This window comes from Kitasatospora sp. NBC_00458, assembly GCF_036013975.1.
Taxonomy (GTDB): domain Bacteria; phylum Actinomycetota; class Actinomycetes; order Streptomycetales; family Streptomycetaceae; genus Kitasatospora.
Map to the genome: position 1 here is coordinate 3177501 of NZ_CP107904.1, position 355000 is coordinate 3532500.

Genomic DNA, 355000 nt, shown 5'->3' on the forward strand with positions numbered 1-355000 from the left:
CGGACGAGCTGCTGGACCTGGCGGATCTCCAGGACGCCGTCGCCGGCCGAACGGTCGAGCGCCTCCTGAAGCTTCGCCGCCACCGGGACGAAGGCGGCGTCGTCGATGCCGGAGCCGCGGGCCTGGATGCTCGGGCCGCCGACGATCTTGCCGTTGGTGGAGTCGACCACCACGAAGCAGGAGATGAAGCCCTCCTCGCCGAGGATCCTGCGGTCCTTGAGCGAGGCCTCGGTGATGTCACCGACCGAGGAGCCGTCCACGTACACGTAGCCGGCCTGGACCTTGCCGACGATCCGGGCGACGCCGCCCTCCAGGTCGACGCAGACGCCGTCCTCGGCGATGACCGTCCGGTTGCGCGGGACGCCGGTGGCGATGCCCAGGTCGGCGGCGGCCCGCAGGTGGCGCCACTCGCCGTGGACCGGCATCAGGTTGCGCGGCTTGCAGATGTTGAAGAAGTAGAGCAGCTCGCCGGCCGAGGCGTGGCCGGAGACGTGCACCTTGGCGTTGCCCTTGTGCACGACCTTGGCGCCCCAACGGGTGAGGCCGTTGATCACCCGGTAGACGGCGTTCTCGTTGCCCGGGATCAGCGAGGAGGCCAGGACGACGGTGTCGCCCTCGACGATGCGGATCTGGTGGTCGCGGTTGGCCATCCGGGACAGCGCGGCCATCGGCTCGCCCTGCGAACCGGTGCAGATCAGCACGACGTCCTTGTCCGGCAGGTCGTCCAGCTGCTTGACGTCGACGACCATGTTGCCGGGGACCTTCAGGTACCCGAGGTCGCGGGCGATGCCCATGTTGCGGACCATCGAGCGGCCGACGAAGGCGACCTTGCGCTTGTACTCGTGCGCGGCGTCCAGCACCTGCTGGATCCGGTGCACGTGGCTCGCGAAGGAGGCCACGATGATGCGCTTGTCGGCGTTCGCGAAAACGTTTCGCAGCGCGGCCGAGATGTCGCGCTCGTGCGGGATGAAGCCGGGGACCTCGGCGTTGGTGGAGTCCACCAGCAGCAGGTCCATGCCCTCCTCCGCCAGCTTGGCGAAGGCCGGGAGGTCGGTGAGGCGGCCGTCCAGCGGCAGCTGGTCCATCTTGAAGTCGCCGGTGGCGACGACCATGCCGGCGGGCGTGCGCACCGCGACGGCCAGCGCGTCCGGGATGGAGTGGTTGACCGCGATGAACTGGCAGTCGAAGGGGCCGATCCGCTCGCGGTCGCCCTCCCTGACCTCCAGGACGTACGGGCGGATGCGGTGCTCGGCGAGCTTGGCCTCGATGAGGGCGAGGGTGAGCTTCGAGCCGATCAGCGGGATGTCCGGGTTCTCCCGGAGCAGGTACGGGACGGCGCCGATGTGGTCCTCGTGGCCGTGCGTGAGGACGATGCCGTCGATCTTGTCGAGGCGGTCCCGGATGTAGGTGAAGTCCGGGAGGATCAGGTCGACGCCCGGCTGCTCGTCCTCGGGGAAGAGGACGCCGCAGTCGACGATGAGGATGCGGCCCCCGTATTCGAAGACCGTCATGTTGCGGCCGATCTCACCGAGACCGCCGAGCGGGGTGATGCGGAGGGCGCCCTCCTTCAGGGCCGGGGGTGCGCCGAGTTCGGGATGCGGGTGGCTCAAAAGACTCTCCTCACGGCGCACGCCATATGCCCGGGGTCCTCCCCCGCGAGACATATGGCGTGCGTACTCAGTGTCGGTTTTCCTACTGGGTCTGTGCATTCGCGCCTTCGGTCCGGTCCAGCGGCGGTCCCGTGAGGGGCCGGCGAGCCGGGGCGCGCACGTCTGTGTCTGTTACAGGTCTACCCCGCCTGCGGCGAGATCCTTCTTCAGTTGGGCGATCTCCTCGGGAGTCGCACCGACCAGGGGCAGTCGCAGCGGGCCGGCCGGCAGGCCCTGGAGCCCCAGTGCGGCCTTGGTGAGGATCACGCCCTGGGTGCGGAAGATACCGGTGAAGACCGGCAGCAGGCGCTGGTGGATCGCCGTGGCCTTGGCCACATCGCCGGCCAGGAAGGCCTCGATCATGCCACGCAGCTCACCGGCGACCAGGTGGCCGACCACGCTCACCGCGCCGACGGCTCCGACCGAGAGCAGCGGCAGGTTGAGGATGTCGTCGCCGGAGTACCAGGCGAGGTCGGACCGGGCGATGGCCCAGGCGGCGGCGCCGAGGTCGCCCTTGGCGTCCTTGTTGGCGACGATCCGCGGGTGCTCGCCGAGCCGGACCAGGGTCTCGTGGCTCAGCGCGACGCCGCTGCGGCCGGGGATGTCGTAGAGCATGACCGGCAGGCCGGTGGCGTCGGCGATGTGGGTGGTGTGCCGGTACAGGCCCTCCTGCGGGGGCTTGCTGTAGTAGGGCGTGACGACCAGCAGGCCGTGCGCTCCGGCCGCCTCGGCCTGGCGGGCGAGGTCGGCGCTGTGGTGCGTGTCGTTGGTGCCGACGCCGGCCACCACGTGGGCGCGGTCCCCGACCGCCTCCACCACGGCGCGGACGAGCTGTGCCTTCTCGGCGTCGCTGGTGGTCGGGGACTCGCCGGTGGTGCCGTTGACGACGAGGCCGTCGTTGCCCGAGTCGACGAGGTGCGCGGCGAGGCGCTGGGCGCCGTCGAGGTCGAGGCCGCCGTCGGCGGTGAACGGGGTCACCATCGCGGTCAGGACCCGGCCGAAGGGCGTCTGGGAGGTGGAGGTCGGAGCCATGCGTCCAAAGCTACTCGTAGGCGGTGGGGCGGTACCCAGGCCGGTCCAGGGTTCGGACAGGTGCGGCGCTCGGGCGGCCGGACCGGGGGTGTGGTCAGCAGCGGGGACATGGGATTCCGGTGCTGCGTGCTCGGGGGTTCAAGCAGCACCGGAATCCGTGTTCACGAGCGTAGGGAGAGGTCAGAAATGCCGCAATCCAGACATGCCAGACACTCCGCCCATATGCCCGTCGTCCCAGGTCAGGGGGCGACTCGGCCGTGCGTCTCGAAGGCCGCATGGGTGAGCGGCATGAGCCGGGCCCACTGCTCCTCCATCCGCTCGGCGACCATCTCGATCTCGCGCTGCGGGAACGACGGCACCGCCGAGTTCTCCCGCTTGGTGCGCAACGACAGGAAGTGCATCAGCGAGCGGGCGTTGCAGGTCGCGTACATCGAGGAGAACAGGCCGACCGGCAGCACCGCGCGGGCCACCTCGCGGGCCACGCCGGCCGCCAGCATCTCCTGGTAGCGCTCGTAGGACTCGCGGTAGGCGGACTCCATCGCCTCGGTGACGACCCGGTGCTGCTTCTCGGTGCCCTCGACGAACTCGTACCGGCCCGGGCGGCCCTGCTGGACCAGCTTGCGCTCCTCGGCGGGCACGTAGAAGACCGGCTCCAGCTCGCGGTAGCGGCCCGACTCCTCGTTGTAGGACCAGCCGCTGCGGTGGCGGTGGAACTCGCGGAACACGAAGATCGGCGCGCTGATGAAGAAGGTCATCGAGTTGTGCTCGAACGGGGTGCCGTGCCGGTCCCGCATCAGGTAGTTGATCAGGCCCTTGGACTTCTCCGGGTCCTGCTGGAGCGCCTCCAGGGACTGCTCCCCCGCCGTCGAGACCCGGGCCGCCCAGATGACGTCCGAGTCGGCGGCGGCGCTGCGGACCAGGTCCACGGTCACGTCGCTGCGGAACTGGGGGGCCGTCGTGTCGTCGCTCACGCGTTACTCCTCGCGGATTCGGTGGTGCTGGTGGTGCTGGTACTGCCAGTCGTCCCGGCCCTGCCGGTGGCAGCGGCGCCACCGGTCGTGCCTGCGCTCTCCGGCTCGCCCGCGCCGCCGGAGGTCCCCGCGGCGGTGCGGTGCAGCCGGATCGCGTGCTGCATGGTCTTGCGGGCGCGCGGCACGTCCCCCGCGTCGGCGTACGCGACCGCCAGCCGGAAGAAGGCCCGCCAGTCCCCGGGAGCCGCCTCGGCCTCGGCCCTGCGGCGGGCGAACACCGCGTCGGCCGAGGCCCGGTCGATCCGCCCGCCCGTGGTGCGCGTCAGCTCGTCGACCGGCAGGCCGCCCTCGGCCTCCAGCTGCCTGGCGAGCCGCTCGCTGTCCCGGCCGAAGCGGACGGTCTGGCGCAGGAACCAGATGCCGATCACCGGGACGACGAAGGCGCAGAGGCCGAGGCCGACACCGAGCGGCTTGCCGGTGGCGACCAGCTGGACGCCCTCGCCGACGCAGACCAGGGCGACCAGCAGCAGGACGCCGGAGAGGACGAAGAAGCCGGTGCGTGAGGTCACGACGCACTCCAGGGGGCGGGCACGGTCACAGGTCCAGGAAGTGTTCGAGGCCGAGGGTGAGCCCCGGCGTCTCCACGACCCTGCGCACGCCGAGCAGGATGCCCGGCATGAAGCTGCTGTGGTGCAGCGAGTCGTGGCGGATGGTGAGGGTCTCACCGGTGTCGCCGAACATCACCTGCTGGTGGGCGAGCAGGCCGCGCAGCCGGACGGCGTGCACCGGCACCCCGTCCACGTCGGCGCCGCGGGCGCCGGGCAGGCCGTGCGTGGTCGGGTCCTGCTGCGGCGGCCGGCCGGCCTCGGCGCGGGCGGCCGCGATCAGCTGGGCGGTGCGGGTGGCGGTGCCGCTGGGGGCGTCGGCCTTGCGGTCGTGGTGCAGCTCGACCACCTCGACCGACTCGAAGTACCTGGCCGCGGTCTGGGCGAACTTCATGCCGAGCACGGCACCGATGGAGAAGTTCGGGGCGATCAGCAGGCCCAGCTCCGGCGCCGCGTCCAGCTGCCCGCGGACGGTGGCCAGCCGCTCGTCGGTCCAGCCGGTGGTGCCGGTGACCACGTGGATGCCGTGGCGCAGGCAGTAGTCGAGGTTGTCCATCACCGAGTCCGGGTGGGTCAGCTCGACGACCACCTGCACGCCGGCGTCGGTGAGCTCGGAGAGCTTCGACCCCCGCCCGAGGGTGGCGACCAGTTCCAGGTCCGGAGCGGCCTCGACGGCCTTGACGGCCTCGGAGCCGATCCGCCCCTTGGCGCCGATCACGGCGACACGCAGCGTCATGGTGAGAAGTCCCTTCAGACCAGCAGGTCGGCGAGCCGGGCGGCCCGCTTGTCGTTGACCGGGCCGATCAGCGCGAGCGACGGCCGGTGGGCCCCCAGCACATCACGGGCCACCGCGTGCACGTCGTCCAGGGTCACGGCGGCGATCTTCGCCAGCATGTCGTCCACCGACAGGTGGTGGCCGTAGCTGAGCTCGGCCTTGCCGATCCGGTTCATCAGCGAGCCGGTGTCCTCCATGCCGAGCACGGTGGAGCCGGAGATCTGGCCGATGGCGCGGTGCAGCTCCTCCTCGGTGATGCCCTCGGCGACCACCTTGGCGAGCTCCTCGCGGCAGATCCGCAGCACCTCCTCGACCCGCTTCGGCTGACAGCCGGCGTAGATGCCGAACAGACCGCTGTCCGCGTACGAGGAGGAGTACGAGTAGACCGAGTACGCCAGTCCGCGCTTCTCCCGGACCTCCTGGAAGAGCCGCGAGCTCATGCCGCCGCCGAGGGCCGCGTTGAGCACGCCCATCGCCCAGCGGCGCTCGTCGTGCCGGGGCACGCCGGGCACGCCCAGCACCAGGTGGGCCTGCTCGGTGGTGCGGTGGAGCACCTCCACCCGGCCGGCGGTGCGCAGCACCTTGACGCCGCGCCGGGCGTCGGCGGGGACCGCCTCGGACTTGGCCAGCAGCGGGGCGAAGGCCCGCTCGACCTGCTTGACGACCTTGCGGTGGTCCAGGTTGCCGGCGGCGGCGACGACCAGCTGCTCGGGCTTGTAGCGGCGGTGGAAGAACCCGGCGATCTGGTCGCGGGTGAGCGCCCGGATGGTCTCCTGGGTGCCGAGGATCGGGCGCCCGAGCGGTCCGGTGCCGAAGATCACCTTGGCGAAGAGGTCGTGGACGACGTCACCCGGGTCGTCCTCGGCCATCGCCATCTCCTCCAGGATGACGCCGCGCTCGGCCTCGACGTCCTCCGGGCGGATCAGCGAGCCGGTGAGCATGTCGCAGACCACGTCGATGGCCAGCGGGAGGTCGGTGTCGAGCACCCGCGCGTAGTAGCAGGTGTTCTCCTTGGCGGTGAAGGCGTTCATCTCACCGCCGACCGCGTCCAGGGCGGCCGAGATGTCCAGCGCGCTGCGCCGCTCGGTGCCCTTGAAGAGCAGGTGCTCCAGGTAGTGGGTGGCCCCGTTGAGCTGCGGGGTCTCGTCCCGCGAGCCGACACCGACCCAGATGCCGAAGGTCGCGGAGCGGACCGTCGGCAGGGTCTCGGTGACGACACGCAGGCCGCCGGGGAGGACGGTGCGGCGCACCGTGCCGGCGCCGTCCGCGCCCTTGAGCAGGGTCCGGGTCGTGCCGGGGCGCTGCTTCGCCGCCGAGGCCTGGGCCACGGGGGTACCTCCGTAGAAAGCAATCCGTAGGGAGCATGGGGGGAGAACGGGGTGCGGCCCGCACGCCGACGGGGGCGTGCGGGCCGCTGGAGTCAGCTAGCGGCGCTTCACTCGGAAGCGGCCTCGCCGGCCTCTTCGCCCTCGACGACCGGGATCAGCGAGAGCTTGCCGCGCGGGTCGATCTCGGCGATCTCGACCTGCACCTTGGCGCCGACGCCGAGGACGTCCTCGACGTTCTCGACGCGCTTGCCGCCGGCGAGCTTGCGGATCTGCGAGATGTGCAGCAGACCGTCCTTGCCCGGCATGAGCGAGACGAAGGCACCGAAGGTCGTGGTCTTCACCACGGTGCCCAGGTAGCGCTCGCCGACCTCCGGCATGGTCGGGTTGGCGATCTGGTTGATCGTGGTGCGGGCGGCCTCGGCGGCCGGACCGTCGGCGGCACCGATGTAGATGGTGCCGTCGTCCTCGATCGTGATCTCGGCGCCGGTGTCCTCCTGGATCTGGTTGATCATCTTGCCCTTGGGGCCGATGACCTCACCGATCTTGTCCACCGGGATCTTGATGGTGATGATGCGCGGCGCGTTCGGGGACATCTCGTCCGGGGAGTCGATGGCCTCGTTCATCACGTCGAGGATGTGCAGGCGGGCGTCGCGGGCCTGCTTCAGCGCGGCGGAGAGCACCGACGCCGGGATGCCGTTGAGCTTGGTGTCCAGCTGCAGCGCGGTGATGAAGTTGCGGGTACCGGCGACCTTGAAGTCCATGTCGCCGTACGCGTCCTCGGCACCGAGGATGTCGGTGAGGGTCACGTAGTGGGTCTCACCGTCGATCTCCTGCGAGATCAGGCCCATGGCGATACCGGCGACGGCGGCCTTCAGCGGCACACCGGCGTTCAGCAGCGACATGGTGGAGGCGCAGACCGAGCCCATCGAGGTGGAGCCGTTGGAGCTGAGCGCCTCGGAGACCTGGCGGATGGCGTACGGGAACTCCTCGCGGGTCGGCAGCACCGGGAGGATCGCCCGCTCGGCGAGCGCGCCGTGGCCGATCTCGCGACGCTTCGGCGAACCGACGCGGCCGGTCTCGCCGACCGAGTACGGCGGGAAGTTGTAGTTGTGCATGTAGCGGCGACGCGTCTCCGGGGAGAGCGTGTCGAGCTGCTGCTCCATGCGGAGCATGTTCAGCGTGGTGACACCCAGGATCTGGGTCTCGCCGCGCTCGAACAGGGCCGAGCCGTGCACCCGCGGGATGGCCTCGACCTCGGCGGCCAGGGTGCGGATGTCGGTGACACCGCGGCCGTCGATGCGGACCTTGTCCTTGATGACGCGCTCGCGGACGATCTTCTTGGTCAGCGCGTTGTAGGCGGCGCTGATCTCCTTCTCGCGGCCCTCGAACTCGGGCAGCAGCTTCTCGGCGGCCAGCGCCTTGACGCGGTCCAGCTCGTTGTTGCGCTCCTGCTTGCCCGCGATGGTGAGGGCCTGCGCCAGCTCGTCCTTGACGGCGGCGGACAGCGCGGCGAGCACGTCGTCCTGGTAGTCCAGGAAGACCGGGAACTCGCCGGTCGGCTTGGCGGCCTGGGCGGCCAGCTGGGCCTGGGCGGCGCAGAGCACCTTGATGAACGGCTTGGCGGCGTCCAGACCGGCGGCGACGATCTCCTCGGTCGGCGCCTCGGCGCCGCCCTCGACCAGCTTGATGGTCTTCACGGTGGCCTCGGCCTCGACCATCATGATCGCGACGTCGCCGTCCGGGAGGACGCGACCGGCGACGACCATGTCGAAGACGGCCGACTCCAGCTCGCTGTGGGTCGGGAAGGCCACCCACTGGCCGTCGATCAGGGCCACGCGCACGCCGCCGATCGGGCCGGAGAACGGCAGGCCCGCCAGCTGGGTGGACGCGGAGGCCGCGTTGATGGCCACCACGTCGTACAGGTGGTCGGGGTTGAGCGCCATCACGGTGACGACGACCTGGATCTCGTTGCGCAGGCCCTTGACGAAGGACGGGCGCAGCGGGCGGTCGATCAGGCGGCAGGTGAGGATCGCGTCCTCGGAGGGCCGGCCCTCGCGACGGAAGAACGAGCCGGGGATGCGGCCGGCGGCGTACATCCGCTCCTCGACGTCCACGGTCAGCGGGAAGAAGTCGAAGTGCTCCTTCGGCTGCTTGGACGCGCTGGTGGCCGACAGCACCATGGTGTCGTCGTCCAGGTAGGCCACGGCGGAGCCGGCGGCCTGACGGGCCAGACGGCCGGTCTCGAAGCGGATGGTGCGGGTGCCGAAGGAACCGTTGTCGATCACGGCCTCGGCGTAGAACACGTTCTCTTCCACCTGGAAGATCTCCTCTTTCGTACGTTCTCCGGGAGAGCGTCCCCGCGCATCGTCTGCCGGTGGCCCCTGGCCCTCTTTCGCAGAGGGGGGCAGTCGGGCCGGTCTTCGATCGAAGCCTCCGGTGCGCCCCGCTTCGGTCTGCGGGGCTTCCGGCGGCCACTACCGAGGACCGGCGCCTCTCGGCTGGCCGGGTTCGGGCGGGCGGTCCGCGTCTGGACGCTCTCTCGGATGCGGGCGGCTTCCGTTTGAAGCCTTCGTCCCGCGGGGGTCTGGGGTCTTTCTGCCTGGGTGGCGCTCGACAGCGCCAACACCGGCATTTCCCACAACCCTACGGTGCAATCCTCGGGCACCCGGGGAGGTGCGCGCGAGTTGTTATGTTCGGGCGCCGCTGCGGGCGCCCCGGGTCATCGGGCGCGGCATACGCGCGAGGGGCGGCCCCCCGGTGTGGGGAGCCGCCCCGAGCGGCGGTCTTAGCGGGCGCCGCCGGCGGCACCGCGGCGGATGCCCAGGCGGTCGACGAGCGCACGGAAGCGCTCGATGTCCTTCTTGGCCAGGTACTGCAGCAGACGACGGCGCTGACCGACCAGGATCAGCAGGCCGCGGCGCGAGTGGTGGTCGTGCTTGTGGGCCTTGAGGTGCTCGGTCAGGTCCGAGATGCGGCGGGAGAGCATGGCGACCTGGACCTCGGGGGAGCCGGTGTCGCCCTCCTTCTGGCCGAACTCGGCGATGATCTGCTTCTTGACGTCAGGGGCGAGAGCCACTGCAACTCCTTCGAGGTGATACCGAGCGTTCCTGGTCTACGGCACAGGACTCTGTGAGAACTCGGTGTCGTGACGGGCGCGGCCGGCGGTCACTGCCCCGACCGGGGGCGGACACACGGCTGCGCTCGAAGGCCAAGCGTACCAGTGCCGGTGATCCGGCCGGGCGGCGGGTGCCGGCCGGCCGGCCCGGACCGTCGGCGGGCGGCGCCGCGGCGCGGTCCTTCGGTGGTGCGGTGGTGCGGTGGTGCGGTCCTGCGGTGGTGCAGTGGCCGGTCAGCCGGTGGCGCCGCGCACCAGCCGGTAGACGTCGAGGACGGCCAGCACCAGCGGGACCAGTGCCATCAGCGTCAGGCTGTCGACCAGGTCCAGGACCCGTCCCCAGAACGGGGAGACGCCGAGCCGGGGCACCACCAGGGCGACCGCGGTGAGGACCGCGGCGCCGAGCGCGATCGAGGCGGTCAGCCAGACGGTGCGCAGGTCGGCGCCGGTGGAACCGGGGCCCGCCTGGAGGAGGAACCGCGGGGTGTGCAGGGCGAGCCCGACGACGAGCAGCGAGAGGCAGGACAGCCCGGCGACGGTGAGGCCGAGGACCTGCGCGGTGTAGCGGAACAGCCGGGCGCGGAGCATGGTGGCGAGGCCGAGGGCGAGGGCGAGCAGTTCGGGGAACGTCCCGCCGGTGAAGCCGAGCACCGCGCAGGCCCCGACGATCACCGCGGCGCAGCCGCCGACCAGGCCGACCAGCACCTCGTGGCCGCGGCGGGCCTGGTGGGCGATCCGCTCGTACTGGACCAGTTCGGCGCGGTCGGCGTCCTCGTCGTGCTCGCGGCCGCGGGTGCGGGTGCGGGTCTGGCCCGGGGCGCTGAAGCCGACGGGCAGCCGGGCGAAGCGGGCGGAGAGGCCGGGCAGGAAGCCGACGGCGGCGACGGCGGCGACGCCGGTGACGGCGGCGATGTGGTCGGCCGGGGTGCCGGGCAGCAGGACGGCGGCGAAGGCGGCGAGCGCGCCCGCGGCGGCCGTGAAGGCGGCGGCGACGAACGGCGCGTCCTTCTCCGGCAGCAGGCCGACCAGCAGCACGGCGACGACCAGGACGGCGACGCAGCCGGTGAGGAACTGGAGCCGGCCCGGACCGTCGCCCGGAGTGGTCGGGGAGAGGATCCCGCTGCCGGCGACCAGGGCGTGCGGGAGCGCCCCGAGTCCGAGCGCGAGGCCGGCCCCGGCGTCCCGGTAGACCCGGGCGCGGACCCCGGCGAAGGCGGTGAGCAGGACGGCGGCGATGCCGGAGAGCACGCCGGGCAGGCCGTGCACGTCGTGGCGCGGATCGGCGGACCAGAGCGTGAAGCCGAGCAGGGTGAGCAGCACGCCGGCGCCGGTCAGGCCGAAGGCCCGCATCAGTTCCGCGCTCCAGAACCGGCGGTCGGCCTCGCCGGCGGTGGCGATGGCGTCGGCGACGTCGTCGTAGACGGCGGGCGGCAGCGACTCGGCGAAGGGCCGGAGGCTGAGCAGGTCGCCGTCGCGGACCTGTTGGGCGCCGAGCGACAGGCCGCCGTCGAGGACGGTGCCGTCACGGCGGACGAGGTGGAAGCCGGTGGGGGCGCCGTCCGGCTGGGTCTGGTTGGACAGGCGCAGCACCTCGGGGTAGACGTCCGCGAGCGGGATGTCCTCGGGCAGCGCGACGTCGATCCGGCTGTCCGGCGCGACGACGGTGACCCGGCAGAAACCGGTCATGGCGGGGGTGCTCATGACTGAGGCCTCCCGTTCGCTCGACCGTTCGCTCGACGCACTGGGTGTTCCCCCCTGCTGACGGTGCCGCGGTGTGCCGGCGGCTGGTCCGGCCCGGCCGCCGGTGCGCGCCCCGCCGGGCGGAACCGGCTCTGCCTGGACGCGAGTTGGCGCTGCGTCACCCTACCGCCCGGTTCGTTCCCGCTCCCGCGGAAAGCGCCAGTAGGATCGGCCCCTGCGCAAGGCGGCGGGGGCGGACGGCGCTCCTCCCCCGGGTGCCTGCGGTCGGCGGAGCGGGCGCGGCGCCAGACGGGGCGTCCTCACCCGTACGGATCCAGTTGCGTGAGGGCTGATGCCGTGGTGGTCGAGCTGGGCGTTCGTGGTCGTGGGGCGGGACCCGCATGGGTGTGATCACGGTCAAGCGGCCGCCCCGGGCCTACCCGCCGAGGGTGCCGGACGAGCCGGTGGAGCTGGCCGCCCCGCCCGAACTGCCCCGGTCGGGCGGCGAGGACTGGGTGATGAGCGTCCTTCCGATGCTCGGGATGGGCGGTTCGGCGGTCTTCTTCTTCGCGCCGGGCGCGCAGGCGCCGATGCGGATCATGGGCGGTCTGATGATCGTCTCGACGGTCGGCATGGTGCTCGCCCAGATCGTCCGGACCCGCAGGGGCGGCTCCACCGCCACCGCGGACGAGCGCCGCGACTACCTCAAGTACCTGCAGCAGCTGCGCCGCCAGGTCCGCCGGACCGCCGAACGCCAGCGCGGCGCACAGCTGTTCCTCAACCCGGCGCCCGACCAGCTCTGGTCGATCGTGGCGGACGGCCGGCGGCTCTGGGAACGGCGCACCGGCGACCCCGACTTCGCGCAGGTCCGGGTCGGGCGGGGGCCGGTGCAGCTGGCCACCCCGCTGGTCGCGCCGCAGACCGCGCCGTCGGACGAGCTGGAGCCGCTCTCGGCGGCCGCGATGCAGACCTTCCTGAGGGCCCACGGCATCCTGCAGGACCTGCCGTTGGCGGTCTCGCTGCGCGCCTTCTACCACATCACGGTGTGCGGGGACCCGGACACCGTGTACGGCACCGTGCGGGCGATGGTCGCCCAGTTGACGACGCTCCACTCCCCGGACGACCTGCTGGTGACGGTGGCCGCGGCGCCGGGCGCGGTGGACGAGTGGGAGTGGACCAAGTGGCTCCCGCACACCCAGCACCGCAAGGAGAGCGACGGCGCCGGACCGCGCCGGCTGATCTCGACCGGCCTCGGCGCGCTGGAGGACCTGCTGCGGGACGAACTGGCCGGCCGCCAGCGGTTCACCCGGGACGCCGTGCCGTCCCCGGACCAGCCGCACATCGTCGTCGTGATGGACGGCGCGTCGGTGCCGCCGGACTCGGTGCTGGCCGGCCCGGAGGGCGTGCACGGGGTGACGATCGTCGAGGTGGTCCCGGGCGATCTGGACGAGCCGAGCGGGCACCTGATCATGACGGTCTCGCCGGACGCCCTGGTGCTCCGCGCCGCGTCGGGCGTGACGTACGAGGGCGTCCCGGACGTCCTGTCGGTCTGGCAATCGGAGGCGCTGGCACGCCAGTTGGCCCCGTACCGGGCGTCCGCCGGGGACGACGACGAACCGCTGCTGTCCAACCTGGACTTCACCGACCTGATGAACTCGGGCGACCCGGGCTCCTTCGACGCGGCCCGCAGCTGGCGGCAGCGGGCGCAGCACGAGCGGCTGCGGGTGCCGATCGGGGTCGGGGCCGGGGGCGAGCACGTCCACCTGGACCTCAAGGAGGCCGCGCAGGAGGGCATGGGCCCGCACGGCCTGTGCGTCGGCGCGACCGGCTCCGGCAAGTCGGAGCTGCTCCGGACCCTGGTGCTGGCGCTGGCGATGACGCACACCTCGGAGACGCTGAACTTCGTGCTCGCCGACTTCAAGGGCGGGGCGACGTTCGCCGGCATGGCGGACATGCCGCACACCTCCGCGGTGATCACCAACCTGGAGGGGCAGCTCCCCCTGGTCGACCGCATGCGGGACGCGATCGAGGGCGAGCTCAACCGCCGCCAGGAGCTGCTGCACCGGGCGGGCAACTACGCCAACATCCACGAGTACGAGCGGGCCCGGGCGGCCGGCGTGGCGCTGGACCCGCTGCCCTCACTGGTGCTGATCATCGACGAGTTCTCCGAACTCCTCACCGCCAAGCCCGACTTCATCGACATGTTCATCCAGATCGGGAGGATCGGGCGGTCGCTGGGGGTGCACCTGCTGCTGGCCTCGCAGCGCCTGGAGGAGGGCAAGCTGCGCGGCCTGGACACCTACCTCTCGTACCGGATCGGCCTGCGCACCTTCTCGGCGGCCGAGTCGCGGGCGGCGATCGGCGTGCCGGACGCGTACCACCTGCCGCCGGTGCCGGGCGTCGGCTACCTGAAGTTCGGCACCGACGTGATGGAGCGGTTCAAGGCCGCGTACGTGTCGGGGCCGTACCGGGCACCCGGGCAGCAGCGGTCGACGGGCGGACGGCTGGTGACGGCGCGGCCGGTGCTGTTCACGGCGGCCGAGGTGGCGGCGTCGGAGCCGCTCGTACAGGAGGCCGAGCCGCTCGTCGTGGAACAGGACGACGCACTCGTGGACACCGTGCTGGACGTGTTCGTGCAGCGGATGGTGGGCCAGGGTCCGGCCGCGCACCAGGTGTGGCTGCCGCCGCTGGACGCGCCGCCGAGCGTGGACCAGCTACTGCCGCCGCTCCAGGTGGTGCCGGAGCGCGGGCTGACCCCGCCCGGGTACGCGGCGCCGGGCCGGCTGGTGGTGCCGATCGGCACCGTCGACAAGCCGCGGGACCAGAAGCGCGACGTCCTCTACCAGGACTACGCGGGGGCGGCCGGGCACGGCCTGGTCGTCGGCGGCCCGCGGTCCGGGAAGTCGACGGTGATGCGCACCACGGTGGCCTCGTTCGCGCTCACCCACACCCCGCTGGAGGTGCAGTTCTACCTGCTGGACTTCGGCGGCGGCGGGCTCCGGTCGCTCCAGGACCTGCCGCACGTCGGCGGGGTGGCCGGGCGGCTGGACGCCGAGAAGGTGCGCCGGACGGTCTCCGAGGTGCACGGGGTGCTGAACCGGCGGGAGGAGCTGTTCCGGGTGACCGGGCTCGACTCGATCGCGACCTACCGGGCCCGCCGGGCGGCCGGGCAGCTGCCGGGCGAGCGGTTCGGCGACGTCTTCCTGGTGATCGACGGCTGGAGCACCTTCAAGCAGGAGTTCGAGTCGCTGGAGCCGGTGATCGGCGACATCGCCCAGCGCGGCCTCGGCTACGGCGTCCACCTGATCGTCACCGCGAGCCGGTACGCGGAGGTGCGGCCCGCGCTCAAGGACCTGCTGCAGAACCGGACCGAGCTGAAGCTCGGCGACGCCATGGAGTCCGAGGTGGACCGCCGGGTGGCGCAGAACGTGCCGGCCGTCCCGGGGCGCGGGGTCACCGCGGACCGGCTGCACTTCCTCACCGGCCTGCCGCGGATCGGCCCGTCGGGCTCGGCGGACGACCTCCCGGACGGCGTGGCCGCGCTGGTCAGGGCGGTCGACGCGGCCTGGACGGGCCCGCGCGCACCGGGCGTGCGGATGCTGCCGGCGGTGCTGGACGGCCACTCGCTGCCGAAGGGCTTCGAGCACCCCCACCGGGGCGTCGCGTTCGGCATCGACGAGGCGGAGCTGGCGCCGGCCTTCGTCAACTTCGAGACCGACCCGCTGTTCATCGTCTTCGGCGACACCGAGTCCGGGAAGTCGTCGCTGCTGCGGATGCTGGTCAAGCAGATCACCGAGCGGTACACCCCGGACCAGGCCGGCATCGTGGTGGGCGACTACCGGCGCGCGCTGCTCGGCACCGTGCCGCCGGACTACCTGGTGGAGTACGCGGCCGCGCAGCCGGCCATGACCGCGGTGGTCGAGATGCTGCGCGGGGCGTGCGCCCGCCGCCTGCCCGGCCCGGACGTGACCCCCGAGCAGCTGCGCAACCGCAGCTGGTACACCGGCAAGGACATGTTCCTGGTCGTGGACGACTACGAGCTGGTGGCGACCGCCTCCGGCAACCCGCTGGCCGTGCTGGCCGAGTTCCTGCCGTTCGCCCGCGACATCGGCCTGCGGGTGATCGTCGCGCGGAGCGCGGGCGGGGCCGGGCGGTCGCTGTACGAGCCCTTCATGCAGCGGATGCGCGAACTGGGCGGCCAGGGCGTGCTGCTCTCCGGGAACCGGGACGAGGGCGCGCTGCTGGGCACGGTCAAGCCGCAGGCGCTGCCGCCGGGCCGCGGGGTGTTCGTCTCCCGCCGGGTGACCGGCGGGCAGACGGTGCAGACGGGCTGGCTGCCGGCGCCGTGACGGGCCCGCGCGGATCATGCGGGCCCGTGCGGATCATGCGGGCCCGTGCGGATCATGCGGGCCGGCCTCCGACATCGGTGACGGAGGGTGATCGAAGGGGTCGGATCCTCGGGGTCCGGCCCCTTCGCACGTCCCACCCACTGAAACGTTACCTAGATCTTTCCGGCCGGGGGCTGCGGTTCCCGTACCCCGCCCGGGGCGACCCGGTGGCCCGGGGCAGGCCGACCGACCTGGCCAGGGCATCGACCAACCGCCTTTGAATAAGCGCACGCAACACGCCGTTCACCTTGGATTCAGACCCGCAGTGGCGAAAGTAACAAGTCGGACATGCATAGTGATGACGATCAGTGATCATGAGATCGCATGCCTATGCCTCCACCCGCAACGGATTCCGAAGCAATTCCGCGATTGACGCGATCGATACGGCCAAGGTTCCATGGCGGCCCGGGAGCGACAGGACCAGAACCGAGCAACCAGCCAGCGGAGGCGATACCGCTCCCTCTCCAGGACCGCACAGAGCCGATCGGAAGCCTCATGACCGACACGCTTCGCCCGCCACGCGCCGTAGCACCCGCCACGGCGCCCGGGGGCACCCCCGCCGCCCCGCAGACGCTCAAGCGCTCGATCGGCGTCGTGGGCGGCACCCTGCTCACGCTGTCCTGCGTCACCCCGGCCTCCACGCTCTTCGTGATCGTCCCGGAGCTGTTCTCCAGCATCGGCAGCGCCACCGCGCTCGCCATCGCGATCGGCTCGGTGCTCTGCATCGCGGTCGCCTTCTGCTACTCCGAGCTCGGCACCCTGATCCCCAGCGCCGGCGGCGAGTACGCCATGGTCGGCACCCTGGCCGGACGGCTGGCCGGCTGGCTGGTCTTCGTGCTCTCGCTGATCGTGGTGATGATCGTCCCCTCGGTGATCGCCCTCGGCACCGCCGACTACCTTGCCCCGGTGCTCCACGTCGACAAGCCGATCGCCGGCGCCGCGGTGATGCTCGCCGCCACCCTGGCCGGCCTGCTCGACCTGCGCGCCAACGCCTGGATCACCGGCATCTTCCTGGTCCTGGAGGTCGTCGCGGCCGGCGTCGTCTCGGTGCTCGGCTTCGCGCACGCCAACAGCGGCGCGCCCAGCATGCTGCACGGTGTCGTCACCGGCGAGGACGGCGTCACCACCACGGTGAGCATCGGCGCCGTCATCGGCGCACTCGGCATCGCGCTCTTCATCACCCAGGGCTTCTCCACCGCCGTCTACCTCTCCGAGGAGCTGGAGAACCCCCGCCGCAACGTCTCCCGCACCGTGCTGTGGACGCTGGGCATCTCCGCCGCCGTCATCCTCGTCCCGGTCGCCGCCATCACCATGGGCGCCCCCGACCTGGCGACCCTCAGCTCCGGCGACATCTCCGGCATGGTCACCGCCTGGAGCAACTCCGCGGTCGGCACCTTCATCAGCCTCTGCGTCGCGCTGGCCATCATCAACGCCGGCATCGTCATGGTCATCCAGAACTCCCGGGTGCTCTTCGCCTCGGCCCGTGACAAGGCCTGGCCCGACCCGGTCAACAAGGCCTTCGCCACCCTGGGCCGCTTCGGCTCCCCCTGGGTCGCCACCCTGGCCGTCGGCCTGCCGGGCGCCGCGCTCTGCTTCGTCAAGGGCGAGCTGCTCAGCGAGATCACCGGCGTCGCCGTCACCGGGATGTACCTGCTGGTCGCCGTCGCCGCGCTGCTCTCCCGCCGTGACCGGCACAAGCACGCCGCCGCCTGGCGGATGCCGCTCTGGCCCGCCGTCCCGGTGGTCCTGATCGTCGTGCTGGTCTACATCATCACCCAGCTGGACACCGTGCCCCTGCTGTGGACCGGCGGCATCACCGCCGCCGCCACCCTCTACTGGCTGTTCTACCTGCGCCCCCGGCAGGACACCCGCTGGGTGATCAGCCTCCCCGAGGACCAGCAGGGCTGATCCGGCCGGAACCGACCATCCGCCCCTCCCCCACACGGCGGTGCCCCGGGCTCCCACCGGCCCGGGGCACCGCCGTCCCACCGCGTCCGGGCCGACCCCGGCGGGGCGGCTACTTCTTGCGCGTCCACTGCGGGGCGAGGGCGATCACCGTCAGCTGCTCGACGGACAGCGCCGGGGTGGCCCGGGTGACCGGGGTGTGCTGGCCGCCCCGGTTGAGGGCGCTGATCACCACCCGCAGACCGTCCGAGTGCAGGGTGTCGACCGTCCACATGCCGCCCTGCTTGCGCACGATCACCCTGGCCCCGTCGGAGCGCTTCTCCACACCCCCGAACAGCGGCTCGACCCCCGTGTCCTTGCTCCAGTCCTGCACGTTGATCTCCACCAGCGACTTGCCCTTGCCGTCGTCCACCACGAAGTTGGCGAAGCCCGGCTGGCCCCCGGTCTCGGTCTGCTTCAGGCCGGCCGGCAGGAGCCGGGCGGTGATCGCCAGGATCTCGTCCTTCCCGTACTCCTTGGGGTCCTGCCCGACCGGAACCGGTACCGGGACGGCCGCGACGATCCGGTCCCAGGACTTGTCCGTGACGACCGCCTTCAGCTGCTCCGGCGTCAGCGGTGGGGTGGGCCGGGAGACCGGCGCCCCCTTCTCCTTCGGCGCGTTCCACTCGGACAGCTCGACCAGCCCGCCGTCCTTGCCCACCAGCTGGGCGTACCAGCGCTTGGTGTCGGCCCGGCGGTCGGGGTACTCGTAGCCCTGGAACAGGGTCACCGTCCCGCCGCCCGGCAGTGCGGTCGAGGTGCAGGCGTCGTACGGCACGTACTTCCTGTCCGGGCAGGTCCCCTCCTCGCGGTCCGGGTCGCCCTCCGCGACCCGGCCGAGCGAGAGGCGGATCGCGGCCTGGCCCTTGCCGTCGTCGAACACCAGCTGCGCACCCCGGGGCGCACCGTCGTCGGTCGCGCCGCCCCCGGCCTCGGTGACCCGGCCCTTCGGCAACAGGGCCTGGAGGGTGGCGAGCACCTCGTCGCCACTGATCCCCCCCTTCGCCGCGGTGGCCGAGGACGGGGTCGCGGCGCCGCCGCCGGTGCCCGAGCCGCTGCCGTCCGACGCGGTGCTCGGGGCGGTGCCGCCGGCCGCAGCCGCCAGGGGCACAGCGGCCGGGGAACCGTCGGTCCCGCCGGTGAGGTACACCGCGCCGCCGCCCACCAGGGCCAGGGCGACCGCGCCGCCCACCGCGGCGGCGGCCGAGCGGCGGCGCCAGCGCCGGCGTCCGCGGTCCAGGCCGCCCGCCGCGAGCCGGCCCAGGTCCTCGCCGCCGAAGCCCTCGCCCGTGCGGGTCATGGCCTGGAGAAGGTCGTCCTCAAGTCTGTCGTGTCCGGACATGGGTGATCACCGTTTCGGTAGGTGGCGGAGTGGCGTCGGTGCCGGGGCGCGGGTGGCCGAGGGCCCCCGGCGGGCAGTGGACGGTGGGCGGTGGGCGGTGGGCGGTGCAGGGTGCCGCGCGCGGTCAGCGGGGCCGGAGGCCGCTCAGCGGGCGGCCAGCTCGGGAAGCGAGTCGCCGAGCTGCGAGCGCAGCCTCTCCAGTGCACGGGTGGTACGGGTGCGGACCGCCCCCGAGGACACCCTCAGCACCTCGGCGGTCTCCTCCACGCTGCGGTCCTCCCAGTAGCGCAGCACCAGCACCGCCCGGTCCTTCGCCGACAGCCCGTCGAGCGCGTCGAGCATGGTCAGCCGCAGTGCGCGGTCCGCCTCCCGGCCCTCCGGCTCGGGCAGCTCCCCCGTGGGCCGCTCACCGCTCGAACGGCGGCGCTGCTGGGCGAGGAACGTGCGCACCATGACGGTGTGGACGTAGGCGCCGGGGTTGTCGACCCGGTGCCGTCCGCCGCTCCAGCCGCGGCGGCGCCACAGCACGTACATCCGGCCGAGGGCCTCCTGGACGAGGTCCTCGGCGTAGTGGGTGTCGCCGCTGGTGAGCAGGCACGCCGAGCGGTACAGCCGCCCGGTGTGGCCGGCCACGAGTTCCAGGAACTCCCCGTCCCTGACCTCGCGTGTGCCCCCGGTCCGCCCCATCCGTGGTGCCCTCCCCCGATGCGATACCCCGACACCATGAGGATGCGGTGAGCGGCCCCGGATGTTACAGCCGGGCCGGAAGAGATTTTCGAGGATCAGTCAGGGGTCCGCCGGCGGTGGTCGCGGAGCACCACGCCGCCGCCGATCAGCAGGGCCGTCAGCAGCGCGCCGACGCCCAGCACGTACGTCGCGGTCCGGCCGTCGCGGTCGGCCTGCGTCTCACCGAGGCCGACCGGACGCGGCACGATCGGGGCGGCGGCCAGCCGGACCGGCGGGTCCTCCACGGGGTGGTCCGGCGGCGACACGGGCGCGGTGGCGACCGCCTTCACCGGGTCGACCACGCCCCACCCGACGTACTCGTTCGGCTTGTGGTCGGTGCGCTGCGCGGTCTGCTCGATCCAGGCCCGCACCTGGCTCGGCCGCCAGTCCCGGTGCGCGCCGACCAGCAGCGCCGCCAGCCCGGACACGTACGGCGCGGCGAAGCTGGTGCCGTTGTCCACGCACTGGCCGCCGCGCGGGACGGTGGAGAGCATGTCGACGCCGGGCGCCGCGACGTCCACGAAGTCGCCGTACTGGGAGAAGTAGGTCCGCTCGTTGTTGCGGTCGGACGCGCCCACCGCGAGCACGGTGGGGAAGGCCGCGGGGTAGGTGTCGCCCTTCTTGCCGTCGTTGCCGCTGGAGGCGACCACCACCACGCCGCGGGTCTCGGCGTTGTCGACGGCGGCCTTCAGCTCGTCGTAGCCGACGAAGCCGATGCCGCCCGCGCCGCGCACGTCCTGCGAGATGTTGATGACCGCGGCGCCCTGCCGGACGGCCGAGTCGATCGCCTCGACCAGCGAGTGGACGTCGCCGTTGCCCTCGGCGTCGTTCTGCCGGATCGACAGGACGGTGGCGCCGGGTGCGATGCCGACGAAGCCGGTCTGCTCGCTGCGGCCGGCGGCGATGATGCCCGCCACCTTGGTGCCGTGGCCGACCAGGTCGTTCCGGCCGCCACCCTCGACCCGCCTGCCCTCCTTGTCCTTCAGCAGCGAACCGCCGTCGACCACCCGGCCGGCGAGCTGCGGGTTCCGGTCGTCCACCCCGGTGTCGATGACCGCGACCAGCACACCCTCGCCGGTGGTCGCGCCGCCCTGCCAGAGCTCGTCCAGCACCATCCGCTGCAGCGACCACGGGACGGCCTGCACGTTCTGCGCGGACTTCCCGCAGTCCCCGGCGGCCGCGACGCCCGGTCCGAACGCCGCCGCCGGCGCCGCAGACGGTCCGCCGAGCACCGCGAACGCCGCCAGCGCCGCGGCCGCCGTCCGGTACCTGACCACCGGCACCCTGCCACCCCTCATGTCGTCCACCCCCGTCGCGGCCGGGCCCGGAGGGCACCCGCCCTCGGCGGGCCGTGCTCGGGCCCCGGCCGCCGTCAGCCCGTCCAGAGGGTGGCGTTGCGGTTCTCGGTGCTCTGGTAGCTCTCGGCCGCCTTGTCGAGGGAGTCCGCGATCTGCGCCAGCACCTGCTGCAGGTGGGCGGCGCGCTGGTCCCACTTCGCCTGGTGGGCCTGGTAGCCCTGCTGGGCGACACCCTCCCAGCTGGAGGCGATCCTGGTGACGCCCGTCTTCAGCTCCTCAAGCTGGGCGCTGATCGTCTGCGCGGTCCGGCGGACCTCCGAGCCGGTGCTCTTGATGGTGTTGAAGTCGACGAGAATGTGTTCGGCCACGATGTCTCCTAGTCGAGGCTGCGAGGCACCCCGTCACCCGAGGGGCGCGTCGCCGGGTGAGCGGACGGTGCCGGGGATCGGACCGGGCCGGAGGCCGGACCGTTTCGGGGGCGGGTCGTTGCGGGGTCAGACCGTGCCGGCGCCGAAGGCCGCCTGCTGCTCGGCGTCGGTCTGCGCGTACTTCCGGGTCGTGAGCTCGATCGCTTCCTTGATCGCCACCAGCGACCTGTTGAGCTCCTGGGCGTCCGTGTTGAACTGGCCCTGGAGGTTCGCGTAGGCCTGCGCGGCCTGGCCCTGCCACCCGCCGGTGATCGAGCCCACCAGGTCGTCGAGGCCCTTGATCTCGGTGTTGATCCTGTTGATGACCTCGTCCATGTGCGCGGCGAACGCCAGCATCTCCTGAGCCGTAGTCCTGAACTGACCCATGCTCCACCGTCCCCGATGAGACAGACCCGTTTCGGAGGCCGCCCTCCGCGCCCCCGGGCACCACCGGTGTGATGTCCTGCAGCACTGTAGTCGGCACACGCAGCTCACCCAACCTCAACCGACGGCCGGTTACCGAGCCATGACGTGGATGCCAACTCCTGTGCCCCTGAAGGGGAAAGACCCGATCATGCGTTCTGTTGCCGAGCGGCGCTCTTCGCGTTCAGCGCCGGTCCGGCGGGCACCAGGTCCGACCACTGCCGGGGCACCGGCGCCGGCCGGAGGCCCCGGTAGCCGAGCCGCGCCTGGTTGCCGCCCGGCTCCTCGGGCTGCGGCTGCCCGGACGGGGCCACCGGCGGCCCGGACGGGCCCTTCGACGCGGCGCCCTGGCCGCCCCGGTCGCCCGGCTGGGCCGACTGGGCCGGCGGCGCGGACTGGTCCCCCTTGCCGCTGTCGCCACCGGCCGGAACCGGGTACCGCAGACCGGTCTCGGTGATCAGGTAGTCCGTTCCGGAGCCGTCCGCCCCACCGTCCAGCGCCCGGTAGAAGAGCCCGTACCCGGGCGTCACGTGCGCCGACGAGGCGCCGTCGCCGTACCGCACCGGGTAGTCCGGACCGACCCAGACGCTGCGCCTCGGGGTCCGGCCGTCCTCCGCCACCCCGTCGAAGGTGCTGCACACCACCGTCCGCGCGTCCCTCTGCGCCTGCCGGTCGTTGGCCGGAGCGCCCGTCCTGGTCGGCCAGTCGGCCGCGTCCTCGGCCATCAGCGGGACGCTGCTGTTGAGCGCCGCGTGCTCGGCCGGGGTGATGTCCTCGATCCGCGGGATCCGGTCGGCGTCCTGGTCGTACAGCGGCTGCAGCAGCGGGTTCTGCCGGATCAGTTCGGCCTGGAACGGGCTGATCAGCAGCAGCTGCGTCCGGCCCACCACGTAGTGCCGGTCGCCGAACCGGACCAGTCGGCCCACCTTGCGGTTCTCCGGGTTCTGCAGCGCCACCGAGGAGTTGGGCCCCCTGGTGTCCGGCACCAGCCCGTCGATCCGCGGGAAGACGATGTCGCTGCCCGGTGCGAGCGTGTCCAGCCAGTCCTTCGTCACCTTCTGCGGGCTCGCGGTCGCCCCGAAGACCGCCCCCATCAGCTGCGTCCGGGTGGCGTCCGAGTCCTCCGGACCGCCGATCGCGTGCCGGCGGCCCTTCGCGTCCACCAGGAACAGCCGGGCCTCCCCCCGGCCCGTACCCGCCGGACCGGGCGGGGCCGCCACCTGCGGGTCGTCCGCCTGCTGCACGAGCAGCGCCCGGTCGCCGTCGAGCAGCCGGTCCGCCGCCTCCAGCGCCCGGGCGTCGGCACCACCCGCCACGAAGACCGCCTGGTCGACCGTGCTCCCCCGGTCGTCCCCGCCCGGGCGGTCGCAGACCGACCACTTCATCGGCTTGCTCGCGTTCTCCTTGGACGGCAGCTTGTCCGGGGCGTAGGGGATCCCGATCGTCGGACCGTGGTCGGGGTACCTGTCCAGCACACCGTCGTCGACCACCACCACCTTGGCGTCCACCGGCAGCACCAGCCGCGCCGACGACATGTTCAGCACCTGGTGCAACCGCTTGGTCCGGCCGTCCGGATCGGTCAGCACCACGTACCGGGTGGTGCTCTGCTTGCCCTGGACGACGAACCCGCCCTCGTCCCAGCCCACCGGCGCGCTCGGTCTGAACACCCCCCAGAGGCCGAAACCGCCCACCAGCAGCGCCCCGACGACGACGCTCGGCAGGACCGCCCTCACCGGGCGCGGCGCGTCCTCGTCGCCGCCCCCGCCGCCGGGCAGCAGGAACGCCGCGACCGTGCGCTTGCGGGCGAAGGTGTAGGCGTTCAGCTCGTCCCGGCGCGATGCCATGCTCGTCGTCTCCCCTGTCCGACCGACCTGCCCCGTGGCCCGCGACCACCGGGCGCGAACGGGCTCGAACCCTCTACGATGCGGCAGCAGACGGTGAGTACCGTACGGCTACGGTTCGCCAACCAGCCAGCCCTGCACGACAACTGACGCAGAGAGGGGCACGCGGGGGATGCCAGGCCAGACCGCTCCAGGACGTCACGACACGGCACGGGGCGGCGGGGCACGGCGCCCCGGCCGAAGTACGCGCCCCGGCTCCGCGCCCTCCGCCCCCGACCGGTCCGCCGGCCCCGTACCGGTCCGCATCCACCCCCGGCCCGGACTGCTCGGCGGCCGGCCGAGGCTCCAGCAGATCGTCCTGGTCGAGGTCGCCCTGGCACTGACCGCGGTCGGCTGGACGATCTGCCGGCCGGCCGCCGCCGCGTTCGGCGCGGTCGCCCTCGCCCTGCTGGCGCTCGCCCTCGTCCCGGTCCGCGGCCGCACCGCCCCGGAGGCGCTGCGGGTGCGCGCCGCCCTGCGGGCCCGCCGCAGGCGCGCCCGGGCCGACGGCCCGCCCGCCGGCACCGACCCGGCGCTCGCCCCCGTGCTGGAGCTGGAACCCGCGCTGCGCACCTGCACCCACACCACCGAGACCGACTCCGGCGGCCGCCCCGTCCGCCGGGAGACCGGCATGGTCGGCGACGGCACCTTCCTCAGCACCGTCCTGCTCGTCCAGGCCGAGGACCTCCCGCTGCGCCCGGCCCGCACCGCCCGGCCGCTGCCGCTGGACGTCGTCTGCTCCGTGCTGCGGGTCGACGACATCACCCTGGAGTCCGTCCAGCTGGTCCAGCACACCCAGCCGGCGCCCGCACCGCACCTGCCCGAGCAGTCGCTCGCCGCCCACGCCTACCGGGAACTCGCGAACGGCACCGCCACCCCCGCCCTGCGGCTCACCTGGGTGGCGCTCAGGCTCGACCCCGAGCGGGCGGCCACCGCGGTACGCGCCCGGGGCGGCGGGGAGGAGGGCGCCCGCAAGGCGCTCCAGCGGGCCACCGACCAGCTCGCCGGGCGGCTGAACAGCGCCGGCTTCAACGCGACGGTCCTCGACGAACGCGAACTGATCGCCGCGCTCGGCACCTCCACCTGCGCCAACCCGCTGGCCACGGCCGGCCGCCAGGGCACCGCCGGCGGCATCGGCAGCGGGCGGCGGGCCCAGGAGAGCAGCCGGTTCTGGCGGGTCGACGACCGGTGGCACAGCACCTACTGGATCTCCCGCTGGCCCCGGCTGGGCCGCCCCGGAGGCCCCCCGGGCCCGATCGCCGTCCCCGACCTGGTGAACCTGCTCACCGGCGCACCGGCGCTGGCCAGCACCTTCAGCCTCACCGCCGGACACGGCACCGGCGGCTCGGTGACGATCAGCGGCCACGTCCGGGTGACCGGGCGCAGCGAGAGCGAGGCGGACCGGACCGGGCGCCAGGTGGAGGCCCGGGCCCGGAGCACCGGCCTCGGGCTGACCCGGCTCGACCTCGAACAGGGCCCCGGCATGCTCGCCACCCTGCCACTGGGAGGCACGTCCTGATGGTGTACCAGGGCTACCGGACCACCGGGGCACCGGCCGGTGCGGAACCGCGACCGGGGCACCGGCCCCGGCTGCTGCCCGGCTTCGGGCTGCGCGGACCGCGTCGGGAGAAGCACGTGCTGGCCGTCGGGGAGCTGGACGCGCTGGCCTTCCCGGTCGGCGACGACGGCGTCCTGGTCGGCGAGGACGTGCACCGGGCGCAGCCCGCCGTGCTCGGGCTGTTCCGGCCCGGCGCCCGCGACCTGGTCCTGGTCGGCGGCGTGTGGACGGCGCAGGTCATCGCGCTGCGGGCGGCGGCCACCGGCGCCCGGGTCGCCGTCGAGACCGCCCGCGCCCACCTCTGGGGGCCGCTCGCGCAGGCCGCGGGCGGCGGCCAGCCGTGCGTGACCGTCCACCAGGCCGGTCGGCTCGGCCCGCAGGGCGCCTCGGTCACCTCGCCGGTCCTGGTGGTGCGCGACCTCGGCGCCCGGCCGCCGCGCAGCCGGCTCTCCGCCGCCCCCTGGCAGACCGGCCTGACCCTGCTGCCGCACCTGGGGCCGAACGCGGCCCAGCTCCTCGCCGCGGCCGACCTGGTCGGGGTTCAGCGGGTCTCGCCGCAGGAGGCGGAGCTGATCGGCCGGGTGCTGTCACTGGGGCCGCAGGAGGTCGGAGCGCTTCCCGCCCTCACCGAGGACCTCACCCTCTGGGCGACCCGGATGAGCCGGCAGTACGTACGGGTCGTCGCCGGGCTGGCGGAACGGCGGTACCTGGGCGGCCCGCGCCGCATCGACTGACCCGGCCGATCCCGGTCACGGCCCGGTCGGAGATGAGATACCGCCTTCAGCGGGGGGTGGCTCACGGCCTAGGCTGTGATGCGGCAACGGCACCGCGAACATGCGGCGGCGAACACGAGGGAGCCCTAGGTGAGCAGCGATCGGGACGGCGTCTACGTCGGCGACAACGCGGCGGAGGACGACGACGACTGGTCCGACGCGCCCGACTACACTCCCCCGTCCTGGTACGTGCAGCCGGACGCGCCGGGGGCTCCGCCGGCGGCTCAGGCCCCTGCTCCGGCGCCCGGTCCGGCCCCTGCTCCCGCCCCCGCCGCTCCCGTACCCACGCCCGCCCCGGCTCCGGCTCCGGCGGCTCCCGCGCCCGTCGCGCAGCCGCAGGTCCAGCCCCAGCCGACCGCACCGGCCCCCCAGGCCGCGGCCCAGCACGTCCCGTTCGCCGCGCCGCACGCCGCCCCGGCCGTCCCCGCCCCGGCCCCGGCCCCCGCGCCCGCGCCCGCGCCCGCGCCGCACGCGCCGCACGCGCCGCACGCGGAGCAGCCGCCGACCGCCGCCCAGCCCTGGCCGCCGGCCGCTCCGGCGCCCGGTCCGGCTCCGGCCCCGGTGCAGCAGCCGGCTCCGTACCCGGACCCCCAGCAGGCCCCGGCCCAGCCCTGGCAGCAGCAGGCCCCGCAGCCGCAGCCCTACCCGCAGCAGCCCCAGCAGCCGCTGGACCCGCAGGCCGCCGCCTGGGCCGCCGCCCAGCAGGCCCCGGCCCCGCAGCCCGGCCCCGCCGATCCGCGCGCCGCCGGCTGGCCGCAGCCGAACGCCTACCAGCAGCCCGCGCAGCCCGGTCCCGCCCAGCCCTGGCAGCAGCAGCCCGACGCCCCGCAGGCCCCTGCCGCGATCCAGCAGTCCGGCCCCCCGCAGCAGACCGCGCACGGCGCGCCGCTCGGCTACACGGCCGCCGTCGAGCTCTCCTCGGACCGCCTGCTGCGCAGCCAGCCGAAGCAGCAGCGCCAGCAGCCGCGGTTCCAGTTCGGCGGCAAGGCCGCCGCCGCCGAGAAGTCCCGCAAGCTGGAGATCATCCGCACCCCGGTGCTCAGCGGCTACCGGATCGCCGTGATCAGCCTCAAGGGCGGCGTCGGCAAGACCACGACCACCACCGCGCTCGGCGCGACGCTGGCCAGCGAGCGCCAGGACAAGGTGATCGCGATCGACGCCAACCCGGACGCCGGGACGCTCGGACGCCGGGTCAAGCGGCAGACCGGCGCGACCATCCGCGACCTGGTGACGGCCATCCCGCACCTGCGCAGCTACATGGACATCCGCCAGTTCACCTCGCAGGACCTGCACTCGGGCCTGGAGATCCTGGCGAACGACGTCGACCCGGCCGTCTCGACGACCTTCAACGACTCGGACTACCGGCAGGTCATCGAGGTGCTGGGCCGCCAGTACCCGATCATCCTGACCGACTCCGGCACCGGCCTGCTGTACAGCGCGATGCGCGGGGTGCTGGACCTCGCCGACCAGCTGATCATCGTCTCCACCCCCAGCGTGGACGGCGCCTCGTCCGCCTCGACCACGCTGGACTGGCTCTCCGCGCACGGTTACGCCGATCTGGTGCAGCGCTCGATCACGGTGGTCTCCGGGGTCCGCGAGACCAGCAAGATGATCAAGGTCGAGGACATCGTCGCGCACTTCCGGACCCGCTGCCGCGGCGTGGTCGTGGTGCCGTTCGACGAGAGCCTGGCGGCCGGCGCCGAGGTCAACCTCGACATGATGCGGCCCAAGGTCCGCGAGGCGTACTTCGACCTGGCCGCGCTGGTCGCCGAGGACATCGTCCGCGCCCAGCAGGCCGCCGCCCAGCAGTCGAGCTGGCAGCAGCCGGGCGCGCAGCAGTACACCGCCGCACCGCAGCCCTACGCCCCGCAGCAGCAGCCCCACCCGGACCCGCACCAGCAGCCGTACCCCCAGCAGCCCGGACAGCCGGGTCAGCCGTGGCAGCAGCCGGGCCCGCAGCCCGCCCCCGGCGCGCCCTGGTCGCAGCAGCCGGGCCAGGCCCCACCGCCGCCCCCGCCCGGCTACGGCTACCCGCCGCAGGGCGCGCCCCAGCCGGGCCCGGAGTGGCAGCAGCCGCCGCAGCAGCCCGCGCCACCGGCCGGCGGCTACGGCTACCCCCAGCCCCAGCCCCAGCCGCACGGCGGGGACCAGCAGCCGCCCGCCGGGTACGGCTACCCGCCGCCGCCCCCGCAACAGCAGTAGCCGACGGCGCCGCGCAGACGCGCGAAGGGCCCGCCGACCGGGTGACGGTGTCACCGGGTCGGCGGGCCCTTCGCGCGCGGGGCGGGCGGATCAGCCCGCGTCGGTCAGCTCGCGCGACCTCTTCACGTCGTCGGCCATCCGGTCCAGCAGCGCCTCGATCGAGTCGAACTTCTCCATGCCGCGCAGGTAGGCCAGGAACTCGACGGCCGCGTGCAGCCCGTAGAGGTCCAGCCCGACCCGGTCGATGGCGTACGCCTCGACGGTCCGGGCGGTGCCGTCGAAGGTCGGGTTGGTGCCGACCGAGATGGCCGCCGGCATCCTCTCCCCGTCGGCCGTCAGCCAGCCCGCGTACACCCCGTCGGCCGGGATCGCGCTGTGCGGCACGGTGTCCACGTTGGCGGTCGGGAAGCCGAGCTCGCGGCCGCGCTGCGCACCGCGCACCACCACGCCCTCCACCCGGTGCGGGCGGCCCAGCACCTCGCCGGCCCCGGCCACGTCGCCGCCGGCGACCAGCCGCCGGGTCAGCGTCGAGGAGAACGGCTCGCCGTCCCCCGCCGCCCCGCGCACCTGGAGGTCGACCACCTCGACACCGCAGTCGGCCGCCCGGCCCAGCTCGGCCAGCAGCGCGACGTCGCCGGCCGCCCGGTGACCGAACCGGAAGTTCGGCCCCTCGACGACCAGGCACGCGTGCAGGGCGTCCACCAGCACCTGCCGGAAGAACTCCTCCGGGGACTCCTTGGAGAACTCGGTGGTGAACGGCAGCACCAGGACGGCGTCCACGCCGAGCTCCTCGATCAGCTCCGCGCGGCGGGGCTGCGGGGCCAGCAGCGGCGGGTGGCTGCCCGGGCGGACCACCTCGCTGGGGTGCGGGTCGAAGGTGACCACGACCGAGCGGACACCGAGCTCGCGGGCACGCTCGACCGCCCGGTTGATGATCAGCTGGTGTCCGCGGTGCACTCCGTCGAACGAGCCGATGGTGACGACGCTGCGTCCCCAGTCACCGGGGATCTCCTCCAGGCCACGCCAGCGCTGCACCCTGACCGCTCCTTGTTCCGTACGACGCGTACCTTCTGTACGCTCAAACGCTCAAAACCCGAACCCCTATAGCGTGCCATGCGCCTGTCCGGAGTTCGGCACCGGAAGGCGGGTTGGACGCACCACCGGGTGCCGGGCCCCGGCGGCGGAGGCCCGGAGCACCTCCGTCCCCGCCCCGCGCCCGGCAACCGGCCCCTCGCCGAGCCCTCCTCCGGAGCCGTCGCCGAAGCCGTCCGCGTCGCCCCCGGTCCGGCGCTCGGCCTCGGCGGCCGCGTACTGCGGATCCCGGCCCGCCGCCACCAGGGCGCGCAGCCGGTCCAGCCGGGGCCCCGCCGGGCGCGCCGGGCGGCCGTCCTCCGGCCACCGCGCCAGCAGCAGCGCGAACGCCGCCGACCGGCCGGCGCAGCGGACCAGCAGCCCGTCCGGGTCCGGCAGCCCGGCGGCGGCCCGGACCAGCACCGCCCGGGCCCTGGCCGGCCGCTCGGCCGCGCAGTGCTCGGCCAGCGCGGCCACGGCGGCGGCCAGCACCTCCGGATCGGTCTCGGTGGCCAGCAGGGTGTCCAGCAGTTCGCAGCGCAGGGCGTCCGCCACCGGGTCGGCCACCGGACGGGACAGCACCTCGGCGAACGGCCGGCGGACGGCGACGGCCCGGGCCGCGAGCGCGCTGCTCAACAGCACCCGCAGCTCCAGCCGGGCGGCCGCGCCGTCGACGGCCCCGCCGGCCAGTCGGCGGCCCAGGTAGTCGACGGCCACCGGCCCGGCCAGCGCCGGGCGCTGGCGCAGCAGCCGGGCCGTCAGCTCGGCGCCCCGCCGGACGGCCGACGGCGAACGGGCGTCCGCCAGCACCCGGAGCGTCCCGGCGACCGGCGGCCCGGTGACGCTCGGCCCGGTCGGCGGCGGCCCGGTGACGCTCGGCCCCGGGACCGGCCGGAGGGGGCCCGCCGCCGCTTCCGGTCCGTCCAACCGGGCGGCGAGCGCGGCCAGCACCGGCTCCGGGTCGCTCTCCAGGGCCGGGGCCAGCGCCCGCGCGGTGAGGAAGCCGTCCTCCCCGCGCCGGTAGGCGGCCAGCGCCGCCGGCAGGTGGGCGGCCCTGGTCCGCGCGTCCCGGACCAGCAGGGCGAGCGCCGCACCGTGCAGGCCCGACTCGTCCTCCCGGGCGAGCAGGGCGAGCGCGGTGAACCGCAGCAGCTCCGGCCCGGCGCCGCTCGCGTACGGTGCCGCGCGCAGCGCGTGCACGGCGGCGGCGACATGCCGTTCGGGCCGCGGGTCGTGGCTCCAGCGGTCCACCGCCCGGCAGAGCGCCGAGGGCTCCTCGGCGGCCAGGACGGCGAGCAGCGCGTCCGCCCCGGGGTGCGCGGCGCCGGCCAGCGCCTCGGTCAACTCGTCCAGCGCCAGGGCGCGGTGGGTGTACAGCAGGTCGTGGACGAGGTCGGCGACGGTGCTGCCGGGGCGGGCGGGCAGCCGGCGCGGATCGTCGAACCAGGCGCAGAGCAGCGGAAGCACGCCCGCCGGGTCGCCCCGGAGCCGGTCGGCCACCGCGGCGAGGAACCGCCGGTCGGGGCCGTCGGCGGCCACCAGGCGCCGGTACAGCGCGAGTTCGCGTTCGAGGGGCAGGCCGAGACCGGCCCAGAACGCCGGCCCGAACCGGCCGAGCCCGGAGTCCGGGAGCTGTTCGAACCCGCCTGCCTCCGCGGCACGTTCGACGATCCGTTCGGCCAACTGTTCCAGCAGCGCCCGGTGTTCGGCCAGGTCGGGGCTGGCGGCGAGACCCGCGGTGAGCAACCGCCCGGCCCACCACCCCGGTTCACTGCCGGACGGGCGCAGGTCCAGGGCCCGCCAGATCCGGTGCAGCCACGGGTCCAGCGCCGGCGCGCCCCAGGTGTCGGCGAGCCGCCGGAGCGCGGCGGCCACCGGGCCGACCCTGCAGCGGGGCACCGTCCGCACCTCCCCGGAGGGGCGGGTGTCCTCGGCCTCGCCGAGCAGCAGCCGCAGCGCCGCGTCGAGGTCCAGGTGCAGGCCCTGCAGCCAGTCGGCGAACTCGCCGTGCGCGAAGCGGTAGCCCGGCCCGGCCGGCACGAACAGCCCCTCCGCCAGCACCGCGGCGGCCCAGCCGCCCGCGGCCGGGAAGAGCTCCTCGAACGCCGCCCGGCCCAGTCCGCCCGGCTCCGCGCCGAGCATCCGCCGGGCCGCCTCGTGCACCCGGCCCGCCACCGCCGCCGCCAGCCGCCGCACCCGCCCGTGCCCGGCCGGGCGGACGGCGCCCCGCCGGTGGGCCCCCGGCCGACGGGGCCGGCCGTCCTCGACCAGCCGCCGGGCCGCCCGCAGACAGCGCAGGTCGAGGTGCGCGGCGAACAGTTCGCCCCGGCCGGCGGGCTCCCCGCGCAGCCCCTCCGCCCACAGCTCCCCGGCCAGCCGGACGGCGAGCGGGTGCCGGGCGTCCGCGTCCTCCGGCCACCCCGGCGGCAGCCCGTACCGGCGGCGGACCCGGTCCGCCGCCTCGGCCGGGAGCGGTCCCAGCCGGCGGACGACCACCCGTACGGCGGGAGCGGCCGCGGTGGCCGAGGCGGCCGACCCACCGACCGGCCCGGACGCCGCGAGCTCCGGCCCGCCCGCCGGGACCAGGAAGTCCCCCGCGCCGCCCCCCGGTGCCAGCCGCTCCCAGGCCTCCTCCCCGCAGGCCGTGAGCAGCCGCGCGCCACCGGCCGCCAGCCACCGTGCGGCCGCACGCAGCCAGTCGGCGTCCAGCGGCACCGGCGCCTCCTCCGGCCCGTCCAGCACCACCAGCAGCGGCCGCCCGGCCGCCGCGCAGAGCGCCGCCACCCCGCCCGGCGCGGGCGGCGGGGTCCCCAGCTCCGCCGCCGCGGCCGCGAGCGCCCGCTCGACGGCGTCCGCGAGCGAGGTGTCCCCGGCAGCCAGGTCGGCTCCGCGCAGCCAGAGCGTGGGCCGCGGGTGCTCCCCTCCGCCGCGCCGGGCGGCCAGGGCCGCCAGTTCGGTGCTCCGTCCCGACCCGGGCGCCCCCACCAGCGCGACGACTCCGGCCCCCGCCCCCGCCGGGCCGCCCGGTCGGGCCGCACCACCCGCGCCGCCGTCGCTCCCGTCGCCGCCGTCGCTGCCGTCGTGGCCGGGCCACTCCCCCAGCCCGTCCGGCCGGTCCACCCGGTCGGCGGCCAGACCGGCCACCCGGCCGGGCCCCGCACCGGCCCCGGCCAGCTGGGCCGAGGCCAGCCGGAGCACCCCGGCCAGGTTGAGCGCGCCGCCGTACGCCGGCACACCGGCCGCGTTGCGGGCGAGCGCTCCGGCCAGCTCCGTCCCGCCGCCCCCGGTGTCCGCCATGGCCACCGCCACCGGGACGGCGATCGGCGGCCCCGGCCGGCCGGGGTGACGCAGTGCGGGCGCGACCACCGCGACCACCGTGCCGCTGCGGGCGTCCAGCACCGGCGCACCGGCCGGCACCGCGGCCGCGTCGGCGGCCGACGGCACGTCGAGCAGCAGGGCGCCGTCGATCGGGTGGAAGCGGTCCGCCCACCCGTAGACGGCCCCGGTGGTCGCGGCCACGCCGCAGCGCAGCAGTACCGTCCGCCCGTCGGGGCGGCCGTCCGCCCAGACCGGGACGGGCACCAGCAGCACGTCCCCGCCGCCCGCGCCCGGTGCCGCCCCGACCGGCAGCGGCGGCACCGGGACCCCGCCGACCGTGCCGGTGTGCAGCAGGGCGAGCCCGAGCCCGGGCAGCTCCCGGACGTCGTCCGGGCCGAGGACCCGGGTCTGGCCGCCCGGGGTGTGCAGGACGATCCGGTCGAGGCCGGCGACGGCCTCGTGGGCGGTGAGGACGGTGCCCTGCGGGTCGAGGACGAAGCCGAGTCCGCGCGGCCGTCCGTCCCGGTCGCGGATCCGCAGCAGCCGGTGGCCGGGGTCGCCCGCGGCCCCGTCGTCCACCGGCAAGCCCAGGAAACCCAGAAGTCCCGGCATTCGCGCAGCCCTCCCGGCAGGGCCGGCCGGCCCGGGAGTGGACTCGTCGCGGCGGCCTGCTCGCCGCCCGGGAGCCTGCCCGGCGCGGGTGCGGACCGACCGCGCCCGCGCCGTTCACGACCGCCGTTCACCTCGCGCGCTCCCCCGTGCGGGTGAACTCCGGGGGCTACGGGCCCCTGCTCTCCCCTCCGGCCCGACGCCCGGAACCCGTTCGGAGGTCGACTCGGAGGTCCGTTCGGAGGTCGATGCGGAGGTCGATGCGGAGGTCCGTTCGGTGCCCAGGACGCTCGAAATCCCACCGGGAACCCCGCCCACCGGAAAGGGCCCCGGGAGCCGAAAGCTCCCGGGGCCCCGCCGTCGGACCCCGCTCAGCCCACGAAGACCGCGACCGGCCGGGCCTGGCCGCCCTTCTCCTCCACCAGCGCGAGGAACCCGCCGTCCGGCCCGAACACCGCGATCGGCCCGTCCACACCCAGCCCGGGCGCCTTCAGCCGGGCACCGTGCGACAACTGCTTCGCCTGGTCGGCGTCGAGGTCCCAGCGCGGGAAGGCGGCCGCCGCGGCCGCACCGATCGGCAGCACCTCCAGCGGCGCCCCGGCGCCCTCGGCGCCTCCGGTGACCGCCTCCTCCAGCTGCTCCAGGGTCCGCGCCGACTCCACCCCGTACGGGCCGACCCTGGTGCGCCGCAGCGCGGTCAGGTGCCCGCCGACGCCGAGCGCGGCGCCGAGGTCACGGGCCAGCGCCCGGATGTAGGTGCCGGAGGAGCACTCCACGGTGACGTCCAGGTCGATCACCGGCGTGCCGTCCTCGGCGACGGCGGCGCGCTGCTCGTGGACGGTGAAGGAGTGGATCGTGGTGGGCCGGGCGGCGAGCTCGAAGTCCTCGCCCTCGCGCACCCGCGCGTAGGACCGCTTGCCGTCGATCTTGATCGCGCTGACCTTGGACGGCACCTGCATGATCTCGCCGGTGAGGGCGGCGATCCCGGCGTCGATGTCCTCCCGGCGCACCGCGTCGGCCGGCGTCGCGGCGGTGACCTCGCCCTCCCGGTCGTCGGTGACGGTGGTCTGGCCGAGCCGGACGGTCGCCTCGTAGGTCTTGGCGGTGAGCATCAGGTGGCCGAGCAGCCGGGTGGCCCGCTCGACGCCGATCACCAGCACCCCGGTGGCCATCGGGTCGAGGGTGCCGGCGTGGCCGACCTTCCGCGTCCCGGCCAGCCACCGCAGCTTGGCGACCACCCCGTGCGAGGTGATGCCCTCCGGCTTGTCGACGATGACCAGGCCGTCCGGACCGGTGCCTTTGCGCTTCATCGGGTTCTTTCTCTGAGGATGGTCAACTACACGGGACGGCCGCCGGCGCCACGCCGACCGCACCGGTCGCGCGCGCGGGCGCACCGCCCGGCCGCCGCCGCGGAGCCCCGCCGCACGGCGCCACCGCACCGGTGCACCGCGCGCCGCCCCGCCGCGGCCGGCTACACGGGCCGCAGCGCGGCCCGGAACCGCTCCACCACGGCGGCGACGTCCTCCCGGACGGAGAAGCCGGCCGCGAAGGTGTGCCCGCCGCCGCCGAGCGCGGTGCAGGCCGCGGCGACGTCCACCGCGCCCTTGGAGCGGGAGGAGCCGCGCAGCGTGCCGTCCGGGTCCTGCTTGAGCACCAGCGCCACCTCGGCCTCGGCCGGGCGGCGCAGGATGTCGATCAGGCCCTCGATCTCCTCGACGGTGACGCTGAACAGCACGAGGTCCTGGTACGGCACCCAGGTCCACACCAGGCCGAGCCCGTCGGCCGCGGCCGGCTCGTAGACGGCCCGGTCGAGCGCACCGGCCAGCACTTTGAGGTAGCCGAAGGAGGAGGTGTCCCACAGCTGCCGGGAGATCAGGTCCTGCCGGATGCCGGTGGCCAGCAGCCGGGCGGCGAGTTCGTGGGTGGCGGGCGTGGTCGCCCGGTACCTGAACGAGCCGGTGTCGGTGGCGACCCCGGTGTACACGCAGGTGGCCAGGTCCTGGTCCAGCTCGACGCCGAGCCGCCGCAGCAGCTCGTCCACCAGGACGGCGGTGGCCGGGGCGCCCGGGTCGATCAGCTGGTGGGTGCCGAAGCCGGGGTTGGAGGCGTGGTGGTCGAAGACCACCAGCACCGGCGCCGCGAACGCCTTGGCGTGCAGCAGGCCGAGCCGGCTCTCCGCGGCCACGTCGAAGCAGAGCACCAGCTCCGGGGTGCCGGGCACCTCCGAGGCGGGCACGATCAGCTCCTGGCCGGGCAGGAACGCCAACGACTCGGGCACGACCTGCGGGTCGTCGCCGAAGGAGACCCGCACCTCCTTGCCGAGGCCGCGCAGCGCCAGCCCGGCGGCCAGGGCCGAACCGAGCGCGTCGCCGTCCGGGCAGATGTGGCAGACCAGGTCGATGGAGCGGGCCCGCCCGATCTCGGCGACCACCTGCTGCCAGACCAGCTCGAAGCCGCTCTCCTCGGCACGCGGCCCCGGAAGCACCGCGAGGGCACCCTCCACCGTGTCGGTGGAGGATGCCCCCGTGGCCGTACCGGCCGTGGCCGTACCGGTTGTCGAACCGGCCTCCGCCGGCTCACCCGCCATGACTACTCGTCCTCGTCGTCACGCTCGGACGCCGGGACCTTGTACGGGTCCGCGTCTCCGGCGTAGGCCGCGCCCGCGGCGGTGGTGCGCACCGCCGCGTCGATGGCCCGGGCCCGGTCGAGCAGGTCGTCGATGTTCCGGGCGTTCTCCGGCAGCGCGTCCGCGACGAAGGTCAGCGTCGGGGTGAAACGCACCCCGGTCTGCTTGCCGACCTCGGAGCGGAGCACGCCCTTGGCGCTCTCCAGCGCGGCGGCCGTGGCCTCGCGCTCGGCGTCGTCACCGTAGACGGTGTAGAAGACGGTGGCCTCGCGAAGGTCACCGGTCACCCGCGCGTCGGTGATGGTCACGAACCCCAGACGCGGGTCCTTGACCCGCCGCTCCAGGGTCTGGGCGACGACCACCTGGATGCGGTCGGCGAGCTTGCGCGCCCTTGCGGTGTCGGTCACGTTGCCTCCTCGTGCAGTGGGCCGGGTACTCGGGCATGCTGCGCGCCCGTCGGGGCCCCTGCCCCAAAGTACCGGCCCGCGCCCAGCCTTGTGGGCGCTCTCGGTCCTGATCTGTGTGAGAACGGCGACTCGCACCGGTCCGCTCCGCAGATCTCATTCATCGTCGTCGTTGTGGTAGCGCCTCCTGGCGGAGAGCAGCTGAACCTCGGGGCGGCCGGCGACCAACCGCTCACAGCTGTCCAGGACCTCGGTGACGTACCCGGCTTCGCCGGACACCACCGCGAGGCCGATCTCGGCCCTGCGGTGCAGATCCTGGTTCCCGGTCTCGGCAGCGCACACGCTGTACTTGCGCTGCAGTTCGGCCACGATGGGCCGCACGATCGACCGCTTCTCCTTGAGCGAGTGGACCTCGCCCAACAGCAGGTCGAAAGTGAGTGTTCCCACGAACATGTGTGACAGGTCTCGCCGACCTGGAGGCCTCGGGGACAGCCCTGGACCGGGCTGGTGCCGGGGAGTGCCCGGTGTCCCTGGACCCTACACAGCGAGACCGGGGCCGGTCGACGGGAATTCCACCCGTCGACCGGCCCCGGACACCACTCGCTTACGCGCGCGGCTTCTCGCGCATCTCGTAGGTCTCGATGACGTCCTCGACCTTGATGTCGTTGAACGACCCGAGCGTGACACCGGCCTCGAAGCCCTCGCGGACCTCGGTCGCGTCGTCCTTGAAGCGGCGCAGACCCTCGATGGTGAGGCTCTCCGCCACGACCTTGCCGTCGCGGATGAGGCGGGCCTTGGCGTTGCGGCGCAGCAGGCCCTCGCGGACCAGGACACCGGCGATGTTGCCGAACTTGGAGGAGCGGAACACCTCGCGGATCTCCGCGGAGCCGAGGCGAACCTCCTCGTACTCCGGCTTGAGCATGCCCTTGAGGGCGTTCTCGATCTCCTCGATCGCCTGGTAGATGACCGAGTAGTACCGGACGTCCACGCCTTCCTTGTCGGCCGCGGCGCGCGCACGACCCTCCGCGCGCACGTTGAAGCCGATGATGATGGCGTCCGAGCCCATCGCCAGGTCCACGTCGGACTCGGTGATGGCACCCACACCGCGGTGCAGGACCCGGAGCTCGACCTCCTCGCCGACGTCCAGCTTGACGAGGGCGTCCTCAAGGGCCTCGACCGAACCGGAGACGTCACCCTTGATGATGAGGTTGAGCTGCTCGATGGAGCCGGCGGCGATGGCCTTGTCCAGGTCCTCCAGGGACACCCGGACCCGACGCTGCGCGAAGGCGGCGTTGCGGTCGCGGGCCGAGCGCTTCTCGGCGATCTGACGGGCGGTGCGGTCCTCGTCGACGACGATGAAGCTGTCGCCGGCGCGGGGCACCGAGGTCAGACCGAGCAGCAGCACCGGGCGGGACGGACCGGCCTCGGCGAGGCTGTTGCCGTTCTCGTCCAGCATCGCGCGGACGCGGCCGTAGGCGTCGCCGACCACGATCGAGTCACCGACGCGGAGGGTACCGCGCTGCACGAGCACGGTCGCCATGGCGCCGCGGCCCTTGTCGAGGTGGGCCTCGATCGCGATGCCCTGCGCGTCCTGGTCGGGGTTGGCCCGCAGGTCGAGCGAGGCGTCCGCGGTCAGGACCACGGCCTCCAGCAGCTGGTCGATGTTGAGACCCTGGCGCGCGGAGATGTCGACGAACATGGTGTCGCCGCCGTACTCCTCGGCCACCAGACCGAACTCGGTCAGCTGACCGCGGACCTTGGTCGGGTCGGCGCCCTCGACGTCGATCTTGTTGACGGCGACCACGATCGGCACACCCGCGGCCTTGGCGTGGTTGAGCGCCTCGACCGTCTGCGGCATGACACCGTCGTTGGCCGCGACCACCAGGATCGCGATGTCGGTGGACTTGGCACCACGGGCACGCATGGCGGAGAACGCCTCGTGACCCGGGGTGTCGAGGAAGGTGATCGGGCGCTCTTCGCCGTTCACCGTCGTCGCCACCTGGTAGGCACCGATGTGCTGGGTGATGCCACCGGCCTCGCCGGCCACCACGTTGGACTTGCGGATCGCGTCCAGCAGGCGGGTCTTACCGTGGTCGACGTGACCCATGACGGTGACGACCGGCGGGCGCGCGGCCAGCTGGTCCTCGTCGCCCTCGTCGGCACCGAAGTCGATGTCGAACGACTCCAGCAGCTCGCGGTCCTCGTCGTCCCGGCTGACGATCTCCAGGACGAAGCCCATCTCGTCCGCCAGCAGCTGCAGCGTGGCGTCGGAGACCGACTGGGTCGCGGTGACCATCTCACCCAGGTTGAACATGACGGAGACGAGCGCGGCCGGGTTGGCGTTGATCTTCTCCGCGAAGTCCATCAGCGAGGCGCCGCTGGACAGGCGAACGGTCTGGCCGTTGCCGCGGGGCAGCATCACACCGCCGACGGACGGGGCCTGCATGGCCTCGTACTCCTGGCGCTTCGCCCGCTTCGACTTGCGACCACGGGCCGGACGGCCACCGGGGCCACGGCCGAACGCACCCTGCGTGCCACCACGGCCGGCCGGGCCGCCGGGACGGCCGCCGAAGCCGCCGGGACGCGGACCGAAGCCGCCGCCGCCACCCGGGGCACCGCCACCGGGACGGGGGCCGCCGAAGCCGCCACCGGCCGGACGCGAGCCCGGACCGGCCGGACGACCGGCGAAGCCGGGACGGGCGCCACCGGCGCCACCCGGACCGCCCGGACGGCCGCCGGGGCCACCCGGACCACGGCCACCCGGGCCGGGACGCGGGCCCGGACCGGCCGGACGCTGGGGCATCATGCCCGGGTTCGGACGCGGCATGCCCGACGGGGTCGGACGCGGGCCGGCCGGACGCGGCATGCCGTCGGGACGCGGGGCGCCACCCGGACGGGGGGCACCGGCACCCTGGGCACCGGGAGCGCCACCCGGACGCGGACGGTCGCCACCGGGACGCGGGGCGCCGCCACCGGGAGCACCGGCACCGCCCGGACGCGGACGGTCGCCACCCGGACGGGGGGCACCGGCACCCTGGGCACCGGGAGCGCCACCCGGACGCGGACGGTCGCCACCGGGACGCGGACGGTCGCCGCCCTGGCCGCCCGGACCGGCCGGACGCGCACCGGGCGCGGCCGCACGACGGTCACCGGGGCGGGCCATGCCGGTCGCACTGCCCGAGGTGAACGGGTTGTTGCCCGGACGCGGGCCGGCCGGGCGCGGGCCCGGACGGGCGCCGCCGCCGGCGGGGGCACCGCCGGCCGGACGCGGGGCCTGCGAGGCCGGGCGCGGGGCCTGCGGGGCCTGCGGAGCCTGGGTCTCGCCGGACACGGGGGCCGGCGAGGAGAACTCGGCCGCCGGGGCGGCCGGGGCCGCGGGAGCGGCCGGACGCGCCGGGCGCGGGCCCGGTGCGGGGGCGCCGGCCGGCTTCGGCGCGGCGGGGGCGGCCGGGGCGGCGGGAGCCGCGGCGGCCGGGGTCGGACGGGGACCCGGAGCCGCGGCGGGCCGCGGTCCCGGGGTGGGCGCACCCGGCCTGGGTGCGGCCGCACCGGCGGCGGAGCCGCCGGCGGGCTGGGGCGCCGCGGGCTTCCGCGGGCCCGGCTTGGCAGCGGAACCACCACCGGTGGGGGCCACTCCCAGCGCGTCAGTCAACTTGCGTACGACCGGCGCCTCGATGGTCGAGGACGCCGAACGGACGAACTCACCCAGCTCGGTGAGCTTGGCCATCACGGCCTTGCTCTCCAAACCAAGCTCCTTGGCGAGTTCGTAAACCCGGACCTTAGCCACTTCACTCCTGTCTATGAGTCCGGGGGGTCTCGTCCGCCGGACCGTCGCTACTTCATGGGCGTACCCATCGCGTACTCATCGCGTACTCATCGAGTGCTCATCGCAATCTCGACCTACTTCCACATCGCGAGGTACCTGACTGGTGGCACGGCGTGCGGCTGCCCGTCTGCCGTGCTTGTTGCGGTGGTTCTCCGCCGCGCGAGCGGCGGCCGTCACGAGGGGGTGCCCCACCGGACCTGGCCTGGGAAGCTCAGGGCTCCGGGGTGTCGCCCGCCCGTTCCCCGATGTACTCGCGGAGCCGCTCGGTGTCGAGCGCGCCCTGGAGCCGGAAGGCCCGGGGGAACGCCCGTCTGCGGACCGCGAGGTCGAGGCAGGCCGGTTCGGGGTGCAGGTGTGCGCCCCGGCCCGGCAGTGCGCCACGGGGATCGGGGACGCAGACGCCCTCGACCGCCGTGACACGCAACAGCTGGTGCTTGGCCGCGCGCTTGCGGCAGCCCACGCAGGTGCGTTCCGGGCGTGCTCGGACATGCGTCCGGCCAGACAAAGGCAAGTCTACCCCTCCGAAGGGACATGGCGCCGCCCCGCCGATCCGGGGAGGACCGGCGGGAGGCTGGTACAACGCCGACTACTCGGCCGAGGATTCCCGACCGCCGGCCTCGGGACGGTCCTCGGACTGCCCCTCGGTGTCCGGGCGGATGTCGATCCGCCAGCCGGTGAGACGGGCGGCGAGGCGGGCGTTCTGCCCCTCCTTGCCGATCGCGAGCGACAGCTGGTAGTCCGGCACGATCACCCGTGCGGAGCGCTGCTGGAGGTCCACGATCTCCACGCTGGTCACCCGTGCGGGGGACAGCGCGGCGGCGACCATCTCGCGCGGGTCCTCCGACCAGTCGACGATGTCGATCTTCTCGCCGTGCAGCTCGCCCATCACCGCGCGCACCCGGGAGCCCATCGGGCCGATGCAGGCGCCCTTGGCGTTCAGGCCCTGACGGCGCGACCAGACCGCGATCTTGGTGCGGTGGCCGGCCTCGCGGGCGATCGCCGCGATCTCCACGCTGCCGTCCGCGATCTCCGGGACCTCCAGCGCGAAGAGCTTCTTGACCAGGCTCGGGTGGGTCCGGGACAGCGTCACCGACGCCCCGCGGACGCCCCGGCGGACCGCCACGACGTAGCACTTGAGACGGGTGCCGTGCCGGTAGTCCTCACCCGGGACCTGCTCCTGCGGCGGCAGGATGGCCTCCAGCTTGCCGATGTCGACCAGCACGTTCTTCGGGTCGTTGCCCTGCTGGACGACACCGGTGACGATGTCGCCCTCCTTGCCCGCGTACTCGCCGAAGGTCTGGTCGTCGGCGGCGTCGCGCAGCCGCTGCATCATCACCTGCATGCCGATGCTGGACGCGATCCGGCCGAAGCCGCTCGGGGTGTCGTCGAACTCCTTCGGCTCGACGCCCTCGTCCAGCTCCGCCGGGTCCTCGGTGGCCCACACCGTCACGTGGCCGGTCTTGCGGTCCAGCTCGGCACGGGCCCGGCGGCGCGAGCCCTCGGTGCGGTGGTACGCGGTGAGGAGGGCCGACTCGATCGACTCGACCACCAGGTCGAAGGGGATGTTCTTCTCGCTGACCAGCGTGCGCAGGGCACTCATGTCGATGTCCACGGCTACGCCTCCTCGTCTTTCGTCACGTTCGTCATGGTGCGGTCGGTGCGCAGGTCCTCACTCCGCACCGTCGTCCCCCTCCTCCGAGGCGTCGTCCGCCAGGACGTCGTCCGCGTCCTCGGAGTCGTCCGCGAAGTCCGGGGCCTCGTCGAGGAGCTGCTCGTCCTTGCGGTTGAACTCCACCTGGACGCGCGCCCGGTCGACCTCGGTGTACTCCAGCCGGCGCTCCTTCGGCCGGCCGCGGCCCTTCACGGGCTGCACCTCGACCAGCGCGCCGTCCTCGTCGGCCGACAGCACCCGGGCGACGATCTCCCCGCCGTCGACCAGGTGGACCTTGGCCAGTCGGCCCTCGGCGCGGATCCAGTGCCGCGGCGCGACCAGCGGACGCTCCGCGCCCGGCGAACCGACCTCCAGCACGTACGCGCCGGAGCCCATCACGTCCGACTCGTCCAGGGCCTCACCGACCACCCGGCTGAACTCCGCGATGGCGTCCAGGTCCACGCCGCCGTCGGCGTCCACGTCGATCTGCACCTGGCGGCGGCTGCCGGCCTGGGTGACCTTGACGTCCTCCAGGTCCAGGCCCGCCTGCGCGGCCAGCGGCTCCAGCAACGCGCGCAGCCGGTCGGTGTGGGTGGTGCTCATCCGGGTGGACTCCTCGGCCGCGTGTGCTGTTGTCGGAAGGGCGCTCCGCACCCCCGGGCGCCGGTCCGGCGCACACCGGGTCGCGGCAGCTCGGCCCAAAGCCTAGCCGGTGATGCGCCCATCCACCGATTCCGGACGGGGCGCGGCCGCCCGGCCCGGCGGTGGTGCGAGCAAGGTCACACCGGCCCGGCGGCCGGGCCGGCAACGCAATCCGCGCCCGGGGACGTGAGGATTCTGTAATCATTCACGCCAACGAGGGCAGGCGGGCAGGCCGTCCTCCCGTACACGCCCCGGAGTGACGCCGATGCAGCCGCCCAGCCGACGGACCTTCCTGGCCCTCGGGCTGCTCCTCACCGCCGGCGGAGCCCTCACCGCCTGCACCGACGAGCCCGGTACCGGCACCGGCGGCACCGGCGGCGAGCGCCGCCGCCCCGATCCGGACGAGCCGGTCCGGCTGCGTGCCGTCGCCGCCACCGACACCCTGCTCGCCGGGTACGACGCGCTGCTCGCCGGACCGGGCGCCGGGCAGGCGGCGCAGCTCCAGCCGTTGCGGGCCGAGGTGGTCCAGCACCGGGCCGCGCTGGCCACCGGGCTGCCGGAGGCCTCGGCGGCCCCGTCCGGCTCCGCCGCCGCCCCGGCCGCCGGCACCGCCTCCACCACCCCCGGCACCGGCACCGACTCCGCCACGTCCCCGGCCGCCGGCTCCGGCTCCGCCGTGACCAGCGCCGCCACGCTCGCCTCGCTGGAACGGCAGACCGCCCAGGGCCGGCTGGCCGACCTCGGTGCCGCCTCCCCGCAGCTGGCCCGGCTGCTCGCCTCGGTCTCCACGGCCGGGGTGCTGCACGCCGTCGCCCTCGGGGACGCCCCGCCGCCAACCGTGCCGGCCCCGGGACCGACCGACCCGCCCACGGGGCCCGCCGCGACCGGCTCCGGGTCGGCCGCCCCCTCCGCACCCGCGCCCTCCGCGTCCGGTCCGTCCGCCTCCGGTCCGTCCGCGTCCGGCGGCCCGGCGTCCGGCGCCCCCGCCGGTACCGAGACGGTCGCCGCCTTCCAGACGGCACTCGGCGCCGAGCACGCCGCGGTCTACGGCTACGGCGTGGTGGGCGCCCGTCTGCCCGAGGACCAGCAGCGCACCGACGCCCGCACCGCGCTCGCCGCCCACCAGAACCGCCGGGACGCCTGGCAGCGGCTGCTCGGCGCGGCCGGCGCCACCCCGAGCGCCGCCGCCGCCGGCTACCAGCTGCCGTTCGCCGTCGCCGACGCGGCCGGCGCCGCCCGCCTCGCCGCCCACATCGAGACCCGGCTCACCACCGTCTACGCCGACCTGGTGGCCGCCGTCCCCGCCGCCCAGCGGACCACCGCCACCGACGCGCTGCGCGAGTGCGCCCTCCGGGCCCGCCGCTGGGGCGCCGCCCCCACCGCGTTCCCCGGCCTGCCCGACACCGCACCGACCGCCTCCCCGACCGCCTCCCCGACGGCCGCCGGAAGCACCTCCCCGACCCAGGCGGCCACCCCCGCCGGCTGACCGGACCCGGATCGCCGCCGCGGTCCCGCCCTCCCCGGGCCGACCGCTGACCTGCGCTTCCACCCCCGCGCCGACGGCCGGCGGCACCCGTACGGGCCGCTCCGGGCCCTCCCCCGTCCGCTCCACTGACCTGCGGTTTCGCCCCCATGGCCGACAATGGACGGGTAACACCACGGGGGAACGGCTACCGGAAGGCCAGCATGTCGGCAGCACCAGGGAAGATCACGGTCCCCGAGTGGCTGGCGCACGGCGCCGCCGGACGGGGCGAAGAGGGGCGGCGCTGGCTCGCGGAGCTGCCCGACCGGGTGGCCGCACAGCTCGCCCTCCGGGACCTCACGCTGGAGCGGGTCCTCGACCCGGGCGGCAGCCTGAGCCTGGTGGCCTACGTGCACCGCGACGACCTCTCCCCCGCCGTCCTCAAGGTGGGTCTGCGCACCCCCGAGACCGCCCGCGAACCCGACGCCCTCGCCGTCTGGGCCGGCCGCGGCGCCGTCCTGCTGCTGGAGTCCGACCCCGCCGAAGGGGTGCTGCTGCTGGAGCGGCTGCACGGCGGGATCCCGCTCCGCTCGCTGGCCGAGCCCAAGGCGATGCTGGAGGCGACCAGCCTGCTGCACCGGCTCTGGGTGCCGCTCCCCGCGGACCACCCGTTCCCCGCCCTCGCCGACCGGACGGCGGGCACCGCCGAGGCCCTGCGCCGCCACCGCGGACTGCCCGGCGCCGCCGAGGCCGACGCCCTGGTCGCCGAGGCGCTGGAGACCGCCGACGGGCTGACCGCCTCGGCCGCCGAGGAGTTCCTGCTGCACGGCGACTTCCACCACGGCAACGTGCTGGCCGCCGACCGCGCGCCCTGGCTCGCGATCGACCCCCGGCCGCTGGTCGGCGAACGCGCCTACGACCTGGCCCGGCTGACGCTGGACCGGGCGGACACCCTGATCGGCTCACCGGGCGTCCCGGCGGCCGTCCGGCGCCGGCTGCACCAGCTCGCCGACGCGCTGGAGGTGGACCGCGAGCGGCTGCGCGGCTGGACGCTGGTGCGCGCCGTCGAGCTGGGACTGGACGCGCTGGCGGCCGGACGCGGGCCGGACGCCGAGCTCTACCTGGAGTTCGCGGGCGCGCTCTGAGCACGCCCGGGCGGCGCCTGCAGGGGCAGGTGGGCACCCATCACCGCGTAGAGGCGGTCGGTGTTCGGGAAGTGCACCGCGCGGGCGAGGTCCTGGTAGCCGAGCGCGCGGTAGAGCCGCCGGGCGGGCGTCTCGGCGTCGATCGCGGAGAGGATGCTGCGGCCCAGTCCGGACCGCTCGCAGAGGGTGCGGATCAGCGCGGAGCCGACCCCCCGGCCCTGGAACTCGGGCAGGACGTGCAGCTCGGTGACGGCGAACACCCCGTCCAGCCAGTCACCGTGGCCGCGGGCCACCAGGTAGGGCTCGATCACGGAGCTCCACCAGTGCTCGCGCCGGTTGGGCATCCCGTACCCGAAGCCGACCAGCCGGCCGCCGACCAGCGCGCCCAGCGCGACGACCCCGGGCTGCTGCGCGTGCCGGCCGACGATGTGCAGCCGGACCATGACCTCCTCGGGCGTCAGCCCGAACGCCACCGCCTGGACATCGAGCGCCTGCGGTGCCCACGCCGCTAGGTCGATGGCCTCGATCGTCACCCCGGTCAGCTGATCCATGACCCGGACGTTACTACCCGCCCGGCCCGCGTGCGGGCCGGGCCGGGAACAGCCGTCCGCGGCGCTGCGGCCCGCCGGACGGCGCCGCTCAGAACAGCACGCTCATGAACGCGCCGACCTCGCGGAAGCCGACCCTGCGGTAGGCGGCGCGGGCGCGCAGGTTGTAGTCGTTGACGTAGAGCGAGACGACCGGGGCGACCTCGCGCAGCGCGATGTCGAGGACGGCGGCCATGCCGGTCTCGGAGAGCCCGCGGCCGCGGTGCCCGGGGGCGACCCAGACGCCCTGGACCTGGCAGGCGCCCTCGGTGACGGCCCCGATCTCGGCCTTGAAGACCACCTCGCCGTCCTCGCCGAAGCGGGCGAACGAGCGGCCGGAGGCGACCAGTTCGGCGACCCGGGCCTGGTAGAGCAGCCCGCCGTCACCGGCCAGCGGCGAGACGCCGACCTCCTCGGTGAACATCGCGACGCAGGCCGGCATCAGCGTCTCGACCTCGTTCCGCTGCACCCTGCGGACCAGCGGGTCGGGGGCGACCTCGGCGGACGGCACGGAGGTGGCGAGCAGCGGCTGGTGGGCGCGGACCTCGCGGGCCGGGCCCCAGCTGCGTTCCAGCAGGGCCCAGAGGGCGGCGGTGGCGCCGGCCGGGCCGACGATCGAGGAGCAGCGGCGGCCCTGGCGGCGGGCTCGTTCGGCGAACGCCTGGACGGCCTGCGGCCCGGCGTCGACCAGCACGAGGTTGGCCCCGGCGTAACAGAGCGCGTCGAGCTCGCCGCGCTCGTCGTACCAGCCCCACATCTCGCCGCCGAGGCGCCAGGGGTCGAGGCCGACGGCCTCCACCCGGGTGGCCACGAAGGCGTTGGCGACCGGGTCCCGGTGGAGCACCGCGAGGGCGTCGGCGAGGTCCGACGGCTCCAGTACGCGGGTGGTCGCCAGGGCGCGGGCGGCCTGGAACGAGCTGGGGAGCATCACACCTCGATCGAGCATCGAGACAGCACCTTACTGAGACGACTCTGGCCGCACCCTACTCCCTGGCCCCACCCGGGAACGGCCGCGGGGCCGTCCGCGCACGGACGGCCCCGCTTCCGGAAGAACCGCGGCGTACTACCGCCCACCGGGGCCGGTCACTCGCCGGCGGTGACGGTCGGCGCGCCGGACTCGACGCCCTCGGCCTGCATCTGCTCGGCGAGCTTCAGGGCCTCCTCGATCAGGGTCTCCACGATCTTCGACTCGGGGACGGTCTTGATGACCTCGCCCTTCACGAAGATCTGGCCCTTGCCGTTGCCGGAGGCGACGCCGAGGTCGGCCTCGCGGGCCTCGCCCGGGCCGTTCACGACGCAGCCCATGACGGCGACGCGCAGCGGCACCTCCATGCCCTCCAGGCCGGCGGTGACCTCCTCGGCGAGCTTGTAGACGTCGACCTGGGCGCGGCCGCAGGACGGGCAGGAGACGATCTCCAGGCCGCGCTCGCGCAGGCCGAGCGACTCCAGGATCTGGTTGCCGACCTTGATCTCCTCGGCCGGCGGGGCGGAGAGCGACACCCGGATGGTGTCGCCGATGCCCTCGGCGAGCAGCGCGCCGAAGGCGACCGCGGACTTGATGGTGCCCTGGAAGGCGGGACCGGCCTCGGTGACACCGAGGTGCAGCGGGTAGTCGCAGGCCGCGGCGAGCTGGCGGTAGGCGTTGATCATCACGACCGGGTCGTTGTGCTTGACCGAGATCTTGATGTCGCGGAAGTCGTGCTCCTCGAACAGCGAGCACTCCCAGAGCGCGGACTCGACCAGCGCCTCCGGGGTGGCCCGGCCGTACTTCTCCAGCAGCCGCTTGTCGAGCGAGCCGGCGTTGACGCCGATCCGGATCGGCACGCCGGCGGACTTCGCGGCCTTGGCGATCTCGCCGACCTTGTCGTCGAACGCCTTGATGTTGCCGGGGTTGACGCGCACCGCCGCACAGCCGGCGTCGATCGCGGCGAAGACGTACTTCGGCTGGAAGTGGATGTCCGCGATCACCGGGATCTGCGACTTCCTGGCGATGATCGGCAGGGCGTCCGCGTCGTCCTGCGAGGGGACGGCGACCCGCACGATCTGGCAGCCGGAGGCGGTGAGCTCCGCGATCTGCTGCAGCGTGGCGTTGATGTCCGAGGTCACCGTGGTGGTCATGGACTGCACCGAGACGGGGGCGTCACCGCCGACGGGTACGTTGCCGACCATGATCTGGCGGGAGACACGGCGCTTGGCGAGCGGCTTGAGCGGCAGAGACGGAATACCGAGCGAGATCGCGGTCATGTGCGCAGGGTTCCCCGGGGTTGAGGTGTGGTCGGCCCGGTCGTTGCGACGGCCGAACCCGGGCGGCCGACGATCGCGCACCCGGGCTCCAACGGTACGGCACCGGGACCGGCACCCGTGCACCCGCCGGTCCCGGCGGGCTAACTGATCTTGACCGGGTTCACCAGGTCGGCGGCCAGCACCAGCAGGGTGAATCCGATGAACACACTGGCCACGACGTACGCCAGCGGCATCAGGCGGGCCACGTCGAACGGCCCCGGGTCGGGCCGACGGAACAGCTGTGCGAATCGGCGGCGGACCGACTCCCAGACCGCGCCCGCGATGTGACCGCCGTCCAGCGGCAGCAGCGGCAGCATGTTGAAGAGGAACAGCGACAGGTTGATCCCGGCGAGCAGGTTCACGAAGTAGGCGACCCGCTGGGTGCCCGGGATGTCGAGCGCGAACACCTCACCGCTCACCCGCGCCGCACCGACCATGCCGATCGGCGAGTCGGCCTCGCGCGGCGTACCGTCCACCACCGAGTGCCAGAGGCCGGGGATCTTGCCGGGCAGCGCGGCCAGCGACTCCACCCCGTTCTCCGCCATGTCGTACATCCGGTCCAGCGACTGGCCGAAGCCCAGCTGGACGACCCCGCTGGACGGCGTGAAGCCGAGGAAGCCCGCCCGCACCGTCTCGCCCTTCACCGGCAGGCCGTCCGCGTCGTACTTCTGCACGTCGTTGACGGCGATGGTCGGCCTCAGGGTGACCTGCCGCCCGTCCCGCTCCACCACCAGCACGACCTCCTTGCCCGCCGACTTCCGGATGTCGGCCTGGAGCTGCTCGTAGTCGCCGATCCGGTCGCCGTCGAAGGAGACCACCTTGTCGCCCGGCTTCAGCCCGGCCTGGAACGCCGGCGCCGGCTGCGCACCCGCCGGGCAGGTGTCGGTCGGCTGCCCGGCCTTCACCACGCACTCCGAGACGGTGCCGATGGTCGGCACCGCCATCGAGACGCCGAAGCCCATCATCACCGTCAGGAACAGCCCGAAGGACAGGATCAGGTTCATGAACGGACCGGCGAACATCACGATCACGCGCTTCCACGGCCTGCGCGTGTAGAAGAGCCGGCTCTCGTCGCCCTCCTTGACCTCCTCGTACGAGGCCTCCCGGGCGTCCTCGATCATCGTCCGCCAGGGCGAGGTGCTGCGCTGGGTGATCCGCCCGTCCGCGCCCGGCGGGAACATCCCGATCATCCGGATGTACCCGCCCAGCGGGATCGCCTTGAGGCCGTACTCGGTCTCGCCCCTGCGCCGCGACCAGACCGTCGGGCCGAACCCGACCATGTACTGCGGCACGCGGATGCCGAACAGCTTGGCCGTGGAGAGGTGGCCGAGCTCGTGCCAGGCGATCGAGAACAGCAGCCCCAGTACGAAGACCAGGATGCCGACCACCGTCATCACCGTTGCCACCGCTGCTCCTCCGTCATGCCGTTCCGCTCATCCTGTCGTCGTACCGGGTGCCCGGCCGCCGCACCGGTCACCGCACCGGTCGTCCCGGCCGTCGAGCCGGTCGTCCCCGTCACCGCACCGGTCGTCCCGGTCCGGGCCGGGACGGTCAGCCGGCCGCCAGCTCGCGGGCCCGGGCGCGCGCCCAGTCCTCCGCGTGCAGGACGTCCTCGACCGTCAGCGAAGTTCCCGCCGCCGGACCGCCGCCCCGTCCACCGTCGTACTGTCCGTGCTCGGCCACGACCTTCGCAACAGTGTCCACGATCCCGGTGAAGGCGAGACGGCCGTTCAGGAAGGCCTCCACGCACTCCTCGTTCGCCGCGTTGAAGACCGCCGGGGCCGTCCCGCCCAGCGTGCCCACCTCGCGGGCCAGCTCCACCGCCGGGAACGCCTCGTCGTCCAGCGGGAAGAACTCCCAGGTCGCCGCCTTGGTCCAGTCGCAGGCCGGCGAGGCGTCCGGCACCCGGTCCGGCCAGCCCAGGCCCAGCGCGATCGGCATCCGCATGTCCGGCGGACTCGCCTGCGCCAGCGTGGACCCGTCCGTGAACTCCACCATCGAGTGGACGACCGACTGCGGATGCACCACGACCTCGATCCGGTCGAACGGCACGTCGTACAGCAGGTGCGCCTCGATCACCTCCAGGCCCTTGTTCACCAGGGTGGCCGAGTTGATCGTCACGACCGGACCCATCGCCCAGGTCGGGTGCGCCAGCGCGTCCGACGGGGTGACGCCCGCCAGCTCCGCACGGCTGCGGCTGCGGAACGGGCCGCCGCTCGCCGTCACCACCAGCTTGCGGACCTCGCCCCGGGTGCCGCCCGCCAGCGCCTGGAACAGCGCGGCGTGCTCGGAGTCCACCGGGACGATCTGGCCCGGCCGGGCCACCGCCTTCACCAGCGGACCGCCGACGATCAGCGACTCCTTGTTGGCCAGCACCAGCACCCGGCCCGCCCGCAGCGCCGCCAGCGTCGGCCGCAGACCGATCGAACCGGTGATCCCGTTCAGCACCGAGTGGCACTCCACCGCCGCCAGCTCGGTCGCCGCGTCCGGACCGGCCAGCACGGCCGGCAGCGACCGGCCCGCCGCCCTGCCCGCCAGCGCCTCGCGCAGCGCCGGCTCCGCCGCCGGGTCGGCCACCGCCACGGTGTGCACCCCCAGCTCCAGGGCCTGCTCGGCGAGCAGCTCCACCCGGCCGCCGGCCGCCGACAGGGCGACCACCCGGAACCGGTCCGGGTTGCGTCGCACCACGTCGATGGCCTGGGTGCCGATCGAACCGGTGGAGCCGAGGATCACCAGCTCCCGGGGGCCGGAGGGGTCGTTCACCTCGGGGGTGAACCGCAGCTGCGGGTGGGCGAGCGAAGTCATGGGCCCATTGTGTCCTGCCCGGCCGCCTCCCCGGGACGCCGGGCCGCCCCACTCCCGCGCCGACCACCTCCCGGGGACACCCGGGCACCCCTCCTCGACGCCGGCCCCCGGAAGCGGCCCGACCACGGCTCACCAGGACGCCGGAGCGGCCCCGGGCTACCGTCGGAACCATGCGAATCGTCATCGCCGGAGGACACGGACAGATCGCGCTCCGGCTGGAACGGCTGCTCGCCGACCGCGGCGACCGGCCCGCCGGCATCATCCGCCGCCCCGAACAGGCCGAGGACCTCGTCGCCGCCGGGGCCGAAGCACTGCTGCTCGACCTGGAGGCCGCCACCCCGGCCGAACTCGCCGCCCTGCTCACCGGCGCCGACGCCGTGGTCTTCGCCGCCGGAGCCGGACCGGGCAGCGGAGCCGACCGCAAACTCACCGTCGACCGGGACGCCGCCGTCCTGCTCGCCGACGCCGCCGAACTCGCCGGCGTCCGCCGCTACCTGATCGTCTCCTCGATGGGCGCCGACGCCGGCGCCGCCCACCCCGCCGACGAGGTCTTCGAGACCTACCTGCGGGCCAAGGGCGCCGCCGACGACGCCGTCCGGGCCCGCACCACGCTCGACTGGACGGTGCTGCGCCCCGGCCGCCTCACCGACGGCCCGGGCACCGGCCTGGTCCGGCTCGCCCCCTCCACCGGCCGCGGCCCGGTCGACCGGCAGGACGTCGCCGCCGTCCTCGCCGCCCTGCTGCACGAACCGGGCACCGCCGGGCAGACCCTGGAACTGATCGCCGGCGACGCGACCGTCGCCGAGGCCGTCGCGGCCGCCGCGGGCCGCGACTGAGCCCCGCCCCGCCCGCCCCCGGGCACGCGAAGGGCCCGGCAGCACGAGGCTGCCGGGCCCTTCCGCAGGCCGGACCGGACCGGTCCGACCCGGACCGGTCCGACCCGGACCGGTCAGAGGTCGAGGCCGGTGAGGACCATGACCTTCTCGACGGTGTAGTCGTCCATCGCGTACCTGACGCCCTCGCGGCCGACACCGGAGTCCTTGACGCCGCCGTACGGCATCTGGTCGGCACGGTAGGACGGCGCGTCGCCGATGATCACACCGCCGACCTCCAGCTCCCGGTGGGCCCGGAAGGCGGTCTGCAGGTCGTGGGTGAAGACACCCGCCTGCAGGCCGAACGGCGAGTCGTTGACGGCGGCGAACGCCTCGTCGGTGCCCTCCACCCGGTGCAGCGACAGGACCGGGCCGAACACCTCGGCCTTGGCCAGGATCGCGTCGGCCGGCAGCTCCGCCAGCACGGTCGGGGCGTAGGTCGCACCCTCACGGGTACCGCCCGCGAGCAGCTTCGCGCCCTTGGCCACCGCGTCGTCCACCCAGGACTCGACGCGCTTCGCCGCGTTCTCGTCGACCAGCGGGCCGACGTCGGTCGCGTCGTCGTTCGGGTCACCGGTGACCTGCGCCGCGACCTTCGCGACGACCTTCTCCAGCAGCGCGTCGTAGACCGACGCGTCGGCGATCACCCGCTGCACCGAGATGCAGGACTGGCCGCCCTGGTAGTTCGCGAACATCGCGATCCGGGTGGCCGCCCAGTCCAGGTCCGCCTCCGAGGACCAGTCGGCGAGCACCGCGGCCGCCGCGTTGCCGCCCAGCTCCAGGGTGGTGTGCTTGCGCGGCACCGAGTCCATGATCTGGTAGCCGACCTTGTCCGAACCGGTGAACGAGATCACCGGCAGACGCGGGTCCTGCACCAGCGCCGGCATCCGGTCGTTCGGCACCGGCAGGACGCTCCAGGAACCGGCCGGCAGGTCGGTCTCGGCCAGGATCTCGCCCAGCACCATCGCCGAGAGCGGGGTCGCCGGAGCCGGCTTGAGGATGATCGGCGCACCGACCGCGATCGCCGGGGCGACCTTGTGCGCGACCAGGTTCAGCGGGAAGTTGAACGGGGCGATGCCCAGCACCACACCGCGCGGGAAGCGGCGCACCACCGCGAAACGGCCCACGCCGCCCGGGTCGGTGTCCAGCCGCATGGTCTCGCCGTTGGTGCGGCGGGCCTCCTCGGCGGCCCAGCGGAAGACGGAGACGGCACGGCCGACCTCACCGCGGGCCCACTTGATCGGCTTGCCGTTCTCGGCGGTGATCAGCCGGGCGATCTCCTCCGTGCGCTCGGTCAGCCGCCGGGCCACGTGGTCCAGCGCGGCGGACCGCACGTGCGCGGGGGTCGCGGCGAACACCGGCAGCGCGGCCACGGCGGCGTCCAGCGCCTCCTCGACCTGGGCCTCGGTGGGGATGCTCACCCTGCCGACCAGACGGCCGTCCCAGCTGTTGTGCACCTCGAAGTCGGCGTCGCCGCTCGCCCGGCGGCCGGCCAGCCAGAAATCGTACGTGGTGGTCACCGTGGTACCGGCCCTCTCCTCGTCGTCCTCACGGCCCCACGGACGTGGCGCCAGAACCGAGGGTAGGGGCGGCGGCGCGCCGACCGGATTGGCCACGGCGTAACGTTCGCCACCCCGGCCACTCCACCACGTCCAGCGGCCCCGCCGCAGGCCGGTCAAGGCCCCGCCGCAGGCCGCCGGCCCACCGCACGCCCCGGCTACTCCTCGCCGGAGCGGAGCGCCAGCCACAGCTCCATCCGGACGTCCGTGTCGTCCAACGACCGCCCGAGCAGCTCCTCCACCCGCCGCATCCGGTACCGCAGCGTGTGCCGGTGCACCCCGAGATCGGCCGCCGCCGCGTCCCACTGCCCGTGCCGCGACAGCCAGGCCCGCAACGAGGCCACCAGGTCACCGCGCGCCGTCCGGTCGTGGTCGCGCAGCGGCCGCAGCAGCCCCTCCGCGAACGCCGTCACGGCGTCCTCCCCGAGCAGCGGCAGCAACGACCCCGCGCCGACCTCCTCGTGGTCCACCGACCGCCGACCACCGCGCAACGCCACCGCCAGCGCCCGCTCCGCCTGCGCGTACGCCGTCCCCGAGTCCTCCAGCGCAGCCGGCGCCGACACACCCAGCGACAACCCCTCGTGCTCCTCCACCGCACCCAGGCACGCCCGGTGCACCGCACCGTTGTCCAGCGCCAGCACCATCAGCCGCGGCCCGTGCGCCCCCTCCTCCCGCGCCACCAGCAGCTTCTCCGCCACCCGCGCCCCGGCCTGCTCCGCCCGGTCCCCCAGCTCGCCCAGCGCCTCCCCGGCGTCCACCCCCTGGCCCGCCCCGGCCACCAGCACCCGGACCGTCCCCTCCGGCAGCCCCCCGAACAGCCCCGCCGCGACCTGCCGGGCGGTGGCCACCTCCCCGGCCAGCACCATCCGCAGCAGCGCCGCGCCCATCTTCTCCTCGGCCTGCCGCAGCTCCCGCGACCGCTCCAGGGTCAGCGTCAGCAGCGCCACCGCCGCGTTCAGCACGTAGCGCTCGGTCGGCGTGATCCGGTCCTCGGTCCCCACCGCCAGGAACCCGCGCGCCCGCCGGTCCGCCCCCAGCGACTGGACCACCACGTAGTCCTCGTCCGCCGTGTCTATCCCCGGCGCCCGCCCCTGCAGCGCCGCGCTCGACGGCGCCGGACGCCGCCGAAGCCGGTCCACCTCGGCCGCCAGCCGACCCGCCCGGCGCGCCGCCCAGTCCGGCGCCACCACCGACAGCGCACCCGACCCGTCGTACAGCGCGGCCCAACCACCCAACCGGGCCGCCAGCCGCCGCACCACCGCCGTCGTGCCGTCCTTGCCCAGCGCCGCCCGGGTCAGCTCCTCCTGCGCCTCGAAGCTCGTCGTCACCGCCTCGTACTGCTCCGCGGCCAACGCCGCCGACACCACCTTGCTGATCGCGATGAACGGCGTCGGCTCCGGCACCCGCAGCAGCGGCAGCCCGCGCTGCGCGGCCGCCTCCACCAGCGGCTGCGGCACCTCGGTGTGCGACAACCCGACCCCGAGCCCCAGCCCCACCACCCCCGCGTCCGCCAGACGGTGCACGTACGCCTGCAGCTTCGCGGCGGTCCGGCCCAGCTTGATACCGGTGGTGAGCAGCAGCTCACCACCCTCAAGGAAGGGCGTCGGGTCGTCCAGCTCACTGGTGTGCACCCAGCGGACCGGCCGCTCCAGGTGGTCCGCACCGGCGAGGACCGTCAGATGGAGCGAGGTGTTGCGGACGACGGAGGCAAGTGTGGGGGGCATGGCACCTTCGGGGGAACGACCCGGCCGCACCGTTGCGGCCGGGCGGGAAAAGGGCTGAGGGCTCTGAGGGAACTCCTCCCCTCATTATGGACGCCCCGGACAACCCGCACTGCCGAATCCTCCTCGAAGGCGAGCTTCGTCCCCGTCCCGCCCGCCTCACCCGCGCCTCACCCCCGCAGATCCACCAGGAGCGGCGGCACCTGCTCCCCCGACACCGACGTCAACGACACCACCGCGTGCCCCGCCGGCAGCGCGTGCGCCAGATCCGACGGCGACCACCGCAGCCGCTCCACCTCGCGCGTCGTCACCGACTCGGTCTGCGCCGTCGTCCCCGACAACGCCTTCCGCCCCAACCGCCCCGCCCGCCGCACCAGCCCGCCCGACGTGTCCGGCGCGAGCGTCACCGCCGTCTCCTGCACCACGTGCGTCCCCCAGGCCTCGGAGAACAGCCGGCCGTCCCAGGGCGCGATGCCCGGGAACGCCGCGCGGCACCCCACCGCCCCGAACAGCGGCGCCCGCAACGCCTCCGGCAGATCGACCAGCGTCCTCAGCTGCAGCAGCACCCCGGCGTTGGCCCCGCGCAGCCGCTGCAGCCCGCGCACGATGCCCGCGTCCAACGCCGCCGAGGCGTCGTCCACCACCAGGCCGGCGAACAGCGACCGGTCCCGGCGCACCCCCGCGGCCTGCACGAACTGCCCCACCAGGAGGCGGGAGAGCATCCGCGCCGCCTCCGGGTGACTGCGCTCGGGCAGCCGCACCAGCACCCGCAGCGGATGGTCCAGCACCCGCATCGCGAACGGCGGGAGCCCCGAGCCGTCCGTCGCGAAGGCGCCCTCGAAGGCCGGCCGGTCCAGCAGCGCCAGCCGGTCCGCCAGCAGCGCCCCCGGATCGTCCGCCCGGCCGTGCTGCCGCTCCCGGTGCTGCAGGTCCCGCTCGTACGAACCCAGCCGGCCCGCCGCGCGCAGGCCCTTCACCAGGGCCTCCAGCGACTCCGGCTCACCGGCCAGCAGCGCCCGCAGCTCGCGCACGCCCGGGTAGCGGCCGAACGCGGCGTGGAACGGGCCGACCATCTGCTGCAGCGCCGTCCGGGCGGACTCCGCGCGCGCGGTCAGCTCGTCCGGGAGCAGCGCCTCGGCCAGCCGGGCCGCAGCCTCGTCCGGGTCCTGGGCCGCGCCGTAGAGGTCGAGCCCGTACCGGGAACCCGCCTCGCCCGGCGCGATCACCACGTCGTACCAGGCGTCCGGCCCGAGATCCGCGTCCGACGAACCGATCACCACCGCGCACGCCGTACCCGCCAGGGCCTGCAGGCAGAGCGCCTCCGCCACCGGCCGGGCGAGCCGGGCCGTCTTCCCCGTCCCGGCCGGGCCCACCGCCAGCATCGACGTGCCCAGCACCGCCGGGTCCAGCGCGAACCCCGCCGCCCGGTGGGTCAACGGGTTCTTCGGCACGTCCTGGGCGGTACCCAGGCGCACCTGCCCCACCAGCAGGTCGTGCCGCTCCACCCGGCCCGGCAGCTCGCGCACCTCGGACGGGTGGGCGAACGCCGCCGCGCCACGGGCCGCCACCTGCTCGACGAAGGCCGGGAGGAACGCCGGATCCGCCTGGGCCGACTCCCAGGCCCGCTGGATCCGCACGTAGTCGACGTCGCCGACCGCCTCCCCGTCCAGCCTCCCGGCAGCCGCGGCCGCCCCGCCGTTCCGCAGCAGCACCCACGGGTCCCGCTGCCGAGCGGCCTCCGCCGCCTCCTCCTCGTCGGCGGGCTCCGCCTCGGTCACCGTCCGCGACAGCAGCGGCGCCGCGTACCGCCGCCACACCTCGGGCCACCGACCCATCCGGCCGAAGACCTTGATCACTGCGGCGAGCACGAGGACGTTCACTGAAAGGCCGACGACAGTCACAGCCGTCCCCGACGGATGCTCGACCCAGACCGTCAGAACGATCAGATGGAGGGCGAGCTGGGTCCCGTAGATGAAGGCCAGCCACCCCACCACCGCGTTCAGTCCCGCACGGAGGAGGAGCGGCCAGGTCGGCACCTTGGCCACCTCGGCCCGGTCCGGGTCGAGCTGCCGGTGCCCCTGGCGGAAGATGCCCGGGGCGGCTGGGGGGCGGGGGGCGGCGACCCAGGTGGGGAGGTCGAAGGGGAGGCGGGCCGGGGGTCTCGGGTGGGGCATCGGGGTGAGGGGGGTGGCGGTGGTCCGCTCGCCGTGACTCTGTGCCCCGTCCAGTCCCATGTACGGCCCCGCTCCCTCGCCCGCCGGCCCGAACGCTGTCGGTGCCGCCATACCCATGCCGCCGCCCCGGCGACACGCCCGCGCTCAATGTAGTGGAGTGCGGGCTGCCGGTAGTGGCGTCGCCCTCGCTGGCCGTGCCGGACAAGTCGGACGGCCCAGTGCTACCGAGTGGCGCATGCCCGGCCGGGGAGGGCCGCCGTAGCCTGCGAAGCACCGAGCCGAGAAGTCTGGAGAAAACCCATGAGCGCCGCAACGCCGCTCCCGCAGGAGCGCCGCCTGGTCACCGCGATCCCCGGTCCGAAGTCGCAGGAGCTGCAGGCCCGCAAGCTGGGTGCGGTGGCGGCCGGCGTCGGCACCACCCTGCCGGTGTACGTGTCCCGCGCCAACGGCGGCGTGCTGGAGGACGTGGACGGCAACTCGCTGATCGACTTCGGCTCCGGCATCGCCGTGACGAACGTCGGCAACAGCGCGGAGGCCGTGGTGGCCAAGGCGTCCGAGCAGCTGGCCGCGTTCACGCACACCTGTTTCATGGTGACCCCGTACGAGGGCTACGTCGCCGTGGCGGAGCAGCTCAACGAGCTGACCCCGGGCGACCACGAGAAGCGCACCGCGCTGTTCAACTCGGGTGCCGAGGCGGTCGAGAACGCGGTGAAGATCGCCCGCGCCCACACCAAGCGCACCGCCGTCGTGGTGTTCGACCACGGGTACCACGGCCGTACCAACCTCACCATGGGCCTGACGGCGAAGAACATGCCGTACAAGCAGGGCTTCGGCCCGTTCGCCCCGGAGATCTACCGGGTGCCGGTGGCCTACCCGTACCGCTGGCTGACCGGCTCGGAGAACTGCGCCGCCGAGGCCGCCGCGCAGGCGATCGAGATCATCACCAAGCAGATCGGCGCCGAGAACGTCGCCGCGATCATCATCGAGCCGATCCAGGGCGAGGGCGGCTTCATCGAGCCGGCCAAGGGCTTCCTGCCGGCGATCGTGGAGTTCGCGAAGGCCAACGGCATCGTGTTCGTCGCGGACGAGATCCAGACCGGCTTCTGCCGCACCGGCCAGTGGTTCGCGTGTGACGACGAGGGCATCGTCCCGGACCTGATCACCACCGCCAAGGGCATCGCCGGCGGTCTGCCGCTGGCCGCGGTGACCGGCCGCGCCGAGATCATGGACGCCGCGCACGCGGGCGGTCTGGGCGGCACGTACGGCGGCAACCCGGTGGCCTGCGCCGCCGCGCTGGGCGCCATCGAGACCATGAAGGAGCAGGACCTCAACGGCAAGGCGCAGCGGATCGGCGAGATCATGCTGGGCCGCCTGCGGGCGATGCAGGAGAAGTTCGACATCATCGGCGAGGTCCGCGGTCGCGGCGCGATGGTCGCGGTCGAGCTGGTGAAGCCGGGCACCAAGGAGGCGAACGCCGAGGTCACCGCGGCGATCGCGAAGGCCTGCCACGCGGAGGGCCTGGTCGTGCTGACCGCCGGCACCTACGGCAACGTGCTGCGCTTCCTGCCGCCGCTGGTCATGCCGGAGCACCTGCTGAACGAGGGCCTGGACATCCTCGAAGGCGCGTTCGCCGCCGTCTGAGGCGTCGCGGCCCGACGCGGCACGCCCCGCTCGCGCGCCTGCGCGGCCACGCCGCCCCGCCCGCGCCGGGGTGCCGCACCGAGACCCGCCGGAGGGATGTCCGGACAGCGCTGAACGGCCCGTGGGGACTCCTGTCCCCACGGGCCGTTCGGTTGGCGCGGAACGGCCCGACCGTACGGGCTCCCGCCCCGGGGCGCCCCCTGGCCGGTGCCGGCGCTCCCCCTGGAGGGCCCCGGTTCGGACCGCGACCCGGCCCCGGGGCGGAGCCGATGCGGACCCGGTGTGGCGCCGTCCGCCGCGGCGGTGAAGATGGTGTGCGGAATCGCTGAAGCTCCTCGGCCGTGCAAGGACCTTGACGTAGTGTCATCACAGATGGACAGCGAGCCCCAGCCATTGGCGGATCCGTCCGCGGCACCCCCTTCGGGGTCGGTACCGCGCGTCGCCCGCGAGGACAACCAGGCCGCCCCGCACGGGGTGGCACACACCGAAAGCCGATCGACCGACCGTCCGACCCACACCCCCCGGGGCGCACGGAACGGCGATCATCAGAGCCGCCCCGGAGCTCTCCCCCCTGCTCCGGGGCGGCTGTCCGGCGTCCTCGGCCGTCCGGCGCTGCCGGTGCTGCTCGGGGTGGTGCTGGTGGTGGTGTCCTGGCAGGTGGCGGTGGACGGCCCGCTCCTCGGCGTGGACCGCTGGGTGCGGCACGCCGTGCACGAGGTCCGGGCCGGGCTGCACAGCGCCCTGCTCAACCGTCTCGGCGAGGCCCTGTCCGACCTCGGCGGCGGTGTCGTGGCGGTGCCGGTGCTGTTCCTCGGCGGGGCGGTGGCGGCCTGGCGGGAGTTCCGGGCGGGTGTGGCGCGCTGGTGGCTGCCGGGGGTGGTCGCGGTGCTGACGGCCGGGCTGATCCCGCTGCTGGTGGTTCCGGCGAAGGCCTGGTTCGCGCGGCCCGGCCCGTTCGGGCTGCCGCTGGCCGCCGACCAGTGGGGCTGGTACCCGTCCGGGCACACCACCACCGCCACGCTCGGGTACGGGGTGGCGGCGCTGCTGCTGGCCCGGACGGTCGGCCCCCGGGACCGGCTCCTGTCGGCGGCCGGGGCCGCGCTGCTCGCGGCGGGCGTGGGGCTGGGGCTGGCATGGAGCGACTACCACTGGCTGCTCGACGTGGTGGCCGGCTGGTGCCTGGGCGGTCTGGTGCTGCTGGGCCTCGCCCGGTGGCTGCCGGCCCGCCGCTGACCGGTCCGGGCGGCCCCCGGTGGGGCACCACCCGCGGGCCTGGGCGGGTCCGGCCGCCGGCCGGCTCAGCTCTCAGCCGGCTCAGCTCTCGGCCGGCTCCTCGTCGTTGCGGTGGACGAGGCCGGTCTCGCCGTTGTCGCGGTGCCACTCGACGACCAGCTCGTCGCGGGCGCCGAAGCGGACCAGGTGGCGGCCGACCACGTCCTCCAGGCCGGGCAGGTTCTCGGTCTCGCCCTCGACCGCGAGGAGCAGCGCGTCGGGGGTGGCCTCCAGCGTGGCGGTGCCCAGGCTGAAGGCGAGGGTGCCGTGGCCGGTCTCCTCGGACCAGTCGGTCTGGATCTTGCGGCTCATGTGGGCGGCGAGCTGCTTGGCGTAGCGGGCGGAACGGTCGGTGGCGACGCGGGCTTCGGAGCGGGGCACGGGCCCTCCAGGGTGCGGGGAGGGAACTTAGGCGGCCCTCACTCGGGGCTTACGCTAACCCAGATACTGAGCCAGGCTCAACATATTTCGGGTGCCTGTCGCCCGCCCGCCCCCGGCCCGTCTCCCGCCCACCCGGCCCGCCGGGCCGGAACCGCCCGAACCACCCGAACCGGTCCGATCCCGACCGGGACCGCCCCGACCGGTCCCGCCCGGTGCGGCGGCGGGCCGGTGCCCCCTTTCGGGCCTGCTTCCGCGCCCGGAGGCGGCCGATACCCTTGGTCGAACACCTGCCGAGGAGAGCCGCCCATGACCACCACGCCGACCGACGACGCGGCGAGCTCCTCCCCCGTTCCGAACGACGCCACAGCCGCCGCCGACACCACGGCCACGGCCACGGGCGACTCCGACACCACAGCCGCCGACACCACGGCCGACACCACGACGGCCACCGCCACCGACACCGCCGCCGAGCTGGCCGACGCGATGACCCGGGTGATCAAGCGGATCCGCCGCCTCACCAGCGAACGACTGGAGCCCTACGGCATCACCCCCGGCCAGGGCCGCGCCCTGCGGGCCCTGGCGCACGCGCCCGGTTGCGAGCTGCCGGACCGGGCCATGCGGCTGAGCGACCTCGCCGACCGGCTGCACATCGCCCCGCGCTCGGCCACCACCGTGGTCGACGCACTGGAGGAGGCGGGCATGGTCGAGCGCGCCCCGGACCCGGCCGACCGGCGCGCCGTGCGGATCGTGCTGACCGCGGCCGGGCGGTCGGCGGTGGAGCGGATCGGCCAGGTCCGGCACGAGGTCGCCCAGGAGTACTTCGGCCCGGTCAGCCCGGCCGACCAGGACGCGCTGCTGCGGGCTCTGCGGAACGCCGAGGCCGCGTACGCGGCCGCCGCGCCCCCGCGTCGGTCGGCGCATCCGACTCCGGCATCGGCACCGTCCCCGGCCCCGTGCTCGCGCCCGGACGCAGTGCGGTGATCCCGATGCCGGTGATCACCAGCAGTGCGGCGGCGCAGGCCTGCGGGCTGACCGGTTCACCGAGCAGCAGCCAGGCCGAGGACATCCCGAACACCGGCACCAGCAGCGAGTAGGGCGCGACGGCGGTGGCGTCGTAGCGGCGCAGCAGGTAGCTCCAGGCGACGAACCCGAACAGGGTGGAGACCAGCCCGACGTAGCCGATCGCGCCGAGTCCGGCCGGGGTGATCTCGCGCAGTGCGCGCAGGTCGGCCTCCGGCCCCTCGACCAGCAGGGAGAGGGCGAGCAGCGGCAGCGGCGGGACGGCGCTGACCCAGACCATCCAGCGCAGCGCGTCCGGCGGGGCGGCCCGGCGGGTCAGCACGTTGGACAGGCCCCAGGCCGCCGCGGCGAGGACGACCAGGGCGAACGCCCCGACCGGTCCGCCGAGGCCGTGGTCGACGGCACTGAGTCCGATCCCGGCGAACGCGACGGCCAGCCCGGCCAGCCGCCGCCCGCCGGGCCGTTCGCCCAGCAGGGCGGCGGCGAACAGCGCGGTGAAGACGGCCTGCCCCTGGAGCACCAGGGAGGAGAGGCCGGCCGGCATGCCGGCGTGCATGCCCAGGAAGAGCAGGCCGAACTTGACCACCCCGAGCACCAGGCCGACCGCGAGCACCCATCGGACGGCCACCCTGGGCGGGCCGACGAAGAAGACCGCCGGGACGGCGACCACGGCGAACCGCAGTGCGCAGAAGAGCAGCGGCGGGAAGTTCTGCAGGCCGACGTGGATGAGGACGAAGTTGAGGCCCCAGACGGCGGCCACCAGGACGGCCAGGGCGATGTGACGCGGGCTCATGCCGCCGCCCGGGGCGGCCTGCGGGGTTGCGGTCATGGGTCGAGGATGGCGGCCCTCCACCGTGTAGCACCAGCGATGAATACTGAAGCCCACGGTTTAGTATCACTTCATGATGGATCTGGGGCGCCTGCGGGCGCTGCACGCGGTGGCCGTGCACGGTTCGGTCGGCGGGGCTGCGGCGGCCCTCGGGTTCACGCCGTCCGCGGTCTCGCAGCAGATCGCCAAGCTGGAGCGGGAGACCAGGACGGTGCTGCTGGAGCGTCAGGGCCGCGGCGTGGTCCTGACGGACGCGGCGCGCGAGCTGGCCGACACCGCGCAGGCGGTGCTGGGCCTGGTGGAGCGGGCGGAGGTCCGGCTGGAGGAGCAGCGCGGCCAGGCGGTCGGACGGCTGCTGGTCGCCGCCTTCGCCACCGGCGCGCGCGGGCTGATGCCGGGGGTCCTGGTCGATCTCCGCGGGCGGTGCCCGGAGCTGGACGTCCGGCTGGTGGAGAGCGACCCGTACCCGGCGGCCGAGCTGGTGGCCCGCGGGGAGGTCGACCTGGCGCTCGTCCAGGACTGGCCGACGGTCCCGCTGCCGGTGCAGGAGGGCCTCTCCCGGCTGGACCTCGGCCCGGACCCGGTGGATCTGCTGCTGCCCGCCGGCCACCCGCTGGCCGGCCTCGCGGTGGTGCCGGTGGGCCGGCTCGGCGCGCAGCGCTGGATCAGCGTGCCGCCCGGCAACATCTGCCACGACTGGCTGGTCCGGACGCTGCGCGAGGCCGGCGAGGAGCCGGACGTCCACTACCAGGTCGGTGAGTTCGAGACCCAGATCGCGCTGATCGCGGCCGGGCTCGGCGTCGGCCTGGTGCCGCGGCTGGGCCGGGGCGTGCTGCCGGCGGGGGTGGTCGCCCGACCGGTGGTGCCGGAACCGGCCCGGCGGGTGTTCGCGATCTGGCGCTCCCAGGCGTCCCGGCGTCCGGCGATCACCGAGGCGCTGCGGGCGCTGCAGGCCCGGTGGGCCGCCGCGGGCGGGGCGGCAGCCGGGTCGGCAGCCGGAGTGGCGGACAGCCGAGCGGACGGGTCCGGGGCGGGCGGGTGACCGCGGGGCGGGGTGGCGTCCGGTCGGCCGGGCGCCGGATCGGCGGATCGGCGGGCCAGCGGATCAACGTCGGCACCCGGGGGTCCGTCAGCCGGCGAAGCCGATCACCAGCCACATGAAGCCGACGCCGACGAGGGTGCAGAACAGGGTGGAGCGCGAGGGGTGCGGGCTGTGCGCCTCGGGGAGGATGTCCGAGGTCGCCAGGTAGAGCAGGAAGCCGGCGAAGAACCCCAGGTAGAGGCCGAGCAGGTGCTCGGAGATGGTGAACAGCAGGGTGATCGCGGCGCCCGTCACCGGCGCCAGCGCGTCCGCCGCGAGCAGGGTCAGCGCGCGCCGTTTGTCGTTCCCGTACAGGCGGGTGAGCGTGTAGGTGTTGAAGCCGTCGGCGAAGTCGTGCGCGACCACGGCGATCGCGACCACCGTCCCGACCGTGGTGCCGGCCTGGAAGGCCGCGCCGATCGCGAAGCCGTCCATCAGGCTGTGGCCGACCAGGGCGAGGGCGGCGGTCAGGCCGACCCCCTGCTGCCCGTCGATCCCGGACCGGGTGCGGCCGTGGGAGTGGGCGTGGCCGTGCGCGGACCGCTGGCCGTGGGTGTGCTCGGCGTACTCGTCCTCGTGGCCGCGGTGGATGGCGACCGCCCGCTCGACGATGTGGATGGTCAGGAAGCCCGCCGCGAACATCAGCAGCGCCTCCGGCACCCCGTGGACCTCCTCGGGCGCCTGGTGCAGCGCCTCCGGGAGCAGGTCGAAGGCGACGACCCCGAGCATCAGCCCGGCGGCGAAGCCGAGCACCAGGTGGCGGCGGTCCCCGGTGCGCTGGGCGACCCAGCCGCCCAGCAGCGTCATCAGGAACGCCCCCGCCGCGACCAGGATCGCGGTCACCGCTCCTCCGCCGTGACGGACCGTCTGTCCATTCCCTCTCCCCCGTGTCCCGCCCGTCCCCGGGCCGGCCGCCGACCGGTGCCGGACGGCTCCGCGGCACCCCGCCCGGCGCCGGGTGCCGTCACTCGGCCGGGCCCCCGGTCACCCGGACGCCCGCGCCCCCAGCCTCACGCGGCGCGCCGGGCGGCGCCCGCCGTACGGGCCGTCAGGGTGAGCCGCCCGCACGGGTCAGGGCCCGGCGCCGGGCCGACCACCGTACTGGACCGGTGGCCCGCCGTCCTCGGTTCCGCCGTCCTCGGTTCCGCCGTACCGGCCGCCGACCGGCGGCGGGCGGGGGCGCCGGTCAGCGGCCGGCGGCGAGCGGCAGGCCGAGGTGGGTGCGGGCCAGCTCGCGGACGCCCTCGCCGTCGACGAGGTGGATGTGCCGGTGCCCGTCCTCGCCCGTGAGGTCGAGCGCACCGTCGGTGAACCGGCCGGTGGTCAGTCGGAGCCCGCGCTCGGCCGACTCCTCGCGGACCGCCTCCGCCAGTGTCCGGATCTCCTCCGCCCCCACCGCGTCCGCGCCGCGGGAGGCCCAGACCACCCAACGGCCGGGGAGGGCACTGCCGGCCGCTCCTTCGCCGGTGGCCACCAGCCCGGCCTGGCCGCGCAGCCGGACGCTCCACTGCGCCAGCCCGCCGCGGGTGAGCAGTTCGCGGACCAGCTGGGCGAACTCGTTGGCCGAGAGGTCCGGCGCGGCCGGAACGGTGGCGGCCGCCAGGGCCGCCGGCTCGACGCCCGCCCGGGCGTACGGGTCGGGGGTGACGGCGGCGCCCAGCCCGCGCAGCCGGACCAGGGCCTCGTCCTGTTCGGCGTCCGCGTAGACGCCCTCGCCGTCCGGCTCCTCGTCGGGGTCGGCGGGGGGCAGCAGCCTGGTGCGGGCCAGGGCGTCCCGGTCGGCGTCCACGCTCAGCAGGCAGAGCGGTTCGGCCGTGCCCGGCTCGCGCAGCCAGCCGTTGAGCACGACGCCGGCCAGTATCTCGTCGGTGTCGACGGCGTCGGCGGCCTGGAGCGCGCGCAGTGCCAGCCTGGCGACCAGCCGCAGGTAGTCGGCGGCCCGGTCGGCCGGGGGGCGCGGCACCGGGAGGATCTCGCCGTCGGCGCCCAGCCGGTAGCCGGCGAGCGAGGGCGCGACGTCGGGGGACGGCAGGTCGAGGTCGAGCACGGCGGTCCGGGTCAGCGGGCGGTAGACGGCGCGGCACGGCGCGGGCAGGTCCTGGGTGGCGGTCTCGGCGGCGGCGAGCGCACGCTCCAGCAGCGACTCGACGGCGGCCGGTTCGGCCAGCCGGTACGCCCGGCGGCACTCCTCCAGCGAATCGTTGTACTCGCGGACCGCGCGTGCCCGGGCCTGCTCGGCCTCCTCGTGGGCGCGCCGTTCGCGGTCCGCGGCCGGGCTGCCGGCCTCGGACCGCCGGGTGCGCCAGACGCGCAGCGCGCGCTGGTGGGTGAGGCGGGCCTGGGCCAGTTCGCGCTGGTAGCCGGAGTCCAGCAGTCGGCGGGACGGGGCCCCGTCCGGGTCGGCGGCCGCCGGTTCGGCGGGCGCGTAGTCCTCCCAGCGCGGTTCCGGGTCCTGCTCGCCCGGTCCTGCCGAGGGGCCGCCCGAGGGGTAGGGCCGCGGCTCGTAGCGGCGCAGCTGGCTCTCGAAGTCCATGGCCGAGACGGGCAGTGCGGCCCGCCGCAGCAGGTCGGCCAGCCGGTCGTGCTCGGCCTGGACGGTGAGCGTGCGGTGGTGGGTCAGGGCGGCGGCCCGGGCGTGGGCGGCGACCGCCTCGTCGCCGCCCGCGCCGTACGGTCCGTCGGGTCCCGGCCCGGACCCCCGGCCGGGGCCCGGGCCGGGCGGCGTGCCGTCCGGCCCCGCACCGGCTGCCCCGGCCGCACCGGCGGCGTGGACCTGGGGGCCGTCCCCGTCCGGTTCCTCGACCCCGAGGTCGCGGAAGACCGAGGCCAGGAAGCCCGGTCGGGGGGCGGTGAGCGCACCGTCGGACTGGCCGTCTGCTGAGTACTGCATCGGTGGTCGTTCCCCCATGCTCGTCCGGCGCCTGCCCGGGGCGGCCGGCGACCCCGGGGTCCGCCCCTGCCGGACATTGTCCACCGAACGGACGCACCGGTCAGCAAAGCCTCTCAGTTGGTGCGGGTGTTGGTCAGGTGGAGGCCGATGTAGCCGACATAGATCCGGCCACTGCCCGAGCAGTCGTCGAGGTAGTGCAGCCTGGGCGCGGTGCGGCCGCCGCCGATCCGCAGGTGGGCGCCCATGAACGCGCGCCGGGAGGCGTCCACGCACTCGGGCACCGGCAGCATCCGCTCGCGCTTCCACTTGGTGTGGCTGAACACCGTCCGGGACTCGCCGCGCACCGCCTTGCGGGGCGGGAAGCGGTGGCAGCCGGCGGGGGTGCGCTCGCACCACTGCTTGAAGTCGCCGCCGGCGCGGCCGTGCACGGCCGCCTCGGCGTACTCCTGGAGCGCCGTCAGGCCGTCCCAGGTGAGCCTGGCCCAGCCGGTGCCGGCGCAGCGCAGCTCGTCCAGGGCGAGCGCGGCCTTCTGGTCGCCGGTGAAGGTGAGCAGCGGGAACTCGCCCAGCCGGGTCATCAGTTCGGTGAAGGTGGCGGGGGCCCCGGACGGACCGGCCCGGCGGCCCGGGCGGCGCCCGGCCGGCGCGGACAGCGAACGTCCGCGCGACGAGGACGGACCGCTGTGCGCGGCCGCCTGCGCCGGTCCGGACGCGGCACCGGGCAGGGTGCAGAGGCGGCCGGAGGACGCCCGGCGGCGCTCACGGCGCAGGCTGTGCCGGACCCGCTCCAGTTCGTCCGCCCGGGCCTGCTGCTCGGCGAGGTCCTGCCGTTCCTCCCGGGTGAGCGCCGCCGACTCGGTCGACTCGGCCGGTGCTGTCGGCGCTGTCGGCCCAGTCGGCGCCGACGCGTCCGGGCAGGCTGCGGCCGGCGCGGCGTTCGGGACCCCGGCCGGGGCGCCGAGCGGCTCCGGCACCGCGAGCGGGGACCGGGGCCGGGGCGGGACCACCCTGAGCACCGGGACGGCGGCCAGCACGGGCGGCAGCGGGAGTTCGGCCGCGATCCGGCGCGGCTCGCGGGCCAGCAGCCCGGCGGCCCGGCGGAGGTCCTCCTCGATCCGGCGCCGGGCCAGCACGGGGTGCCGGGCACCGTCGAACCGGGAGGCCGGGTCCACCTCGGGCAGGTAGGTGCGCACCGCGCCGCCGTAGACGGTGTGGTGCTCCAGCGCGACGTTGAAGCGGGTCCGGGCTCCCGGGTCGAGGACGTAGGCCGTGGCGAGGCCCGGCAGCTGGTCGCAGAGCGGGCCCACCACCTCCTCAAGCCACGGGCCGACGGAGTGGCCGGCCGGGACGCTCGCCACCACGACGGGCATCCGGCGGTCGGGGTCGCACAGTTCGTCGATCAGCTCGTCGACCCCGGCGGCGCCGAGCACGCGCGGCGCGGTCTGGACGGCGACCGGCCCGTCCGCGGCGTCGAGCAGCGGCAGCAGGGTGCGGACGGGCTCGGGCACCGGCACCCGGCCGGGCGTCCGCACGCCGCTGTCGGTGGTGTGCGTCTCGGCCTCCAGCCGGACCCAGGTCGGGCCGGCGGGCCCGGTCGCGACGGTGACGGTGAGCTGGGCGGTCCCGTGCGGGGCCGGGGTGCGGAGCCGGCGGCGGTCGTAGCGGCCGGCGGCCGGGGGACGGCCCTCCGCGGACGCGGTCCCGGCGGTGCGCGGGAGTCCGGCGCGGAGCGGGCCGCCGTCCCGGTCGAGCAGGACACGGTCGCCGAGCCGGAGCCGCTCGGCCGGCGGTGCGGGTGTGGATACGGATACGGGCGCGGCGGGCCCGGCGGCCGGGGGTGCGGGGGCGGCCGCGTGGACGGATACGGCTGCGAGAGGCGGTGCTCCGACGGGCGGGGGTTCCTCGAACCCCTCCTGCTTCAGCCAGTCGGCGAGGTGCCGGTCGGCCAACGCGACGGCGTCGGCGTGCGGGAGCGCGGTGGTGACGGTCATCCGGTAGGGCGTCGCGGAGCCTCTGGAGCCGGACGGACCGGCATGGGCGGGCGACGACGGGGAGCGGTCCGAGGTCATGCGCGTACCTCCGTGGTGCGGGGGTGGGGTCCGGTGTCCTCCATCGATGGGTCATTGGTCCGGTTCGCCGGACCTTGCCCAGGAAACGCCATGGCCCGGAGCGGAAGTTCCGACTCCGGGCCACGTCAATACGTTCGAGTGAATCTACTCAAGCCGCCCTGCGCGCGCCGCGGCGATCTGCTCCACGGCCGGCGGCGGCTCCGGTCGGGCGTCCGGGCTCAGTCCCCGCCGTGCTCGGCGCCGCTGCGGCTCCACTCCGGCTCCGGGACCGGCACGGCCAGCGGGCACCCCTCCGGGGCCTCGTAACTGGCGACCAGGACGACCGGGACGGTCCCGTGGTTGTGGCCGACGTGGACGTGCACCGGTCCGGCCAGTTCGACCAGCGAGTCCCCGGCGCGGCTGACCTCGACGCGGCCGTCGTGCAGGGTCCGGGTGAGCGTCCCCGAGAGCACCACGACGTCGACCCGGCCGGGATGGTAGTGCCAGCCCGTGCCGGCCCCCGGCGCCAGCGTGATGGTCTGGACGACGGGCATCGCGGCCTCGGCTCCCTGGTCGGCGGATCCGACCAGGCTAGGCAGGGCACGCCAGACCCGAAACCGGCCGACCCGGATCTGTCCGAAAACCTGTCCGGAACCGCTACGCCGCCCGGCCCCCGTCCGACGGACCTCCGGCCCGTGCGGCACCGGCCTCGCCGGCCCCGTGCGGCACCGCCTCAGACCGGCACCTCGACGAACGTACGGCCCGCCGCCACCGCGACCGCCGTGCCGCCGGTCGCCTCCGCCAGCCAGGTGTGGAACGCCGCGACCTCCGGTTCCGGCACCCCCACCTCGATCCGCACCCCGGCCGCCTCGTAGCCGAGGCCGCTCACCGTGTACCCGGCCGCCCGCAGGTCGTTCTCCACCCGCCCGGCCCGGGTGTGCCCGGCCGTCACCGCCAGCAGCGCCACCGGCCGCCGCTCCAGCAGCCCGACCTCGTCCAGGGCCTCCGACACCGCGCTGCCGTACGCCCGAACCAGGCCGCCGGCGCCCAGCTTGATCCCGCCGAAGTACCTGGTCACCACGGCCACCGTGTCGGTCACCCCGCGCCGGCGCAGCACCTCCAGCATCGGCACGCCGGCCGTCCCGCCGGGCTCGCCGTCGTCGCTGGACCGCTCGCGGCGCTGGTCCTCCCCGACCACGAACGCGGTGCAGTTGTGCCGGGCGTCCCAGTACTGCTTGCGGATGCCCGCGATGAACGCCTGGGCCTCCTCCTCGTCGGCGACCCGGGCGAGGTGGCAGATGAACCGCGACTTCTTGATCTCGGTCTCGTGACTGCCCGCGGCCCGGACGGTGAGGTACTGCCTGGGGGTCGGCTCCGGCGTGGCGGGCATGGTGAGGCGGTTCTCCCGGAGGACGGCTGAGCGGGCGGGGCGCCCCGGACGCGCGGCCCGGGCGGCCCCGCCAGCCTAACCCCGGCCGGCGGGGCACCGGAGCGCCGCCGGGGCCGGGGCGGCGGGCCCCGGCCCCGGCCCCGGTCAGCGCCCGGCCAGCGCCTCCAGCCGGGCCCGGTCCAGGCCGGTCGCCGCGGCGGCCTCGGCGGGGTCGACCGCTCCGCAGTCCAGCCCGCGCAGCACGTAGCCGCTGAGCGCCCGGGCGGTGGCCGGCTCGTCCATCACGTCGCCGCCCGCCTCGGCGACGTAGGCGGCCAGCCGGGCGCCCGCGGCCGCCAGTCCCTCGCGGTAGAAGGAGTAGACCGCGACGTAGCGGGTCGGCAGGTGGGCCGGGTGCATGTCCCAGCCCTGGTAGTAGGCCCGGGCCAGCGAGCGGCGGACCAGGTCGTGGTGGAGCTTCCAGGCGGCGTGCACCTGCGCGGTGGAACCGGTCGGGATCACGTTGGTCGAGCCGTCCGAGAGCCGGACCCCGGTGCCGGCGGCGGCCACCTGCATCACCGCCTTGGCGTGGTCGGCGACCGGGTGGTCCATGCTCTGGTACGCGGCGCCGACCCCGCAGGAGGCGCTGTAGTCGAAGGTCCCGTAGTGCAGACCGGTGGCCCGGCCCTCGGCCGCCTCGATCATCCGGGCGACGGTGGCCCGGCCGTCCGGTCCGAGGATCGCCTGGGTGGTCTCGATCTGGATCTCGAAGCCGATCCGCCCGGACGGCAGCCCGGCGGCGCGCTCGAAGTCGGCCAGCAGCCGGACCAGCGCGGTGACCTGCTCGGCGTAGGTCACCTTGGGCAGGGTCAGCACCAGCCCGGCGGGCAGACCGCCGTGGGCGAGCAGGGTGGTGAGGAAGAGCTCCAGCGTGCGGATGCCCCGGTCGCGGACCGCCGCCTCCATGCACTTGGTCCGGACGCCGACGTACGGCGGGGCGGTGCCGTCCGCCACCGCCGCGGCGACCAGCTCGGCCGCGCGGACGGCGGCGGCGTCCTCCTCGGCGTCGGGGCGGGCCCCGTAGCCGTCCTCGAAGTCGATCCGCAGGTCCTCGACCGGTTCGCGTTCCAGCTTGGCCCGGACCCGGGCGTGCACGTCGGCGAGCAGCGCGTCGTCCGCCAGGCCGAGGGCGCGGGCCAGCTCGGCCGGGGTCCCGGCGTGGGTGTCGAACGCCTCCAGGGCCCGGCGGCCCCACGTCCGCACGGTGTCGGCGGTGAAGGCGTCGGCCGGGACGTAGACGGTGTGGACGGGCTGACGGGTGCCCGGGTCCCCCGGGTAGCGGCGGGCCAGGTCGGCGTCGACCGGCGCGAGCAGCGCGTCCACTGCGGCGCGGGCGGCGGCGGAGAACCCGGCTCCGCCCGTCGGCCCGGCAGCGCCCACCTCGACCTGCGACATCCGTACTCCTCACGCCGGCGTGCGCGCGGGGCCCGTGCCGGGCCAGCGCTTCAACAGTTTGTTGAGGCGAAGGTAGACCGGCCGGGGTCGGGCGTCAATGACCGACCGAGCGGCGGACGGGCGCCGGGGGCTCCTCCCGGGCGCCGGACGGCGGGGTCAGTCCCGCCCCGAGGCCACGTAGCGGTTGCGGAGCTCGGGGAAGAGCTCGGCCACCTCCTTCGGGTGCACCGCACCGTCCGAACGGCTGCCGGTCACCCCGTACTCCTTGGTCAGCCAGTCGGCGAGCCGCTGCGGGTCGGGCTGGTCGTCGAAGGTGTCGATGTAGCTGACCAGCGCCTCGTACGCGACCTCGGGGTCCAGCCGGTACGAGGCCGGACGCGGCGCGGGGCCGATCGGACGCTCCGAGCGCCCGCCGCCCCCGGGGAACTCCGGCTCTGCGAAGTCCGGCTCGGAGAAGCCCGGCGCCTCCGGGAACTCCGGCGCCGCCTCGAAGCCGGGCCCCTGCGGGTACCCCGGCTCCGCCGCCTCCTCCGCGTACTCGACGTACGCGGCCTGCTCCGCGTGCCCGGCCTGCTCGACGTCCCCGGTCCGCCCGGGGCTCCCGGCCGGTCCGGCGTACGGCGCCGCGGCCGGCCCGCCCTGGACGGCGGCCGCCGCCGGCGGCCCCGGTTGCGCGACCGGCTGCACCTCGGACTCCGTCGGGCGCGGGGGCTTGAACCACGGCGAGGCCTGGCCGGGCACCCGGCCGCCCGGCGCCCCGTCGTCCTGGTGGCCGGTGGTCCGCACCGCGCGCTCGGTCCAGACGTTCAGCTCCTCCTGGGGCGGCAGCGGAGTCTGCTGCTCCTCGCCCGACGGCTCCTGAGCCGCCCTCAGCCGCACCGCCGCGAGCTTGGCCAGCATCGGCGCGGCCACGTCGGCGGGCAGCGGCGCCACCCCGGCCGGGGCCGCCTCGGCCTCGGCCGGGGGCCGGGCCTGGCCGTCCTCCCGGGGCTCCCCCTGCGGTCCGGGCGCCGCGGCCTGCGCCGGGTGCTGGACGTGGACCTGCGGCCGCGGCACCGCCGGTACCGGGACCTGCGGGCCCGCCTGGGGGTCGGCGGGGCCGGTCTGCGCGTGTGCCTGCGGCCCACCGGGCGCGCCCTGCGCTCCCTGGACGCCCGCCGGCGCGAGCGCGCCCGCCGCACGCCCCTCCTGCACCTCCCGGACTTCCTGGGCCGCCCGGACCTCCGGGGCTTCCTTGACCTCCTGGGCCGCCCGGGCCTCCTCGTCCAGCCGGTCGAGCACCGACGGATCGAGCGGCACCCCGTACTTCGCCAGCTTGAGCGGCAGCAGCGCCTGGATCGGCGCCGAGCGGCGCCAGCCGCGCCCGTACCGGAAGCGCAGCTGCGCCCGGTAGACCAGCCGGTTCTGCTCCAGCCGCACGACCTCGTCGTACGAACGCAGCTCCCAGAGCTTCATCCGCCGCCAGAGCCGGAAGGTCGGCACCGGGGAGAGCAGCCAGCGCATCATCCGGACCGACTCCATGTGCCGGTCCACGGTGATCGCGGCGATCCGGCCGACGGCGTGCCGGGACGCCTCGACCACGACGACGAACAGCACCGGGATGACCGCGTGCATGCCCATGCCGAGCGGGTCGCCCCAGGAGGCGGCGGCGTTGAAGGCGATGGTGGCGACGGTCAGCAGCCAGGCGGTCTGCCGCAGCAGCGGGAACGGTATGCGCAGCCAGGTCAGCACCAGGTCCAGTGCGAGCAGCACCACGATGCCGGCGTCCACGCCGATCGGGAAGGCGTAGGAGAAGGTGCCGAAGCCCTTCTCCGCGGCCAGTTCCCGCACCGCGTTGTACGAGCCCGCGAAGCCGATGCCGGAGATCAGGCAGGCCCCGGCCGCGACCAGGCCGAGGAGGCCCCGGTGGGCCTTGGTGAGCGATGGGCGTGCCATTACGTCTATCAACCCCTGGATGTCGGCTGCGGCCGTACGCTGCCCCGGCTGCCGGTTCCCGCTTGTCGCTGCCGGTTCCCGCTTGTCGGGGCGCCGGACTGCTCGGCGGCCTCCGGGCTCGGCCCACCGGAGTTTACTCGTACGCCTGTTTCAGCGTTTCCGCAGCCCGGAGTGTCACCACCCGCACCCGCCCGGGGACCGGGCGGGGTGTCAGCCGGTCCGCTCCGCCGTGCCGTTGAGGTAGGCGAGCACCGCCATCACCCGGCGGTTGGCGTCCTCGGCCGGGGCCAGCTCCAGCTTGGTGAAGATGTTGGCGATGTGCTTCGCCACCGCACCGTCGCTCACCACCAGCCGCGCCGCGATGGCGGAGTTGGAACAGCCCTCCGCCATCAGCTCCAGCACCTCCCGCTCGCGCGGCGAGAGCCGCTGGAGCGGTCCCGGGCGCCGGGAGGTGCTCTGCATCAGCTTGGCGATGACGTCCGGGTCCATCGCCGTCCCGCCGGCCGCCACCCGCCGGACCGCGTCGATGAACTGGTCGGCGTTGAACACCCGGTCCTTCAGCAGGTAGCCGATCCCGCCGGTGCCGTCCGCCAGCAACTCCCGCGCGTACAGCTGCTGGACGTGCTGCGACAGCACCAGCACCGGCAGGCCCGGGATCTCCCGGCGGGCCTGGAGCGCCGCCTGCAACCCCTCGTCGGTGAGCGTCGGCGGCAGCCGGACGTCGACCACCGCGACGTCCGGCCGGTGCGTCAGCAGGGCGTCCACCAGCTCCGGGCCGGTCTCGACGGCGGCCGCGATCGTGAAGCCGTGCGCTTCCAGCAGCCGGATCAGGCCTTCGCGAAGGAGGTAGAGGTCCTCGGCGAGGACAACTCGCACGGCAACTCCAAGGTGATGGTGGTCGGACCGCCCGACGTACTGTCGATGGCGAGGACACCGTCGAAGGTACCCAATCGGCGCTCGATCCCGCGCAGCCCGGTCCCCCGGGCCGGGTCCGCCACACCGACCCCGTCGTCCGTCACCGTCACCCGGAGCCGTCCGGCCCGGTACATGATGTCCACCCACACCTGCTCCGCGCCCGAGTGCTTGGCCGCGTTGGCCAGCAGCTCGCAGACGCTGAAGTACGCCGTCGCCTCGACCGGTGCCGCCAGGCGGTCCGGCAGGCTCACGAACACCTCGGTCGGCAGGGCGGAGTCCAATGCCAGCGCACGGACCGCGTCGCCCAGGCCGCGCTCGGCCAGCACCGGCGGGTGGATGCCGCGGACCAGGTCGCGCAGCTCCTGCAACGCCCGGGCCGAGGACTGCCGGGCCTCCGAGAGGAGCTCCCGCGCCGCCGTCGGGTCGGTCTCCATCAGGTGCTCGATCGTGCCCAGCGTCATCCCGATCGCCACCAACCGCGCCTGGGCGCCGTCGTGCAGGTCCCGCTCGATCCGCCGCAGCTCGGCCGCCTGGTTGCCGACCGCGTCCGCCCGGGTCTCGGTCAGCTCCGCCACCCGCTTGGTCAGCTGGGCGTGCGAGGCCCGGCCGTCCTGGTCCAGCACCCGGCGCGCCAACTCCGCGTAGCCGCGCACCGCGTACGGCGCCGCGACCACCGCGAGGCCGACCAGCGCCGCCCCCAGCACGACGGCACCCAGCGCCGAGCCGCTCGGGACCGGCCCGTACTGCCGGTAGTCCTGCACCGCGGACCCCAGGTACACCGCCCCGCCCGCGGCCAGCCCGAACACCACGGCGGCGAGGGACACCACCGCGAGCGGACCGACCAGCAGCCAGAGCAGCTCCGCACGGGTCGCCCGGTCCCGCGCCGACCAGTGCAGCAGCTGCGCGAGACCCGCCACGGCACGCGACCGGTGGTACGAGTACCCCGTCCACCAGTGACCGCGCTCGTCCGCCTCCAGCGCCGGCCGGGGGCTGTACTCGACGGGCAGCCGCGTCCCGTACCAGCGGAGGACCTGGGCCCGTGTCCGGGCGGCGAACCGGCGCACGAAGAACCCGGCCACCACCGCCCCCGTGGTGGTCCCGGCCACCAGCGCGAAGAGGGCCGCCGGGTAGTAGTACTCCATGAGCCAGGCGACGGTGGCGCCCGAGAACAACGCCCCCAGGACCGGCAGGACCACGACCGGCACCGTCCCCAGGACGAGCAGCGACAGCCGTGCGAGTCCGCGGCCGCCCGACGCCAGCGCAGTCTCGGCCTGGGCGCGCACGGTGCCGCCGCTGAATCGACTCTCTGCTGTCACGGGTGGCTCCTGAATGCTGGTGCTGGTGCTGGTCCTGATGCGGCCGGCCCTGTTCGGACCCGCCTGGTCAAGTGTTCCCTGCGGGAGCCGGCCGGGCACTGGCCGTCCTACCCCGATTCCGAGGTGGTGCTAGGTCCACCCCCGGGTGACGCCGCTTTCCCCGGGTCTTCCCGGAAATGCAAAGAACCCCCGTCCGGATCCCGGACGGGGGTTCTTTGTGAATGATTGTTCGGCGGCGTCCTACTCTCCCACAGGGTCCCCCCTGCAGTACCATCGGCGCTGTGAGGCTTAGCTTCCGGGTTCGGAATGTAACCGGGCGTTTCCCTCACGCTATGACCACCGAAACACTATGAAACTGTCAACCGCACCCACACCGTGACCTGATGTGGGGGTCGTTGTTTCAGAACAACACAGTGGACGCGAGCAACTGAGGACAAGCCCTCGGCCTATTAGTACCGGTCAACTCCACCCCTTACAGGGCTTCCATATCCGGCCTATCAACCCAGTCGTCTACTGGGAGCCTTACCCTCTCAAGGAGGTGGGAGTGCTCATCTCGAAGCAGGCTTCCCGCTTAGATGCTTTCAGCGGTTATCCCTCCCGAACGTAGCCAACCAGCCATGCCCTTGGCAGGACAACTGGCACACCAGAGGTTCGTCCGTCCCGGTCCTCTCGTACTAGGGACAGCCCTTCTCAACACTCCTACGCGCACAGCGGATAGGGACCGAACTGTCTCACGACGTTCTAAACCCAGCTCGCGTACCGCTTTAATGGGCGAACAGCCCAACCCTTGGGACCTACTCCAGCCCCAGGATGCGACGAGCCGACATCGAGGTGCCAAACCATCCCGTCGATATGGACTCTTGGGGAAGATCAGCCTGTTATCCCCGGGGTACCTTTTATCCGTTGAGCGACGGCGCTTCCACAAGCCACCGCCGGATCACTAGTCCCGACTTTCGTCCCTGCTCGACCCGTCAGTCTCACAGTCAAGCTCCCTTGTGCACTTACACTCAACACCTGATTGCCAACCAGGCTGAGGGAACCTTTGGGCGCCTCCGTTACTCTTTAGGAGGCAACCGCCCCAGTTAAACTACCCACCAGACACTGTCCCTGATCCGGATCACGGACCCAGGTTAGACATCCAGCACGACCAGAGTGGTATTTCAACGACGACTCCACAACAACTGGCGTTGCTGCTTCAAAGTCTCCCACCTATCCTACACAAGCCGAACCGAACACCAATATCAAGCTATAGTAAAGGTCCCGGGGTCTTTCCGTCCTGCTGCGCGAAACGAGCATCTTTACTCGTAATGCAATTTCACCGGGCCTATGGTTGAGACAGTCGAGAAGTCGTTACGCCATTCGTGCAGGTCGGAACTTACCCGACAAGGAATTTCGCTACCTTAGGATGGTTATAGTTACCACCGCCGTTTACTGGCGCTTAAGTTCTCAGCTTCGCCTGGACGAATCCAAGCTAACCGGTCCCCTTAACGTTCCAGCACCGGGCAGGCGTCAGTCCGTATACATCGCCTTACGGCTTCGCACGGACCTGTGTTTTTAGTAAACAGTCGCTTCTCGCTGGTCTCTGCGGCCACCCCCAGCTCTGGCAGCAAGTGCCGTCACCAGGAATGGCCCCCCTTCTCCCGAAGTTACGGGGGCATTTTGCCGAGTTCCTTAACCATAGTTCACCCGAACGCCTCGGTATTCTCTACCTGACCACCTGAGTCGGTTTGGGGTACGGGCCGCCATGAAACTCGCTAGAGGCTTTTCTCGACAGCATAGGATCATCCACTTCACCACAATCGGCTCGGCATCAGGTCTCAGCCTTAATGAGTGACGGATTTGCCTATCACTCGGCCTACACCCTTACCCCGGGACAACCACCGCCCGGGCTGGACTACCTTCCTGCGTCACCCCATCGCTCACCTAATACAGACTTGGTTCAGCGGCTCCACCACGTCCCTTTGTCCGAAGACTCCGGGCCGGCTTCACGGCTTTAGCATCACCTGGTTCAGCGTTGGCGCTTCAAAGCGGGTACGGGAATATCAACCCGTTGTCCATCGACTACGCCTGTCGGCCTCGCCTTAGGTCCCGACTTACCCTGGGCAGATCAGCTTGACCCAGGAACCCTTGGTCAATCGGCGCAAGAGTTTCTCACTCTTGTATCGCTACTCATGCCTGCATTCTCACTCGTGTACCGTCCACGACTGGTTTCCACCGCCGCTTCACCCGGCACACGACGCTCCCCTACCCATCACAGCAGGCGTTGGCCCTATATGCTGCAATGACACGACTTCGGTGATGTGCTTGAGCCCCGCTACATTGTCGGCGCGGAATCACTTGACCAGTGAGCTATTACGCACTCTTTCAAGGGTGGCTGCTTCTAAGCCAACCTCCTGGTTGTCTCTGCGACTCCACATCCTTTCCCACTTAGCACACGCTTAGGGACCTTAGTCGGTGTTCTGGGCTGTTTCCCTCTCGACCATGGAGCTTATCCCCCACAGTCTCACTGCCACGCTCTCACTTACCGGCATTCGGAGTTTGGCTAAGGTCAGTAACCCGGTGAGGCCCATCGCCTATCCAGTGCTCTACCTCCGGCAAGAAACACGTGACGCTGCACCTAAATGCATTTCGGGGAGAACCAGCTATCACGGAGTTTGATTGGCCTTTCACCCCTAACCACAGGTCATCCCCCAGGTTTTCAACCCTGGTGGGTTCGGTCCTCCACGAAGTCTTACCTCCGCTTCAACCTGCCCATGGCTAGATCACTCCGCTTCGGGTCTTGGGCATGCAACTCAACCGCCCTATTCGGACTCGCTTTCGCTACGGCTACCCCACACGGGTTAACCTCGCTACACACCGCAAACTCGCAGGCTCATTCTTCAAAAGGCACGCAGTCACGGCCCACCAGCAAGCTGATGAACGACGCTCCCACGGCTTGTAGGCACACGGTTTCAGGTACTATTTCACTCCGCTCCCGCGGTACTTTTCACCATTCCCTCACGGTACTATCCGCTATCGGTCACCAGGGAATATTTAGGCTTAGCGGGTGGTCCCGCCAGATTCACACGGGATTTCTCGGGCCCCGTGCTACTTGGGAGTTCTTCAAACGAGCCGTACAGATTTCGCCTACGGGGGTCTTACCCTCTACGCCGGACCTTTCGCATGTCCTTCGACTATCCATACGGTTTCTGACTCGCCGACCGGCCGGCAGACCGGTCAAGAAAAATCCCACGACCCCGTATCGGCAACCCCTGCCGGGTCTCACACCAATACGGTTTAGCCTCATCCGGTTTCGCTCGCCACTACTCCCGGAATCACGGTTGTTTTCTCTTCCTGCGGGTACTGAGATGTTTCACTTCCCCGCGTTCCCTCCACATACCCTATGTGTTCAGGTATGGGTGACAGCCCATGACGACTGCCGGGTTTCCCCATTCGGAAACCCCCGGATCAAAGCCTGGTTGACGGCTCCCCGGGGACTATCGTGGCCTCCCACGTCCTTCATCGGTTCCTGGTGCCAAGGCATCCACCGTGCGCCCTTAAAAACTTGGCCACAGATGCTCGCGTCCACTGTGCAGTTCTCAAACAACGACCAGACACCCACACTCAACGACCCGAAGACCGCCTCGCATGGGACCGGCATCACTGAAGCAACGACCATACGGCCGTTCCCTCAGGACCCAACAACGTGCCCGACACAGTCAATCCCAGAACGCGTTCCACGCCGAAGCAGTACTAGCCCCTGGTCTCTTCCTGTGCCGAATAGTCAACGTTCCACCCATGAGCAACCGTGCAGGACATTCGCCTGCAAGCGGCTATGTGCTCCTTAGAAAGGAGGTGATCCAGCCGCACCTTCCGGTACGGCTACCTTGTTACGACTTCGTCCCAATCGCTGGTCCCACCTTCGACGGCTCCTCCCCTTACGGGTTAGGCCACCGGCTTCGGGTGTTACCGACTTTCGTGACGTGACGGGCGGTGTGTACAAGGCCCGGGAACGTATTCACCGCAGCATGCTGATCTGCGATTACTAGCAACTCCAACTTCATGGGGTCGAGTTGCAGACCCCAATCCGAACTGAGGCCGGCTTTTTGGGATTCGCTCCGCCTCGCGGCATCGCAGCCCTTTGTACCGACCATTGTAGCACGTGTGCAGCCCAAGACATAAGGGGCATGATGATTTGACGTCGTCCCCACCTTCCTCCGAGTTGACCCCGGCAGTCTCCTGTGAGTCCCCATCACCCCGAAAGGCATGCTGGCAACACAGAACAAGGGTTGCGCTCGTTGCGGGACTTAACCCAACATCTCACGACACGAGCTGACGACAACCATGCACCACCTGTATACCGACCACAAGGGGGCACCCATCTCTGGATGTTTCCGGCATATGTCAAGCCTTGGTAAGGTTCTTCGCGTTGCGTCGAATTAAGCCACATGCTCCGCTGCTTGTGCGGGCCCCCGTCAATTCCTTTGAGTTTTAGCCTTGCGGCCGTACTCCCCAGGCGGGGAACTTAATGCGTTAGCTGCGGCACCGACGACGTGGAATGTCGCCAACACCTAGTTCCCAACGTTTACGGCGTGGACTACCAGGGTATCTAATCCTGTTCGCTCCCCACGCTTTCGCTCCTCAGCGTCAGTAATGGCCCAGAGATCCGCCTTCGCCACCGGTGTTCCTCCTGATATCTGCGCATTTCACCGCTACACCAGGAATTCCGATCTCCCCTACCACACTCTAGCCTGCCCGTATCGAATGCAGACCCGGGGTTAAGCCCCGGGCTTTCACATCCGACGCGACAGGCCGCCTACGAGCTCTTTACGCCCAATAATTCCGGACAACGCTCGCACCCTACGTATTACCGCGGCTGCTGGCACGTAGTTAGCCGGTGCTTCTTCTGCAGGTACCGTCACTTGCGCTTCTTCCCTGCTGAAAGAGGTTTACAACCCGAAGGCCGTCATCCCTCACGCGGCGTCGCTGCATCAGGCTTTCGCCCATTGTGCAATATTCCCCACTGCTGCCTCCCGTAGGAGTCTGGGCCGTGTCTCAGTCCCAGTGTGGCCGGTCGCCCTCTCAGGCCGGCTACCCGTCGTCGCCTTGGTAGGCCATTACCCCACCAACAAGCTGATAGGCCGCGGGCTCATCCTGCACCGCCGGAGCTTTACACCAACCCCCATGCGGAGGAAGGTCATATCCGGTATTAGACCCCGTTTCCAGGGCTTGTCCCAGAGTGCAGGGCAGATTGCCCACGTGTTACTCACCCGTTCGCCACTGATCCACCCCGAAGGGCTTCACCGTTCGACTTGCATGTGTTAAGCACGCCGCCAGCGTTCGTCCTGAGCCAGGATCAAACTCTCCGTGAATGTTTACCGGTAATCCGGTCGACACCCGCGTTGAGCGGCACGGCAACCACCGGAATAGGGTGATCCCGCGCACTGCGTCCTCGCTAGTGTTTTACTTCAAAAGGAATCTCCAACCCCGAAACAAGTCCGAGGCCGGGGATGTCAACATATCTGGCGTTGACTTTTGGCACGCTGTTGAGTTCTCAAGGAACGGACACTTCCTTCAGGCGGCTTTCACACCGGCCCTCCGGGCGCTTCGTTCTTTCGTGTTCCCAGCTTACCAGATGTTTTCCGCACCGTTTCCGGCGCTTCGTTCATCCAACTCGCTGGCGTCTTCTGCGGCTTGACGCCCCGTCCGACGTTCCAAACTCTAGCCGATCCCCGCCCCGAAAGGCGAATCCAGCCGCAATTCCCGGAAATGGACACACCAAATAAACCCTGGCCGGAACGTATCGAAACAAAAGACGACACGCCTCGGCCTGAATCAGGAAGAGGTGGTGTTTCAGAGGATTGGCCGCCCCGGGACCGTCCGCGCAGATGCGTGTCCGGTGCTCCCTGCCGAGCGACTAGAGAACACTACGCCCACCCGGGGCCGGAAGCAAATCGGTGCCCCGGACGATGCGCGTGCAGACCGAGCGGCCGGTCTTCACGTACTCGCCGTTGGGGTGGTCGTTGGTGGCGACCCAGTGGCGGGCGGCCGCCTCGTCCCGGCCTCCGTCGCGGTGGCGGTCGAGGAGGCGCTCCTCCCGTACCGCGTCGTCGGTGTCCACGTACCAGAGCTCGCGGAGCAGCCCTCGGGCCTCCGACCACGGATGGTCGGGGGCGGCGAGGTAGTTCCCCTCGGTGACGACCAGGCGGGTGTGCGGCCGGACGACGTGGCGGGCGGCCACCGGTTCGTCGAGGCGGCGGTCGAAGTCGGGGACGTAGATGTCCTGGAAGCGCTCGCCCGCCACCCTGCGCAGCAGTGCGGCGTAGCCGTGCGCGTCGAAGGTGGCCGGTGCGCCCTTGCGGTGGCCGAGGCCGAGGCGGTCGAGCTGGGCGGCGGAGAGGTGGAAGCCGTCGAGCGGGAGGTAGGCGGCGCTGCCGGGGCCCTCATGGCGTTCGACCTCGGCGACCAGGTGCCGGGCGAGGGTGGACTTGCCGGCGCCGGGCGGGCCGGCGAGTCCGAGGATCACACGCGCACTGCTGCCGGGGCCGCGCAGAAGGCCGAGGGCGAGAGCGGTGGGGCCGTCCGCTGGGCGGCTGTCCGCCGGGCTGTCCGCGTTCATGGGCGCACCCTACTCACCGGTCCGCGTCACCGCCGGTCGGTCGGTGAGTCGTCGAGGGGCGGCCGCTCCGCGAGGGCGGGCAGTTCGAGGGTGAGCGTGCCGGCGTCGGCGTCGAGCAGGGCGGGGACTCCGAGCGGCACCGTCAGGGTCGACGGGCAGTGGCCGAAGCCGAGTTCCCAGATGACGGGTATGCCGAGCGGACCGAGCCGGTCGAGCATGACGTCGCGGACGCGGTCGAGGCGCCCGCAGCCTTCCCAGGAGCCCAGGGCGATCCCGGCGACGCCGTCGAAGGCGCCCGAGCGCAGGAACTGGGTGAGGAGGCGGTCGAGCTGGTAGGGGTGCTCGTTGACGTCTTCGAGGATCAGGATGCTTCCGGCGTACGAGGGCCGGGCGGCGGGCGTGCCGCGCTCCGCGGCCAGCACGTGGGTGCAGCCGCCGGCCGTGACGCCGCGGGCGCGGCCGGGGACGAGCCGGCCGGCGCCGGGCGTCGTGAGGACGGTGGTGGCCGCGGGGTCGAAGAGGGTGCGGCGCAGGTGTTCGGCGGTCGGGCCGTCGCCGATGAAGGAGGCCGTGGCGCTCATCGGCCCGTAGAGGGTGGCGAGGCCGAGCCGCTGGGCGAAGGCCTCGTGCAGGGAGGAGACGTCGCTGAAGCCGACCAGCACCTTGGGCCGGACCGCGCGCATGGCCTCCCAGTCGAGCAGGTCGACCATGCGGTGGACGCCGTACCCGCCGCGGGCGCAGATGACGGCGTCGACGGTGGGGTCGAGCCAGGCGTCCTGAAGGTCCGCGGCGCGGTCGGCGTCGGTGCCGGCGAGGTGGCCGAGGGTGGGGTGGGTGTCGAGGACGTGCGGGGCCACGGTGACCCGCAGCCCCCAGGACCGCAGGATCGCGCTGCCGGCGGTGAGCCGCTGCGGATCGATGGGGCCGCTGGGGGCGACCACGACGACGTGGTCCCCGGGGCGGAGGTGCGGCGGACGGGTCAGGCCTCGGCCGGGTGTGGTCGGGTGCTGGTCCATGGCCGGGTTCCTTCCGGGGGGGGTGGTGACGGCGGGTGGTGGCGGCGGGTGGTGCGGTGTCAGGGGCGGTTCCGGTGGGGCCGCCCCGAGAGGTTATGCCCTGACGCCTTCACACCGATCCCATCACCTCCCTGACCTCGTCGAGGGTGGCGTCGGCGACGGCGTTGGCTCGCGCGGCGCCGTCGCGCAGGACCTGCCGGACGTGGCCGCGGTCGGCGGCGAGCTCGGCACGGCGGGCGCGGATCGGGCGGAGGTGCTCGTTGACGGCCTCGGTCGCCGTCCTCTTGAGCGCGGCGGCGCCGCCGTCACCGATCTCCTCGGCGACCTCCTCCGGTGCCCGGTCGCGGCAGAGGGCGGTGAGCAGCACGAGGCCGGAGACCCCGGGGCGGGCGGCCGGGTCGTAGGTGATGCGGCGGTCGGCGTCGGTCCGGGCGCCCTTGATCAGACGGGCGGTGGTGTCCTCGTCGGCGGAGAGCGGGATGGCGTTGCCGCGGCTCTTGCTCATCTTGCCGCCGTCGGTGCCGGGCAGCAGCGGGGTGTCGGAGAGCAGGGCCCGGGGGGCGGGGAAGACGGCGGTGCCGTCGGCGTGCGGGTAGCGCTCGTTGAACCGGCGGGCGACGGTGCGGGCGACCTCCAGGTGGGGCAGCTGGTCCTGTCCGACGGGGACGAGGCCGGCCTTGCAGAAGAGGATGTCGGCGGCCTGGTGGACGGGGTAGGTGAACATCAGTCCGTTGACGGTGGACTGGTCGGAGTGGGCGATCTCGTCCTTGACGGTGGGGTTGCGGCCGAGTTCGGCGACGCTGACCAGGCTGAGGAAGGGCAGCAGCAGCTGGTTGAGGGCGGGGACGGCGCTGTGCGCGAAGATCGTGGCGCGGTCGGGGTCGAGGCCGGTGGCGAGGTAGTCGAGGACGAGGCCCTCGGTGTGCTCGGCGAGGCGGTCGGCGACGTCCCGGTCGGTGATGACCTGGTAGTCGGCGATGACGACGAACATCTCGGCGCCCCGGCGCTGGAGGCGCACCCGGTTGCGCAGGGTCCCGAAGTAGTGGCCGAGGTGGAGCGGGCCGGTGGGGCGGTCGCCGGTGAGGACGCGGTGGGCGCCCGGATCGCGGCGGATGCCCTCGTCGAGGTCCGCGTCGGCGACGGCGGCCGGGGTGGCGGTGGCGACGGCGGTCGCGGTGGTGGTGGCGACGGTGCTGGTGGTCACGGGGTCTCTCCTCGGTACGGCGGTGGTGTGGCCGTCCGGGGCTCCGGGCCCGTCCCGTCGGAGAAACGCAACAGGGCCGTCCATCCCGGACGGCCCTGTTCAGGCGTGGCTGGTGGCCGTCCTAGGACGGCCACCAGTCGAGACCTGCGAAGCGCTTCATGCCTCCGAGGATAGCGTCAGTCCTCCACGACGAGGGCGGGGGTGTCCTTGCGCAGCGTCTCGCCGCGGAAGAACTCCGGCCGGTACGCGCCGTACCAGAGCATCAGCACCGCGCCGAGCAGCAGGATCCCGACGCCGATGACGAACACCGAGCCGATCCCGAACACGGAGCCGCTGCCGTACGCCGGGTCCCAGGCGTCGGTGAGGGTCTGCAGGAAGACGGCGCTGAGCAGCACTCCGCCGAGCAGCGGGGCGATCCCCTTGACCAGGAGGTCGCGCGGACCGCCGCGGAGCGAGCGGCGGAAGTACCAGACGCAGGCGAAGGCGGTCAGTGCGTAGTAGAAGCAGATCATCAGCCCGAGGGCCAGGATGGTGTCCTGGACGACGTTCTCGCTGATCACGCTCATGCCGACGTAGAAGGCGGCGGTGGCGATACCGGCGGCCACCGTGGCGTACCCGGGAGTGCGGAAGCGCGGGTGGACGGCGCCGAAGCGCGGCGGGACGGCCCGGTAGGCGCTCATCGCGAGCAGGGTGCGGGCGACCGGGATGAAGGTGGTCTGCAGGCTCGCGGCGGCACTGGCGACGACGGCGAGGAACAGCAGGATGCTCCACGGCGAGCCGAGCACCGGGCGGGCCAGGGCGGAGAACACGTTGTCGGCGGTGTCCGGGTTGCCCAGGCCGGTCCCGGTGGTGCCGACGCCCGCGAACATCTGGGAGGCGATCGCGACCAGCAGGTACGAGCCGACCAGGGTGACCATCGAGATCATCGCGGCCCGGCCCGGGGTCTTGGCGCTGCCGCTGGTCTCCTCGTTCATGGTGAGGCAGGTGTCCCAGCCCCAGTACATGAAGATCGAGAGCGACAGGCCGGCGGTGAACGCGCTGAACGAGCTCACTTCCAGCGGGTTGAGCCAGGAGGCGGAGAAGCCGATCGAGTCCGGCAGGTCCCCGGCGGCGGCCTTGGCGATGGCGACGCCCGCGAAGAGCAGCAGGACCGCGAGCTGGAGCCCGACCAGGCTGTACTGGAACCACTTGGTGGCGGTCATGCCCCGGTAGCTCATCGCGGTGGCGGCGGCGATCAGCACGACCACCGTGAGCAGGTGGACGGCCTTGTCGTCGTTCAGCTCGGCGACGGCGCCGCTGCCGGTCATCTCCCCGAGCATCAGGTAGAGGAAGTCGGTCGCCACCCCGGCCAGGTTGGACAGCACGATGATGGTGGCCACCGTCAGGCCCCAGCCGGCCATCCAGCCGACCCGGGGGCCGAAGGCCTTGACCGTCCAGGTGAAGGACGTGCCGCAGTCCGGGAAGTCCTTGTTCAGCTCCTTGTACGCGAACGCGACGAGCAGCATCGGCAGGAAGCCCGCCAGGAACACCGCGGGCATCTGGACGCCGACGGCTGTCACCGTCGGACCCAGCGTCGCGGTCAGGCAGTAGACCGGGGCGACCGTCGAGACGCCCAGGACCACGCTGCTCAGCAGGCCGACCGAGTTCCCCCGTAGCCCCTTGTCCCCCGTTGCCCCCGCCGCCCCCGGATCGGGGGCTCCACCACTGGCACCACTGACCGGGGCACCCTGCGGAGCGGTGGGCGCCGTTGCCCGTCCGCTGCTTCCGTGCTCTGAGAGCTGCTGATCAACCACCTGCGCACCCTAGGTGCGGGTACCGAAGGTTGAGTAGGCCAACCCCTGGTGATCTGAACCACTCCCTTCGATTCACTCGAACACACTGGCCCACCGATCGCCGATGCATGGGACGTAAAGGCGTGTACCTTTATTTCGAAGGGTTGTTATCGAATTGATTTGCCCGGTATGTCAGGTTTTGAGACACCGTGGCGCTGCCCGGAACGGGTCGGACCGGGACGAACCGGGATGTTCGGGCCACCGCGACCGGGTGCTCGACGCGGCGACCGCCGACGTCGTCCCGCCGGGTTGCCCGTCCCGGACGCGCGGTGCTCCGCCGGGGCCCGGCCCGGGCGGGACGGAACACGTGCCGTCGTGCCCAGCAGGTGGAAAGCCGCTTGGAGCTGGTCGCAGGGTGCGGGAGGATCATCCGGACCGTACCCCGAAGGGCCCGTGACGATGACCACGCTCGACCAGACCCCCGCCGACCTCCGAGCGTCCGGCGCGCCCGCGCGCGCGACCGGCGAGCGTGCCCTGCCCGCGGCACCGGCCGCGGAGGGCTCCGCGGCCGCGGAGGGCGGCGCCGCGCGCTGCTCCATCGCGGCGGCGGGCTCCGACTGCGCTCCGCGCGGTGGCGCCGGGGCCGGGACCTCCTTCGACGGCTCGGTGCCGCGGCCGCGCGGCGGGGAGTCCGAGAGCGCCTGTTCCGGCGACGGCGGTCACGTCGACGGCGGTCGCGACGGAGCCGTGACCGTCACCGGCGCACCCGTCATCGCGGACGTCACGGGTTTCGTCCGGCTCCAGCAGCCGCCGGCGGCCGAGGACCGGACGGTCCCCGTGCTGCGCGCGGCCCAGGAGGAACTGCGGAACGCCGTCACCCGCCGCCCGTCGCCGTCCCGCCGACTGCGCCGGATGCACCCGCAGGCACCCGGCACGGGTCCGGCGAAGCCGGCCCGCACGAGGGCCGGGCGGGCGCCGGACGTCGCGGCCGCCCCCGACCCGGACCGGACCGGGGGCGCACCCGCCCCGCAGGCCCCCGCCGCCGAGACACCGCTGGGCATCCTGATCAGCGGCACGCCGAACCTGCCGGAGACGGCCGGCCACCCCGAGGAGCGGCTGACCATCCGGGCCACGGCGGAACTGGTCCGCCTCGGCCGCGGGACCTGTCTGGTGGTCCTGCCCGCCTGGCGGCCCGCCATCGCCGTCTCGGTCCCCACCGAGCAGCTGCTGACGGCCACCGGCCTGGCCTTCGACGAGCTGGCCGACGCGCCGCTCTCCGTCGTGATCAACCCCGGCGCCCTGCACGACCGGGAGCTCGAACTCCGGGACTGGCGGGCCGGTACGCCCGGGCGGCCGGGCCGGCGCGGCGGGCGCCGGCAGCCCTGACGCGGGTCCGCCCGTTCGCGCCCGACGCCCGCGGACACCACGGCGCGCCGCGGAGGCTCAGGTGGTGACCGGCCCGCCGTTCGGGACGTAGCCGAGGTCGACCGGCTCCGGTTCCCGCCGCTCGGCGAGCCAGCCCTCCCGCACGTCCGACAGCAGCGCAGGCAGCGTCGGCGGCCAGAGCGCGTCGGCGTTCCCGTCCGCGAGATCGGCCGCGGTCCACCAGCGCCATTCCAGGATCCGGTCGGCGGCGTGCATCGCGCTGACGTCGCCGACCGGGCCCCGGTGCGGGCCGCTGGTGAGGTAGATGTGCTCGTGCTGGCGGACGGGCGTGCCGTGCCAGGTGAAGTCGTGCTCCCAGGTGCAGAGCAGCGGGCCCGGTTCGAGGTCGGTCCAGCCGGTCTCCTCCCACAGCTCGCGGCGCGCGCCCGTCCTCGGCGTCTCACCGGGTTCGATGCCACCGCCCGGCATGGTCCAGTGCACGCCGACCTCGCTGTTGTCCGAACGGAGGAGGAAGACGGATCCCCGGTCGTCCAGCACCACCGTCCGGGCCGCACGGCGCGGGGTCCTTCTCGCGTTTCGCCACAGGTTTCGCATCGGGTCACTCTCGCAGCGGCCCGGGCCGGCCGTCGAACGGATTGTCCGGGCCCGGCCGTCGGACGGACCGCCCTGCTCCGACCGCCCCTCGTCCGCCCCTCGTCCGTCCCCCGTCCGGCCATCGGCTCCGGAGCGGTGGGGTGTTGACGGACCGGCGAACGGTCGGTGGACGTACCCTGGCGCCCATGCCCGCACCCGCGTTCCTCCTCCCGGCCGATCCGCTCGACGGGCGACGCCCCGACCCGCACTTCGCCTGGGAGGCCCGACTGCTGCGGGGACTGGACGCCGAGCACCACCTCGTCGACCACGACGCCCTGCTCGCCGGCGACGCGCAGGCGGCGGTCGGCCGGGTCCCCGGGGGCCGCGGCCCGTTCTGGTACCGGGGCTGGATGCTGCCCGCGGACCGTTACGCCGACTTCGCGGCCGCTCTGGCCGAACGCGGCGCCCATCTGCTGACCAGCGCTCCCGGGTACGCGTCCGCGCACGAACTCCCGGGCTGGTACGGCGTGTTCGAGGGCGCCACGCCGACCAGCGTCTGGCTGCCGGTCCCGGCGTCGGTACCGCCGGGGCCGGAGGAGCTGGCACCGGCCGTCGCGCGGCTGGGCGGCCGCGGACCGGCGATCGTCAAGGACTACGTGAAGTCCCGCAAGCACGAGTGGCACGAGGCCTGCTACATCCCCGAGCTGGCCGACCTGGCGGCCGTCGAGCGGGTCGTCGCCCGGTTCGTGGAGCTGCAGGGCGAGTTCCTGGCCGGCGGTGTGGTGCTGCGGCGGTTCGAGGAGTTCGCACGGGCGGGGACGGCCGGACCGGCACCGCGTGGTGACGGGCCGTCGGGCCCGCGGCCTTCGGACGGGAACGGCCAGGACACCGACGGGGACGCGGACGGGGACAGCCCCGGCGGGCAGGCCGGAAAGGGACCGGCGGTGGAGGCCCGGGTGTGGTGGCTGGACGGCGAGCCCGTGCTGGTCGGCCCGCACCCGGACACGCCCGGCTGCCCGGCCGACCCCGACCTGGCCGTGGTCCGGCCCCTGGTGCGGGCGCTCGGGTGCCGCTTCGTCACCACCGACCTCGCCCACCGGGCCGACGGATCCGGCTGGCGCGTGGTCGAGGTCGGTGACGGACAGGTGAGCGACCTGCCCCGGGGGATCGACGCGTCCGGGCTGCTGGTCGCGCTGCTCGCGGCCTGAGCGGACTGAGCGGCCCGAGCGGACTGAGGGATCCGCAAGGCCCGAGGGACGCGCGGGGCCTGAGGGACGCGCCCCGCCGCGCCGGATCCGTCGGCGCGGGGACGTCCGGGAGGGCGGCCGGCCCTACCGGACGTCCCCGCCGGAGGGCCCTACCGAACGGTGGCGCCGGGCACCGGAGCGGGCCGCCCGTCGGACCCCTCGTCCCCCTCCCGCCCCTCGTAGCGGTCATACCGGTCGCCCCGGTCGTGCCCTTCGTGCCGGTCGGCGATGAACGCCTGCCAGAGCCGGGCGTACGCACCGCCCAGCGCGAGCAGTTCGGCGTGCGTACCGTCCTCGACCACCCGGCCGTGGTCCAGCACGACGACCCGGTCGGCACGCTCGGCGGTGGTCAGGCGGTGGGCGATGACCAGCGCGGTACGGCCGCCGCTGAGCCGGTCCGCGGCATGGTGCACCGCCGCCTCGGTGGCCAGGTCGAGCGCGGCGGTGGCCTCGTCCAGCAGCAGGACGTCCGGGTCGACCAGCTCGGCCCGGGCCAGCGCGATCAGCTGGCGCTGCCCCGCCGAGAGGTTCCGTCCGCGTCCGCTGACCTCGTGGTCGTAGCCGTCCGACAGTCCGAGGATCATGTCGTGCGCGCCGACCGCCCGGGCCGCCGCCTCCACCTCGGCGGCCGAGGCCGCGGGTCGGCCGTACGCGATCGCCTCCCGCACCGTCCCGGCGAAGAGGTACGCCTCCTGCGGCACCACGCCGAGCCGGTGGCGGTACTGCGCCAGGTCGTACCGGGTCAGGTCGACGCCGTCCACCCGGACCGTACCGGTCGTCGCGTCGTAGAACCGGGCCACCAGCTTGACCAGCGTCGACTTGCCGGCCCCCGTCTCGCCGACCAGCGCCACCGTCTGGCCGGCCGGGATCCGCAGGTTCACACCGGTGAGGACGTCCGGGGCGCCGTCCCCGCCGCCGTTGTAGGCGAAGCCGACCCCGTCGAACTCGATCTCGCCGCGGAGCCTGTCCGGGACCGGCACCGGGTCGGCCGCCGCCGCGGTGCTGGTCGGCGTGCGCAGCAGCTCGCGGATCCGGCCCAGGCCCACGGCCGCCTGCTGGTAGCCGTCGAACACCTGGGAGAGCTGGTTGACCGGCGCGAAGAACAGGTCGATGTAGAGCAGGTACGCCACCAGCGCGCCGACGGTCAGCGTCCCCGCGTCGACCCGCGAGGCACCCACGATCAGCACGAGCGCGGCGGCCACGCTGGAGAGGAACTGGACGAACGGGAAGTACAGCGAGATGTAGAGCTGCGCCCGCACCCGCGCCTCCCGGTAGGCCACGCCCCGGGCGACGAAGCGGTCGGTGTTGGTGTCCAGCCGCCGGAACGCCTGGACGATCCGCATGCCCGCCACGTTCTCCTGGAGGTCGGCGTTGACCGTGCTGATCAGGTCCCGGGAGATCTCGTACTGGGCCTTCGACTTCCTGCGGAAGACCAGCGTCGCGACGATCAGCAGCGGCAGCACCGCGAAGACCACCAGGGCCAGCCCGGCGTCGATGATCAGCAGGGCGGCGAAGATGCCGAGGAAGGTCAGCAGGCTGACCACGGCCGTGACCACACCGGTCTGGAGGAACGAGGTGAGCGAGTCCAGGTCCGTGGTCATCCGGGTCATGATCCGGCCGGACAGCTCGCGCTCGTAGTAGTCCAGGCCGAGCCGGTTGAGGTGGGCGAAGATCTTGAGCCGCAGGGTGTAGAGCACCCGCTCGCCGGTGCGGCCGCTGACCCGGCTCTCCGCGCCCTGCACCAGCCAGTCCAGCAGGACGATCACCAGCGCGACGAGCGCGGCGACGGCGACGCCGGACAGCAGGGCCTTGCTGACGCCGTCGTCGATGCCGTGCCGGATCAGGATCGGCAGGACCAGCCCCGCCCCCGCGTCCAGTGCGACCAGCAGCAGGGCGAGGGCGAGCGGGACGCGGAAGGGGCGGAGCAGGCGGCGGAGGGAGAAGTCCGGGTCGCCGGCCTCGGCCACGGTCCGGGAGACCGCCGGGGTGTCGGTGGCCGCCGGGAGGGCGGCGACCCGCTCCAGCAGGTCGGGGGAGGCGGTGCGGGCCGCCTTGACCAGGGCCGGGGTGGGCATCGCGGGGGCGGTCCGGGCGGCGGGCGGGGCTTCGGTTCCGGCCGGGGCCTCGGTGTCCGGGTCGGCGCCGGTGCCGTGGTCGGTGCTGCGGTCGGTGCCGGTGGCTTCCGGGTGGACGGCCGTGGACGGGGTGCGGCCGGCCTCGGGGTCGGAGATCAGGGCCCGGTACTGGGGACATCGGGCGTCGAGTTCCTCGTGCGTACCGATGTCCAGCAGTCGGCCGTGCTCCAGGATCGCGATCCGGTCGGCCAGCTGGAGGGTGGAGCGCCGGTGGGCGATCAGCAGGGTGGTCCGGCCGGCCATCACGGAGCGCAGCGCGTCGTGGATCTCCGCCTCGATCTGCGGGTCGACCGCCGAGGTGGCGTCGTCCAGCAGCAGGATGCGCGGGTCGGTGAGGATCGCCCGGGCCAGGGCGATGCGCTGGCGCTGGCCGCCGGAGAGGGTGAGCCCCTGCTCGCCGACCTTGGTCTCGTAGCCGTCGGGCAGCGCCCGGACGAACTCGTCCGCCTGGGCCGCGCGGGCCGCGGCCACGATCTGCTCGTCGGTGGCGTCCGGCCGGCCGTAGGCGATGTTGGTGCGGACCGTCTCGGAGAAGAGGAAGCTCTCCTCGGGCACGATGCCGACGGCCGCCCGGACCGAGTCGAGCGTCAGGTCGCGCAGGTCGTGGCCGTAGAGGCGGACGGCACCGGCCGCCGGGTCGTAGAACCTGGGCACCAACTGGGCCACGGTGGACTTGCCGGAGCCCGAGGCGCCGACCAGCGCCAGCGTCTCGCCGGGGGCGAGCCTGAGGCTGAGCCCGTGCAGCACGGGGACCGGGTGCTCGGGGTCGTACCGGAACTCGACCTGGTCGAACTCCAGCGCCACCTCGGCCGTGCGGGGACCGGCTGCGGCCCCGTTCCGGCCGCCCCGGTCCGGCTCCGGGGCGCCGGCGGTCCCGGGGCCCGCGGTCTCGGGGCCGGTGCTCTCGGGGCCGGTGCTCCCCGGGGCGGCAGCCGCGGTGTCGGCGGGAGGGGCGCCCAGGGTGAGGTCGAGGGTGACCGCGTCCGGCCGCTCCCGGACCAGCGGACGCTCGTCGACCAGCTGGAGCACCCGCTCGACGCCCGCCCGGGCCTGCTGCCCGACCGTGATGACCATGGTCAGCATCCGGACCGGGCCGGTCATCTGCGCCACGTACGTGGAGAAGGCCACGAAGGTGCCGAGCGTGACCCGTCCGTCGACCGCCAGCCAGCCGCCGAAGGCCAGCACGGCGACCTGGGCCAGTGCCGGGATCGCCTGCATCGCCGGGTTGTAGCGGCTGTTCAGCCGGATCGACCGCAACCGCGCCGCGAAGAGGCGGCGCGAGGCCGACTCCATCTTGTCGAGCTCCTGGGCCTCCTGACCGAAGCCCTTGACCACCCGCACTCCGCCGACGGCCTCGTCGACCACGCCCGCGACGGCCGCCGCCTCCTGCTGGGCCGCCCAGGTGGACGGGAACAGCCGCTTCCGGCTGAGCACCGAGATCCACCAGAGGGCCGGGCCCATGACCAGGGCGATCAGGGTGAGCGGCGGCGAGAGCCAGATCATCACGCCCAGCGACATGACGAACATGAGCAGGTAGCCGGTCATCATCGGCAGCATCGAGAGCAGCCCGTTGATCAGCTGCAGGTCGGAGGTGGCGCGGCCGACCACCTGGCCGGTGTCCAGCCGGTCCTGCCGGTGGCCGTCCAGCCGGCCGAGCGAGCGGAAGAGGTCGCTGCGCATGTCGTGCTGGACGTCGAGGGCCAGCTGACCGCCGTAGTAGCGGCGCACCTGCGTGCAGCCGAACACCACGGCGGCGGCCAGCAGCAGGACGCCGGCCCACGGAGCCAGCGAGCGGGAGTGCGCGGTGATGACGTCGTCGATGATCACCTTGGTGACCAGGGGCACCAGTGCGGTGACGGCCATGCCGACGAGCGAGGCGCCGAAGGCCAGCAGCACGCTGCGCCGCGACCGCCAGCAGTAGCCGAGCAGTCGGCGCAGCCAGCCCGACCCGTCGGGCCGGTCGGCGCCGCCGGTGCCGTGCGGGTCCGCCGCACCGGGGGCCGGGCCCTGCGCAACGCGCCCGGTGCCGTTCGACGTGCTCGTGTCGCCCCGTGCGCCGTCGGTCGTGCCGGTCGCGCCCCGGGAGCCGGTTCGGGTGCCGCTCGGGGAAAGCTCCACCGTAGATCCGTGAGTCTCAGGCATATTTAGGGATGCTAACCATTTCGTCGGGTGGCCGCCATGGGATTTCCGGCCGGGGAGGGCCGGGATTCCCGACCCGGCGGAGGGACCAACAGCCCACAACCTGCGGTGATTCCCGCTCCGGCCGGCCCCCCGCTCCTCTACCAGGGTCGCCGACCGCACGCGGAACCGCCCACCGCCGGGCGACGCAGCGGGCGCACCTCCATTGGTCCTAGGGCGGACGACCGACCCCGGACGCCGCGGACCGGACGGTCAGACCCGCGCAGCGGCGGCTTCGGCGGCGGCTTCGGCGGCGGCTTCGGCGGCGGGTCCGGCCGCGGCGTGGGCCCGGACGTCCGCGTCGGCATCCGGGTCCGGATCCGCGCCCGCGCCCGGGTCGACGCCCGCCGAGGCGCCCGCACCGGCGCCGGCGGCGACCCCGGTGGCGACTCCGGCGTCCGCGGCGCCGGCGGCCGAGAAGGCGCCGTGGGCGAGGCGGTGCAGCAGGGCGGCCATGGCGTCGCGCTGGAGGCCGGTCCGCTCGTCCGGGGCGGGGTTCGGGCCGAGGCTGTGCGGGGTCGAGTTGATCAGCCCGAAGACGGCGTGCACGGTCGCCCGGGCGACGGGCTCCGCCACCGGGGCGGCGAGCAGGGGGTAGGCCTGGCGGACCACGTCCACCCAGAGCTCCACGTACTCGCGCTGGAGCCGGCGGACCGTCCGGCGGTCCTCCGTCCGGAGGTTCAGCAGCTCCCGGTCGTGCAGCGTGATCAGGTCGCGGTCGTCGAGCGCGAAGTCGACGTGGCCGCCGATCAGCGCGTCCAGCGCGGCGGCCGGGCCGTCGCTGCCGCCCGCACGGCGGCGCCCCTCCTCAAGGAGCCGCTCGCTGATGCCGATCAGCAGGTCGGCGAGCATCGCGTCCTTGCCCGCGAAGTGGCGGTAGAGCCCGGGGCCGCTGATGCCGACGGCCTTGCCGATCTCATCCACCCCGACGCCCAGGAACCCGCGGGCCGCGAACAGCCGGGCCGCCTCCCTGCGGATCTGGTCGCGGCGCGGGAGCCCTGAGGCGGATGGGGCGTTCGACATGCATCCCATCGTAGACAGTGGGGTTATCGGTCGTTAACCTGGGCGACAGAAGTTAACGTTCATTAACGTGTGGGGGCCGCAGGCTCACCCGGCTCTGCCGGCCCATCTGCCACCGAGGGCAAGGGAGCTCTTGGAATGGTCATCTCCACCGCCGGAGCACCCACCGGCGTCAACGGCAGCACGGCGGCCGGCACCCCGGCGACCGGCGCGGCCCGCGGACCCGTCGCTCCCGCTGCCGCCGCACCGGCGCCGAGGCTGGACACCGCCGCCGACCCCGGTTCCGAGGCGTACCGGGCCAACGCCGCGGCGCACCGCGCCCTGGTCGCCGAACTCCGCGAGAAGCTCGGCACGGCCGCGCTCGGCGGGGGCGCCAAGGCCCGGGCCCGGCACACCGCACGCGGGAAGCTGCTCCCCCGCGACCGCGTGGACACCCTGCTCGACCCGGCCTCCCCCTTCCTCGAACTGGCCCCGCTGGCGGCCGACGGGATGTACGACGGCGCCGCACCGGCCGCCGGGGTGATCGCCGGCATCGGCCGGGTCGCCGGGCGGGAGGTCGTCGTCGTCGCCAACGACGCCACCGTCAAGGGCGGCACCTACTACCCGATGACGGTCAAGAAGCACCTGCGCGCCCAGGAGGTCGCGCTGGAGAACCGGCTCCCCTGCGTCTACCTGGTCGACTCCGGCGGCGCCTTCCTCCCGATGCAGGACGAGGTGTTCCCGGACCGCGACCACTTCGGCCGGATCTTCTACAACCAGGCCCGGCTCTCGGCCGCGGGCGTCCCGCAGATCGCCGCCGTGCTCGGCTCGTGCACGGCGGGCGGCGCGTACGTCCCGGCGATGAGCGACCAGGCCGTCATCGTCCGCAACCAGGGCACGATCTTCCTCGGCGGGCCGCCGCTGGTGAAGGCCGCGACCGGCGAGGTGGTGACCGCCGAGGAGCTGGGCGGCGGCGACCTGCACTCCCGGACCTCCGGCGTCACGGACCACCTCGCCGAGGACGACGCCCACGCCCTCTCCATCGTCCGCACCATCGTCGCGGGGCTCGGCCCCCGTGCGGCCCGGCCGTGGCCGCTGGCCCCCGCCGAGGAGCCGGCCGTCGACCCGGCCGGCCTGTACGGCGCCGTCCCGGTCGACCCGCGCACGCCCTACGACGTGCGCGAGGTGATCGCGCGCCTGGTCGACGGCAGCCGGTTCGCCGAGTTCAAGGCCGAGTACGGGGCGACCCTGGTGACCGGCTTCGCCCGGATCCACGGCCACCCGGTCGGCATCGTCGCCAACAACGGCGTGCTGTTCGCCGAGTCCGCCCTCAAGGGCGCCCACTTCATCGAGCTGTGCGACCAGCGGGGCATCCCCCTCCTCTTCCTGCAGAACATCACCGGGTTCATGGTCGGCCGGCAGTACGAGGCGGGCGGCATCGCCAAGCACGGCGCCAAGATGGTCAACGCCGTCGCCTGCACCCGCGTCCCGAAGCTGACGGTGGTGATCGGCGGCTCGTACGGGGCCGGCAACTACTCGATGTGCGGCCGGGCGTACTCGCCCCGCTTCCTGTGGATGTGGCCGGGCGCCAAGATCTCCGTGATGGGCGGCGAGCAGGCGGCGTCCGTACTGGCCACCGTCCGCCGCGACCAGTTGGAGGCGCAGGGCGAGGAGTGGCCGGCCGAGGCCGAGGAGGGGTTCAAGCGCCCCGTCCGGGAGCAGTACGAGCGCCAGGGCAACGCCTACTACGCCACCGCCCGGCTCTGGGACGACGGGGTGATCGACCCGCTGGACACCCGGACCGTCCTCGGCCTGGCCCTGACCGCCTGCGCCAACGCCCCGCTGCCGCCGCCCGGCCCGTTCGGCGTCTTCCGCATGTAGGTCCGTCCGCATGCACGCCTTCCGCCCACGGACCGCCCGCGCGCGCAGCCGCGCCCCTCGGTCCGGTGGGCGGGCCCGCCCACCGGCGGAAGGCGCCGCGCCGGCCCCGGCGCACCCCGACCGCCACTCCCTCCCGACCACCTCCTCACGTACGGCTCCCCCTCGACCCGGAGGAACGCCTCCCATGTTCGACACAGTTCTGGTCGCCAACCGCGGCGAGATCGCCGTCCGGGTGATCCGCACCCTGCGGCGGCTCGGCGTGCGCTCGGTCGCCGTGTTCAGCGACGCCGACGCCGACGCCCCGCACGTCCGCGAGGCCGACGTCGCGGTCCGGCTCGGCCCCGCCGACCGCAGCGACAGCTCGGCCGCCGAAACCTACCTGCGGACCGACCAGATCCTCGCCGCCGCCCGCCGGACGGGCGCCCAGGCCGTCCACCCCGGCTACGGCTTCCTCGCCGAGAACGCCTCCTTCGCCCGTGCCTGCGCCGACGCCGGCCTGGTCTTCATCGGTCCTCCTCCCGCCGCGGTCGAACTGATGGGTGACAAGATCAACGCCAAGGAGGCCGTCCGGGCCGCCGGCGTCCCCGTGGTCCCCGGCAGCCGGGCCACCGCGCCCACCGACGACGACCTCGTCGCGGCCGCCGACGGGATCGGCTACCCGGTCCTGCTGAAGCCGTCCGCCGGCGGCGGCGGCAAGGGCATGCGGCTGGTCCGCGACCGGGCCGACCTCCCGACCGAGATCGCCGCCGCCCGGCGCGTCGCCCGTACCGCCTTCGGCGACGACACCCTGCTGCTGGAGCGCTGGATCGACCGGCCGCGCCACATCGAGGTCCAGGTGCTGGCCGACGCCCACGGCACCACCGTCCACCTCGGCGAGCGCGAGTGCAGTCTGCAGCGCCGCCACCAGAAGCTGATCGAAGAGGCTCCCTCCGTCCTGCTCAACGCCGAGACCCGCGCCGCCATGGGCGCCGCCGCCGTCCGGGCCGCCGAGTCCTGCGGCTACACCGGCGCCGGCACCGTGGAGTTCATCGTTCCCGGCGTCGACCCCGACTCCCCCGCCCCCGCCGAGGGGGTGCGGGACTTCTTCTTCATGGAGATGAACACCCGTCTCCAGGTGGAACACCCCGTCACCGAGCTCGCCATCGCGGTGGGCGGCCCTCGCCCCCACGGTTCGTCTGCGTCAGGTTCGACCGCGGGCGGTCAGGCCACCGACGGTCCGCTCACCGACGGTCCGGCGGCGGGCCCGGCCCGACGGCTGGACCTGGTCGAGTGGCAGCTGCGGGTCGCCGCGGACGAACACCTCACCTTCACCCAGTCCGACATCTCCTTCCTGGGCCACGCCATCGAGGCCCGGATCTGCGCCGAGGACCCGGAACGGGACTTCCTGCCCACCGGCGGACGCATCCTGCTCCTCGACGAGCCGCAGGGCGAAGGCGTCCGGGTGGACTCCGGGGTGACCCCGGGGACCGTCATCACCAGCTCCTACGACCCCATGCTCGCCAAGGTCATCGCCTACGGACCCGACCGGCCGACCGCGCTGCGACGGCTGCGCGCCGCACTGGCCGACACCCGGATCCTCGGCGTCACCACCAACACCGGCTTCCTGCGACGACTGCTCGCACACCCCGAGGTCGTCGCCGGCCGCCTCGACACCGGCCTGGTGGAGCAGACGGCGCAGCAGCAGCCCGGACTGCTCGCCTCGCCCTACTCCCCGGCCGCCGCAGCCGCGGCCGTACCCGGCACCGACACCACCGGCACCACCGACACCACCGGCACCGAAGCCCCGGATGCCGCCGTCCCCGGCGCCGTGCCGCCCGGGGAACCGACGCCCGCCCACCTCCTCTACTACGCCGCCGCGCTCGCACGGCACCTGGACCTGACACCCGCCGCCGACGGCGACGGCTGGACCGACCCCTTCTCCCTTCCCTCCGGCTGGCGCCTGGGCGGCGCACCCGCCTGGACCACCCACCGGCTCCGCGCCCCCGGCCAGGACCCGGTGTCGGTGGGCATCCGCCCGATCACTGTGGGCAACGTAGCCGAGGCCACTGACAATCCGTCCGGCGTCACGCCGGAGGTGGAGGTCCGGCTCGGCTCCGGGCCGGCCCACCGGGCCCGGGCCGTCCGGTCCGGGGACCGTCTCCGCCTCACCGTGGACGGCCTGCAGACGACCTTCGCGCTGACCGCCGACCGCGCGCCCGGCGCCTCCTCCGGCCCGGTGACGTGGCTCGGGATCGACGGCGACGCCTGGCCGGTGCACGGCCACGACGCGGTCGGCGGGGGCGCCGCCGCCGGTGCGGCGCACCACGGCGCCCTGACCGCGCCGATGCCGGGCACCGTCACGGTCGTGAAGACCACGGCCGGCGAGACCGTCCGGAAGGGCCAGCCCCTGCTCGTCCTGGAGGCCATGAAGATGGAACACGTGATCGCCGCCCCGCACGACGGGACGGTGAGCGAGCTGCGGGCCACCGCCGGCGCCACCGTCGCGATGGAGGAGCTGCTGGTCGTGGTCGCCCCCGCCGAGGCCGGGCCGGACGCCGCCGAGGGCGCCGGGACCGCCGCCGGGGCGCGGTCGTGACCGCCCCCGCCCCGGGCCCCGCGCACGAGCCCGACGCGCTCGACCTGGGCCTGCCGGCCCCGGTCCGCGCGCCCGGCCTGCCCGAGGAGGTCCGGATCCACGAGGTCGGACCGCGCGACGGGCTGCAGAACGAGGGCGCCCTGGTCCCGGTCGAGGTCAAGGCGGAGTTCATCGCCAGGCTCGCCGCCACCGGCCTGCGCACCGTCGAGGCCACCAGCTTCGTCCACCCGAAGTGGGTCCCCCAGCTCGCCGACGCCGAGGAACTGGTGCCCCGGCTCGCCGACCTGCCGGCCCGCCACCCCGGGCTGCGCCTGCCGGTCCTGGTGCCCAACGAGCGCGGGCTGGACCGCGCGCTGGCCCACCGCGCCGAGGACGTCGCCGTCTTCGCGAGTGCCACCGAGACCTTCGCCCGCCGCAACCTCAACCGCTCGGCGGACGAGGCGATGGCGATGTTCCGGCCCGTGGTGGAACGCGCCACGGCCGCCGGGGTCCGGGTCCGCGGCTACCTGTCGATGTGCTTCGGCGATCCCTGGGAGGGGCCGGTCCCGCCCGACCAGGTGATCGGCTTCGGGGTGCGGCTGCTGGAGATGGGCTGCACCGAGCTGAGCCTCGGCGACACCATCGGCGTGGCCACCCCGGGCCAGGTCACCGCCCTGCTGGACGGGTTCGCCGCGGCGGGCGTGCCGGTGGGCCGGATCGCGGTGCACTTCCACGACACCTACGGCCAGGCGCTCAGCAACACGCTGGCGGCGCTCCGCTCCGGGGTGACCGCGGTCGACGCCTCGGCGGGCGGCCTGGGCGGCTGCCCGTACGCCAAGAGCGCCACCGGCAACCTGGCCACCGAGGACCTGGTGTGGATGCTGCACGGACTCGGCATCCGCACCGGCGTCGACCTCCGGGCACTGGTCGCCACCAGCGGCTGGATGGCGCGGCGGCTCGGCCGCCCGAGCCCGTCCCGGACGGTGCAGGCGCTGCTGGGCCCCGGCACCGCCGAGCGGGGCTGACCCCGGCGGCACCCCCGCAACACCCCCGGCGGGCCTCCACCCGTCCGCCCGTCCGGACCACACGCATCCCTCTCATCACACCGCACGTCCGCCACACCATCGAACGGACGGCGGTCGTCCCGATCAAGCCCGCGCCCATCCGGCGGGGCCTCAGGAGGATCACCATGCTCGACCACCGGTTGAACACCGAGTACGAGGAACTGCGGCGCACCGTGGCCGAATTCGCCCAGGACGTGGTCGCCCCGAAGATCGGCGAGTACTACGAGCAGGGCGAGTTCCCCTACGAGATCGTCCGGGAGATGGGGCGGATGGGCCTGTTCGGCCTGCCGTTCCCGGAGGAGTACGGCGGCATGGGCGGCGACTACTTCGCGCTCTGCCTGACGCTGGAGGAGCTCGCCCGGGTCGACTCCTCGGTCGCGATCACCCTGGAGGCGGCGGTCTCGCTCGGCGCGATGCCGATCTACCGCTTCGGGACCGAGGAGCAGAAGCGCGAGTGGCTGCCCCGGCTGACCTCCGGCGAGCTGCTGGGCGCGTTCGGGCTCACCGAGCCCGAGGGCGGTTCCGACGCCGGCGCCACCCGCACCACCGCCCGGTACGACGAGGCCACCGACGAGTGGGTGATCAACGGCACCAAGTGCTTCATCACCAACTCCGGCACCGACATCACCGGCCTGGTCACCGTCACCGCGCTCACCGAACCGATCGCTCGTTCGAGTGAAGGCGGCGAATTCTCCTCGCCACGGCGCGAGATCTCCTCCATCATCGTGCCCAGCGGGACCCCCGGGTTCCAGGTGTCCAAGAAGTACTCCAAGGTCGGGTGGAACGCATCCGACACCCGCGAACTGTCCTTCACCGACTGCCGTGTCCCCGCGGCCAACCTGCTGGGCGAGCGCGGTCGCGGCTACGCCCAGTTCCTGCGGATCCTCGACGAGGGCCGCATCGCGATCGCCGCCCTGGCCACCGGCCTGGCCCAGGGCTGCGTCGACCAGTCCGTTTCCTACGCCGGTACGCGCCGGGCCTTCGGCCGGACGATCGGCGCCAACCAGGCCGTCCAGTTCAAGCTCGCCGACATGGAGATGCGCGCCCACACCTCCCGCCTCGCCTGGCGGGACGCCGCCTCCCGGCTGCTGCACTCCGAGCCGTTCAAGAAGGAGGCCGCGATCGCCAAGCTGTACTCGTCGGAGGCCGCCGTCGACAACGCCCGCGAGGCGACCCAGATCCACGGCGGGTACGGCTTCATGAACGAGTTCCCGGTCGCCCGCTTCTGGCGCGACTGCAAGATCCTCGAAATCGGCGAAGGCACCTCGGAGGTCCAGCGCATGCTCATCGCCCGCGAGCTCGGCGTCTCCTGAGACGACCCGCTCCCCGTATCCGACCGTCCCGACGGGTCCACGTCCGTCGATCCTCCCTCCCCGCCCCCGGGCACCCGCCGGCCCGGGGGCGGGGAGGGAGGGTCACGGGAAGGGCGGCCCCATCACACCGCCGTCACCGGCGTCGATCTGCTCGTACCGGGTGAGCGCCAGTTCGAACGCGGTCGGCCCGACCCTCACCGTGCCGTCGAACGGACCGCTGAGCTGGAACACCAGGCCGACCGCGAACGCCACCGAGGCGCCCATGAACCCCATCAGCACCAGATTGCGCCTGTCGGCGGTCAGGCCGATCAGCGGCGGCACGAACAGGACGACCACCGCTCCCACCACCAGACCCCAGAGTTCCAGTGCCGGTGCCCGCGAGTCGACGTCGGCCAACCGGGCGATCCGCCGCGCGTAGACGTCCTCCAGACTCCTCAACGTGTCCTCCTTGGCGGCGATTTCGAGCGGGCTCTCGGTCCGCACCGCGGCCGCCGCGACCCGGACCCGGTCGATCGACGCCCACGCCTCGGCGCTGCCGTGCCCCCGGCCCAGCTGCACCCACTCCTCGTCGATCACCTGCCGGGTGTACGCCCGCAGTCGCTGCCGCACCACCGGACGGTCCGCCGCCGGAAGCATCCGCGCGGACCAGTACGCCTCGGTGAGCGCGCGGGTCTCCTCGTAGGTGTGACTGCGCGCGTCGCTGAGCTCCTGCCAGGCGCCGGCGACGGCGAAGCCCGCGAAGAGGGCGAAGAAGCCCAGCACGGCCGCGCTCACGAAGCCGACCGCGGACGAGTTCCCCTCGTCGTCCGGGGAGGACCGGACCCGCCCGATGAGGAGTCCGATCAGCAGGGCGAGGAGGGCGCCGGCCAGCACCCCCAGGACATTGACCCACATCTACCGGACCCCCCTCGGGAGTTCATCCACGACGGCCTCCGGGGCCGCCCCGCGGGCGCTTCCGCGCCATCGTCGCGGCGGCCAGGACGACGAGGACGGGAAGCATGATCGCCAGCAGCAGCATCAGCACCTCGCCGCCGCCCCAGGCGTCTCCCCAGCCGAACGGCGAGCCTTCCGGCCGGTGAGCGTCCGCGCCTGCGCCCGGGATGCCGGAACCCCCGCCCGTGGCGCCCGCCCCGGGGTTCCGGGAATCGCCCGCCGAACCCGCTCCACCACCGGTTCCACCACCCGCGGCACCGGCTCCGCCCCCTGCGGCGGCCGCGGCACCCGCCGCACCGCCTCCTGCCGCCCCGGCCGTACCGGCCGTACCGGCCGACGCGGGGGCCGGCACCGCCTGGAAGGGACTCGCCGGCAGTCCGAGCAGCGTGGCCCCCGGACGGAAGGGCACCGCCGAACCGGCTGCCACGGCCGCGGCTACGGCTGCTGCGGCTGCGGCGTTCTGAGCACCGGCGGCCTGCCCCGCTGCTGCTGCCGCCGCAGCAGCGGCGGCAGCAGCAGCATTGGCCGGCGCCGCGGCGGCAGCGTTCGGAGCGGCGGCCGAACCGGCCTGCGGGGCAACGGGGTTGGGTGGCGGAGCGTTGGCGGCGGCAACGGCGGCCCCTCCGGCAGTGGCCGCCGGGTTGGCCGCCCCCGGCGCCGCCGCTCCCCCGGGCACCGCCCCACCCGGAGCACCGGCGGCGCCCGCCCCACCGGGCGGCACCGGGCCGCCGACCGGCCCGGGCTGAGCCGCCGTACCCGGCTGGGCGGCCGCACCCGGCTGGGCCGCCGGGGCGGGCCCCTCGCCCTCGTAGTCGCCCGGCGCCTCCGCGGAGAGCGGCCGGGGGGCCAGCGGGCGTCCGTCCTGGCCGACCGCCCCGTCCAGCGCCAGGCCCTCGGCCCTCGCCACGGCGGCGTGCCTGCCCGGCTGCGCCTCGCCCGTGGCGGTGCAGTCCAACGGCCGCCCCGGCTCCAGCAGTCCGGCGGCGGACTGGCCGAGACAGCCGACCTGCCCCACCCCGGGCAGGAGGTCCACCACGCTGACCGCACTGACCGGCGAGTCCCCGACGGCGTCCACCCGGTACCTCAGCCGGACGTCGCCGCCCACCCGCGCCACCACGGTGCGGCGCCCGGCGGACCCCTCGGGAGCGGCGGAGGGGTCCGCCGGGGGAGGCGGCCCGCCGGTCACCGGTTCCCCGCCCCCGGCCCGGGGCGCCGGAGCACGGCCGGCCGCACGGACCGCGGCGCGGGTCACCACGCCGGACCCCGTCGGGACACCCACCCGGGTCAGCGTCAGTCCGGCGACCAGCCCCTGGTAGCCGGCCTCCGCGGTCGCGACGGCCCTGGGCATGCCCTTCGGGGCGTCCGCCTCGACCCGGACCTCGGTCCGCTGGCGGCCACTCTGGGCCGGCAGCGTGGTGGAGCACTCGACGACGCCGAGGGCGGGGAGCACGAACGGCTGCTGCCCGCCGCAGGCGACCGCGGCCCCGGAGGCCTGGGCGTCCCTCAGGACCGTGACGGTCAGCGGGTACTCCGCCTGGTTCGCCAGCCGGTAGACGCGGAGCAGCGGTTCCCCGGAGCGGACCCGGACCCCGGCCGCCGCGGCCCCGTTGGTGCGGACCTCCAGCCGCACCGCGCCCCGGGCCTCCCCGCCCGCCGGGCTGAGCGCCGACGCTCCGGGGGCGCCGGTGAGGACCGCGGCCGGCAGGAGCGCGGACAGGGCCGTCGACACGAGGAGGAGGGCGGCGCGGCGACGGGGCGTGCGGCGGAGGAGGCGCACCGGCGGCCCCGGGCCGGGCGAGGTCGGCTGACTGATCACCTTGTCATTCTTCGCACCGCGTCCCCGGGGCGGGCCGGAGCACGGCACCGACCCACCGGCACGGATGACACGATCGGCCCAGCGGCGGGCCCGCCGCGCCGACAGGCGAACGGGCGAACGGGCGAACGGGCGAACGGGCGAACGCGCCGACGGGCGAACGAACGGATCCGCGGACGACCCGTCAGGGAATCACGATCACCGGGCGGTTGGCCCTGCGGGCGAGGCGTCCGGACACGGATCCGAAGATCTTGCCGAGCAGGCCGTGCGTGCTGCCGACCACGATGGCGTCGGCGGCGTACTCACGGCCGACCTCCTCGATCTCGTGGCAGATGTCACCGCCGCGCTCGACCAGGATCCAGGGCACGCCGGCGAGGAAGTCCGCGCAGGCGAGCTCCAGGCCGAGGACCTCGGTCCGGTGGTCGGGGAGGTCGACGAAGACGGGCGGTTCGCAGCCCGCCCAGACGGTGGCGGGCAGGCGGTTGGCCACGTGCACGATCACCAGGCCGCACTGGGAGCGACGGGCCATGCCCACCGCGTAGGCGAGGGCGCGCTCGCTCGACAACGAGCCGTCGAAGCCCACCACCACGCCGTGCTGGAAGGCCGGGTCGCAGGAGCGGGCGGGTGCCTGCCGGACCGCGGGTTCACCCGGCGCACTGGGCAGGCCGGAGGCGCGCGGGCGGTCGGCGCCCGGACCGGGGCGGCCCGTCACCGGGGGCTCCGCACGGTCGGCGCGGTGTCCGTCCCGTCGTTGGCGGGAGCCTGAGCCGGGGCGGCCGCGGCGCGCGATGTTGCGGAGGGGCCGGGTCGGACCACCGCTCCGGGCGTCCGCATCCGGTTCAACCGGTCGGAAGGACTCAGAACCAGCCATGGCACAAGGCTCTTCGAAGGGGATGGGCCGACAGGAGAGGACAACGCTGCCCGGACGGCAGGCCCGCCCAGGGGACGACGTCGGGCTGCGCCGCGCACCACCGTTGGTGACCTGTTCCTTTCAGAGTACGACGGGCCGGGGACTCAGCCCAGCCACGGGGCCTCGGGACGACGCTCTTCCCGCGAACGGGGGATGCGCCCGCCGTCGGCCGTGCGCCCCCGCCCGCGCGCGAACGCGCCCTCCGGCGAGAGAGGTTCTCTGGAGCTTGACTGAGCGGGCCGGACGACGCAACAGGCCCCCGGGACACCGTGACCGGACTGTCATGGATCGACGACGATCCGTTGCCGGGCGGTCACCGGACAACGGGCCCCGCCTGCCACATCCGTGCCCCGGGGCCACGACACCGGCACCCGTTCCGGCCATTTCGCAGGGGTTCGCGACGACGTCCGGCAATTGCCAGATGCATAGGCGCGGCCGCTGGCACCATGCTCGGCATGCCCCTGCTCCTGCTCGACCTCGACAACACGCTGCTCCCCAGGGACGCCGCTTTCCGGGCCTGGGCTCAGGAGTTCCTGACCGAACGAGGGCTGCCGCCCGGCGACGTCGACTGGCTCGCCACCATCGACGGCGGCGGCTACGTGCCGCGCAGCACCGTACTGTCCGCGGCCCGGCGCCGCTACGGACTGGACGAGTCGCTCGACCGCCTGCTCGCCCACTACCGGCGCGGCATCAACGCCCACATCCACTGCCCGTCCCGCAACGTCGACGCGCTGCGGGCGGCACGGGACGCCGGGTGGACGCTCGGGATCGTGAGCAACGGCGGCACCCGACCCCAGCTGGAGAAGATCCGCCGGACCGGGCTCGGCCCGCTGGTCGACGGCTGGGTGATCTCGGAGGAGGCGGACTGCCTCAAGCCGGACCCGCTGATCTTCGAGATCGCCGCCCAGCGGTGCGGCGTCGCGCCGGTCGGCGACTGGACCAGCCGCACCTGGATGATCGGCGACCACGCTCCCGCCGACATCGCGGGGGCCGAGCTGGCCGGGCTGCGCAGCGTCTGGCTGCACCACGGCCGCCCCTGGGCCGAGCCCGGGTACCGGCCGACGCTGAAGGCCGCCGGTCTGCCGGAGGCGGTCGGGCAGGTGCTGTCGGCCCGCGGCGCACCCTCGCCGCGGCCGGGGATCCGGGCGGGCGGGCCGGTCCGGCGGCGGGCCGTGGGCGCCGCGAGTGCCGTAGCCGGCCCCCGCTCGCGGGAGCGCGGGCTCCCGGCCGCCCGGGTGCCGGCTCCGGCCGGGGCGGTCACGGCACCCGCCGGCCCCGTCCCGGTGCCCGGGGCCGTCGTGGTGCCGATCGGACCGGGGGCGGTCGGACCGGGGGCGGTCGGACCGGGGGCGACGGCCCCGGAGACGAGGGCTCCGGAGATGAGGGCGCAGAGCAGCGCGCATCCCGGCGCGCAATGTCGACTGTCCGCCCTGAGCGGCGGGCATGCGCCTGTTGCCTCGAACGCCGCGGGCGGTGCCACCCCGGGCCCCGGAACAGGCTTCCCTGTCCGAAACCGGCCAGGCGGGTTTGCCGTCGACGGCGCCGACCACCTCACGTCCGCGCACGCCACCGAGCCCCTGGAGCCTCCGGCCGCACTCCCGTCCACGGGCGGGAGCCCCGCGCGGACGAGGTTCGCCGTGCCCCCGGCCCGGTCGGCCCCGCGGCCCACCGCGGCCTTCCCGGGCACCGCCGGAGCCGGGGCGGAGCCGGCCCGCCGCGCCACCCGGACCGGCTAGGACCCGCCCCGGACGTGTTCGCACGATCGCGTCGGACCGGGCCGGACCTGGCCGAACCGGGCCCGCGCATCCCGGGGCCGGGAGCCGAGGGCGGCCGGACGGGCGGGGCGGCGCGGCTTGATCGGGACGGCGCGAGGGGCGCAGGCGCAGGCTCAGCGCGTCCACCACCGGGTGCGGCCCCGCTCCGTGAAGCCGAGCTTGCGGTAGAGCGGCTCGCCGAGCGCGGTGGCGACCAGCGTGGCCGGACGGGCCGGGTCCGCGGCGGCCAGCGCCGTCCGCAGCACGGCGCGGGCCACTCCGCGGGAGCGCTGGGCGGGGAGGGTGGCGACCCAGTAGACGCCCACGGCCCGGCCGTCGTCGTGGGTCAGGCAGGCACCCGCGGTCGCACCGTCGACCCGGCCGAGCCAGGCCCGGCAGCCGGGTTCGCGCAGCAGCCGTTCGGGCAGGTGGGCACCCCTGGTCCAGGGTTGCCGCGGCGGGATCGGGAAGCCGTCGACGACCGCGCGCTCGGCCTCGGCGAAGGCGTCCGCGTCCAGGACCTCATCCACCGTCAGCACACCTGCGCCGCCGTCGCCCCCGGAGCCCCCGCCGCTCCCGCCGCCTGCGGACCCGTCCGCGCCCGGGGCCGGTGGCAGCGGGCCCGGTTCGCGCACCATCACCGCCATCGGCCGGCCCTGTCCGCAGTCGTGGCGGCTCAGGTCCAGGCCGCCGTACGGATCCTCGACGGTGAGCCGTACGGTGTCCCATGCGGTGAACAGGTCCGTCAGTTCCGCTTCCAGCGAACCCGGTTCGCGATACGGCCTGGTCACCACCACGCGGTGCGCGTCGTCGGGCGTGCGGGCGCAGCGGACGGCGGTGAATCCCGGGCGGACCAGGTGCCGCCAGTCGTGTGCGCGCGCCTGGGCGAGCCAGAAGGCGGCGGCGTTGTCATTGGCCTGTTCGAGCCGGCTGAGTATCTCCACGACAGGACGGTAGTCTCCACGGCCCGTACGTGCCGCCCGGCTCAGGCACTGGCCGGATGAGGCCTGGGAGGCGCACACTCCTCGGCCGTGCGCCCTCGTGTGCACCGCCGATTTTCGGTCAATCTCGCGCGGCTCCCCCGTCCTTGGGCAAATCCGCAGCCCAGACGCGCCGGCCGGGCGCGCGGGAGCCGGACGTCCCAGGAGCCGCCCCGCGACAACCAGCCACCGTTGCACCGGCCCCCTTCCCAGAAGGGTCGACGGGTGCCACGCTTCGTGATCGAATGCATCACGCCAAATTGCCATGTCGACATAGCGTCGGATGGTGAACTTGTCACAACGGCAACGGTCCAACCCGATAGATTCGATCTTGGCCAGCAGTGCCGCACCACCACACCACACCACCGAGGGGGCTTGAGCGCCTTGAGCAGGGTGAGCAGGAGCGACGCGGGTCCTGACAGCGGCCAGACCGCGGCCGGTATCGCGGGTCGTTCCGCGAGAGGAGCCGGCACCAAGGCCCTCGCCGCCAACACCCGTACCTCCGGCACCGCCTCGTACCCCTCCTATTCCGCTGCGGCCTCACCGGCCCCCGGCGCCCCTTCCGCACCAGCCGCCCCAGGCGGCCCGGGTGCCTCCGGCGCCCCGGGTGCCCCGTCCTTCCCCGCAGCCCCGGAGCACGGTGGACGCACCGTCAGCCGATCCGCCGTCAGCCACGGCAGCGGGTACGGGTCCGGGGCGGACGGCCGGAACGGGCAGTCGGTTACCGGCCAACCTGGCGGCCATCCCGGCAGCCACTCCGGCGGACCCGAGAACGGGTTCACGACCTTCGCCGCCGCCCCGGCCGGCACGCTCTCCGGCCCGGCGCCGGCCGGCACCGTGGCGGCCAACGGGCTCCCGTCCGGCCCGCTCGGCCTCGGGGTGTCCGGCCACGGTGCGCCCGGACACGGCCCGGGCGGCCACGGCGGACCGGGCTCCGTCCTCAACGGCTCCTCGACGCCGGTGATGGCGGCCGCACCGCGCAAGCTCTCCGGCCGGCGCCGCCGCGAGACCGTCGCCGTCCTGATCTTCGGCGGCGCGCCGATCTTCGAGAGCTCGATCCCGCTCTCCGTCTTCGGCGTCGACCGCCAGGACGCGGGGGTGCCGCGCTACCGCCTGCTGGTCTGCGCCGGCGAGGAGGGTCCGCTCGCCACCACCGGCGGCCTCACCCTCTCCGCCCCGTACGGGCTGGAGGCGCTCGCCCGCGCCGGGACGATCGTCGTACCGGCCTGGCGCTCGATCTCCCAGCCGCCGCCCGTCGAGGCGATCACGGCGCTCCGCAAGGCGCACCACGAGGGGGCCCGGATCATCGGCCTCTGCACCGGCGCGTTCGTGCTCGCCGCCGCCGGCCTGCTGGACGGCCGCCCGGCCACCACCCACTGGATGTACGCCCCGACCCTGGCCAAGCGCTACCCGCGGGTGCACGTCGACCCGCGCGAGCTCTTCGTCGACGACGGCGACGTGCTGACCTCGGCGGGCACCGCGGCCGGGATCGACCTCTGCCTGCACGTGGTCCGCAGCGACCACGGCGCCGAGGCCGCGAACGCGCTCGCCCGCCGGCTGGTGGTGCCGAGCCGTCGCAGCGGCGGCGGGCAGGCCCAGTACATCGATCAGTCTTTACCGGAGGAGATCGGCAACGACCCGCTCGCCGAGGTGGTCACCTGGGCGCTGGAGAACCTCAACCAGCAGTTCGACGTCGAGGTTCTGGCGGCCCGCGCCTACATGAGCCGGCGGACCTTCGACCGGCGGTTCCGCACGCTCACCGGCAGCGCGCCGCTGCAGTGGCTGATCACCCAGCGGGTGCTCCAGGCCCAGCGGCTGCTGGAGACCTCGGAGCTGTCGGTGGACGACGTCGCGCGCCGCTGCGGCTTCCGGTCGCCGGTGGCGCTGCGCGGGCACTTCCGGCGCCAGCTCGGGGTCTCGCCGGCCGCCTACCGGACCGGCTACCGGGCCCGGCGGCCGGGCGGCGCCGCGGCCGCGCAGTCCTCGGCGCAGGCCGGCGACCTCCGGCTGACCGGGGCCGTGCCGCAGCCGAGCGCGGCCTCGGCGCCGGCGGGCGGGACGCTCCCCGGCCAGCACGGCGGGCACGGAGCGGCGTCGGCACCGGGCTTCCCCGGCGGGCCAGGCGGTGCCGCCGCGCACCCCGGCCAGCACGGGCAGCCCTCGGGTCAGGGCGTCCACGCCCGGGCCGGGCAGCCGTACCCGCACCAGTCCGCCGGACACCAGCAGCACCCCGGTATGCCGGGTGCCGGACGCGGCCCGGCACGGCCGCCGATGGTGCCGGCCCAGCCAGGGCCGAACGCCGGCCGGCCGCCCCGGACGGCGGAGCACGCCGCGGCCGAGGACGGGCACCCGCAGCCGGGTGCCCGCGGCCAGGGGCAGGGGCACCGGACTTCGGCCGAGCGGCCGCAGGACGAGGCCCCGGCGGCCGGCCGGAGCCACGGTGCGGCCGGTGGACGGCTGCCGGCGCCCGCACCGGCCGGGACGCCCGAGGCGCGGGCCCGGCAGGCCCGGGCCGGCCAGGTCCGCCCGCAGGGCGGCCGGGCCGCCGCGCCGGAAGGCGTCCGGGAGCCCCGCGACGCCCGGACCGCACGGGAGGGCCGCCCCACGCACCCCGTCCACCCCGGCCGGGAGACCCGTGAAACGGACGGTCACGCCCAGGACGAACACGGCTCCGAGTCCTGCGCCCCGGCGCCCCGCCAGGCTCCATCGGTGCCCGTGGCGCGTGATCGCGCCGTAGGGTGAGTGACGTGAATGACCGTTTGGTATGGATCGACTGTGAAATGACAGGCCTCGACCTCGACCGGGACGCCCTGGTCGAGGTCGCGGCGCTGGTGACCGACTCCGAGCTGAACATCCTCGGCGAGGGTGTCGACGTCATCATCCGCCCGCCCGCGGAGGCGGTGGCGAACATGCCCGAAGTGGTGCGGGCCATGCACACCTCCTCCGGGCTGCTCGACGAGCTGGAGCACGGGGTGACGCTCGCCGAGGCGGAGGCGCTGGTCCTCGCGTACGTGCGCGAGCACGTGCCGGAGGCCGGCCGGACACCGCTCTGCGGGAACTCGGTCGCGACCGACCGCGGCTTCCTGGCCCGGGACATGCCGGCCCTGGAGGGGCACCTGCACTACCGGATCGTGGACGTCTCCTCGATCAAGGAGCTGGCCCGCCGCTGGTACCCGAAGGCGTACTACAACAGCCCGCAGAAGGGCGGCAACCACCGGGCGCTCGCCGACATCCGGGAGAGCATCGACGAACTGCGGTACTACCGCGAGGCGGTGTTCGTCGCCCAGCCCGGCCCGGACACCGACACCGCGCGCGCGATCGCCGAGAAGTACCAGCCTCCGGCCGGCTGACCCCGGAAACCGTGGAGGTGCCCGCGTCCGGCCGATCGAATCCCTGGCGCGAGCACCCTCCCGGATCCTGTATTGTTCTTCATGTCGGAACGGGAACGCGAAGAGCGGGAACGGTCCGGACAGATGGTGGGTGTAGCTCAGTTGGTAGAGCACCTGGTTGTGGTCCAGGTGGCCGCGGGTTCGAGTCCCGTCACTCACCCCAGAGTCCTCAGGGGCCGGTTTCTTCAGGAGACCGGCCCCTGAGGCGTTTTCATGCTCCGGCACCTTCCCCGCCGCCGGGCCGAACGGGTCGACGCCGCCGCCCGGCGTTCCGGCCGCACCGGCCCCGCCCCGGGGACCGCGGAGGCCGGGGCGACGTGGCCTCCGTCTCATCTTTTTCCCCGCCGGCGGAGCTGCCGCCGGAAGCTACCGGCTAGTAACGTTGCGGCCATGACCACACCTTCGATCGGCCAGCTGCTCGACTCCACCGTGCCGATGGCACGGACCCTCAAGCTGGAGTACCTGGAGACCACCCCCGAGCGCGCCGTGCTCCGGCTGCCCGACCAGCCCGAGTACCACAACCACGTCGGCGGGCCGCACGCCGGCGCGATGTTCACCCTCGCCGAGTCGGCCAGCGGCTGCATCGTGCTGGGCGCCTTCGGCGACCAGCTCTCGCGCGCGGTGCCGCTCGCGGTGAGCGCCGAGATCTCGTACAAGAAGCTCGCCATGGGCGTCGTCACCGCGACCGCCGTCCTCGGCCGGCCGGCCGCCGAGATCGTCGCCGAGCTGGACAGGGGCGAGCGCCCGGAGTTCCCGGTGACCGTGGAGATCACCCGCGCCGACGGCGCGGTGACCGGTGTCATGACCGTGCTCTGGACCCTTCGCCCCAACTCCTGACCCCTGCCCCGGCTCCTGGTCCCCGGCTCCGGCCCCGGGGGCGCCGGCCGCGGCCGACGGGTGGCACGGCCGTCCGGGACGGCGGCCGTGTCCTCACGGGCCGTCCGCTCGTTCTCGATTCACGTGCGAGCCAAACACGCGACCAAGGACCTGTCCTCGGAGTCCCGTCGTCCGCCCGGAGGTCGGGCCGGGCGGACCGGACGATGGCTCCCCCGGCTGCCCCGGGCGGTCGCCGCGGGCGGGGCGCTCCTCGCGCAGCTCTGGGGCATCGGCGCCACCGGCGCGTACGCGGCCAGTGCCGAACCGCTCCCGGAACCGGTGAGCCGGACGGCCGTCGGCCGGGCCCTGGCCGACGGCTCCCTGCCCGACGGGACGTCAGCGGGGCAGGGCGCCGTGACCCCCGGGGACGCCGCCCGGAACGCGGACCGGGGGACGGCTCCGGGACCGGGCGAGGGCGTACCCGACGGGCCGCACCCCTCGCCGCCGGAACCGCCGCCGGTCCGGCCCCAGGACCAGCCGCACTCCCCCGCACAGCAGGACGGACCGGGGGGCGCCGCCCTCCCGGCCGCGCCCCCCGGCCTCCTCGGACACCTCGCCGGTGCCACCGCCGTGGTCGTCCCGGCGGCGGAGCTGGACGCCGCGACCGTCGGCGGCACTCTCCAGGACCGGATCAGGGCGGGCGGCCTCCCCCTGCCCGGACAGCGGGCCGCCGTCCCGGACGCCTTCGCGATCGCCTCCGGACTGCTGGGCGGCGTCCCCGCCCAGTCCCGCCCGGCCGGATCGCGCGCCTCGCGGGAGGGCGCGCCCGACGGACCCTCCACACCGCCCGGCCGCACCGGCAGCGGCCCGCGGGCCACCCGGCCGGGCGGGGAGCAGCGAGGTCCGGCCGCTCCGCCACCGGCACGCGGGGCGACGGCCGCGCAGCCCCACGCCACCGACCGCACGGGTGCGGGCGGTGCCGGCGAGAACGGTCGGACCGGCGGCGAACGACAACGGGCGGTGCTCCCCGAGGGCTACGCCGCGAACGGCCCGGCCGCCGTGAACGCCGGGGCCGCGAGGACGGCCACCGTCACCGCCGCGCACGACGCCTCGGGCACCGCCACCGCCGTCCTCGCCCCGATCGCGGCCGGGCTGGCCCTGACCGGCGCCGCGATGTACAAGCACCGGGGACTGCCGAAGGGGCACTGACCCGGGCCCGTCGGCGCCGCCGCCCGCACCCCCGCCGACTCCTCGACCGGCACGGGTGCGGCGAGTTGCGGACCGCACCGCGGGGACCGGGCGGAGCGGGGACCGGGCGGAGCGGGGACCGGGCGGAGCGGGGACCGGGCGAGCGGGGACCGGGCGGAGCGGGGACCGGGCGAGCGGGGACCGGGCGGAGCGGGGACCGGGCGGAGCGGGGACCGGGCGAGCGGGGACCGGGCGGAGCGGGGACCGGGCGGAGCGGGGACCGGGCGGAGCGGGGACCGGGCGAGCGCGGACCGGGCGGAGCGGGGACCGGGCGAGCGGACGGTCAGCCGTCCGACGGCCCCGTCGTCAGGGCCAGCAGCGGGAGTTCACGGCCCGGTATCGAACCGGAGGGCACGACGCCGATCCGGACGGCGCCCATGGCCGCGTAGAACGGCTCGGCGTTCGGGTCGGCCACCACGAGCACCCGGCGGAAGCCCAGCTCCTCGGCCCGGCTCACCAGGTGCTCCATCAGCCGGCGGCCGACGCCCCGGCCGATCGCGTCCGGTTCGACGAAGAGCATGTCCAACTCCCCCTCCGGCGGCGCTCCGACGAGGGTGACGAAGCCCAGCACCCGGCCGTCCTCCTCGGCCACCGCCGCCCGGTCGGCCTCGATCCGGTCCGGGTCCAGGGTGAGTTCGGCGCGGCAGGCCTCCAGGAACTCCGCGTCGTAGCCCCAGTGCCCCTTCGAACGCAGCGCCAGGGCACTGAGCGGCCCCGCCTCGTCCGGTCGTGCCGGCCTGATCCGCATGGCGTCCACCCCTCCGGTCGGCCCTGTCCGGATTCCGGACGGGGTGCCCATTGTCGGCAGCCCGGGGGCCTGTGCCAAGCGGTTTTCCGGCGGCCGCCGCGGCCGCCCGGTCAGCGGAAGACGCCCGGGGGCGGTGCCGGGGAGGGAGCCGCGGTGGCGTCGGTGGCCGGGGCGGCGCCGGCCGCGAAGTCGGCCAGGGCGCGGCCGTGTTCGACCCGGCCGAGGGCGGCGTCGGAGGCCACCCTGCGGGTCAGTTCGGCGAGCGGGAGCGGGGTGTGGGCGGCGGCCATGACCAGGTTGCCGAAGCGCTTGCCGCGCAGCACCGCCGGATCGGCGACCAGGCAGAGCTCGGGGAACACCGCGCCGAGGGTGGCCACCTGGGAGCGGGCGAACGGCAGCGCCGAGCCGTCGGCGATGTTGACCGCGTACCAGCCGCCGGGGGCCAGGGCGCGGGCGGCCAGGGCGGTGAACTCGACGGTGGTGCAGTGCGCGGGCACCCGGGCGCCGGAGAAGACGTCGGCGATCACCAGGTCGGCGGAGCCCTCGGGCGTCCGCTCCAGCACGCTGCGGGCGTCCGCACCGCGCACCTTGACCTGCCAGCCGCGCTCCAGCGGGAGTTCGGCGCGGACCAGCTCGGTGAGGGCGGTGTCGGTCTCGGCGACCTGCTGGCGCGAACGGGGCCGGGTGGCGGCGACGTAGCGCGCCAGGGTCAGGGCGCCGCCGCCGAGGTGGAGGACGGTGATCGGACGGCCGGGCGGGGCGACCAGGTCGATCAGGTGGCCGAGCCTGCGCTGGTACTCGAAGCCCAGGTGGGTCGGGTCGGCGAGGTCGACCAGGGACTGCGGCGCACCGTCGACCAGCAGCGACCAGGCGGCAGGGCGGTCCCGGTCGGGGCGGAGCTCGGCGAGCCCCGAGTCGACGGGCCGGCTGAGCGGCCCCTGGGCGTGCGTCCGTCCACCGGGGCCGGTGGCGGCCGGCTGATCCTCCGGCGCGGTACGGCTCCGGTCCGTGCCGCGGCCGGCCCTGCTGCTTCGTCCCATACCGGCCATTATCGCCGCCGCGCCGGGCGCCACCGCGGCTCAGGCCCGTCGGGGCGGCCGGCGGGGGCCCGGGCCGGTGAGGACGGGTGGCGGTGAGGACGGGTGGCGGTGGAGGCGGCCGGAACCGGAACCGCGGGCGGGGCGGAGCCGGGACGGGCCCGGGCGGTCAGAACGGGCCGAGGCCACCGGCCGTGAGGGTGCAGGCGGCCTCGCAGAGCGCCGAGCGCAGCACCCAGGCGTCGGTGGGGCGGGCGGTGCAGTCGGCGCCGGCCGGGGGCATCACCCAGCGCGGGTCGGTGGGGGGCGGCAGGAGCGCGCCCGCGGTACAGGAACTGCCGGGCAGGTGCCAGGTCGCCGAGGTGCCGGCCGGGACGAGGAAGGCGACGGTCGCCCCGTTGCGGCTCTGCAGCACCGCGCCGCAGGCCCGGCGCAGCCGCAGGATGTCCACCGCCTCCAGGCCGTGCCGCAGCGCGACCGTCACGGTGTCGTAGGCGGTGGCGACGGCGGCGTCGGGATCGGCGCCCGGGCGGCAGGACGGTCCGCCGCCGTACGGGGCGCGGCCCGGGCCGCGCTCGTCGGCCGACTCGGGGAGCAGGGCGGGGGCGGCGGCGGCGAGCGCTCCTCCGGCGACCAGGCGGTGGTAGTGCGGCACTCCGGTGGCCGTCATGGGGCCCTCCTGTCACCTCGTCGGGATGGAAGCCGTGCCGCCCGGGGGTGGGGGTGCCGCTGGGGGCGGCGGGGGCGGCGGAGCCATGGCCGGACTTCCACGTATCAGGACAACGCCGAGGGTGCTCCCCAGGCCACGGGGCGCCTTACAGCAAGGCATGGCATTTCATGGCGGATCCAGGCAACCACGCCCGCTTTGACCACAATTGACCACACATCCGCCACAAACTCGCTGTGTCCGTCCGGTGACTCCCGGTACTGTCGGTGGCGCCCGGCGCCCCGTCGGGCCCCACCGGACCCACCCGTGGCCGGGCGCCCCTCCGCCCCACCGCCGCCCGACCCCTCGCACCACCACCCCGCACGACCACGGAGCGCACCATGGCAGCCACCCCACCGGGCAAGCCGAACCGCCCGTCACCCAACACCGTGATGCGCGCCCTGCGCGGCGACCGCTCGCCGGGCGAGTTCGCGACGGCCGTGCGGCGGGCGGCCCGCGAGATCGGCGAGCACGTCTCCTGCGACGCCCGCTACGTCGGCCGGGTCGAGTCCGGCGAGATCCGCTGCCCCAACTACGCGTACGAGCGGGTGTTCCGGCACATGTGGCCGGACCGCTCGCTCACCGACCTCGGCTTCGCCCCCCGCACCGCCGTCCGGCGCCGTCCGGCGGGCAGCGGTTCCAGCGGGACCGGGGGCGGGGACGGGGCGTGCCCGCCCCCCGCGCTCCACCCGCCGTTCCCGCCCGTGCCCGCCCCCCGCACACCGCTCTCCATCCGACTCCCGTACGCTGCCTCGCCGTACGCGGAACCGCCCCCACCGGTCGGCGTCCCGGTGCCGGGGTTCGCGGCGGCGCCCGGGAGGCCCGACGAACCGCACCATTCCGACGAGGAGAACGACGACGTGCGTCGCCGTACGTTCCTGGCCGGCGGCCCTGCCGCGCTGGCCACCGCGGCAGGCATCGACCGCCCCGGCACCCCCCTGGCCGCAGTGGCCTTCGTGCCCGGCCGCCCCGGCACCGTCCCGCCGCCCCGCAAGGTCGGCGCGGCCGAGGCGCTCGGCGTCGAACAGGCGGTCCGGGAGATCCGGCTGGCGGACGACGCGCACGGCGCGGACGCCCTGTTCGAGCTCGCCGGACGCTCGCTGCGGACGGCCTACCTGCTGCTCGACGCGTGCGAGTACTCCACCGAGACCGAGCGGAGGCTCCAGACCGGCGCCGGCGAACTGGCCGTCTCGGTCGGCTGGCTGGCGCACGACTCGAACCGGCTGGGGGACGCCCGCTCGTTCTACGCGGAGGCGCTGGCGACCGCCCGGATGGCCGGCGACGCCGCACTGGAGGCGCACGTCTTCTGCAACAGCGCCTTCCTCGCCCGGGACGCCGGCCGCCCCCGCGAGGCCCTGCGGGCCGCCCAGGCCGGGCAGGCAGCGGCCCGGCGGCTCGACTCCGACCGGCTGCGCGCCCTGCTCGCCATGCGCGAGGCCGGCGGCTGGGCCCTGCTGCAGGACCGCGCCGCCTGCGAGCGGGCGGTCACCCGGGCCTGCCTGCTGTTCGACCGCGGCCCCTCCGAGGCGGACCCGGAGTGGATGTCCTTCTTCGGCGAGGCCGAGATCGCCGGCCTGCGGGCCCAGTGCTGGTCCGCCCTCGGGGACTGGGACCGCGCCAGCGAGCAGGCGGGGCTGGCCATAACGCTCCAGAGGCCCCACTTCGTCCGCAACCGGGTGCTGTACACCGCCGAGTTGGCGCACGACCGGCTCGGCCGGGGGGACCTCGCCGGCGCCGCCGAGCACGGGTCGGCCGCCGTCGCGCTGTTCGACGAGGTCGGCTCGGCCCGGATCCGCTCCATGCTGGCGGACACCGCGCAGCGGCTCCGCCGGCACGGCACGGTGCCGGAGGTGGGGCGGTTCCTGGCCGAGTACGACGTGGCGACGGCGGCCTGACCCGGCGTCGACCCGGCGTCCGGGTCAGTGCTTCAGGCCCTCCAGGTGCCCGAGGTCGTTCCAGACCTCGACCGCCGGCGCGCCGTACTCCCAGGAGAGGACGCAGAGCGCGGCGGTGCCGAGCTTGAACCGCTGGGCGTACTCGGGCGGCAGGCCCAGCCAGCGCGCGGTCAGGATGCGCAGCAGGTGGCCGTGGGCGAAGAGCACCACGTCGCGGTCGGCGCAGTGCATCACGGTGGTGTCCGGGTGCGGCACGCCGTGGGTCTCGTTGAGGTCGGCGAGGAGGGAGTCCACCCGGGCCGCGACGTCGGAGAGCTTCTCGCCGCCGGGCACGCCGTCGCGCCAGATCAGCCAGCCGGGGTGGTCGGCGGCACGGATGTCGGCGCCGGTCCGGCCCTCGTACTGTCCGTAGTCCCACTCCAGCAGTTCGGGGCGCTCCACGGCGCGGTCGCCGAGCCCGGCCAGCGCGCAGGTCTCCTTGGCGCGGTCCAGCGGGCTGGTGTAGACGAGGGCGTCGGGCAGACCGTTCCAGGGGGCCCCGGCCAGTCGGGCACCGAGCGCCCGGGCCATCGCCCGGCCCTCCTCGGTCAGCGGGATGTCGGTACGGCCGGTGTGGCGGCCGGTGGCGGACCACTCGGTCTCGCCGTGGCGGACCAGCAGGATTCGGGCGGGCATGGCAGGCTCCTCGCGCACAGGACGGAGTCAACGATCGGCCTCACCATTGAGCACCGGTCTCCATGATCCCTCACCCGCGCGCCGCCCACGATCCCGGCCGCCGCCGACCGCGGGCGCCCGGGCGGGCGGACTCCGGGAGGCGGCCCGCGCGCCGGCCACCCGCGGGTCACCCGCGCGCCGCGCGCAGGCCACCGGAGCGCCGTCGGAGGGCCGTCGGAGCGCCGCGGAACGGCGCCCGGCCACCGGTGCCCGGCGGCACCCGGAGCAGGCCCGGCCACCGTCAACGGCCGGGCCCGGCCGCATTGTCGGACCCGGATGCGACACTGGGCCGCACCATGAACGTCTCGACGAACGCCCCGTCCGGCGGGCCCGCGGAACCGCTCTCCCAGCGGCTCGCCGCGCTGCGCGGACCGGCGCCGCAGCGCAGTCTGAACGCCCGCGCCCTCGCCGCGCTGGCCGCCAATCCGGGGTGCCACCGCCGGGCCGTGCTGGACGCGGCCGGGGTGGACAAGTCCGCCCTGGCCGCCCGGCTCGGCCACGCCACCCCGTTCGGGCAGTCGCCGTTCGCCCTCGCGCGCGGTGTCATCTTCGAGTCCCGGTTGAAGGAGGACGGCTACGCGGCGCTGCTGGAGCCGCTCCGCCACCGGCTGGGCCTCCCGGCCGACGAGGACGCCCCGCTCGCCGTACCGGACCTGCTGCGCTCCTCCGGTCCCGCGGTCCGGGCCGACCGGACGGCGGCGGCGCTGGCGGAGGCCGCCGTCGACCCGGACGCCTGGACGCTGCTCGACCACCCGCTGCTGCGGCTCGGCGTCGCCGGTTCCACCGCCTACCTGGAGCCGGACGCCGTCGTGGTGCACGGCGGGCGGTGCACCGTGGTCGAGATCAAGTCCTTCCCGGTGCTGGACGGCAACGCCGACCCGGCCAAGGTGGGCGCCGCCGCCCGGCAGGCCGCCGTCTACGTGCTCGCGCTGCAGGAGACCGCCGCCGCGCTGGCCGGACTCGACCCGGACCCGGACCCGTACGCCGAGCAGCGGCTGCCGGGCAGCCCGCGGTCGACCGTGCTGCTGGTCTGCCCCAAGGACTTCGGCAACCGGCCGACCGCCGTCCCGGTGGACGTCCGCCGGGAGCTGGCCACCACCCGCCGCCAGCTCAGCCGGATGACCGGCATCGGCCGGCTGCTGGACGCGCTGCCGCCCGGCGCGGACTTCGACCTCTCCCCCGACGGGAGCGGCGCCCCGGTCCGCTCGGCCGAGGAGCTGGCCGGGTCGGTCGGGGCGGTGCCCGCGGCCTACAGCCCGGACTGCCTCTCCGCCTGCGAGCTGGGGTTCCACTGCCGTGCCCAGGCGCGCTGCGGCGACCGGGTCGAGCAGCTCGGCCGGGGCGTCCGCGGTGAGCTGGGCACCATCCGGACGGTGGCCGAGGCACTGGCCGTCGCCCACCACGGCCCGGCCGCCGGACCCAGCGCCGCCGACGCCGACGGCCCGGGCGGGGACGGCCTGAGCGGCGGCAACGACAGTGCCGACGACGGCGGCGCCGGCGGACACCCGGAGGACGGGCACGCCGAGGACGAGGCCGCCGCCCGGCTGGCCTACGCCGCCGCACTGCGCGCCGAGGCCCTGGGCCGCCCGGTCCCGGCCGCCGCAGGAGGCGTCCGGTGAGCCTGCTGACCACCCTGGCGCGGCTGGAGGCCGTCCGCAGCGGCCGGGCCGAGCCGCTGGCGACCGTCCGCCACCGCCACCTGTCCGACCGCCCGATGGTGGTCGTCCCGCTGACGGCGGCCGGTGAGGCCGGTGCCCCGCTGGCCGTGCTGCTCGGCACCGACCGGGACGCGCCGCGGCTGCACATCGTCCCGCAGCCGCTCAACCGCACCCAGCGCTTCGACTTCCTGGCCGAGCTCGCCACCGACCTGCTGCCCTACCTGGAGTCCTTCGGCGACGACGTGGAGCAGATCGAGGGCTCCGAGAAGGACCCGGAGACCGGGGAGAAGACCCAGGTCTTCCGCGAGCTGTGCGCGGACGCGCCGCAGGTGATCGTCCCCAACACCGGCGGGATCCGCCACCTCGCGCTGCTCGGCCGCTCGACCCGCTTCCGGCGCACCGCCGAGGACGAGGACCCCGGCCCGTACCCGGCGCCCGCCCGGGTGCCGCTGCTCGGCCGCTGGCTGACCCACCTCACCGACCGCGCGATGGTCCCCGGCGCCAGCCTGCTGCTGCCGATGACCGGTCTGCTCGCCCGGCACTGGGCGACCGGCCAGAGCCACCTGGAGGACCAGCACCTGGCCGCGCTGCTCGCCTGGCACGCGCCGCCGGCCGGGCTGACCGGCGCCGAGGCGGCCGAGCTGGCCGAGACGGCGCGGGACGCCGAGGGCAGGCTGCTCCGCCCGCCCGCCGGGCCGGCCACCGACCCGGCCTTCGACGCGAAGGTGCTCGCCCCGGCGATCACGCGCTACGACGCGGCCGTGGCGGCCCTGGCGGCCCTCGCGGGCGGCCCGGCGGCCACCGGACCGGCCACCGGACCGACGGTCGACCCGGCCGCCGCCGAGCGGGCCCGGGAGGCCGTCCGGGCCGCGGTCGAGCACCTGCGCGCGGTGCACGCCGAACAGCTGCTGCCCACCTGGCACGACGTCTGGCACGGCCTGGACCTGCTGCGCACGCTGTCCCCGGCCGGCCACCTGGCGGAGCGCTGGACGGGGGACCGCTGGTCGTACACCGGCCACCGGGACCGGCTGGCGGCCGGCGAACCGCCGCAGCCCCGGGTGGACGACGCCGTGACGGCCGCCCGGAAGCTGGCCCAGCGCGAGCGCGAGCAGACCCGGCTGGACGTCCAGGAGGCCCTGGACGACCCGCTGGCGATGGCCGAGCACCGGCTGTCCGGGGAGGCGTTCACGGGCGTGGTGACCGAGGTGGTGCCGGACTACGACACCTCGGGCCGGTCGCCCAAGCCGCGCCCGCTGGTGACGGTCCGCACCGACGACCGCCCGCACGCCGACCTCGGCCGCGAGGCGCACCGGGTCCGGGCGTCCGCCGGACCGGAGTCCGGGAGCGGTCCGGCGGCGCAGAAGGCGCAGATCGCGGCGGTCGACCCGGCGGCGGGCACGATCACCGTGCGGATGCTCTCCGGGATGGGGCGGAAGAAGGAGCCCGAACCGGGGAGCCTGCCCGAACCGGGCGAGCGGGTCACCTTCACCCTGTTCGAACTGACGGTCCGGCAGGCCGCCCCGCTGCCCGAGCCGGACGACACCCCGTGGACGCACGGCGGCCCGCCCGGCGCCGCCGTCACCCTGACGGCGGCCGCCCCCGCGGCCACCGAGGACTGGGAGTGATCCGGCCGATGAGCACCGAGCAGACCCCCGGCGCGGCCGCCGACGCCGCGGTGGCGCGGATCCTGGCGGCGACGATCCACCCGGCCGTCGGCGCGCCGCGCGGGGTGGTGGTGGACTCGCCGCCCGGCGCCGGCAAGTCGACCCTGGTGGTGCGTGCCGCCCGCGAGCTGGTCGGGGCCGGCGAGCGGCTGATGATCGTCGCCCAGACCAACGGCCAGGTGGACGACCTGGTGGACCGGCTGGCCGAGAAGGCGCCCGACCTGACGATCGGCCGGCTGCACGCGGCCGACGCCCGGCCGGGCCCCGAGGTGCTGCGGCACGGCAACGTCACGCCCTCGGACAAGGTCGCCGAGCTCGCCGAGCTGGACGTGGTGATCTCCACCTCCGCCAAGTGGCAGTGGGTGCGGGCCGAGCAGCCCTGGCGGCACGCGATCGTCGACGAGGCGTACCAGATGCGGTCGGACGCGCTGCTCGCGGTGGCCCGGCTGTTCGAGCGGGCCCTGTTCGTCGGGGACCCGGGCCAGCTCGACCCGTTCACGGTGGTCGGCACCGAGCAGTGGGCCGGTCTGTCGTACGACCCGTCGAGCAGCGCGGTGGTCACCCTGCTGGCGCACAACCCGCAGATCGAGCCGCACCGGCTGCCGGTGTCCTGGCGGCTGCCGGCCAGTGCGGCGCCGCTGGTCTCCGGCGCCTTCTACCCGTACACGCCGTTCCGCTCGGGCACCGGCCCGGACGACCGCCGGCTGACGGCGGCGGTCCGCCCGGACGGCACGGCGCTGGACGCGGCGATCGACCGGGCCGCCGAGCACGGCTGGGCACTGCTGGAGCTGCCGGCCCGGCACACCGTGCGGACCGACCCGCAGGCGGTCGCCGCCGTCGCGGCGACCGTCCGCAGGCTGCTGGAGCGCGGGCTGACGGCCCACTCCGAGCAGGGGTCCGCGCCGCTCACCCCGGGCCGGATCGCGGTCGGCACCGCCCACCGGGACCAGGCGGCGGCCGTCCGGGCGGCGCTGGTCCGGGCCGGGGTGCCGGTCGACCCGACCGCCGGGGCCGCGGTGACGGTGGACACCGCCAACCGGCTGCAGGGGCGCGAGTACGACGTCACCGTGGTGCTGCACCCGCTCTCCGGGCGGCCCGACGCGACCGCGTTCCACCTGGAGACAGGCCGGCTCTGTGTGCTCGCCTCCCGCCACCGGCACGCCTGCATCGTGGTGGCCCGGGCCGGGATCGCGGAGCTGCTGGACGAGCATCCGGCCACCGAACCGGTGCAGTTGGGCGTCCCGGTCGCCTTCCCCGACGGCTGGGAGGCCAACCACCGGGTGCTGCACCACCTGGCCGACCACCGGGTGCGACTGGGCCGCTAAAGCTTGTTCCGGAAGGTCCGGGACTGGGCATTTCTCCGGTATGGGTGGGGTGCTGCGGGCTGAGCCGGTCTGGGTGGAGACGTTCACAGGTCTGCGGATGCGGCAGTTCGAGGGCCTGGTGCGGGTGGTGCGGGAGCGGGGTGGCAACGGGCCGGGCGGTGGCAGGCCGTGGTGCCTGCCGCTGCCCGACCGGGTCCTGCTGGTCGCCGTGTACTACCGGACCAATCTCACGATGCGCCAGCTCGCGCCGCTGTTCGGGATCTCGACGGCCACGGTCTGCCGCGTCGTCCAGCGCCTGGGCCCGCTCCTGGCCCTCGAAGCCGCTCCACGCCCGCAACCGGGCGTGGAGCGGCTGTGGATCGTCGACGGCACCCTGGTCCCCGTGCACGACCGCAGCATCGCCGCCTCCAGCCGCAACTACCGCTTCTCCGCGAACGTGCAGGTCGTCGTCGACGCCGACACCCGCCTCGTGGTCGCCACCGCCCGCCCCGTGCCGGGCAACAAGGCCGACGCGCACGCGTGGCGCACCTCCGACCTGCCCGCCACCTGCTCCGGCACCACCGTCCTCGCCGACGGCGCCTACATCAACACCGGCCTCGTCGTCCCGCACCGCAGACGCGCCGGCCGTCCCCTCCTGCGGGCCCAGGAGGAGGACAACGCCGAACACCGACGCGTACGCGCCCGCGTCGAGCACACCTTCGCCCGCATGAAGAACTACAAGATCCTCCGCGACTGCCGACAGAAGGGCGACGGCCTGCACCACGCGGTGCAGGCCGTCGCCCACATGCACAACCTCGCCCGAACTGGATGAAACCAGCAGGTCAGACCACACCCCGACCTGCCCACACCCAGACTTCTGCAACAACCTTTAGGGCCTGTTTGCAAAGTCCCGCCGGGGCCTCGACTCTGCAAACGCGCCCTGGGCTCGTCCCGAGGTCCCCGGCCGCCCCCGGCGGGTCCTCGCCGGGTCGTCGCCGGGTCCTCGCCGGGGCTGTCGGGGGTGCACGCCCCCGGCGTGCCCGGCGGGAATAGCGCCCGAACTCGCACCGTTCCGTTACCGGCCGCCGCCGCGAGACAATGGACGGCGGCCACAGCCGGGCGGCGCCCGTCCCGAGCGGTCCGCCGCCCGCCCCTACCGAGCACCCGGAGGTGTCCGTCCATGCCCGACTCCCATGCGCAGGCGTCCGACCCGAGCGGCCCGGCCGCGGCGGCCGGTCCCGGCGCGGGTGCCGGTACGGCGCCCGGCCGGCGGCAGCGCCCGGTGCAGCTGCTGTTCGAGCCGCAGGCCGACGAACCGGAGCCGGAGCGCTTCTTCGATCTGGAGTCGATCGACGACCCGGCCGAGCTGCTGCGCCGCTCCACCGAGCTGGCGCTGGCCTTCCGCGCGGCCGCCGAGCGGGCCACCGACTTCCAGGCGGTCGCCGCGGCGCAGCTGGCCGACCCGCGCCGGTTCGACGCGCTCTCGGAGTCCGAGATCGCGGGGCGGGCGGACTGGACGCCGGACTACGCGGCCAAGATGGTCGAGTACGGCCGCAGCCTGCTCCGGCCCCGCCGCCACGAGGGCTGAGGCCGGGCCGGGGTCCGGGCCGCGCAGGCCCCCGCCCGGACCCCCTCGCGGGTCCCGTCCCGGGCTCCGGTCGGTGGCCGTGCGGCGGTGCCCGGCACCCGCACCGCCGCTGGCATATGCCCGGGGAAAGCGGAAGGGTACGCCCCCGGCCGCCGCGCTGTCCGGCGAACCGCGCTTTCCCTCCCGGACACCCCCCGGACACCCCACCCTGCTGTCCGTGGACATCTGGACGTATCAGTCGGTGGAGTACGTGACCGTGGCCGGGGAGGCCTGGCTCGCCTCCGCCAGCGAGTACCCGCGCAGCATGCGAGCCCTCTGGGAGTCCCGCCCGTGGGCGCCCTCGGTGCTGCCCTGCGGGCGCGCCTTCGACGTGATCAGCATGCCCGCCCTGTTCGGGCGCCGGGTGCTGGACGAGCTGTGGGCCTCCGGGCCCGGCTGCGGGCCGGTGGCCGCCTACCGGGGGCGGATACTGCTGTTCGTCCGCCCGGGGGCGGCGGCCCGGCTGCGCAGGCTGCTGGCCTGGGAGGAGTGGGCCCGGGACGTGCCGCCGCTGCTCTGCCACGGGCAGGGCGACGCGGTGACCGTCCCGCCCGTGCAGCGGATGGTGAACGGCCCGGACTCCCCGGGGCTGGGTGCCGGGCGGTGGATCGTCGCCCCGGACAGCCGGGAGCCGTGGCTGCCGGGTGCCCCGGTGGTGCTCTGGGCCTGCGTCCGCGCGGCCCGGGAGCCGGCCGCCGCCCTGCGCTGATCCCCTGCGCCGATCGGCCGCACCGGGCACCCTGCGCCGGGTGCGGGTATTCGATTTTGGCCGGGCCGCGCCCCGCTGCTAAAGTCTTCTCTGTCAGCAGGCGCCGCTAGCTCAGTTGGTTAGAGCAGCTGACTCTTAATCAGCGGGTCCGGGGTTCGAGTCCCTGGCGGCGCACAGACAGCCGGAAGGCCCTTCGCGAGAGCGAAGGGCCTTCCGGCGTTTTCGCGCCCGATGTCCAGTACCCGATGCCCAGCGTCCGACGGCCGCCGCGGGAACGCCGGGCCTCCGGGTCCGGCCGGGGAGGGCTCCCCGGCCGGACCCGGGCGGTCTCAGCGCCCGCGCAGCGCGCGGTAGCGGGCGACCAGCTCGGCGGTGGAGCTGTCCAGCGCGTCCGCGCCCTCGCCGGTCAGCAGCACCGGCTCGATCCGCCTGGCGAGCACCTTGCCCAGTTCGACGCCCCACTGGTCGAAGGAGTCGATGTTCCAGACCGCGCCCTGGACGAACACCTTGTGCTCGTAGAGGGCGACCAGCTGGCCGAGCACCGACGGGGTCAGCTCACCGGCCAGGACGGTGGTGGTCGGGTGGTTGCCGCGGAAGGTCTTGTGCGGGACCAGCTCGGGCGGCACGCCCTCGGCCGCGACCTCCTCCGGCGTCTTGCCGAAGGCCAGCGCCTGGGTCTGGGCGAAGAAGTTGGCGAGCAGCAGGTCGTGCTGGGCGACCAGGCCGGGCAGCAGGTCGGCGACCGGCCTGGCGAACCCGATGAAGTCGGCCGGGATCAGCTTGGTGCCCTGGTGGAGCAGCTGGTAGTAGGCGTGCTGGCCGTTGGTGCCGGGGGTGCCCCAGACCACCGGGCCGGTCTGCCAGCCGACCGGGTTGCCCTCGCGGTCCACCGACTTGCCGTTGGACTCCATGTCCAGCTGCTGGAGGTAGGCGGTGAACTTCGACAGGTAGTGCGAGTACGGCAGCACGGCGTGCGCCTGGGCGTCGAAGAAGGCGCCGTACCAGACCCCGAGCAGGCCGAGCAGCAGCGGGACGTTCTCCTCGGGGGGCGCGGTGCGGAAGTGCTCGTCGACCAGGTGGAAGCCGTCCAGCATCTCGCGGAAGGCGTCCGGGCCGATGGCGATCATCAGCGAGAGGCCGATCGCCGAGTCGTAGGAGTAGCGGCCGCCCACCCAGTCCCAGAACTCGAACATGTTGGCGGTGTCGATGCCGAAGTCGGCGACGCCCTCGGCGTTGGTGGAGAGGGCGACGAAGTGCTTGGCCACCGCCCCGGTGTCGGCGCTCAGGCCGGTGAGCAGCCAGTTGCGGGCGGAGACCGCGTTGGTGATGGTCTCGATGGTGGTGAAGGTCTTCGACGCGACGATGAACAGCGTCTCGGCCGGGTCGAGGTCGCGGACGGCCTCGTGCAGGTCGGCGCCGTCCACGTTGGAGACGAAGCGGACGTCGATGCCGCGGTCGCTGTAGGAGCGCAGCACCTCGTAGGCCATGGCGGGGCCGAGGTCGGAGCCGCCGATGCCGATGTTGACGACGGTGCGGATCCGCTCGCCGGTGTGGCCGCGCCAGGCGCCGCTGCGGACCTGCTCGGCGAAGCCGGCCATCCTGTCGAGCACGGCGTGGACGCCGGGGACCACGTTCTCGCCGTCGACCTCGATCACGGCGTCGCGCGGGGCGCGCAGCGCGGTGTGCAGGACGGCCCGGTCCTCGGTGGTGTTGATCTTCTCGCCGCGGAACATGGCGTCCCGCAGGGCGGCGACGCCGGTGGCCTCGGCCAGCTCGCGCAGCAGGGCCAGCGTCTCGTCGGTGACGAGCTGCTTGGCGTAGTCGACGTGCAGGTCGCCGACCTGGAGGGTGTAGCGGCGGCCTCGCTCCGGGTCGGCGGCGAACAGGTCGCGCAGGTGCGTCTCGCCGAACTCCTCCCGGTGCTTGGCGAGAGCGGCCCACTGCGGGGTGCGGTCCAGCGGGGTTCGGGCGTCGGCGCGGGTCTCCGACATCGGTTGCTCCTCGTTTCATCTGGGTGCGGACACCGGCAGGGCCAGGCGGGAGGGTTTCGCGAGGTCGTGCGGGTTCCGGGGGTGCGCCGACTCCGTTGGCGGCCTTGCCCGGGACAAGCCTATGCAACGTCGGCACCGGGGGTGCGCATTCCGTTCGTCGGCGTCCGGTCGGTGGTCGCCGCTGTTCAGGCGCCCGCCGCGGTGCGGCCGCCCGGATGTCACGGCCCGTCCGGCCGGGCGTCACGGTCCCGGTACCGGGGCGGCCTCGCCCGAGCGCCGGGGCGCCGCGGGCCGGGTGCCGGCGCGTCACGACGGGAGCGTCCGGACGGGTGCCGGGAGGCCCCGCCCGGACGGCCCGTCACTTCCGTGCGGTCACTTCCGTTCGGAGCGCAGGTCGAGCCCGCGGAGCACCTGGTCGACGAGCTCCGGGTCGGCGCCGGTCTCGGCGCGGGCGACCAGCATCTCCCGCCGGGAGGCGGCGATCATCTCCTGCTCGACGCTGTGGGCGGCGCGCCACTGGGCCAGGCGCTGCTTCGCCTCGGTGGCCTCCTCCTCGGCGTAGTTCTCGGGGCAGAGCCGTGCCAGCCGGTCGTGCTGACGGTCCCGCAGCCGGTCGGCGACCTCGGCGGGCAGCTTGTCCTGGTCCTCCAGCTCGCCGAGCCGGGCGAGCCCGGCCTTGGCGGCGCGCCACCAGAGCAGCCGGACCTCCTGCTCGTGCTTGTCGTGGTCGAGGTCGAGGTGGAGCCACTTGGCGAGCCAGGGCAGGGTGAGGCCCTGGACCAGCAGGGTGAAGAGCACCACGCTGAAGGCGATGAAGACGAGCCGGCCGCGTTCCGGGAAGGCCTCGCCGGAGTCGACGGTGAGCGGGATGGCCAGGGCCAGCGCGACGGTCGCCACCCCGCGCATCCCGGACCACCAGAGCACCACGCTCTCCTGCCAGCTGATCGGGGTGTCCTCCTCGGAGCCGGCCCGCAGCCGCTGGGAGAGCCAGCCGGCCGGCAGCAGCCAGAGCAGCCGGACCACGACGACCACGGCGATCACCACGGCCGCGTCGCCGAGCATGCTGGTCCAGCCGGATCCGGCCTCCTTGAGGACGGTGGCCAGTTCGAGCCCGATCAGGCCGAAGGCGACGCCGGTGATCAGGATCTCGACGATCTCCCAGAACGCGTTGCCGACCAGCCGGTAGGCGACGGCGTCGGCGTCGGCGGCCCGTTCGGCCAGGTAGAGCCCGCAGACGACGACGGCGAGGACGCCGGAGCCGTGGATCTCCTCGGCCAGGCTGTAGGCCGCGAACGGCACCAGCAGGTTGAGCGCGACCTGCTGGGTCGGGTCCTCCAGGTAGGAGGCGAGCTTGGTGTTGGCCCAGCCGAGGGCGACGCCGATGACGACGGCGAGCACCGCCGAGAGGACGAACCGGAGCACGGCGTGGCCGGTCGAGAAGTCGCCGCCGACGACCGCGTCGATGGCCAGCGAGTAGATGACGATCGCGGTGACGTCGTTGAACAGGCCCTCGCTCTCCAGGATCGCCACCAGCCGCCGGGGCAGGCCGACGCTGCCGGCCACCGCGACGGCGGCGACCGGGTCGGGCGGCGAGACCAGGGCGCCGACCGCGATGGCGGCGGCGACCGGGAGCGTGGGCAGCAGCCAGTGCACGGTGCCGGCCACCACGGCGGTGGTGACCACCACCAGGGCGACCGCGAGCAGCAGGATGGAGCGGATGTTGGCCTTGAAGTAGCGGACCGAGGAGCGCCGGGCGACGGCGAAGATCAGCGGCGGCAGGACGAGCGGCAGGATCAGGTCGGGGTCGATGGCGATGTCGGGGATCTGCGGGACCACGGCCATGACGATGCCGAGCAGGGTCATCAGCACCGGCTGCGGCACCCCCGTCCGGCGGGCCAGCGGCATGGTCACCACGGAGGCGAGCAGCACCAGGAAGAGCAGGGGCAGCTGGCCCACGGGGAGGTTCCTCTCGGCGACGGACGGGGTGCGGCGGCGGCTCGGGACGTGATCCGGGCCGCCGTCGAGGATAAATCTGACAATGCACTCAACTGCGGCAACGCGCCGGGGATAGGGGTTGACCTGAAGCGGGCTTCATATCTGATGATCGAGGCTCGATGACCGAGCAGGCAGGAGCTCTCCCCATGAAGGCAGTCACCGTCCCCCGGTTCGGCGGCCCCGAGGTGCTGCGGGTGACCGAGGTGCCCGACCCCGTCCCGGGGCCGGGCGAGGTGCGGGTCAGGGTCTACGCGGCCGGGGTGCAGCCGGTCGACCTGTCCATCCGCGAGGGCCGCGCGCCGGTCGGTGTCGAGATAGCGCCCGGGCTGGTCCCCGGCAACGAGTTCGCCGGGGTGGTCGACCGGATCGGCCCCGGCACCGAGGGCTGGGCGACCGGTGACGAGGTGCTCGGCTTCCGGCTGCTCGGCTGCAGCGCGGAACTGGTCGTCGCGGACGCCGCCCGGCTGGTGCGCAAGCCGGCCGGGATGCCCTGGGAGCAGGCCGGGGCGCTCTCCGCGTCCGGGCAGACCGCGCACGTCGCGCTCGGGCAGCTGAAGGTCGGCGAGGGCGACACCGTCCTGGTCCACGGCGCCGCCGGCGGGGTCGGCACGGCCGCCGTCCAGCTGGCCCGGGCCCTGGGCGCCACGGTCGTCGGCACCGCGAGCGAGCGCAACCACGACTACCTGCGGGAGCTCGGCGCGATCCCCGTCACGTACGGCGAGGGCCTGGTGGAGCGGGTCCGGGCGGTCGCCCCGCAGGGCGTGGACGCGGCCTTCGACGCGGCCGGGCGCGGCGCGCTGGAGGCCTCCGTCGAGCTGGTCGCCGACCGGGACCGGATCGGCACCGTGGTCGACTACCCGGGCGCCGGGCGGCTGGGCGTCCAGGGGATCCGCGGGGAGCGGACGGCGGCCCGGCTGGCCGAGCTGGTCGCCCTGTGGGAGGCGGGCACCCTGCGGGTGGAGATCGCCGACGCCTTCCCGCTGGGGCGGGCGGCCGACGCCCACCGGCTGGTCGGCGCCGGGCACGTCCGGGGGAAGGTCGTCCTCGTGCCGTGACGGCGGGGCGCCGGACGGGCCCGGGTGCCGGACGGCGGGCCGCCGGGGGGCGCGGGGCGCCGCGGTCGCGGGTGCCGGGGGCGGGTGCCGGGCCGATTGTGCGTTTCGGCCGCTGACCAGGTAATGTTCCTGCCGTCAGCAGGCGCCGCTAGCTCAGTTGGTTAGAGCAGCTGACTCTTAATCAGCGGGTCCGGGGTTCGAGTCCCTGGCGGCGCACAGACAGTCGGAAGGCCCCTCGTGAGAGCGAGGGGCCTTCCGGCGTTTCCGCGTCCGGGCAGCCGGGCCGGGGCCGGGGCGGCCGACCGTCGGCGGGATCAGTGCGGGATGGCGGCGATCAGCTCGGAGGCGCCCTGCCGCTTGAGCGCGAGGGCGGTCGCCGTGCCGAGGTCCTCCGGGCTCAGTGAGCCGGCCCACTCGTGGGCGTCCAGGATCCGCTTGCCGTCCGGGCTGAAGACCCGGCCGCGCAGCGAGAGGCGGCCGTCCGCCTCGGCCTTGGCGTAGCCGGCGATCGGCGAGTTGCAGTGGCCCTGCAGCACGTGCAGGAACATCCGCTCGGCGCTCGCCTCGCGCCAGGTCGGGTGGTCGCCGAGGCCGGCGACGGCGTCGATGGTGGCGTCGTCCTCGATGCGGCACTGGAGGGCCAGGATTCCGGCGCCGATCGGCGGGCACATCGCCCCGACCGGGAGCACCTCGCTGATCCGCGCCTCCTCGCCGATCCGCTCCAGCCCGGAGAGCGCGAGCAGCAGCGCGTCCGCCTCCCCCGCCTCCAGCTTGGCCAGCCGGCTGTTGGCGTTGCCGCGCATCGGCACGCACTCCAGGTGCGGGTGGGAGGCGGCGAGCTGGGCCCGGCGGCGGACCGAGGAGGTGCCGATCCGGCTGCCGGCCGGCAGCTCGTCCAGGGTGAGGCCGCCCGGGTGGACGAGCGCGTCGCGGATGTCGTCGCGGCGCAGGTAGGCGGCGAACACCGTGCCGGCCGGCAGCGGGCGGTCGGCCGGCACGTCCTTGAGGCAGTGCACGGCGAGGTCGGCCTCGCCCGCGAGCAGCGCCTCGTCCACCTCCTTGGTGAAGGCGCCCTTGCCGCCGAGCCGGGCGAGGTCGCCCATCCAGCGGTCCCCGGAGGTGGTCACCGGCACCACCTCGGTGCGCAGCGCCGGGTGCAGGACGGCGAGTTCGGCCCGGACCCGCTCGACCTGGGCGAGCGCCATGGGTGAGGACCGGGAGACGATGCGGATCAACTCTGCGCTGGTCATGGCTGGATGATAGGACGTCAGACACGCAGGTCCGGTGCCGGGTCACCCGGACGGACGTGGCGCGGCGGTGCGGGGGCGGGGGCCGGGGCCCGGGCGATCAGGTACTCGGCCACCACGAGGTTGATCAGCCAGCACGTCCAGGCGGCGGCCGCGTACGCCTGGTCGAACGGGACGCCGACGGCGTCCATCACGACGAGCCAGACCCGCAGGGTCGCCCCGGCGAAGATCAGCGCGTAGGAGCGGGTCATCCAGGCGCGGTGGCGGGCGATGTCGCCGCGCCGGACGGCCCGCCAGGCGACGGCCGTGGAGAGCAGCAGCAGGACGTCCAGTGCCCCGAAGCCGATCGGCGCGATCGGGCCGACCAGTGCCTTCGGCACCAGCACCAGGCCGGCGGCGCCGGTCGCCACGACGGTGACCAGGTAGAGCCGGCCGATCACCCGGTGCAGACCCGGGCGGCGGGCCCGCAGCCGGGGCAGGAACTGCCAGGGTCCGAGCAGGATCGCCAGCACGCCGCCGCCGACGTGCAGCACCAGCGGGAGCTCGTTGGCCAGGTAGACCGCCCGCTGCTCGTCCAGGAAGACCTCGGGGTCGAGCGTGAGGTAGCGGGAGGTGAGCAGGGCGGTGGCGGCGGCCAGCGCGGTGACCGCGAACCAGCCGGCCCGGCGGGCCCGGCCGGTGGGGGCCCGGCGCGGGGCGCCGGAGGCCGCGGGCGGGGCGGTCGGCGCGGACGGTCTGGGCGGCACGGGCGGCCGGGACGGCGCGGGGGTGCCGGCCGGGGCACGGGGGTCCGGAGCGTTCATGCCCCGGACGGTACGGATCCGGCCCCGCCCCGCACGTCCGCCCGCCGGGGTGGTCCGGCCTGCTCCGGACGGTCGGCCGGACACCCCCGGCGGCGGAACCGGCGGGCCCCGCACCCACCCGGTGGGCGGTGCCGGAATACCCCGGGAGGGCGATGCGCGGCCCCGCCGGACGCCGCTACCGTACGGCCCGTGCGCCCGCACCACCGCGCGGCGGTCACCGCCCAGACCCGGGAGCCGCCCGTGAGCCCTCCGTCCGCGATCCGGCCGATCGGCGTGCTCCGTGCGGGCCCGCCGAACCCGCTGGGCCGGCTGCTCCCGTCGGCCTGGTCCGACCGGACTGGCCTGCCGGCCCGGCTCCGGACCAACCCCAGGGACGCCGCGCTGGCGGGCGCGGCCCTGGCCGCCATGGCCGTCGAACGGTTCCAGTCGGCCGACGCGCTGCGCACCGGGCTGCCCGCCGCGCTGGTGTTCAGCGCGGTCGCGGCCGGCGCGCTGGCCGTCCGGCGGTCCCTGCCGCTGGCCGGCTACCTGGTGGGCTCGGCGGCGCTCTCGGCGGAGGCGCTGTTCGTCCTGCCCAGCGCCGTCTCGCCGTACGCGAACCTGGTCGGCCTCTACTCGCTCGGCCTGCACGGGACGCGCCGGCGCGCCTGGCTCGGGCCGTTCGCCGCCCTGCTCGGGATGGCCGCCTACTTCGCCGACCTCGCCCGCACCTACCCCGCCGTCCCCGCGATCCCGGCAGGCGTCCTCTTCCTCTGGCTGCTCGGCTGGGCCGTCGGCTACGGGACGGCCCGGCGGGCCGAGGAGCGGGAGGCCGCCAGGCGGCGGCTGCGCCAGCAGGTCGTGGCCGAGGAACGGGCCCGGCTGGCCCGCGAACTGCACGACCTGGTCGGGCACACCCTGAACGTCGTGCTGGTCCAGGCCGGTGCCGCCCGCCGGCTGCTCGACCGCGAGCCCGAACGCACCCGCGAACTGCTCTCCGGGATGGAGCACAGCGGCCGCGAGGCGCTCGACGACCTCGACCGCGTCCTCGGGCTGCTGCGGCGGGGCGCCGAGGTGCCCGGCGGGCCCGCCCTGCAGCCGGGCCTGGCCGACCTGGACCGGCTCACCGGGCGGCTGGAGCAGGCCGGCCTGCTGGTCAGCGTGCGGGTCGACCCGGGCGCCCGGCGGGTGCCGCGCAGCCTCGACGTGTCGGCGTACCGGATCGTCCAGGAGGCGCTCACCAACACCGTGAAGCACGCCCGGGCGCGGGCCGTCTCGGTCACCGTCCGGTGCGCCGGGGGCTCGCTCGACATCGAGGTGAGCGACGACGGCCGGGGCGCCGAGGCCGGGTACACGCCCGGCCGGGGCCTGCTGGGCATCACCGAGCGGGTCTCGATGCTCGGCGGCAGTGTCGAGCACGAGCGCGGCGAGCGGGGCGGCTTCCGGCTCCGCGCCGTGCTCCCGATCCCGTGACCGTCCGGGTCGTCGTGGCCGACGACGACGCACTGCTGCGCGCGGGGGTGGCCCTCGTGCTGGAGACCGACGACCGGATCGAGGTGGTCGGCCAGGCCTCGGACGGGCTTCAGGCGGTGGAGCTCTGCCGCCGGCTGGGACCGGACGTCGTCCTGATGGACGTCCGGATGCCGGGGATCGACGGTGTGGAGGCGACCCGCCGGATCACCGCCGCCGGACCGGCCACCCGGGTGCTCGTGCTGACCACCTTCCACCACGACGACTACGTGTGGGGCGCGCTGCGGGCCGGGGCGGCCGGCTTCCTGCTCAAGCGGGCGTCGGCCGAGCGGCTCATCGACGCCGTCCACACGCTCGCCGGGGGCGAGTCCGTGCTGGACCCGGCGGTCACCCGGGACCTGGTGGCGCAGGTGGTCGGCCGGGGTCCGGAGCGGCCCCCGCCGTCGCCGGAGGACACCCGGCTCGCCCAGCTGACGGCGCGCGAGCGGGAGGTGCTGCGGCTGGCGGCGGAGGGGCGGTCCAACCGCGAGATCGCCTCGGTGCTCGTCCTCGCCGAGTCGACGGTGAAGACCCACATGAAGCGGATCCTGGCGAAGATCGACGCCCGGGACCGCGCCCAGGCGGTCGCCATCTCGTACCGGAGCGGGCTGATGCCGCCCCGGGACCCGCTGGGCGGGTACTGACCCCGGGCCGGGGCCCTGCCCGGACGGCCCCGCCGGGCCGTCCGGGAACGTGGCAGGAAGCGTGGCCGGGAGCCGGTCCGGGAGGCCGCTCCGGGCCCGGCGGGGCCCGTCCGGAGGGCCGGGGGCCCGGCGGGGCCCGTCCGGGACGGGCCGACGCGGCGCGGGGCGGTCAGGGGGCGCCGGTCCGGCGCGCCGGGAAGGCGTGGGTGCGGGCCGCGAGGACGACCGCGAGGACGGGGAGCAGCAGGAGCAGCACGGCCCACGGGAAGGAGTCCGCGCCGAGCCCGTCCAGCAGCAGGCCCCCGGCCACGCCCCCGCCGGCCATCGCCGCGTTCCAGAGGGTGACCAGCATCGCCTGCGCGGCGTCCGCCTGGCCGCCGCCCGCCTCGCCGGCGGCGGTCTGCAGCAGGGTGGGGACGCCGCCCCAGCCGAGGCCCCAGAGCACCGCGGCCGCGTAGACCGGGGCGGCGCTGCCGGCCAGCACGCCGAGGACGGCGGCCGCGGCGGCGACCAGCAGGGTGGAGGCGACGGTCAGGGCGCGCAGCCGGCGGTGGATGTTCGCGCCGGTGAACCAGATGCTCACCAGCGAGGCCACGCCGAAGGCGAGCAGCACGGCGTCGGTGGCGCCGCCCATGCCGCGCCGGTCGAGGTAGGGGGCGATGTAGGTGTAGAGGACGGTGTGCGCGAGGACGAAGACGAAGGTCACGGCGAGGACCGGGGTCACCCCGGGGACGGCCAGGGCGCGCAGCACCGGGGTCCGTTCGGCGCGGGCCAGGCCGGGGTGTTCGGGGACGGTCGCGGCGATCCAGGCGGTCACGGCGACGGCCAGCACGGTCATGATCAGGAACGGGGCCCGCCAGTCGAGCACCTTGCCGAGGAAGGTGCCGGCGGGCACCCCCAGCGACAGGGCGAGCGGGACGCCGGTCATCGCGATGGCGATGGCCCGGCCCTGGAGCTCGGGCGGTGCGAGCCGGCGGGCGTACCCGGCCAGCAGCGCCCAGGCGAGGCCGGCGGCGACCCCGGCGACGAACCGGGCGGCCATGGTGAGCGGGTAGTCGTCGGACAGGGCGGTGACGGTGTTGGCGACGGCGAAGCCGGCCATGGCGGTGAGCAGCAGGCGGCGGCGCCCCCAGCCGGCGGTGGCCGCGGTGAGCGGCACGGCGGTGGCGGCCGTGCCGATCGCGTAGACGGTGACGGCCTGGCCCGCGGCGGACTCGCCGACGCCGAGGTCGGCGCTCATGGCGGGCAGGACGCCCGCGGGCAGGGTTTCGGTGAGGGCCGTGACGAAGACGGCGGTGGCGAGTGCCAGCAGGGCGGGCAGGGGAAGCTTCCGCTGCTCGACGGCGGCGGGTGGGTCGATGGTCCGCATGGCGGATATGCTCAAACCCTCACACTGATGTGAGGGTCAATCAGGCCGGCTGTGAGGTGGGGCACATGCGGATCGGCGAGCTGTCCGAACGGACCGGGGCCTCCCGGCGGCTGCTGCGCTACTACGAGGAGCAGGGCCTGATCCTGGCCGACCGCTGCGGCAACGGCTACCGCGCCTACGACGAGCCGACCGTGGACCGGGTGCTGCAGATCCGGGGGCTGCTCGACTCGGGGCTGCCGACCAGGATCATCAAACAGATCCTGCCCTGCCTGGACAAGCCCCGGGCCATCCACTTCCCGGACGCCACACCGGAGATGATCGCCACCCTGGAGCAGGAGCTGGCCGGCATGAGCGAGCGGATCCGCTGCCTCACCCGCAACCGGGACGCGATCGCGGAGTACCTGGAGGCCGTGCGGGTGGACCACTGAGCGGCGCGGTGGGACGGCACCGCGCCGCACAGGGACCGCCGGGCGGTGCGGCGGACCGCTGGGCGGCGGGGGCCTTCCCGCCGCCGCCCGGCGGCCGTCCGGTCAGCGGCGGAAGTAGGAGTCGAAGTTCTTCGAGAACTCCCGGCCGCCGAACTGGTCCCAGTTGATCGACCAGGTCATCAGGCCGCGCAGGCCCGGCTGGGCGCCGGCCCTCGGGACGTAGCTGCCGCAGTTGGTGAGCTTGGTGAGGCAGTCCAGCGCCTTGTTGACCTCGGCGGGGGCGACGTAGCCGTTGCCCGCGTTGGTGGTGGCCGGCATGCCGATGGCGACCTTGGAGGCCGGCAGCGGCGGGAAGACGTTGTTCGCGTTGCCCGCCACCGGGAAGCCCTTGAGCAGCAGGTCGGTCATCGCGACGTGGAAGTCGGCGCCGCCCATCGAGTGGTACTGGTTGTCCAGGCCCATGATGGAGCCGGAGTTGTAGTCCTGGACGTGCAGCAGGGTGAGGTCGTCGCGCAGGGCGTGGATCACCGGCAGGTAGGCGCCGGCGCGCGGGTCCTGGCCGCCCCAGGGGCCGGAGCCGTAGTACTGGTAGCCGAGCTGGACGAAGAACGTCTCCGGCGCCATGGTCAGGACGAAGTTCGGTCCGTACTTGGCCTTCAGCGTCCTGATCGCGGAGATCAGGTTGACGACGACCGGGCTGGTCGGGTTCTTGAAGTCGGTGTCGCCGGTCTGCAGCGACAGCGAGTGGCCCTCGAAGTCGATGTCCAGGCCGTCCAGGCCCCACTTGTCGATGATCGCCGAGACGGAGCTGACGAAGGCGTCCCGGGCGGCCGTGGTGGTCAGCTGGACCTGGCCGTTCTGGCCGCCGATCGAGATCAGCACCTTCTTGCCCTTGGCGCGCTTCGCGGCGATGGCGGCCTTGAAGTCGGCGTCGGACTCGACGGTCGGGCACTCGGTGACCGGGCAGCGGTTGAACCGGATGTCGCCGGAGGTGACGGAGGTCGGTTCGCCGAAGGAGAGGTTGATGAAGTCCCAGGAGTCCGGGACGTCGGCGACCTTGGTGTACCCGGCGCCGTTGGCGAAGCTGGCGTGCAGGTAGCCGACCAGGGCCTTGCCGCCGGGCGGCGGCGAGGTGGGGGTGACGGTGGGCGTCACGGTGGGCGTCACCGTCGGGGTGACGGTGGGCGTCACGGTCGGCGTCACGGTGGGGGTGACGGTCGGCGTGACGGTGGGCGTCGCGGTCGGGCTGGGCGGCGCGCCGGGGCCGTCCAGCGAGACGTCGTCGGCGTAGTACGTGCCCTGGCCGTACCAGCCGTGGGTGTAGACGGTGGCGCTGGTCTGGGTGGCGCCGGTGGTGAAGCTGACGCTGAGCTTCTGGTACGCGCCGCCGGTGCCGGGCGTCCAGGTGGAGGTGCCGCCGTCCACGCCGAGGTAGACGTACGAGCCCTTCAGGTACGCGCTGAGCGTGTAGGTGGTGCCGGGCGCGACCGTGACGGTCTGCGCGCAGCGGGCCGTGTCGCTCGACGAGGCGGCCGCCGCCAGGGCGTAGCCGCCGCCGTGGGACTGGCCGGTGACGACGCTGCCGGCGGACGCGGAGCAGCTCCAGGGGCCGAGGGAGCCGCTCTCGAACCCGCCGTTGGCGAGGAACTCGCCGGCGGAGGCGGAGGGCGCGAGGCCCAGGGCGAGGCCGACCATGGTGGCGGCGGCGACGGCGGAGGCGGTGCCGGCGGCCAGCAGCGTGCGCGGGCGGCGACGGGCGGCGGGCACGGCGGGCACGGGTGATCTGCGCATGCGGGGGACTCCTTGCGGAGGCGCGGGTGTGGGGGACGTCCGGGGCAGGCCGGGGCGCGCGCGGACGGTGGGGGAACGGCGCGGCCAGGCATACGAGTTGGACTAGACCACTGAAGTGGATACGGCGGTACGGTGTCAATGGTCCAGACCGGTTCCGGCCTCGGTCGGGGACCTCCGCGGAGCTCCCCCGAGGCTCCCCCGGTTGCCGTCCGTGACACCCCGTCGAAGCATGGAGGGGTGACGCCGACCGGTTACCTCCGCTACCCCCACCTGCGCGGGGACCTGCTGGCGTTCACCGCCGAGGACGACGTCTGGCTCGCGCCCCTGGCCGGCGACGGCGCCGCCACCGGCCGGGCCTGGCGGGTCACCTGCGACCGCACCCGGGTCAGCCACCCCCGCCTCTCCCCCGACGGCACCACCCTCGCCTGGACCGGCTGGCACAGCCCGGCCCCCGAGATCTGGACCGCCCCCGCCGACGGCGGCGAGGCCCGCCGGCTCAGCCACTGGGGCAGCCAGGACACCCGGCTGCGCGGCTGGCTGCCGGACGGCGAACTGCTCGCCGTCACCTCGTACCACGAACCCTTCGGCCACTACACCTGGGCGCACGCCCTGCCCGCCGACGGCGGCCCCGGCCGCCGGATGCCCTGGGGACCGGTCGGCGACGCCCAGGTCGGCCCCGCCCGCACCGTGCTGCTCACCGGCGCCGCCCCGCACGAACCCGCCGCCTGGAAGCGCTACCGCGGCGGCGCCACCGGGCGGCTCTGGGTCGACGGCGAGCGCATCCTGGAGGACCACCCCGGCCACCTCGCCTCACCGATGCCCGTCACCTCCGCCGACGGCGACCGGATCGCCTTCCTCTCCGACCACGAGGGCATCGGCAACCTCTACTCCTGCCGCCCCGACGGCACCGACCTTCGCCGGCACACCGACCACGCCTCCTACTACGCCCGCGAGGCCGCCACCGACGGCACCCGGATCGTCTACCAGCACGCCGGCGACCTCTGGCTGCTGGACAACCTGGACGCCCCCGCCCCGCGCCGGCTGCGCGTCCCGCTCGGCGGCGCCCGGGCCGGCCGGCGCCCCTACCAGGTCACCGCCGCCTCGCACGTCAAGGACCTCGCCTGCGACCAGACCGGCCGGGCCGGGGTGATCACCGTCCGCGGCAGCCAGTACTGGCTCACCCACCGCGACGGCCCGGCCCGGGCGCTCGCCGACACCCCCGGCGTACGCACCCGGCTGCCGGTCGTCCTCGGGCACACCGGCGAGGCCGCCTGGATCACCGACGCCCTCGGCGAGGACGCGGTCGAGGTCATGCCGCTGCCCGGCCACGAACAGGCCCCCGGACAGCGCGGCCACCGGGTCCTCGCCACCGGCCTGCTCGGCCGCGTCCTGGAGCTCACCGCCTCCCCCGACGGCGCCCGCCTGGCCGCCGTCGCCTCCGACGGGCGGCTGCTGCTGCTCACCACCGCCGACGGCACCGTCCGCGAACTCGCCGCCTCCGACCACGGCCCGGTCGCCGGCGCCCGGTTCTCCCCCGACTCGCACTGGATCGCCTGGTCCCAGCCGGCCGCCGGCCGCTCGCTGCGCCGCATCCGGCTCACCCGCACCGACGCGCCCGCACCCGTCACCGACGTCACCGACGGCCGCTTCGAGGACGAGCAGCCGGTCTTCACCCGGGACGGCCGCTACCTGGCCTTCCTCTCCTGGCGCGGCTTCGACCCGGTGCACGACGTGCACACCGGCGACCTCTCCTTCCCGCTCGGCTGCCGCCCCTACCTCGTCCCGCTCGCCGCCGACACGCCCTCCCCGTTCGCCGCCCCCGCCGAGGACGGCGCCCCGCGCGGCGACGGCGGCGGCGACGGCACCGTGCACGTCGACCCCGGGGGCATCGGCGAGCGGCTGCTCCCCTTCCCCGTGCTCGCCTCCAAGTACTCGGCCACCGACAGCGTCAGGGGCGGGCTGCTCTGGCTGCGCTGGCCGATCTCCGGCACCCTCGGGCAGACCTTCACCAACCCCGACGACACCTCCGGCCGCCCCTCCCTGGAGTACTTCGACCTGACCCGCGGCACCCGCAGCACCCTCGCCGACAAGCTCGACGGCTACGCGGTCTCCGGGGACGGCGGTTCCGTCGCCGTCTACTCGGCCGGCACCCTGCGGATCCTCCCGGTCACCGCCCCCAGCGCCGCCACCAGCGTCGACCTGCGCCGGATCACCCACACCGTGCGGCCGCCCGCCGAGTGGCGGCAGTCCTACGCGGAGGCCGCCCGGATCGTCCGCGACCAGTTCTGGGACGCCGGCATGTCCGGGCTGGACTGGCCCGCCCTGGTCGCCCAGTACGAGCCGCTGCTGGACCGGATCGCCGGCCCCGACGACTTCGCCGACCTGCTGCGCGAACTCCTCGGCGAACTCGGCACCTCGCACGCCTACGTCACCCCCTCCCGGCGCGGCGAGGGCCCCGCCCTCGCCCAGCAGCCGCTCGGCCTGCTCGGCGCCAACGCCCACCGCTCCCCCGACGGGCGGTGGCTGCTCGACCGCATCCTCCCCGGCGAGTCCTCCGACCCGCGCGCCCGCGCCCCGCTCGCCGCCCAGGGCGTCCACGACGGCGACGAGCTGCTCGCCGTCGCCGGGCGCCCCGTCGACCCGGTGCGCGGGCCGCTCCCGCTGCTCGCCGGCACCGGCGGGACGATCGTGGAGCTGACGGTGCGCGGCGGGGGCGGTCGGGAGGGCGCGGCTGGCGGCGCGGGCGCGGCCGGCGGCGCGGGCGGGACGGGCCGGACGGTACGGCGGATCACCGTCACCCCGCTCACCGACGAGCGACCCGTCCGCTACCAGGACTGGGTGGCCAAACGGCGCGCCCTGGTCCGCGAGTTCAGCGACAGCCGGTGCGGCTACCTGCACATCCCCGACCTCGGCGGCTCCGGCTGGGCCCAGTTCAACCGCGACCTGCGGCGGGAACTCGACAAGCCCGCGGTCGTCCTCGACGTCCGCGGGAACGCCGGCGGCAACGTCTCGGAACTCGTCCTGGAGAAACTCACCCGCCGGGTGCTGGCCTGGGACTTCAGCCGGGGCCGGGAACCCGTCCGGTGGCCGCGCGACGCTCCGCGCGGCCCCGTGGTGGCACTCGCCGACGAGGCCACCAGCTCGGACGGCGACGTCATCATCGCGGCGATCAGGCTGCTCGGGCTCGGCCCCGTGGTCGGCAACCGGACCTGGGGCGGCGTGGTCGGCATGACCGGACGGCACACGCTCGGCGACGGGACGCAGATCTCGGTGCCGAAGAACGCCTCCTGGTTCACCGGCGGGCTCGGCTGGTCGGTGGAGAACCACGGCGTCGAACCGGACGTGCACGTGCTGCGCGCCCCCCGGGACTGGGCCTCCGGCCGCCACCCCGAGCTGGTCACGGCGGTGCGGCTGGCGCTGGAACTGCTGGACGACGCGCCGGCCGCCGTGCCGCCGCCCGCCGACACGCCCCGGCCGGACCTGCGCCGCCCGCCGCTGCCGCCCCGGGATCGGTGAGGGGCGGCAGCGGCGGGCGGCGGTCGGGGGACGGCGATCGGGCGGGAGGCGTGGGGCGGTGGCGGAGGGGACGGCGGCCGGGCGGGCGGGGTCAGTCCCAGGGATCGCCCTCGGCCGTCATGTCCTCGCGGGCCCGCTCCTCGGCCTCGCGTTCGGTGATCGTGACCGACTCCCGGGCCTCGCGCACCCGCTCGGTCTCCGGACCGAACGCGTCGGCGGCCTCGTCGTGGGCGAGCGCGGCGCGCCGGGCGGACTCCGTCATCGCGGTGCCGTCCTGCTCGTGGCCCCCGCCCAGCGAGGATCTGGCCTCCTCGGCGGCGTCGTGCCCCTTGTGGCGGAACCTGTCGAAGATGCCCATGACTCCTCCTCCGGACGACTTCCGGGCTCTCCCCACTCTCACACCGGCACGCGGCGCCCGCATCCGGTGCGGGAGCGCGGGGCGCCGGGCGCCGGAACGGCGGGGCCCGGAACGGCGGGGCCCGGACGGCGACGGCGCGGTTGAGCCCTTGGTCCCGGGTGGTAGCGCCGAAAGGCCGTAGCCGGGACGGCGGCCCGGGAGAAGGGTGGGACCCGTCAGCCGGTCCCGATCCCACCCCAGGAGCCCGCCGTGACCGTCGCCGCCCACACCGGTGTCCACCGTCCGAGCGAGGAGCTGCACGGCGGGCCGCGCCGGCTGGTCGGACCGCTGGCCGCGCTGGCCGGGAGGCTGCCCGGCGTCCACGACCTGCTGCTGGTGCAGTGCCCCGGCTCGCTGCGCCCGCTCGGCGGCGGCGGGCTGCCCGCATGGGCGCGGCAGGTGCTGCGGGCCCACCCCTGGGTGACCGTCGGGCGGGCGCCCGTCGTGGCGGGCCCGCCGGTGGACACCCCGTACCCGGTGCGCTGCACCCGGGACGCGTCCGCCGCGCCCGGGGCCTGGCTGCCGGTGACGGTGCGCGGCCCGGAACGCGGACAGCGGCTGGACGCGCTGGCGCCCCGGGCGGCGGTGGCCCGTACGCTGCGCCCCGAGCAGCTGCCGGGCCGGATCGGGCTGCTGGCGCCGGAGCGGCTCGCGGCGGTTCCGGCGCTCGCGGTGCTGACGCAGGCCGGACAGCTGGTCGCGGACCACCGGCTGGCGTGGGGGCCGATCGGCGCGGTCGGCTACGAGCTGGGCAGCGGCGAACCGGTCGCCGGGCCGCTGAGCCCGCTGCGGCTGGTGCTGCGCGCCCCGCAGCCGGTGAGCCGGCGGGACGCGCTGCAGCTGCGGCGGGCCCTGAGCCGGCTGCGGGTGCCGGTCCAGGCGGAGCTGGAGACCCGGCACGGCGCGGTGCTGCTGGCCGAGTACGCGGCCGCGCCGCCGGCGGTGACCCTGCTGACCCCGGACGGTCCCCGGGAGGTCCACGACCCGTGGTTCCCCCGGGGCCTGTACGCCTGAAGCGCGGCCTGAAGTGCGTCACGGTCCACCCGGCTCCCGGCACCAGGGCCTGCGGCCGAGGACGACCAGGGGCTCCTCGAAGGGCTGGTCCGCCAGGTAGGCCGGGGACCACGCGACGCCCCAGCGGGCGCACCGCGGGCAGTTCCACGTCCGCCCGGCCGTGTTGGCGTCGTCGAGCAGATCGACCGGCACGCCGCAGTCCGGTGCGGGACAGGCGGGGCGGCCGGTCATCGCCGGCGGCCTCGTCCGCGCGGCCGCCCGCCGTACTCGTGGGCGGCCACCAGCACGGCGGCGAGCACCGCCAGGCACGCCGCCAGTGCGGCGAGCCTCAACGGCACGGGAAGCGGGCGCGTGGCGGCGGCCGCCACGCGCCCACCGAGCACACCGATGACACCTGCGGCCAAGGCCCTTGCACCGGCGGATGGTTGGCGGTTCAAACGACACCCCCGGCGGCACCGAGGCGACCACGGGGCGCGGCGGGAACGACGTGGACGGCCAGGGTCGGCCCGTCCGGGAGGGGCCGGATCGCGGCGGGGTCGAGCGCGCGCTCGACCCCGCCGCCGACCGGCCGCACGTAGGCGAACCCGCCCTGTGTGTCCATGTAGACGACGCGATGACCCGTCGTCACGTCCTCGACGAGTTCGCCGACCCGAGGACGGTAGGGCGCCCCGACGGGGGCCTTCTTCCGAATCACGGCAGCAGCTCCGTTCCGTAGTGCAATGACTACCCAGGGCTGCCAACTGTGGTTTACAGTCATCGGCATCTTCAACTTTTCTCGGATGAAGGAAGAGGCCAAAGATCATGAATCGCAAGGAACTTGATCCGAATTCCTCGCCCGCGGCCAAGTTCGGCGCACACGTTCGTGAGTTGCGAGAGGCGCGAAACTGGACTCAGCAGCACCTGGCGGCACTCACCGGATACTCAGCCGTCCACGTGTCAGCCGTCGAAACTGGCCGCAAACCTCCAACCGAGCGATTCGCACGAAGACTTGATACGACCTTCGAGACCCCGGAGCGGTTCGAACGGGAGTGGCGCAACGGGGGCCGACGCGTCCTGTTCGAGGGATTCGGCGACTACCTGCGCAGCGAGGCCGATGCCGTGGCACTGCGACTGTTCGAGATCAACATCGTTCCCAGCCTCCTCCAGACCCCGGACTACGCGCGGGCCTACCAGGAAGCGCGGGTTCGCCGAGGGCGGGCGACCCAGCAACAGGCCGAGGAGCGGTTGACGATGCTGCTGCACCGGCAGCATCGTCTCCACCGGCACCCGGCACCCCGGGTCCACGCGGTCATAGACGAGGGCTGCCTGCGCCGGCCGATCGGGGGCCACGAGATCATGACGGCTCAGCTCCTGCACCTGGAGGAACTGGCCGAACAGCCTCAGTTCATCATCCAGGTCAGCCCGTTCTCCCTTGGGGAGGACCGGCCGTTCGCACATCCCATCACCTTGCTGACCATGCCGAACAGGGTCAGCGTGGGGTATGGCGAAATCCAGGGGCGGGGCTTCCTCCAGCGGGACTCAGACCCCTTGGCGGAATGGGCCGGCGAGTACGATCAACTGCAGGTCGAGGCGTTGTCCCGGGCAGCGAGTCGAGAGTTCATCCGGCGAGTTCGGAGGGGTTTTGAGCATGGTTGACCTGACACGCGTCGCATGGCGCAAGAGCACCTACAGCGCCCAGGAAGGGCAGTGCGTGGAGGTGGCGGACGGGTTCCCCGGCCGGGTTCCGGTGCGGGACAGCAAGAACCCCGACGGCCCGGCCCTCACCTTCCCGGCCGAGGCGTGGCGGGCCTTCGTCTCCGCCGTGCGGGCCGGGGAGTTCGGCACGGTCTGACGCACCTCGCAGGCCGGCGGAGCCCACCACCCGGGCCGCGGGTGGTGGGCTCCGCTGCCGTCGTCAGCCGCTGACGCTGGGCGCGCCGCTCTCCAGGTGGCCGGTGAAGCGCTGGGACCAGCTGCCGTCCGCGTCCACCGTGACCGTGAAGTCGTACCAGCCGTTGCCGTACGCCACGGCGTTGAAGAAGTCGGTGACGCTGCCGCCGGCCGGCACCCGGTACGTCCAGGGGCCGTCCGTCCGGTAGTTGTTCGACGTGACGGTGAAGACCAGCGGCGTGCTGCCGGAGTTGGCCAGCTTGAAGTACAGCGCGAGCTTCCCCGTTCCGGGCTCGACCGCGTACGAGGCGGTCACCGCGGCGTTCTTGCCCGCCTTCGTCGCGTCCCCCTTGAAGCGCCGCAGGAAGCGGTTGGGGCCGACCACGCTCAGGTCGTACGGGCCGCCGCCGAAGCCGGTGCCGCAGTTGAAGAAGTCGCTGGTGCCGCCGCCCGCGTCCACGGTGTACTGCCAGGGCCCGCCGCTGCGGTAGGCGTTGGCGTAGGCGGCGAAGTGCGCGGACCTGGTGGCCGCGGCGCCCTGGTTGGCCATCGCGATCCAGACCTTCATCACCCCGCCGGAGCCGAACTCCAGCCGGTCCAGGTTGGCGTTGGGCTGGTACGGCAGGGCGCGGGCGGGACGCGTGCCGGGCTCCTGGGCGGGCAGCTTGTTGTCGACCGGCGCCGGGTTGGGCAGCGGGCCGCAGCTGGACATCCCGATCGTCCCGGTGGCGGGCAGGGCGGGCAGTCCGTAGACCGGGTTGGCGAAGTCGAAGACGCCGGTGAGGTCGCCGCAGACGCGCCGCCGCCAGTCGCTGATGTTGACGCACGCGGCGGGCCGGCCGATGGCGGCGGTCCACTTCTCCAGGAACCGCAGGACCGAGGTGTGGTCGAAGACCTCGGAGGAGACCCAGCCGCCGCGGGTCCACGGCGAGACGGCGATCAGCGGGACGCGGAAGCCGAGGCCGATGTTGGTGCCCTTGAGGAACTCGCCCGGGGTGTCGGCCGGGGCGGCGGGCGGCGGGACGTGGTCGAAGAAGCCGTCGTTCTCGTCGTAGTTGAGGAACAGCACGCTGGAGTCGAGGACGTCCGGGTTCGCGTTGAGCGCGTCGATCACGTTGTGGACGAAGTGCGCGCCGTCGGCCGGGGTGGCGTACGGGTGCTCGGAGACCTCCTGGTTGGGGACGATCCACGAGACCTGCGGGAGGGTGCCCGCCACCACGTCGGCCCTGAGCGCGGCGACGATGTCGTCCGGCGTGCGCCCGGTGACCTTGGGGACGGAGCCCATGCCCTTGACGGCGAGCGGGCTGCCGGCCGGTGCGGAGGTGAACTGGGTGAAGTAGCCCAACGCGTTGTCGCCGTAGTTGTCGGCGGCGTTCTGGTAGACCTTCCAGCTGACGCCGGCGTTCTCCAGCGCCTCGGCGTAGGTCTGCCAGCGCAGGCCCTTCTCGTCGCCGCCGTCGTACGCCGGGCCGCCCGCGGCGCCGGCCGGGTCGATCTGGCCGGACCAGTGGTAGGTGCGGTTGGGTCCGGTGGCGCTCAGCACCGAGCAGAAGTAGGCGTCGCAGATGGTCCAGTTCTCGGCGAGCGCGTAGTGGAACGGGATGTCCTGGCGGGTCAGGAAGCCCAGCGTGCGGACGTTGCCCTTGGCGGCGACCCAGGAGTCCAGCTTGCCGCCGTTCCAGGCCCTGTGCTGGTCGCTCCAGCCGTGGGCGAGGTCGCCGTTGCACTGGGCGAGGCGCTGCGGGTCGGCGCCGCCGGCCGGCTTGGTGAGGCTGAACTGCCACGGGTACTGGCGGCCGAGGCCGTTGGGCTGGTTGAAGACGGAGTAGCCGCCGGCGATCTGGATCGCGGAGCGGTCGGCGAAGCCGCGCACCCCGCGAAGGGTGCCGAAGTAGTGGTCGAAGCTGCGGTTCTCCTGCATCAGGATGACGATGTGCCGCGCGTCGGCGAGGGTGCCGGTCTGCGACAGCGCCGCCGAGCGTGCGGCGGCGGGCACGGCGGCGGACGTGCCCGCGGGCGCGTCGGCCGCGGGCGCCGCCCCGGCCCCGGTGGTACCGGCTCCGGCCACGGCGAGCCCCGCGGCGGCGGCGCCGGACAGTGTCACGAACTTCCTACGGCTCAGCTCGGCCATCAGCCCAGCCCGTCCCTTCACTGGCGATGTTGTTCACACAAGTCAGGCCGACTCGATCGCGCAGCATCCTCCACCCGCCCCGAACGGCCCCACCAGAGTGCGGAGTCAGGATTGGCGGACTGTTCTCCCCGCCGTCACCGAACGACCGGGAGCTGAACGCCGGTACGGCCCGACCCGCACCCGGGGGCATCACCCGCATCGTCGGCGGCGCCCTCTCCTTCTCCTTCGCGACCGACGGGGCCGAGGACTGGAGCGTCATGCTCCTGGACGGGAACGGCCCGGCGCCGGTGCACCTCTCGACCCTCGCGACCGAACGGGTCGCCGACCCGGCGGCGGAACTGCGACGGGCCGCCGACCGCGGAGATGTCACCGAACGAGGCACGGAGGACGTGGCGGGCGCCCCGGCGAGGCGCTTCCACAGCTCGGTGCCGCTCCCGAGGCGGAGCGGCGCGGCCGGGCACGGCCTCTTCGACGGACTCGCCGACTACCTGCCGCCGCCCGGTGCGACCTGCACGGCCGACTTCTGGATCAACGAGCGGCACGAGCTCGTCCGACTCGCCCTCTCCCTCTCCGCGGGTCCGGACGGACAGGGCATCGAGGCCCGGTACAGCGAGCCGGGCGGCGCCCCGGAGATCACCGCCCCGCCCTCCGCGACCCCGATGCTCTGAGCGGCTCCCGGTCCGGCTCCGGTCCCGACTCAGCCGTCCTTCACGGTGATGCCCAGGGCCTGGGCGAACTGGGGGGCCAGCTCCATCAGTTGCATCGAGCTGATCAGCGCGCCGCGCAGGCCCTGGTGGCCGTCGGGCAGGCCCAGGGCGGCGGCGCCGCGCAGGTCCACCTTGCCGAGGGTCGCGCCGCGCAGCCGGACCTCCTCCAGGGTGGAGCCGGGGAAGGCGACGTCGGTGAGCCGCGCGTCACCGAAGTCCACGTCGCGCAGCAGGCAGTCCTCGAAGACGACGTCGCGCAGGACGGCGGCGCGCAGGTTCACCGCCTCCAGCTTGCAGCCGCGGAACACCACCCGGCGCAGCGCCGAGCCGTGCGCGGTGACGCCGGCCAGGACACCGCCGGAGACGGTGGCGTCCTGCCACTCGCCGTCGGAGAGGTCGCAGGCCACCCAGCGGCCGGCCTGCACCCAGACCTCGTTGAACCGGGCCTGCCGCAGCTTGACGCCGCTCAGCGAGACCGCGGTGAAGGCGCACTCCAGGAAGGTCGCGCCGGCGGCCGACTGGTCCGTGTACTCGCCGCCGTCGAAGTGGACGGTGTCGTAGCGCGCGTCGCTGCGCAGCGGCCCGGTGTGCGGGTGCAGCAGGTCGGCGTACGGGAGGTCTTCCAGGCGGTCGGGGGCGGGCTTCGGCATGGCGATGGCACCTCGCGGTCGGCGGCGGACGGCTGTCGCCCGCATGCTCGCACGCGGCACCGACAGGTCCCGGCACGTGGCGCCCGCCGTCCCGGTGTACCGGTACCGGCGCGAGCGGTGTACCGGCGCGAGCGGGCGCGGCGGTGGCACGGTGGGGCGCCCACCGCCGGCCCTGCTCGGGTTCGCCGTCATGGGCGGGCACGCGCACGGACCGGCCCGGCCGCTGGGGTCCAGCGGCCGGGCCGTCCGGTGCGGTGCGGTGCGGATCAGCCCGCCAGGCCGTTCCGCCACAGGGTGTTGACCCGGCTGCGCTCGGCGCTGTTCGGGTTCGGGTTGGTGCAGGAGGTGCCGGGGCCGCCGCCGGACATCAGCTCGCTGCACGGGCCCGAGTAGTGGTCGGGCAGGCCGAGCACGTGCCCGGTCTCGTGCGCGACGACCCGCAGCGAGCTGTACTGACGGTTCTGCGCGTAGTCGAGGAAGATGTAGCCGCGCCCGTGGCCGTCGGTGCTGGCGTACGAGCCGCGGGAGTCGTTGCCCTCGTAGTAGCGGAAGTCGGCGGCCGAACCCGACCGCAGCTGCACGTTGGCGACCGAGCTGTTCCAGATCTGCGCGCTCTGGGCTATCTGGTTGCGGAAGGTCGGCGCGCTGCTGGCGTCGTAGGTCACGGTGACGGCCAGCAGGTACGGGTTGGCGGCCTGCTTGGCCCGGGCGGACTTCATGACGGCCTCGTAGAACGCCTTGTTGCCGGCGTCCTCGGTGGCCGAGCCGGCGACGGCCGCACCGGCCGTGTAGCCCTGGGTGGGCGCGGCGGGGGCGGCGGTGGCCGTGGTGGGCAGGACGGCCAGGCCGGCCGCGAGGGCGAGGCCGACGGCGGCCGAGAAGGTGCGCGAGACACGGTTCATGTGGGGGCTCCCGTTCACGGTGTGGAGGGGGTGGGGGGAGTTACGGGTGGTACCGCCGGTACCGGTGGTGCAGGCGGTACCGGCGCTCCGGGCGGTACCGCCGGGGCGGTACCGGTGGTGCGCGCCGCCCGGCGCGCCGACCGGCCGGAGGGGGCCGTCCGGTGGGCTGCGTCGGGGGTCGTCAGGAGGCCGGGCCGGCCGGGCGGGCCGTTCCGCGGGAGGGAGCCGGCGCGACCGCGCCCGGGCCGGTCCCGGCGCGGGTCGGCGCCGGGGGCGCCGTGGCCGGACGGGCCGGGGCCGGGCCGACCGGGGCGACGGGCGCCGGGTCGGACACGGCGGAGGGCGTGCGCGGAACGCGGTTCATGTGGGGGCTCCGATTCACGGAAGCGCCGCGGTCCGGTGGGGGCCGGTCCTCGGGCATCGGATGAATGCTTTGCTGCCCCAGAGCTTCGGCCAGGCCGGCGGCCCGGCGGATGATGTCAACCGGCGATAGCACGAACCAATCACCGGTCCGAGCACCGGACCGGGCACCGGTCGGGACGCCGTCCGGGCACCGGTCCGGACCGGGTCCGCCGGACGGGTCCGGGTGCAGGTCGGGGCGCCCCTGCCGACCCGACAACCTGTCATGTCCCTGGCGTTGCGCCGTTTCGGCCGTTACGCTCCCGATGTGGAGCTCGACGTGAGACACCTCCGGGTGCTGTGCGCCATCGCCGACACCGGCAGCCTCCGCAAGGCCGCGCTGCAGCTCGGCATGACCCAGCCGTCGCTCACCACCCAGCTGCACCGCATCGAGCGGGCGGTCGGCGGAACGCTGTTCACCCGGGAACAGACCGGCAGTCGGCCCACCGCGCTCGGCCACTCCGTGCTGTCCCGGGCCAGGCCGGTGATCGCCGAGATGGCCGCGCTGGTCGCCGCCGCCCGCCAGGAGGCCCGCGAGACGGCCGGCAGCGAGCGCGCCCGGCGGCTGCGGATCGGCAGCGTCGGCAGCCGGGCGGTGGCCGCCTGGCTGCGCCGGGTGCACGAACGGCTGCCGGAGACCGACACCACCATCCAGATCGACATCTCCGCCAACGCGCTGCTCCGGATGATCGCCGCCGACCAGCTGGACGTCGCCTTCGTGCACGAGAGCGAGGGCTTCCCGCTGCGGCTGCCGCCGGACGCCGAGCACCGGGTGCTGATGGCCCGTGAGCCCCAGTTCGTCGCGCTCGCCGCCGGCCACCCGGCGGCCGCCCGGCCGGTGGTCCGGCTGGCCGACCTCGCCGAGGACACCTGGATGGTGGACCCGACGGCGGACCACGAGTACGCGGCGATGCGCCGGGTGTTCCGCGGCGCCGGGCTCAACCCGCGGGTGGTCCAGGTGCGCGACAACACCACCGCCGCCGAGCTGGTCGCCTCCGGCGAGGCCGTCCGCCCCTGCCAGCCGACCTCCGTCCCCGGGCCCGGCACCGTCGTGCGGCGGCTGCAGGGCGACCCGCTGGCCGTCCGGCTGCTGCTCGTCTGGCGGCCGCGCGCGCTCGGCCTGCCCGCCCGCGAGGCACTGTTCGGGGAGCTGCGGGCGGTCTACCTCGACCTGGCGCAGGCCAGTCCGGTGTACCGCACCTGGCTCGCCGGGCACGACGGGATCCTCCGGGCCCTGCTGGGCCTGTCCTCCGAACAGCCGGACGCAGAACAGCCGGACGCCGGACAACCCCGCGCCGGACAACCCCGCGCCGGACAACCCCGCGCCGGACAACCCCGCGCCGAACCGCCGACCGCCGAACGGCCGCCCGCCGAACGACTCCCCGCGGCCGGGGCGGCGGCGGGCCCGCCCCCTCCCCCGCGCCGCCCGGCCGCCGCTCAGCCCTCCCGGGCGTGCAGCACCACCCCGGTCGCCACGGTCACCGCGCACACCAGGCCGGCCGTCAGGACCCCGGCCCCGCCCGCCGCCGTGCAGGCCAGCACCGCGACGGAGGCGACCGGCAGCAGCGCCTGAGACGCGCCGGTCTTGACGTGCCGGGAGTGCAGCAGCCAGACGGTGAACAGGTAGAGCGCGGTCGGCACGGTCACCGTCGCGGTGGCGGCCGTCTCCGAGACGTGCGCCTTGTGCACGGCCGATTCCACCGCCACCTCCAGCCCGGCGCCGATCGCGGCCGCCGAGCCGAACACCAGGTAGTGGCCGTACCCCCAGAGGAAGGCCTGCCGGTTGCTGCGCAGGATCTCGTGGACCGGCCGGGCGAAGTAGATCCACCAGGCCGAGAAGCAGATCAGCAGACCGCCGCCGGCGACCGGCAGCAGCCGGTCCAGCCCCTCGTGCTCGTCCGCGGCGGACTGCACCGCGATGGTCGCCGCGGCCACCGTCTCGCCGAGCACGATCAGGGTGAACAGGCCGTACCGCTCGGCGATGTGGTGCGGGTGCCAGGACGTCCGCAGCCGCAGTTCGGCGATCACCGGCACCGACAGCTCGGCCGCGATGCCGAGCGGGATCAGCACCACCCGGGCCCCGTCCGGCAGCACCAGCATCACCACCCAGGCGACCTGGCAGAGCGTGATCCCCACCGCGTACCGCAGCGCCACGCCGCGTGCCTGGCCCTCCTCGCTGACCGCCGCGCGCAGCCACTGGGTGACCATGGCCAGCCGCATCACCACGTACCCGACGACCGAGAGCACCAGGTCCTGGTCGGCGAAGATCCGGGGGACGCCGGCCGCGAGGATCAGCACGCCGGCGATCTGGACCAGCGTGGTGACCCGGTACGGGACGTCGTCGCAGTCGTAGGCCGAGGCGAACCAGGTGAAGTTCATCCAGGCCCACCAGATCGCGAAGAACGCGAAGGCGTAGCCGGTCAGGCCGTCGCCCCAGTGGCCCGCGGCGAGGTCGTGGGCGAGCTCCCGGCCGGCCTGGCCGACCGCGACCACGAAGCAGAGGTCGAAGAAGAGCTCCAGCGGGGTGGCGACCCGGTGTGGCTCGTCCCGGCTGCGCGGGACCATCCGGCGCACCGGGCGCGGGTCGACGTGGTGCGGGCGGGGTGCTGCGGCGGAATCGCTGGTCATCGGCGGTCTCCGGGCTCCGGACGGGCGGGCGGGGCTGTACCCGCCGCATCCTGGCAGCGGCCCGGGCGGCACGCACGCACCGGCGCGCACCCGCCGGCACGCACCCGCCGGCGCGGTCGCCGTACGGCGGTCGGCGGCATCCCCGACCGCCGCGTCTCCGCCCCGCCTCCGCCGCGCGACCCGCCCCGGGACCCGTCCCGGAACCCCCGCGCCGGGCCCCGCGATTGCGCCGGATAGGTCCGATTTGCCGTGTCGTCAGCCAGAGTTGACGCTCCGGTGCGCGAACCGGGTGACAGCGCGGCGGGTTTCCGGGCGCGCCAGCCCCGTACGGCACGGCGGCCCGGATCGCCCCGCTAGATTCTTCCCCGGTTGGAAGCGGGCGGGTCCTGGCGGACCCACGACACGGGCGGCCTGCGGGCATCGCGGAAGGTCAAGGCCGGTGGCAGGACAGCGGGGGCGGCAGAGCCGGTCCCCCCGTGTCCGCACCACCGGCCTCGTGATCACCGCGCTGCTCGCCAGCGCCTGCCGTGCGGTACGCGCCTCCCGTGCGGTGCGCGCGTGCCGGGCCTTCCGCGCCGCCGGCGTCCACCACGCCGGCCGCGCCTCCCGCACCGCCCGCGCCTCCCGTCCGGTCCGCGGCCGCCCTGCGGCGGTTCCCGCGGCGGCTCCCGCGGCGGCTCCCGCGGCTCCTGCGGCGCCCCCTGCGCCCGGGGCTACTTCTCCCAGCCGATCTTGGCGTAGTCCAGGCTCGCCAGGCCGAAGGCGCCGTAGTTGGCCAGGCCCTTGCGGGTCGCCAGCACGGTCGGCCGCTGGTACAGCTCGACGGTGTGGCCGAGTTCCCAGATCTTGGCGTCCGCCTGGTTGTAGAGCTTCGCGGCCTCCACCGGGTCGATCGTGCCGGCCGCCTTCTTCAGCAGCCCGTCGATCTCCTCGCTGCCGAGCTTGGAGTAGTTCCCGAAGACGTTGTCCCCCTGCGGCAGACGGAAGTTCAGCAGGCTGCTGGAGAGCGGGAACGAGTCGGTGTTGCGCCAGCTGGCGATGTCGAACTTGCCCGGGTTGACGTACTTGGTGAAGAAGTCGTTCGACGCGACCTTGTCCAGCTCCACCTTGACGCCGGCCGCCAGCCACATCGCCTGGGCGGCGGTCGCGAGGTCGAGCTGGGCCTGCGTGGTGGCCTCGTTGACCACCCAGTGGAGGGTCAGCGACTGGCCGTCCTTGGTGCGCGGCTGGCCGCTGCCGGCCTCCTTCCACCCCGCCTCGTCGAGCAGCTTCTTAGCCGCCGGCACGTCGAACTTGGCCCACTCTCCCGAGTTGTCCTGGTACCCGGTCTGGTTGGGCATGAAGATGTGGTTGCCGAGCGGCTTGAACTCCACCGGGACGCCGTTGTTGGCGATCTTGATGAGCGAGCTGCGGTCCAGCGCCTTGCCGAGCGCCTGACGGACCTTCCGGTCGGCCAGCGCGCCGCCGCCGCCGAACGAGATGTGCACCTCGTCCCACGGGCTGGCCGCCCGGATCACGGTGTCCTTGGCGTCCTTGAGCTGCCCGTACGCGGTGGCGGTGCCGGCCGTGGCGGAGTCGATCTCGTTGTTGAGGAAGGACTGGGTGGTGGCCGACTGCGACATCACCCGGAAGGTGATCTTCTCCGCCTTCGGCCTGGTGCCCCACCAGGCCGGGTCCGGGACCAGCGTGATGGTCTGCGCGGTCTTGTCCGCCGTGCCGATCTTCAGCGCGCCGGCGGTGATCGGGATCTTGTCCACCCAGCCCTTGTTGAAGTCGTCCGCGGAGGCGATCCCGGCGGCCGGGATCAGCGGGCGGAAGAGGTTCTGCCAGTCCGCGTAGGGCTCCGAGAAGGTCACCTTGACCTCGGCCGGGTCCGCCCCCTGCTCGACGGCGGAGATCTGCTCGTAGCCGGAGGAGTCGGCGATGTTGTAGCCGTCCTTCTTGCCGTTGCTGGCCTCCCAGTCGGCCTTGAAGTCCAGGTAGCTCAGCGGCTTCCCGTCGGACCACTTCGCCTTCGGGTTGAGCTTGTAGGTCACCACCTGCGGGGAGGCCGAGGTGACCTTGGCGTCCACCAGGTAGTCCGGCGACGGCTTGAAGGTGCCGGCCTCGTCCGTGGTGAAGAGGTTCGGCTCCAGGGCCCGCATGATCTCGACCGCGTCGCCGTACCGGCCGTCCACCTGGAACGGGTTCCACTGGGTGATCCACTGGTACAGCGGGAGCCTGACCTCGCCGCCGTCGCGGACCTGGTCCGCCGGCTTGGCGTTGATGTCGATGGAGCCCTGCCCCGGCGCCTCGCTCTTGACCGCGGTGTCGGCGGAGCCTCCGCCGCCCGAGCTGCACGCGGTGGCGGCGAGGGCGACGGCGAGGGCGAGTGCGGCAGCGCGGCCGATCCGGCGTGCTGGCGTGGCGAGAGCGTCCATGAGGGTTCCCCCCGTGATGTCCGGCTAGTGGTGAGAGTTGTGCGTCGCGAGGTGTGGCGAGGCTTGAGCGTGGGCAGCCAAGTCGGTGCCGGCGGAGCGAAGGTAACAGCCGATCAGAACCAGTACCAGGGGGCACCGTTCACACCTGACCCAACCGAAACGCGGCGCAACACCGCCGCAACACCCCGGCCGCGCGCCGGTGCAACACTCTGACCTGCGGTTTCCTGACCACCGCCAGGTCCCGCCCCGTCGACCCCGCTCATCGCCCCTCCCAGCGGTCCGTACCCGGGCCCACCGACCGAAGGCCACCCACCGATGCCCACCAGACGCGTCGGCCCCGCCCCGACCCCGGGCGGCCGTTGATGCTCCGCTACCTGACGAAGCGGCTCGCCTACTACGCGCTCCTACTGGTGGCCGCCGTCTTCCTGGCGTACGCGCTCTCCGCGACCGCCCTCCAGCCGCGCACCTACTTCGAGGCGAAGGTCCCGCGCCCCAGCGCCGCCTCGGTCGAACGCCAGCTCACCGCCCTCAACCTGAACGACCGCACCCCGGTCGTCGAACGGTTCGGCCGCTGGGCCGGCGACCTGCTCCACGGCGACCTCGGCCGCACCATCCACGACACCCCGGTGATCGACGACTTCCGCCGCCGGATCTGGGTCTCGCTGCGGCTGCTGCTGATCGGCAGCCTGCTCGGCATGGTGCTCGGCGTCGCCGCGGGCGCCTGGAGCGCGGTCCGCCAGTACCGGATCTCCGACCGGCTGCTCACCCTCGCCTCCTTCGTCCTGCTCTCCACCCCGGTCTTCCTGGTCGCCCTCTTCCTCAAGAACGGCGCCATCGCCGCCAAGGACGCCGTCGGCCACGAGGTCGTCCCCTTCACCGGCTACGAGACCCCCGGCCTCACCGGCGGACTCGGCACCCACCTCGCCGACTGGGCGCTGCACCTGCTGCTGCCCACGCTCTCGCTGGCACTCGGCGGCCTCGCCACCTACAGCCGCTACCAGCGCGGCACCATGCTCGACGTGCTCGGCTCCGACTACCTGCGCACCGCCGAGGCCAAGGGCCTCACCCGCAACCGCGCACTGCTCAAGCACGGGCTGCGGACCGCCGTCATCCCGATGTCGACGATGTTCGCCTACAGCTTCCTCGGCATCTTCACCGGCGCCGCCTTCACCGAGACCATCTTCGGCTGGCACGGCATGGGCGAATGGTTCATCCAGTCCATCAACGAGCAGGACGTCAACGCGGTCGTCGCGGTCAACCTCTTCGCCGCCGTCGTGGTGCTCGCCTCCGGCTTCCTCGCCGACACCCTGCACGCCGCCCTCGACCCGCGCGTGCGGTCCTGACCGGAGGAGAGCCCCTGTGACCGCCGCGACCGCGGAGCCCGTCGAGCCCACCGGCCCCGTCCCGCCCGCAGAACCCGCCCCGCCCGCCACCGCGTCCGCGGCGCTCCCCGAGGTGACCGGCCGGGGCCGGCTCGTCCTCACCCGCCTGCTGGCCGCCCGCTGGGCGGTGGCCGGCGCCGTCGTCGTCCTGCTGCTGTTCGCCCTCGCCTTCGGCGGCCAGTACCTCACCCCCTGGGACTACGCCGCCCCCGACTACACGGCACTGCGCCAACCACCCTCCGGCACGCACTGGTTCGGCACCAACGGGGTGGGCCAGGACGTCTTCGCGCAGACCGTCCGCGGCCTGCAGAAGTCGCTGGTCATCGGCCTGCTGGTCGCCCTCTTCTCGACCGTGCTGGCCTCCCTGGTCGGCGCCTGCGCCGGATACTTCGGGGGCTGGGCCGACCGGGTCCTGATGTTCCTGGTCGACCTGATGCTGGTCTTCCCGGCCTTCCTCGTCATCACGATCATCTCGCCCCGGCTCAAGGGCGCGGGCTGGCTCGCCTTCGTCCTGCTGCTCGCCCTGTTCAACTGGATGATCACCGCCCGGGTGGTCCGCTCGATGACCGTCTCCCTGCGCGAGCGGGAGTTCGTCCGCGCCGCGCAGTTCATGGGCGTCCACCCGCTGCGGATCATCACCCGGCACGTCCTCCCGAACGTCGCCTCCTTCCTCATCATCGACGCCACCATCACGGTCGGCGGCGCCGTGATGAGCGAGACGGCGCTCTCCTACTTCGGCTTCGGCGTGAAGGCGCCCGACGTCTCGCTCGGCACCCTGCTCGCCGCCGGCACCAGCGAGGCACCCGTCTTCCCCTGGCTCTTCTACTTCGCGGCCGGGCTGCTGGTGCTCTTCGTCCTGGCCGTCAACCTGATCGGGGACGGACTGCGCGACGCCCTCGACCCGACCTCCGAGGCCGCCCGGCGACCCCGGCGCACCGACCGATCCCGGCGCTCCGACCGCCCCCGGCGCTCCGACCGCAGGAAGCAGGCCCGCACGTGACCACCACCGTCGAGACCCCGCCCCCCCGGCGCGGCCGCGCCCGCACCCGCCGAGCCGCTGCTGGCCGTCCGGGACCTGCGCGTCGACTTCACCGGTCCGCGCGGCAGCGCCCCCGTCCCCGCCGTCCGCGGCGTCGACCTCACCCTGCGGCGTGGCGAGACCCTCGGCATCGTCGGCGAGTCCGGCTCCGGCAAGTCGGTCACCGCGCTCGCCGTGCTCGGTCTGCTGCCCGGCACCGCCCGCGTCCGGGGCTCGGTCCGGCTGGACGGACGCGAACTGGTCGGCCTGCCCGGGCGGGAGCTGGCCGCCGTCCGCGGCCGACGGATCGCCATGGTCTTCCAGGACCCGCTCTCCGCCTTCACCCCCGTGTACCGGATCGGCGACCAGATCGTCGAGGCGCTCCGCATCCACCAGTCCCTCGACCGGACCGCCGCCCGCGCACGGGCCGCCGAACTGCTCGACCTGGTCGGCATCCCGGCGCCCGACCGCGCCCTCGACAGCTTCCCGCACGAGTTCTCCGGCGGCATGCGGCAGCGCGCGATGATCGCCATGGCCATCGCCAACGACCCCGACGTACTGCTCGCCGACGAACCCACCACCGCCCTCGACGTCACCATCCAGGCGCAGGTCCTCGACGTGCTGCGCACCGCCCAGCGCGAGACCGGCGCCGCCCTGGTCCTGGTCAGCCACGACCTCGGCGTGATCGCCGGGATGGCCGACCGGGTCGCGGTCATGTACGCGGGCCGGGTGGTCGAGACGACGGGGGTCGACGAACTGTTCGCCGCGCCCCGCCACCCGTACACGCTCGGACTGATCGGCGCGGTGCCCCGGCTCGACGGGCGCGGCGGGCCGCTGGTGCCGATACCCGGCACCCCCGCGCCGATGGCCGAGCTGCCGGCCGGCTGCCCGTTCGCGGTGCGCTGCCCGCTGGTCGAGGACCGCTGCCGGACGGCGGAGCCGCCGCTGGCGGAGGCGGGCACGGAGCCGGAGCAGGACTCGGCGGCGGCTCGGGCCACCGCGGCCGAGGGGGCCGCGGAGACCGCTGCAGCCGTCGCGACCGCTGCGACCGCCGGGCACCTCGCCGCCTGCGTCCGCGCCGGCGAACTGGCCGCACGGCGCCCCGCCCCGGCCGAGGTCTACCCGGTGCCCGCCCTCCCGCCGCCGGCCGTCGACCGGCCCCCGCGCGAGGAGCGCGCCCCGGTCCTCGACGTCGCCGGGCTCACCAAGACCTTCCCGCTGCTCAAGGGCTCCGTGTTCAAGCGCCGGATCGGCTCGGTGCACGCGGTGGACGGCGTCGACCTGTCGATCCGGGAGGGCGAGACGCTCGGGCTGGTCGGCGAGTCCGGCTCCGGCAAGTCCACCACCCTGTTCGAACTGCTGCGCCTCGCCGCCCCCGAGTCCGGCCGGATCGAGCTGCTCGGCCGCGACACCGCCGCGCTCTCCCGCGCCGAGGCCCACCGGATGCGCTCCCGGCTGCAGATCGTCTTCCAGGACCCGATGGCCAGCCTCGACCCCCGGATGCCGGTCGGCGACATCGTGGCCGAACCGCTGCGCGCCCAGCGGGCCGCCAAGGACGAGATCGCCCGCCGGGTCCCCGAACTGCTCCGCCAGGTCGGCCTCGACCCCGCCCACACCGTCCGCTACCCGCACCAGTTCTCCGGCGGGCAGCGCCAGCGGATCTCGATCGCCCGCGCGCTGGCCGTCCGGCCGAAGCTGCTGGTGCTCGACGAGCCGGTCTCCGCCCTGGACGTCTCCATCCAGGCCGGTGTGCTCAACCTGCTCCAGTCGCTCAAGGCGGAACTGGGCCTCTCCTACCTCTTCGTCTCGCACGACCTCTCGGTGATCCGGCACCTCGCCGACCGGGTCAGCGTCATGTACCTGGGCCGGACGGTCGAGGAGGGCGAGGTGTCCGCCGTCTTCGACCGCCCGCGCCACCCCTACACCCACGCCCTGCTCTCCGCCGTCCCGCTGCCTGACCCGGCCGCCGAACGCTCCCGGTCCCGCATCCTGCTCGCCGGCGACCCGCCGTCCCCCACCGCCCGGCGCACCGGCTGCCCGTTCCGCACCCGCTGCCCCGTCCACGCCGGGCTCACCGACGCGGCCGAACGCGCCCGCTGCGAGACCGAGGCCCCAGCACTGGCCGGGCCCGCGCCGGACACCGACCACCGGGCGGCCTGCCACTTCCCGGAGCGGTAGGGCGGCCCGGGGCGGTAGGGCGGCCCGGGAGGTGGGCCGAGCGCCCGCGGGGCGCACCGGCAGGCGCGGACGACCCGCGAGCGGTCACGATGGGTGACCGTGCGGTGGCGATTCGGCGGATCGGGCCGACTGCGTGTAATGTCTTCCGGGTCAGCAGGCGCCGCTAGCTCAGTTGGTTAGAGCAGCTGACTCTTAATCAGCGGGTCCGGGGTTCGAGTCCCTGGCGGCGCACAGACAGCCGGAAGGCCCTTCGCGAGAGCGGGGGGCCTTCCGGCGTTCTCGGGCACCGTTGCCCCACCGCTCCGCCGCACCGCGCCCCGTCGCGCCCGCCCGCCCATCCGCCCGCCCGCCGGGATCTCGGCGCCCGGATCCGGGTGTCCGGATTCCGGCACACCCGCACCACCGCAGCGGATAGCTTGGGGACCGCTGTCCCCGCCGTGCGACACACGTTCGCACGGGCCCATCGGAGGTGCTGTCGCCATGGCTCCGCTCGACTCCGGCCCCCGCGGCCGACGCTCGATACCCGAGGAACTGGTCCTGCTCTGCACCGACCCGGCGCAGGGCACCCTGCGGGTCTCGACCGCCGCCTTCTACCGGGTCCTCGCGGGCGGTGTGCTCGCCGACCTGCTGCTGGCCGGCGGGGTGACCGTCGAGGACCGGCGGATCACCGCGTTCCAGCCGCTGGGGGCGTCCGACGAGATCACCGCCGGAGTGCTGGCCCGGCTGGCGGAGGCGGGCAAGCGGCGGTACCGGCTCGGGCTGGACCACGTCCTGCGGCAGGTGCCCCGCAAGGAGTCCGTCGAGCACTTCCGCGCGCGGCTCGTCGCCGACGGCGCGATGACCGTCGAACGCCGCAGGCTCCTCCTCATCCCCTACCGCGCCCACCTGCCGGTGCCGCCCACCGCCGGACAGGACATCGCCGACCGGATCGCCGCCCTCCTGACCCGCCTGGAGACCGGGGCCGGCGGGTCCGGCTCCCGTGCGGCGGACGGGCGGGACCTGCAGCTGGCGGGGCTGGTCGGCGCGGGCCGCTTCGACCGGCGGCTCTTCCCCGGGCCGGAGAACGCCGCGCTCCGCAAGACCCTGCGAAAGGTGGTGAAGGAGCTGCCGGTGGCCCGGTCCGTCCGGCGGCTCGTCGACGCGGACAACTCCAGCGGGGGCTGAGCCGGCCCGCCTCCCCGTGCCCTGTCCGGGCCGGATGTTGCCGTCGGCAGCCTGGTCAGCGGGTCTCCAGGACCGCCGAGGCCACGGCGTCCGGGCGGTCGAACATCAGCAGGTGTCCGGCCGGGGCGGTGGTGCGGAAGTCGGCGCCGAGCAGTACGGCCAGCTCGCGCTGGGCGGCCAGCCACTCCTCGGTCCGGCGGCTGCGGAGGCCGTCGTCGGCGGCGAGCACGGTGACCGGCAGGCCGTCCGGCAGCGGAGCGGTGCGCCGCAGTCCGGCCAGCTCGGCGGCCGTGTCCAGGTAGCGGCCGTTCTCCCGGAGCAGCGCGCGCAGCGAGCGGCCGGTCCGGTAGCAGTGCCGGACCAGGGACACCGGGGCGAGGTCCTCGCGGCGGACCGTCGAGGCCCTGGCCACCACCCGGCGCGCGGTGGGCCCGAGCAGGTACGGCACCGCGACCGCGGTCGCGGCGCCGGCGGCCGCCCTCGACGCGAGGTCCCGCAACGCCGGGGCCGGGCGCGGACGCGGATCCGGTTCCACGCTCGCGTCCAGCAGTACCAGCCCGGCGGTCCGTTCCGGGTACAGCCGGGCGAAGGCCTCGACGTGGAACCCGGCCAGCGAGTGGCCGGCCACCGTGCAGGGCCCGCCCGGCCCCAGCGCGTCCAGCACCGCACGGATCCGGCGTGCCTCCCGCACGGCCGTGGGCAGCGGCCGGGTCGCGGGCTCGGGGGCGCTCAGGCCGTAGCCGGGGCGGTCGAAGCGGATCACGGTGCGGTACGGGGTGAGGAACGGGACGACGAGGTCCCAGTCGAACCAGCTGCTGCCGAGACCGCCGGTGAGCAGGCAGGCCGGGCCCCGGCCCTCGACGCGGACGTGCAGGGGGACGCCGTCGACGCGCAGGAACGCCGGGGTGTCGCCGACCCCCCGGCGCTTCCTGGCCGCCCCGGGCCTGCCGGAACGGGGTCGCCGGGGACCCCGCCCCTCGGGTTCGGTCATACCGGCCCCCTCCCCTCGGGCGGGGCCGCGGGCCCCGTCCCGGCGTCCCGCCCGGACGGGGTGGCGGCGGGGTGGCCGATCGGACGTCCGGGCGCGGTGCCGGGCGCCGGGCCGGGTGGCTTGGCGGGAGGGGGCGCGGCCCGGCCCGAGGAGACGGAGCGGGCGGCTGGCTCACGGGCGGCTGGCTCACGGGCGGCAGACCGGGCCGCGCGGAGCTCGGCGTCCGCCAGCGAGACCGCGAGCAGCCCGAGCCAGAGCGCGACCAGCAGCACCTGGAGCCGCTGACCGGCGCCGAGCGCCCAGGTGCCGCGGCCCGCCTCGAAGGCGGCGATCGCGGTCAGGCTCCAGGCGGTGGCGAGCAGCTCGGCGCCGAGCAGCCACGGCCCGAACCGGCGGACGGGCGGCCACCAGCGGTAGCGCCGGGCCGCGACGGTGAGGGCGGTCAGTCCGGCGAGGGCGCCGACCATGGCCAGGCTGCTGGTCACGGCGTGCGCGGTGTGGGTGGCCGGGACGAGTCCGGCCGTCTCGCGGGCCGCGCACATCTGGTCGCTGGTCGGCGCGCAGCTCAGCGGCAGCCGGGAGTCCGCGGCGGTGGCCGCCCCGAAGAGGGCGAGCGCCGCCCAGCCGGCGGCCGCCCAGGACCGGCGGGGACCCCCGCCCGGGCGGCCCGGCCCCGGGGCGGCTGCCGCGGCCGTGGTCGTGGCCGTGACACCCGTGCCCGTGGCGCCCGCACCGGCGGAGGCCGTCCGCCCGGGGCCGGTGCGGCGGGAGCCGGTGCGGCGGGAGCCGGTGCGGCGGGAGCCGGTGCGGCGGGGCAACCCGTGGAAGGTGAACAGTGCGAGGACGGCGGCCGCCAGTACGGCGAGGCCGGCGACCAGGTCGGTGGCCCGGAAGAGGCCGCCCAGCGGCTGGTCCTCGGCGGCCAGCTCGCTGATGTACGCCTGGACCGGATCGAGGCCGGTGCTGACGACCACCTCCAGGACCCATGCGGTGTAGGCCACCGCGCTGAGCAGCAGCAGGGCCGCGACGGCGAGCCGGGACCGCCGGCGGCCGGGGTGGGGGCTGGGCACGATTCCACCCTAACCGGCGGCAAACTCCTCCCCAACCGGGCGGAAACGGACAGCCCCGGGCCGGTGGCGCCGCAAGCGGTTCGAGGCACCCCCCGGGACCGTGTATTGTTTTCCCCGTCAGCAGGCGCCGCTAGCTCAGTTGGTTAGAGCAGCTGACTCTTAATCAGCGGGTCCGGGGTTCGAGTCCCTGGCGGCGCACAGACACCGGGGAGCCTCTCGCCATCGCGAGGGGCTCTCCGGCTTTTCGCTGCCCATCGACGTCCGATTTGTGTGTGATGTCGGTCTCGCTTCCCGCCGCGGTGGATCCAACCGGCACGTCGGACGCGTTTTGGGCTGTACAACCGGAAAAGGGACAAAGGTCCCCCAATCGCCGACGATCCCGTCTGAGCAGGCCGACACGGTCCCTCCGCCCAGGCGCACGCCCGCAGGAAAGGCCGCCGCTTTGTCCCGAAACGCCCGGAGCGGCACGCAGAGCACCACCGGACGGAACACCGGGCCGGGTACCGGGAGGGCCGGCCGGAAGGCCCGCCGCCCCAAGCGCACCGGCTGGCGCCGGCTGCTCCCCACCTGGCGGATGACGCTGGCCGGCCTCACCACCGCCCTGCTGCTCGGCGTCGGCCTGTTCGCCCTCGGATTCGCCCTGGTGAAGGTGCCGGACGCGCACGCCGCCGCGACCGCCCAGAGCAACACCTGGCTCTACCAGGACGGCTCGGTGATCGCCCGGACCGGCCAGACCAACCGGCAGAACGTCGGCCTCGACAAGGTCTCCCCCGCCGCGCAGCACGCCACGCTGGCCGCCGAGGACCGGAGCTTCTACCACGAGGGCGCCGTCAACATACCCGGCCTGGTCCGCGCCGCCGTCAACACCGCCAAGGGCGAGGGCACCCAGGGCGGCTCCACCATCACCCAGCAGTACGTGAAGAACACCTACCTGAGCCAGAAGCAGTCGGTCACCCGCAAGGTGAAGGAACTCTTCATCGCGATCAAGGTGGACGCCACGGAGAGCAAGGACGAGATCCTCTCCAGCTACCTCAACACCTCGTACTACGGGCGCGGCGCGTACGGCGTCCAGGCGGCCGCCCAGCAGTACTTCGGCGTCGACGCCTCCGCTCTCGACGCGGCCCAGGGCGCCTACCTGGCCGCCCTGCTGAACGCCCCGAGCGCCTACGACGTCGCCACCGCCACCCCCGCGGGCAGGCAGAACGCCGTGAACCGCTGGAACTACGTGCTGGACGGCATGGTGAAGGAGGGCTGGCTCTCCCCCGAGGAGCGGGCCGCCACGACCTTCCCCGAGGTCAGGGACCCGCAGGCGCAGCTCGGCCTCTCCGGCCAGGCCGGCTACCTGGTCAACGCCGCGACCGAGTACCTCACCGCCAACCAGATCATCACCGAGTCCGAACTCGCCAGGGGCGGCTACACGATCAGGCTGACCGTCGACCCGACGCGCCAGCAGGCCCTCCAGGACGCGGTCCAGGCCCAGCTGCACGACACCCTCGACCCGGAGAAGCGGAAGAAGGACGCCGCCGTCCAGCCCGGCGCCGTCTCCGTCGACCCGAAGTCCGGCGCCGTGGTCGCCCTGTACGGCGGTGTCGACTACACCAAGCACTACATCGACAACGCGACCCGGCGGGACTACCAGGCGGGCTCCACCTTCAAGGCCATCGGGCTGGCCGCGGCGCTGGAGAACGACGCCAAGACCCAGTCCGGCCAGACCGTCACCCCCCGCACCGTCTACGACGGCACCAGCGGCCGCAAGGTCCGCGGCGGGAAGGGCACCGCGTACGCGCCGCCGAACGAGGGCGACAAGAGCTACGGCCAGATCACCCTCCAGCAGGCCACCGACTGGTCGGTGAACTCGGCGTTCGCCCAGCTCGCCCAGGACACCGGGCTGTCGAAGGTCCGGGACACCGCGATCGCTCTCGGCCTGCCCGCCGACACCCCGGGGCTCGACCCGGTGTCGTCCATCCCGCTCGGCACCTCCACCCCGAGCGTGCTCGACCTGGCCGGCGTGTACGCCACCCTGGCCAACGACGGCAGGCAGATCACCCCCTGGCTGGTGCAGTCGGTCGACCACGAGGGCGAGGCGCTCCCGCTGCCGGCCCACAAGGTCACCCAGGCGGTCAGCGAGCAGACCGCGCGCGAGGTCACCTCGATGCTGGAGGGCGTCGTCAGCGACCCGGGCGGCACCGGCTGGCGGGCGAAGGCGCTCGGCCGGCCCGCCGCGGGCAAGACCGGCACCACCGACGAGCACAGGTCGGTCTGGTTCGTCGGCTACACCCCGGAGCTGGTGACCTCGGTGGCGCTGTTCGGCCAGGACCCGGCCACCGGCGCCCAGGTCAGCCTCAACGGCACCGGCGGGCTCGACGGCGCGGCGGGCGGCCAGTACCCCGCGCAGATCTGGACCGGCTACATGAAGGCCGCGCTGAAGGGTCAGCCGGTCACCGACTTCACGGCTCCGGCGAACGCCGACGACTCCTCCCCGCGCAGCGGCTCCACGGGTACCCCCACGCCCTCCGCCCCGCCGTCGGGCGGCCCGGAGGCGCCGGCCGTTCCGTCCGGTCCGCCGTCCCCGGCGGCGACCCCGGGCGGCGGGTCGGGGACCACCGGCGGCTCCGGCTCGACGCCGAGCACCGAGCCCACCGGCGGGCCGACCACCGTGCCGACGCCCCCGGGAGGCACCGGCGGCGGCAGCGGCACGGGCGGGTCCGGGTCCGGCGGCGCGACCACGGCTCCCAGCCGGCCGGCGACCCCCCAGCCGACCAGCCGGCCGACCAGGACCCCGGCGCCGACCACCGCGCCGACGACGGGTCCGACCACCGCGCCGACGCCCGCCCCGCAGCCCTCGGGCGGCGCCGGCGGCGGCAGCGGCGGGTCCGGTGCGGACACCGGCGCGAACGCTCTGGCGGGCTCGGGCGCGGCGCAGTAGCGATCGGCGGCGATCGGCGGCGATCGGTGGCGGTCGCCCCGGTCGTGGCGGGGGTGGCCTTGACGGTTGCGGTGGCGGGCCCGCGGTGGGCCCGCCACCGCACAGGGGTTTCCGGCAGGACCAAATGATGGAATGACCCCTTACCAAACTGCCGGTACAACTGTCACAATTCGTCGGTGCACAGCTCAAAACCACTGCTCGGCGGTTCGTCCGCCAGGACCCTGGGTCTCACCCTCGCGCTCGTCTCCGCGATCGCCTTCGGCGGCTCCGGCACCGCCGCCAAGCCGCTGATCGAAGCCGGGCTCTCACCGCTGCACGTGGTCTGGCTCCGGGTCACCGGCGCCGCCGTCGTCCTGCTGCCGCTCGCCTACCGCCACCGTGACGCCGTCCTCCGGCGGCCCGGCCTGCTCATCGGCTTCGGCCTGCTCGCCGTGGCCGGGGTCCAGGCCTGCTACTTCGCGGCGATCTCCCGGATCCCGGTCGGCGTGGCGCTGCTGATCGAGTACCTCGGCCCGCCGCTGCTCATCGGCTACGTGCGGTTCGTCCAGCGCCGGCCGATCAGCCGGGGCGCGGCGATCGGCGCCGGGGTGGCCGTCGCCGGGCTGGCCTGCGTGGTCGAGGCCTGGAACGGCCTCGGCTTCGACGCGCTCGGCGTCCTGTTCGCCCTCGGCGCGGCCTGCTGCCAGGTGGGCTACTTCGTGCTGGCCGACGCCGGCAGCCGCGGCGACCGCCCCGTCGACCCGATCGCGGTCAGCGCGTACGGGCTGCTCGTCGGCGCGGTCGTGCTCACCGCCTTCACCCGCCCCTGGGAGGCCGACTGGGGCCTGCTCGGCGGGGACGTGACCATGAACGGGCACACCCTTCCCGCACTGGTCCCGGCCGCCTGGATGGTCCTGGTCGCGACCGTGCTCGCGTACCTGACCGGCGTGATCGCCGTCCGGCACCTCTCGCCCCCGATCGCCGGGGTGGTGGCCAACCTGGAGGCCGTCGTCGCCACCGTGCTGGCCTGGATCCTGCTCGGCGAGCACCTGGGGCTGCCGCAGGTGGCCGGCGGTCTGCTGGTCCTGGCCGGCGCCTTCGCCGCCCAGGCGAGCAAGCCCGCCGCCGCGCCGGAGACGGCTCCGGCCGGGACCGGCGGGGGTACGGGCCGGGACGCGGTGCCCGCGGGGGCGACGGCGCTCGGCGAGCGGCTGGCCGGAGCGGCGGAGGCCGAGGCGGCCGCCGACCGGACCGGGGTCAGCGACCGACCCAGCCGAACCAGTCGAGGTGGTTGAGCGGCCACACGACCGCCGACACCGGACCCACCACGTTCTCCACCGGCACGGCCCCGCCGCCGGGGCCGCGCTGGTGGTACCGCGAGTCCGCCGAGTCGCTGCGGTGGTCGCCCTCGACCCAGACGTAGCCCCGGGGCACCGTCACCGGCCCGAAGTCCAGTCCGGCGCAGGAGTCGTCCCCGGGGTGGAGGTACGGCTCGTCCACCTTCGCGCCGTCGACCGTGAGCGTGGTGCCCGAGCACTGGACGGTCTGCCCGCCCGTCGCGATGACCCGCTTGACCAGGTAGTTGTCGTCCTTGGGCGGGACCAGCCCGACGAAGCCGAGCGCGGACCCCAGCGCGTTTCCGATCGGGTTCCCGCCGGTCGGCTGCGGCGGCAGCCAGTCGCCCGGGTCCTTGAACACCACCGGCTGGCCCGGCTCGGGCTCCCAGCCGGTCAGCGGGGCCAGCTTGTTCACCCCGACCCGGTCGCCGATCCGCAGCGTGTTCTCCATCGACCCGGAGGGGATGGTGAACACCTGGAACAGGCAGGTCTTGATCAGCAGCGCGACCACCAGGCCCACCGCCGCCATCGCCGGGATCTCGATCCACCACGGACGCTGCCGCCGGGCCTTCCGGGTCCTGCGCCCCTCGGCCGCCCGGCGCGCGCGGCGGGCCTCGGCCCGGCCGCCGACCGGGGCGGCGGGACCTTCGGGAGCGCCGTGGGCGTCGTGGGCCCCCTGGGCGACACGGGCACCGCGGGTGCCGTCGCCGGCCCCGACGGCCCCGGAGGGAGCGGCCCCGGCGTCGCCGTGCGTACCGGGCAGGTTCACCGCCATCGTCGCTGCTCCACTCTCCGGCTGCGGGGGAACCTGCACGCTACGCCACCCGGGGAGCGTGGCGAAATCGGGCTTTTACCCCCGCCCGACAACGATCGGCGGCGGACCGGGGCCCGCGCACGCCCGGCGGGGTGCCCGCCGGGACCCCGCGGAGTCCCGCGTGGAGTCCCGTGTGAAGGCCCCCGTGCGGTCCGCTGTCGGACCGGGCCCAACCGCGCCGTACCGGGCCGGGCCGGACCTCAGTCGGAGTCGTTCCCGCCGGTCACGGCGTCGCTGGCGATGGCCTCGTGGTGGCGGATGACCTCGGCGATGATGAAGGTGAGGAACTTCTCCGCGAACACCGGGTCCAGGTGGGCACCGGCGGCGAGTTCGCGCAGGCGCTTGATCTGGGTGCGCTCGCGCGCCGGGTCGGCCGGCGGGAGCTTGTGCTCGGCCTTGAGCCGGCCCACCCGCTGGGTCGCCTTGAAGCGCTCGGCCAGCATGTGGACCACCGCGGCGTCGATGTTGTCGATGCTCTCGCGCAGGCTGGTCAGCTCGGCCCGCACTGCGTCGTCGATCCCCTCGCGCAGTCCTGCGTCGGGGGTCGTGGGGTGGTCCGTCATCGGGGCGGCTCCGCGGCTCTCTCGGAATGGCACCCGGCCGTGCAGCGGCCGGGCCCGGGCCTGGGCAAATCTAACAGGGCACCCAGCACGGGCCCGCACCATTTGGCCTATCCGTCCACGATATGGACGGCACACGGAGCGATCCCCCGGCGGGGCTCCGAGCTGGCGGGGCACGCCCCCGCACCGGCCCCGTCACCCGGACGGCCGAGGGATTTTCGGACGCGAGTGCCCGATGTGCCACTTGTGGCAAGCCCCCGACCTGCACGTAGGCTGGGCGCGGCATGACCGGACGTGACGGATCAGCAGTTCCTCATTACTGGAGGTACCGATCGTGGCAACCACCCGCACCGCCCGCACCGCGTGGGAAGGCAACCTGCTCGACGGAAACGGCCAGGTGACCTTCGCGTCGTCCGGCATCGGCGAGTACCCGGTGTCCTGGCCGGCCCGGGCCGAGGCGGCGAACGGCAAGACCAGCCCGGAGGAGCTCATCGCGGCCGCGCACTCCGCGTGCTTCTCGATGGCGCTCTCGCACGGCCTCGCGGGCGCGGGCAACCCGCCCACCAAGCTCGACACCCAGGCCGATGTCACCTTCCAGCCGGGCACCGGCATCACCGGCATCCACCTGACCGTCGTCGGCGAGGTGCCCGGCCTGGACGAGGCCGGCTTCGTGAAGGCCGCCGAGGACGCCAAGGCGAACTGCCCGGTGAGCCAGGCCCTGACCGGCACCACCATCACCCTCACCGCCACGCTGGCGGGCTGACACCCTCCGGTCGTCGCCGTCCCCGGGCCCCGGTGGGGCGCACATGCCGCGCCCGACCGGCGCCCGAGGGCGCATCATCGGAGCACACGCCCCCGGTGCACATCATGTGATGTGTACCGGGGGCGTCCGCATGTATCACCGCAGTTGACCCCAAAGACGACGAATCACCCTGCCGGCGGTCACCGCGCGTTGCCGACGCGTCCTATGATCGGCCGCAGCGCCCTGTTCCTCACGGTTCCTCACACGGGCTTCCGCACGACCGCTCCACCACGAGCGATCCGCACCGGACCCCGACTCCCGAGGACCCCGGCAGAGTGCGGAGTCGGCCGCCGCAGTCTGGTGACCGGCCGGACCAGCGTCAAGCGTCAAGCTGCAGCAGCGGACGGGAGCATGCCGTGCCGGGCCAGAACCAGGGGGCCGACGCACACCACCCAGGCGTGCGGCACGAGGAGCCACGACACCGGCGCCGACTCCCCCCACCGCCCGACGTCCGCCCCGCCGACGCCGCCGCCCCCTCCGCTTCGGTCACCGCCGTCACCGCAGTCACCCGCGACGCGCTCAACGGCGGAATCGCCGCCGGGGTCACGGTCGACGCGGTCGCGGTCGACCGGAGCGCGCCCGAGGGCGGCCCCCGCAACGGCGGCGCGGTCAACGGCAGCACCCCCGCCGTGCCGACCGGTCCCCGCGGTCTGAACGGCGGCGACGGCACCCACCTCTGCCCGACCTGCTCGGCGCCCCTCGGCGACGGGACCCACCGGCCGGCGGCCGTCGGGAGCGACGGGAGCGACGGACCGGCTCCCCCCGGGGCGGACCGGCTCACGGCCGCGCTCCGGGCGAGCGAGTCACGCTTCCGGGCCGCCTTCTGCGACGCCGGCATCGGCATGGCGCTGATCGACCCCGAGGACCTGATCATCGAGGTCAACCCCGCCTTCGCGGCCCTGACCGGCCGCACGGTCGGCGAGCTGGCCGGGACCCACATCCACGAGACCGTCGACCCGGAGGGCATGCCGCACCGCCTGTTCCCCGCGCTCGTCCACGGCGAACGCGACCGGATCCGGGTGGAGAAGCAGCTCAAGCACCGCGAGGGGCGCACGGTGTGGAGCAAGGTGACCATCTCGCTGATCCGCGACGGCGGGGGCGGCCCCCTCTACACGCTCGCCCTGGTCGAGGACATCACCGAACAGCGCCGGCTCGGCGACCGCCTGGAGTACCAGGCCCTGCACGACCCGCTCACCCGGCTGCCCAACCGGACCTTCTTCTTCGAACGCCTCGACGCCGCCTGCCTCACCGACGACCGCACGGCGGACCGCCCGGGCGGAGCCGCCACGGGCCCGGCCCTGCCGACGGGCACCGCCGGACCGCCGGAAGGGGCGACGGCCCGGACGGCCGTCGCCACGCGGACCGCACGGTCCGTCGGGCCGGACCGCCCGGGACCTGCGGGCCCGGTCCCGGCGGCCGCGACGGACGGACGGCGGGTGGGCGTCTGCTACCTGGACCTCGACGGGTTCGCGGCGATCAACGAAACGCTCGGCCACCACATCGGCGACCAGCTGCTGATCGCCGTCGCGACCCGGCTGCGGCGCGGTTTCTCCGCGCGCGGGACCCAGCTGGTGGCGCGGATGGGCGGCGACGAGTTCGCCGTCCTGGTCACCGACAGCACGGGCAGCGACCAGCTCACCGACCTCGCCGCCCGGATCCTCGAAGCCCTGGAACGCCCCTTCGACGTGGCCGGCCACCGGCTTGCGGTGACCGCCAGCGTCGGCGTCGTCGAGCGCTCCGTCCACGAGACCACGCCCACCGACCTGGTCAAGGACGCGGACGCCACGCTCTACTGGTCCAAGGCGGACGGCCGGGCCCGCTGGACCCTCTACGACCCCGACCGCGGCGCCCACCAGCTGACCCGCCAGCTGCTCTCCACCGCACTGCGCCCCGCCCTGGAACGCGGCGAGTTCACCATCGAGTACCAGCCACTGGTCGGTCTGGCGGACGGCACGGTGCACGGGGCCGAGGCACTGGTGCGGTGGCGCCACCCCCGCTACGGGACGCTCTCGCCGGACCGTTTCATCCCGCTCGCCGAGGAGTCCGGCGCGATCGTGCCGCTCGGCAAGTGGGTCCTGGAGGAATCGTGCCGCCAGGCTCAGCGCTGGCTCACCGAGTTCCCCGGGACCGAGACCTTCGTGAGCGTCAACCTCGCCGCCCGTCAGATCTGGGACTCCGACGTGGTCGCCGACGTCGCCCAGGTCCTCGAACGCACCGGCCTGCCCGCCCGGCTGCTGCAGCTGGAGATCACCGAGAGCGCCCTGCTCGGCCCCGGCGGACGCCCGCTCCAGGCACTCCAGGCGCTCGCCGACATGGGCGTCCGGATCGCGATCGACGACTTCGGGACCGGCTACTCGAACCTGGCCTACCTCTCCCGCCTCCCCGTGCACGTGCTGAAGCTGGACGGCACGTTCATCGAGGGGTTCCGCGACCCGGCTCCGGTCGGCGGCCGGCCCGGGCTCCCCGACCGCGGCTCGCGCCGGAGCGACGCCGACGAGCAGATCGTCGGCGCCATGGTGCAACTGGCCCACACCCTCGGCCTGACCGTGACGGCCGAGGGCATCGAGAGCGCCGCCCAGGCCGAACGGCTGCGGCTGACCGGCTGCGACACCGCCCAGGGGTGGTACTTCGCCCGCCCCGGTGACGCGGAGCTCGTCGCCGCGATACTCCGCGACGGCCGGAGCGGCGGCCAGCGCGGTCAGGGCGGTCAGGGCGCTGCGGGTGGTCGGGACGGCCGGGAGCACGGGAAGCAGTAGGCCGGGGGACCCCGCCGCGCCCGGCCGGGACCGGGGCGGGCGCGGCGGGGGTGCGCTCAGACCGCCCCGGCCCGCGGCCCGGTCAGGCCGTACGCCTCGGCGATCAGCCCGTAGGAGCGGTACCGCGCCTCGTGGCCGTGGATGTGCGAGGTGACCATCAGCTCGTCCACCCCGGTCCGCTTGCGGAGCGCCTCCAGCCCGTCGGCCACCTCTCCCGGCGAGCCCAGGACGACGTTGCCGAGCCAGTCGTCGATGAAGTCGGCCTCCACCTCGCTGTACGGGTACGACTCGGCCTCCTCCGGCGTGGGGATCGGGCCCGGGTTGCCCCGGCGCAGCCGGAGCATGCCGAGCGCCGCCGAGCGCGCGAGACGACGGGCGGAGGCCTCGTCGTCGGCCGCGACCGCGCTCACCCCGATCAGCGCGTACGGCTCGTCGAGGACCGCCGAGGGGCGGAACGCGGAGCGGTAGAGGTCGAGGGCCGGGACGGTGTTCACGCTGCTGAAGTGGTGTGCGAAGGCGAACGGCAGGCCGAGGCTGCCGGCCAGCTGGGCGCTGAAGCCCGAGGAGCCGAGCAGCCAGACCGGCGGCCGCCCCTCCCCCTTGGGAACGGCGGTGAGCCGGGCGTACGGGTGGCCGGCCGGGAAGGTGCCGTCCAGGAAGTGGGTCAGCTCGGCCAGCTGCCGGGGGAAGTCGTCGGCCCCCTCGGCCAGGCCGCGGCGCAGTGCCCGGGCGGTGGCGGGGTCGGTGCCGGGGGCCCGGCCGAGGCCGAGGTCGATCCGGCCGGGGTGCAGGGCCTCCAGCAGGCCGAACTGCTCGGCGATCGCCAGCGGGGCGTGGTTGGGCAGCATGACCCCGCCCGAGCCGAGCCGCAGCATGCCGGTGTGGGCGCCGAGGTGGGCCAGCAGGACGGCGGGCGTGGAACTGGCGACACCGGGCATGCCGTGGTGCTCCGCCACCCAGAAGCGGTGGTAGCCCCACTCCTCGGCGCTGCGGGCCAGTGCGGTGGTCGCGGAGAGCGCCTGCGCGGGCGTGTAGCCGACGCCGACGGTGGCCAGGTCGAGGATCGACAGCGGTGCCGGCGCCGTGCCCCGGGCGGTGCCGCGGATCGCCTCGTCGGCGCGTGGAGCCGTCCGGTCCCGCTGGTTCTCGTGCCGGTCCTCGGTGGTCATGCCGTCCGTCCTCCTGGCCGTGGTCGGTGCCGTCCGCCGGTGCCGTGCACCGGTGTCACTCACCGGTGCACGGCGGTCAGTGCCGTCGCCGGTGCCGACGATGGCCAACCACGCGACGGGGCCCGCTGTTCCCGCCCGCGCCGTCCCGGCGCGCTCCGGCCGGCGGCCGCCGGGCTGACGCTCAGCCAGCAGTCGGACACCCGTGGCGACTTCACGCCAGCGCGGGAAGTCGCCAGCCCCAGGGCTCGCGGTCGGCGGTCGGCGTCCGGCAGGCTAAGGCCCAGGAGCGGATCACCCAACCGGATCCGCACTCACCAGCAAGATCGTCGGGCTGGACCAGCGCCGATCGATCCCCGTGAGCCCCCGGAGCGGCACCCCGCACCGGGGGCTCGCGCCATGTGAGCCGCAGCACGCCGGGGTGCTTCATGGCATGAAAAGTCGAGGCGCTAGCGTTGACCCCTGCAGCCACCTGCTCCCCCGGGCAGCCTGGAGGGAGTTCGGACATGGACATCGCGACGCTGGTGGGATCCTCATGGATCTGCGCCCTGGCGCTCTGCGCCGTCCTCGGCGACGCCTTCCTCCCCTTCATCCCCAGCGGCACCCTCGTCATCCTCGCCGTGCTCAAGACGGCACAGATAGACGGCGCCCCGCTGCTGCTCGGGCTCGGGGTGGCGATGGCCTCCTTCCTCGGCGACATCCTCCTGCTCCGCCTCGCGCGGCGCGGCGCGCCCATGGTCAACCGGCGGCTCGAACACCGGCCGAAGCTGGCCGCCAGCGTGGAACGGGTCCAGCAGGCGCTGGACGGGCGGACCACCCGGGCCGCCGCCGCCATGGTGGTGATCGCCCGGTTCGTGCCGGCCGGCCGGACCATCCTCGACCTGGCCATCGGCCACTCCCCCGGCCACCCCCACCGCTTCCTCCGGTGGTCGGCACTGGCCGCCATGATCTGGGCGGCCTACATCGTGACGCTGGGCTGGCTCAACAGCCACTGGTTCGACACCGCCTGGCTGAGCCTCGTGGTCTCCTGCGCGGCCGCCACCGCGGTCAGCACCGCCATCGCGCGGGTCGTGCGGCGCAACCGCCGCCTCTCCCTCGGCTGACGAGCCGGAGCCGCCGGGCGCCATGGGGTGCTACGGGCGGCGGACTGCGGGCAGCGGGCGACCGTCGGCGGATGACGGACGGCGGCGACGGACGGCGAGTGACGGACAGCGCGTGACGGACGGTGCACGGTGGGCGACGGGTGACCAACCCGTCGAAACGGGCGAATCGTCACGGAACGGCAACAGAAGGCCTCGCCCCGCAGCCCGCACGCGTGTGCCATGCGTGTTCAGTGTCGACGGACCTCGACACCCCCGGTGACCCTGCGTCCGCGTGCCATGCCAACGACGAACATCAATCGATTGTCCGATTCGGCCGGCGCGGCCACGGCCGCCCCCGGCCTGCGGCAGCCAGGGGAGACCATGGGCAGCATCTCTCGTAGGACCGTGCTCACCGCCACCGCCGCCACCGCGGCTCTCGGCGCGGTGGCGGCCTGTTCCGGCGGCGGATCGGGCCCGGCCCCCGGCACGGGCTCGGCCCCGGGCACCTCGCCGGGCTCCGCCCCGGCCCCCACGGGGACCGGCGGGAGCGGCGGACCGACGGGCAGCGGCACCCCCACCGGGAGGAAGGGCACCCCCATCGGCGACGGCTCCACGGCCGACACCGGCGCCCAGCCGAACCAGCCCAAGGCGGAGAAGCTCAAGCCCGGCGAGCGCCCGCCGCAGTTCGTGGTCCTCTCCTGGGACGGCGCCGGGGCGACCGAGGACGGCCAGTTCCCGCGGTTCCTCAAGCTCGCCGAGGAGCACAAGGCCTCGATGACCCTCTTCCTCTCCGGCATATACACCCTGCCGAAGGGCAAGGCGGACCTGTACCACCCGCCGAAGCACTCGGTCGGGGCCTCCGACATCCCCTACCTCTCGGACGCCGGGGTGAAGAGCACGATCCAGCTCGTCAGCCAGGCCTGGCTGGCCGGCCACGAGATAGGCACCCACTTCAACGGCCACTTCTGCGCGAGCCGCTCGGACGGCAACGGCGTCAACAAGTGGACCCCCGAGGACTGGGAGAGCGAGATAGAACAGGCCATCGGCTTCGTCACCCAGTGGCGGACCAACACCGGCCTCACCGACGTCGAACCGCTGCCGTTCGACTACCGGAAGGAGCTCATCGGCGGCCGCACCCCGTGCCTGGAGGGGCAGAAGGCCCTGCTCCCGACCGCCGCCAAGCTGGGCTGGAAGTACGACGCCAGCTCCCCCGGCGGGCAGCAGCTCTGGCCGCAGAAGGTCCAGGACGGCAAGGTCTGGGACTTCCCACTGCAGAGCATCCCGTTCCCCGGCCACACCTTCCAGGTGCTCTCCATGGACTACAACATCCTGGCCAACCAGTCGGCGGGCAGCACCAAGGGCGATCCGGCGAAGTACGACGAGTGGCGCACCCAGGCCAGGGACTCCTACCTGGCCGGGTTCGACCGGGCGTACAACGGCAACCGCGCGCCGCTCTTCATCGGCAACCACTTCGAGCAGTGGAACGGCGGGATATACATGGACGCCGTGGAGCAGACGCTCAAGACCATCGCCGGCAAGCCCGAGGTCCGGCTGGTCTCCTTCAGGCAACTGGTCGACTGGCTGGAGGCGCAGGACCAGTCCGCCCTCCGCAAGCTGCGCACACTGGGCGTCGGGCAGGCACCGGCCGGCGGCTGGGAGGCCTTCCTCGGCGCGGCCGGCTGAGCCTCCGGACGACGCGGCGGCGGGTCGGTGGTCCTCCCCGCCGGCCGCGTCCGGTGCGGCCGCCCGGCGGCGGGGGCGGTCCCCAGGAGTCCCCGCACCACGGCCCCGGCGCCGGCCGGGCCCAGAGGATCGAGTAGTGGTCGCCACCCGGCACGAGCGAGGCCGGCACCGGATGGGCGTCGTCCGGCCCGACGGCGGCGAGCCGTGAAACCGCGCCGTCGACACCGCCCGGGGATAATTGGCCTGGAACCCGCTGTCCCTTCATTCGCATGCAATGATCATTTTTCAGATCGGTTGCGATCTCCCCCATGCTCCGGGAGAGTTGAGGGCGCCAGGACCCCGGAACCCCGGAGGGGAGTCCGGAGGACCAGAACCGGGATCCTGCATTCGAAGTGGCCGTTCGGACGCACACTCCGATCGATCGTGTACGTTTCACCGATCGACGGTGAGGCCGGTCGAAAACCCCGTCGGCCGACGGGGGTTCGGCACGCCGGGTGGCGTTCCGCTTCGGCAGCAAGGCCCAGGGGGAACAGCCGGTCGCCGGGTTCGCAGCGCCGCGAACCGCCCGGCGCCGTACGGCGATCCGGATCGCATACCCCCGGTCGGAGCACGCACGGACGGGCAGGCCCTCGCGGCAGGCCACGGGGGGAGCCACACATGGTCATACCGTTCTCGCGACGGCGACGGCGGCGGGCCGACCCGCGGACGGCGGACGGCACCGCCGCGACCGCACCCCCGGACCTGATCGCCGTCCCCGAAGCCCCCTACGACTACGCCCACTTCAGCCGGCTCGCCGGCCCCTCCACCGACCCCGGCGACCCCGGCGACCCCACCGACCCCGGCGGGCACGGACGGCGCGACACGGACGCCGAGGGCACCCCGGAGACCGGCGCGGGCGACCCCCCGGAGCCGTACCGCGTCCGGTACCGCAGCCTGTTGAGCCGCGAGCCGCACCGGATCCGGGCGGTCCTGCTCCTGCTGGCCGCTCCGCTGGTCGAAACGGTTCTCCTGGTCTGGCTGCTGCTGCCGGAGCACTGGCCGGTCCGGGCGGGCGAGACCGACACCTGGGTGCTGGTCGGCGACAGGGTGATGATCGGGATCATCGCGACGGTCGAGGTGTTCCGCCTGGTCAACGTGGTCTCCAACACCCACGCCACGCTCGCCGCCCGCGACCCCGTCCCGGTGACGCCCGTGCCCGGCACCCGGGTCGCGTTCCTCACCACCTGCGTCCCCGGCAAGGAACCCCCGGAGATGGTGCGCGCCACACTCACCGCCGCGCTCGCCGTCCGGCACGACGGCCCCTACCACGTCTGGCTGCTGGACGAGGGGGACGATCCCGCCATGCGCACGCTCTGCACCGAGCTGGGTGCCCGCCACTTCAGCCGGCGCGGCGTCGAGGAGTGGAACCGGCCCGAGGGGCGGTTCCGCGCCAGGACCAAGCACGGCAACTACAACAGCTGGCTCCAGGCGCACGGCGCCGGCTACGACTTCTGGGTCTCGGTCGACACCGACCACGTGCCGCTGCCCGAGTTCTGCGAGCGGATGCTCGGCTACTTCCGCGACCCGGACGTCGCGTTCGTGGTCGGCCCGCAGGTGTACGGGAACTACCGCAGCTCGGGCTCGTCCGTCACCCGGTTCTCGGAGAGCCAGCAGTTCCTCTTCCACGCGCTGGTCCAACGGGCCGGGAACCGGTACGGCGCACCGATGTTCGTCGGCACCAACAACGCCGTCCGGATCGACGCGCTGCGGTCGATCGGCGGACTCCACGACTCGATCACCGAGGACATGGCGACCGGCCTGGAGTTCCACCGCCGCCGCAACCCGGCCACCGGCGAACGCTGGCGGTCGGTCTACACCCCCGACGTGCTGGCGGTGGGCGAGGGGCCGTCGTCCTGGACGGACTTCTTCTCCCAGCAGCTGCGCTGGAGCCGCGGCACCTACGAGACCCTCCTCACCCAGTACTGGCGCGCGGTGTGGGGGCTGTCGCCGGGACGGCTGCTCAACTACACGCTGATGGTCTGCTTCTACCCGATGGCGGCGCTGACCTGGCTGCTCGGCGGGGTGTCCAGCGTGCTCTACCTGGGGTTCGGGGCGTCGGGCGTCCACGTGTCGTCCGAGATATGGATGGCGCTCTACAGCGACGCGGCGGCGCTGCAGGTGCTGCTCTACGCCTGGAACCGCAAGCACAACGTCAGCCCGCACGAGCCGGCCGGGTCGTCGGGGGTGGCGGGCATGGTGATGTCGGCGCTCTGCGGACCCGTCTACGCGGCGTCGTTCCTGCAGGCGCTGCTCCGACTCCGCAGCCGGTTCGTGGTGACGCCCAAGGGTTCCTCGGCCAGTCCCGACCGGGTGGCCACGTTCCGCCTGCACCTGTTCTGGGCGCTGGTGTTCGGCGGCGCCCTCGCCGTGTCGTTCCGCACCGGGAACGACCACGCCGCCATGCGGACCTGGGCCGGACTGGCCCTCCTCCTCAGCCTGCTGCCGGTGCTGGTCCTGGCCGCGGACGCCGTCCGCCGCCGCCGGGCCCGGCCGACCTCCACCCTGTCCATGGCCGGGACGGCCTTGGCCGCGACCACGACCACGACCACGACCACGACCACAGCCTCGGCCTCCACCGCGGGCGCCGTCCCCGGTCCTGCGCATCCCGCCGACCGCGTCGACAACACGGCCGCGGCCGCGGCCGGCCACCACGGCACCACCCGCTGAGCCCGCCCACCCGCACCCGCACCCGCACCCGCATCCGCATCCGAGGGGACGATCCACCGTGAAGATCCGCAACGCCGGCCGCACCCGGCGCTTCGCCCTCGGCAGCACCGTCGCGCTGACCGTCGCCGGGATGAACGCGCCGGCCGTGCTCGGCTTCGCCACCGACCGCTACCACCAGTACGCGATCAACCGCCCCGCCTACAAGGCCGAGTACGGCCACTGGCAGACCCTCGTCCTCCCCGCCGAGTTCCGGATCAACGCCATCCACGCGGCGCTGCTCCGCACGGGCAAGGTCCTGATCATCGCCGGATCCGGGAACAACCAGCGGAACTTCGACGCCGGCACCTTCAAGAGCCTGCTCTGGGACCCTGCGAAGAACACCTACAAGCCGGTCCCGACCCCCGCCGACATGTTCTGCGGCGGCCACACCGCGCTGCCCGACGGCCGGATGCTGGTGGCCGGCGGCACCCGGCGCTACGAGGCGCTGGACGGCGCCGTGAAGAAGGCCGCCGGCACCATGCGGGTCCGCAACGAGAACCCGGACGCCGCCCGCACCTTCCCCCGGGGCACCGTGTTCCGGGCGCCGAACGGCCGCGCGTACGCGTCCACCGCCGAAGTGACCGTCCCCGCCGCGCTGAAGACCGGTTCCGGCACCGCGACCGTCGTCACCGCCGGCGAGACGCACGTGTTCGCGGAGGCCGTCGCCGACGGGCCCGGCTCCGTGCTCGACTCCCCCGCCCAGTACGCGATCGAGGGCCTGACCGGCGCCGACGCCCGGAACCTCTACGGCATGGCCGAACGGATGACGCTGGAGAAGCAGGACTTCCAGGGCATCCGCTCCGCCTTCGAGTTCAACCCGGACACCGAACTGTACGAGCAGGTCACCGACATGGCCTACGCCCGCTGGTACCCGACGCTGACCGGGCTGGGCGACGGCCGGGTGGTCACCGTCTCCGGGCTCGACGACACCGGGCGGATCCTCAGCGGCAACGACAACGAGATCTACGACCCGGCGAGCAGGACCTGGTCCAAGGCCCCCGACCGGTACTTCCCGACCTACCCGTCGATCTTCCTGACGGCCACCGGCGAACTCTTCTACTCCGGCTCCAACGCCGGCTACGGGCCCGCCGACAAGGGCCGCGAACCCGGCCTCTGGGACCTCCGGGACAACAGCTTCCGCCCCGTCCCCGGCCTGCGCGACCCGCACCTGACCGAGACCTCCTCCTCCGTACTGCTGCCGCCGGCGCAGGCCCAGAAGGTGATGGTGCTCGGCGGCGGGGGCGTCGGCGAGTCCCCGCTCTCCACCGCCCGCACCGACATCGCCGACCTCGCCGCCGCGGCGCCCGCGTTCACCCCCGGCCCGGACCTGCCGGCCGGCGGCACCCGGTACCTCAACAGCGTGATCCTGCCGGACGACACCGTCTTCACCACCGGCGGCTCCGCCGACTACCGGGGCAAGCACCGGAGCGACCTGCTCAAGGCCCAGACCTACCACCCGGACACCAACACCTTCAGCACCGCCGCCGAGCCGACCGTCGGCCGCAACTACCACTCGGAGGCGCTGCTGCTGCCGGACGGACGGGTGGCCGTGCTCGGCTCCGACCCGCTGTTCGACGACGAGGACGGCACCGTGCCGGGCACCTTCGAACAGCGGATCGAGATCTACACCCCGCCGTACCTCTTCCACGGCGAGCGGCCGCAGCTGACCGGCGCCCCGACGGCCGCCAGGCTCGGCAGCACCGTCCGGGTGGCCACCCCGGCCCCGGACGGCGTCGCCACCGCCAAGCTGGTCCGGCCGAGTTCGGTCACCCACGCCACCGACGTCGAGCAGCGCTCGGTGGCCCTGGACGTCACCGCGCGCGCGGCGGACGGCGTCTCGCTCGTCCTGCCCGCCAACCCCGACCTGCTGCCGCCCGGCTGGTACATGCTCTTCGTCACGGACGGGTCGGGCACGCCCTCGGTGGCGCGCTGGATCCAGGTCGTCCGCTGAACGGCGCGCCGGCCCCGGCCGACCCCGGCCGGCACCGACCCACCGGCCCGCACCGGACGCGGCCGCACCGGACGCGGCCCGCGCCACGGCCCGGCCAACCACCGACCGCCTAGCCGGCGGCCCGGGCCAGCCCGAGCGCGTACGGCAGCCAGAACTCGCCCGCCCGGGGCTCGCCGCGCCCGCACTCGCCGTCGGACTCGCCGGGGTTCTTGATCCAGAGGTAGGCGTCGACGCCCGCCCGCCCGGTGTCGGCGGTGGGCGGCGCCCCGAGCGCGCGGCCGGGCGGGTTGCACCAGGCCTCGCCGCTCAGCGGGCCGTTGCCGTTGCGGCTGGTGTCGATGACGAAGGGCTTGCCGTCCAGCAGGGCGGAGAGCTGCCCGCCGTAGGTGGCGTTCCGGTCGGTGGTGTAGAAGTTGGAGACGTTCACCGCGAAGCCGTCCGCGGCCGCGACCCCGGACTTGCGGAGCGCCTCGGCCAGCGCGGAGGGGTCCTGCGCCCAGCCGGGGTTGCCCGCGTCCAGGTAGACCCGGACCTGCGGGCGCTTCTTCAACTCCTGTACGGCGAAGGCGAGCAGGCCGTACCGCTCGGCGGCCGCGTCGCCCTTGACCCCGCAGGTGTCCAGGGTGTGGGCGACGGCGTCCGGCTCCAGGACCACCCACGCCCGGCGGTCGCCCAGCGCCTCGGCCAGGCCGGTGATCCAGGACCGGTACGCGGCGGCGTCGGCGGCGCCGCCCGCCGAGTAGAGGCCGCAGTCCCGGTGCGGGATGTTGTAGGCGACGAGGACCGGGGTGCGGTCCGCCTCGGCGGCGCGGCGGCTCACCTGTTCGGCGATGCCGCGGGCCGCCTGGTCGCCGAGCCACTGCGAGGAGGGTTGGGTGGCGATCCGGGCCAGGGCGTCGGCCTCCGCCGTGCGGCCCTGGCCGCGCAGGGCGGCCAGTTGGCGGGCCGCGGAGGTCTGGTCGGAGACGTAGAAGGTCTGTCCGGGGAGCTGCGGCAGCGAACCGGCGCCCCCGGCGGGCACGGGCGCGGCGGTCCGCCCCGTCGGCGCGGCACCGTTCGGACTCCCGCCCCCGGCCGGGTCCCGGTCGGTGCCGGCGCTCCCCCCGGTGCACCCCGCGACTCCCGTCACCAACCCCAGCACGGCCGCTCCCACGGCCAGCCGGAATCCCACTCTTCGCCCTGCTCGGCGCACGTACCGCCCCTCCCGGACCCGGTCAGGCGACCGGCTGCTCCCCAGCTTCGCACACCGGGTACCGGCCGCCGCTCACCAGCCGGTGAACGGCGGGCGTCCGGACGCGAGTGGACGGCGCGTCAGCCGTCGGGCGGGGCCGCCCGGGCGGAACTCCGAACGGCCCCGGCGGATCAGCCCTGCTTGAGGTCCGGAACCCGCCAGTCGATCGGGTCGACGCCGAAGCCCTCCAGCGCCGTGTTGATCTGGGAGAACGGCCGGCTGCCGAAGAACAGCTTGGCGGAGAGCGGCGACGGGTGGGCGCCCTGGACCACCACGTGCTTCTCGGTGTCGATCAGCGGCAGCTTCTTCTTGGCGTAGTTGCCCCAGAGCACGAAGACCACCGGCTCCTCGCGCGCGCTCACCGCCTTGATCACCGCGTCGGTGAACTTCTCCCAGCCCTTGGCCTTGTGGGAGTTGGCCTCGTGCGCGCGGACCGTGAGCACCGCGTTGAGCAGCAGCACGCCCTGCTCGGCCCAGTGCATCAGGTAGCCGTTGTCCGGCGCCGGGATACCGAGGTCGGCGTCCAGCTCCTTGAAGATGTTGCGCAGCGACGGGGGCGTCCTGGTGCCCGGCAGCACGGAGAAGCTCATGCCGTGGGCCTGGCCGTCGTCGTGGTACGGGTCCTGGCCGAGCACGAGCACCCGGACCTTGTCGTACGGCGTGGCCTCCAGCGCGGAGAACTCCTGCCCGCTCGGCGGGAAGACCTGGTGCTCCCCGCGCTCGGCCGCCACGAAGGCCGCCAGCTGGGCGAAGTACGGCTTCTCCGTCTCGGCACCGAGCACCGTGTGCCAGGACTCGGGCAGTTCCAGCCCCGCGCCCGCGCCCGTCCCGGGCGTACCCGGCTCCGTCACGCCCGCCTCGACCGTGTCCGTCACGACATCTACCTCCCACCGGACGGCCGCTCACCGCCGCACCGCCCCGACCGCGGGCGCACTGCGGCCCTTGCACCGCACGCCCTCTTTCCACACCGAACGCTACACAGGCCCACTGACAGTCCGCTCCGTCGGCGGCGCACCGGCCCCGCTCACCCGGCCGGAGCCGCCGGGACGCCCGCGATGCCGGGGCCGGCACCGGGCCCGCCCGCGCCCGCGGACACCTCCCGGGCCGTCCCGCCGGAGCCGTCGGAGCCGTCCGAGTCCCCGGGGCCGTCCGCGCCGTCCGAGCCCCCGGAGCCGTCCATTGCCGCCCTCGCCACCCGGAAGTGCTCGACCACGTTCAGCGCCACCAGCACCACCGCCAGCACCACCAGCGCCGTGATCGCCGGCCACCGCACCATCAGCGGGGCCAGCGCCAGCACCACGGCGGCCGCCACGATCCGGGTGGTCGCCACCGCGCGGAACATCATCCACCGGGTGTACCCGAAGGTCAGCAGGTACAGCACGCAGCCCCCGTAGAGCAGGGCCACCGAGCCCGCGCCGAGCGCCTGCCGCGGGTCGGCCACCGTCTCCCCGAACCCGACCGCCACCGCGATCACCCCGGCCACCAGCGCCAGGTGCCCGTACTGGAAGACCCGCCGGATGACGTCCCGGCGCGACTCGGCGACCGTGACCGCGTGCCGCATGGCGTCCGCCGCGTGGACGAAGTACTGCCACCAGAGCCCGGCCGAGATGGTGAACGCGGCGGTGACGGCGACGAGTTCGGCCGCGTCGAGGGGCACCCCCGCCGCGGTGGCGCCGATCCCGACGATGGACTCGCCGAGCGCGACCAGCAGGAAGAGCGCGAACCGCTCCGGCATGTGGGCCGGGTGGTAGGACACCACGGCCAGCCGGCGGCGGAAGAGCACCGGCCCGGACAGGTCGCAGAGCGCCGCGAGCGCCCAGAGCACCGTCCTCGGCCCCTCCGGCAGCAGCCCTCCGGCGAACACCAGCGGGCCGCTGACCAGGACGCCCACCCCGTACGGCCCTCGCCAGACGCCCGGGATGCGGATCAGCAGGAACAGCAGCACCACCCGGGCCGCCCAGTACCCGGCGCCGAGCAGCACTCCCCGGTTCCCGTAGGCGCCGGGCACGGCCAGCGCCATGACCAGGCCGGTCAGGCCGACGGTGAGGATGCCGAGCCGGTCGCGCGGATTGTCCACGTCCCGGATGTTGGCCTGGACCGTGGTGCCGACCCAGCACCAGTAGACCGGCACGAACACCACCAGGGCCCGGGCGACGCCGGCCCAGTCGTGGTGGTGGTGCAGCAGGCCGGAGACCTGCGTGATGGCGAAGACGAAGACCAGGTCGAAGTAGAGCTCCGCCCAGGTGACCCGTTTCTCCTCCGCCTCCGCCGGCACCGCCCCCGCCGGCGCTTCCCCCGCCGACACCGCCCCCGCCGGCGCTTCCCCCGTGGTGCTCATCCCGTCCCCCTCCTCGGCACATGGCGAGCGGGCCCCGCCGTCCGACCGTCGGCCGGGGCGGCGGGGCCCGCAACAGCAGTGCCGAGGCTAGACCAGCTCGACGAGGTCCGCGATGGAGTTGAACACCCGGGTCGGCCGGTACGGGAAACGCTCCACGTCGGCGGCGGCGGTGAGGCCGGTGAGCACCAGGATGGTCTCCATGCCTGCCTCCATGCCGGCCACGATGTCGGTGTCCATCCGGTCGCCGATCATGACGGCGGTCTCCGAGTGGGCGCCGGCCGTGTTGAGCGCCTCGCGCATCATCAGCGGGTTGGGCTTGCCGACGAAGTACGGCTCGACGCCGGTCGCCTTGGTGATCAGGGCGGCGACCGAACCGGTGGCGGGGAGCACGCCCTCGGTGGACGGGCCGGTCTCGTCCGGGTTGGTGCAGATGAACCGGGCGCCCTGGTTGATCAGGCGGATCGCCTTGGTGAGCGCCTCGAAGCTGTAGGTACGGGTCTCGCCGAGGACGACGTAGTCCGGGTTGTTGTCGGTCAGCACGTAGCCGGCCTGGTAGAGCGCGGTGGTCAGGCCGGCCTCGCCGATCACGTAGGCGGTGCCGTTCGGACGCTGGCCCTTCAGGAAGCTGGCGGTGGCCAGGGCCGAGGTCCAGATGCACTCCTCCGGCACCTCCAGGCCCATCCCGGCCAGGCGGGCGCTGAGGTCGCGCGGGGTGTAGATGGAGTTGTTGGTGAGGACCAGGAACGGCTTGCCGGACTCCCGCAGCCGGCGCAGGAACTCCTCCGCGCCGGGGATCGGCGTGCCCTCGTGGATGAGGACGCCGTCCATGTCGGTCAGCCAGGACTCGATGGGCTTGCGGTCTGCCACGTGCGTGTCTCCCGAAGTCTTGCCATGTAGTGCGATGGTCGTACGAAACTGCGGCGCACCGCCGTCACCGTTGCGCCTCCCACCGGCCGGACCCTCCTCGGGACACCGGACCGCCGGGGGTACTGCTGGCTGCCCCAACGGGGCACAGCCTAATCCGCACACCTGGCCTACGGCAGCACGTCCCGCCCAGCGGACGGGCACCGGGGCCCGCGGCGGGCCGAGCGGCAGTCCGCGCGGTGGGGCGGACGGCGGGCCGGACGACGGGACGCCCCGCGGACCCGGCCCCGCGGTCCGCCCCGCCTCAACGGGTCCTTAACCCACCCCTAACCGCAGTGATGCCCCCTCAGCAGAACGGCCCGGCCCGGTTAGCGTGAACGGCACGCCGGACAGGGACGGCCCCGACGGGCCACCCCCGGCACCCCGGTGGCTGCCGCCGCCGCGCCCCCCACCGCGGCGGCGGCAGCGGCCGTCGCGCACGGCCCTCCCGGGCGCCCTCCCTCCCCGGGCGCCCTCCCTCCCCGGGCGCCCAGGAGGGTTCCCCGGCGCCGGAACCGGGGCCGACCGGGCACCCCGTGGTTGAGTAGGGCGCATGACCCCCTCCACGCGCCCCGCCTCCCGGAATGCCGACCCCGCACACCCGTTCCGCGTGGGCCTGATCGGCTACGGCCTGGCCGGCTCCGCCTTCCACGCCCCGCTGATCGCCACCACCCCCGGGCTCCGACTGGACGCGGTGGTCACCGCCAACCCCGACCGCCGCGCCCAGCTGCACAGCGAGCACCCCGACGCCCGCGCCGTCGACACCCCCGAGCAGCTGCTCGCCGACCCGGACGCGCTCGACCTGGTCGTCATCGCCTCCCCCAACCGCACCCACGTCCCGCTCGCCCGCGCCGCCCTCACCGCCGGACTGGCCACCGTGGTCGACAAGCCGCTCGCCGCCACCGCCGCCGAGGCGCTGGAACTCTGCGAGCTGGCCGAGTCGCACGGCACCCTGCTCACCGTCTTCCAGAACCGCCGCTGGGACGGCGACTTCCTCACCGCCGCCCGCCTGGTCCGGGAGGGCGCGCTCGGCCGGGTCCACCGCTTCGAGTCCCGGTTCGAGCGGTTCCGGCCCAAGCCCAAGGCCGGGTGGCGCGAGCTGGCCGACCCGGCCGAGGCCGGCGGCACCCTCTACGACCTGGGCAGCCACCTGGTCGACCAGGCGCTCGCCCTGTTCGGGCCGGTCGAGACGGTGTACGCGGAGATCGACGTCCGCCGGGACGGCGCGGTCGTCGACGACGACGCCTTCCTCGCCCTCACCCACGCCGGCGGCACCCGCTCGCACCTGTGGACCAGCGCCGTCACCCCGCTCGCCGGCCCCCGCCTGCGGGTGCTCGGCGACGCCGCCGGCTACGTCAAGTCGGGCATGGACCCGCAGGAGGCCGACCTCCGCGACGGCCGCCGCCCCGACGGCACCGCCCCCTGGGGAGCCGACGCCCCGGCCCGCTACGGCACCCTCGGCACCGACGGGTCCACCGCAGCGCTGCCCACCGACCCCGGCGACTACCCCGCCTTCTACGCGGGCGTCGCCGCCGCCCTGGCCGACCCCGGCACCCCGCCGCCGGTCGACCCGCGCGACGCCGTCGCCGTCCTCACCGTCCTGGAGGCCGCCCGCGCCTCCGCCGCCACCGGTACGACCGTCCGGCTGGACTGAAATCTCCTGAACTCCCCCCGCGCGGGCGGCCGTTCCTTCCCAACCCCGGCTCCGGACTCCTACCGTGACAGGATGGCAGCGTCGGTATGGGGAGAGGAACCGGGCGCCCGCGCGGAACGCCTGCGGCGGGAACGGGCCTGGACGGCGGAGTTCGAGAGGCACGCCCGCGAGGCGATCGAGGAGCAGGACCGCCGGTCCCGCGCCTCGGCGACCGCGTCCGCACGGGCCGGGGCCGCCGCCGTACCGGAGCCCGGGCTCAGATCCCGATGACCTCGACCGCCGAACCCAGCCCCTTGAAGTCCGCCAGGTTGCGCGTGTACAGCGGCAGGCCGTGGGCGGAGGCGACCGCGGCGATCATCAGGTCGATCCGGCGCGGACGCGGCTGGCGCCCGGCGGCGATGGTCAGGGTGACCAGCGTCCCGTACCGGGCGGCGGCCGCCGCGTCGAACGGCAGCGGGTCGAAGTCCGCCATCGCCGCGCCCAGCACCTCCAGCCGCGCCGCCCGGCTGACCGGGTCCCGGGCCATCGAGACGCCCTGCTGCAGCTCGGCGAACGTGATCGCGGTCAGCTCCGGCACGGCGGGCAGGTCGGCCGGACCGAGCAGGGCCAGGTCGATGTAGACACAGGTGTCCAGCACCCCGGCCGGCCGTCGCCGGGGCGCCCGCCGCCGCTCAGCCACGCCGCCGCTCGAACGGGTCGCCGTCCTCGTCGCCGACCAGTTCCTCGGGACCGAAGTACTCCTCGGCCTCCTTGCGCATCTGCTGGTAGTCCACCCGCGGCAGCTTCACGTGCCGCGCGACCAGCTCCTCCGCCGTGAGCCGCCGCCGGCCCGACACCGGCCGCAGCTCGGCGACCTCGACCCCGTTCCTGGTGATGTGGAAGGTCTCCCCCGCCTCCACCGCGTCCATCACCGCGGCGGAGTTGTTCCGGAACTCCCGCTGGGTAATCGTCTTCATGCCTTCCAAGGTAGCCCCGCGTAGCACCGGCGGCTACACCCCTGCACCGACCCTTCCGGGCCTTCCGGAACTCCCCGGGCGGTACCGGGACCGCTTCGGGGAGTCGGCCGTATGCTTGGCCGGAGCACTGGTCGGGGACACAGGGAGGAGCAAGCCGTGGCACTGGTCGCGATGCTGCTCGGGGTGTTCCGGGTGCTGAACGGGGAGTGGCTCGTCGAGGGCGGCGGGTCGCTGGCCTCGGTGGCGGCCGCTGCCGCCGTGGTGCTGGTGGCCGGGGCGGTCGCGGGGGCGCTGGTCGTCGCGCGGCTGCTGGGGGCGCGGGCGCCCGCCGCCGTCAGGGACGGGGCGCTGCGCAAGCGCGCGTTCCGCACGGCCTTCCTTCCGCAGCGTGATCCGGACGCCCGGGGCCGGCGGCGCCCGAGGGCGCCGGGCGCGGCCCCGGCGGCCGCGTAACCCCCGCTCCACAGCAGGGCCGTCGACGCGGCCGTCCTCCGCCGACCACTCTTTCCGCGCGCAGAGCGCCGCACGCCGCACGCACCTGCCCGGACACCCGCCACCGACACCGGTGGCGCCGCGTGTCCCGGGTGCCGGGTGCCGGCTGCCGCCGCGCGCCGAGACCCCCGGAGGGCTCGCTCCACCATGTCCGTCTTCGCACTGCTCGACCCGGCCGTCGGCCTGGCCCACGATGTCGTCGCCGTACTGGCCCAGGTCGTACCGACGGCGCTCGCGATCGTCCTGTTCACCGTCTGCGTCCGGCTGGCGCTGCACCCGCTGGCCCGGGCGGCCGCGCGGGGTGAGAAGACCCGCACCCGGCTGGCGCCGCAGGTCGCCGAGCTGAACCGGAAGCACAAGGACCGGCCGGAGAAGCTCCGGGAGGCGCTCGCCGAGCTGTACGCGAAGGAGAAGTCCTCGCCCCTCGCGGGCTGCCTGCCGATGCTGGTGCAGATCCCGTTCTTCTCGGTGATGTACCGGCTGTTCACGACGCCGAACGACCTGCTCGGCCACACCCTGTTCGGCGTCCCGCTCGGTCTGCACGCGGGGAGCGCGCAGGGCGTGGCCCAGTGGGCGGTGTTCGGCACGCTGTACGCCGGGCTGGCGGCGGTGGCGTACGTCGGCTTCCGGCGGGCCCGCCGGGCGCAGGCCGCGCAGAAGGCGCAGCAGGAGGCCCAGGCGGAGCGGGACCGGACGGCCCTGCGGGGCAAGCAGGCACGGGGCAAGCAGGCAGCGGGCGGCCGGGCCGGGGCCGACCGGGCACCGGCCGCGCCGTCGCCGCAGCCGGTGCTGGCGCTCATGCCGTACCTGTCGTTCGCCACGGTGCTGTTCGCCGCGCTGGTGCCGCTGGCGGCCGGGCTCTACCTGCTGACGACCACCGCCTGGACGGCCGCCGAGCGGGGGTGGCTGCACCGGGACTCGCCGGTGTCGGCGGGGGCCGGGGTGGCGCTGGTCTGACGGCACCGGGGCCGGTGCGCCGGCCCCGCCCGGGGTGCCGGGGTGCGGTCTGGCGGTCGGGGTGCGGTCTGACTGTCGGGCGGTCGGACGGTCGGGGTGCGGCCGGGCGGTCGGCGGCGCTGCTCTAGCCTGAGCTGATCGTTTTCGCCGGCCGCCGACCGTTCCCGGTCCCCGGCCGGCCGGACAGGTGGAGGGATGTCGTCATGGTGGTCGCTGCTCCGGCGTTGGCCGAGTTGCGGGAGGTCTGCCAGCCGCAGGCGAAGCTGGCGAGCCGCAACGGGGAGCACTGGGCGGGCCGGCTCTACATGCGGCGGCTCTCCCTGCGGACCACCCGGCACCTGGTGCGGACCCCGGTCTCGCCGAACACCCTCACCTGGCTGATGGTGGTGTGCGGGGTCGGGGCCGGGGCCGCCCTGCTGATCCCCGGGCTCACGGGCGCGGTGCTGGCGGCGGTGCTGTTCCAGGGCTTCCTGCTCTTCGACTGCGTGGACGGCGAGGTGGCCCGCTGGAAGCGCCGGTTCAGTACGGCCGGGGTGTACGTGGACCGGCTCGGCGCCTATCTGGCGGACGCCGCGCTGATGGTCGGCGCGGGTGTCCGGGCGGCCCGGGGCGGGTCGGAGCTGTGGGTGTCGGTGGGGCTGGCGGCCGCGCTGGGGGTCGTGCTGCTGAAGGCGTCGACGGATCTGGTGGACGTGGCGCGGGCGCGCAGCGGCCTGCTGCCGGCGGACGAGGAGTCGACGCAGCCGCGGTCGCAGGGCATCGCGACGGCGCGGCGGCTGGCCTCGGTCCTCAAGATCCACCGGGTGACCAACGGCATCGAGGCGTCGCTGGTGCTGCTGGCGGCGGCGGTCGTGGACGCGGCGGTGGGTTCCACCGATCCGACGCGGGCGACGGTCGCGGCGATCGCGGTGATCACCTGGGGGATGGTGGTCGCGCACCTGGCGTCGATCCTCTCGTCGTCCCGCCTGCGCTGACCGGAAGCGCGTCGCGCGGGGTCCACGACGCGTGGCGTGCTCACCCTCCCCGCCTCAAGTCAAGCCACCCTCAGGCGATTTGACGCACCGACTCCCCCGCCGTTCGGCTCCGGCGGGGGACCCGCGAGGCGCAGGCCGTCACCCTCCGCAGGACGACGCGGCCGCCGCGGTGCGGATGCGAACGTGGCGGTGGGGCCCGGGGGTCGGGCCCGGGAGGGATCACCATGAACACCGACCACTTCGTCCGGCCGCGCCGCAGCGGCCGGCTCGGCCTGCGGCTCGCCGCCGTGGCGCTGGCCGGGGCCACCGTCGTCTCGCTCGCCCCGGCGGCGGTCGCGGCGGGGGCCGAGGCTCCGGCGGCCGGGCCGTCCGCGGGGGCCACGGCCGACCGGCACCGCCCGTCCGTCGACCTCACCCCGGAGTTGCGGGACATCGTCGAGCTGGGCGCGTCGACGGCCGCGCTCGGCGAGGCCCGCGAGAACGGCCGCCGGACCTGGCGCGACGCCGAGGGGGTCGTCGACCTGGACTCCCGGCGGCCGGCGCGCGCCGACGGGCGGTTCCGGATCGGCAGCGTCACCAAGACCTTCGTCTCCACCGTGGTGCTGCAGCTGGCCGACGAGGGCCGGCTCCGGCTGGACGACCCGGTCGAGCGGTACCTGCCGGGGGTGGTGCCGAACGGCGGGGCGATCACCCTGCGGCAGCTGCTCAACCACACCAGCGGCCTGTTCGACTACCTGGAGGACCCGCAGTTCCTCTTCCACGACGAGGCGAGCCTGCGCTCCTTCCTCGCCCGGGGCCGCTGGGTGGACTACCGCCCGGAGCAGCTCGTCGCGGTCGGCGTGCAGCACGCGCCGTACTTCGCGCCCGGCCAGGACTGGCACTACTCCAACACCAACTACATCCTCACCGGGATGATCGTCAAGAAGGTCACCGGCCGCACCTGGCAGCGCGAGGTGGAGCAGCGGATCGTCAAGCCGCTGCACCTCGACGACACCTCCTTCCCGGGCTCCTCGCCCGGGATCCCCGGGCCGCACGCGCACGGGTACGTCAAGCTGCCGGAGGGTCCGGCGGACGTCACCCTGATCAACCCGACCGTCGGGGACGCGGCCGGCAACGGGCTCTCCACCACGAGCGACCTGAACCGCTTCCACGAGGCGCTGTTCGGCGGGAGGCTGCTGTCGCCCGCCCGGCTGGCCGAGATGACGGCGGCCGTCCCGGCGCCGGCGATCGGCGCGCACTACGGGCTGGGCCTGATCCGCTACGACCTGCCGTGCGGCGAGGCCTGGGGCCACACCGGCGGCATCCCGGGGTTCAACACGGTGCTGCTCGGGGCGCGGGACGGCTCGCAGCAGTTCGCCCTCTCGTTCAACCTGCTGGAGGGCGGCGAGACCGACCAGACCGGCACCACGCTGGAGGCGTTCCTCCTGAAGGCGGCGTGCGGCAAGGACACGCCGGCCCCGGCGGCCCCCGCTGCGAAGGGGGCGAAGGGGACGGACGCCGGGTCGCCGCCGAAGCTGCTCCGCTGAGACACCCGGGTCGCTCCAAGTCAAGCCCCTTGACGATGATTTGACCTGTCGTCATGTCTGCCCATCGGCCGGGTGGCCCGGTCCTCGGGACGCACGGCCGATGACCTCCACAGGACGACGCGCCGACGGTGCGGCCGGTGCGAGGCTGGTCGGGACGGCCCGGGGCCGGGCCGGAAGGGGCGGGGAACCATGACCATCGTTCAGGCTCGATCTCCGTACCGGCGCGGCAGGTTGGGGCTGCGGCTCGCCGCCGTCGCCCTGGCCGGGGCCACCGTCGTCACGCTCGCACCGACGGCGGCGGTCGCGGCCGGAACCGGATCCAACGCCGGCGCCGGAGCCGTGGAGGAACGTCGACCCCGCGTCGACGGACAGCAGGAGCTGCGGTACCTCGTGGAGCACGGCGGGATGACCGCCGCACTCGCGGAGATCCGCGTCGCCGGCCGCCCCGCGTGGCGGGGCGCCGCCGGGACCGCCGACCTGGCCGACGGGCAGCCGGCCAGGTCGGACGGCCGGTTCCGGATCGGCAGCGTCACCAAGACCTTCGTGTCGACGGTGGTGCTCCAACTGGTCGGCGAGGGCCGGATCCGACTGGACGACCCGGTCGAGCGGTACCTGCCCGGAGTCGTCCCGAACGGCGGGGCGATCACCGTCCGGCAGCTGCTGAACCACACCAGCGGGCTGTTCAACTTCACCACGGACGCGCGGTTCCTGGTCACGACCGAGGCCGAGCTCCAGGAGTACGTGTACGGGACCACCCGGTTCAAGAGCTACCGGCCGGAGCAGCTGGCCGCGATCGCCGCCGAGCACGCGCCGTACTTCGCACCCGGCCAGGGGTGGAAGTACTCGAACACCAACTACGTCCTCGCCGGGATGATCATCCGCAAGGTCACCGGGCACACCTGGCAGCGCGAGGTCGAGCGGCGGATCGTCCGGCCCCTGCAGCTGGACGACACGACGTTCCCGGGGAACGAGACGGGCCTCGGCGGCCGGCACGCCCACGCCTACGTCGACATGCCGTCCGGGCCCGCCGACATCACCCGGTTCAACCCGTCCGTCGTGGACGCCGCCGGCAACGGCGTCTCCACCACCGCGGACCTCAACCGCTTCCACGCCGCCCTGTTCGGCGGCAGGCTGCTGCGGCCGGCCCAGATGGCCGCGCTGACGGACACGGTGCCGACCGACACGCCGAACGGCTTCTACGGGCTGGGCGTGCTCAAGGTCGACCTGGGCCCTGGCTGCGAGGCGGCCTGGGGCCACGACGGCGGCCTCCCCGGGTGGAGCACCCTGCTGCTCGGCACCCGGGACGGGCGGCGGCAGTTGGCGCTGTCGCACAACCCGTTCATCGGCAAGGACTCCTCGGCGAGCGGGGAGGCGATCGGCTCGCTGCTGGGCAAGACGCTGTGCCGCCCGGGCACGGGCGCGGGCACGGACGCGGGCGCCGGCATCGCGGCGGGCCCGGACGCGGCCCCCGCCGTGGGGGCGGTCCCGCGCACCGGTCCGGACCTTCGTGTGGAGGTCGGCCCGGCCACCCGCTGAAGCCCGGCGAGCGGTGGGCGGCGGCGATCGGCAGGCGGGCGGCGGGCGGGGAAATGCGGTTGACGCCCGCCGCCGCCCGGCGATCGGATGGTGCCCCATGAGCACAGGGCAGTTGCACCCCGGTCAGCACCCCATCGACGAGGAGCTCGTACGACGGCTGGTCGCCGGGCAGTTCCCCCGGTGGGCGGGACTGCCGGTGAGCGGATTCCCGTCCGGCGGCACCGTCAACGCCATGTACCGGCTGGGCGACACCATGGTCGTCCGACTGCCGCTGGTCGACTGGGGCGAGGTGGACGTCGCGATGGAGCAGGAGTGGCTGCCCCGCCTCGCACCGCTCCTGCCGACGGCCATCCCCGCGGCGATCGGCGTCGGTCGGCCCGCCGAGGGCTACCCGTGGGCCTGGTCGGTGTACCGCTGGCTGGACGGCGCGAACCCGGAGGCCGGCGCACTGCGCGAGCCCGTGCAACTGGCCGAGGACCTGGCCGGGTTCGTGTCGTCGATGCGGCGCATCAGCCTCCCCGGCGGGCCGACCGCCTACCGCGGCGGGCCGGTCCGGCTGCTCGACGAGCCCACCCGGGCCGCGATCGAGGAACTCCGCGGGCTCCCCGAGGAGGGCGTCGACTGCGACGCCGCGGCCGCCGTCTGGGAGGACGCGCTGCGGGCCCCCGTCTGGGACGGGCCGCCGGTCTGGGTGCACTCGGACCTGATGCCGGGAAACCTGCTGGTGGACGGCGGCGGGCGGCTCACCGCGGTGATCGACTTCGGGTGCGCGGGCGTCGGCGACCCGGCCTGCGACATGTTCCCCGCGTGGAACCTGCTGCCCGCCGAGGGGCGCGAGGTCTTCCGCAAGGCCCTCGGCGTGGACGACGCGACCTGGCGGCGCGGGCGCGGCCGGTCGCTCGCGCAGGCCCTGGCGGCGCTGCCGTACTACCGGGAGACCAACCCGCTGATGGCGGCCAACGCCCGGCACGTGATCCGGGCGGTCCTGGCGGAGGCCTGAGCCGGGCGGAGGGCTGAGCCGGGCGCAGGAACGGGCCCGGCTCAGGGACGGGCAGGGCGGAGGGACGGGCGCGGCGCAGGCGTCGCAGGACCGGGCCCCGCGGCGGGGGGACGAGGGCGCACCCCGGTAGGCCGGCCGAGCGTCGGTGTTCCTCCGCGCGGGGTAGCCGGCCGCCGTGCCCCTCGGCGGCCGAGGGAGTGGTTCGGGTACTGATCGCAGTCGGTGCGGGGTGTCCCCGCCCCCGCCGGCCCGGCTCGACGCCCACACACCTGGAGGCCCTCATGGCCCGTACGACCACCCTCGCCCTGACCGCACTCGCCACCATCGGGGTCCTGGTCGGGGGCACCGCGATCGCCACCGCCGACGACCGGGGGGCCGTCAGGCCGAAGGAGAAGCCGCCGGTCATCGTCCCCGGCAACCAGGCCGCCGCCAACGCCTCGCTCCTGGCCGCGCACACCCAGGTGACCGGCGAATCCGTCACCCTGCGGCCCGGCGAGAACCTGCCGGCCGTCGTGCTCTGTCCGTCCGGCCAGGTGCCCACCGGCGGCGGTGCCACGACCAGCGCCTTCCGGATCTTCCTCACCGACTCCTACCCGAGCGGCAGCGCCTGGATCGTGCGCGGCACCAACACCAACAACGTGGACGAGTCCATCAGGGCCTACGTCATCTGCACCGCTCCCTGATCCGGGGGCCGGCCCCCCGCAACTCCCCGACGGGGTCACGGGCGTGGGCTCCCTCCGCGGAACCCTCGCCCCCGGACGCCCGCCGGGACCGGAGACCTCTCGCGCGCCGTACGACCGGGACACCGGCCGTACGGCGCGCGGTTCGTGCGATCCGGCCGCCACCACCGTTCAGCCGACCTCGCGGTCGAGGGTGGTGGCGCGCTCCCGCTCGCGGGGGGCGGCGATCTCGCGGACCGCGTCGGCGACGGCACGGAAGTCCCTGCGCAGGATCTTGGAGTGGTTGCTCGGGACCTTCGCGGCGATCCGGATGTTCGGGTTGCGGTCGAGGACCGGGTCGAGGTTGGCGCGGATCCGCTCCATCAGCTCCGGGTCGCCGCCGAGGTTGCCGCCGCTGGCGAGCACGTACCGGACCGGCACCGTCAGGCGGTCGAGGACCGGGTAGAGGACGGCGGGAGCGCAGAGCTCGTTGGCCTCGATGTTGATCTCGGCGTGCTGTGCGGCGCTCATGCGCGCGGCCAGGCCGAGCGGGCGGGCGATCGGGAAGAGGGGGCTCATCCGGCGGAACAGCTTGCGGATCTGCTCGCGGGCCGCGTCGTCGAGCCACTCGTGCGGCAGCGCGCCGTCCACGGACACCGCGCCCACGGCGCGGTCGGGATTGCGGGACGCCCAGTGCACGGCGAGCATCGCGCCGTAGGACCAGCCCACCAGGATCGGCCGGTCCACGCCGCGCGCTTCGAGGACGGCGTCGATGTCGCGCAGGCACGCTTCGAACGAGTAGTCCGCCGAGCGGTCCGAGCGGCCGCGGGCGCGCTCGTCGAAGGTGATGTGGCGGAAGCCGCCGCCGAGGTCGGCGGTGACGCGCTTCCAGTGCGCCTGGTCGGCGTAGGAACCGTTGAGGTAGACGACGGGGCGGCCGGGGCCGCCGGTGTCGGTCACGGCGAGGGCGGTGTCGTCGGTCGGGACGGTGCCGGTCCAGGGGGTCTGCTCGGCGCTCACGGCTGGTGTTCCTCCGGTGTCAGGGGTGGTTCGGGGATCGGCGGGGGATGCCCTCGCCGAGGTGCTGCCGCGCACCTCGCGGGTCTCGTCGGCCCCTGCGGACCGCGGGGTTCAGAGGCTGCGGGCGGTGATGTCGCCGTGGGCGGTGGTGGCGTGGATGGTGAGGGTGGTGGTGCCGTGGTTGGTGAGGGCGTTGTCGATGCGGCCGTGGGTGGTGCCGGCGTCGAGGGAGGCGGAGACGCCGCGGGCGGCGCCGATGGTGACGTCGCCGGATTCGGTGTGCAGGGTGACGGTGCCGTGGGTGGCCTCGGTGATGTGCAGGTCGCCCTTCCGGGTGCTGATCTCGGCGGGGCCGCCGAGGCGGCCGACGGTGATGTCGCCGGCCTGGAGGGTGAGGCGGGCGGCGGCGGTCTCGTCGAGCTTCACCGTGCCGTGGGCGCCTTCGTAGCCGACGTCGCCGAGGCGGCCGACGCCGCGCAGTTCGGCGCTGGCGGTCTTCGCCTCGACGCGGGAGCCGGCGGGCAGCCGGACGGTGACCTCGACGGCTCCGGAGGGCCCGAAGAGCTGGTTCTTCGCGGGTGCGGTCTCGATCCGCAGGACGCCGTCGCGGTAGTCGACGGTGGTCTGCTCGGCGGCCTTGAGGTCGCGGCTCTTCGAGGCGTCCGCGGGCAGGACCTCGACGGTGGTGTCGGTGCGGTCGGCGGCGATGAGGCGGATCCGGCCGGCGGGGATGTCCAGGACGGTGGCGATCGGGGCGGTGGTGGCGAAGTTCCGCATGTGGTGTGTGCTCCTGCGAGTCGTTGTCGTCGGCGTTTCCGACAACGGAAAAGCTACGTTGCTTTCCGAATCACAGCAACACTCCCATTGCGTCAAAACCACATAACTGCAGCTCACAGCAGCAATATCGTTGCGGAGGATTGAAATAAAATGCAACGACCGACCCTCGACTCGTTGCAATGAAATGACAGTGAACGCTATGGGGGCTCCCGGGGACACCCAGCGGAAGCCCTCGGCCCCCGCCGCTTCCGTGGCGGTGGACCCCGTCGGAATACCGGCGGTCAGTACCCGAGGCGACCACCGGTGAAGCCGGTCGCCGCCTCGGCGAGGAGCGGCGCCAGATCCGGGTAGTACCCGCGGTCGACGGCTTGGAGCATTTCCGCGAGGGCGATGAGTTGCCCGACACGACCCGCGGGGGAGCCGAGTACGTCGGAGAACTCCGCACGGACCCGGTCCGCGACTGCGGGCACCAGGAGGCTGCTCACCCACAGTACGGCGGGGTCGTAGCCGACGGGCACGAGTCCCCAGCGTTCCCAGTCCAGGATCGAGAGCGGCCCGGCGGTCAGGTTGGCCCACTGCAGATCCCCGTGGCCGGTGGTCCGCTCCACCCTTTCGGGGGCCGGGATACCGAGGTACTTCGGGAAGACCTCCTCGATCCATGTCGGCCGCGGGGTCACCTTCACTCCGGGGGCCGTGGCGATGCCGGCCAGCGCGGCCTTCAGGCCGTGCCACCAGTCGTCTCCCAGGCCGGGGTCCTCTCGGAGCTCCGGCGTCGAGGACACCGCGGGACCGGTGAGGTCGAAGACATCGGCCTGGTAGAACCGGTCGTGTTCGGTCCAGTCCATCGTGTCGTGCAACCGTGGGCGCGGGACGGAGTCCGGGATGCACTGCTCGGCCCCGAGAGGACCTTGACCCGTCGGCCGGGGGGCGAAACGGCGTCGGCCGTCGGAGACGCGCAGCCACAGCTGCCCTGCGCGGCGGCCGACGGTCGACCCGGAGGTGCCGAAGACGGACGGCCCACTACAAGCGAGCCCGAGGAAGGCTGCAGCCTTGGCGTGCGCGCCTTCCAAACGGCGACGGGCCGTGTCATCCGGCTGAAAGGACATCGAGCACCTTCCTGAGTCGGTCTCTTGGGATCGGACGGGCGAGAGCCGTCGCGGCAGCGTCCCAGTGCGCGCGGCTGCTGATCGAAGCGAGGACGACGTCCAACCCCGGGCAGGCCCCGACCAGATGGAACGCAGCCGCGTGCGGGTCCGATCCCGGCTGGATGAGATTCACCAGTTCGGGGGTCATCAGCGCAGGGAGTTCGCCCCCGTGGAGGGGTGCGGAGGCGAAGCTGGTGATTCCGGCCTCGCGTGCGTCACTGAGGGGCCCGGTTCCGGCGAGGGCCTGCGTGACGGGCTCGGCCATCACGAGGCTCACCGGCATCTGCACCCCGCCGAGATGGTGATTCCGGGACCCGGCCGCGACGCACGCCAGGCCGACCAGCTCGGCGACCGTGAACGCCTGGGACGTGAAACCGGACCAGGTGGCGACGCCGTAGCCGCCGATACGTCCTGCGTGAGCGAACTCCTCCAGCACGGCGAATGCGGCGAGCAGGTTCCGGTGCAGCTGCCGGCGGCCGTGGTCGGAACGCTCGGGGTTGTGGACGAACACCAGGTCAGCCCGGCCCAGGACTGCCAGGGACTGTTCGGTCTGGGAGCGGACGAACTCCGCGGCGATGCTGTGGTGCCCCCGCGGGTCGAAGCCGGTCTTCGTCGACACGCGGACGCCCGGGTACTCCGCCAGCACGGCGGCGAGGTCGCGATGGGCATGGCCGTGCGCGTAGTTGGGGGCGGTGTCGAGCAAGGATGCTCCGGCCGAGAGGGCGGTGCGCGCCGCCGCCCCGACGGCGCGCACCCGATAGGTCCCCAGGCCGAGGACGGCGTTCACGATTTCGCCCCGACCACGCAAGCGGCCTGGCCCTTGATGAGAACGGTCAGAACGTCTGCCACGTCGTCGACCTCCAGGCCGGCCGCAGAGGCGAGGTCCCCGATGGTCACGGGTTCTCCCCTCAGGAGGAGGCGGAGCACCGGGGTCGCCCGCTGCGCGAACTCCCACTCGGTACCGGCCGCCGCCAGGGTGACGGTACCTGCCGTGGTGCCGGCCGTGAGCTTGGCACGGGCCGCCGTGATCCGTACGGTGACTTCCGGAGACGGTGGGAGGTCCGCCACGTACGGCAGCGAGGGGGCCGGGCGTCCGAAGTGTGTGGTGTCGATGGAGTCCGCCCACCGGTCGATCAGCTCGGTGTCCGACAACGCGGTGCTCATCGCGGTCCGCAAGGCGTCCAGATACGCGGCCTTCGCGGCCGGATCCGCATGGCGGGGGACGTCCAGCCGTACGACGTCGTCCGCGTGCATCTGGTCGGCCAGCCAGCTGATGATGCCGGCCCCGGTATGGGTGACGAGGCCGAAGGTGAGGTGCAGGGATTCCGTGCCCTGGTCGGCGGTGACGGTGTGCCACCATCCACGGGGAAGGTAGAGGACGTCCCCGGGGCCGAGGACGATGTCCGCAATCGGTTCGCCGCCGGGTTCCTTCGGTGACTCGACGTCGCGGTAGGTGGGTGCCGTCCGCGTCGGTTCCCACAGCCGCCAGCGCTTCGCGCCCTGCTGCTGGACCACGACTACGTCATGGTCGTCCCAATGCCGACCGAAGCCCTCTCGCTCCGTCCAGGAGGCGTACGCGTTGGCCTGTACGGGTGTGCCGAAGAAGCGTTCCAGAGCCTCGGCGGCCGCCCGGACCGGCGGGTGGATCTCGTCGACCGCATCCACCACCAGCGAAGCGCCCTCGGCGAGCCTGGCGTGAAGCTCGGCAGGATGAACCCGGTTCCAGGTCACCCCGCGACGGTTGGTGACAGGAGCCGAGTACCTTCCGGACGGAACGGTCTCCCCGTCCTGCGACAACCGCAGTCGGGGCGCCTCCATCCGGTACGTGGCGACGATGGAGTTCAGGTCGTCCCAGGAGAGGAGGGAGCCGGGGTCGGCTCCCTCCGCCGGGAAGACAGCGTAGGAGCGGTGGAGCACCTGGGTGAGGAAGGTCCCCCCACCCAGGCGCACCGCCCACGAAGCGGCATGGTGCATCGTGGGCATCCGGCTCAGGTGTCGTTCTGGTCGGACTTGCCGCCCGTGTTGTCCGACGGCAGGTCGACGCGGGACCGCGCGGCCCGGATGTTCCGGACGGCGACCAGGAGGCCGTCCTCCTCGTTCTCCTGAGCAGCAGGCGTGGAACTCTGCATACCGGTGTCTTCCTTTCGTTCCGTCCGTGCTCGCCGGTCTGTCCGGCGACCCCCAGGAAATCGCTGCGAACAGCTGCTGAACAGAGCAGAATTGATGCACCGATGATGCATTCGTGAGGCAACCGGGCGGCTGACCTGCCAACGTCTGCCACCGGAGGATTCCAGCAGGCTCAAGGGGCGAGTGTTGGCGGCACGGCGAGAACGACTCATCGCGTTGCGTGTGAGCGCGGGGTACACCCAGGAGACCTTGGCAGCCGCGATGGACGTCGACCGGACGACCGTGGGCAGGTGGGAACGCGGGGCCTGGCTCCCCCGCCCGTGGCAGATGCCGAAGCTCGCCGCGTTGCTGAACATCGGTGCCGCCGAACTCGCCGGTCTGCTCGGTCCCCTCGAACCGACCCGCCGGGCCGGTGGATCGGGGACGGCGGGAGCAGTGACATCACCCGGCGACATCACCGAGCAGGACCGGCTGCGGGCCTCGAACGAGCCCGGTCTCGACGGCATCGTGCCCCCGACCGGAGCCGGGGGCACAACCATGGCGCTCATGGACGGCGGTGTCCGGGTCGGCTGCCGGACCGAGGACGGGAGGATCATCTTCGTGAGCATTCCGCGCCGCGCCACGCTCCGTGGCACCACCGCCGCCGGTACCGCACTCTTCTCAGGCCCCTCGGCCCCCGGGGCCCGGGCTCTTCCGCCCGCCCTCTCCACGGACATGCACCCGGTCGAGAGCCTGCGGTCGCTCCGCAGATCGCTGGTCGAGTGCGACAACGTACTCGGACCACGCGAAGTCGTCGCAACGGCTCAGGAGCATGTCCGGCTCATCCAGCAACTCCGTCGCGAGGCTTCCGGCCAGGACCGGAAGAGCCTTCTTCACGTGCAGGCCGAGTACGCCGAGTTCTGCAGCTGGCTGTACCAAGACAGCGGCGACCATCGCGCTGCCCAGTACTGGACGGACCGCGCCGCCGACTGGGCGAACGCCTGCGGCGACCTGGAGCTCGCCGCCTACATCATGGCCAGGAAGGCCCAGCTCGCCGGCGACATGCGGGACTCGGTCGAAGCCATCGACCTCGCGGCCTCCGCCCAACGCCTGGCACGGCCCGGAAGCCGTCTGAGTGCCATGGGAGCTGTCTACGGCGCCCACGGCCACGCCCTGCTCGGCGACGAGCTGACAGCCCAGCGCACCTTCGACCAGGCGCTGGAACTGCTCGCCCGGCCGCCCGAGGCACCGATCGGCCGGGGCAGATGGCTGAACGAGGCGTACATCGAGGCCCAACGCGCCCGCTCGCTGTCACTGCTCGGCCGTCACCACGAGGCGGTGGCGGGCTTCGATCGGGCGATCCGGTCCCTGCCCGCCAACTACCGTCGCGACCGCGGTGTCTACCTCGCCCGCTCGGCTGCCTCTCAGCTGGCCACCCAGGGGCCGGAGCAGGCCGCCACAACCGCCCATGCGGCACTGTCCATCGCCGCCGGTACCGGCTCGGCCCGGATCTTCACCGAACTGGCCTGCCTTGATTCCAAGTTGCCGAAATGGCAGGCCGTTCCCGAGGTCGCCCGGTTCCGGCAAGCACTCGACAGCTACCTGTTCCATGAAGTGTGATCACCATTTGTCGCTCCTGCCCGCCGAAAGAACGGACCGCCGATGCCACGCCCCTTCGTCCTGCTGAGCGTCGCCACCTCCATCGACGGCCACATCGACGACACCTCACCCGAGCGCCTCCTGCTCTCGAACGCCGAGGACTTCGACCGCGTCGATCAGGTCCGCGCCGAATCCGATGCCATCCTCATCGGCGGCAACACTCTGCGCAGCGACAACCCCCGTCTACTCGTGAACAGCGAGGAACGACGCGCCGCCCGCGTCGCGGCCGGCAAGCCCGAGTTCCCCCTCAAGGTCACCGTCTCCGCCAGCGGCGACCTCAGCCGCGACCTCAAGTTCTGGCACTTCGGTGACAAAAAGGTCGTCTACACCACCGATGCCGCCGCACCGAAGCTCCGCGAAACGCTCGCCGGCCTGGCCGACGTCGTCAGCACTGGTGCCACGATCGACTTCGGAGCGCTTCTCGACGACCTCGCCACCCGTGGTGTCGAACGGCTCATGGTCGAAGGCGGCGGGCAGATCCACACTCAGTTCCTCGCCCAGGGGCTGGCCGACGAGATCCACCTCGCCATTGCTCCGCTGGTGGTCGGTGACGCCTCCGCACCGCGTTTCCTCCACCCGGCCGACTACCCCGGCGGCAGCACCCACCGGATGCGGCTGATCGACGTCCAGCAGCTCGGCGACGTCGTCGTGCTCCGCTACGCGCCCGGGCAGGCGTCCGCCTGAAGACCTCCGCGCGCCACCGTCGGTCGACGGTGGCGCGCGGGGCAAGCGAGCGGAACGGCCGCACCGTTCACGTCGCGGCGGCACGATGCAGCGCTGGATCGCCGACTCGTTGCCATGAACGACCTCCAACAGGCCTTCTGCCGCCGAAGGGTCGCGGCCGAGCCAGGCCATCATGTACGCACACGGTCCGCCACCCCGTCTGGATGCCGTCCAGCCGGCCGGTGCCTTCCCGGAGGCACCGGCCGTCCACATCTCCCCAACATTCCCTGGAACCACTCCCCCGCTGCGGACACCAGATCTGCGTGGAGTCCTCCTTGTCCAGTAAGCAGGCGCAGCCCGGCGACCGCCAGGTCTTCGCCGAGCTCTACGATCAGCACGCGCGCACGGTCTTCGCGCACGCCTACAGATCCACCGGGGACCGCGACCTCGCGGACGACATCGTCTCCCTGACCTTCCTCGAAGCCTGGCGGCTCCGCAAGAAGCTCCGCGACGAGGTCCTGCACCCGCGCGCCTGGCTGCTGGCGATCGCCACCAACGTCCTGCGCAATACCGCCCGCACCGCGCGCCGCCACCGCGAGGCCATGTCCCGCCTCCCCCGGCGCGACCCGATCCCCGACTTCGCCGACGAGGTGGTCGGCCGGATCGCGGACGCCGGGACGGCCGCCGCCGCCGTGCGCGCCCTGGACCAGCTGGGGGCCCCCGAGCGCGAGGTGTTCACCCTCGTCGTGTGGTCCGGACTCGGGTACGCGGAGGCCGCCCGTGTCCTGGGCATACCCGTCGGCACCGTCCGTTCGCGGCTCTCCCGCGTCCGGGACAAGCTCCGCCGGATCGTCGACACCGAGGATCCGCCGGAGCCACCGCGCGAACGCGCCGACCACCTCGCCGCCAGCCGTCAGCCCGTGGGGCACCACCAGGAGAGCCGGCCATGAACACCGCATCCACAGACCAGGACAGGTGGGACGAGCACTGCGAGCGCCGCGAACTGGCCCGCCTGCTGCCCCCGCCCCCGCACCCGGTCCCCTCCCTCGACGAGGTCGCCGCCCGCCGCGAGTTCCTGCTGAACGAGTTCGACCGCTCCCGCCCCCTCGTCGCCCTGACCTCCCGCTGGCGGGGCCTCACCCTGGCGGCCGCGGTCGCCACCGCCGCCACTCTCACGGCGGTGACGCTCACCCAGGGCACCGGCGCCTCGGCGAACCGGACGCCTCCCGCCACCGCCGCGTCCGTGGAACTCCTCGACCGGGCCGCCCGGGTCGCCTGGTCCGCCCCCCAGCCGCCGGCCCAGGACTCCCAGTTCACCTACCTCAGGACCGTCACCCACGCCGTCGCCCTCAGCGAGGCCGCCGACGGCCCGATGCGTCCGACGACCACCACCGCCGACACCGAGCAGTGGGCCTCCGTCGACGGCAGCCGGCCCGGCCTCACCCGCCGCACCGGCGCCGACCAGCCGCTCCCCTCCTCCACCGCCGGCTCCGCGTGGGCGTCCTCCTCCTACCGGGCGCTCGCCGCCCTGCCCACCGAACCCGACGTGCTGCTCGGGAGGATCCGCGCCGAGGCCGCGCACGACCGCGGTCCGGGCTCCGATTCGACGACCGAACCGGACCAGCAGACCTTCGTCGCCATCGGGGACCTGCTGCGCAGCAGCGTCGTGCCGCCCCGGCTGAGCGCCGCGCTCTACCGTGCGGCGGCCCGCATCCCCGGTGTGGTGACGGTCGACGACGCCGTCGACGCCGCCGGGCGCCACGGTGTGGCCGTGGCCCGCGTCCACGACGGCGAACGCTCGGAATGGATCTTCGACCACCGGACCATGCGCCTGCTCGGTACCCGCACGGTCCTTCTGAAGGACGGTCCGTGGGGCAAGGCGGGGGACGAGATGGAGTCGGCCGCCGTGGTCGCCTGGGGCATCGTGGACGCCCCCGGTGAAACCGCACCCCTGGAAGCAAGCCCCTGAGCCGATTCGGTCAGCCATTGACCGGACTATGCCGGAGCTATTGTGCGATCGGCGAATCCCGCGTTGGGTCGTGTCAGCACCGTACCGACACAACCGAGCAGGGGGGAAGTTGACCGTGCGTACATTCCGCACGCTCGCCGCCGTCACCACGGTCGCCGGCGCACTCGCGCTGGCGGCCCCGGCGGCCGTGGCAGCACCCGCAGGCCCGTCAGCACCGGCGTCCGGCGTCCCGGAGTCAGCCGGGCCGACGGACGCGAAGCCGTCCAAGCCGGTGATCGCCACCTACAGAGGCAAGAAGATCGACCTCTCGCAGGGCTGGGGGAGCGCCCGCGTCTGCACCGAGGTGACGGGTGGAGCCGTCTACTGCCACGACAGCATCGCCGAAGCCGACCAGGCGCTCGCCACCATCGACCCCGCCGCCCGGACCGCGCGGACGGCGCCCGCCGCCGCCGGCGTCGCGGTCTCCGACGCGGACTGCTCCTCGGGCTGGGTCTGCATCTGGGAGCACTCCAACTTCACGGGACCTCTCCTGCGCTGGTCGCAGTTCGGCACCAAGTACCTGTCCGACTGGGGTTTCCGGGACCGGGCCAGCTCGGCCTGCGCCTACAACTCGAACGGCGCGACCCTCTACGACGACCGCACCCTGCAGCCGGACCCCTCGCTCTACCTCGGCTGGGGCTGCTACGACCTCACGGGCCAGGGCTACCCCTACGGCGGCAACTGGAACGACCGGGTGGACTACCTCACGGTCAACTGACCGGCGCCCGTACCGCGCGGAAGGCCGAGGGCCGGCACCCGTTCCTTCCGGGTCCCGGCCCTCGGCCTTCGTCCTTCGCGCTCCCCCGCCGTCCGCCGTCGCGGTCCGCCCCCGTGGCCCGCCGTCGCGGTCCGCCGTCCGTCCCCGGGCCGCTGCGGGCTCAGGCCGCCAGCTCGGCCGCCAGCTCGGCAGCCTCCGCCGGGGCCTGCCCGGTCGGCTTCCTGTTCCGCATCACGACCGTCGCCAGAAGCGCCGCCGCCAGCACACCCGCCGCGCTCACCGTGAAGGTGGTCGACATCGAGGTGGTGAAGGCCTCCCGGGCCGCGTGCACCAGGCCCGCGTCCCCCTTGGCCTCGGCCAGTGCACCCACGATCGACTGCTTCGCCTGCTCCGAGGAGCCCGCCGGCATCTCGTCGGCGTAGCCGCCGGCCAGCATCGAGCCGAGGATCGCGATGCCCAGCGCGGTGCCCGCCTGCTGGATGGTGTCGTTCAGCGCCGAGCCGACACCCGCCTTCTCCGCCGGGATCTCGCCCATCAGCGCACCGACCGCGGCGGGCATCGCCAGGCCGGCGCCCAGGCCGAGGATCCCGAGGGCGGTCGCCGGGACGGCGAACCCGGTCTCCGCGTCCACCGTGGAGAAGAGGACGAACGCCCCGGCCATCATCAGCATGCCGACCAGCACCAGCGGCCGGTGGCCGATCTTCGCCGCCAGGCCGGCACCCGCGCCGTTGCCGATCAGGGCCGCGACCGCCATCGGCACGAAGGCCAGACCGGCCTTGACCGGCGAGTAGTCCAGCACGAACTGCAGGTACTGGGTGAGGACCAGCAGCAGGCCGCCGTTGCCGATCTGGACCAGGGTCAGCGAGAGCGAACCACCGCTGAAGTTGCGCTTCTTGAAGAGCGCCAGCGGGACCATCGGCTCCGCCGCCACGTTCTCCCAGATCAGGAACCCGCCGAGCGCCACGACCGCGATCCCCAGGGTGATCAGCGAGTTGCCCTCGAACGCGCCGTGCTTCGGGATCTCGATGATCCACCAGATCAGCGCGGTCATGCCGACCGCCGACAGCACCGCGCCCAGCGGGTCCGGCTTCTGCCACGGGCCCTTGGACTCCGGCATCAGGACCAGGGCGGCGGTGATGGCGAGCACGACGACGGGCACGTTGATGAGGAAGATCGAGTGCCAGGAGAAGTGGTCGATCAGCACGCCGCCGAGCACCGGGCTGCCGACCAGGCCGAGCATCGAGACCGAGCCCCAGGCCGCCATGGCCTTGCCGCGCTCGTCCTCCTCGAACACCGTGATCAGGATCGACAGGGTCGACGGCATGATCAGCGCGCCGCCCACACCCATGGCCACCCGGCTCGCGATGACCTCACCCGGGTTGCTGCAGACCGTCGCCGCCAGCGACGCCGCTCCGAAGAGCAGCAGCCCGATGACCATCACCTTCCGCCGGCCGAACCGGTCCCCCAGGCTTCCGGAGGTCAGCAGCAGACCGGCGAAGACCAGGATGTAGGAGTCGAGGATCCACTGCGTGTCCTGCGCGGTGGCGTTCAGGTCCTCGGTCATGGACGGCACCGCCACCGTCAGCGCCATGCTGTCGACCACCAGGACCAGCGTGCTGAGGCACAGCACGATCAGGATCCACCAGCGACGTGGGTTGCGGGCTTCCATGGTTTTCCCCTCCGGCTTGCGTACGTCGTTCCGTCGTTGCGCACACTGTACGCAGAGCGGAACAGTGTGCGCAACCCCTGCATGGCGTGCGCATATCCGAACGGTGTGCGCACCAGTGGTTCCTGTACGCTGAATGCGCACGGTGTACGCAGCGAACTCCTTGCCGACCGACCGAGGGAGGACCGGCCGATGGCCGCGACAACGAACCCGATCCCGTCCGTATGGGCCCGCCGGCAGCGCGAACCCGAACAGCCGACGCTCAACCGCGCCGCGATCGTCCACGAGGCGATCGCCATGCTGGACGCCGACGGCGTCGAGGCGCTCTCCATGCGCAAGCTCGGCGCGCGCCTCAACGCGGGCGCGACGTCCCTCTACCGGCACGTCGCCACCAAGGACGAGCTGATGGAGCTCGCCGTGGACGAGGTCTTCGGCGAGATCACCGTCCCGGACGCCGACAGCTCGGACTGGCGGGCGGCCGTCATCGCGACCTGCGAGTCCTTCCGGGCCACCACCCTGCGCCACCGCTGGCTCGCGTCCGTCCTGGGCCAGGCCGGACTCGCCTACCTCGGCCCCAACCTGGTCGCCGTCTCCGAGCGACTGGCCGAACTCTTCACCGCCATCGGCTTCCCCGACGCCCCGCGGGCCCTGGACACGATCCTGTCCTACGTCATCGGCATGAGCACCACCGAAGCCGCCTGGCTGACCACCGTCGCCCGGAGCGGCGAGAGCGAGGGCGCGTTCATCGCCCGGCTGATCCCCGCCGCCCAGGAGGCCGTGGCCGGACACGAGCTCCTCGCCGACTCCTACGCGGCCGCCGCCACCGGCTCGATCGCGGACCCCGTCGCCACGCGCGACGCCAAGTTCGCCTTCGGCCTGGAGGTCATCCTCGACGGGCTCGCCCTCCGCCTCCCCCGCTGACGGCCCGGCTGACGACCCGGCTGACGGCCCCGGAGCGGGCCCGCTGCCCCGGTCGGCAGCGGCACCGGGAGCGGCACCGGTTGCGGCACCGGGAGCGACGTCGCCGCCGGTGCCGTCGCCGTCACCCGGACCGCCCGGACCGCCCGGCTACCGCCGCACCGGACGGCGGAAGGTGGCGCGGGCCCAGAGGAAGCCGACCCCGGTGAGGGCGACGCACCAGGCCAGGGCCGCCGGCGCACTCCCGCCTATCGCGGTGCCCGTCAACAGACCCCGCAGGGTCTCGATGACCGGGGTGAACGGCTGGTACTCGGCGAACAGGCGCAGGCCGGTCGGCATCGAGTCCGGCGGGACGATGGCGCTGCCGACGAAGGGCAGGAACTGGAGCGGCATCGGCAGGTTGCTCGCGCTCTCGGGCGTCCTGGCGACCAGGCCGATCCCGGCCGCGAGCCAGGTCAGGGCGAGCGTCACGAAGACCAGCAGTCCGCCCGCGGCCAGCCACTCCACCGGCGTGGCGTCGGACCGGAAACCCATCGCGAACGCGGCGGCGAGGACCAGCAGCAGCCCCAGCACGGTCTGGATCAGGCTGCCGACCACGTGCCCGGTCAGGAAGGCCGACCGCGAGACCGCCATCGTCCGGAACCGGTTGACGATGCCCTCGGTCATGTCGACGCAGACGCCGACCGCCGTCACCAGCGCCCCGGACGTCGCCGCCATCAGGACGATGCCGGGCGTCACGTAGTCGATGTACTCGCCGGCGCCGATCCCGCTGCCCAGCGCGCCGCCGTAGGCGTAGTTGAAGAGCAGCAGCATCATCACCGGCATCAGCACGACCGCGAAGGTCATCGCCGGGTACCGCCGCGCGTGCTTGAGGTTGCGCCGGAGCATCGTCAGGGAGTCGCTCACGGCGTAGGGCATCGTGCTCACCGGCCACCCTCCGCGGTCAGGGTGAGGAAGACGTCGTCGAGGTCGGGGGTGTGGACCGTGAGCGACTCGGCGCGGACGCCCGCACTGTCGAGGATGTCGAGGACGGCCCTCAGCGTGACGACCGAGTTGTCGCCGGGGATCGAGAGGGTGAGCGCCTCCGCGTCGGGAGTGGCGTAGTCGAACAGGGTCGCGGCCGCGTCCAGCGCGGACGGGGCGGCGAAGCGGAGGCGGAGGTGGCCGCCGGGGATGCGCCGCTTGAGCTGCTCGGCGGTGCCCTCGGCGACGATCCGGCCGCCGTCGAGGAGGGCGATCCGGCCCGCGAGCCGGTCGGCCTCCTCCAGGTACTGGGTGGTCAGGAGGACCGTGACGCCCTGCTCCTGGACCAACCCCTCGATCAGTTCCCACATCGTCCGCCGGCTGCGCGGGTCGAGGCCGGTGGTCGGCTCGTCGAGGAAGATGATCCGGGGTTCGCCGACCAGGGTCATGGCCAGGTCGAGCTTGCGCCGCATGCCGCCGGAGAGGGTGGCGGCCGGCTTCCCGGACACCTCCACCAGGTCGAAGCGCCGTAACAGCTCGGCCGCCCGCCGCCGCCCCTCCCGACGGGGGAGGTGGTGCAGGTCGGCCATCAGGAGCAGGTTCTCCTCGGCCGTGAGCAGGTTGTCCACGGCAGAGAACTGGCCGGTGACGCCGATCGCGGAGCGGACCCCGTCGGCCTCCCGGACCAGGTCGTGGCCGGCCACCCGGACGGTCCCGGCGTCCGCCGGGACGAGGGTGGAGAGGATCTCCACGGTGGTGGTCTTGCCCGCGCCGTTCGGCCCGAGCAGGGCGAACACGGTGCCCTCGGGCACGGTCAGGTCGATGCCGTCGAGGACGGCCCTCCCCTCGTAGGACTTGGTCAGGCCGACGGCGTGGATCGCCTGGGCCGGCGCGGGCCTGGTGGACGTCGGGGGCGTGCCGATCGGGGTCATGGCGGTCGCACTCTCTCCGAAGCAGGGATGATGACCGGCCGTCAGGCCCGCCGGACCACGATGTCGCCGAGCTGGGTGCGGGCCCGGACCTCGACCGTCTCGCCGGCCCCACCCGGGCCGTCCGCGGTGTCGAGGGAGTTGCGGACGCTGCCCATCCGGGTGTGCACGTCGAGCCAGGCGGCGGTGGACTCGCGGACGCCGACCTCGATGTCGCCCACGGAGGTCTGCAGCACCGCGCGCCCGCGGACCAGCTCCTCGATCCGGATGGTGCCGTGGGCCGACTTGACGTCGACGTCGGCCAGCGCGGAACCGACGGTCACGGCACCGTTGGACAGGTTGGCCCGGAGGTCGCCGCCGACCTCGCCGATGACCGTCTCGCCGTTGAGGTTCTTGACCGTCACCGCGCCCCCGACGGAGCCGAGCTCGATCCGGCCGGAGGCGGAGACCTCGGCGTCCCCGTCGGCCCGCTCCAGCCGGATCTCGCCGTGGTCGGTCTTCAGGTGGACGCTCGCGGCCGGGCCGACCTGGATCCGGCCCACCGAGGTCTTCAGCCGGCAGTCGCCCAGCGGCCCTTCGCAGAGGAAGTCGCCCATCGGGGCGTCACCGCGGACCTCGGACCCGGCGGGCACCTCGACGGTGACGTCGATGGAACCCGTCCGGCCGAAGACGGAGCGCTTCCGCGGGCCCTTGACCACCAGCGCGCCGTCCGCGTAGGTGACCTTGGTCTGCTCGGCGACCCGGACGTCCACCTCGTCGGCGGCGTCCGCCGGGGTCACCTCCACCACGGTGTCGGTGCGCTTGCCCGCCGTGATCCGGGCCGACCCGATGTCGAACTCCAGGGTGACGCTGATCGGGCCGGGGGTGTCGAAAGTAGGCATGGCTGTCCCGTCCTCATCGTTCAGATCTGCGTTTCCGCAGGTGAAATGGGGTGACTTGTAGGCCGGTGGTGCGGAGCCGGCGGGCCAGGTGCCCCGGGGCTAGCGGGCCCAGCCGGTGTAGCCCTGGCCCGTGCCGCGCCGGCTCCTCCCCTCGGGCCGGGGCGGCTGCCCCGGCTCCAGCGCGGCGGCGACGGCCCGCACCAGCCAGGCGTTGACCGAGAGGGCCTCCTGCCCGGCGGCCTCCTCGACCCGGGCCTTGAGGTGCGCGGGGAGGCGGAAGTTGATCCGGGCGGTGTTGCCGTCGTCGGCAGGCTCCGGCGGCACCGCACCCACCGGCACCGGCGGCACCGGTGGCACCGCCGACTCCCGCGGGCCGGCGTCGTGGAACGGCTCGGAGGCCGGCGGCGCCGTCACCACGAACTCCGGCTCCAGCCCGCGCAGCCGGACGTCCACCGAACCCGGCGCCAGCTCCCGCGTGACCTCCCCCATGGCGTCGGACAGTGCGTTGAGCAGCGTGAGCCGGGCGGCCGACTCCAGGGGCAGGGTCAGGCGCTCGGCCAGCGCCCGGGCTTCGTCCCCGCCCGCGCCCGCGGCAACCGCGAGCTCGTGCCGGAGGTTGTCGACGTACGGCGTGAGGTCCATGGCAAGAGGGTGGCACACCCATGGCGCCATGTCGAGCCGCTTTGGCGCCATCCCATGGCACCACTCCGGCACACCGGTGGCACCGCAGACGGCGAGGGCCCCGCCGGCGATCGCCGACGGGGCCCGTGGAAGACGGGAACGCGCAGGTCAGCCCTGGTGCCAGCGCGCGAGGTAGGAGTCGATCTCGCCGGCCAGCGCGGTCTTGCCGGCCGGATCCAGGAAGGACGCCTCGACCGCGTTCCGCGCCAGCCCGGCGACCCCGGCCTCGTCCAGGCCGAGCAGCCGGGCCGCCACCGCGTACTCGGTGTTCAGGTCGGTGCCGAACATCGGCGGGTCGTCGCTGTTGACGGTGACCAGCAGGCCCGCGTCCACCATCCGCTTGATCGGGTGGTCCTCGATCCGCTCCACCGCCCGGGTGGCGATGTTGGAGGTCGGGCAGACCTCCAGCGGGATCCGGTGCTCGCCGAGGTGGTCGAGCAGCGCCGGGTCCGCGACCGCCTGGGTGCCGTGGCCGATCCGCTCGGCCCCGAGCACCCGCAGCGCGTCCCAGACCGTCTCCGGACCGGTGGTCTCACCGGCGTGCGGGACGCTGCGCAGGCCGGCCGCCCGCGCCCGGTCGAAGTACGGCTTGAACTGCGGACGCGGCACCCCGATCTCCGGCCCGCCGAGGCCGAAGCTGACCAGGCCCTCCGGCGCCAGGTCGACGGCCAGCCGGGCGGTCTCCTCGGCGGCGGCGAGACCGGCCTCGCCGGGGATGTCGAAGCACCAGCGGAGCACCACGCCGAGCTCCTTCTCGGCGCTCAGCCGGGCGTCCTCGATCGCCTCCATGAAGGCGACGTCGGGAATGCCCCGGCTGACCGAGGAGTACGGCGTGACGGTCAGTTCGGCGTACCGGATGTTCTGCCGCGCCATGTCCTCGGCCACGCCGTAGGTCAGCGCGCGCACGTCCTCGGCGTCACGGATCAGGTCGACGACGCTCAGGTAGACCTCGATGAAGTGCGCGAAGTCGGTGAAGGTGAAGTACTCGGCGAGGGCCTCCGGGTCGGTGGGCACCTTCGCCTGGCCGCGGTGGCGGGCGGCGAGCTCGGCGACCACGCGCGGCGAGGCCGACCCGACGTGGTGGACGTGCAGCTCCGCCTTGGGCATTCCGGCGATGAACGCCTCGATCGAGCGCCCTCCGCCCGTGTTGCTGGGGGTTCCGATCCGACTTCCGTCCGGCTGGACCACGGTGGTGCCCTTCTTCCTCTACGCGTGTATCGAGCGGTGCACGCAAGGATAGGCAGAGCACGGCGGCGGGCGCCCGGCCGGACTCCCCGGCGAGCGCCCGCCACCGCGCGGACGGGGACCCCGCGCCGCGCGAGGGACCCCCGTACCCCCGCGCGCCGCGGCCCCGGAGCTGTTCGCGCGAGGGACCCCCGTACCTCCGCGCGACACCACCCCGGACCTCTACACGCGAGGGACCCCCGTACCCCCGCGCGACACCACCCCGCACCTCTACACGCGAGGGACCCCCGTACCCCCGCGCATCCGGCAGCCGTCCGGACCGCCGGCGTGGGCGGCCGGGACACCGACGAAGAGGGTGGCGGCGGCCAGGGCGGCGGCGGCCGGCGTGCGGACGTGCTTCCTGATGGTCACGGCCTGGGTCTCCGTTCGGGTTCGCACCTGGTCGGGTGGCGTGCCGGGCTTCCCCGGCCGGAGCAACTCTCGCCCACGCCGCGGGGCCTCCCGGCCGTCTCCGGGTGTCTCACGGGCCCCGTCGGGGGTTCCCGGCCCGTCCCACCGCCCTGGCCTGCGGTTTTGGCGGCGTCCCCGATTCGAAGTGGAGACACCCGGCCCTCCTGCGGACCCGTTCGCACCACCCGTACGACCCGCACCGGCGGGCGGTCCTGCGCCCGACCGCCGCCGCCCGCCCGCCGCCCGCCGCCCGCCCAGCCGCCCAGCCACCCAGCCACCCGGTCACCCGGTCACCCGCCCAGGGCGACCGCCGCGGTGTGGATGAGCAGGCCCGCCAGGGCGCCGACCACCGTGCCGTTGATCCGGATGAACTGGAGGTCCCGGCCGACGTTGGCCTCGATCTTGCGGGAGGCGTCGTCGGCGTCCCAGCCCGCCACCGTCTCGGAGATGATCGACGTGATCTCGGTCCGGTAGGTGTCGACCAGGTACTGGGCGGCGTCCTGCAGCCAGCCGTCCACCTTGGCCTGGAGCTTCTGGTCCGTCGCCAGGCGCGCGCCGAAGGTCCGCACGCCCTCGCGGATGCGCCGGCGCAGCTCGCTCTCCTCGTCCTCGGCGGCGTTCAGGACCAGCGAGCGGACGGCGGCCCAGGTGGAGGCGATCAGGTCCTGGACCTCGGCGCGGGCGAGCAGCTCGGCCTTGGCCCGCTCGACCCTGGCGATGGTCTCCGGGTCGGTCTGCAGTTCGGTGGCGAAGTCGGCGAGGAACTTGTCGATCGCACCGCGCGCCGGGTGCTCCTGGTCGTCCCGGATGTCGGTGACGAACCGCATCAGCTCCTTGTAGACCCGCTCGCCGACCTGGTGGTCGAGGAACTTCGGGGTCCAGCCGGGGGTCTTCTGGGTCACCCGGTCGACCACCTCGGCGTGGTTCTCGGTCAGCCAGTCGTGCACCCGGACGGCGATCAGGTCGACCACCCCGTGGTGGCCGCCGTCCGCGACCACCTTGCCGAGCATCCGGCCGGCCGGTTCGGCGACCGAGGTGGCGGCGGCCCGCCTGGTCACCGCCTCGGCGACGACCGCCTGGACGTCGTCGTCGCGGAGCACCGCGAGCACGCCGCGCAGCGCCGCCGAGGCCTCCTTGGTGACCCGTTCGGCGCTTCCGGGGGCGGCCAGCCACTCCCCGAGCCGGCGCGCGATGCCGAGCGCGGCCAGCCGGCCGCGCACGACCTGGCCGGAGAGGAAGTTCTCGCCGACGAAGTCGCCGAGCGACCGGCCGAACGCGTCCTTCTTGGTCGGGATGATCGCGGTGTGCGGGATGGGGAGGCCGAACGGGCGCCGGAACAGCGCGGTCACCGCGAACCAGTCGGCCAGCGCGCCGACCATGCCCGCCTCGGCGGCGGCCGCCACGTAACCCGCCCAGGCGCCGGCACCGGCCGACTCCGCCCAGGTCGTCAGGGCGAAGACCAGTGTCGCGAAGGCCAGCAGGCCGGTCGCGATGGTCTTCATCCGGCGGACGCCGCGTCTCTTCTCTTCGTCGGCCGCGGTGAAGCGGACCCCTGGGCCCGTCCCGCTGAAGGCTTCGTCGCTCACCCCGCCAGTCTGCCCGTTGCCCGGCGCGAGCGGACGGCGTGCCCGCCGATCGTGCGCCGGGTATGTGGCGTGAACCCCCTGCGCGGGGATCCGTCACGCGCCCCCGAGCACGATCCGGCGCACACCGTCGACGGCCCACCGCTCCGGGTCGGTGCACCTGCGGCCGTCCAGCAGCACCCGGACACCCGGCAGGTCGGCGGGCGCCAGCTCGCGGTACTCGGGGTGGTCGGCCTGGAGCACCGCCGCCACCACCGGTTCGCCCCGGTGCGGAGGCAGGCCGAGCGCGGCCAGTTCCTCGGCCCGGTACAGCGGATCGGCCACGTACGGCCGGGCGCCGACCGCGCGCAGCGCCTCGACCAGCGGGAACACCCCCGAGTACGCCGTCTCCTTGACGCCGCCCCGGTACGCGGCACCGAGCACCAGCACGCCCTGCCCCGCCACCCCGCCGCCGCCCGGGCCGCCGCCCTCGCCACCACCCGCACCCGCAACGCCCGCGCCACCGCCGCCGTCCCCGTCCCCGCCGTCCCCGCCCCCGCGCCCGGCGGCCAGCGCGCCGTCCAGCACGCCGACCGCGTACCCCGGCATCTCCAGGTTGGCCGCCCGGGCCGCCCGGACCACCGTGGCCGAGGGGTCGTTCCAGAGATAGAGCCTCGGGTACACCGGGATGCAGTGCCCGCCGACGGCGACGCCCGGCCGGTGCAGGTGGCTGAACGGCTGGGAGTTGCAGGCGTCCGCGACCGCCGCGAAGTCCACCCCCACCCGGTCCGCGTACCGGGCGAACTGGTTGGCCAGCGCGATGTTGACGTCCCGGTAGGTGGTCTCGGCGAGCTTCGCGAACTCGGCGGCCTCGGCGGACTCCAGCTCCCAGACGCCGTTGGGCCGCGCCAGGTCGGGCCGCGGGTCGAAGTCCAGCACCGCCCGGTAGAACTCCGCGCCGCGCCGGGTCGCGGCCGGGTCGATCCCGCCGACCAGCTTGGGGTAGCGGCGCAGGTCGGCGAAGACCCGGCCGGTGCGGACCCGTTCGGGGCTGAAGACCAGTGCGAAGTCCCGGCCGGGGGTCAGCCCCGAGCCGGCCGCCAGGCGCGGTGCCCAGCGGCCCCGGGTGACGCCCACCGGCAGGGTGGTCTCGTAGCTCACCAGCGTGCCCCGGCGCAGCCCGGCGGCGACGGCGTCGGTGGCGGCGTCGAGCAGGGTGAAGTCGGGCTCGCCGTCGGCGGTGGTGACCAGGGGGACGACCAGGACGACGGCCTCCGACCCGGCGACCGCCGCCGTGGTGTCGGTGGTGGCCCGCAGCCGGCCCTCGGCCACCACCCGCTTGAGCGCCTCGTCCAGCCCGGCCTCCCGGGGGAACGGCGGGCGGCCCCGGTTCACGGACTCGACGACGTGCGGGGCGACGTCGGCGCCGGTCACCCGGTGGCCCGTCGCGGCGAACTGCACCGCGAGCGGCAGCCCGAGCTTGCCGAGACCGACCACGCAGACGTCGAGCGGCGGGCCGGCCGGCGGGCGGATCGTCAGGGCGCCGCCGCCGGGCGACCGGCCGGCCGGCGGACCCGTCACGGGGAGCCCACCGGTCGGCGGCCCGTCGCCAGACGGGTCGGACTGCGACGGACGGCTTCCGGACGGGTTCATCGCCGTCCCCCTTCCGGTCGGTCGACGGCCGGGGCGGCCACCGATTCGGCGAACCGGCGCCAGGCCGGGTAGCGGCGCAGCCGGCGGCGCACCTGCACGGGTACGGCACCGCGCCAGAGCTGCTGCACCAGCCGGAGCTCCGGTTCCGCGTCGGGCGGGGGATCCTCGCCGAGCAGGAACAGCTCGTCCGCCAGCCCCGCCTCGCCGTCCCGGAAGACCGGGTAGCCGGCGTAGCGCCGCCGCCCGTCCGTCACCACCGGCGGCTCGCCGTGCTCGGCCTCGTACGCGATCAGCTCGCGCACCGCGTCCAGCCTCCCGGCGGCGGCGAGTTCGAGCCGCACCCGGTCCGGCACGGCGAGCCGGTGGTACACCTCGCGGGCGCCGAACTGCCGCACCAGGTCGCCCACCCCGCCGCAGATCTCGCCCTGCAGGTCCTCGTCGAGCCGCAGGAAGTCGGCCTGCAGCAGCTGCGGCACCTCCCAGCCGAAGTGCCGGGCCCTGATCGCGTCCAGCTGGCCGCCGGGGGCGGCCAGCTCCGCCGCCACCCACTGCACCGCGGCGACGCCCCGGATCCGGTCCAGCGCGCCGGCCCGCTGGGTGACGTTGCCCCGGTCCTCGCGCAGCACCAGGAAGTAGTAGTCGTAGTCGGCGAGGACGGAGATCCGGCGGGCCCGCAGGCAGGCGGCGAGGGTGAAGGGCTGGTCGGAGTAGACCTTCAGCTCCTCCTTGCGGGCCAGGTTGTGGCGCCGGACGAGGTCCAGCCGGAACAGCTTGGTGTCGGCGAGCGCCCAGGCCAGCGCGGAGTCCTCGAAGCCGACCGAGGGGGCCGTCCCGCCGAAGATGCCCTGCGGGACCAGCCGCCCGTTCACCCCGATCTGCTTGGGGATCAGCACGTCCGACCCCCACTCGTCGGCGGCGGCCACCATCCGCTCCAGGGCCTCGCCGCCGAGCCAGTCGTCGGCGCCGAGGAAGAGCACGTACCGGCCGCGGGCCAGCGCCAGCCCCCGGTTGGTCGGGGCCGCCGGGCCGCCGGAGTTGGCCTGGTGGACCACCTGGAACAGCCCGGGGTGGCGGGCCGCGTAGTCGTCGAGCAGGGCGCCGCCGCCGTCCGTGGACCCGTCGTCGACCGCGACCACCTCCATGCGCGCGTGCCCGATGCTCTGCCGGACCAGCGAGTCCAGGCAGGCGACCAGGTACGGCATGGTGTTGTAGACCGCGATCACCACGGTCACGTCGGGTACGGTCATCGGGCGCTGCCCTCCGGTGCGCGGATCGCCAAGCGTGCGCCGGGCGGAACAGCGGCTCCGCCCGGCGATGCAAGGTCAACTCGGCTTCGTGGCACGGAGTCACGACCGCCACCCGGACAGGTGACGGAAAGGGAACGCGCGCACGGGCAGCCGGACGTACGGCCGACCGGCGGCGCCCCTCCGGACGCCGCCCGGCGAACGGGCGGGCGCCCGCCCGGCCCGCCGCCGGACCGGACGGACGCCGCACCGTGCAGCGCGCGACCCCGTGCACCGCCCGCACGCCGCGCGCCCCGTGCAGGGCCCGCGGCGGGCGGGCGGACCGGCCGTCAGCCGATCGCGACCTCCGCGTACATCCGGGCGATCACGTCCTCGATGGCCGGCTCGCGCACCGACAGGTCGACCAGCGGGTACCGGTCGGCCACGGCGGCGACGATCGGGGCCGCGCTCTGCTGCGCCGGGAAGGCCAGCCACTGGCGCGGGCCCTCGACCCGGACCACCCGGGCACCCGGCACCTCGATCGGCGGGCCCGCCTCGGCGAGGTCGACCACCAGGGTCCGCTCGCTCTCCCCGGCCGCGTGCAGCCCGTCCAGCCCGCCGTCGTACACCACCCGGCCGTGGTCGATCACCATGACCCGGTCGCAGAGCTGCTCGATGTCGGTGAGGTCGTGCGTGGTGAGCAGCACGGTGGTGCCCCGCTCGCGGTTGACCTCGCGGAGGAACTCGCGGACCTTGCCCTTGCTGACCACGTCCAGGCCGATGGTGGGCTCGTCCAGGTAGAGCACCTGCGGGTCGTGCAGCAGGGCGGCGGCGAGGTCTCCGCGCATCCGCTGGCCGAGCGAGAGCTGCCGGACGGGGGTGTCGAGCAGCGCCCCGAGGTCGAGCAGTTCGACGCAGCGTTCCAGGTTGGCCCGATATCGGTGCTCGGGGATGCGGTAGATCCGGCGGGCGAGTTCGTAGGAGTCGCGCAGCGGGAGGTCCCACCAGAGGGTGGTGCGCTGTCCGAAGACGACGCCGATCCGGCGGGCCAGGGCGACCCGTTCGCGGGCCGGGTCGACGCCGGCGACCCTCAGCCGTCCGGAGGTCGGGACGAGGATGCCGGTGAGCATCTTGATGGTGGTGGACTTCCCGGCGCCGTTGGGGCCGATGTAGCCGACGCACTCGCCGGCCCGGACGGTGAAGCTCAGCCCGTCGACCGCGCGGACCTCGCGCTTCTCCCGCCTGAGCCGGCCGGCCTTGGCGCGGACGGTGAAGGTGCGGTGGACGTCGTCGAGTTCGATCAGTGCCATGGGTGCTCCTCGGAACGGGGGTGGGGGGTCGGCCGCCGCGCGGGTCGGCGGCCCGGCGGCCGCACGGGTCGACTGCCGCGCAGTCGGCTACCGCGCAGTCGGCCGCCGCGCGGGTCAGCTGCCGGCGCCGCGGTACGCGCGCAGGCCCGCGCGCCAGGCGAGCCCGGCGACGGCCAGGCCGATCGCGGCGGCCAGCGGCGAGGCGAACTGGAAGGCGGCCGGCAGCCCGAGCGGATCGGGCTTGTCGAGGATCCGCAGCGCGGGCAGCCAGTTGACGAAGGCGAGCGGCACGCCGAAGACGACACCGGCGACCAGCTCCTTGGCGAAGACGGTCGGCGGGTAGTGCAGCAGGGTGGCGCCGCCGTAGGTGAACGAGTTCTGCAGCTCCTTGGCCTCGCCCCACCAGAACTGGAGGCTGGCGAAGCCGATGAAGACGGCCGCGAAGATGAGCGTGCCGCAGACCAGCAGGACGGGCACCAGCAGGACCCGGTCCCAGGTCCAGTGGACGTCCAGCGCGGCCAGCGCCCAGGCCAGCACCGCCACCGCCTGCACCGGCCGTCCGAGCCTGCGCAGCGAGAACCGCTCGGCGCAGAGCTGGGCGAGCGCCGGGGCGGGCCGGACCAGCATGGTGTCCAGCGTGCCGGCGCGGATCCGCTCGCCGAGCGCGTCGATGGAGCCGACGAACAGGTTGGCCATGCCGAGCGCGAGCGTGGAGGTCCCGTAGAGGAAGCCCAGTTCGGGCAGGGTCCAGCCGCCGAGCGTGTCGGTGTGGCGGAACATCAGGATCACCACGGCGAAGTCGAGGAAGGTGACCACGACGTTGGCGCCCAGCATCAGGACGAACGACGCCCGGTAGGACATGATCGCCCTGGTCCACATGGCGGCGGTGAGCCACCAGGAGCGCAGCGCCCACGCCGTCCGGGCGGCGGCGGTCTCCCGGGTGACGTCCCCCCGGTCGGTGCCCGCCGTCAGGGTGCCGCGGGCGGTGCCCGCCGTCAGGGTGCCCGGGAGGGGTGTGGTCCGCTCAGCCACCCTGGACCACCACCTTGCGGGTCGCGAGCAGCTGGACCAGCCGGCCGGCCGCGAGCAGCAGCACCGCCCAGGCCAGCTGGAACCCGAACGCGCCGAGCAGCCCGGTGCCGGTCGAGCGCTCCAGGAAGACGTCGGTCGGCACCTGCACCAGCGCCGCCCAGGGCAGCACCGGGGCGAGGTCGCCGAGCAGGCCGGGGAAGAGCGCGAGCGGCAGCAGCATCCCGGAGAAGAACATCGCCACCACCAGCATCACCGCGCGCACCCCCTCCGAGTCGTGCAGCCAGAAGCCGGTGAGCGAGACGAGGAACCGCAGCCCGAAGCTGACCACCACCGCGAGCAGCACCGAGACCAGGAAGAACGCCCAGGTCAGCGGGGACTCCGGCATCCGGGTGTGGAACACCAGGGAGCCGGCCAGCAGCGGCGGCGCCCCGCGGGCCAGCAGGTGGAAGCCGGCCCGGCCGAGGTCGGTGGCCATCCACCAGCCCTGGAAGTCCACCGGGCGGTACAGGTCGATGGCGATGTCCCCGCTGCGGAACCGCTCCTGGACGTCGTCCTGGAAGCCGCCGCCCCAGACGGCGACCGTGACCAGCAGCGCCTGGCTGACCCAGATGTAGGTGACGGCGGCGCTCTGGTCGTAGCCGCCGAGGCCGGGGCGGGCCTGCCAGAGGGCGAGGAAGGTGTAGGCGAGGATGAAGCCGAAGACGGTGTTGGTGAAGGCTCCGGCCAGCGTGGCGGCCCGGTAGGTCGAGAAGCGGCGGAACGCGCCGCGGGCGACCGCCAAGTAGAGGCGCGGCGCGCCGCCCGCCGGGGTGTCGTCGGGATCGGGGGGATGGGTGGCGCGGGGCGCCACGGGAACGGCATTCCGCATATTGTCTCCTTGTCGACAAATCAGGGCACAGGGAGGCCCCGAACCGCAGAGGAGCAGGCCGGACCAGCCCCGCCCGTCCTCCCCCGGGGGTCCCGGGCCAGGTGGGCGGAGCTCGAACGAGCCGGAGCTCGAAACAGCTGCGCTATATGGTTCGCACCTTTCACCGTACCGCCACCAACCACCCGTCGCACCCGGTTTTTCCAGCGCACGGCCGACGCCAGGTCACCACCTGATCGTCGGTCAAATAGCACATAATCTCGGCATGACCCTGAGCACCCGACGCCAGGCCAGACGGGCCGCCCGCCGCGAGGCCCGCCGCGCCCTGCCCCTCTGGCGGCGGCTCCTGCCCACCTGGCGGGTCACCCTCGGCGCCCTCACGGCCGTCCTGCTGCTCGCCGTCGGCGCCTTCGCCGTGCTCTACGTCATCGTCCCCGTGCCCGACCCCAACGCCCACGCCGTCGCCCAGAGCAACACCTACCTCTACGCCGACGGCGTCACCGAGATCGCCCGCACCGGAGCCGTCAACCGCACCGACGTGACGATCGAACAGATCCCCGTCGCCACCCGCCACGCCGTCGTCGCCGCCGAGGACCGCACCTTCTACCAGAACCGCGGCATCGACCTGAAGGGCATGGTCCGGGCCGGCTGGAACACCCTCGTCGGCAAGGGCATGCAGGGCGGCTCCACCATCACCCAGCAGTACGTCAAGAACTACTACCTCACCCAGACCCAGAGCATCGAACGCAAGGGCCGCGAGCTCTTCATCGCCCTCAAGGTCGACCAGCAGCGCGGCAAGGACGAGATCCTCGCCGGCTACCTCAACACCAGCTACTTCGGCCGCGGCGCCTACGGCATCCAGAGCGCCGCCCGCGCCTACTACGGCGTCGACGCCTCCCAGCTCACCCTCCCCCAGAGCGCCTACCTCGCCGCCCTGCTCCAGGCCCCGAGCGCCTACGACGTCCGGACCGCCACCCCCGCCAACCGCGAGAAGGCCGTCGCCCGCTGGCACTACACCCTGGACGGCATGGTCCAGCTCGGCTTCCTCACCGCCGTCGAGCGCGCCGCCATCACCTTCCCCGACCCGGTCGAACCCCAGCCCACCGGCGGACTCCGCGGCCAGGCCGGCTACCTCGTCGGCGTCGCCGACGACTACCTGCTCTCCAACGGCATCATCGACACCGCCACCCTCAAGGCCGGCGGCTGGCGCATCACCACCACCTTCGACCAGGACAAGCAGGACGCCTTCGCCCGGGCCGTCCAGGAACAGCTCACCGACGAACTCGACCCCGCCGCCCGGCCCGACACCGACACCGACGTCCGGGTCGCCGGCGCCTCCGTCGAACCCGGGACCGGCCGCGTCGTCGCCGTGTACGGCGGACCCGACTACGCCAAGCAGCCCTACAACGACGCGCTGCGCCAGGACAACCAGATCGGCTCCACCTTCAAGCCCGTCGACCTCGCCGCCGGCCTCACCTCCGGCCGCAGCAGCGACGACGGCCTCCCCATCACCACCGAGAGCCGCTACGACGGCACCAGCGAGCGCCCCGTCACCGACGGCCCCACCCCGTACGCGCCGCCCAACGAGGACGACGTCGACTACGGCTCCATCACGCTGCGCCAGGCCATGGTCAAGTCCGTCAACTCGGTGTACGCGCAGGAGGGCGTCGACGCCGGACTCGCCCACGTCCGGGAGACCGCGCTCCGGCTCGGCATCCCCGACGACGTCCCCGGCCTGGACCCCGCCAACACCTCGATGACCCTCGGCACCGCCACCCCCAGCGCCCTCGACCTGGCCGGCGTCTACGCCGCCCTCGCCAACCACGGCGAGGCGTACACCCCCTGGTCGGTCAGCGCCCTCGAACGGGTCAACGCCGGATCGCGCTCCGTCGACGTCCCGAAGATGCCCGGGCACACCCCCGCCACCGCACTCGACCGCGGCACCGCCGACGCCGTCACCGACGTCCTGCGGGACGTCGTCAGCACCCACGGCACCGGCGCCGCCGCCCTCGGCCTCGGCCGGCCCGCCGCCGGCAAGACCGGCACCACCGACTCCAACCTGTCGGCCTGGTTCGCCGGCTACACCCCCGAACTCGCCACCACCGTCGGCCTCTTCCGGGAGAACCCGAAGACCCACGCCAAGGAACCGCTGGCCGGCACCGCCGGCTACACCCGGGTCAACGGCGGCGCCTTCCCCACCGAGATCTGGACCGCCTACATGAGCGAGGTCCTGGAGGGCACCGTCATCCAGCCCTTCGACCTCCGCCCCTCCGACGGCAACGCCGGACCCACCCACAGCCCGAGCGGCAGCCCCGGCGCCACCACCGGCCCGACCGCCTCGGCCACCACCTCCCCCTCCGCCGAGGCCTCCCCCGGCGGGACCGGCGGGACCGGCGGGACGGGCACCACCGGCGGCACCGGCCACCAGCCGCCCACCGTGCCCGGGCAGTCCGTCCCCACCGCCCCGAAGCGGCCCACCGCCACCACCCGGCCCACCGAGGAGACCCGGGAGCCCACCGCCGAACCGCCCCAGCCGACCCTCGTCACCCCGACCGCGCAGGACCCGGAGCCGCAGCCGACCCTGGTGACCCCGACCGTCCGGCCCACCGAGGACCGGCCCACCGAGCAGCCCAAGCCGACCGCCCCGCCCACCCAGGCGCCGGCCACCACCGCCGCGCCGCCGCCCGCCACCGGACGGCCCCCGGCCGCGACCGACCAGCCCGCCACACCGCCGCCGGCCAGCCGGCCCCCGGCCTGACGGAGCCGGGGTCGGCGGAACCGGGCGGGCCGTGGGCAGCCCGGCTCCCCGGGCGGGCCCGAGGCTCAGGCGACCAGCTCGCGCTCCAGCGGCGTCCGGAACCGCGGCGTCACCCGCACCTCCCCCAGCCAGCCCGACAACCGCTCCGCCTCCACCCGGATCGCCGCCTCCGCCTCCGCCCCCACGTCCGCGAACAGCCGCCACACCACCTCGCCACCGGCCCGCTGCGCCCAGCCGCCGACCACCCGGCCGCACCACCAGACCGTCGGCCCCGCGTTCCCCGCCCGGTCGAACAGCGCCGGGACGTCCTCCGGCCGCAGGTACCAGTCCCGCCCCCGCCAGCCCATCACCGTCGGGTCCAGCCCCGGCAGCAGCGCCGCCCACGGCCCGGGCCCCTCCACCGGCGCGGCGTCCCCCGGCAGCACCAGGCCCACCGCACCGCCCGCCAGCCCGACCTCCTCCGCACGGACGTCGGCCAGCGCCTTCCGGACGTCCCCCAGCGTCCAGCCCGTCCACCACTTCACGTCCTCGACGGTGCCCGGCCCGTACGCCGCCAGCCAGCGCCGCACCACCTCCGCCTTGGCCTCCCGCACCGGCACGTCGGGCCACGGCTCCACCGGCGCCCACGGGTAGCTGCTGCTCAACCAGGAGCCGCGCGGCCGGCACCGGCGCACCCGCCCGTCCGAGGCCATCAGCCGCAGCAGCCGGCTCCCCACGCTCTGCTTCGCCTCGTAGGGCTTCCCCGCCGACATCAGCATCGTGTCGCGCAGGGCCGGGACGTCCTCGCCCAGCTCGCCGGTGGTCGCCTGGCCGCGCTCCGCCAGCGCGGCCAGCACCGCCCGCTCCGCCTCGACCAGCCGCGCCTCGTCCCACCCCTCGGCGAACGCGTCCAGGTGCTTCAGCAGCGTCGACCGCTCCTTGGCCGCGATGGCCCGCGCCGCCGCCGCGCTCACGTACGGGGCGAACTCCTCCGTCACCGCGAACATCGTCCGCCGCATCGACAGCAGCTTCACCAGCGAGACGGACCCGTAGAGCGCCCGCTCCACCTCCGCCGCCGACGGCTCGCGCAGCCGCGCGCACGCCGACAGGTACACCGTCGCGGCGTCCGTGGCGTGCAGGCCGACCACGGCGTCGGCGACCTCCTCCACCCGCGACGCCCGCCCGGCGGAGGCCAGCAGGTGCCGCCACCCCATCCGGGCCCGGCGCTGATCGTCGTCGACCACCGGTCGCTGAACCGTCCCACTGCTCGTCATGGCCGGATCCTAGGACCCGCCACCGACAGGCGCCGCCCGGCGGACGGGCGGACCCGGCGGGCGGGCGCCCGGGCGCAACCGGGGCGGACGCCCGCTCAGGAACCGGGCGACAGGATGAACAGCGGGAACACCCGCCGCTGCGGCACGTCGCCCATCTCCGCCAGGGCCGCCCGGATCTCCCGCAGGTGGTCGGTGGTCAGCTGGAGCGGGACCTCGTCCGGCTGGTAGGTGTAGCGGATCGGGTAGTCCCGCCCCGGCTCCCGGCTCATCTCGATGTGGCAGCCGAGCACGTGGGTGACCGTCCGGCCGTCGCAGAAGTCGACCAGGCGCCCGATCGAGCGCGTGAACGCCCGCCAGTCCTGGATATAGAGCCGGCCCGGGTACACCGTGTCGCCGGTCAGCAGGAACCCGGTCCACGGGTCGAAGAAGGTGACCGCCGCCTCGTGGTGGCCCGGCGTCGCCAGGCACTCCAGCGCCCGGCCCCCGAGGTCCACCCGGACCACGGCGTCGGCGTCGGCGTCGAACCCGAAGTACGCCCAGGCGGTGGCCCGGTCCGCGGGCACCAGGGTGGTGTCCGGCCGGTCCGCGAACTGGCCGTCGCCCGCGACGTGGTCGCCGTGCCCGTGGGTGTGCAGCACCAGCAGCCCGTACCCGTCCCGGGGGTTGCGGTCCAGCCAGGCCGCGACGAGGCCGTCGACCGTCCGGCGCAGCGGGAAGAACTCGGCCGACCCGGTGGCCCCGGTGTCGATCAGCACCGCCCGCTCGTTGCCGAACAGCAGGAACAGGAACGGCGCCTCGTAGTCGACGGCCTTGTTCTGCCGCAGCACGTAGGTGTGTTCGTCGTACTCGTGGACCTGGATGTCCGGGTCGGTGTTGTGCTTGGCCGACTCCGACCCGTGGATCCACCGGACGTCCAACCCGCGGGTCCGCGACGCCGTTCCGGCGAAGTCGATCAGGGAGGCTCGCGTACCCATGGCGTCTCCTCGGGTGCGTCGCCCCGGCGGGCCGGGCACGGCGCGGGTCTCGTCCGGGGCAGGCCCGTCCGCGCCCCCGCCGGTGACGCTACCACCGCGCCCGCGGAGCCGGCCGGGCCCCGCGGAGCCGGTGGAACGCCGACGGGCCGCCGCACCCGCGGCACGGCGGCCACGGCACGACGGCCCGTCACGGGAACCGCCCGACGACTACGGGCACAGCCCTACAGGTACAGCCCCGTCGACCCCTCGGTGTCACCGAACCGCATCGCGGCCACCGCGTGCAGGTCGCGCTCGCGCAGCAGCACGTAGGTCGCGCCGCGCACCTCGACCTCCAGCTTGTCCTCCGGGTCGTACAGCACCCGGTCGCCCGGCTCCACCGAGCGCACCGACTGGCCGACGGCGACGGCCTCGGCCCAGGCGCAGCGCTTGGACAGCTCGGCGGTCGCCGGGATCAGGATGCCGCCGGTCGAGCGCCGCTCGCCCTCGCCGATCTCGGTCCTCACCAGGACGCGGTCGTGCAGCATCTTGATCGGCAGCTTCTCGCCCAGCCGGTCGTGACGCGGCAGGTCGTTCTCGGCGGAACGGGACGGCAGGGTCGGTTCGTCGTTCGTACTCACGACCCCGAAGGTACCGCTCCCGGGGGCGCCGCGTGAGGCCGGGCCGACATGCGGAAGGCCGGGCACGCCCGTACCCGGCCCGCGGCGATCGGTCCCGCCCCGCCCGCGCTCAGCCCTTGCGGCGCTTGCGGACCGAGGCGACCAGCAGCACCAGGCCGACGCCGACCAGTGCGGCCGGGACGATCCGCTCCTTGCGCGGCTGCCCCTTCTCGTCCACGAACTGCGCCCGGGCCTGCTCGACCAGCCCGCTGGCGGCCACGTACGCCCGGCCGGCCTTCTCCTCGACCGTGGCCACGGCCTTCGCCTTGACCTGGGCGGAGATGGTGGTCGGGTGGACCCGCATGGCGAGCTCGTCCAGGGTCTCCGCCAGCTGGGTGCGGGTCCGGGAGATGTCCGCCTCGATCTGGGCGGTCGTCCGCGCCGCCTTGTCCGTCGTGCTCGCCTCGCCCACGCGGGCCACCCCATTCACTGATGTTGTCCTGTACGACTGACCCAGTGTGTCAGCTGGCGAGCGGCCCCGCGCGGCCCCACCCACCATCGGGGGTAAGTTGGGCGTGGTACGACCGCCCGTCCAGCACCAGGAGAAATCCCGTGAGTGAGCGTCTCCAGCCCGGCGACACCGCGCCCGCCTTCACCCTGCCCGACGCCGACGGCGACGAGGTGTCCCTCGCCGGCCACCTCGGCCGCAAGGTGATCGTCTACTTCTACCCGGCCGCGCTCACCCCCGGCTGCACCAAGCAGGCCTGCGACTTCACCGACAACCTGGAGGTCTTCGCCGGCGCCGGGTACGACGTCATCGGGATCTCGCCGGACAAGCCGGAGAAGCTCGGCAAGTTCCGCGAGGCCGAGGACCTCAAGGTCACCCTGCTCTCCGACCCGGAGAAGAAGGTGCTGGAGGCCTACGGCGCGTTCGGCGAGAAGAAGCTGTACGGCAAGACCGTGACCGGCGTGATCCGCTCCACCGTGATCGTGGACGAGCAGGGCAAGGTCGAGCACGCGCTGTACAACGTCAAGGCGACCGGCCACGTGGCCAAGCTGCTGCGCGACCTCAAGGTCGAGGCGGCCTGAGCCCGGCCGCGGGCTGCACCGGGGCGCGGCGGGGGCGCCGCTTCGTCACCGCCGCGTCCCGGTGCTGTCCGCACTCCGCGAGAACCCTGTCGGGCGGTCCGCGGCGGGCCCTAGCCTGCTGAGCACCCGGGCCGGCAGCCCGGTCCCCGCCTCGCCCCAGGAGTGAACCGCCGTGCAGAGCGCCAGACCCGGTTCCGCCACCACCCGCCTCGCCGTCGTCGCCGCGGTCGCCGCCCTCGCGCTGACCGCGTGCGGGCCCGAGAACGACGACGGTGCCGTGCCGCCGCCGCTCACCGCGCCCGCCACCGGCGCCGCCACCACCCCCGCCGCCGCTCCCGCGACCGGCACCCCGACCGGCACCGCGACCGCGACCGCGACCGCGAAACCGTCCGGCGCGGCCGGCAAGCGCCAGGTCGTCGAGGCGCGGACGGCCGGCGGGCTCGCCAAGACCGTCGGCCGGGACGCCGTCTCCGACGTCGCCGTCGACCCGGGCGAGATGCGCCCCGACATGCACCTGGTGGTCTCGAACTTCGACCGCCCCGGCCAGACCTCCGGCCGCCGGATCCTGCTGGTGGCCGTCGACAACGTCCCCGAGGACCCGGCCAAGCGCCGCGAGCACCTGTGGCGCGGTCTGATCGACTACGCCCTGGGCAACGGCTCCACCGGTACCCCGACCACCGCCGCCCCGTACCCGTCCGGTCCGCTCGGCGGCTCGCTGGAGTGCCTTCAGCTGCCGGAGGCGCCCACCACCGACGTCGTCTGCGGCTGGTCCGACGCCTCCACGGCCGGTGTGGCGCTGTTCCCGCACACCACCCCGGCCGAGGCCGCCGGGCTGTTCGCGAAGATGCGCGGCGACGTCGAGAAGTAGCGCCCGCGCCCGGTGCCCCCGGACACGGAGCAGCGGTGGCGGCGCACCCCCCGACCGGGTGCACCGCCACCGCCGTCTCTCACCTCAGGAGACCGCTGTCATCAGCAGGCCCCGAGGTCGCTCCAGACACCCCACGCACCGCTGGCGGCGGGGTCGTCGCCCTTGGTCCACCACTTGTTCTGGTAGTAGTGGCCCTTCCACGACACCTTGGTCGGCGTCGCGTAGGTGGTGGCCGCGTCCCAGCTCGGCGCAGCGGCGCAGGTGCCGGTGGTCGGGGTCGCGGTCGGGGTCACCGTCGGGGTCACGGTGGGCGTGACGGTCGGCGTCACCGTGGGGGTCACGGTCGGCGTCACGGTCGGGGTGACCGTCGGCGTCACGGTGGGCGTCGGGGTCGGGGTCGGGGTGCCGCCGTCCACCGCGCCGCGGGTCAGGTCGCCCTTGAGCCCGTACAGCGTGCCGCCCACGTTGACCGTCCAGTTGGACGGGGTGGAGACCGGCAGGTAGTAGGTGAAGTCCATGTCGATCGACGCGCCCGGCGCCAGCGACTGCCAGCCCGGCAGCTTGACCGACACGCGGTTGTAGGTGCCCTTGAGGCCGCCCACGTTGCCCGGACCGGTGTGGTCCTGCTTGATGACCGTCAGGCCGAAGCCGGACTGGTCCTTGGCGTTGCCCGGGGCCGAGTTGCTGTAGTCGAACTGGAACTCGGTGCCGCCCGGCAGGGTCTGCGTCGAGTTGTTGACGATGTGGATCTTCGGGTTGATCGGGTAGTTCGAGTCGCCCAGCGCGAAGTTGGTGAACGACACGTCGATCGGCAGGGTCTGCTGCGGCAGCGCCGTCGTCGAGCGGATCGCGCCGTACGCCGAGGCCGCCTTGAACTTGTCGTACATCAGCGAGGTGAGCGTGTTGCCCGGGACGTACTGGCCCTTGCCGCCGTTGGCGGCCGCGTCCCACTTGTAGTCGCCGGCCAGCTCCCAGATCATCGCGCCGCCGGCGCCCTGGTTCACGATGTAGTCGGCCTTGGCACCCACCGACTGCTCGTCCTCGGTGGAGAGGAAGACCTTCTTGGCGTCGTTCCACAGCCACGGCGCCACCAGGGCGGAGCTGTAGTTGCGGGCGTAGGTGCCCTGCAGGGCGGTGTCCTTCACGCCGTACTTGGAGAGGTAGTCGGGCAGGATGCCCTTCTCCAGGTTCTTGGCGTGCCACATCGGGTTCGACCCGGCCGGGGACTCCTTGCCCGCGTCGTCCTTGTCGTTCCAGATGTTGTCGATGCCGACCGCGCCGTCACCGCACGCCGTCAGGCCGGAGCCGACCGGGCAGGTGGTCGCCGAGGCGGTGCCCCAGAGGCCGTTGGTGCCGCCGACCACGTTCTTGAAGCCGCGGGTGTAGTACGGCAGGCCGACGTTGATCCGGCCGCCGGGCATCGCACCGCGGAAGTAGTGGTACGACCAGTCGGTGTTCAGGTAGCCGATGCCGCCGTACTGGCCGGTGCCGTAGACGTTGGCCGCCGCCAGCTCGCCGTCCTTGCCGTCGTCGAACAGCGAGGCGTTCGGGCCGACGTACTTGTTCCAGGCGCCGTGCAGGTCGTACGACATGATGTTGACGTAGTCCAGGTACTGCGCGATCTGGAACGTCTCCATGCCGCGCAGCAGGTAGCCGGACGACGGGGCCGCGACCGAGAGCAGGTAGTGCTTGCCGTCGGTGGCGCCGGCCCGGTCGAGCTTCTCGCGGAGCGTCTTCATCAGGGCGGCGTAGCCCTTGGCCAGCGAGCCGCGCTTGCTGTTGGCGAGCTGCCAGTCCAGCGGGTTGCCCGCGTCCTTCATCGAGGTCGGGTACTCGTAGTCGACGTCGACGCCGTTGAAGCCGTACTTCTTGATGAAGTCGACGGCCGAGGTGGCGAAGGTGTCGATGCCCGCCTGGTTGACGCTGCCGTCCGGGTTGACGGTCATCGAGTAGAAGCCGCCGGAGTTGACGCGCTTGCCGTCGTCGCCGAAGTACCCGCCGGTCTCGGTCCAACCGCCCACCGAGATCATGGTCTTGACGTTCGGGTACTGCTTCTTGTACTTGGTCAGCAGGTTGAAGTGACCCTTGTACGGCAGCGACGGGTCGAGCTCGGCACCGGGCACGCCGGGGAAGGAGATCCCGGTGGCCTCGTTCTTGTCGTTGTCCGTGCCGACCGACAGCTTGTTGTCGGAACCGACGTGGCCGAAGGCGTAGTTGAGGTGGGTGACCTTATCCCAGGGGATGTCGCTCACCAGGTACGGCGGGGTGCCGTCCTTGCCGGTGCGCCAGCCGGTGAAGTAGCCGATGATGCGGCGCTGGTGATCGGCGCCCATCTTCTCTCGGCCGTTGGTGTCGTAGACGTTGCAGTAGGGGACGTCGACGCCGGGGGTGGCGTACAGGCCGTCCGGGCGACAGGCCGCGTTGTCGACGGTGGCGGACGCCTGCGAGGGCGCCGCGCCCAGCGTGGCCACCAGCAGGCCCGCCATCGCGGCTGCCGCCAGCGAGGCCAGGCCGGCGCGGGCCGCCGGGCTCGTGGAACGGTGAGCAGCGGTGGGACGCCGCTCCGCCGTGGATCGCTTCAACACTCGGTCCTCCGGGCAGAGTGTCGGCGCGTGCCTGTGGGGGAGCACGCACAGTGGGGGAAAGCAGATTGGCGCTGAAGCTATGTGGTCTGAACCACATAGGTCAATAGGTCTGTACCAATTGGTAATCAATTCCCCAACATCGCCGGTCGAACGGCCGATTGTCGACGGTCAGCCGACGCACCGTCCGGCCCGCCACCCGGCCCGCCACTCGGCCCGCCGGCCCGCACCGGCCCGCTCACTCCTCCGCATGCCGACGACTATGCCGGGCCACCCGCACCCGCGTCCCGCAGGACGTCGAGCACCACGCCCGACGCGCGTGCTGCTGCAGGAAGAAGAGGATGCAGCCCGGAGCCGGACACGCCTTCACCGAGTCCCGCCGCTCCCCCGTCAGCAGCTCCACCGCCGCCTGCGCCACCCGCGCCAGCAGCACCCGCCCCCGCTCCCCCGCCAGGCTCCGCGGCACCGCCCGCCCCACCGCCCCCGGCGGCAGCTCGGCCCACCCCGGCGCCGCCCGCAGCGCCCCGTTCACCACCGCGACGTCCGCGTCCGCCGCCGGCCCGCCCGCCACCACCGCGGTCAGCACCGCCCGCAGCGCCCGCCGCAGCTCCAGGAACGCCGCCAGCTCCGCCGGCCCCAGCTCCCCGGGCGGCGCACTCGCCGGATCCAGCCCCTCCCCGTGCCGCTCCACCCAGGCCGCCAGGTCGGCGGGCTCCACCAGGACGTCCACCAGGTGGCCGCGCAGGCCGCCCCTGATGAAGGTGGTGTTCACCAGGTCCAGCGCCAGGTGCTCACCGTCGACCGGCATCCCGTCGACCGCACCGCGCTCCGCCACATCCCTGCCCGTACCCATACCTAACGGTAACGCGACTTGCCATCCGCTAGCCAACCCAGCAAACTAACGCTACCAACGCCACCCTGCCGTTAGGACGTCGCCGCCATGCCGCTCCCCAGCCAGGCCCCAGCCCGCCCCGCCGCCACCGCCGTCCTCGCCTCCACCGCCACCGCCGTCACCGCCCTGCTCCTCCTCGTCGCCCTCGGCACCCTCACCCGCCAACCCCTGCTCATCCCGCCCCTCGCCGCCTCCATGGCCCTCATCGCCGGCGCCCCCGACCTCCCCCTCGCCCAACCCCGCAGCGTCATCGGCGGCCAACTCCTCTCCGCCCTCACCGGCTACGCCGTCCTCGCCGCCACCACCCCCGCCTACTGGTCCGCCGCCGTCGCCGGCGGCCTCGCCCTCGGCGTCATGGCCCTCGCCCGCACCCCGCACTCCCCCGCCGCCGCGACCGCCGTCATCGTCACCCTCACCTCCCCCGACCCCCGCCACTTCCTCCCCCTCCTCGCCCTCGCCGCCACCCTCCTCACCCTCACCGGCCTCGCCGCCGCCCGCCTCCGCAACCGCCGCTACCCGACGTACTGGTGGTGAGGCCGTAACCCGACCGGGCCACCGGTCGTTCGCACACCGGGGGGACGGGCGCACACCAGCCCGAAGGGGGACGACCATGCCGGTCACCAGGTACACCCGCGAACTCCTCACGGCCGCCGCGGCGGAGTCGACATCGCTGGACGAGGTGCTCCGCGCACTCGGCCGGGAGCCGAACAAGGACCGCCGGAAGTACCTGCGCCGCAAGCTCACCGAGTTCGGCGTCGACACCACGCACTTCCGGCCCACCGGCAGCGTCTACACCCGCGAACTGCTCCAGGAGGCCGTGGCCGTCTCGCAGAGCGTCGCCGGCGTGGTGCGCCACCTCCACCTGCGCCAGGCCGGCGGCACCCAGGCCCACATCGGACGCCGCATCAAGGCGCTCGGCATCGACACCTCGCACTTCACCGGGCAGGCCCACAGCCGGGGCAAACGGCTCCCCGGCAGAATCCCTCCCGAGCGGCTGCTCGTCCAGCGCCCGGAGGACGCCAAGCGGCTGCCTGGTTCGCGGATCCGCCGTGCCCTGGAAGAACTCGGGCGGCCGGAGTCGTGCGAGGGCTGCGGCATCGGGCCGCGTTGGCAGGGACGTCCGCTGACCCTCGAAGTCGACCACGTCAACGGCGACTGGGCGGACAACCGCCCGGACAACCTCCGGCTGCTCTGCCCGAACTGCCACGCCGTCACCGACACATACTGCGGCCGCAACAAGCGCGGGCGGGCGAGGCCCGCGCCTGGCGACGCCACCGGGTGAAATGACGGTGTCCACGCTCCGGGCGAACCCCTAGACTGGGGCCATGCGGCCTTGGCGTAACCGGCAGCCGCGCGGGTTTTAGGTGCCCGTGGGAGAAATCCCGTGAGGGTTCGAGTCCCTCAGGCCGCACTAGCCTCAGAAACGAAGGCCCGCTCCGGAGTCACCTCCGGAGCGGGCCTTCGCCGTCAGCCCAGCCCGCCGTCAGCCCAGCAGCTCCCGGACGACCGGGGCGAGGGCGCGGAAGGCCTGGCCGCGGTGGCTGATGGCGTTCTTCTCCGCCGGCGTCAGCTCGGCGCAGGTGCGGGTCTCGCCGAGGGGCTGGAGGAGCGGGTCGTAGCCGAAGCCGCCGTCACCGGCGGGGGCGGTGCGGAGGGTGCCGAGGAGCCGGCCCTCGACGACGCGCTCGGTGCCGTCGGGGAGGGCGAGGGCGGCGGCGCAGAAGAAGTGGGCGCCGCGGTGGGTGTCGTCGATGTCGGAGAGCTGGGCGAGCAGCAGGTCGAGGTTGGCGCGGTCGTCGCCGTGCTTGCCCGCCCAGCGGGCGGAGAAGATGCCGGGGGCGCCGTTGAGGACGTCGACGCAGAGGCCGGAGTCGTCGGCGACGGCGGGCAGGCCGGTGGCGCGCGCCAGCGTGTGGGCCTTGAGGAGGGCGTTCTCGGCGAAGGTCACGCCGGTCTCGCGGACGTCGGGGATCTCCGGGTAGGCGTCGGCGCCGACCAGTTCGACGTCCAGGCCGGCGCTGCCGAGGATGTCGCGGAGCTCCACGACCTTGTTCTGGTTACGGGTGGCGAGGATGAGTCGAGTGGTCATGAAACCACCCTAACCGGGCGCCCCGTCCCGGCCGGACGCCACCGCTGCCACCGCCGTTGCCGGCTTGAGCGGTCGTCAGCCGGTGCAGACCTTGGTGAGGTTCGAGGCGGCGTCGCCGAGCGGCTTGAGGTCGGGCACCTGCTTGTTGTTGACGGCCTGCTGGACCTTGTCGACCTGGGTGGAGAGGTCGGTGATGGCCTGGGCGACGTCGGTGTCCTTGGAGTTCTTGCCGAGCTGGTCGAGGTCGTTCTTGAGCTTCTGCAGCGCCTGCCCGGCGGCGGCCGCGTCGTTGCTGGCGTTGCTGTACGCGTTGCTGACGTCGCTGATGTCACCGGTGATCTTGACCGCGGTGTTGCCGCAGTCGAGCGCCTTCTGCGCGGCCGAGCAACTCACGGCGCTGAGCGGGAGGATGGCGATCAGGCCGGCCACGGCGAGCATGGTCGGGCGGGCGATGCTCTGGGGCATCCGGTCCTCCTCGGTGCGCGGGTTTCCGGAAGGGAAGGACGCGCGCCGAGGGGTGCACGGTTCCCGCAACCGGGTGCTGCGGGAACCGTACGGGCTCCGGCCCCGGCCTGTACAGCGACCGGGGCCGGAGCCCGGGGGTTTTCGGAAACCGAAGCGGAACCGAGACCTCAGCCGTCGAGGGAGCCGAGGGCCTTGCGCTGGATCTCGTCGAGCTCGGCGCAGCCGAGGGTGCCGAGGTCGAGGAGCCCGTCGAGCAGTGCGCGGTCGAACGGGGCGCCTTCGGCGGTGCCCTGGACCTCGACGAAGCGGCCGTCGGCGGTGCAGACGATGTTCATGTCGGTCTCGGCGCGGACGTCCTCCTCGTAGCGGAGGTCGAGCATCGGGACGCCGTCGATGATGCCGACGCTGACGGCGCTGACGCCGCCGGTGATCGGCTGGCCCTTGGCGCGGAGGATCTTCTTGTCACGGGCCCAGGCGACGGCGTCGACGAGGGCGACGTAGGCGCCGGTGATCGCGGCGGTGCGGGTGCCGCCGTCGGCCTGGAGGACGTCGCAGTCGAGGACGATGGTGTTCTCGGCGAGGGCGCGGTGGTCGACGACGGCGCGCAGCGAGCGGCCGATGAGCCGGCTGATCTCGTGGGTGCGTCCGCCGAGGCGGCCCTTGACGGACTCGCGGTCGCCGCGGGTGTTGGTGGCGCGCGGGAGCATAGAGTACTCGGCGGTGACCCAGCCTTCGCCGCTGCCCTTGCGCCAGCGCGGGACGCCTTCGGTGACGCTGGCGGTGCACAGCACCTTGGTGTCGCCGTAGGAGATGAGGACGGAGCCTTCGGCGTGCTTGCTCCAGCCCCGTTCGATGGTGACGGGGCGGAGCTGGTCGGGGGTGCGGCCGTCGATGCGTGACATAGGCACCGAGCGTAGCCGGTTTCGGTGGGTGCTCCGGGTACGCCCCGTGGAGTCCGGGTCGTGCCCGGAGGGCCCGCCGCGGGGTTCCGGGCACGGGGTTCCGAGCACGGGTCAGCGGGTCGCAGGACGGCGGGTCACCGGACAGGCGGGTCACAGGACAGGCAGGTCACGGGACGAGCGGGCCCCGGGGCGGGGCAGGGCGTGCGCCGCGGGCGGCCCCGGGCGCGCCTCGGCCCGCCGGCCACGGGGGCGGGCGGGCCGAGGGGCGGTGAGCCGGTTGGGCTCAGCTCACATCATGTCCTCGATGTCGGCGGCGATCGGGTCGGCGTCGGTGCCGATGACGACCTGGATCGCGGTGCCCATCTTGACGACGCCGTGGGCGCCGGCGGCCTTCAGCGCGGCCTCGTCGACGAGGGAGGCGTCCTTGACCTCGGTGCGCAGGCGGGTGATGCAGCCCTCGACCTCTTCGATGTTGTCGATGCCGCCGAGACCGGCGACGATCTTCTCAGCCTTGCTGGCCATTGCTTTCTCCCTCTGTCTCGGCCCGCCGGCTGCTCTGCCGGGTGCCGTCCTGCGCTGTGCTGCCGACCCCGGCCGGAGGGACGGGGTGGTGGGTCGCGGCCGGTGCTGACGCGGGGTCAGCCGACGGTCGTGCCGCCATGCTGCCCGGCAGCGCGACCAGCATGACCCGATCCGGACCGATTTGCCACGTTAGTCCACTTTTGGCCCATCCCGGCGCGCATGCCCCGGAACGCCGTCCGAGGATGACGATCAGCGGGGCTCGTGCTCCCGGTGCTCGCGGCCTGCGTCCCAAAGTGGTCTACACCAATATATGTGTACTCCGGTGAACGCAGGAAGGGCCCCGGGTGTTCCTGGCCTCCGCCCGAAGGTCCCCCCGGGGGCCTGCGGCCGGCAACTGCTCCCGGAGGGCGAAGGATGAGTTCGGCAGGCGCCACAGCCCCGCAGTCCACGTGGTGGCACACCTTCTACGGCGGCCTCCAGAAGATGGGCCGCTCGCTCCAGCTCCCGGTCGCGGTGCTCCCGGCCGCCGGCATCCTCAACCGGCTCGGCCAGCCCGACGTCTTCGGCAAGGACGGCCTCGGCTGGGACGACGTCGCCAAGGTCTTCGCGGCGGCGGGCGGCGCACTGCTGGACTCCTCGCTCGGTCTGCCGATGCTGTTCTGCATCGGTGTCGCGATCGGCATGGCGAAGAAGGCGGACGGCTCGACCGCACTGGCGGCCGTGGTCGGCTTCCTCGTCTTCTACCAGGTGCTGCACGCCTTCCCGGAGGACTGCGAGCTCCCGACGGTCCTGGTCGGCAACCAGTGCGTGGACTTCACCTCGGCCAAGGCGGCGGCCGCGACGTACCAGAACCCGGGCGTCCTGGGCGGCATCCTGATCGGCCTGCTGTCGGCCTGGCTCTGGGTGCGCTTCCACCGCACCAGACTGGTCGACTGGCTGGGATTCTTCAACGGGCGCCGCCTGGTCCCGATGATCACCGCCCTGGTGGGCATGGTGGTCGCCGTCCTGGCGGTCTGGGTCTGGCCGCCGATCGGCCGGGCGTTCAACGACTTCAGCCAGACCCTCGCCGACCTGGACGCGTGGGGCGCCGGCATCTTCGGCGTGGCCAACCGCGCCCTGCTGCTGATCGGCATGCACCAGCTGTTGAACACCTTCGTCTGGTTCCAGTTCGGCGACTTCACGAAACCGGACGGCGCCGTCGTCCACGGCGACATCCCGCGCTTCCTGGCGGGCGACCCGACGGCGGGCCAGTTCACCTCCGGATTCTTCCCCATCATGATGTTCGCGCTGCCGGCCGCCGCCCTGGCCATGGCCCACGCGGCCAAGCCGCACCGGCGCAAGGAGATCTACGGCCTGATGCTCTCGGTCGGCCTGACCTCCTTCGTCACCGGGGTCACCGAACCGATCGAGTACTCCTTCGCCTACGTCGCCCCGGCGCTGTACGCGGTGCACGCGCTGCTGACCGGCGCCTCGATGGCGGTCACCTGGGCACTCGGGGTGCACGACGGGTTCAGCTTCTCGGCCGGCCTGATCGACTACGTGATCAACTGGGGCCTCGCCACCAAGCCGTGGATGATCATCCCGATCGGCCTCTGCTTCGCCGTCGTGTACTACGCGCTCTTCAGATTCATCATCGTGAAATTCAACATGAAAACACCCGGGCGCGAGGACGAGGACGAGGTCGAGGACGTGACCAAGGCATAAACCGAGCGTCACCACGCGCCATCCGATAAAGCCCCCGGACCGACGGTCCGGGGCTTTCGGCATATCCCGGCCGGGCCTTTGGCCCCGGTGCGGAACTCCGGGGAATTCGGGCCGGGGAATTCGGCGGCCGGGACCGGGGGCCGCGGCCCCCGGCCGCACGGCGCCGGGGCCGGTCCCGACGGGCACCGGGAGTCCCGCCCGGCCCCGGGCGTGCGCGGCACCGGCGGACGGGCGGGGCCCGGGCCACCCGGGGCCCGGGAGGCGGACGGGCCGGGCCGGGGACGCCGGAGAGGGGGACCGGACAGGGGGACCGGGCCGGGGATCCGGGCGGGGGTCCGGGTGGGGGGAAGATCACCACCCGCCGGGAAGCGCCGCCCGGCAATCCGGTAACGCCGCACCCGTGCGGTTTCGCCTCCCGTTTCACCGCGCGAAGAGATCGCGGCGGCGGACCGGGAGGCAATCCCGGCGGCGATTACCGGCGCCCGGGCGAGGGGGGTGCGCGACACCCGCGAGCCGCCGGACCGCGCCCACGGGCCGGCCGCCCCGCCCGCACTCCCCGCGAACCGCCCCCTTCCCGCCGCCGGCCGGCCCGCCGCACCCGCCCCGGCCCCGCCGTGCCACCGGGGCACGCCGCCGCCGGGCCCCGGGCGGGACCCGGACAGGACCCGGGCAGACCCCGGACGCGGCGCGAACGGAGCTCGGACGGAGCCCGGACGGGCCCCTCGGCCGGGCCTGCCAAGGGGTTCGGCTTTTTGTTGCGCAAATAGCCAAAATCCCAATCACGGCGGGTAATCATGATCGTCGATCCGCAAGTAGGTTTCGATTTCATAGCGCTTCCCACCAGCGGCGCTTTCGGGGCTTCCCCCCCTTCTCCACCCGTGCTACAAAACTGGTCTACACCACGTGTGGTGTAGACCAGTTCGCGGTTCGGCCCCCTGTGCACCTACCCCCCGACCGACCCGCCCTTGCCGTAAGGAACCCACCCCCATGAGTCAGTCAGCGCAGGCACCGGCGCCCGCCGCGGCTCCGGCCACGCCAAGCCCCACCAAGAAGTTCGGCCAGAACCTGCTCCAGGGTCTGCAGAAGATCGGCCGCAGCCTCCAGCTGCCCATCGCCGTTCTCCCGGCCGCCGGTCTGCTGCTGCGCCTCGGCCAGGACGACGTGTTCGGCAAGGACGGCCTCGGCTGGGACAAGGTCGCGGCGGTCTTCGCCACCGCCGGCAACGGTGTCTTCGACAACCTGCCGCTGCTGTTCGCGGTGGGCATCGCCATCGGCTTCGCCAAGAAGGCCGACGGCTCGACCGCCCTCGCGGCCCTGGTCGGCTTCCTGGTGTACAAGAACGTGCTCACCGCGTTCCCGATCACCGAGGGCCACATCGCGGACGGCAAGTGGGTCCCCGCGACGTACCAGAACCCGGGCGTGCTCGGCGGCATCGTGATCGGTCTGCTCAGCGCCGTGCTGTGGCAGAAGTACCACCGCACCAAGCTGGTCGACTGGCTCGGCTTCTTCAACGGCCGCCGCCTCGTCCCGATCATCATGGCCTTCGTCGGCACCGCCGTCGGTGTGATCTTCGCCCTGACCTGGGGCCCGATCGGCGACGCCATCAAGAGCCTGAACGACACCCTGATCGGCGCCGGCGCGGTCGGTGCGGGCGCCTTCGGCCTGGTCAACCGCGGTCTGCTGCCGGTCGGCATGCACCAGTTCGTGAACTCCTTCGCCTGGTTCCAGACCGGCGACTTCACCAAGCCCGACGGCACCGTCGTGCACGGCGACCTGACCCGCTTCTTCGCCGGCGACCCCACGGCCGGACAGTTCATGTCGGGCTTCTACCCGATCATGATGTTCGCGCTGCCCGCCGCCGCCTTCGCCATCGCCCACACCGCCAAGCCGCACCGCCGCAAGGCCGTCACCGGCATGATGCTGTCGCTGGCGCTGACCTCCTTCGTCACCGGTGTCACCGAGCCGATCGAGTTCTCCTTCGTCTTCATCGCCCCGCTGCTGTACGTCATCCACGCGCTCCTCACCGCCGTCTCGATGGCCCTCACCTGGGCGCTCGGCGTGCACGACGGCTTCACCTTCTCCGGCGGCCTGATCGACTACCTGCTCGCCTGGAACAAGGCCACCGACCCGTGGATGATCATCCCGATCGGCCTGGCCTTCGCCGCCCTGTACTACTTCCTCTTCCGCTTCGCGATCATCAAGTTCGACCTCAAGACCCCCGGTCGCGAGGACGACGAGGAGATCGAGGACGTCACCAAGGCCTGACGCCGAGTACCACCTGACGCCGCTCACGGCCCCGCCCCGCCACCCGCTCCCCCGGGTGGCGGGGCGGGGCCGTTCGCGTGCCCCGAACCGGAGCCCCGCCCCCGCGTCTCGCACCGGAAGCCGCCCGGTGAGACGGTGGTTGACGAACCGGGAAGATCGCTGGTCAACTGAAGCGGTGAACGCCCCGCGCATGCTGGTCACCCGCAGCCACATCGACTTCGGTCGCGTGTGGTCCGCGGCGTGTTGCGCCTGACCCGAGCGTTCCCCCCGCCGCCGCCCGGCTGACGTCCCCGCCGCGCCCCGGCCGCACCGACTCCCGTCCCGCCCGTGACCCGGGCCCCCGCCGTCCACCCGGCCGCACCGCACGCGAACCCGCGCGCGGCGTGCCCGCACGGCACACCCCGCGTCCGTTCGCACCGCGTCCGCGCTCCTCGCGGCCCGGCGCACCGCCTCCGCACGCACCGCTTCCGCACGAGGAAAGTCAAGGCCACACATGCCCCGCCAGCTGCATCTTTCCGCCGCCGTCGACAGCCCAGGCCACGTCGACGCCGGACACTTCACCGCCCTCGCCCGGCTCGCCGAGCGGGCCACCCTCGACTTCGTGACCCTCGACGACTCCTACGCGCCCGAGCCGCGCCGGCTCGACGCGCTCGCCACCTTCTCCCGGCTCGCCCCGGTCACCCGCGGACTCGGCCTGGTGCCGACCGTCACCACCACCCACACCGAGCCGTTCCACACCTCGATATCCGTCAACACCCTGGACTGGGTGAGCGGGGGCAGGGCCGGCTGGCTGGTCGGCGTCTCCGACACCGAGGCCGAGGCGAAGGCGTTCGGCCGCAAGGGCACCGCGCCGGCCGACGAGCTCTGGGCCGAGGCCGCCGACGCCGCCGAGGTCGCCGCCCGGCTCTGGGACAGCTGGGAGGACGACGCCGAGATCCGCGACACCGCCACCGGCCGGTTCATCGACCGCGACAAGCTGCACTACATCGACTTCGAGGGGACGCACTTCTCGGTCCGCGGCCCCTCGATCACCCCGCGCCCGCCGCAGGGCCGACCGGTGGTCGTCGTCGCGGTCGCCGCCGCCGACCTCGCCCCGGACGCCGCGGCCGGCGGACGCGCCCGCGTCACCACCGCGGCCCGGTACGCGGACGTCGTGCTGCTGGACGCCCCCGACCGGGCCACCCGGCTGACCGCCGCCACCGAACTGCGGCTGCGCGCCGGTGAGTCGCTGCGGATCCTGGCCCGGATCCCGGTGGCGCTCGCCGACGAGGCCGCGACCGCCGCCCTGATCGGCGAACTCGCCGAGGGCGGCGGCGGGGTCGACGGGTTCCACCTGGTGCCCGCCGACCCGGCCCGCGACCTGGCCGCGGTCGCCGACCGCGTCGTCCCGGCCCTGCGCGACCTCGGCCTGTTCCGCACCTCCTACGGCGGACCCACACTGCGCGACCACCTCGGCCTGGCCCGCCCGGCCAGCCGGTACGCCCTCGCCGCCACCCTCAGCAGCACCCCCGCCGCCCAGGTCCCCGCCCAGGCCCCCGTTCAGATCCCCGCCGCCGGCAACGACGCCGCCGCCCCCGCCGCCGCTCCCGCCGAGGTGACCCGATGACGGACCGCCCGCTCAAGCAGATCCACCTCGCCGCGCACTTCCCCGGCGTCAACAACACCACCGTCTGGACCGACCCGGCGTCCGGCAGCCAGATCGACTTCGCCTCCTTCCGCCACCTCGCGGAGACCGCCGAGCGCGGGCGCTTCGACTTCTTCTTCCTCGCCGAGGGCCTGCGGCTGCGCGAGGTGAAGGGCCGCATCCACGACCTGGACGTGGTCGGCCGCCCCGAGTCGATCACCGTGCTCAACGCGCTCGCCGCCGTCACCACCCGCCTCGGGCTGGCCGCGACCGTCAACGCCACCTTCAACGAGCCCTACGAGCTGGCCCGCCGGTTCGCCTCGCTGGACCACCTGTCCGACGGCCGGGCCGCCTGGAACGTGGTGACCTCCTCGGACGCCTTCACCGGCGAGAACTTCCGCCGCGGCGGGTACCTCGACCGGGCCGACCGGTACACCCGGGCCGCCGAGTTCGTGCAGCTGGTCCGGGAGTTCTGGGACGCGGCGGACGGCGGAACGGTCCGCCACCGGGGCCCGCAGTTCGACGTCGAGGGAACCCTCTCGCTGCCCCGCCCGCCGCAGGGCCACCCGGTCGTCATCCAGGCCGGCGACTCCGACGAGGGCCGCGAGTTCGCCGCCGCCACCGCCGACGTCATCTTCAGCCGGCACCACACGCTCACCGCCGGCCAGGCCTTCCACGCCGACGTCAAGCGCCGACTGGCCGCGTACGGGCGCAAGCCGGACGAACTCAAGATCATGCCCGGGGTCACCTACGTGCTGGGCGACACCCAGGAGGAGGCCGTCGAGCGGGCCGCCGAGATCCGGCGCGCCCAGGTCAGCCCGGCGACCACGATCGGCTACCTGGAGCAGGTCTGGGGCGTCGACCTCTCCGGCCACGACCCGGACGGCCCGCTGCCCACCGTCGACCCGGTCCCGGACTCCGGCATCGTCAAGGGCCGGACCACGCTCGGCGACCCGCTGGAGATCGCCGCCAAGTGGCGCGCGGTGGCCGAGGAGAAGAAGCTCACCAGCCGTGAACTGGTGATCGAGGTGACCGGCCGGCAGTCCTTCATCGGCACCCCGGAGGCGGTCGCCGACCGGATCGACACCTATGTGCAGAGCGACGCGGCGGACGGCTTCATCCTCGTCCCGCACCTCACCCCGGGCGGGCTGGACGACTTCGTCGACCGGGTGGTGCCGCTGCTCCAGGAGCGCGGGGTGTTCCGCACCGAGTACACCGGGACGACGCTGCGCGACCACCTCGGCCTGCCGGTCCCCGGCCGCCCCTGAGGGTCCGGCCGCACCCGTCGCACCGGGAGCGGCCGGACGCCCCGGGGCCGTCGCGCGCCCCGGGGCCGTCGGACGCACCGGAGCCGTCGGACGCGGCCGTCAGACGCGGCCGAGGCGGGCCGCGTACACGCCGGCCTGGAAGCGGCTCTCCGCGCCCAGGCCGGCAGTGAGCTCCGCGACCAGCCGGCGCACCGTCCGCTCGGACACCTCCAGCTTCCGGGCGATCGCCGCATCGGTCAGCCCGGCCGTCAGCAGCCGCAGCACCTCGACATGACGATCCGTCATGTCATCGGCCCCCGGCAGGAGTTCGGGCGGCGTCCAGGCCGCCGACCAGAAGTACTCGAACAGTTCGGCGACCAGGGCGACCAGGGCCGGCTCGTGCACCACCACCGCCGCCCCGGCGGCGGGGGCGTCCCCGTCCGGACCGGCCCCCGGGGCGGGCAGGATCGCGAGCCGGGCGTCGACCACGATCAGCCAGAGCGGCAGCGAGTGGGCGACCCGGATCCGCGCCCCGGCCGCGGTCAGCTCCCGGGCGTGCGCGAGCACGGCCGGGCGGCGCAGCGCCGCGGCCGGGTAGATGGTCCGCAGCTCGGCCCCGCGGGCGAGGGCGAGCCGTTCGCGGGCGAGCTTGCCGGCGAGGGCGGCTTCGGAGAGGTCCTGTCCGGGCCGCAGGGAGAGCGCCTCGGTGCGGGCGCCGCGCGCGGCGTCCTCCAGCAGGGCGGCGATCCGGTCGGCGCCGCGGACGACTTCGAGCGCGGTGCCGGCCCGGTGCCGGTGCTGGACCGGCAGGTAGCGGGTGTGCAGGTGGTCCACCGAGTCACGGGCCCGGCGCAGCGCGCCGACCAGGGCGGTGACCTGTTCGTCGGCGTCGATGAGCAGTTGCCGGACGGCGGTGTCGACGGAGACGGCGGCGTGGGCGGGGGGACGTCCGGCCGCGGTGGGCTGGAGCAGTCCGAGGGCGAGCAGTTCGGCGGTGGCGGCGGCGAGCCGTGCCGCGTCCCAGTCGAGGCCGGTTCCGGCGGGCGGGCGGCCGGGCTCGGCGAGCAGGCGGGCGTAGAGCTGGGTGGCGTCGCCGCCGGTGGGGCTCTCCATCGGCGCAGCCTAGTGAAGGGCGCCGGGGGCCGGGCGGGGGTTTCCGAGGGGCGAGACACCGCGCTTCCGGTCCCGGTCATGGCCGGTTCCGGCAGGGCCGGAGCGGCTGACCGGCGGCGGACGGGTGGTCAGGATGAGTGGCATGACAGCTCTTCCCGAAGCATCGACGATCTGGATGGACGGCGCGCTGGTGCCCTGGCAGCAGGCCGGTACGCACGTCCTGACGCACGGCCTGCACTACGGCACGGGGGTACTGGAGGGCACCCGGGCGTTCGCCACGGCGGACGGTCCGGCGGTCTTCCGGCTGTCCGAGCACCTGCGCCGACTGGACCGCAGCGCCCGCATGCTGCGGATGGAACTGCCCTTCGGCGTGGAGGACTTGGCCGCGGCGACGGTGGACCTGGTGCGAGCCAACGGTCACCGTTCCTGCTACCTGCGGCACTTCGCCTTCCTGGGGTACGGCTCGATGGGCCTGGACATGCGGTTCTCGCCGACCACCACGGTGATCGCGAGCTGGGAGTGGCACGGGCAGCTCCCGGACGGCGCGGCGGGGATCAGGCTGAAGACGAGCAGCTGGCGGCGGACCGATCCGAACGCGGTGCCGCCGGCGGCGAAGGCGACCGGTCCGTACCTGAACTCGGTGCTGGCCCGCCGGGAGGCCACCGACGCGGGGTACGACGAGGCGCTGCTGCTGGGGCCGGACGGCACGGTGGGCGAGTGCACCGGGGAGAACGTGTTCGCGGTGCGGGGCGGGGTGCTGCGCACGCCGCCGGCGAGTGCGGGCGCGCTGGAGGGGATCACCCGGGACACCGTGCTGACGCTGGCCCGGGACCTGGGGGTGGAGGTGCGGGTGGAGTCGCTGCTGCGGTCGGACCTCTACGCGGCGGACGAGGTGTTCCTGTGCGGTACGGCGGCCGGGGTGGTGGCGGTGGGTTCGCTGGACGACCGGGAGCTGCCGTCCGCCCCGGGTCCGTTGACGGTGCGGTTGCGGGCGGCGTACGAGGCGGCGGTCTCGGGCGCCGATCCGCGGTACCGGCACTGGCTGACGCCGGTGGGCGGGTGAGCCGGGCGGGGGCACCGAGGGTGGGGCGCGCGTGGCGCCCCGGGCGCGGGGTGAGCGGGCGCGGGTGAGGCGCGCGGCGCGCCCCGGGCGCCCTCAGATCTCGTAGACCGCTCCGGCCCGGGCGATCTCGACGGGGCCGGCGAACGCGGCGGAGGCGTCCCGCAGGTTGTGTCCGGCGTCGGTCCACGGCGGGATGTGGGTGAGGACGAGCCGGCGGGCGCGGGCCTCGGTCGCGTGCTCGCCGGCCTCGCGGCCGTTGAGGTGGACGGCCCGGTAGGTGTCGCGGCCGTCGATGTAGGCGGCCTCGCAGAGGAAGAGGTCGGTGTCGCGGGCGAGTTCGACGAGTTCGGGGCTCTCGCCGGTGTCCCCGGAGTAGACGAGGCTGCGGCCGTCGTGCTCCAGCCGGAAGGCGAAGGCGTCGACGGGGTGGTTGACCTGGGCGACCTCGATCCGGAAGGGGCCGAGGTCGAAGCGGCCCGGGGTGAGGGTGCGGAACTCGAACACCTCCTTCATGCCCGGGTTCTCCGGCATGTCGTAGGCGCGGGCCATCCGTTCGGCGGTGCCGGCCGGACCGTAGACGGGCATCGGGTCGGGACAGCCCTCGGCGCGGTAGTTGCGGGCGACCCAGTAGGCGCAGAGGTCGACGCAGTGGTCGGCGTGCAGGTGGCTGAGCAGGACGGCGTCGACCTCGTAGATCGACACGTACTTCTGCAGGGCGCCGAGCGCGCCGTTGCCGAGGTCGAGCACGACCCGGTAGCCGTCGGCCTCCACGAGGTAGCTGGAGCACGGCGAGTCGGCGGACGGGAAGCTCCCCGAGCACCCCACCACGGTCAGTTTCATCCGAGCCCCTCCGCCCCGACACGTCCTGGCTGCCGCTGGTCATGACAGAGCGGGCCGGGTGAACCGGCCGGTAGCGCTGCCCTTCGCGTGTGTCGAGGGTAAGGGCGGAGGGGCACTTTGCCCCCGTCTCCGTGCCGTGCTGTGGCTGGAATCACCAGAACGCCGGGAGGCCGGGGCGGTGCCCCGGCCGGGCGGGCGCCGGGGCGTCCGCCCGGGCGCCGGGCGGTGCGGTGGTGGGGGCGCCGGCCGGGCGGTGGTTCAGCGGTGCCCGGGGCGCCGGCGGGCCCAGGCCCGGATGGTGTCGGGGTACCAGCGGGGGTGGCCACTGCCGTCGATGACGTCCGGTTCGGGGAGCAGGCCGTGCCGCCGGTAGTTGCGGACGGTCTCGGACTGGACGTTGATGTGGCGGGCGATCTCGGCGTACGACCACAGGTCGGTGCTTCGGCTCACGGGTCACCTCCGGCTGTGCGTGGGGGGACGTGCGTGATCAGCCTTTCCGGGCCCGGCGGCACCTTCTCCGCGGAACGGACACCGTGGTCGTACCGTGACAGACCGGGAGCACGGTACGGACAAATCGCCGATCGTCACGGGCACGAACGACCGGGCGGGCGGCGAACGGGAGGACGACCGGGCGAGCGGCCCCCGCCCGGGGCGCCGACCACGACCCCGGCCGGCTCAGGCCCCGGACCACTCAGGCCTCAGGCCTCGGACCTCAGGCCTCAGGCCCAGAGCTGGCCCTGCAGTGCCTCGACCGCCGCCTCGGTGGACTCGGCGGTGTAGATGCCGGTGGAGAGGTACTTCCAACCGCCGTCGGCGACCACGAAGACGACGTCGGCGCGCTCGCCGGCCTGCGCGGCCTTGCGGCCGACACCGATCGCCGCGTGCAGGATCGCGCCGGTGGAGACGCCCGCGAAGATGCCCTCCTGCTGGAGGAGTTCGCGGGTGCGCAGCACGGCGTCGGCGGAGCCGACCGAGAAGCGGGTGGTGAGCACCTCGGCGTCGTACAGCTCGGGGACGAAGCCCTCGTCGAGGTTGCGTAGGCCGTAGACGAGGTCGTCGTAGCGCGGTTCGGCGGCGACGATCCGCACCCCGGGGACCTTCTCGCGCAGGAACCGGCCGACGCCCATCAGGGTGCCGGTGGTGCCGAGACCGGCCACGAAGTGGGTGACGGTGGGCAGGTCGGCGAGGATCTCGGGGCCGGTGGTGGCGTAGTGGGCGCCGGCGTTGTCGGGGTTGCCGTACTGGTAGAGCATGACCCAGTCGGGGTGCTCGGCGGCGATCTCCTTGGCGATGCGCACCGCGGTGTTGGAGCCGCCGGCGGCCGGTGAGGGGATGATCTCGGCGCCCCACATGCGGAGCAGTTCGCGCCGCTCCTCGCTGGTGTTCTCGGGCATGACGCAGACCATGCGGTAGCCCTTGAGCTTGGCGGCCATGGCGAGCGAGATGCCGGTGTTGCCGCTGGTGGGCTCCAGGACGGTGCAGCCGGGGGTGAGCCGGCCGTCGGCCTCGGCGCGCTCGATCATGTGCAGTGCGGGGCGGTCCTTGATGGAGCCGGTGGGGTTGCGGTCCTCCAGCTTGGCCCAGAGGGTGACCAGGCCCTCGGTGTTGCCGGGGATCCCGGCGGAGAGCCGGGGCAGGCGGACCAGCGGGGTGTTGCCGACGGCTTCGAGCGGGCTGTCGTAACGCAAGGGGTGCCTCCGGCAACGGCGGTGGGGTTCGGGTCGGACGCCCGACCCGGCCGCGGCGGACCGCACCGGCGGTCCGCCGGGCCGGGTCGGGCGGGAGGTCAGCGGGCGCCGCCGGCCACGGCGGGCAGGATGGTGACGCTGTCGCCGTCGGAGAGGGCGGTGGAGATGCCCTCCAGGAAGCGGACGTCCTCGTCGTTCAGGTAGACGTTGACGAAGCGGCGCAGCTCGCCGCCGTCCAGCAGGCGGGCGGCGATGCCGGGGTGGCGGGCGTCGAGGTCGTGGAAGAGTTCCCCGAGGTTGCTGCCGGAGCCCTCGACGGCCTTGGCGCCGTCGGTGTAGGTGCGGAGGATGGTCGGGATGCGGACCTCGATGGCCATGGGTGCGCTCCTGTGCGAGTCGTGAGGTGGGTGGGCCGCAGAGGGCGCGGCGGGGCGTGGAGGGCCCGGGGCGTGCAGCCTCCGGCGGGCCTGGGCGGGCGGCTCAGCGCGAGCGCGCCGGCGTGCCGGGACAGATCGCACTGGCGAGCCGGCACAGGTCGACGTGCAGGCGCGCCACGAGGCGGGTGCCCGGGGCCTGGGTGCTCACATCGACGGAACGCATGGGCTCATCGTATAGATTCCCGGGCCCGCTCCTCCATGCCCGTCTCGGGATCCGGATGTTCATGTTCCTCATGCTGAGACCCGCCTGGAACGGCAAGGGCCCGCCGACCACTCGCGGACAGTCGGCGGGCCTCGCCCAGGTGGGTGCGGGTCAGGCCGGGTAGGCCTCGACGACCTGGACGTCTTCCTCTGTGATCTCACCGTCCACGATGCGGAACGAGCGGAACTGGTAGGGGTCCTCCGCGCCGTTGCCGTCGGCGGTGGAGACGAGGACGTAGTGGGCGTTCGGCTCGGAGGCGTAGCTCACGTCGGTGCGCGAGGGGTAGGCCTCGGTGGCGGTGTGCGAGTGGTAGACGATCACGGGCTCCTCGTCCCGCTCGTCCATCTCGCGGTAGAGCTTGAACAGGTCGCCCGAGTCGAACTCGTAGAAGGTCGGCGAGCGGGCCGCGTTGAGCATCGGGATGAACCGCTCGGGCCGGCCGCCGCCCTCCGGACCGGCGACCACGCCGCAGGCCTCGTCCGGATGGTCGGCGCGGGCGTGGGCGACGATCGCGTCCCGCAGTTCTCGGGTGATGGTCAGCATGCGGCCAGGATAGCCAGGCCCCGGCGGGCGGCGGCCGCGGTGTCCACGGCCTGGTCCGCCGGGGTCTCGCGGGCCGGTCAGCGTCCTTCGCCGCCGGTGGTCCCGTCGCCGTTCCCGGTCTTGGCCGCGGCCCCGGCCCCGGCGCCGTTGCGGGCGTGCAGGTGGTCGTGCGCGACGGCGTGGACGGCCTCGGGGCGGCGGCGCTTGAGCACCTGGTAGCCGACGACCAGCACCACGGCCCAGCCCGGGAAGACGTACAGGGAGATCCGGTTGCTCTCGTCCAGGGCGATCAGCACGACCACCAGGGCGAGGAAGGCGAGTGCGGCCCAGCTGCTCCAGGTGCCGCCGGGCGCCTTGAAGCCGGGCGGCGGCAGGTGGCCGCCCTTCCAGGCCTTCCGGTAGCGGATCTGGCAGATCAGGATCATCGCCCAGGTCCAGAGGCCGCAGACGGTGGCGACGGAGGTGATGTACTCGAACGCCTTGGCCGGGACGAGGTAGTTGAGGACCACGCCGGCGCCCATCAGCACGCAGGAGAGGCTGATCGCGGCGGACGGGGTGCGGCTGGCGTTGAGCTTGGTGAGCCGGCCGGGGGCCTGGCCGCGCAGGGCGAGGTCGCGGAGCATCCGGCCGGTGGAGTACATGCCGGAGTTGCAGGAGGAGAGCGCGGCGGTGAGCACCACGAAGTTGATGATGCCGGCGGCGGCGGGGATGCCGATCTTGCCGAAGGCGGCGACGAACGGGCTGACGCCGGGCTGGAACTCGGTCCACGGGACCAGCGAGAGGATGACGACCAGGGCGCCGATGTAGAACAGCGCGATGCGCCAGGGCAGGGTGTTGATCGCGCGCGGCAGGGTCTTCTGCGGGTTCTCGCTCTCGCCGGCGGTGACGCCGACGAGTTCGACGCCGAGGTAGGCGAACATGACGATCTGCAGGGTCATCACGGTGGCGCCGATGCCCTTGGGGAAGAAGCCGCCGTTCTCCCAGAGGTGGGTGATCGACGCGGTGTCACCGGCGTCGCTGAAGCCGAGGGTGAGCACCCCGACGCCGATCAGGATCATGCCGATGATGGCGGTGACCTTGATCATGGAGAACCAGAACTCGATCTCGCCGAAGAGCTTCACCGAGATCAGGTTGGCCCCGTACAGGATGACCAGGAAGGTGAGGGCGCTGAGCCACTGGGGGATGTCGGGTGCCCAGAACTTCACGTAGACGGCGGCCGCGGTGGTTTCCGCCATGCCCGTGACAACCCAGAAGAGCCAGTACGTCCACCCGGTCACGTAGCCCGCGAACGGTCCGACGAACTCCCGCGCGTACTCGGAGAAGCTCCCGGCGACCGGGCGGTAGGTGAGCAGCTCGCCGAGTGCCCGCATGATCGCGAAGATCACCACGCCGGCGACGGCGTAGGACAGGATCAGACTGGGACCGGACTTGGAGATCGCGGTGCCGGCGCCGAGGAAGAGGCCGGTGCCGATCGCGCCGCCGATCGCGATCATCTGGATCTGACGGCTGCCGAGCCCCCGCTCGTAGCCCTCCTCGTCCGGTTTGGCGTCGACGACTTCGTCGTAAACCTGCTCGGCCATGTTGCACCGTCCTGGATGGGTGGTCTCGTGGGGTGGGGAGAAGTCGTACCACGCCGGATCCGGATAGCGGTGTCCATCTGAGCGATATTTGAGCATGTCCCGATAGGGTTTCGCCCGTTCTGTCCGTAAAAGCGGCGACCCCCCGTCCAGCATGCGGACGGGGGGTCGCGGCCCGCTCCGGACGGCGCGCGGATGGCCCACGGGCGCCCTGGAGGCGGCTACGGGGAGGAGGCGCGGGGGCGGCGCGCAGACGGCGCGAGGAGGGCACGAGGGGCGGGCCCGCGGGCACCCGGACAGGGGGCGCGGGCACCCGGACACGGGCACCCGCGCACGGGCCCGGGGGCCTCAGTCGGACATCGACTCCAGCAGCGACTCCTGGAGGGCGCCGAGCCAGAGGTAGGCCATCACGAGCGGCTTCAGCTCGTCGGTGTCCGGCAGGTCGTAGAGGCCCTGCTCGTCCTCCTCGGTGATCTCCAGCCGCACCCCGAGGGTCAGCCGCAGGTCGTTGAGCGCGCCCAGCCAGCGCAGGCACTCGGCGGCGGCCAGCTTGACCACCCCGCCCTCGCCGCCGAGCCCGTCCAGGGCCTGGACGACGTGCAGCGCGTCCTCGCGCTTGCGGGCCCTGAGGTCCAGTTCGGTGTAGCGGCGGAACTCGCCGGCGGCCGCCCGGGACTCCTCGTCGGCGGGCTTCGCCGGGTCGCCGTAGGCGTCCGGGAAGAGCCGGGCCAGCGCCGGGTCGGCGGGCGCCTCGCTCGGCCCCTCGGCGAACAGCGCGGCCAGCGGATCGTCGCTCACCCCGCCCGGGCCGGGGCCGATCAGCTCCAGCATCTGCACCTCCAGCGAGCGCAGGATGGACGCCTCCAGCTCGTCCAGCGCGATCGCCGCGCTCCCGCCGCCGGCACTCTCGAACAACCCAGCCATCGGTATCGGTCAGCCCGTCTTCGTCGTCTCTGGTGGTCTACTGCGGTCGCGCGGGGTCAGTCGTGCTGCAGCGTGGCCCAGAGGCCGTAGCCGTGCATCGCCTGCACGTCGCGCTCCATCTCCTCGCGGGACCCGCTGGAGACCACCGCCCGGCCCTTGGTGTGCACCTCCATCATGAGCTTCCTGGCCTTGTCCTTCGGGTAGCCGAAGTAGGCCTGGAAGACGTACTGGACGTAGCTCATCAGGTTGACCGGGTCGTTGTGGACGATGGTGACCCACGGGGTGTCCGGTTCCACCACCGGCAGGCCTTCGACCTCCGGGCGCTCGATCTCCACGGGCGCGACACTCACCGACGGGTCCCTCCTCGCAGTCCTGCTCCCACAGGGGCATCGCCTGCCCCTCCAGCCCCCATGCTGCCATCCGGGGGAGCGGCGGGCGATTCCGCCCCCGGCACCCGCGACGCGCTGGACGACCGGCCCCGCCGAGAAATCGTCACTCTGACGCTAAGGGGTAGTAGCATCATCCTCATGGACGCCACTTCCGTGCCCGCGGCCGGCTCGACCGCGCTGCTCACCGACCGCTACGAGCTCACCATGCTGCAGGCCGCCCTGCGCAGCGGAGCCGCGCACCGCCGCTCCGTCTTCGAGGTGTTCACCCGGCGACTGCCCGGCGGCCGCCGCTACGGCGTCATGGCCGGCACCGGCCGGGTGCTGGACGCCATCGAGGACTTCCGCTTCACCTCGGCCCAGCTCGACTGGCTCGCCGGCGAGCACGTCGTCGACGAGGAGACCCTGCGCTACCTCGCCGACTACCGGTTCACCGGGGACATCCACGGCTACCCGGAGGGCGAGGTCTACTTCCCCGGCTCGCCGGTGCTCACCGTCGAGGGCAGCTTCGCCGAGGCGGTGATCCTGGAGACGGTGATCCTCTCGATCCTGAACCACGACTCCGCGATCGCCGCCGCGGCCTCCCGGATGACCTCCGCCGCCGGCGGCCGCCCGGTGATCGAGATGGGCGCCCGCCGCGCCCACGAACAGGCCGCCGTCGCCGCCGCCCGCGCCGCCTACGTCGCCGGCTTCTCCGCCACCTCCGACCTGGAGGCCGGCTTCACCTACGGCATCCCGACCACGGGGACCGCCGCGCACGCCTTCACCCTCGTCCACGACAGCGAGCGGGACGCCTTCCGGGCCCAGATCGCCTCGATGGGCAAGGGCACCACCCTGCTGGTCGACACCTTCGACCTGCGCGAGGCGGTCCGCACCGCCGTGGAGGTGGCCGGACCGGAACTCGGCGCCGTCCGGATCGACTCCGGCGACCTCACCCTGCTCGCCCACCGGGTCCGCCGCCAGCTCGACGAGCTCGGCGCCACCGGGACCAGGATCATCGTCACCTCCGACCTCGACGAGTACGCGATCGCCGCGCTGGCCGCCGCCCCGGTGGACGGCTACGGCGTCGGCACCAGCCTGGTGACCGGCAGCGGCCACCCGACCTGCGCGATGGTCTACAAGCTGGTCGCCCGGGCCGCCGGGCCGGACGGCCCGATGATCCCGGTCGCCAAGCGCTCGGCCGGGGGCAAGACCAGCGTCGGCGGGCGCAAGTGGGCGGCCCGGCGGCCCGACGCGGACGGCGTCGCCGAGGCCGAGGTGGTCGGCACCGGACCGGTCCCGGCCGAACTGGAGCCGCACCTCGTCCAGGTGCCGCTGGTCCGGGCCGGCGAACTGGTCGGACGCGAACCGCTGGCCGCCGCGCGCGACCGGCACGTCCGGGCCCGGGCCGCGCTGCCGCTGTCGGCCACCCAGCTCTCCAAGGGCGACCCGGTGCTGGCGACCGAGCTGCGGGTCTGACGACCGTTCGCACACGGGGCGGGGCCCGGGCACGCCCCGGGCCTTCCGCCCCCGGATGCCACTGCCTACAGTCGACCGTAGAGTTCCCCCGAAGTCCCCGGTCGGGTCGCCGCCGACCCACTGCCGAAGCCCCGTCCGAGCCCTGCCGAAGCCCCGTCCGAGTCCCGCCGAAGTCCCGTCCGGACCCTCCCGTCCGGACCTTCCGTCCGAACCCCGTGATCCCCCGTCGGACGCGCCCCCACCGGCGTGCCGTCCCCCACCACCAGACCGAGGAATGCGAGCCATGCACCGGGCACTGATCGTCGTCGACGTGCAGAACGACTTCTGCGAGGGCGGCAGCCTGGCCGTCGCGGGCGGGGCCGAGGTGGCCGCCGCGATCACCGACCTCATCGCCGAGTCCGCCCCCGGCTACCGGCACATCCTCGCCACCCGCGACAACCACATCGACCCGGGTGACCACTTCTCCGAGCAGCCCGACTTCGTGCACAGCTGGCCGGTGCACTGCGTGGCGGGCACCGAGGGGGTGGGCTTCCACCCCAACTTCGCGCCGTCCGTCACCTCCGGCGCGATCGAGGCGGTCTTCGACAAGGGCGCGTACGCGGCCGCGTACAGCGGCTTCGAGGGCGTCGACGAGAACGACCGCGGGCCGGCCGAGTGGCTGCGCGAACGGCAGGTCACCGAGGTGGACGTGGTCGGCATCGCCACCGACCACTGCGTCAAGGCCACCGCGCTGGACGCGGTGCGGGCCGGCTTCACCACCCGGGTGCTGCTCGACCTGACGGCCGGGGTCTCCGAGCCGACCACCACCGCCGCGCTGGCGGAGCTGCGGGCGGCCGGAGTGGAACTGGTCGGCACGCCGACCGTCGGGGGCTGAGCCCCGCCGCCGGTCACCGCTCGGTGACCAGCAGCTCCACCACGTCGGTGCCGCCCAGCCGGAACGCCTCGCGCAGCTCGGCACCGACGGCGTCGGGCTCGTCGGCCAGCCGCGCCCCGGAGACGTAGACCACCCGCACGCCGAGGTACTCCATCCGGTGCTGGCCGCCGCGCACCCAGGCGGCCTCGCCCTCGCTGACGCAGCGCAGCTCCGAGTCGACCTCCACCGCCACCCCCGCCTCCGGCCAGTACAGGTCGGGGACGGCGATGTAGGTGCCGCCGCGCATCCGCAGCTCCGGACCGGTCAGCGGGACGGGCAGCAGCCACTCGTCCAGCAGCGCGCCGACCCGGTCCAGCACCGCCTCCCGCTCGGCGGCCAGCAGCCCGTCCAGCACCGCCCGCACCCGGGGGTCGCCGACCAGTCCGGACTCGGCCAGCTCGGCGGCCAGCTCCCGGACGGTGCAGCGGAGCTCGGGGCGGCCGACCGCCTCGCTCAGCACCTCCCGGACCGGCCACGGGCCGACCGGGCCCGCCCCGGACGTCCACTCGCACAGCGCGTCCGCCACCGCCCTCGCGACCGGCGCGCAGGCCAGTCCGTGCACCGAGCGCGCCACCAGCTCCCGTTCGGTCCGCCGGATCCGGACCTCGCCGGCGTCCTTCAGCCGGCGCTGGCGCGGCACCAGCACGTCCACACCGGTGACGGCGGGCAGCCGGGGCACCGCGGCGAAACCGTACAGCGCGAGCGCGGCGGCCCCGGTGATCACCGCCCCGTCCCGGCGCCCCTCCTCCCGGCCGTTCTGCGCCGCGTACAGCAGCGCCGCCCACATCCGCTGCTCCGGCGAGGGCTCGCCGGACTGCAACAGGTAGACCCGGGGCAGAAGTCGCTGCCAGGGTCCGCCGCGGCGGCAGTGTTCACTGATGACCCGGGCCGGCACGCCGCGGGCGCGCAGCTGGCCGGCGGTGACGACGTTCTGCTGACGGCGCGCCAGCTCCTCCAGGGAAGGCGGCGGCGTGGGAATCCGGTAGCTCATGCCGACACCATCCCCAACCCCCCGGAGCGAGGAGCGGCCGCCTGACGCACTGTTACCCAACCGTCGCGAAACCGGGATCAGCTCGCACTAAAGTCCTCATACCCTCACCCATTCGGAGGAATGGGCGATCATATGTTTGTCACAGTTGATCGCCCTCGATCGGCGACCAGGCCGTCTGACCGTGCGTGACCAAGCACATACGCCGAAGTCACCTCCGGGCGTCACCCACACCCTCTGCATTGCCTACCCTTAGTGCATGTCACGTGACGAGACCGCCGGCCTCCGCGCGGCCCAGCTCCGCCTCGGCCGCCTGCCCGGATACGTCCGCCGGCCGGACCCGGCCCGCCGCAGCGGTGAACAGGGCCATACGTACAAGAAGGGATGGGAGGTCCGTTTCACCGCCCGCAGCGAGGCGGAGATAGCCGAGATCCGCGACCTGGTGGTCGCCGCCGGGTTCGCCCCCGCCAGACCCTTCTTCAAGGGCCACCAGCTGATCCAGCCCGTCTACGGGATGGCCGCCGTCCAGGCCTACCTGGCCGCTAGACAGGCGGCCGAGGAACACGCCTCGCGCGCCGCCCACGGGCGCGGCCGGCGCGACACCGACGGGGCCGGCCACGAAGCCGTCCACGAACGCGTCGGGGCCGTCTGCGAGACCGCGGGCGCGGTGCGCGACACCGGCGCCCGGGACGGCGGCGTGCGGGACGGCGGCGTGCGCGAGGCCGATGCGCGGGACGGCGGCGTGCGCGACGGCACCGCCGCCCGCGACGCCACCGCCGCCCGCGAGCGGATGGAGCTCGTCGGAGCCGCCGCGGACGCCGCCGAGGCCGCCGCGGCCACAGCCGCACGACTGGCCCGCCGACGGGTCGTCGAGGCGTTCCCGGCCCAGCTCGAACGGAACACCGCAGCGGACGGCAGGATCACCCCCGCCGCCCCCGCAGAAGCCCGCCACCTCTCCTGACTGTTCGTCAACTCTCTTCTCGTACACGGCGATAAGCCGACAACGGGCCGGGCACGCGGGATGCGTGCGACGGGGCCGGCCCACCGATCCACCCCCTCCGGGGAGCCGCGGCCCCAGCCCGCACCCCAGCCCACCGGGCCCGCCACGCGCGCGAGCGGTGGTGCGGACGGTGGTGCGCGAGCAGCTTCGCGCCGCAGGCGTGGACGAGAGCCGCCGAACCGCTTACGGTGGCACATCACACCGTCTGCGGTGGCGCGCCGACCGGCCCGCCCCCCTGGCCGTGCCACCCTGCTGACCGGCCACGACGCACCAGCAGCAACGCCTCTGACACCACTGCGCACCGCTCACCGCCCGCTCACCGATGCCGCGCCGCTCCGCCGATCCCACCCGGCCACCGCCGGAACCGGCCGCACGTCGGCGCCTTCCGGGCATTCCATCCGATTGGTAACCCAGCGCACCGAGCGCCTACCGTAGAGTGAGCACAGATGATCGACCGTCAGATGCCCATCTCACTTGCCGAGAAGCCGAGATGACCACACGTCAGGACAGCACCGCCGAGCCGCCCCCGGAGCCCGGCGAACCACCCGCCGTACCGTTGGAGTTCGCGGCGTTCTGCGAACTCCACCGACCGCGGTACCTCAGCTACGCCCACGTCTGGCTCCCCGACCCGGCCCAGGCCGCCGGCGCCGTCCAGCAGGCCTTCGCCGAGATCGCCGTCCACTGGCGCGAGTTGCTGGGGAGCTCCAACCCGACCGCGCGCGCCTGGCAGATCCTGCGCAGCACCGTGGGCGAGCACACCCTCCGGAGCGACCCGCCGCCGGAGCGCCCCGACCACGCCGTCGACGACGACCTCGCCATCCTGCACTACGTCGTCGGCCTCGCCGCACCCGAGATCGCCGACGTCATCGGCACCGACACCGCCAGCGTGGCCGGCCGGCTGCGCCGCACGATGCTGCGCGAGGCCTCCGGCTGGTGACCCGGGGCGCGCCGCCCTGCCCGTCACGCCCCCAGGACCGCCGCACCCCGACCGACCGGGGACGGGCCCGTGCGGACCCGCCACCCCGGCCCCGCCCCGGCGGCCCCACCGGCGCGCGCCGGTCAGACCCGCTCGCCCGTCACGTCGTACAGGTGGTGGACCGGATCGTGGACCAGGTAGCGGGCGAACGACTCCACCGTGAAGCGCGCCCCGTCGCTCCGGTTGCCGGTCCGCGCCCACTGCGCGCCCGCCACCCCCTCGAACGCCGCCGCCAGCACCTCCGCGGCCTCCGCCAGCTCCGCCGCCACCACGGCCGGCTCCTGCTCGCCGTACCGCTCGGCGACGGCCGTCTCGTCCTGGTCCCAGTTCGCGAACAGCGGATCGTCCTGGTCCAGCATCAGGTCCAGCCGCACGCGGAACAGCCGGAAGACGTCCCGGACATGGCACGCGTACTCAAGGTCCGACCAGGTCTCCGGACGCGGCCGGCGGCGCAGCGCCTCCGGGGCGCCCGCCAGCACGGCCAGCCAGCCCTCGGCATTGGCCCTGATCATCCCGGCGACGCCCGCCCGGGCCACCGCCCCCGCGTCCAGCCCGCAGTCCGCGCACGGACGCTCCAGGACCCAGGTCCAGTCCTTGGAGTCCGGAACGATCCCGTCGGCGGCGGCCTCGGCCTGCTCAGAAGTGCTCATGGGCCCAGCATGGCCGTGCCCGCGCCGGGCCCACCAGCGGCGTCCGCGCCAGCCGTCGCCGAAATGCTGCCACGCCCGCCGCCCCTACCCGGCGGCCGCCCGCTCGTACGCCTCGCGCTCGTACGCCTCGCGCGCCGCCAGCAGCTCCGCCAGGTTCGCCCGGCTCCAGTCGCAGACCGCGTCCATCGGCCCCAGCAGCGTCCGCCCGAGCGGCGTCAGCGCGTACTCGACCCGCGGCGGGTTCTCGTCGTACTCGGTGCGGACGACCACGCCCTCGTACTCCATCGCACGCAGCGACTCCGCCAGCACCTTCGCGGTGATCCCCGCCAGCGGCACCCTCAGCTCGGAGAAGCGGCGCGGACCGCCCTCCAGGCAGCGCATGATCTTCCAGGCCCACTTCCGCCCGCCCAGCACGGGAACCGTCTGCACCGGGCAGTCCGGGTCGAAGAAGTCCGCCGGCAGCGGCGCGGGCGCGGTCTGCGTGGTACCCCCGGTCTGCGTCATGCCCCGACCGTAGCCGACCCGGCCCACGGCCGGTCCCGGCCGCCGGTCGACACCGGTGCTCCGCCCGCCGGCCCGCCCGCCTGCCTGCCTGCCCGCCGGTACCGTTGAAGTAACCGGCACCCCCCGGTCTACCGTCACGGCAACGGCGGGCGACAGCGCCCCCGACAACCGGACGGAGACCGCAATAAACAGCACCGACAACCCCACCGACGCGACCGCCGACGTCGTCGTCTTCGGCGCCGGCGGCCAGGTCGGCCGGGCCGTGGTCGCCGAGGCCCGGCACCGCGGACTGACCGTCACCGCCGCCGTCCGCGACCCCGCACGCCACGCCGACCTCGCCGGCCCGGGCGTCACCCTGGTGCCCTGCGACGTCACCGACCCCGCCGCCGTCGCCGCCGCGGCCCGCGGCCACGCCGCCGCCGTCAGCACCGTCTACACGCCCGACGTCCCCTCCGCCGAGTTCTACCCCGCCGCCGCCCGCGCCCTCGTCTCCGGCCTCGGGGCGGCCGGGGTCGGCCGCCTGGTCCACGTCGGAGTCGCCACCACCCTGGAGACCTCCCCCGGCGTCGCCGTCCACGACGACCCCGCCTTCCCCGCGGCCTACCGGGCCTTCTCGCTCGGCCACGCCGCCGCCCTCGACCTGCTCCGGGACTCCCCCGCCACCCTCGACTGGGTCACCGTCACCCCGCCCCTCGACCTCGACCGCACCGCCCCCGGCACCGGCCACTACCGGATCGGCGGCCCGCAGGTCCTCGGCGAGCGGATCGCCCAGGCCGACCTCGCCGTCGCCGTCACCGACCAGCTCACCGGCCCCGCCGCCCGCCACCGCGAGCAGATCGCCGTCGCCGCCTAGGGCACGCGGACGGGGCGGCGCCGGGGCCGTGCGGGGGAGGCGCCAAGCCGGGAAAACCCCTGGTCGAAACGGATCGCACCGTTCCATGCTGAACACCATGCACATCCGCGAAGCCACCCCCGACGACTGGCCCGCCATCTGGCCGTTCCTCCGCGACATCATCGCCGCCGGCGAGACCTACTGCTGGGACCGCGACACCCCCGAGGAGCGCGCCCGCGCCACCTGGTTCAAGCCCGGCGGCCGGGTCCTCGTCGCCGTCGACGACGACACGCCCGGAACCGTCCTCGGCACCGCGGAGATGCACCCCAACCAGGCCGGCGGCGGCTCCCACGTCGCCAACGCCGGCTTCATGGTCGACCCCCGCCACTCCGGGCGCGGCGTCGCACGCGCCCTGTGCGCCCGCGTCCTCGACCGGGCCCGCGCCGACGGCTACCGCGCCATGCAGTTCAACGCCGTCGTCGAGACCAACCACCGCGCCGTCGCCCTCTGGCAGTCCTTCGGCTTCGACATCCTCGCCACCGTCCCCGCCGCCTTCGACCACCCCGCCAAGGGCCCCGTCGGCCTGCACATCATGCACCGCACCCTGTAGGCCCCGGTCTCGGACCCGCTCACCCCCGACCGGGCGGCCACTGCTGCTGCGGCGGCGGACACCCCTGGTACCCGCCCGCCGCCGCGGCAGTCACCCGCCGACGCCGACGGACCACCAGCACCGCCCCCACCACACCCCCGCCCACCACCACGACCCCCGCCGCCCCGAGCACCGTGTACGTCACCCCCCGGTTCCCCCCGGCCACGGCCCCCGGACCCGGAGCAGGCTCCTCCCAGGCCCCACCCACCGAGGGAGCCGTCGGTGCCCCCTGGGACTCCGCCCTGCCGAGCAGCGGATTCTCCCTGGGCCCCCCATCGACCGCGGCATTCGGTTCCAGCGCCCTGGCCGGTGACAGCAGTCCGTGCCCGTACCGGTCGTTCGGTACCGCCTCCCCACTGGCGGGTGGTGTCGCGCTCCTGATCATCCGGTTGATGACCTGCCCGGCCGAGAGGTTCGGGTACTTCGCCCGGATGAGCGCGGCTGTGGCGGATACGTAGGCCGTGGAGTCCGACGTGCCGTTGGCGATGCCGTGCCCAGCCGTGGACTTGGCGCTCGCCCTCGGGATGTCCGCACCGGGGGCGACCAGCGTCGTCTCGGGGCCCGAACTCGACTTCGCCCAGTGAAGCCCGTTCCGATCCACCGCTCCGACCGCCACCACGCCCGGGAAAGCCGCCGGATGCTCCACGGCCCCCTGCCGGTCACCGCTGTTCCCCGTACCCGCGACCAGGACCACGTCCTTGTCGACGGCGTACGCCACCGCTTCACGAATCCCCGGGGCACCGCTCGGATAGCCGCCGATCGACATATTGACGACCTTGGCGCCGTGATCGACCGCGAACCTGATCGCTCGGGGGAGTCCCAAGTCGGCTGTGGCGTCGTTCTCGCCCCAGCTGATGCGGATCGGAAGGATCTTGGCCTTCGGGGCCAAGCCCATGATGCCCGACCCTCCGCCATGACCGTGCCCCGCGATCAAGCTCGCCATCCCCGTGCCGTGCCCGTTGTCATCCACCGTGCCGTCGGTGTTCTCGCCGGACAAGTCGGCCCCGGACAGCACCTGTCCGGTCAGGTCCTGGTGGTCCTTGAGGACACCGCTGTCGATGACAGCAACCACGATCCCCTCACCCTGTGAAACGGGCCAGATCGTCGATTCCGCCTTGTAGTTGACAAGTGGCCACTGCGAATCCCGGACACCGTCCGCACAAGCCGCACCGACGTCGACCGCTGCCAGCAGAGCTCCCGCCAGCGACACGGCTGCACGGCGCCTCAGACACCCGCGCCTCAAGCCCCGCCACCCCACTCAGCACACGGATCGTCCCTCAACTCGAACGGGTGCGGGAAGACCGGTCGAATCACCCGGCGCCGACGGCTGACCGTCACTTCACCACATCCGGATTGACGGTTTCGTCCGTCGCCCAGGTCTCCTCGTCCTCGACGAGGTACTCAGGGCGCCTCCGCTCGTTCCAGCCTTCCTTGCTCCACCGCTGCGCGCCTCCCAGCGGGAACATCGGACCGTGCGACATTCCGGCGGCACCGGGAACGGCAATCGCCCGGCTCCGGTTCTGGGCGCCCAGCCCGGAACCTCCTTCGGTGAAGGCTTGCTTGCCTCCGCTTCCCGTCCCCGCCCCTGGTCGTTCGCCGACTCCGATCACAGCGCCACCGCCACGACCGCCGCTGCCGCTCGCGGCGGGCGTCCCCCCGGCATCGGACCTGATGCCGCCACGGCCGAGATCAGCACGGGCAGGAAGGCCTTCCCGGCCGGTCTCGGGGACAACCGGTCTGGTCCAACCCGCGCCGGGCTCACCCACCACTGCCTGCCTTCCGACGGAAGCCGAGGTTCCTGCCACCTCACCGGGAAGACTCGTGCTTCCACCGTTCACCGGAGTACCGAGGATCCCCGTACCGCTCGAACCGTGCGACGGACCGCCGGATGCCGACCCGGGCGGGACATCGAGCCACGGTCCGCCGACCACAGTGCCGACGCCGAGGTTCGCGGTGCCGGCCTTCGGCGACGGAGAGGCCACACCCCCCTTGACTCCGGGTTCGGAGGTCGCCGATGAGCCGCGCTGGGCCGAGGCGCCGATCACCGGCGCATCCGAACCCGCGCCGCCGCTCGTGTGACTCTGCACTGGTCCCGCTGTCGGGCGGATTGCCGAGTTCCTGCCGCCTGGGGCCAGACTGCCGATGCCGGCCCCTCCGAGGAGGGTCCCCACGGCCGTGTACCCGCTCGGGTCGCCCGTCGGGGCCTCCGAGAAGTCATCGATCGGATTGGAGCCCTTCTTGCTCCCCGGCGGACCCGGGGGCTTCAGCATGGGGGCCGCGGTGCGGTAGTGCATGGCGAGGGTCTGCATGACGGTGGCGGCTTCGAGTCTGCGCTGGTCGGCGAGGGCGGTGCGGCTGTCCTCGTCGTCGGCGCCGAAGAGGACGGAGAAGGTGTCGCCGACGCCGTCGGTGAACTGGTCCCAGCCGCCGGGTTCCTCGGGCATGTCGCGTTTGGCCTTGGCGATGGCCTCGGAGACGGCCTTGAGGGTGATGGCGGCGTCGTTGGCGTAGGAGGCGGCGTTGTTGATGGTGGTGGCGAGGTGGAGCATGCGGGAGCGGAAGGCGTCGCTGGTGCTGCCCTCCCAGGAGGTGGCGGCGTCGGTGCTGGCGCGGGTGAGGGTGGTGCGGATGGCCTTGAGGGTGTCGGCGGCGCGGCGCCAGGGGTCTGCGGCGGCCATCACCTCGCCGGGGTTGAGGGCCTGGGCCATCCTGCGGAGTTCGGCGTGGCTGTAGTCCGTGAAGTCGGTGTACCTCACCGGACGCCCTTTCCGTCGTCGTTCCGGGCGGGGGCCACGGTCCGGGCGTAGGCGGCGGCGCTGGTGGCGGAGGGGTTGGCGACGGACCAGCCGTCGTCGCCGAGTTTCAGCTTGTTGCGGGTGCGGTGTTCCTGTTCCTCGTAGTTGGTGGCGGTGAGTTCGGCCTTCCTCTGGGCCTCGTCGACGGCGTCCTGGAGCTGGTTGAGGACGTCGCGCAGGCCGTCCCGCATGGTCTGGTAGCGGCCGTGCAGGTCGGTGGCCTCGGCGAAGGTTCCGAGGGCGTTCCCACCGATGCCGCTGCGGCCGTGTGTCGCGGTGCCGTCGGCGTGGTGCTGGAACTCGGCCAGCAGCAGCCGTACCTGGGCGGCGAAGGCGCGCAGTTGTTCGACCTCGACGCGGTAGCCGCGGCCGCTCCCGCCGGTCGGTCCGGTACCGGTCCCCGTTGCCACGTGCGGCGCCTCCCCGTACGTCCGTCCGGTGTGTCGTTCGCGGTGCCGGTGCGGTGCCGTCGTCGGGTGGCGCGCCCGGTGGGTCATGTGTAACACACGGCCCGGGTGAGCCGAACGGTCTCCGCCCGGGCGGCGCGGGTGTTCTGGCGGACCGTCAGTTCACGGACGTCCGCTGCAGGGCGCTCAGGGCTCGGCGGCAGAGCGAGTCGGCGTGGCGGGTGGTTTCGGGGAGCCGGTAGCGGGTGGCGAGGGCGAGGGTGGTGTCGACGGCTTCGGTCAGGCCGATGCGGTGGCCGACGGAGACGAAGACGGGTTTGACGCCGGGCCGGGTGCGGACGGCGCTGCCGACCTCTTCGCCGGTGGCGGGGTCGGTGAGCGGGGTCCGGTCGCCGCGGGCGGGGCCCGGGTCCCGGTGGTCGAAGGTGAACGGGGTCTTGGCGACGCCGAGGGTGCGCAGGCCGGTGAGGACGCCGAGGTGGCTGGCGAGGCCGAGGCGGCGCGGGTGGGCGAGGCCGTAGCCGTCGCAGACGACGGTGCCGGGGCGGCGGGTGAGGGCGGCGAGGGCGTCGAGGACGGCGGGCAGTTCGCGGAAGGCGAGCAGGCCGGGGATGTAGGGGAAGGCGATCCGGCCGGTGGCGGTGGCTTCCTCGACGACGTCGAGGGTGGCGAGGTCGAGGACGACGGCGGCTGCGACGACGAGGTCGCGTTCGTCGTCGTAGGCGACGTCGACGCCGGCGATGAGCCGGTCGTCCGTGCCGTCCGGGGCAGGGCCGTCGGGGCCGTCGGAACCGTCGGCGATGGCCCCGTACGACTGGACGAGCGGGCGGAGCCGCTCCTGTTCGGCGAGCGCCTGGGCCTCGGTGGTGGGCCAGTCGGCGGGGATGGGCACGGCGGTTCCCCCTGGGTGTGCGGAGCGGTCGGTCGGTTCGGGTGGAGCTGTTCGGTCGTGGCCCACCGTACCCAGCGGGGCGGACGACCCCGGGGTGAGCCTGTGCGCCCCCCGTGCCCCGGGTGACGCGGGTTAGCCTGGTCGGAATGCCGGAGGGTCGGCCGGGTCTCCCGAACTCCCGTTACGGGTAGGTCTTCTGGCATCCGGTACGACCCGCCCGTTCCCCCCGACGTGCGAAGGACTCCGCCATGCCGCGCCGCCCGACTCCGGCCCAGTTCGTCCTCGGTGTGTTCACCGTCGTCGCCGCCACGGTGGCGCTGCTGGCCGCCACCGGCGCCGAGGGCGTGGTGGAGGTGGCGGTGGCGGTGGGCTTCGCGCTCGCTCTCGGCACCTTGGTGACGGTGCTGTCGGTGCGGGCCGCCGCTGGCCGCGCGGAGCCGCCGGCCGCCGGGCACGGGTACGCCCGGCAGCGCTGAGGCGGCGCCACCGGGCGGTCCGGGGTGCGGGGTACGTCCGGGATGCGGCGTACGTGGAGTGCGGGCTGGGCGGGCCGGATCAGCCCGTGGTGACCACCACCGTCTTGGCGGCCTTGTCGTGGATGCACTGGCGGTAGGGCTTGTCGAAGACGCCGAACATGCCGTCGATCAGCCACCAGAGCCAGGCGCAGCAGATGACGGCGGGCAGGATGAAGACGGCCGCCCGGGTCCAGGCGGCGGACTGGGTCGGGGGGCTGCCGTCGATCAGCATGGCGACCCGGATCTTCATGGCCTTCTTGCCGAGGGTCTGGCCGTCGCGGCCGAGCATCACGCCGTCGTAGACGAGGTAGATCGCGCAGGCGAGCCAGAAGGCGCCGGCGGAGCCCGAGCTGTCGGAGAGGCTGGCGAAGGGCAGCACCAGGAGGACCGCGACGGCCTGTACCAGCAGGTAGTCGATCAGCTGGGCGACGATCCGGTTGGGCCAGCTGCCGAGCGGCGGCATCCCCGGGACGGGGCCGGCGCCGGGCGTGCCGTAGCCGGCGGGGCCGGGGCCGTAGCCGGGCGGGGGCTGGTCGTAGGGTGACCGGCCGGGCGGGGGCTGGCCCTGCCCGTACGGCGAACCGCCGTAGTCGCCGCCGTACGCGCCGGGGCGGTCGGAGGGGCTGCCGGACGGTGGCGGGGTGCCGTACGGGTCCGACGGCGTACCTTCCGGCGTGCCGCCGCCGTGCTGCGGGGGCTTCTTGTCGAAGGAGGGCTGGCCGCCCCCCTCCGGCTCGGGGCCTGAGGGGTCGTGGGTGCTCATTCCCCGAGTAGAACATCACACATTCTATGAACTTGGGATATTTGGTCGGTTTTGTCCGACCTGGCTCCGGGTGAGCCCGTGTCAGAGCCGCACCACCCGGGTGCGGGCCGCCCGGTCGTGCCAGCCGCGCCGGGCGGGGCGGTCGAACAGCGGCCGGACCAGGCCGACCAGCAGCAGCACCGACACCTGTCCGACCAGCCACCGGCTCAGCGAGCGGCCGAAACCGAGCCGGGCCGTCCGGGCGGCCCGGACGGCCCGGGCGGTGGACGGGGTGACGGCCCGGGCGGCGTCCGCGTCGACCACCCGGATCCGGGCCAGTCGCTTGCCGAAGGTCTGGCCGGTGCGGGCGGTCGGCAGGACCTCGTAGAACAGGCCGGTGAAGAGGAGGATGCCGAGCAGGACGGCGACCTTCCCGGCCACCACGCCGTCCACCAGCCAGACGTCCAGCTGACGGTGGGTGAGCCGGCTGGCCATCCTGGCCCGGGCGAGCTTCTCCTGGAGGTGGTCCGCGACGGAGGTGCCGAGTGGGATCCCGGCGGCGGTGGCGACGACGGCCAGGACGGCGGTGTCCACCAGGCGGGCGGCGGTCCGGCGGCCCAGCCCGGCGGGTCTCGGTGCGGCTCCGGAGCGGCGCCGGGTCGTGGCCGGACGGGAGGCGGCCGGGAGGGCCGCAGCAGGACGGGACTCTGCCGGCGGGGAAGCGGCCGGACGGGAGGCGGTGGCCTCGGGTGCGGCGGACGCGGCAGCGGCCGGGGCCACGGGCGCGGCGGGCTCCGCAGGAGGGGCGGGCGCCGGGGCCACGGGCGCGGGGGCGGACGGCGCAGGGACGGACGGCGCGGCTGCGGCGACCGCCGTCGGCAGCCCGCGCGGCCCGTCGGCCTCCGGGGACTCCGCCGGAGCCACCGGGGCCTCCGCCGGCACCGGCCCGGGCGCCAGGGCCACGGCCCGGAGCGGCACCGGCGCGGCCGCCTCGGCGGGCGCCTCCCCACCGGCACCCGCGCCCCAGGAGACCCAGCGCGGCGCGGCTCCCGGCTCCACCGGCCCGTGCCACGCCGGCGACCCGGCGGGCGCCGCACCGGCCTCCGCCACCACCGCGTGCGCCCCGGTCTCCGGGCCCGACCAGTCCGCGCGGACCGCCGGGGCCACGGGGACCACGGGAATCGCCGGGACGACAGGGGCCGCTGGGACGACAGGGGCCGCCGGGGCCACGGGGGCCGCAGAGTCCGCGCCCGGGAACCCGACCGCCGCCGGACCTGCCGCCGGGCCCGCCGCCTCCCCGCCCGGCCGGAAGACCGGCCCGCCCTCCGGCATCGCGAAGGTGAACGAGGCGCCGCCCGAGGTCTGGTCCAGGTACACCGGCCCGGTGTCCCCGGCCGTCGCCGGCCGGGCCCGCTCGACGGGCTCGGCCGCAGCCGTCGGCGGCGGCACGTACCGCGCGCCCACCCCGGCCGCCGCCGTGCCCGGCCGCCGGGTCGCGTACCGGGGCGGCTCCAGGACCTCGCCCTCGGCGGGCGCGGGCCGGCTGGTACCGGGCACCCAGGCGGTACCGCCCCAGTAGCGGACGAAGCCGGGGACGGAGGGGTCGGGGTAGTAGCCCGGCGCGGGACCGGCCGCCGTCTCCGTGCTGCCGCCCGCGAGGGGCCGGTCCGTCATGGGGGTCTTCTTTCCTGGCAGGGCCGGTGCGGCTCGCCCGGCGAGGGGTGCGCGCGACGGTGCCGGGGCGACGTGGGAGGCGGCGGTGCCGGCGCGCGCGAGGGGGCGCCGCCGGTTGGGCGGAAAGTCGCCGGACAGTCACAAAGGGTAGTGCCTCGGCGGACCCCCGAGGCGAAGTTGGCCGTTCCCCGGACAGCCCGGGCCCGCCCACGGTAAGGAAGACGGCGCGAACGCCCGATCATGCGCCCGCTGCCCCGCGTTCACCACCCCCGAAACCCCGATCGGCGGCTCTCCGCCGAGAAATCTCGGAAACACGTGTAAGAGCGCCCCCGCGCCGCGCTCTCCAAGGGCACAGGGCCCGGAACCGGGCGTGAACCGCAGGTAGAGAGGAATCCGATCATGGAGCGCCCGACGAGCGTGGTCGAGCACGAGCTGGAGCTCAACCTGGTGCTCTCCCCCGAGCACAGCGTCCCCGTACCGGCCCGGCTGTCGTACGGCAGCCACGACCCCTACGCCGTCCACATCACCTTCCACCTGGACACCGGCTCGCCGGTCACCTGGGTGTTCGCGCGGGAGCTGCTGGTGGAGGGCACCTTCCGGCCCTGCGGGCAGGGGGACGTCCGGATCTGGCCGACCCGCTCGGGCCGGCGCAGCGTGCTCTGTCTGGCACTGAGCTCCCCGGCCGGGGACGCGCTGCTGGAGGCTCCGCTGCCGGCGGTGGCCGCCTGGCTGGAGCGGGCGCACCGGCTGGTGCCGCCGGGCAGCGAGATGGCCGCGCTCGACATGGACGGTTCGCTGGCCGAGTTGCTCGCGTGATCGGCCCGGCCCGGGCGCACCACGCCCGGCCCGCCCAGGAGGGCCCGACGGACCCCGCCGAACCGGCGGTCGCCGACGGCCCGACGGCCCCCGACGGTGCGGTGAGGACGACCGCGGACGCGGCGAAGCCCGGCGACCCGGCCGAGCCCGTCGACGGCTCGACGGCACCCCGGAGCTCGACGGCACCGCACGGCTCGGCACCGCACGGCCCGACGGCACCGCACGACTCGACACCGCACGGCCCGACGGCACCGCACGGCTCGGCACCGCACGGCTCGGCACCGCACGGCCCGGCGCGGCCCGCCGGCGACTCAGCGGGCCGCGGGGGCCTGCTGACGTTCGCGCGCGGGTCCCGGCCGTCCGCCGTCGCGCTGGCCGGGCAGCGTCACCAGCGGCGCTCCGGCCGCCGCCCGCCGGGCCCTTATCCGCAGTGCGGCGGCCAGCAGGAAGCAGATCCCGACCAGCGGGTAGACCGAGGTCGGGATCTGGCGGAGCGGTGAGAGCTCCAGCACCAGCGCGCCCTGGGGCTTGGCGGCCCACATCGAGAAGGAGAGGAAGGCCACCAGCGTGGCCCCGAAGGCGGCCCGCCAGCGGACCTTCCGGACGGCGGCCGGACGGGCGTGTTCGACCGCCGCCTCGCAGGCGAGCAGGGCGAGCACCGGCACGCACCAGACCCAGTGGTGGGTCCAGCTGATCGGCGAGATCAGGACGGCGGTGACGGCGGCGCAGCAGACGCCCCACGCCTCGGCGCGCGGCAGCCAGCGGGAGCTGGTCGCGGCCCAGGCGGCGATCCCGAGTCCGGCCACCGCGACGGCCGCGCCGGCCAGTGTGCTCGCCGCCCCGGGTTCAGCGGTGTGCAGGAGGCGGGCGACGGCGCCGCTCAGCGCCTGGTTGTCGACGATCTCGGTCTTGCCGACCCGCGAGGAGTCGTAGAGGTACTTGGTCCAGAAGCCCCAGGTCGCGTCGGGCAGGACGACGGCGCCGATCAGGAAGGTGCCGAGGAAGGTGGCGCCGGCCACGAAGGCGGCGCGGACCCGGCCGGTGATCAGCAGGTAGACGGCGAACAGGCCGGGGGTGAGCTTGATCCCGGCGGCGATGCCGATGGCGATGCCCTTGCTGCGCCGACCGTCGGGCCGGGTGAGGTCCCAGAGGATCAGGCAGGCGAGGGCGAGGTTGATCTGGCCGTAGCGCAGCGTGGTGTAGACGGGTTCGAGCCAGACGCCGGCGCCGGTGACCAGGATCACGCCGATCGGGCGCAGTTCGCGGCGCGGCCAGCCGACCAGCTTGAACGACAGGTGGGTGAGCAGGGCCAGCAGCCCGAGGTTGCAAAGCGTGACCGCGACCCGGAGGAACGGCACCGGGAACCAGGTCGTCGGCACGAAGAGCATCGCGGCGAACGGCGGGTAGGTGGCGGGCAGGTTCCACTGGGTGACGCGCAGCGCGTAGAGGTCGCCGCCGTTGGCGACGGCCGCGCCCTCGGCCCGGTAGACGATCATGTCCACCATCGAGGTGTGTGCGAAGTGCCGCACGACGGCGTAGGCGACCAGGGAGAACAGCGCCAGCGCGGACACGGCCAGCAGCGGGCGGCGCGGGGCCTCGCGCAGGGCGCGGACCGGCGCGCCGAGGGCGGTCCGCAGCCGGTCCGACAGGGGGGCGGGCGCCTGCTCCGGTACGTTCCGCACCGCGCTGCGCTCGTCTTGCACCGCTGTCACTGTTCGCTCCGTCCACCGTTCGGCCAACCAGCGACGATACCCGATGCCCGTCGGGCGGACCCGGCGAGGCCGATCACGGAGGGTGACAATGGTGCCGGCCGGCCGTACCCCGTTGCGGTCGGGGCACGGTCGGCCGGAGTCTGCGGGCGGGTACCGGTCCGGTACCCGGGGAGGTCAGCCGGTGTAGGCGCCGAGCGCGCGGGTGAAGTCGAGCGGCTGCTGGACGATGGAGCTGCAGCTGGCGTCGGCGTACGCCTTGGCGCCGCCCTCGCAGGCCTTGTCGCGGGTGCCGGACCACATCGCCAGCCAGGCCAGGTGCTTGGACTTGGCGAAGTCGGCGAGCTGCTTGGCGTCGGCGACGGTGAAGACCTCGCTGGCGACGTCGTTGACGCCGATCATCGGGGTGACCGCGACCTTGCGCCAGGCGGCCGCGTCGTCGAGGCCCAGCACGCTCTTGACCTGGGCCTGGGTGGCGGTGGCCGCGGCGATCGCGTACTTGCCCATCTGGCCCTGCGGGTTCGGGGCGACGCCGTCGCCGAAGTCCATCGCCATGATGTTGACCGCGCCGATCGCGACGCCGTTGTTCTTGGCGTCGGCGACCAGGTTGACGCCCTCCTGGGTCAGGCCGGAGGGCAGCGCGGGCAGGGTGTAGGAGACGTCGAGGGCCTTGCCCTTGGCGGCGGCGGTCTTCTGCAGCTGGGCGATGGCCTGGGCGCGGCGGGTGTTGGCCGCGGTGTTGGCGATCGCGCCGCCCTCGACGTCGAAGTCGACCTTGGTGAGGCCGAAGGTGTCGACGGTCTTCTGGTAGACGGCGGTCAGGTCGGCCACCGAGGAGCAGGCGAGGGCGAGCTCGCTGCCGTTGGCGCCGCCGAAGGAGACCCGGACGTCGCCGCCGAGGGCGCGGAGGGCGCCGATCTGGGCGGCCACGGCGTCGGCGGCGAGGTCGCTGACGCCGCCCCACTTCGGGGTGCAGCCGCCACCGGAGACGACGAAGGCCAGGTTGAAGTCCTTGACGCCGGTGGCCTTGGCGGTGGCGACCAGGTCGTAGGGCGGGTAGAGCGAGGTGTCCACGTACGGGGCGAAGCCGGCGCCGGCGACCGGGGCGGGGGTGCCCGTCGCGGTGGCGGTGGGCGTCGGGGCCGGCGTGGTGGCGGTCGCGGTCGCCGTCGCGGTGGGCGTCGGCGCCGGGGTGGTGGGCTTGGTGGTGGCGGTCGGGCTCGGTGAGCCGGGCTTGGTCGGGGTGGCGGTGGCGGTGGCGGTGGCCGACGCGGTCGCCGTGGCGGTCGCGGTCGCGGTGGCGGTCGCCGTGGCCGACGCGGAGGGGGAGGCGGTGGTGGTCGGCCGCCCCGACGGGGTGGGCGCCGTCCCGTCCCCGGCCTTGCAGGAGGCCTTGTTGATCAGGCAGTTGCCCGGCTCGGCCTGCGCGCCGCCGGCGCCCTGGGCGACGAAGCCGACCACGATGCTCTTGCCCGGATCCAGCCGCTTGCTCCACGACTCCGGCTTGACGGTGACGTGCTGGCCCTCGGCGGTGTAGGTGGCGTTCCAGAGCGAGTCGATCTTCGCTCCGGCCGGCAGGTCGAAGGTGAGCGTCCAGTCCTCGATCGCGCTGCTGTCCGGGTTGGTGACCAGGTACTGGCCGGTGTAGCCGGCGTCCCAGCTGCTGGTGCGGGTGTAGACCGCGCCGAGCGAGGCGGCGCTGGCCGAGGAGGCGAGGACGACGACGCCCCCCGCGACCAGGGCGGCGGCGACGGCCGAGGCCGCGAGGACGGCTCCCTTGCGGCTGCGCCGGCGGCGTCCTGAACGGCGGTCGGGCTGCTGGGTCGTCATGGGGGCGTACCTCCGGGGCTGGCAGGTGTGGGCCGGGTGGGTCACGGTGTCCGCAGGACGCGGCGGGTGCGTGGACCCGTCGCGGGCGAGAGTGACCCGGCTCGGTCGAGGGCGACCGGCGCGGTCGGGATGACCGGCGCGGACGACGCTAGCGGCGCCGGATGGCCGAAACCCGCCTGCTGAGCCAGGGGTACAGCTCCCTTACGGTGCACTTAAGAAAGAGGGGCGGACTCCTCCTCACCCCGGTGCCGAAACCTTTCGCCAAGTCATCGGACGGGCGATCAGCGGGAGAACAGCGCACCCCGGCCGCGGCGCCGGCTGGTCCGTCCGCTCCGCGCCGGCGCGGTGCCGTCCTGCCGGTTCTGCAGCCGGAGCCGGATCTCGGCACCACCGAGCACGGCGGACCGGCCGAGCGCGAGGTCGCCGCCGGTGGCCTCGGCCAGCTTGCGGACGATGTCCAGCCCGAGGCCGGTGGAGCCCTCCCCGCCGTGGCCCTCCCCGCGCTTCAGGGCGGCCTCCGGATCGGTGAAGCCCGGGCCGGCGTCGCCGACCAGCACGATGACCGCGCTCTCCGTGGCCAGCACGTCCACCGAGAAGGCGGTGCCGACCGTGGTGTGCCGGAACACGTTGCCGAGCAGCGCGTCCACGGCCGCGGCGAGGTCGCCGCGCTGGACCGGGACCGGCGTCTCCCGGTCGGCGCCGGCCAGCTGCCAGCGGCGGCCCTCGTCCTCGGCGAGCGCGGACCAGAAGCCGACCCGCTCCCGGATCACCTCGGCGGCGTCGCAGCCGACCGTGACGGCCGGCGCGTCCTCGGGGGCCCGGCGGGCCGAGCGGATGATCTGGTCGACCTCGCGCTCCAGCTGGGAGACGGCGTGCCGGGTGGCGTCCGCCGCGTCCCCCTCGCCGAGCGAGGCCGCGTTGAGCCGCAGCACGGTCAGCGGGGTGCGCAGCCGGTGCGACAGGTCGGCGGCCAACTCGCGTTCTGCAGCCAGCAGTTGAACGACACGGTCGGCCATCGCGTTGAACGCGTGGCCGGCCTCGCGCAGTTCCTCGGGGCTCCCCGCGGCCTGCTTGCCCTCCACCGGGACCCGGACGCTGAGGTTGCCGGAGCCCAGCGAACGGGCGGCGGCGGCCAGCCGGCGGGCGGAGGCGACGATCCGCGCGCCCATCCGGTCGGCGACCAGGACCGAGATGGCGACCAGGGCCAACGCGACCCCGGAGAGCACCTGCCAGGCGGTGGAGACGCCCCGGGTGAGGTCGCCGTCGGCCACGAACACCTCGACCACGGCGGTCCGGACGGTGTCCACGGCGACCGGCTGGAGCAGCGCGTACCCGCCCGGGACCTCGACGGTGAACGAGCGGCCCTGCTCACGGGCGCTGGACACGTCGGCGTCCAGCGCGCGGAACTCTCCGATGGTCACACCGCCGGACGGCCCGGCCCCGGCCTGCACCCCGGCCCCCGCCGGGGCCGGCCCCGGCCCGGCCGCGGAACTGCCCGGACCGCCACCCGCGGTACTGCCCTGACCGCTGCCCGAACCGGCGGCCGAGACGCCCGACGCACCCCCCGGAGCGGCGGTCCCGGCGGACGACGCGCCGCCCGGCGCGGCGGTCCCGGCGCCCGAGGCGCCGCCCGACGCACCCTCCGGCGGCGGCAGGTGCACGGCCATCCGACCCTGCGCACCCGCGTCCGTGGACGCCACCGCGCGGGCGATGGCGTCCTGGTTGGTGGTGATGGCGAGCGCGGGGCCGAGCGCCGCCGCCTGCCGCTCGGCCGCCGTGAACGACCGGTCCCGGGCGGTCTGCTGGACCATCAGGCCGAGCGGGATGAGGAAGGCCAGCGCGACCATGGTGGTCCCGGCCACGGCGGCCTTGATCAGGGCCCAGCGCAGCGAGTGTCCGAACTTCCTCATGTCCGCCGCTCCACGGGGGCGGGCCCGGGCCCGGCGGGGTGCCCGGCGGCCTCCAGCCGGACCCCGACGCCGCGCACGGTGTGCAGGTAGCGGGGGCTGGACGCGGTCTCGCCGAGCTTGCGGCGCAGCCAGGAGAGGTGCACGTCGATGGTCTGGTCACCGCCGTAGGTCTGCCGCCACACCTCGGCCAGGATCTCCTTGCGCGGCACGACCACGCCCGGGCGCGCGGCCAGGAAGGCCAGCAGGTCGAACTCGCGGCGCGTCAGGTCGAGCTGCCGCCCGTCCAGCGAGGCCTCCCTCCGCTGGAGGTCGATGGCCAGCCCGCCGACCCGCAGCACCTGGCTGACCGGGGCGGCGCCGCCGCCCAGCCGGCGCAGCACGGCGGCCATCCGGGCGCTGAGGTGCTCCCCGGAGAACGGTTTCACCAGGTAGTCGTCGGCGCCGTCGTTGAGCAGCCGGACGATCTCGGCCTCGTCGTCGCGCGCGGTGGAGATGATCACCGGGACGTTGGTCAGTCCACGGATCATCTTGAGCGCCTCGCTGCCGTCCAGGTCGGGCAGGCCGAGGTCGAGGATCACCAGGTCGCACCCGACCTGGGCGACCTCGCGCAGCGCCTCAAGTGCCGTGCCCACGCTGCGAACCGCGTGGCCGGTGTCGGACAGGTGGCGGATGAGGGCGGATCGCACGAAGGGGTCGTCCTCGACCACGAGCACTGTAGCCATGGGGCTGCACGGTACGCCATCGGCCTCGAATGGTCTGTACCTCGGGGTGGCTCCGGCCGGGCCCGGCGGACGGGTCGCGACCGGTCCGGCCGGGCCGCCCGGGGTTTGTGCAAGTTCCCTGCCTAAGTACCGGGGCGCCGGTCTGTCCGGCCCGGGAGTACGGCAGGATGTGCGCACGATGCGGAACGGACTGGTACAGCTCGGCGCCTGGGCGGCGGCCACCGGGGCGGCGGTGGCGCTGTCCTGGCTCGGCGTGCACGCGGTGCTGACCGGCGCCGCCTTCGAACAGCCCACCGCGCTGCCGCTGCCGTCCCCGGCGTCGGCCGACGGGGCGAGACCGTCGCCGACGCCCTCGGCGACCCGGCCGCAGTCGGCGACCCCTCCGGAGTCGCCCGCGCCGACGCCGACCGCGTCGGCGACCGCCCCGCGCCCCACCGCCCCCGTGGCACCCCCGGCCCCCACGGCCGCCGCCCCCTCCTCGCACCGACCGGCACCGGCCACCACCACCACGTCCTCCGTGCGCAGCTACCTCGTCCCGGGCGGCAAGGTCGCCCTGGACCTCCGGACGGACAACGCCTCACTGATCTCCGCCACGCCGGATTCGGGCTGGAAGATGCAGGTCTGGAACGGCCCGCAGTGGCTGCGGGTGGACTTCACCAAGGACGACCAGGCCAACTCGGTGTTCGTCTACTGGAACGGCCACCCGCCGGTCGTCGACACCGTCACCCGCTGACCGCGGTCGCCCCGCCGGCCGTCACCACCGCTCGAAGGGGACGTACCCGGGCAGGTAGGGGCCGGTGTACCGGGAGCGGTCGACCAGCGTGTGCCTGGTCCCGCCGGGCACCCCGATCGCGGCGAGCACCACCGTGCCGTACGCGTCCCGCACCTCGTAGGGCTCGGCGAGCGAGGCCGCACCGCGGTCGACCGCGTAGTCGTAGGCGTAACAGACGTCCGGCACGGACACCGCGAGGTCGATCACGCCGTCGCCGTGCCGGGCCAGGTGCCCGGCCAGTTCCCGGCCGCGCGGACCGATCACCTGGACGAGGGAGGTCAGCACGAAGCGCGTCCCCGGTGCCCGCAGCACGTAGGAGACGGTCTCCGGCTCGCCGGTCTCGGGCCCGGCGTAGGCGGTACAGCGCAGGCCGAGCGCGACGGTGTAGCGGCGGGCCGCCCGCTCGGCGTCGCCGACCGCGAAGACCACCGCGTCGGCGTGTCCCATCGGGACGAGGCCGGGCTCTCCCAGTCCGGCGGTGAGCAGCACGGGTTCGGTGGCGGTCTCGGTCATTCCGGCCCTCCCGGTAGGTGTACGGACCACGGGTTCCGCTCCCGCGCACCGGCGTGGGGACCGGCTCACGGGGTTGTGGCTGGAGGGTGGCGCCGAGTCGACCTCCACGCAACTGTTCCGTTTCCTCCTGGTCAAGGTGTGCTCCGGGGCGGGAGAATCGGCCGCACCGCTGTACAGAATGCCTACCGGAGGACGGAGCCCGCGATGCCCCCCGCCCACGCCCCCAGCTCCCCCGGATCGTCCAACTCGCCTGTCGGCCAAGGACATTCCGGCCCGATCGGCGCCGCGTCCGGCCCCCTGCCCGAGGGCGGCTCCGGCGGCGGCGCCCCCGGCGCGCCCGGCGGCACGCCCACCGGCGCCCCGGCGGCCGCCCCCGGCGGCGCCCCGGGGAGTGCCGCCGCGGGCACCGCCGGAAGCACCAACGACGCGATCGACGCGCTGGACGGCCGGCTGATCCGGCTGCTCGCCGAGGAGCCCCGGATCGGGGTGCTGGAGTGTTCGCGCCGCCTCCAGGTCGCCCGCGGCACGGTGCAGGCGCGGCTGGACCGGCTCCAGTCGCGGGGGGTGATCGGCGGCTTCGGCCCCGAGGTGGACCCGGCCGCGCTGGGGTACCCGGTGACGGCCTTCGCGACCCTGGAGATCTCCCAGGGCCAGGGCGCGGACGTGCGCAGGCACCTGGCGGCGGTGCCGGAGGTGCTGGAGCTGCACACCATCACCGGCCACGGCGACATGATGGTGCGGATCGTGGCCCGCTCCAACGCCGACCTGCAGCGGGTGATCGACCGGGTGGTGGGGTTCGACGGGATCGTCCGGTCCTCGACGGCGATCGCCCTGGAGAACCCGGTGCCGTACCGGATCCTGCCGCTGGTCGACCAGGCCGCGGCGGAGTGACCGGCCCGCCACCCGCGTACCCGCCCGCACGGCCGTACCCGCCCGCACCCGACCTGGCCGCCGTCCCCGGCGCGACCGCCGGGCCCGGGGCACCGGCCCTCAGCAGCCGGGAACGGTCCCGCCGGCCCGCAGCGCGTCCAGCGCCGACACCGCCTCCGACAGCGTCCCCACCGGCACCAGCCGCAGCCCCTCGGGCGTGTTCACCTTCGCGTCCGCGCACTCGTCCTTCGGCAGCAGGAACACCGTCGCACCGTCCCGCGCGGCCGCCTGCGTCTTGAGCGGCACCCCGCCCACGGCACCGATCACGCCGTCGTCGTCGATGGTCCCGGTGCCCGCGACGGTCAGCCCGCCGGTGAGGTCGCCGCCCTTGCCGTCCCCCGCGAGCTTGTCGACGATCCCCAGCGCCAGCATCTGGCCCGCGCTCGGGCCGCCGATGTCGCCGAGGTCGACCTTCACCTTCACCTGGTCGGGCGAGAGGTGGAGGTAGGAGAGCGCGGCCGTGGTGGCGCTGTCCTGCGACTCCGCCATCTGCTGGGCCGTCACCTCCTCGGCCTTGGCCGGGTCGCCCTGCGGGTAGACCGTGTCGGTCGGCCGGACGGCCTCGTCCTGGTCGAACCAGGCCTGGAGCGAACGCCAGAGGGTGGTCCGCTCCCCCGGGTTGGTCGCCGAGATGGTGACCATCCGCAGCTGCCCCCGGGGGGTCCGGACCGGGGCGCCGGTGATGGTCAGCACCTGCCGGTCCTGGTAGCTGCCGAGGGTGTCCGCGGTCACGCCCGGCCAGGTCAGCGTGTAGGGCAGCGGGACGAAGGCGGCCACGCCGAACAGCGCGGCGACCAGCGCCCCGCAGAGCGCGAGCGCTCGGGTCCGGGGGGCGGTCAGGGCCTTGGGCAGCTTGGAGTCGGACACAGAGGCATCCAAACACACCCGGGCCACCGGACGGGCACACACACGGTCACCCGAACGGTCGCCCGGACGTTCCGCCGGCCGTCCGGCCCCGGGGCGCGGCACGGCCGGCGCCGCCTCCTCCGGCGCGGCGCGTCGAAGGAGGCGGCGCGCCGCGTCGAGATCCTCTAGCGCAGCGCGTCGGCGACCTCGGTGGCCGCTTCCACCACCCGCGGGCCGACCCGCTCCGGGACGAGCCCGTTGAGCATCACCACGCCGACGCTGCCCTCGATCCCGCTCAGCCCCAGCAGCGCGGCGGCCGCGCCGGACGCCCCGGACTGCTCCTCCGCCCGGGTGATGACGAACCCCTGCTCGGGCCTGCGCTGGCTCGGGAAGGCCCGCGCCTCCAGGATGGCCCGGCCGGCGGCGCTCTCCCCCAGGGGGTGGCGGAGCCCGGTCCGGTAGGCGACGTGGAAGTCGGTCCAGCTGGGCTCGACCACGGCCACCGCCAGCGCCTCGTTGCCGTCCACCAGGGTGAGGTGCGCGGTGGCGCCGAGGTCCTCGGCGAGGCTGCGCAGGGCGGGCAGCGCGGCCTCGCGCAGCAGCGGGTGGACGCGGTGGGCGAGCCGCAGCACGCCCAGGCCCACCCGGGCGCGGCCGCCGATGTCCCGGCGGACCAGCCCGTGCTGCTCCAGGGTGGCCAGCAGCCGGTAGACGACGGTCCGGTTGACGGCGAGCCGGGCCGCCAGCTCGGTCACGGTGAGCCCGCGCTCCGAGTCGGCGAGGAGTTTGAGGACCCGAACACCACGGTCCAGGGTCTGGGAGGTCTCTGCAGTCACGACGCGCATTCCTTTCCGCGGCGGGTCGCGGATCGGCTGACCGGTCCGGGACTCGAAATGTCGCGCGCAGGGTGGGTGGCCGCGCTCGGGCCGCGGTGTGTCGTCCTTGACGTCCTGGGGCCCTGCGCGCCCGTCTCGCGGGGATCGCCCGGCGGGAGAGCGTGTGGGAAAGGTAGTGAAGGAATTGCGGCGGCGGAAGTGCTTGTCCAAAATTCGGGCAAGATCAATTCTTGCGCTCTTGACAAAACCGGGCAAAGGGCAATATTCCGCCCGCCCCGGCCGCCCACCGGTTCGACCACAGTCCGAAGTCCGGACACTCCGGGCGGAGCGGGCGGAGCGGGCGGAGCGGGCGGAGCCCCGCACCCGGGTCGGAGGAGCTTGCGAAGGACCGTCCGGGCCGTCGCGGCGCCGAGCGGCGGCGCGTCCTCGCGAACGGGCGCAGGGGTCGGCGCCCCTCGCACCGGGTCAGCGCCCCTCGCACCGGGTGGGGACTCCCCACACCCGGGTCAACGCCCGCGTGCCGGGGCGGACCCCGCCCACCGACCGCCCGTCACTTCGCCCACTCCCGGATCCGGGCGATCCGCGCCTTCAGCTGGTTGGCGGTCGCCTGCGCGGTCAGCGGACCGCCGCACTGGCGGCGCAGCTCGTTGTGCACGGTGCCGTGCGGCTGGCTCGTACGGTGGTGCCAGGCGGCCACCAGCGCGTTCAACTCCTTGCGCAGCTCCCGGAGTTCCTGGTGGGTCACGACCGGGCGCTGCTCGGCGGGCAGCTCCAGCAGGTCGGCCTCCTCGGCCGGCTTGCCCTTGCTCCGCTGGATCTGCCGGTGCTGGCGCTTCTGCAGCAGCATCTGCACCTGGTCCGGCTCCAGCAGGCCCGGGATGCCGAGGTACTCCTCCTCCTCCTCGCTGCCCGGGTGCGCCTGCATGCCGAACTCCATGGCGTTGTACAGCACCCGGTCAAAGACCGCGTCGGAGCCCAGCGCCTCGTACGAGAACTCGTCGCCGCCGGCGCCGTCCGGGCCGTCGTCGGCCCGCTCGGCCTCGGCGAGCAGCCGGTCCTCCTCGTCGAAGAGGCCCTCGCCCTCCTTCTTCGGCCGGTCCAGCACGTGGTCGCGCTGCAGCTCCATCTCGTTGGCGAAGCCCAGCAGCGTCGGGATGGTCGGCAGGAAGACGGAGGCCGTCTCGCCGCGCTTGCGGGCGCGCACGAACCGGCCGACGGCCTGCGCGAAGAAGAGCGGGGTGGAGATCGAGGTGGCGTACACACCGACGGCCAGGCGCGGGACGTCGACGCCCTCGGACACCATCCGGACGGCGACCATCCAGCGCGAGTCGCCGGCCGCGTAGTCGGAGATCCGCTTGGACGCCTCGGCCTCGTCGGAGAGCACCACGGTGGCCTTCTCCCCGGTGATCTCCCGCAGCATCTTGGCGTAGGCGCGCGCGGTGTTCTGGTCGGTGGCGATCACCAGGCCGCCGGCGTCCGGGATCGCCTTGCGGACCTCGCCCAGCCGGCGGTCGGCGGCCTGGAGCACGGCCGGGATCCACTCGCCCTGCGGAGCCAGCGCGGTCCGCCAGGCCTGGGCGATCAGGTCCTTGGTCATCGGCTCGCCGAGCCGGGCCTCCAGCTCGTCGCCGGACTTGGTGCGCCAGCGCATGTTCCCGCTGTACGACAGGAAGATCACCGGACGGACGACGTGGTCGGCGAGCGCGTGCCCGTAGCCGTAGGTGTAGTCGGCCACCGACTTCCGGATGCCGTCGCCGCCCGCCTCGTACTGGACGAAGGGGATCGGGTTGGTGTCCGAGCGGAACGGCGTCCCGGTCAGTGCCAGCCGGCGGGCGGCGGGCTCGAAGGCCTCGAAGCAGGCCTCGCCCCAGGACTTCGAGTCACCGGCGTGGTGGATCTCGTCCATGATGACCAGCGTCTTGCGGGCCTCGGTCCGGTTGCGGTGCAGCATCGGGTTCACGCCGACGCCCGCGTAGGTGACCACGATGCCGTGGTAGTCCCTGGAGAGCGGGCCGGACGAGTACGCCGGGTCCAGCCTGATGCCTATCCGCGCGGCGGCCTCGGCCCACTGCTTCTTCAGGTGCTCGGTCGGCGCGACCACGGTGATCTGCTGCACCAGGTGGTTGTGGAGCAGGTACGAGGCCAGGGTCAGCGCGAAGGTGGTCTTGCCTGCGCCCGGGGTCGCGACCGCGAGGAAGTCCCGCGGCTGCTTCTCGATGTACTTGTCCAGCGCCCCCTGCTGCCAGGCCCGGAGCTTGCCGGCGGTGCCCCAGGGGGCGCGGCCGGGGAAGGCCGGCGACAGGTGGTGCGACGTGGTCGGCGCCGCATGGCCGACGGTCCGGACGGGCGCATGCGGCTCGTCCGCGTCGGAGAAGAGCGGCATCGAGGAGGCGGCGGCAGTACTCACGGTCTCCGAGGGGGGATCATCGCAGGTCAGGGGCGGTATGGCGGCCCCGTCCCGCGGTCGGACGGCGATCGGGCAACCCGCCCAGCCTACCGGGCCCGGCGCCGTTCGGGCGGCCGGGCCGGGTCCGCGCGTGGCTCGCGCGGCCGGAAAGCGACGTGACGCAGGTCACATCGAAAGCCCGGGGAAAGCGGGTAATCGGAACCCCCCGGACCGTCTCTCACTGGTGTGAGGCCGCCCCACCCTCCTCAGCCGTCACCGGCCTCACACCAGCGAAGGGAACCCGCCGTGCACACCGTCGTCGAAGAGACCGTCCAGGCCCGTCTGATCCTCTCCCCCCAGCGTTCCGTCCGGCTCCGGGTGACCCTGGCCTACCTGCCGGAGGACCCCCTCGCCGTGCGGATGGCCTTCCCCGCCGAGTTCTCGCTGGACGACCGGACCGACGGCTCCGGCTCCGACGGCGGCGACGGCCGCGACGGCCGCGAGGACGACATCGTCTGGGTGTTCGCCCGGCAGCTGCTCGGCGCCGGCCTGGAGCTGCCCTCCGGCGCCGGCGACGTGCACGTCCGGCCCGCGCTCGGCCGGCGCACCATGGTCGAGCTGAGGGCGCCGGAGGGCACCGCGCTGGTCCAGTTCGACTCCGCGGACCTGCGGCGCTTCCTGTGGCGCAGCCGGCTGATCGTGCCGGAGGGCGAGGAGCACCTGCACCTGGACGCCGACCGCGCGCTCGCCGAGCTGCTCGGCTGAGCCGCCGGCCGCTGCCCGCGGGCGGACCGGGGACGACCCGTGCGCCCGCACCGGGGCAGCGGGCCGGGCAGCGGGTCCGGGCAGGTCCGGGGCGTCGGCGGGCGCCCCGGACCCGGCCCCGGCCCGGTCCCCTGCGGCGGTCTAGGAGGAGAGCTTGCGCATCAGCCGGACGCCCTGCGCCGGTGTCAGGTGCGGCAGGTACGCCTTGCCGATCGCCCGGGTGATGCTGGGCAGCGCCGCCGGGTCCGGGTAGGCCATGTACATCGGCCGGTACTCCGGCTGGAACTTCGCCTTGAACGCCAGCAGGGAACGGAAGCCGTAGACCGGCTCCAGCACCCGGCCCATCCAGTCCAGGGTCTTCTGCAGCCCGGTGGGCGGCTCCTGCTCCGAGCGGGCCAGCGGCGCGCCGGACAGCGAGAGGAAGGTCGCGCCCTCCTGCTTGAAGCCGAGCGCGGCGGAGGCTATCAGGAACTCGGTGACGCCCCGGAACCCGTCGGAGCGGCGGCGCATGAAGTCCAGCGTCCAGCCGACCGCCTCGCCGTTCTCGTAGACCGGCATCCAGCTGGTCAGCCCGTGCACGGTGCCGTCCCCGTCGACCGCGAGCAGCAGCCGGACCGCCGGGTCGTCCAGCTCCTCCAGCCCGCCGAGGGTGAAGCCCATCTCCGGCAGCCCCTTCTCGGAGACCCACTCCTCCGAGATCGCCCGGATCTGCTCCCTCAGCGCGAACGGCGCCTCCTGGTACGACCACCACTGGGCGGTGATGCCCTGCTTGCCGGCCTTGTTCAGCGCGGTCCGGATGTCCTGCCACTTGCGGCCGGTGAAGGCCAGTCCGGGCAGCGCGACCACGGTGTCCTCGGCGACCTGCAGCGAGCGCCAGCCGAGCAGCCCCGCGGCGGCCCGGGTCTCCGGGGTGACGCTGTAGAAGCACGGGGTCCAGCCCCGGGCGTCGCAGTACCGGGCGAAGCCGGCCACCGCCCGCCGGCGCGCCTCCGGGGCCCCGAACGGGTCACCGGTGGTCAGCGCGACGGTGTTGAGCACGCGGTAGGCGACGGCGGCCCGGCCGTCCTCGTCGAACCAGTAGTGGTTGCCGTCCCAGGTGGTGAGGAAGGAGAGCGACCCGCCGCCGTGCTCGGTGAGCAGCGCCCGGGCCCGCGCGGCGTCGTCGGCGTCCACGTGGAGCACCGGCCGGCGGAACGCCAGCAGCAGCGCGGTCAGCGCGACCGCCCAGAAGGCCGGCCCGCAGTAGGTCTCCAGGAACCGCGCGAACGGCCCGACCGCGATCGGGTAGTCCGGCAGCAGGTCGTTGTAGGCGGGGGGCAGGAACTGGGCCGGCAGCCCGGCGACCAGCCCGCCGAAGGTCGCGCCCGGCTCGAACTGGTCGGCCACCAGCAGGCCGAGCCCGGTGTACGCGGCGGAGGCGGCGGCCAGCGCCCCGCCGACCACCGCGGCCGGCCGGCCGAGGACGGCGCGCGGCAGCCGCAGCGAGAACCGCTGCCGGGTCGCCAGCAGCAGGCCGGTGGTGAGCAGCGGCAGCACCAGCGCCTCGACGAAGTACTGCACGACGTCGCCCGAGCCGGTGCCGGTCCCGGCGAAGAGCCAGACCAGCAGGGCGGTCCAGAGCAGCTCGGTGGCGATCGTGATCCGCCAGGCGAGCCGCAGGCCGCGGCGCAGGCCCTCGGCCAGCACCAGCAGCAGGACCGGGAAGAGCGTGGCCATCAGCCGGGCCGGGGTGTCGAAGATCCGCTCGACGGCGTGCGCGCGGGCGCATTCGCGGGCCGAGCTCGCGCAGAAGTCGGCGACCTCGTCCGGGGTGAGCCGGTGCGAGAGGTAGATCTCGGAGAAGGTGTTGAACGGGCCGGCCGCGTTGTCGTACAGCGAGGCGATCATCGGCCCGATCGCGGCGGCGACGAGGCAGAGCGCGACCAGCACCCGGGTCTCGGTGTGCGAGGAGCGGTGCGAGCGCAGGTGCGGGCGGCCGCGGCTGAGGACGGCGCCGGCGGCGAGGCCGATCAGCGCGCCGGAGAACCGCTGGACGCTCTGCAGGTGACCGACGTACAGCGTCATCACCAGCGGGACGAGCAGGACCACGAGGTGCAGCCGGCGGCGCCAGAGCGCGGTGAGCCGGTAGCCGAGCACACCGGCCAGCGTGAACAGGCCGACGCCGGGGCCGACCGCGGTCTGGTCCGCGATCGAGTCGGTCCACTGCTCGCCGGCCCAGGAGCCGGCCGCGACCGCCCCGGCGCCGGCCAGGGTGCCCGCCAGCTGTCCGCCGACCAGCACCCCCAGGGTGCGCAGCGGGCCGATCCGGCGCTCGGCGGCGGGGCCGACCACGAGCAGCAGCAGGCTGGTGAAGAGGTACGCGCCGAGGCCGGAGCACCAGAACAGCGAGGTGACCGGCGTCCACCAGTGGCCGGCGGCGAGGGTCGGCAGGCCGACGCCGGTGCGTTCCAGCAGGGCGTCGGACGGTCCGGTGGCCAGGCTGGCGCTGGTGGCGCCGATCGTCCAGAGGCTGACCAGCAGCACCAGGGTGAGCGGGGCCTCGCCGAGCCTGGTGGCGAGTCCCGAGGCGAGTGCGGCGGCCCGGCCGGCGCGCTGCGGCCGGCGGGGCCCGGGCGCGGCTCCTCCGGACACCCGGTCGGGGCCGGTGGACTGCGCCGGGACGCGCGGGCGCTCCTGCTCCCGTTCCCGTTCGCGCTCCCCGACGAGGGCCGGGGCGGCGCCGAGCCGGATCACCGGATCATCCCGGTCCGCCGGGCCAGCCAGGGCAGGTTCCGGTCGAGCGCCTCCCGGAACACCGTCCAGCTGTGGCCGCCGGGGATGGGCTGGAACTCCACCTTCATCCCGGCCCCCTGCGCGGCGGCGTGCATCTTCTCCTGCTGCGGGCGGAAGTCCCCGTCGCCGGCGCCGACCGCGAAGACGCCTGCGGTGTCCGGGTACTGGCGGGTGGTCATCAGGTGCAGCGGGTCGACGGCGGCGAAGGCGTTCTCGTCCCCGCCGAAGGCCTTCTCCACCGTCTCGTCGTGGCTGCCCAGGGTGGGCTCGTCCTGGCCGGAGATGTCGATGAAGGACCCGTAGACGTCGGGCGCGTTGACGGCCAGCTGGAGCGCGCAGGTGCCGCCGAGCGAGGCGCCGGCGATGGACCGCGCGGTGCGGCCGGTGGCGGTCTGCAGGTGGCCGTGGATCCAGTCGGGGACGTCCTCGGCCAGGTAGGTCTGGGAGCGGGCGATCCGGGAGTCCATGCAGAGGCTGTTGCCCCACATGCTGGCGATCTGGTCGACCATCACCACGATCGGGGCGAGCCCCTGGTGCTCGGCGGCGAACGCGTCCAGCCGCTCCTGCATGCCGCCGGAGTTGACCCAGTCGGAGGGGCTGCCGGGCTGGCCGGCCATGAGCACCAGCACCGGCAGCAGCGGCCGGGGGCTGGCCTGGTAGGCGGGCGGCAGGTACACGTACGCGTCGCGGGCCTCGAAACCGGACTTGGTCCCGGGTATCGCGGTGGTCGACACGGTGCCCTTCTCGGGCAGTCCGGCCGGGGGCTGCCAGACCTCGGCGAGCACCTTGCCGGCCGGCGGGGTGACGACCTCGGGTGCCTTGCCGGTGGTGAGGGCCTGGGTCTTCGGCGCGAGCATCACCCGGGCCGTCGGGTACTGGTCGAAGCCCCGGTTGACCTGCGAGGCCGCCATCAGCACCACCAGGGCCGCGCCGCCGGCGGCGAGGAACCGCTGCCGGCCGGGGAGCAGCGGGGCGCGGAAGCCGGCCGCGCTCAGCGCGAACACGGCGAGGGCGACCCAGCCGAGCACGTAGTCGGGCGTGCCCTCGGGGAAGGGGTGCCACCAGCCGTCGACGACGACCTTGAGCCCCCCGGTGACGGCGGCGGCGAGCAGGACGGCGCCGACCGGGCGCAGCCCGAGCCAGCGGCGGTCGCGGGAGAGGACGAGCAGGGCCAGCGCGGCCCAGCCGGCGGCCAGTACCGCGTACGGGATCGGGCCGTGCGTGAGCGGCCAGTCGAGCGGGTTCCAGCGGACGGCGAGCTGGACGGGTGCGGAGAGGGTGGTCATGCGGCTTTCCCCGGCCGGGTGGTGTCGGCCAGGAAGCCGTAGGCGACCACGTTCCCCTGATAGCCGTGGTCCTCGCTGTATCCCCCGCCGCAGGTGATCACCCGCAGCTGGGCATCGGCAGCCTGGCCGTACACCCGGTCGTCCGGGAAGTCCTTTCGGTTGTGCACTTCGATGGCGTAGAGCTGGTAGACGGCGGTGCGGCCGTCCTCGCGGAGGATCTCGATGCGGTCCCCGCGGTGCAGCGCGCCCAGGTCGTAGAAGACGGCGGGCCCGCTGTCGTTGTCGACGTGTCCGGCGATGATCGCGGTGCCGCGCTGCCCGGGGGCGGCGCCGCCGCGGTACCAGCCGGCGAGGTTGCGGTCGGACTCCGGAGGGGTCTGGAGGTGGCCGTCCCGGTCGAGGCCGAGGCCGGTGACCGGGGCGTCGAGCCGGACGGCGGGGATCCGGATCCGGGTGGGCGCGGACGCCCCGAGCGGCGGCACCACGGAGACCGGGGCGAAGCCCGAGAGGGCCTGCCCGGCACCGGGCGCCGGGGGGAGGGCGCCGTGGCCGCCGTCGTTCAGCAGCCACGCGCCCAGCACGAGCGCGGCACCGACGGCCAGGGTGCCCGGCCACGGGCTCCTGCTCTGCTGGGCGCCCACCGGTGCTCCCCTCTGGTGACGAGAAACCGGCTGCCGGTTCCTGGAGGTTTCCTGAGAACAATGCAACCGGATCGGACCTTATGCCACATCCATACGACGGTCGTACTTACTCCCCCCGATCGGCAGGGTTCGGCGGGGCCGACCTGCTCCGAGCGGGTGAGATGTCATCGCGACGACACCCGCCCGCCACCTGGCGGACGCCGGGAACCGCGGCGACCTCTTCATCGGACACTCAGGAACACCGTCCCGGTTGCACCATTGGGGCGATCAGTTCCGACCATCCGTGGTGAATCCTTGACCGATACCGACCGCATGCCATGCTGACCCCGTTCACAGGCCTATCACCGCATTTGTCCGACCGGACCGCCGTCCGGCTCGGACGGTCGCGCCCGCCTGCCGTGCCCCGCCTCCCGCGCACGCCCCACGAACGGAGTGACCATGGACTCCCTCTCCCGCCGCACCCTGCTGGCCGCGGGTGCCGCCGGAGCCGCCGCCCTCGCGGCCGGCTGCGGCCGGACCGACGCCGAGGGGCTGCTGGGAACCCCGGACCCGGTGCCGGCCACCCCGGGGGTCGAACAGGCCGGACCGCCGACCGAGGCCGCGAAGCCGCCGGTCACCCTGCTCGGCGACGGCTCCACCTCCGACACCGGCCCGCAGCCCCACCAGCCCGCCCCCGAACGGCTCGCGCTCGGCGAGCGCCCGCCGCAGTTCGTGGTCTTCTCCTGGGACGGCGCCGGTGAACTGGACAACGGGCTGTTCGCCCGCTTCCGCCGGCTCGCCACGGAGCACAACGCGTCGATGACCTTCTTCCTCAGCGGCCTCTACCTGCTGCCCGAGTCCAAGAAGGACCTCTACCGCCCCCCGCAGCACAAGGTCGGCGCCTCCGACATCGGCTACCTCAGCGACCAGCACATCCACGACACGCTGGAGAACCTGCACGCCGCCTGGCTGGAGGGCCACGAGATCGGCACCCACTTCAACGGCCACTTCTGCGGCGCCACCGGCGTCGGCCAGTGGTCGCCCGAGGAGTGGGACCACGAGATCCAGCAGGCGATGGACTTCGTCACCAACTGGCGGACCACCACCGGCTTCACCGACCTCCCGGCGCTGCCCTTCGACTACCGCAAGGAGCTCATCGGCAGCCGCACCCCCTGCCTGGAGGGCCAGCGCAACCTGCTGCCCACCGCCGTCAAGCGCGGCTGGCGCTACGACAGCAGCGGCAACGGGACGCAGGTCTGGCCGCAGAAGATCCAGGGCGGCGCGCTCTGGGACCTCCCCCTGCAGTCCATCCCCTTCCCCGGGCACACCTTCCAGGTGCTCTCGATGGACTACAACATCATGTTCAACCAGTGCGGCAGCAACACCAAGGCCGACCCGGCGCTCCACCCCGGCTACCAGACCCAGGCCCGGGACGCCTACCTGATGGGCTTCGAGCGGGCGTACACCACCAACCGGGCGCCGTTCGTCATCGGCAACCACTTCGAGGAGTGGAACGGCGGCATCTACATGAACGCCGTCGAGGACGTGCTCAAGGCGATCGCCGGACGGCCCGAGGTCCGGTTGGTGTCGTTCCGGCAGCTGGTCGACTGGCTGGACGCCCAGGAGCCGGCCGTGCTGCGCAAGCTGCAGGGCCTGGCCGTCGGCCAGGCGCCGGCCGGCGGCTGGGAGTCCTTCCTCGGCTCCCCCGCCCCGGCCGCCGCCGCGGGCTGAGTCAGGCCCTGCGGACCCGGCCGGAGACGAGCGCCCCCAGCAGCGCCACCCCGGTCATGACCAGGAAGATCACCGCGAACGCGGCGACCGAGCCGGTGCTCCCGGCACCGTCGTGGGCGGCGGCCGCCGAGCCGCCGCCCAGGGCCGCGAAGAGCACCCCGGACAGGCCCACCAGCAGCACGTTGCCGAGGGCGTCGCTCACCTGCAGCGAGGCCGAGTTGGCCCCGGCGTCCTCCGGCGCCGACAGCTTCATCATCAGCACGCTGACGCTCGCCACCGTCAGCCCCATCCCGATCCCGCCGACGCCCCAGGCGACCGCCGCCACCCAGGCCGGCACCGCCGGGACCAGCACCAGCGCGGCCCCCGCGATCGCCACCGCGGTCAGCACGAACCCGCCCCGGATCATCGCCTCGCGGTGGCGCTCGGCCCCCGGCCGGCCCTGGAGCCAGGAACCCAGCGCCCAGGAGAGACCGCCACTGGTCAGGGTCAGCCCGGCCAGCGTCGGCGAGAGGTCCCGCTCGGTCACCATCATCAGCGGGATGAACGCCTCGGCGGCGAAGAACGCCCCGGCCGCCACCCCGCGCAGCAGGATCACCGTCGGCAGCCCGCGCCCGGCCCGCAGCGTCCCGGTCGGCAGCAGCCCCAGCACGGCCGGCAGCAGCAGCGCCGCCCCCGCCGCCGCGGGCAGCAGGCCGAGCAGGTCCAGCCGCTGGCCCGCGTACTGCAGCAGCGCGGCGCCGAGCGCGGCCATCGCGGCCAGCCCGGTCCGGCGGCGGTCGAAGTCCGCGCCCTTCGCCACCGGCTGCTCCCGCTCCGAGCGACGCAGCGCCGGGCCCATCACCGCCAGCGGCAGCAGGATCAGCGCCGGCACGGCGAGGAAGACCCAGCGCCAGCCGAGGTGCTGGGTGACCGCCCCGGAGACCACCGGGCCGATGATCGAGGGCAGCACCCAGGCCGAGGAGAAGGCCGCGAACACCGCCGGCCGCAGCCGCTCCGGGTAGGCCCGGCCGACCACCACGTAGAGCGCGACGATCACCAGGCCTCCCCCCAGGCCCTGGACCGCGCGGCCCGCCACGAAGATCCACATCCCGGGCGCCGCCCCGGCCACCACCAGGCCCGCGCCGAACACCGCGATCCCGGTGAACAGCGGCGGCAGCGGGCCGCGGCGGTCGCACCACTGGCCGGAGACGACCAGTGCGAACAGCGTGGTGGTGAAGTAGCCGGAGAACGCGAAGGCGTACAGCCCCAGCCCGTCCAGCTCGCGGGCGGCCACCGGCATCGCGGTGTTGACCGCCGTCGCCTCGAAGGCCAGCAGCAGCACCACCGACACGATGCCGAGGGTGAGGGACCGGTAGCGGCTGCCGAGGACCCCTCCACCGGGGTCGGCCGGTATCGGGACGGGGGCGGGATCGACCGAGGTGGGGGAGGCAGTGGTCATACGTATTATCGTAAGTGCCGTCCGGGCCGATGACCCCTGACCGTGGTCGCCACCGGACTCCGCCGCTGGACCTAGGGCTCAGTGCAGCACCTTGAGGCCCACCACGCCGGAGACGATCAGCAGCAGGCAGCCGATCCGCGCCGCGGTCACCGCGTCCCCCAGCACGGCCATCCCGTACAGGGCCGTCCCCACCGCGCCGATGCCGACCCAGATCGCGTAGCCGGTACCGATCGGGATCGACCGCATCGCGTACGCCAGCCCGCCCATCGAGAGCGCGAGCGCCACGCCGAACACCACGGTCGGGACCAGTCGGGAGAACCCCTTCGACGACTCCAGGGCGACCGCCCACACGGTCTCCAGGACGCCGGAAACGATCAGAACGAGCCAAGCCATGACGAACGCACCTCCGCAGTCAGCAGCGGCCGGGTTGCCGCTGTGCTGCGCCGTCTTGTCGTCACCGGGTACGACGCGCTCGTCCGGGGCGGCCGGGAAACGGCCACCTGTCTCCGACCGTAGCACACCCCGCCACACAGAATTTACAAATGGATATTGACGTTCCCCCGCCCATTCCGCCAAACTGAATTCACCAACACGGCGAACGACGACAGGAGTCGGACATGGACAGGAAGACGGCGGCCCTCGCGCCCCGCCCCTGCGCCACCGCTCCCCGGTGTTGTCGCGCCTGTCGCTGCTGCCGCTGCGCCTGAGTCGCACCCGCAGTCCAGTCACACCCCACGGCCGTGTGCCCGAGTGGTTTAGGGAACCGCCTGCAAAGCGGTTTACACGGGTTCGATTCCCGTCATGGCCTCCGTGAGAAGAATTGCCGGTCGGCACCGGATAAGCCGACCGGCAATTCTTCGTGTTCTTTTCGCATTCATTCCCGGCCGGTTTCCCCGGCCGTTTTTCCCGACTGGTTCTCCCGACAGGTCTTCCCGACGGGTCTCCCCCGGACGATCCGCCCAGCCGGTTCACCCCACCGGTCCGCCGCCGGCCGGTCCCCGGGACGGGGACCCACGAGACGGCCCGCACGGCCAGACGGGACGGCGGCCGGACCCACGGTCCGGCCGCCCCGCGGAGCTCAGCCCGCGACGGCGTCCTCGGGCCGGATCGGCAGCCGGCCGACCGGCAGGCCGGTCGCGGCACGGACCGCCGCGGCCACCGCCGCCGGGGCCGTCACGGCGGGCACGGCGCTGACCGCCTTCGCACCGAAGGAGGCGACCACGTCCCGCTCCTCCAGCAGCGCCGCGATCCGGATCTCCGGGGTGTCCAGCGCCGTCGGCAGCCGGTAGCCGGTGAGCGAGGGGTTGACCAGCAGACCGCCCTCGGTACGCAGCTCCTCCAGCAGCGCCAGGCCGACGCCCTGGGCGACGCCCGCCTCGATCCGGTCCTCGATCTGGCGCGGGTTCAGCGCCCGGCCGACGTCCTGGGCGACGGTCACCTCGACCACCCGGACGGCCCCCAGCTCGATGTCCACGTCCACCACCGCACGCATCGCGCAGAACGCGATGGACACGAAGGCGTCGCCCTGCCCCGCCTCGTCCAGCGGCTCGGTCGGGTGCGGGCGGCACTGCGCGGTGGCCCAGAGCTCCTTGCCCTCCAGCGCCTCGGCGACCGGCATGCCGAGCACCCCGTCGTACGAGGTGATCTTGCCGTCGGCGATCTGCAGCAGCTCCACCGACATCCCGAAGTTGGCGGCGATCGGCTGGAGCAGCTGGTGGCGGACCATCAGCGCGGCCCGCTCGACCGCGCCGCCGGAGACCCAGGTGTGCCGGCCGCGGGCGGACGGCCCGGCCACCGACTGGTCGCTGTCGGCCGGCGCGATGTACACCTCGCTCACGCCCAGCACCGACTGCACGATCTGCCGGGCCAGGGTCGCGAAGCCGTGGCCGGCGTCGACCGCCGCGCAGATCACCGTCGCGTGGTCGCCGCTGACCCGGACGGTCGCCGTGGAGACCTCGTCCTCGCCCTCGGCCCCCAGCATGTGCACCATGCCCAGCGCGTAGCCGATCCCGCGGCGCACCGCCGCCGGGTCGCCGGCGCCGCCGGGCCCGCCCGGCAGCAGCCACTCGGCGTCCGGGTCGTCCACCGGCAGGGCCGGCAGCGGCTCCTTGGCGACGGCCTCCAGCAGCGCGCCCACCGGGGCCGGGCAGGTGACGGCCTGTCCGGTGGGCAGCGGGTCACCGGTGGCCATCGCGTTGCGGCGGCGGATCTCCACCGGGTCCACGCCGACCCGGGCGGCCAGCTGGTCCAGCTGCGACTCGTAGGCGAAGCACGCCTGGAGCGCGCCCTCGCCGCGCATCCGGCCGGCCGGCGGGTTGTTGGTGCGCACCGCCCAGGCGTCCACGAAGACGTTGGGGCAGTTGTACGGGCCCACCGAGAAGGCGGTGGCGGCGGCCAGCGCCTCGGCCGAGACGTCCGCGTAGGCGCCACCGTCCAGCAGGATCTGCGCCTCGACCTTGACCAGCCGGCCCTCGGCGTCGGCGTGGTGGCGGTAGCGCAGCAGCGCCGGGTGGCGCGAGGTGTGGGTGTGGAAGGACTCCTCGCGGGTCAGCGTCATCTTCACCGGACGGCCGGTGCGCAGCGCCAGCAGCGCCATGGTGACCTGGAAGGAGAGGTCCTCGCGGTCGGAGGTCGCGCCCGGCACCCCGGTGACCACCAGCCGGACCCGGTCCGGCTCCAGGCCGAGGCAGGCGGCCGTCCGGTCGCGGTCCCCGTGCGGGTCGGTGGAGGACAGGTGCAGCTCGACGCCGCCGTCCGGGCGCGGCACGGCCAGACCGGCCTCCGCCCCGAGCGGCGCCGGGTCCTGCCGGCCGACCTGGTAGAGGCCCTCGACGATGAGCTCGCCGGCGGCCTCCGGGTCCCCGGTGCGCAGCGGCAGGTGGCGGAACAGGTTGCCGTCCGGGTGCAGCGGCGGGGCGGTGAAGGCCTGCTCGGGGTCGGTGACGGCCTCCATCGGCTCGTAGTCGACGGCGATCAGGCCGACGGCGAGCCGGGCGGTGTCGGGGTGGTCGGCGGCGACCGCGGCGACCGGCTCGCCGTGGTGGCGGACCACGCCGGCGGCCAGCACCGGCCGGTCGGAGACGATCGGCCCGGCGGGCGCGCCGTCAGGAGTGCCGTCCGGTCCGGCGGGCAGGTCGGCGGCGGTGACCACGGCGTGCACGCCGGGCAGGGCGAGCGCGGCCGAGGTGTCGATGCCGAGGATCCGGGCGTGCGGGTGCGGCGAGCGCAGCACCGCGCCCCAGAGCAGGCCCTCGGCCCAGAGGTCGGCGGCGTACGGGTAGATGCCGAGCGCCTTCGGCAGGGCGTCGCTGCGCAGCGGGGAGCTGCCCAGCCCGAACGGCTCCGCCGTGCCGCCCTGGTCGCCGTCCTGCTGGGGTGCTGCGCCGATGTCGGTAGGCGACGTCATGATGCGTGGTCGTCCTCGGGGAGCCGGATGCCGTGGGCGGGGGTGGCGCCGTACGGGACGCCGGCGGGGGCGTCGCCCCCGGCCGGGGCGCCGTGCGGGGGCGCGGGGACGTACGGCGTGCCGTGCGCGGGCGTGCCGTCGTAGCCCTGGTTCGGGAAGCCCTGGCCGCCGAAGGGCCGGTCCTCGTAGACCTGGCCGTCGTAGCCCTGGCCGTCGTAGGCCTGGCCCTCGTAGCCCGGGACGGGGGTGCCGTGCGCCGGGGTGGCGTGCGGCAGCGGGGCGGTCTCGTACACCGGGCCGTCGTACGGCGAGGCGGCCTCGTAGCCGGGCTGCTGGCGGTAGCCGCCCGCGTCGGGGTAGCCGCCGGGCCCCGGGAGGTAGGTGCCGTGCGCCGGGGTGGCGCCCTGGTAGGGCTGCTCGGGGTAGCCCTGCGCCGGGAAGAAGCCGGTGCCGTCGCCGGCGGGCTGCGCGGGGACGTCCCGGATCGGGGCGAGCACGGTGGTGTCGTACACCCCGGTGTCGTAGCCGCCCTGGCCGTCGGGGGCGCCGTACTGCATGCCGACGCCGACGCCCGTGCCGGCGGTGGTCGGGGTCTCCTCGACGGGCGGCTGCGGGACGTGCTCGATCCAGGCGTCGCCGTCGGTGTAGACCGGCAGGTCGGCGGCGGTCTGCCCGGTGTGGGCGGCGGGGGCGGCCTGCGCGGCGACCGGCTCCGCCGCCGTCGGGGCGGGGCCCGCGGGAGCGCCCTCGGTGGGGGCGGGGGCGGCCTCCGCCACGGCGGGCGGCTCCTCCTCCGCCGGCTCGGCGTCCGTGGCGCGCGCGTCGGCGACGGTCTGCACGGCGGCCAGCACGCCCCGGTACCCGGTGCAGCGGCAGAGGTTGCCGCAGAGCGCCTGGCGCGCCTCGACCTCGGTGGGCCGGTGGTTGCGCTGGAGCAGGTCGTGGACGGCCATCGCCAGGCCGGGCGTGCAGTAGCCGCACTGCACGGCGCCGGACTCGGCCAGCGCCTGCTGGACGTCGCTGGCGCCGCCGCCGGCCGACAGGCCCTCGACGGTGTTGATCTCGCTGTCCTGGGCGAGGGCCGCGGGCACCAGGCAGCCGGCCACCAGCTGACCGTCCACCTGGACCGAGCAGGCCCCGCACTCGCCCTGCTCGCAGCCGTCCTTGGCGCCGGCCAGGCCCAGCCGCTCGCGCAGCACGTAGAGCAGGCTCTCGCCGATCCAGGCGTCGGTGACGGGCCGTTCGAAGCCGTTGACCCGCAGCGTGTACGAGGTGCAGGGGCGCAGCTCCCGGCTGACCTGCGGCGCGTGGTCCTGCGGGCTCGCGTCGAGGGTCTCGATGGGGTGGTCTGTGGTCACTTGAGCGCCCTTCCCAGTGCCCGGCGGGCCAGCACCGATACGGTACGCCGCAACCGGACCGCGGCCGCGCTCGGCCCCTCGGTCACGGCCTCCCAGGCGCCCTCGGCGCCGTAGCTGTCGGGTACGCACGCGGCGGCCACGTACTCGCCGAAGGCGGCCGTCGCGGCGGGGTCGATCTCCCGCGAACCGTCCCAGTCGATGCAGCCGGCCACCCAGGCCTCGGCCTCCAGCGGCCGCAGCGGGACGGGGGCGACGGCGCCGACGGCGCAGCGGACGGCGCGCCGGGCGGGGTCGAGCACGAGGGCGACGGAGGCGGTGGCGCGGGCCGGGCCGCTGCGGCCGGTGGCCTTCAGGAAGACCTGCGGGGCGTGCAGCAGCGGGACGCGCACCCAGGTGAGCAGTTCGCCGGGGCGCACCGGGTCGAGACCGGTGAGCAGGTGGCTGACCGGGACCTCGCGGGTGGCGCCGGCCCGGGCGAGGGTGACGCTGGCCTCCAGCGCGGCGAGCACCGGGAGGGTGTCGCCGGCGGGGGCGGCGGTGGCGATGTTGCCCCCGAGGGTGCCGACGTTGCGGACCTGCGGGGGGCCTGCCGTGCGGGCCGCGTCGGCGAGCGCGGGGATCAGCGCGGCGAAGTCGGGGCGGTCCATCCGGGCGTGGGTGAGTCCGGCGCCCAGGACGGCGGTACCGCCGTCCTCGTAGCGCCAGCCCCGGAGTTCGGTGATGCGGCCGAGGCCGACCAGGGCGGCGGGGCGCAGCCGTCCGGCGTTGACGGCCTCCATCAGGTCGGTGGCGCCGGCCACCGGCACCGCGGCCGGGTGAGCGGCCAGCGCTTCGACGGCCTCGTCGAGGGAGGCCGGCAGCATGATCGTCCGGTTCACCTGGGTCCCACCGTGCTCCACTTGCTCATCGATCGCCTGCCGCCCGCGGCCCTCGGCCGGGGTGTCCGCTGCGGCAGCCCGGCCTGGCCCGTAGGGTACGGGCGATCGGGCCGGGTTGGGCAACTCTGGCACACAATGCTCGATGATCATTTCGGGACGGGCGAACGGTACTGCCCGTTTGGGACCGATACCGGGCGGTATCTGCTCCGGTCCGACGCGAACCGGAGTAGATGTTCATCTGTTCTTGACGTCCGACGACCGCTCAGAAGTTCCCGTACGCCACACCCGCCCGGCAGGCCGGCCCGCCGGGCGTGCCCGGGCGGCCGCCGATGGTGACGGTGCCGACCCGCCGGGCGTGCCCGGGCACGCCCGTGCGCGGGGTCCGCCGCCGCCGTGGCGACGGCGGGCCCCGCAGCCGGAACACCTCCGGACCGCGCCCGGCCACGACCCGGCCGCCACCGCCGTCAGACCAGCGGCGGAAGCCCCTCGATCGGCCGCCCCTGCACCCCGGGCCACTTCTGCCACGGGTGCGGGCCGTCGGCCGGCCGGTACTCCACCCCGAGCGCGTCCAGCACCTCCCGGTGCGCCTCCATCCGCCGCTCGAAGCCCGCGTAGTCACGGGCCCCGGGGTCGGTGGGCAGCGCGGACCAGGCGACCTCGGCGAAGGCCGCGAGCCGGGGGAACGCCCGGTAGTCGATGTCCCGGGCGCTGTCCATGAACTCGCTCCACAGGTTGGCCTGGGTGCCGATCACCCGCCGGGCCGCCGCCTCGTCGAGCTGCGCCGGCACGGGCTCGAACCGGTAGACGTCCTCCAGGGTGCGGACGAAGCCGACCGGGATCGGCTCGTCCTCGCCCGGGGCCTGCCGGTGGTCCAGGTAGACGTGCTGCTCGGGGCACATCACCACGTCGTGGCCGGCCTGGGCGGCGGCGATCCCGCCGCCGTAGCCGCGCCAGGAGGAGACCGCGGCGCCGGGCGCCAGGCCGCCCTCCAGGATCTCGTCCCAGCCGATCAGCCGGCGGCCGCGCTCGGCGAGCCAGCCGTCGAAGTGCCGGATGATGTGGCTCTGCAGCTCGTCCTCGTTGCCCAGGCCGAGCTCCCGGATCCGCTCCTGCGCGGCGGCGCTGTCCTTCCACTGCTCCTTGGGGCACTCGTCGCCGCCGAGGTGGATGAACTCGGACGGGAAGAGCTCCAGGACCTCCTCCAGCACGCCCTCGAAGAAGCGGAGGGTGGCCTCGGAGGGGTTGAGCACGTTGTGGCTGACGCCCCAGTCGGTCCAGACGCCGAGCGCGGCGGTGTCCACCACGTCGGTGTTGCCCAGCTCGGGGTAGGCGGCCACGGCGGCCTGGGTGTGGCCCGGCAGGTCGATCTCCGGGACGACGGTGACGCCCCGTTCGGCGGCGTACGCGACGATCTCGCGCAGGTCGTCCTGGGTGTAGAAGCCGCCGTGCGGGCGGTCGTCGCGGCGCTGGCCGGCCCGGTAGCCGACCATCGAGCGGTCGCGCCAGGAGGCCCGCTCGGTGAGCCGCGGGTAGCGCTTGATCTCCACCCGCCAGCCCTGGTCGTCGGTCAGGTGCAGGTGCAGCACGTTGAGCTTGTGCGCGGAGAGCTGGTCGACGAAGCGGAGCACGTCGGCCTTGGGCAGGAAGTGCCGGGCGACGTCCAGCAGCACGCCGCGCCAGCCGAACCGGGGCTCGTCCTCGACGTCGGCGCCGGGCAGCACCCAGCCGGCGGAGCGCAGCGGGGCGCGCCGGTAGGCGTCCGGGCCGAGCAGCCGGCGCAGCGTCTGCGCGCCCCAGAGCGCGCCGGCCGGACCGCCGGCGGTGATCACGGCGCGGCCGGGGCGCACCGAGAGCCGGTACGCCTCCTCGGCCAGCGTCCCGTCGTGGACCAGTTCGATCCCCTCGCCGGGCCGGCCCGGGGCCAGCGGGAGGCCGGTGGCGGCGGTCAGCGAGGAGCGCAGCCACCGCTCGGCCCCGGCCAGCGCCGGCGGCGCGGTCAGGGTGGTGGTCTGGTCGAGGGCGAAGTCCTGGTCCGGGAGGCGGACGGAGCTCAAGGGGGCGGGAATGAGGTCCATTCCGCCATCCTGCCTCCGGCCCGACCCACTGGCATAGACCAGTTTGCAAAATGGTCCAGACCCGACAAGCGGCGCGGACCGCTACTTGTCGTCGCCGCCCTGCGGCTTGCCGATGCCGTCGTAGATCTCCTTGCACATCGGACAGACCGGGTACTTCTTCGGGTCGCGCCCGGGGACCCACACCTTGCCGCAGAGCGCCACCACGGGGGAGCCGGAGAGCGCGCTCTCCATGATCTTGTCCTTCTGGACGTAGTGCGCGAAGCGCTCGTGGTCGCCGTCCCCGTTGGACACCTGCGGGACGGGCTCGACCAGGGTGCCGGTTCCGAGGCCGCGCTCGGGCTCAAGAGTGCTCATAGGTGCCAAGTCTATGGGCGCCCCGCAAAACCGGGCCAGTGCCGCGACCGCACCGGCCCGGGCGGCGCGTCGCCGCCGTGGCCCGGACGCCCCGGGCTCAGTTCAGGGTGGGATCGTCGGGATAGGTCGCCAGCAGGGCCACCGGACCGCGCTGGCGGCGCAGCACCGCCCGCCAGAGCCGCTCCGGCTCCGGGCTGGAGATGTCCCCGGGCTCGCAGTCCACCAGGTACCAGGCCCCACTCGTGATCTCCGACTCCAGTTGCCCGGGCGCCCAGCCCGCGTACCCGGCGAAGATCCGCAGCGCCCCGAGCTCCCCGGCCATCACCTCGGGCGGCGCCTCCAGGTCGACCAGGCCGATCGCGCCGTGCACCCGCCGCCAGCCGAGCGGCTCGCCGGTGCCCGGCTCCCCCGGTGCGACGGCCAGTCCGAGCGCCGAGTCCAGCGCCACCGGCCCGCCCTGGAACACCACGGCCGGCTGCCCGACCAGTACGCCCCAGCCGTCCAGCACGCTGCCCACGTCGATCGGCGTCGGCCGGTTGAGGACCACGCCGAGCGCCCCCTCGGCGTCGTGGTCGAGGAGGAGCACCACCGCCCGGGCGAAGTTCGGGTCGGTGAGCACGGGCGTCGCGACGAGCAAGCGGCCGGTGTGGGACCGGCCTCCGTGCGAATGGGCCGCCGTCATGCCTCACATGATCCCGCAGAACCCCCGCGGGCGGACACCCGAGACCGGGGATCGCCCCGGGCCCTCCCCGGACGCCCGGTGAGCCGCCGGGGAACGCCCGGCGAACACCCGTACGGACGCACCGGCGCGCGGCCGGAGGCCCGGGGAGAGCACCATCACGGGAGAGGCTCACGGGAACCGTCGGCACGACCACTACCATCTACTGATGGTGGACGCCCCTCCACGGTGCCGACTCGGTCACACCGGGGGCCCGACTCGCCCGTGAAACCGGCCCACCGCAGGCTCCTCGCAGAGCCCACCCATACCTCTGGCACCCCGGATTGCGAGAACGATGACCGACGACGTCCTGCTGGTCCACGGCGGAAACCCGCTCGAAGGCGAGATCCGCGTCCGCGGTGCGAAGAACCTGGTCCCCAAGGCCATGGTCGCCGCCCTGCTCGGCCAGGGCCCCAGCAGACTGCGCAACGTCCCGGACATCCGCGACGTCAAGGTGGTCCGCGGCCTGCTCCAGCTGCACGGGGTCACCGTGCGCACCGGTGACGAGGACGGCGAGCTGATCCTCGACCCGTCCCACGTGGAGAGCGCCAACGTCGCCGACATCGACGCGCACGCCGGCTCCTCGCGGATCCCGATCCTCTTCTGCGGCCCGCTGCTGCACCGCCTCGGCCACGCCTTCATCCCGGGCCTGGGCGGCTGCGACATCGGCGGCCGCCCGGTCGACTTCCACTTCGAGGTGCTCCGCCAGTTCGGCGCCACCATCGAGAAGCACCCGCAGGGCACCTACCTGGTGGCCCAGCAGCGGCTGCGCGGCACCCGGATCGAGCTGCCCTACCCGTCGGTCGGCGCCACCGAGCAGGTGCTGCTCACCGCGGTCCTCGCCGAGGGCGTCACCGAGCTGCGCAACGCCGCCATCGAGCCGGAGATCGTCGACCTGATCTGCGTGCTGCAGAAGATGGGCGCGATCATCTCGATGGGCACCGACCGCACCATCCTGATCACCGGTGTCGACGAGCTGAACGGCTACAACCACCGCGCGCTGCCGGACCGCCTGGAGTCCGCCTCCTGGGCGTGCGCGGCGCTGGCCACCCGGGGCGACATCTACGTCCGCGGTGCCCGCCAGCTGGAGATGATGACCTTCCTCAACACCTTCCGGAAGGTCGGCGGCGCCTTCGAGGTGGACGACGAGGGCATCCGGTTCTGGCACCCGGGCGGCGAGCTCAAGGCGATCGCCCTGGAGACCGACGTGCACCCGGGCTTCCAGACCGACTGGCAGCAGCCGCTGGTGGTCGCGCTGACCCAGGCGACCGGCCTGTCCATCGTCCACGAGACGGTGTACGAGTCGCGGCTCGGCTTCACCGGCGCGCTCAACCAGATGGGTGCCCACATCCAGCTCTACCGCGAGTGCCTGGGCGCCACCCCGTGCCGCTTCGGGGCCCGCAACTTCCTGCACTCCGCGGTGGTCTCCGGCCCGTCCAAGCTGATCGGCTCCGAGCTGGTCATCCCGGACCTGCGCGGCGGCTTCTCGTACCTGATCGCGGCGCTGGCGGCGCAGGGCACCTCGACGGTGCACGGCATCGACCTGATCAACCGCGGCTACGAGAACTTCATGGAGAAGCTGCGCGACCTCGGCGCCCACGTCGAGCTGCCCAGCGAGCTCCCGGACGGACAGCTGGTCGACGCCTGACCGGCCCGGCGACACGAACGAGAGGCCGGGCTCCCCGCGTGGGGAGCCCGGCCTCTCGGGCGTTCAAGGGGTGCTTCAGGCGCCCTTGGCGGCTTCCTTCAGCTTGGAGCCGGCGCTGACCTTGGCGCTGTAGCCCTCGGGGATCTGGATCGGCTCGCCGGTCTGCGGGTTGCGGGCGGTGCGGGCGGCACGGTGGGTGCGCTCGAAGGTCAGGAAACCGGGGATGGTGACCTTCTCGTCGCCCTTGGCGACGACCTCGCCGACGATCTCGGCAAAGGCGGCCAGAACGGCGTCGGCGTCCTTGCGGGTCACCTCGGCGCGCTCGGACAGCGCCGCCACCAGCTCACTGCGGTTCATGTGTACTCCTGTGGTCTGTTCGCTTGCGGTGTGCGGGGGCCCATCGGTACTCCCACCGGGGGCACCCGGATGGGCCGCAGGTCCGCACACTGTGCTCATGCAGGCAATGCGTGGTCGCAGGCCGGGTCCGCACCCAGTGCCGCGCGCCGTGCCCGTGAAAGGCCCGCCTGCCTGCCCGGATACGAATCCTGCCCCGACCGGCCCCGAGAAAGCCAATCGGGCCCCGGCGTCACGACCCGAACAGCGCCCGCCCGCCGGAGGTGTGACGCTCCGTCGGCTCCGGCGGACCGGGCGCGGGCGGCGGTCGGGACGACGCGCCGGAAGACCAGGGGGACGTTCCGTACTTGTCGGACACGCCTGCCCCGTGCAGGGCTACCGTACGCCCTAGGTCCGACAAGCCCAAACACGCCCCTCGCCCTTGTGTCGCAAGGGTTCGGGGCGGGATTGGACGGGTAAGGTCGCTATTCGGTCATTTGACCGATCCGCGACACGTGCCGGGCGGGGCCGGTCAGAGCTTGACGGCCGGGAAGGACGCCGTGTCGAGCGTCCCGACGATGCCCGGGGTCGGCCGCGACGGGACGGGCTCCTCGGACGAGGAGGCGGCCAGGGCCGCGTCCCTGACGGCGGCGGCGACGGTCTTGGCGACGTCCTTGTGGAAGACGCTCGGGATGATGTAGTTCGGGTTCCGCTCGTCGTCGCCGACGGTGGCGGCCAGCGCCCGGGCGGCGGCGATCATCATCTCGGTGTTGACCGTGCGGCTCTGGGCGTCCAGCAGGCCGCGGAAGACGCCCGGGAAGACCAGCACGTTGTTGATCTGGTTCGGGAAGTCGCTGCGGCCCGTGGCGACCACCGCGGCGGTCTGCCGGGCCACCGCCGGGTCGACCTCCGGGTCCGGGTTCGCCAGCGCGAAGACGATCGCGTCGTCGGCCATGGTGGCCAGGTCGTCGCCGTCCAGCACGTTCGGGGCCGAGACGCCGATGAAGACGTCGGCGTCCGCCACGGCCTCCTTGAGGCTTCCGGTGCGGCCCGAGCGGTTGGTGTGCTCGGCGATCCAGCGCAGGCTGTCGTTGAGGTCGTCGCGGCCCAGGTGGACCACGCCCCGCACGTCCGCCACGGTGGCGTGCTCGACGCCGGCGGCCAGCAGCAGCTTGAGGATCGCGGTACCGGCCGCGCCGGCGCCCGACATCACGACCCGGATGTCGCCGATCTCCTTGCCGACCACCTTGAGCGCGTTGGTGAGCGCCGCCAGCACCACGATCGCGGTGCCGTGCTGGTCGTCGTGGAAGACCGGGATGTCCAGGGCCTCGCGCAGCCGGGCCTCGATCTCGAAGCAGCGCGGCGCCGAGATGTCCTCCAGGTTGATGCCGGCGAAGCCCGGGGCGATCGCCTTGACGATGGCCACGATCTCGTCGGTGTCCTGGGTGTCCAGGCAGATCGGCCAGGCGTCGATGCCGGCGAACCGCTTGAACAGGGCCGCCTTGCCCTCCATCACCGGCAGCGCGGCGGCCGGGCCGATGTTGCCCAGGCCCAGCACCGCCGAGCCGTCGGTGACCACGGCGACGCTGTTGCGCTTGATGGTGAGGCGGCGGGCGTCCTCGGGGTTCTCGGCGATCGCCAGGCAGACCCGGGCGACACCCGGGGTGTAGATCATCGAGAGGTCGTCACGGTTGCGGATCGGCAGCTTCGAGGACATCTCGATCTTGCCGCCGAGGTGCATCAGGAAGGTACGGTCCGAGACCTTGCCGATCGCGACGCCGTCGATCGTCCGGAGCTTCTCGACGATCTCCTCGCCGTGCGCGACCGAGGAGGCGGCCACCGTCACGTCGATCCGCAGCGCCTCCAGGCCGGAGGCGGTCACGTCGAGACCGGTCACCGAACCGCCGGAGGACTCGACCGCCGTGGTGATCGCGCTGACGGCGTTGCCTCTGGCCGGAACCTCCAGCCGCACCGTGATCGAGTTCGAGACACTGGGCACCGTCGCCATCGACGTTCCTTCTTCCGTCCGTCCGTCTGCGAGTTCAACAAATTGTTGAGGCTCTCGCCTGCGCATGCTAGACCTCGATCGTCGCACCTACCAGGGCGAAGCCAGAAATAACGTTCATTGAGTGTGCGGACCCGACAACTCCTTGCCTCAGCGGCCCGATGCGTTACATTGGACGGGACACCGGCTCGATCCAAGCCCCCGGGCCCAACCTTCGTCCCTTCGAGGGACCACTTGCCGCGAGGCGAGCATGGCGGGTCGGTGTCGTAGCCACTGAAGGCCCCTCACCCTGCGGGTGGGGGGCCTTCGGCGTGGGCCGACGGGCCTTCGGGCGCGCCGGTCGGGGCGGACCCCGAAGGGCCCGCCCCGACGGTCCGTCAGCCGCGCAGCAGAGCCGGCACGCCTGCCGCGTCCGGCAGGTCGTCCGGACCGGAGAGCACCGACAGCCGCTGCGTCGCCCGGGTGAGCGCCACGTAGAGCACCCGCAGACCCGCCTCCGACTCGCCGGCGATGCCGGTCGGGTCGGCCACCACGGTCGCGTCGTACTCCAGGCCCTTGGCCTCCAGGCTGCCCAGCGCCACCGCCCGCTCGCCCAGCCCCTCGATCCAGCCGGCCGCCTCGGCCCGCCGGTCCATCGGCACCACCACGGCCACCGTGCCGTCCACCTCGCCCAGCAGCCGCTCCAGCTCGGCCCGGACCCCGGCGCCGAACGCCTCCGGCGCCGGGTCGGTCACCGCCGCGAACCGCGGCTCGACCCCCACCCGCCGCACCGCGCTCGGCGAGGGCGTACCCGGCGCCGCCAGGGCCAGCACCCTGGCCGCCACCTCGGCGATCTCGGCCGGGTTCCGGTAGTTCACGGTCAGCGTGTAGCGGCGGCGCGGCTTGCCCGCGAGCACCTCGTCCAGCGCCGCCTGGGCCTCCTGCGGGAACGGCCAGGAGGACTGCGCCGGGTCGCCGACGATGGTCCAGGTGGCCATCCGGGCCCGGCGGCCGATCATCCGCCACTGCATCGGGGTGAGGTCCTGCGCCTCGTCGACGATGATGTGCGCGTACTCGGTGCGCTCCACCGGCACGCGGTCGCGCCGGCGCGCCGAGCGGTCGGCGAAGGTGGTGACCTCCTCCAGCCCGGTCAGCATGTCCACCGCGTCGACCTCGCGGACCTTCGGCCGGGCCGGCTCGCCGAGCAGCACCTGCAGCTCGTCCACCAGCGCGACGTCGTGCGCGGAGAGCGCGCCCTCGCCCTGCTCCGACAGGTGCCGCCAGGACTCGGCGAGCACCCTCGCCTCCTCGGGGGTGACGGCGCGGCGCGCGATCCGGTTGGTGTGCCGGGTCCGCTTCAGCGTGCCGAGCACCCGGCGCGGGGTGACCGCGGGCCACCAGGCGTCCAGGAAGTCCAGGAACGGCGCCTCGTCCGAGACGTACTCGTCGAAGGACTCCTTCTCCTCCTGGCGCTGCTCGCGGGCGTAGTGGTCGGCGGGTCTGGGCAGGTGCCGGGTGACCTCCTGCCAGAGCGCGTCCAGCAGCAGCCGGCGGGCACGCGGGCGGAGCAGGTTGAGCGGGGTCCCGCCGGCGCCGATGACATTGCCGCGCACCGCCTTGAGCCGGTTGGCGTCCAGCCGCAGCACCTCGCCGCGCGCGACCACCTTGAGCTCCTGCGGCGCGCCCAGCTCCAGCGCGGCCCGGGCGGCCCGGCGCAGCAGCTGCGTCATCCGGGCCGAGCCCTTGATCCGGGCCGCCTCCGGGGCGTCGTAGGTACCGGCCTCGATGCCGTCCACCAGCGAGCCGACCGCGCGGATCGCGACCTGGCCCTCCTCCCCCAGCGAGGGCAGCACGCCCTCGGTGTAGGAGACCAGCAGCGGGGTCGGCGAGACCACCAGGATGCCCCCGGCGTAGCGGCGGCGGTCCTGGTAGAGCAGGAAGGCGGCGCGGTGCAGCGCGACGGCGGTCTTGCCGGTGCCGGGCCCGCCCGTGACGAGCGTGGCACCGGCCGCGGCGGCACGGATCACCTCGTCCTGCTCCTTCTGGATGGAGGAGACGATGTCGCGCATCGAGTGGCTGCGGGCGCGGCCGAGCGAGGCCATCAGCGCGCCGTCGCCGACCACCGCCAGTTCCTCGCCGCCCAGGGTGGGCGTGAGGTCGGGGCGGAGCAGGTCGTCCTCGACGCCGATCACCTTGCGGCCCTTGGAGCGGATCACCCGGCGGCGGATCACCCGGCCGGGCTCCAGCGGGGTCGACCGGTAGAACGGGGCGGCGGCCGGCGCCCGCCAGTCGATCACCAGCGGCCCGTACTCGGCGTCCAGTACGCCGAGCCGGCCGATGTGCAGGCTCTCGGCGACGTTCGGGTCCGCCGGGTCGAGCGGGGTGTCGGACGGAATGCCGTGCTCCTCCGGGGCGTCGGCCTGCTGGAGGTCGATCCGGCCGAAGAGGAAGTCCTCGAACTCGTTGTTGAGCCGCTGGAGGTGTGCGCCGGCCCGGTACACCTGGGCGTCCCGCTCCGCGAGCGCGCCGGGGGTACCGACCTGCACGCGCTTGGCGGCGTCCTCCAGGATGTACTCGGCTTCGGCGAGCTTCTCCTCCAGGCGGTGGTAGACGGTGTCCAGGTGGCGCTGTTCCCCGGCGATCTCACGCGCGCGGACGGTCTCGTGGTCGGTGGCAGCGCTGCCCGTGTTGCTGGTGTCCGTGTTGCTCTGCATGGCCTCGGTGGTTGCGGCGGGAGTCCGGCTCTGGGAAACGAGCGGACGGAAGATCCTACGCCGTGGGCCCCGTCCCGCGCCTCACCGGGAGCGAAAAACATGCAGGCCGCCCCCCGCTGAGCGGTGGACGGCCTGCACTGTGAACATGGGGTGGTGGAGATGCCGGGAATCGAACCCGGGTCCAGTGGAGTGGATTCAGGACTTCTCCGAGCGCAGTCCGCTGTGATTTTCTCGGCCATGGCGGTCACGCGGACAAGCCGCCAACAGGCCCAGCTGCTGTTTGATTTCCCATCCACCCCCGCAGCCCGGGCGGACGGTTGAGTTCCCTAGATTATGCCAGGGTCCGGGTCGGGAACTCCCCGGTCTGACACCCAAGCGCTATCGGTGCTATTTAGGCAGCGAGAGCGAACTGCTGGGAATCGCTCTTAGAGTTGGCGATTATTTGTTTGCGACACGTGGTTAACGAGATCATTGCCGCGTTCCTCGGCTCGCTTCTCCTGTTTCGACGTCCCCTGTCGAAACCGATCATCCCCATGTTTTTTTGAGAAACAGCCGGACGGTGAACGTCCGTGTTGCTGGCGCCATACTACGCGAGGCGACGGGCGGGGGTCCAGCCGATTAACGCCGGAGCCCCTCGTGTCAGCTCTGGCGGCGGCGCGCCGCCGCCACCGCGCGGGCCGTCTCGCGGGTGTCCTGCTTCTCCCGCAGGGTCTGGCGCTTGTCGTACAGCTTCTTGCCGACGGCGAGCGCGAGTTCGAGCTTCACCCGGCCGTCCTTGAAGTACAGCGAGAGCGGGATGAGGGTGTGGCCCGCGTCCCGGACCTTCGCCTCGATCTTCTGGATCTCCATCCTGTGCAGGAGCAGCTTGCGCTTGCGCCGCGCCGCATGGTTGGTCCACGTCCCCTGGGTGTACTCGGGGATGAAGACGTTGTCGATCCACGCCTCGTGGTTCTGGATGTAGGCGTAGCCGTCGACCAGGTTGGCCCGACCCTCGCGCAGTGACTTCACCTCGGTGCCGGTGAGGACGAGTCCGCACTCGTAGGTGTCGAGGATGGTGTACTCGTGTCGCGCCTTCTTGTTCTGCGCGATCAGCTTCTGTCCGGTTTCCTTTGCCATAGCGTCGGCCATTCTCGCACTCCGGAGCCGGTCGGGGCAGCCCCTTTTGGGCGCGCGCGCCGCGGCCGGGGCGCGGCCCGGGGCCCGCACGGGCACGGCACCGGCACGACCGGGGCAGGGCTCAGACGGGGCTCAGACGCGGCTGCCGAGCCCGGTGAGCACCCGCAGGGCGAGTTCGGCGGCGTCCTCCCCCGCGGACGCGGGGACGTCCGGGGCCAGCCCGGCCCCCTCCGGGGAGCGGCCCGCCGGGGTGAAGTACTTGCCGACGGTCAGCTCCAGCACCGCGCCGTCGGCGAGCCGGCTGGGCTGCTGCACGGTTCCCTTGCCGAAGGTCCGGCTCCCGACCACCACGGCCCGGCTGCGGTCCTGCAGCGCACCGGTGAGCAGTTCGGCGGCGCTCATCGTGCCGCCGTCCACCAGCACCACCAGCGGGGTGTGCTGGTCGCCGCCGGGCGGCGCGGTCAGCGCGCGCGTCCCGCCGCGGTCCTGGTAGGAGCCGACCGGGCCGCCGTCCAGGAAGACCCCGGCGGTGCCGGCGGCCTCCTCGACCAGCCCGCCGGAGTTGCCCCGCAGGTCGAGCACCACCCCGCCGTGCGCGTCGCGCACGGCGGCGCGCACCTGCTCGGCCACGCCGCTGGTGAAGGCCCGGACGGTGATCCGGGCGGCGCCGCCCGCGAGGTGCTCGACGGCCACCTGCTGACTGTCCAGCAGGGCCCGCTGCAGCCGGACCTCGCGGACCTCGCCCTCGCCGCGCTGCAGCTCCAGGACCACCTCGGAGCCGACCTGCCGCTCCCCGTCCTCGCGCCCGCGCAACCGGGCGACCACCTCGGTGACCGGCAGGTGGTCGGTCTGGTCGGCGCCGATCCTCAGCAGCCGGTCACCGACCGCGATCCCGGCGGCGGCGGCCGGTCCGGCGGGCTGCACCCGGGAGACGGCGGTGACGCCGTCCTGGCCGCGGCCGACCGAGAGGCCGACGCCGACGTAGCGGCCGTCCAGGCCCTGGCTGAACTCGGCGTACTCCTGCGCGCTGTAGTAGGCGCCCCAGCGGTCGCCGACCGCGCCGATCAGGCGTTCGGCCTGCTGTTCGGACAGGTCGGCGCCGGCCGGGTCCTGGCCGGCGCCGAGGGTGGCCGCGGCCGTCCGGGCGGTGTCCGCCGACGGCGGCCGCACCGGCGTGCCCGGCTCCCCCCAGGCACCGGTGGCGGCGCCGGCCATCAGCACCACGCCGAACACCAGGCTGAGGGTGGCCACCTGACGTGCCCCGCGCGGAGTTACTGGCATGGGAACGGAGTGTAGGCGCAGCACGGAGCGCACCGGGCCGGAACGGTGGACGGCGGAGCGGCGGCGGCCCCGGACGGCGCAGTGCCGTCCGGGGCCGCCGTGGGTCCTCCGGAACCGTCGGGACCGGCGCGGGCCGGGCCTTCGGGGTGGTGCGGGGGTGCCGCTAGACCTTCAGGTACTTCCGCAGGGTGAAGAAGGCCGCGATGCCCGCCATCGCCATGCCGACCACCACCAGCAGCGGTATCACCGCCAGCACCGAGCCGAGCCCGATGAAGTTGATGAACTGGACCCGCTCGGCCAGCCAGCTGTGGACGAAGAAGTGGCCGCCGAGCAGCAGGCCGGAGGCCATCACCGCGCCGAGCAGCGCGGAGAACGCGGCCTCCGCGATGAACGGCATCTGCACATAGAAGTTCGAGGCACCGACCAGGCGCATGATGCCGGTTTCGCGCCGCCTGCTGTACGCCGACACCCGGACGGTGTTCACGATCAGCAGCAGGGCCACGAAGAGCATCAGCACCATGATCACGAAGGCCGCCGTCTGCAGGCCGTTCAGCAGGCCGAAGAGGTTCTCCAGGATCTTCCGCTGGTCCTCGACCGACTTGACGCCGGGCTTGCCGGCGAAGGCGCTCTGGATGACGTCGTACTTGGTCGGGTCCTTGAGCTTCACCCGCCAGGACTGCGGGATGGCCTCCGGGCCGAGGACGGAGATGAGCGGGTTGTCCGGGTTCATCTCCTTCCAGTGCTTGTACGCCTCGGCGGAGTTCTCGAAGGTCGAGGACTGGACCACCGAGTCCATCTTGTCCAGCTGGGTCTTGATCTCGGCGATCTGCTGGTCGGTGGCCGCGCCCTTGTCGCACTGCGGCGAGTTGCGGGCGTCCGACTTGGTGCAGAAGTAGATGCTGACCTCGACCTTGTCGTACCAGTACCCCTTCATGGAGTTCACCTGGTCCCGGACCAGGAGCGAGGCACCGGCGAGAGCGAGGGAGAGCGCGACACTGACGACCACCGCGATGGTCATCGTCAGGTTGCGGCGGAGACCCACACCGATCTCCGACAGGACGAACTGGGCGCGCATGCGTTCAACAACTCCAGGGTCGGTACTGCTGGTCGGGCGAGGCGGGCGGGTTGCCCACGGGCTCAGCGCTGGAGGATCAGTGCTGGTACCCGTAGACGCCGCGGGCCTGGTCGCGGACCAGCAGCCCCTTGTCGAGCTCGATGACGCGCTTGCGCATCTGGTCGACGATGGCCTGGTCGTGGGTGGCCATCAGCACGGTGGTGCCGGTGCGGTTGATCCGGTCGAGCAGCTTCATGATGCCGACCGAGTTCTGCGGGTCGAGGTTTCCGGTGGGCTCGTCCGCGATCAGCAGCATCGGGCGGTTCACGAACGCCCGGGCGATCGCGACGCGCTGCTGCTCACCACCGGACAGCTCGCCCGGCATGCGGTCCTCCTTGCCGCCGAGGCCGACCAGGTCGAGCACCTCGGGCACCACCTTGTTGATGGCGCTCTTCGGCTTGCCGATCACTTCGAGGGCGAAGGCCACGTTCTGCGAGACCGTCTTGTTCGGCAGCAGGCGGAAGTCCTGGAAGACGGTGCCCAGCTGGCGGCGCATGTGCGGCACCTTCCAGTTGGACAGCTTGCCGAGGTCCTTGCCCAGCACGTGCACCTCACCGGTGCTGGGGCGCTCCTCGCGCAGGCACAGGCGCAGGAAGGTGGACTTGCCCGAGCCGGACGAGCCGACCAGGAAGACGAACTCGCCCTTCTCGATCTCCAGCGAGACGTTGTCCAGGGCGGGACGATTCTGCTTGGGATAGGTCTTGGAGACGTTGTCGAATCTGATCACGGCTGCATCACGGAGGCCATCCTAGGCGGCGCCAGTCCTCGGTCGGTCCGCCCCTCGGCTTGCCCGGCCCAGGGACGGGCGAGGGGAGCGAAAGGGCCGCTCCCGGCTTGGGACCATACGCGAACCGGCGGCGGGCCCGCAGGCCCGGACCGCGACGGAACCGCGAAGTTGGGGGACAATGGTCGGTTTTGCCCCGAAAATTGGGAGCCATCTCACAGCCCGGGGGCCGGAACGCACGGAACCTGGCAGAGTGGAGGGGACGGTCGGGGTTGACCGCTCCCCCGCACAGGGCACATGTAGGAACCAAGGCCCGGTCCGGTGCGTTGGCTGTAGCAGCGAGGAGGAGATCGCATGACCTGCGACCATCTGGTGTGCGCCAACTGCAACGGCCGAGTGAGCGAGGGCCGCTGCCCCGCCTGCCGTGCCACTCGGGCCAGGCTCCAGGAGCAGCAGAACCCGTTCGCCGCGCTTTCCCCCGCGATGCTGCTGGCCGTCCTGGCCGGGCTGCTCGCGGTGGCGCTGCTCGCGCGGCAGGCGCTGGCCTGACGAAGGAGACGTACGGATGAGGCCCCCGACCGGCTGGCGGTCGGGGGCCTCATCCGTACGTGCGTCCAACGGGCCGCCTACTGCGCGGCGGTCTCGCGCTGCTTGCGCCAGCGGATGCCGGCCTCGATGAAGCCGTCGATGTCGCCGTCCAGCACGCCCTGCGGGTTGCCGACCTCGTACTCGGTCCGGACGTCCTTCACCATCTGGTACGGGTGCAGCACGTAGGAGCGCATCTGGTTGCCCCAGGAGCTGCCGCTGTCCTTGAGCGCGTCCATCGCCGCCCGCTCCTCCTGGCGGCGCCGCTCCAGCAGCTTCGCCTGGAGGACGTTCATCGCGGAGGCCTTGTTCTGGATCTGCGAGCGCTCGTTCTGGCAGGAGACCACCACACCGGTCGGGATGTGCGTGATGCGCACCGCCGAGTCGGTGGTGTTGACGCCCTGGCCGCCCGGGCCGGAGGCGCGGTACACGTCGATGCGCAGCTCGCCCTCGTCGATGTCGACGTGGTCGGACTGCTCGACGACCGGGAGCACCTCGACACCGGCGAACGAGGTCTGCCGGCGGCCCTGGTTGTCGAACGGCGAGATGCGGACCAGGCGGTGGGTGCCCTGCTCGACCGAGAGGGTGCCGTAGGCGTACGGGGCCTTGACGGTGAAGGTCGCGGACTTGATGCCGGCCTCCTCCGCGTACGAGGTGTCGTACACCTCGGTCGGGTACCCGTGCCGCTCGGCCCAGCGCAGGTACATGCGCATGAGCTGCTCGGCGAAGTCGGCGGCGTCCACCCCACCGGCCTCGGCGCGGATGTTGATCAGCGCCTCGCGGGCGTCGTACTCGCCGGAGAGGAGGGTGCGGACCTCCAGCTCCTCGACCGCCTTGGCGACGGACACCAGCTCGGCCTCGGCCTCGACGCGGGTGTCGGCGTCGTCCTCGGCCTCGGCCAGTTCGAACAGGACCCCCAGGTCGTCGATGCGGCTGCGCAGGCCCTCGACCTTGCGCAGTTCGCCCTGGAGGAAGGAGAGCCGGCTGGTCACCTTCTGCGCGTTCGCGAGGTCGTCCCACAGGTTGGGGGCCGCTGCCTCCTCCTCCAGGACCGCGATGTCGGCCCGGATCTTGTCCAGGTCGAGGACGGCCTCGATCGACCCCATGGTCGTTTCGAGGTTCTTGAGCTCTTCGGAAGGATCGACGGCTGCCACGCCCCCAGGGTAATGGTTCCGGGGGGACTACTGACGACCGCGGGGGCGTCCGGGCCGAGAACCGCGCCGCCCGGGCCGCCCCCGCGGACGCGTGCCGCTGCCCGCGCGGCGCGGCGGGACTGCCCCCGGGGGCCTCCCGGCGGCGCGCTAAGGGGCGCGCGGCGCCGTCGTGACGGTGGCCGGACGGGGCCCCGGTCCGGCGTCCGGCGCGGTGGCGGCGAAGGCGGTCCAGGCCGCGGCGGCGCCGGCCAGCAGCAGCACCGTGGCCAGCAGGACGGCCAGCATCCGGCGGCGGCGCAGCAGCGCCTGGCGGTCCCGGCGGTGGGCCGCGCCGGGGGCGGTCCGCTGGGCCCGCGACTCGGCCGCGTACGAGGCCAGCTCGTGGGCGGAGGGGCGGCGCAGGCTGGTGTGGGTGTCCCGGGTGGAGTCCGGGGCCGCCCCGGGGACCAGCGGGACGGCCGGGCCGCGCCGGCGCTTGTGGACACCGGGTCCGGCGTCCACCTCGGCGTACACCGCCTCGCCCGGGGTGAGCTGCTCCTCCGCCGCCGGCCGGCCCTGCTGGGGGACGGCCAGCACCGGCAGCCCGGCCAGCGCGGGCAGCTGCTCGCGCAGCCGGGTGGCCAGCTCGGCGGCGCGCAGCCGGGAGGCGGGGGCCTTGGCCAGGCACTCGGCGATGATCCGCCAGAGGCCGTCGGGCAGGCCGGGGATCGGCGGCACCTGCTCGGTGACGTGCCGGCGCAGCACCGCGCCGGTGTGGCCGCCGCCGAACGGCGTGAAGCCGGCCAGCAGCTCGTAGAGCACGGTGGCGAGGGCGTAGATGTCGACGGCGGCGCGCGGCTCCAGGCCCTCGATGATCTCGGGGGCGAGGTAGTCGGGGGTGCCGATGATCCGGGTGGCGCGGGTCCGGCGCGGGGCGTCGACCAGGCGGGCCACGCCGAAGTCGGTCAGTTTGGCGCGCGGTGCCCCGCCGGGGCCGGGTGCGGCGGCGAGGTCGAGCAGGACGTTCTCCGGCTTGACGTCGCGGTGCACGATCCCGGCGGCGTGGGCGGCGGCCAGGCCGTCGGCGACGTCCGCGATGACCGAGACGGCGGTCTGCGGGGCGAGTGCGCCGTCGCGTTCCAGCCGGGAGCGCAGGTCGGTGCCCTGGACCAGTTCCATCACGAGCGCGAGGTCGCTGCCGTCGACGACCATGTCACGCACGCCGACCACCCGGGGGTGGTCGAGGCTGGTGAGCGCCGCGCGCTCCTGCACGAAGCGGCCCACCAGGACCTGGTCGGCCGCCAGGTCCTCGCGGAGCAGTTTGACCGCGACCGGACCGTCCGGGCCCTCACCGAGCCAGACCGTCCCGGCCGAGCCCCGACCGATCACCTGGTGGACGGTGTAGCGGCTGCCGATCTTGCGTGCCAATGCTGCTCCGTGGGCGGCGGGAGCGTCCCGGGAGGGTCCGGTGCGCTCGGTGGGGCGGGACAACAGCGACCAACCTACGCGCCCCGACGCCCTCCGCGGGCCGCCTGAGGGTGCTCGGCGGGTACTGGGAGCCGAGAAATCTTGTGAATTGTCGACATAGCGTCAATATCGTTGTCGGCCGGGCCCTCGGCGCCACCCGGTGCGGCATCGGTGCGGACGTCCTTCCCGTCGTCAGGCCACGGCGGTCGTCAGACCACGGCGGTCGGCAGGGTCCAGCGCTGGGCCGGCGACCCGTCACAGCCCGACAGGTCCGCCCAGCCGCCCGACGCACCGCCGTCGGCCGGGTCGCGCAGACAGCCCTGCGCGCCCTGGTTCCAGAGCGCGCCGACCAGGCCCACCAGCCAGACGTGGTACGACGAACCGTTGCACGGATTGAGCGAGGCCCGGTTGCCGTCGGTGCCCAGGCACTTGCCCGCGTGCCGGACGGTGCCGTCGATCTCCACGCTCCACTGCTGGGCGGCCGAGCCGTCGCAGTCCAGCAGCGCGACCGGCTCCGGGCCGGCCGGGACGGAACCGGGCAGGTCGGCCAGGCAGTGGCCGCCGGGGGCGCCGACCGGGCCGGTCGGACGGCCGGGCCGGACGTCCGAGGAGAAGGAGTCGGTCCGCAGGCCGGTGCCGCCGCGCCAGATCTCGAAGCCCGCCTCCACCGAGGTCAGGTACCACTCGGGCTCGATCGCCCCGCGCACCACCGCGTCACGGACGAAGGCCCGCAGGTCGAAGTCGGTGACCGAGGTGGTCGGGGACTGTGCCTGGTAGGCGACCATCGGCCACTCCCGGCCGTTGGCGGAGATGGTCTGCTGCCAGCTGGTGTACCCGGCGCCGCCGATGTTGGCGGTGCTGCCCGGCGGACTCGCCGAGGACGGGCGGCGGTCCAGCCAGATCATCAGCTCGGCGCCGTCCGGCTGACCGTTGTCGGCGGGAGTGGTCGGGGCGGTGTTGAACCACAGGTCGTAGGCCACGTTGAAGTCGCCCTCGGCGGGCAGCGTGGTGGACCAGCCACTGGTGGCCCACCCCAGCTCGGAGACCCTGACCGGCAGCGCGCTGCCCTGGACACAGGTGTTCCAGTGGCAGCCGTCGAAGATCTCCGGATACGCCACCGGTCCGGCCGGCGGGCTCGCTGCCGCGTTCGACGAACGGACCGTGAACCCGGAACCGCCGTCGGTGCCGAGGCACTGGACGGTCCCGGGGCCGTAGTTGTTGTTGTCGACGAGGTACCGGCCGCCGGCCACCGGCACCGTCTCGTACTGCCCGCAGTGCAGCGACTCCGCCGCCACCGCCGGACCGGCCGGCACCAGCAGCCCCGCCACCGCCACGGCGGCGCCCAGCACCGCCGCGCCCGCCCGGCCGAAACCGTGTCTCAACCCCATCGGATCCCCCCGGATGTCCCGCTCGTCGTTCGGTTGTCGGTACTTCGGTGTTCCAGTTGGTTCGGTGGTCGGGTGGTTCGGTGCGTCGGCGGCCGGCGGGCCGTGCTCCGGCCCGCCGTCAGTTCTTCGATCCGCCGATGTTGCGGCCCACCCAGTCGCTCGCGTCGGAGAACCAGCCCTGGACGTTCGCCCAGTACTCCGGCAGCGGGGTGAAGTTCCACAGCGCCACCGCGGCCACCGCCAGCACCAGCAGCACCATCAGGCAGCCCTTCAGGCAGCCGAGGCCCGGGATGTACATCCGGTTGCGGCTGCGCGGGCGCCGCTCGCGGGCGGGCGCCGCCTCCCGGCGGGCGGGCTCCTGCGGCGGTTCGGCGCGGCGCTGCGGGGGCTCGCGGTGCTGGGGCGCCGGCGGCTCGGCCCGGCGCGGCGGCGCGGGCGGGGCCGACCGGGGCGGGGCCGACTGCTGCGGCGCGGGACGGTGGCCGCCCTGCGGGGCGGCCGGGGGCTGCTGCCCGTACGGCTGCGGCTGGTGGCCCTGCTGCGGGCGGCCGCGCTGCGGCTGCCCGTGCTGGGGCTGCCCGTGCTGCGGCTGCCCGTGCTGGGGCTGCCCGTGCTGCGGCTGCCCGTGCTGGGGCTGCCCGTGCTGCGGCTGGTTGTAGCCGCCCGGCGGCTGCGGGCGGCCCGCGGGCGGCGCCTGGTAGGGCGGCGGGGCGACCGGCGGGCGCTGGGCGTACCCGGGCGGCGGCGGGCCCTGCCGGTAGCCGCCCGGCGGCTGCTGGGGCTGCTGCTGGGGCTGCTGCTGCCCGGGGTAGCCCTGCTGCGGGCGGCCGCCGGCCTGGTACGGCGGCGGGGCCACCGGCGGGGCGTCGAAGTCCTCGGGCTCGAAGTAGCCGATCTCGGTCTGCTGGTTGCGGTCGCGCGCGGCGCGCAGCTGGGTCTGCCACGGGTGCGGCGCCTCGGCCTGCGGCGGGCCGGGCGGAGGCGGCGGCACGGCGCCGACGGGCGGCATCAGCCGGGTGGCGGCGGCCGGGTCGTACGGGGGCGGCTGGGTGCCCATCACCCGGGTCGCGGCCGCCGGGTCGTACTGGCCGGGCTGCGCGGGCTGGCCGGCCGGCAGCACCTGGGTGCGGTCCTCGGTACCGGGGGCACCGGGGGCGCCTGGGCCGCCCGGGGTGCCGAACGGGCCGCCCGGCACACCCATCGGGGCGCCCGGCACCACGGCGGGCTGCGGGTCCGGCTGGAGCAGCGTGCCGACGGACAGCGCCGCGTCCACCGCCGCCGGGGAGGCGTGCACGCCCACCCCGGCCGCGACCACCCGCAGGGCCCGGGCCAGCGTCACCGCGCTCGGGCGCTGCGCCGGGTCCTTGCGCAGGCAGCGCTCGATCACCGTCCAGAGCGGCTCCGGCATGGTGGACGGGCGCTGCGGCTCCTGGGCGAGGTGGGCCTGGAGGATGGCCAGCGGGTTGTCGCCCTGGAACGGCTGGCGGCCGGTGACCAGCTCGTACAGCATGATCCCGGCGCCGTAGACGTCCACCGCGGAGGTCTGCGGGCGGCCCTCGGCGGACTCCGGGGCGACGTACGCGGGGGTGCCGACGAACTCGTGGCTGCGGGTGATGCCCGGGGAGTCGGCGAGCCGGGCGATGCCGAAGTCGGTCAGCATCGGGTGCATCTGCTCGGTGCCGTCCACGACGGCGGTGGCGAGCAGCACGTTGGCCGGCTTGAGGTCGCGGTGGACGATGCCGTCGGCGTGGCTGACGGCCAGCGCGTCGGCGACCTGGGCCATCAGCAGGGCGCCGGCGATCGGGCTGAACGGGCCGTTGCCGCGCAGGTAGCGGGCCAGGTCGGGGCCGTCGATCAGGTCCATCACCAGGGCGAGCAGCTCGCCCTCGACGACCAGGTCGCGGACCTTGACGATGTTCGGGTGGGTGAGCCGGACCAGCACCGAGCGCTCGCGCAGGAAGCGCATCACGACGTCGGGGTCGGCGGCGAGCTCCTCGCGCAGGACCTTGACCGCGACCGCCTGGCCCGGCTCGCTGCCGGGCACCTCGACGTCGGCGCGGACCCGTCCGCGCCAGACGGTGCCGGTGGCCCCCCGACCGAGGGTCTCCTCCAGCAGATACTTGCTGCCGACTGGCCGCACCTGTCGCACTCCTCGCCGTGCCGCCCGCGCGGGGCGCTCCTCGGCAGGTGCGGTGAGCCTGCCGGGCCCGTGTTTCCGGCCACTCTAACGGTGTCCGTTCAGGTTTTTGAGGCGACCGGCGAGGGGGTTCGCCCGGGTTGGGGGACATCCCCTAGGGAAGGACCCGGAGGTCTCCGGCCGCCGTCCGGGGCGTCCGCGGGACGTCTGCGGCGGGTCTGCGGCGGGTCTACGGGAGCTCTGCGGCGGGTCTCCGGCCGGGTCCGGCCCGGATACCGGCCGGGAGGCGGTTGACCTGACCCTCCGTCGCCTCCAACATGGCGATGATCGCAAGATCGTCAAATCCGGTACCGTGCGCGGACTGTCCGTGACGGATGGCAGGATGACAGTCGCCACTCTTGTGGCCCAAGCCGTGCCGCGGCCACTCCGACGGCACCCGCGACGGCCCGAGGCAGCGGCACCAGGCGTCACACCAGCAGAAGGGACCGCGGGCGAGATGCAGATCCGGCTGACCGTCCTCCGACCGCGCAGCGGCCCGGCAGTCGCCGGCTCCGCCATCCCCTACGTCGACGTGCTGGTCACCGCGCCCGTCGGCACCGCGCTCGGCTCCCTCGCGGGCGCCCTCGCGGGCGCCGTGGGCGTGCGCGGCCCGCGGGCCGCCACCCACGTGCACCTCTACGCCGGGGCGCACCGGGTGGACGAGCACACCCTGCTCGGCCACCCCCCGCTGCTCGACGGCGCCGTCCTCAGCCTCAACGAACCCGACCCGACCGCCGACGACCCCGACGACGGCCGGGCCGCCGCCGAGCTCCGGGTGGTCGGCGGCCCCGACGCCGGCGGCGTGCACCGCCTGCACGGCCGCGAGATCCGGGTCGGCCGCTCCGGCGAGGCCGACGTCCCGATCGACGACCCGGACGTCTCCCGGCTGCACCTCGCCCTGCACCTCGCCGACGACGGCACGGTGACCGTCCGCGACCTCGGCTCCACCAACGGCACCACGGTGGACGGCCGCATCGTGCCGGCCGGCCAGCCCGAGGAGGCCGTCCCGCTCGACGGCACCGGACTGCTCCGGATCGGCGAGTCCACCCTCCGGATCACCGGCCCCGAGACGGCGGACGGCACCGGGTCGCCCGCCCGCGCCGCACTCCCCGACGGCCACGGCCACCTCCAGCTCGCCGCCCCCGCGCCCGCCCGCCCCGCACCGCCCGTCGCGGAACCGCCCGCCGCCCCGGAACCCCCCGCCGGCCGGGGCCGCGGCCTGCTCTCGCTCCGGCTGGGCCGCTCCGCCGCCGAGCCGCCCGGCCAGGAGAGCGCCGAGCGCCACCACGCCGCCGTCCGCACCCGGCAGGCCGCCGCCCAGCGCGAACGCTGGCCCGACCTCGCCACCCTGCTGCTCAACGCGCTCGGCCCCGGCCCCCGGCTCTGGGAGCGCGGGCCCGGCCACCCCGACGCGCTCACCCTGCGCCTCGGCACCGCCGACCGCCCCGGCGGCCCCGGCACCTCCCCCGGCACCGTGCTCCCCGCCGTCCCGGTCACCCTCGACCTGCAGACCGCCGGCAGCCTCGGCCTCAGCGGCCCGCGCGACCGGCTCGACGCGCTCACCCGCGCCGTCGTCGCCCAGCTCGCCGCACTGCACCCGCCGACCGGGCTCAGCCTCGTCGTCGTCGACGCCGACCCGGCCCGCGCCCAGCAGGACCGCGCCGACACCTGGGCCTGGGCGCTCTGGCTGCCCCACCTGCGCCCCACCGACGGCCAGGACTGCCGGCTGCTGCTCGGCCTCGACGACGAGCAGGCCACCGCCCGGCTCACCGAACTCACCACCCGGCTCACCGGCCCGACCGGCCTCGGCGGCCACCCCGCCACCGTCGTCGTCGTCGACGGCCGCCCGGGCACCCCGGCCGCCCGACAGGCCCTCGACCTGCTGCTGCGGCAGGGCCCCGCCGTCGGCATCTTCCCGATCTGCCTTGCCGAGCAGCCCGAACTCCTGCCCCGCGGCATCGGCGCCATCGCCCTGATCACCGGCGAGGTCGGCACCCAGCTCTCACTCGACCGGCCGGTCGCCCGCGGCCGCGAGACCCTGCACGAGGTCTCCCTGGACGCCGTCTCCGACGCCTGGGCCGAACGGCTGGCCCGCGTCCTCGCCCCGCTGCGCGAGGCCACCCCCGCCGCCCGCGGTCCGCTCCCGGACGCGCTGCGCCTGCTCGACCTGCTCCAGCTCGACACCGTCACCCCCGCCAAGCTCTCCGCCCGCTGGGCCGCGCACGCCGGCGGCATCAGCGCCGCCACCGCCCTGCTCGGCACCACCCGCGACGAGCTCTGCACCCTCGACCTCGCCGACCCGGAGCTCACCCTCCCCTCCCCCGACCCGGGCGGCCCGCACCTGCTGGTCGGCGGCGCGCGCGGCTCCGGCAAGACCGAGCTGCTGCGCACCCTGATCGCCTCGCTGGCGGTCTCCGAGCGCCCCGAACGGCTGTCCGTCACCCTCATCGAGGGCCGCGACTCCGAGGACGGCCTGGCGGGGTGCACCGAGCTGCCGCACGTCACCGGTCTCGTCAACGCCGCCACCGACCCGCGCGCCGCCCTGCTCGCCGCCGAGTCGCTGGAGGACGAGCTGGCCCTGCGCGAGCGGCTCTTCGACGGACTGGACTTCGCCTCCTGGCACGCCGCCCGCATCCTCGACGGCGTGCCGGAGGGCGACACCGCCCACGCCGACCGACCGGCCGTCCCGGTGCCCGCCACCGTCGGCGCGGGCGGCGCACCGACCGTCGCCCGGATCGTCCAGCCGCGCAGCTCGGAACCGCCGGCACCGCCCGCCGCGCCCTCCGCCGCCCCCGGCCCGGTCCCGGCCCGGCTGGTCGTGGTGGTCGACGACTACGACGCGCTGCTCTCCCCCACCTCCCCGGCGGGCCGCCCGCTGGCCCGGGCGCTCGCCGCCGTCGCCCGGCGCGGGGGTCCGCTCGGCGTCCACCTCGCCGTCGCCACCGGCCGGCCGGAGGAGAGCGCCGGCACCGAGGTCGACGAGGCGGCCCTGCTGCGGATCGCGCTGCGCACCGAGGACCCGGCCGACTCCGACCTCCTGATCCACCTCGGCGACGCCGCCGCGCTGCCGGACTCGACACCGGGCCGCGGCTACCTGCGGATGCCGGACGGCGGTGTCACGGCCTTCCAGACCGCCCGGATCAGCGGTCGCATCCCGCGCACCGCCACCCTGCGGCCCACCGTCGTGGCGATAGACCCGCTCCAGCTGGGGGCTCCGCCGGCCCGCCGCCCGGTCCGCGAGCTGGGCAACGGGCCGACCGACCTCGCCCTGCTCGCCAGCGCGCTGCAGCGGGCCGCCGCGCGCTGAGGCGGGCCGGGCGGCCGGGCCTCCCGGTCTCCTGGCCACCTGGCCACCTGGCCACCTGACCACCTGACCACCTGGCACCGAAACGGCTGTGGGGCCCGCTTCCACCGGGCCCCACAGCTTCACTCGTGACGTGCTCAGGCGTTCTTCTGCTTCGGCTCCTCGCCGGGCTGGTCGGTGACGGCGCGGCCCAGCACCGCCGAGTGCCCGGCCACCGTGCCCGGCTTGCCCAGGTCATTGCCCTCGCCGACGACGACCAGGCGTTCACCGAGGAAATCGTGGGTCTTCGGGTCGAAGATCCACTCGCTCCGGACGCCGCTGTCCACGTGCGCCACGGCCACCCCGTGCCGGCCCGAGGCGTCCACCGAGTCGTCGACCACGGTGACCCCGGGGATCTTCGCCGCCGCGCGGTAGAGCGCCGCGCTGACCGCCGGCGGCGCCAGCTGCTCGCGCAGCAGGTCGCCGATGGTGGTGAAGGCCTCCTGGTCGGGAGTCCTGCCCTGGCCCTTGGTCTCCGCGTAGATCTTCTTCAGCAGCGCGTCCGGATCGGTCGTCAGCCCGGCCAGGTACTCGTACGTCGGCCCGTTCAGGCTCGGCTTGGTGGTCGGGTCGAGCCACTCGCCGCCGTCGGTGCGCGGCGCGGGGCGCTTGTCCCCGCTCTTGCGCTCGCCCGTCTCCCGGGACCTCCCCTCCTCCTTCAGCACGCCCCACTGGCTGCCGTCCGCCGAGAGCCAGATCTGGCGGCGGTGCGGCGCCTCGATGGTCGACTCGCCGGTGGCCAGGTTGGTGCTGGCGAAGGACACCAGGCTTTCCACGTAGACGTACTGCTTCTTGCCGGGCTTCGGGTCGGGCTTGCCGGCGGCGGTGTCGGCGGCCTGGGTCAGCAGCCGCACGGCGGCGACCGGGTCGGCGTTCAGCGTGCCGGTGCCGACGACGCCCTGGGACTGGGACTGCTGCCGGGCCTGCTGCCCGGCCGAGCGGCCGCCGTCGTCCTGGCCGGTCAGCAGCAGGGTCAGCACGAGGCCCCCCGCCAGTGCCGGGATCGCCACCCAGCCCAGCTTCCCGCGTCGCACCCGGGCGGGCTCGGTCTCCCTGATCTCGGTCATCAGATGTCCCCTCAACAGCCGGTGGCGGTCGGAGGAGAGTTCGGGCCGCGCCGGCGGCGGCAGCAGCCGCGCCAGTTCGGCACGTTCGTGCTCGTTCATCGGTTGGTCTCCCGTATCGACCGGGCCGCTTCGGTGCGGCCACCCGGTACCTGTCCGGCCTCCGTGCGGAGTTCCCGCCCGTTCCCCAATTCCTCGTCGGCCAGCGCGCGGAGCTTCTTCCGGGCGCGCGAGAGCCGCGAACGCACCGTGCCGATCGGCACCCCGAGGGCCTCGGCGGCGCTCGCGTAGTCCAGGTCGGCCCAGACGCAGAGCCCGAACACGTCCCGCTCGGCCTTCCGGAGGCGGCCCAGCGCCCGCCGCGCGGCCGCCAGCTGGGCGCTGTCGTCCAACCGGCCGACCAGCTCGTCGGCGAAGTCCGGCACCACGTCGCGCTCCGGCAGCCGCTCCATCGCGGCCCGGTGCCGCCGGGCCGCGCGGGCCGTGTTGCGCAGCACGTTGGCGGCGACCCCGAACAGCCAGGGGCGGACCGACTCGTCGCCCGCGTGCAGCTTGTGCCGCAGCCGCCACGCCTCCAGGAAGGTCAGCTGGACGACGTCCTCGGCGACCGCCCAGTCCCCCGACACCCGCACCGCGTAGCGGTACAGGTCACCTGCCGTCTCGTCGAACAGCTCCCCGAACGCCCACTGGTCCCCATCCCGTATCCGGCCCCGCTGTGACAGCTCCACACCCCCACCTGTCCGCAGCACCGCCCTGAGTTCCCACCCACAGCACAACACGGCGGGCCCGCGTCCGAGGACGCGGGCCCGCCGTGGAGTAACGATCAGCGCGAGTAGTGATACCGGGCCTGGTGAACGATCAGCTCGTTCGCGGCGGGTTCGTAGACCAGTCGGTGCTCGTCCGTGATCCGCCGCGACCAGAGTCCCGCCAGGTCTCCCTTGAGCGGTTCCGGCTTGCCCAAGCCCCTGAACGGGTCACGTACCGCGTCCTTGATCAGTTCGTTGAGCTTCCGGAGGACCTTCTTGTCGGTCGCCTGCCAATACAGGTAGTCGTCCCAGCCCTCAGCGGTGAACGCCAGCTTCACTCGTCGTCCACCAAGTCGCGGTACTCGAACCTGCCACCGGCCGCCGCCTGCCGCGAGGCGAGCAGGCGCCGGGCGTTCTCCGGCGAACGCAGGAGGTACTCGGTCTCATCCGGCTCAGCCGTGTCCTTGACCAGGCGCAGCACGTGGCTGCGCACCTCCTCGACCTGCTCGGGTTCCAGGTGCTCGATGAGTGCGTAGAGGTCGCTGTAGTCGGGCGCGGTGGCCATCCGGACTCCTTCGCTGGGCGGCTCACACCAAAGATAACGCCGACCACCCCAGCGGGGACACGCCCCGGAACCCCGGGCCCGCGTCCGAGGACGCGGGCCCGCCGGAGCGGTCCGCTCAGCCGCCGGCGCCGAACTCCCCGGCCCGGACACCGGCGACGAACGCCGCCCAGGCGGCGGCGGAGAAGACGAGTGCCGGCCCCTGCGGATCCTTGGAGTCCCGCACCGGAAGCACCCCGGAGAAGCCGTCCGCCACCTCGATGCACTCGTTGTCGGGCCCACTGAACGAGCTCTTCCTCCACCTGGCCGCAGAGTGGTCGAAAGTCTGGGTCATGCGCCGAACTCCTTGATCGAGTTGATCAGTTCCAGGGATTCCACGGGTGAGAGCGCTTTGGTGCGGACATCGTCCCAGAGCTCCTGATACGCCTCCACCTCCTTTGCGCCCTCAAGCCACATCGAGCCCGAGGGGTTGTCCAGCAGGACCACATCCATCGCAGCCTCGGAGGGGAATCCCAGGATCACGTACGGTCCAGCCATGCTGGCATGCGCGCCTACTCGGAACGGAACCACCTGCACGGTCACGTTGGGCATGGCTGCCGACCTTGCCAAGTGATCGAGCTGCGCTTTCATGACCTCCGGCCCGCCGACTTGCTGTCGTAGCGCACCTTCCGCCAGAACGACCCAGACGGACAGCGGATCGTCGGCGGTGAGCCGGTTCTGCCGTATCAGCCTGACCGTCACGAACTGCTCGATCTCTTCGGGCTGCTTCCACCGGCGGCCCGCCACCGTGAGCGCACGCGCATAGTCCGGAGTCTGCAGGAGCGCCGGAATCATCTGGCTCTGGAAGGTCCGCAGCGACGACGCCGAGGCCTCCAACTCGATGAAGTCGCGGTAGGTGTCCGCGAGCACACCGCCGTACTCGTTCCACCAACCGCTCCCGCGGCGCCGCTTGTTCGCCGTACGAGCCAACTCGGCCAGACGTTCATGAACTGCCCGTTCGTCGACTCCGTACAGCCGGAGCATCGCCGCGAGATCAGGTGTCCGGACCGGGCTGCGACCGTTCTCGATTCGCGAGATCTTGCCTTTGGTGCAATCCAGTTCGACCGCGACGGCCGAGGTCGTCAGGCCGGCGCGCTCCCGCATGGTGCGCAGCTCATCGCCCAACTGCCGCCCCAGCACTGTTGATGGCGCACTCGACGGACGCTCTCCCTGCATGCGCTCTCCTCTGATCAGCGGTCAGTCTGCGCCCTCCGAGGGCGCGCGGGCAATCGATGCAGCTGTTTCTCCGGGAAACGTTGCAAACGATCTCGAAGCGGGAGCATGCTACCTGGCGTAGGCGATCGCAATACAAAGCGTGACTACTGCGAACCGTCCGCCGGGCATTCCTATGCCCGATCCCGTCATCGGATCCCCGACACCCCAACCCCACCGGAGGTGGCTCCCCCATGCCCGGAACCGACCGGCCCACCGACCCCACCGCTGCCCGCGACTCCTGGTTCCCGCGCTCCCGCAGATCGCCGCAGCTCGCGCGGCGGATGCTTCGCGAGCTCCTCGATACCGTGCCGGACGGCCACCGCTTCACGGAGGTCGGCGAGTTGCTCACGTCCGAGCTGGTCGGCAACGCCGTGCTGCACTCCGGAATGCCCGGGCGGCTGATCCGGGTGCTCTTCGCCGTCGACGACACCCGGCTCCGCATCGAGGTGCACGATGCGGGCGACCGTCCGCCCGTCCCCCGGCAGCCGGCCGCGACCGACGGGTGCGGGCGCGGCCTGCTCCTCGTCGAGGCCCTCGCGCTCGCGTGGGGGCACGCGCCGCGCCCGGACGGGATCGGCAAGGTGGTCTGGTGCGAGTGCGGCCCCGGGTCGATCGGCGACGCGACGTGAGCCCGATAGCCGAGGGCGGGGCCGAGACGACCGCGTCGGCCCCGCCCACTTCCGATTCCCCCGAACGCTTCGCACTCACCGTGTCGGATGTGCTACTTTCCGCATCATCAACAGAACATAGAAGACCCCGGCGGTGCGCTAACACCCCGGGGTCCGGCACAGGAGCAAGCACTCCACATGCAGATTCATCGTAGCGCCCACGCGCGCTCTTTCACCGTACTTCCCAACGGCCTGTTGCAGGACCGCCGCCTCAGCTACACCGCCCGCGGCCTGCTCGCCGACCTGCTCTCCCGCCCGGACGGCTGGCGCGAGGACGGGCGCCAGATGGCCGACAGCAGTCCACAGGGGCGCGGAACCCTCCGCCGCGCCCTCAAGGAGCTGACGGACGCCGGGTACTACCGCGTCCACCGGGTCCGGCGGCCCGACGGCACCATCCGCTCCGAGGCCCACGTCTTCGACACCCCTCAGCTCGGCCCCTCACCGTGTGCCGCCCACCCGGTCGCCGGTGAACGGAGCACCGGCCGCGCTGACGCCCCTCCCGTAAAGAACCCGGTGCAAGAACCCGCCCTCCCCGCGGGGCTGCCCGACGAACAGACCCGCACCGCCGTCGCGGCCCTGTTCCGCGCGATCCGGCCCGAACCGCGTCTGCGCCTCGGGCTCGCCGAGGCGCAGACGCTCGCACCCCTCGTCACCCGGTGGCTCGACGGCGGCAGCACCGCCACCGACCTGGCGCACGCCCTGCTCCCCGGCCTGCCCTCGCCCCTGCACTCCCCCGCCGCCCTGATCCGCAGTCGCCTCCGCCGCAAACTGCCGCCCCCGCGTGCCGAAGGACCGCCCGCCTCGTACGCCGAGTGCGCCCGCTGCCACGACCCGGTCCCCCGCCCCGGCATCTGCCGCCCGTGCGCCGGCCTCGTCCCGAGAACCCCCGCCGCCGCCGTCCCCGCCGCCGCCTCCACGGGTGCGGCCCGCGCCCGCGCCGCCCTCCGCGGCCGCCCGGGCCCGGCCGGCGCGGTCACCGCAGGCGGCTCCCCCGGGTGAACGTGCGCGGCCGCGCAAAGCGGCGGGCCCGCGTCCGAGGACGCGGGCCCGCCGTGGAACAGCCGTCCGTCAGCGCATCGAACCCGTGCGGAGCAGGGTGCGGATGACGCGCATCGCGACCGAGAGGCTGGACAGCTCGTAGTTGTCCGAACCCCTTATGTCGTCGAGCGTGCTCTTCGCCCGGTTCAGCAGGGTGGAGTTGAGGTCCGCCCAGGCGCTGTAGCGCTCCTCGGGGGTGGCGCCGTCGGGGCCGCAGGCCAGGATGTCGGCGGTCAGGGCCGCGTGGGCCGCGAAGAGGTCCTCGCGGATGGCGGCGCGGGCCATCGACGACCAGCGGTCGGTGCGGGGCAGCTCGATGATGCGGTCGAGCAGGTGGGTGATCTGCAGGCGGTCGGCGAGGTCGTAGTAGAGCTCGGCGACGTCGGCGACGTCCTTGCCGGACCGGTCCGCGACCTCGGTGACGTCCAGGGTCGGGAAGGTCGAGGAGAGGCCCGCGATCCGGGTGGCGAGCGCCTCCGGCACACCGGCCTCGGCCAGCTCGTTGTAGACCGACTCGAACCAGGCCAGGTCCTCGCCGCGGAGCGGCTTGGGCAGCGAGCCCCAGACCAGGTTGACCCGGTCGTGGAAGAACTCGATGGTGGCGGCGATGTCGAGCGGCTGGCGCCGGTTGTTGAGCATCCACCGGGTGGCGCGCTCGACCAGGCGGCGCGAGTGCAGGCGCATCTTGGTCTGGGCGCGGGCCGGGACCTTGTTGTCCAGGGCCTCGATCTCGCCCCAGATCTCCTCCAGGCCGAAGACGGCCCGCGCGGCGGTGTGCGTCCGGGCGATCTCCTCGTAGGTGGCGCCGGTCTCCTCCTTCAGGCGGAAGGCGAAGGTGCAGCCACCGCGGTTGATCGTGTCGTTGACGATCAGCGTGGTGATGATCTCGCGGCGCAGCGCGTGCTGGTCGATCTGCTCGGCGAACCGGGCCCGCAGCGCGCTCGGGAAGTAGTCGTGCAGCGCGGTGCGGAAGAACGGGTCGTCGGGCAGCTCGGTGGCGAGCAGCTCGTCGGCCAGGGTGATCTTGGTGTAGGCGAGCAGCACCGACATCTCCGGCTGGGAGAGGCCGCGGCCGTTCTGCTGGCGCTCGCGGATCTGCCGCTCGGCGGGCAGGAACTCCAGGCCCCGGTCGAGCTGGCCGGCCGACTCCAGGCGGTTGATCATCCGGGAGTGGACGTTGACCATGCTGTGCGCCTGGGCGACGGCGTTGGCCAGCACCACGTTCTGCGCGTAGTTGTTGCGCAGGACGAGGTGGCCGACCTCGTCGGTCATCTCGGCGAGCAGGGTGTTGCGCTGCTTCACCGTCATGTCGCCGTCGGCGACGATCTGGTTGAGCAGGATCTTGATGTTGACCTCGTGGTCCGAGGTGTCCACGCCGGCCGAGTTGTCGATGGCGTCGGTGTTGATCCAGCCGCCGGCGCTCTGCGGGCCGCCGGTCGCCGCGTACTCGATGCGGCCGAGCTGGGTGCAGCCGAGGTTGCCGCCCTCGCCGATGACGCGGGCGCGGACCTGCTCGCCGTTGACCCGGATCGCGTCGTTGGCCTTGTCGCCGACCTCGGCGTTGGTCTCGGTGGAGGCCTTGATGTAGGTGCCGATGCCGCCGTTCCAGAACAGGTCGACGGGCGCCTGGAGGACGGCCTTCATCAGCTCGGCGGGGGTGAGCCGGCTCTCGGTGACGCCGAGCGCGGCCCGGACCTGCGAGCTGAGCTGGATGGACTTGGCGCTGCGCGGGAAGACGCCGCCGCCGGCCGAGATCAGCGACTTGTCGTAGTCGTCCCAGGAGCTGCGGGGCAGCTCGAAGAGGCGGCGGCGCTCGGCGTAGGAGGCGGCCGCGTCCGGGTTGGGGTCGAGGAAGATGTGCCGGTGGTCGAAGGCGGCGACCAGGCGGATGTGCTCGCTGAGCAGCATGCCGTTGCCGAAGACGTCGCCGGACATGTCGCCGATGCCGATGACGGTGAAGTCCTCGGACTGGGTGTCGACGCCGAGCTCGCGGAAGTTGCGCTTGACGGACTCCCAGGCGCCGCGGGCGGTGATGCCCATGCCCTTGTGGTCGTAGCCGGCCGAGCCGCCGGAGGCGAACGCGTCGCCCAGCCAGAAGCCGTACGACTCGGCGACGCCGTTGGCGATGTCGGAGAAGGTCGCGGTGCCCTTGTCGGCGGCGACGACCAGGTAGGTGTCGTCCTCGTCGTGACGGACCACGTCGGCCGGGTGGACGACCTCGCCGCCGACCAGGTTGTCGGTGATGTCCAGCAGCGCCGAGATGAACGTCTTGTAGGACGAAACGCCCTCGGCCAGCCAGGCGTCGCGGTCCACCGACGGGTCCGGCAGCTGCTTGGCGACGAAGCCGCCCTTGGCGCCGACCGGCACGATGACGGTGTTCTTCACCATCTGCGCCTTGACCAGGCCGAGGATCTCGGTCCGGAAGTCCTCACGCCGGTCGGACCAGCGCAGGCCGCCGCGGGCGACCTTGCCGAAGCGCAGGTGCACGCCCTCGACCTGCGGCGAGTAGACCCAGATCTCGAACGCCGGGCGCGGGGCCGGCAGGTCCGGGATGGCCTTCGGGTCGAACTTCATCGACACGTACGAGTGCCACTCGCCCGAGCCGTCGTGCTGGAAGAAGTTGGTCCGCAGGGTGGCCTTGATCAGGTGCAGGAACGAGCGCAGGATGCGGTCCTCGTCCAGCGAGACGACCTCGTCCAGCGCGCCGGACAGCTCCTCGATGATCCCCTCGGTCAGTTCGAGGGCCCCCTGCTGGTGGCTGGGGCTCAGCCGGGCCTCGAAGAGGTTCACCAGCAGGCGCGTGGTGTGCATGTTGTTGCGGAGCGCGTCCTCCATGTAGTCCTGGGAGAACGTGGAGCCCGCCTGGCGCAGGTACTTGGCGTACGCGCGCAGCATCATCGCCTGGCGCCAGGTCAGCCCGGCGGTCAGGACCAGCTCGTTGAAGCCGTCGTTCTCGGCCTTGCCGGTCCAGGTGGCGGCGAAGGTCTCCTGGAAGCGCTCGCGCGCCTCGTCGGTCAGCTCGACGGCCTCGCGCAGCCGCAGGCCGAAGTCGTAGACCCACGCGGTGGTGTGGTCGGAGCGGGTCAGCGCGTACGGGTGCTCGTCCAGCACCTCGACGCCGAGCCGCTGGAGGACCGGCAGCACCTCGGTGAGCGAGATCGGGCCGCCCACCCGGTAGATCTTGAAGCGGCGCTCGTCGTCGCCGGCCCCGACCGGCTGGTACAGGTTGAGCCGGAAGTCGCCCTCGCCGTGCAGCGCCTCGATCTGCTTGAGGTCGGCGACGGCGGTGCGCGCGGTGAAGTCGGCGCGGTAGCCGTCGGGGAAGGCGTTGGCGTACTTGCGGGACAGCTCGGCGGCCTTCTCCTCGCCCAGCTCGACGTGCAGCTGGTCGTTGAAGCCGTCCATCCAGAACCGGGCGGCCTCGGCCAGCTTGGCCTCGATCCGCTCGACCTCGGCGTCGCTCAGGTGCGGCAGCTCGCTGCCCGGGGTCACCCGGACCACGAAGTGCAGTCGGGTCAGCACCGACTCCGTCGACCAGACCGTGTAGTCGATCGAGGCGCCGTTGAGCTCCTGCATCAGGATGTCCATCAGGCGCAGCCGGATGCGGGTGGTGTAGCGGTCGCGCGGCAGGTAGACCAGCGCCGAGAAGTAGCGCCCGTACTCGTCCTGGCGCAGGAAGAGGCGGAGCTTGCGGCGCTCCTGGAGGTACAGCACGCTCGTGGCGATCTGGAGCAGCTCGTCGGCCGCGGTCTGGAAGATCTCGTCCCGGGGGAAGGTCTCCAGGATCTGCAGCAGGTCGCGGCCGTCGTGGCTCTCGCTGGAGAAGCCGGACTCGGCGATGACGTCCTGGACCTTGCGGCGGACCACCGGGATGCGGTTGACCGACTCGGTGTACGCGGCGGCCGAGAACAGGCCGAGGAAGCGGCGCTCGCCGATGACCTCGCCGTTGGCGTCGAACTTCTTCACGCCGACGTAGTCGAGGTAGGACGGGCGGTGCACGGTGGCGCGGCTGTTGGCCTTGGTGAGGACGAGCAGCGTCTTCTCGTGCGCCTTGGCGCGCACCGGCGCGGAGAGCCGGCCGAAGGCCTCGCTGACGGCGTGGTGCTGGTCGTCGTGGCCGATCGGGTCGGAGCGCAGGATGCCGAGGCCGGTCCCGGCGACGGCCTTGAGGACCTCCTCGCCCTCGTGCTCGACCAGGTCGTACTCGCGGTAGCCGAGGAAGGTGAAGTGGTCGTCGGCGAGCCAGCGCATCAGCTCCCAGGCCTCGCCGACCTCCTGCTCGGGCAGGCCGGTCGGGGGCACCTCGGCGAGCTCGTCGGCGAGGCGGAGCGCGGAGTCGCGCATCTTGCCCCAGTCCTCGACGACCTCGCGGACGTCACCGAGCACGCGGCGCAGGTCGGTCTCGATCGCGCGCAGGTCCTCGCGGTCGGTCTCGCGGTCGATCTCGATGTGCATCCACGACTCGACGATCGCGTCGGCCGGCCACTCGGCGCCGGCGGCCTGGCTGCGGGCGCAGGCGTCGACGTCGAGGATCTCCAGCAGCTTGCCGGTGATGTCACGGCGGACCACCAGCTGCGGGTGGATGACGACGTGGATCGCGCGGTCCTGGCGGGACAGCTCGTTGGTGACCGAGTCGACCAGGAAGGGCATGTCGTCGGTGACGACCTCGACCACGGTGTGGCCGCACGACCAGCCGTTCTCCTCGACCGAGGGGGTGTGCACCCGCACCTCGGCGCTGCCCTGCGGCCGCTTGAGGCCGAGGCGGTAGTGGGAGGCGGCCGCGCCGTACACGTCGACCGGGTCGCGGTCGACCAGGTCCTCGGGGGCGGTGTGGAGGTAGTAGTGGTGCAGGTACGCGGTCAGAGCGCCGTTGCTCAGACCCTCGCCCGGCGCCGCTCCCCCCACCTGGCTGTTCTCAGCGGCTGCTGCTGCCTTCCTGAGCAGTTCGGCCTTGGCTGCGTCCAGCTTGGTCTGCATGACTTCTTGGCTCCTGTCGCGCGCCGTTGCGTGACTCGGTGGTGTGTGGGTGTCCACCGCCGGGTCTTCCGCAATCCTGCCGCACCCTCCGGCTGAAAGGAGTCCATGGCACGCATGGAACACCCTCACAGCGGGTAGGACGAGACGTTCGGCCTGCGGAGCCACCCGACGACGCCAGCCAGCCTAACGGGATCAATCGAAGGTGTCAGGGGACAGGGAGGCGCAAACCCGCAGGAAGATCGGTCCGTCCTGGACACCTTGTCCAATCCACCCGAGGGTTTGCGCCGAAAGCCGAAAGGCCTTGCGCACTCACCCCATGTGCGGGTGAACATGGTCGGTCGGAGGGACGAACGTCTCCTTGATCGACCGGGCCGAGGTCCAGCGCAGCAGGTTCTGCGCGGCGCCCGCCTTGTCGTTGGTGCCCGACGCCCGGCCGCCGCCGAACGGCTGCTGGCCCACCACCGCGCCGGTCGGCTTGTCGTTGATGTAGAAGTTCCCCGCCGCGAACCGCAGCTCCTCCACCGCCCGGGCGATCGCGTACCGGTCCTGGGCGATCACCGCACCGGTCAGCCCGTACGGCGCGCCGGAGTCGACCCGGCCCAGCACGTCCTCCCAGCGCGAGTCCTCGTAGACGTGGACGGCGAGGATCGGGCCGAAGTACTCGGTCCGGAACATCTCGTTGCGGTGGTCCGAGGAGACCAGCACGGTCGGGCGGACGAACCAGCCGATCGCGTCGTCGTACTGGCCGCCGGCCGCCAGCTCCACCGCCGGGTCGCCCTTGGCCCGCTCGATCGCGTCCCGGTTCCTCTCGAACGCCCGCCGGTCGATCAGCGCGCCCATGAAGTTCGACAGGTCGCTGACGTCGCCGACGGCCAGCGCGTCCACCTCGGCGAGGAAGTCGTCCTTGATCCGCTGCCAGAGGCTGCGCGGCAGGTACGCGCGGGACAGCGCGGAGCACTTCTGGCCCTGGTACTCGAAGGCGCCGCGGATCAGCGCGGTCTTCAGGATCCCCGGGTCGGCCGAGCGGTGGGCCAGCAGGAAGTCCTTGCCCCCGGTCTCCCCGACGATCCGCGGGTACGTCCGGTAGTTGCCGATGTTGGCGCCGATCGACTGCCAGAGCGACTGGAAGGTGGCCGTCGAGCCGGTGAAGTGGAGCCCGGCGAGCGCCGGGTCGGCGAGCGCCACCGCGGAGAGCTGCTGCCCGTCGCCGGTCACCAGGTTGATCACCCCGGGCGGCAGCCCGGCGGCCTCCAGCAGCCGCATCAGGTGGTGGGCGGCCAGGGTCTGGGTCGGCGCGGGCTTCCAGACCACGGTGTTGCCCATCAGCGCGGGCGCGGTCGGCAGGTTGCCGGCGATCGCGGTGAAGTTGAACGGGGTGATCGCGTAGACGAACCCCTCCAGCGGGCGGTGGTCCGTCCGGTTCCAGACGCCCGGCGAGGAGACCGGCTGCTCGGCCAGGACCTGCCGGGCGAACCCGACGTTGAACCGCCAGAAGTCGATCAGCTCGCAGGCCGAGTCGATCTCCGCCTGCTGCGCCGTCTTGGACTGGCCGAGCATGGTGGCCGCGTTCAGGGTGTCCCGCCACGGCCCCGCCAGCAGGTCGGCGGCGCGCAGGAAGACCGCCGCCCGGTCGTCGAAGGAGAGCGACCGCCACTCCCGGCCGGCCGCCAGCGCGGCGTCCACCGCGGCCCGGCCGTCCTCCCGGGTGGCGTTGCCGAGCACGCCCAGCTTGGCCGCGTGGTGGTGCGGCTGGACGACGTCGATCCGCTCCCCGCCGCCGAACCGCTGCTCACCGCCGATCGTCATCGGCAGCGGGACCGGCTCGGCGGCCAGCTCGTCCAGCCGCCGCACCAGCCGGTCCCGCTCCGGGCTGCCGGGCGCGTACGTCCGCACCGGCTCGTTGCCCGGGACCGGGACCTGGGTGACTGCGTCGATGGGCATGGCGGGCTCCGCTCGTCGTCCGGCGGCCGGCCCGCTCCGACGACGGGCCCGACGCCCTCCAGCCTGACCAGCGGGGAGGCCGTTCGCCCGCCCGGACACGCCAACGGTGGACGTGGCACGCACCACGCCTCGGGGCGGCCCGGGTGGGGGGCCGGTGGGCCCCGGGGTCGTCGACGAGCTCTCGTGGGCGTCCGACGGGTCCCGACCGGACGCCGAGCGGGGACCCGCCTCGGCCGACGAGCGTGAACCGCCTCAGCCGACGAGCCGGCCGGCCAGCTCCACCGCCTCCGCCAGGGTGTCCACCACCGGCACGCCCACCGGCTCCAGCTTCTCCCGGGTGTGCGAGCCGCCGGTGTACAGCACCGCGTGCGCCCCCGCGCTCAGCGCGGCGAGCGCGTCGTCCGCCGCGTCCCCGATCAGCACCGTCCGCGCGGGGTCCACGTGCCCGGCCAGCGCCGCCAAGTGCCGGACCAGGTGCTCCGCCTTCTGCCCGCCGGCCGGTCCGCTGCGCCCGTCCACCCGCAGGAACTGCCCGGTCAGGCCGAACCCGTCGACCACCGGAAGGAGCCGGTCGTGCTCGTACAGCGACAGCAGCGACTGGCTGTGCCCGGCCGCCCGCCAGCCGTCCAACAGCTCCCGCACGCCCTCGGTCAGCCCGCAGGCCGCGCTCAGCTCGTGGTAGCGGCGGTGGAAGGCGTCGTCCAGCTCCAGCCACTCGGCGTCGGAGGGCAGCCGGCCGAGCAGCCGCTGGTAGAAACGGGGAATCGGGATCTCGTACTGCTCGCGGTACTCCTGCAGCGTCATCGGCCCGACGCCGATGGTCGCGAATGCGGCGTTGCTCGCGCCGAGCACCGCCTCCATGTCATGGAAGAGCGTGCCGTTCCAGTCCCAGACGATATGAGTGCGCACGCAGGGAACGGTAACGCCGGACACCGACAGACCGGTAGGACGGGGCTCACCGGGCCCGGGCCCGATGGGCGGAGCCGGGCAGAACGGGACGGCGCGGGACCGGGCGGCTCAGCCGAGCAGCGCGGTGATCTCCTGGGTCGCGAACCAGAGCAGGTCGTGGTCCTCGGCGCCGTCCACGGTGAACTGGGCGTCCTGGTCGCCCGCGTCGGCAGCCGTCACGGCCGCGACCGCCGCCGCGACGTCCGCGACCACGTCCCCGTCGGCGACGTCCGCGTGCACCGCGGCCGCCTTGGCCAGCTTCACCGGGCCCGCCAGCACGACACGGCCGAGCGAGGCCTGGTCCTGGTACTCGTCACCGGGGAACGGCTTCACCGCCGAGTCGGCCACGTCCAGCGCGACCACGACGCGACGGCGCGGGGCGTCCGGCTCCGCGGCCAGCAGCCGGAGCGAGGACTGGGCGGCCCTGTTCAGCGCCGCGTACTCCAGTTCCTCCAGGTCGTCGCTGACGTACCACTCGCGCAGCGCGGGCGTCACGGCGTAGGCCGCGGACTGCTCCAGCGCGCCGCCCGAGTGCGCCGCCGCCAGGCCGGTCAGGGTGGTGGGCACGTACACGCGCATCGGTGGCACTCTCCGGTTCGTCCAGCGGCACAGCTTCCAGCGCCCCAAGAATAAGCGCCGAACGCCGCGCTGTGATCACCCCGTCCGTTCTCCCGCCCGTTCCCCCACCCCGCGCACGCTGCCGGAGGTGCGGCCCGATGGTCGCGCGGGCATCCCGCCCGAGGGGAGTGCACCCCGGCGCGCGACCGTCCGCGCACGCTCCTGCCCTGGTCCGCCGCCCCTGTCCGCCACCCGCCCACCGCCCGCCCACCGGCGCGCCGCGTTCACCGCGCGGCTTCCAGGGCCGCCCGGCAGGTCTCCAGCGCGCTCTCCAGGACCGCGCCCCGGCGGGCCGGATCCATCATGTTCGGCCCCATCGCCGCCAGGTCCGCCGGCGTGGGCGCGAGCAGGTGCACCCGGACGCCGCTCGCCCGCAGCAGACGGGCCTCACGGAGCAGCTGGCGGGTCACCGCCCTGCGGTAGCGGCTCACCAGCCGGGCCAGCACACCGTGCGGACGGTCCCGCACGCGCCGGGCGCGCGACGGGTCCGACACGCCGGGCCCGGGCTTCGAGCGCCCCGGTGGATCGTCCCGCAGGGCCATCGGCGCGAGCACGTACACCTCGTCCAGGCCCCGGCCGAGCGCCAGATCGGCGTTGGTGGCCGACCAGCAGCCGCCGTCCACGTACGCCGAGCCGTCCAGCCGGACCGGCGCGAACCACCCGGGGATCGCGCACGAGGCCATCACCGCACCGGCGACGTCGGCCGGCGGCGCGTCGGCGTCCCCGAAGACCACCCGGTGCCCGCCGCGGTAGTCCACCGCGACGACCCGCAGAGCCGAACCCGGCGCCCCGGCCGGCCAGCCGCCCGGGCCGAACAGGCCCCCGACCAGCTCGCCGACCGGATCCAGCGAACCCCGGCCGTGCGGCGCCATCGCCGAGACCATGGTCAGCAGCGGGTACTCGCGCGGGTGGCGGACGGCGTCCCGCAGCAGACCCGGCGAACCGATGCCGGCCCGCGGCCGGGGCGGAAGCGCGCCGCCGACCGCCGTGTCGTAGTCGAAGGCGATCCCGGCCAGCGGCCCTTCCCCGACCGGCAGACCGCGCTGGTGGTCGCGGAGGCCCTCGGCGTCGACTCCGGCGGCGAGCAGCGCGGCCAGGATCGCGCCTGCGGAGGTGCCGAGCAGGACCTCGGCGTCACCGGGCCGCCAGCCGGCCGACTCCTCGACGGCGCACAGCGCGCCGACCGTCCAGGCGGCGCCGAGCATGCCGCCGCCGCCCAGCACCAGCCCGCGCCGGGGAGTGCCGCCGGAGCCGCCGGGCCCCGTCGCGCGCGCGCCGGACAGCGGTGTCGTCGATACCCGTGTCGTCATGCCGGCCGCCTGTCGTCGTCGGGGCGGTGGTGCTCGGGGCGGTGGCCGTCCGGGACCGGCCGCGTGCCGCCTCCCGTCCGGCCCCTGCCGGGGTCCGGGCTCCTGCTCGGGCTCCGGTTCGGGCTCCTGCTCGGTCCCGGGCTCCGGTTCGGTCTCGGGTTCAGGTCAGGCTCCGATGGTGCGCGCCGACCGGCCGACCGCGCAACGCGGCACCGCGCCGCCGGTACCGTCCCGGCCTCGGTCCCGGCCTCGGTCCGGCGCCCCGTCCCGCCGCCGTACCGGCGATCCGACCGTCCTCTTTCGGGCCTTCCGGCTCGGCGCGGCACGGCGGCGCCGACCCGCCCCGGCCGCTCCGCCGGCCGTTGCCACACCGACCGTCTCACCCGGATAGGTGAACTTTCGAGCGCCCCCGCCCCGCTCGGGAACCCGGTTGCCGCCCCGCGTGGGCCACCGCTACCAAGGACCCGTCCGTACTCGCACCACCCGCACCGAGGAAGGCCCATGACCACATGCCCCGACCGCACCACCGCGCCGCTCCCGCCGTCCGTCAGGCCCGCCGTCCCTCCCATGGTGCTGTCGGCACGTCCGCACCGCCCGCGCGCCACTCCCCGGAGCTGCCGCGCCCCGCAGGCCGAACGGCGTCCGCGCCACCCCAGGGCCGACTGCGCCGCCCCACCCGGCCGCGACCCGCGCACCGGGCTGAGCGCCCGGTTCGCGCACCAGCTGGTGGAGGTGCTCACCGGCACCCGGCCGTCCGGACAGCTGCTGCGCCACACCACGCTGGACGGCTACGGCCAGCTCTCCGCCCTCGTCAGGTCCGGCACGCTGCGCCGGACCCGCACCGGCGAGCGGCCGAGACTCGGCCCGGTGCACGACCGCTCGCCCTCGCCGGACGCCGTCGAGGCCTGCGTCCGGGTCGACCTCGGCAGCCGGCACCACGTGGTGGCGTTCCGGCTGGAGCCGCGCGGACCGGCCGGCCAGTGGCAGTGCACCGCCGTGGAGGCCCGGTGAACGCGCCCCGCCGGAGCCCGGGCCCGGGCCGGCAGCCGTCGCACCCCCAGCCGTACCGGCACCGGCACCGGAGTCGGAGTCGGAGTCGGAACCCGAAGCCACACCCGCGCTCGCAGCCGCGTCCGGGAACGGCGCAGGGCGCCGCCCCCCTGGGGGAGCGGCGCCCTGCGCGGCGGCGGACCGGACCGGCCCGCCCCGGTTCAGCTCTTGCGACGGCGGCCCTTGGCCGACTTCGCGGCCTTGCGGCGCTCGGCGCGGGTCAGCCCGTCGCCCTCGTCCTCCGGGCCGAGGTCCTCGAACTCGCCCTCGACCACACCGCCGCCGACCTCCTCCGAAGGGGCCGTGTAGTGCAGCCGCTGCGGCTTCGGGGCCTCCAGGCCCTTGGCCTTGATCTCCGGACGGGCGGAGTCCTTCTCCAGCTTGTCGAGCAGCACCTCGGCGTCCTCGACCGGGACCTCCTCGACCTGCTGCTCGACCTGGACCTCCAGGTTGAACAGGTAGCCGATGGACTCCTCCTTGATGCCCTCCATCATCGCGGTGAACATGTCGAAGCCCTCGCGCTGGTACTCGACCAGCGGGTCGCGCTGCGCCATGGCCCGCAGGCCGATGCCCTCCTGGAGGTAGTCCATCTCGTAGAGGTGCTCGCGCCAGCGGCGGTCCAGCACCGAGAGGACGACCCGGCGCTCCAGCTCGCGCATGATCTCCGCGCCGAGCTGGTCCTCACGGGCGCCGTACTGCGCCTGGACGTCCTCCTGGATGACCTTGGTGAGGAACTCCGGGGTCAGCCCGGCGGTGCCGCCGGCCTCCTCCTCCAGCTCCGCGAGGTCCAGGGTGACCGGGTAGAGCTGCTTGAGCGCGGTCCAGAGCTTCTCAAGGTCCCAGTCGTCCTCGAAGCCCTCGCCGGTGGCCGCCCGGACGTACGCCTCGACCGTGTCGTCCATGAAGTGGCCGACCTGCTCCTGGAGGTCCTCGCCCTCCAGGACGCGGCGGCGCTCGCCGTAGATGACCTCGCGCTGGCGGTTCAGGACCTCGTCGTACTTGAGGACGTTCTTGCGGATCTCGAAGTTCTGCTGCTCGACCTGGGTCTGCGCGGAGGCGATCGCCCGGGTGACCATCTTCGACTCGATCGGCACGTCCTCGGGCACGTTGGCCATCGAGAGCACGCGCTCGACCATGCCGGCCTTGAAGAGCCGCATCAGGTCGTCGCCGAGGGACAGGTAGAAGCGGGACTCGCCCGGGTCGCCCTGACGGCCGGAACGACCGCGCAGCTGGTTGTCGATCCGGCGCGACTCGTGCCGCTCGGTGCCGAGGACGTACAGGCCACCGGCCTCCTTGACCTCGTCCTGCTCCGCCTTCACCGAGGCCTTGGCCTTCTCCAGCGCGGCCGGGAACGCGGCCTCGTACTCCTCCGGGGAGTCGGTCGCGGAGAGCCCGCGCTGGGCCAGCTCGGCCGCCGCCAGGTGGTCGGGGTTGCCGCCGAGCATGATGTCGGTACCGCGGCCGGCCATGTTGGTGGCGACGGTGACGGCGCCCTTGCGGCCGGCCTGCGCGACGATCTGCGCCTCGCGCTCGTGGTGCTTGGCGTTGAGCACCTCGTGCGGGATCCCGCGCTTGCGCAGCTCCTGCGACAGGTACTCGGACTTCTCGACCGACACGGTGCCGACCAGGACCGGCTGACCGTTCTCGTGCTTCTGCGCGATGTCCTCGACCACGGCGGCGAACTTGGCCGGCTCCGACTTGTAGATCAGGTCGGGCTGGTCGATGCGCAGCGGCGTCTTGTTGGTCGGGATCGGCACCACGCCGAGCTTGTAGATCTGGTGGAACTCGGCCGCCTCGGTGGTGCCGGTACCGGTCATGCCGGAGAGCTTGTCGTACAGGCGGAAGAAGTTCTGGAGGGTGATGGTGGCCAGGGTCTGGTTCTCGTTCTGGACCTCCACCCCCTCCTTGGCCTCGATCGCCTGGTGCATGCCCTCGTTGTAGCGGCGACCGGCCAGGATTCGGCCGGTGTGCTCGTCGACGATCATGACCTCGCCGTTCATCACGACGTAGTCCTTGTCCCGCTTGTACAGCTCCTTCGCCTTGATGGCGTTGTTCAGGAAGCCGACCAGCGGGGTGTTCACCGACTCGTAGAGGTTGTCGATGCCGAGGTAGTCCTCGACCCGGCCGACACCCTCCTCCAGGACGCCGACGGTGCGCTTCTTCTCGTCGACCTCGTAGTCGCGCTCGATCTTCAGGCGCTGGACCAGCTTGGCGAAGTCGGCGTACCACTTGGTCGCCTGGTCGGCCGGGCCGGAGATGATCAGCGGGGTGCGGGCCTCGTCGATGAGGATCGAGTCGACCTCGTCGACCACCGCGAAGTTGTGGCCGCGCTGGACGAGTTCGTCCTTCGACCAGGCCATGTTGTCGCGCAGGTAGTCGAAGCCGAACTCGTTGTTGGTGCCGTACGTGATGTCCATCGCGTACTGACGCTTGCGCTCGGCGGGCGTCATGCTGCCGAGGATCACGCCGACCTCAAGGCCGAGGAAGCGGTGCACCCGGCCCATCCACTCCGAGTCGCGCTCGGCGAGGTAGTCGTTGACGGTGATCAGGTGAACGCCCTTGCCCGTCAGCGCGTTGAGGTACGTGGGCAGGGTGCCGACCAGGGTCTTGCCCTCACCGGTGCGCATCTCGGCGACGTAGCCGAGGTGCAGCGCGGCACCGCCCATGATCTGGACGTCGTAGTGCCGCTGGCCGAGGACGCGCTTGGCAGCCTCGCGGACGGTGGCGAACGCCTCGGGGAGGACGTCATCCAGCGTCTCGCCGTCGGCGAGCCGCTGCCTGTACTCGTCGGTCAGCGCCCGCAGCTCGGCGTCGGTGAGGTTGACGAAGTCCTCTTCGATGGAGTTGACCTGGGCAGCAATCCGCTGCAGCTTGCGAAGGATCTTGCCTTCGCCGGCGCGCAGGATCTTGTCGAAGACGGACACTTGAGCGGGCTCCTTGCCTGTATTGGCACTGGACGACTGCACGGCGGATCCACCCCACCGCACGGGCCATCGTATGCGAGGAGTCCAATGCCCCGGGAGGTGCGTCAGCACGGTATTCCCGTGTCACCCCTGCGAGCACATGCACCGATAGACCCATTCACCGGGGCAAACCGGGCGGCTGTCCGGAGAGTTGGACAGTTCGATCCGTTAATCGGATGCTCGGATTCCTCCCTGCACGGAATAATCCGCCCATGGAAGAGCAGCCGGAAGAGCAGACCGAAGCCCGGGGCGGCGAGCCCGTCGTCCTCACCACCGACCGCCTGGTCCTGCGGGCCCCGCAGGAGTCCGACATCGACGCGGTCTTCGCGGCCTGCCAGGACGAGGCCATCCAGCGGTGGACGGTCGTCCCCAGCCCGTACCGGCGCGAGGACGCCGAGTACTTCGTCCGCGACCTCGCCATCGCCGGCTGGCGGACCGGCGGGAACCCGATCTGGTGCGTGGTCGAGCGCGAGACCGGCGCCCTGGTCGGCACCCAGGGGATCACGAACTGTCCCGGCCGGCCGGGCGCCGCCGAGATCGGCTGGTGGGCCACCAAGGAGTTCCGCGGCCGCGGCTACACCACGGAGGCCGCCCGCGCGGTCGCCCGCCACGGCTTCACCGAGCTGGGTCTGCGCCGCCTGGAATGGGTCGCCTACGTGGGCAACGACGGTTCCCGCGCGGTCGCCGAGAAGGTCGGCTTCCGGATCGAGGGCACCCTGCGCTCCTTCGCCGAGCAGCGCGGCGTGTTCCACGACGCCTGGATCGGCTCGCTGCTCCCCTCCGACCTCGCCGAACCCACCGGCTGAACCGGCCGGCCGAACCCGCCGGCCGGGACCGGTCCGGTCCCGGCCGGCGGGTTCGGCCGCGCCGACCTCCCACCGCCCGGCGCTTCCCCCGGAGCACCCGGAGAACTCAGGCGGGCAGGGCGGATTGTCAGTGCCGCGGTCTACCCTCGCCGGCATGACCGCCTCGACTTCGCGCCCGGCCGGCCGCTCCGCCGGACCGTCCGCCGCCCCGACCCCGGTGGCCTTGCTCGGCGCCGACGACGCCCGCCGGATCGCCCTCCGCGCACAGGGCCTGCTCGGCGCCCCGGACCGCCGCGGCGGCGTGCGCGGGGTGCTGCGCCACCTCGGCTCCGTCCAGCTCGACACCATCTCGGTGCTGGCCCGCTCCCACGAGCTGATCCCCTACGCGCGGCTCGGTGCGGTCGGCCGCCCGGCGGTCGAGGCCGCGTACTGGGGCAGCGGGACGAGCTTCGAGTACTGGTCGCACGCGGCGTGCATCCTGCCCGTCGAGGAGTGGCCGCTGTTCGCCTTCCGGCGCCGCCGCCACCGCGACCGCTCCCACGTCTGGGGCAAGCAGACCGACGAGGCCACCTACCGTTCGGTGCTGGCCAAACTGCGCGACGAAGGGCCGCTCACCTCCTCCGAGTTGGGCGGCGCCAAGAAGACCGCCGACTGGTGGGACTGGTCCGACACCAAGATCGCGGTGGAGCGGGCGCTGAGCTTCGGCGACGTGGTCTGCACCGACCGCCGCAGCTGGAAGCGGGTCTACTCGCTAGCCGAACAGGCCATCCCCGCGGAGCTGTTCGCGCAGGAGCCGACCGACGAGGAGTGCCTGCGCACCCTGGTCGCTCAGTCCGGTGCGGCGCTCGGCGTGGCCACCCGGGCCGACCTGCTCGACTACCACCGACTGCGGGCCGAGCAGTTCGACGCGGTGATCGCCGACTCCGGCCTGGTCCCGGTCGAGGTGGCCGGCTGGGGTCCGGGCGGCGCCCCGGCCGCCGCCTGGGCCGATCCGGCGGCCCTCGCCGCCCCGCCCCGCGGCCGCCACCGCACCACGCTGCTCTCGCCGTTCGACTCGCTGGTCTGGGACCGCCCGCGCACCGAGCGGATCTTCGGCATGGTGCACCGGCTGGAGGCGTACACCCCGAAGCACAAGCGGGTGCACGGCTACTTCGCGATGCCGCTGCTGACCGGCGGGCGGCTGGTCGGCCGGGTCGACCCGGCCCGCGAGGGGCGGACCCTGGTCGCCCGTCAGGTCTCGCTGGACTCGCCCCGGCACCTGGAGGCGCTGGCCACCGCGCTGCGCGAGGCGGCGTCCTGGGTCGGCTGCGACGCCGTCCGGGTGGAGGCACTGCACGACGAGGCGGTGCGACCGGCCCTGGAGCGGCTGCTCGCCTGAGCCCCGGCCCCGGGCCCCGCGCAGCGGGACCCGGGCCTCACGCCGCGGGCCTCATCGGGCCACGGGCCCGGTCGCGGGCCGCGGGGGCGCCCCCGCGGCCTGCGACCGCCGGTCACCCTATTTCGAGGATCTTCTCCCGCATCGCGTAGACCACGGCCTCCATCCGGGAGTGCAGTTGGAGCTTCTCCAGGATGTTGCGCACGTGGTTCTTCACGGTGTTCTCGCTGATGAAGAGCTCCTTGGCGATCTCCCGGTTGTTCATCCCGGTGGCCACCAGCTTCAGCACCTCCAGCTCCCGGTCGGTGAGCCGGGGCGCGGGCACCAACTCCCTTTCGTCGGAGCGGCGCTGGATCATCGACTTGAATTCGGTCAGCAGCTTGGACGCCATCGACGGACTGATCTGGGACTGCCCGTCGGCGACCGCGCGGATCGCCGTGGCGACCTCGTCGGTGGAGATCTCCTTCAGCAGGTACCCGGTGGCACCGGCCTTGATCGCCTCGTAGAGGTCGGCCTCCTCGTCGCTTATGGTCAGCATGATGATCTTGGTGCTCGGTGCGACGTCCTTGATCGCGGTGCAGGCCTCGATCCCGCTGCGGCGCGGCATCCGAACGTCCATCAGGATGATGTCGGGCAGCAGGTCGGCCGCCTTGAGGACCGCCTCGGCGCCGTCGCCCGCCTCGCCGACGACGGTGATGTCCTCCTCCTCGGCCAGCACGATCTCCAGGCCCCGCCGGAAGAGCGCGTGGTCGTCCACCACCAGGACGCGGATCGGCTCCCTGCGGCGGAGGTCGTACTCGGGCTCGTCCCCGGGCCGCGGCCGCACCCCCGCAACCGGCCCTGTAGCGGGCCCCAGCCCGAAGTGATCCCCCATCCGCTCCTCCCCCGTCGCCGGTCGTAGTCCGCCAATCATTCCACGGTTCGACCCTCCTACGGTCACCCTCCGGCGCCATTGGCCCGCATCGGGTGACCTTCCGCTCCGACCCGCCCACGGCACCGGCCCGCAGGTCGTCCGCACGCCTCCGGGGACCGCCGGAACACCGGCCCGGGGGAGCGTCAGGACCGGGAGACGGCGCCGGAGACGCGGGTGACCCCGGCGGCGCCGGCCACCGGGGTCACCTCTCCCATCCCGCTCGAACGGTCAGTCGTCGTCGCCGGAGCTGCCGATCGCCCCACCTGCGCCGCCACCCTCGACGGACGAGCCGTCGGCCTTCAGGTGGATGACGCCGTAGTGGTAGCCGTGCCGGCGGTAGACGACGCTCGGCAGACCGCTGTCCTTCTCCACGAAGAGGTAGAAGTCGTGGCCGACCAGCTCCATCTCGTAGAGCGCCTGGTCGAGCGCCATCGGGGCGGCCGGGTGGGTCTTCTCCCGGACCACCAGCGGGCCTTCGCCCTCCACTTCCAGGGAACCCATCATGGTCTTGCGGACGGCCCCGTTGGTCTCGGGCCCCGGCGGCGGCGTCTCGGGCAGCGCGGCCAGGGCCGCGGTCGCCTCGGCGACGCTGATCGGGGTGCGGCCGTTGCCGCCCTTGTGGACCCGCCGCCGGTCCGCGGACTTGCGGAGCTGGGCGTCGAGCTTCGCCGAGGCCAGGTCGAGCGCCGCGTAGGCGTCGGCGGCGGCGGCCTCGGCCCGGATCACCGGGCCACGGGTACGGAGAGTGATCTCCACGCGGTCCGACCGGTCGGCCTGCCGCGGGTTGTGTTCCTTGGACACCTCGACATCGAGGCTGATCGCCTTGGTGTCGAACTTCTGGACCTTCTCCAGCTTCTCGGCCACGTGATCCCGGAACCTCTTGGGCACCTCGGTCTTGCGGCCCTTGACGACGATGTCCACGCAGAACTCCGATCCCTCGTTCTGTCGCCGATCCGGGTGCTACCGGATCGGGCTGAGACCCAGCCGGACCAGCCAATCCACTGCCGGCCCTCCGCCCCGCCGGCAACGGCGGGAACGACTGGCCCTCATCTCACTTCCTCCCCACCAGGGACGCTTGAAACCCCCTGGAGCCTCATGGAACACCTCACACGGGGTTTTCGCCTCCGCAGCGGGGGCAGTGGGTATCACCGGTGCTGTGGGCTGGCGGTCTAGCTGCTGCCCCCTGTCTACCCTCCTGCGAGTGAAACACAGGTAAATACCTGGACAACACCCCCCGTACGGCGCATTCTTTGCTCACTCTGCGTGCCCGTCACCGCGAGGAGCAGCCGTGCCGACCACCAGCACCCCGCCCGGTCACCAGCCCGCCCGCGGGCCGTTCGCCCACGCACTCGCCGGGCTGCTCGACGTCCTGCTCCCCGCCCGCTGCGCGGGCTGCGGCACCGACCGGGGGCAACTCTGCCCGGACTGCCGGCAGGCACTGGCCACGGCCCTCCCCAGCCCCTCCGCGGCCCTCCCCTGGGTGCACGCCGCCGCGCCGTACGCCGATCCGGTCCGCCGGCTGCTGCTCGCCCACAAGGAACGCGGCGCGCTCCGGCTGGCCGGACCGCTCGGCGACGCCCTCGCCCGGTCGGTGCGCGCCGCGCTCGGACCGGATCCCGGCCGGTCCCCGCTGCTGCTCGTCCCAGTCCCGTCGGCCCGGGCCGCCGTCCGCGCCCGGGGCCACGACGCGACGTTGCGGCTGGCCGACGCCGCCGCCCGGTCACTGCGCCGGACGGGTCTCGACGCCCGGGCCGTCCCCCTGCTGCGGCACGCCCGCCCGGTCGCCGACCAGACCGGGCTCTCCGCGGCGCAGCGGCGGCACAACCTGCACGGCGCGCTCGCCGTCCGGCCCGGCGCCCACCGGCGGTCGGCCGGCTGCCGTCCGGTGCTGGTGGACGACCTGGTGACCACCGGTGCCAGCCTCGCCGAGGCCGCCCGGGCGCTGGCCGGCGCCGGGCTGCCGCCCCGCGCGGCCGCCACCGTCGCGGCGGCCGTCCCGCACCGCCCGCACCGCCCGCACCGCCCGCACCGGAGCACCCGGGGGCGGCACGGGGACGGGAACGGCGCGGCGCCGCCCCCGCCGGGACGGTAGCGCCCGCGGCGGAGCCGGCGCCCCGGTCGGCGCGGCACACGACCGGCGCGCGCCACGGACGACCCGCACGACTTGCACGACCCGCACGACCGGGCCGGGCCGGCGGCTCAGCCCGGGTAGATGAAGGCGGACGCCTGGTAGGGCAGCGCCAGCTCCCGCCACTGGTTGTTGACGAGCCGGTACAACTTGCCGCCCGTCTCCAGCCCGAGCGGCGGAGGGGGCGTCGCCGAACTGCTCCCCCGCGCCTCGGACGCCTGGGCCGCCGCCATCAGCGCGCTCTGCAGCACCGCCCCCGTGCTCGGCGAGCCGTCGGTGCTGATGTAGTACAGCTGCTGCTGCCGGCCCTTCTCCGTGCCGAGCACCAGCAGCTGGTCGGCCTCCGCCCAGGACACCGAGACCACCTCCTGGAACACCGGGCTGGCCAGCCGCAGGTCGGTGATCCGGGCGGTGGGAGCCTCCTTGGTGCCGCCGTGGACGACCAGGCCCAGCAGGAGCTTCTGGTCCTTGGCCTCCTTGCCCTCCCCCACCAGCAGGGCGATCCGGATGCCGTCCGAGGAGACCTTGACGGCCTGCAGGGACCGCCCGCCCAGGCCCTCCACCGGCACCGGCACGACCTGCTTGTCCCGCACCATCAGCACGCGCGGACTCTGCGGCTCCCGGTCCACCAGGTAGAGGTCGCCGCGGCCGTCCCAGGTGGGCGAGGTGAGCCCGTCCCCGCCCTTGGCCCCCGGCCGCGCCCCGGTCGTGAGCAGCGGCTGCGGCATCGCCGGCATGCCCTCGGAGAGCGGCACCGTGTAGAGCTGGTGGCCGTCGGCGCTGATCGCCGCGGCGCGCTCGCCGTCCCGGGCCACCGCGACGGCGCCGATCGCCCGGCCGTTCGGCTGCGGCTTGCCCAGCGGGCCGCGCACCGGGTCGCTGGAGGTGTCGCCGCGCATCTCGTACAGCACGCCGTCGTCGGCGCGCTGGTAGAACTGCCGGCTCGCCATCGTGCCGGCCAGCGACCCCGGTCCGGTCTCGGGTTCGTCGCTCGTGCTCGCCTGGCAGCTCGGGCCGCCGTGCCGCCCCTTGAGGTCCAGCCGTTCGACCTGCCCCTTGCCCTGGTCGGCGAGGGTGTAGAGGAGCTGGGTCGCCATCCGGCGGCAGGTGGTCGCGGTGCTCAGGTCCACGTCGCCGAGCGTGACGTGCGCGGTGCGGTTGTCGTCGACGACGACCGCGTCGACCACGGTTCCGGCCGGGAAGGCCGTCCTGGTCACCGGCGTGAGCCAGGTCGAGGGCCCGGCGACCACGGCCTTGGCCGCGTAGACGAGCGGGTCTATTCGGCGCCGCAGGTAGATCGGGTCGGCGATCAGCACGTCCCGGTAGGTCGCCGATCCGGCGGTGGGCGCGGACGGGTCCGGCGCCGCGTAGAAGAAGCGGTCCACCTGGCGGTAGCTGTTGCGGAAGTTGGTCTCGTTGATGATCAGCCCGTCCGGCAGCTTGGCGATCCGCCACTCACCCGACTTCTCCCGGTGGAACGAGAAGTCGATGGAGACCTTGCGCGCCGACGCCTGGGGGGCGAACGAGTGCCGGGCGTCCACCTCGGAGACCAGCTGCCCGTCGACCGGGATGGTGATCTCGGTGTCGGCGTCGGTCACGTCCACGTCGGAGTGCACCGGGTTGGAGGCGAGCACCTGGATGCCGGCCTCCGGCTTCCAGCCCGCCGCCGCGGCCGCCGTCAGGTACTGCCGCGCGGTGACGTAGTTGTCGTCGGCGGTCAGCGCGTCCAGGAAGCCGGTCAGCAGCTCCTGCGGCTTGGCCCCCTTGGTGGGCTCCAGCGGGAAGACCCTGACCTGCAGGTTCTTCTCCGCCGAACCCTGTGGCAGCTCGACCTTGGTGATGGCGCCGGAATCCGGCATCCCGGCGCAGCCGGCCGCCAGCAGGGCGCCGAGCACCACGCCGACCGCCGCGGCCAGTCGCGGCTCAGTCCTGTCGCTGGTCCTTCGCACGCTGCGCCCCCTCCGTGTCCGTTCCACCGGTGCCGTCCACTGCGCCACCCCCGTCCACCGCGTCCGGCCCCGCCGTCCGCTGCGCCACCGACGGCCGACCGGGCGCCGGGTCCACCATGACCTGCGCGCCGGTCGCACCGTATCCGGTGCCGACCGGGCTCACGTCCGACGGGTCGGAACGCGGTCCCTCCGGCATCCGGCGCCCCAGCCCCGGTCCGATGCCGAGCACGCCGCCGAGTCCGCTGCCCAGCCCGCTGCCGGTGCCGGCGGCCTCCGGGGTCTCCGGGACGGCCTGGTCGTCCGCCGCGGTCAGCGCGGTGGCGCCGGCCGGGCGGATGGCCCGGCGGTACGGCGTCCCGTAGGTGCCGAGTCCGCGGTTGTTGCGCGAGTCCTCCGGCTCCAGCCGGAACGGTGCCCGGATGATCTCGCCGCCGCGGGTGCGCGGCAGCGTGAGCCGGAAGTGCGAGCCGCCGCCGGGCTCGCCCCAGGCCTGCAGCCAGCCGCCGTGCAGGTGCGCGTCCTCGACGGCGATGGACAGGCCGAGCCCGGTGCCGCCGGTGGTCCGCACCCGGGACGGGTCGGCCCGCCAGAAGCGGTGGAACACCCGGGAGGCCTCGCCCGGCTTGAGCCCGATGCCGTAGTCGCGGACGCCGACGGCGACCGCGCCGTCCTGCGAACCGAGCCGGACCACGACGTCCCGGCCCTCGCCGTGCTCCAGCGCGTTGACCACCAGGTTGCGCAGGATGCGCTCGATCCGCCGGGGGTCGACCTCGGCCAGGACCGGCTCGCCGTCGCCGCGGATCACCACGGCGCTGCCCTTGGCCTGCGCCAGCGGGTCGGCGGCCTCGACCACCCGGCCGACGATCTCGCGCAGGTCGACCGGTTCGGCGTCCAGGGCGGCCGCTCCGGCGTCGAAGCGGCTGATCTCCAGCAGGTCGGCGAGCAGCGACTCGAAGCGGTCCAGCTGGCCCTGGAGCAGTTCGGCCGAGCGGGCCGCCATCGGGTCCAGGTCCTCGCGGCTGTCGTAGATCAGGTCGGCGGCCATCCGGACGGTGGTCAGCGGGGTGCGCAGCTCGTGCGAGACGTCCGAGACGAAGCGCCGCTGCACCCGGGAGAGCTCCTCCAGCTGGCGGATCTGCGCCTGCAGGGCGTTGGCCATGCGGTTGAAGGATTCGCCGAGCCGGGCGATGTCGTCCGTTCCGGTGACCTTCATCCGTTCTTCCAGGTGCCCGGCGGCCAGCCGCTCGGAGATCCCGGCGGCCATCCGGACCGGTGTGACCACCTGGCGCACCACCAGCCAGGCGATGCCGCCCATCATGATCACCACGAAGACGCCGGCGGTCGCGAGGGTGCCGGTGACCAGACCGAGGGTCTTGGTCTCCTGGCCGAAGGAGAACACGTAGTAGAGCTGGTAGCCCTTGTTGTCGACGGGCCCGACGAACTGCATGCCGAAGACCAGGCCGGGTTCGGTCGGGTTGTCGCCCTGGGCGTAGCGGTGGATCACGGTCGGCTGGCTGAAGCTCTGACCGGCCTCCTGGCCGACCCTCTCCCGCAGGCTCTCCGGGATGCTGCTCGGCAGGATGTCCGCGGAGTAGCGCGGGCCGAGCCCGGTCTTGTCCGGCGCGATCGTCTGGCTGTTGCCCGGCAGCATGGCGATCACCGTGTAGACGCTCTGCCCGCTGGCGGCGAGGTCGCCGACCCGCTTGAGCATCCAGGTGCCGAGGTCCTCGGTCGTCGGGTCGGCCGCGCCGCCCCGCAGCCGGACGTCCTTCGCCTCGTCGATCTTCTTCTGCTCGGTCTGGAAGCCGCTCAGCGCCTGGTCCCGGGCCGAGGCCCGCTTGGTGTCCAGCAGCCCGGTGCGGACCTGCGCCACCACCACGACGCCCAGCACCATGACGACCAGGACCGACAGCATCAGGGTCGCCGCGACCACCCGGAGCTGGATCGAGCGCCGGTACAGCGTCGCCACCCGGTGCACGGGCCGACGCAGCTGACGGGCGAGCAGCGCGACCAGGGCCACCGGACCGCGCCGCCTGCGGCTGCGCACGGTGGAACTCAGCACGTCCCCGCGCACGGCGCCGCCCCCGTCGGTCGCGGAACCCGACGGGGTCTCGTCAGCCTGGTACATCACGTCAGCTGGGCCCGGCCTTGTAGCCGACGCCACGGACGGTCACCACGATCTCGGGGCGCTCCGGGTCCTTCTCGATCTTGGACCGCAGCCGCTGGACGTGGACGTTCACCAGTCGGGTGTCCGCCGCGTGCCGGTAGCCCCAGACCTGCTCCAGCAGCACCTCGCGGGTGAACACCTGCCAGGGCTTGCGGGCCAGCGCGACCAGCAGGTCGAACTCCAGGGGGGTCAGCGGGATGCCCCGGCCGTCCCGCTTCACGGAGTGGCCCGCCACGTCGATCACCAGATCGCCGATGGTCAGCTGCTCGGGGGTCGGCTCCTCGGCACGGCGCAGCCGGGCACGGACCCGGGCGACCAGCTCCTTCGGCTTGAACGGCTTGGTGACGTAGTCGTCGGCGCCCGACTCCAGCCCCACCACGACGTCCACCGTGTCGGTCTTGGCGGTCAGCATGACGATCGGAATGCCCGACTCCGCCCGGATCTGCCGGCAGACGTCGATGCCGTCCCGCCCCGGCAGCATCAGGTCGAGCAGGACGAGGTCAGGCTTGGTCTCCCGGAACGCAGCTAGCGCCCTGTCTCCATCCGCGACGAAAAACGGCTCAAAACCCTCACCCCGCAGCACGATGCCGAGCATCTCGGCCAGTGCGGAGTCGTCATCAACGACGAGGACGCGTCCCTTCATGCGTCCATCTTCTCATTACCGGATTGTGACCTGCCGCACAGCAGTCCCTTTGCTCCAGAACGGCCAACTGGTGACCGGCCGAATTCCGGCCATACCGGGCGAAAGACCCGGGCCCCTCCGACCCCGCACTCCCCGGGAGGGCCCACGAACCGTCCGCGACCGGCCCGTTGCCGTTCAGCAACCGGATCCCCCTGGGGTCCGTACGGCCACCATGACACGATGGGCGCTGCGCCCACGTGAAGATCCACCCGGCGCCGCGAACCCTGACGCCCTCCGAGGAGCAGTGATGACCGACACTCCGGGCTGGGCCTCGCCCGGCTCGTCCGAGCCGCCCCGCGACGGCACCCGGCCCACGGCCGACGTGCCCACCGTGCCCGGCCAGTCGGCACCGCCCCACGACACCCCGCCCGCCTGGGGCACCGCCCCCGGCGCCCCGCAGCCCCCCTACGGACAGCAGCCCGGCGGCTACGGACAGCCCGGCCCGTACGGCGGCCCCGCGGGCCCCGGGGGCCAGTACGGCTGGGGCGCGCCGCAGAGCCCCAAGCCCGGCATCATCCCGCTGCGCCCGCTCGGCCTCGGCGAGATCCTCGACGGCGCCATGTCCACCGTCCGCAAGCACTGGCGCACCACCCTGGGCCTCTCGCTCGGCGTCGCGGTCGTCCAGCAGGGCGCCTCGCTCGGCGCGCAGCTCGCCGTCAAGGGCGACACCGGCGAGTACACCCCCGTCGTGACCGCCCTGGTCAGCATGCCGGTCACGCTGCTGCTCGGCGTGGTGGCCGCGGCCCTGCTCACCATGGTCGTCAGCCGGGCCATCCTCGGGCAGTCCGTCACCATCCGGGACGCCTGGCGCGACGCCCGGCCGCGGCTGCTCCAGCTCACCGGCCTCACCCTGCTCACCGGCCTGATCGGCGTCGGCGTCGTCCTGCTCGGCTTCACCCCGCTGATCGGCTACCTGCTGGCCGGCGCGGAGGAACCGGCGATCGTGATCCCGCTCGCCGTCGTCGGCCTGCTCAGCTTCCCGGTCGCCGTCTGGATCTGGATCCAGCTGAGCCTGGCCGCCCCCGCACTCATGCTGGAGAAGCAGGGCGTGCTCACCGCCCTGTCCCGCTCCCGCCGCCTGGTCCGCGGCTCCTGGTGGCGGATCTTCGGCATCAACGTGCTCAGCCAGATCATCGCGGCCTTCGTCGCGGGCGTGATCAGCACGCCGTTCATGGTCGCCGGCCTGGTCCTCGGCTTCGACGACCTCGCCCGCCAGGCCGACACCGGGGACTCCGGCGCCCTGCCCACGGCCATGCTGGTCACCATGGCGATCGGCGGCGTCATCTCCTCCACCATCACGCTCCCGTTCACCGCCACCATCGGCGTGCTGCTCTACGTCGACCAGCGGATCCGCCGCGAGGCCCTGGACATCGAGCTCGCCCGCGCCGCCGGCCTGCCCGAGTACGGCGGCACCGGCTGGGGCGGACAGCCCGGCCCGAACCCGGCCGCGAGGCTCTGAGCACGATGCCGCACTGGGGGGAGAGGGTCCTGGCCGCGGGCGGCGCCCCGGTCACGACCCCGCGCGACGCCGCCCGCGACGCCGCGCGCGACGAACTCGTCAAGGCCGACTACCACCGCAACGACCCGAGCCTCCAGGAGCGGGTCGTCGACTGGATCACGGACCGGATCGACGAGGCGCTCGGTGCCCTCGCCGGCGAGGGCACCACCGGCACCACCGGCCTGGTGCTCTTCCTGGTGGTCGCCGTCCTGGTCGGCGCCGCCCTCTGGTGGCGCCTCGGCGCCCCGCGGCGGGCCGCCCGCTCCACCCTCGACGTCTTCGGCACGGTCGGCCCGCGCACCGCCGACCAGCACCGGGCCGACGCCGCACGGCACGCCGCCGCCGGCCAGTGGACCGAAGCCGTCCGCGAGCAGATGCGCGCCCTGGTCCGCGGCCTGGAGGAGCGCACCCTGCTCGACACCCGCCCCGGCCGCACCGCCGACGAGGCCGCCGCCGAAGCCGGCCGCACCCTGCCCGAGCACGCCGCCGCCCTCACCGCGGCCGCCCGCACCTTCGACGACATCGCCTACGGCGACCGCACCGCCGACCAGGCCTCCTACCAGCTGCTGCACGACCTCGACCGGACCCTGGAGCGCACCCGCCCGGTCCTCGTCCCGGCCGCCGGAGGAGCCGCATGACCAGCGCCACCCCCACCGGGGCGTCACCCGTGCCCTTCGCGCCCGAGACCGCCGCGCCCGAGACCGTCGCGCCCGCCGGAACCGCCCCGACCGCCGGAACCGGCCGCACCAGCCTCGCCCCCACCGGCCGAGGCCTCTGGCGCCGCGGCCGGTGGTACCTGCTCACCGCCGTCCTCCTGCTGCTCGCTGCCGTCGTCCTGGCCGCCTTCAACCAGGACCGCCGCTACCCGCCGCTCGACCCGCGGTCCTACGAGCCCACCGGCGGCCACGCCGTGATCGCCCTGCTCCAGCGCGAGGGCCTCACGGTCGACCTCACCTCCGACCCCGCCTCCCGGGGGGCCGACGCCGGCACCCTCGTCCTGCCCGAGCCCGACCTGCTCAGCGCCGAACAGCTGCGCGCCGTCTCCGTCGCCGGCCACACCCGGCTGGTCCTGATCGCCCCCGGCCCCGCGGCCCTGAGCGCGCTCGTCCCCGGCGTCCGCACCTCCGACGAGAACGGCGGCATCCCCTACGCCTCCGTCCGCAGCACCGCCGCCCAGTGCTCGCTCCCCGAGGCCGTCCGGGCCGGCACCGCGGAGCTCGGCGGCGTGCTCTACACCGCCGGCAGCCGCGGCGAGGGCTGCTACCAGCGCGGCCACGGCTACCCGCTGGTCACCGTCGCCACCGGGAGGAACACCGACGTCGTCGTCCTCGGCAGCGGCGACTTCCTCACCAACGAGCTGCTCAAGAAGGACGGCAACGCCGCCCTCGGCACCGGCCTCCTGGGTGCCCGGCCCCACCTCACCTGGCACCTGCCCGACTACACCGCCCCGGTCGCCGAGGGCGGCGGGCTGAAGACCTTCAACGACTACATCCCCGAGGGCTGGCGGTGGGCCGGCTACCAGCTGGCCGTCGCCGTCCTGCTGGCCGCCCTCTGGCGGGCCCGCCGACTCGGCCCGGTCGTCAGCGAGAACCTGCCCGTGGTGGTCCGCGCCGCCGAGACCACCGAGGGCCGCGCCCGCCTCTACCGCCGTGCCAGGGCCCGCGGCCGCGCCGCCGACGCCCTCCGCCGCGCCGCCGCCCACCGCATCGCCCCGGCCCTGGGCGTCCCGCCCGTCGGCGGCGCACCCGACCCCACCGCTCTCTGCGCGGCCGTCGCCGACCGCGTCCCCGAGCGGCCCGCCGGGGACGTACGGGCCCTCCTGTACGGCCCGCCCCCGACCGACGACGCCGCGCTGCTGCGGCTCGCCGACGACCTCGACGCCCTCGAAAGGCAGGTACGGAAGCCGTGACCGAACAGGCCACCGCCCAGCTCCGCATCACCCCCGGCACGGCGCCCGCCACTCCCGGTACCACCTCCCCCGACCCCCGGGTCAGCGACCCGCGCGAGGCACTGACCGCCCTGCGCGCCGAGATCGCCAAGGCCGTGGTCGGCCAGGACGCCGCCGTCACCGGCCTGGTCGTCGCCCTGCTCTGCGGCGGCCACGTGCTGCTCGAAGGCGTCCCCGGCGTGGCGAAGACCCTGCTGGTCCGCACCCTCTCCACCGCGCTCAGCCTGGAGACCAAGCGCATCCAGTTCACCCCCGACCTGATGCCCGGCGACGTCACCGGCTCCCTCGTCTACGACGCCCGGACCGCCGAGTTCTCCTTCCAGCCGGGCCCGGTCTTCACCAACCTGCTGCTCGCCGACGAGATCAACCGCACTCCGCCGAAGACCCAGGCCGCCCTGCTGGAGGCCATGGAGGAGCACCAGGTCACCGTCGACGGCGAGCCGCGCGCGCTGCCCGTCCCCTTCCTGGTCGCCGCCACCCAGAACCCGGTCGAGTACGAGGGCACCTACCCGCTGCCCGAGGCCCAGCTGGACCGGTTCCTGCTGAAGCTGGTCCTGCCGCTGCCCGACCGGGACCAGGAGTTCCAGGTCCTCGCCCGGCACGCCTCCGGCTTCGACCCGCGCGACCTCGCCGCCGCCGGCGTCCGCCCGGTCGCCGGCCCCGGGCACATCGCCGCCGCCCGCGAGCAGATCGCCCGGCTGACCGTCGCCCCCGAGGTCCTCGCCTACATCGTCGACCTCTGCCGGGCCACCCGGCAGTCCCCGTCGCTGTCCATCGGCGTCTCCCCCCGCGGCGCCACCGCCCTGCTCGGCGCCTCCCGCGCCTGGGCCTGGCTCGCCGGCCGCGACTACGTCACCCCCGACGACGTCAAGGCCCTCGCCCTGCCCACCCTGCGCCACCGCGTGGCCCTGCGCGCCGAGGCCGAGATGGAGGGCGTGACCGCCGACTCCGTCATCCAGGCCGTCCTCGCCCAGACCCCGGCTCCCCGCTGACCCCGGCCGGGCGCTGATCCCCGGCCCCGAGCCGCCCGGCCCGGCCCGCCACCCGCACCGCTCCCGGCCCCGCTCCCGGCCCCGACGAAGGAACGCACCGCATGGCCCTCACCGGGCGAACCGCCCTGCTCGCCGCGCTCGGCGCCCTCGTCACGGGCCTGCTGCTGCCCTCCTGGGCCGGGGTCGGCGCCGTCACCGGCACGGTCCTCCTCGCCGTCGTCGCCGACCTGCTGCTCGCCGCCCCCGTCCGCAGCCTGCGGATCACCCGGGGCGGTGACACCACCGTGCGCCTCGGCGAGCCCGCCGGCGTCGACCTGACCGTGACCAACCCGGCCGGGCGGCCCCTGCGGGCCCGGATCCGCGACGCCTGGGCCCCGTCCGCCTGGCGGACGGGCACCGAGATCGCCGCCTCCCGGCACACCCTGCGGATCCCCGGCCGTGAACGACGCCGCGTCACCACCGTCCTCACCCCGACCCGGCGCGGCGACCACCACGCCCACAAGGTGACGGTCCGTTCCCTCGGCCCGCTCGGCCTGGCAGGCCGTCAGGGGTCGCACCTCGTCCCCTGGACGGTCCGCGCCCTCCCGCCGTTCAACAGCCGCAAGCACCTGCCCTCCCGGCTCGCCCGGCTGCGCGAACTCGACGGCCGCACCTCCGTCCTGACCCGCGGCCAGGGCACCGAGTTCGACTCCCTCCGCGAGTACCTGCCGGGCGACGACGTCCGCTCCATCGACTGGCGGGCCAGCGCACGCCGCCAGACCGTCGCCGTCCGCACCTGGCGCCCCGAGCGCGACCGGCACATCCTGATCGTCCTCGACACCGGCCGCACCTCCGCAGGCCGGGTCGGCGACGCCCCACGGCTGGACGCCTCCCTCGACGCCGCCCTCCTGCTCACCGCGCTCGCCACCAAGGCCGGCGACCGGGTCGACCTGCTCGCCCACGACCTGCGCAAGCGGGTCTCGGTGGCAGGCCGCTCGCCGAACGAGATCCTCCCTGCCTTCACCAACGCGATGGCCGTCCTGGAGCCCGCCCTCTACGAGACCGACATGCGCTCGCTGGTCGCCACCGCACTCAAGATGGCGCCGCACCGCTCGCTGATCGTGCTCCTCACCGGCCTCGACGCGGCGCCCGTGGAGGACGGCCTCCTCCCCCTCGTCCCCCTGCTCACCAAGCGCCACGAGGTCGTGCTCGCGTCCGTCGCCGACCCCCACCTCGACGAACTCGCCGCCGGCCGCGGCACCGTCGAGGCCGTCTACGGCGCCGCCGCAGCCGAGCAGACCCGCGCCGACCGCCGCCTCACCGCCGACCGCCTCAGCCGCGCCGGCGTCACCGTCCTCGACGCGCCGCCCGCTTCCGTGGCCCCCGCCCTCGCCGACACCTACCTCGCCCTCAAGGCCGCCGGCCGCCTCTGAACGACCTCTCCGGCTCCTGGCCGGAAACCCGGAAGGCCCCGTCACCGGTACCGGTCACGGGGCCTTCCGTTGCCCTGAACTCCGCATGGCGCCCTGCCCGCTCTCCGCCCACGAGCCCCTGCGGCCCCTTACGAGCTCCCGCATGAACGCCCATGACGCCACCGTCCGAGGGGCAGAGGAGGCGGAGGAAGGGCCTCCACAGGACACGGCGCTGTTCTGCCCGCTCCGGGATACGGGGACGCACCCACGCACCCGCACCCACGCGCCCGCCCGGCCTCCCCCACGAGAAAGGTCGCCGTGGCCGGCCGTCGAGTTTCTCCCTGGAAGACTTTCCGCCGGGAAACGCAAAGAACCCCCGCCGGTTTCCCGGCGGGGGTTCTTTGTGAATGATTGTTCGGCGGCGTCCTACTCTCCCACAGGGTCCCCCCTGCAGTACCATCGGCGCTGTGAGGCTTAGCTTCCGGGTTCGGAATGTAACCGGGCGTTTCCCTCACGCTATGACCACCGAAACACTATGAAACTGTCAACCGCACCCACACCGTGACCTGATGTGGGGGTCGTTGTTTCAGAACAACACAGTGGACGCGAGCAACTGAGGACAAGCCCTCGGCCTATTAGTACCGGTCAACTCCACCCCTTACAGGGCTTCCATATCCGGCCTATCAACCCAGTCGTCTACTGGGAGCCTTACCCTCTCAAGGAGGTGGGAGTGCTCATCTCGAAGCAGGCTTCCCGCTTAGATGCTTTCAGCGGTTATCCCTCCCGAACGTAGCCAACCAGCCATGCCCTTGGCAGGACAACTGGCACACCAGAGGTTCGTCCGTCCCGGTCCTCTCGTACTAGGGACAGCCCTTCTCAACACTCCTACGCGCACAGCGGATAGGGACCGAACTGTCTCACGACGTTCTAAACCCAGCTCGCGTACCGCTTTAATGGGCGAACAGCCCAACCCTTGGGACCTACTCCAGCCCCAGGATGCGACGAGCCGACATCGAGGTGCCAAACCATCCCGTCGATATGGACTCTTGGGGAAGATCAGCCTGTTATCCCCGGGGTACCTTTTATCCGTTGAGCGACGGCGCTTCCACAAGCCACCGCCGGATCACTAGTCCCGACTTTCGTCCCTGCTCGACCCGTCAGTCTCACAGTCAAGCTCCCTTGTGCACTTACACTCAACACCTGATTGCCAACCAGGCTGAGGGAACCTTTGGGCGCCTCCGTTACTCTTTAGGAGGCAACCGCCCCAGTTAAACTACCCACCAGACACTGTCCCTGATCCGGATCACGGACCCAGGTTAGACATCCAGCACGACCAGAGTGGTATTTCAACGACGACTCCACAACAACTGGCGTTGCTGCTTCAAAGTCTCCCACCTATCCTACACAAGCCGAACCGAACACCAATATCAAGCTATAGTAAAGGTCCCGGGGTCTTTCCGTCCTGCTGCGCGAAACGAGCATCTTTACTCGTAATGCAATTTCACCGGGCCTATGGTTGAGACAGTCGAGAAGTCGTTACGCCATTCGTGCAGGTCGGAACTTACCCGACAAGGAATTTCGCTACCTTAGGATGGTTATAGTTACCACCGCCGTTTACTGGCGCTTAAGTTCTCAGCTTCGCCCCACCGAAGTGGAGCTAACCGGTCCCCTTAACGTTCCAGCACCGGGCAGGCGTCAGTCCGTATACATCGCCTTACGGCTTCGCACGGACCTGTGTTTTTAGTAAACAGTCGCTTCTCGCTGGTCTCTGCGGCCACCCCCAGCTCTGGCAGCAAGTGCCGTCACCAGGAATGGCCCCCCTTCTCCCGAAGTTACGGGGGCATTTTGCCGAGTTCCTTAACCATAGTTCACCCGAACGCCTCGGTATTCTCTACCTGACCACCTGAGTCGGTTTGGGGTACGGGCCGCCATGAAACTCGCTAGAGGCTTTTCTCGACAGCATAGGATCATCCACTTCACCACAATCGGCTCGGCATCAGGTCTCAGCCTTAATGAGTGACGGATTTGCCTATCACTCGGCCTACACCCTTACCCCGGGACAACCACCGCCCGGGCTGGACTACCTTCCTGCGTCACCCCATCGCTCACCTAATACAGACTTGGTTCAGCGGCTCCACCACGTCCCTTTGTCCGAAGACTCCGGGCCGGCTTCACGGCTTTAGCATCACCTGGTTCAGCGTTGGCGCTTCAAAGCGGGTACGGGAATATCAACCCGTTGTCCATCGACTACGCCTGTCGGCCTCGCCTTAGGTCCCGACTTACCCTGGGCAGATCAGCTTGACCCAGGAACCCTTGGTCAATCGGCGCAAGAGTTTCTCACTCTTGTATCGCTACTCATGCCTGCATTCTCACTCGTGTACCGTCCACGACTGGTTTCCACCGCCGCTTCACCCGGCACACGACGCTCCCCTACCCATCACAGCAGGCGTTGGCCCTATATGCTGCAATGACACGACTTCGGTGATGTGCTTGAGCCCCGCTACATTGTCGGCGCGGAATCACTTGACCAGTGAGCTATTACGCACTCTTTCAAGGGTGGCTGCTTCTAAGCCAACCTCCTGGTTGTCTCTGCGACTCCACATCCTTTCCCACTTAGCACACGCTTAGGGACCTTAGTCGGTGTTCTGGGCTGTTTCCCTCTCGACCATGGAGCTTATCCCCCACAGTCTCACTGCCACGCTCTCACTTACCGGCATTCGGAGTTTGGCTAAGGTCAGTAACCCGGTGAGGCCCATCGCCTATCCAGTGCTCTACCTCCGGCAAGAAACACGTGACGCTGCACCTAAATGCATTTCGGGGAGAACCAGCTATCACGGAGTTTGATTGGCCTTTCACCCCTAACCACAGGTCATCCCCCAGGTTTTCAACCCTGGTGGGTTCGGTCCTCCACGAAGTCTTACCTCCGCTTCAACCTGCCCATGGCTAGATCACTCCGCTTCGGGTCTTGGGCATGCAACTCAACCGCCCTATTCGGACTCGCTTTCGCTACGGCTACCCCACACGGGTTAACCTCGCTACACACCGCAAACTCGCAGGCTCATTCTTCAAAAGGCACGCAGTCACGGCTCACCAGCAAGCTGATGAACGACGCTCCCACGGCTTGTAGGCACACGGTTTCAGGTACTATTTCACTCCGCTCCCGCGGTACTTTTCACCATTCCCTCACGGTACTATCCGCTATCGGTCACCAGGGAATATTT

At 73.9% G+C, this 355000-nt stretch carries 277 protein-coding genes, 7 tRNA genes, 5 rRNA genes, 1 other RNA gene, 6 pseudogenes and 1 riboswitch (2 of these 297 only partly in view); of the genes and pseudogenes, 110 read left to right on the forward strand and 186 right to left on the reverse strand.

Going from position 1 to position 355000, the window contains the following annotated elements; translation table 11 throughout:
* The 9 genes from OG550_RS12595 to eccD all read right to left on the reverse strand — a co-directional run.
* Nucleotides 1-1610, reverse strand: partial view of a ribonuclease J gene (locus OG550_RS12595; protein WP_327676974.1) — the 5' portion only. Its footprint begins 76 nt before the window's first position; the window shows 1610 of its 1686 coding nt (coding positions 1-1610); it begins with the start codon at nt 1608-1610; its stop codon lies off the left edge, out of view.
* 171 nt (nt 1611-1781) lie between these two features.
* Nucleotides 1782-2681 carry a 4-hydroxy-tetrahydrodipicolinate synthase gene (dapA, locus tag OG550_RS12600; protein ID WP_327676976.1) on the reverse strand — a complete coding sequence of 300 codons (900 nt, stop codon included), beginning with the start codon at nt 2679-2681 and terminating at the stop codon, nt 1782-1784.
* A gap of 239 nt (nt 2682-2920) precedes the next feature.
* Entirely contained in the window at nt 2921-3652 is a 732-nt protein-coding gene (gene thyX, locus OG550_RS12605) for an FAD-dependent thymidylate synthase (RefSeq protein WP_327676978.1), read from the reverse strand.
* Nucleotides 3649-4221: a hypothetical protein gene (locus tag OG550_RS12610; RefSeq protein WP_327676980.1), complete on the reverse strand. Its 573-nt coding sequence runs from the start codon at nt 4219-4221 to the stop codon at nt 3649-3651. Before OG550_RS12610 ends, thyX begins: the two co-directional genes overlap by 4 nt.
* Before the next feature lie 25 nt (nt 4222-4246).
* Nucleotides 4247-4993, reverse strand: coding sequence for a 4-hydroxy-tetrahydrodipicolinate reductase (dapB, locus tag OG550_RS12615; protein ID WP_327676982.1), 747 nt, complete (start codon nt 4991-4993; stop codon nt 4247-4249).
* 14 nt (nt 4994-5007) lie between these two features.
* On the reverse strand, nt 5008-6360 hold the full coding sequence (locus OG550_RS12620) for a M16 family metallopeptidase (protein WP_327676984.1): 1353 nt from the start codon (nt 6358-6360) through the stop codon (nt 5008-5010).
* A 107-nt stretch (nt 6361-6467) separates the two neighbouring features.
* Entirely contained in the window at nt 6468-8675 is a 2208-nt protein-coding gene (locus OG550_RS12625) for a polyribonucleotide nucleotidyltransferase (protein ID WP_327676986.1), read from the reverse strand.
* A 470-nt stretch (nt 8676-9145) separates the two neighbouring features.
* Nucleotides 9146-9436, reverse strand: a complete 291-nt coding sequence (gene rpsO / locus OG550_RS12630; RefSeq protein ID WP_327676988.1) for a 30S ribosomal protein S15 — start codon at nt 9434-9436, stop codon at nt 9146-9148.
* A 273-nt stretch (nt 9437-9709) separates the two neighbouring features.
* Nucleotides 9710-11176, reverse strand: coding sequence for a type VII secretion integral membrane protein EccD (gene eccD, locus OG550_RS12635; protein WP_327676990.1), 1467 nt, complete (start codon nt 11174-11176; stop codon nt 9710-9712).
* Nucleotides 11177-11556: 380 nt separating this feature from the next.
* Here eccD and eccCa point away from each other — a divergent pair, with 380 nt between their 5' ends.
* Both eccCa and OG550_RS12645 read left to right on the forward strand, forming a co-directional pair.
* A complete protein-coding gene (eccCa, locus tag OG550_RS12640) occupies nt 11557-15504 on the forward strand; it encodes a type VII secretion protein EccCa (RefSeq protein WP_327676992.1) in 3948 nt (1315 codons plus the stop codon).
* A gap of 534 nt (nt 15505-16038) precedes the next feature.
* On the forward strand, nt 16039-17451 hold the full coding sequence (locus tag OG550_RS12645; RefSeq protein WP_327676994.1) for an APC family permease: 1413 nt from the start codon (nt 16039-16041) through the stop codon (nt 17449-17451).
* A gap of 109 nt (nt 17452-17560) precedes the next feature.
* Here OG550_RS12645 and OG550_RS12650 read toward each other — a convergent pair whose 3' ends face one another.
* The 6 genes from OG550_RS12650 to OG550_RS12675 form a co-directional block, all read right to left on the reverse strand.
* Nucleotides 17561-18829, reverse strand: coding sequence for a hypothetical protein (locus tag OG550_RS12650; protein ID WP_327676996.1), 1269 nt, complete (start codon nt 18827-18829; stop codon nt 17561-17563).
* A 144-nt stretch (nt 18830-18973) separates the two neighbouring features.
* Nucleotides 18974-19516, reverse strand: coding sequence for a SigE family RNA polymerase sigma factor (locus OG550_RS12655; RefSeq protein ID WP_327676998.1), 543 nt, complete (start codon nt 19514-19516; stop codon nt 18974-18976).
* A gap of 95 nt (nt 19517-19611) precedes the next feature.
* Nucleotides 19612-20853 (reverse strand): type VII secretion-associated serine protease mycosin, encoded by a 1242-nt coding sequence (gene mycP, locus OG550_RS12660; protein ID WP_327677000.1) that lies wholly within the window; start codon nt 20851-20853, stop codon nt 19612-19614.
* Between the two features lie 74 nt (nt 20854-20927).
* Nucleotides 20928-21221, reverse strand: a complete 294-nt coding sequence (locus OG550_RS12665; protein ID WP_327677002.1) for a WXG100 family type VII secretion target — start codon at nt 21219-21221, stop codon at nt 20928-20930.
* A 126-nt stretch (nt 21222-21347) separates the two neighbouring features.
* On the reverse strand, nt 21348-21647 hold the full coding sequence (locus tag OG550_RS12670) for a WXG100 family type VII secretion target (protein ID WP_327677004.1): 300 nt from the start codon (nt 21645-21647) through the stop codon (nt 21348-21350).
* A 185-nt stretch (nt 21648-21832) separates the two neighbouring features.
* Nucleotides 21833-23527 (reverse strand): type VII secretion protein EccB, encoded by a 1695-nt coding sequence (locus OG550_RS12675; RefSeq protein WP_327677006.1) that lies wholly within the window; start codon nt 23525-23527, stop codon nt 21833-21835.
* A gap of 169 nt (nt 23528-23696) precedes the next feature.
* On the opposite strand from OG550_RS12675, the gene eccE reads away from it, so the two are divergent.
* The 3 genes from eccE to OG550_RS12690 all read left to right on the forward strand — a co-directional run bounded on the left by eccE (nt 23697) and on the right by OG550_RS12690 (nt 28096).
* Nucleotides 23697-25082 carry a type VII secretion protein EccE gene (eccE, locus tag OG550_RS12680; protein ID WP_327677008.1) on the forward strand — a complete coding sequence of 462 codons (1386 nt, stop codon included), beginning with the start codon at nt 23697-23699 and terminating at the stop codon, nt 25080-25082.
* On the forward strand, nt 25082-25855 hold the full coding sequence (locus OG550_RS12685) for a hypothetical protein (RefSeq protein WP_327677011.1): 774 nt from the start codon (nt 25082-25084) through the stop codon (nt 25853-25855). The genes eccE and OG550_RS12685 overlap by 1 nt, the downstream gene beginning before the upstream one ends.
* Nucleotides 25856-25984: 129 nt before the next feature.
* Complete coding sequence (locus OG550_RS12690; RefSeq protein ID WP_442905987.1) at nt 25985-28096, forward strand: MinD/ParA family ATP-binding protein; 2112 nt, start codon at nt 25985-25987, stop codon at nt 28094-28096.
* Nucleotides 28097-28186: 90 nt separating this feature from the next.
* On the opposite strand, the gene OG550_RS12695 is transcribed toward OG550_RS12690, so the two are convergent.
* The 10 genes from OG550_RS12695 to rimP all read right to left on the reverse strand — a co-directional run bounded on the left by OG550_RS12695 (nt 28187) and on the right by rimP (nt 42204).
* Nucleotides 28187-29131, reverse strand: coding sequence for a bifunctional riboflavin kinase/FAD synthetase (locus tag OG550_RS12695; RefSeq protein WP_327677012.1), 945 nt, complete (start codon nt 29129-29131; stop codon nt 28187-28189).
* Nucleotides 29132-29197: 66 nt separating this feature from the next.
* On the reverse strand, nt 29198-33097 hold the full coding sequence (locus OG550_RS12700) for a trypsin-like peptidase domain-containing protein (protein WP_327677014.1): 3900 nt from the start codon (nt 33095-33097) through the stop codon (nt 29198-29200).
* A 368-nt stretch (nt 33098-33465) separates the two neighbouring features.
* A complete protein-coding gene (truB, locus tag OG550_RS12705; protein WP_327677016.1) occupies nt 33466-34404 on the reverse strand; it encodes a tRNA pseudouridine(55) synthase TruB in 939 nt (312 codons plus the stop codon).
* Nucleotides 34405-34565: 161 nt separating this feature from the next.
* Nucleotides 34566-35681 (reverse strand): DHH family phosphoesterase, encoded by a 1116-nt coding sequence (locus OG550_RS12710; RefSeq protein WP_327677018.1) that lies wholly within the window; start codon nt 35679-35681, stop codon nt 34566-34568.
* Nucleotides 35682-35683: 2 nt separating this feature from the next.
* Nucleotides 35684-36127: a 30S ribosome-binding factor RbfA gene (gene rbfA / locus OG550_RS12715; protein ID WP_327677020.1), complete on the reverse strand. Its 444-nt coding sequence runs from the start codon at nt 36125-36127 to the stop codon at nt 35684-35686.
* Between the two features lie 153 nt (nt 36128-36280).
* Nucleotides 36281-36577 carry a DUF503 domain-containing protein gene (locus tag OG550_RS12720; RefSeq protein WP_327677022.1) on the reverse strand — a complete coding sequence of 99 codons (297 nt, stop codon included), beginning with the start codon at nt 36575-36577 and terminating at the stop codon, nt 36281-36283.
* Nucleotides 36578-36728: 151 nt separating this feature from the next.
* Nucleotides 36729-39911, reverse strand: a complete 3183-nt coding sequence (infB, locus tag OG550_RS12725; RefSeq protein WP_327677024.1) for a translation initiation factor IF-2 — start codon at nt 39909-39911, stop codon at nt 36729-36731.
* Nucleotides 39912-40161: 250 nt separating this feature from the next.
* On the reverse strand, nt 40162-40455 hold the full coding sequence (locus OG550_RS12730; RefSeq protein ID WP_327683838.1) for a YlxR family protein: 294 nt from the start codon (nt 40453-40455) through the stop codon (nt 40162-40164).
* A gap of 81 nt (nt 40456-40536) precedes the next feature.
* Entirely contained in the window at nt 40537-41562 is a 1026-nt protein-coding gene (nusA, locus tag OG550_RS12735) for a transcription termination factor NusA (RefSeq protein ID WP_327677026.1), read from the reverse strand.
* Nucleotides 41563-41619: 57 nt separating this feature from the next.
* Nucleotides 41620-42204, reverse strand: coding sequence for a ribosome maturation factor RimP (gene rimP / locus OG550_RS12740; RefSeq protein WP_327677028.1), 585 nt, complete (start codon nt 42202-42204; stop codon nt 41620-41622).
* A gap of 304 nt (nt 42205-42508) precedes the next feature.
* Here rimP and OG550_RS12745 point away from each other — a divergent pair, with 304 nt between their 5' ends.
* Nucleotides 42509-43729, forward strand: coding sequence for a ferritin-like domain-containing protein (locus tag OG550_RS12745; RefSeq protein ID WP_327677030.1), 1221 nt, complete (start codon nt 42509-42511; stop codon nt 43727-43729).
* 200 nt (nt 43730-43929) lie between these two features.
* Nucleotides 43930-44850, forward strand: a complete 921-nt coding sequence (locus OG550_RS12750) for an aminoglycoside phosphotransferase family protein (protein ID WP_327677033.1) — start codon at nt 43930-43932, stop codon at nt 44848-44850.
* Here OG550_RS12750 and OG550_RS12755 read toward each other — a convergent pair.
* The 5 genes from OG550_RS12755 to dxr form a co-directional block, all read right to left on the reverse strand.
* Entirely contained in the window at nt 44823-45401 is a 579-nt protein-coding gene (locus tag OG550_RS12755) for a GNAT family N-acetyltransferase (RefSeq protein ID WP_327677035.1), read from the reverse strand. The two genes, OG550_RS12750 and OG550_RS12755, sit on opposite strands and share 28 nt — an antisense overlap.
* 88 nt (nt 45402-45489) lie before the next feature.
* Entirely contained in the window at nt 45490-46365 is an 876-nt protein-coding gene (locus OG550_RS12760; protein WP_327683839.1) for a GNAT family N-acetyltransferase, read from the reverse strand.
* A gap of 155 nt (nt 46366-46520) precedes the next feature.
* The gene (gene ispG / locus OG550_RS12765) at nt 46521-47681 is read right to left on the reverse strand and encodes a flavodoxin-dependent (E)-4-hydroxy-3-methylbut-2-enyl-diphosphate synthase (RefSeq protein WP_327677037.1); all 1161 of its coding nucleotides are present in this window, start codon (nt 47679-47681) and stop codon (nt 46521-46523) included.
* 140 nt (nt 47682-47821) lie between these two features.
* On the reverse strand, nt 47822-49126 hold the full coding sequence (locus OG550_RS12770) for a M50 family metallopeptidase (RefSeq protein ID WP_327677039.1): 1305 nt from the start codon (nt 49124-49126) through the stop codon (nt 47822-47824).
* Nucleotides 49127-49271: 145 nt separating this feature from the next.
* Nucleotides 49272-50525: a 1-deoxy-D-xylulose-5-phosphate reductoisomerase gene (gene dxr, locus OG550_RS12775; protein ID WP_327677041.1), complete on the reverse strand. Its 1254-nt coding sequence runs from the start codon at nt 50523-50525 to the stop codon at nt 49272-49274.
* Between the two features lie 170 nt (nt 50526-50695).
* Here dxr and OG550_RS12780 point away from each other — a divergent pair, with 170 nt between their 5' ends.
* A complete protein-coding gene (locus OG550_RS12780) occupies nt 50696-51361 on the forward strand; it encodes an NAD(P)H-binding protein (RefSeq protein ID WP_327677043.1) in 666 nt (221 codons plus the stop codon).
* A gap of 113 nt (nt 51362-51474) precedes the next feature.
* Here OG550_RS12780 and OG550_RS12785 read toward each other — a convergent pair whose 3' ends face one another.
* The 3 genes from OG550_RS12785 to OG550_RS12795 form a co-directional block, all read right to left on the reverse strand.
* Nucleotides 51475-52917, reverse strand: coding sequence for an aldehyde dehydrogenase family protein (locus OG550_RS12785; RefSeq protein WP_327677046.1), 1443 nt, complete (start codon nt 52915-52917; stop codon nt 51475-51477).
* Between the two features lie 197 nt (nt 52918-53114).
* A complete protein-coding gene (locus tag OG550_RS12790) occupies nt 53115-54680 on the reverse strand; it encodes a PucR family transcriptional regulator (RefSeq protein WP_327677048.1) in 1566 nt (521 codons plus the stop codon).
* A 167-nt stretch (nt 54681-54847) separates the two neighbouring features.
* On the reverse strand, nt 54848-56911 hold the full coding sequence (locus tag OG550_RS12795) for an ATP-binding protein (protein ID WP_327677050.1): 2064 nt from the start codon (nt 56909-56911) through the stop codon (nt 54848-54850).
* A gap of 240 nt (nt 56912-57151) precedes the next feature.
* Between OG550_RS12795 and gabT the strand changes: the two genes are divergently transcribed.
* Entirely contained in the window at nt 57152-58492 is a 1341-nt protein-coding gene (gabT, locus tag OG550_RS12800; protein ID WP_327677052.1) for a 4-aminobutyrate--2-oxoglutarate transaminase, read from the forward strand.
* A gap of 618 nt (nt 58493-59110) precedes the next feature.
* Nucleotides 59111-59725, forward strand: a complete 615-nt coding sequence (locus OG550_RS12805; RefSeq protein WP_327677054.1) for a phosphatase PAP2 family protein — start codon at nt 59111-59113, stop codon at nt 59723-59725.
* Between the two features lie 81 nt (nt 59726-59806).
* Here OG550_RS12805 and OG550_RS12810 read toward each other — a convergent pair whose 3' ends face one another.
* Complete coding sequence (locus tag OG550_RS12810; protein WP_327677056.1) at nt 59807-60145, reverse strand: DUF2218 domain-containing protein; 339 nt, start codon at nt 60143-60145, stop codon at nt 59807-59809.
* Nucleotides 60146-60628: 483 nt separating this feature from the next.
* On the opposite strand from OG550_RS12810, the pseudogene OG550_RS12815 reads away from it, so the two are divergent.
* A pseudogene (locus OG550_RS12815) lies at nt 60629-60850 on the forward strand (MarR family winged helix-turn-helix transcriptional regulator); the annotation flags it as partial.
* Nucleotides 60851-60974: 124 nt separating this feature from the next.
* Here the strand turns inward: OG550_RS12815 and OG550_RS12820 are convergent.
* A complete protein-coding gene (locus OG550_RS12820) occupies nt 60975-61958 on the reverse strand; it encodes an EamA family transporter (RefSeq protein ID WP_327683840.1) in 984 nt (327 codons plus the stop codon).
* 109 nt (nt 61959-62067) lie between these two features.
* Here OG550_RS12820 and OG550_RS12825 point away from each other — a divergent pair, with 109 nt between their 5' ends.
* On the forward strand, nt 62068-63036 hold the full coding sequence (locus OG550_RS12825; protein ID WP_327677058.1) for a LysR family transcriptional regulator: 969 nt from the start codon (nt 62068-62070) through the stop codon (nt 63034-63036).
* An 87-nt stretch (nt 63037-63123) separates the two neighbouring features.
* Here the strand turns inward: OG550_RS12825 and OG550_RS12830 are convergent, their stop codons facing one another.
* From OG550_RS12830 to OG550_RS12905, 16 genes are all read right to left on the reverse strand, one after another.
* The gene (locus OG550_RS12830; RefSeq protein ID WP_442906149.1) at nt 63124-63882 is read right to left on the reverse strand and encodes a ZIP family metal transporter; all 759 of its coding nucleotides are present in this window, start codon (nt 63880-63882) and stop codon (nt 63124-63126) included.
* Between the two features lie 379 nt (nt 63883-64261).
* Nucleotides 64262-65965 (reverse strand): restriction endonuclease, encoded by a 1704-nt coding sequence (locus OG550_RS12835; protein ID WP_327677061.1) that lies wholly within the window; start codon nt 65963-65965, stop codon nt 64262-64264.
* A gap of 113 nt (nt 65966-66078) precedes the next feature.
* Entirely contained in the window at nt 66079-68034 is a 1956-nt protein-coding gene (locus OG550_RS12840) for a hypothetical protein (RefSeq protein ID WP_327677064.1), read from the reverse strand.
* 218 nt (nt 68035-68252) lie between these two features.
* Nucleotides 68253-68567 carry a cupin domain-containing protein gene (locus OG550_RS12845; RefSeq protein ID WP_327677066.1) on the reverse strand — a complete coding sequence of 105 codons (315 nt, stop codon included), beginning with the start codon at nt 68565-68567 and terminating at the stop codon, nt 68253-68255.
* A gap of 179 nt (nt 68568-68746) precedes the next feature.
* Nucleotides 68747-69403, reverse strand: a complete 657-nt coding sequence (locus OG550_RS12850; RefSeq protein ID WP_327677068.1) for a YigZ family protein — start codon at nt 69401-69403, stop codon at nt 68747-68749.
* A gap of 144 nt (nt 69404-69547) precedes the next feature.
* Nucleotides 69548-70837, reverse strand: a complete 1290-nt coding sequence (locus OG550_RS12855) for a DUF6986 family protein (protein WP_327677071.1) — start codon at nt 70835-70837, stop codon at nt 69548-69550.
* Between the two features lie 156 nt (nt 70838-70993).
* Nucleotides 70994-72772, reverse strand: a complete 1779-nt coding sequence (locus OG550_RS12860; RefSeq protein WP_327677073.1) for a DUF2637 domain-containing protein — start codon at nt 72770-72772, stop codon at nt 70994-70996.
* A gap of 210 nt (nt 72773-72982) precedes the next feature.
* On the reverse strand, nt 72983-73648 hold the full coding sequence (locus OG550_RS12865; RefSeq protein WP_327677076.1) for a response regulator transcription factor: 666 nt from the start codon (nt 73646-73648) through the stop codon (nt 72983-72985).
* Nucleotides 73600-75003, reverse strand: coding sequence for a sensor histidine kinase (locus tag OG550_RS12870; RefSeq protein WP_327677078.1), 1404 nt, complete (start codon nt 75001-75003; stop codon nt 73600-73602). Before OG550_RS12870 ends, OG550_RS12865 begins: the two co-directional genes overlap by 49 nt.
* Nucleotides 75004-75230: 227 nt before the next feature.
* Nucleotides 75231-75347 (reverse strand): 5S ribosomal RNA (rrf, locus tag OG550_RS12875).
* Between the two features lie 85 nt (nt 75348-75432).
* A 23S ribosomal RNA gene (locus OG550_RS12880) occupies nt 75433-78553 on the reverse strand.
* A gap of 277 nt (nt 78554-78830) precedes the next feature.
* Nucleotides 78831-80354, reverse strand: a 16S ribosomal RNA gene (locus OG550_RS12885).
* The 16S, 23S and 5S rRNA genes sit together here, the layout of an rRNA operon.
* Nucleotides 80355-80899: 545 nt before the next feature.
* Complete coding sequence (locus OG550_RS12890; RefSeq protein ID WP_327677079.1) at nt 80900-81601, reverse strand: nucleoside/nucleotide kinase family protein; 702 nt, start codon at nt 81599-81601, stop codon at nt 80900-80902.
* 26 nt (nt 81602-81627) lie between these two features.
* Nucleotides 81628-82617: a S66 peptidase family protein gene (locus OG550_RS12895; RefSeq protein WP_327677081.1), complete on the reverse strand. Its 990-nt coding sequence runs from the start codon at nt 82615-82617 to the stop codon at nt 81628-81630.
* Between the two features lie 109 nt (nt 82618-82726).
* A complete protein-coding gene (gene trpS, locus OG550_RS12900; RefSeq protein ID WP_442905988.1) occupies nt 82727-83905 on the reverse strand; it encodes a tryptophan--tRNA ligase in 1179 nt (392 codons plus the stop codon).
* 92 nt (nt 83906-83997) lie between these two features.
* Nucleotides 83998-85455, reverse strand: a complete 1458-nt coding sequence (locus tag OG550_RS12905) for an APC family permease (RefSeq protein ID WP_327683842.1) — start codon at nt 85453-85455, stop codon at nt 83998-84000.
* 597 nt (nt 85456-86052) lie between these two features.
* Here OG550_RS12905 and OG550_RS12910 point away from each other — a divergent pair.
* Nucleotides 86053-86979: a hypothetical protein gene (locus OG550_RS12910; RefSeq protein ID WP_327677085.1), complete on the forward strand. Its 927-nt coding sequence runs from the start codon at nt 86053-86055 to the stop codon at nt 86977-86979.
* A 57-nt stretch (nt 86980-87036) separates the two neighbouring features.
* Here OG550_RS12910 and OG550_RS12915 read toward each other — a convergent pair whose 3' ends face one another.
* Nucleotides 87037-87573 (reverse strand): NUDIX hydrolase, encoded by a 537-nt coding sequence (locus OG550_RS12915; protein ID WP_327677086.1) that lies wholly within the window; start codon nt 87571-87573, stop codon nt 87037-87039.
* A gap of 185 nt (nt 87574-87758) precedes the next feature.
* On the opposite strand from OG550_RS12915, the gene OG550_RS12920 reads away from it, so the two are divergent.
* The gene (locus OG550_RS12920; protein ID WP_327677087.1) at nt 87759-88760 is read left to right on the forward strand and encodes an ATP-grasp domain-containing protein; all 1002 of its coding nucleotides are present in this window, start codon (nt 87759-87761) and stop codon (nt 88758-88760) included.
* 149 nt (nt 88761-88909) lie between these two features.
* On the opposite strand, the gene OG550_RS12925 is transcribed toward OG550_RS12920, so the two are convergent.
* Together OG550_RS12925 and OG550_RS12930 are read right to left on the reverse strand one after the other, a co-directional pair.
* Nucleotides 88910-92872 (reverse strand): ABC transporter ATP-binding protein, encoded by a 3963-nt coding sequence (locus OG550_RS12925; RefSeq protein WP_327683844.1) that lies wholly within the window; start codon nt 92870-92872, stop codon nt 88910-88912.
* A 633-nt stretch (nt 92873-93505) separates the two neighbouring features.
* A pseudogene (locus OG550_RS12930) lies at nt 93506-94135 on the reverse strand (SACE_7040 family transcriptional regulator); the annotation flags it as partial.
* Between the two features lie 135 nt (nt 94136-94270).
* On the opposite strand from OG550_RS12930, the gene OG550_RS12935 reads away from it, so the two are divergent.
* From OG550_RS12935 to OG550_RS12950, 4 genes are all read left to right on the forward strand, one after another.
* Nucleotides 94271-95992 (forward strand): carboxyl transferase domain-containing protein, encoded by a 1722-nt coding sequence (locus OG550_RS12935; RefSeq protein WP_327677089.1) that lies wholly within the window; start codon nt 94271-94273, stop codon nt 95990-95992.
* A gap of 184 nt (nt 95993-96176) precedes the next feature.
* Nucleotides 96177-98567, forward strand: a complete 2391-nt coding sequence (locus OG550_RS12940) for an acetyl/propionyl/methylcrotonyl-CoA carboxylase subunit alpha (RefSeq protein WP_327677091.1) — start codon at nt 96177-96179, stop codon at nt 98565-98567.
* Complete coding sequence (locus tag OG550_RS12945; protein ID WP_327677093.1) at nt 98564-99571, forward strand: hydroxymethylglutaryl-CoA lyase; 1008 nt, start codon at nt 98564-98566, stop codon at nt 99569-99571. Before OG550_RS12940 ends, OG550_RS12945 begins: the two co-directional genes overlap by 4 nt.
* Nucleotides 99572-99735: 164 nt before the next feature.
* Nucleotides 99736-100923 (forward strand): acyl-CoA dehydrogenase family protein, encoded by a 1188-nt coding sequence (locus OG550_RS12950; RefSeq protein ID WP_327677094.1) that lies wholly within the window; start codon nt 99736-99738, stop codon nt 100921-100923.
* Between the two features lie 102 nt (nt 100924-101025).
* Here the strand turns inward: OG550_RS12950 and OG550_RS12955 are convergent, their stop codons facing one another.
* From OG550_RS12955 to OG550_RS12965, 3 genes are all read right to left on the reverse strand, one after another.
* On the reverse strand, nt 101026-101817 hold the full coding sequence (locus OG550_RS12955; RefSeq protein WP_327677096.1) for a bestrophin-like domain: 792 nt from the start codon (nt 101815-101817) through the stop codon (nt 101026-101028).
* Nucleotides 101818-101839: 22 nt separating this feature from the next.
* Entirely contained in the window at nt 101840-103672 is a 1833-nt protein-coding gene (locus tag OG550_RS12960; protein ID WP_327677099.1) for a hypothetical protein, read from the reverse strand.
* Nucleotides 103673-103853: 181 nt separating this feature from the next.
* Nucleotides 103854-104333: a universal stress protein gene (locus OG550_RS12965; RefSeq protein WP_327683846.1), complete on the reverse strand. Its 480-nt coding sequence runs from the start codon at nt 104331-104333 to the stop codon at nt 103854-103856.
* Nucleotides 104334-105034: 701 nt separating this feature from the next.
* Here OG550_RS12965 and OG550_RS12970 point away from each other — a divergent pair.
* Complete coding sequence (locus OG550_RS12970; RefSeq protein ID WP_327677101.1) at nt 105035-106315, forward strand: HAD-IA family hydrolase; 1281 nt, start codon at nt 105035-105037, stop codon at nt 106313-106315.
* 152 nt (nt 106316-106467) lie between these two features.
* On the opposite strand, the gene OG550_RS12975 is transcribed toward OG550_RS12970, so the two are convergent.
* Nucleotides 106468-107277 (reverse strand): GNAT family N-acetyltransferase, encoded by an 810-nt coding sequence (locus OG550_RS12975; protein WP_327677103.1) that lies wholly within the window; start codon nt 107275-107277, stop codon nt 106468-106470.
* A gap of 999 nt (nt 107278-108276) precedes the next feature.
* Between OG550_RS12975 and OG550_RS12980 the strand changes: the two are divergent.
* The 5 genes and pseudogenes from OG550_RS12980 to OG550_RS13000 form a co-directional block, all read left to right on the forward strand.
* Nucleotides 108277-109284: pseudogene (locus tag OG550_RS12980) on the forward strand (helix-turn-helix domain-containing protein); the annotation flags it as partial.
* A 776-nt stretch (nt 109285-110060) separates the two neighbouring features.
* On the forward strand, nt 110061-110663 hold the full coding sequence (orn, locus tag OG550_RS12985) for an oligoribonuclease (RefSeq protein WP_327677105.1): 603 nt from the start codon (nt 110061-110063) through the stop codon (nt 110661-110663).
* 126 nt (nt 110664-110789) lie between these two features.
* Nucleotides 110790-110865 (forward strand) — tRNA-His (locus OG550_RS12990).
* 227 nt (nt 110866-111092) lie between these two features.
* Nucleotides 111093-111539, forward strand: coding sequence for a DUF4442 domain-containing protein (locus OG550_RS12995; protein WP_327677107.1), 447 nt, complete (start codon nt 111093-111095; stop codon nt 111537-111539).
* Nucleotides 111540-111662: 123 nt separating this feature from the next.
* Nucleotides 111663-112727 carry a hypothetical protein gene (locus OG550_RS13000; protein WP_327677109.1) on the forward strand — a complete coding sequence of 355 codons (1065 nt, stop codon included), beginning with the start codon at nt 111663-111665 and terminating at the stop codon, nt 112725-112727.
* 322 nt (nt 112728-113049) lie between these two features.
* Here OG550_RS13000 and OG550_RS13005 read toward each other — a convergent pair whose 3' ends face one another.
* The 3 genes from OG550_RS13005 to OG550_RS13015 form a co-directional block, all read right to left on the reverse strand.
* Nucleotides 113050-113514 carry a GNAT family N-acetyltransferase gene (locus OG550_RS13005; protein WP_327677110.1) on the reverse strand — a complete coding sequence of 155 codons (465 nt, stop codon included), beginning with the start codon at nt 113512-113514 and terminating at the stop codon, nt 113050-113052.
* A gap of 110 nt (nt 113515-113624) precedes the next feature.
* Nucleotides 113625-114554 (reverse strand): spermidine synthase, encoded by a 930-nt coding sequence (locus OG550_RS13010; RefSeq protein ID WP_442905989.1) that lies wholly within the window; start codon nt 114552-114554, stop codon nt 113625-113627.
* A 166-nt stretch (nt 114555-114720) separates the two neighbouring features.
* Nucleotides 114721-115221, reverse strand: coding sequence for a hypothetical protein (locus tag OG550_RS13015; protein ID WP_327677114.1), 501 nt, complete (start codon nt 115219-115221; stop codon nt 114721-114723).
* 377 nt (nt 115222-115598) lie between these two features.
* On the opposite strand from OG550_RS13015, the gene OG550_RS13020 reads away from it, so the two are divergent.
* Nucleotides 115599-117152 (forward strand): tetratricopeptide repeat protein, encoded by a 1554-nt coding sequence (locus OG550_RS13020; RefSeq protein ID WP_327677116.1) that lies wholly within the window; start codon nt 115599-115601, stop codon nt 117150-117152.
* A 24-nt stretch (nt 117153-117176) separates the two neighbouring features.
* On the opposite strand, the gene OG550_RS13025 is transcribed toward OG550_RS13020, so the two are convergent.
* Nucleotides 117177-117827 (reverse strand): histidine phosphatase family protein, encoded by a 651-nt coding sequence (locus tag OG550_RS13025; protein WP_327677118.1) that lies wholly within the window; start codon nt 117825-117827, stop codon nt 117177-117179.
* 335 nt (nt 117828-118162) lie between these two features.
* Here OG550_RS13025 and OG550_RS13030 point away from each other — a divergent pair, with 335 nt between their 5' ends.
* The 7 genes from OG550_RS13030 (at nt 118163) to OG550_RS13060 (ending at nt 125002) form a co-directional block, all read left to right on the forward strand.
* Entirely contained in the window at nt 118163-119485 is a 1323-nt protein-coding gene (locus OG550_RS13030; RefSeq protein ID WP_327677120.1) for a hypothetical protein, read from the forward strand.
* Complete coding sequence (locus OG550_RS13035) at nt 119482-121149, forward strand: hypothetical protein (RefSeq protein WP_327677121.1); 1668 nt, start codon at nt 119482-119484, stop codon at nt 121147-121149. Before OG550_RS13030 ends, OG550_RS13035 begins: the two co-directional genes overlap by 4 nt.
* An 8-nt stretch (nt 121150-121157) precedes the next feature.
* Entirely contained in the window at nt 121158-122513 is a 1356-nt protein-coding gene (locus OG550_RS13040) for an AAA family ATPase (RefSeq protein ID WP_327677123.1), read from the forward strand.
* 40 nt (nt 122514-122553) lie between these two features.
* Nucleotides 122554-123324 (forward strand): transposase, encoded by a 771-nt coding sequence (locus tag OG550_RS13045; RefSeq protein WP_327677125.1) that lies wholly within the window; start codon nt 122554-122556, stop codon nt 123322-123324.
* 348 nt (nt 123325-123672) lie between these two features.
* The gene (locus tag OG550_RS13050) at nt 123673-124080 is read left to right on the forward strand and encodes a hypothetical protein (protein ID WP_327677127.1); all 408 of its coding nucleotides are present in this window, start codon (nt 123673-123675) and stop codon (nt 124078-124080) included.
* Between the two features lie 217 nt (nt 124081-124297).
* Entirely contained in the window at nt 124298-124828 is a 531-nt protein-coding gene (locus OG550_RS13055) for a bifunctional DNA primase/polymerase (protein ID WP_327677129.1), read from the forward strand.
* 100 nt (nt 124829-124928) lie between these two features.
* Nucleotides 124929-125002 (forward strand) — tRNA-Lys (locus OG550_RS13060).
* A gap of 155 nt (nt 125003-125157) precedes the next feature.
* Here the strand turns inward: OG550_RS13060 and pgi are convergent.
* Nucleotides 125158-126819 (reverse strand): glucose-6-phosphate isomerase, encoded by a 1662-nt coding sequence (pgi, locus tag OG550_RS13065; protein ID WP_327677131.1) that lies wholly within the window; start codon nt 126817-126819, stop codon nt 125158-125160.
* Nucleotides 126820-127191: 372 nt separating this feature from the next.
* The gene (locus OG550_RS13070; RefSeq protein ID WP_327677133.1) at nt 127192-128775 is read right to left on the reverse strand and encodes a Na+/H+ antiporter; all 1584 of its coding nucleotides are present in this window, start codon (nt 128773-128775) and stop codon (nt 127192-127194) included.
* A 185-nt stretch (nt 128776-128960) separates the two neighbouring features.
* Between OG550_RS13070 and OG550_RS13075 the strand changes: the two genes are divergently transcribed.
* Both OG550_RS13075 and OG550_RS13080 read left to right on the forward strand, forming a co-directional pair.
* Nucleotides 128961-129869, forward strand: a complete 909-nt coding sequence (locus OG550_RS13075; RefSeq protein WP_327677135.1) for an NADP-dependent oxidoreductase — start codon at nt 128961-128963, stop codon at nt 129867-129869.
* 142 nt (nt 129870-130011) lie between these two features.
* Nucleotides 130012-130085, forward strand: a tRNA-Lys gene (locus OG550_RS13080).
* 98 nt (nt 130086-130183) lie between these two features.
* Here OG550_RS13080 and hemC read toward each other — a convergent pair.
* Together hemC and OG550_RS13090 are read right to left on the reverse strand one after the other, a co-directional pair.
* Nucleotides 130184-131119 carry a hydroxymethylbilane synthase gene (gene hemC, locus OG550_RS13085; protein WP_327677137.1) on the reverse strand — a complete coding sequence of 312 codons (936 nt, stop codon included), beginning with the start codon at nt 131117-131119 and terminating at the stop codon, nt 130184-130186.
* 17 nt (nt 131120-131136) lie between these two features.
* Entirely contained in the window at nt 131137-131919 is a 783-nt protein-coding gene (locus tag OG550_RS13090; RefSeq protein ID WP_327677139.1) for a DUF2306 domain-containing protein, read from the reverse strand.
* A gap of 189 nt (nt 131920-132108) precedes the next feature.
* On the opposite strand from OG550_RS13090, the gene OG550_RS13095 reads away from it, so the two are divergent.
* Nucleotides 132109-133371: a sensor histidine kinase gene (locus OG550_RS13095; RefSeq protein ID WP_327677141.1), complete on the forward strand. Its 1263-nt coding sequence runs from the start codon at nt 132109-132111 to the stop codon at nt 133369-133371.
* 14 nt (nt 133372-133385) lie between these two features.
* The gene (locus OG550_RS13100; protein WP_327677143.1) at nt 133386-134051 is read left to right on the forward strand and encodes a response regulator transcription factor; all 666 of its coding nucleotides are present in this window, start codon (nt 133386-133388) and stop codon (nt 134049-134051) included.
* Between the two features lie 169 nt (nt 134052-134220).
* Here the strand turns inward: OG550_RS13100 and OG550_RS13105 are convergent, their stop codons facing one another.
* Nucleotides 134221-135420 carry an MFS transporter gene (locus OG550_RS13105; protein ID WP_327677145.1) on the reverse strand — a complete coding sequence of 400 codons (1200 nt, stop codon included), beginning with the start codon at nt 135418-135420 and terminating at the stop codon, nt 134221-134223.
* Between the two features lie 65 nt (nt 135421-135485).
* Between OG550_RS13105 and OG550_RS13110 the strand changes: the two genes are divergently transcribed.
* Complete coding sequence (locus tag OG550_RS13110; RefSeq protein WP_327677147.1) at nt 135486-135848, forward strand: MerR family transcriptional regulator; 363 nt, start codon at nt 135486-135488, stop codon at nt 135846-135848.
* Nucleotides 135849-135950: 102 nt separating this feature from the next.
* On the opposite strand, the gene OG550_RS13115 is transcribed toward OG550_RS13110, so the two are convergent.
* The gene (locus OG550_RS13115; protein ID WP_442905990.1) at nt 135951-137639 is read right to left on the reverse strand and encodes a chitinase; all 1689 of its coding nucleotides are present in this window, start codon (nt 137637-137639) and stop codon (nt 135951-135953) included.
* A gap of 237 nt (nt 137640-137876) precedes the next feature.
* Here OG550_RS13115 and OG550_RS13120 point away from each other — a divergent pair, with 237 nt between their 5' ends.
* Nucleotides 137877-141155: a S41 family peptidase gene (locus OG550_RS13120; RefSeq protein WP_327677148.1), complete on the forward strand. Its 3279-nt coding sequence runs from the start codon at nt 137877-137879 to the stop codon at nt 141153-141155.
* A gap of 91 nt (nt 141156-141246) precedes the next feature.
* On the opposite strand, the gene OG550_RS13125 is transcribed toward OG550_RS13120, so the two are convergent.
* Nucleotides 141247-141513: a hypothetical protein gene (locus OG550_RS13125; protein WP_327677150.1), complete on the reverse strand. Its 267-nt coding sequence runs from the start codon at nt 141511-141513 to the stop codon at nt 141247-141249.
* Between the two features lie 249 nt (nt 141514-141762).
* Between OG550_RS13125 and OG550_RS13130 the strand changes: the two genes are divergently transcribed.
* Nucleotides 141763-142566 carry a phosphoribosyl-dephospho-CoA transferase MdcG domain-containing protein gene (locus OG550_RS13130; RefSeq protein ID WP_327677152.1) on the forward strand — a complete coding sequence of 268 codons (804 nt, stop codon included), beginning with the start codon at nt 141763-141765 and terminating at the stop codon, nt 142564-142566.
* A gap of 18 nt (nt 142567-142584) precedes the next feature.
* On the opposite strand, the gene OG550_RS13135 is transcribed toward OG550_RS13130, so the two are convergent.
* The 3 genes from OG550_RS13135 to OG550_RS13145 are packed head-to-tail and all read right to left on the reverse strand — an operon-like array spanning nt 142585 to nt 143260.
* The gene (locus OG550_RS13135; protein WP_327677154.1) at nt 142585-142797 is read right to left on the reverse strand and encodes a hypothetical protein; all 213 of its coding nucleotides are present in this window, start codon (nt 142795-142797) and stop codon (nt 142585-142587) included.
* Nucleotides 142794-142949, reverse strand: coding sequence for a hypothetical protein (locus OG550_RS13140; RefSeq protein WP_327677156.1), 156 nt, complete (start codon nt 142947-142949; stop codon nt 142794-142796). Before OG550_RS13140 ends, OG550_RS13135 begins: the two co-directional genes overlap by 4 nt.
* A 50-nt stretch (nt 142950-142999) precedes the next feature.
* Nucleotides 143000-143260 carry a hypothetical protein gene (locus OG550_RS13145; RefSeq protein WP_327677158.1) on the reverse strand — a complete coding sequence of 87 codons (261 nt, stop codon included), beginning with the start codon at nt 143258-143260 and terminating at the stop codon, nt 143000-143002.
* 107 nt (nt 143261-143367) lie between these two features.
* Here OG550_RS13145 and OG550_RS13150 point away from each other — a divergent pair, with 107 nt between their 5' ends.
* Both OG550_RS13150 and OG550_RS13155 read left to right on the forward strand, forming a co-directional pair.
* Nucleotides 143368-144201 carry a helix-turn-helix domain-containing protein gene (locus OG550_RS13150; RefSeq protein ID WP_327677160.1) on the forward strand — a complete coding sequence of 278 codons (834 nt, stop codon included), beginning with the start codon at nt 143368-143370 and terminating at the stop codon, nt 144199-144201.
* A complete protein-coding gene (locus tag OG550_RS13155) occupies nt 144194-144397 on the forward strand; it encodes a DUF397 domain-containing protein (protein WP_327677162.1) in 204 nt (67 codons plus the stop codon). The genes OG550_RS13150 and OG550_RS13155 overlap by 8 nt, the downstream gene beginning before the upstream one ends.
* A 63-nt stretch (nt 144398-144460) precedes the next feature.
* Here OG550_RS13155 and OG550_RS13160 read toward each other — a convergent pair whose 3' ends face one another.
* On the reverse strand, nt 144461-146566 hold the full coding sequence (locus OG550_RS13160; RefSeq protein ID WP_327677164.1) for a phosphocholine-specific phospholipase C: 2106 nt from the start codon (nt 146564-146566) through the stop codon (nt 144461-144463).
* Between the two features lie 257 nt (nt 146567-146823).
* On the opposite strand from OG550_RS13160, the gene OG550_RS13165 reads away from it, so the two are divergent.
* Nucleotides 146824-147234: a hypothetical protein gene (locus tag OG550_RS13165; RefSeq protein WP_327677166.1), complete on the forward strand. Its 411-nt coding sequence runs from the start codon at nt 146824-146826 to the stop codon at nt 147232-147234.
* A gap of 29 nt (nt 147235-147263) precedes the next feature.
* Here OG550_RS13165 and OG550_RS13170 read toward each other — a convergent pair whose 3' ends face one another.
* Nucleotides 147264-147923 (reverse strand): pentapeptide repeat-containing protein, encoded by a 660-nt coding sequence (locus OG550_RS13170; RefSeq protein WP_327677168.1) that lies wholly within the window; start codon nt 147921-147923, stop codon nt 147264-147266.
* A gap of 266 nt (nt 147924-148189) precedes the next feature.
* A complete protein-coding gene (snpA, locus tag OG550_RS13175; RefSeq protein ID WP_327677170.1) occupies nt 148190-148825 on the reverse strand; it encodes a snapalysin in 636 nt (211 codons plus the stop codon).
* A gap of 625 nt (nt 148826-149450) precedes the next feature.
* On the opposite strand from snpA, the pseudogene OG550_RS13180 reads away from it, so the two are divergent.
* A pseudogene (locus OG550_RS13180) lies at nt 149451-150323 on the forward strand (LysR family transcriptional regulator); the annotation flags it as partial.
* Between the two features lie 338 nt (nt 150324-150661).
* Here the strand turns inward: OG550_RS13180 and OG550_RS13185 are convergent.
* Together OG550_RS13185 and OG550_RS13190 are read right to left on the reverse strand one after the other, a co-directional pair.
* Nucleotides 150662-151852 (reverse strand): low temperature requirement protein A, encoded by a 1191-nt coding sequence (locus OG550_RS13185; RefSeq protein ID WP_327677172.1) that lies wholly within the window; start codon nt 151850-151852, stop codon nt 150662-150664.
* 713 nt (nt 151853-152565) lie between these two features.
* Nucleotides 152566-154272 (reverse strand): ABC transporter family substrate-binding protein, encoded by a 1707-nt coding sequence (locus OG550_RS13190; protein ID WP_327677174.1) that lies wholly within the window; start codon nt 154270-154272, stop codon nt 152566-152568.
* 362 nt (nt 154273-154634) lie between these two features.
* Between OG550_RS13190 and OG550_RS13195 the strand changes: the two genes are divergently transcribed.
* The 5 genes from OG550_RS13195 to OG550_RS13215 all read left to right on the forward strand — a co-directional run bounded on the left by OG550_RS13195 (nt 154635) and on the right by OG550_RS13215 (nt 160014).
* Complete coding sequence (locus OG550_RS13195; protein WP_327677176.1) at nt 154635-155615, forward strand: ABC transporter permease; 981 nt, start codon at nt 154635-154637, stop codon at nt 155613-155615.
* Nucleotides 155616-155727: 112 nt separating this feature from the next.
* Entirely contained in the window at nt 155728-156654 is a 927-nt protein-coding gene (locus OG550_RS13200; RefSeq protein WP_327683850.1) for an ABC transporter permease, read from the forward strand.
* A gap of 57 nt (nt 156655-156711) precedes the next feature.
* The gene (locus OG550_RS13205) at nt 156712-158850 is read left to right on the forward strand and encodes an ABC transporter ATP-binding protein (protein ID WP_327683851.1); all 2139 of its coding nucleotides are present in this window, start codon (nt 156712-156714) and stop codon (nt 158848-158850) included.
* 157 nt (nt 158851-159007) lie between these two features.
* A tRNA-Lys gene (locus OG550_RS13210) sits at nt 159008-159081 on the forward strand.
* Between the two features lie 249 nt (nt 159082-159330).
* On the forward strand, nt 159331-160014 hold the full coding sequence (locus OG550_RS13215) for a GOLPH3/VPS74 family protein (RefSeq protein WP_327677178.1): 684 nt from the start codon (nt 159331-159333) through the stop codon (nt 160012-160014).
* 55 nt (nt 160015-160069) lie between these two features.
* Here OG550_RS13215 and OG550_RS13220 read toward each other — a convergent pair whose 3' ends face one another.
* Together OG550_RS13220 and OG550_RS13225 are read right to left on the reverse strand one after the other, a co-directional pair.
* Nucleotides 160070-161005 (reverse strand): alpha/beta fold hydrolase, encoded by a 936-nt coding sequence (locus OG550_RS13220; protein WP_327677180.1) that lies wholly within the window; start codon nt 161003-161005, stop codon nt 160070-160072.
* A 224-nt stretch (nt 161006-161229) separates the two neighbouring features.
* Nucleotides 161230-162075: pseudogene (locus tag OG550_RS13225) on the reverse strand (DUF998 domain-containing protein); the annotation flags it as partial.
* 124 nt (nt 162076-162199) lie between these two features.
* Here OG550_RS13225 and OG550_RS13235 point away from each other — a divergent pair.
* The 3 genes from OG550_RS13235 to OG550_RS13245 all read left to right on the forward strand — a co-directional run bounded on the left by OG550_RS13235 (nt 162200) and on the right by OG550_RS13245 (nt 166275).
* Nucleotides 162200-162273 (forward strand) — tRNA-Lys (locus OG550_RS13235).
* Nucleotides 162274-162517: 244 nt separating this feature from the next.
* The gene (locus OG550_RS13240; protein WP_327677182.1) at nt 162518-165001 is read left to right on the forward strand and encodes a transglycosylase domain-containing protein; all 2484 of its coding nucleotides are present in this window, start codon (nt 162518-162520) and stop codon (nt 164999-165001) included.
* A gap of 176 nt (nt 165002-165177) precedes the next feature.
* Nucleotides 165178-166275 (forward strand): EamA family transporter, encoded by a 1098-nt coding sequence (locus OG550_RS13245; RefSeq protein WP_327677183.1) that lies wholly within the window; start codon nt 165178-165180, stop codon nt 166273-166275.
* Here the strand turns inward: OG550_RS13245 and lepB are convergent.
* Nucleotides 166238-167092, reverse strand: a complete 855-nt coding sequence (gene lepB, locus OG550_RS13250; protein ID WP_327677186.1) for a signal peptidase I — start codon at nt 167090-167092, stop codon at nt 166238-166240. The two genes, OG550_RS13245 and lepB, sit on opposite strands and share 38 nt — an antisense overlap.
* 239 nt (nt 167093-167331) lie before the next feature.
* Nucleotides 167332-167694, reverse strand: coding sequence for a chorismate mutase (locus tag OG550_RS13255; protein ID WP_327677188.1), 363 nt, complete (start codon nt 167692-167694; stop codon nt 167332-167334).
* Between the two features lie 331 nt (nt 167695-168025).
* Between OG550_RS13255 and OG550_RS13260 the strand changes: the two genes are divergently transcribed.
* Together OG550_RS13260 and OG550_RS13265 are read left to right on the forward strand one after the other, a co-directional pair.
* A complete protein-coding gene (locus tag OG550_RS13260) occupies nt 168026-168454 on the forward strand; it encodes an OsmC family protein (protein WP_327677190.1) in 429 nt (142 codons plus the stop codon).
* A 437-nt stretch (nt 168455-168891) separates the two neighbouring features.
* On the forward strand, nt 168892-171249 hold the full coding sequence (locus OG550_RS13265; protein WP_327677192.1) for a putative bifunctional diguanylate cyclase/phosphodiesterase: 2358 nt from the start codon (nt 168892-168894) through the stop codon (nt 171247-171249).
* Between the two features lie 56 nt (nt 171250-171305).
* Here the strand turns inward: OG550_RS13265 and OG550_RS13270 are convergent, their stop codons facing one another.
* Entirely contained in the window at nt 171306-172418 is a 1113-nt protein-coding gene (locus OG550_RS13270) for an LLM class flavin-dependent oxidoreductase (protein WP_327677193.1), read from the reverse strand.
* A gap of 503 nt (nt 172419-172921) precedes the next feature.
* Between OG550_RS13270 and OG550_RS13275 the strand changes: the two genes are divergently transcribed.
* The 4 genes from OG550_RS13275 to OG550_RS13290 all read left to right on the forward strand — a co-directional run bounded on the left by OG550_RS13275 (nt 172922) and on the right by OG550_RS13290 (nt 179876).
* Nucleotides 172922-173518, forward strand: a complete 597-nt coding sequence (locus tag OG550_RS13275; protein ID WP_327677195.1) for a DedA family protein — start codon at nt 172922-172924, stop codon at nt 173516-173518.
* A 360-nt stretch (nt 173519-173878) separates the two neighbouring features.
* A complete protein-coding gene (locus OG550_RS13280) occupies nt 173879-175180 on the forward strand; it encodes a hypothetical protein (RefSeq protein WP_327683853.1) in 1302 nt (433 codons plus the stop codon).
* Between the two features lie 657 nt (nt 175181-175837).
* Complete coding sequence (locus tag OG550_RS13285; RefSeq protein ID WP_327677197.1) at nt 175838-177886, forward strand: glycosyltransferase family 2 protein; 2049 nt, start codon at nt 175838-175840, stop codon at nt 177884-177886.
* A gap of 58 nt (nt 177887-177944) precedes the next feature.
* Entirely contained in the window at nt 177945-179876 is a 1932-nt protein-coding gene (locus OG550_RS13290; protein WP_442905991.1) for a galactose oxidase-like domain-containing protein, read from the forward strand.
* A 109-nt stretch (nt 179877-179985) separates the two neighbouring features.
* Here OG550_RS13290 and OG550_RS13295 read toward each other — a convergent pair whose 3' ends face one another.
* From OG550_RS13295 to OG550_RS13310, 4 genes are all read right to left on the reverse strand, one after another.
* Nucleotides 179986-180897, reverse strand: coding sequence for a glycoside hydrolase family 6 protein (locus OG550_RS13295; RefSeq protein ID WP_327677199.1), 912 nt, complete (start codon nt 180895-180897; stop codon nt 179986-179988).
* Between the two features lie 341 nt (nt 180898-181238).
* A complete protein-coding gene (locus tag OG550_RS13300) occupies nt 181239-181916 on the reverse strand; it encodes a uracil-DNA glycosylase (RefSeq protein WP_327683856.1) in 678 nt (225 codons plus the stop codon).
* Nucleotides 181917-182131: 215 nt separating this feature from the next.
* Nucleotides 182132-183445, reverse strand: a complete 1314-nt coding sequence (locus tag OG550_RS13305; protein WP_327677201.1) for a low temperature requirement protein A — start codon at nt 183443-183445, stop codon at nt 182132-182134.
* Between the two features lie 87 nt (nt 183446-183532).
* A complete protein-coding gene (locus tag OG550_RS13310; RefSeq protein ID WP_327677203.1) occupies nt 183533-184312 on the reverse strand; it encodes an HAD-IIA family hydrolase in 780 nt (259 codons plus the stop codon).
* Between the two features lie 589 nt (nt 184313-184901).
* Here OG550_RS13310 and OG550_RS13315 point away from each other — a divergent pair.
* Together OG550_RS13315 and OG550_RS13320 are read left to right on the forward strand one after the other, a co-directional pair.
* Nucleotides 184902-186002: a Gfo/Idh/MocA family protein gene (locus tag OG550_RS13315; protein ID WP_327677205.1), complete on the forward strand. Its 1101-nt coding sequence runs from the start codon at nt 184902-184904 to the stop codon at nt 186000-186002.
* Nucleotides 186003-186074: 72 nt separating this feature from the next.
* Nucleotides 186075-186272, forward strand: a complete 198-nt coding sequence (locus OG550_RS13320) for a hypothetical protein (RefSeq protein WP_327677207.1) — start codon at nt 186075-186077, stop codon at nt 186270-186272.
* Here OG550_RS13320 and OG550_RS13325 read toward each other — a convergent pair.
* Nucleotides 186259-186681 carry a type II toxin-antitoxin system VapC family toxin gene (locus tag OG550_RS13325; RefSeq protein WP_327677209.1) on the reverse strand — a complete coding sequence of 141 codons (423 nt, stop codon included), beginning with the start codon at nt 186679-186681 and terminating at the stop codon, nt 186259-186261. The two genes, OG550_RS13320 and OG550_RS13325, sit on opposite strands and share 14 nt — an antisense overlap.
* A complete protein-coding gene (locus tag OG550_RS13330) occupies nt 186674-186958 on the reverse strand; it encodes a type II toxin-antitoxin system Phd/YefM family antitoxin (protein WP_188295332.1) in 285 nt (94 codons plus the stop codon). The genes OG550_RS13325 and OG550_RS13330 overlap by 8 nt, the downstream gene beginning before the upstream one ends.
* Before the next feature lie 156 nt (nt 186959-187114).
* Here OG550_RS13330 and OG550_RS13335 point away from each other — a divergent pair, with 156 nt between their 5' ends.
* From OG550_RS13335 to OG550_RS13365, 7 genes are all read left to right on the forward strand, one after another.
* Nucleotides 187115-187411 (forward strand): DUF6412 domain-containing protein, encoded by a 297-nt coding sequence (locus OG550_RS13335; protein WP_327677214.1) that lies wholly within the window; start codon nt 187115-187117, stop codon nt 187409-187411.
* Nucleotides 187412-187597: 186 nt separating this feature from the next.
* Entirely contained in the window at nt 187598-188407 is an 810-nt protein-coding gene (locus OG550_RS13340) for a YidC/Oxa1 family membrane protein insertase (protein ID WP_327677216.1), read from the forward strand.
* A 203-nt stretch (nt 188408-188610) separates the two neighbouring features.
* A complete protein-coding gene (locus OG550_RS13345; RefSeq protein ID WP_327677218.1) occupies nt 188611-189381 on the forward strand; it encodes a CDP-alcohol phosphatidyltransferase family protein in 771 nt (256 codons plus the stop codon).
* A gap of 224 nt (nt 189382-189605) precedes the next feature.
* Complete coding sequence (locus OG550_RS13350) at nt 189606-190907, forward strand: serine hydrolase domain-containing protein (RefSeq protein WP_327677220.1); 1302 nt, start codon at nt 189606-189608, stop codon at nt 190905-190907.
* Nucleotides 190908-191096: 189 nt separating this feature from the next.
* Nucleotides 191097-192443, forward strand: coding sequence for a serine hydrolase domain-containing protein (locus OG550_RS13355; RefSeq protein ID WP_327677221.1), 1347 nt, complete (start codon nt 191097-191099; stop codon nt 192441-192443).
* Nucleotides 192444-192540: 97 nt separating this feature from the next.
* The gene (locus OG550_RS13360) at nt 192541-193443 is read left to right on the forward strand and encodes an aminoglycoside phosphotransferase family protein (RefSeq protein ID WP_327677223.1); all 903 of its coding nucleotides are present in this window, start codon (nt 192541-192543) and stop codon (nt 193441-193443) included.
* 281 nt (nt 193444-193724) lie between these two features.
* The gene (locus tag OG550_RS13365) at nt 193725-194126 is read left to right on the forward strand and encodes a hypothetical protein (protein ID WP_327677225.1); all 402 of its coding nucleotides are present in this window, start codon (nt 193725-193727) and stop codon (nt 194124-194126) included.
* 168 nt (nt 194127-194294) lie between these two features.
* Here OG550_RS13365 and OG550_RS13370 read toward each other — a convergent pair whose 3' ends face one another.
* The 6 genes from OG550_RS13370 to OG550_RS13395 all read right to left on the reverse strand — a co-directional run bounded on the left by OG550_RS13370 (nt 194295) and on the right by OG550_RS13395 (nt 199173).
* Nucleotides 194295-195122, reverse strand: a complete 828-nt coding sequence (locus OG550_RS13370) for an alpha/beta fold hydrolase (RefSeq protein ID WP_327677227.1) — start codon at nt 195120-195122, stop codon at nt 194295-194297.
* 111 nt (nt 195123-195233) lie between these two features.
* Nucleotides 195234-195899 (reverse strand): DUF4097 family beta strand repeat-containing protein, encoded by a 666-nt coding sequence (locus tag OG550_RS13375; RefSeq protein WP_327677229.1) that lies wholly within the window; start codon nt 195897-195899, stop codon nt 195234-195236.
* 281 nt (nt 195900-196180) lie between these two features.
* Nucleotides 196181-196744 (reverse strand): hypothetical protein, encoded by a 564-nt coding sequence (locus OG550_RS13380; protein ID WP_327677231.1) that lies wholly within the window; start codon nt 196742-196744, stop codon nt 196181-196183.
* Nucleotides 196745-196985: 241 nt separating this feature from the next.
* Nucleotides 196986-197831, reverse strand: coding sequence for an aldo/keto reductase (locus OG550_RS13385; RefSeq protein WP_327677232.1), 846 nt, complete (start codon nt 197829-197831; stop codon nt 196986-196988).
* Nucleotides 197828-199018, reverse strand: a complete 1191-nt coding sequence (locus OG550_RS13390; RefSeq protein WP_327683858.1) for a JmjC domain-containing protein — start codon at nt 199016-199018, stop codon at nt 197828-197830. The genes OG550_RS13385 and OG550_RS13390 overlap by 4 nt, the downstream gene beginning before the upstream one ends.
* 14 nt (nt 199019-199032) lie before the next feature.
* A complete protein-coding gene (locus OG550_RS13395) occupies nt 199033-199173 on the reverse strand; it encodes a hypothetical protein (RefSeq protein ID WP_327677233.1) in 141 nt (46 codons plus the stop codon).
* Between the two features lie 181 nt (nt 199174-199354).
* Between OG550_RS13395 and OG550_RS13400 the strand changes: the two genes are divergently transcribed.
* The 5 genes from OG550_RS13400 (at nt 199355) to OG550_RS13420 (ending at nt 204198) form a co-directional block, all read left to right on the forward strand.
* Entirely contained in the window at nt 199355-200770 is a 1416-nt protein-coding gene (locus OG550_RS13400; RefSeq protein WP_327677235.1) for a helix-turn-helix transcriptional regulator, read from the forward strand.
* A gap of 42 nt (nt 200771-200812) precedes the next feature.
* Nucleotides 200813-201493 carry a RibD family protein gene (locus OG550_RS13405; protein ID WP_327677237.1) on the forward strand — a complete coding sequence of 227 codons (681 nt, stop codon included), beginning with the start codon at nt 200813-200815 and terminating at the stop codon, nt 201491-201493.
* Nucleotides 201494-201807: 314 nt separating this feature from the next.
* The gene (locus OG550_RS13410) at nt 201808-202422 is read left to right on the forward strand and encodes an RNA polymerase sigma factor (RefSeq protein ID WP_327677239.1); all 615 of its coding nucleotides are present in this window, start codon (nt 201808-201810) and stop codon (nt 202420-202422) included.
* Nucleotides 202419-203441 (forward strand): CU044_5270 family protein, encoded by a 1023-nt coding sequence (locus OG550_RS13415; RefSeq protein WP_327677241.1) that lies wholly within the window; start codon nt 202419-202421, stop codon nt 203439-203441. Before OG550_RS13410 ends, OG550_RS13415 begins: the two co-directional genes overlap by 4 nt.
* Nucleotides 203442-203556: 115 nt before the next feature.
* Nucleotides 203557-204198 (forward strand): peptidase inhibitor family I36 protein, encoded by a 642-nt coding sequence (locus OG550_RS13420; RefSeq protein ID WP_327677242.1) that lies wholly within the window; start codon nt 203557-203559, stop codon nt 204196-204198.
* 160 nt (nt 204199-204358) lie between these two features.
* Here OG550_RS13420 and OG550_RS13425 read toward each other — a convergent pair whose 3' ends face one another.
* Complete coding sequence (locus tag OG550_RS13425) at nt 204359-205867, reverse strand: MFS transporter (protein ID WP_327677244.1); 1509 nt, start codon at nt 205865-205867, stop codon at nt 204359-204361.
* Between the two features lie 189 nt (nt 205868-206056).
* Here OG550_RS13425 and OG550_RS13430 point away from each other — a divergent pair, with 189 nt between their 5' ends.
* The gene (locus OG550_RS13430; protein ID WP_327677246.1) at nt 206057-206785 is read left to right on the forward strand and encodes a TetR/AcrR family transcriptional regulator C-terminal domain-containing protein; all 729 of its coding nucleotides are present in this window, start codon (nt 206057-206059) and stop codon (nt 206783-206785) included.
* Nucleotides 206786-206932: 147 nt separating this feature from the next.
* Here the strand turns inward: OG550_RS13430 and OG550_RS13435 are convergent, their stop codons facing one another.
* The 12 genes from OG550_RS13435 to OG550_RS13490 form a co-directional block, all read right to left on the reverse strand.
* Nucleotides 206933-207709 (reverse strand): ABC transporter permease, encoded by a 777-nt coding sequence (locus OG550_RS13435; RefSeq protein ID WP_327677248.1) that lies wholly within the window; start codon nt 207707-207709, stop codon nt 206933-206935.
* A complete protein-coding gene (locus OG550_RS13440; RefSeq protein WP_327677250.1) occupies nt 207706-208677 on the reverse strand; it encodes an ATP-binding cassette domain-containing protein in 972 nt (323 codons plus the stop codon). The genes OG550_RS13435 and OG550_RS13440 overlap by 4 nt, the downstream gene beginning before the upstream one ends.
* 41 nt (nt 208678-208718) lie before the next feature.
* Nucleotides 208719-209555 (reverse strand): DUF4097 family beta strand repeat-containing protein, encoded by an 837-nt coding sequence (locus OG550_RS13445; protein ID WP_327677251.1) that lies wholly within the window; start codon nt 209553-209555, stop codon nt 208719-208721.
* A gap of 99 nt (nt 209556-209654) precedes the next feature.
* Nucleotides 209655-210197: a hypothetical protein gene (locus OG550_RS13450; RefSeq protein ID WP_327677253.1), complete on the reverse strand. Its 543-nt coding sequence runs from the start codon at nt 210195-210197 to the stop codon at nt 209655-209657.
* 147 nt (nt 210198-210344) lie between these two features.
* Nucleotides 210345-211364 carry an adenosine deaminase gene (locus tag OG550_RS13455; protein ID WP_327683860.1) on the reverse strand — a complete coding sequence of 340 codons (1020 nt, stop codon included), beginning with the start codon at nt 211362-211364 and terminating at the stop codon, nt 210345-210347.
* A 327-nt stretch (nt 211365-211691) separates the two neighbouring features.
* A complete protein-coding gene (locus OG550_RS13460) occupies nt 211692-211832 on the reverse strand; it encodes a hypothetical protein (protein ID WP_327677255.1) in 141 nt (46 codons plus the stop codon).
* 329 nt (nt 211833-212161) lie between these two features.
* Nucleotides 212162-213457 (reverse strand): DUF445 domain-containing protein, encoded by a 1296-nt coding sequence (locus OG550_RS13465; RefSeq protein WP_327677257.1) that lies wholly within the window; start codon nt 213455-213457, stop codon nt 212162-212164.
* A gap of 93 nt (nt 213458-213550) precedes the next feature.
* A complete protein-coding gene (locus tag OG550_RS13470; RefSeq protein WP_327683861.1) occupies nt 213551-214966 on the reverse strand; it encodes a nucleotide sugar dehydrogenase in 1416 nt (471 codons plus the stop codon).
* A gap of 116 nt (nt 214967-215082) precedes the next feature.
* A complete protein-coding gene (locus tag OG550_RS13475; RefSeq protein WP_327677258.1) occupies nt 215083-216333 on the reverse strand; it encodes a glycosyltransferase family 2 protein in 1251 nt (416 codons plus the stop codon).
* A gap of 326 nt (nt 216334-216659) precedes the next feature.
* Nucleotides 216660-217619, reverse strand: coding sequence for an ABC transporter ATP-binding protein (locus tag OG550_RS13480; protein ID WP_327677260.1), 960 nt, complete (start codon nt 217617-217619; stop codon nt 216660-216662).
* A 114-nt stretch (nt 217620-217733) separates the two neighbouring features.
* Nucleotides 217734-218498, reverse strand: a complete 765-nt coding sequence (locus OG550_RS13485; protein WP_327683862.1) for an ABC transporter permease — start codon at nt 218496-218498, stop codon at nt 217734-217736.
* A 145-nt stretch (nt 218499-218643) separates the two neighbouring features.
* A complete protein-coding gene (locus tag OG550_RS13490; RefSeq protein WP_327677262.1) occupies nt 218644-219519 on the reverse strand; it encodes an ABC transporter permease in 876 nt (291 codons plus the stop codon).
* A 262-nt stretch (nt 219520-219781) separates the two neighbouring features.
* Here OG550_RS13490 and OG550_RS13495 point away from each other — a divergent pair, with 262 nt between their 5' ends.
* Nucleotides 219782-222274 carry a transglycosylase domain-containing protein gene (locus tag OG550_RS13495; RefSeq protein WP_327677265.1) on the forward strand — a complete coding sequence of 831 codons (2493 nt, stop codon included), beginning with the start codon at nt 219782-219784 and terminating at the stop codon, nt 222272-222274.
* 65 nt (nt 222275-222339) lie between these two features.
* Here the strand turns inward: OG550_RS13495 and OG550_RS13500 are convergent, their stop codons facing one another.
* From OG550_RS13500 to OG550_RS13515, 4 genes are all read right to left on the reverse strand, one after another.
* Nucleotides 222340-223527, reverse strand: coding sequence for a winged helix DNA-binding domain-containing protein (locus tag OG550_RS13500; protein WP_327677267.1), 1188 nt, complete (start codon nt 223525-223527; stop codon nt 222340-222342).
* Nucleotides 223528-223622: 95 nt separating this feature from the next.
* A complete protein-coding gene (locus tag OG550_RS13505; protein WP_327677268.1) occupies nt 223623-224501 on the reverse strand; it encodes an MBL fold metallo-hydrolase in 879 nt (292 codons plus the stop codon).
* Nucleotides 224502-224722: 221 nt separating this feature from the next.
* Entirely contained in the window at nt 224723-225025 is a 303-nt protein-coding gene (locus OG550_RS13510) for a GroES family chaperonin (RefSeq protein WP_442906150.1), read from the reverse strand.
* A 202-nt stretch (nt 225026-225227) separates the two neighbouring features.
* Nucleotides 225228-225569 (reverse strand): DUF3618 domain-containing protein, encoded by a 342-nt coding sequence (locus OG550_RS13515; protein WP_327677270.1) that lies wholly within the window; start codon nt 225567-225569, stop codon nt 225228-225230.
* Between the two features lie 140 nt (nt 225570-225709).
* On the opposite strand from OG550_RS13515, the gene bcp reads away from it, so the two are divergent.
* Both bcp and OG550_RS13525 read left to right on the forward strand, forming a co-directional pair.
* Nucleotides 225710-226186 carry a thioredoxin-dependent thiol peroxidase gene (bcp, locus tag OG550_RS13520; protein WP_327677272.1) on the forward strand — a complete coding sequence of 159 codons (477 nt, stop codon included), beginning with the start codon at nt 225710-225712 and terminating at the stop codon, nt 226184-226186.
* Nucleotides 226187-226358: 172 nt separating this feature from the next.
* A complete protein-coding gene (locus OG550_RS13525) occupies nt 226359-227054 on the forward strand; it encodes a hypothetical protein (protein ID WP_327677274.1) in 696 nt (231 codons plus the stop codon).
* Between the two features lie 101 nt (nt 227055-227155).
* Here the strand turns inward: OG550_RS13525 and OG550_RS13530 are convergent, their stop codons facing one another.
* Together OG550_RS13530 and OG550_RS13535 are read right to left on the reverse strand one after the other, a co-directional pair.
* A complete protein-coding gene (locus tag OG550_RS13530; protein WP_327683866.1) occupies nt 227156-229540 on the reverse strand; it encodes a chitinase C-terminal domain-containing protein in 2385 nt (794 codons plus the stop codon).
* 334 nt (nt 229541-229874) lie between these two features.
* Nucleotides 229875-230489, reverse strand: a complete 615-nt coding sequence (locus tag OG550_RS13535; RefSeq protein ID WP_327677276.1) for a CGNR zinc finger domain-containing protein — start codon at nt 230487-230489, stop codon at nt 229875-229877.
* 87 nt (nt 230490-230576) lie between these two features.
* Here OG550_RS13535 and OG550_RS13540 point away from each other — a divergent pair, with 87 nt between their 5' ends.
* The 3 genes from OG550_RS13540 (at nt 230577) to OG550_RS13550 (ending at nt 231939) form a co-directional block, all read left to right on the forward strand.
* Nucleotides 230577-231062: an HPP family protein gene (locus OG550_RS13540; protein WP_327677278.1), complete on the forward strand. Its 486-nt coding sequence runs from the start codon at nt 230577-230579 to the stop codon at nt 231060-231062.
* Between the two features lie 76 nt (nt 231063-231138).
* A complete protein-coding gene (locus OG550_RS13545; RefSeq protein WP_327677280.1) occupies nt 231139-231810 on the forward strand; it encodes an HNH endonuclease signature motif containing protein in 672 nt (223 codons plus the stop codon).
* Nucleotides 231811-231855: 45 nt separating this feature from the next.
* Nucleotides 231856-231939: transfer RNA gene (locus OG550_RS13550), tRNA-Leu, on the forward strand.
* A 72-nt stretch (nt 231940-232011) separates the two neighbouring features.
* Here OG550_RS13550 and rdgB read toward each other — a convergent pair.
* The 4 genes from rdgB to OG550_RS13570 form a co-directional block, all read right to left on the reverse strand.
* Nucleotides 232012-232617, reverse strand: a complete 606-nt coding sequence (rdgB, locus tag OG550_RS13555) for an RdgB/HAM1 family non-canonical purine NTP pyrophosphatase (protein WP_327677282.1) — start codon at nt 232615-232617, stop codon at nt 232012-232014.
* Between the two features lie 75 nt (nt 232618-232692).
* On the reverse strand, nt 232693-233082 hold the full coding sequence (locus OG550_RS13560; protein ID WP_327677284.1) for a hypothetical protein: 390 nt from the start codon (nt 233080-233082) through the stop codon (nt 232693-232695).
* Between the two features lie 167 nt (nt 233083-233249).
* The gene (rph, locus tag OG550_RS13565) at nt 233250-233984 is read right to left on the reverse strand and encodes a ribonuclease PH (RefSeq protein ID WP_327677286.1); all 735 of its coding nucleotides are present in this window, start codon (nt 233982-233984) and stop codon (nt 233250-233252) included.
* 288 nt (nt 233985-234272) lie between these two features.
* Nucleotides 234273-234506 carry a glucose PTS transporter subunit EIIB gene (locus OG550_RS13570; protein WP_030060521.1) on the reverse strand — a complete coding sequence of 78 codons (234 nt, stop codon included), beginning with the start codon at nt 234504-234506 and terminating at the stop codon, nt 234273-234275.
* 414 nt (nt 234507-234920) lie between these two features.
* Between OG550_RS13570 and OG550_RS13575 the strand changes: the two genes are divergently transcribed.
* The 4 genes from OG550_RS13575 (at nt 234921) to OG550_RS13590 (ending at nt 241367) form a co-directional block, all read left to right on the forward strand.
* Entirely contained in the window at nt 234921-236210 is a 1290-nt protein-coding gene (locus OG550_RS13575; RefSeq protein ID WP_327677288.1) for a PTS transporter subunit EIIC, read from the forward strand.
* 987 nt (nt 236211-237197) lie between these two features.
* Nucleotides 237198-238475, forward strand: coding sequence for a PTS transporter subunit EIIC (locus OG550_RS13580; RefSeq protein WP_327677290.1), 1278 nt, complete (start codon nt 237198-237200; stop codon nt 238473-238475).
* 493 nt (nt 238476-238968) lie between these two features.
* On the forward strand, nt 238969-240081 hold the full coding sequence (locus OG550_RS13585; RefSeq protein WP_327677291.1) for an LLM class flavin-dependent oxidoreductase: 1113 nt from the start codon (nt 238969-238971) through the stop codon (nt 240079-240081).
* Complete coding sequence (locus OG550_RS13590; RefSeq protein WP_327677293.1) at nt 240078-241367, forward strand: LLM class flavin-dependent oxidoreductase; 1290 nt, start codon at nt 240078-240080, stop codon at nt 241365-241367. The genes OG550_RS13585 and OG550_RS13590 overlap by 4 nt, the downstream gene beginning before the upstream one ends.
* 99 nt (nt 241368-241466) lie before the next feature.
* On the opposite strand, the gene OG550_RS13595 is transcribed toward OG550_RS13590, so the two are convergent.
* The gene (locus OG550_RS13595) at nt 241467-242459 is read right to left on the reverse strand and encodes a helix-turn-helix transcriptional regulator (protein WP_327677295.1); all 993 of its coding nucleotides are present in this window, start codon (nt 242457-242459) and stop codon (nt 241467-241469) included.
* A gap of 142 nt (nt 242460-242601) precedes the next feature.
* On the opposite strand from OG550_RS13595, the gene OG550_RS13600 reads away from it, so the two are divergent.
* Nucleotides 242602-243522, forward strand: coding sequence for a branched-chain amino acid transaminase (locus tag OG550_RS13600; RefSeq protein ID WP_327677297.1), 921 nt, complete (start codon nt 242602-242604; stop codon nt 243520-243522).
* Nucleotides 243523-243615: 93 nt separating this feature from the next.
* On the opposite strand, the gene OG550_RS13605 is transcribed toward OG550_RS13600, so the two are convergent.
* The 9 genes from OG550_RS13605 to clpS form a co-directional block, all read right to left on the reverse strand.
* Entirely contained in the window at nt 243616-244362 is a 747-nt protein-coding gene (locus tag OG550_RS13605) for an MBL fold metallo-hydrolase (protein WP_327677299.1), read from the reverse strand.
* Nucleotides 244363-244620: 258 nt separating this feature from the next.
* A complete protein-coding gene (locus OG550_RS13610; RefSeq protein ID WP_327677301.1) occupies nt 244621-244812 on the reverse strand; it encodes a MerR family transcriptional regulator in 192 nt (63 codons plus the stop codon).
* A gap of 269 nt (nt 244813-245081) precedes the next feature.
* The gene (locus OG550_RS13615) at nt 245082-246050 is read right to left on the reverse strand and encodes a PLP-dependent cysteine synthase family protein (protein WP_327677303.1); all 969 of its coding nucleotides are present in this window, start codon (nt 246048-246050) and stop codon (nt 245082-245084) included.
* Between the two features lie 98 nt (nt 246051-246148).
* Entirely contained in the window at nt 246149-246427 is a 279-nt protein-coding gene (locus OG550_RS13620; protein WP_327677305.1) for a MoaD/ThiS family protein, read from the reverse strand.
* Nucleotides 246428-246530: 103 nt separating this feature from the next.
* Nucleotides 246531-246650 carry a putative leader peptide gene (locus OG550_RS13625; RefSeq protein WP_327677307.1) on the reverse strand — a complete coding sequence of 40 codons (120 nt, stop codon included), beginning with the start codon at nt 246648-246650 and terminating at the stop codon, nt 246531-246533.
* 150 nt (nt 246651-246800) lie between these two features.
* A complete protein-coding gene (locus tag OG550_RS13630; protein WP_327677309.1) occupies nt 246801-247232 on the reverse strand; it encodes a M67 family metallopeptidase in 432 nt (143 codons plus the stop codon).
* A 77-nt stretch (nt 247233-247309) separates the two neighbouring features.
* Nucleotides 247310-248812 carry an amino acid permease gene (locus OG550_RS13635; RefSeq protein WP_327677311.1) on the reverse strand — a complete coding sequence of 501 codons (1503 nt, stop codon included), beginning with the start codon at nt 248810-248812 and terminating at the stop codon, nt 247310-247312.
* Nucleotides 248813-249157: 345 nt separating this feature from the next.
* Nucleotides 249158-249733: a DUF2017 domain-containing protein gene (locus OG550_RS13640; RefSeq protein ID WP_327677313.1), complete on the reverse strand. Its 576-nt coding sequence runs from the start codon at nt 249731-249733 to the stop codon at nt 249158-249160.
* 56 nt (nt 249734-249789) lie between these two features.
* A complete protein-coding gene (gene clpS, locus OG550_RS13645) occupies nt 249790-250083 on the reverse strand; it encodes an ATP-dependent Clp protease adapter ClpS (protein ID WP_327677315.1) in 294 nt (97 codons plus the stop codon).
* Nucleotides 250084-250260: 177 nt separating this feature from the next.
* Here clpS and OG550_RS13650 point away from each other — a divergent pair, with 177 nt between their 5' ends.
* The gene (locus tag OG550_RS13650) at nt 250261-251577 is read left to right on the forward strand and encodes a nicotinate phosphoribosyltransferase (protein ID WP_327677316.1); all 1317 of its coding nucleotides are present in this window, start codon (nt 250261-250263) and stop codon (nt 251575-251577) included.
* A 283-nt stretch (nt 251578-251860) separates the two neighbouring features.
* A complete protein-coding gene (locus tag OG550_RS13655) occupies nt 251861-252451 on the forward strand; it encodes an isochorismatase family protein (RefSeq protein ID WP_327677317.1) in 591 nt (196 codons plus the stop codon).
* Nucleotides 252452-252464: 13 nt separating this feature from the next.
* On the opposite strand, the gene OG550_RS13660 is transcribed toward OG550_RS13655, so the two are convergent.
* The gene (locus OG550_RS13660; RefSeq protein WP_327677319.1) at nt 252465-253481 is read right to left on the reverse strand and encodes a type IV toxin-antitoxin system AbiEi family antitoxin domain-containing protein; all 1017 of its coding nucleotides are present in this window, start codon (nt 253479-253481) and stop codon (nt 252465-252467) included.
* 256 nt (nt 253482-253737) lie between these two features.
* Here OG550_RS13660 and OG550_RS13665 point away from each other — a divergent pair, with 256 nt between their 5' ends.
* Nucleotides 253738-254439: a hypothetical protein gene (locus OG550_RS13665; RefSeq protein WP_327677321.1), complete on the forward strand. Its 702-nt coding sequence runs from the start codon at nt 253738-253740 to the stop codon at nt 254437-254439.
* Between the two features lie 529 nt (nt 254440-254968).
* Complete coding sequence (locus OG550_RS13670; RefSeq protein ID WP_327677323.1) at nt 254969-255415, forward strand: hypothetical protein; 447 nt, start codon at nt 254969-254971, stop codon at nt 255413-255415.
* Nucleotides 255416-255537: 122 nt separating this feature from the next.
* Here OG550_RS13670 and OG550_RS13675 read toward each other — a convergent pair whose 3' ends face one another.
* Complete coding sequence (locus OG550_RS13675) at nt 255538-256104, reverse strand: DinB family protein (protein ID WP_327677325.1); 567 nt, start codon at nt 256102-256104, stop codon at nt 255538-255540.
* Nucleotides 256105-256188: 84 nt separating this feature from the next.
* Nucleotides 256189-256608 carry a winged helix-turn-helix transcriptional regulator gene (locus OG550_RS13680; protein ID WP_327677327.1) on the reverse strand — a complete coding sequence of 140 codons (420 nt, stop codon included), beginning with the start codon at nt 256606-256608 and terminating at the stop codon, nt 256189-256191.
* 55 nt (nt 256609-256663) lie between these two features.
* Between OG550_RS13680 and OG550_RS13685 the strand changes: the two genes are divergently transcribed.
* Nucleotides 256664-257461 carry an NAD(P)-dependent oxidoreductase gene (locus OG550_RS13685; protein ID WP_327677331.1) on the forward strand — a complete coding sequence of 266 codons (798 nt, stop codon included), beginning with the start codon at nt 256664-256666 and terminating at the stop codon, nt 257459-257461.
* A 97-nt stretch (nt 257462-257558) separates the two neighbouring features.
* Nucleotides 257559-258050, forward strand: a complete 492-nt coding sequence (locus OG550_RS13690) for a GNAT family N-acetyltransferase (protein ID WP_327683868.1) — start codon at nt 257559-257561, stop codon at nt 258048-258050.
* A 19-nt stretch (nt 258051-258069) separates the two neighbouring features.
* Here the strand turns inward: OG550_RS13690 and OG550_RS13695 are convergent, their stop codons facing one another.
* The 4 genes from OG550_RS13695 to OG550_RS13710 all read right to left on the reverse strand — a co-directional run bounded on the left by OG550_RS13695 (nt 258070) and on the right by OG550_RS13710 (nt 262183).
* On the reverse strand, nt 258070-259299 hold the full coding sequence (locus OG550_RS13695; protein WP_327677333.1) for a S8 family serine peptidase: 1230 nt from the start codon (nt 259297-259299) through the stop codon (nt 258070-258072).
* Nucleotides 259300-259423: 124 nt separating this feature from the next.
* Complete coding sequence (locus OG550_RS13700; RefSeq protein ID WP_327677335.1) at nt 259424-260845, reverse strand: WXG100 family type VII secretion target; 1422 nt, start codon at nt 260843-260845, stop codon at nt 259424-259426.
* Nucleotides 260842-261294: a hypothetical protein gene (locus OG550_RS13705; RefSeq protein ID WP_327677337.1), complete on the reverse strand. Its 453-nt coding sequence runs from the start codon at nt 261292-261294 to the stop codon at nt 260842-260844. Before OG550_RS13705 ends, OG550_RS13700 begins: the two co-directional genes overlap by 4 nt.
* A 154-nt stretch (nt 261295-261448) precedes the next feature.
* On the reverse strand, nt 261449-262183 hold the full coding sequence (locus OG550_RS13710; protein ID WP_327677339.1) for an endonuclease V: 735 nt from the start codon (nt 262181-262183) through the stop codon (nt 261449-261451).
* 248 nt (nt 262184-262431) lie between these two features.
* Between OG550_RS13710 and OG550_RS13715 the strand changes: the two genes are divergently transcribed.
* The gene (locus OG550_RS13715) at nt 262432-262659 is read left to right on the forward strand and encodes a hypothetical protein (protein WP_327677341.1); all 228 of its coding nucleotides are present in this window, start codon (nt 262432-262434) and stop codon (nt 262657-262659) included.
* A 79-nt stretch (nt 262660-262738) separates the two neighbouring features.
* Here the strand turns inward: OG550_RS13715 and OG550_RS13720 are convergent, their stop codons facing one another.
* Entirely contained in the window at nt 262739-263461 is a 723-nt protein-coding gene (locus OG550_RS13720; RefSeq protein WP_327677343.1) for an RDD family protein, read from the reverse strand.
* Between the two features lie 81 nt (nt 263462-263542).
* Nucleotides 263543-265114 carry an RDD family protein gene (locus OG550_RS13725; RefSeq protein WP_327677344.1) on the reverse strand — a complete coding sequence of 524 codons (1572 nt, stop codon included), beginning with the start codon at nt 265112-265114 and terminating at the stop codon, nt 263543-263545.
* A gap of 399 nt (nt 265115-265513) precedes the next feature.
* On the opposite strand from OG550_RS13725, the gene OG550_RS13730 reads away from it, so the two are divergent.
* On the forward strand, nt 265514-265930 hold the full coding sequence (locus tag OG550_RS13730; RefSeq protein WP_327677346.1) for an SsgA family sporulation/cell division regulator: 417 nt from the start codon (nt 265514-265516) through the stop codon (nt 265928-265930).
* Between the two features lie 311 nt (nt 265931-266241).
* Here OG550_RS13730 and OG550_RS13735 read toward each other — a convergent pair whose 3' ends face one another.
* From OG550_RS13735 to OG550_RS13750, 4 genes are all read right to left on the reverse strand, one after another.
* Nucleotides 266242-267642, reverse strand: coding sequence for a glycosyltransferase 87 family protein (locus OG550_RS13735; protein ID WP_327677348.1), 1401 nt, complete (start codon nt 267640-267642; stop codon nt 266242-266244).
* Between the two features lie 174 nt (nt 267643-267816).
* Nucleotides 267817-269469: a glycoside hydrolase family 18 protein gene (locus OG550_RS13740; protein WP_327677350.1), complete on the reverse strand. Its 1653-nt coding sequence runs from the start codon at nt 269467-269469 to the stop codon at nt 267817-267819.
* 281 nt (nt 269470-269750) lie between these two features.
* Nucleotides 269751-271379, reverse strand: a complete 1629-nt coding sequence (locus tag OG550_RS13745; protein ID WP_327677353.1) for a sensor histidine kinase — start codon at nt 271377-271379, stop codon at nt 269751-269753.
* Nucleotides 271376-272101, reverse strand: a complete 726-nt coding sequence (locus tag OG550_RS13750; RefSeq protein ID WP_327677355.1) for a response regulator transcription factor — start codon at nt 272099-272101, stop codon at nt 271376-271378. The genes OG550_RS13745 and OG550_RS13750 overlap by 4 nt, the downstream gene beginning before the upstream one ends.
* Nucleotides 272102-272279: 178 nt before the next feature.
* On the opposite strand from OG550_RS13750, the gene OG550_RS13755 reads away from it, so the two are divergent.
* Entirely contained in the window at nt 272280-272834 is a 555-nt protein-coding gene (locus OG550_RS13755; RefSeq protein WP_327677356.1) for a hypothetical protein, read from the forward strand.
* 21 nt (nt 272835-272855) lie between these two features.
* Here the strand turns inward: OG550_RS13755 and OG550_RS13760 are convergent, their stop codons facing one another.
* The gene (locus OG550_RS13760; protein WP_442905992.1) at nt 272856-273386 is read right to left on the reverse strand and encodes a VOC family protein; all 531 of its coding nucleotides are present in this window, start codon (nt 273384-273386) and stop codon (nt 272856-272858) included.
* A gap of 429 nt (nt 273387-273815) precedes the next feature.
* Here OG550_RS13760 and OG550_RS13765 point away from each other — a divergent pair, with 429 nt between their 5' ends.
* Entirely contained in the window at nt 273816-274277 is a 462-nt protein-coding gene (locus OG550_RS13765) for an Lrp/AsnC family transcriptional regulator (protein WP_327683870.1), read from the forward strand.
* Between the two features lie 99 nt (nt 274278-274376).
* On the opposite strand, the gene OG550_RS13770 is transcribed toward OG550_RS13765, so the two are convergent.
* The 3 genes from OG550_RS13770 to OG550_RS13780 form a co-directional block, all read right to left on the reverse strand.
* Complete coding sequence (locus OG550_RS13770) at nt 274377-275183, reverse strand: S16 family serine protease (protein WP_327677358.1); 807 nt, start codon at nt 275181-275183, stop codon at nt 274377-274379.
* Nucleotides 275184-275347: 164 nt separating this feature from the next.
* Nucleotides 275348-275998, reverse strand: coding sequence for an IclR family transcriptional regulator (locus OG550_RS13775; protein ID WP_270146684.1), 651 nt, complete (start codon nt 275996-275998; stop codon nt 275348-275350).
* 550 nt (nt 275999-276548) lie between these two features.
* On the reverse strand, nt 276549-278381 hold the full coding sequence (locus tag OG550_RS13780) for a DEAD/DEAH box helicase (protein WP_327683872.1): 1833 nt from the start codon (nt 278379-278381) through the stop codon (nt 276549-276551).
* A gap of 309 nt (nt 278382-278690) precedes the next feature.
* On the opposite strand from OG550_RS13780, the gene OG550_RS13785 reads away from it, so the two are divergent.
* Entirely contained in the window at nt 278691-279149 is a 459-nt protein-coding gene (locus tag OG550_RS13785; protein WP_327677362.1) for an SsgA family sporulation/cell division regulator, read from the forward strand.
* A gap of 141 nt (nt 279150-279290) precedes the next feature.
* On the opposite strand, the gene OG550_RS13790 is transcribed toward OG550_RS13785, so the two are convergent.
* Genes OG550_RS13790 through OG550_RS13800 form a run of 3 tightly spaced genes read right to left on the reverse strand, consistent with a single transcriptional unit; the run spans nt 279291 to nt 283848 of the window.
* Nucleotides 279291-281882, reverse strand: coding sequence for a bifunctional lysylphosphatidylglycerol flippase/synthetase MprF (locus OG550_RS13790; protein WP_327677364.1), 2592 nt, complete (start codon nt 281880-281882; stop codon nt 279291-279293).
* Entirely contained in the window at nt 281879-283207 is a 1329-nt protein-coding gene (locus OG550_RS13795) for an alpha/beta hydrolase (protein WP_327677366.1), read from the reverse strand. The genes OG550_RS13790 and OG550_RS13795 overlap by 4 nt, the downstream gene beginning before the upstream one ends.
* Nucleotides 283204-283848, reverse strand: a complete 645-nt coding sequence (locus OG550_RS13800; RefSeq protein WP_327677368.1) for a class F sortase — start codon at nt 283846-283848, stop codon at nt 283204-283206. The genes OG550_RS13795 and OG550_RS13800 overlap by 4 nt, the downstream gene beginning before the upstream one ends.
* A gap of 438 nt (nt 283849-284286) precedes the next feature.
* Here OG550_RS13800 and OG550_RS13805 point away from each other — a divergent pair, with 438 nt between their 5' ends.
* Nucleotides 284287-285558 carry a hypothetical protein gene (locus tag OG550_RS13805; RefSeq protein WP_327677370.1) on the forward strand — a complete coding sequence of 424 codons (1272 nt, stop codon included), beginning with the start codon at nt 284287-284289 and terminating at the stop codon, nt 285556-285558.
* A gap of 1 nt (nt 285559) precedes the next feature.
* On the opposite strand, the gene OG550_RS13810 is transcribed toward OG550_RS13805, so the two are convergent.
* Nucleotides 285560-286996, reverse strand: a complete 1437-nt coding sequence (locus OG550_RS13810; protein WP_327677372.1) for an MFS transporter — start codon at nt 286994-286996, stop codon at nt 285560-285562.
* A 78-nt stretch (nt 286997-287074) separates the two neighbouring features.
* Nucleotides 287075-287389 carry a DMT family transporter gene (locus tag OG550_RS13815; protein WP_327677374.1) on the reverse strand — a complete coding sequence of 105 codons (315 nt, stop codon included), beginning with the start codon at nt 287387-287389 and terminating at the stop codon, nt 287075-287077.
* A gap of 44 nt (nt 287390-287433) precedes the next feature.
* A riboswitch (guanidine-III (ykkC-III) riboswitch) is annotated at nt 287434-287499 on the reverse strand.
* 233 nt (nt 287500-287732) lie between these two features.
* On the opposite strand from OG550_RS13815, the gene OG550_RS13820 reads away from it, so the two are divergent.
* Nucleotides 287733-287804, forward strand: a tRNA-Cys gene (locus OG550_RS13820).
* 270 nt (nt 287805-288074) lie between these two features.
* Here OG550_RS13820 and OG550_RS13825 read toward each other — a convergent pair.
* The 6 genes and pseudogenes from OG550_RS13825 to OG550_RS13850 all read right to left on the reverse strand — a co-directional run bounded on the left by OG550_RS13825 (nt 288075) and on the right by OG550_RS13850 (nt 295749).
* Entirely contained in the window at nt 288075-290402 is a 2328-nt protein-coding gene (locus OG550_RS13825) for a xanthine dehydrogenase family protein molybdopterin-binding subunit (RefSeq protein ID WP_327677376.1), read from the reverse strand.
* Nucleotides 290403-291225: 823 nt separating this feature from the next.
* Nucleotides 291226-291682, reverse strand: a pseudogene (locus OG550_RS13830) ((2Fe-2S)-binding protein); the annotation flags it as partial.
* Nucleotides 291683-291756: 74 nt separating this feature from the next.
* Nucleotides 291757-292623, reverse strand: coding sequence for an FAD binding domain-containing protein (locus tag OG550_RS13835; RefSeq protein WP_327683874.1), 867 nt, complete (start codon nt 292621-292623; stop codon nt 291757-291759).
* A gap of 479 nt (nt 292624-293102) precedes the next feature.
* Nucleotides 293103-294713 (reverse strand): beta-N-acetylhexosaminidase, encoded by a 1611-nt coding sequence (locus OG550_RS13840; protein ID WP_327677378.1) that lies wholly within the window; start codon nt 294711-294713, stop codon nt 293103-293105.
* Between the two features lie 81 nt (nt 294714-294794).
* Nucleotides 294795-295067, reverse strand: a complete 273-nt coding sequence (locus OG550_RS13845; protein ID WP_327677380.1) for a DUF3039 domain-containing protein — start codon at nt 295065-295067, stop codon at nt 294795-294797.
* A gap of 97 nt (nt 295068-295164) precedes the next feature.
* Nucleotides 295165-295749 carry a YqgE/AlgH family protein gene (locus OG550_RS13850; protein WP_327677382.1) on the reverse strand — a complete coding sequence of 195 codons (585 nt, stop codon included), beginning with the start codon at nt 295747-295749 and terminating at the stop codon, nt 295165-295167.
* 331 nt (nt 295750-296080) lie between these two features.
* Here OG550_RS13850 and murA point away from each other — a divergent pair, with 331 nt between their 5' ends.
* Entirely contained in the window at nt 296081-297433 is a 1353-nt protein-coding gene (gene murA / locus OG550_RS13855) for a UDP-N-acetylglucosamine 1-carboxyvinyltransferase (protein ID WP_327677384.1), read from the forward strand.
* A 75-nt stretch (nt 297434-297508) separates the two neighbouring features.
* On the opposite strand, the gene OG550_RS13860 is transcribed toward murA, so the two are convergent.
* From OG550_RS13860 to ftsE, 8 genes are all read right to left on the reverse strand, one after another.
* Nucleotides 297509-297790, reverse strand: coding sequence for an HU family DNA-binding protein (locus OG550_RS13860; protein ID WP_030308200.1), 282 nt, complete (start codon nt 297788-297790; stop codon nt 297509-297511).
* A 508-nt stretch (nt 297791-298298) separates the two neighbouring features.
* A complete protein-coding gene (locus OG550_RS13865; RefSeq protein ID WP_327677387.1) occupies nt 298299-299774 on the reverse strand; it encodes an NAD-dependent malic enzyme in 1476 nt (491 codons plus the stop codon).
* A 374-nt stretch (nt 299775-300148) separates the two neighbouring features.
* Nucleotides 300149-302464, reverse strand: coding sequence for a HelD family protein (locus OG550_RS13870; protein WP_327677389.1), 2316 nt, complete (start codon nt 302462-302464; stop codon nt 300149-300151).
* A 151-nt stretch (nt 302465-302615) separates the two neighbouring features.
* Nucleotides 302616-302997: a transfer-messenger RNA gene (ssrA, locus tag OG550_RS13875) on the reverse strand.
* Nucleotides 302998-303103: 106 nt separating this feature from the next.
* A complete protein-coding gene (gene smpB, locus OG550_RS13880; RefSeq protein WP_327677391.1) occupies nt 303104-303580 on the reverse strand; it encodes an SsrA-binding protein SmpB in 477 nt (158 codons plus the stop codon).
* A 132-nt stretch (nt 303581-303712) separates the two neighbouring features.
* Entirely contained in the window at nt 303713-304861 is a 1149-nt protein-coding gene (locus OG550_RS13885; protein ID WP_327677393.1) for a S41 family peptidase, read from the reverse strand.
* Nucleotides 304862-305024: 163 nt separating this feature from the next.
* Nucleotides 305025-305936 (reverse strand): permease-like cell division protein FtsX, encoded by a 912-nt coding sequence (gene ftsX, locus OG550_RS13890; protein WP_327677395.1) that lies wholly within the window; start codon nt 305934-305936, stop codon nt 305025-305027.
* A gap of 76 nt (nt 305937-306012) precedes the next feature.
* On the reverse strand, nt 306013-306702 hold the full coding sequence (gene ftsE, locus OG550_RS13895) for a cell division ATP-binding protein FtsE (RefSeq protein ID WP_327677397.1): 690 nt from the start codon (nt 306700-306702) through the stop codon (nt 306013-306015).
* Between the two features lie 351 nt (nt 306703-307053).
* On the opposite strand from ftsE, the gene OG550_RS13900 reads away from it, so the two are divergent.
* Nucleotides 307054-307248: a hypothetical protein gene (locus OG550_RS13900; protein ID WP_327677399.1), complete on the forward strand. Its 195-nt coding sequence runs from the start codon at nt 307054-307056 to the stop codon at nt 307246-307248.
* A 77-nt stretch (nt 307249-307325) separates the two neighbouring features.
* Here OG550_RS13900 and prfB read toward each other — a convergent pair whose 3' ends face one another.
* The 4 genes from prfB to OG550_RS13920 all read right to left on the reverse strand — a co-directional run bounded on the left by prfB (nt 307326) and on the right by OG550_RS13920 (nt 313412).
* On the reverse strand, nt 307326-308438 hold the full coding sequence (prfB, locus tag OG550_RS13905) for a peptide chain release factor 2 (protein WP_327677400.1): 1113 nt from the start codon (nt 308436-308438) through the stop codon (nt 307326-307328).
* 147 nt (nt 308439-308585) lie between these two features.
* Entirely contained in the window at nt 308586-309845 is a 1260-nt protein-coding gene (locus tag OG550_RS13910) for a serine/threonine-protein kinase (RefSeq protein WP_327677401.1), read from the reverse strand.
* A gap of 248 nt (nt 309846-310093) precedes the next feature.
* A complete protein-coding gene (locus tag OG550_RS13915) occupies nt 310094-311272 on the reverse strand; it encodes a GH12 family glycosyl hydrolase domain-containing protein (RefSeq protein ID WP_327677402.1) in 1179 nt (392 codons plus the stop codon).
* Between the two features lie 118 nt (nt 311273-311390).
* Nucleotides 311391-313412 carry a serine/threonine-protein kinase gene (locus OG550_RS13920; RefSeq protein WP_327677403.1) on the reverse strand — a complete coding sequence of 674 codons (2022 nt, stop codon included), beginning with the start codon at nt 313410-313412 and terminating at the stop codon, nt 311391-311393.
* 493 nt (nt 313413-313905) lie between these two features.
* Here OG550_RS13920 and OG550_RS13925 point away from each other — a divergent pair, with 493 nt between their 5' ends.
* Nucleotides 313906-316755, forward strand: a complete 2850-nt coding sequence (locus tag OG550_RS13925; protein WP_327677404.1) for an FtsK/SpoIIIE domain-containing protein — start codon at nt 313906-313908, stop codon at nt 316753-316755.
* Between the two features lie 134 nt (nt 316756-316889).
* On the opposite strand, the gene OG550_RS13930 is transcribed toward OG550_RS13925, so the two are convergent.
* From OG550_RS13930 to OG550_RS13955, 6 genes are all read right to left on the reverse strand, one after another.
* Nucleotides 316890-317957: a CU044_5270 family protein gene (locus OG550_RS13930; RefSeq protein ID WP_327677406.1), complete on the reverse strand. Its 1068-nt coding sequence runs from the start codon at nt 317955-317957 to the stop codon at nt 316890-316892.
* Complete coding sequence (locus OG550_RS13935) at nt 317954-318583, reverse strand: RNA polymerase sigma factor (protein WP_327677408.1); 630 nt, start codon at nt 318581-318583, stop codon at nt 317954-317956. The genes OG550_RS13930 and OG550_RS13935 overlap by 4 nt, the downstream gene beginning before the upstream one ends.
* Nucleotides 318584-318678: 95 nt before the next feature.
* Entirely contained in the window at nt 318679-318939 is a 261-nt protein-coding gene (locus OG550_RS13940) for a Txe/YoeB family addiction module toxin (protein ID WP_327677410.1), read from the reverse strand.
* Complete coding sequence (locus OG550_RS13945; RefSeq protein WP_327677412.1) at nt 318936-319166, reverse strand: hypothetical protein; 231 nt, start codon at nt 319164-319166, stop codon at nt 318936-318938. Before OG550_RS13945 ends, OG550_RS13940 begins: the two co-directional genes overlap by 4 nt.
* Nucleotides 319167-319281: 115 nt before the next feature.
* The gene (locus OG550_RS13950) at nt 319282-319497 is read right to left on the reverse strand and encodes a DUF397 domain-containing protein (RefSeq protein ID WP_327677414.1); all 216 of its coding nucleotides are present in this window, start codon (nt 319495-319497) and stop codon (nt 319282-319284) included.
* The gene (locus tag OG550_RS13955) at nt 319494-320378 is read right to left on the reverse strand and encodes a helix-turn-helix domain-containing protein (protein WP_327677416.1); all 885 of its coding nucleotides are present in this window, start codon (nt 320376-320378) and stop codon (nt 319494-319496) included. The genes OG550_RS13950 and OG550_RS13955 overlap by 4 nt, the downstream gene beginning before the upstream one ends.
* A gap of 230 nt (nt 320379-320608) precedes the next feature.
* Between OG550_RS13955 and OG550_RS13960 the strand changes: the two genes are divergently transcribed.
* Together OG550_RS13960 and OG550_RS13965 are read left to right on the forward strand one after the other, a co-directional pair.
* Nucleotides 320609-321046, forward strand: a complete 438-nt coding sequence (locus OG550_RS13960) for an ATP-binding protein (RefSeq protein ID WP_327677418.1) — start codon at nt 320609-320611, stop codon at nt 321044-321046.
* Nucleotides 321047-321223: 177 nt separating this feature from the next.
* The gene (locus tag OG550_RS13965; protein WP_327677420.1) at nt 321224-322084 is read left to right on the forward strand and encodes a hypothetical protein; all 861 of its coding nucleotides are present in this window, start codon (nt 321224-321226) and stop codon (nt 322082-322084) included.
* A gap of 69 nt (nt 322085-322153) precedes the next feature.
* On the opposite strand, the gene OG550_RS13970 is transcribed toward OG550_RS13965, so the two are convergent.
* From OG550_RS13970 to OG550_RS13990, 5 genes are all read right to left on the reverse strand, one after another.
* The gene (locus OG550_RS13970) at nt 322154-327100 is read right to left on the reverse strand and encodes an NAD-glutamate dehydrogenase (protein ID WP_327677422.1); all 4947 of its coding nucleotides are present in this window, start codon (nt 327098-327100) and stop codon (nt 322154-322156) included.
* A gap of 309 nt (nt 327101-327409) precedes the next feature.
* Nucleotides 327410-329035 (reverse strand): L-glutamate gamma-semialdehyde dehydrogenase, encoded by a 1626-nt coding sequence (gene pruA / locus OG550_RS13975; protein ID WP_327683876.1) that lies wholly within the window; start codon nt 329033-329035, stop codon nt 327410-327412.
* 258 nt (nt 329036-329293) lie between these two features.
* The gene (locus tag OG550_RS13980) at nt 329294-329950 is read right to left on the reverse strand and encodes an HAD family hydrolase (RefSeq protein ID WP_327677424.1); all 657 of its coding nucleotides are present in this window, start codon (nt 329948-329950) and stop codon (nt 329294-329296) included.
* Between the two features lie 108 nt (nt 329951-330058).
* Nucleotides 330059-330568, reverse strand: a complete 510-nt coding sequence (locus OG550_RS13985; protein ID WP_327677426.1) for a DUF6912 family protein — start codon at nt 330566-330568, stop codon at nt 330059-330061.
* Nucleotides 330569-330831: 263 nt separating this feature from the next.
* Nucleotides 330832-331917 carry a patatin-like phospholipase family protein gene (locus OG550_RS13990; RefSeq protein WP_327677428.1) on the reverse strand — a complete coding sequence of 362 codons (1086 nt, stop codon included), beginning with the start codon at nt 331915-331917 and terminating at the stop codon, nt 330832-330834.
* Between the two features lie 501 nt (nt 331918-332418).
* On the opposite strand from OG550_RS13990, the gene OG550_RS13995 reads away from it, so the two are divergent.
* The gene (locus tag OG550_RS13995) at nt 332419-332928 is read left to right on the forward strand and encodes an Rv3235 family protein (protein WP_327677430.1); all 510 of its coding nucleotides are present in this window, start codon (nt 332419-332421) and stop codon (nt 332926-332928) included.
* 200 nt (nt 332929-333128) lie between these two features.
* Here the strand turns inward: OG550_RS13995 and secA are convergent, their stop codons facing one another.
* Nucleotides 333129-335891, reverse strand: coding sequence for a preprotein translocase subunit SecA (gene secA, locus OG550_RS14000; protein WP_327677432.1), 2763 nt, complete (start codon nt 335889-335891; stop codon nt 333129-333131).
* Between the two features lie 251 nt (nt 335892-336142).
* Between secA and OG550_RS14005 the strand changes: the two genes are divergently transcribed.
* Nucleotides 336143-336736, forward strand: a complete 594-nt coding sequence (locus tag OG550_RS14005) for a GNAT family N-acetyltransferase (RefSeq protein ID WP_327677434.1) — start codon at nt 336143-336145, stop codon at nt 336734-336736.
* Between the two features lie 154 nt (nt 336737-336890).
* The gene (locus OG550_RS14010) at nt 336891-338114 is read left to right on the forward strand and encodes a winged helix-turn-helix domain-containing protein (RefSeq protein ID WP_327677436.1); all 1224 of its coding nucleotides are present in this window, start codon (nt 336891-336893) and stop codon (nt 338112-338114) included.
* 112 nt (nt 338115-338226) lie between these two features.
* On the opposite strand, the gene OG550_RS14015 is transcribed toward OG550_RS14010, so the two are convergent.
* Nucleotides 338227-338985 carry a response regulator transcription factor gene (locus tag OG550_RS14015; protein WP_327677438.1) on the reverse strand — a complete coding sequence of 253 codons (759 nt, stop codon included), beginning with the start codon at nt 338983-338985 and terminating at the stop codon, nt 338227-338229.
* A gap of 267 nt (nt 338986-339252) precedes the next feature.
* The gene (gene hpf, locus OG550_RS14020; protein ID WP_327677440.1) at nt 339253-339945 is read right to left on the reverse strand and encodes a ribosome hibernation-promoting factor, HPF/YfiA family; all 693 of its coding nucleotides are present in this window, start codon (nt 339943-339945) and stop codon (nt 339253-339255) included.
* Between the two features lie 367 nt (nt 339946-340312).
* On the opposite strand from hpf, the gene OG550_RS14025 reads away from it, so the two are divergent.
* Nucleotides 340313-341116: a ComF family protein gene (locus tag OG550_RS14025; protein ID WP_442905993.1), complete on the forward strand. Its 804-nt coding sequence runs from the start codon at nt 340313-340315 to the stop codon at nt 341114-341116.
* 107 nt (nt 341117-341223) lie between these two features.
* On the opposite strand, the gene OG550_RS14030 is transcribed toward OG550_RS14025, so the two are convergent.
* Genes OG550_RS14030 through mtrA form a run of 3 tightly spaced genes read right to left on the reverse strand, consistent with a single transcriptional unit; the run spans nt 341224 to nt 345911 of the window.
* Nucleotides 341224-343101, reverse strand: coding sequence for an LpqB family beta-propeller domain-containing protein (locus OG550_RS14030; RefSeq protein ID WP_327677442.1), 1878 nt, complete (start codon nt 343099-343101; stop codon nt 341224-341226).
* Nucleotides 343076-345229: an MtrAB system histidine kinase MtrB gene (gene mtrB, locus OG550_RS14035; protein ID WP_327677444.1), complete on the reverse strand. Its 2154-nt coding sequence runs from the start codon at nt 345227-345229 to the stop codon at nt 343076-343078. Before mtrB ends, OG550_RS14030 begins: the two co-directional genes overlap by 26 nt.
* A 4-nt stretch (nt 345230-345233) precedes the next feature.
* Nucleotides 345234-345911 carry an MtrAB system response regulator MtrA gene (gene mtrA, locus OG550_RS14040; protein WP_030247322.1) on the reverse strand — a complete coding sequence of 226 codons (678 nt, stop codon included), beginning with the start codon at nt 345909-345911 and terminating at the stop codon, nt 345234-345236.
* Nucleotides 345912-346197: 286 nt separating this feature from the next.
* Here mtrA and OG550_RS14045 point away from each other — a divergent pair, with 286 nt between their 5' ends.
* The 5 genes from OG550_RS14045 (at nt 346198) to OG550_RS14065 (ending at nt 351800) form a co-directional block, all read left to right on the forward strand.
* Nucleotides 346198-347409 (forward strand): hypothetical protein, encoded by a 1212-nt coding sequence (locus OG550_RS14045; RefSeq protein ID WP_327677446.1) that lies wholly within the window; start codon nt 346198-346200, stop codon nt 347407-347409.
* A 5-nt stretch (nt 347410-347414) separates the two neighbouring features.
* Entirely contained in the window at nt 347415-348086 is a 672-nt protein-coding gene (locus tag OG550_RS14050) for a DUF4129 domain-containing protein (RefSeq protein ID WP_327677448.1), read from the forward strand.
* Nucleotides 348083-349357 (forward strand): DUF4350 domain-containing protein, encoded by a 1275-nt coding sequence (locus OG550_RS14055; RefSeq protein WP_327677450.1) that lies wholly within the window; start codon nt 348083-348085, stop codon nt 349355-349357. Before OG550_RS14050 ends, OG550_RS14055 begins: the two co-directional genes overlap by 4 nt.
* 101 nt (nt 349358-349458) lie before the next feature.
* Entirely contained in the window at nt 349459-350388 is a 930-nt protein-coding gene (locus OG550_RS14060; protein ID WP_327683880.1) for an AAA family ATPase, read from the forward strand.
* A gap of 101 nt (nt 350389-350489) precedes the next feature.
* Complete coding sequence (locus OG550_RS14065) at nt 350490-351800, forward strand: DUF58 domain-containing protein (protein ID WP_327677452.1); 1311 nt, start codon at nt 350490-350492, stop codon at nt 351798-351800.
* A gap of 392 nt (nt 351801-352192) precedes the next feature.
* Here the strand turns inward: OG550_RS14065 and rrf (OG550_RS14070) are convergent.
* Both rrf (OG550_RS14070) and OG550_RS14075 read right to left on the reverse strand, forming a co-directional pair.
* Nucleotides 352193-352309: ribosomal RNA gene (gene rrf / locus OG550_RS14070) — 5S ribosomal RNA — on the reverse strand.
* 85 nt (nt 352310-352394) lie between these two features.
* Nucleotides 352395-355000, reverse strand: a 23S ribosomal RNA gene (locus tag OG550_RS14075) (it continues 515 nt past the right edge of the window).

Bases quoted from the DNA above. Each gene is read 5' to 3' on its own strand.
- OG550_RS13560 (WP_327677284.1), bottom strand. From the start codon at position 233,082: ATGCCCCAGAGCATCGCCCGCCCGACCATGCTCGCCGTGGCCGGCCTG.
- ftsX (WP_327677395.1), bottom strand. From the start codon at position 305,936: ATGCGCGCCCAGTTCGTCCTGTCGGAGATCGGTGTGGGTCTCCGCCGC.
- pgi (WP_327677131.1), bottom strand. From the start codon at position 126,819: ATGTCGGAGACCCGCGCCGACGCCCGAACCCCGCTGGACCGCACCCCG.
- OG550_RS13580 (WP_327677290.1), top strand. From the start codon at position 237,198: ATGAGTCAGTCAGCGCAGGCACCGGCGCCCGCCGCGGCTCCGGCCACG.
- OG550_RS13950 (WP_327677414.1), bottom strand. From the start codon at position 319,497: ATGACCCAGACTTTCGACCACTCTGCGGCCAGGTGGAGGAAGAGCTCG.
- OG550_RS13625 (WP_327677307.1), bottom strand. From the start codon at position 246,650: ATGCGTTCCGTCGATGTGAGCACCCAGGCCCCGGGCACCCGCCTCGTG.
- OG550_RS12910 (WP_327677085.1), top strand. From the start codon at position 86,053: ATGACCACGCTCGACCAGACCCCCGCCGACCTCCGAGCGTCCGGCGCG.
- OG550_RS13480 (WP_327677260.1), bottom strand. From the start codon at position 217,619: ATGGCACTGATCGAACTCGACGACGTCCACCGCACCTTCACCGTCCGC.
- OG550_RS13755 (WP_327677356.1), top strand. From the start codon at position 272,280: ATGCGGAACGGACTGGTACAGCTCGGCGCCTGGGCGGCGGCCACCGGG.
- OG550_RS13405 (WP_327677237.1), top strand. From the start codon at position 200,813: ATGCCACGCCCCTTCGTCCTGCTGAGCGTCGCCACCTCCATCGACGGC.
- OG550_RS13680 (WP_327677327.1), bottom strand. From the start codon at position 256,608: ATGACGCAGACCGGGGGTACCACGCAGACCGCGCCCGCGCCGCTGCCG.
- OG550_RS12895 (WP_327677081.1), bottom strand. From the start codon at position 82,617: ATGGACCAGCACCCGACCACACCCGGCCGAGGCCTGACCCGTCCGCCG.
- OG550_RS12840 (WP_327677064.1), bottom strand. From the start codon at position 68,034: ATGACCTCGGACCGCTCCCCGTCGTCGCCCGCCCATGCCGGTCCGTCC.
- OG550_RS13150 (WP_327677160.1), top strand. From the start codon at position 143,368: ATGAATCGCAAGGAACTTGATCCGAATTCCTCGCCCGCGGCCAAGTTC.
- OG550_RS13925 (WP_327677404.1), top strand. From the start codon at position 313,906: ATGCAGATCCGGCTGACCGTCCTCCGACCGCGCAGCGGCCCGGCAGTC.
- OG550_RS12995 (WP_327677107.1), top strand. From the start codon at position 111,093: ATGACCACACCTTCGATCGGCCAGCTGCTCGACTCCACCGTGCCGATG.
- trpS (WP_442905988.1), bottom strand. From the start codon at position 83,905: ATGGACGGCCCTGTTGCGTTTCTCCGACGGGACGGGCCCGGAGCCCCG.
- OG550_RS13495 (WP_327677265.1), top strand. From the start codon at position 219,782: ATGACCCTGAGCACCCGACGCCAGGCCAGACGGGCCGCCCGCCGCGAG.
- dapB (WP_327676982.1), bottom strand. From the start codon at position 4,993: ATGACGCTGCGTGTCGCCGTGATCGGCGCCAAGGGGCGGATCGGCTCC.
- OG550_RS13865 (WP_327677387.1), bottom strand. From the start codon at position 299,774: ATGGCGACGGTGCCCAGTGTCTCGAACTCGATCACGGTGCGGCTGGAG.
- OG550_RS13340 (WP_327677216.1), top strand. From the start codon at position 187,598: ATGTCCGTCTTCGCACTGCTCGACCCGGCCGTCGGCCTGGCCCACGAT.
- rdgB (WP_327677282.1), bottom strand. From the start codon at position 232,617: ATGACCACTCGACTCATCCTCGCCACCCGTAACCAGAACAAGGTCGTG.
- OG550_RS13450 (WP_327677253.1), bottom strand. From the start codon at position 210,197: ATGGACCTCACGCCGTACGTCGACAACCTCCGGCACGAGCTCGCGGTT.
- OG550_RS13795 (WP_327677366.1), bottom strand. From the start codon at position 283,207: ATGACCACCCTCTCCGCACCCGTCCAGCTCGCCGTCCGCTGGAACCCG.
- OG550_RS12645 (WP_327676994.1), top strand. From the start codon at position 16,039: ATGACCGACACGCTTCGCCCGCCACGCGCCGTAGCACCCGCCACGGCG.
- OG550_RS13725 (WP_327677344.1), bottom strand. From the start codon at position 265,114: ATGACGGACCGGCCCCTCGCGGGCGGCAGCACGGAGACGGCGGCCGGT.
- OG550_RS13490 (WP_327677262.1), bottom strand. From the start codon at position 219,519: ATGCGGAATGCCGTTCCCGTGGCGCCCCGCGCCACCCATCCCCCCGAT.
- OG550_RS13125 (WP_327677150.1), bottom strand. From the start codon at position 141,513: ATGGGCATCTTCGACAGGTTCCGCCACAAGGGGCACGACGCCGCCGAG.
- OG550_RS12920 (WP_327677087.1), top strand. From the start codon at position 87,759: ATGCCCGCACCCGCGTTCCTCCTCCCGGCCGATCCGCTCGACGGGCGA.
- OG550_RS13675 (WP_327677325.1), bottom strand. From the start codon at position 256,104: ATGAGCACTTCTGAGCAGGCCGAGGCCGCCGCCGACGGGATCGTTCCG.
- OG550_RS13015 (WP_327677114.1), bottom strand. From the start codon at position 115,221: ATGACGGCCACCGGAGTGCCGCACTACCACCGCCTGGTCGCCGGAGGA.
- OG550_RS12790 (WP_327677048.1), bottom strand. From the start codon at position 54,680: ATGCCCCCCACACTTGCCTCCGTCGTCCGCAACACCTCGCTCCATCTG.
- OG550_RS13960 (WP_327677418.1), top strand. From the start codon at position 320,609: ATGCCCGGAACCGACCGGCCCACCGACCCCACCGCTGCCCGCGACTCC.
- OG550_RS12700 (WP_327677014.1), bottom strand. From the start codon at position 33,097: ATGCCGGGACTTCTGGGTTTCCTGGGCTTGCCGGTGGACGACGGGGCC.
- OG550_RS13640 (WP_327677313.1), bottom strand. From the start codon at position 249,733: ATGGCTGGGTTGTTCGAGAGTGCCGGCGGCGGGAGCGCGGCGATCGCG.
- OG550_RS13415 (WP_327677241.1), top strand. From the start codon at position 202,419: ATGAACACCGCATCCACAGACCAGGACAGGTGGGACGAGCACTGCGAG.
- OG550_RS13315 (WP_327677205.1), top strand. From the start codon at position 184,902: ATGACCCCCTCCACGCGCCCCGCCTCCCGGAATGCCGACCCCGCACAC.
- OG550_RS13445 (WP_327677251.1), bottom strand. From the start codon at position 209,555: ATGCCTACTTTCGACACCCCCGGCCCGATCAGCGTCACCCTGGAGTTC.
- OG550_RS14055 (WP_327677450.1), top strand. From the start codon at position 348,083: ATGACCAGCGCCACCCCCACCGGGGCGTCACCCGTGCCCTTCGCGCCC.
- OG550_RS12685 (WP_327677011.1), top strand. From the start codon at position 25,082: ATGGTGTACCAGGGCTACCGGACCACCGGGGCACCGGCCGGTGCGGAA.
- OG550_RS12825 (WP_327677058.1), top strand. From the start codon at position 62,068: ATGATGGATCTGGGGCGCCTGCGGGCGCTGCACGCGGTGGCCGTGCAC.
- OG550_RS13970 (WP_327677422.1), bottom strand. From the start codon at position 327,100: ATGCAGACCAAGCTGGACGCAGCCAAGGCCGAACTGCTCAGGAAGGCA.
- OG550_RS13040 (WP_327677123.1), top strand. From the start codon at position 121,158: ATGAGCACCGAGCAGACCCCCGGCGCGGCCGCCGACGCCGCGGTGGCG.
- OG550_RS13020 (WP_327677116.1), top strand. From the start codon at position 115,599: ATGGCAGCCACCCCACCGGGCAAGCCGAACCGCCCGTCACCCAACACC.
- OG550_RS13900 (WP_327677399.1), top strand. From the start codon at position 307,054: ATGACCTGCGACCATCTGGTGTGCGCCAACTGCAACGGCCGAGTGAGC.
- OG550_RS13270 (WP_327677193.1), bottom strand. From the start codon at position 172,418: ATGACCACCGAGGACCGGCACGAGAACCAGCGGGACCGGACGGCTCCA.
- OG550_RS13965 (WP_327677420.1), top strand. From the start codon at position 321,224: ATGCAGATTCATCGTAGCGCCCACGCGCGCTCTTTCACCGTACTTCCC.
- OG550_RS12655 (WP_327676998.1), bottom strand. From the start codon at position 19,516: ATGGGGCGGACCGGGGGCACACGCGAGGTCAGGGACGGGGAGTTCCTG.
- OG550_RS13850 (WP_327677382.1), bottom strand. From the start codon at position 295,749: ATGACGGCGGCCCATTCGCACGGAGGCCGGTCCCACACCGGCCGCTTG.
- OG550_RS13010 (WP_442905989.1), bottom strand. From the start codon at position 114,554: ATGGGACGAAGCAGCAGGGCCGGCCGCGGCACGGACCGGAGCCGTACC.
- OG550_RS13860 (WP_030308200.1), bottom strand. From the start codon at position 297,790: ATGAACCGCAGTGAGCTGGTGGCGGCGCTGTCCGAGCGCGCCGAGGTG.
- dxr (WP_327677041.1), bottom strand. From the start codon at position 50,525: ATGACTTCGCTCGCCCACCCGCAGCTGCGGTTCACCCCCGAGGTGAAC.
- OG550_RS13360 (WP_327677223.1), top strand. From the start codon at position 192,541: ATGAGCACAGGGCAGTTGCACCCCGGTCAGCACCCCATCGACGAGGAG.
- OG550_RS13750 (WP_327677355.1), bottom strand. From the start codon at position 272,101: ATGGCTACAGTGCTCGTGGTCGAGGACGACCCCTTCGTGCGATCCGCC.
- OG550_RS13395 (WP_327677233.1), bottom strand. From the start codon at position 199,173: ATGCAGAGTTCCACGCCTGCTGCTCAGGAGAACGAGGAGGACGGCCTC.
- OG550_RS13105 (WP_327677145.1), bottom strand. From the start codon at position 135,420: ATGCGGACCATCGACCCACCCGCCGCCGTCGAGCAGCGGAAGCTTCCC.
- OG550_RS13045 (WP_327677125.1), top strand. From the start codon at position 122,554: ATGGGTGGGGTGCTGCGGGCTGAGCCGGTCTGGGTGGAGACGTTCACA.
- OG550_RS13135 (WP_327677154.1), bottom strand. From the start codon at position 142,797: ATGACCGGCCGCCCCGCCTGTCCCGCACCGGACTGCGGCGTGCCGGTC.
- OG550_RS12850 (WP_327677068.1), bottom strand. From the start codon at position 69,403: ATGCCCGCCACGCCGGAGCCGACCCCCAGGCAGTACCTCACCGTCCGG.
- mycP (WP_327677000.1), bottom strand. From the start codon at position 20,853: ATGAGGGGTGGCAGGGTGCCGGTGGTCAGGTACCGGACGGCGGCCGCG.
- OG550_RS13570 (WP_030060521.1), bottom strand. From the start codon at position 234,506: ATGGCCAGCAAGGCTGAGAAGATCGTCGCCGGTCTCGGCGGCATCGAC.
- OG550_RS13535 (WP_327677276.1), bottom strand. From the start codon at position 230,489: ATGGGTACGGGCAGGGATGTGGCGGAGCGCGGTGCGGTCGACGGGATG.
- OG550_RS12935 (WP_327677089.1), top strand. From the start codon at position 94,271: ATGGTCATCTCCACCGCCGGAGCACCCACCGGCGTCAACGGCAGCACG.
- murA (WP_327677384.1), top strand. From the start codon at position 296,081: ATGACCGACGACGTCCTGCTGGTCCACGGCGGAAACCCGCTCGAAGGC.
- OG550_RS13025 (WP_327677118.1), bottom strand. From the start codon at position 117,827: ATGCCCGCCCGAATCCTGCTGGTCCGCCACGGCGAGACCGAGTGGTCC.
- OG550_RS13190 (WP_327677174.1), bottom strand. From the start codon at position 154,272: ATGGACGCTCTCGCCACGCCAGCACGCCGGATCGGCCGCGCTGCCGCA.
- truB (WP_327677016.1), bottom strand. From the start codon at position 34,404: ATGAAGCGCAAAGGCACCGGTCCGGACGGCCTGGTCATCGTCGACAAG.
- OG550_RS13305 (WP_327677201.1), bottom strand. From the start codon at position 183,445: ATGAGCACCACGGGGGAAGCGCCGGCGGGGGCGGTGTCGGCGGGGGAA.
- OG550_RS14015 (WP_327677438.1), bottom strand. From the start codon at position 338,985: ATGGGGGATCACTTCGGGCTGGGGCCCGCTACAGGGCCGGTTGCGGGG.
- OG550_RS13510 (WP_442906150.1), bottom strand. From the start codon at position 225,025: ATGCTGCACGACCGCGTCCTGGTGAGGACCGAGATCGGCGAGGGCGAG.
- OG550_RS13650 (WP_327677316.1), top strand. From the start codon at position 250,261: ATGGACGCCACTTCCGTGCCCGCGGCCGGCTCGACCGCGCTGCTCACC.
- OG550_RS13090 (WP_327677139.1), bottom strand. From the start codon at position 131,919: ATGAACGCTCCGGACCCCCGTGCCCCGGCCGGCACCCCCGCGCCGTCC.
- OG550_RS13635 (WP_327677311.1), bottom strand. From the start codon at position 248,812: ATGGCCGAGCAGGTTTACGACGAAGTCGTCGACGCCAAACCGGACGAG.
- OG550_RS13530 (WP_327683866.1), bottom strand. From the start codon at position 229,540: ATGGCGGGCCTGCTGGTGGCCACGCTGGGCGCGGCGCCCTCGCAGGCG.
- rimP (WP_327677028.1), bottom strand. From the start codon at position 42,204: ATGAGCACCACCCACACCGACCGGCTGCGCGCGTTGCTGGAGCCGCTG.
- eccCa (WP_327676992.1), top strand. From the start codon at position 11,557: ATGGGTGTGATCACGGTCAAGCGGCCGCCCCGGGCCTACCCGCCGAGG.
- OG550_RS12830 (WP_442906149.1), bottom strand. From the start codon at position 63,882: ATGACGCTGCTGGGCGGCTGGGTCGCCCAGCGCACCGGGGACCGCCGC.
- OG550_RS12950 (WP_327677094.1), top strand. From the start codon at position 99,736: ATGCTCGACCACCGGTTGAACACCGAGTACGAGGAACTGCGGCGCACC.
- OG550_RS13195 (WP_327677176.1), top strand. From the start codon at position 154,635: ATGCTCCGCTACCTGACGAAGCGGCTCGCCTACTACGCGCTCCTACTG.
- OG550_RS13660 (WP_327677319.1), bottom strand. From the start codon at position 253,481: ATGAGCTACCGGATTCCCACGCCGCCGCCTTCCCTGGAGGAGCTGGCG.
- OG550_RS13485 (WP_327683862.1), bottom strand. From the start codon at position 218,498: ATGTGGACCAGGGCGATCATGTCCTACCGGGCGTCGTTCGTCCTGATG.
- OG550_RS12955 (WP_327677096.1), bottom strand. From the start codon at position 101,817: ATGTGGGTCAATGTCCTGGGGGTGCTGGCCGGCGCCCTCCTCGCCCTG.
- OG550_RS13430 (WP_327677246.1), top strand. From the start codon at position 206,057: ATGGCCGCGACAACGAACCCGATCCCGTCCGTATGGGCCCGCCGGCAG.
- eccE (WP_327677008.1), top strand. From the start codon at position 23,697: ATGCCAGGCCAGACCGCTCCAGGACGTCACGACACGGCACGGGGCGGC.
- OG550_RS13585 (WP_327677291.1), top strand. From the start codon at position 238,969: ATGCCCCGCCAGCTGCATCTTTCCGCCGCCGTCGACAGCCCAGGCCAC.
- OG550_RS13545 (WP_327677280.1), top strand. From the start codon at position 231,139: ATGCCGGTCACCAGGTACACCCGCGAACTCCTCACGGCCGCCGCGGCG.
- lepB (WP_327677186.1), bottom strand. From the start codon at position 167,092: ATGGCGGTGAACCTGCCCGGTACGCACGGCGACGCCGGGGCCGCTCCC.
- OG550_RS12845 (WP_327677066.1), bottom strand. From the start codon at position 68,567: ATGCCCGTCGTCCAGACCATCACGCTGGCGCCGGGGGCCGGCACGGGC.
- OG550_RS13740 (WP_327677350.1), bottom strand. From the start codon at position 269,469: ATGACGACCCAGCAGCCCGACCGCCGTTCAGGACGCCGCCGGCGCAGC.
- OG550_RS12970 (WP_327677101.1), top strand. From the start codon at position 105,035: ATGCCCCTGCTCCTGCTCGACCTCGACAACACGCTGCTCCCCAGGGAC.
- OG550_RS13355 (WP_327677221.1), top strand. From the start codon at position 191,097: ATGACCATCGTTCAGGCTCGATCTCCGTACCGGCGCGGCAGGTTGGGG.
- rph (WP_327677286.1), bottom strand. From the start codon at position 233,984: ATGTCACGCATCGACGGCCGCACCCCCGACCAGCTCCGCCCCGTCACC.
- OG550_RS13505 (WP_327677268.1), bottom strand. From the start codon at position 224,501: ATGGGTACGCGAGCCTCCCTGATCGACTTCGCCGGAACGGCGTCGCGG.
- OG550_RS13655 (WP_327677317.1), top strand. From the start codon at position 251,861: ATGCACCGGGCACTGATCGTCGTCGACGTGCAGAACGACTTCTGCGAG.
- OG550_RS13715 (WP_327677341.1), top strand. From the start codon at position 262,432: ATGCCGCGCCGCCCGACTCCGGCCCAGTTCGTCCTCGGTGTGTTCACC.
- OG550_RS13630 (WP_327677309.1), bottom strand. From the start codon at position 247,232: ATGCTGACCATCACCCGAGAACTGCGGGACGCGATCGTCGCCCACGCC.
- OG550_RS13185 (WP_327677172.1), bottom strand. From the start codon at position 151,852: ATGACCAGCGATTCCGCCGCAGCACCCCGCCCGCACCACGTCGACCCG.
- OG550_RS13955 (WP_327677416.1), bottom strand. From the start codon at position 320,378: ATGCAGGGAGAGCGTCCGTCGAGTGCGCCATCAACAGTGCTGGGGCGG.
- OG550_RS12750 (WP_327677033.1), top strand. From the start codon at position 43,930: ATGTCGGCAGCACCAGGGAAGATCACGGTCCCCGAGTGGCTGGCGCAC.
- OG550_RS12820 (WP_327683840.1), bottom strand. From the start codon at position 61,958: ATGAGCCCGCGTCACATCGCCCTGGCCGTCCTGGTGGCCGCCGTCTGG.
- mtrA (WP_030247322.1), bottom strand. From the start codon at position 345,911: ATGAAGGGACGCGTCCTCGTCGTTGATGACGACTCCGCACTGGCCGAG.
- OG550_RS13985 (WP_327677426.1), bottom strand. From the start codon at position 330,568: ATGCGCGTGTACGTGCCCACCACCCTGACCGGCCTGGCGGCGGCGCAC.
- OG550_RS14045 (WP_327677446.1), top strand. From the start codon at position 346,198: ATGACCGACACTCCGGGCTGGGCCTCGCCCGGCTCGTCCGAGCCGCCC.
- hemC (WP_327677137.1), bottom strand. From the start codon at position 131,119: ATGACCAGCGCAGAGTTGATCCGCATCGTCTCCCGGTCCTCACCCATG.
- OG550_RS13220 (WP_327677180.1), bottom strand. From the start codon at position 161,005: ATGACCGAACCCGAGGGGCGGGGTCCCCGGCGACCCCGTTCCGGCAGG.
- OG550_RS13280 (WP_327683853.1), top strand. From the start codon at position 173,879: ATGGGCAGCATCTCTCGTAGGACCGTGCTCACCGCCACCGCCGCCACC.
- OG550_RS13745 (WP_327677353.1), bottom strand. From the start codon at position 271,379: ATGAGGAAGTTCGGACACTCGCTGCGCTGGGCCCTGATCAAGGCCGCC.
- OG550_RS12675 (WP_327677006.1), bottom strand. From the start codon at position 23,527: ATGGCATCGCGCCGGGACGAGCTGAACGCCTACACCTTCGCCCGCAAG.
- OG550_RS13215 (WP_327677178.1), top strand. From the start codon at position 159,331: ATGGCTCCGCTCGACTCCGGCCCCCGCGGCCGACGCTCGATACCCGAG.
- OG550_RS13835 (WP_327683874.1), bottom strand. From the start codon at position 292,623: ATGCTGCCGGCCTCCCTCGACGAGGCCGTCGAAGCGCTGGCCGCTCAC.
- OG550_RS12855 (WP_327677071.1), bottom strand. From the start codon at position 70,837: ATGTCGCAGGTCGAGGTGGGCGCTGCCGGGCCGACGGGCGGAGCCGGG.
- OG550_RS13665 (WP_327677321.1), top strand. From the start codon at position 253,738: ATGTCACGTGACGAGACCGCCGGCCTCCGCGCGGCCCAGCTCCGCCTC.
- OG550_RS13030 (WP_327677120.1), top strand. From the start codon at position 118,163: ATGAACGTCTCGACGAACGCCCCGTCCGGCGGGCCCGCGGAACCGCTC.
- OG550_RS13690 (WP_327683868.1), top strand. From the start codon at position 257,559: ATGCACATCCGCGAAGCCACCCCCGACGACTGGCCCGCCATCTGGCCG.
- OG550_RS12650 (WP_327676996.1), bottom strand. From the start codon at position 18,829: ATGTCCGGACACGACAGACTTGAGGACGACCTTCTCCAGGCCATGACC.
- OG550_RS13285 (WP_327677197.1), top strand. From the start codon at position 175,838: ATGGTCATACCGTTCTCGCGACGGCGACGGCGGCGGGCCGACCCGCGG.
- OG550_RS12755 (WP_327677035.1), bottom strand. From the start codon at position 45,401: ATGGATCAGCTGACCGGGGTGACGATCGAGGCCATCGACCTAGCGGCG.
- OG550_RS13275 (WP_327677195.1), top strand. From the start codon at position 172,922: ATGGACATCGCGACGCTGGTGGGATCCTCATGGATCTGCGCCCTGGCG.
- OG550_RS13885 (WP_327677393.1), bottom strand. From the start codon at position 304,861: ATGCCAGTAACTCCGCGCGGGGCACGTCAGGTGGCCACCCTCAGCCTG.
- OG550_RS13075 (WP_327677135.1), top strand. From the start codon at position 128,961: ATGAAGGCAGTCACCGTCCCCCGGTTCGGCGGCCCCGAGGTGCTGCGG.
- OG550_RS12890 (WP_327677079.1), bottom strand. From the start codon at position 81,601: ATGAACGCGGACAGCCCGGCGGACAGCCGCCCAGCGGACGGCCCCACC.
- OG550_RS13050 (WP_327677127.1), top strand. From the start codon at position 123,673: ATGCCCGACTCCCATGCGCAGGCGTCCGACCCGAGCGGCCCGGCCGCG.
- OG550_RS13600 (WP_327677297.1), top strand. From the start codon at position 242,602: ATGACAGCTCTTCCCGAAGCATCGACGATCTGGATGGACGGCGCGCTG.
- OG550_RS12780 (WP_327677043.1), top strand. From the start codon at position 50,696: ATGCGAATCGTCATCGCCGGAGGACACGGACAGATCGCGCTCCGGCTG.
- OG550_RS13595 (WP_327677295.1), bottom strand. From the start codon at position 242,459: ATGGAGAGCCCCACCGGCGGCGACGCCACCCAGCTCTACGCCCGCCTG.
- OG550_RS13730 (WP_327677346.1), top strand. From the start codon at position 265,514: ATGGAGCGCCCGACGAGCGTGGTCGAGCACGAGCTGGAGCTCAACCTG.
- OG550_RS13915 (WP_327677402.1), bottom strand. From the start codon at position 311,272: ATGGGGTTGAGACACGGTTTCGGCCGGGCGGGCGCGGCGGTGCTGGGC.
- OG550_RS14065 (WP_327677452.1), top strand. From the start codon at position 350,490: ATGGCCCTCACCGGGCGAACCGCCCTGCTCGCCGCGCTCGGCGCCCTC.
- OG550_RS13500 (WP_327677267.1), bottom strand. From the start codon at position 223,527: ATGACGAGCAGTGGGACGGTTCAGCGACCGGTGGTCGACGACGATCAG.
- gabT (WP_327677052.1), top strand. From the start codon at position 57,152: ATGAGCGCCGCAACGCCGCTCCCGCAGGAGCGCCGCCTGGTCACCGCG.
- OG550_RS13375 (WP_327677229.1), bottom strand. From the start codon at position 195,899: ATGCGGAACTTCGCCACCACCGCCCCGATCGCCACCGTCCTGGACATC.
- OG550_RS13590 (WP_327677293.1), top strand. From the start codon at position 240,078: ATGACGGACCGCCCGCTCAAGCAGATCCACCTCGCCGCGCACTTCCCC.
- OG550_RS12745 (WP_327677030.1), top strand. From the start codon at position 42,509: ATGCAGCCGCCCAGCCGACGGACCTTCCTGGCCCTCGGGCTGCTCCTC.
- OG550_RS12710 (WP_327677018.1), bottom strand. From the start codon at position 35,681: ATGGCGGGTGAGCCGGCGGAGGCCGGTTCGACAACCGGTACGGCCACG.
- dapA (WP_327676976.1), bottom strand. From the start codon at position 2,681: ATGGCTCCGACCTCCACCTCCCAGACGCCCTTCGGCCGGGTCCTGACC.
- OG550_RS12860 (WP_327677073.1), bottom strand. From the start codon at position 72,772: ATGGCACGCCCATCGCTCACCAAGGCCCACCGGGGCCTCCTCGGCCTG.
- OG550_RS12760 (WP_327683839.1), bottom strand. From the start codon at position 46,365: ATGCTCCCCAGCTCGTTCCAGGCCGCCCGCGCCCTGGCGACCACCCGC.
- OG550_RS13930 (WP_327677406.1), bottom strand. From the start codon at position 317,957: ATGAACGAGCACGAACGTGCCGAACTGGCGCGGCTGCTGCCGCCGCCG.
- OG550_RS13810 (WP_327677372.1), bottom strand. From the start codon at position 286,996: ATGACCACTGCCTCCCCCACCTCGGTCGATCCCGCCCCCGTCCCGATA.
- OG550_RS13165 (WP_327677166.1), top strand. From the start codon at position 146,824: ATGCTCCTGGACGGGAACGGCCCGGCGCCGGTGCACCTCTCGACCCTC.
- OG550_RS13160 (WP_327677164.1), bottom strand. From the start codon at position 146,566: ATGGCCGAGCTGAGCCGTAGGAAGTTCGTGACACTGTCCGGCGCCGCC.
- OG550_RS13170 (WP_327677168.1), bottom strand. From the start codon at position 147,923: ATGCCGAAGCCCGCCCCCGACCGCCTGGAAGACCTCCCGTACGCCGAC.
- OG550_RS13840 (WP_327677378.1), bottom strand. From the start codon at position 294,713: ATGGACCTCATTCCCGCCCCCTTGAGCTCCGTCCGCCTCCCGGACCAG.
- OG550_RS13350 (WP_327677220.1), top strand. From the start codon at position 189,606: ATGAACACCGACCACTTCGTCCGGCCGCGCCGCAGCGGCCGGCTCGGC.
- OG550_RS13440 (WP_327677250.1), bottom strand. From the start codon at position 208,677: ATGACCCCGATCGGCACGCCCCCGACGTCCACCAGGCCCGCGCCGGCC.
- OG550_RS12940 (WP_327677091.1), top strand. From the start codon at position 96,177: ATGTTCGACACAGTTCTGGTCGCCAACCGCGGCGAGATCGCCGTCCGG.
- OG550_RS13870 (WP_327677389.1), bottom strand. From the start codon at position 302,464: ATGCAGAGCAACACGGACACCAGCAACACGGGCAGCGCTGCCACCGAC.
- OG550_RS13845 (WP_327677380.1), bottom strand. From the start codon at position 295,067: ATGAGCACTCTTGAGCCCGAGCGCGGCCTCGGAACCGGCACCCTGGTC.
- snpA (WP_327677170.1), bottom strand. From the start codon at position 148,825: ATGAACCGTGTCTCGCGCACCTTCTCGGCCGCCGTCGGCCTCGCCCTC.
- OG550_RS13345 (WP_327677218.1), top strand. From the start codon at position 188,611: ATGGTGGTCGCTGCTCCGGCGTTGGCCGAGTTGCGGGAGGTCTGCCAG.
- OG550_RS13605 (WP_327677299.1), bottom strand. From the start codon at position 244,362: ATGAAACTGACCGTGGTGGGGTGCTCGGGGAGCTTCCCGTCCGCCGAC.
- OG550_RS13330 (WP_188295332.1), bottom strand. From the start codon at position 186,958: ATGAAGACGATTACCCAGCGGGAGTTCCGGAACAACTCCGCCGCGGTG.
- OG550_RS13115 (WP_442905990.1), bottom strand. From the start codon at position 137,639: ATGCGCAGATCACCCGTGCCCGCCGTGCCCGCCGCCCGTCGCCGCCCG.
- OG550_RS13320 (WP_327677207.1), top strand. From the start codon at position 186,075: ATGGCAGCGTCGGTATGGGGAGAGGAACCGGGCGCCCGCGCGGAACGC.
- mtrB (WP_327677444.1), bottom strand. From the start codon at position 345,229: ATGTACCAGGCTGACGAGACCCCGTCGGGTTCCGCGACCGACGGGGGC.
- OG550_RS13380 (WP_327677231.1), bottom strand. From the start codon at position 196,744: ATGGACTGGACCGAACACGACCGGTTCTACCAGGCCGATGTCTTCGAC.
- eccD (WP_327676990.1), bottom strand. From the start codon at position 11,176: ATGAGCACCCCCGCCATGACCGGTTTCTGCCGGGTCACCGTCGTCGCG.
- OG550_RS13825 (WP_327677376.1), bottom strand. From the start codon at position 290,402: ATGACGTCGCCTACCGACATCGGCGCAGCACCCCAGCAGGACGGCGAC.
- OG550_RS12720 (WP_327677022.1), bottom strand. From the start codon at position 36,577: ATGTTCGTGGGAACACTCACTTTCGACCTGCTGTTGGGCGAGGTCCAC.
- OG550_RS13945 (WP_327677412.1), bottom strand. From the start codon at position 319,166: ATGGCCACCGCGCCCGACTACAGCGACCTCTACGCACTCATCGAGCAC.
- OG550_RS13760 (WP_442905992.1), bottom strand. From the start codon at position 273,386: ATGACCGAGACCGCCACCGAACCCGTGCTGCTCACCGCCGGACTGGGA.
- smpB (WP_327677391.1), bottom strand. From the start codon at position 303,580: ATGGCAAAGGAAACCGGACAGAAGCTGATCGCGCAGAACAAGAAGGCG.
- OG550_RS13110 (WP_327677147.1), top strand. From the start codon at position 135,486: ATGCGGATCGGCGAGCTGTCCGAACGGACCGGGGCCTCCCGGCGGCTG.
- OG550_RS12915 (WP_327677086.1), bottom strand. From the start codon at position 87,573: ATGCGAAACCTGTGGCGAAACGCGAGAAGGACCCCGCGCCGTGCGGCC.
- OG550_RS12795 (WP_327677050.1), bottom strand. From the start codon at position 56,911: ATGGGACTGGACGGGGCACAGAGTCACGGCGAGCGGACCACCGCCACC.
- OG550_RS12670 (WP_327677004.1), bottom strand. From the start codon at position 21,647: ATGGGTCAGTTCAGGACTACGGCTCAGGAGATGCTGGCGTTCGCCGCG.
- OG550_RS13475 (WP_327677258.1), bottom strand. From the start codon at position 216,333: ATGACCGTACCCGACGTGACCGTGGTGATCGCGGTCTACAACACCATG.
- OG550_RS13620 (WP_327677305.1), bottom strand. From the start codon at position 246,427: ATGGCCATCGAGGTCCGCATCCCGACCATCCTCCGCACCTACACCGAC.
- OG550_RS14010 (WP_327677436.1), top strand. From the start codon at position 336,891: ATGACCGCCTCGACTTCGCGCCCGGCCGGCCGCTCCGCCGGACCGTCC.
- OG550_RS14005 (WP_327677434.1), top strand. From the start codon at position 336,143: ATGGAAGAGCAGCCGGAAGAGCAGACCGAAGCCCGGGGCGGCGAGCCC.
- OG550_RS13995 (WP_327677430.1), top strand. From the start codon at position 332,419: ATGACCACATGCCCCGACCGCACCACCGCGCCGCTCCCGCCGTCCGTC.
- OG550_RS13365 (WP_327677225.1), top strand. From the start codon at position 193,725: ATGGCCCGTACGACCACCCTCGCCCTGACCGCACTCGCCACCATCGGG.
- OG550_RS13720 (WP_327677343.1), bottom strand. From the start codon at position 263,461: ATGAGCACCCACGACCCCTCAGGCCCCGAGCCGGAGGGGGGCGGCCAG.
- OG550_RS13255 (WP_327677188.1), bottom strand. From the start codon at position 167,694: ATGACGGACCACCCCACGACCCCCGACGCAGGACTGCGCGAGGGGATC.
- OG550_RS14050 (WP_327677448.1), top strand. From the start codon at position 347,415: ATGCCGCACTGGGGGGAGAGGGTCCTGGCCGCGGGCGGCGCCCCGGTC.
- OG550_RS13815 (WP_327677374.1), bottom strand. From the start codon at position 287,389: ATGGCTTGGCTCGTTCTGATCGTTTCCGGCGTCCTGGAGACCGTGTGG.
- OG550_RS13780 (WP_327683872.1), bottom strand. From the start codon at position 278,381: ATGCCGCTCTTCTCCGACGCGGACGAGCCGCATGCGCCCGTCCGGACC.
- OG550_RS13540 (WP_327677278.1), top strand. From the start codon at position 230,577: ATGCCGCTCCCCAGCCAGGCCCCAGCCCGCCCCGCCGCCACCGCCGTC.
- OG550_RS13425 (WP_327677244.1), bottom strand. From the start codon at position 205,867: ATGGAAGCCCGCAACCCACGTCGCTGGTGGATCCTGATCGTGCTGTGC.
- OG550_RS12835 (WP_327677061.1), bottom strand. From the start codon at position 65,965: ATGCAGTACTCAGCAGACGGCCAGTCCGACGGTGCGCTCACCGCCCCC.
- OG550_RS13575 (WP_327677288.1), top strand. From the start codon at position 234,921: ATGAGTTCGGCAGGCGCCACAGCCCCGCAGTCCACGTGGTGGCACACC.
- OG550_RS13805 (WP_327677370.1), top strand. From the start codon at position 284,287: ATGGACTCCCTCTCCCGCCGCACCCTGCTGGCCGCGGGTGCCGCCGGA.
- ispG (WP_327677037.1), bottom strand. From the start codon at position 47,681: ATGACCGCGATCTCGCTCGGTATTCCGTCTCTGCCGCTCAAGCCGCTC.
- OG550_RS13005 (WP_327677110.1), bottom strand. From the start codon at position 113,514: ATGCGGATCAGGCCGGCACGACCGGACGAGGCGGGGCCGCTCAGTGCC.
- OG550_RS13990 (WP_327677428.1), bottom strand. From the start codon at position 331,917: ATGACGACACGGGTATCGACGACACCGCTGTCCGGCGCGCGCGCGACG.
- OG550_RS13670 (WP_327677323.1), top strand. From the start codon at position 254,969: ATGACCACACGTCAGGACAGCACCGCCGAGCCGCCCCCGGAGCCCGGC.
- OG550_RS13155 (WP_327677162.1), top strand. From the start codon at position 144,194: ATGGTTGACCTGACACGCGTCGCATGGCGCAAGAGCACCTACAGCGCC.
- OG550_RS13390 (WP_327683858.1), bottom strand. From the start codon at position 199,018: ATGCACCATGCCGCTTCGTGGGCGGTGCGCCTGGGTGGGGGGACCTTC.